This is a genomic window from Micromonospora sp. NPDC005237 (assembly GCF_040607775.1).
Lineage (GTDB): Bacteria > Actinomycetota > Actinomycetes > Mycobacteriales > Micromonosporaceae > Micromonospora.
In genome coordinates, this window is sequence record NZ_JBEXHJ010000005.1 from 171,593 (window position 1) to 508,420 (window position 336,828).

The 336,828-nt window shown below is 72.6% G+C and carries 318 protein-coding genes, 4 pseudogenes and 1 riboswitch; of the genes and pseudogenes, 211 read left to right on the top strand and 111 right to left on the bottom strand.

Translation table 11 applies throughout. The features are described 5' to 3' along the window. Positions 1-21 precede the first annotated feature (21 nt). Positions 22-2,049: a hypothetical protein gene (locus ABZT87_RS15620; RefSeq protein WP_355136141.1), complete on the bottom strand. Its 2,028-nt coding sequence runs from the start codon at positions 2,047-2,049 to the stop codon at positions 22-24. A gap of 168 nt (positions 2,050-2,217) precedes the next feature. On the opposite strand from ABZT87_RS15620, the gene ABZT87_RS15625 reads away from it, so the two are divergent. The 4 genes from ABZT87_RS15625 to ABZT87_RS15640 are packed head-to-tail and all read left to right on the top strand — an operon-like array spanning position 2,218 to position 7,041. Further along, positions 2,218-3,183 carry an NAD-dependent epimerase/dehydratase family protein gene (locus ABZT87_RS15625; RefSeq protein ID WP_355136143.1) on the top strand — a complete coding sequence of 322 codons (966 nt, stop codon included), beginning with the start codon at positions 2,218-2,220 and terminating at the stop codon, positions 3,181-3,183. Beyond that, positions 3,180-4,607 (top strand): oligosaccharide flippase family protein, encoded by a 1,428-nt coding sequence (locus ABZT87_RS15630; protein WP_355136145.1) that lies wholly within the window; start codon positions 3,180-3,182, stop codon positions 4,605-4,607. Before ABZT87_RS15625 ends, ABZT87_RS15630 begins: the two co-directional genes overlap by 4 nt. Next, positions 4,604-5,791 carry a glycosyltransferase gene (locus ABZT87_RS15635; protein WP_355136147.1) on the top strand — a complete coding sequence of 396 codons (1,188 nt, stop codon included), beginning with the start codon at positions 4,604-4,606 and terminating at the stop codon, positions 5,789-5,791. Before ABZT87_RS15630 ends, ABZT87_RS15635 begins: the two co-directional genes overlap by 4 nt. Then, positions 5,788-7,041, top strand: a complete 1,254-nt coding sequence (locus tag ABZT87_RS15640; RefSeq protein ID WP_354856769.1) for a glycosyltransferase — start codon at positions 5,788-5,790, stop codon at positions 7,039-7,041. Before ABZT87_RS15635 ends, ABZT87_RS15640 begins: the two co-directional genes overlap by 4 nt. A 40-nt stretch (positions 7,042-7,081) precedes the next feature. Here the strand turns inward: ABZT87_RS15640 and ABZT87_RS15645 are convergent, their stop codons facing one another. The 3 genes from ABZT87_RS15645 to ABZT87_RS15655 are packed head-to-tail and all read right to left on the bottom strand — an operon-like array spanning position 7,082 to position 10,642. Then, positions 7,082-8,551 carry an O-antigen ligase family protein gene (locus tag ABZT87_RS15645; protein WP_355136149.1) on the bottom strand — a complete coding sequence of 490 codons (1,470 nt, stop codon included), beginning with the start codon at positions 8,549-8,551 and terminating at the stop codon, positions 7,082-7,084. Positions 8,552-8,609: 58 nt separating this feature from the next. Further along, positions 8,610-9,602 (bottom strand): SDR family oxidoreductase, encoded by a 993-nt coding sequence (locus tag ABZT87_RS15650; protein ID WP_355136151.1) that lies wholly within the window; start codon positions 9,600-9,602, stop codon positions 8,610-8,612. Further along, positions 9,599-10,642 (bottom strand): polysaccharide biosynthesis protein, encoded by a 1,044-nt coding sequence (locus ABZT87_RS15655; protein ID WP_355136153.1) that lies wholly within the window; start codon positions 10,640-10,642, stop codon positions 9,599-9,601. Before ABZT87_RS15655 ends, ABZT87_RS15650 begins: the two co-directional genes overlap by 4 nt. Before the next feature lie 266 nt (positions 10,643-10,908). On the opposite strand from ABZT87_RS15655, the gene ABZT87_RS15660 reads away from it, so the two are divergent. The 4 genes from ABZT87_RS15660 to ABZT87_RS15675 all read left to right on the top strand — a co-directional run bounded on the left by ABZT87_RS15660 (position 10,909) and on the right by ABZT87_RS15675 (position 14,913). Continuing rightward, positions 10,909-11,649: a sugar transferase gene (locus ABZT87_RS15660; RefSeq protein ID WP_355136155.1), complete on the top strand. Its 741-nt coding sequence runs from the start codon at positions 10,909-10,911 to the stop codon at positions 11,647-11,649. After that, positions 11,646-12,572 (top strand): NAD(P)-dependent oxidoreductase, encoded by a 927-nt coding sequence (locus ABZT87_RS15665; RefSeq protein WP_354856780.1) that lies wholly within the window; start codon positions 11,646-11,648, stop codon positions 12,570-12,572. The genes ABZT87_RS15660 and ABZT87_RS15665 overlap by 4 nt, the downstream gene beginning before the upstream one ends. A gap of 5 nt (positions 12,573-12,577) precedes the next feature. Next, a complete protein-coding gene (locus tag ABZT87_RS15670) occupies positions 12,578-13,819 on the top strand; it encodes a glycosyltransferase family 4 protein (RefSeq protein WP_355136157.1) in 1,242 nt (413 codons plus the stop codon). A gap of 146 nt (positions 13,820-13,965) precedes the next feature. Continuing rightward, positions 13,966-14,913 (top strand): DUF389 domain-containing protein, encoded by a 948-nt coding sequence (locus ABZT87_RS15675; RefSeq protein ID WP_355136159.1) that lies wholly within the window; start codon positions 13,966-13,968, stop codon positions 14,911-14,913. Here the strand turns inward: ABZT87_RS15675 and ABZT87_RS15680 are convergent. The 3 genes from ABZT87_RS15680 to ABZT87_RS15690 all read right to left on the bottom strand — a co-directional run bounded on the left by ABZT87_RS15680 (position 14,843) and on the right by ABZT87_RS15690 (position 19,149). Further along, entirely contained in the window at positions 14,843-15,310 is a 468-nt protein-coding gene (locus tag ABZT87_RS15680) for a hypothetical protein (RefSeq protein WP_355136161.1), read from the bottom strand. The two genes, ABZT87_RS15675 and ABZT87_RS15680, sit on opposite strands and share 71 nt — an antisense overlap. Positions 15,311-15,331: 21 nt before the next feature. Beyond that, positions 15,332-16,216, bottom strand: a complete 885-nt coding sequence (locus ABZT87_RS15685; RefSeq protein WP_355136486.1) for an aminoglycoside phosphotransferase family protein — start codon at positions 16,214-16,216, stop codon at positions 15,332-15,334. Positions 16,217-16,671: 455 nt separating this feature from the next. Next, entirely contained in the window at positions 16,672-19,149 is a 2,478-nt protein-coding gene (locus ABZT87_RS15690) for a Tex family protein (RefSeq protein ID WP_355136163.1), read from the bottom strand. Between the two features lie 157 nt (positions 19,150-19,306). On the opposite strand from ABZT87_RS15690, the gene dgt reads away from it, so the two are divergent. Beyond that, entirely contained in the window at positions 19,307-20,818 is a 1,512-nt protein-coding gene (dgt, locus tag ABZT87_RS15695) for a dGTP triphosphohydrolase (protein WP_354856790.1), read from the top strand. A gap of 68 nt (positions 20,819-20,886) precedes the next feature. Here dgt and ABZT87_RS15700 read toward each other — a convergent pair whose 3' ends face one another. From ABZT87_RS15700 to ABZT87_RS15730, 7 genes are all read right to left on the bottom strand, one after another. Then, positions 20,887-22,029: an MBL fold metallo-hydrolase gene (locus tag ABZT87_RS15700; protein WP_355136165.1), complete on the bottom strand. Its 1,143-nt coding sequence runs from the start codon at positions 22,027-22,029 to the stop codon at positions 20,887-20,889. 113 nt (positions 22,030-22,142) lie between these two features. Continuing rightward, the gene (locus ABZT87_RS15705) at positions 22,143-23,153 is read right to left on the bottom strand and encodes a serine hydrolase (RefSeq protein WP_355136167.1); all 1,011 of its coding nucleotides are present in this window, start codon (positions 23,151-23,153) and stop codon (positions 22,143-22,145) included. 106 nt (positions 23,154-23,259) lie between these two features. Next, entirely contained in the window at positions 23,260-24,285 is a 1,026-nt protein-coding gene (locus ABZT87_RS15710) for an SDR family NAD(P)-dependent oxidoreductase (RefSeq protein WP_355136169.1), read from the bottom strand. After that, positions 24,282-25,466: a zinc-dependent alcohol dehydrogenase gene (locus ABZT87_RS15715; protein ID WP_354856800.1), complete on the bottom strand. Its 1,185-nt coding sequence runs from the start codon at positions 25,464-25,466 to the stop codon at positions 24,282-24,284. Before ABZT87_RS15715 ends, ABZT87_RS15710 begins: the two co-directional genes overlap by 4 nt. Before the next feature lie 979 nt (positions 25,467-26,445). Continuing rightward, positions 26,446-27,207, bottom strand: a complete 762-nt coding sequence (locus ABZT87_RS15720) for a succinate dehydrogenase/fumarate reductase iron-sulfur subunit (RefSeq protein WP_354858349.1) — start codon at positions 27,205-27,207, stop codon at positions 26,446-26,448. Then, a complete protein-coding gene (locus ABZT87_RS15725; RefSeq protein WP_355136171.1) occupies positions 27,204-29,141 on the bottom strand; it encodes a fumarate reductase/succinate dehydrogenase flavoprotein subunit in 1,938 nt (645 codons plus the stop codon). The genes ABZT87_RS15720 and ABZT87_RS15725 overlap by 4 nt, the downstream gene beginning before the upstream one ends. A 1-nt stretch (position 29,142) precedes the next feature. Continuing rightward, a complete protein-coding gene (locus ABZT87_RS15730) occupies positions 29,143-29,826 on the bottom strand; it encodes a succinate dehydrogenase cytochrome b subunit (RefSeq protein ID WP_354858344.1) in 684 nt (227 codons plus the stop codon). An 83-nt stretch (positions 29,827-29,909) separates the two neighbouring features. Here ABZT87_RS15730 and ABZT87_RS15735 point away from each other — a divergent pair, with 83 nt between their 5' ends. Further along, entirely contained in the window at positions 29,910-30,842 is a 933-nt protein-coding gene (locus ABZT87_RS15735; protein ID WP_355136173.1) for a LysR family transcriptional regulator, read from the top strand. A 42-nt stretch (positions 30,843-30,884) separates the two neighbouring features. On the opposite strand, the gene hrpA is transcribed toward ABZT87_RS15735, so the two are convergent. Next, positions 30,885-34,949 (bottom strand): ATP-dependent RNA helicase HrpA, encoded by a 4,065-nt coding sequence (hrpA, locus tag ABZT87_RS15740; RefSeq protein ID WP_355136175.1) that lies wholly within the window; start codon positions 34,947-34,949, stop codon positions 30,885-30,887. A 120-nt stretch (positions 34,950-35,069) separates the two neighbouring features. Here hrpA and ABZT87_RS15745 point away from each other — a divergent pair, with 120 nt between their 5' ends. Beyond that, on the top strand, positions 35,070-35,438 hold the full coding sequence (locus ABZT87_RS15745; protein WP_355136177.1) for a cytidine deaminase: 369 nt from the start codon (positions 35,070-35,072) through the stop codon (positions 35,436-35,438). A gap of 15 nt (positions 35,439-35,453) precedes the next feature. Here the strand turns inward: ABZT87_RS15745 and ABZT87_RS15750 are convergent, their stop codons facing one another. Further along, the gene (locus ABZT87_RS15750; RefSeq protein ID WP_354858338.1) at positions 35,454-35,813 is read right to left on the bottom strand and encodes a YciI family protein; all 360 of its coding nucleotides are present in this window, start codon (positions 35,811-35,813) and stop codon (positions 35,454-35,456) included. Positions 35,814-36,067: 254 nt separating this feature from the next. On the opposite strand from ABZT87_RS15750, the gene ABZT87_RS15755 reads away from it, so the two are divergent. Genes ABZT87_RS15755 through ABZT87_RS15770 form a run of 4 tightly spaced genes read left to right on the top strand, consistent with a single transcriptional unit; the run spans position 36,068 to position 40,099 of the window. Next, positions 36,068-37,114 carry an iron ABC transporter permease gene (locus tag ABZT87_RS15755; protein WP_354858335.1) on the top strand — a complete coding sequence of 349 codons (1,047 nt, stop codon included), beginning with the start codon at positions 36,068-36,070 and terminating at the stop codon, positions 37,112-37,114. Then, positions 37,111-38,208 (top strand): iron ABC transporter permease, encoded by a 1,098-nt coding sequence (locus ABZT87_RS15760; protein WP_355136179.1) that lies wholly within the window; start codon positions 37,111-37,113, stop codon positions 38,206-38,208. The genes ABZT87_RS15755 and ABZT87_RS15760 overlap by 4 nt, the downstream gene beginning before the upstream one ends. A gap of 20 nt (positions 38,209-38,228) precedes the next feature. Further along, entirely contained in the window at positions 38,229-39,152 is a 924-nt protein-coding gene (locus ABZT87_RS15765; protein ID WP_355136181.1) for an ABC transporter ATP-binding protein, read from the top strand. Continuing rightward, positions 39,152-40,099: an iron-siderophore ABC transporter substrate-binding protein gene (locus ABZT87_RS15770; protein ID WP_355136183.1), complete on the top strand. Its 948-nt coding sequence runs from the start codon at positions 39,152-39,154 to the stop codon at positions 40,097-40,099. The genes ABZT87_RS15765 and ABZT87_RS15770 overlap by 1 nt, the downstream gene beginning before the upstream one ends. Positions 40,100-40,225: 126 nt before the next feature. Here ABZT87_RS15770 and ABZT87_RS15775 read toward each other — a convergent pair whose 3' ends face one another. From ABZT87_RS15775 to ABZT87_RS15785, 3 genes are all read right to left on the bottom strand, one after another. Continuing rightward, positions 40,226-41,260 (bottom strand): hypothetical protein, encoded by a 1,035-nt coding sequence (locus ABZT87_RS15775; protein WP_355136185.1) that lies wholly within the window; start codon positions 41,258-41,260, stop codon positions 40,226-40,228. Between the two features lie 64 nt (positions 41,261-41,324). Continuing rightward, the gene (locus ABZT87_RS15780) at positions 41,325-41,969 is read right to left on the bottom strand and encodes a hypothetical protein (protein WP_355136187.1); all 645 of its coding nucleotides are present in this window, start codon (positions 41,967-41,969) and stop codon (positions 41,325-41,327) included. A gap of 450 nt (positions 41,970-42,419) precedes the next feature. Next, on the bottom strand, positions 42,420-43,583 hold the full coding sequence (locus ABZT87_RS15785) for an MFS transporter (protein WP_355136189.1): 1,164 nt from the start codon (positions 43,581-43,583) through the stop codon (positions 42,420-42,422). Between the two features lie 463 nt (positions 43,584-44,046). On the opposite strand from ABZT87_RS15785, the gene ABZT87_RS15790 reads away from it, so the two are divergent. Beyond that, positions 44,047-45,150, top strand: coding sequence for an LPXTG cell wall anchor domain-containing protein (locus ABZT87_RS15790; protein WP_355136191.1), 1,104 nt, complete (start codon positions 44,047-44,049; stop codon positions 45,148-45,150). A gap of 14 nt (positions 45,151-45,164) precedes the next feature. On the opposite strand, the gene ABZT87_RS15795 is transcribed toward ABZT87_RS15790, so the two are convergent. Then, positions 45,165-47,678: a DUF3516 domain-containing protein gene (locus ABZT87_RS15795; protein ID WP_355136193.1), complete on the bottom strand. Its 2,514-nt coding sequence runs from the start codon at positions 47,676-47,678 to the stop codon at positions 45,165-45,167. A gap of 76 nt (positions 47,679-47,754) precedes the next feature. After that, positions 47,755-48,375, bottom strand: a complete 621-nt coding sequence (trmB, locus tag ABZT87_RS15800; RefSeq protein WP_355136488.1) for a tRNA (guanosine(46)-N7)-methyltransferase TrmB — start codon at positions 48,373-48,375, stop codon at positions 47,755-47,757. 211 nt (positions 48,376-48,586) lie between these two features. On the opposite strand from trmB, the gene ABZT87_RS15805 reads away from it, so the two are divergent. Then, positions 48,587-49,312, top strand: a complete 726-nt coding sequence (locus tag ABZT87_RS15805; RefSeq protein WP_355136490.1) for a hypothetical protein — start codon at positions 48,587-48,589, stop codon at positions 49,310-49,312. 178 nt (positions 49,313-49,490) lie between these two features. After that, positions 49,491-50,156 (top strand): class F sortase, encoded by a 666-nt coding sequence (locus tag ABZT87_RS15810; RefSeq protein WP_355065584.1) that lies wholly within the window; start codon positions 49,491-49,493, stop codon positions 50,154-50,156. A 20-nt stretch (positions 50,157-50,176) separates the two neighbouring features. Here ABZT87_RS15810 and ABZT87_RS15815 read toward each other — a convergent pair whose 3' ends face one another. The 4 genes from ABZT87_RS15815 to ABZT87_RS15830 all read right to left on the bottom strand — a co-directional run bounded on the left by ABZT87_RS15815 (position 50,177) and on the right by ABZT87_RS15830 (position 52,487). Next, positions 50,177-50,317 carry a hydrolase gene (locus ABZT87_RS15815; protein ID WP_354858314.1) on the bottom strand — a complete coding sequence of 47 codons (141 nt, stop codon included), beginning with the start codon at positions 50,315-50,317 and terminating at the stop codon, positions 50,177-50,179. Positions 50,318-50,387: 70 nt separating this feature from the next. Then, positions 50,388-50,705, bottom strand: coding sequence for an antibiotic biosynthesis monooxygenase (locus tag ABZT87_RS15820; RefSeq protein ID WP_355136195.1), 318 nt, complete (start codon positions 50,703-50,705; stop codon positions 50,388-50,390). Between the two features lie 26 nt (positions 50,706-50,731). After that, positions 50,732-51,529, bottom strand: a complete 798-nt coding sequence (locus ABZT87_RS15825) for an exodeoxyribonuclease III (RefSeq protein ID WP_355136197.1) — start codon at positions 51,527-51,529, stop codon at positions 50,732-50,734. A gap of 37 nt (positions 51,530-51,566) precedes the next feature. After that, positions 51,567-52,487: a PAC2 family protein gene (locus ABZT87_RS15830; protein WP_354858309.1), complete on the bottom strand. Its 921-nt coding sequence runs from the start codon at positions 52,485-52,487 to the stop codon at positions 51,567-51,569. A gap of 401 nt (positions 52,488-52,888) precedes the next feature. Here ABZT87_RS15830 and ABZT87_RS15835 point away from each other — a divergent pair, with 401 nt between their 5' ends. The 3 genes from ABZT87_RS15835 to ABZT87_RS15845 all read left to right on the top strand — a co-directional run bounded on the left by ABZT87_RS15835 (position 52,889) and on the right by ABZT87_RS15845 (position 54,801). Then, a complete protein-coding gene (locus ABZT87_RS15835; protein ID WP_355136199.1) occupies positions 52,889-53,746 on the top strand; it encodes a peptidase M23 in 858 nt (285 codons plus the stop codon). A 106-nt stretch (positions 53,747-53,852) separates the two neighbouring features. After that, positions 53,853-53,999 carry a hypothetical protein gene (locus ABZT87_RS15840; RefSeq protein WP_354858304.1) on the top strand — a complete coding sequence of 49 codons (147 nt, stop codon included), beginning with the start codon at positions 53,853-53,855 and terminating at the stop codon, positions 53,997-53,999. 46 nt (positions 54,000-54,045) lie between these two features. Beyond that, positions 54,046-54,801 carry an EcsC family protein gene (locus ABZT87_RS15845; protein WP_355136201.1) on the top strand — a complete coding sequence of 252 codons (756 nt, stop codon included), beginning with the start codon at positions 54,046-54,048 and terminating at the stop codon, positions 54,799-54,801. Positions 54,802-54,817: 16 nt separating this feature from the next. On the opposite strand, the gene ABZT87_RS15850 is transcribed toward ABZT87_RS15845, so the two are convergent. Further along, the gene (locus tag ABZT87_RS15850; protein WP_355136203.1) at positions 54,818-55,669 is read right to left on the bottom strand and encodes a GDSL-type esterase/lipase family protein; all 852 of its coding nucleotides are present in this window, start codon (positions 55,667-55,669) and stop codon (positions 54,818-54,820) included. Positions 55,670-55,856: 187 nt separating this feature from the next. Between ABZT87_RS15850 and ABZT87_RS15855 the strand changes: the two genes are divergently transcribed. From ABZT87_RS15855 to ABZT87_RS15875, 5 genes are read left to right on the top strand one after another with little or no spacing between them, the layout of a single operon-like run. Then, positions 55,857-56,120, top strand: a complete 264-nt coding sequence (locus tag ABZT87_RS15855) for a DUF6343 family protein (RefSeq protein WP_354858297.1) — start codon at positions 55,857-55,859, stop codon at positions 56,118-56,120. 12 nt (positions 56,121-56,132) lie between these two features. Beyond that, positions 56,133-57,548, top strand: a complete 1,416-nt coding sequence (locus ABZT87_RS15860; RefSeq protein ID WP_355136205.1) for an NADP-dependent succinic semialdehyde dehydrogenase — start codon at positions 56,133-56,135, stop codon at positions 57,546-57,548. A 52-nt stretch (positions 57,549-57,600) separates the two neighbouring features. Further along, the gene (locus ABZT87_RS15865) at positions 57,601-58,566 is read left to right on the top strand and encodes a TIGR03885 family FMN-dependent LLM class oxidoreductase (RefSeq protein ID WP_355136207.1); all 966 of its coding nucleotides are present in this window, start codon (positions 57,601-57,603) and stop codon (positions 58,564-58,566) included. Between the two features lie 37 nt (positions 58,567-58,603). Beyond that, complete coding sequence (locus ABZT87_RS15870) at positions 58,604-60,178, top strand: Na+/H+ antiporter (RefSeq protein ID WP_355136209.1); 1,575 nt, start codon at positions 58,604-58,606, stop codon at positions 60,176-60,178. Next, positions 60,175-60,432 carry a UBP-type zinc finger domain-containing protein gene (locus tag ABZT87_RS15875; protein ID WP_354858289.1) on the top strand — a complete coding sequence of 86 codons (258 nt, stop codon included), beginning with the start codon at positions 60,175-60,177 and terminating at the stop codon, positions 60,430-60,432. Before ABZT87_RS15870 ends, ABZT87_RS15875 begins: the two co-directional genes overlap by 4 nt. Before the next feature lie 43 nt (positions 60,433-60,475). Here the strand turns inward: ABZT87_RS15875 and ABZT87_RS15880 are convergent, their stop codons facing one another. The 5 genes from ABZT87_RS15880 to ABZT87_RS15900 all read right to left on the bottom strand — a co-directional run bounded on the left by ABZT87_RS15880 (position 60,476) and on the right by ABZT87_RS15900 (position 66,456). Continuing rightward, the gene (locus tag ABZT87_RS15880) at positions 60,476-61,798 is read right to left on the bottom strand and encodes an MFS transporter (RefSeq protein WP_355136211.1); all 1,323 of its coding nucleotides are present in this window, start codon (positions 61,796-61,798) and stop codon (positions 60,476-60,478) included. Continuing rightward, positions 61,798-61,938, bottom strand: coding sequence for a hypothetical protein (locus ABZT87_RS15885; protein ID WP_354858284.1), 141 nt, complete (start codon positions 61,936-61,938; stop codon positions 61,798-61,800). The genes ABZT87_RS15880 and ABZT87_RS15885 overlap by 1 nt, the downstream gene beginning before the upstream one ends. A gap of 127 nt (positions 61,939-62,065) precedes the next feature. Further along, positions 62,066-63,316, bottom strand: a complete 1,251-nt coding sequence (locus tag ABZT87_RS15890; protein WP_355136213.1) for a DUF222 domain-containing protein — start codon at positions 63,314-63,316, stop codon at positions 62,066-62,068. A 191-nt stretch (positions 63,317-63,507) separates the two neighbouring features. Beyond that, on the bottom strand, positions 63,508-63,771 hold the full coding sequence (locus tag ABZT87_RS15895; RefSeq protein WP_355136215.1) for a hypothetical protein: 264 nt from the start codon (positions 63,769-63,771) through the stop codon (positions 63,508-63,510). A gap of 75 nt (positions 63,772-63,846) precedes the next feature. Beyond that, positions 63,847-66,456 (bottom strand): glycoside hydrolase family 9 protein, encoded by a 2,610-nt coding sequence (locus ABZT87_RS15900; RefSeq protein ID WP_355136217.1) that lies wholly within the window; start codon positions 66,454-66,456, stop codon positions 63,847-63,849. Between the two features lie 273 nt (positions 66,457-66,729). On the opposite strand from ABZT87_RS15900, the gene ABZT87_RS15905 reads away from it, so the two are divergent. After that, positions 66,730-67,455, top strand: coding sequence for a protein phosphatase 2C domain-containing protein (locus ABZT87_RS15905; RefSeq protein WP_354858276.1), 726 nt, complete (start codon positions 66,730-66,732; stop codon positions 67,453-67,455). Between the two features lie 7 nt (positions 67,456-67,462). On the opposite strand, the gene hrpB is transcribed toward ABZT87_RS15905, so the two are convergent. The 3 genes from hrpB to ABZT87_RS15920 are packed head-to-tail and all read right to left on the bottom strand — an operon-like array spanning position 67,463 to position 71,077. Next, positions 67,463-69,982, bottom strand: coding sequence for an ATP-dependent helicase HrpB (gene hrpB, locus ABZT87_RS15910; protein WP_355136492.1), 2,520 nt, complete (start codon positions 69,980-69,982; stop codon positions 67,463-67,465). Positions 69,983-70,010: 28 nt separating this feature from the next. Continuing rightward, the gene (locus ABZT87_RS15915) at positions 70,011-70,211 is read right to left on the bottom strand and encodes a DUF397 domain-containing protein (RefSeq protein WP_354858273.1); all 201 of its coding nucleotides are present in this window, start codon (positions 70,209-70,211) and stop codon (positions 70,011-70,013) included. Between the two features lie 41 nt (positions 70,212-70,252). Next, positions 70,253-71,077, bottom strand: a complete 825-nt coding sequence (locus ABZT87_RS15920; RefSeq protein ID WP_355136494.1) for a helix-turn-helix transcriptional regulator — start codon at positions 71,075-71,077, stop codon at positions 70,253-70,255. A gap of 184 nt (positions 71,078-71,261) precedes the next feature. Between ABZT87_RS15920 and ABZT87_RS15925 the strand changes: the two genes are divergently transcribed. The 3 genes from ABZT87_RS15925 to ABZT87_RS15935 are packed head-to-tail and all read left to right on the top strand — an operon-like array spanning position 71,262 to position 74,047. Further along, positions 71,262-71,888: a GPP34 family phosphoprotein gene (locus ABZT87_RS15925; protein WP_354858351.1), complete on the top strand. Its 627-nt coding sequence runs from the start codon at positions 71,262-71,264 to the stop codon at positions 71,886-71,888. Between the two features lie 48 nt (positions 71,889-71,936). After that, a complete protein-coding gene (locus ABZT87_RS15930) occupies positions 71,937-73,460 on the top strand; it encodes an APC family permease (protein WP_355136219.1) in 1,524 nt (507 codons plus the stop codon). Continuing rightward, on the top strand, positions 73,457-74,047 hold the full coding sequence (locus ABZT87_RS15935) for a GNAT family N-acetyltransferase (RefSeq protein WP_354858269.1): 591 nt from the start codon (positions 73,457-73,459) through the stop codon (positions 74,045-74,047). Before ABZT87_RS15930 ends, ABZT87_RS15935 begins: the two co-directional genes overlap by 4 nt. A gap of 117 nt (positions 74,048-74,164) precedes the next feature. On the opposite strand, the gene ABZT87_RS15940 is transcribed toward ABZT87_RS15935, so the two are convergent. Further along, a complete protein-coding gene (locus tag ABZT87_RS15940; protein WP_354860179.1) occupies positions 74,165-74,998 on the bottom strand; it encodes a SigB/SigF/SigG family RNA polymerase sigma factor in 834 nt (277 codons plus the stop codon). Between the two features lie 379 nt (positions 74,999-75,377). Here ABZT87_RS15940 and ABZT87_RS15945 point away from each other — a divergent pair, with 379 nt between their 5' ends. Next, positions 75,378-76,133, top strand: a complete 756-nt coding sequence (locus ABZT87_RS15945; RefSeq protein ID WP_355065608.1) for a hypothetical protein — start codon at positions 75,378-75,380, stop codon at positions 76,131-76,133. Here ABZT87_RS15945 and ABZT87_RS15950 read toward each other — a convergent pair. Beyond that, positions 76,082-77,671, bottom strand: a complete 1,590-nt coding sequence (locus tag ABZT87_RS15950) for a phospholipase D-like domain-containing protein (RefSeq protein ID WP_355136496.1) — start codon at positions 77,669-77,671, stop codon at positions 76,082-76,084. The genes ABZT87_RS15945 and ABZT87_RS15950 overlap by 52 nt on opposite strands. Positions 77,672-77,799: 128 nt before the next feature. Between ABZT87_RS15950 and ABZT87_RS15955 the strand changes: the two genes are divergently transcribed. Beyond that, positions 77,800-77,928, top strand: a complete 129-nt coding sequence (locus ABZT87_RS15955) for a hypothetical protein (protein WP_354860174.1) — start codon at positions 77,800-77,802, stop codon at positions 77,926-77,928. Positions 77,929-78,037: 109 nt separating this feature from the next. Here the strand turns inward: ABZT87_RS15955 and ABZT87_RS15960 are convergent, their stop codons facing one another. Further along, positions 78,038-79,531, bottom strand: a complete 1,494-nt coding sequence (locus ABZT87_RS15960; protein WP_355136221.1) for a hypothetical protein — start codon at positions 79,529-79,531, stop codon at positions 78,038-78,040. A gap of 486 nt (positions 79,532-80,017) precedes the next feature. Here ABZT87_RS15960 and ABZT87_RS15965 point away from each other — a divergent pair, with 486 nt between their 5' ends. Then, entirely contained in the window at positions 80,018-80,215 is a 198-nt protein-coding gene (locus ABZT87_RS15965; protein WP_355136223.1) for a DUF397 domain-containing protein, read from the top strand. A gap of 56 nt (positions 80,216-80,271) precedes the next feature. Here the strand turns inward: ABZT87_RS15965 and ABZT87_RS15970 are convergent, their stop codons facing one another. Further along, positions 80,272-81,258, bottom strand: a complete 987-nt coding sequence (locus ABZT87_RS15970; protein WP_354860165.1) for a pirin family protein — start codon at positions 81,256-81,258, stop codon at positions 80,272-80,274. Positions 81,259-81,268: 10 nt separating this feature from the next. Next, the gene (locus ABZT87_RS15975) at positions 81,269-81,754 is read right to left on the bottom strand and encodes a MarR family transcriptional regulator (protein WP_354860163.1); all 486 of its coding nucleotides are present in this window, start codon (positions 81,752-81,754) and stop codon (positions 81,269-81,271) included. A 157-nt stretch (positions 81,755-81,911) separates the two neighbouring features. On the opposite strand from ABZT87_RS15975, the gene ABZT87_RS15980 reads away from it, so the two are divergent. After that, a complete protein-coding gene (locus tag ABZT87_RS15980) occupies positions 81,912-82,445 on the top strand; it encodes a GNAT family N-acetyltransferase (protein WP_355065614.1) in 534 nt (177 codons plus the stop codon). A 136-nt stretch (positions 82,446-82,581) separates the two neighbouring features. On the opposite strand, the gene ABZT87_RS15985 is transcribed toward ABZT87_RS15980, so the two are convergent. Then, positions 82,582-83,076, bottom strand: a complete 495-nt coding sequence (locus ABZT87_RS15985) for an FBP domain-containing protein (protein ID WP_354860158.1) — start codon at positions 83,074-83,076, stop codon at positions 82,582-82,584. A gap of 55 nt (positions 83,077-83,131) precedes the next feature. On the opposite strand from ABZT87_RS15985, the gene ABZT87_RS15990 reads away from it, so the two are divergent. Next, positions 83,132-83,701: a TetR-like C-terminal domain-containing protein gene (locus tag ABZT87_RS15990; RefSeq protein WP_354860155.1), complete on the top strand. Its 570-nt coding sequence runs from the start codon at positions 83,132-83,134 to the stop codon at positions 83,699-83,701. A 48-nt stretch (positions 83,702-83,749) separates the two neighbouring features. Here ABZT87_RS15990 and ABZT87_RS15995 read toward each other — a convergent pair whose 3' ends face one another. Next, positions 83,750-84,748: a hypothetical protein gene (locus ABZT87_RS15995; RefSeq protein ID WP_355136225.1), complete on the bottom strand. Its 999-nt coding sequence runs from the start codon at positions 84,746-84,748 to the stop codon at positions 83,750-83,752. A 28-nt stretch (positions 84,749-84,776) separates the two neighbouring features. On the opposite strand from ABZT87_RS15995, the gene ABZT87_RS16000 reads away from it, so the two are divergent. Both ABZT87_RS16000 and ABZT87_RS16005 read left to right on the top strand, forming a co-directional pair. Then, positions 84,777-85,247, top strand: a complete 471-nt coding sequence (locus tag ABZT87_RS16000; protein ID WP_355136227.1) for a helix-turn-helix domain-containing protein — start codon at positions 84,777-84,779, stop codon at positions 85,245-85,247. Next, positions 85,244-85,831, top strand: a complete 588-nt coding sequence (locus ABZT87_RS16005; protein WP_355136498.1) for a DUF1684 domain-containing protein — start codon at positions 85,244-85,246, stop codon at positions 85,829-85,831. Before ABZT87_RS16000 ends, ABZT87_RS16005 begins: the two co-directional genes overlap by 4 nt. Before the next feature lie 46 nt (positions 85,832-85,877). On the opposite strand, the gene ABZT87_RS16010 is transcribed toward ABZT87_RS16005, so the two are convergent. Beyond that, positions 85,878-86,468, bottom strand: coding sequence for a general stress protein (locus tag ABZT87_RS16010; RefSeq protein ID WP_354860147.1), 591 nt, complete (start codon positions 86,466-86,468; stop codon positions 85,878-85,880). A 121-nt stretch (positions 86,469-86,589) separates the two neighbouring features. Here ABZT87_RS16010 and ABZT87_RS16015 point away from each other — a divergent pair. Continuing rightward, positions 86,590-88,297, top strand: a pseudogene (locus ABZT87_RS16015) (glycoside hydrolase family 15 protein). A gap of 55 nt (positions 88,298-88,352) precedes the next feature. Beyond that, positions 88,353-88,853, top strand: a complete 501-nt coding sequence (locus tag ABZT87_RS16020) for a metallophosphoesterase (RefSeq protein ID WP_355065620.1) — start codon at positions 88,353-88,355, stop codon at positions 88,851-88,853. Positions 88,854-88,861: 8 nt separating this feature from the next. On the opposite strand, the gene ABZT87_RS16025 is transcribed toward ABZT87_RS16020, so the two are convergent. Next, the gene (locus ABZT87_RS16025) at positions 88,862-89,080 is read right to left on the bottom strand and encodes a DUF3072 domain-containing protein (protein ID WP_354860183.1); all 219 of its coding nucleotides are present in this window, start codon (positions 89,078-89,080) and stop codon (positions 88,862-88,864) included. Between the two features lie 112 nt (positions 89,081-89,192). Here ABZT87_RS16025 and ABZT87_RS16030 point away from each other — a divergent pair, with 112 nt between their 5' ends. After that, positions 89,193-90,131, top strand: coding sequence for an FAD-dependent oxidoreductase (locus ABZT87_RS16030; RefSeq protein WP_355136500.1), 939 nt, complete (start codon positions 89,193-89,195; stop codon positions 90,129-90,131). A gap of 17 nt (positions 90,132-90,148) precedes the next feature. Here ABZT87_RS16030 and ABZT87_RS16035 read toward each other — a convergent pair whose 3' ends face one another. From ABZT87_RS16035 to ABZT87_RS16045, 3 genes are all read right to left on the bottom strand, one after another. Beyond that, positions 90,149-91,438, bottom strand: a complete 1,290-nt coding sequence (locus ABZT87_RS16035; protein ID WP_355136229.1) for a cation:proton antiporter — start codon at positions 91,436-91,438, stop codon at positions 90,149-90,151. Positions 91,439-91,545: 107 nt separating this feature from the next. Then, on the bottom strand, positions 91,546-92,223 hold the full coding sequence (locus ABZT87_RS16040) for an HAD family hydrolase (RefSeq protein ID WP_355136231.1): 678 nt from the start codon (positions 92,221-92,223) through the stop codon (positions 91,546-91,548). A gap of 63 nt (positions 92,224-92,286) precedes the next feature. Continuing rightward, positions 92,287-94,422: a SpoIIE family protein phosphatase gene (locus tag ABZT87_RS16045; RefSeq protein ID WP_355136233.1), complete on the bottom strand. Its 2,136-nt coding sequence runs from the start codon at positions 94,420-94,422 to the stop codon at positions 92,287-92,289. Between the two features lie 198 nt (positions 94,423-94,620). Between ABZT87_RS16045 and ABZT87_RS16050 the strand changes: the two genes are divergently transcribed. After that, positions 94,621-95,484 (top strand): hypothetical protein, encoded by an 864-nt coding sequence (locus ABZT87_RS16050; RefSeq protein ID WP_354860136.1) that lies wholly within the window; start codon positions 94,621-94,623, stop codon positions 95,482-95,484. A gap of 92 nt (positions 95,485-95,576) precedes the next feature. On the opposite strand, the gene ABZT87_RS16055 is transcribed toward ABZT87_RS16050, so the two are convergent. Beyond that, complete coding sequence (locus ABZT87_RS16055) at positions 95,577-95,930, bottom strand: DUF6401 family natural product biosynthesis protein (protein ID WP_355136235.1); 354 nt, start codon at positions 95,928-95,930, stop codon at positions 95,577-95,579. Between the two features lie 192 nt (positions 95,931-96,122). Between ABZT87_RS16055 and ABZT87_RS16060 the strand changes: the two genes are divergently transcribed. Next, entirely contained in the window at positions 96,123-96,572 is a 450-nt protein-coding gene (locus ABZT87_RS16060) for a hypothetical protein (RefSeq protein ID WP_354860132.1), read from the top strand. Here the strand turns inward: ABZT87_RS16060 and ABZT87_RS16065 are convergent. Continuing rightward, positions 96,569-96,778 carry a hypothetical protein gene (locus ABZT87_RS16065; protein WP_354860130.1) on the bottom strand — a complete coding sequence of 70 codons (210 nt, stop codon included), beginning with the start codon at positions 96,776-96,778 and terminating at the stop codon, positions 96,569-96,571. The genes ABZT87_RS16060 and ABZT87_RS16065 overlap by 4 nt on opposite strands. 157 nt (positions 96,779-96,935) lie before the next feature. Here ABZT87_RS16065 and ABZT87_RS16070 point away from each other — a divergent pair, with 157 nt between their 5' ends. Then, positions 96,936-98,288: an MFS transporter gene (locus ABZT87_RS16070; protein WP_355136237.1), complete on the top strand. Its 1,353-nt coding sequence runs from the start codon at positions 96,936-96,938 to the stop codon at positions 98,286-98,288. Here ABZT87_RS16070 and ABZT87_RS16075 read toward each other — a convergent pair. The 4 genes from ABZT87_RS16075 to ABZT87_RS16090 form a co-directional block, all read right to left on the bottom strand. Next, positions 98,243-98,500, bottom strand: coding sequence for a hypothetical protein (locus ABZT87_RS16075; protein WP_354860125.1), 258 nt, complete (start codon positions 98,498-98,500; stop codon positions 98,243-98,245). The genes ABZT87_RS16070 and ABZT87_RS16075 overlap by 46 nt on opposite strands. 108 nt (positions 98,501-98,608) lie before the next feature. Further along, positions 98,609-99,070 carry an SRPBCC family protein gene (locus ABZT87_RS16080; RefSeq protein WP_354860122.1) on the bottom strand — a complete coding sequence of 154 codons (462 nt, stop codon included), beginning with the start codon at positions 99,068-99,070 and terminating at the stop codon, positions 98,609-98,611. A gap of 52 nt (positions 99,071-99,122) precedes the next feature. Next, positions 99,123-99,539 (bottom strand): DUF2795 domain-containing protein, encoded by a 417-nt coding sequence (locus tag ABZT87_RS16085; RefSeq protein WP_354860120.1) that lies wholly within the window; start codon positions 99,537-99,539, stop codon positions 99,123-99,125. 91 nt (positions 99,540-99,630) lie between these two features. After that, the gene (locus ABZT87_RS16090) at positions 99,631-100,617 is read right to left on the bottom strand and encodes a YihY/virulence factor BrkB family protein (protein ID WP_355136239.1); all 987 of its coding nucleotides are present in this window, start codon (positions 100,615-100,617) and stop codon (positions 99,631-99,633) included. Between the two features lie 189 nt (positions 100,618-100,806). Between ABZT87_RS16090 and ABZT87_RS16095 the strand changes: the two genes are divergently transcribed. Then, the gene (locus tag ABZT87_RS16095) at positions 100,807-101,208 is read left to right on the top strand and encodes a ChaB family protein (protein ID WP_354860117.1); all 402 of its coding nucleotides are present in this window, start codon (positions 100,807-100,809) and stop codon (positions 101,206-101,208) included. A gap of 53 nt (positions 101,209-101,261) precedes the next feature. Here ABZT87_RS16095 and ABZT87_RS16100 read toward each other — a convergent pair whose 3' ends face one another. Continuing rightward, positions 101,262-102,695: an aldehyde dehydrogenase family protein gene (locus ABZT87_RS16100; protein ID WP_355136241.1), complete on the bottom strand. Its 1,434-nt coding sequence runs from the start codon at positions 102,693-102,695 to the stop codon at positions 101,262-101,264. 72 nt (positions 102,696-102,767) lie between these two features. On the opposite strand from ABZT87_RS16100, the gene ABZT87_RS16105 reads away from it, so the two are divergent. Next, entirely contained in the window at positions 102,768-104,378 is a 1,611-nt protein-coding gene (locus ABZT87_RS16105) for an NAD(P)/FAD-dependent oxidoreductase (RefSeq protein ID WP_354860112.1), read from the top strand. Between the two features lie 76 nt (positions 104,379-104,454). Here the strand turns inward: ABZT87_RS16105 and ABZT87_RS16110 are convergent, their stop codons facing one another. Beyond that, positions 104,455-105,222 (bottom strand): polyprenol monophosphomannose synthase, encoded by a 768-nt coding sequence (locus tag ABZT87_RS16110; protein WP_355136243.1) that lies wholly within the window; start codon positions 105,220-105,222, stop codon positions 104,455-104,457. A 195-nt stretch (positions 105,223-105,417) separates the two neighbouring features. After that, positions 105,418-105,864, bottom strand: a complete 447-nt coding sequence (locus tag ABZT87_RS16115) for an SRPBCC family protein (RefSeq protein WP_355136245.1) — start codon at positions 105,862-105,864, stop codon at positions 105,418-105,420. Between the two features lie 257 nt (positions 105,865-106,121). Between ABZT87_RS16115 and ABZT87_RS16120 the strand changes: the two genes are divergently transcribed. Genes ABZT87_RS16120 through ABZT87_RS16155 form a run of 8 tightly spaced genes read left to right on the top strand, consistent with a single transcriptional unit; the run spans position 106,122 to position 114,719 of the window. Further along, positions 106,122-107,693 carry an HAD-IIIA family hydrolase gene (locus tag ABZT87_RS16120; RefSeq protein ID WP_355065773.1) on the top strand — a complete coding sequence of 524 codons (1,572 nt, stop codon included), beginning with the start codon at positions 106,122-106,124 and terminating at the stop codon, positions 107,691-107,693. After that, positions 107,690-108,664 (top strand): glycosyltransferase, encoded by a 975-nt coding sequence (locus ABZT87_RS16125; RefSeq protein WP_355136247.1) that lies wholly within the window; start codon positions 107,690-107,692, stop codon positions 108,662-108,664. Before ABZT87_RS16120 ends, ABZT87_RS16125 begins: the two co-directional genes overlap by 4 nt. Then, the gene (locus ABZT87_RS16130; protein WP_355136249.1) at positions 108,649-109,866 is read left to right on the top strand and encodes a glycosyltransferase; all 1,218 of its coding nucleotides are present in this window, start codon (positions 108,649-108,651) and stop codon (positions 109,864-109,866) included. The genes ABZT87_RS16125 and ABZT87_RS16130 overlap by 16 nt, the downstream gene beginning before the upstream one ends. Further along, positions 109,863-110,570 (top strand): SIS domain-containing protein, encoded by a 708-nt coding sequence (locus ABZT87_RS16135; RefSeq protein ID WP_355136502.1) that lies wholly within the window; start codon positions 109,863-109,865, stop codon positions 110,568-110,570. Before ABZT87_RS16130 ends, ABZT87_RS16135 begins: the two co-directional genes overlap by 4 nt. Positions 110,571-110,586: 16 nt before the next feature. Next, positions 110,587-112,104 (top strand): PfkB family carbohydrate kinase, encoded by a 1,518-nt coding sequence (locus ABZT87_RS16140; RefSeq protein ID WP_355136251.1) that lies wholly within the window; start codon positions 110,587-110,589, stop codon positions 112,102-112,104. Next, positions 112,101-112,802, top strand: coding sequence for an SDR family oxidoreductase (locus ABZT87_RS16145; RefSeq protein ID WP_355136253.1), 702 nt, complete (start codon positions 112,101-112,103; stop codon positions 112,800-112,802). Before ABZT87_RS16140 ends, ABZT87_RS16145 begins: the two co-directional genes overlap by 4 nt. Further along, a complete protein-coding gene (locus tag ABZT87_RS16150) occupies positions 112,799-113,752 on the top strand; it encodes a glycosyltransferase family 9 protein (RefSeq protein ID WP_355136255.1) in 954 nt (317 codons plus the stop codon). The genes ABZT87_RS16145 and ABZT87_RS16150 overlap by 4 nt, the downstream gene beginning before the upstream one ends. Then, the gene (locus tag ABZT87_RS16155; RefSeq protein WP_355136257.1) at positions 113,736-114,719 is read left to right on the top strand and encodes a DNA topoisomerase IB; all 984 of its coding nucleotides are present in this window, start codon (positions 113,736-113,738) and stop codon (positions 114,717-114,719) included. Before ABZT87_RS16150 ends, ABZT87_RS16155 begins: the two co-directional genes overlap by 17 nt. A gap of 168 nt (positions 114,720-114,887) precedes the next feature. Here the strand turns inward: ABZT87_RS16155 and ABZT87_RS16160 are convergent, their stop codons facing one another. Together ABZT87_RS16160 and ABZT87_RS16165 are read right to left on the bottom strand one after the other, a co-directional pair. Then, positions 114,888-115,922, bottom strand: coding sequence for a helix-turn-helix domain-containing protein (locus ABZT87_RS16160; protein WP_355136259.1), 1,035 nt, complete (start codon positions 115,920-115,922; stop codon positions 114,888-114,890). A 10-nt stretch (positions 115,923-115,932) separates the two neighbouring features. Further along, positions 115,933-116,694, bottom strand: coding sequence for a TetR/AcrR family transcriptional regulator (locus ABZT87_RS16165; RefSeq protein WP_354860987.1), 762 nt, complete (start codon positions 116,692-116,694; stop codon positions 115,933-115,935). Positions 116,695-116,775: 81 nt separating this feature from the next. On the opposite strand from ABZT87_RS16165, the gene ABZT87_RS16170 reads away from it, so the two are divergent. Then, the gene (locus ABZT87_RS16170; protein ID WP_355136261.1) at positions 116,776-118,374 is read left to right on the top strand and encodes an MFS transporter; all 1,599 of its coding nucleotides are present in this window, start codon (positions 116,776-116,778) and stop codon (positions 118,372-118,374) included. Here ABZT87_RS16170 and ABZT87_RS16175 read toward each other — a convergent pair. From ABZT87_RS16175 to ABZT87_RS16190, 4 genes are all read right to left on the bottom strand, one after another. Then, positions 118,364-118,867 (bottom strand): hypothetical protein, encoded by a 504-nt coding sequence (locus ABZT87_RS16175; RefSeq protein WP_354860983.1) that lies wholly within the window; start codon positions 118,865-118,867, stop codon positions 118,364-118,366. The genes ABZT87_RS16170 and ABZT87_RS16175 overlap by 11 nt on opposite strands. Before the next feature lie 66 nt (positions 118,868-118,933). Further along, the gene (locus ABZT87_RS16180) at positions 118,934-120,565 is read right to left on the bottom strand and encodes an ATP-dependent DNA helicase RecQ (RefSeq protein ID WP_355136263.1); all 1,632 of its coding nucleotides are present in this window, start codon (positions 120,563-120,565) and stop codon (positions 118,934-118,936) included. Between the two features lie 73 nt (positions 120,566-120,638). Next, positions 120,639-121,589: a TIGR03557 family F420-dependent LLM class oxidoreductase gene (locus ABZT87_RS16185; RefSeq protein ID WP_355065658.1), complete on the bottom strand. Its 951-nt coding sequence runs from the start codon at positions 121,587-121,589 to the stop codon at positions 120,639-120,641. An 87-nt stretch (positions 121,590-121,676) separates the two neighbouring features. Next, a complete protein-coding gene (locus ABZT87_RS16190; protein WP_255421242.1) occupies positions 121,677-121,802 on the bottom strand; it encodes a hypothetical protein in 126 nt (41 codons plus the stop codon). Positions 121,803-122,018: 216 nt separating this feature from the next. Here ABZT87_RS16190 and ABZT87_RS16195 point away from each other — a divergent pair, with 216 nt between their 5' ends. After that, the gene (locus tag ABZT87_RS16195) at positions 122,019-123,512 is read left to right on the top strand and encodes a glycoside hydrolase family 3 N-terminal domain-containing protein (RefSeq protein WP_355136265.1); all 1,494 of its coding nucleotides are present in this window, start codon (positions 122,019-122,021) and stop codon (positions 123,510-123,512) included. A 15-nt stretch (positions 123,513-123,527) separates the two neighbouring features. On the opposite strand, the gene ABZT87_RS16200 is transcribed toward ABZT87_RS16195, so the two are convergent. Beyond that, positions 123,528-123,815: a GNAT family N-acetyltransferase gene (locus ABZT87_RS16200; RefSeq protein ID WP_354860977.1), complete on the bottom strand. Its 288-nt coding sequence runs from the start codon at positions 123,813-123,815 to the stop codon at positions 123,528-123,530. Continuing rightward, positions 123,812-125,038 (bottom strand): cysteine desulfurase-like protein, encoded by a 1,227-nt coding sequence (locus ABZT87_RS16205; RefSeq protein WP_355136267.1) that lies wholly within the window; start codon positions 125,036-125,038, stop codon positions 123,812-123,814. Before ABZT87_RS16205 ends, ABZT87_RS16200 begins: the two co-directional genes overlap by 4 nt. Positions 125,039-125,113: 75 nt before the next feature. On the opposite strand from ABZT87_RS16205, the gene ABZT87_RS16210 reads away from it, so the two are divergent. The 7 genes from ABZT87_RS16210 to ABZT87_RS16240 all read left to right on the top strand — a co-directional run bounded on the left by ABZT87_RS16210 (position 125,114) and on the right by ABZT87_RS16240 (position 129,468). Next, entirely contained in the window at positions 125,114-125,479 is a 366-nt protein-coding gene (locus ABZT87_RS16210) for a hypothetical protein (protein ID WP_354860975.1), read from the top strand. Between the two features lie 58 nt (positions 125,480-125,537). Then, positions 125,538-126,359, top strand: a complete 822-nt coding sequence (locus ABZT87_RS16215) for a DUF1206 domain-containing protein (RefSeq protein WP_354860973.1) — start codon at positions 125,538-125,540, stop codon at positions 126,357-126,359. 81 nt (positions 126,360-126,440) lie between these two features. After that, positions 126,441-127,670: a mechanosensitive ion channel domain-containing protein gene (locus tag ABZT87_RS16220; protein WP_355136269.1), complete on the top strand. Its 1,230-nt coding sequence runs from the start codon at positions 126,441-126,443 to the stop codon at positions 127,668-127,670. Positions 127,671-127,915: 245 nt separating this feature from the next. After that, the gene (locus ABZT87_RS16225; protein WP_007458124.1) at positions 127,916-128,350 is read left to right on the top strand and encodes a phage holin family protein; all 435 of its coding nucleotides are present in this window, start codon (positions 127,916-127,918) and stop codon (positions 128,348-128,350) included. Next, positions 128,347-128,709 carry a DUF3618 domain-containing protein gene (locus ABZT87_RS16230; protein ID WP_355136272.1) on the top strand — a complete coding sequence of 121 codons (363 nt, stop codon included), beginning with the start codon at positions 128,347-128,349 and terminating at the stop codon, positions 128,707-128,709. Before ABZT87_RS16225 ends, ABZT87_RS16230 begins: the two co-directional genes overlap by 4 nt. Beyond that, positions 128,706-128,978 carry a DUF4235 domain-containing protein gene (locus ABZT87_RS16235; protein ID WP_355136274.1) on the top strand — a complete coding sequence of 91 codons (273 nt, stop codon included), beginning with the start codon at positions 128,706-128,708 and terminating at the stop codon, positions 128,976-128,978. Before ABZT87_RS16230 ends, ABZT87_RS16235 begins: the two co-directional genes overlap by 4 nt. Positions 128,979-129,264: 286 nt before the next feature. Next, positions 129,265-129,468 carry a cold-shock protein gene (locus ABZT87_RS16240; RefSeq protein WP_013732668.1) on the top strand — a complete coding sequence of 68 codons (204 nt, stop codon included), beginning with the start codon at positions 129,265-129,267 and terminating at the stop codon, positions 129,466-129,468. 103 nt (positions 129,469-129,571) lie between these two features. Here the strand turns inward: ABZT87_RS16240 and ABZT87_RS16245 are convergent, their stop codons facing one another. Beyond that, entirely contained in the window at positions 129,572-129,766 is a 195-nt protein-coding gene (locus ABZT87_RS16245; protein ID WP_354861983.1) for a hypothetical protein, read from the bottom strand. 94 nt (positions 129,767-129,860) lie between these two features. Further along, positions 129,861-130,844, bottom strand: a complete 984-nt coding sequence (locus tag ABZT87_RS16250) for an aldo/keto reductase (RefSeq protein ID WP_355136276.1) — start codon at positions 130,842-130,844, stop codon at positions 129,861-129,863. A gap of 83 nt (positions 130,845-130,927) precedes the next feature. On the opposite strand from ABZT87_RS16250, the gene ABZT87_RS16255 reads away from it, so the two are divergent. Together ABZT87_RS16255 and ABZT87_RS16260 are read left to right on the top strand one after the other, a co-directional pair. Then, a complete protein-coding gene (locus ABZT87_RS16255; RefSeq protein ID WP_354861979.1) occupies positions 130,928-131,722 on the top strand; it encodes a trans-aconitate 2-methyltransferase in 795 nt (264 codons plus the stop codon). Next, a complete protein-coding gene (locus tag ABZT87_RS16260) occupies positions 131,719-132,741 on the top strand; it encodes an adenosine deaminase (RefSeq protein ID WP_355136278.1) in 1,023 nt (340 codons plus the stop codon). The genes ABZT87_RS16255 and ABZT87_RS16260 overlap by 4 nt, the downstream gene beginning before the upstream one ends. A gap of 320 nt (positions 132,742-133,061) precedes the next feature. On the opposite strand, the gene ABZT87_RS16265 is transcribed toward ABZT87_RS16260, so the two are convergent. Then, positions 133,062-134,465, bottom strand: coding sequence for a HAMP domain-containing sensor histidine kinase (locus ABZT87_RS16265; protein ID WP_355136280.1), 1,404 nt, complete (start codon positions 134,463-134,465; stop codon positions 133,062-133,064). Positions 134,466-134,494: 29 nt separating this feature from the next. Continuing rightward, entirely contained in the window at positions 134,495-135,184 is a 690-nt protein-coding gene (locus ABZT87_RS16270; RefSeq protein WP_007458139.1) for a response regulator transcription factor, read from the bottom strand. Between the two features lie 73 nt (positions 135,185-135,257). On the opposite strand from ABZT87_RS16270, the gene ABZT87_RS16275 reads away from it, so the two are divergent. After that, positions 135,258-136,175: an ADP-ribosylglycohydrolase family protein gene (locus ABZT87_RS16275; protein WP_355065669.1), complete on the top strand. Its 918-nt coding sequence runs from the start codon at positions 135,258-135,260 to the stop codon at positions 136,173-136,175. 276 nt (positions 136,176-136,451) lie between these two features. On the opposite strand, the gene ABZT87_RS16280 is transcribed toward ABZT87_RS16275, so the two are convergent. Continuing rightward, the gene (locus tag ABZT87_RS16280; protein WP_355065671.1) at positions 136,452-137,336 is read right to left on the bottom strand and encodes a DUF1775 domain-containing protein; all 885 of its coding nucleotides are present in this window, start codon (positions 137,334-137,336) and stop codon (positions 136,452-136,454) included. 234 nt (positions 137,337-137,570) lie between these two features. On the opposite strand from ABZT87_RS16280, the gene thrS reads away from it, so the two are divergent. Continuing rightward, on the top strand, positions 137,571-139,580 hold the full coding sequence (gene thrS, locus ABZT87_RS16285) for a threonine--tRNA ligase (RefSeq protein ID WP_354861970.1): 2,010 nt from the start codon (positions 137,571-137,573) through the stop codon (positions 139,578-139,580). A gap of 127 nt (positions 139,581-139,707) precedes the next feature. Here thrS and ABZT87_RS16290 read toward each other — a convergent pair whose 3' ends face one another. Beyond that, a complete protein-coding gene (locus ABZT87_RS16290) occupies positions 139,708-140,436 on the bottom strand; it encodes a D-Ala-D-Ala carboxypeptidase family metallohydrolase (protein ID WP_355136282.1) in 729 nt (242 codons plus the stop codon). A gap of 176 nt (positions 140,437-140,612) precedes the next feature. Here ABZT87_RS16290 and ABZT87_RS16295 point away from each other — a divergent pair, with 176 nt between their 5' ends. Next, positions 140,613-141,125, top strand: coding sequence for an HIT domain-containing protein (locus tag ABZT87_RS16295; RefSeq protein WP_355136504.1), 513 nt, complete (start codon positions 140,613-140,615; stop codon positions 141,123-141,125). Positions 141,126-141,170: 45 nt separating this feature from the next. Here ABZT87_RS16295 and ABZT87_RS16300 read toward each other — a convergent pair whose 3' ends face one another. Further along, positions 141,171-141,653, bottom strand: a complete 483-nt coding sequence (locus tag ABZT87_RS16300; RefSeq protein ID WP_355136284.1) for a hypothetical protein — start codon at positions 141,651-141,653, stop codon at positions 141,171-141,173. Between the two features lie 95 nt (positions 141,654-141,748). On the opposite strand from ABZT87_RS16300, the gene ABZT87_RS16305 reads away from it, so the two are divergent. Next, entirely contained in the window at positions 141,749-142,807 is a 1,059-nt protein-coding gene (locus ABZT87_RS16305; RefSeq protein ID WP_355136286.1) for an aldo/keto reductase, read from the top strand. Positions 142,808-143,158: 351 nt separating this feature from the next. Here ABZT87_RS16305 and ABZT87_RS16310 read toward each other — a convergent pair whose 3' ends face one another. Beyond that, complete coding sequence (locus ABZT87_RS16310; RefSeq protein WP_355136288.1) at positions 143,159-145,315, bottom strand: elongation factor G-like protein EF-G2; 2,157 nt, start codon at positions 145,313-145,315, stop codon at positions 143,159-143,161. Between the two features lie 251 nt (positions 145,316-145,566). Here ABZT87_RS16310 and pgsA point away from each other — a divergent pair, with 251 nt between their 5' ends. The 7 genes from pgsA (at position 145,567) to ABZT87_RS16345 (ending at position 151,628) form a co-directional block, all read left to right on the top strand. Then, on the top strand, positions 145,567-146,196 hold the full coding sequence (gene pgsA, locus ABZT87_RS16315; RefSeq protein WP_354861795.1) for a phosphatidylinositol phosphate synthase: 630 nt from the start codon (positions 145,567-145,569) through the stop codon (positions 146,194-146,196). Positions 146,197-146,242: 46 nt separating this feature from the next. Further along, positions 146,243-147,175: a phosphatidylinositol mannoside acyltransferase gene (locus tag ABZT87_RS16320; protein ID WP_354861796.1), complete on the top strand. Its 933-nt coding sequence runs from the start codon at positions 146,243-146,245 to the stop codon at positions 147,173-147,175. A 16-nt stretch (positions 147,176-147,191) separates the two neighbouring features. After that, complete coding sequence (locus tag ABZT87_RS16325; RefSeq protein ID WP_355136290.1) at positions 147,192-148,352, top strand: glycosyltransferase family 4 protein; 1,161 nt, start codon at positions 147,192-147,194, stop codon at positions 148,350-148,352. 82 nt (positions 148,353-148,434) lie between these two features. Next, complete coding sequence (locus ABZT87_RS16330) at positions 148,435-148,938, top strand: hypothetical protein (protein ID WP_355065683.1); 504 nt, start codon at positions 148,435-148,437, stop codon at positions 148,936-148,938. A 156-nt stretch (positions 148,939-149,094) separates the two neighbouring features. Next, on the top strand, positions 149,095-150,012 hold the full coding sequence (gene pdxS, locus ABZT87_RS16335) for a pyridoxal 5'-phosphate synthase lyase subunit PdxS (protein WP_354861802.1): 918 nt from the start codon (positions 149,095-149,097) through the stop codon (positions 150,010-150,012). Between the two features lie 2 nt (positions 150,013-150,014). Beyond that, the gene (pdxT, locus tag ABZT87_RS16340; protein ID WP_355136292.1) at positions 150,015-150,617 is read left to right on the top strand and encodes a pyridoxal 5'-phosphate synthase glutaminase subunit PdxT; all 603 of its coding nucleotides are present in this window, start codon (positions 150,015-150,017) and stop codon (positions 150,615-150,617) included. 258 nt (positions 150,618-150,875) lie between these two features. Next, positions 150,876-151,628 (top strand): YebC/PmpR family DNA-binding transcriptional regulator, encoded by a 753-nt coding sequence (locus ABZT87_RS16345; protein ID WP_139587604.1) that lies wholly within the window; start codon positions 150,876-150,878, stop codon positions 151,626-151,628. Positions 151,629-151,746: 118 nt separating this feature from the next. Here ABZT87_RS16345 and ABZT87_RS16350 read toward each other — a convergent pair whose 3' ends face one another. Next, positions 151,747-151,983, bottom strand: a complete 237-nt coding sequence (locus ABZT87_RS16350; RefSeq protein ID WP_354861808.1) for a hypothetical protein — start codon at positions 151,981-151,983, stop codon at positions 151,747-151,749. Between the two features lie 508 nt (positions 151,984-152,491). Here ABZT87_RS16350 and ABZT87_RS16355 point away from each other — a divergent pair. The 3 genes from ABZT87_RS16355 to ABZT87_RS16365 all read left to right on the top strand — a co-directional run bounded on the left by ABZT87_RS16355 (position 152,492) and on the right by ABZT87_RS16365 (position 154,674). After that, positions 152,492-153,370, top strand: coding sequence for a helix-turn-helix transcriptional regulator (locus ABZT87_RS16355; RefSeq protein WP_355136294.1), 879 nt, complete (start codon positions 152,492-152,494; stop codon positions 153,368-153,370). Continuing rightward, positions 153,363-153,554, top strand: a complete 192-nt coding sequence (locus ABZT87_RS16360; RefSeq protein WP_355136296.1) for a DUF397 domain-containing protein — start codon at positions 153,363-153,365, stop codon at positions 153,552-153,554. Before ABZT87_RS16355 ends, ABZT87_RS16360 begins: the two co-directional genes overlap by 8 nt. A gap of 502 nt (positions 153,555-154,056) precedes the next feature. After that, positions 154,057-154,674, top strand: a complete 618-nt coding sequence (locus tag ABZT87_RS16365) for a DUF402 domain-containing protein (RefSeq protein ID WP_355136298.1) — start codon at positions 154,057-154,059, stop codon at positions 154,672-154,674. A gap of 151 nt (positions 154,675-154,825) precedes the next feature. On the opposite strand, the gene ABZT87_RS16370 is transcribed toward ABZT87_RS16365, so the two are convergent. The 8 genes from ABZT87_RS16370 to ABZT87_RS16405 form a co-directional block, all read right to left on the bottom strand. Continuing rightward, positions 154,826-155,887 (bottom strand): ABC transporter permease, encoded by a 1,062-nt coding sequence (locus ABZT87_RS16370; protein ID WP_355065689.1) that lies wholly within the window; start codon positions 155,885-155,887, stop codon positions 154,826-154,828. After that, positions 155,884-156,777 carry an ATP-binding cassette domain-containing protein gene (locus tag ABZT87_RS16375; protein ID WP_355136300.1) on the bottom strand — a complete coding sequence of 298 codons (894 nt, stop codon included), beginning with the start codon at positions 156,775-156,777 and terminating at the stop codon, positions 155,884-155,886. The genes ABZT87_RS16370 and ABZT87_RS16375 overlap by 4 nt, the downstream gene beginning before the upstream one ends. An 81-nt stretch (positions 156,778-156,858) precedes the next feature. Next, entirely contained in the window at positions 156,859-157,557 is a 699-nt protein-coding gene (locus tag ABZT87_RS16380) for a response regulator transcription factor (RefSeq protein ID WP_355136302.1), read from the bottom strand. Next, positions 157,554-158,882, bottom strand: coding sequence for a sensor histidine kinase (locus ABZT87_RS16385; protein ID WP_355136304.1), 1,329 nt, complete (start codon positions 158,880-158,882; stop codon positions 157,554-157,556). Before ABZT87_RS16385 ends, ABZT87_RS16380 begins: the two co-directional genes overlap by 4 nt. A 119-nt stretch (positions 158,883-159,001) precedes the next feature. Then, positions 159,002-159,949, bottom strand: coding sequence for a permease prefix domain 1-containing protein (locus ABZT87_RS16390; RefSeq protein WP_355136306.1), 948 nt, complete (start codon positions 159,947-159,949; stop codon positions 159,002-159,004). Then, positions 159,946-160,287, bottom strand: coding sequence for a PadR family transcriptional regulator (locus ABZT87_RS16395; RefSeq protein WP_110564981.1), 342 nt, complete (start codon positions 160,285-160,287; stop codon positions 159,946-159,948). Before ABZT87_RS16395 ends, ABZT87_RS16390 begins: the two co-directional genes overlap by 4 nt. Positions 160,288-160,431: 144 nt before the next feature. Continuing rightward, entirely contained in the window at positions 160,432-160,971 is a 540-nt protein-coding gene (locus ABZT87_RS16400; protein ID WP_355136308.1) for an RNA polymerase sigma factor, read from the bottom strand. 91 nt (positions 160,972-161,062) lie between these two features. Further along, positions 161,063-161,683 (bottom strand): L-threonylcarbamoyladenylate synthase, encoded by a 621-nt coding sequence (locus ABZT87_RS16405; protein WP_355136310.1) that lies wholly within the window; start codon positions 161,681-161,683, stop codon positions 161,063-161,065. Positions 161,684-161,815: 132 nt separating this feature from the next. Here ABZT87_RS16405 and dnaE point away from each other — a divergent pair, with 132 nt between their 5' ends. Both dnaE and ABZT87_RS16415 read left to right on the top strand, forming a co-directional pair. Beyond that, positions 161,816-165,346, top strand: coding sequence for a DNA polymerase III subunit alpha (gene dnaE / locus ABZT87_RS16410; protein WP_355136312.1), 3,531 nt, complete (start codon positions 161,816-161,818; stop codon positions 165,344-165,346). A 57-nt stretch (positions 165,347-165,403) separates the two neighbouring features. After that, positions 165,404-166,612, top strand: coding sequence for a YncE family protein (locus tag ABZT87_RS16415; RefSeq protein WP_355136314.1), 1,209 nt, complete (start codon positions 165,404-165,406; stop codon positions 166,610-166,612). Positions 166,613-166,664: 52 nt separating this feature from the next. Here ABZT87_RS16415 and abc-f read toward each other — a convergent pair. Further along, positions 166,665-168,301 (bottom strand): annotated as a pseudogene (gene abc-f, locus ABZT87_RS16420) (ribosomal protection-like ABC-F family protein). A 276-nt stretch (positions 168,302-168,577) separates the two neighbouring features. Between abc-f and ABZT87_RS16425 the strand changes: the two are divergent. Both ABZT87_RS16425 and ABZT87_RS16430 read left to right on the top strand, forming a co-directional pair. Beyond that, positions 168,578-168,971, top strand: a pseudogene (locus ABZT87_RS16425) (type II toxin-antitoxin system RelE/ParE family toxin). Then, positions 168,971-169,285 (top strand): helix-turn-helix transcriptional regulator, encoded by a 315-nt coding sequence (locus ABZT87_RS16430; protein ID WP_354855989.1) that lies wholly within the window; start codon positions 168,971-168,973, stop codon positions 169,283-169,285. The pseudogene ABZT87_RS16425 and the gene ABZT87_RS16430 overlap by 1 nt, the downstream one beginning before the upstream one ends. Positions 169,286-169,367: 82 nt before the next feature. Here ABZT87_RS16430 and ABZT87_RS16435 read toward each other — a convergent pair whose 3' ends face one another. Together ABZT87_RS16435 and ABZT87_RS16440 are read right to left on the bottom strand one after the other, a co-directional pair. After that, entirely contained in the window at positions 169,368-170,063 is a 696-nt protein-coding gene (locus tag ABZT87_RS16435) for a response regulator (protein ID WP_354855990.1), read from the bottom strand. Then, on the bottom strand, positions 170,060-171,682 hold the full coding sequence (locus ABZT87_RS16440; RefSeq protein ID WP_355136316.1) for a sensor histidine kinase: 1,623 nt from the start codon (positions 171,680-171,682) through the stop codon (positions 170,060-170,062). The genes ABZT87_RS16435 and ABZT87_RS16440 overlap by 4 nt, the downstream gene beginning before the upstream one ends. Positions 171,683-171,743: 61 nt before the next feature. Here ABZT87_RS16440 and ABZT87_RS16445 point away from each other — a divergent pair, with 61 nt between their 5' ends. Further along, positions 171,744-173,123, top strand: coding sequence for a cation:dicarboxylase symporter family transporter (locus ABZT87_RS16445; protein ID WP_354855992.1), 1,380 nt, complete (start codon positions 171,744-171,746; stop codon positions 173,121-173,123). A gap of 263 nt (positions 173,124-173,386) precedes the next feature. Here ABZT87_RS16445 and ABZT87_RS16450 read toward each other — a convergent pair whose 3' ends face one another. Beyond that, positions 173,387-173,797 (bottom strand): hypothetical protein, encoded by a 411-nt coding sequence (locus tag ABZT87_RS16450; RefSeq protein WP_354855993.1) that lies wholly within the window; start codon positions 173,795-173,797, stop codon positions 173,387-173,389. 176 nt (positions 173,798-173,973) lie between these two features. Here ABZT87_RS16450 and ABZT87_RS16455 point away from each other — a divergent pair, with 176 nt between their 5' ends. The 4 genes from ABZT87_RS16455 (at position 173,974) to ABZT87_RS16470 (ending at position 179,604) form a co-directional block, all read left to right on the top strand. Beyond that, the gene (locus ABZT87_RS16455) at positions 173,974-174,429 is read left to right on the top strand and encodes an RICIN domain-containing protein (protein WP_355136318.1); all 456 of its coding nucleotides are present in this window, start codon (positions 173,974-173,976) and stop codon (positions 174,427-174,429) included. 204 nt (positions 174,430-174,633) lie between these two features. Next, the gene (locus ABZT87_RS16460) at positions 174,634-176,046 is read left to right on the top strand and encodes an FAD-dependent oxidoreductase (protein ID WP_354855995.1); all 1,413 of its coding nucleotides are present in this window, start codon (positions 174,634-174,636) and stop codon (positions 176,044-176,046) included. 87 nt (positions 176,047-176,133) lie between these two features. Further along, positions 176,134-178,305, top strand: a complete 2,172-nt coding sequence (locus tag ABZT87_RS16465) for an FUSC family protein (RefSeq protein WP_355136320.1) — start codon at positions 176,134-176,136, stop codon at positions 178,303-178,305. A gap of 261 nt (positions 178,306-178,566) precedes the next feature. Beyond that, on the top strand, positions 178,567-179,604 hold the full coding sequence (locus ABZT87_RS16470; RefSeq protein WP_355136322.1) for an aminotransferase class V-fold PLP-dependent enzyme: 1,038 nt from the start codon (positions 178,567-178,569) through the stop codon (positions 179,602-179,604). Positions 179,605-179,610: 6 nt separating this feature from the next. On the opposite strand, the gene ABZT87_RS16475 is transcribed toward ABZT87_RS16470, so the two are convergent. Next, positions 179,611-180,783 (bottom strand): acyl-CoA dehydrogenase family protein, encoded by a 1,173-nt coding sequence (locus tag ABZT87_RS16475; RefSeq protein WP_354855998.1) that lies wholly within the window; start codon positions 180,781-180,783, stop codon positions 179,611-179,613. Positions 180,784-180,881: 98 nt separating this feature from the next. Between ABZT87_RS16475 and ABZT87_RS16480 the strand changes: the two genes are divergently transcribed. From ABZT87_RS16480 to ABZT87_RS16490, 3 genes are all read left to right on the top strand, one after another. Further along, on the top strand, positions 180,882-181,538 hold the full coding sequence (locus ABZT87_RS16480) for a TetR/AcrR family transcriptional regulator C-terminal domain-containing protein (RefSeq protein ID WP_355136324.1): 657 nt from the start codon (positions 180,882-180,884) through the stop codon (positions 181,536-181,538). Between the two features lie 103 nt (positions 181,539-181,641). Continuing rightward, the gene (locus ABZT87_RS16485) at positions 181,642-183,096 is read left to right on the top strand and encodes an aldehyde dehydrogenase family protein (RefSeq protein WP_354856000.1); all 1,455 of its coding nucleotides are present in this window, start codon (positions 181,642-181,644) and stop codon (positions 183,094-183,096) included. Next, a complete protein-coding gene (locus ABZT87_RS16490) occupies positions 183,093-184,262 on the top strand; it encodes a zinc-binding dehydrogenase (RefSeq protein WP_355136326.1) in 1,170 nt (389 codons plus the stop codon). Before ABZT87_RS16485 ends, ABZT87_RS16490 begins: the two co-directional genes overlap by 4 nt. Before the next feature lie 61 nt (positions 184,263-184,323). Here ABZT87_RS16490 and ABZT87_RS16495 read toward each other — a convergent pair whose 3' ends face one another. Beyond that, positions 184,324-184,611, bottom strand: coding sequence for a hypothetical protein (locus ABZT87_RS16495; RefSeq protein ID WP_354856002.1), 288 nt, complete (start codon positions 184,609-184,611; stop codon positions 184,324-184,326). Between the two features lie 66 nt (positions 184,612-184,677). On the opposite strand from ABZT87_RS16495, the gene ABZT87_RS16500 reads away from it, so the two are divergent. The 3 genes from ABZT87_RS16500 to ABZT87_RS16510 all read left to right on the top strand — a co-directional run bounded on the left by ABZT87_RS16500 (position 184,678) and on the right by ABZT87_RS16510 (position 186,351). Further along, positions 184,678-185,034: a hypothetical protein gene (locus tag ABZT87_RS16500; RefSeq protein WP_355136328.1), complete on the top strand. Its 357-nt coding sequence runs from the start codon at positions 184,678-184,680 to the stop codon at positions 185,032-185,034. 361 nt (positions 185,035-185,395) lie between these two features. Next, on the top strand, positions 185,396-185,743 hold the full coding sequence (locus ABZT87_RS16505) for a hypothetical protein (protein ID WP_355136330.1): 348 nt from the start codon (positions 185,396-185,398) through the stop codon (positions 185,741-185,743). 68 nt (positions 185,744-185,811) lie between these two features. Continuing rightward, positions 185,812-186,351, top strand: coding sequence for an alpha/beta hydrolase (locus ABZT87_RS16510; protein ID WP_355136332.1), 540 nt, complete (start codon positions 185,812-185,814; stop codon positions 186,349-186,351). Positions 186,352-186,357: 6 nt separating this feature from the next. Here ABZT87_RS16510 and ABZT87_RS16515 read toward each other — a convergent pair whose 3' ends face one another. Further along, positions 186,358-187,104 (bottom strand): phosphotransferase, encoded by a 747-nt coding sequence (locus ABZT87_RS16515; RefSeq protein ID WP_355136334.1) that lies wholly within the window; start codon positions 187,102-187,104, stop codon positions 186,358-186,360. 115 nt (positions 187,105-187,219) lie between these two features. Between ABZT87_RS16515 and ABZT87_RS16520 the strand changes: the two genes are divergently transcribed. Both ABZT87_RS16520 and ABZT87_RS16525 read left to right on the top strand, forming a co-directional pair. Further along, positions 187,220-187,585, top strand: coding sequence for a PadR family transcriptional regulator (locus tag ABZT87_RS16520; protein WP_354856007.1), 366 nt, complete (start codon positions 187,220-187,222; stop codon positions 187,583-187,585). Then, entirely contained in the window at positions 187,582-188,958 is a 1,377-nt protein-coding gene (locus ABZT87_RS16525; RefSeq protein ID WP_355136336.1) for a permease prefix domain 1-containing protein, read from the top strand. Before ABZT87_RS16520 ends, ABZT87_RS16525 begins: the two co-directional genes overlap by 4 nt. A 143-nt stretch (positions 188,959-189,101) precedes the next feature. Here the strand turns inward: ABZT87_RS16525 and ABZT87_RS16530 are convergent, their stop codons facing one another. After that, positions 189,102-189,602, bottom strand: coding sequence for a DUF402 domain-containing protein (locus tag ABZT87_RS16530; RefSeq protein ID WP_355136338.1), 501 nt, complete (start codon positions 189,600-189,602; stop codon positions 189,102-189,104). A gap of 206 nt (positions 189,603-189,808) precedes the next feature. Between ABZT87_RS16530 and ABZT87_RS16535 the strand changes: the two genes are divergently transcribed. From ABZT87_RS16535 to ABZT87_RS16545, 3 genes are all read left to right on the top strand, one after another. Beyond that, the gene (locus tag ABZT87_RS16535) at positions 189,809-190,372 is read left to right on the top strand and encodes a TetR/AcrR family transcriptional regulator (protein WP_355136340.1); all 564 of its coding nucleotides are present in this window, start codon (positions 189,809-189,811) and stop codon (positions 190,370-190,372) included. Further along, positions 190,365-191,648, top strand: coding sequence for an FAD-dependent monooxygenase (locus ABZT87_RS16540; protein ID WP_355136342.1), 1,284 nt, complete (start codon positions 190,365-190,367; stop codon positions 191,646-191,648). The genes ABZT87_RS16535 and ABZT87_RS16540 overlap by 8 nt, the downstream gene beginning before the upstream one ends. An 88-nt stretch (positions 191,649-191,736) precedes the next feature. Then, entirely contained in the window at positions 191,737-192,558 is an 822-nt protein-coding gene (locus ABZT87_RS16545; RefSeq protein ID WP_355065734.1) for an NAD(P)-dependent oxidoreductase, read from the top strand. Positions 192,559-192,615: 57 nt separating this feature from the next. On the opposite strand, the gene ABZT87_RS16550 is transcribed toward ABZT87_RS16545, so the two are convergent. After that, positions 192,616-193,473 carry an SPFH domain-containing protein gene (locus ABZT87_RS16550; protein WP_354856013.1) on the bottom strand — a complete coding sequence of 286 codons (858 nt, stop codon included), beginning with the start codon at positions 193,471-193,473 and terminating at the stop codon, positions 192,616-192,618. A 224-nt stretch (positions 193,474-193,697) separates the two neighbouring features. Between ABZT87_RS16550 and ABZT87_RS16555 the strand changes: the two genes are divergently transcribed. The 8 genes from ABZT87_RS16555 (at position 193,698) to ABZT87_RS16590 (ending at position 201,358) form a co-directional block, all read left to right on the top strand. After that, positions 193,698-194,459, top strand: coding sequence for an ABC transporter ATP-binding protein (locus ABZT87_RS16555; protein WP_355136344.1), 762 nt, complete (start codon positions 193,698-193,700; stop codon positions 194,457-194,459). Beyond that, a complete protein-coding gene (locus ABZT87_RS16560) occupies positions 194,446-195,138 on the top strand; it encodes an ABC transporter ATP-binding protein (RefSeq protein WP_355136346.1) in 693 nt (230 codons plus the stop codon). Before ABZT87_RS16555 ends, ABZT87_RS16560 begins: the two co-directional genes overlap by 14 nt. Before the next feature lie 51 nt (positions 195,139-195,189). Beyond that, positions 195,190-196,440, top strand: a complete 1,251-nt coding sequence (locus tag ABZT87_RS16565) for an ABC transporter substrate-binding protein (RefSeq protein WP_355065740.1) — start codon at positions 195,190-195,192, stop codon at positions 196,438-196,440. Further along, positions 196,437-197,318, top strand: coding sequence for a branched-chain amino acid ABC transporter permease (locus tag ABZT87_RS16570; RefSeq protein WP_354856017.1), 882 nt, complete (start codon positions 196,437-196,439; stop codon positions 197,316-197,318). Before ABZT87_RS16565 ends, ABZT87_RS16570 begins: the two co-directional genes overlap by 4 nt. Beyond that, positions 197,315-198,328, top strand: coding sequence for a branched-chain amino acid ABC transporter permease (locus ABZT87_RS16575; protein WP_355065744.1), 1,014 nt, complete (start codon positions 197,315-197,317; stop codon positions 198,326-198,328). Before ABZT87_RS16570 ends, ABZT87_RS16575 begins: the two co-directional genes overlap by 4 nt. Positions 198,329-198,404: 76 nt before the next feature. Beyond that, positions 198,405-199,049 (top strand): transcriptional regulator, encoded by a 645-nt coding sequence (locus ABZT87_RS16580; RefSeq protein WP_355065745.1) that lies wholly within the window; start codon positions 198,405-198,407, stop codon positions 199,047-199,049. A 120-nt stretch (positions 199,050-199,169) separates the two neighbouring features. Next, positions 199,170-200,738, top strand: a complete 1,569-nt coding sequence (locus tag ABZT87_RS16585; RefSeq protein WP_355136348.1) for an MFS transporter — start codon at positions 199,170-199,172, stop codon at positions 200,736-200,738. Between the two features lie 11 nt (positions 200,739-200,749). Next, positions 200,750-201,358 carry a TetR/AcrR family transcriptional regulator gene (locus ABZT87_RS16590; protein WP_355065747.1) on the top strand — a complete coding sequence of 203 codons (609 nt, stop codon included), beginning with the start codon at positions 200,750-200,752 and terminating at the stop codon, positions 201,356-201,358. A 24-nt stretch (positions 201,359-201,382) separates the two neighbouring features. On the opposite strand, the gene ABZT87_RS16595 is transcribed toward ABZT87_RS16590, so the two are convergent. Both ABZT87_RS16595 and ABZT87_RS16600 read right to left on the bottom strand, forming a co-directional pair. Then, positions 201,383-203,302 (bottom strand): helix-turn-helix domain-containing protein, encoded by a 1,920-nt coding sequence (locus ABZT87_RS16595; RefSeq protein ID WP_355136350.1) that lies wholly within the window; start codon positions 203,300-203,302, stop codon positions 201,383-201,385. A 14-nt stretch (positions 203,303-203,316) separates the two neighbouring features. Further along, positions 203,317-204,099, bottom strand: coding sequence for a 3-hydroxybutyrate dehydrogenase (locus ABZT87_RS16600; protein ID WP_354856023.1), 783 nt, complete (start codon positions 204,097-204,099; stop codon positions 203,317-203,319). A 284-nt stretch (positions 204,100-204,383) separates the two neighbouring features. Between ABZT87_RS16600 and ruvC the strand changes: the two genes are divergently transcribed. The 8 genes from ruvC to ABZT87_RS16640 all read left to right on the top strand — a co-directional run bounded on the left by ruvC (position 204,384) and on the right by ABZT87_RS16640 (position 213,803). Then, positions 204,384-204,911 (top strand): crossover junction endodeoxyribonuclease RuvC, encoded by a 528-nt coding sequence (gene ruvC, locus ABZT87_RS16605; RefSeq protein WP_234583505.1) that lies wholly within the window; start codon positions 204,384-204,386, stop codon positions 204,909-204,911. Beyond that, positions 204,908-205,510 (top strand): Holliday junction branch migration protein RuvA, encoded by a 603-nt coding sequence (gene ruvA / locus ABZT87_RS16610; RefSeq protein ID WP_354856024.1) that lies wholly within the window; start codon positions 204,908-204,910, stop codon positions 205,508-205,510. Before ruvC ends, ruvA begins: the two co-directional genes overlap by 4 nt. A 28-nt stretch (positions 205,511-205,538) precedes the next feature. Further along, entirely contained in the window at positions 205,539-206,606 is a 1,068-nt protein-coding gene (gene ruvB, locus ABZT87_RS16615; RefSeq protein ID WP_354856025.1) for a Holliday junction branch migration DNA helicase RuvB, read from the top strand. Between the two features lie 138 nt (positions 206,607-206,744). Then, positions 206,745-207,083 (top strand): preprotein translocase subunit YajC, encoded by a 339-nt coding sequence (gene yajC, locus ABZT87_RS16620; RefSeq protein WP_354856026.1) that lies wholly within the window; start codon positions 206,745-206,747, stop codon positions 207,081-207,083. Between the two features lie 277 nt (positions 207,084-207,360). After that, positions 207,361-209,238, top strand: a complete 1,878-nt coding sequence (gene secD, locus ABZT87_RS16625; protein WP_355136352.1) for a protein translocase subunit SecD — start codon at positions 207,361-207,363, stop codon at positions 209,236-209,238. 1 nt (position 209,239) lies between these two features. Next, complete coding sequence (gene secF / locus ABZT87_RS16630; RefSeq protein WP_354856028.1) at positions 209,240-210,433, top strand: protein translocase subunit SecF; 1,194 nt, start codon at positions 209,240-209,242, stop codon at positions 210,431-210,433. Between the two features lie 105 nt (positions 210,434-210,538). Beyond that, a complete protein-coding gene (locus tag ABZT87_RS16635; RefSeq protein WP_354856029.1) occupies positions 210,539-211,105 on the top strand; it encodes an adenine phosphoribosyltransferase in 567 nt (188 codons plus the stop codon). 169 nt (positions 211,106-211,274) lie between these two features. Further along, on the top strand, positions 211,275-213,803 hold the full coding sequence (locus ABZT87_RS16640; protein ID WP_355136354.1) for a bifunctional (p)ppGpp synthetase/guanosine-3',5'-bis(diphosphate) 3'-pyrophosphohydrolase: 2,529 nt from the start codon (positions 211,275-211,277) through the stop codon (positions 213,801-213,803). A 69-nt stretch (positions 213,804-213,872) separates the two neighbouring features. Here ABZT87_RS16640 and ABZT87_RS16645 read toward each other — a convergent pair whose 3' ends face one another. Further along, complete coding sequence (locus ABZT87_RS16645) at positions 213,873-214,712, bottom strand: peptidylprolyl isomerase (protein ID WP_354856031.1); 840 nt, start codon at positions 214,710-214,712, stop codon at positions 213,873-213,875. Between the two features lie 59 nt (positions 214,713-214,771). Beyond that, entirely contained in the window at positions 214,772-215,650 is an 879-nt protein-coding gene (locus ABZT87_RS16650; RefSeq protein WP_355136356.1) for a peptidylprolyl isomerase, read from the bottom strand. 265 nt (positions 215,651-215,915) lie between these two features. Here ABZT87_RS16650 and ABZT87_RS16655 point away from each other — a divergent pair, with 265 nt between their 5' ends. The 3 genes from ABZT87_RS16655 (at position 215,916) to ABZT87_RS16665 (ending at position 219,040) form a co-directional block, all read left to right on the top strand. Then, positions 215,916-216,626, top strand: a complete 711-nt coding sequence (locus ABZT87_RS16655; RefSeq protein WP_355065755.1) for an MBL fold metallo-hydrolase — start codon at positions 215,916-215,918, stop codon at positions 216,624-216,626. Between the two features lie 72 nt (positions 216,627-216,698). Next, positions 216,699-218,027 carry a histidine--tRNA ligase gene (gene hisS / locus ABZT87_RS16660; RefSeq protein ID WP_355136358.1) on the top strand — a complete coding sequence of 443 codons (1,329 nt, stop codon included), beginning with the start codon at positions 216,699-216,701 and terminating at the stop codon, positions 218,025-218,027. Positions 218,028-218,098: 71 nt separating this feature from the next. Further along, positions 218,099-219,040, top strand: a complete 942-nt coding sequence (locus ABZT87_RS16665; protein WP_354856035.1) for an acyl-ACP desaturase — start codon at positions 218,099-218,101, stop codon at positions 219,038-219,040. Positions 219,041-219,180: 140 nt separating this feature from the next. On the opposite strand, the gene ABZT87_RS16670 is transcribed toward ABZT87_RS16665, so the two are convergent. Beyond that, entirely contained in the window at positions 219,181-219,696 is a 516-nt protein-coding gene (locus ABZT87_RS16670; RefSeq protein WP_354856036.1) for a PaaI family thioesterase, read from the bottom strand. A 55-nt stretch (positions 219,697-219,751) separates the two neighbouring features. Here ABZT87_RS16670 and ABZT87_RS16675 point away from each other — a divergent pair, with 55 nt between their 5' ends. Further along, on the top strand, positions 219,752-220,228 hold the full coding sequence (locus ABZT87_RS16675) for a helix-turn-helix domain-containing protein (RefSeq protein ID WP_355136360.1): 477 nt from the start codon (positions 219,752-219,754) through the stop codon (positions 220,226-220,228). 330 nt (positions 220,229-220,558) lie between these two features. Beyond that, positions 220,559-221,602, top strand: a complete 1,044-nt coding sequence (locus ABZT87_RS16680) for a S1 family peptidase (RefSeq protein WP_354856038.1) — start codon at positions 220,559-220,561, stop codon at positions 221,600-221,602. 90 nt (positions 221,603-221,692) lie between these two features. On the opposite strand, the gene ABZT87_RS16685 is transcribed toward ABZT87_RS16680, so the two are convergent. Continuing rightward, positions 221,693-222,412 (bottom strand): DUF998 domain-containing protein, encoded by a 720-nt coding sequence (locus ABZT87_RS16685; protein WP_355136362.1) that lies wholly within the window; start codon positions 222,410-222,412, stop codon positions 221,693-221,695. Between the two features lie 185 nt (positions 222,413-222,597). On the opposite strand from ABZT87_RS16685, the gene aspS reads away from it, so the two are divergent. The 4 genes from aspS to ABZT87_RS16705 all read left to right on the top strand — a co-directional run bounded on the left by aspS (position 222,598) and on the right by ABZT87_RS16705 (position 227,336). Continuing rightward, positions 222,598-224,403 carry an aspartate--tRNA ligase gene (aspS, locus tag ABZT87_RS16690; RefSeq protein ID WP_355065763.1) on the top strand — a complete coding sequence of 602 codons (1,806 nt, stop codon included), beginning with the start codon at positions 222,598-222,600 and terminating at the stop codon, positions 224,401-224,403. Between the two features lie 102 nt (positions 224,404-224,505). Next, complete coding sequence (locus ABZT87_RS16695; RefSeq protein WP_355136364.1) at positions 224,506-225,315, top strand: sugar nucleotide-binding protein; 810 nt, start codon at positions 224,506-224,508, stop codon at positions 225,313-225,315. 64 nt (positions 225,316-225,379) lie between these two features. Next, on the top strand, positions 225,380-225,997 hold the full coding sequence (locus ABZT87_RS16700; RefSeq protein ID WP_355136366.1) for a helix-turn-helix domain-containing protein: 618 nt from the start codon (positions 225,380-225,382) through the stop codon (positions 225,995-225,997). 55 nt (positions 225,998-226,052) lie between these two features. Further along, positions 226,053-227,336, top strand: a complete 1,284-nt coding sequence (locus tag ABZT87_RS16705) for an MFS transporter (RefSeq protein WP_355136368.1) — start codon at positions 226,053-226,055, stop codon at positions 227,334-227,336. A gap of 39 nt (positions 227,337-227,375) precedes the next feature. On the opposite strand, the gene ABZT87_RS16710 is transcribed toward ABZT87_RS16705, so the two are convergent. Further along, complete coding sequence (locus ABZT87_RS16710; protein ID WP_354856044.1) at positions 227,376-228,116, bottom strand: GNAT family N-acetyltransferase; 741 nt, start codon at positions 228,114-228,116, stop codon at positions 227,376-227,378. Positions 228,117-228,257: 141 nt separating this feature from the next. On the opposite strand from ABZT87_RS16710, the gene ABZT87_RS16715 reads away from it, so the two are divergent. The 9 genes from ABZT87_RS16715 (at position 228,258) to ABZT87_RS16755 (ending at position 239,119) form a co-directional block, all read left to right on the top strand. Further along, positions 228,258-228,470: a hypothetical protein gene (locus tag ABZT87_RS16715; RefSeq protein WP_355136370.1), complete on the top strand. Its 213-nt coding sequence runs from the start codon at positions 228,258-228,260 to the stop codon at positions 228,468-228,470. Positions 228,471-228,545: 75 nt separating this feature from the next. Next, positions 228,546-230,129, top strand: a complete 1,584-nt coding sequence (locus ABZT87_RS16720) for a replication-associated recombination protein A (protein WP_355136372.1) — start codon at positions 228,546-228,548, stop codon at positions 230,127-230,129. 2,462 nt (positions 230,130-232,591) lie between these two features. Beyond that, positions 232,592-233,287, top strand: a complete 696-nt coding sequence (locus ABZT87_RS16725) for a hypothetical protein (RefSeq protein ID WP_354862952.1) — start codon at positions 232,592-232,594, stop codon at positions 233,285-233,287. 149 nt (positions 233,288-233,436) lie between these two features. Continuing rightward, complete coding sequence (locus ABZT87_RS16730) at positions 233,437-233,901, top strand: DUF948 domain-containing protein (protein ID WP_354862941.1); 465 nt, start codon at positions 233,437-233,439, stop codon at positions 233,899-233,901. 29 nt (positions 233,902-233,930) lie between these two features. Next, on the top strand, positions 233,931-234,236 hold the full coding sequence (locus ABZT87_RS16735; RefSeq protein WP_354862942.1) for a hypothetical protein: 306 nt from the start codon (positions 233,931-233,933) through the stop codon (positions 234,234-234,236). Then, on the top strand, positions 234,233-236,911 hold the full coding sequence (alaS, locus tag ABZT87_RS16740; protein ID WP_354862944.1) for an alanine--tRNA ligase: 2,679 nt from the start codon (positions 234,233-234,235) through the stop codon (positions 236,909-236,911). Before ABZT87_RS16735 ends, alaS begins: the two co-directional genes overlap by 4 nt. A 73-nt stretch (positions 236,912-236,984) precedes the next feature. Beyond that, positions 236,985-237,443 carry a Holliday junction resolvase RuvX gene (ruvX, locus tag ABZT87_RS16745; protein WP_354862946.1) on the top strand — a complete coding sequence of 153 codons (459 nt, stop codon included), beginning with the start codon at positions 236,985-236,987 and terminating at the stop codon, positions 237,441-237,443. Beyond that, entirely contained in the window at positions 237,443-238,639 is a 1,197-nt protein-coding gene (gene mltG / locus ABZT87_RS16750) for an endolytic transglycosylase MltG (RefSeq protein ID WP_355136374.1), read from the top strand. The genes ruvX and mltG overlap by 1 nt, the downstream gene beginning before the upstream one ends. A gap of 171 nt (positions 238,640-238,810) precedes the next feature. Beyond that, positions 238,811-239,119, top strand: a complete 309-nt coding sequence (locus tag ABZT87_RS16755; protein ID WP_354862949.1) for a hypothetical protein — start codon at positions 238,811-238,813, stop codon at positions 239,117-239,119. A 200-nt stretch (positions 239,120-239,319) separates the two neighbouring features. Here the strand turns inward: ABZT87_RS16755 and ABZT87_RS16760 are convergent, their stop codons facing one another. Beyond that, positions 239,320-239,811: a peptidoglycan-binding domain-containing protein gene (locus tag ABZT87_RS16760; RefSeq protein WP_354862950.1), complete on the bottom strand. Its 492-nt coding sequence runs from the start codon at positions 239,809-239,811 to the stop codon at positions 239,320-239,322. 153 nt (positions 239,812-239,964) lie between these two features. On the opposite strand from ABZT87_RS16760, the gene ABZT87_RS16765 reads away from it, so the two are divergent. The 14 genes from ABZT87_RS16765 (at position 239,965) to ABZT87_RS16830 (ending at position 256,228) form a co-directional block, all read left to right on the top strand. Further along, positions 239,965-240,813, top strand: a complete 849-nt coding sequence (locus ABZT87_RS16765; RefSeq protein ID WP_355136376.1) for a shikimate dehydrogenase — start codon at positions 239,965-239,967, stop codon at positions 240,811-240,813. A gap of 98 nt (positions 240,814-240,911) precedes the next feature. After that, complete coding sequence (locus tag ABZT87_RS16770; RefSeq protein ID WP_355136378.1) at positions 240,912-242,618, top strand: glycosyl hydrolase; 1,707 nt, start codon at positions 240,912-240,914, stop codon at positions 242,616-242,618. A gap of 224 nt (positions 242,619-242,842) precedes the next feature. Further along, entirely contained in the window at positions 242,843-244,780 is a 1,938-nt protein-coding gene (locus ABZT87_RS16775; RefSeq protein ID WP_355136380.1) for a hypothetical protein, read from the top strand. Positions 244,781-244,875: 95 nt separating this feature from the next. Next, positions 244,876-245,427, top strand: a complete 552-nt coding sequence (locus ABZT87_RS16780; protein ID WP_354862968.1) for an acyltransferase — start codon at positions 244,876-244,878, stop codon at positions 245,425-245,427. Continuing rightward, positions 245,420-247,018 carry a lipopolysaccharide biosynthesis protein gene (locus tag ABZT87_RS16785; RefSeq protein ID WP_355067082.1) on the top strand — a complete coding sequence of 533 codons (1,599 nt, stop codon included), beginning with the start codon at positions 245,420-245,422 and terminating at the stop codon, positions 247,016-247,018. Before ABZT87_RS16780 ends, ABZT87_RS16785 begins: the two co-directional genes overlap by 8 nt. A gap of 3 nt (positions 247,019-247,021) precedes the next feature. Continuing rightward, positions 247,022-248,383 carry an O-antigen ligase family protein gene (locus ABZT87_RS16790; protein WP_355136382.1) on the top strand — a complete coding sequence of 454 codons (1,362 nt, stop codon included), beginning with the start codon at positions 247,022-247,024 and terminating at the stop codon, positions 248,381-248,383. Then, positions 248,380-250,005 carry a lipopolysaccharide biosynthesis protein gene (locus ABZT87_RS16795; RefSeq protein WP_355136384.1) on the top strand — a complete coding sequence of 542 codons (1,626 nt, stop codon included), beginning with the start codon at positions 248,380-248,382 and terminating at the stop codon, positions 250,003-250,005. The genes ABZT87_RS16790 and ABZT87_RS16795 overlap by 4 nt, the downstream gene beginning before the upstream one ends. 8 nt (positions 250,006-250,013) lie before the next feature. Beyond that, the gene (locus ABZT87_RS16800; protein WP_355067124.1) at positions 250,014-250,916 is read left to right on the top strand and encodes a sulfotransferase domain-containing protein; all 903 of its coding nucleotides are present in this window, start codon (positions 250,014-250,016) and stop codon (positions 250,914-250,916) included. Then, positions 250,913-252,175, top strand: coding sequence for a hypothetical protein (locus tag ABZT87_RS16805; protein ID WP_355136386.1), 1,263 nt, complete (start codon positions 250,913-250,915; stop codon positions 252,173-252,175). Before ABZT87_RS16800 ends, ABZT87_RS16805 begins: the two co-directional genes overlap by 4 nt. Before the next feature lie 215 nt (positions 252,176-252,390). Further along, on the top strand, positions 252,391-252,867 hold the full coding sequence (locus ABZT87_RS16810) for a UDP-N-acetylglucosamine--LPS N-acetylglucosamine transferase (RefSeq protein ID WP_354863194.1): 477 nt from the start codon (positions 252,391-252,393) through the stop codon (positions 252,865-252,867). Next, a complete protein-coding gene (locus tag ABZT87_RS16815; protein ID WP_354863193.1) occupies positions 252,864-253,526 on the top strand; it encodes a glycosyltransferase in 663 nt (220 codons plus the stop codon). Before ABZT87_RS16810 ends, ABZT87_RS16815 begins: the two co-directional genes overlap by 4 nt. Continuing rightward, positions 253,523-254,443 carry a glycosyltransferase family 2 protein gene (locus ABZT87_RS16820; protein WP_355067086.1) on the top strand — a complete coding sequence of 307 codons (921 nt, stop codon included), beginning with the start codon at positions 253,523-253,525 and terminating at the stop codon, positions 254,441-254,443. Before ABZT87_RS16815 ends, ABZT87_RS16820 begins: the two co-directional genes overlap by 4 nt. A 103-nt stretch (positions 254,444-254,546) precedes the next feature. Next, positions 254,547-255,725 carry a chorismate synthase gene (gene aroC, locus ABZT87_RS16825; RefSeq protein WP_354863178.1) on the top strand — a complete coding sequence of 393 codons (1,179 nt, stop codon included), beginning with the start codon at positions 254,547-254,549 and terminating at the stop codon, positions 255,723-255,725. Then, positions 255,725-256,228: a shikimate kinase gene (locus tag ABZT87_RS16830; RefSeq protein WP_354863179.1), complete on the top strand. Its 504-nt coding sequence runs from the start codon at positions 255,725-255,727 to the stop codon at positions 256,226-256,228. The genes aroC and ABZT87_RS16830 overlap by 1 nt, the downstream gene beginning before the upstream one ends. A 70-nt stretch (positions 256,229-256,298) precedes the next feature. Here the strand turns inward: ABZT87_RS16830 and ABZT87_RS16835 are convergent, their stop codons facing one another. Continuing rightward, positions 256,299-257,027: an alpha/beta hydrolase gene (locus tag ABZT87_RS16835; RefSeq protein WP_355136388.1), complete on the bottom strand. Its 729-nt coding sequence runs from the start codon at positions 257,025-257,027 to the stop codon at positions 256,299-256,301. Between the two features lie 79 nt (positions 257,028-257,106). Here ABZT87_RS16835 and ABZT87_RS16840 point away from each other — a divergent pair, with 79 nt between their 5' ends. From ABZT87_RS16840 to nusB, 5 genes are read left to right on the top strand one after another with little or no spacing between them, the layout of a single operon-like run. After that, on the top strand, positions 257,107-258,105 hold the full coding sequence (locus ABZT87_RS16840; RefSeq protein WP_355136390.1) for a YafY family protein: 999 nt from the start codon (positions 257,107-257,109) through the stop codon (positions 258,103-258,105). A gap of 10 nt (positions 258,106-258,115) precedes the next feature. After that, positions 258,116-259,195: a 3-dehydroquinate synthase gene (aroB, locus tag ABZT87_RS16845; protein ID WP_355136392.1), complete on the top strand. Its 1,080-nt coding sequence runs from the start codon at positions 258,116-258,118 to the stop codon at positions 259,193-259,195. Further along, positions 259,192-259,659, top strand: a complete 468-nt coding sequence (aroQ, locus tag ABZT87_RS16850; RefSeq protein ID WP_354863183.1) for a type II 3-dehydroquinate dehydratase — start codon at positions 259,192-259,194, stop codon at positions 259,657-259,659. The genes aroB and aroQ overlap by 4 nt, the downstream gene beginning before the upstream one ends. Positions 259,660-259,703: 44 nt before the next feature. Further along, complete coding sequence (gene efp / locus ABZT87_RS16855; RefSeq protein WP_007458344.1) at positions 259,704-260,261, top strand: elongation factor P; 558 nt, start codon at positions 259,704-259,706, stop codon at positions 260,259-260,261. Between the two features lie 23 nt (positions 260,262-260,284). Continuing rightward, positions 260,285-260,695, top strand: a complete 411-nt coding sequence (gene nusB, locus ABZT87_RS16860) for a transcription antitermination factor NusB (protein WP_193376622.1) — start codon at positions 260,285-260,287, stop codon at positions 260,693-260,695. 74 nt (positions 260,696-260,769) lie between these two features. On the opposite strand, the gene ABZT87_RS16865 is transcribed toward nusB, so the two are convergent. Continuing rightward, positions 260,770-261,258: a transcriptional regulator gene (locus ABZT87_RS16865; RefSeq protein ID WP_007458348.1), complete on the bottom strand. Its 489-nt coding sequence runs from the start codon at positions 261,256-261,258 to the stop codon at positions 260,770-260,772. Between the two features lie 289 nt (positions 261,259-261,547). Here ABZT87_RS16865 and pyrR point away from each other — a divergent pair, with 289 nt between their 5' ends. From pyrR to ABZT87_RS16965, 20 genes and pseudogenes are all read left to right on the top strand, one after another. Further along, the gene (pyrR, locus tag ABZT87_RS16870) at positions 261,548-262,132 is read left to right on the top strand and encodes a bifunctional pyr operon transcriptional regulator/uracil phosphoribosyltransferase PyrR (RefSeq protein ID WP_007458350.1); all 585 of its coding nucleotides are present in this window, start codon (positions 261,548-261,550) and stop codon (positions 262,130-262,132) included. After that, on the top strand, positions 262,129-263,055 hold the full coding sequence (locus tag ABZT87_RS16875; protein WP_007458351.1) for an aspartate carbamoyltransferase catalytic subunit: 927 nt from the start codon (positions 262,129-262,131) through the stop codon (positions 263,053-263,055). The genes pyrR and ABZT87_RS16875 overlap by 4 nt, the downstream gene beginning before the upstream one ends. Further along, complete coding sequence (locus tag ABZT87_RS16880; protein WP_355136394.1) at positions 263,052-264,329, top strand: dihydroorotase; 1,278 nt, start codon at positions 263,052-263,054, stop codon at positions 264,327-264,329. The genes ABZT87_RS16875 and ABZT87_RS16880 overlap by 4 nt, the downstream gene beginning before the upstream one ends. A 55-nt stretch (positions 264,330-264,384) precedes the next feature. Then, the gene (gene carA / locus ABZT87_RS16885) at positions 264,385-265,566 is read left to right on the top strand and encodes a glutamine-hydrolyzing carbamoyl-phosphate synthase small subunit (RefSeq protein WP_355136396.1); all 1,182 of its coding nucleotides are present in this window, start codon (positions 264,385-264,387) and stop codon (positions 265,564-265,566) included. Next, a complete protein-coding gene (gene carB / locus ABZT87_RS16890; RefSeq protein ID WP_355136398.1) occupies positions 265,559-268,906 on the top strand; it encodes a carbamoyl-phosphate synthase large subunit in 3,348 nt (1,115 codons plus the stop codon). The genes carA and carB overlap by 8 nt, the downstream gene beginning before the upstream one ends. Next, positions 268,903-269,961, top strand: a complete 1,059-nt coding sequence (locus ABZT87_RS16895) for a quinone-dependent dihydroorotate dehydrogenase (protein ID WP_355136400.1) — start codon at positions 268,903-268,905, stop codon at positions 269,959-269,961. The genes carB and ABZT87_RS16895 overlap by 4 nt, the downstream gene beginning before the upstream one ends. A gap of 214 nt (positions 269,962-270,175) precedes the next feature. Then, positions 270,176-271,450 carry an adenosylmethionine--8-amino-7-oxononanoate transaminase gene (locus ABZT87_RS16900; RefSeq protein WP_355136402.1) on the top strand — a complete coding sequence of 425 codons (1,275 nt, stop codon included), beginning with the start codon at positions 270,176-270,178 and terminating at the stop codon, positions 271,448-271,450. A gap of 65 nt (positions 271,451-271,515) precedes the next feature. Beyond that, positions 271,516-272,352 (top strand): orotidine-5'-phosphate decarboxylase, encoded by an 837-nt coding sequence (gene pyrF / locus ABZT87_RS16905; protein WP_354862960.1) that lies wholly within the window; start codon positions 271,516-271,518, stop codon positions 272,350-272,352. A 178-nt stretch (positions 272,353-272,530) separates the two neighbouring features. Beyond that, complete coding sequence (gene mihF, locus ABZT87_RS16910) at positions 272,531-272,848, top strand: integration host factor, actinobacterial type (protein ID WP_007458370.1); 318 nt, start codon at positions 272,531-272,533, stop codon at positions 272,846-272,848. A 25-nt stretch (positions 272,849-272,873) separates the two neighbouring features. After that, positions 272,874-273,407, top strand: coding sequence for a guanylate kinase (locus tag ABZT87_RS16915; protein WP_354862959.1), 534 nt, complete (start codon positions 272,874-272,876; stop codon positions 273,405-273,407). Between the two features lie 64 nt (positions 273,408-273,471). Continuing rightward, positions 273,472-273,735 carry a DNA-directed RNA polymerase subunit omega gene (gene rpoZ, locus ABZT87_RS16920; RefSeq protein ID WP_007075826.1) on the top strand — a complete coding sequence of 88 codons (264 nt, stop codon included), beginning with the start codon at positions 273,472-273,474 and terminating at the stop codon, positions 273,733-273,735. Positions 273,736-273,749: 14 nt separating this feature from the next. Continuing rightward, on the top strand, positions 273,750-274,958 hold the full coding sequence (gene coaBC, locus ABZT87_RS16925) for a bifunctional phosphopantothenoylcysteine decarboxylase/phosphopantothenate--cysteine ligase CoaBC (protein WP_355136404.1): 1,209 nt from the start codon (positions 273,750-273,752) through the stop codon (positions 274,956-274,958). Between the two features lie 87 nt (positions 274,959-275,045). Beyond that, positions 275,046-276,239: a methionine adenosyltransferase gene (gene metK / locus ABZT87_RS16930; RefSeq protein ID WP_354862956.1), complete on the top strand. Its 1,194-nt coding sequence runs from the start codon at positions 275,046-275,048 to the stop codon at positions 276,237-276,239. A gap of 59 nt (positions 276,240-276,298) precedes the next feature. Then, positions 276,299-278,266: a primosomal protein N' gene (locus tag ABZT87_RS16935; RefSeq protein ID WP_355136406.1), complete on the top strand. Its 1,968-nt coding sequence runs from the start codon at positions 276,299-276,301 to the stop codon at positions 278,264-278,266. 247 nt (positions 278,267-278,513) lie between these two features. Beyond that, entirely contained in the window at positions 278,514-279,497 is a 984-nt protein-coding gene (locus ABZT87_RS16940; protein ID WP_355136408.1) for an AAA family ATPase, read from the top strand. Between the two features lie 551 nt (positions 279,498-280,048). After that, entirely contained in the window at positions 280,049-282,532 is a 2,484-nt protein-coding gene (locus ABZT87_RS16945) for a tetratricopeptide repeat protein (RefSeq protein WP_355136410.1), read from the top strand. An 82-nt stretch (positions 282,533-282,614) separates the two neighbouring features. Beyond that, on the top strand, positions 282,615-283,883 hold the full coding sequence (locus ABZT87_RS16950; RefSeq protein WP_355136412.1) for a cytochrome P450: 1,269 nt from the start codon (positions 282,615-282,617) through the stop codon (positions 283,881-283,883). 45 nt (positions 283,884-283,928) lie between these two features. Continuing rightward, the gene (def, locus tag ABZT87_RS16955; RefSeq protein WP_354857793.1) at positions 283,929-284,486 is read left to right on the top strand and encodes a peptide deformylase; all 558 of its coding nucleotides are present in this window, start codon (positions 283,929-283,931) and stop codon (positions 284,484-284,486) included. 5 nt (positions 284,487-284,491) lie between these two features. Next, positions 284,492-285,418, top strand: a complete 927-nt coding sequence (fmt, locus tag ABZT87_RS16960) for a methionyl-tRNA formyltransferase (protein WP_355136414.1) — start codon at positions 284,492-284,494, stop codon at positions 285,416-285,418. Positions 285,419-285,477: 59 nt separating this feature from the next. Next, positions 285,478-286,851: pseudogene (locus ABZT87_RS16965) on the top strand (transcription antitermination factor NusB); the annotation flags it as partial. A gap of 75 nt (positions 286,852-286,926) precedes the next feature. On the opposite strand, the gene ABZT87_RS16970 reads toward ABZT87_RS16965, so the two are convergent. Both ABZT87_RS16970 and ABZT87_RS16975 read right to left on the bottom strand, forming a co-directional pair. Next, complete coding sequence (locus ABZT87_RS16970; RefSeq protein ID WP_355136416.1) at positions 286,927-287,817, bottom strand: septum formation family protein; 891 nt, start codon at positions 287,815-287,817, stop codon at positions 286,927-286,929. Between the two features lie 84 nt (positions 287,818-287,901). Beyond that, a complete protein-coding gene (locus ABZT87_RS16975) occupies positions 287,902-288,792 on the bottom strand; it encodes a septum formation family protein (RefSeq protein ID WP_355136418.1) in 891 nt (296 codons plus the stop codon). Positions 288,793-289,046: 254 nt separating this feature from the next. On the opposite strand from ABZT87_RS16975, the gene rpe reads away from it, so the two are divergent. The 7 genes from rpe (at position 289,047) to ribH (ending at position 295,249) form a co-directional block, all read left to right on the top strand. Beyond that, positions 289,047-289,727, top strand: a complete 681-nt coding sequence (rpe, locus tag ABZT87_RS16980; protein WP_354857803.1) for a ribulose-phosphate 3-epimerase — start codon at positions 289,047-289,049, stop codon at positions 289,725-289,727. Next, a complete protein-coding gene (locus tag ABZT87_RS16985; RefSeq protein ID WP_355136506.1) occupies positions 289,639-290,685 on the top strand; it encodes a response regulator in 1,047 nt (348 codons plus the stop codon). Before rpe ends, ABZT87_RS16985 begins: the two co-directional genes overlap by 89 nt. Before the next feature lie 78 nt (positions 290,686-290,763). Next, a riboswitch (FMN riboswitch) is annotated at positions 290,764-290,933 on the top strand. 160 nt (positions 290,934-291,093) lie between these two features. Further along, the gene (gene ribD / locus ABZT87_RS16990; RefSeq protein ID WP_354857808.1) at positions 291,094-292,155 is read left to right on the top strand and encodes a bifunctional diaminohydroxyphosphoribosylaminopyrimidine deaminase/5-amino-6-(5-phosphoribosylamino)uracil reductase RibD; all 1,062 of its coding nucleotides are present in this window, start codon (positions 291,094-291,096) and stop codon (positions 292,153-292,155) included. 1 nt (position 292,156) lies between these two features. Further along, a complete protein-coding gene (locus ABZT87_RS16995) occupies positions 292,157-292,795 on the top strand; it encodes a riboflavin synthase (protein WP_355136420.1) in 639 nt (212 codons plus the stop codon). Then, a complete protein-coding gene (gene pnuC, locus ABZT87_RS17000) occupies positions 292,795-293,484 on the top strand; it encodes a nicotinamide riboside transporter PnuC (protein WP_354857812.1) in 690 nt (229 codons plus the stop codon). Before ABZT87_RS16995 ends, pnuC begins: the two co-directional genes overlap by 1 nt. Then, positions 293,481-294,746 carry a bifunctional 3,4-dihydroxy-2-butanone-4-phosphate synthase/GTP cyclohydrolase II gene (locus ABZT87_RS17005; protein WP_354857814.1) on the top strand — a complete coding sequence of 422 codons (1,266 nt, stop codon included), beginning with the start codon at positions 293,481-293,483 and terminating at the stop codon, positions 294,744-294,746. The genes pnuC and ABZT87_RS17005 overlap by 4 nt, the downstream gene beginning before the upstream one ends. 2 nt (positions 294,747-294,748) lie before the next feature. Next, positions 294,749-295,249 (top strand): 6,7-dimethyl-8-ribityllumazine synthase, encoded by a 501-nt coding sequence (gene ribH, locus ABZT87_RS17010; RefSeq protein WP_234589790.1) that lies wholly within the window; start codon positions 294,749-294,751, stop codon positions 295,247-295,249. Positions 295,250-295,337: 88 nt separating this feature from the next. Here ribH and ABZT87_RS17015 read toward each other — a convergent pair whose 3' ends face one another. Genes ABZT87_RS17015 through ABZT87_RS17025 form a run of 3 tightly spaced genes read right to left on the bottom strand, consistent with a single transcriptional unit; the run spans position 295,338 to position 297,780 of the window. Continuing rightward, positions 295,338-296,081, bottom strand: coding sequence for an amino acid ABC transporter ATP-binding protein (locus tag ABZT87_RS17015; RefSeq protein ID WP_355136422.1), 744 nt, complete (start codon positions 296,079-296,081; stop codon positions 295,338-295,340). A 2-nt stretch (positions 296,082-296,083) separates the two neighbouring features. After that, complete coding sequence (locus ABZT87_RS17020; protein WP_355136424.1) at positions 296,084-296,929, bottom strand: ABC transporter permease subunit; 846 nt, start codon at positions 296,927-296,929, stop codon at positions 296,084-296,086. Further along, positions 296,926-297,780, bottom strand: coding sequence for a transporter substrate-binding domain-containing protein (locus ABZT87_RS17025; protein WP_355067106.1), 855 nt, complete (start codon positions 297,778-297,780; stop codon positions 296,926-296,928). Before ABZT87_RS17025 ends, ABZT87_RS17020 begins: the two co-directional genes overlap by 4 nt. Before the next feature lie 133 nt (positions 297,781-297,913). Between ABZT87_RS17025 and ABZT87_RS17030 the strand changes: the two genes are divergently transcribed. From ABZT87_RS17030 to ABZT87_RS17075, 10 genes are all read left to right on the top strand, one after another. After that, positions 297,914-298,177 carry a phosphoribosyl-ATP diphosphatase gene (locus ABZT87_RS17030; RefSeq protein ID WP_234589761.1) on the top strand — a complete coding sequence of 88 codons (264 nt, stop codon included), beginning with the start codon at positions 297,914-297,916 and terminating at the stop codon, positions 298,175-298,177. Positions 298,178-298,222: 45 nt separating this feature from the next. Beyond that, on the top strand, positions 298,223-299,068 hold the full coding sequence (gene hisG / locus ABZT87_RS17035; protein ID WP_355067107.1) for an ATP phosphoribosyltransferase: 846 nt from the start codon (positions 298,223-298,225) through the stop codon (positions 299,066-299,068). A 170-nt stretch (positions 299,069-299,238) separates the two neighbouring features. After that, entirely contained in the window at positions 299,239-299,712 is a 474-nt protein-coding gene (locus tag ABZT87_RS17040; RefSeq protein ID WP_355136426.1) for a PH domain-containing protein, read from the top strand. A gap of 367 nt (positions 299,713-300,079) precedes the next feature. Beyond that, positions 300,080-300,730 (top strand): translation initiation factor IF-3, encoded by a 651-nt coding sequence (infC, locus tag ABZT87_RS17045; protein WP_328655039.1) that lies wholly within the window; start codon positions 300,080-300,082, stop codon positions 300,728-300,730. A gap of 20 nt (positions 300,731-300,750) precedes the next feature. Further along, positions 300,751-300,945 (top strand): 50S ribosomal protein L35, encoded by a 195-nt coding sequence (gene rpmI / locus ABZT87_RS17050; protein WP_007458415.1) that lies wholly within the window; start codon positions 300,751-300,753, stop codon positions 300,943-300,945. A 32-nt stretch (positions 300,946-300,977) separates the two neighbouring features. Continuing rightward, positions 300,978-301,370 carry a 50S ribosomal protein L20 gene (gene rplT / locus ABZT87_RS17055; protein ID WP_030335718.1) on the top strand — a complete coding sequence of 131 codons (393 nt, stop codon included), beginning with the start codon at positions 300,978-300,980 and terminating at the stop codon, positions 301,368-301,370. A gap of 29 nt (positions 301,371-301,399) precedes the next feature. Further along, a complete protein-coding gene (locus ABZT87_RS17060; protein ID WP_355136428.1) occupies positions 301,400-302,251 on the top strand; it encodes an RNA methyltransferase in 852 nt (283 codons plus the stop codon). Positions 302,252-302,470: 219 nt separating this feature from the next. After that, complete coding sequence (gene pheS, locus ABZT87_RS17065) at positions 302,471-303,550, top strand: phenylalanine--tRNA ligase subunit alpha (RefSeq protein ID WP_355136430.1); 1,080 nt, start codon at positions 302,471-302,473, stop codon at positions 303,548-303,550. A 40-nt stretch (positions 303,551-303,590) separates the two neighbouring features. Next, positions 303,591-306,137 (top strand): phenylalanine--tRNA ligase subunit beta, encoded by a 2,547-nt coding sequence (gene pheT / locus ABZT87_RS17070; RefSeq protein WP_355136432.1) that lies wholly within the window; start codon positions 303,591-303,593, stop codon positions 306,135-306,137. A 9-nt stretch (positions 306,138-306,146) separates the two neighbouring features. Next, positions 306,147-306,614 carry a S26 family signal peptidase gene (locus tag ABZT87_RS17075; RefSeq protein WP_355136434.1) on the top strand — a complete coding sequence of 156 codons (468 nt, stop codon included), beginning with the start codon at positions 306,147-306,149 and terminating at the stop codon, positions 306,612-306,614. Between the two features lie 71 nt (positions 306,615-306,685). On the opposite strand, the gene ABZT87_RS17080 is transcribed toward ABZT87_RS17075, so the two are convergent. Then, on the bottom strand, positions 306,686-306,901 hold the full coding sequence (locus ABZT87_RS17080) for a hypothetical protein (protein WP_355136436.1): 216 nt from the start codon (positions 306,899-306,901) through the stop codon (positions 306,686-306,688). 154 nt (positions 306,902-307,055) lie between these two features. Here ABZT87_RS17080 and ABZT87_RS17085 point away from each other — a divergent pair, with 154 nt between their 5' ends. The 3 genes from ABZT87_RS17085 to ABZT87_RS17095 are packed head-to-tail and all read left to right on the top strand — an operon-like array spanning position 307,056 to position 310,028. Beyond that, positions 307,056-307,610, top strand: coding sequence for a MauE/DoxX family redox-associated membrane protein (locus ABZT87_RS17085; protein WP_355136438.1), 555 nt, complete (start codon positions 307,056-307,058; stop codon positions 307,608-307,610). A gap of 37 nt (positions 307,611-307,647) precedes the next feature. Then, complete coding sequence (locus tag ABZT87_RS17090; RefSeq protein WP_355136440.1) at positions 307,648-308,187, top strand: hypothetical protein; 540 nt, start codon at positions 307,648-307,650, stop codon at positions 308,185-308,187. Beyond that, the gene (locus ABZT87_RS17095) at positions 308,184-310,028 is read left to right on the top strand and encodes an ABC transporter ATP-binding protein (RefSeq protein ID WP_355136442.1); all 1,845 of its coding nucleotides are present in this window, start codon (positions 308,184-308,186) and stop codon (positions 310,026-310,028) included. Before ABZT87_RS17090 ends, ABZT87_RS17095 begins: the two co-directional genes overlap by 4 nt. Here the strand turns inward: ABZT87_RS17095 and ABZT87_RS17100 are convergent. Further along, the gene (locus tag ABZT87_RS17100) at positions 309,979-311,838 is read right to left on the bottom strand and encodes an AfsR/SARP family transcriptional regulator (protein WP_355136444.1); all 1,860 of its coding nucleotides are present in this window, start codon (positions 311,836-311,838) and stop codon (positions 309,979-309,981) included. The genes ABZT87_RS17095 and ABZT87_RS17100 overlap by 50 nt on opposite strands. 246 nt (positions 311,839-312,084) lie before the next feature. After that, complete coding sequence (locus ABZT87_RS17105; RefSeq protein ID WP_355136446.1) at positions 312,085-312,921, bottom strand: Crp/Fnr family transcriptional regulator; 837 nt, start codon at positions 312,919-312,921, stop codon at positions 312,085-312,087. 224 nt (positions 312,922-313,145) lie between these two features. Between ABZT87_RS17105 and ABZT87_RS17110 the strand changes: the two genes are divergently transcribed. From ABZT87_RS17110 to argH, 11 genes are all read left to right on the top strand, one after another. Continuing rightward, a complete protein-coding gene (locus ABZT87_RS17110) occupies positions 313,146-313,964 on the top strand; it encodes a hypothetical protein (protein WP_355136448.1) in 819 nt (272 codons plus the stop codon). Beyond that, positions 313,961-316,267, top strand: a complete 2,307-nt coding sequence (locus ABZT87_RS17115) for a HEAT repeat domain-containing protein (protein WP_355136450.1) — start codon at positions 313,961-313,963, stop codon at positions 316,265-316,267. Before ABZT87_RS17110 ends, ABZT87_RS17115 begins: the two co-directional genes overlap by 4 nt. Beyond that, positions 316,264-317,091, top strand: coding sequence for a hypothetical protein (locus tag ABZT87_RS17120; RefSeq protein WP_355136452.1), 828 nt, complete (start codon positions 316,264-316,266; stop codon positions 317,089-317,091). Before ABZT87_RS17115 ends, ABZT87_RS17120 begins: the two co-directional genes overlap by 4 nt. Positions 317,092-317,241: 150 nt before the next feature. Then, on the top strand, positions 317,242-318,243 hold the full coding sequence (argC, locus tag ABZT87_RS17125) for an N-acetyl-gamma-glutamyl-phosphate reductase (protein ID WP_355136454.1): 1,002 nt from the start codon (positions 317,242-317,244) through the stop codon (positions 318,241-318,243). After that, the gene (argJ, locus tag ABZT87_RS17130) at positions 318,240-319,412 is read left to right on the top strand and encodes a bifunctional glutamate N-acetyltransferase/amino-acid acetyltransferase ArgJ (RefSeq protein ID WP_355136456.1); all 1,173 of its coding nucleotides are present in this window, start codon (positions 318,240-318,242) and stop codon (positions 319,410-319,412) included. The genes argC and argJ overlap by 4 nt, the downstream gene beginning before the upstream one ends. After that, positions 319,409-320,314, top strand: coding sequence for an acetylglutamate kinase (argB, locus tag ABZT87_RS17135; protein WP_355067113.1), 906 nt, complete (start codon positions 319,409-319,411; stop codon positions 320,312-320,314). The genes argJ and argB overlap by 4 nt, the downstream gene beginning before the upstream one ends. Next, positions 320,311-321,528, top strand: a complete 1,218-nt coding sequence (locus tag ABZT87_RS17140; protein WP_355136458.1) for an acetylornithine transaminase — start codon at positions 320,311-320,313, stop codon at positions 321,526-321,528. Before argB ends, ABZT87_RS17140 begins: the two co-directional genes overlap by 4 nt. Continuing rightward, on the top strand, positions 321,525-322,460 hold the full coding sequence (argF, locus tag ABZT87_RS17145) for an ornithine carbamoyltransferase (RefSeq protein WP_355067115.1): 936 nt from the start codon (positions 321,525-321,527) through the stop codon (positions 322,458-322,460). The genes ABZT87_RS17140 and argF overlap by 4 nt, the downstream gene beginning before the upstream one ends. Beyond that, a complete protein-coding gene (locus ABZT87_RS17150; RefSeq protein ID WP_355136460.1) occupies positions 322,457-322,981 on the top strand; it encodes an arginine repressor in 525 nt (174 codons plus the stop codon). The genes argF and ABZT87_RS17150 overlap by 4 nt, the downstream gene beginning before the upstream one ends. Then, positions 322,978-324,180: an argininosuccinate synthase gene (locus tag ABZT87_RS17155; protein ID WP_355136462.1), complete on the top strand. Its 1,203-nt coding sequence runs from the start codon at positions 322,978-322,980 to the stop codon at positions 324,178-324,180. Before ABZT87_RS17150 ends, ABZT87_RS17155 begins: the two co-directional genes overlap by 4 nt. Positions 324,181-324,197: 17 nt before the next feature. Next, the gene (argH, locus tag ABZT87_RS17160; protein WP_354857880.1) at positions 324,198-325,661 is read left to right on the top strand and encodes an argininosuccinate lyase; all 1,464 of its coding nucleotides are present in this window, start codon (positions 324,198-324,200) and stop codon (positions 325,659-325,661) included. Between the two features lie 43 nt (positions 325,662-325,704). On the opposite strand, the gene ABZT87_RS17165 is transcribed toward argH, so the two are convergent. Together ABZT87_RS17165 and ABZT87_RS17170 are read right to left on the bottom strand one after the other, a co-directional pair. Beyond that, positions 325,705-326,058, bottom strand: coding sequence for an MmcQ/YjbR family DNA-binding protein (locus ABZT87_RS17165; protein WP_354857859.1), 354 nt, complete (start codon positions 326,056-326,058; stop codon positions 325,705-325,707). Positions 326,059-326,173: 115 nt separating this feature from the next. Continuing rightward, positions 326,174-326,599 (bottom strand): DNA-binding protein, encoded by a 426-nt coding sequence (locus tag ABZT87_RS17170; RefSeq protein WP_354857861.1) that lies wholly within the window; start codon positions 326,597-326,599, stop codon positions 326,174-326,176. 93 nt (positions 326,600-326,692) lie between these two features. On the opposite strand from ABZT87_RS17170, the gene ABZT87_RS17175 reads away from it, so the two are divergent. The 5 genes from ABZT87_RS17175 to ABZT87_RS17195 all read left to right on the top strand — a co-directional run bounded on the left by ABZT87_RS17175 (position 326,693) and on the right by ABZT87_RS17195 (position 330,745). Continuing rightward, on the top strand, positions 326,693-327,334 hold the full coding sequence (locus ABZT87_RS17175) for a DNA-3-methyladenine glycosylase (RefSeq protein ID WP_355136464.1): 642 nt from the start codon (positions 326,693-326,695) through the stop codon (positions 327,332-327,334). A gap of 89 nt (positions 327,335-327,423) precedes the next feature. Beyond that, positions 327,424-328,509: an exo-alpha-sialidase gene (locus ABZT87_RS17180; protein ID WP_354857865.1), complete on the top strand. Its 1,086-nt coding sequence runs from the start codon at positions 327,424-327,426 to the stop codon at positions 328,507-328,509. After that, positions 328,510-328,785, top strand: coding sequence for a ubiquitin-like small modifier protein 1 (locus tag ABZT87_RS17185; protein ID WP_007458463.1), 276 nt, complete (start codon positions 328,510-328,512; stop codon positions 328,783-328,785). A 122-nt stretch (positions 328,786-328,907) separates the two neighbouring features. Continuing rightward, positions 328,908-330,050, top strand: a complete 1,143-nt coding sequence (locus ABZT87_RS17190; RefSeq protein ID WP_355136466.1) for an LLM class flavin-dependent oxidoreductase — start codon at positions 328,908-328,910, stop codon at positions 330,048-330,050. Continuing rightward, positions 330,047-330,745 (top strand): FMN reductase, encoded by a 699-nt coding sequence (locus ABZT87_RS17195; RefSeq protein WP_355136468.1) that lies wholly within the window; start codon positions 330,047-330,049, stop codon positions 330,743-330,745. Before ABZT87_RS17190 ends, ABZT87_RS17195 begins: the two co-directional genes overlap by 4 nt. On the opposite strand, the gene ABZT87_RS17200 is transcribed toward ABZT87_RS17195, so the two are convergent. Next, on the bottom strand, positions 330,675-331,562 hold the full coding sequence (locus tag ABZT87_RS17200; RefSeq protein WP_355136508.1) for a universal stress protein: 888 nt from the start codon (positions 331,560-331,562) through the stop codon (positions 330,675-330,677). The two genes, ABZT87_RS17195 and ABZT87_RS17200, sit on opposite strands and share 71 nt — an antisense overlap. A gap of 127 nt (positions 331,563-331,689) precedes the next feature. Here ABZT87_RS17200 and ABZT87_RS17205 point away from each other — a divergent pair, with 127 nt between their 5' ends. The 3 genes from ABZT87_RS17205 to ABZT87_RS17215 all read left to right on the top strand — a co-directional run bounded on the left by ABZT87_RS17205 (position 331,690) and on the right by ABZT87_RS17215 (position 334,310). Beyond that, complete coding sequence (locus tag ABZT87_RS17205; RefSeq protein ID WP_355136470.1) at positions 331,690-332,190, top strand: GNAT family N-acetyltransferase; 501 nt, start codon at positions 331,690-331,692, stop codon at positions 332,188-332,190. Positions 332,191-332,199: 9 nt separating this feature from the next. After that, positions 332,200-332,841 (top strand): hypothetical protein, encoded by a 642-nt coding sequence (locus ABZT87_RS17210; protein WP_354857874.1) that lies wholly within the window; start codon positions 332,200-332,202, stop codon positions 332,839-332,841. Between the two features lie 125 nt (positions 332,842-332,966). Then, positions 332,967-334,310, top strand: a complete 1,344-nt coding sequence (locus ABZT87_RS17215; RefSeq protein ID WP_354857877.1) for a hemolysin family protein — start codon at positions 332,967-332,969, stop codon at positions 334,308-334,310. Positions 334,311-334,370: 60 nt separating this feature from the next. On the opposite strand, the gene ABZT87_RS17220 is transcribed toward ABZT87_RS17215, so the two are convergent. Continuing rightward, positions 334,371-334,754 (bottom strand): PaaI family thioesterase, encoded by a 384-nt coding sequence (locus ABZT87_RS17220; protein ID WP_354857884.1) that lies wholly within the window; start codon positions 334,752-334,754, stop codon positions 334,371-334,373. Between the two features lie 106 nt (positions 334,755-334,860). On the opposite strand from ABZT87_RS17220, the gene tyrS reads away from it, so the two are divergent. After that, positions 334,861-336,153: a tyrosine--tRNA ligase gene (tyrS, locus tag ABZT87_RS17225; protein WP_355136510.1), complete on the top strand. Its 1,293-nt coding sequence runs from the start codon at positions 334,861-334,863 to the stop codon at positions 336,151-336,153. Positions 336,154-336,828 lie beyond the last annotated feature (675 nt).

Sequence of the window (336,828 nt, forward strand, 5' to 3'; positions counted from 1 at the left end):
CCGCCGGCCGCGACCGACAGCTCAGGCCCGCCGGTACGCGACCCGTGGTGGCGGCAGTTGGTGGACGCCGGCGATGGTGATCGCCCCCAACGCGCCGGTCGTCCCGGTCACCTCGTAACCGAACCGGTCCCCGGTCATCGCCGCCGAACTGGTGCCGAGGTTGAGGGTGGTGGCGGCGCCGGCGCTGCTGGCCCGCAACGTGGTCGGGGTGACACCGCTCGTCTGCCACACGTGCCCGTACCAGTGCCAGCCGGCCGGCAGCACCACGGGGACACTCAACACCGACTCCTTGATCCCGACGGATGTCACGGCGACGCTGCCGAAGTCGGCGATCGGGCCGAGGACGGCGGGCCGTCCGGTCGCCGGATCGTGCGCGTACACGCCGTGCCGCATGGTCCCGGTTCCCGTCGCGGTGACCTCGACGCACACCCGGTCGACCGGGGTGGGCTCCGCCAGGTACATCGGGTGCAGCAGCAGCGACTGGTAGCTGCCGGTGTAGGTGACGGGCTCGGTCGGGCCGGCGAGGACGAGGAAGTAGCTACCGCGCGGGCCGGTCACCCCGGGGAGCGGCCCCACCGACGCCGGGTCGGGTTCCGCGCGCCACATCCCGTACCCGGTGGGGACCGGCATGCTGTACGAGATCCCGCCGACGGCGACCCGGTCCGGCACGGTGAGGTTCGTCGGGCCGGCCGGGACCAGCAGCCGGTGGAACAGCTGCGGCGCCGCCATCTGGGCTTCGGCGACCGCCTCGACCCGTTCGATCATCACGAAGTCGTCTGTGGAGTCCGACACGACGATCTCGGTGGCCGCCGAGGGCGGCGCCAGGTAGCGCCGGTAGGCGGTACCGGTCACGGATTCGCCGGCCTCCATGGTGCGACCCCACACCAACTGCGGATAGTTCTTCTTCAGGCTGGAGGTGATGAACCAGCCCTTGGCCGTGGTGTAGCGGGCCCGGATCTCGGGCACGCCGTCGGCGACCGGCAGCAACCCGACGGCGATGCCCCACTGCTGGACCTGGCCGCTGTTCACCACCCACTGGGTCATGCTGCTCGCCGGAATCAGCCGGTTCGTCAGGGTCGCCGGGGTGAAGTCGGTGAGAGCCGCGAGCGTGTCGATGTTCGCCCACACCGACCAGTTCAGGCCGCCGGCCGTGCCGACGTTCGGCATGAACTGCCGGCGGCTACCGCCGGCCACCGGGGTCAACGGACCGCACTGGGTCACTCCGGCGTTCAGGGTGAACCGCTCCAGCGCGGCTACCGTCTGCCCGACCAGCAGGCCGCCCTGCGACCAGCGGTAGACGTTCGAGATGCGGCACAGGGACGGGATCCGCGACAGGATCGTGGCGATGGGTGTGCCGATGTTCGCCCTGGCTGTGTCGATCATCCCCCGGTAGGACGGGATCAGGTAGGACTCCCGGATCGTCAGCTCCTGCCCGGTGGACCGGCCGTCCGGCACCGGTCGTCCGTCCAGCTCGACAGCCACCGTGTGGGAGTGGGTGGCCGGGCGGATCTGCACGTCGGGCGTCAGACCCGTGATCGGCACGGTGGCCGTGTGGGTCGCCCCCGACAGGTGGGTGAGCGGCGCGGCCGGCGTGACCCGGGCGCCCTGCGCGATGCCGTCGACGATCGTGTACGGGTTGCCGAAGAGCAGGCTGTTCGCGTTGGTGATGGCCAGCAGGGTGAAGGTGCGTGTTCCGTCGGTCCACTGCGAGCCCACGTCGACTGTCGTCTTGCCGTGGTTGGTGACGACGATCTGGTTGCCGACGTTGTAGCCGTGGTTGCCGCCGACGTACGACCAGCCGGTGTTGATCGGGCAGTTGTCGTCGGCGGTGTCATGGATCTTCGTCCCGACGGCGGACATCACCGGCCACACCTGGGCGTCGGTAGCGGTCGAGGGCACCAGGGTGACCTGGGGGAGACCGGCGTGCCACATGCCGACCATCGCCTCGGCGTACGCCAGGTTGGCGGGCATGACCAGGTCACGGGTGCTGTCGAAGCGCGACCGGACGGACATCAGGGCATTGGACCGGTAGACGATCAGCTCGGGCATGTCGGCACCTCCACCGCGAACACGCTGACGACGAACCTCACTGTGCGCCTTCGGAGCGGGGTTGCCCCATTTCGGTCAGCACCCGGACAGAGTGAATTTTTCGCCGTCGCCGTCACGCCGGCGGTGTTCAGTCGATGAACAGGTGTTCTGGCGTAAACGGGGGTTTTTATGCGCATTTTGATCACCGGCGGAGCCGGTTTCATCGGGTCCAACCTGGCCCGCGCCGCGATGGTCGAGCCCACCATCCGTGGGGTCACCGTTCTCGACGATTTCTCGGTCGGGCTACGGACCAACCTCGACGGGCTGGACGTCGAGCTGATCGAGGGCTCAATCCTGGACCCGGCCGCCCTGGACGCCGCGATGGCAGGCTGCGAGGCGGTGGTCCACCTGGCCGCGCTGCCCAGTGTCCCCCGCTCGCTGAGCGACCCGTTGGCCTCCCACCACGCGAACGCGACCGGCACCCTGATGGTGGTGGAGGCGGCCCGGCGACACCGGGTCGGGCACGTCCTCGTCGCGTCGTCCTCGTCGGTGTACGGCATGAACCCGGCGCTGCCCAAGACCGAGCTGACCTGGACCCGCCCGATGAGCCCGTACGCGGCCAGCAAGCTCGCCACCGAGGCGTACGCCCTGGCCCACCAGGCGTCGTTCGGGCTGCCGACGTTGGCCTTCCGCTTCTTCAACGTGTTCGGCCCGGGGCAGCGCCACGACCACGCGTACGCGGCCGTGATCCCCCGTTTCGTGCATGCCGCGCTGCGCGACGAACCCGCCGTGGTGCACGGCGACGGGACGCAGTCGCGCGACTTCACCTACGTCGGCACGGTCTGCGACGTCATCGTCGACGCGCTCCGCCGCCGGGTGCACCACCCGCACCCGGTCAACCTCGCCTTCGGCGCCCGGGCCAGCCTGTTGCGGGTCCTCGACGAGCTTGAGTGGTTGTGCGGCAGGCCGATCGCCCGCGAGTACGCGCCGCCGCGAACCGGCGACGTGGCGCACTCCCTGGCCGACAACGCCACGCTGCGGCAGCTGTTCCCGGACGTCGCACCGGTCGCCCGTTCGGAGGGCCTGCGCGCGACCGTGGAGTGGATGGCCGGTCGGTTGGACGCCGAGCGTGCCGTAGCCGCCGCACCTCGGTGACCCGGGCAGCGAGTCGGGCCGTACCGGAGTCGGTGGGCCCGGCGGCGGCGGTCGCGACTGCCGCGCCACCGGCTGGCACCACTGCCGCGCCCGGCGCGCCGACCTCGGCGGCGTCGAAGGATCGGGACCGCACGGTCACCGTGGGCATCGCCGCCGCGATGGTGGCGAAGGGTATCGGCCTGGCCGCCCCCCTGGTCATCACCCCGGCCTGCTTCCGGTTTCTCGGCGACCAGCGGTACGGCCTGTGGATGGCGGTCACCGCCCTCACCGGGATGGCGTGGTTCGCCGATCTGGGGCTGGGCAACGGGCTGCTCACCCGGCTCAGTCACCTGGCCGACGACCCCCGGCAACAGGCCCGGGAGGTCTCCAGCGCGTTCGCCACCCTCGGCGTGGTCGCGGTGGCGCTGCTGGTGGGTCTCGTGCTGGTGGTCCCCGCGGTGCCCTGGGCCGGGCTGTTCAACGTCAGTGACCCGGGTGTCGCCGCGGAGGCGTCCGCCCTGGTCCTGCTCTGCTTCGGCGCCTTCGTGGTCAACATTCCGCTCTCACTGATCCAGCGGATCCAGTACGCCCGCGGCCAGGTGGTACAGAGCAACATCTGGCAGTCGGCCGGGGCGCTGGCGGCCATGGTGGCCGTGCTCGGCACCATCGCCGCCGGGTGGGAACCACTGGCGGTGATCGCCTGCGCGGTGCTGGCCGTGCCGGTGACCAACCTGCTCAACTGCGTGACCTACTTCTGGTTCCAGGATCGCGGGCCGCGGCCCGGCCCGAAACTCGTGCACCGGGCCACCGCCGTCGGTCTGCTCCGGCTGGGTCTGCGGTTCTTCGCACTCACCACGATGTCGGCGATCGCGCTGAACGTGGACAGCCCGCTGGTCGCTAACGTCCTCGGGCCCACCACGGCGGCGCACTACGCGGTGGTGGGAAAGCTGTTCGGCGCCCTGTCGATCTTCGTGGGGCTGGTCGGCATGACGGTCTGGCCGGTCAACGGCGCGGCTCTGGCCCGGGGCGAGGTGGCCTGGGTGCGTCGCAACACGCGACGCATGGTGCTGCTCTACGGCGTGATCGTGGGGACGATCGGGGTCGTGCTGGTCGGCTACGGACACCGGCTGATCGACCTCTGGGTGGGCGGCATCGATCGCGCCGAAATCCCGGTCAGCGTCCTGATCGGGCTGGCGAGCTGGTCCCTCCTGATCGCGGTCACCTCCCCGCTGATCCTGGTGCAGAACAGCATCGGGCTGCTCCGGCCACAGTTCGTCGGCTGGGCCACGTTCCTGCTGCTGGCCACCGCTCTCAAGGTCTGGGCGCTGCGGGAGTTCGGGCTCGCCGGTCTGCCGGTGGCGGCCTGCCTCGCCTACGTGCTCACCATGTGGCCGGCCGCGCTGGTGGGGTACCGCCGTGCGCTGCGCAGGGGAGAGCCGACGTGACCGGGGAGTGCCGGGTGCTGCGGGTCGTCGGTGAGCTGAACTTCGGCGGCACCGAGATGCGGACCGCCGAACTGCTGCCCCGGCTCTCCGCCGCCGGCGTCCAGGTGCACCTGGTGACGCTCAGCGACCGGATCGGTCCCGGCCCGCTGGCCGGCGTGGTCGGCCGGCACGGCGGCTCGGTCACCCCGATCCCGCTCGACCTCCGCTTCGCGGCCCGCTTCCTGGGCCTGCTGCGGCGGCTGCGACCGGACGTGGTGCACGTCGACTGCGCCAACTTCTCCGGGGTGCTGCTCGCGCTCGCCGCCCTGTGCGGTGTGCGTGGCCGCGTCGCCCACTTCCGGGGGGACGACAACCAGCACCGCAACCTGCGTCGACGCGTCTACCGCTGGATCTGTGGACGGTTGCTGCGGATCTCCGCCACCGACATCCTCGGCGTCTCGCCCAGCTCGCTCACCTTCGCCTACGATTCGCGCTGGCGCGACGACCCCCGCTGTCAGGTGGTCCTCAACGGACTCGACCTGGACCGGCTCCGCCTACCCAGCCAGGACGACCTACGCGAGTTGATCGGCGCGCGCCCGGCCGAGCTGGTCTGCGTCAGCGTCGGCCGGGCCTCGCCGGAGAAGCGGCGCTCGCTCCTGCCGCCGATCCTCGCCGAGCTGCGGGCCCGGGGAGTGGAGGCGCACGCCGTCCTCGTCGGGCCGGGCGACGACGCCGACGACGAGCGCGTCCGGGTGGCCGCGGCCGCCGCCGGTCTCGCCGACCGGGTGCACCTGCTGGGCCCGCGTGACGACGTGGGCGGGCTGTTGAGCCAGGCCGACGTGGTGATCCACCCGTCCTGCCTGGAAGGGCTGCCCGGGGGCGTGCTGGAGCCCGTCGCGTTGGGCGTCGGGACGGTGGCCGCCGACCTGCCGGGGGTGCGTTTCATCGACGAGCACCTGCCCGGCGTGACCATCGTCGACACCGATGCCGCGCCGCGGCGGTGGGCGAGCGCGGTGTGCGCGGCGGCGGCGTACACCGAGCAGACCTCGGCCTCGGCGGCGGCGGACCGGTTCGCGCGCAGCGTCTTCGCCATCGACACGGCGGCCGCCACCCACCTGACGATCTACCGACGGTGGGCGTCGGCCCGCCCGCACCGCCCGGTGCGACCCCGACCGCCAGCCTTCTCGACACGAGGAGAGAGATGAACGACCAGACGACCGTGATCGGCCGGCAACCACTGCTGGACGCGGGATCGACCGGGCGGGCCGGCCGGCCGCGTCCCCTGCTGGTGGGCGCGTACGCCTTCCCACACGGGGACGCCACCTCGAACCGACTGTTGCAACTCGCCCGGTCCGCCGCGCCCGACGGCACGCAGACGCTTGTCGTCAACGACTGGCCCTGCGAGGTGGCTGTCCCGGCCGGGCAGTCCGGCGTGGCCGGCATCGACCTGGTCACCCTACGGATCCGGGGTCGGCACCACCTCACCCGCGCGTCGGCCCGGCTGGCCCGACCGCTGCGGGTGCTGCGGGCGGTCCGCCGGGCCGGCGTGGGGCGCGGCGAGGTGAGCGTCGTGCTGTTGCCGATGGCCCTGCTGACCCTCGGCAACTGGGCGACCCTGCGCCTCGTGCTGCGCTGCCCGGTGGTGGTGGACGCCAGCGAGCGCCACGACCGACACCAGTTCCGCCGCGGCTGGCTCACCCCGTACTTCGTCCGGCACCGCTGGTCGACGTTCCTGGCGACCCGGCTCGTCGACCGGGCCACGGCGGTCTCCACCACGTTGGCCGACTACCTGACGGGCCACGGCCTGGACGTGCTGGTGGTGCCGCCGCAGGTGGACTGCGACGAGTTCCGGGCGCCGCAACCACCAGCGATCAGCGACGGCCTGCGCCTGCTCTACGCCGGCACTCCCGGGCGCAAGGACATGCTCGACGTGATCCTGCGGGGGGTCAGCCGGCTCGCCCCGGAGCACCAGCGTCGGGTCAGCCTCACCATCGCCGGGGTCAGCGCCGCGGACGCCGCCGCCCACTCGGACCTGGACGTCGGGGTGCTGGACGCGGTCTCGGCCGACGTGCGGTTCCTCGGTCGCGTCCCGCGCGAGACCGTGCTGACCCTGCTGTCGGAGTCGCACTTCTCGATGCTGGTCCGCCCCTCCGGCGGTTACGCCGCCAGCGGATTTCCGTCCAAGGTGCCGGAGAGTCTCGCCGCCGGATGCCCGGTGCTGCTCAACCACACCAGTGACCTGGCCGCCTACGTGCACGACGGGGTCGAGGGGTTGGTGCTCGACGGCAACGGCCCGGACGATGTCCGGTCGGCGATCGAGCGGGCGCTGCGGCTGCGGGACGAGGAGTGGACGGCGATGAGCGCGGCGGCCCGGTCGCGGGCCCGCGAGTCGTTCGACTACCGGGCCTGGCGGGACCGGGTGAGCGCCTTCGTGACGGCGGGCCGGGACAACTGAGCCGACGCCCCTCGGCTCGACCGCCCTTGGGAAACAGGCCCTAGCGCAGCACGGCGGTGGGTCGGCGCGGCGCCTCGTCGTCGAACACGCCGGCCCGTCGCTGGCGTGCCTCCGTGTGGGGCAGGCCGGCGCGGACGGCGGCGTCCCGGTCGACGGGGTTCCGCTTCTTCGGCAGGTGCAGCAGCGCGGCGGCGACCACGGTCCAGAACACGTACGGGTAGGTCTGGCCGGTGCCGAACATCGCCGACTCAGTGACCTGGATCAGCAGGCCGGTGACGACGAGCCAGACCAGACCCGCGTCGGCCCGGCGTACCGGCGCCCGCAGGACTACCCGCCCGGCGGCCAGCAGCAGCAGTAGCAGCGGCGGCACGGCGGCAAGCCCCAACTCCAGCAGCAACTGGAGGTAGCTGTTGTGCACCACGCTGACGCCGACGGCGCCGAAGAACTCGTCGGCGCTGGCGAGCTCGAACAGGTGGTTCCGCGACGCGTACCCGAAGCCCAGCGTGGGGCGGTTCTGCCACCACAGGTCGATCGTCGCCTGCCACATCTGGGTCCGCCCGTTGGACAGGTCGCCGCCGGTCGGGTCGGTGAAACGCAGCGCGAACTGGCGCATCCAGGGTGCGGCGAAGATGGTGGGCAGCAGGTTCAGCAGCTGTGCCATCAGCAGCAGGGCGGTCACCCCCGCGGCCAGCCGGACCATCCGGCCGAACCCGTAGCGCAGCACCAGCCAGAGCGCGCCGACGAGCACGGCGATCAGCGCGGTACGCGACTGGGACAGCAGGAGGCTGGCGGCGGCCGGCATCATGCCGAGCAGCGCGACGTGCCGCCGGGACTGCCGGTAGACCGCCCAGCCCAACGGGATCGTCAGGGCGCAGACGATGCCGAGCATGTTCGGGTTGTTGAAGAGGCCCTGGAACCGGGTGACGCTGGAGGTCGCCGCGACGAGCGTGCCGTCGGCGAAGCCGATGCCGAGACTGACCACGATGGACGCCGTGAGGACCAGGTAGACCACGTGCAGGTCAGCCATCATGACCGTCCGGTCTGGCCACCGCCGCCGGATGAGGACGTGCACCAGGGCGGCCAGCAGCAGCAGCGCGACACCCCGCTGGAGGGTCTCCATCGGAACCACCGACCAGGCGAAGCTCACCGTGGCGAGGCCGGCCATCGCCCAGAGCGCCGCGACGAACACGCGGGTCCAGACATCGGTGCGGGCCGGCGTTCGGCCCGGTAGGCAGAGCCCCCAGAGGACCAGGCCGGCGACCGCCGCGTACCGGGGATAGAAGCTGGCCTCGACCAGCGCCGGCATATTGGACGAGGCGCAAACCAGGAGGCCCATGGTCAGGGCCAGCATCCACCGCCAGCCGTCCACCCGCCGGGTGAAGGCGAGCAGCAGCACCAGCGCCACCAACCCGGTCGCGACCAACGGGACGGTGATGGCCGCGATGGTGGTGACCACCACGAGACACGCCGCGCCGACGAGCAGGCCCAGTTGGCCTATCCGGTTTCCCACGTGATGTCCTTCGAAGTCCGGCCGCTGGCGATGCCGGCGGTCGTCGGGTGGACAGCCCTCAGCGAGGCGCGTCCTGTAGGCCCGGTTGGGCCGGTTCGACAGCCCAGCGGGCCCTGGCGGCGTGCATCGCCCGGATCATGTCCGGCCAGTTCGGTGGCCGATAGCCGGTGGCCTGGGCGAGAGCGTCCGCGTTCATCGACCGGTCGCAGGTGAACTGGTCGTCCGGCACGATGTCGCCGGGCCACCCGTACACCTCGGCGATCAGGCGGAGCAGGTCGTACTTGGAGATCGGCTCGGCGGCCACGTGGTAGAGCCCGGTCAGCTCCGTGCGGGGCAGGATCACCGTCCGGAGCAGGCAGGCGAACTCGACTGTCGTCACGCCGCTGTAGACGGCCCGGGTGAAGCCGCGTACCTGCCCCCGCTGGGAGAGGAACCAGTCCACAAGCGAGCGGTTCGTGACCAGCTCGTGTCCGATGATCGATGTGCGGAGGGTGAGCGCGGAACCGCCACGCGCCTCACCCAGCAGCTTGGACCGCCCGTAGAGGTCGGGTGGGTCCGGCAGGTCGTCCTCGACGTAGCCGCCCCGCCGGCCGGAGAAGACGCAGTCGGTGCTGACGTGGATCAGGCGGCTGCCGAGTTGCCCGCAGGCGTCGGCGAGCAGGTGCGGGAAGAGCGCGTTGAGCGTGACCGTCTGCACCGCGTCCTGCACGTCCGGGCGTTGCTTGATCACACCCACGCAGTTGACCACGACGTCCGGCCGCAGGTCCTCGATAAGCTGCCGGAGCTGGCCGAACCGGGTCGCGTCGACGGCCGGGGTGATCCGGTCGAGCAGGCGCCGGGGGTACCACCCCGCGCGGTCCTCGATGCTCCGGGCAACGCCGTGGACGTCGAGGTCCGGAGCATCGCTGAGCTCGCGGATGACCGCGTGGCCGAGCATGCCGGTGACGCCGACGACGAGGACCCGTCGGGTCGGGCGCGGCTCCTCCTCGCCGGGACCGCTGCGTCGGCGGGGGACCAGCTCCGGTCGCCGGCCACCGGTACCGGTGCTCATGCCGTTACGACCGCCGCCGCCGCGGCCTCCACCTGCGCCCGCACCTCGGGCAGCGTCAGCAGCAGCGCCTCGATCTCCGGTACGGACAGCCGCCGGGCGTTGTGCGAGTGGAAGTCGGCCAGGTTGCCGCTCTCGACGTCACCCTCCTCGAAGTAGAGGGAGTAGTTGAGGTCGCGACTGTCCACCGGCACCCGGAGGAACTCGCCGAGATCCTCGACGTGGGCGAGCTCCTCGCGGCTGGCCAGGGTCTCGTACAGCTTCTCCCCGTGCCGGATGCCGAGCACGTTGAACTTCGCCGGGACCCGGAACAGGTTGCACAGCGCGGTGGCCAGATCGCCGATGGTGCAGGCGTCGGCCTTGCGGATGAAGACGTCACCCGGCTGGCCGTACCGAAAGGCGTGCTCCACCAGGTCGACCGACTGCGGCAGGGACATCAGGAACCGGGTCATCGACGGCTCGGTGACCGTCGGCAGCCCGCCCCGCAGGATCTGTTCGATGAACAGCGGGATCACCGATCCGCGCGAGTACATGACGTTGCCGTAGCGCACACAGCAGACCCGGGTACGGGCGTGGGGATTGTTGCGGGAGTGCGCCTGCGCGACCTTCTCCATGAGGGCCTTGGTCATGCCCATCGCGTTGACCGGATAGACGGCCTTGTCGGTGCTCAGCAGCACCAGCGCCTCGACGCCGACCCGCTCGCAGGCGTCCACCACGTTCGCGCTGCCGAGCACATTGGTGCGCACGGCCTCCATCGGGAAGAACTCGCACGAGGGAACCTGCTTGAGAGCCGCGGCGTGAAAGACGAACTCCATTCCCCGCGCGGCCTTGAGTACGCTGTCGTAGTCCCGGACGTCGCCGACGTAGTAGCGGACCCGATCGTCACCGAGGCGGTGCCGCATCGCGTCCTGTTTCGACTCGTCACGGCTGAGTACGCGTACCTCGGCGGCCCCGGCGTCGAGCAGTCGGGAGACCATCGTCTGGCCGAAGGATCCGGTGCCACCGGTGATCAGGAATCGCCGGTCCGAAAGCGAGGAAACCACATCTTCTCCTGCCTGTTTCCCGGGGTGCCGTCCTCGGGAAACGGATTCTCGTCGAACGCGACCCTACGCGTGGACAAGAGGCGCTGTGACCTCTTCAGCTAAGAGGAACTAGAGTCGCGTTCGATGCTCACAGTGGCCCTTCGACAATTACACGAACAGTGACCGGCGCTGCCGAAGTAGCCGTTCGGCCCACCATTGTCGACGCCCCTGAGTCGTTAGCGCCAAAGACGGAGTTGGTGCTTGGAAAAGGTGGTATGCGTACTCCTATGCCAAAAGTTGCTCTCCACGCGGCGCACCCGCGCGCCGGTGCTTCCGACCTGACGACCGGTCGGGAAACACCTCCGGACGGCACTACGACACGGCGACCCTACGATCGCTGGAAGCGGCTGCTCGACGTCCTCGGCGCTCTTCTCGTCCTGCTGCTCGGCGCTCCCGTGCTGGCGCTGGTGGCCCTGGTCGTGCTGGTGGCGCACGGGCGGCCGGTGCTGTTCCGGCACACCCGCCCCGGGCTGCACGGCAAGCTGTTCGAGGTGGTCAAGTTCCGGACGATGCGCCACCCCGACCCGGACCGGGGGCTGGTGAGCGACGCGGACCGCCTGACCCGGGTGGGCCGCTGGCTGCGGGCCAGCAGCCTCGACGAGTTGCCGGAGTTCTGGAACGTGCTGCGGGGCGAGATGAGCGTGGTCGGTCCCCGCCCGCACCTCGTCCGCTACCTCAGCCTCTACAACTCCGAACAGGCCCGTCGGCACGACGTGCGACCGGGCATCACCGGGCTGGCCCAGGTGCGTGGCCGTAACGCGCTGGACTGGGGCGCGAAGTTCGCCTACGACGTCGAGTACGTCGACCGCCGGTCCTTCCTGCTGGACCTGCGGATCGTCCTGGCCACCGTCTGGGTGGTGCTCAGCCGCCAGGGAATCTCCGCGCCGGGGGCGGCCACCTGGCACGAGTTCACCGGCAACCCGCCCGCGCAGGCGACCGCCGACCACGACTCCGCCCACCGGCGATGAACCGGGTCCTGCTGTTGGGCGCCGGTGGATTCCTCGGCCGGCACATCCGGACGGCGCTGGCCGCCCACACCACCGTCCGGTCGATCACCCGGGCGGAGTGTGATCTGGTCCGGATCGAGCTGCGCGACCTGACCGCGCTGGTCGCCCGGGAGCGACCGGACACGGTGGTGACGGCGGCCGGACGGATCGTCGGCTCCGGGTACGACTTCGTGCAGGCGCACGTCGTCGCGACCGCGAAACTGATCGAGGCGGTGGCCGCCGCCGCCCCCGGTGCCCGCCTGATCCGCATCGGCTCGGCCGCCGAGTACGGCACCGTGCCGCACGGCCTCGCCGTCACCGAGGAGTACCCGGGCACACCCGTCAGCGAGTACGGGCTCAGCCACCTGGCCGCCACCCGGTTGGCGGAGCTGGCGGGCGGGGCCGGCCGACTCGACACGATGGTGTTGCGGATCTTCAACCCGGTCGGCCCGGGAATGCCGCCGGGCAACGTGCTCACTCGGGTGACCGCGATGGTGAGGTCGGCGGTCGCCACCGGAACGGAGGAGATCGCCGTGGGCCTGCACGACACGTACCGGGACTTCGTCGACGTGCGGGACGTCGCCACGGCGGTCCTCGCCGCCGCGCACTGCCGGCCGGGGCCCGCGCGGGTCTTCAACGTGGGCAGCGGAAAGGCGGTGGCGACGCGCGACGTCGTCCAACTGCTGGCCGAGGTGTCCGGCTTCTCCGGTGACATCCGCGACGGCAGCTTCGCGCCGGATGCCAGCCGCTCGGCCGCCGTGCCCTGGATGTGCGCCGACATCGAACGCGCGAACCGGGTGCTCGGGTGGGCGCCCGCGTACGACCTCGGTGAGTCGCTGACCACGCTGTGGCAGGCCGACGGCGAGCAGTCCACCCGCCCCGTCGCCGGCTCAGCGGCGAGGTGAGGCCGATGCGGATCGGCCTGCTCACCCAGTGGTTCGACCCGGAGCCGGGCGCCGCCGCGCTCCCCGGAATGCTCGCCCGGGCCCTCGCCCACCGGGGGCACGAGGTCCAGGTCGTCACCGGCTTCCCCAACTACCCCACCGGCGAGTTGGCACCCGGCTACCGGGTGACCCGCCGACTCGACGAGGTCGACGGGCCGACCCGGATCCGCCGGGTGGCCCTCTATCCCAGCCACGACCGTTCCGCCCTGCGACGGATGGCCAACTACGGCTCGTTCGCCGCCTCCGCGCTGGTCTCCGGTACGTCGGCGCTGCGCGGCCTGGACGCCCTCTGGGTCGGGAACTCACCGATCAGCGTGGCGGTGCCCATGTGGTTCACCCGGTATGTGCAGCGGGTGCCGGTGCTGCTGCACGTGCTGGACCTGTGGCCCGACAGCGCGGTGGCCAGCGGCTTCCTCGGCACCGACCGGGTGTCACGGATGATCGAGCGGGGAATGGCCGGCTGGTGCGGTGGGATGTACCGCAGCGCCGGCCGGATCGCGTACGTCTCGCCCGGCGCCGCCGACCTGCTCGCCAGCCGGGGCGTACCCCGGGAGAAGCTCGTCCACATTCCAGTGTGGGCCGACGAGACACCGCGTACCGGCGTCGCGGACCTGCGCGCCGAACTCGGGCTCCGCGACGACCAGGTGGTGCTGGTGTACGCCGGCACGCTGGGCGAGGCACAGGGGCTCGACCCACTCATCGACGCCTGCGCCCGGCTCCGCGACCCGCGGCTGGTCTGCCTGATCGCCGGCTCCGGAACCACCGAGGAGCGGCTACGACGCCGGGCCGAGGAAGCGAACGTGACACACGTGCGGTTCCTCGGGCGGGTGCCCCGGGAACGGATGCCCGCGCTGATGGCCACCGGTGACGCGCACTACGTGAGCCTGCGGCCCGGCGGCATGTCGGCGTACACGATGCCGAGCAAGGTGCAGGCCACCCTCGCCGCCGGGCGGGCCCTGCTGGTCGCCGCGGAAGGGGACGCCGCCGCCGTCGCACGGGACAGCGGGGCGGGCATCACCGCGCGACCGGGTGACCCCGACTCGATCGCCGATGCCCTGCGGGAACTCTGCGACCTGGGCCGGGAGAAGCTTGAGCTGCTCGGTCAGGCCGGTCGGGCGCACTACGACCGGGTCTTCTCCATCGCCGCCGGCGCCGAGCGGGTCGAGCGGGCGCTGCGCGAGGCGATGGAGAGTCACCGGCGGCGCTGACCCCGGTGCAGCAGTCTCCGACAAGGCCGAGGCGCACGTTGTGACCTCGGCCTTGTGCAGCTCCCGGTCGCGACGGGGCGAGCTGTAGAGTCGCGACGGCCGGTCGGGCGAGGGAAGCACCGGCCGGACCGGCGAGGGGATGGCGCGTGCTGCACCTGAGGGTGATCACCCCGGAGAGCAGATCGACTGAGGTCGTCGACCTGCTCTCCGCAGAGGCGGGGGTGACTCACCTCGCCGTGCTGCCGGGTGCCGCCCGGCAACCGCAGGGTGATCTCATCCTCTGCGACGTGGTGCGGGAGAGCGCCGACCGCGTGCTGCGGGAGTTGCGGCGGATCGGCGTGGACACCAGCGGCGGCATCGCGGCCGAGGACATCGAGCTGACCATCTCCGCGGCGGCCGACCGGGCGGCGGACCGGGCACCGGGCAGTGGCGCGGACGCGGTGGTCTGGGACGAGATCGCCGCGAAGACCGGCGAGCAGACGGAACTGTCCGGCACGTACCTCGTACTGATCGTGGTGGCCACCATGATCGCCGGCATCGGGGTGCTGCTGGACCAGCCGATTCTCATCGTCGGGGCGATGGTCGTCGGTCCGGAGTTCGGCCCCCTCGCCGCGCTGTGCGTGGCGTTGCTGCGCCGCCGGCTCGGGGTGATCGGCCGCTCGGTGCAGGCTCTCGTGGTCGGCTTCCTGGCGGCCATGGTGGCGACCGTGCTGAGCACCTGGGCGCTGACCGCAGCCGGCCTGGTCAGTCGGGAGATGCTGCTCGCCGAACGCCCGCTCACCGACTTCATCTGGCGACCGGACGCGCTGTCCTGGGTGGTCGGTCTACTCGCCGGCGTGGCCGGAATGCTCTCGTTGACCTCGAAGAAGTCCGGCAGCCTGGTCGGGGTGCTGATCTCGGTGACGACGGTCCCGGCCGCGGCGAACGTGGCGGTGGCCGCCGCCTACGGCGTATGGCACGAAGCGGGCGGCTCGGCACTCCAACTGGTGATCAACCTGGGTGCGATCGTCCTGGCCGGACTGCTCACGCTCGTGGTGCAGCAGCTCTGGTGGTGGAACCTGGCCCGTCGGTCCCGTCGGCCAGCCGCCGGTTGAGCAGCGTCCGCAGCGGGATCGACTCGCCGTCGCGGCCGCCCGCCCCCACCACCAGCGGTGGCGGGCTGGGCTGCGGGTCGACGCCGAACAGCCAGGCCCGCAGGCCGCCCGGCACGGTCAGCAGGTGGAACCGCCCGGCCACGTCCACCGCCCGGCTCTCGGCCCGGTCGACGTACCAGCCGGTCAGCCGGGTCCGGTAGCGCCCGCGCCCGTCGTAACCCCTGGCGACCAGGCGCGTGGTGGGCAGCCCGCACCGGGTGGCCTCGGCCACGAACCAGGCCACCAGCTCCGCGGCCTGCGCCTGCTCGGCGGCCCGCCGCCGCGCGTCCGCGTCGGCGTGCGCCCGCACCGCGCGCTGCTGCCGCTCCCGCCACTCGCGGCCGTCGTCCTCACCCACGAGCCGACGGTACGCCCCGACTCAGTCGAGCACGGCCCGAAGGGTGTGCCGGGCGATGTCGGCCATCACCGGGTTGGTGTCGACGTAGTACGGCAGCGCGTTGATCGCCTGCGCCAGGGCCCAGCCGCGCCCCCGCTCCCAGGTGGCGTCGTCCACGCCCAACGCCCGCCGGTACGTCTCCCGCGACCCGGGGTCCAACAGGTTCCACGCCGGCATCAGATCCACCGCGGGGTCGCCGACCTGGACCAACTCCAGGTCGATGACCGCGGCCAGCCGCCCATCGCGCACGAGCAGGTTGCCCGGCATCAGGTCGGCGTGGATCCATACGTCGACCGGGTCGTCCCGGCGCGCGTTCCGGCACCGGTCCCACACCTCGGCGAGCGCAACGGTGTCGGTGAGTTCGCCGCTGACGGCGAGGGCTGCCCGTACGTCGGCATCCTGGTCCGCCAGGGGCCCGCCCCGGCCGAACCCCGGCCACGACCGTCCGCCGGTGTCGACGCCGTACAGGGCGACCACGACGGCGGCCAGGTCACGGGCGAAGACGTCCGGGTCGTCGATCCGATCGGGCTGGGCCGTCTCCCCGGGAATGAACCGGTACGCCGTCCACCACCCGGGGTACCCGTCACCCGGCGCACCGAGGGCGAGCGGTTCGGGCACCGCGATCGGCAGGTGCGCGGCGAGCAGCACAGCGTGTTCCTGCTCCTGCCGCAGCGTGTCGCGCAGCGCGGGGTCGGCGGAGGGGCGCAGCGGAAACCGCAGCACGAATTCCGTGCCGAGCCGGAACAGGGCGTTCACGGTGCCGGCCGAACGGAGGGGGCGCACCGGCAGACCGCGCCAGCGCGGAAACTGTTCGGCCACCAGCGCGGCAACCACGTCCGCGCTCACGTCCACCTGGTCGGCATGCATTCGCACCGCGAGATCATCACCCAGAAGCCCGCCGACACGCGACCCGTTTCCCGCCCGCCTCGCTGCCCGCCTCGCCGGCTGCCGCTGGCTGGCGTGGTCACGGATGGCCGCGCTCGGCACCCGACCTTCGAACGCCCCCTGTCGAGCTGCCCCAGATCTGGGGCGGGCTCGCCTGGAAAGGCCGACAACTCCAGATCTTGGACAGTTTCCGTCCGCGCCGAACGGAAACTGTCCAAGATCTGCACCGAAACCGGGAGCCGCAGGCGCCCAGCCAGGCCGTGGGTCGGGCGGGCGGTTGGGGGCGTGGGGCAGCTCGCGCGCCCCACCGGTGGGGCAGCTCGACAGTGCCCGCCGATGGCCCGGCGAGTCGGTCACCGCGCGACCGGGCTCGGGAGGCGCCGAGGATGACCGCCCCTGCGGGGCATCCCCGGCGCTTCCTCGCGCTGGCTGACGGATCAGGCCAATCCTGCGCGGCGCAGAGCCTCCGCCATCGCGTCGTTCGCTGGCGCCGGCGCGCCCTGCCGCTGCTGCCCGCCCCGTGCGCCCTGGCCGCCGCGACCGCCGGACCCGCCGCGACCGCCGGAACCGCCCTGGCCGCCGCCGGACCCGCCGCGACCGCCGGACCCGACCTGGCCGCCACCGGACCCGCCGCGACCGTCCTGTCCGCCGCGTCCACCCTGCGGTCCGCGCTGCGCCGGGCCGCCGCGGCCCTCCTGACTCGTCCGACCGCCGCCACCGGCGGCGGCGGGCTCGTCGTCCAGGCGCAGGGTCAGCGAGATCCGCTTGCGGGGTACGTCCACGTCGAGCACCCTGACCTTGACCACGTCGCCGGACTTGACCACCTCGCGGGGGTCCTTCACGAAGGTCCGGGACATCGCCGACACGTGCACCAGACCGTCCTGGTGGACCCCGACGTCGACGAACGCGCCGAAGGCGGCCACGTTGGTGACCACACCCTCCAGCACCATGCCCGGCGTCAGGTCACCGATCTTCTCCACGCCTTCGACGAAGGTGGCGGTGCGGAACTCCGGTCGCGGGTCGCGGCCCGGCTTCTCCAACTCGGCGAGGATGTCGGTGACGGTGGGCAGGCCGAACCGGTCGTCGACGAAGTCCGTGGCCCGCAGCCCGCGCAGGATCGCGCTCCGGCCGATCACCGAACGCAGGTCCTGACCGGTGCTGGCGAGGATGCGCCGCACCACCGGGTACGCCTCGGGGTGCACGCTGGAGGAGTCCAGCGGGTCGTCGCCGTCGGGGATGCGCAGGAAGCCGGCGCACTGCTCGAACGCCTTCGGCCCGAGCCGGGCCACCTTCTTCAGCTCGGTCCGCGAGCGGAACGGCCCGTTGGCGTCCCGGTGCAGCACGATGTTCTCGGCCAGCCCGGCCCCGATCCCGGAGACCCGGGTCAGCAGCGGCGCGGAGGCCGTGTTGACGTCCACCCCGACCGCGTTGACGCAGTCCTCCACGACCGCGTCCAGCGACCGGGACAGCTTCACCTCGGACAGGTCGTGCTGGTACTGCCCGACCCCGATCGAGCGTGGGTCGATCTTGACCAGCTCGGCGAGCGGGTCCTGGAGGCGGCGGGCGATGGAGACCGCGCCGCGCAGCGACACGTCCATCCCCGGCAGCTCCTGCGAGGCGTACGCGGACGCGGAGTAGACCGACGCGCCGGCCTCGGACACCATCACCTTGGTCAGGTTGAGCTGCGGGTGCCGCTTGATCAGGTCGCCGGCCAGCTTGTCGGTCTCCCGCGAGGCGGTGCCGTTGCCGATCGCGACCAGCTCCACCCCGTGCGCCCCGGCCAGCCGGGCCAGGGTCTCGATCGACGCGTCCCACTGTCGACGTGGCTCGTGCGGGTAGATCGTGTCGGTGGCGAGCACCTTGCCGGTGGCGTCCACCACTGCCACCTTCACCCCGGTGCGCAGGCCCGGGTCCAGTCCCATCGTGGGCCGGGTGCCGGCCGGCGCGGCAAGCAGCAGGTCACGCAGGTTGGTGGCGAAGACCCGTACGGCCTCCTCCTCGGCCGCCTGCCACAGCCGCATCCGCAGGTCGGCCCCGAGGTGGATGAGGATCCGGGTACGCCACGCCCAGCGGACCGTGTCGGCCAGCCAGCGGTCGGCCGGGCGGCCGGCGTCCGACACCCCGAACCGGCCGGCGATCACCGCCTCGTACCGGCTCGGGCCCGTCGGCACGGCGTCCGCCTCGCCGGCCTCCTCGGGTTCCATGGTCAGGTCGAGCACGCCCTCCTTCTCGCCCCGCAACATCGCCAGGATCCGGTGCGAGGGCAGCTTCGGGTACGGCTCGGAGAAGTCGAAGTAGTCGGAGAACTTGGCGCCGGCCGTCTCCTGACCCTCGCGTACCCGCGACACCAGACGGCCCCGCGACCACATCTGCTCGCGCAGCGTGCCGATCAGGTCGGCGTCCTCGGCGAAGGTCTCGATGAGGATCGCCCGCGCGCCCTCCAGCGCGGCGGCGGCGTCGGCGACACCCTTGTCCGCGTCGACGAACCCGGCGGCCGTGGCTCGCGGATCCTGGCTCGGGTCGGCCAGCAGCGTCTCGGCCAGCGGCGCCAACCCGGCCTCGCGGGCGATCTGCGCCCGGGTCCGCCGCTTCGGCTTGTACGGCAGGTAGATGTCCTCCAGCCGCGACTTCGAGTCGGCGGCCATGATCTGGGCTTCCAGGGCCTCGTCCAGCTTGCCCTGGCCGCGGATCGACTCCAGCACGGCGGCCCGCCGCTCGTCCAGCTCCCGCAGGTAGCGCAGCCGCTCCTCCAGGGTGCGCAGCTGGGTGTCGTCGAGCAGGCCGGTGGCCTCCTTGCGGTAGCGGGCGATGAACGGCACTGTGGCGCCGCCGTCGAGCAGCTCCACGGCCGCCCGCACCTGACGCTCGGCCACGCCGAGCTCGTCGGCGATCCGCTGATGAACAGACTGGGTCACGATCTCGATCCGCCTTCGGGAGTGGGTACCGCCTGCATTGTGCCGGGCGCCCCCGGCCGCTGTCGCCGCGCCCGGCCGGGTACACCGTCTCGCCCACCGCGCCCGTCCGGGTTGATCCGTCGACAACCCCCGCCGGGCCTGCGCTAGCGTGGCGATCATGGAATCACCTGCGGAGCCGCGCGCCCGGCGGCTCTTCGGCGGCAGCGCCCGGGCCCTCGGCGACCTCACGGCCAACCCGTTCCGCGCCGACCGGGACCGGATCGTCGGCTCGCCGTTCTTCGCCCGGCTCGGCGGGGTCACCCAGGTGATCAGCCCGGTCGGTTCCGGGTTGCTGGTGCACAACCGGCTCACGCACAGCCTGAAGGTCGCCCAGGTGGCCCGGGCGATCGCCGAGCGCCTGACGGCCGACGACAGGTGGCGCGGCCTGCTGGACAAGCTCGGCGGCTGCGACCCCGACGTGGTGGAGGCCGCGGCGCTCGCCCACGACCTCGGCCACCCGCCGTTCGGGCATCTGGGGGAGCGGGTGCTCGACCGGCTGGCCCGCCAGCGCCTCGGCCTCGCCGACGGGTTCGAGGGCAACGCCCAGTCGTACCGGATCGTCACGAGCACCGAGATCCGGGGCGCGGCCACCACCGGGTTGGACCTGACCGCCGCGGTCCGCGCGGCGATGCTGAAGTACCCGTGGACGCGGCTGGACTACCCCGACCCGCACCCGCGCCTGCTGGACCCGCCGCCCCGCGGCGCCACCCCGCCGCCGGACGACCCGGAGAGCGGCTCGTTGAAGTTCGGGGCGTACCGGACCGAGCTGGACGACCTGCGGCAGGCTCGGGAGCCGTTCGCCGGCCGCATCCCGGACTGGCAGCAGACCGTGGAGGCGTCCGTCATGGACACCGCCGACGACATCGCGTACGCCATCCACGACGTGGAGGACTTCTACCGGGTCGGTGTGCTCCAGCAGGGTGCGGTGTCGGCCGAGCTGATGGCCTGGCAGCGCGAGAGCGGGCACTTCCGGGCGATCACCGACGCCGCGCTGGCCACCGCCTCCCGGCGGCCCGGCGCCGCCATCGAGCGGCTGCGCCGGCAGCTGCACCGCAAGGACGCCTGGATCGCCGACGACGACGCGTTCGCCGCCGCCGTCGAGCACGTCCGCGAGGAGTTGGTGGACGGGCTGCTGGCGATGCCGTTCGACGGCTCGATCGAGGCGGAGCAGTACGTGTCGCGGTTCTCCGCCCGCTGGTCCACCCGTTTCGTCGAGGCGATCACGGTGACCGACCAGCCGTCGGTGCGCTCCGGGTACGTGCTGCTCGGCTGCGCGCAGTGGCACGAGGTGCAGGTGCTCAAGTTCGTCCACCACCGGTTCGTGCTGGCCCGCCCCGATCTGGCCCTGCACCAGCGTGGTCAGGCCCGGCTGCTGGGCACCCTCGTCGAGGCGCTGTGGGAGTGGCTGCTCGACCCGGAGGAGGAGTCCCGGCTGCCCCGTCGGCTGCACGACCTGGTCGAGCTGGCCGAGGCGGAGCTGCACCCGCGTACGCCGCACCGGATCGGCCGCGCCCGGGGCCGCGCCATCGTGGACTTCGTCGCGCAGCTCACCGACGGCCAGGCGGTCGCGATGCTGGACGCGCTCTCCGGCCGCTCCGGCGCGCTCTGGACCGACGCCTTCGTGCTCTGACCCGACCGTCAGGCCGTGCCTGCGCTGGCCTGACGACGTCAGGCCGGGCCTGCGCTGGCCTGACGACGTCAGGCGACGGACTGCCACCACCCGTCGACGGCGGGCGGGTCGTCGACGACCACCCGCTCGCCGGGGCGGGGCACGGCCAGCCGGACGTCGCGGGCCTTCGCCTCGGCCCACAGCCGGTTCACCGGCTCGGACCAGTCGTGCAGGGCCAGGTTGAACGTCGCCCAGTGCACCGGGATGAACAGCCCGCCGCGCAGGTCCAGGTGGGCGTCGACCGCCTCCTCCGGGAACATGTGGATGGTCGGCCACGCCCGGTCGTACGCGCCGATCTGCATCAGCGTCACGTCGAACGGCCCGTGTTCCGCGCCGATCGCCGCGTACCCGGCGAAGTAGCCGGAGTCGCCGGTGTAGAAGACCTTGCGTCGGGTCCCGGCGACCACCCAGGAACTCCAGAGTGTGCCGTCGCGACGCAGCCCTCGGCCGGAGAAGTGCTGGGCGGCGGTGGCGGTGATCTCCAACCCGTCGACCCGGTGCGACTCGGACCAGTCCAGCTCGATGATCCGCTCGGCGGGCACACCCCACCGGTCCAGGTGGGCGCCCACCCCGAGCGGCACCACGAACGGTGCCGACTGCCCGGCCACCAGCGCCCGCACGGTGGGCATGTCCAGGTGGTCGTAGTGGTCGTGGGAGATCAGGATGGCGTCCAGCGGGGGAAGCTCGTCCAGGCGTACCGGCGGCTCGTGCAGCCGGCGCGGCCCGACCAGCCCGGACGGCGAGCAGCGGTCACTCCACACCGGGTCGAGCAGGACCCGCCGACCCTCGATCTCGATGAGCGCCGAGGCGTGGCCGTACCAGACGATGTTCAGCTCGTCGGCGGTGTCGGCGGCCGGCGACGCGCTGGGGCGCGACAGCGGCACGGGCGCGGTGGGCCGCCGCTTCTGCTTTCCGAAGATCAGCTCCCGGACCAGGTTGCGACCCGGCTCGGCGACCATCGTGCGGGTGTCGGCCTGGTTGTGGAAGGTCCCGTCGCGAAACTGTGGCGAGCGGGCCGCCCGTTCGGCGCGGGCGCCGGCGAGCCGGCCGCCGAGCGCCGCGGGCACGTCCCGGGCCACCCAGGCCAGGCCGGCGAGCGCGGCCAGCCCTGCCGTTCCCCGCATCCGTCGCCCGAGCGACCGTTGCCCGTTCGTGCGTTCCGCTGGCGCCATCGCCGTCCCTCCGCCGTGTCCCGCACTACACGGTAGTTCCCCCGGGCGGTTCCCGCCCCGGCGGTCGCCCGCACCGGGCCGGTCGTCACCCGACGACCGACCCGGCAGCGGGATCAGCCGCCGTTGCTGGGTCGGCGGGCGGTCGTCCGGTACGCCGTGCCGGTGCCGCCGAGACGGTCCACCGCCGCCAGGAACTTCGGACCCATGGCGGCCCGGGCCTGCACCGCCGGGTGGGTCGCGCCGAAGTTGTCCGGGTCGGCCTGCCCGTCGGCGAAGAGCGCGTAGGTCAGCACCGCCGCGCCGGACCGGTCGAAGATCACCCCGGCCTCGTGCCGGGCGTCGGCGAACCAGCCCGCCTTGGTGGCGATCCGGGCCCGCTCGTCCGACGACATGGTGCGCCGGATGCCGTCGGTGAAGGCCACCGGGGAGCGCAGCAACCCGAGCAGGTACGCCGTCGAGGCCGGCGACAGCAGCGTGCCGGCGACCAGGGCGCGCAGCAGGTCGTGGGTCTCCCGGGGGGTGCTGGTGCCGAGGAAGAACCGGTTCGGGTTGGCCACCGGCTCGACCTGGGTGTTCGGGAAACCCTTGCCCACCAGGATCGAGTTGATCTCGGCGGCAGGGGCGACCAGCCCGCACAGCCGCACCGCCGTGTCGTCGGAGACGGTCAGCAGGTTGGCCAGCACGTGCCCGATGGTCACGCTGCTGGGGTACGCACCGTCCAGGCTGAAGATGCCATCGCCACCCGGCACCACGATCGAGGCGGTCACCTCGACCCGCTGGTCCAGCGCCAGCAGCCCGCGGTCCACCTTGTCCAACACCGCCGTGGCCACCGCGATCTTGTTGACGCTGTACGCCTCGATCCGCCGGTCCGCGTCCGCCGTCACCGCGACGACCGGCGGGCCCGCCGGGTCGGCCACACTGACGTACGCCTGCCAGTTGCCACCGGCCTCGGTGCTGTACCGGGTGAAGGCGGCGGCGACCCGGTTGGCAGCCCGGGCCGGGGTGGTCGGTGCCGCCTCGGTGGTCTCAGCGGCGCTGGCCGGAGCGGCCGCGCCGAGCACCGTACCGGCAGTGGCCACTGTGCCCAGTCCGAGTGCCGTCCTGCGGTTCAGTCGGAGGGTCAATCGTCTCTCCCATCGTGGGGCGCCGGAGCGCTTGCCGGCCCACCACCCTAGGCGAGTTGATCGACGCACGATGCCCCCAGAGAAGTCCCGAACGATCCCGAACAGGTCAGCCGTGCCGTCGGCGCAGCACGGCGCCGACCACGTCGGCGGCCGCCCCGCGGAGCCGCGCGGCCGGCCCGCGGAGCCGCGCGGCCGGCCCGCGAAGCTGCACTGCCGGCCCGCGAAGCTGCACGGCCGGGCCGGACCTGGCGCGGACGAACTGCCGCGGGTCGGGCAGGTGGCCGCCGCGGACCGACTCGCCGGCCGGGTTCGGGGCGAAGACCGTGCCGTCGTGCGCCGGGACCGGCCGCCCGCTCAGGCCGGCCAGCCGCATCAACGGCCCGACCAGCACGTCGTAGACGCCCGGCAGCACCGTGAAACCGGCCCGCAGCACCATGTTCAGCCGGCCCACCGACACCTCCCGACTGGGACGGTCCACACAGTCGACGATGGCCTGGGCCACCCGCTGCGGCCCGGCGACCGGCGGTGGGGGCCGGCCGACCCGACCGAGGTAATTGGCCGCCTGCTGGTACACCGGAGTGTCCACACTGCCCGGATTGACCAGGCACAGCCGGATCTCCGGGCTGTCCCGCAGCTCCTGCTGGATCGTCCGGGCCAACCCCTGCAACCCCCACTTGCTGGTGACGTAGGCGCTCATGTACGGAGCGGTGATGTGCCCGAGCACCGACCCGGTGAGGATCAGCGTGCCGGCGCCGGTGGCCCGGAAGTGCCGCAGCGCCACCCGGGCCGCACCCGCGGCGGCCAGCAGATCGGTCCGCACCACCTGCTCGAACACCCGCTCCGGCACCTCGTCGAAGCGCCCGTAGGCCATCACCGCCGCGGTGTGCACCCAGACGTCGATGCGGCCGAACCGCTCGATCGCCGCCTCCGCCAGCGCCTCCAGCGCGCCCGCCTCGGTGACGTCCGTCGGTACGGTCAGAACCTCGACGTCGGCGCACTCCGCGCGTACCTCGGCAAGGGTCTGCGGCGCGCGGGCCGCGAGCACCAGGCGGTCGCCGCGCTCGGCGAACGCCCGGGCCGTCGCCCGGCCGATTCCGCTGGTCGCGCCCGCGACCACCACCACCCGGCTCATGGTGCGAGCACGACCTTGATGCAGCCGTCCTCCTTCTTCTGAAACATGTCGTACGCCCGGGGCGCCTCGCTCAGCGGCAGCCGGTGGGTGCGCAGGTCCTCCACGCCCAGGGGGTCGTCGTCGCCGGAGAGCAGCGGCAGGATCTCGTCGGTCCACCGGCGGACATGGCACTGCCCCATGCGCAACTGGATGCCCCGGTCGAACATCTCCATCATCGGCATCGGGTCGGCCTCGCCGCCGTAGACGCCGGAGAGCGACACGGTGCCGCCGCGACGGACCGCCTTCACGGCGGCGTGCAGGACGGCGAGCCGGTCCGTGCCGACCCGGTCGGTCATCGTCTGGGCGAGCTTGTCCGGCAGCAGCCCGACGGCCGCGTGGGCCAGCTTTCCGACCGGCGAGCCGTGCGCCTCCATGCCGACCGCGTCGATGACGGCGTCCGGCCCGCGCCCGTCGACCAGGTCGATCAGCGCGCCCGGCACGTCGGACAACTCGCGGACGTCGAGCACCTCGATCCCGTGCCGGCGAGCCAGCTCCAACCGCTCGGGCACCAGGTCCAGTCCGATGACCCGGCCGGCGCCGAGGTGACGGCCGATCCGGGCGCAGAACTGGCCGACCGGCCCCAGCCCGAAGACGGCCAGGGTCCCGCCCGGTGGCGTGTCCGCGTACCTCACCGCCTGCCAGGCCGTGGGCAGGATGTCGGAGAGGTAAAGGTACCGCTCGTCGGCGCCGCTCTGCGGGATGACGATCGGTCCGAAGTGGGCCTGCGGAACGCGCAGGTACTCGGCCTGCCCCCCGGGCACCGAACCGTAGAGGGAGGTGTAGCCGAACAGCGCCGCGCCCTTGCCCTCGCTGGTCACCTGGGTCGTCTCACACTGGGCGTAGAGCTGGCGGCGGCACATCCAGCAGCTGCCGCAGGAGATGTTGAACGGCACCACCACCCGGTCGCCGGGCTTGAGCCCGGTCACCTCCGACCCGACCTCCTCGACGATGCCCATCGGCTCGTGACCCAGGACGTCGCCGGGCTTCAGGTACGGCCCCAGCACCTCGTACAGGTGCAGGTCGGAGCCGCAGATCGCCGTAGACGTGATCTTGACGATGGCATCGGTCGGCTCCTCGATCCGGGGATCCGGCACCTCCTCGACCCGTACGTCCCGCTTGCCGTGCCAGGTCAACGCCTTCATGTCCGGCTGCCCTCCCTCGGTCCTGCCTGACTGCTACCCGGGGGAGGACGGTTGAACCGGCTGCGACCGACGGGCGTGTCGGGGGTTCGGCTGGCGGGTTGGCGGGCTTGCTGGCTTGCCTGGTTCGGCGGGCTTGGTGGTGGTTGCGGTTGGGGCTGGGGGCGACCGTGCCCGGCTCCGGGCGGTCAGGCTTGATCCCTGCGCCGGGCACGGTCGCCCCCAGCCCGCGCTGGTCGCCGTCCGTGCGTTCGCTGCTGACGCCGTTCGTGGACTGGGCTGGGTCGTGCGTGCGTTCGGGGTTGGCGTGGCCGTTCGTGGTCTGGGCTGGGTCGTGCGTGCGTTCGGGCTGGCGTGGCCGTTCGCGGTTCGTGTTGGGTTGCCGTGCGTGCGGTCGGGGTTGGCGTGGCCGTTCGTGGTCGGGGCTGGGCGGCTGTCGGTGTGTTGGTCGCTGGGGCGCGGTGGTCGCTGGCCCGTGCGGGGTGGCCGCAATGTGCTCCTGCCCTGATGGGGAGGCTGTCGCCCCTTGATCGACTCGGGTTCCAGGAAGTCGGGGTGTCGTGGGCGCCGGGACAGCCCGACTTCCTGAATGCCGAGTCGATCTGGTCGTGCTGCCCGTCCAACGCCCCCGGAGGCGGCGAGAATCGCGGTCATTCACCCTTTTTGTCCACCGCGCTGGACCGAAGCGGCACGTACGCCGAGGGTGCGGCAGCATGATCGACTCCGTTACGCCGATGCGGCGGCATCCGAGCCCCTCGGACACCGCCACATCGGCGATATCGAGTGGATCTTGCGCTCGGGGCAGGCCCACCGGGCCAGGGCCAGGGCCGGCCCGGGGTAAGGGCTGGAGTCGGACCGGGACGGTCGCTGCGTTCGGCGGGTGCCCACCGAACGCCTGACCGCCGTGCCCCGAGGGTCGGGGCACGGCGGTCAGGGTGGCCAGGAGTGGCTAGAAAGGGCCGGGGTTGGCCGGGGCGGCGGGTCAGGAGCCGGGGGTGTTGCCGCCCTTCGTGGTGGCCGCGAGGTAGTCGCGGTTGAGCCGGCCGATCGTGTTCAGCGGAATGCCCTTCGGGCAGGCCACCGTGCACTCGCCGGCGTTGGTGCAGCCGCCGAAACCGGCCTCGTCGTGCGCGTCGACCATGCCGATCACCCGGGTGTAGCGCTCCGGCTGGCCCTGCGGCAGCAGCGAGAGCTGGGTGAGCTTGGCGGCGGTGAAGAGCATGCCGGAGCCGTTCGGGCAGGCCGCCACGCACGCGCCGCAGCCGATGCAGGCGGCCGACTCGAAGGCGGCGTCCGCGTTGGCCTTGGCGACCGGGGTGGAGTGCGCCTCGGGTGCGCTGCCGGTCGGCGCGGTGATGTAGCCACCGGCAGCGATGATCTTGTCGAAGGCGCCCCGGTTGACCACCAGGTCCTTGATGACCGGGAAGGCGCTGGCCCGCCACGGTTCGATGTCGATCGTCTCGCCGTCGGTGAACTGCCGCATGTGCAGCTGGCAGGCGGTGGTGCCGCGCTGCGGCCCGTGCGCGTCACCGTTGATCATCAGGCCGCACATGCCGCAGATGCCTTCGCGGCAGTCGTGGTCGAACGCCACCGGGTCCTCGCCGTCGAGGATCAGCCGCTCGTTGAGCACGTCGAGCATCTCCAGGAACGACATGTCCGGGGACACGTCGTTGACCGGGTAGGTCACCATCCGACCCTTGTCCTCAGGGCCCTTCTGGCGCCAGATGCGCAGGGTCAGGTTCACTTGTAGCTCCGCTGCGTGGGGTGGACGTATTCGAACTTCAGGTCTTCCTTGTGCAGGGCCGAGGGCTCACCGGTGGCGGTGAACTCCCAGGCCGCCACGTACGCGAACCGGTCGTCGTCGCGCTGCGCCTCACCGTCGGGGGTCTGGTGCTCGGCCCGGAAGTGCCCTCCGCAGGACTCCTCGCGGTGCAGGGCGTCGATGCACATCAGCTCGGCCAGCTCGAAGAAGTCGGCCACCCGGCCGGCCTTCTCCAGCGACTGGTTCAGCTCCTCGCCCGTGCCGGACACCTTGACCCGCTGCCAGAACGCGTCGCGCAGGTCGCGGATCTCGCCGATCGCCTTGCGCAGCCCGGCCTCACTACGCTCCATGCCGCAGTGCTCCCACATGATCTGGCCCAGCTCACGGTGGAAGGAGTCCACGGTCCGGTCCCCGTTGACGGCCAGCAGCCGCTGGATCCGGTCCTCGACGTCGGTACGCGCCTCGACCGCCGCCGGGTGGCTGGCGTCGACCTTCTCCAGCGGGCCCGAGGCCAGGTAGTTGGCGATCGTGGTGGGCAGCACGAAGTAGCCGTCGGCCAGGCCCTGCATCAGCGCCGAGGCGCCGAGGCGGTTCGCGCCGTGGTCGGAGAAGTTCGCCTCGCCGATCACGAACAGGCCCGGGATGCTCGACTGGAGGTCGTAGTCGACCCACAGGCCACCCATCGTGTAGTGCACGGCGGGGTAGATCCGCATCGGCACCTCGTACGGGTCCTCGCCGGTGATCCGCTCGTACATCTCGAAGAGGTTGCCGTACTTGGCCTCGATGGCCTTGCGGCCCAGCCGGCCGATCGCGTCGGCGAAGTCGAGGTAGACGCCGAGCTTGGTCGGCCCGACGCCCCGACCCTCGTCGCACACGTTCTTCGCGGCGCGGGAGGCGATGTCGCGGGGGACCAGGTTGCCGAAGGAGGGGTAGATCCGCTCCAGGTAGTAGTCCCGCTCGTCCTCCGGAATGTCGCGCGGGTTGCGGTCGTCGCCCTTGGTCTTCGGCACCCAGACCCGGCCGTCGTTGCGCAGCGACTCGCTCATCAGCGTCAGCTTCGACTGGTGGTCGCCGGAGACGGGGATGCAGGTCGGGTGGATCTGCGTGTAGCAGGGGTTGGCGAAGTACGCGCCCTTGCGGTGCGCCCGCCAGGTGGCGGTGACGTTGCAGCCCTTGGCGTTGGTAGAGAGGTAGAAGACGTTGCCGTAGCCGCCGGAGGCGAGCACGACCGCGTCGGCCATCTCGGTGCTGATCTCGCCGGTGACCAGGTCGCGGACGACGATGCCGCGGGCCTTGCCGTCGATGATGACCAGCTCCAGCATCTCGTGCCGGGAGTTCATCTCGACGTTGCCCAGGCCGATCTGCCGCTCCAGAGCCTGGTACGCGCCGAGCAGCAGCTGCTGGCCCGTCTGACCCCGGGCGTAGAAGGTGCGCTGCACCTGGGCGCCACCGAAGGATCGGGTGTCCAGCAGGCCGCCGTACTCGCGGGCGAACGGCACGCCCTGGGCGACGCACTGGTCGATGATGTTGACCGACACCTCGGCCAGGCGGTGCACGTTCGACTCCCGGGAGCGGAAGTCGCCGCCCTTGACGGTGTCGTAGAACAGCCGGTGCACCGAGTCGCCGTCGTTGCGGTAGTTCTTCGCGGCGTTGATGCCGCCCTGCGCGGCGATCGAGTGCGCCCGGCGCGGGCTGTCCTGGTAGCAGTAGGACTTGACGTGGTAGCCCTGCTCGGCCAGCGTCGCCGCGGCCGAGCCGCCGGCCAGGCCGGTGCCGACCACGATCACGGTCATCTTGCGGCGGTTGGCCGGGTTGACCAGCTTGGCCTCGAAGCGCCGGGTCTCCCAGCGCTTCTCGATCGGGCCGGCGGGAGCCTTCGTGTCGGCGATCGGGTCGCCCTGGGTGAAGAGTTCCATGTCAGGACACCAATCCGGTGAGAACGGCGAACGGGACCACCAGGTATCCGGCGCAGAGCACCACGGCGAAGACGAGCGCGGCGTTGCGCGCCCGACGCTCGCCCCGGGGCGTCTGCTGGCCGAGGCTGCGGAACGCGCTGAACGCGCCGTGGCGCAGGTGGAAGCCGAGCGTGACGATCGCCAGGGTGTAGAAGAGCGTGACGTACCAGCGCTCCGGCGCGAAGTCGGCGACGACGTTGCCGTAGGGCTTGCCCTCGTTGCCGACCGGGTTGAGCGTGCCGGTGGTCAGGTCCAGGAGGTGGTAGATCACGAACAGCAGGATGATCACGCCACCCCAGCGCATGGTGCGGGCCGCGTAGCTGCCCCGGACCTTCTTGCGGTGGGCGTACTTCACCGGTCGGGCGGCGCGGGCGCGCAACGCCAGCACGGTGGCGGCCCAGATGTGGGCGACGACGGCCACCACGAGGACGGTGCGCAGGATCCACAGGAACCAGACACCGGGCAGCAGCGGCTTGCCGATGTCGCGCAGCCAGTGCGCGTAGTGGTCGAACGAGGTCTCCCCCGTGAACACCTTCAGGTTCCCGAGCATGTGCGCGATCAGGAACAGCACCAGCAGGATGCCCGTCACCGCCATGACGGCCTTGAGGCCGACGTTCGAGCGAATGGGCGACCGAGTTTTCGTCATTACCACGGGACCGACGCTAGGAGCACTTCGATCAGTCGTCCAATGCATCAAACTCGTAGCATTAATAGCTTTAGGCTATGTAGATGCAGCTCCATCAGCTCCGGTACTTCGTTGCGGTGGCCGAAGTACGACATTTCACCCAAGCCGCCGACATCGTCGGCATCACTCAGCCTTCTCTCAGTAAGCAAATTCACGCCCTGGAGACCGACCTCGGAGCGCCGCTGTTCGAGCGGGTAAGGGGCAACATCGCCCTCACCGCGGCCGGCGAGGTGCTCCTGCCGTTGGCGACCCGGATCCTCGCCGACGTGGAGACCGCGACCCGGGAGGTGCAGGAGTTGGTCGGGCTCCGGCGGGGTCGCGTCCGGCTCGGCGCGACCCCGAGCCTCGCCACCTCGCTCGCCCCGCCGGTGCTGCGCCGGTTCCGCGACGCGCATCCCACCGTCGACCTGCGCGTCGAGGAGGGCGGCTCGCAGGATCTCGTCCGGAACCTGCTCCGCGGTGACCTCGACCTGGCCCTGATCATCATGCCGGCCCAGGGCGCGGACCCGGGCCTGCGGGTCGACCCGATCCTGCGGGAGAGCCTGGTGGTGGCCTCGGTGGGGGAGGTGCCCACCGCGTCGCCGACCGGCGAGCTGCGCATCACCGACCTGCGCGACCAGCCGATGGTGATGTTCCGAGAGGGCTACGACCTGCGCGACGCAACCATCCAGGCGTGCCGCGAGGCGGGCTTCGAACCGAGCTTCGCGGTGGACGGCGGTGAGATGGACGCGGTGCTCAGCTTCGTCGAGGCGGGGCTGGGCATCGCGCTGGTGCCGGGCATCGTGCTGGCCCGCCGCCCCGGGGTGCGGATCACCCCCCTCGCTCCGCCCGGGGTGCGGCGGACCATCGCGGTGGCCCGCCGCCGCGACATCGTGCCGACCCACGCGGGTCGGGAACTGCGGCGGATCCTGCTCGACTACATCCAGTCGGCGATCGACCGGGGCGAGCTTCCGCCCGGTGTCGAGCCCCTGACCTGACCGGCCCGACCGGGCCAGAGCGGCCTGACCGGCCCGGCCGGGTCAGCGGCCCTCGGCGTCGTCCATCGCCCGGTAGATCCGCTGTTCGGAGACGGGGTACGGGGTGCCCAGCGCCTGGGCGAAGACGTTCACCCGCAACTCCTCGATCATCCAGCGGATCTGCCGGACGGCCGCCTCCTGCCGGCGTGCCGGTGGCAGGGCGGCGAGCAGGTCGTCGTACTCCTTCTGCACCACCGCGATCCGGTCCTGCTGCTGCCGGTCCCGCTGGGGGTTGCCGCCCAGGCGGTCCAGCCGGCGCTCGATGGCGGTCAGGTAGCGCAGCAGGTCGGGCAGGCGGGCGTACCCGGTCTCGGTGATGAAACCGGCGTGCACCAGCCCGGCGAGCTGCTTGCGGATGTCGGCGAGCGCGGCCACCACGGCGAGGTTGCGGGTGGCGCCGAGTCGCTGTTCGACGGCGTACGCGGCGGCGAGGACCCGGCGGACCCGGTCCATCACCTCGACGACAGTGTCGACCAGGTCGGCGCGAACCTTCTCGCGCAGCGCCGCGAACCCCTCGGCGTCCCACGCCGGCCCACCGGCGTCCTCGATCAGCCGGTCGATGGCCGCGCCCGCCGCGTCCTCGATCAACTCCTGCACGCCGCCGTGCGGGTTGCGACTCAGCGCCAGCTTCGCCTCGTTGCTGAGTCGGCCCTGAAGGAACCGGGCCGGGGACGGCACGGTGAGCCGCAGCAGCCGGCGGGTGCCCGCCCAGTGCGCCGCCTCCGCCTCGGCGGGGGAGTCGAACACCTTGACCCCGACCGTGGCGCCCTCGTCGACAAGCGCCGGGTACGCGGTCACCGCGTAGCCGGCGCGCACCTGCTCGATGGTGCGCGGAAGATCGTCGATACTCCACTCGCGCAGCCCCGTCCGGGCGACCTCCGGCGCGGCGGCCGCCACCACCTGGCGTACCTCCTGGCGCAGTTGGCGTTGCAGGGCCGGCAGGTCCTTGCCCTCGGCGACCGGCTTCTCGTCGGCGTCGAGCACCCGGAAGGTGACCCGCAGGTGTGCCGGCAGCTTGCCCGGCTCCCAGGCGTCGCGGGGCACGGTGACGCCGGTCATCCGCCGCAGTTGGCGGGTGAGCGCGTCCAGCAACGGCTCCTCGCCGGGTGTGATCGCGGCGAGCGCGGCCCGCGCGTAGTCCGGCACCGGCACGAAGTTGCGGCGGATCGCCTTGGGCAGCGAGCGGATCAGCGCGATCACCGTCTCCTCGCGCAGCCCCGGCACCTGCCAGTCGAACGTCTCCGCCGGCACCTGGTTGAGCAGCGGCAGCGGGATGTCCACGGTGACGCCGTCGGTCGGCGTGCCCGGCTCGAAGCGGTAGGTCAGCGGCAGACTCACCCCGTCGGCCTGCCACTCGTCGGGGTAGTCGCTCTCGTCCACCCCGGCCCGGCCGTCGTTGATGAGCAGTTCGCGGGTGAAGGTGAGCAGGTCGGGCTGGTCCCGGCGGGTGTTCTTCCACCAGCTGTCGAAGTGCCGGCCGGAGGACACGTCGGCCGGAATCCGCTGGTCGTAGAAGCCGAAGATGGTTTCGTCGTCGACCAGGATGTCCCGGCGTCGCGCCCGGCTCTCCAGCTCCTCGATCTCGGCGAGCAGGCGCTTGTTGTCCGCCCAGAACCGGTGGTGGGTCTGCCAGTCGCCCTCGACGAGGGCGTGCCGGATGAACAGCTCCCGACTCAGCGCCGGGTCGATCCGCCCGAAGTTGACCTTGCGGGAGGTGACCAGGGGAATGCCGTACAGGGTGACCTTCTCGTAGGCCATCACCGCGGCCTGCTTCTTCTCCCAGTGCGGCTCGCTGTAGCTGCGCTTGACCAGGTGCTGCGCGAGCGGCTCGACCCACTCCGGCTCGATCCGGCCGGCGATGCGGCCCCAGAGCCGGGAGGTCTCCACCAGCTCGGCGGCCATCACCCAGCGCGGCGGCTTCTTGAACAACGCCGACCCGGGGAAGAGCGCGAACTTCGCGCCCCGCGCTCCCAGGTACTCGTGCTTCTGGGCGTCCTTCAGCCCGATGTGCGACAGCAGACCCGGCAGCAGCGACTGGTGCACCTTCGGGGTGTCGATCTCCTCCGGCAGGTCCGCGCCACCGCGCCGGCCCCGGCCGGCGTCCGCCTCGTCCGAGGTGTCGCGCGCCGGCCGCCCACCCCGCCGGTCGCTCTCCGCCGGGGTACGCAGCACCTGGCGCAACTGGCTGACGATGTCCTGCCACTCGCGGATCCGCAGGTAGTTCAGGTACTCCGCCTTGCACATCCGGCGGAACGCGCTGGACGACAGCTCCCGCTGCTGCTCGCGCAGGTAGCGCCACAGGTTGAGGTACGCGACGAAGTCCGACTCCTTGTCGGCGAACCGGGCGTGCGCCTGGTCGGCCTGGGCCTGCTTCTCCGCCGGCCGTTCGCGCGGGTCCTGGATGGAGAGCGCGGCGGCGATCACCAGCACCTCGGTGGCGCAACCGTTGCGTTCGCCCTCGACCACCATCCGGGCCAGGCGGGGGTCGACCGGTAGCTGGGCCAGCCGCCGGCCCAGCGCGGTGAGCCGCTTCGCCGGGTCGGCCTCGGTCGGGTCCAGCGCGCCCAGCTCGTGCAGCAGGTTGACGCCGTCGGTGATGTTGCGCTTGTCCGGCGGGTCGATGAACGGGAACGCCGCCAGGTCGCCGAGCCCGATCGCGGTCATCTGGAGGATGACCGACGCCAGGTTGGTGCGCAGGATCTCCGGGTCGGTGAACTCGGGGCGGGACAGGAAGTCCTGCTCGTCGTAGAGGCGGATGCAGATGCCGTCGGACGTCCGCCCGCAGCGGCCCTTGCGCTGGTTGGCCGACGCCTGGGAGACCGGCTCGATCGGCAGCCGCTGCACCTTGAGCCGACTGGAGTAGCGGGAGATGCGGGCGGTGCCCGGGTCGACCACGTACTTGATCCCGGGCACGGTCAGCGAGGTCTCCGCGACGTTGGTGGCGAGCACCACCCGGCGCGAGCTGTGCGCGGCGAAGACCCGGTGCTGCTCGGCGCTGGACAGCCGGGCGTACAGCGGCAGGATCTCGGTGCCGAGCAGGGAGCGCTTCTTCTGTACCAGCTTGCCCAGCGCGTCGGCGGTGTCGCGGATCTCCCGCTCGCCGCTGAGGAAGACCAGGATGTCGCCGGGGCCCTCGGCGGCCAGCTCCTCGACGGCGTCGCCGATCGCCTGGATCTGGTCGCGGACGTTCTCCTCGTCGCCGTCGCCCTCCTCCTCGCCGTCGGCGACCTCGACCAGCGGCCGGTAGCGCACCTCCACCGGGTAGGTGCGCCCGGAGACCTCGACCACCGGCGCGGGCACGCCCTGCGGCTCGTCGGCCGTGGGCGGGCCGGCGAAGTGCCGGGCGAAGCGGTCGGTCTCGATGGTCGCCGAGGTGATGATCACCTTGAGGTCGGGACGCCGGGGCAGCAGCTCCCGCAGGTACCCGAGGATGAAGTCGATGTTGAGGCTGCGCTCGTGCGCCTCGTCGATGATCAACGTGTCGTACTGGCGCAGCATCCGGTCGGTCTGCAACTCGGCCAGCAGGATGCCGTCGGTCATCAGCTTGACCAGGCTGCGCTCGCTGACCTGGTCGGTGAAGCGCACCTTGTAGCCGACCACGTCACCCAGCTCGGTGCCCAGCTCGTCGGCGATGCGGTCGGCCACCGTCCGGGCGGCCAACCGCCGAGGCTGGGTGTGCCCGATCAGGCCGTGCACCCCGCGCCCCAGCTCCAGGCAGATCTTGGGGATCTGGGTCGTCTTGCCGGAGCCGGTCTCGCCGGCCACGATCACCACCTGGTGATCACGGATGGCGGCGGCGATGTCGTCCTTGCGCTCGCTGACCGGCAACCCGGCCGGGTACGTGATCACCGGCACCGCCGCCCGTCGGGCGGCCAGCCGTTGCTCGGCCCGGGTCAGCTCGGCGGTGATCTCGGTCAGCGCCGCATCCCGGCGCTGCGGGTCGCGCAGCTTGCGGGCACCGTCGAGGCGCCGCTGGAGCCGGCGCTGGTCGCGGAACATCAGGGGAGTGAGGCGGCGGTGCAGCTCGCGGACGGGATCGGTCGCGGCGGAGGCGGCTGGATTCTGCATGTCGTGCCCAAGGATAGGCAGCGCGGCGGCGGATCGCCCCTGGGTTACCGCGCGAGGGGTGCGGCAGCGCGGGGACGGCCGTCTAGAGTTGCGGCCGACGTCGAGCGCTGGGGGGCCGGGATGGAGCTGCGGGACACCGACCGGGCGTTGGTGCAGGCCGCCACGGCGGTCGCCAAACTGCGGTGCCGCAGCCAGCGCCATACCGGCGCGTCGGCCGCCCGGACCGCCGACGGGCGGGTGTTCTCCGGCGTGAACGTCCAGCACGACAAAGGGGACATCTGCGCGGAACTGGTCGTGATCGGCACCGCCGCCACGCAGGGCGTGACCGAGTTGGAGACGATCGTCACGGTCACCGACCGGGGACGCGAGGTCGTCGAGCCGTGCGACCGGTGCGGGCAGGTGCTCGGTGCCTACTTTCCGTCGCTGCGAGTGATCGTCGGCGAGGGGGACGACCTGCGGGTGGTCCCGATCGAGGGCCTGCTCGGCTGACGAGCTCGGCTGGCCTCAGTCGCCGGAGGCCGCCTCCAGCATCGACCGGGGCATCGGCACGCTCTCGAACCGCACGTTGCCCTCCGGCACCATCCAACTCGTCACCCGTGCGACGAGCAGGCCGGCGCGGACGGCCGGATCGTCGGCGTAGAGCGCGCGCACCTCGTCCGGGGAGATCGAGAACACGACGAAGCCCCGTAGCTGGCCGTCGTCGGCGTCCAGGAACGGCCCGGCCGCCAGCACCAGCCCCTGCTCCACGAACCCCGCCTGGTGGGCCAGGTGGGCGCTCTGCACCCGGTCGATCGCCTCCGGTGGCAGGTCCGGCGGATCCGACGGCCGGACCAGGAGGACGACCGTGTGCTGGTCGAATCGCATGGTCACACCCTATGGCGCGATGGAAGCGGGATGTCCCTCTTGCGGGTGTCATCGGTGTTCTGTCGCACTTGTTCCCGTGCGCGAAAGATGATGCGGCCCCTGGGCGTGCTGCCGGGCGGAGGCGCGGCGGCCGGGGACGGTAGCGCGGCGGGCGGACCGGAGCGTCCGCTTCGGTATCGACCGACGCCGGTTAGGTCACTTTCTGCAGGTCGGCTAAGGTTAGGCGAACCTAAGCTCGAACGTGCAGGAGACTCGTGACCACCCTCGTCGACCGGCCGACGCCGGCCCGCAACCGGTCCGGTGCCCGTACCGGCCGACGGGTGGCCGTCACCGTCGGGGCGGCACTGGTGCTGCTGCTCGCCGTGCTGGCGAGCTTCGCGCTGGGCAGCCGGCCACTCGGTGTGGATGCGGTCTGGCACGCCCTCGTCGCGCCGGACGGCAGCGACGCGAGCACGATCGTCCGGGAACTGCGCATGCCGCGTACCGCCCTGGGCCTCGCTGTCGGGCTCGCGCTCGCCGTGGCCGGGGTGCTGTTCCAGGCGCTCACCCGCAACCCCCTCGCCGAGCCCCGCATCCTCGGCATCAGCGCCGGCGCGTCGTTCGGCGTGGTGCTCGCCATCTCCGTCTTCGGCGTCGGCACACTCGCCGGCTACGTCTGGTTCGGCATCGCCGGGGCACTGGTCGCCGGGCTGCTGGTCTTCGCCATCGCCAGCCGGGCCCGCGAGGGCGCGAGCCCGGTCACCCTCGCGCTGGTCGGCGCGGCGCTCGACGCCAGTCTCGCCTCCGGGGTGTACGCGCTGCTCAGCATCGACGCCCGCACCTTCGAGGAGTACCGGTTCTGGGTCGTCGGCGGGTTGGCCGGCCGGGACCTCGGCGTCACCGCCCAGGTGCTGCCGTTCGTCCTCGTCGGGCTGCTGCTGGCGGCGCTGGTGGCCCGGGGCCTGGACGCGCTGGCTCTCGGCGACGACGTGGCCCGCGGGCTGGGCCACCGCATCGGGCTGGTCCGCCTCACCGGTGGCCTCGCCGCGGTGCTGCTGACCGGCGCCGCGGTGGCCGCCGCCGGACCGGTCGCCTTCGTCGGGCTGGCCGTGCCGCACCTGGCCCGCGCCCTGGTCGGCGCGGACCACCGGTGGACCCTCGCCGTCTCCGCCCTGCTCGGGCCCGCGCTGCTGCTCGGCGCCGACGTCGTCGGCCGGCTCGTCGCCCCGCCCGGCGAGATACCGGCCGGGATCATCACCGCCCTGCTCGGCGCGCCGCTGCTGGCCGTGCTGGTCCGCCGCGCCCGGGTGGTGACCGCGTGACGACCACCCAGCGCCCGGTCCCCGGCCCGGCCGGCCCCGCCGCCTCGGCCGGTGGCGGCTCCGCACGGCTGCCGGGGCGATCGCTGCTGCTGCTCGGCCCGGTCAGCCTGCAGATCCGCCGCCGGGCGGTGCTGGTCGCCGCCGTGCTGACCGTGCTGCTCCTGCTCGCGATGCTGCTCAGCCTGTCCCTGGGCACCCCGTACGTCGCCCCGGCCGACGTGCTGCGCGCGCTCTCCGGCGCTGGCACCCCGTACGACCTCGTTGTCCTTGATCTGCGGTTGCCCCGGATCGTGCTGGCCGCGGTGGCCGGGGCGGCCTTCGGCGTGGCCGGCACGCTGATCCAGAGCGTGGCGCGCAACCCGCTCGCGAGCCCGGACGTCATCGGCATCACCCAGGGCGCTGGCCTCGCCGCGACCGTGGCGCTGACCAGCGGCGCGGCGGCGGTGCTGGTGGCGCCGAGCGCGCTGGTCGGCGGCCTGGTGGCGGCGGTGCTGCTGTTCGCCCTCGGCGCCCGGCACGGACTGGCCGCGCAGCGGTTCATCCTCGCCGGCGCGGCGGTCGCGTTCGCCTTCCGGGCGCTCACCGAGGTGGTCATGCTCACCGCCGACCCGATCGACGGCCTGCGGGCGCAGATCTGGCTGATCGGCACCCTCGCCGGCAAGGGCTGGACCGAGGCCGCCTGGATCGCCGGCACCCTGCTGGTGCTGCTGCCGGTGCTGGCCTGGGCCGGCTGGGCCCTGAACAGCACCGCCCTGGACGACGACACCGCGCGCGGCGTCGGGCTGCGTCCGGTGGCCCGCCGGATCGGGCTCGCCGGCACCGGCGTGCTCGTCGCCGCGATGGTCACCGCCCAGGTCGGCGCCGTCGACTTCGTGGCGCTTGTCGCACCTCAACTGGCCCGCCGGCTGGTCCGCGCCGAACGGCCCCCGCTGGTCTGCGCCGCGCTGCTCGGCGCGCTGCTGCTGGTGCTGGCCGACCTGGCCGGTCGGCGGCTGTTCGCACCCACCCAACTGCCGGCCGGTGTGCTGACCGCCGCGATCGGCGGCCCGTACCTGATCTTCCTGTTGCTTCGTGGACGGCGGCCGTCGTCGTGACGCCCTCAAGGAGTCGTGTGATGCTCTCCACCCGCGACCTGGTCGTCGGCTACGACGAGAGGACCGTGCTAGACGGGCTCACCCTGGACCTGCCGACCGACGCGTTCACCGTCATCGTCGGCCCCAACGCCTGCGGCAAGTCCACCCTGCTGCGCACGATGGCCCGGCTGCTCACCCCGCGACGCGGCATGGTCCTGCTGGACGGCGCCGCCATCCGTGACCTGCCCACCCGCGACGTGGCCCGTCGGCTCGGCGTCCTGCCGCAGAGCCCGCTGGTGCCCGAGGGCGTCACCGTGGCCGACCTGGTCGGGCGCGGCCGACAGCCGTACCAGCGGTGGTGGCGGCAGTGGTCGTCGTCCGACGGCGCGGCGGTGGACGAGGCGATGACCATGGCCGACGTGGCCGACCTGGCCGACCGGCCGGTGGACAGCCTCTCCGGCGGCCAGCGGCAACGCGTGTGGATCGCCATGACCCTGGCCCAGGACACCGACGCCCTGCTGCTGGACGAACCGACCACCTTCCTCGACCTGGCCCACCAGGTGGAGGTGCTGGACCTGCTGCACCGGCTACGCGTCGAGCGCGGCCGCACCGTGGTCGCCGTGCTGCACGACCTCAACCAGGCCGCCCGCTACGCCGACCACCTGATCGCGATGCGCGCCGGCGCGGTGGTGGCCGCCGGGCCGCCCCGGGAGATCCTCACCGCGGACCTGGTCCGGGACGTCTTCGGGCTGGCCTGCGTCGTCGTCCCCTGCCCGGTGACCGGAGCGCCGCTCGTGGTGCCCGCGCACACCGGCGGCCCCGCCGCCCGGCCGTCGGGCCCTGGTGCCCCGTCCGCTGACGCGGGCGACCCCGATTCGTCGACGGCGTCCGTCCCGGACGCCCGACCCGCCACCGGCGACGCGGCGACCCCGCTCGCCGGCACGTACCCCTCGAAAGGACTCTGATGCGTCGTCTCGTCGCCGCTCTCGCCGCGGCCGTCGCCCTCGGGGCCGGCCTCACCGCCTGCGGTGAGAGCGACCCGGTCGCCGGTTCCGCCACCGGGGAGACCCGGGAGATCACCCACGCCATGGGCACCACCAAGGTCCCGGCCGACCCCAAGCGCGTCGTCGTGCTCGACACCGACAAGATCGACACGGCGCTCTCGCTGGGCATCACCCCCGTCGGCGCCGCCACCGCCGGTGAGGCGAAGAGCTGGCCGACGTACTTCGGCGCGGACAAGCTCGCCGGCATCAAGGAGGTCGGGGTGCTCACCGAGCCCGACCTGGAGGCGATCAACGCACTCAAGCCGGACCTCATCCTCGGCAGCAAGTTCCGCCAGGAGAAGTTCTACGACGAGCTGGCCGCCATCGCGCCCACCGTGTTCACCGACAAGGTGGGCATCACCTGGAAGGACAACTTCCTCCTCGACGGCAAGGCGCTCGGCCGCGAGCAGCAGGCCAAGGACCTGCTCGGCGCGTACGAGAAGCGGGCCAAGGACTTCGGCGCCACCCTCGGCGGCCCCGCCGCGCGCAAGGTGTCGATCGTGCGGTTCATCCCGGGCAACATCCGGGTGTACGGCCCGGACTCCTTCTCCGGCATCGTCATCGGCGACACCGGCCTCGGCCGCCCCGAGCGGCAGTTGCTCGCCAACAAGGAGGACAAGCGCTTCGACCTGGTCAGCCCCGAGCGGATCAACGAGGTCGACGGCGACGTCATCTTCGTGACCGCGTACGGCGACAAGGCCGCTGCCGAGCAGGCCAAGGTGGCCGGCGGCACTCTCTGGAAGGGCCTCGGCGCGGTCAAGGCCGGCAAGGCGTACCCGGTCTCCGACGAGGTCTGGATGACCGGCATCGGCGTCGGCGCCGCCAACAAGATCCTCGACGACCTGGCCAAGTACCTCCCCGCCGCCTGACAAAGCCCCCCGACGCGGGTGCCCACGCAATCGCGGCCCCAAGATCCGCGCAGTTTCGGGGAAACTGCCTCACCAGATCGCGAGGCAGCAGGATCCCTGAAGTTGCGCGGATCTTGGCCGTTGTGGTCAGCGGGGGTGGGCACCGGCGCGAGAAGCCAGGGCTTGGCGGAGTTCGGTCAGGAAGCCGGCGAAGTCCTCGCGGAACCGCTTCGCGGTGACGTGCAGAACGATCCAGTCCTCACCGAGCAGACGGTTGAGGCGACGCCGGTCGCGGTGGAACTGCTCGGGATCGTGGTGCCACAACCCGTCGTACTCGACCGCCACCTTGAGATGGGGCCAGGCCAGGTCGAGACGAGCCAGGAACTTCCCGTCGCGCTCCACGACGAACTGGGTCACGGGAGTAGTGACCCCGGCGAGCACGATCCGCACCCGCAGTCGGGACTCCGGCGTCGACTCCGCCCCGGCGTCGGCCAGATCGACCACCCTCGCCATGCTTCTCCAGCCCCGCTTACCGATCTGCGCTCGGGCGTCCGTGTGCAGTTGGGCGAGATCCACCAGGTGTTGGTGGGCAAAGCGGTCCACAATGGCGACCGCCTCCTCTGTCGGCAGCCACTGGGCTAGATCCCAACATGTGCGCGTCGGCGTGGTCAGTGGGACGCCCTGGCGTACCGCCACGTCGGTGATGGCGAGCGTGCCGGTGTGCACGACGAACCCCGATACCGGCCCGAATCGCTGACCGGCGGGCACAAGCACCTCCAAGGGCTGCGCGTCGGCGGCCGATGCGGCGCCGTAGAGCGCTGCCGCGCTGCGGCCAGCGATCACCACGCCCGGTGGCAGCACCCAGCGTGCCGCGGCGGCGCAACGAGTGCGATGGGTGAGCGTCAGGTTGGCATCCGCGTACACGTCCCGAAACACGGGGCGCCATGCCGCGCTGCGCAACTCCGTCCGGGTGAGCAGGCCTTGAGCGACGACGTGAGAGCCGCGGAAGACGCGCCCCTGCAGCCTCGCCGGCCGTCGTGGGGAAACAGGCATGAGGTCACCCTGACCGCCGGAACTGCCCGTTGGCAGCCCCTGTGGATAACCCCTCGCCGCTTCCGGAACGCCAAGATCCGCGCAACTTCGGGCTTCTTGCTGCCTCCCGACATCCTGAAGCAGCAGCATCCCTGAAGTTGCGCGGATCTTGGTGAATGTGGGTCTGGGAGGCGGGCGCGGCGGGGGTGGGTTGTTAGGCGGCGGTGGACCAGATGGCGCGGAAGGCGGCGGCTTCGCCGGAGAGCCATCGTTCGATCTGGTCGGGCTTGGCGTCGGCGGGTGTGCGGTGGGCCTGGCCTCGGCGGACGTCGACCAGGACCGGCTCGGCGTGCGGAAGGACCGCGTCCATGTGTCGGGCCATCAGGTGCAGGGTGGCGAGCACCGACTCCTCGCTCGGCGGGGCCTCGTCGAAGTGCAGGCGGACCGCTTCGGCGCGGCCGTCGGCGTGGCGTACCCCGAAATGGGGGTTGATCTTGACGGGTAGGTCGCCCAGCATGGCCAGGGCGTCGCGGGTCTGGGCGAGATCGACGGCGGCCGGCTCGCCGAGGGAGTGCAGCCAGGCCGTGGCGCCGGGGACCAGCGACTGGTAGAGCGGGCGCCAGCGCGGCTTGACCACGTCAACCACCCCGGTCAGGTGGGTGCCGCCGGTGTGAAAGGCGATGTCGGCCTTGAGCGCCTTGACGAACTGGCCGTGCGGGTTGAAGCCGGACCGGCTGGCGCGCTGCTTGCGCAGCCCGCCGACGAAGGTCGCCTTGGTGGGGCCGGTGCGGTCGACGTAGCGGGTGAAACCGAGCAGTGTGGCGTAGGGGGTGATGGGCGTGGAGGTGGGCGCGGTCACGGGCGTCCTCCCAGGTCAGGATCTTTATTAGTACATACATTCTAATCGACAGGTCTGACATTGCCCAGCGAAGTTGAGGGGTGGACCGCTGTCCCGTCCGCCGATAGGTGGCCAGTCCGATCGAAGGTGGCCAGCGGCACCGTCCCGGAGATGCTGCCCGCGACAGAGGCAGGTCCGGGCTAACTTCAAGATCGGCATCGACGGAAGCCGGTGCGCCGGGGTGGGCGCCGTCCGGCCTGGTCATTCCGGTCGGAACGCTCCCGCCGGTTCGCCGCGGATCTGCCAGCCCAGAGCGGAGTAGAGCCCTCGCCCGTCGGCGGTGGCGGATAGCAGCCCCGTGGTCAGGCCTTCGTCCAGGGCTCGGTTAGCGAGGATGGACATCACGGCGCGGCGCGCTTGAGAGAGGACGAAGAGGCGCTCATCGAACCATGATCATGATCCTCGGCTGGATTACGGGCGGGAGAGCTCGTCCTCGACGAACGTGGGCTTGGCCAGCGTGAACGCCGGGATGGCCGCCACGAGGGCGACGGCGAGCAGGAACAGCAGCGGAAGGGTCCACCCGCCGCTCACGTCGTGCAGCAGGCCGACGAGCAGTGGACCGAGCGCGCCGAGCGCGTACGCGACCCCCTGGGCAAAGCCGCTCAGCGCGACGGTGCCGGCCTGGGTTCGGGTGCGTACGTTGATGAGCACGAGGCTGACCGGGAACAGGATCGAACCCGAGCCGATAAGCAGCACCCAGAGCAGTGTGAGGGTCGCGGGCGCGAGCAGCAGGCCGAGGTAGCCGAGCGCGAAGCTGGCGATACCGGCGGCGATTAGCCGGCCGACACCCTGCAGCCGCGTGACGAGCAGGGGCGCAACGAGCGCGATGGGCGCGCTGATGATGCCGGTGACGGCGAGCAGCGCACCGGCTTCGGTCGGCGTCGAGCCGGCGATGTCGCCGAGGATCTCGGGCAGCCACGCGAAACACGCGTAGGTAAGGATCGTGCTGGTCGAGAACACGACGGTGATCGATAGGGCCGTGCGGGACCGCCACAGTCGCGTGACGAGGGTGGTGGGCGAGGACTCGACGGCGTCGGCATCCGGGAGTCGGCGGCGGCGCTCCCGCGCGATGGTGACGAGCCACGGAACGAGCGCGACCCCCGAGCTCGCCGCCCAGATGCCGAGCGAGAACCGCCACCCGACCTGCTCGGCGACCGGGGCGGCGACCGCCGCGGGCAGGGCCGTGCTCACGCCCAGGATGCAGACGTAGACGGCGGTCAGCAGCGCTACCCGGTCGGGGAAGTAGCGCCGCACGATCGGCGGCAGCAGCACATTGCCGATGCCCGTGCCGGCGAGCGCGACGACACTGCCGACGAGCAGCACCGCGTAGTCCGGGGCGGCCGCGCGCACGAGATGGCCGACGGTCATGAGCAGCAGCGCCAGCACGATGCCGCCGTCGAGGCCGATGCCGCGGGCGACGCGCGGCGCGACGAACCCCGATACCGCCAGCAGGATCGGTGGCAACGTGCCGAGCAGCCCGGCGCCGATGTTCGATATCGGGATGTCCACCCGGATGTCACCGAGGATCGGTGACATCACCGCAACCGTCTGGCGCAGGGTGAGCGCGACGAGCACGATGCCCAGCAGCGCGGCCGCGCGTCCCGCCCACAAGGTAAGGGGCCGGTCCTCTGTCATCCCCTTACTCTAGTGTTCCAGTCGAGATCGTGATCATCGCGGTTCGGTGAGCGCCTGGAAGGCGGATGGCTGTTCAGTTCCGCGCCGCGCCCCCGGCGGCTCAGCTGCTCGGGGTGGCATGGGGTACGGCGTCCGCGCCGAGTTGTCCCAGTCCTGGCCGACGCCACGACTGCTGGCCAGTTACCTGCGGGACCGGACAGCCGCGCCCTGGAGACAGGACGTTTCGTCCGGTCGGGTGAGTGACACGGGTCACTGTCGGTGGGTCTTCGGCGGTAGCATCTGCCCGAGCTCACCGGCCGTTCCCATCCCGGAGTGACGCGGCGTAGGGGCACCCGTATCCGGCATCAGGGCGTCGCGCCGGCCGGGTCGATCCACTCCCGCTCACCTCATCGCAGGAGCATCCGTGATCAATGTCCGATCGTGGCGACGGCGAGCACTGGCTGCCCTCGGGGCGGTTGTGGTCAGCCTCGCCGGGACGCTGGCCTTCATGCCCACGGCGAACGCAGATCCCCCGGGTTTCACCGTCAACCACGAGGCACGGTGCATGGCCGACGGCACCTACCAGATCCAGTGGACCGTCCTTGCCGAGACCGCCCCGACCGACGCGACGCGATACCGGTTCGTCAAGGTCGAGGTGTATCCGCCCGACACCAGCATCGACCCCATCGCTGCCAGCCCCGAAGGCGTCTTCCCGCATTCCCTGGGCAAGCCGGTGACCGGCACCCAGACCCTGCCGGGCACCGCCACCTTCGCCGACCTGGCCGTGTGGGTGCAGTGGGACGACGGTTACTCCGAGACGTCTGGCGTCGCCGCTGGCGCCCCGCTCGATGGCAGGTGCGGGCAGCCGCCCACCGATCCGACGGCCAGTTTCCAGCCTCGGTGCGACGGCACCGTGCTGGTCGACCTGGCTAACCCGCCCGCCGGGCGGACGGTCGATGTGGTGCTCGCGACCTACCCCAAGGGCTACTCACGAACCGTCTCGCTGGCGCCGGGAGCGACGGCGAAGGGCATCGTGGTTCCCCGGGGATACGACTTCTTCTCGGTGACCGTCGCGGGCGCGAGCGAGGCGATCGCCGTGTACTCCTGGGAGTTCGATCCGGGTCACTGCGTCGTCCCGGACATCCGTGCCCGCTCGACCTGCGAAAAGCTCGTCATCGCGGTGTCGGGACCGAATGTCGGTGTGAACTCGTTGGTCCTCTTCAATCCCAACCACGGCCCGGAGCAGCGGCGGCTCGTCGAAATGGGCACCACCGTCGACGTGTCCTTCCCGGCCGTCGCGGGGTTGGCCGTCGCGCTTCGGTCGGACGCGTTCGATCCGCAGGCCAGCCACCTCAACGGTCCGTACAGGTGGGAGCAGCCCGCCGGTTGTGCCGACGGCGGGGGAGGCGGCCTGCCGGTGACCGGTCAGTCGACCGGCGGCGTGCTCGCCGCCGCCGGTCTGCTGCTGGTCGCGGGCGCGACCCTGTTCGTCGTGGCTCGTCGCCGTCGGATCTGGTTCACCGTCTGACGGGCGGCGACGCGTCAGAGCTGGCCGACGTCCGTGATCCGGACGACCGCCGCCCCGACCTCGTCCGAGGCGACGAGGTCGATCTCCGCGCTGATGCCCCAGTCGTGGTCGCCGTCCGGGTCGTCGAAGATCTGCCGGACGGTCCACCGCTCCCGGCCCTGCTCGATCATCAGCAGCGCCGGGCCACGGGCGTCCGGCCCGACGCCGATCGAGTCGTACGCCTCGAAGTACGGCGCGAGGGCGTCGGCCCACGCGTCGTAGTCCCAGCCGTCCTCGGCGTCCAGCTCGGCGAGCAGGTCCCAGCGGCGCAGCGCGGCCAGCTCGACCCGGCGGAACAGCGCGTTGCGCACCAGCACCCGGAACGCCCGCGCGTTGCGGGTCACCGCCGGTGGCCGGTCGGTCAGGGAGGCGTGCGCCTGGGCGACCTCGGCCACGTCGGACGGGTTGCGCAGCCGCTCCCACTCGTCGATGAGGCTGGAGTCGACCTGGCGGACCAGCTCGCCGAGCCACTCGATGAGGTCGATCAGCTCCTCGGTCTTGGCGTCCTCGGGCACGGTCTGGCGCAGCGTCTTGTACGCGTCGGCCAGATAGCGCAGGACCAGACCCTCCGAGCGGGTCAGCCCGTAGAACTGCACGTACTCGGTGAAGGTCATGGCCCGCTCGTACATGTCCCGGACGACGGCCTTGGGGGAGAGCTGGTGGTCGGCGACCCACGGGTGGCCCTGCCGGTACATCTCGTACGCGGCCTCCAGCAGCTCGGCGAGGGGCTTCGGGTGGGTCACCTCGTCGAGCAGTTCGAGGCGGGCCTCGTACTCGATGCCCTCGGCCTTCATCGCGGCGACGGCCTCGCCGCGGGCCTTGAACTGCTGTGCGGACAGGATCTGCCGGGGGTCGTCGAGGATCGACTCGATCACGCTCAGCACGTCGAGCGCGTACGACGGGGACTCGGCGTCGAGCAGCTCGATGGTGGCCAGCGCGAGGGGCGAGAGCGGCTGGTTGAGGGCGAAGTCGAGTTGGAGGTCGACGGTGAGGCGGATCCGTCGGCCCGTCTCGTCGGGCTCGGGCAGCTCCTCGACCACCCCGCCGGCGCGCAGGGCCCGGTAGATGGCGATGGCCCGGCGGATGTGCCGGCGCTGGGCAGCCGGCTCCTCGTGGTTGTCGGTGAGCAGGTGCCGCATCGCCGTGAAGGCGTCCCCGGGTCGGCCGATGACGTTGAGCAGCATCGAGTGGCTGACTCCGAAGCTGGAGGTCAGCGGCTCCGGCTCGGCGTCGACGAGCCGGTCGAAGGTGGGCTGGCCCCAGCCGATCGAGCCCTCCGGCGGCTTCTTGCGGACCACCTTGCGGCGCTTCTTCGGGTCGTCGCCGGCCTTGGCGAGCGCCTTCTCGTTGTCGATGACGTGCTCGGGGGCCTGCACCACGACCCGGCCGATGGTGTCGTAGCCGGCCCGGCCGGCCCGCCCGGCGATCTGGTGGAACTCGCGGTTCTTGAGCAGCCGGGTCCGCACCCCGTCGTACTTGGACAGGCCGGTGAACAGCACGGTGCGGATCGGCACGTTGATGCCGACGCCGAGGGTGTCGGTGCCGCAGATGACCTTGAGCAGGCCGGCCTGCGCGAGGGTCTCCACGAGCCGGCGGTACTTGGGCAACATGCCGGCGTGGTGCACGCCGATGCCGTGCCGGACCAACCGGGACAGCGTCTTGCCGAAGCCGGAGGTGAACCGGAAACCGCCGATCGCCTGGGCGATCATGTCCTTCTCGGCGCGGGTGCAGACGTTCACGCTCATCAGCGCCTGGGCGCGTTCCAGCGCGGCGGCCTGGGTGAAGTGCACGACGTACACCGGGGCCTGCTTGGTCTCCAGCAGCTCCTCGAGCGTCTCGTGCAGCGGGGTCATCGCGTACGAGAAGATCAGCGGGACCGGCCGCTCCGCCGAGCGCACGACGGCGGTCGGCCGCCCGGTGCGTCGGGTCAGGTCGTCGACGAACCGGGTGGTGTCCCCCAGGGTGGCGGACATCAGGACGAACTGGGCCTGCGGCAGCTCGATGATCGGCACCTGCCAGGCCCAGCCCCGATCGGGCTCGGCGTAGAAGTGGAACTCATCCATGATCACCTGGCCGACGTCGGCCTTGGCGCCCTCGCGCAGCGCGAGGTTGGCCAGGATCTCCGCGGTGCAGCAGATGATCGGGGCGTCGGCGTTGACGCTGGCGTCGCCGGTGAGCATGCCGACGTTCTCGGCGCCGAAGACCTCGCAGAGCGCGAAGAACTTCTCCGACACCAGGGCCTTGATCGGCGCGGTGTAGAAGGTCGTCCGGCTGTCCGCGAGGGCCGCGAAGTGCGCGGCGATGGCCACCAGGCTCTTGCCCGAGCCGGTGGGCGTGTTCATGATCAGGTTGGCGCCGGAGACGATCTCGATGACCGCCTCCTCCTGATGGGGATAGAGGTCGAGGCCGCGCTCCTTCGCCCAACTGGCGAACGCGTCGAAGAGGGTGTCGGGGTCGGCGCTTGTCGGCAGCGCGGCGGTGAGCGTCATATCCCGTCCATGGTGCCTGGATCATGCCCCCGCGCGCCAACCCGACCTCCGCCGGGCACCCGTCCGGGCCGGCTCGTCACCGTCGGCGGTAGATCAGGTCGGCCACCGGCCGCCCGGCGGTGATCGCCCGCCGCTCGAACTTCGTCACCGGGCGGTGCGCCGGACGCGGCGCGAAGCCGCCGTACGCGTCGACGAGCTCCGGGTCCGCGTCCAGGGTCTCCCGCATCGCCTCGGCGTACTCGGCCCAGTCGGTCGCGCAGTGCAGCGTCCCGCCGGGGACCAGCCGGGAGCGCAGCAGCGCCACGTGCGCCGGCTGGATGATCCGCCGCTTGTGGTGGCGGGCCTTCGGCCAGGGGTCGGGAAAGAAGATGTGTACGGCGTCCAGGACGCCCTCCGGCAGGCCGCTGACCAGCTCCAACGCGTCGCCCTGGGCCACCCGTACGTTGCCGAGGTCACCGCGGTCCACCAGGTCGAGCAGGTTCGCGATTCCCGGCGTGTGCACCTCGACCGCCAGATAATCTCGATCCGGGTCGGCGGCGGCCATCGCGGCGGTGCTGTCGCCCATGCCCGAGCCGATCTCCAGAACCACCGGGGCCCGACGGCCGAACAGGGCGGTCAGGTCGACGGGCTCGCCCGACACGTCCCGGCCGTAGGACGACCAGAGCCGCTCCAGCGCGTCGGTCTGGCGGCCGCTCATCCGGCCCCGTCGGGGGTGGAAGGTGCGGATCGTCCGGCCCGCAGGCGGGACGGTGGCGGGGTCAGGGTCGGTGGTGGTCACAGCGACCCGAGCGTACGCGACGTCGTCCGCGGATCGGATGTGATGTGCGACCGGTAATGAGAGGATCGATCTGGTACGGCAGGCCGGGCGGTCCGCTGCCCGGCGCGGTCCTACGGCGTCGAGAGGGGGCATCGTGGCAGTGACCCGCGGCGGCGTGACCCTGTCGATGGTGACCGTGCTCGCCGGCCCCCTGCTGGCCGCCCTCCCCGCACACGCCGCACACGCCGCACCCGCCGCTGGCGGTCCGGTGGCCGCCGCGTCGGTGCTCGCCGCGCCGGCTGCCCTCGTCTCCGTCGCCGCCGTGCCCGGTGCGCTCGTCTCCGCTGGTCTCGTGCCCGTCGCCCGCCCGCTCGTGCTCGTCGCGCCGGCGCCCGGGGGTCAGCCCGAGGGCCAACCCGGAGGCGCGCCCCAGCCCGCTCCGCCGGTGGACGTCTTCGTCGAGGTGAGCCCCAGCACGGTGCAGCCCGGCTACCTGGTCGGCATCCGGGCCAGCTGTCGGGACAACTCGGTGGGCGCCACCGTCGTCTCCGACGCGTTCGGCGCGGTCGGCGTGCAACCGCAGCGCGGCGTGCTCACCGCCGCGCCGATGGTCCGCGAGCGCACCCGCCCCGGCAACTACCGGGTCAAGTTGGAGTGCCGCGACGGTGAGACCGCGTCGACCATGCTCCAGGTGGTCAAGAAGGTGCCGTCGCCCCAGCCCAGCCGAGGCCCGGCCACCGGTTTCGGTGGCAGCGCCGGGGGGATGACCGGCAACCTGCTGCTGCCCGGCGGCGCGGCGTTGACCATCACCGGGCTGATCCTCGCCGTGATGGCCCTGCGTCGACCCCGTACCGTCCGTGGCGTCGCGCGCCGCTGAGCCCGCCATGGAAATCTTCCGCCCCACGCCACCCCCCGCCGGCTCCCGCCCGCCCACGGGTTCCCGCCCGCCCGCCGGTTCGTGGTCGCCCGACGACGCAGAGCCGGCCGCTGGCTCGCGTCCGGCGCGCGATTCGCGTGTCCCCGCCGACCGAGCACCGGTCGCCGACCGACCACCGGTGGCCGCCCGTCCGCCGACCGCCGTCGCTCCTCGGCGCAGCCGTCCGTCGGGCCGTAGCCCCTGGTCGGTGCCGCTAGCAGTGGTGCTGGTGCTGGCGGGGGTCTTCGCCACCGGGGCGGGACTGGGCCGCTCGGTCGGCCCGTTCGACTGGGCCCCGGCAGGCGGTGACCGCCCGGCCCGCAGCGAGACGGTCGGGTTGTCGGCCAGTCGCCCGGTGCGGCTCACCGTCCCGGCGATCAAGGTGGCGGCGCCGGTGGCGCCCGTCGGGCAGGCGCGGGACGGCACGATCGCCGTACCGCCGCTGGAACGGCACAATGAGACCGGCTGGTACGACCGTGGGCCGACGCCCGGCGAGCCCGGTCCGGCGGTCATCGTCGGGCACGTGGACACCAAGAGCGGCCCGTCGGTCTTCTACGACCTGGGCAAGCTGAAGCCCGGTGACCTGATCGAGGTGGCCCGTGCGGACCGGTCGACGGTGGTGTTCAAGGTCGACACCGTCGAGCACTTCCCGAAGGACCGGCTGCCCGCCGAGCGGATCTACGGCCACGACGGCCCCGCCGGCCTGCGGCTGATCACCTGCGGTGGCCAGTTCATCGGCGGTCGTACCGGCTACGCCGACAACGTGATCGCCTTCGCCACCCTCCAGTCGTCGCGCAAGCCCTGACCCGCGCCCGCCGGGCCGCGTCAGCTCAGGAAGTCCAGGAGTTGGCGGGTGGTCTCGTCGGGGGCCTCTTCCGGGATGAAGTGCCCGACCGGCACCGGCCCGCCACGGACGTCGTCGGCCCACTCCCGCCAGATCGCGAACTCTTCGAACCCGTCGAACATGGCCGGACGCTATCAGCGCACGTCGCCGCCTGGGCGGGGTTCCGTCGAGCCCGGGATCGTCGGCAGGTGGTCAGGGCTGGGGGACGTGCAGGGCCACCTCGAACTCCAGGAGGCTGGCGCCGGTGGAGACCGGCGGGCGGGGCTTGTCGCCGGGGGCGGCGGCGTGGGCCTCGCGCGATGGGCCGGAGGCCCAGGCCTGGTACGCCTCCTCGCTCTCCCACCTCGTGTAGACGAAGTAGCGGGTCTCGCCGGCCACCGGCCGGAGCAGTTCGAAGCCGAGGAAGCCGGGGGAGTTCTCCACCGCGCCGGCCCGCGCCGCGAACCGCTTCTCCAACTCGGGGCCGGCGCCCGGCGGAACCTCGATTGCGTTGATCTTCACGACTGCCATCTGCCCACCCTAGCCAGCGCCGGCGCTCAGAACGCCTCGACGGCGGGGACCAGATCCGCGTCGACCACGATCGGGGCGTGATCGGAGGGGCCCTTGCCCTTGCGGGCCTCCCGGTCCACGTACGCCGAGCGGACCGCCCGGGTGAACGGCGCCGAGGCGTACACCAGGTCGATCCGCATGCCCTTGTTCTGGTGGAACATCCCGGCGCGGTAGTCCCAGTAGGTGAACGGGTGCGGCCCCTTCATCGGGGTCGGCACCACGTCGCGGAGCCCGAGGTCGCGCAGCGCGGCCAGGGCGGCCCGCTCGGCCGGGGTGACGTGCGTGGAGTGGGTGAAGACCGCCGGGTCCCAGACGTCCGCGTCGGTCGGGGCGACGTTGAAGTCGCCGCAGACGGCCAGCGGCAGGCCACCGGCCAGCTCCGCCTCCAACGCGTCGCGCAGCGCCGCGAACCAGGCCAGCTTGTACGCGTAGTGCGGGTCGTCCGGCGTCCGGCCGTTGGGCACGTACACCGACCAGACCCGCAGCCCGCCGCAGGTGGCGGAGATGGCCCGGGCCTCCGGTGCGGGAAAGCCCGGCTCACCCGCGAAGCCGACGCGGACGTCGTCCAGGCCGACCCGGGACAGGATCGCCACCCCGTTCCAGCGGCCGTCGCTGTGGCTGGCCACGGTGTAGCCCAGCTCGCCCACCTCGGCCACCGGGAACGCGCCGTCCGGGCACTTCGTCTCCTGCAGGCAGACGACGTCGGGCCCGGTGCCGGCCAGCCACTCCAACAGCCGGGGCAGCCGGGCCTTCACCGAGTTCACGTTCCAGGTCGCCAGGCGCATGTCTCCACCCTGCCGCATCCGGTGCCGTGTCGCCGGGTCAGCTGCCCGGGGTGTCGCCGGGACGGGTCTGTTCGGCCAGGAACCGTTCCAGCTCCGCGCCGAGCTCGTCGGCGGTGGGCAGCGGACCGGCGTCGGGGGCGAGCAGGTTCCGCTCGCCGCGACCCCGGGCGAACGCGTCGTACTGCTCCTCCAGGGCCTGGACCAGGGCGGCAGCGTCCTCGGTCTGGGCGACCTGCCGGTCGATCTCCACCCGGACCACCTCGGCGGCCGAGCGCAGCCCGTCGCCGGGCAGCAGCAGCCCCGTGCTGCGCGACACCGCGCTCAGCAGCACCTCGGCAGCGGCCGGGTACTCGGTCTGCGCCACATAGTGCGGCACGTGCGCGGCGAACCCGAGCGCGTCGCGACCCTGCTCGCCGAGGCGGAACTCCAGCAGGTGACCGACGCTGCCGGGCACCTGGACCCGTTGCAGCCAGGGCTCGTACCCGCTGATCAACTCCGGGCGGGTGGCGTGGGCGGTCACGCCGGTCGGCCGGGTGTGTGGCACCGCCATCGGGATCGAGTTGAGCCCGACGGTGAGCCGTACGTCCAAGCGGGCGGCGAGCCCCGCGACGGCGGCGGTGAACCGCTCCCACTGCAGGTCCGGCTCGGGGCCGGTGAGCAGCAGGAAGGGTGTCTCGTCGTCGTCGTTGAGCAGGTGCAGCTCCAGCTTGGGGGCGTCGAAGCTCTCCCAGTGGTCCTCGACGAAGGTCATCACCGGTCGCCGGGAGCGGTAGTCGAAGAGCTGGTCCACGTCGAAGGTGGCGATCGGCCGACCCTCGAGCGAGGTGAGCAGCTGCTCGCGGGCAAGCCGGCTGGCGTTGCCGGCGTCCACGAACCCGGTCAGGGCCTGGACCAGGACCGGCTGCCCGAGGTCGGGCAGATCGTCGGTGAGCTGATAGAGCTCGTGTGGGTCGAGCACCGGTGCGGACCTCCCTGGAATGTGCCTACGCGGATGCCGGCGCGGTGGACGGCACCCGATTCGGGCAACGTACCCGCCATCCTGGCGCATTCCTGCGTCGGGCGATCCGTCGACCGCCGACTGGGCGTGATCGGACGAACCACCCGATTACGCCGATCGGCCGATGGGTGGTTCGGCCCAAAGGCCGAGTTTGTCGATCATGTCGGTCCGCGCGGCCCGATGTCCGCCCCTGTCGCCGTCCGTGCCGGCCCACGTGCCGCGCCGGTTTCCTCCGGTACGCGAGGTCCGTTCCCCGGGCGGGTCGACCCGCCCCGCTCGTCCACCCGAGGACCCCGATTCTGTGGCGAGGGCCACGTGATCACTGTGGGTGATTGGGGTTTCCGCCTGCCTAGCCTCGGTTGATGCGTGACGACGGCACCCTCGACGACCCGTACGCCCCGAGCAGCCCCACTACCGAAATGGAGGAAGGCACCTCAGCCGAACGGACAACCGCCGCGAGTCGGCTTCGGGCGTACGCCCGCGACCTGACCGGTCGACGCCGCGCCCAGGTGGCCCTCGCCACCGGCGTGGTCTGCTGCCTCGCTCTGGCCGCCGTCGCACAGGTTCGCGACGAGACCGCCGGCGCGGCGACGCGGGTCGACTCGAGCGCCGAGCTGGCGCAGCGCGCCGAGCAGGAGCGCGCGTCCCGCTCTCTCGACCGCGCCGCGACCCCCGCTGCCGCCCCCTCTGCCACCCCGTCCGCCTCCGCGACCTCCGCCGACCCGGACACCACCTCGCGTGCCCGCACGGTCGCCCCGGCGCAGCCGACCGACCCGGCGCCGGTCGCCGGCCTGGACGACGACCAGATGGAGAACGCCGAGGCGATCGTCCGTACCGGACGCAAGATGGGTGTCCCGCGCCGTGGCCTCGTCATCGCGGTGGCGACCGCCATGCAGGAGAGCAACCTCTACAACGTCGCCAGCGGCGTGCTGCCGGAGTCACAGGACTACCCGCACCAGGGCGTCGGCTGGGACCACGACTCGGTCGGTCTGTTCCAGCAGCGCTCCAGCAGCGGCTGGGGCCCGGTCGGCCGGCTGATGGACCCCGAGTTCGCCACCCGACAGTTCCTCAGCGCGCTGGAACAGGTGCCCGGCTGGCAGCAGATGCGGCTCACCGACGCCGCGCAGGCGGTGCAGGTCTCCGCGTACCCCGAGCACTACCAGCAGCACGAGTGGCGGGCCACCCGGGTGGTCGACGCCATCGTGCCGGCCGGGCGGTAGCCTACCGACCACTGTGGACGGTGAGGGTTGAGCCTGTCGCGTCCCGGGTACATCCGTTGCGGGTTCGGGGTACACATGACTGAGGGATCACCGACAGGAGGACGTTATGTCTTTGATGCAGCGGATCAGCACCTTCCTGAGATCGCCCAAGGGTCAGCAGCTGGTGGACCGGGGTCGGCGCGAGCTGGCCAAGCCCGCCAACCAGCAGAAGCTCAAGGGGTTGGCGGCGCGACTGTCCAACCGCCGTCGCTGACCGCGCCACCGGCCGTCCTGCCCGTACCCACCCCTGGGGAGACCCGGTGACCGACACCCCGCCCGCCGGCGGTCAGCCCGCCGCGCCCACGCCCGAGCCGTCGGCCGGCCTGCCGGCCGTGCCGGCGGCCGCGCCCGAGGGCCCGCCGGCCCGACTCTGGGACCGGATGCGCGACGATCCGCAGTACGCCCCGGAGCACCTCGCCCTGGAGGCGGTGCGCCGGCTCGGGCCGGAGGCCGCGCAGTGGGCCGCCCGCGCCCGCAGCGAGCACCCCGGTGTCTCGTCCGACGTCCTGGCCGACCAGGCGGCCCGCAAGTTCGTCAACCTGGCTCGCCTGTCCGGGGCGGTCTCCGGAGCGGCCGGGCTGCCCGGCGCCGTCCTCGACGTCGGCGTGCTGGCCTGGACCCAGGCGCGCATGGTCCTGCACATCGCCGCCGCGTACGACGTCGACCCGCTGCACAGCGACCGGGCCACCGACCTGCTCGTGCTCCAGCGGGTGCACAAGGTCGCCGAGAGCGCCCGCCTGGCGCTCGGGGTGGCCGCCGGCCGGGAACGCGCCGCCGCGCTCTTCGGCCTGGGCGGCCAGCGCCCGCTCGGGCGGGTCATGTTGCAGCTCGGCGTCCGGCTGGCGCAGATGGCCGGCGTCCGGGCCGCCAAGCGACTCGTCGCCAAGATCGTTCCGGGTGCGGCGATCGTGCTCGGCACCTGGGCCAACTCGTCCGCCACCAAAGACCTGGCCGAGCGCTCACGGGCGCTCTATCGTCGGCGCGGCACCGCCGTCCCGGAGCCTCGCCGCTCCTGAACCGCCCTCGGGTGGTTCAGTCGGCCAGGCCGGACGAGCGCCAGGTCACCTCGGCCAGCCGGCCCTGACCGGTGGCGTTGGGGTGGAACCAGTCCAGCGGGTTGAGCAGGTCCAGGGTGAAGCGGACCTTGTGCGCCGCGCCCCCGTCGTGCCGGCAGCGCGAGCCGTACGCCCGGCAGGCCGCCACCAACTGCGCGTTGTACGCGTCGATCCGGGCCCGGACGGCGGCCCGGCGGGCCTTGTCGGCGGGCGCCGTCGACGTCGCGTTGGCCAGTAGCGCCGGGCAGATGCCCCGCCGCCACGCTCGTGCCGCCCGCGCGTCGCCGTGCCCCACCTCCCAGAGCCGGTAGAGGTCGGGGATGCTCACCACCAGCACCCGGGCCTTCGGCCGGCCGGTCCGCAACACCCGCAGGCCCCGGTCGACGTCGGCCCGGAACTGGGTCACCGGGGTCATCGAGTCCACGCCGCCCCGACAGATGTCGTTGGCGCCGATCAGCACGGTGACGTAGTCGGCGCGGTCGCGTACGGCCGCCTGGGCCTGGCCTTCGAGGGCGTCGGCGCGGGCGCCGGGCCGGGCGTGGTTGTACGCCTTGCCGCGGATCGCGGAATTCTGGTCGAGCAGCCGGCGATAGTGGCTCTGCACCCGCAGGCCGTCCCCGGTCGACCAGGAGTTGCGCTCGCAGGAGGTGAGCACCAGGCAGGAGGCGAAGCCGGTGCTGATCGAGTCGCCGAGCGCGGCGATGCCGCCGGGCCCGCCGGACGACGGCGGGCTCTTCGTGGGACGGGGGGAGGCCGACGTGCCGCCCTCGCAGGCCAGCGCGACCAGCGCGGCGAGACAGGCCAGGGCGGCAACCCAGCGTCGAGGCATGACATCCCCCGTCTCGCAGCACAGAGCGACAGCGCGGTAACTCTATGCGCTGGACGTGGTCGGGCGGGAAGTTGCTGTCGGGTATGTGGCCGAGCGCCGTCGAAAGAGCCGCATGAGTGCTATAAGCGCCACCAGCGCGCGCGATTGCTACCGGTTAACAGCGCCGATCGGGGGTAGCTCAGGAGGTATGACGAGATCGCAGCCCCGGCGTGCCCGTGGCACGGTCGGCCACGCGTACAGCGCGCTGAACCTCCGGCTCACTCTCGCCGGCTTCGGGTTGGTGATCATGGTGCTGTTCGCGGTGCTGGCGTTCTGGGCGGGGCTCGCCTGGCTCGGCGTGCTCTGCGCGATCTTCGCAGTCGTCGCCGTGGTCGACCTGGTCGTGATCCAGCGCCGCCGCGCCGCTCGCCGCCGTGAGGAGCCGGGCGTACGACACTCGCTGTTCGAGTGACAGGAGGACGAGATGCCCCACATCGCCACCACCAACCCCGCCACCGGACAGGTGCTCAAAACCTACGAGGCGATGTCCACCGAACAGCTCGACGCCGCCATCGAGCGCACCGACCTCGCGTACCAGCAGCTGCGCGGCACCACCGTCGACCAGCGCGCCCGGTGGATGAACGCCGCCGCCGACCTGCTGGACGCCGAGCGCGACGAGATCGCCCGGATCATGACCACGGAGATGGGCAAGACGTACGTCGCGGCCCAGGCCGAGGTGACCAAGTGCGCCACGGCCGCCCGCTTCTACGCCGACAAGGCGCCCGCGTTCCTCGCCGACCAGCCGGCCGACGCCGCCGCCGTGAAGGCGACCCGGGCGTTCATCCGCTACCAGCCGATCGGCGTGGTGCTCGCGGTGATGCCGTGGAACTTCCCGCTCTGGCAGGTGATGCGCTTCGCCGCCCCGGCGCTGATGGCCGGCAACACCGGCCTGCTCAAGCACGCCTCGAACGTGCCGCAGACGGCGCTGCTGCTGGAGGACGTGTTCCGTCGCGCCGGCTTCCCCGAGGGGGCGTTCACCACCCTGCTGGTGGGCTCGGACGCCGTCGAGCGGATCCTCGCCGACCCCCGGGTCCGCGCGGCCACCCTCACCGGCAGTGAGGCGGCCGGGCGCTCCATCGCCCAGATCGCCGGCCGGGAGGTCAAGAAGACCGTGCTGGAGCTGGGCGGCAGCGACCCGTTCGTGGTGATGCCCTCGGCCGACCTGGACGCCGCCGCCGAGGTGGCCACCACGGCCCGCTGCCAGAACAACGGCCAGTCCTGCATCGCCGCGAAGCGGTTCATCGTGCACACCGACGTCTTCGACGCCTTCGCCGAGAAGTTCGTTGCGAACATGGCCGCGCTGCGCGTCGGCGACCCCATGGACCCGGGCACCGACGTGGGTCCGCTGGCCAGCGAACGCGGTCGCGACGAGGTGCACGCCCAGGTGCGCGACGCGGTGGACAAGGGCGCGACGGTGCTCTGCGGCGGCGAGCTGCCCGCCGGCGACGGGTGGTACTACCCGCCGACCGTGGTCACCGACCTCACGCCGCAGATGCGGATGTGGTCCGAGGAGGTCTTCGGGCCGGTCGCCGGCCTGTACCGGGTGTCCTCGTACGAGGGGGCGATCGAGGTGGCCAACGGGACCAGCTTCGGCCTCGGGTCGAATGCCTGGACCCGGGACGCCGCCGAGCAGGAGCGCTTCGCCAGCGACCTGGACGCCGGCAACGTCTTCATCAACGGGATGACCACCTCCTACCCGGAGCTGCCGTTCGGCGGCGTGAAGAACTCCGGCTACGGCCGGGAGCTGTCCGAGCTGGGCATGCGGGAGTTCTGCAACATCAAGACGGTCTGGGTGGGCGAGGGCGCGGCTTCCGCCGGCGCCGGCGCGCACGCCGAGTAGCTTCCCGCGCGGCACGCATCACCGGACGCCGTCATGGGTAGGAAGTGCGCCCATGACGTCGTTCGGATTCCACGCCTCCCACGAGCAGATCCCTCCGCGCGCCCTGCTGGAGGCGGTGATGCACGCCGAGCGGGCCGGCTTCGACGCGGCCATGTGCTCCGACCACTTCTCCCCGTGGAGCGCCCGGCAGGGCGAATCCGGCTTCGCCTGGTCCTGGCTGGGTGCCGCGCTGCAGGCCACCGGCATGCCGTTCGGCGTGGTCAACGCCCCCGGTCAGCGGTACCACCCGGCGATCATCGCGCAGGCGATCGGCACCCTCGGCGCGATGTACCCGGGTCGGTTCTGGGCCGCGCTGGGCACCGGCGAGGCCAGCAACGAGCACATCACCGGCGACGCGTGGCCGCGCAAGGACGTCCGCGCCGCCCGGCTGCGGGAGTGCGTGGACGTGATCCGGGCGCTGCTGGCCGGTGAGGAGGTCAGCCACGACGGTCTGGTCCGGGTGGACCGGGCCCGGCTGTGGACCCGCCCCGAAGAGCCGCCCGCGCTGGTCGGCGCGGCCGTCAGCGTGGCCACGGCCCGCTGGTGCGCCGAGTGGGCCGACGGGCTGATCACCGTGAACGCGCCGGTGGAGCACCTGCGCGAGATGATCGACGCGTACCGGGACGCCGGTGGGCGCGGCCCACTGCACCTCCAGGTGCACGTCTCCTGGGCGCCGGAGCAGGCGCAGGCCGAGGCGCTCGCGTACGACCAGTGGCGCAGCAACGTCTTCGCCCCTCCGGTCTGCTGGGACCTGGAGACCGTCGAGCACTTCGACGTCGTCTCGGCCGACGTGCCACCCGAGCGGATCGCCCAGGTGGTGAACATCTCGGCCGATCTGGGCCGGCACGTCGGCTGGCTGGAGGAGTACGTGGCGCTCGGCTTCGACCAGATCGCCCTGCACCATGTCGGGCAGGAGCAGCGCGGGTTCATCGACGCGTTCGGCGCCGAGGTGCTGCCGAAGCTGCGCCCGGGCGGCTGATCGGGCGTCGGCCGACCGACCCCTAGGCTCGTACCCCATGGAAAGCCTGTTTCCGGTCGTCGTCTTCCTGGCGATCGCCACCCTGGGCGCGGCGCTGGCCCGCCGGCTCGGCCTGCTCGCGCCGATCGTGCTGGTCGTACTCGGCCTGGGGCTCTCGTTCGTGCCGGGCTTCCCGCAGATCCGGCTCGAACCGGAGCTGGTGCTGATCGGCATCCTGCCGCCGCTGCTGTACGTCGCGGCGTTGGAGACATCGGTGCCGGCGTTCAAGAACAACATCCGGCCGATCCTGCTGCTCGCCGTGGGCCTGGTGCTGTTCACCGCGTTCGCGGTGGGCGTCGTGCTGCACCTGCTGCTGCCGCAGGTCCCGTTCGCGATCTGCCTGGCCCTCGGCGCGGTGGTCGCCCCGCCGGACGCCGTGGCCGCCACGGCCGTCGCCCGCCGCGTCGGGCTTCCCCGCCGGGTGGTCACGATCCTGGAGGGGGAGAGCCTGGTCAACGACGCCACCGCGCTGGTGCTGCTGCGGGTCGCGACCATGGCCTCCATCGGCGCGGCCGTCGGCACCGACAAGATCGCCCTCGAGGTGCTGCGGTCCACCGGCGGCGGCATCCTGATCGGGGCGCTCGGGGCGCTGGTGTTCGGCTTCCTACACCGGCGGATCAGCGACCCGCTGCTGGACAACGCGCTGTCGTTGATCATCCCGTTCGCGGTGGTGTTCACCGCCGAGCACCTGCACGCCTCCGGTGTGGTCGCGGTGGTCGTCACCGGTCTGGTGCTCGGGCACAAGCTGCCGCAACTGTTGTCGGCGGCGTCCCGGTTGCAGGTCGGCGCGTTCTGGCGGCTGGTCCGGTTCCTGCTGGAGGGACTGGTCTTCCTTCTGGTCGGGCTGCAACTGCGGGAGGTGCTGCGCGAGCTCGACGAGCCGACCGGCTCGCTCATCCTGATCACCTTCGCGGTGCTCGCCACCGTCTTCCTGACCCGGTTCGTCTGGCTCTTCCCGGCCACCTACCTGGCCCGGCTGGTCCCCCGGATCCGCCGTCGGGATCCGGCCCCGTCACCGAAGTTCCCGATCATCATCGGCTGGGCCGGAATGCGGGGGGTGGTGACGCTCGCCGCCGCCCTGGCCCTCCCGCTGACCCTGGCCGACGACGAGCCGTACCCCCGGGCCCTGTTCATCTGGTTGGCCTTCGCGGTGATCGTGGTCACCCTGGTCGGTCAGGGCGCCACGCTGCCGCTGGTCGCCCGGCGGTTGAAGCTGCCCCAGGACGACCCGGTGCAGGACGCGTTGTCGGCCGCCGGGGTGCAGCAGCAGGCCAGCAGGGCCGCACGGGACCGGTTGGAGGAGTTGGCCGAGAGCGCACCGGGGTCCGTGGTGGATCGGCTGCGCCGGGTGCAGGAGGACCGCACCAACATGGCCTGGGAACGGCTCGGCGGCGACGAGCGGGAGACCCCGTCGCAGGCGTACGGTCGGCTGCGACAAGAGATGATCGACGCCGAGCGGGACGTGTTCCGCGCCGCCCGGGACGCCGGTCGAATTCCTGAGGAGGTGCTGGTGCGGGCCTATCGTGACCTGGACCTGGAAGAGTCGTTGCTGCGGCAGGAGGTCGAGCAGTGAGCTGTCAGCACCTGACCGAGGCCGGCACCGCCGAGCCGCGCACCCCCGACGAGTGCGCCGACTGCGTCGCCATCGGCGACACCTACTGGGTGCACCTGCGTACCTGCCTGAGCTGCGGCCAGGTCGGCTGCTGCGACTCGTCGCCGAACCAGCACGCGAGCAAGCACTTCGCGTCCACCGGCCACCCGGTGATCCGCTCGGCGCAGCCCGGCGAGGCCTGGCGCTGGTGCTTCGTCGACGAGGAGATCGGCTGACCGGTCCCGGACGGCGCTGGCCGGCCGGGCGCTCGGCCACCGCTCAGCGGTCGGTTCGGAGCGGCGTCGCGGGGCGGCCGGCCAGGGCCCACCGGGTGAGCGCGGGGCTGGCCAGGCCCGCCACGGCGAAGAGCGCGCCGACGGCCAGCCAACCGGGCGTCCCGCCGTCGAGCACCACGAGCGTCAACAGGGCCGGGCCGGCGGCGCGGGCCAGACCGGCCAGCATGCCGTCCGCTCCCTGGTAGGCGCCGACCGCGTCCGGCGGGGCGAGGTCGTAGGCGAGTCCCGTTCCGCCAGCGCTGTGCCACAGGTCACCGGCGGTGTAGACGACGGTGGCGACCAGCAGCAGTGCGACAGCCGCAGCGGTGGGCAGGCGGGCGGTGGCCGCGTACAGCAGCATCGCGGCGGCCAGCACCAGGCCGGCCCGGCGCATCGTCCGCGCCGCCGCAGCGGCGGTGTCCGCGCCCCGGCTCAGCCGTACCGCCAGCAGGACGGTGAGCACCGTGTTGGTCAGCAGCACCGCCGACACGACCGGCGGGGGCGCTCCGACCACGGTCACCGCCCAGAGCGGCACCACCAGCGTGAGGACCGTCTGATGCAGGGCGAGCACCGCCGACGCGCCACTGACCGCGAGGAAACGGCCGTCACGCAGCGGCCGTCCACGGCGGGCAGTGACCGTCGGGGCCGGCACGGTCGTGGGCTGCGCAGCCGGGGCCGGCACGGTCGGGCGCTGCGCGGTCGTGGGCTGTGCGGTTGGGGCCGGCGCGGTTGTGGGCTGCGCGGTTGGGGGACAGGCCGGCAGCCGCAACAGCAGCGCCGCCGACACGAGATAGGTGGCCGCGTTGCCAGCCACCAGGATCTGGTACGCCAGGTGCGTGTCGGCGGCCAGCGCGAACCCGGCCAGACCCGCCCCGACCGCGATGCCCAGGTTCGCCACCGCCCGTAGCGTGGCGAAGGCGTGCACCCGACCCTGCGGGCCGGCGACGGCGGCGACCAGCGCGGCGCGGACCGCGAGGTTGCCCGAGGTCAGCAGCAGGTCGAGCACCGCCACGACCAGGAACACCGGAAACGAGCCGACCAGCAGGTACGTTGCCGCGACCACCGCCTGGAGCACCTGGAGGACGGCCCGCAGCGTACGCGGGTCGCGCCGGTCGGCCAGACTGCCGAGCGGCACGCTGGCGGTCAACCCGACCAGCCCGGCGACGCTGAGCCCGACGCCCACCTGGGCGGCGGACAGCCCCACGTCCCGGGTGAGATAGATGGCCGCGCCGGTCAGCCACAGTCCCGAACCGACGGTGTTCGCCAACGTGGCGAGGGAGAGGGTGCGCAGCCGCCCGGCCGGCGGCAGCGGCGACACACCCCGCATCAGCGTGAGATGACCATGGCCGAGGCGGAGTCGATGACCCGGTCGCTGTGGGTGGCTGGGTCGCCGTCGGTGGCCTGGGCGCGGCGCGTGGCCCGGTTGTTCCCGGTGGCCCGTTCGAACGTGTCGCCGTTGACCGTCATGGTGGCGACGCTAGGCAGGCCGGGCGGAGTTGGCGGTCCCGAAAGACGCGAGGCCGGTCACACCGCCCCGCCACGATGGTGTGGATCCGAGGGCCCCGGTCGTCACAGCTGGTGGGCTGGGCCGCGGTCACGTCCGACGGTGGTAGTGGTTGCGGCGGGGGATTTGGTCGGGGTCGAGCCAGGCCGGTGGGATGAATTCGGGGTGGCCGTCGCCGCCGAGGTGGACGGTCCAGTCGCCGTGGTGGAGGTGTCGGTGGTGGTGGCCGCAGAGGAGCACTGCGTTGGGCAGGCTGGTGTCGCCGCCGTCGGCCCAGTGGTGGATGTGGTGGGCGTCGCACCAGCGGGGTGGGCGGTCGCAGCCGGGGAAGGCGCAGCCGCGGTCGCGCAGGACGAGGGCGCGTCGGAGTGGGCCGGTGATGAGGCGGCGTTGTCGGCCGACGTCGAGTGGTTGGCCGGCGCTGCCGAGGACGGCGGGCAGGATGGCGGCGTCGCAGGCGAGGCGGCGGACCGTCTCCGGGGTGAGGCGGGGGCCGGTGTCGAGGGTGCCGGCGTCGAGCTGCCGGGCCAGCGTGTCGAAGCTGGTGGTGACGACGATCTGCGCGGGCTCGCCGCCGTGCTCGGGTAGCTCGCCGGTGCGCAGGGTGAGGCGGCAGAGGTCGGCGAGGGCGTCGTGGCGGCGTTGCCCGGGACTGCGCGCGTCGTCCGGGCCGGACGGCGCGGTCAGCGGGTCGATCGCGGCGCGGAGCAGGCCGCCGGCCTCGGCGTCCAGGGTGCCGCTCAGCCGCAGGCGGCCGTCCGACAGCTCGGACAGGGTGACGTGACGGTCCCGGTCGGAGCGGCGGGCCTCGGCCTCCAACGCGGCCCGGGCAGCGGCTTCGGCGACCTCCGGTGCGACATGGTCGAGGATCCGGGTGCCCAGCTTGCGCAGGAGAGTCGGCTCGAACTGCCCGGCCCACCCGACCAGCACGCCGACCGCCTTGTCGGCGGCCTCGGCGCCGGCGGCCATGTGCACCGTGCTGACCGTGTCGCCGATGACGCGGGCCTGCTCCACTGTGATGTCGCCGCCGGCCAGAGCGGCGCGCACCCCCGGCGCTCCGGTGTCCAGCGCGCTGGCGAGGTCGACCAGGCGGCGGGCGGCGGAGACTGTGAGTCGTAGCCGGTCACGCAACCAGACGGCCGTCGAGGACGCGCCCTGCGCCTGGGCCGTGCCGCGGCCGTCCAGCTCACGCACGAGGGCCAGCTGCACGGCCGCCAGGCGCTGCTCAAGCCGGTGCGCGGTGTCGAGTGCCGCGACGAGGTCGGGCTCGGTGAGTGCCCAGGCCGGCGCGTCGACGCACGCCGCGACCGCCGCCTCAGCCTGCGTCAACTCCTCCACCATGGACCGAGAATAGAACAGGTGTACGACAACTTTGATGCTTGCCTACATCGGCGGTCGTCTCATGCGGCTGAGGCTGGGTGCCGGGTGCGGGCCGACCCTGACGCACGCTGAAGCGGCCCACACCTGCCGGGTGCGGGGCGCTCTGCTGTCCCGATTGCCGCCGGCCGTCAGATCGACAATGGAAGCGGGCCTCAGGGCATGCCGCCGGAGTCGCTGGCGACGCCGCTGTCGTAGGCCCGGTTGTCGTCCCCGCCGTAGCCCTTGCCGCGCAGACTGCCACGGCGCTGGCGGCGCTGCTCGTGCCCGCTGGCCCGGATCGCCTGGCGGGCTCGGCGCATCGTCTCCTCGGGCCCGTCGGCCCGGGTACGGCGACGGCGCCGCAGTGCGAAGACCGGCAGGACGGCCAGCAGTGGGGCTGCCACCGCCCCGGCCAGGAGCCACGTTCGTCCATCCATGCTCGTGATGGTAGGTACGCAGGTCCAGCCGTGCTGGTGGCCGCCCGGGGGAGGGCGGCCACCAGCCGTGCCTGCTCAGGACAGCGAGCAGGGGTTTCCGTTGACGGTGACCAGACCCGGCCTGGGGTTGGCGCCGCCGTTGGTCGTGGCGTTGAAGCCGAACGTCACCGTGCCGCCGGGCGCGATCTTGGCGTTGTACGACTCGTTGCGTGCCGTCACCGTGGCGCCGGCCTGGGTGACCTTCGCCAGCCATGCCTCCCGGACGCGCTGGTCACCGGTGAACGCGAACCGCACGGCCCAGCCGTTGACGGCGGTGGCGCCGGTGTTGCGCACGGTCAACTGCGCCGTGAAGCCGGTGCCGCCCTGCCAGGCGCCGTAGTTGACGTAGCTCACCGAGCAGGTGCTGGCCGGCACCGCGCCGGCCTCGCCCTGGTCGGCCAGGAACGAGGAGATCCAGGCCAACGCCGAGTTCCAGTTGATCGCGACCTCGTTGGTCGAGTACGAGTTGATGTCGTCGACGTAGCAGAACATCGGCTTGCAGCCGGCGAGCAACTGCGCCGCGAACGGATCCTGCAGGGCCGCGTTCGCGCCACCGGCGAGGGAGCCGTCGGGCGGGCGGGGAAGGTCGGGGTTGAGCTGGTGGCCGAAGATCCGGCTGTGCTGGTTCTGCGCGTTGTGTTCGCCCCAGCCGGTGACATACGAGATGTTCAGGGCGTTGCGGCCGAGGATGTAGTCCATCGCCTGGACGGCACCGTCGCGGTAGGTGGCGTTGCGGGTCAGGTCGAAGGCGGTGGCCAGGACGATGGCGTTGTTGATGATGCTGCTGTTGCCGCCCCAGAAGTAGCTGTTGGCGTCACCGGGCATCGGCAGCCCGTACGCCTGCCGGCGCAGCTCGGCCAGGTACGCGTCGGCGGCGCCGGTGACCGAGGCGCGGACCCGGGTCAGCTCGGCGGCCGGCAGCCCGCTCGGCACGGTGGCCAGGTCGAGGCGGCCGAGCGCCGCGACGCTCTGCCAGCCGAAGCCCCGCGGGTCGAACACGTCGCTGGTGTGGTGCGGCGAGGCGCTCAGGTCGGTCAGGTAGGTCTGCTCCCCGGTGCTGAGGTACAGCTCGACCGCCGCCCAGTAGAACTCGTCGGTGACGTTGCTGTCGTCGTACGCGCCGCCGCCGGTGCCGTCGTTGGGGCTGGCATACACCGCGGGATGGGCCTTGGCGGCGGCGTAGGCCGTCTTCGCGGCAGTGGCGCAGCGGCGGGCGAACGCCGCGTCGTAGGGGGCGAACAGCCGCGCGCACTGGGCGGCGGTGGCGGCCAGGTTGAGGGTGGCCGCGGTCGACGGCGGGTGCAGCTCACGTGGCTGCGGGTCGTCCTGCGGGGCGAGCGGCAGCCCGGTCCAGTTCTGGTCGTGGATCTTGTGGTGGACCATGCCGGCGAGGGGCTTGCCGGCCGGCACCTGCATGCGCAGCAGGAACTCCAGCTCCCAGCGGGCCTCGTCGAGGATGTCCGGCACGCCGTTGCCGCGCTCGGGCACCCGCAGCGAGCCGTCGGCCAGCCTCGCGCCGCCGTCGGCGGTGGCCGCCGTCTTGGTCCGCTCGAACGTGTTGAGCAGCTGGTAGGTGGCGATGCCGCCGTTGACCACGTACTTGCCGTGGTCGCCGGCGTCGTACCAGCCGCCGCGCACGTCGAGGGAGTAGTCGCAGACGCCGGGCTGGCAGGGCACGGTGGTGTCGCCCCGGTTGGGGGCCACGCCGAGGTGGCCGGCGGGGCGGGCGTACTCGTCGCCGATCAGGTCACCGTCGATGGCGATGCCGCTGCGCTGGGCGTAGAAGAACTGCAACGAGTCGGCGCGCAGCCGGTCGTAGAGGGTGCCGGAGATGTCGAACGGGTGGCTGGTCTCGCCGTCGACGGTCAGGGTCAGCCCGCTGCCCGGCGTGCGGTAGCTGGAGAAGTCGACGGTCTGCACGTTCTGCCCGGAGGCGGCGTCCACGCCGCGTGTGGTGGTCGTGCCGCTGGCCAGGACGGCGCCGGCGGCCGAGCGCAACTGCCAGGGCAGCGGCCCGGTGGCCTCGGTGACCACTGTGGCGTTCTTCGGGCCGCCGGGCAGGTAGCCGACCTGGTTGACGCGCACCCGTGGCCCGGTGTCCGGCTCGTACGGCTCGGGCGGCTCGCCGCCGCGCAGCGAGACGTCGTCCAGGCAGATGGTCTGCGTCGCGGCGCTGCCGCCGACCTGGAAGATCAGTTGGGCGTTCGGGTTGTCGTCCGGCACGGTGAAGGTCTTCTCGACCCGCTGGGCGGTGCCGGTCGCGGTGGCGTCCACAGCGGCGTACGTCGTGTACGGGGCGCTGCCGAGCTGCAGCACGGCCTTGACCGCCGCGCCGGGGGTGGCGGAGACGGCGAAGCCGAGGGTGTATTCGGCGCCCGCGATCAGCGGCACCCCGTCCTGGCCGATGCCGGCGTCCCAGGGGTTGGCCAGCCCGCCGGGGACCGTGGTGCAGAGCCGGCCGTCGGTGACCGCGAGCGCGCCGGTGCCGAAGGAGAACCAGGGGCTCACGCCGGCGCTGAAGTCGCCGTTGTCGATCTGCTCGGGGGCGTCCGGTGGAGGGTCGGCGTGGGCCGCGCCGGCGCCCGCGCCGGTGAGGGCCAGAGTGGTCGCCGCAGCCAACAGGAGGCGGCGTCGGGATGGCGTCACGGGGAGTCCTTCCGGGACGGGAAGAGGAACGGTGATGGTGGTGCGGTGGTGTCGAAAACCTGGGAGCGCTCCCAAGTATCGGCTCGATGTTTCCAGCGGCGGATCGCCCTGTCAATTGATCCGACTGGATGGGTTCTGGCGCGCGACGAGGGCGGCCGGTCCGGCCGCGCACTGTCATCGCGTCGGCCGGGCAGCGTGAGATTGGCCGCGCCACGCCCCGTCGTCCTGATCTCCTAGAGACAACTGCGCCCTTCGCCTGGCAGGCTGCCTCCCATGACCCTGAAGCTGCGTTCCGTGGGAACGAGCGACCGTGGGCTGATCCGCAGCGGAAACCAGGACGCCCTGCACGCCGGCACCTGGCTCGTCGCCGTCGCCGACGGCATGGGCGGAATGGCCGCCGGTGACCTGGCCAGCTCGCTCACCATCGACGCGGTCGCTCCGCTGGACGTGGAGACACCCGAGGACGCTCTGGTGGCCGCCCTGCAGGACGGCATCGCGCTGGCCACCGCCCGCATCCGGCAGGCGGTCGCCGACGACCCCGAGCGCCAGGGCATGGGCACCACGCTGACCGCCCTGCTCTTCGCGCGTACCGGCAGCTGCCTGGCCCTCGCCCACGTCGGTGACTCGCGGGCCTACCTGTTCCGCGAGGGTGTGCTCAAGCAGGTCACCCGCGACGACACCTTCGTCCAGATGCTCGTCGACCAGGGCGTGATCACCGCGGACCAGGCGAGCAGCCACCCGCGCCGGGCGGTCGTCACCCAGGCGTTGCAGGGTGAGGACGTCTCCCCGTCGTACGCGACGATGGTGCCCCGGGCCGGCGACCGGTGGCTGCTGTGCAGCGACGGCCTCTCCAACGTCGTCCGCCCGGACACCCTGGTCGAGGTGCTCACCGGCTACCCGGACCGGTCCGCCTGCGCCGGCAAGCTGATCGACCTGGCGCTGCACGCGGGCGGGCCGGACAACGTCACAGTGGTGGTGGCCGACGTCGTCGAGGAGTAGCCCCTCCTCAGCGCCGACGCGGCGCGGCACGCCGGGTTGGCGTCGCCGTGCCCGGGTCCTCCGGCCACGGATGTCGGGGATAGCGGCCGCGCAGCTCCGAGCGGACCTGCGGATAGCCGGTACGCCAGAACGACGCGAGATCAGCGGTGACCGCCACCGGGCGGCCGGCGGGGGAGAGCAGGTGCAGCAGCACCGGCACCCGGCCGCCTCCGACGCGCGGGGCCGCCGGCCAGCCGAACGTCTCCTGAAGCTTGACCGCCAGCACCGGCGCCGCCGGATCGGCGTAGTCGACCCGGATCCGCGAGCCGCTGGGCACCTCGATGCGTTCCGGCGCCAGCTCGTCGAGGCGCGCGGCCTGGGCCCACGGCAACAGCCGGCGCAGCGCCGAGGTCACGTCCACACGGCTCAGGTCGGCGCGTCGCCGGGCAGCGGCCAGTTCCGGCCCCAGCCACGTCGGGGCGGTCGCGAGCAGCGCCTCGTCGCTGACGTCGGGCCACTCGTCGCCGAGGTGGTGCCGGCAGAACGCCATCCGCTCGCGCAGCCCCCGTGCCGCCGGCGTCCACGGCAGCAGCCCCAGCCCCTCCTGGCGCAGGCCGGACAGCAGCGCCGCCGCCACCTCCGCCCGGTCCGGGCGGTCCAGCCGCCGCGCCACCAGCTCGATCGCGCCCAGCCGGGTCACCTCCCGGGCCACCACGTCCCCGTCGGACCAGCCCACCTCGCGGCGCGTGGACAGCAGCGGGCCGGCCGCCTCTCGGGCGGTCGCCTCGTCCAGGGGGGTGGCCCGACGGATCCGCGCCGACGGCGCGCCGGGGCGGCGGTCGGCGACGGCCACCGCGAGCCAGTCGGACCCGGCCAGCCCCGATCCGACCGCCAGCTCCGCGGCGGTCCCACCCGTCATGAGGTACGCGGACCCGCCCGGCCGCCGCACCCGGGCCAGCCGCTCGGGGTACGCGAGACCGACCAGCAGCCCGGCGGCGAGATCGTCGGTGAGTCCGCCCGAGGCGGCCCGCCTACCGGCGGGCAGCGCGGCGCGTAACCGGCGTACCTCGGTGCGCCAGCGGGCCGTGGCGCCCGCGTCGGTCCCGGCGCGCAGCCGACGCCAGCCGGCCACCAGGTCGTCGCCCGGGCCGGCCGCGCTCTCCTCGGCGAGCAGGGCCACCACCTCGGCGGCGCGGTCCGCGCCGACCCGACCGGCGCCGTCGAGCAGCGCACGGGCCAGCCGCGGGTGCGCCCCGGCGGAGGCGATCACCCGGCCCCGCCCGGTGATCCGGCCCGTCCCGTCGACCGCGCCCAGCGTCTCGAGGGTGTCCCGGGCCACCGCCATCGCCGCGGCCGGCGGCGGATCGGGCAGCGCCAGCCCGACGCCGTCGGGGCGCCCCCAGGCGGCCAGCTCCAACGCGAACCCGGTCAGGTCGGCGGTGGCGATCTCCGGCTCCGGCCGGGCGGGCAGCCGCTCGTGGGTCGCCTCGGACCAGCAGCGGTAGACGTACCCCGGGGCCTCCCGGCCGGCCCGGCCGGCCCGCTGGGTGGCGGCGGCCCGGGAGACCGGCACGGTGATCAGCGCGCCCAGTCCACGGGCCAGATCGATGCGGGGCACCCGGGAGAGTCCGGCGTCCACCACCACCCGCACGCCCGGCACGGTGAGGCTCGTCTCGGCCAGCGCGGTGGACAGCACCACGCGACGCCGGCCGTCGGGGACGCCGGGACGCAGGGCCGCGTCCTGCTCGGCGGCGCGCTGGCGGCCGTGCAACGGCAGCAGGTCGACGGTGTCCCGCAGGTCGCCGAGCCGTCCGGCGACCGCGGCGATCTCTCCGGCCCCGGGCAGGAAGACCAGCACGTCGCCGTCGTGCTCGCGTAGCGCCCGACGGACGGTGGCGGCCACGTGGTCGAGCAGGGCGCGGTCCACCGGCCCGGCCCCCGGCGGCGCGACCGGCCGCGGCGGCGGCGCCCAGATCCGCCGTACCGGGTGCAGCGCCGACTCGGCCCGGACCACCGGGGCGGCGGCGGTCCCGCCGAGCAGCGCGGCGAACCGGTCGGTGTCCGGCGTGGCGGACATCGCGAGCAGCCACAGGTCCGGTCGGAGGGTGGCCCGGGCCTCCACCGTGAACGCGAGTGCGAGGTCGGCGTCGAGCTGCCGCTCGTGGCACTCGTCGAGCAGCACCGCACCGGTGCCGGGCAGCTCCGGGTCGTGGTGCAGCCGGCGGACCAGCAGGCCGGTGGTGACCACCTCGATCCGGGTGGCCGGGCCGACCCGGCGCTCGCCGCGTACGGCGTAGCCGACCCGGTCGCCGACGCGCTCGCCGAGCAGCTCGGCCATCCGCCGGGCCGCGGCGCGTGCCGCCACCCGCCGGGGTTGGGCGATCACCACCCGCCCGTCGACCCGGTCGGCCACCGCCAACGGCGCGAGAGTGGTCTTGCCGGTGCCCGGCGGGGCCACCAGGACCGCGGCGCCGGCCGCGTCGAGCGCGGTCAGCAGCGCCGGCAACGCCGGACGGACCGGCAGGTCCAGGGTTACGTCGGAGAGCACGGCCCAGTCTCGCACCGATGCGGGGGACTCAGCCGCGACGGACCTCGGGAAGACCGTGCAGGAACGAACGCCAGGCGGCCGAGCCGAACGCGAGCACCGGGCCGGAGCGATCCTTGCTGTCCCGGACGGCGACCCGACCGTCGACTGTCGCGACCTCCACGCAGTTGCCGTTGCCACTGCTGCGCGTGCTGGTGCGCCAGTCCGCCCGGGTCAGGTCGAGCGCCGTCATCCGTGGTACCTCTCGTCTGCGTCGGCGTGCCGCAGACGCGGTCACGCAAAGTTACGAGAAGCCTCCTTGAGGTGGGTCAGCGACGCCCCCGGATCGAGTGCCATCCGGCACAGCTCCTCGTGCAGAAGGCTATACCCGAGCACATGATCGGCATCCTCCAGAGCCAGGCCCATCGTAAGGTTATCCAGGTAAACCACGGACGCGTCGGCGGCGTCGGCGAAGTTGAGGATCACGTACGGGGTGGTCATCGCGGGATGCTCGCCGGCCGCGAACGGCAGTACCTGAATTGTCACGTTGGGTAACTGGGCGATGTTGCTCATGTGGGCCAGTTGCTCGGCCATCACGGCGGGGCCGCCGACCGGGCGCAACAGCACGGCCTCGTTGAGCACCACCGACAACCCGACGGGCTCGTCGCGGCGCAGCACCTCCTGGCGGCGCAGCCGGGCAGCGACCTTGCGCTCCAGGCCGTCCTCGCCGGCCGTGCGGCGGAAGATCGCCCGGGCGTACGCCTCGGTCTGCAGCAGTCCGGGCACCGACTCGGCCTCGTACGTGCGCAGCGCCGCCGCCTCCGCCTCCAGTCCGACGTAGAACTCGAACCACTCCGGCAACACGTCGCTGTAGTTCTGCCACCAGCCGCGCTGTTGCGCGCCCCGGGCGATCTCGATCAGCGCCTCGGCGTCCGCGCCGGTGACCTGGTACAGGGCGAGCGCCGCCCGCACGTCGCGGGGCTTGATGCCGATCTGCGCGGTCTCGATCCGGGACAGGTTGCTCTTGGACATGTCGAGCTGGCGGGCGGCCACGTCGAGGGTCATGCCCGCCCGTTCCCGGAGCTGGCGGAGCTCGCGTGCGATGCGCCGACGGCGCACGGTGGGGCTGGCGGCGGGCCGGATGGTGGAGGCGGCGGTCACCGTCCGAGTCTGTCACGACAAGATCCGCAGGTCGCGCCTGCACGGAGTGCAACTTTCAAATCTGGGAGTTGCGTTGCAGTAGCCGTCGGTGCATCCTTTTCCGGGCGCGAACACTGTGGACACAGCCGAGCGGGAGGACCGTTTGCTCATCGCCGACGAGTTCTTTCTCATCGCCCACAACGACACCCGCGGCAAGGCCAAGCTCCACCCGGCGGCGACCGGCCTCGGCCTGGCCGCCGGGCTCCTCGGTGAGCTGACCCTCTACGGGCACATCACCGTCTCGGGTGGACAGGTCACCGTCATCGACCGGCGCCCACCCGCCGACGCGCTGGCGCACACCGTGCTCGACCAGTTGATCGGTGAGTCGCAGCACCGGGCCGTGAACGTCTGGCTCAGCTTTCTGGCGCAGAGCGCGACGACCTCGGTGGGCGAGCGGCTCGCCCGGGCCGGCGTACTGCGCCGCCACGAGAGCCGGCGGCTGCTCCGTACCTCGGTCAGCTATCTGCCGATCGACCTCAACGCCGTGGCCTGGCCGGCCACCCGGCTGCGGGCGCTGCTGGAACGCCCCGACCCGCCGAGCGTGCCGGACGCGCTGCTGCTCGGCCTGGTCGTGGCCGCCGGGCTGACCCGCGAGGTGCTGTGGAGCGCCGGCCCCCGCGCCCACCACCGGCTGAACGTCCTCATCCCCGCGCTGCCGGCGCCCCTGAAGGAGCTCGTCGGGCACACCGAGGCCGCCGTCGGCGCAGCCGTGCTGCGCGGCATCCCCTGATTCCCCCGGTAACCCCAACCCCTCCCCCTCGACAACCGGAGTAGTCGTATGCCATCGACATCGACAGTCGACCGACCCAGCAATGTCTCCGAAGCCCTCGCGAGGGGACGCCTCGGCGTCCCCTCGGTCATCTTCTTCGTCCTGTCCGCAGCCGCGCCGCTGACCGTGGTGGCCGGCGTGGTCACCACCGGCTACGGCGTCATCGGCGTGACCGGCATTCCGCTGGCCTTCCTGGTGGTCGCCGCGGTGCTCGCCCTGTTCTCGGTCGGCTACGTGGCGATGTCCCGCCAGGTCGAGAACGCGGGCGCCTTCTACGCCTACATCTCGCGTGGCCTCGGCCGGCCGGCCGGCGTCGGCGCCGCCTGGGTGGCGCTGATCGCGTACAACGCGCTCCAGGTCGGGCTCTACGGCACCATCGGCGTCGCGGCCGAGCCGGTGCTCGACCGGATCTTCGGCGGACACCCGCACTGGTCGATCGTCGCCCTGGTGGCGTGGGCGCTGGTCGGCCTGCTCGGCCTGCTGCGGGTCGACATCAACGGCCTGGTGCTCGCCGCGCTGCTGGTCGCCGAGATCGTGGTCATCCTCGTCTTCGACCTGGGCCAGCTCGGCAACCCGGCCGACGGTCAGGTGAGCTTCGCCGCCCTGTCGCCGGACAACCTCTTCGTGCCGGGGGTGGGCGCGGTGCTGGTGCTGGCCATCCTCGGGTTCGTCGGCTTCGAGTCCGCGGTGGTGTTCAGCGAGGAGAGCAAGGACCCGAAGCGGACGGTGCCGCTGGCGACGTACCTCTCGGTGGCGATCATCGCCGGGCTGTACGCGCTCTCGTCCTGGACCATGACCGTCGCCGTCGGGCCGGACAAGATCGTCGCTGAGGCCGGGGAGCAGAGCGTCGGGCTGATCTTCAACCTGGCCGCCGCCCAGCTCGGCGACACCGCGGTCACCATCGGGCAGGCGCTCTTCCTGACCTCGGTGCTCGCCGCGATGATCTCGTTCCACAACACCACGGCCCGCTACACCTTCGCGCTGGGCCGGGAGCGGGTGCTGCCGGCGGTGTTCGGGCAGACCTCGCCGCGGACCGGCTCGCCCCGGGCCGCGTCGCTGGCACAGAGCGTCCTCGGCCTGCTGGTCATCCTGCTCTACACCGTCAACGGCTGGGACCCGGTGGTCCAGCTGTTCTTCTGGGGCGGCACCACCGGCGGGTTCGGCGTCCTGCTGCTCATCGCCACCACCTCGGTGGCGGTGATCGCCTACTTCGTCCGCCACGGCGGCGAGACCCTCTGGCGCCGGGCCATCGCACCCGGCCTGGCCACCGTCGCACTCGTCGTGATCATCTGGTTGGCCGTGTCGAACTTCGCCAACCTGCTCGGCGTCGCACCCGACTCCAACCTGCGCTGGGAGCTGCCCGCCGTCTACCCGGTGGCGGCCGCGCTGGGCATCGCGTGGGCGCTGCTGCTGCGCGCCAACCGTCCGGACACGTACGCCCGGATCGGTCTCGGCGCGGCGAGCGCTGCGGCGGCCGTGCGGTCGGGGGAGCAGCCGGCGCCGACGCCGGCTGGTGCGGAGGTGTCCCGATGAGCGTGGCCGTCGAACGGCTCGGGCCGCAGGACACGGCGCTGGTCGCCAACCGGATCGCCGAGGCGTTCACGGCCCTGGAGGTGACCTCCTGGCTGGTGCCCGACGCGAGCAAGCGCGAGGCCGTGCTGGCCGGGGACTTCGAGATCCTGGTCGACCACGCGATGCGGCACGGGTTCGTGCACGCCACCGCGGACCGGGCCGGTGTCGCGGTCTGGTTTCCGTCGGTCGGTGAGCCGGCCCCGCCGCCGCCGGACTACGACGCCCGGCTCGCCGCGGCGTGCGGCGAGTGGACCGACAGGTTCCAGCATCTCGACGAGTTGTTCGCGGCGAACCACCCGCATCCGGACCATCACCATATGGCCTTCCTGGCCGTGCAGCCGGGACGGCAGGGGCACGGGTTGGGCACCGCGCTGATGAGGCACCACCACGCCTGGTTGGACGCCAACGGGATGCCTGCCTACCTGGAGGCGAGCAGCCCGCGCAGCCGGGACCTGTACGCGCGGCACGGTTACCGGGCCGGCGAGCCCTTCCGGGTGCCCGACGGCACGCCGTTCTGGCCGATGTGGCGGGAGCCCGCCGGCCGCTGACGGGACCGGCCGGGCCGCTGCCCCTGGGGGAGCGACCCGGCCGGTGCGCCGTTCGAACGTCCCGACACACGATGAAGGGCCGGGTCCACGCTGACCCGGCCCTTCATCGTGTGGTGCCTAGTACGTGCCGTCGAGCTGGCCGCGCAGCTTGGTCAGCGCCCGGGCCAGCAGCCGGGAGACGTGCATCTGCGAGACGCCGATCTGGTCGGCGATCTGCGACTGGGTCAGGTTGCCGTAGAACCGCAGGGTGAGGATCTTCTGCTCACGCTCGTCGAGCGTGGCCAGCGCGGGGCCGAGGGCGACCCGCAGCTCGGCCAGCTCGAACTCGTTGTCCTCGCCGCCGAGCATGTCACCCAGCTCGGTGGCCCGCTCGCCGTCGCCGGTCGGGGTGGACAGCGACACCGCGTTGTACGCGCGGGCGCCCTCCAGGCCCTCCAGGACCTCTTCCTCGGTGAGCTTGAGGTGGGCGGCGATGTCGGCGACCGTCGGCGAGCGGCCGAGGGTCTGCAGCAGCGAGCTGTTGGCGTCGGAGATGGCCAGCCGCAGCTCCTGGAGGCGGCGCGGCACCCGGATGTCCCAGGTGCGGTCGCGGAAGTGCCGCTTGAGCTCGCCGATGATGGTGGGGATCGCGTAGCCGGCGAAGTCGACACCGCGGGACGGGTCGAACTTGTCGATGGCCTTGATGAGGCCGACGGCGGCGGTCTGCGCCAGGTCGTCGGTCGGCTCGCCCCGCCCGCTGTAGCGGTGGGCGAGGTGGTTGGCCAGCGGCAGCCAGGCCTCGATCGCGCGGTCCCGCAGAGCGGCGCGCGACGGGTGGTTGGCGGGCAGTGCGGCCATGGCGTTGAGCAGGTCGGCGGCGCTGTCGGTGAGCGCCCGCGGGTCCAGCTTGGTGGTGCTCGTCTGCTCGGCAGCCGTGGTGCTCGCCTGCTCGGTGATCGTTGGCGCGGTCATGGGTGGTCCTCCCTGCACCTCGTCCGCGGACAAAAAGACGTGACGCTTTGGTTTAGCTTCGAATGGGCCGTTCGGGACTCACCTTAACCTGATCGGCTCCGAGAAATCTAGCCGAAAGGTTGATGCACTTAAGGTGTGTTGAACCACAAAACGCGCAAAAGCGGCAGCCGTCGAGCAGGTTGTGGGGTCTCTTACCCATGTGCCGGGCGATCCTGCGGCACCCGGTCGTCCCTCTGGGCCCAACCGGTCGGTGCCGCACCCTCCGCCAAGTGGTCAACATGAAATCCGACATTCGGGCGGCAGTGTCAACTATCCGTCGTTGTCCCGTCGGCGGGACCGGCCGTAGCGTCGCTGGGTAGACACCCGGTTCGGAGGCACCATGCTCGATCCAGCGGCTCCCCAGCTCGTCGTGAACAGTCGCACCCTGTACTTCAGCTGGTTGCCAGCGGATCCCGACGCGGTCGCCGCCCTCGTCCCCACCGGGCTGCGTCCCCGTGCGGACCGGCAGGTGTTCCTCAACCAGTACGTCGTCGAGGACGAGACGCAGACCTCCGGCTTCGGCGCCTACTCGTTGACGTACCTCGGCGTCTCACTCGCGGGCGTGGACGCGCCCGGGGGGCTCAACCCGGGCGGCTGGTGGACCCACTACGTGGCCTCCAGCCGGCTGGTCCGCGAGTACGCGACCGCGCGGGGCGCCCCGGTGCTCGCCGGTCATACCAGGATCGAGGTGAGCGGCGAGGCGCTGCTCGCCGAGACCGAGGCGGACGGGGCGCCGCTGATCCGCGCCCGGTGTCGGGTGGGGGAGACCGGTCACGTGATCAGCAGCGGGCACCACCGCTACTTCACGTGCCGCGACGGCCAACTGCTCAGCTCGGTCTACCCGTTCGTGGCCGAGCCGGTCGCGCCGTTCGAGATCGAGTCGGTGGAGTTCCTGCAACCCCGACACCCGATGTACGCGCTGCGCCCCGCCAACCCGCTGACCATCGGCTTCGGCTACTTCTCGCCGCGCTCCTCGTTCGCCTACCCCGGCGGGCTGACCGTGCACCCGGGCGGAGCCGGCCTGCCCGAGCCGGCCCGGCAGGTTCACCAGGTGCCGGCCAGCCTGGCGCGCAGCGGCCTGCCGTCCGGGTCGTAGACCAGCCGGTACACCGGCAGCGCCCAGGTGCGGATGTACCAGGGCAGCCGCTCGGGGCGGTGCGGGCGCAGCCGGCCGGGCGGACGATCGCCGACCTGGCCGCCGTCGTACCACCGTTGCAGTTCGTCGGCTGCGGCCGTGACGGCCGCGACGGCGTCGGCCGGGTCGAGCAGGTCGGCGTCGTCCGTGCCGTCCGGGTCCCGGTCCAGGTGCTCGCGCCAGAGCCGCAGCCGCAGGTCCCGGGCGTAGGCGCGTGCCCCGTCGCCGAGGCCCGCCGGGTCGGTGGGCGTCCGCTCGTCGCGCGTGTCGTCGAGCACCGCACAGGACAACTCGCTGTCGTGCGTCCAGGAGCGGCGGTTGAAGTTGTCGCTGCCGACGCTGGCCCAGACGTCGTCGACCACGCAGACCTTCGCGTGCACGTAGACCGGGGTGCCGGCGTGGTTCTCCACGTCGAACACGTGCACCCGGTCCGGCGCGGCACGCTCGCACAGCGACAGCGCCTGCTCCCGGCCGACCATGTTGGGTGGCAGGGCGAGCCGGCCGTCCACGTCCGGGTGCCGGGGCACCACGGCGACCAGGTGCAGCTCGGGATTCTCCCGCAGCGCCTGGGCGAACAGGTTGGCCACCTCGGTCGACCAGAGGTACTGGTCCTCCAGGTAGATGAGTCGTCGCGCGCGGTGGACCGCCTTGGTGTAGCCCCGGGCCACGGTCCGCTCGCCGTCCGGCGCGAAGGAGTAGCGCGGCCGGACGGCGGGGTAGGTGCGCAGCACCTGGATCTGGTGCGGCCCGCACTCGGGCGGGTCGGCGGGCTGCTCGGGCAGCGGGTCCGGTCGCAGGTCCGCGCCGCGCAGCCGATCCCGCAGATACGCCATCGGGTTCTCCGAGTCCAGCGGCATCGGGTCGGTCCAGCGCTCCCGGAACACGGTGTCCAGCGCGCCGACCACCGGGCCGCGCACCGCGAGCTGCACGTCGTGCCAGGGCGGGTTCGGGCCGTACCGGGGAGACATCTGCACCGGCTGCGGGTCACCGCCGTGCGCGGCGTCGTCCCGGCGACTGTGGCACAGGTCGATCCCGCCGGCGAACGCTATGTCCCGCTCCGGGGCGCCGGGGTGCCGCAGCACCACCAGCTTCTGGTGGTGCGAGCCGCCGCGGCGGACCCGCTGGTCGAGCAGCACCTCGCCGCCGGCCGCCGAAATCGTCTCGCTGAGGTTGCGGTTCTCCGCCTCGCTGTAGGCCAGCGCGTCCAGGTGTGAGCGCCAGATCAGCCCCTTGACCACCACGCCCCGCTGGGCGGCCTGGGCGAAGAGCTGGGCCACTGTGGGGCCGTCGGGGCGCAGCCGCTGGTCCGGGTCGCCCCGCCAGTCGGTGAAGAAGAGGTGGTCACCGTCGGTCAGCGCCTCCACCTCCTCGACCAGCCGGTCGAAGTACGCCGCGCCGTGAATCAACGGCTCGGCGAGGTTTCCTCTGGTCCAAACGGGTAACCCAGAGACCGGGTTGGCGCGTTCCTGTGCGCTGAGGAACCAGTCCTGTAACGGCACGTCCAGCCCCCCGGAGGTCGACAACGTCCTCACGGTAGGACCCCCGACGCGGGTCCGCATGCCAGGCCGGCCGAACGGTGACCTGGATGACGACGCGAGCACTACCGAACAGCCGAGGAGGCCACACCATGCACCGCGAGACGACGAACCCCGTGACCGAGTACCGCGAGCCGGCGGTGGAGAGCGAACGGGGTGCGCTGGTAGCGGTGTTGCTGATGGTGATTCTGGGCGTCGCGGGGATTTTCGCGGTCTCGTAAGGCCGCGGCGGGTCAGCCGGATCGGCTCCGGTGCGCCGATCGTCTCCAGATCGGCGATGTGGGGGCTTCCCCGCGACGAGATGCCCCCACGTCGCCGATCTGGAGTAGATCAAGGGGAGGGCGAGGCGACTCGCTTTCGCATTACGTGCACGGGCAGAGACGGGTTCGCCGCTGCGGCCTCGGCCAGCTCGGCGTGGCCGAGCAACTCGACGATTCGGTCCACCGGTAGTCGAGGGCATACCGCCATCGCCTGGCGTACTGCGGCGTCGGGGTCGTGGGTGAGTCGGTCGATGAGCGCCGGATCCGCCTGTGGGTCGTGGGCGACGAGCCGCCGGACCGCTGGATCCTGGTCGTCGGCGAACCGGGCCAGCGCCGCAGTCGGGAAGTTCGGCAGAGCCAGCAGCCGATAGCGGTCGCACCGGCGGTGCTCGTACTCGCGGAACACCCGCAGCAGCAGGTCGGGTGGTGCGGCCGGATGGTGGTGGGCGAGGAGGGTTCGTACGTCGGGATCGGGGTCGTCGGCGAGCGCGGCGACGACGTCGGCGGGCAGTCGCGGATCGACCGCGGCCCGCCGGCGCAGCAGCGGGTTGACCGACGAGGCGAGGCGCACCGATTCCGCCAACGGCGGCAGTGGTGGGGGCGGCAACACCGACCGGTGGTGCCAGCAGAGGCCGGTCCGGCGGTCCCACAGTGCCGTGGTCAGGTCGATGTCGATCGCCGCGCGGTCCACCTCGCTGAGCGCGGGATGGACGGAGACGGCGGTGCGGACGGACACGTCCGGATCAGCGGCGAGCCGCGCCAGTTGCGAGCTGGTCAGGTCGTCGCGCCGGGCGAGGCCGCACCGGACATCTGCCGAAGGGTGGCCGAGCAACGCCTCGACCACCTCCGGCGGCAGTGTCGGGTTGGTCGCCATCGCGTCGGCGCCCTGCCGGCCGTCCCGGTCGGCAAGCACGTACTCGATGAGCGCGGGCGCGAGCCGCAGGTCGCTCAGCATGCCTCGGTACGCGTACCCGTTGCCGGGCAGGTCCGCAGGCTCCTGTGCCCGTTCCCGCTCGGCGAAGAAGTGAGCCGTCGCCGCCCGTACCTCCGGTACGTCGTCGTGCAGCAGGACTTCGCGCAACTGCTCGCGGGACGTCTCGTGCACGCTGCCGAGCAGGTCGACTGCGGCGGCGCGTACAAGGGGTTCTGGATGGGTGGCGATGCTGCGGACCGCACGCCGGTCGCGCGTCCCCAGGTCGATGACCTCGCCGCGCAGCTCGGTCGGTGTCATGAGGCCACGCCGGAAGTACCCGAGGAGCCGGTCCACGGACCGCATGAACGCGCGGTCCGGCAATGCCAGGCCCGGAGCCTCGCGAACGAGTTCGACGACGCGGTGCTCGGGGTCGTCCGCGAGGCGGAGCCGAATCGCCGGGTCGACGTGCGGGTTGGCCGCGAGCGCGCCGCGTACGCGGGCCACGGGGTGACGCGTCGCCGCCGCGACGACCGCAGGCGGCAGGTCGGCCCGTCGCCGGAATGCTGCCGGAACGGCCTCGGCGTGGTCATCGAGGAGGCGCAGCAGCACGTCGAGCGGTGCCGCCGGATTGCCCGCCAAACCCCGCGCCACCGGGTCTCCAGCCGGACCGTCCAGCCAGAGGTTGCCGCGGATGTAGACGACCCTGGGGCTGCCAAGGTGGCCGTCGTTCGTCGAAGAATCGGCGGTCGGTCGGAGCGTCGTCCAAGAGTCGTCGGTAATCACGATCAGCGAGGTTATAGCGGCGAAACCCCAGCTCAACAGGGCTTTTCGCCCGACTGACAGCAGTCCGGGCCCCGACAGAACCAAACCCTCCCGTACCGGCACGACCCCGGCCCGCCTCACCCACCATCGCTGGCAATCTTGGACACTTTCCGTTAGCAGCTAACGGAAAGTGTCCAAGATCTACCCTGCTGGCTGCCTCCCTCGCCCCGGGACGGCGTCGCCGGCGCGGTTTTCGACCATCAGGCGCGCCAACACCTTCGCGCACGGAACCCTTGGAATAGCACGGGAGAACGTACGCGGCATGGCACTGTCCCATGAGCAGTCGATCGAACTCATAAGGGAAGTGGCAGGGACATGGCGCTGACCGGCGCACGCTGGCGTAAGAGCACCCGCAGCGGTAGCAATCAAGGGGCCTGCGTCGAGGTTGCCGACAACCTGCCCGGCGTCGTTGGCGTTCGGGACTCGAAGGACCAGGCCGGCCCCGCGCTGGCCTTCAGCCTGGCGGCCTGGCGGGCGTTCGTCGACATGGCGAAGGCCCACCAAACGGCCTGACCCGTACTACGCAAAGGCCCCCGGTGCGAACCGGGGGCCTTTCGCATGGGTCAGGGTCAGGGACGCGGGCCCTGGCCGTCGGTGTGCGGCACCCGCTCGGTGGGGATGACGCCGAGCCGGCCGGCCTTGAAGTCCTCGAACGCCTGGAGCAGCTCGTCGCGGGTGTTCATCACGAACGGGCCGTACTGTGCCACCGGCTCCCGGATGGGCTGACCGCCCATGATGTAGAGGTCCAGCGCCGGGGTGTTGCTGTCCTGCGTGGGGTCCGCGCTGAAGCGCAGCGCGTCGCCCGGACCGTGCACCGCGAGCTGACCGGTGCGGACCGGCCGGCGCTCGACGCCGACGGTGCCGCGCCCGCCGAGGACGTACACCAGCGCGTTGAAGTCGGGGTTCCAGGGCAGGTCGACCTGCGCGCCCGGCTGTACCGTGACGTGGGTGATGGTGATCGGCGTGAACGTCGACCCCGGGCCCCGGTGCCCGGCCACCTCACCGGCGATGACCCGGATCAGCGCGCCGCCGTCGGGCGTGGTGAGCAGAGCCGACTCCCGGCCCCGGATGTCCTGGTAGCGGGGCGGGTTCATCTTGGCCGCGCGGGGCAGGTTGACCCAGAGCTGCGTGCCGTGGAAGAGCCCGCCGCTCAGCACGAGGTGCTCCGGCGGGGCCTCGATGTGCAGCAGGCCGCTGCCGGCCGTCATCCACTGGGTGTCGCCGTCGGTGATGGTGCCACCGCCGCCGTGCGAGTCCTGGTGGTCGAAGACGCCGTCGATGATGTACGTGACGGTCTCGAAGCCGCGGTGCGGGTGCCACGGGGTGCCCTTCGGCTCGCCCGGCGCGTAGTCCACCTCGCCCATCTGGTCGAGGTGGATGAACGGGTCCAGGTCGGTCGTCGAGACCCCGGCGAAGGCCCGGCGGACCGGGAAGCCCTCACCCTCGAAGCCGCTGGGCGCGGTGGTCACCGTGCGGACCTTGCGGAAGCTGGTGGACTCGTCGAGCTTGGGCAGGCGGGGCAGGACGAGGACGTTGTCGACGGTGATCGCGGGCATCGGGGGCTCCTTAACGTGTGGCGTGGGTGTTGCTCGACGTGGTGCCGGCCGCCCGCAGGCGGCGGCCGAGCCGGTCGAAGACCCGGGTGAGGCAGGCGACCTCGGCGTCGTCGAGGTCGTCCATCAGGTGGGTACGCACCGACGCCAGGTGGTGGGGTGCGGCTTCGGACAGGGTGAGCAGTCCGGCGGCGGTGAGCACGGCCTCGCTGCCGCGTCGGTCGTCCGGGCAGGCCTCCTTGCTGACCAGCCCGCGCCGCTGCATCGAGGAGATCTGGTACGTCAGTCGGCTGGGGGAGAAGACCAGCCGGCCGGCCAGCTCGCCCATCCGCAGTCGTTGCCCCGGCGCCTCGGAGAGCAGGACCAGCACGTGGTAGTCGGCGAAGGTGAGGTCGCTGTCGGCGCGCAGGTCGTCTTCCAGCTGGGTGAACAGGCGCTGGCTTGCCTCGATGTAGGCACGCCAGGCGGCCGCTCGGGTGCTGTCCAGGCTCTCGGTCACGCCCATCACGATAGCGCTAGTTCAAAATTTAACTAGCGCTGTCGCGCGTTTTCTGCGTCACGTCTGTCCGGTTGGTGGTGTGCTTCGTACAGCTTTGAACAAAGCTCGGGGTAATTGGGCGGCGGCGCCGGCGCGGGGTGTGCCAGACTCCGGCTTCGTGGAACACGTGGAGCTCGCCGCCGACGACCTGCTGCTGCGCCCGTGGCAAGAGGCGGACGCCCCGGCGGTGCGCGACGCCCTGCGCGACCCGGCCATCGCGCAGTGGAACCCGCAGGGTGGCGGCCCGGTCGACGACCAGGCCGCCCTGCTCTGGGTGCGTCGCCGGGCCGACTGGTCGGCCGGTGACCACGCCTCCATGGCGGTGACCAACGCCGCCGACGGCGAGCTGCTCGGCTCGGTGTCGCTGCACCACATCCACCACGGCGACGCCTCCATCGGCTACTGGACGATGCCGGCGGCGCGCGGGCGCGGGGTGGCGACGCGGGCTGTCATCCGGCTCACCGAGTGGGCGTTCGGCGACCTTCGGCTGCACCGGGTGGAGCTGTGCCACGCGGTGGCCAACACGGCGTCCTGCCGGGTCGCCGAGCGGGCCGGCTATCTCGCCGAGGGGACGCTGCGCGAGGCGTACCAGTACGGCGACGGCCGCCGCTACGACGAGCACCTGCACGCCCGCCTGGCCACCGACCGCTAGTCGAAGGGTCCGCGTCGACGGCCGGCCCAGATATGGGGCAGCTCGACAGGGGGCGAACCTGCCCGGCCGGGGCGGTCGTGCTGACCGGCTGATCGGACCGGCGCGGCCCCACCGGGGTGCCGGCCGGCTTCCCCCGCTACTCGGTGACCTTGCGCAGGAACGCCGCGAGGTGGCTGGTGGTGCGGTCGATCTTCTCGGCCAGGGTGATGGTCTCGTCGATCCGCCGCCCGGCGTCCTTCTTGCCGCGCAGGTAGAGCGAGCAGGCCAGGTCGGAGCAGACGTACGCGCCCACGGAGTTGCCCTGCCGGCCGTCCCGACCAGCCTTGCGGGCCGTCATCAACGAGACGCCGTCGCCGGTGTGGGTGGTCAGGCAGAAGGAACACATGCTGCGCCGGACCCGCCCGGTCTGCTGTGGCGCCACCCGCAGCGCGACCCCGACGAGGCCGTCGTCGGCCTCGGCGATCAGGTAGGCCCGCTGCGGCGCGGCGGCCTCGCGCCAGCCGAGGAAGTCCAGGTCGTCCCAGGGGCGCATTTCAAGATCGTTCGGTACGGCCAGCCGCTTCGCCTCGCCCTGTGTGCAGTTGACGAGGGAGGCGCGGATGGCGGGCTCGGTGAGGGCTAACATAGGCATCAGCCTAGCTCTCCTAGGCAAACGATTAACAAGACTAGTTTTTGGGGTGTGGTGCGTGGCACGTGCCGGAGTGACCGCCGAGCGACTGGCCCTGGCGGCGGCCGAGCTGGCCGACGAGGTGGGCGTCGAGAACGTGACCGTCGCCGCGCTCGCGCGGCACTTCGGCGTGAAGGACGCGAGCCTGTACTTCCACATCAGGAGCGCCCATGACCTGCGGGTCAGGATCGCCCTGCTGGCGCTCGCCGAGCTGGCCGACCGGGTCGCCGAGGCGCTCGCCGGCCGGGCCGGAAAGGACGCGCTGGTCGCCTTCGCCAACGCGTACCGGGACTACGCGACACGGCATCCGGGCCGCTACGCCGCGATGCAGATCGACCTCGACCCCGAGACGGCCGCCGCGAGCGCGGGCGTCCGGCACGCCGAGATGACCCGGGCGATCCTGCGCGGCTACCGGCTCTCCGAGCCGGACCAGACCGACGCCGTCCGGATGATGCACAGCACGTTCCACGGCTTCGTGAGCCTGGAGCGGACCGGCGGTTTCCGCCACACCCCGCGCTCGACGGACGAATCCTGGGCCCGCGCCCTCGACGCCCTCGACGCCGTCCTGAGCAACTGGCCTCGGGAGTGACGGCCGGGTGGGCACCCGTCGTGCGTCCACCCGGCCGGCTCCACCCGATCAGGGTGTCGCGGGCGGGCGTCGCCGCGCGGTCCGCTGTCGGAGCAGGACGAAGCCCAGGCCAGCCAGGAACCAGGTGGCGAGGACGGCCAGGGGCACCAGCGTGTGCGAGCCGTTGAAGTAACCGAAGTTGTTGACCGCGCGCACGGCCGCGCCCGGCGGGAGCTTCGCGGAGATCGCCTGCGCCCATCCCGGCAGCAGGTCGATCCCGATGGTCGCTCCGCTCGTCGCGTTGCCGATGGTGGTGAGGGTGAGCACGGCGAGCGCGATTCCGATCGGGCCGAGCCAGGCCCCGAGGGCCTTCGTCGTGAAGGCGCTGGCGGCCGACAGCAGGATGAGCGACAGGGCGAGCAGCGGGAACGGTGCCGTCAGTGACCCGTAGACCGGGCCGGCGACCGTCGCCGCGATCACGCCGATCGCGACGGCGAATCCGCCCATGGCATAGAGCCGGTGCCGCAGGCGCACCTTCGCGGTGGCCGCGGTGAGCCCCTGCGCGAGGACGAACGACGAGAGGGTGACCCCGAACACCACGTAGAAGGCGGACAACCCGCGGCTGTCGTAGCTCGCCAGCGGCACGATGTCGTTCTCCTGGACGGTCGCGCCGGCCTGCCTGGCGAGACCGGCGGCGAGTTGCCGGGCGGCGCCGCTCTCGCTGAATCCGCTCGCGCCGGCGTAGTCGAGCGTCAGCGTGCCGGGGGAGGTCGCGCCGAGTACCGCGACGGCGTCGCCGTCGCGGACCAGGGCCGATCCGTCCTCGACGGTGGTCACCGGCGTGACGGCGACGGCATCGCCGAACCCGGCCTGTGCGGTGGTGGCCAACTGCTCACCGACCACCGCGATCGGCAGGTGGCGCGGCTCGGGACCGCGTTGCAGCCCGACGTAGACGGCGATGAAGGCCGTACCGATGATCAGCCCGGTGAGCACGAGGGAGAGCCAGGCTCGGCGGTGGGTGACGACGGGCGTTTCCCGCTCGGTACGTGGTTCGGGTGGCGACGTCATGGGCGCTTCCTCGGGTAGTGTGGTTTGAATGTCCAACCAGACGAACCGTAGCACCGGTGGTTTGAATTCCAAACCGTCTCGGGACACGCTCGCTGTGGCGCTCGACGCGGTCAACGACAGGTGGTCGCTGCACATCGTGCGGGCGCTCGCTTTCGGGGCCTCCCGCTACACCGAGATCCTGCGAGCGGTCGGCGCGCCCCGGGACGTGCTCGCCGCCCGGCTGCGAAAGCTCGCCGAGACCGGCATCCTGCAGGCGCGATCGACCGAGGACGGCAAGGTCGCGGGGTACGAACTCACCCAGAAGGGTAGGGACCTCGGGCAGGTCATCCTCGTGCTCAAGCGCTGGGGCGACACCTACAGCGACGCCGAGGTACCCAAGGTCGACTTCATCCACGACGTGTGCGGTGAGGTGTTCGTCGCCGAGGTCTGCTGCCAGGCGTGCGGCAGGCCCCTGCGGTCCGGAGAGTTGTCAATCGATCAGGAGTCCGCCGCATGCTGACCGATCTGGAACTGGCCGACTGGCGGGAGCGGGTGGCCCGGCTGTACCTGTCCGACGTCGACCTCGCCGGCTTCCGCGCCGGCCGCGACGAGCTCTTCGCCACCCACCCGCAGAGCCCGATACCGCCGGCCGAGCGGCCCGGCTTCACCGGTGTGCGCTACTTCGCGCCGAACCCGGAGGCCGTGGTGGAGGCGCCCCTGCGACCGGCCAGCGGCGAGCTGCGGGTGGACACCGGCGGCCCGGACGGGGTCGTCGCGTACCGGCGGGTGGCGGTGGCCGAGACGCCGTGGGGGCCGCTGACGCTGTGGTGGATCGAGGCGTACGGGGGTGGGCTCTTCGTGCCGCTGCGCGACGGCACCTGCGGGCAGGAGACCTATGGCGGGGGGCGGTACCTCACCGACACGGTGAAGGGCACCTTCGGCCGGGGCGTCGAGCTGCTGCCCGGTGACCGGGTCCGGCTGGACGCCAACTACCTCTACAACCCCAGCTGCGCGTACGACGACCGCTGGGCCTGCCCCCTCGCGCCGCCGGAGAACCGGGTCGACGTGCCACTGCGGGCCGGCGAGCTGGCGTACCACGAATGACCGGCCGCCCCGGCGGACTGCCGGGACGGCCGGTCGTGCCGGTGGATCAGCGGGAATTCGCCGGCGTCGAGCCGGGCACCTGCATCCGGCCCAGCAGTTGCCGGGCCTGATCGGCGAGCTGTGCGTCGACGGTCACCGCGTACTGGCCGGCGCGCAGCGAGCTGGCCGAGGTGAAGTCGCGCTGCCCGCCGGTCATCGCGTGCGCCACAGCGCCGAACACGGCGCCCCAGATCGCGCCGATGACCAGGCCGACCAGGATCACCGCCAGCCAGTTGCCGACGGTGAAGATGCCGAACAGCAGGCCGATGAAGAGCCCGAACCAGGCGCCGGTGCCGGCGCCGAGCAGGGCCGCGCGGCCGGTGGTCATCCGCCCGAGCACCGTCTCCACCAGCGTGAGGTTCGTGCCGACGATGGCGCTGTGCTCCACCGGGAAGCGGTTGTCGGCCAGGTAGTCGACCACCTTCTGCGCGGACGGATAGTCCGGATACGAGCCGATCGTCACTGTGGGTGGGCCGCTCTCCGGCCCGTGCCCGTCCCCGGCCGGCGTCGACAGGCGGCCTGCCGGCCCGGACGGAAGCACGTCGCCACTGGTTGCGCCGGGCCGCCACGCGGCGGCCGGCCCCGAAGCTGAGGTCATGAGCATCCTCCCTCGTCAGCCGACCGCGTTCCCGCCAGTGCCGGGCGGTAACGCCCGCCGCCGGAGTGGGGTGCGTGTCTCCGGTGAGGCATGTGCGGGGACGGTCCGGGTAGGCAGTCCGGTGCAGAGCGGACAGATCAGCGACCACGGGTTCCTCGCCGACGGCCGCACGGCCGCGTTGGTGGACCGCTCGGGCTCGGTGAGCTGGTGGTGCCCGGGCCGGTTCGACGCGCCGTCGGTGTTCGCGCGGCTGATCGGCGAGGACGCCGGACACTGGTCGATCTGCCCGGAGGCCGACTTCACCGTCGAACGCTGCTACCTCGACGGCACCCTCGTGCTGCGGACCGTCTTCCACACCGCGCAGGGCGAGGTGGAGCTGACCGACGCGCTCGCCCTGGAGCCCGGCGCGGGAGAGCGCCCTGGAGGCGGTCGGCGGGGCCAGCCGGCTCGCCCTGGTCAGTGGCCTGCGGCTGACCTGCGGCGAGGGCGAGGCCACCGCGACGTTCACCGTCCGCGCCGGCACGACCCACAACTTCACCCTCGGGTACGCCCCGACCTACGACGCGCCGCAGCCGCAGGTGCCCGAAGCCGACCGGACCATCGCCGACACGGCCGAAGGATGGCGCTCCTGGGGCCGGCAGCACGCGTACAACGGGATCTACGCCGAGCACGTGCGGCGCAGCGCGTTGGTGGTGCAGGGCATGACGTACCGACCCAGCGGCGCGGTGGTGGCGTCGGTGACCACCTCGCTGCCGGAGAAGCTCGGCGGGGACCGGAACTACGACTACCGCTACGTGTGGGTGCGCGACTTCAGCCTGACGCTGCGGGCGCTGTGGCGGACGGCGTGTTACGACGAGGTACAGCGGCAGTTCGCCTGGTTGGGTCGCGCGATGGGCCGGATCGACGAGGAGCCGGTGCCCATCATGTACGGCATGCTGGGGGAGCGGGACCTCACGGAGCACCGCCTGGATCAGCTCGCCGGCTACCGCGACAGCCCGCCGGTGATGATCGGCAACGACGCGTGGCGGCAGCGGCAGACCGACATCTTCGGTGAGGCGTTGGACGCGGCCTGGCTGATGCGCGACCGGCTGGAACCGTTGGAGCCGGACGTCTACCACCTGCTCCGGTCACTCGCGGACAAGGCGGAGCGGGACTGGGAGCTGCCGGACGCGGGGATGTGGGAGGAGCGCGGGATCGAACGCCACCACGTGTCCTCGAAGGTGCAGTGCTGGTCGGCCCTGGACCGGGCGGTCCGCTTCGGCGAACGACTCGGTCAGCCGCAGGACGTGGCCCGCTGGGCGGCCGCCCGCGACGAGGTGCGCACGGAGGTGCTGCAACGCGGGTGGAGCGACCGGCTCGGGGCGTACACCGGGAGTTTCGAATCCGACGACCTGGACGCGTCGGTGCTGGTGATGCCGCTGGTGGGGTTCCTCCCGGCCGACGACCCGCGGATGCGTTCGACGGTCCGCGCGGTGGAGGCGCAGCTGTCGCACGACGGCCTGCTGCGGCGCTGGAACGGCGACCCGGCGGGGTTTCTCATCTGCTCGTTCTGGCTGGTGTGCTGCCTGGCGCTGGCCGGCGAGCGGGACCGGGCGCACGAGTTGTTCGACGCGCTGGCCGGGCGGGTCAACGACCTGGGACTGTTCGCCGAGCAGGTCGACCCGTCGACCGGGGAGCAGTTGGGCAACTTTCCCCAGGCGTTCTCGCACATCGGCCTGATCAACGCCGCCGGTGTGCTCAGTGACGTCGAGCAGAACCCGGGGCTGCGTCGCCGCGGTATGCCGCCCGGGTACTTCACACCGACGTCGCGCCGAGCTGCCCGGAGCTGAGCGCCCCCACGAGCGTCCCCGGGTGGACGGCGCCCGCTCGGGGGATGATGCCGGCATGAGGCTGGTGCTCACGGCGGACACGCATCTCCCCAAGCGGGCCCGGGACCTCCCGGGGCCGCTGTGGACGGCGATCGAGGCGGCGGACGTCGTCCTGCACGCCGGCGACTGGGTCGACGAGTCGCTGCTGGACGCCATGACCGCCCGCGCGCGGCGGCTGATCGGCGTGTACGGCAACAACGACGGCCCGGCGCTACGCGCCCGGCTGCCGGAGGTCGCCCGCGTCGACCTCGACGGGCTACGGGTCGCCGTGGTGCACGAGACCGGCCCCCGTACCGGCCGGGAGCAGCGGTGCGCGGCCCGCTTTCCCGACGTCGACCTGCTGGTCTTCGGGCACTCGCACATCCCCTGGGACAGCGTGGCGCCCGGTGGGCTGCGCCTGCTCAACCCCGGGTCGCCCACCGACCGCCGATCCCAGCCGCACGCCACCTATCTGGAGGCCGAGACAACCCAGGCCCGACTGACGCGGGTCCGGCTGCACACCCTGCCGCGCCCCTGACCGCCGAGCTACTGGCCGCGACCCGTCTCGGCCTGCAGTTCGTCGATCCGCTTGGACGCCTCGGCCTTGGTCAGGTCGTCCGGCAGCGTCGCGTCCGCCTCCCGGGCCAGCGTGGCCAGGTACGACTCCTGGGCCGCGGTGGGCGGCTCGTCGCCGGTGACCCACTCGTCCGGGTCCTTGATCGCGCCGCGCGGGTCGGCCTGGTCGTTGCTGTGGTCCGTCATCATCATCACCCTCTCTTCGAACAGGTGTGCCAGTACCCCGATCACCGCCGGTTCATGCCCATCCGTGGCGACCGTCGGCACCTACGATCAACGGATGAGCGTGAACTCCTCGGGCGTGGCGGTGGTCGGGGCGGGCATCGCCGGGGTGGCCTGCGCGGTGGAGTTGGGCCGGGCCGGGGTGCCGGTTCAGGTCCGTGAACGGGGGCACGTCTGCGGCGGCCGGATGGCCAGCAAACGCTTCGACGGCCGCCCCGCCGACATCGGCGCCGCGTACTTCACCGCCAGCGACCCGGACTTCGCCGCCGTGGTCGACGAGTGGCGTGCCGCCGGCCTGGTCCGGGAGTGGACCGACACCTTCTGGTCGTACGACACCAACGGCCGCCACGACGTGCCCGGTCCGCTGCGCTACGCCGCGCCACGCGGGCTGCGGTCGCTTGTCGAACACCTGGCCGGCGCGGTGCCGGTGACCGTCGACCGGCTGGTGCTCGCCGTGGAGCCGGGGCCGGCCGTCGACGGCGAGCCGTACGCGGCGGTCGCCCTGGCCATGCCGGGGCCGCAGGCCGCCCTGCTGCTCGATCCCGCCCTGGCCGACGCCACCCGGGTCGTGCAGGAGCAGACCTGGTCGCCGGCCCTGGCCGCGGTGCTGCGTTTCCCGTCCCGGCGCTGGCCGCACTTCCACGGCGCGTTCGTCAACGACCATCCGGTGCTCTCGCTCATCTGCGACGACGGCGACCGGCGCGGTGACGACGCGCCGGTGCTGGTGGCGCACACCGTGCCGGAGTTCGCCGCCCGGCACCTGGCCCAGCCTTCCGGCGCCGGACCGGCGATCGAGCAGGCCGTCCGGGACCTGCTGGGGCTGGCCGAGGCGGCCACCGACGTGCACGTGCACCGCTGGACGTACGCCAAGCCGGCCGGCGACCTCACCGGGAACACCCACCACCTCGACGCCGACGGGATCGGTCTGGCCGGCGACGCGTTCGGCAAGCCCCGCGTGCAGAGCGCCTGGCGCTCCGGCCACGACCTCGGCCGCGCGCTGGCCGCCCGCCTCGGCTGAACGCCGCTGCCCCCTCCTCAGGGGTGCCCGGCGGCGGCGACCGGCCGGGCCTCGGGTTCGGACGGGTCCTCGGTCCGCTCACCCTCGCGGTCCAGCAACTGCATGACCGGGGTCGCCGCGACGCCGTGCACCACCACGGAGACGAGCACCACCAGCCCGACGGTCGCCCACAACAGCTCCGCCTGCGGAAAGTCCGCCTTCGTGGTGGCGTACGCCAGGTAGTAGAACGAGCCCACCCCGCGAATGCCGAACAGCGAGATCACCCAGTGCTCGGCCGGCCGGCCGGGCGCGCCGCGCAGCGACAACCAGCCGACGGCCGGCCGGACCAGGAAGACCAGCGCCAGCCCGACGGCCGCCGCCGGCCAGGTCAGCGGGGCGAGCAGACCGCCCACGATCGCGCCGCCGAGCAGCAGCAACAACACCAGGGTGAGCAACCGCTCGACCTGCTCGGCGAAGTCGTGCAGCACCGAATGGAACTCGTGGGTCCGCTCGGCGGCCCGGATGGCCCGCGCGGCCACGAACACCGCCAGGAAGCCGTACCCGCCGGCCACCTCCACCAGCCCGTACGCCAGGAAGGTGGCGGCCAGCGCCAGGAAACCCTCGGCGTGCCGGGCCAGTCGCAGCTCGCTGGGCGCCCGGAAGAACAGCTTGCCGAGCAGCCAGCCGATGAGCAGGCCGCCCCCCACACCGACGCCCACCTTCCAGAGCACGTCGACGGTGAACCACTCGGCCACCCACGCGCGCGGGGCGAGGCTGGTCGAGGCGATCGCGATGGCCGCGTAGACGAACGGGAACGCCAGACCGTCGTTGAGGCCCGCCTCCGAGGTCAGGGCGAAACGGACCTCGTCCTCGGAGTCCTCCACATCGGTCGGCTCGCCGACCTGCACGTCGGCGGCGAGCACCGGATCGGTCGGCGCCAGCGCGGCGCCCAGCAGCAGCGCCGCGGCCGGCACCAGGCCGGCCCACCACCACCCGAGCAGCGCCACCGCCGCGATGCACAACGGCATCGCGATGGCCAGCAGTCGCCAGGTGGAGGACCACCGGGCCCAGCTCAACGGCCGGTCGATCTTCAAACCGGCGCCCATCAGGGCGACGATCACCCCGATCTCGGTCAGGTGGGTGGTCAGCTCGGGGTGGGCCAGCGGGTCCGGTGTCGGTAGTCCGACCGGCAGCAGGAAGACCAGCATGCCGAGGGTGAGGAACGCGATGGGCATGGACAACGGGCGGCGCTCCAACACCCGGGGCAGGATGCCCGCGAGCAGCGCGCCCAGGCCCACAAGCGCGAACGCGACGTCTACCGGCTCCACGGACACCACCCTTTCGCCGCACCCGCGCGGCGCGGGCAGGTGGCCACAGACCATGCCCCGGAAGACTTCCGGCTATGCGTGTGCGCCCCGGTGAACCGGAGTGAGTCTCACCTCGGCCGGATGAGCGGGGAATCCGCCAGCTCGGCCAGCAGCGCGGCCGGGTCGTCGTACACCGCCACCGCGCCGGCGCCGGCGAGTTCCCCCCGGCTGGTGCCGCCGCAGGTCAACCCGACGCAGGGAATGTCCAGTTTGCCGGCCGCGGCGACGTCCCAGACCGAGTCGCCGACGAAGACGACGCGCTCGGCGGCCAGCCCGGACTGCTCCAGCGCCGCCTCGAGAATGTCCGGTGCCGGCTTGCTCTCCTGCGCGTCCGCCGAGGAGGTGATGGTGTCCACCACGTCGTCGGCGTTCAGAGCCCGGCGCAGCGCACCCACCTCGTGTTCCGCGGCGGAGGTGGCGAGCACCACCCGCAGCCCCCGCTCGGCGCACGCCCGCAGCAGGTCCGCCGCCCCGGGCAGCGGAGTCAGCCGCTCCCAGTACTCGGTGTACAGGGTGTTGTGCGCCTCGCGGAGCTTCGGGTCGTCGTCGCGGTCGCGCTCGGGGCCGAGCAGGTGGTCCAGCAGCTTGTCCGAGCCCATCCCGATCGAGCGGTGCACGGTCGCCATCGGCACCGGGTGGTCGGCCTGGCGCAGCGCCTCCCACCAGCTCACCGTGTGCAGGTAGGTGGTGTCGACGAGCGTCCCGTCGATGTCGAAGAGCACCCCGTGGGGTTTTTCGGTGGCCATGGGCGCACTCCTACCCGTTCGGCGGTCGGCTGATTCGTCCGGGTTCGCCGACGCCGGCCGACCTCAGCGCGGCTCGGCCGGCGGGACGAGGATCTCGAACCAGACCGTGGACCCGCGCACCGACGGGTCGGTGCCCCAGGCGTCGCTCAACTCCTCGATCAGGCCCAACCCGCGCCCGCGACTGCTCAACGTGTCCGTGCGGGCCCGGGTCACGGTGCCCCGGGTGCCGGAATCGGCGACCGAGACCAGCAGCCGCTCCGGACTGAGATCGATCTCCACGCGGGCGGCCGTGCCGGCGTGCAGCAGCGCGTTGGTGGTCAGCTCGCTGGTGCACAGCACCGCCGCGCCGATCACCGACTCGGGCACCTGCCACTCGGTGAGCTGGCCGGTCATCCAGTGTCGGACCCGGCTGGGCGCGGTCGGCTCGGCCGGCACCTCCATCGCCGCCGACCGGCTCGGCTTGAGCGCGTGCTCGACCGCCAGCACGGCCACGTCGTCCTCGGTGCCGCCGGACACGGCGGCGGTGGCCACCGCGCAGAGGGCGCGGGGATCACTGGTGCCGGCCTTGGCCACGGCGTCACCGAGGGCGTCCAGCCCGGCGGTGAGGCTCTGCCGCCGCCGCTCCACCACGCCGTCGCTGAACAACAGCAGGGTGTCGCCGGGAGGGAATGCGACCGTGACGGTGGTCGGGCGCCCGCCCAGCCCCAGCGGGGGACCGGCCGGCAGGTCCACGTACTCGGCGTGCGACCGGCCGTCCGCGGAGCACCGGCGGATCAGCGGGGCGGGATGACCGGCGCTGGCCAGGGTCAGCTCCCGGCGCTCGGCGTCGATGACCCCGAACGCCACGGTGACGAACAGCTCGTGGGTGCCGGCCTCCACGCCGAGGCTGGCCACGAGCCGGTCCAGCCCGGCCAGCACCGCGTCCGGCGCCGGGTCGGCCAGGGCCAGCGCCCGCAGCGCCGCCCGCACCTGCCCCATCCGCGCCGCGGCCTGCACGTCGTGCCCGGCGACGTCGCCCAGCACCACGCCGAGCGCGCCGGTGGGCAGCAGGAACGCGTCGTAGAAGTCACCGCCGGCCGCGTTGCCGTCCACCCCCGGGTCGTAGCGGGCCGCGATCCGCAGCCGGGGCAGGTCGGGAAGGTGCTCCGGCAGCATGCTGCGTTGCAGCAACTGGGCGGTGCCGTGCTGGGTCTCGAACCGCCGGGCCCGCTCCGCGGCCTGACCGATCAGCTCCGCCGAGGCGGCCAGCAGCGCGCGCTCGGCCGCCGACCAGGAGTGCGGCACCTGGTAGCCGACCGTCAACCCACCCCGGATCACCGAGGTGCCCAGCGGCAGCACGGCCATCGACCGGATCTTCTGGTCGTGGCGGTCCACGGCGGTCTCGCGCAGCGGCTGCCCGTCGCGGGTGAACGACGACTCGCCCGAGCGGGCCGCGAGCGCGACCGGGCCCAGCCAGTCCGCCGGCGTCCGCCGCCACAGCGGCGGCAACCGCTCGTCGGCCTCGTCCATCAGCTCGCCGCGGACCCGGCGCACCATCCGCCAGCCACCGCCACCCTCGTCGACCACGAACGAGACCCGGTCGGCGTCGAACGTGGTGATGGTGTGGCGCAGCGCGACCCGGGCCACGTCGTCGAGGGTGAGGGTGCCGGCGAGCGCGGCGGCGACGTCGCTGAGACTCTGCAACTGCTCGGTCACGTGGGTGGTTTCGGCGGCCACCGTCAGGATTCCCACGATCTGCCCAGCGCTGTCGCGGACGGCCGAGTGACCCCGGGTGAAGACCACCTGCTCGACCACCCCGGAGCTGTCCCGGATCAGGGGGAGCGTGGACTCCTTCTCCAGGAAGGGCACGCCCTGCCGGTAGGCGCGCTCGATCACGTCACCGAAGCCGGGCAGCGACCAGATTTCGGCGTACACCTCGGCGGCCGGTCGACCGAGGGCAGCCGGGTGTTTGCTCCCCAACAACTCGGCATAACCGTCGTTGTAGAGCAGGACGAGGTCGTCGCCGTACGCCAGTGCCATCGGCATCGGCGAGGCGAGGATCAGCTCGACCACGGCCCGGACCGCCGGATCCCACCCCTCGCGCGGGCCGAGGGCGGTGGCGGACCAGTCGTGGGCGAGCACGGCGGCCGCACCGGGCCCGGTGGATTCGCCGGGGACCGGGATTGCTGGCGTGGGGACTCGCCCGACCGTTCCTGGCATGTTCGCAGCCTAGCCGGCCGTCGGCCAGCCGCATCCGATCATGTGCGCGGGTCGCGGCCGGCCCCGGCGGGGTGACTGTTAGGGCAGGTCAGGACCCCTGTTTGACGACTTGTCGGAAAAATGGCAGGGAGCCACACGGACTGCCGCACCGGTGGCCGGGTATGCCCCCGGCGCAGTCCATGCGACAGGAGGGACATCATGCTGAAAACCCTCGCGGTTCGGCAGGCCGACATCGGCGATGCCATCGCCGACACCTGGAGGTCGGTGCTGCTCTTCATCCCGAAGGCAGTGGCCTTCATCGTCATCCTCGTGGTCGGCTGGATCATCGCCAGAGCGGTCCTCAAGATCGTGGATGCGGTGCTGGAACGGGTGCATTTCGACGAGGCCGTCGAACGCGGAGGCATCAAACGGGCACTGGAGAGAACGAAGTACGACGCCAGCGACATCCTGGCCAGGTTGGCGTACTACGCCGTCCTGCTGTTCACCCTGCAGTTCGCCTTCGGAGTCTGGGGGCCCAACGCGATCAGTAACCTGATCAGCGGTGTGGTGGCCTGGCTGCCGCGCGCGTTCGTCGCGATCGTCATCGTGGTGATCGCGGCCGCGATCGCCAACGCCGCCCGCGATCTGGTCACCGGGGCGCTGGGCGGGCTCTCGTACGGCAAGGTCCTGGCCGACCTGACGGCGATCTTCATCATCGCGCTCGGCGTGATCGCCGCGCTGAACCAGGTGGGTATCGCCACCACGGTCACCACTCCGGTGCTGATCGCGGTGCTCGCCACGGTCGCCGGCATCCTGATCGTCGGCGTCGGCGGTGGTCTGGTGAAGCCCATGCAGAACCGCTGGGACGGCTGGCTCGACCGGGCCGCCCAGGAAGCCCGGGCGATGCAGGAGCATCGGCGGGCCACCTCGGCCGGGCGCGGCGACATGGAGCGGCAGATGGCCGACCGTGGCGGCGACCGGACCCAGGCCATGCCCCGGGTCGACGAGCAGTCGACGATGTCCGGTGGGCGCGGCACGTACCAGTCCGGTGCGGCCGACGAGACCCAGCAGTACCGCCCGTAGCGGGGCGCGACGGCACGATCGTGAGGGGAAGGGCGTCCGCGTTGCGCGGGCGCCCTCTCCGCGTCGCGAGCCGTACGGGGTGACCGGGTGGGTCAGGAACGGTCGAGCGAACGGGCCAGCGCGCAGACGGCGACGAGCCGGGTGAGCGGCCACTCCGGCTCGCTCCAGTCCACCGGGCCCCGCGGCGGCGTCCACCCGTGCTCCAGGGCGGCCTCGCGTACCCCCTCGGCGTAGCCGGCGAGCGTCGCGGCGGTCAACGGCCGCCGGTCGCCGTCCAGGCTGTCCCGCACGGCGGCGGCGTGCTGGTCGACCAGCGCCAGCAGTCCGGGACGCGCGGCGGCGGCGGCGAGGCCGGCGGTGCCCACGGAGACGGTGAGGGCGGCCAGGGTGGACCGCGCCGAGTCGACGGCGGTCCGGGAGGCGACCCGGTTGAACGGCACACGCATGGTGACCGAGGCTAACCGACCGGTCACCGGGCCGGCCTCGGCCGCTCGGCGGGTGTCGGTTGTGCCACCGGACGAGTCGGGCTGGCCGCGGGGGTTGATCCGGCACAGACGGGGCAGCAGGAGAGGGACGGCGCAGCCCGGCACAGAGCACGGACGGCGCCGGGTGGGGCGGCAGACAGCAGGGAGGCACCGATGGGGGAACCGACGGACGGGCCGGACGAGCGGCACCGGCGGCCGGCAGGGGTGAGCGACGAGACGGTCGCGGCGCTGGGCAAGCTCAGCGAGGCGCTGGAGTGCGTGGAACGGGCCCGTGGGCACCTGTACTCGCTGCACCAGTTGATCGGGCACGCCGACCTGATGCTCGACGACGCGGTGGAGCAGTTCCGCGCCGCCGGACATCCACACATCGCCGAACGTATCGACGCCGAACTGCTCGGCCGCAACGTGATTGCCGGCCGGTGGACGTTCCAGATCGTCGAGGACTTCGACGACGGCTACCACGCGCTGTTCCGCGAACTGGACCGGCAGGCCCGTGACGAGTTGGTGGGCGGGCGACGCCATCTGTTCGAGGCGGAGATGAAGGAGCGCCGCCGCACCCGGGGCCGACCGGGACACGAGGCCCGGCCGGTCGGCGAGGGCTAGTCGCCGGTCGCGTTGGCCGGCCGACGCCGGGCGGCGTCGTCGGCGATGATCACGGTCGCCACCATGAGCGCGACGCAGAGGCTGAACAGCCAGGACTCGTCGGAGACGAGCCAGGCCGACACGGGCGCCTGCAGCGCGGCGAGCAGGAAGCCGAGCCAGGCGAGGCGGCGCTGACGCGTGGAGAGGATTCCGGAGCCTTGATGCATCCCGAAATTCTTACGCGAACTGGCCCCTTTGCCGTCCTCCGATCGGCCGATTCTGGCTGAGCTGTCCGCATTCTCAACCGTCCGGACACCAGTTCTTGTCGCGGCGCACGGGCGGCTCCCGCCGCCGGTAAGGTGCGCTGCGGCAGGATGGGGTCCCGTGTCCACCTCGCCCGCGCCGCCCCGCGCCACGCTGCTCCTGCTGGCCTATCTCGCGTTCGTCAGCCTCGGCCTGCCCGACGGACTGCTCGGCGTCGGCTGGCCGTCGATCCGCGCGGACTTCGGCGTACCCACCGAGGCGGTCGGACTGCTGCTCACCGCAGGCACGGTCGGCTATCTCGCCTCCAGCGTGCTGGCCGGGTTCACGCTGGCCCGCCTCGGCGTGGGCGCGCTGCTCGCCGGCAGCACCCTGCTGGCCAGCCTGGCGCTGACCGGCTACGCCGTGAGCCCCGGGCTGGCCGTGCTCGTGGGCTGCGCGCTGGTGCTCGGGCTGGGCTCCGGTGCGATCGACTCCGGGCTCAACGCGTACGCCGCCGGGGCCTTCGGCCCGCGACACATGAACTGGCTGCACGCCTTCTTCGGCCTCGGCGTGGCGATCGGGCCACTGATCATGACGGCGGCGCTCAGCGCCGGGCTGGCCTGGCGGTGGGGGTACGGCATCGTGGCCGGCGCCCAACTCGCTCTCGCCACCGCGTTCGCGCTCACCGTACGCGCGTGGCAGCGTCGCGCTCCCGCTCCCGAGCCGGGCGTGGGGACGACCGACGCCGCGCCCGCGGTCCGGGTGCCGGTCCTGGCCACGCTGCGGCTGCCGGCGGTCTGGTCCGGGGCACTGGCCTTCGCGCTGTACGTGGCCATCGAGGTGTCCGCCGGACTCTGGGCGTTCCTGCTGCTCACCCAGGGGCGCGGCCTGAGCGCCGCCGTGGCGGGCGGCTGCGTCTCCGCGTACTGGGGCAGCCTCTTCGTCGGCCGGGTGGTGCAGGGCGTGGTCGCCGAGCGGCTGGGGCCCCGGCTGGTGTTGCGGGTCAGCCTGGGCGGCATGGCCCTCGGTGCGGCGCTGATCGCGGTGCCCGGGTCGGCCGTGCTGGCCGTGCTCGGCCTGGTCGTGCTGGGGTTCGCCGCCGCGCCGGTGTTCCCTCTGCTCACCCTCACCACCGCCGACCGGGTGGGCGCGGCGCACGCGGACCGGGCCATCGGGTTGCAGATCGGTGCCGCCGGTGTGGGCGCGGCGCTCGTCCCGACAGGCCTCGGCGTGCTGATCAGCAACCTGTCGGTGCAGGTGCTCGGCCCGGCCCTGGTGGTGCTCGCGCTGGCGTTGATCGTGCTCTACGAACTGGGCGCCCGCCGGCCCGCCGCCGGAAGCGGGCCGGAGCAGCCCGGCCCCGGCTCCGATGCGTCCGGGCCCGCAGCGGCCGAGCCCGCCGCGTCCGGGACGCCGGCCCGGTCCCGGGCCGCTCTGCCCGACGCGGACTATCCGTTGTCCGGTCCGGTCCGGCCGGTCGTCGACGGGCGGTAGGCGCGCTGCGGGTCGGTCGGCTCCCGCCCGGCGCCCTCGGCCTCTCCGCCACGGTCGGCCGCCGCGGGCCCGTGCCCGAAGGCGGCCTCCTCACCGGCGTCGTTGCCGGTCACGTCGTCGGCCTGCCCGTCGATGCTGGAGCCCGCCACGGCGCGCTCCAACTCCTCCAGCGGAAGCCGTTCCTCGTCGCGCCACACCCTGTCGTCCGTCATGACTTCAGCCGTACCCGGGCGCGATGATCGCAAACGGGTACCAGCCGGCCCGAGACACGACGATGGCCGCCGGGAACTCCGGCGGCCATCCTCGGTCGGTTCGCGGGATCACGGCTGCGGGCGGTCCACCGAGCCACGCCAGGCGCCGGTCTCCTGACCGCGCCGCTCGATGAACGTCTTGAACCGCTCCAGATCGCCCTTGGCCCGCCGGTCGACGATGCCGAGCTTGTCGCCGGCCTGCTCGACCACCCCGTGCGGCTCGAACTCGAGCTGGAGGGTGACCCGGGTCTTGCCCTCGTCCAGGCGGTGGAAGGTCACCACACCGGCCTGCTGGGTGCCGCCGGTGGAGCGCCAGGCGACCCGCTCGTCGGGCAACTGCTCGGTGATCTCGGCGTCGAACTCGCGCTTCACGCCGGCGATGTCCACCGTCCAGTGGGTCATCGTGTCGGAGAGCTGCCGGACCTCCTGCACGCCCTCCATGAACTGGGGGAACTCCTCGAACTGCGTCCACTGGTCGTACGCGGTGCTTACGGGTACGGAAACCTCGACGTGTTCGGTAACGCCACTCATCAGGAACCCTCCTCTGGTCGCGGGTGATGGCCGGATCGGGGGACGATCCTGCTCACCAGCGAGTTGTCTCGTTCTTGTTGCCGAGCGCGGCCCACACCTCGGAGACCGTCTGGTACTCGGTGCCCTCGGGCAGCCGCTCCAGCGCCGCCACGATGTCGTCGGGCGCCTCGTTCTCCCGGGCGCTGGCGATGAGCACCAGTCGGTCGCCGGGCAGCGCGCTCATGGAGATGAACCGGCCGAGCCGGCTGCGCTGCTCGACGTCGGTGGAACTCATCCCCTGCGGCGTGCCGGTGCGCAGGTCGCCCGCCGGTGCCGTGGTGGTCTCCGGCTGGTCCTCGCCGGCCGGTTCCGGCACCCGGGACTCGTCGACCCGAGAGCCACCGGTCCCCGGCCCCTGCACGAGGCCGCTGACCTCCTGGCTCATCTGCTCGTCGATCCTCGGTCCGTGCTTGCTGTTGCCACGCTCCATGCCTTCTGCGCTACCCGGCACCCCGCCCGGTAAACCGGCACCGCGTCACGAACCGGCCCCCGGGCCGGACATCCGGGCGGACAACCGGCGCTTAGGAGTCGGCGGCCTTCCGCGGCGGCAGAATCGGCTCCTGGAGGTCCTTCTCGCCCGCCTGCAACTGCCGGCCGCGCTGCACCTCGGCGTTGATCTGCACCCCGAGCATCAGGGCGGAGTTGGACAGGTAGAGCCAGACCAGGAACGCGATGGCCGCGCCCAGGCTCCCGTACGTCGTGTTGTACGAGGCGAACTTGGCCACGTAGAGGCCGAAGCCGAAGGAGACCGCCGCCCAGGAGACCAGGGCCACCGCGCCGCCGGGGGTGAGCCAGCGGAAGCGGGGCTGGCGCACGTTCGGGGCGATCCAGAACAGCAGGGACAGCAGCACCGCCATGACTATGGCGAGCACCGGCCACTTCGCCACGCTCCACACCGTCCGGGCCAGGCCGCCGGCGTGGATCAGGTCGCCGACCGCGTCGGTGACCGGGCCGCTGACGATCAGCGCGAGGGCGACCACCGCGAGCAGCACCAACGTCACCGCGGCCAAGCCGATCTGCACCGGCCGCAGCTTCCAGACCGGCCGACCCTCGGTCACCCCGTAGATCGCGTTGGAGGCACGGGTGAACGCCCCGATGAAGCCCGACGCCGACCACAGCGCGCCGAGCAGACCGAAACTCAGCAGCACCTTCACGTTGCTCTGCTGAACCACCACGGCCCGGATCACCCCGACCACGCCGCCGTCCTTGTCAGCCACCACCGATCCGGCACCCACCTGCTTGGCGAGGTCGACAACCGTGTCCAGGGTCCGCTCGCCGTCGGAGACCAGACCGACCAGGGCCACCACCACGATGGCGGACGGAAAGAGCGCCAGCACCCCGTAGTAGGTGAGTGCGGCGGCCCAGTCGGAGCAGTTGTCGTTGACGAAGTTCGTCACGCTGCGCACCAGCACCCCGCGCCAGGTCCGCCAGCTCAGCTGCCGCATCCGCCGGGGCACCGGCGCACCCGGCGTGTCGGCGCGCGTCGTACCGGGCTCCGTGGTCGTCATGCCCGCTCCCTGTTCCCCGGCCACCGGATGACCGGTCATCCGGTCGGGCCTGGCCCGGCCGGTACCCGAAGCGGGAAATCGACAAACCCGGGGCCGACGCCGCCGTGGTGCGGCCCCGCCCGCGACGCGTTTGCCACCCCGCCCGCGGGGAACGGTGACAGTGATTCTGTCGACACGGAGGAGGACGAGATGCCCGGGCGCGAGGACCTGCCCAGCACGCTGCGACGCTCCCCGGACAAGGCGCAGCGGACCTGGGAGAAGACACACGACTCGGCGGTGGAGACCTACGGCGAGGGCGAGCGGTCGCACCGCACCGCCTTCGCGGCGGTGAAGCACCAGTTCGAGAAGGTGGGCGACCACTGGGAGCCGAAGGGCCGTAAGGGCCCGAGCGACCGGCAGGCCGCTGGCGGCGGCCCGGAGCGGCGCGCACCCACCGCCGGTGGGGTGGACGCCAACGCCAGCAAGGACCACCTCATGTCGGTGGCCCGCAAGCTGGACGTACCCGGTCGGTCGAGCATGACCAAGCCGGAGCTGGTCACGGCCATCGAGAAGGCCAACGACCGGGCCACCCGCAAGGCTCGCGGCGACTGACCCACGCACAGCGTGCTACGGGCGGACGCCACCCCGGCCTCCGCCCGTAGCGTTCACCAGTGACCGCCGCCGGGCGCCTCGATGTGCACCGCCTTCGTGGCGCTGAACTCGTCCAGCAGCTCCGGGCCGTACCCGAAGCCCTGCCCGCTGGCCCGGCGCGGATGCGCGGCACCGCCGGGCGCCCCGCCGAACACCGAGTTGACTTTCACGGTGCCCACCGGCAGTTCCCGCCACGCCCGCTGCGCATGGCTCATCGACGCGGTCAGCACCGTCGCGGCCAGCCCGTACTCCGAGTCCGCCGCGCAGGTCAGCGCCTCGTCGAAGGAGTCGACCACCACCACCGGGGCGACCGGCCCGAACGTCTCCTCCCGTACCAGCACCATGTCGTGCCGGCAGTCGGTGACCACGGTCGCCGGGTAGTACGCCCCGGGCCCGTCCGGCACCCCCCCACCGGTACGCACCCGCGCGCCGGCCGCCGCCGCCGCGCTCACCTGCCCGTGCACGTGGTCGCGGTGCCGCCGGTCGACGAGCGGGCCCAGCTCGGTGCCCGGGTCCCGACCCGGCCCGACCCGCAGTGCGCCGGCCCGCCGCACCAGCGCCGCCACGAAGTCGTCGGCCACCTCCCGGTGTACGTAGATCCGTTCCACCGCGACGCAGATCTGCCCGGCGTTCGCGAACGCCCCGAGCGCGGCCTGCTCCGCCGCCCAGTCGGGGTCGACACCCGCGTCGACGACCAACGGGTCGCTGCCGCCGTTCTCCAGCAGCACCTTCGCGCCGGTACGGGCCGCGGCGGCGGCGATCTTCCGCCCGGTGGCTGTGGAACCGACGTGCGCGACCACGTCCACGTCCTGTGTGGCCAGTGCCGCGCCGACCTCCGGACCACCGGTGAGCAGGGACAGCACCCCGGCCGGCAGCGCCGCGTCCAGGGCGCGCGTCAGCAGCCAACCCGTCGCCGGCGTTCGCTCGCTGGGCTTGTAGAGCACCACGTTGCCGGTGACCAGGGCCGCGCCGAGCAGTCCGCAGGACACCGCCACCGGGTCGTTCCAGGGGGTGATGACGGCGACCACGCCCCGGGGCTGGGGCGTCATGAAGTCCGCCGCGTCAGTCGCGCCGTTCAACGTCCGCCCGCCGCGTAGCGGGGCCAGCTCCGCGTACTGTCGCAGGGTGCCGATCCCCGCCTCGACGCCGCCGCGGGCGTCCGCGAGCGGCTTGCCCATCTCCGCGGTGACCGCCGCCGCCAGCTCGTCGGTGACGGCCGCGACCGCGTCCGCGGCCCGGTGCAGCGCCGCCGCCCGCTCCGCCGGCGCGGTCGCCGCCCACTGCGCGGTCGCGTCCCGCGCCGCCTGGGCCGCCTTGCCGACCTCGTCGGCCGTGGCGACCGGCACGGAGCTGACCGGTTCGCCGTCCGCCGGATCGTGGACGACCAGCTCGCCGCCGGCCCCGCCCGCGCCCCACACCCCGCCCACCAGCTGCGCAACCGTGTACATGCGGCGCTGGATGCCCCGGCCCCGGCGAGACAAACGCGTTTCGCCCGGTTGCGCGCCGGGTAGGCGGATCGGGTGACTACCACCGGCGCGCAGAGCGCGGACGCCGTCGTCGTCGGCGCCGGGCACAACGGCCTGGTCGCGGCGAACCTGCTGGCCGACGCCGGTTGGGACGTGGTGGTGCTGGAGGCGACCGCCGTACCCGGCGGCGCGGTGCAGTCCGCCGAGGTGACCGCCCCGGGCTACCTGAGCGACCTCTACAGCTCGTTCTACCCCCTGGGGTACGCCTCGCCGGTGCTGAACGGCCTCGACCTGGGCCGGTACGGGCTGTCCTGGCGGCACGCCCCGGACGTGCTGGCACACCTGCTGCCCGACGGCCGGGCGGCGGTGATCAACCGGGACCCCGACGTCACGGCCGCCTCGCTGGAGCAGTTCGCCCCCGGCGACGGGAAGCGCTGGCTGAACGCGTACACCGACTGGCTCGACGTGGCCGAGCCGATGCTCACCACCATCACCACGCCGTTCCCCCCGGTGCGCGGCGGCCTGGGCCTGCTGCGCCGGCTGCGGGTCGCGGGCGCCCTGCGGCTGGCCCGCCGACTCGTGGTGCCGGTGCGCAAGCTCGGCGACGAGCTGTTCGACGGTCCGGGCGGGCCGGCGCTGCTCGCCGGCTGCGCCCTGCACACCGACCTGTCCCCCGAGGAGGCCGGCTCCGGCGTGTACGGCTGGCTGCTGGCCATGCTCGGCCAGCAGGTCGGCTGGCCGGTGCCCGACGGCGGCGCGCGGCAGATCACCAACGCGCTGGTGGCCCGCCTGCAGGAACGCGGTGGTCGCATCCTCTACGGCGCGCGGGTCGACCGGGTGCTCACCGCGCGCGGCCGGGCGATGGGCGTCCGCACCGAGGGCGGCGCGCTGTGGCGGGCCCGCCGGGCCGTCCTCGCCGACGTGCCGGCCCCGGCCCTCTACCTCGACCTGGTCGGGGCTTCGGTGCTGCCGTCGCGGCTGGTCGAGGACCTGGCGCACTTCCGGTGGGACGGCTCGACGCTGAAGGTGGACTGGGCGCTCTCCGCCCCGGTCCCGTGGACCAACCGGGAGGTCGCCGGCGCCGGCACCGTGCATCTCGGCGCGGACCTCGACGGGCTGACCCGCTACGCCGGCGAACTCGCCCGCGGCGAACTGCCCCGCGACCCGTTCCTACTGGTCGGGCAGATGTCCGTGGCCGACCCGAGCCACTCACCGCCGGGCACCGAGTCGCTGTGGTCGTACACCCACCTGCCGTTCCGAAAGGACTGGCGGGCCGAGGAGATCGCTGGGCACGTGCAGCGCATGGAGGACGTGCTGGAGGCGGCGGCCCCGGGCTTCCGGCAGCTCATCGTGGGACGGCACGTGGCCGGGCCCGCCGAGCTGGAGAAGGGCGACCCGAGCCTGGTCGGGGGCGCGCTCGGCGGGGGCACCGCCGCCGCGTACCAGCAGCTGTTCCTGCGCCCGATTCCCGGCCTGGGCCGGGCGGACACCCCGGTGGACCGGCTCTTTCTGGCCAGCTCGTCGGCGCACCCGGGCGGTGGGGTGCACGGCGCACCGGGCGCGAACGCGGCCCGCGCGGCCCTGGCCCGCGACCGTGCCCTGACCGGCGCCGCCTACGCGGCGGCGATCGCCACCGCCCACCGGGCCGTCTACCCCCCGACCTGATGCGGTGATCAAGAGGTTTGCGTCAGATTCCGGCTCGCCGGTGACGCAAACCTCTTGATCACCGCTGGGGGCGGGGTCAGTTGGTGATGTTGCGGTGTTTGCTGCGCAGGCGGAACGGCATCAGCGCGCTCTCGACCTTGGTCGCCGTGGTCATCTTGGAGACGCCGTCGCGCCGCTCCTCGAAGCGGATCGGGACCTCCAGGATCGTGTGGCCCAGCTTGGTCGCCAGGTAGTGCATCTCGACCTGGAAGCTGTAGCCGTTGGACTGCACGCGGTGCAGGCCGATGTCCTTCAGCGCGTCGGCCCGCCAGATCTTGAAACCGGCGGTCAGGTCCCGGATGCGCACCCGCAGCAGCGTGTGCACGTAGAGGTTCGCCCATCCGCTGAGTGCGCGCCGGTACAGCGGCCAGTTCTCGTCCAGCTCGCCACCGGGCACGTACCGGGAGCCGATCACCACGCCGGCCTGGGTGGAGAGCAGCGCGCCCAGCATCCCCGGCAGCGCCTCCGGCGGGTGCGACAGGTCGGCGTCCATCTGTGCCACGAACTCGGCGCCGCCATCGAGAGCCCGGGTCATCCCGTCGACGTACGCCCGGCCCAGGCCCTCCTTGCCGGCCCGGTGCATCACCTCGATCCGCTCCGGATACTCGATGGCCAGCTTGTCGGCCACCTCGCCGGTGCCGTCGGGGGAGTTGTCGTCGGCGACGAGGATGCGCAGCCCCGGCAGCGGCAGCGCGAGCAGCCGCTCGACCAGCGCCGGGAGGTTGCCCGCCTCGTTGTAGGTGGGCACGACGACGGTCAGGTGTGCGTCTCGCCACGGCGACGGCAGTTGGACGGGCTCGATCATGTCGGACATCCTCGGTTTGCGGACAGGGCTACCTGAGAGGGTAGCCAGTTGCCCGATCCGGATTGAAAAGGCTCCCCGTCGATCGGGCCGGCCGCAGGTGGCGGCGCGCTCAGCGCAGGCGACGGGCCATCGCGGTGAGGGCCATCGCGCGGCCCACACCGGCGCTCGCGCCGGTCACCACCACCGTCTGCCCCGTCACCGGGAGCCCTTCTGCCGGGTGGCGATGTCGGAGAGCCGGTCCAGCGTCTCCCGGTTGCGCAGGTGCAGCACCAGGTCGTTGATCTTGTTGCGGATCCAGCGCAGCGGGCCGGCCGCGAAGTCCTCACCGAGGCGGACGCGGGTGGCGTCGCCGTCGACCGGCTCCAGGGTGAACGCCACGATCGCCTCGCCGGCCGGCCACAGGCCGGCGCGCAGCACCAGCCGGTGCGGCGGCTCGCAGGCCAGCACCGTCGAGGCGTCCTGCAACGAGAACGGCCACGGCCCGGCCCGGTGGTGCAGTTGGCTGCCCACCCGTGGCCAGGCGTCGTCCACGTCGCGCACGTGCGCGGTCCCGACCACCCAGTCGCTGTACGTCCACCCGTCGGCCAGCACGTCGAACACCCGCTGCGGGGGAGCGTCGATTACTTTCTCCACTATCGCCACTGGGCTCCCATACCCGCCTCGCGACGGAGGTTAACGGGCCGGCGGGTTAGCTTCTCGGAAGCGGCGGGTAAGGCCGACCGGGGCACCGCCGCCGGCGTTGGCCCACGGCGCCGACGACGACGTTTACTCCTCGGGGCGCCGGGAACCCGCCGGCTGTGCGACAGGACCAGGAGGATCCGTATCAGCGCAGGTCAGCCCGGGTTTACGCCGGTGTTGGCCGGGCTGGCCACGGGCCTGCTGAACCCCCCGGGGGAGTCCTGTACGACGCGGTCCTGCTCGACCGCGACGGCACGCTGATCGAGGATGTGCCGTACAACGGCGACCCGGAGAAGGTCCGTCCGGTCCCGGGGGCGCGGGCGGCGCTGGACCGGCTGCGGGCCGCCGGGTTGCGCCTGGCGGTGGTGACCAACCAGTCGGGTCTGGCCCGGGGCTACTTCAGCGAGGAGCAGATGCGGGCGGTGCATGCCCGCGTGGAGGAGCTGCTGGGTGGCTTCGACGCCTGGCTGGTCTGCCCGCACGACGACTCCGACCGATGCGACTGCCGTAAACCGGCGCCCGGTCTGGTGCACGCCGCCGCCCGCGAGCTGGGCACGAGCGCGTCGCGCTGTGTGCTGGTGGGTGACATCGGCCGCGACGTGGACGCGGCACTGGCCGCCGGTGCGGCCGGGGTGCTGGTGCCCACCCCGGTGACCCGACCGGAGGAGATCGCCGCCGCCGGCTGGGTGGCCGCGGACCTGCCCTCGGCGGTGGACGAGATCCTGCGCCGCCAGCGGGCCGTGCAACCCGCCGAGGCCGGCGAGCGGGTGGGCACGGCGTTGGTGGTGCGCTCGGATTCGGCCGGGGACGTGCTCGTCACCGGGCCGGCGATCCGCGCCGTCGCGGCCGGCGCGCGGCGGGTGGTGCTGCTCTGCGGGCCCCGTGGACGCGCCGCCGCCGAGCTGCTGCCCGGCGTCGACGAGATCATCGAGCACCCGCTGCCGTGGATCGACCCCGCGCCGGCGCCGATCGACCCGGACGCCATGCGGGGCCTGACCGCCCGTCTCGCCGCCGTCGGCGCGGACGAGGCGGTGGTGTTCACGTCGTTCCACCAGTCCGCCCTGCCGCTCGCGTTGCTGCTGCGGATGGCCGGGATCAACCGGATCGCCGCGATCAGCGACGACTACCCGGGCTCCCTGGTGGACATCCGCCACCGGGTGCCGGTGGGCGTCCCCGAACCCGAGCGGGCGCTCTCCCTCGCCGCCGCCGCCGGCTACCGGCTGCCGGTCGGCGACGAACCCGTGCTCCGGCTCCGGGGCGACACCGTGGCACTGCGCCCGGCCGCTGCCGGTGACCCCGGTTACGTGGTGCTGCACCCCGGGTCGGCCGCGTCGAGCCGGGCCTGCCCGACCGAGCTGGCGGCGCGGATCGCCGCGGCGCTGACCGCCGCCGGGCATCGGGTGCTGGTCACCGGCGGGCCCGACGAGCGTACGGTCACCGCCCGGGTCGCGGCGGCGGGCGGCACCGACCTGGGCGGCCGGACCGACCTGGCCGGGCTGGCCGCGCTCGTCGCGGACGCCGCCGCCGTGGTGGTCGGCAACACCGGGCCCGCGCACCTGGCCGCCGCGGCCGGGGTGCCGGTCGTGAGCCTCTTCGCGCCGACCGTCCCTTTCGGGCAGTGGGGGCCCTACCGGGTGCCCACCGTCCGGCTCGGCGACGCGGGCGCGCCCTGCCGTGACACCCGGGCGGCCAGCTGCCCGGTCCCGGGGCACCCGTGCCTCAGCGGCCTCGACCCGGCCGAGGTGGTCGAGGCGGTACGCACGCTCGTGCCCAGCGGTGGTGGCAACCGATGAACATCCTGCTCTGGCACGTGCACGGCTCCTGGACCACGTCCTTCGTGCACGGCAGCCACCGCTACCTGATCCCCACCACACCCGACCGTGGTCCGTACGGCCTCGGCCGGGCCCGCACCTACCCGTGGCCGGACAGCGCCGTCGAGGTGGCCCCCGACGACCTGCCCGGCAGCGACGTCGACCTGGTCGTCCTGCAACGTCCAGAGGAGATCGACCTGGCCGAGCAGTGGCTCGGGCGGCGCCCCGGGCGTGATGTGCCCGCCATCTACGTCGAGCACAACACCCCCAAGGGCGACGTGCCGAACACCCGCCACCCGATGGCCGACCGCGCCGACCTGCTCGTCGCCCACGTCACCGGGTTCAACCAGATCTTCTGGGACACCGGCGCGACCCGCACCAGGGTGGTCGATCACGGCATCGTCGCGCCGACCGTGTCGTACACGGGTGAACTGGACCGGCTCGCCGTGGTGATCAACGAACCGGTGCGGCGGGGCCGGGTGACCGGCACGGACCTGCTGCCCGAGTTCGCCGAGATCGCGCCGCTGGACGTGTTCGGCATGGGCGTCGCGGGTCTCGCCGACCATCTCGGGCTGTCCGCCGACCGGCTCACCAGCCACGACGACGTACCCCAGGACCGGATGCACGCCGAGCTGGCCCGCCGGCGCGCGTACCTGCACCTGTGCCGCTGGACCTCCCTCGGGCTCAGCCTCATCGAGGCGATGACGATCGGCATGCCGGTCGTCGCGCTCGCCACCACCGAGGCGGTGACCGCGGTGCCACCGGAGGCGGGGGCGCTCGCCACCCGGATGGACACCCTGCTCGACGCCGCCCGCCGGTTCATCGCCGAGCCGGCGGCCGCACGTCAGGCCGGCGTGGCGGCACGGGCCGCCGCGCGGGACAGGTACGGCCTCGACCGTTTCCTCGCTGACTGGGACCGGCTGCTGGAGGAGGAAGTATGCGGATCGCGATGATCTCGGAGCACGCCAGCCCGCTCGCCATCCTCGGAGGCGAGGACGCCGGCGGCCAGAACACGCACGTCGCCGAGCTGTCAGCCGCGCTCGCCGCCGCCGGGCACGAGGTGCGGGTCTACACCCGCCGCGACGCCCTCGACCTGCCGGTGACCGTGCGCGCCCCGGACGGGTACGACGTGGTGCACGTGCCGGCCGGTCCGGCCGAGCCGGTCGCGAAGGACGCGTTGCTGCCGCACATGCGCGAGTTCAGCCGCTGGCTCATCGAGCGGTGGCGCGGCGGGGACTGGACGCCCGAGGTGATCCACGCGCACTTCTGGATGAGTGGCCTGGCCGCGTTGACCGCCGGTCGGCAGACCGGGGTGCCGGTGGTGCAGACGTACCACGCGCTGGGCACGGTCAAGCGCCGCTACCAGGGCGTGCAGGACACCAGCCCGGCCCGGCGCATCTCCTACGAGCGGGAACTGGGCCGCTCGGTGGACCGGGTGGTCGCCCAGTGCCGCGACGAGGTCGGAGAGCTGGTCCGGATGGGCGTGCCCCGGTCCCGGATGACCGTCGTGCCCTCCGGGGTCAACCTCGCCTCGTTCTCCCCGCTCGGGCCGGTCGCCGACCGTGAGCCGGGCCGAGCCCGGATCCTGACCGTGGGCCGGCTGGTCGAGCGCAAGGGTTTCCAGACGGTGGTCCGCGCCATGGCGCTGGTGCCCGACGCCGAGTGTGTGGTGGTCGGCGGTCCGCCCGAGGGGCTGCTGGAGACCGACCCGTACGCCCGCAGGCTGCGCGCCCTGGCCGAGTCGTGCGGGGTCGCCGACCGGGTGCACCTCGTCGGCGCGGTGCCCCGGGAGGAGATGGGCCGCTGGTACCGCTCGGCGGACCTGCTGGTCGCCGCGCCCTGGTACGAGCCGTTCGGGTTGACCCCGCTGGAGGCGATGGCGTGCGGCGTGCCGGTCGTCGGCACCGCCGTGGGCGGCATCCGCGACACCGTCGTCGACGGCACGACCGGCGACCTCGTACCGGCCCGGGATCCGCAGGCCCTCGCCGCCGCGATCCAGCGGCTGCTCGTCGACCGGATCCGCCGCTTCCGGTACGCCACGGCGGCGCGCGAGCGAGCCCGGTCGCGCTACTCCTGGGAGGTCACCGCCGAGCGCCTGGCCGAGGTCTACGGCGAGGTCGCCGCCGTGCGCCGGCCGACCCGGGTGGTGGCCTGATGCCGGCGGGCAGCCCGCTCGACGTGCACCTGACCAACCTCGCCGCGGCACTGGCGCCGTACCGCCGGTGTGAACCGCAACTGGCGCGCTGGGGCGCGGCCCTCGCGCACCGGCTGGCCGGCGGCGGACGGCTGCTCGTCGCCGGCAACGGTGGCAGCGCCGCCGAGGCCCAGCACCTCACCGCCGAGCTGGTGGGCAAGCTGCACGACGACCGCCAGCCCCTGTCGGCCATCGCCCTGCACGCCGAGACCAGCGCGGTGACCGCCATCGCCAACGACTACGGCTACGGCGATGTCTACGCCCGTCAGGTCCGCGCCCACGGCCGGCCCGGCGACGTCCTGTTGCTGCTCAGCACCAGCGGCACCAGCCTCAACCTGCTCACCGCCGCGCACGCGGCGCGCGACGCCGGCCTGACCACGTGGGCACTCACCGGGCCCGCTCCCAACCCGCTCGCCGACGCCTGCGACGAGGTGCTCGCCGTGCCGTCGGCCGACACCCAGGTCGTCCAGGAGCTGCATCTCGTCACCAGCCACCTGATCTGCGAGTACCTCGAACAGGAACTGCCCGCCGCGCTGGCCGTGACCGGCGCCGCCGCGGGTGTGCCCGTCGAGCCGGCGCCGGCCGGTCGGCTCGCGTCCGGGCCGGTGCGGACCGGGGTCGAGGTGGTGCTCGACGGCGGGGCCGGACAGCAGGTCGACGCGTGAGGATGAGGGGGGAAGCGTGAGGGGACCCGTGGTGGTGGTCGGGGACACCCTGCTCGACCGGGACGTGGAAGGGGTGGTGAACCGCCTCTGCCCGGACTCCCCGGTGCCGGTGCTCGACGAGACCTCGGCCGTCGACCGGCCCGGCGGCGCCGGCCTCGCGGCGGTCTTCGCGGCCGCGCAGGGCGCCGAGGTGGTGCTGATCACCGCCCTCGCCGACGACGCCGGGGGCGCGCGGCTCAGCGCGCTGCTCGCCGCGGCCGGCGTGCAGGTGTACCCGCTGAGCCTGTCCGGCGCGACCCCGGAGAAGATCCGGCTGCGGGCCCGGGGCCGGGTGCTGCTGCGTCACGACCGTGGCGGCGCCTCCGGCGAGCCGGGTCAGCCCTCCGACGAGGTGCTGCGGGTGCTCGCCGCGGCGTCGGCGGTGCTGGTCAGCGACTACGGCCGGGGAGTGGCCCGCCAGCCCGCGCTGCGCGCCGCGCTGGCCGCCACCCGCGCGCCGGTCGTGTGGGACCCGCACCCGCGCGGCCCGGCCGCGGTGCCCGGGGTGCACCTGGTCACCCCGAACGAGTCGGAGGTACGCGAGCTGGTCTCCGCGCTGCCCGGCGCGTCCCGGCTGGCCACCGCGTCCCGGGGTGCGCAGGGACTGCGGCGGCGGTGGCGGGCGGGCGCGGTCGCGGTGACGTTGGGCGGGGACGGCGCGTTGCTCTGCCACGCCGGGTCGACGCCGCTTGTGGTGCCCACCCAGGGCAGCGCCGAGGGCGACACCTGTGGGGCCGGTGACCGGTTCGCCGCCGCCGCCAGTCTCGCGCTGGCCGAGGGCGCGCTGGTCTCCGAGGCGGTGCAGGCGGCGGTCGCCGAGGCGTCCGCGTACGTGGCGGGCGGGGGAGTGGCCACGGCCCTGCCGCCACCGGAGCAGCCGTTTCCGCGCGTCCTGCGGGCGGGGTCGAACCGCGGACCGGCGAGCGGGCACGGGGTCGCCGGCCCGGGTGGTGAGCGGGTGGGCATCGCGGCGGTCGCCACGCTGCTCGCCGAGGTGCGGGGTGCCGGCGGCACCGTGGTGGCCACCGGAGGCTGCTTCGACCTGCTGCACGCCGGGCACGTGGCCACCCTGCAGGCCGCCCGGCAGCTCGGCGACTGCCTGATCGTCTGCGTGAACTCCGACACCAGCGTGACCGGGTTGAAGGGGCCGGACCGGCCGGTCATGTCCGAGGGTGATCGGGCCCGCCTGCTGGCCGCGCTGAGCTGCGTCGACGCAGTCCTCGTCTTCGACGAGCCGACGCCGGAGGCGGTGCTGTCCTGGCTGCGCCCCGATGTCTGGGTCAAGGGAGGCGACTACGCGACCGGCGGCCCAGACGCGGCCGGGCTCCCCGAGGCGGAGGTCCTGCGCCGCTGGGGCGGGAACACGGTGGTGGTGCCCTATCTGGACGGTCGTTCCACAAGTGACCTGATCACCCGTTCGGCCGGCGGGCAGGCCCCCGGCCTGGGCGGACGCACGCAGCAGCCGGTGTCGACGACGCGGGAGCGCAGCCGATGACCGCCACGACGTCCGGCGCCGGGCCCACCGTCCTGGTCACCGGCGGCTCCAGCGGGCTCGGCGCGGCGGTGGTCGCGGCGGTTGTCGCCTCCGGTGGCCGCCCGCTCGTGCTGGACCGGCAGGCACCGGTCGACGGCGTGTCCTGGACCGAGTGCGACCTCGCCGACACCCGCGCCGCCGAGGTGGCCACCCAGCACCTCGCCGAGCAGGCCGGCGGCCTGGACGCGGTGGTCACGGCCGCCGGCATGGACGTGCCGGGTCGGCTCGCCGACGTGCCGGGGGAGATTTGGGATCGGATCGTCGCCGTGGACCTGCTGGCCACCGCCGCGGTGATCCGGGCCGCGCTGCCGTTCCTGCAGACCTCTCGGGGCCGCATCGTCACGGTCGCCTCGACCCTGGGGGTCAAGGCGGTCAGCGACGCCACCGCGTACTGCGCGGCGAAGTTCGGCGTGGTCGGGTTCACCCGCGCCCTGGCCGCCGAGCTCGCCGGCCAGGTCGGGGTCACCCTGCTCATTCCCGGCGGGATGCGTACCGCGTTCTTCGACGAGCGCGACCCGCAGTACAAGCCGGGGCCGGACGCCATCCTCAACGACCCCGTCGACACGGCCGCGGCGGTCATGTTCGCGCTCAACCAGCCGCCCGGCTGCGCGGTGCGCGAGATGGTGGTCTGCGCCGAGCAGGAGACGTCGTACCCGTGATCCTCGTGCTGCGCGCCCTCGGCGTCGGCGACCTGGTCACCGCGGTGCCCGCGCTGCGGGCGCTGCGGGCCGCGTACCCCGGTAGGGAGTTGGCGCTCGCCGCGCCCGGCGGCCTGGCCCCGCTGGTCGACCTGGTCGGGGGCGTCGACCGGCTGGTGGACACCGCCGGGCTGGACGGGCCGTCCTGGCCCGGCCCCGCCCCGCAGGTCGCGGTGAATCTGCACGGACGCGGCCCACAGTCGCATCGGCTGCTGGCCGCCGCCCGTCCGGGGCGGCTGCTCGCCTTCGCGAACGCCGCCGCCGGGTTCGGCGACGGGCCGCGGTGGGACGACGACGAGCACGAGGTGGACCGCTGGTGCCGGCTGCTGTCCTGGTACGACATCCCGACCGACCGCCGTGACCTCGGCCTGCGCCGGCCCGGAAAGGCCGGCCGACCAGCCGGCGCCACCCTGCTGCATCCGGGCAGCAAGGTCCCCGCCAAGCGGTGGCCCGCCGAACGGTTCGCAGCCCTGGCCCGGGCGCTCGACGAACGGGGGCATCGGGTGCTGGTCACCGGCTCGGCCGACGAACGCGCGCTGGCCGCTCGGGTCGCCGACGCGGCCGGCCTCGCGCCGGCCGCCGTGCTGGCCGGCCGGACCGACCTCGGCGCGCTGGCCGCGCTGGTCGCCGACGCCCGGCTGGTGGTCAGCGGGGACACCGGCGTGGCCCACCTGGCCACCGCGTACGGGACCCCGTCGGTGGTGCTCTTCGGGCCGGTGCCTCCGGCGGCGTGGGGGCCACCGCCGGACCGGCCCCGACACCGGGCGCTGTGGGCCGGTGCGGGGGATTGGCGCAGGTGGGACGGGGTAGGGAGCCACCCGACACTGACGGCCCTGCGCCTCGACGAGGTGCTGGCCGCCGTGGACGAGGTGGAGAGGGCGGTGCGGGTCTCCGGTGCGGTTGCGGCGTAGCGACCCGGGTCGGCCCGGTTACGGGCGACGCCGGCGCGGTAAGGGCTGGACCTTCGTCGATCCGGGCGGTGCGGTCGTGCGGGATCCCGCGACCCTGGCGCGGCTGCGGGAGCTGGTGATCCCCCCGGCCTGGCAGGACGTGTGGATCGCGCCGCACGCGAACGGGCACATCCAGGCGACCGGCATCGACGCGGCCGGACGCAAGCAGTACGTCTACCACCCGGTGTGGCGGGAGAAGCAGGACGCGGCGAAGTTCGACCACATGCTGGAGGTGGCCCGGCGGTTGCCGGGGCTGCGGGATCGGGTGGGACAGGACCTGGGCGGGCGAGGGCTGGGTCGGGACCGGGTGCTGGCGACCGTGACCCGCCTGCTCGACATGGGGATGTTCCGGGTCGGCAGCGACCAGTACGCGGCCGGCGACGACCCGACGTTCGGGGTGTCCACCCTGCGCCCGGAGCACGCCCGCAGACGCGGTGGCTGCGTGGTCTTCGAGTTCCCCGCCAAGGGCGGTATCGAGCAGGTGCGCCGGATCGAGGACCCGGAGTTGTGCGAGGTGCTGGTCAACCTGCGCCGGCGTCGCCGGCGGGCGGACCGGCTGTTCGGCTACTGGGACGGCCGGGAGTGGCGCGACGTACGCAGTGACGAGGTCAACGGCTACCTGCGCGACGCCAGTGGCGGCGAGATGACCGCCAAGGACTTCCGCACCTGGCATGCCACGGTGCTGGCCGCCGCGGAGTTGGCCGCGGCCGACCCGGCCCGCTCGGCCACCGCCCGGCGCAGGGCGGTGGCGGCGGTGATGCGTGCGGTGGCCGAGCTGCTGGGCAACACGCCGACGGTGGCGCGGACGTCCTACGTGGACCCCCGGGTCGTCGACCTCTACCACGACGGAGTGGTGGCACCGGTGGACCCGGGTGCGCCGCGCGAGGAGATCGAGCGGGTCGTGTTGGACCTGTTGGCGAAGGCCTGACCGGCCCCGCCGACGATCCTGGGGGGGAAGCGACGGGGCCGGGGCCTCGGCCCGGGGGCGACACCGGGCGGCCGCCCGCCGCGTCCTGCGGCGGGCGCCTCGCCACGGCCCCCGTTCGTGGCCGCTGTCGAGCCCGGTGCGCGGGCGCCGCCTCGGCCACGTCGGTCGTCAGTCTGCCCCGGACGAGTTGACTCTGGACGCCAGGCGGTTGACGGGCCGCGCCGCAAGTGCGTCGCCGTCGCGACACGCCTGCGGGCTCACCCCGTACGCCGCCCGGAACACGCGACTGAAGTGGGCCTTGTCCCCGAACCCCCAGCGCGCCGCGATGACCTGCACGGGCTGGGTCCGCAGCGTCGGGTCGGTCAGGTCACGCCGGCACCGGTCCAGCCGAAGGTCCCGGATGTACGACGCCACCGTGGAGTTCTCGGCCTCGAAGAGCCGGTGCAGTGTGCGCAGCGAGATGTGGTGGGCGTCCGCGACGACCTGTGGGCTGAGCGTCGCGTCGCCGAGGTGGCGGTGGACGTACGCCTGCACCTGGGCGACCAGCGCCCGGCGGCGGACCTCGGTCGGCACCGCGTCCTCGGCGACCAGGTGCCGGCCGAGCATGGTGGTGGCCAGGTCCAGCCCCACCGCGCCGAGCCGACCGGCGTCGGCGGCGTGGTACTGCTCGGGGTGCCCGGTCACCTGGAGCAGGAACTGCGCCAGCAGCGCACCGAGCCCCTCGCTGCCGGACATCCGGCCGCCGTAGAGCGCGGCCATCCGCTGGGGTGGCAGCGGCAGCGCGGCGTGCGGGATCAGCGTGATGATCGAGGTGGCCTGGGTCCGTTGCGGCTCGGTCGAGTGGTGGCAGACGTCGTGTTCGCGGGAGGCGTCGTAGAAGGTGAACTCGCCGGCCAGGATCTCGCTGCGGCGACCGTCCTGACTGGACGTGCCGACGCCACCGGTGGTGAGGGCGAGCACGTAGAGCTCCGGGTCCGAGCGGCGGACCAGCTTGCGGGTGCGGGTGGCGTCCAGTGACGGGTACTGGTACTCGACCAGTTGGATCGCGCCGAGGTCGACGAAATCGGCCCGGGCGGCGAAGTCGGCCGTGTGCGCGGACCGGATCCGCAACGGCGCGGAGGTGCGCGCCACGAGGTCCAGCCACATGCCGAACCGTTCACCGGGTGGCAGGACGGTGGTGTCGACGGTCTCTCTGGGAAGCATCGGCGTCGCCTCAGGCCGCTCGGCGGGCGATCAGCGCCTCGATGCCGTCGAGGATCCGGTCCAGGCCGAACGTGAACTCGTCGTCCGGGTCGTCGTCCTGATCGAGGACGCCGGCGTTCAGCACCCGCAGCAGCGCTGGGAAGCGGACCGGGTCGATGAGACGCCCCACCATCCGGCGGTACGCCGGCATCATCTCGCCCGGCTCGACGCCGGCCGCCCGGCTGCCCTCGGCGATCTGGTTGGTGAGCGTGGCCTCGTTGCGGACGTACCCGGTGATCAGCAGGAGGATCGACATCTTCTCGCCCTCGGGCAGGGTGGTGCCGTCGAGGCAGCGCAGCCCGTCCTCCATCCAGTCGAGCTGCTGAGGGGTGATCGGCGGGCCGGTGATCGGCACGTGCAGCAGCCAGGGGCGCTGTCGCAGCACGTCGTGTTCGGCCCAGGCCCAGCGGGTCAGGCGGGCGCGCCAGTCGTCGTCCGGCGAGGCCGGGCCGGGCGACGGGCCGTACCCGGCGTCCACCATGAGCGTCAGCAGCTCGTCCTTGGAGCCGACGTGCCGGTAGAGGGCCATGGTGGCCGCGCCCAACTCCTTGGCCACCCGGCTCATCGAGACGGCCGGCAGCCCATCGGCGTCGGCGACCCGTACGGCGGCGTCGACGATGGCGGGCACGCTGAGGCCGGGTCGGGGACCCCGCGGTGGCCGCCCCCGCAGGCCCCAGGCGCTCTCGATGGCCGGCGGGAGCGCCGGGCCGCTGTCGTCTTTCGTCTCCGCCACGTTTCCTCCTTGCCCCGCCATCCTAGTTCTGCGTATGGTCTACGCATAACAGCGTACGCCATACGCAGAAGGAGTTCTCCCATGACAGCGACGACCGCACCGGCACCCCGCGCGGGCCGGCGGGAATGGATCGGATTCGCGGTGCTGATGCTGCCGCTGCTCCTGGTCTCGATGGACGTGTCGGTGCTCTACTTCGCCGTCCCGTTCATCAGCGAGGAGCTGCGGCCCACCGCAACCCAGCAGCTCTGGATCTTCGACATCTACGGCTTCGTGCTCGCCGGACTGCTGATCACCATGGGCGCCCTCGGCGACCGGATCGGCCGGCGTCGGCTCCTGCTGCTGGGCGCCACCGCGTTCGGCGCCGCGTCCCTGCTGGCCGCGTACGCCGACAGCGCCGCGACGCTGATCGCCGCACGCGCCGTGCTCGGCGTCGGCGGGGCCACCCTGATGCCGTCCACGCTCGCCCTGGTGCGCAACATGTTCCACGACGCCAAGCAGCGGGGCACCGCGATCGGCATCTGGACCGCCACGCTCACCGGCGGCATCGCCATCGGACCGGTGCTCAGCGGCGTCCTGCTGGAGCACTTCTGGTGGGGCTCCATCTTCCTGATCAACATTCCGGCGATGCTGTTGCTGCTCCTGCTCGCCCCGGTCCTGGTGCCCGAGTTCCGCAACCCGGTGCGCGGGCGGTTCGACCTGGTCAGCGCGGCGCTGTCGCTCGGCGCGCTGTTGCCGGTGATCTACGGCATCAAGGAGATGGCCCGCGACGGCGTCAGCGCGGTCCGGGTGCTGGCCGTCGTCGCCGGTCTGCTCGTCGGGGCGCTCTTCCTGCACCGGCAGCGGACCCGGGCGTACCCGATGGTCGACCTGGCGCTGTTTCGTCGCCACGGCTTCGCCGGTTCGCTCGCGGTGAACCTGCTGGCGATGTTCGCCCTTGTCGGGTTCGCCATCTTCACCACCCAGCACCTGCAACTGGTGCTCGGCCTGAGCCCGCTGCGGGCGGCACTGTGGAGCCTGGTGCCGTCGCTGGCGGTGGGCGGCGTGGCCCCGGCCGCCGCCGCGCTCGCCCAGCGTGTCGAGCGGGCGTACCTGATCGGCGCCGGCTTCGCGATCGCCGTGCTCGGGTTCGCGGTGCTGACTCAGGTCACGCCCGAGACGCCGCTCTGGCTGCTGCTGGCCGGCGCCAGCGTGTACGCGGGCGGCCTGGTGATGGTGATGTCGCTGGTCACCGAGCTGGTCCTCGGTGCGGCGCCGCCGGAGCAGGCCGGTGTCGCCTCCGCGCTGACCGAGTCCAGCAGCGAGCTGGGCGGCGCGCTGGGGATGGCCATCCTGGGCAGCGTGGGCGCCGCGATCTACCGCCGCGAGGTCCTCGACGAGCTGCCGGCCGGGCTGCCGGCGGACGCCCGCGACGCGGCCGGGGAGACGCTGGGCGGTGCCCTCGCCGTGACCCGGGGGCTGCCAGCGGAGGTGGGTGACGCGGTGCTGCACGCTGCCCGGTTCGCCTTCACCGACGGGCTGCACCTCGCCGCGATCGCCGCCATGGTGGCGATGGTCCTGGGCGCGGTGAGCGCGCTGGTGACGCTGCGCGGCGTCCGGCCGGCCGACCCGGCGGCGCTGGCCGCCGAGCCGACCGAACCGAACGGTACGCCGCTGTCGGAAGCGTCGTCGGTCAGTCGTTGAGCACGTGCGCGAGCCGGTCGCGGAACCGCCGCTCGGAGTCGCTGACCGACTCGCCGCCGAGGCCGAGCAGCCCGCCGCTGGACGCGGCGCCGACCACCTGCTCGGCGATCTTCACCAGCCAGTGCTTGTACGCGCCGGCCTCGCCCTCGTCGACCCGGGCGGCCAGCAACGCGGACGCCTCGCCGGCCCGCACCAGCACGTCGTCGATCATCGCGCCCGGGTCGGCGGGCGCGATGACCGGCAGCTCCTCGCCGCTGTCCGGGTCGCCGACCCGCGCGACGATCTCGCCGGCCACGGCGGCGACCAGCGGGCTGGCCGACTCCCGGCCCGCGGCGATGGTCTCCAGCCCGGCCGCGTTCTCCGCCATGGTCCGGCGGGTGCCGTCGGACTCGGCGGCGCTCGCCGCGGTCAGCACCGACTGCGGGAGGCCGACCAGCAGCCCCCACTCCCCGTCGGAGAAACCGAAACCGGTGTACGCCGGCTGCTCGATCACGGCAACGCCCCTTCCGCCCTGCTCAGTGTGTCAATCCACGGGCCCCGCACCGGTGCCCGGGTCAGGCTAGTCCAGGGTCAGCAGACCCTGCTCGGACACCACGCGCACCGACAGGGTCTTGTACCCGACCTCATCGAAGAGAACCGTCATCTTGTCGTCCTCGTAGGCGAGCACCAGGCCGTGCCCCCACTCCGCGTGGCGCACCTGGCTGTGCACCGGAAACGGCCCGACCGCGCCCTGGTCGGCCACGCTGGTGCCCCGGTGGCAGTTGTCGCAGTGCGCGCAGACTTCGGTCATCTGCTCGCCGAAGTAGGCCAGCAGGGTCTGCCCGCGACAGGCGGTGGTCTCGGCGAAGGCCCGCATCATGTCGGTGCGGGAGCGGGTCACCGTCTGCTGGCGTTCCGCCTCGGCCAGCGCCGCGGCCGCCGCGTCGGTCGGGGTGGGCGAGTAGCGGGGCGCGGCGATGCGCTGCCGGGCGCGCGGCTCGGCGGCGCCGGCCTGCTCCAGCAGCGAGAGGTACTGGCCCAGCTTGCGCGGGCCGAGGCCGGTGGCCTCGCGCAGCTCGGTCTTGGTGGCCGGCTTGCGGCGCAGCAGCGCGGCCAGGTCGCGCAACTCGTCGGGGTCCGGCAGGCCGCCGCTGAAGAACCGTTGCAGGCCCACGTCCTCGGCCTGCCAGAGCAGCAGCACCCGGGCCGGCTGTCCGTCACGTCCGGCGCGGCCGATCTCCTGGAAGTAGCTGTCCGGCGAGTCGGGTAGCGCCATGTGCACCACCCAGGCGATGTTGGGCTTGTCGATGCCCATTCCGAACGCCGAGGTGGCCACCATGATCGGCACCTGGTCGGCGAGGAACGCCTCGTGCAGCTCGTTGCGTGCCCCGGCCGGCATCCCACCGTGGTAGAACTGCGCCGGGAAGCCCGCGTCGGTCAACCGGGCGGCCAGCTCCTCGGCCGACCGGCGGGTCGGCACGTAGATGATCCCCGGTCGCTCCTCGTCGCGCAGCAGCGCGATCAGCCGCCGCCACCGGTAGTCCTCGGTGGGGCAGTGCGCCACCTCCAGGAACAGGTTGGACCGGTCCAGCCCGGACACCACCACCTCGGGATCGCGCAGCCGCAGCCGGGCGATGATGTCGTCGCGTACGGGCGGGGAGGCGGTGGCGGTCAGCGCGACCACCGGCGGCCGGCCGATGCCCTCGATGAGGTGGCCCAGCGCCAGGTAGTCGGGCCGGAAGTCGTGCCCCCAGGCGGAGATGCAGTGCGCCTCGTCGATCGCCACCAGCGCCGGCTTCAGCGCGGCGACCTCGGCCATCCGGTCCGGGTTGCTCAACTGCTCCGGCGTGATGAACAGGAACTCCGCCCGGCCCGACTGGATCTCGGCGATCGCCTCGGCCTGCTGCGCGGCCGACTCGTTCGAGCTGATCCGCACCGCCCGCAGCTCCGGACGCTGCCGCTCGTTGAGCGCCGCGATCTGGTCCTGCTGCAGCGCCAGCAGCGGGGAGATCACCACTGTCGGGCCGGGGATCAGGCTGGCCGGGATCTGGTAGATGGCCGACTTGCCGGCGCCGGTGGGCAACACCACCAGGGCGTCACGTCGCTTCATCACCGCGCGCATGGCGGCGAGCTGGTTGGGCCGCAGCGCTTTCCAGCCGAAGAGGCTCCGCGCCGCGCGGCGCAACGTCATCGAATGCGTGGACAGTTTCATCGAGGGCCGGAGGTACCCGAGCCCACGACCGCCGAAACGCGTTCGGCGATCATGGGCTCGGCGGGTCGGTGGCTCAGCGCAGGCGGGGGAGCACCTCGCGCTGGTAGAGGTCGAACAGGCCCTGGTAGTGCGGGCCGGTGTTGGCCACGTACACCTCGTCGAAGCCGGCCTTGGCGTACTTGTCGATCATCTCCAGGTGCGCGTCGGCGCTGTTGCCGCAGACGAACGCGTCGCGCACCATCTCCGGCGTGACCAGCTCGGCGGCCTGCTCGAAGTGGCGCGGCGAGGGCAGCACCTGGGACAGCTCGCCCGGCACCCCGGCATTGGGCCAGCGCTCGTACGCGATCCGCGCGCCCTCGGACTCGCTGGCCGCGTACGCCGCCTTGAAGCCGGCCTGGCACGGCTTGTCGCCGCCGCCGTTCTCCCTGAAGCGCCGGACCATCTCACCGTCGGGCATGGTGCTCACGTAGCCGTCGCCGATGCGGGCGGCCAGGTCGATGGCCTTCGGGCCGAAGCCGGAGACGTAGATCGACGGCGGCGTGTCGGGCAGCGTGTAGATCCGGGCGTTCTCCACCGTGTAGTGCTTACCGCGGTGGTTGACGAAGCCGCCGTCCCACAGCTCTCGCAGCACCTCGACGGCCTCCTCCAGCATCTCCAGCCGGACGTCGGCCGGCGGCCAGGCGTCGCCGAAGATGTGCTCGTTGAGCGCCTCGCCGGTGCCGACGCCGAGCACGAACCGCCCGCCGTGCAGCACCGCGCTGGTCGCCGCCGCCTGGGCGATCACGGCCGGGTGGATCCGCACGGTCGGGCAGGTCACCGCCGTGGTCACCGGCAGCGAGCAGACCTGGCTGAGCGCGCCGATCATCGACCAGACGAACGGGCTCTGGCCCTGCGCGTCCACCCAGGGGTGATAGTGGTCGGAGATCCACAGCGCCTCGAAGCCGGCCCGTTCGGCGCCGCGGGCCTGCTCCACCAGCTCGGCCGGCGTGAACTCCTCACTGGACAGAAAGTAACCGATCTTCATCGCTTCCCCTTCGGCGCGCGGACCAGCTGATGGGGAAGCCGTACCCCGGTCGCGGTCGGCCACACCGGTAGGCCGGGGCCTGATCGCTCACCGTCGGCCGAACATCGCCCGGATCGCCGCGAGCAGCAGGAGGGCGCCGACCACCAGGCCGAGCAGGCGTACGCCGGGGATGTCGGCCGGGCTCGTGGCGTCGGCCAGCAGGGCGGGGTCCATCCCCGCACTCTCCCGGGAACGGTGCCGCCGGGCAACTGTAAGGTTTATTGACTATTGAATCGCTCGGTGTGACCATGGCAGCACCGCCTGCCGGTGGCGGTGCGCCGAGGGCGCGCGAGAGATGGGGTACGGGGGCCGCATGAGCGAGCGCAACCAGCGGGTCGGCGGCAACGCGCCGACGCCCGCGACCGACGCCGAGCGTTTCGGGGCCACGGCGTGACCGCGCCCGCCGGGCACCTTCCGGCGCTGGCCGCCGCCGTCCTGCAACCCGGGTTCGTCGGCACCACGCCGCCACAGTGGGTGTGCCGCTGGCTCGGCGAAGGGCTCGGCTCGGTGGTGCTCTTCGCCCGCAACGTCGTCGACACCGCCCAGGTGGCGGCGCTGACCGCCACGCTGCGCGCCGAGCGGCCGGACGTCATCGTGGCGATCGACGAGGAGGCCGGCGACGTCACCCGGATCGAGTCCGCCCGGGGCAGCACCCGGCCGGGGAACTTCGCCCTCGGCGCGGTCGACGATCCGGCGCTGACCGAGGCGGTCGCCCTCGACCTCGGCGTCGAGCTGGCGGCGGCCGGGGTGACCCTCGACTACGCGCCGGACGCCGACGTCAACTCCAACCCGGCCAACCCGGTGATCGGCGTCCGGTCGTTCGGGGCCGACCCGGCGCTCGTCGCGCGGCACACCGCCGCCTGGGTCCGCGGGTTGCAGCGCGGCGGCGTGGCCGCCTGTGCCAAGCACTTCCCCGGGCACGGTGACACCCGCGTCGACTCCCACCACGACCTGCCCCGGATCACCGCCGACCGGGCCCGTCTGGACGCCTGCGAGCTGGCGCCGTTCCGCGCCGCCGTGGCGGCCGGCGTGCAGGCGGTGATGACCGGCCACCTGCTGGTGCCCGCGCTCGACGAGCGGCTGCCGGCCACGCTGAGCCAGCGCATCCTGGGCGGGCTGCTCCGCGACGAGATGGGTTTCTCCGGCGTGGTGGTGACCGACGCGGTCGAGATGCGCGCGGTCGCCGACCGGTACGGCTTCGCCGGCGCGGCGGTGCGGGCGCTGGCCGCCGGGGCCGACGCGATCTGCGTCGGTGGTGAGCGGGCCGACGAGGGGGCGGCCCGGGAGCTGCGCGACGCCATCGTGGCCGCCGTCGTCTCCGGTGAGCTGCCCGAGGAACGCCTCGCCGAGGCCGCCAAACGGGTCGGGCAGCTCGCCGCCTGGACGGTGGCCGCCCGCGCCGCCCGCTCGGGCGCCGTCCACGGGGCCTCCGACGTCGGGCTGGTCGCCGCCCGTCGTGCCGTGCGGGTCACCACCGGCCCGGACGCGCCGAGCGCGCTGCCGCTGACCCGCGCCGCGTACGTGGTCGAGTTCGAGCCGCCGCGCAACATCGCCATCGGCGCGGAGACCCCGTGGGGCATCGGGGAGCCGCTGGGCGAGCTGCTGCCCGGCACGACGACGGTGCGCCACGCCGAGCCCGACGTGCCCGCCGACCCGGGCGCCGGGGCCGGCGACCGTCCCCTCGTCCTGGTGGTCCGTGACCTGCACCGGCACGAGTGGATGCGCGCCGCGGTGCGGCGTGCGCTCAGCGCCCGGCCCGACGCGGTGGTGGTCGAGCTGGGCGTGCCCGAGCTGGTCACCGGATCGGCCCACCTGGCCACCCACGGTGCCACCCGGGCCAGTGGGCAGGCCGCCGCCGAGGTGCTGACCGGCCGGGCCCGCTGACGCCGACCCGTTCGGTTACGGCTGCTCGGCCACCAGGTCGGCGTACTCGGGGTGCTTGTCGATGAACGCGGCGACGAACGGGCACTGCGGCACCACCCGGCCGCCGCGGGCGCGCACCTGATCCAGGGCGCCCCGGATCAACGTGCTGCCGACGCCCTTGCCCTGGAAGCCGCTGTCCACCTCGGTGTGGGTGAAGACCAGCACCTCCCCACGGGGCAGGTACGCGGTGAAGCCGGCCAGCGCGTCGTCGACCAGGATCTCGAAGCGGTTCTTGGCGGGGTTGTCCTCGACGAGGGTGCTCACCGGGCCATTGTCCCCGTCCGGTCGGCCACCGCGTCGAGTTCGGCCAGCAACCGGTCCACCTCGTCCGCCGTGTTGTAGTGGTAGATGCTGGCCCGCACCGCGCCGCCGCTGTCGCGCAACCCCATGGTCTGGAAGTACTCGTAGGCGTAGTAGTCGCCGGACGAGAGGCAGAATCCGGCGTCGCCAAGCGCCTGCTGGGTCGCCGCCGGCGACATCCCGGCGACCCGGAAGGAGACCGTCGGGCAGCGCCGCGCCGGCGAGCCGTAGACGGTGATCGCGGGCCGCGCGGCGAGTCCGGCGAGCAGCCGGTCCAGCAGCGCCTCCTCGTGCGCCTGCGCGGCGGCCAGTCCGGCCCGCAGCCGCGCCCGGCGGTCACCGACCGCGTCCGGGTCCAGCCCGGCGAGGTGGTCCACCGCGGCGGTCACACCGGCCAGCAGCGCGAAGCTCGGGGTGCCGTACTCGAAACGGTCCGGCGCCGCGTCCGCGGACGGCATCAGCTTCGCCGGGCGCAGCGCCGCCCACCGGGCCGGGTCGGCGACCATCGCGGCCAGGTGCGGCCCGGACCACTTGTAGGCGCTGGTGACCAGCACGTCCGCGCCGAGCGACGCCAGGTCGGTCGGCCCGTGCGGCACCGAGTGCACCCCGTCGACGCAGAACAGCGCCCCGACGGAGTGCGCGATCTTGGCGATCGCCGGCACGTCCGGCACGGTGCCGATGGCGTTGCTGCCGGCGGTCACCGCGACCAGCCGGGTCCGCTCGCCGACCAGGTCGGCGTACTGGCCGGTGGGCAGCTCGCCGGTGTGCCTGTCGAACTCGGCCCAGCGCACCGTCGCGCCGGCGGCCTCGGCGGCCTGCACCCACGGGCGCACGTTGGCGTCGTGGTCGAGCCGGGACACCACCACCTCGTCGCCCGGCCGCCAACCAGCGCCGAGCGTACGGGCCAGGGTGTACGTCAGCGCGGTGGCGCTCGGGCCCAGCACCACCCCGTCCGGCTCGGCCCCGAGCAGGTCGGCGACCGCCGAGCGGGCCGCCGCCACCAGCTCCAGCGAGCGGCGGCCCGGCTCGAACGCGGCGCTGCGGTTGCCGACGGCCGTGCGCATGACGTCGGTGACCGCGTCGATCACACCGGCCGCGGTCTGGGTGCCCCCGGCGCCGTCGAAGTGGACGAAGCCCTCGGTCAGGGCGGGATAGGCGGCCCGGATACGGGCGATGTCGAAGGCCATGCCCGGACCCTAGCCGGGATGCGTTGCGCGCTCGCCCTCGCCTGGGTGTCGCGGACGTCTCGTACCCTTGGCGAGGTGACGAACCGACCCGCCACCATCCCCCTGCCCCCCGTCCGCCGCGCCGCCGGCCTCTTCGCCGGCCTGGCGCTCGGCCTCGCCGTGCTCGCCGGTTGCAGCTCCCAGGGCGCCTCCACCGACTGCGGGCTGGACGCCTGCACGGTCACCTTCGAGCGGGGTGTCGACGCGAGCGCCACGATCCTGGGCGTCGAGGCCAAGCTGGTCGGGGCCGAGGGCGACCAGGTGACCGTCGAGGTCGCCGGCGAGCAGCTCACCCTCACCACCGGCCAGCAGGCCACCGAGGCCGGCGGCTTCGCGGTCACCCTCGACAGCGTCACCGACCAGCAGGTCAAGATCCGCGTTTCCCGCAACCCGGGCAACTGACCTGGCGGGCGGCGGTGGCCGACGTTTGGGGATCTTCGAAATCGGAGATTGTGGCCGCATGTCACTCACCCGTAGCGCCGAAGCCACCGCCTCCCGAACGGCGGACAGCCGGTGGCTGGAACTCCTCGCCCGGGCCGGCTTCATCGGCTACGGCATCGTCCACCTGCTCTTCGCCTGGCTGGCCCTGCAGATCGCGTTCGGCTCGTCGTCCGACGACGGCGACCAGTCCGGCGCGCTGCGGACGCTCGCCGCGCAACCACTGGGCAAGTTCCTGGTCATCGCCACCGCGGTCGGCCTGCTCGCCATGGCGATCTGGCAGGGGTTGGAGGCGGCGGTCGGGCACCGCGCCGAGCGGGGCAGGGAGCGGGTCACCGAACGGCTCGCCTCGGCCGGCCGGACCATCGTCTACCTCTACTTCGCCTGGACCGCGTTCAAGGTCTTCTCCGACGCCGGCTCGAACAGCGCCGACCAGCAGGAGGCGCTGACCGGCAAGCTGATGACCTCCACCGGGGGCCGCTGGCTGGTCGGCCTTGCCGGGCTGGTGCTCGCCGCCATCGGCGTCGGTCTGGTGATCTACGGGATCCTCAAGAAGTTCGAGAAGCACCTGAAGACCGGTGAGATGAGCCCGAAGACCCGCAAGCTGGCCCGCCGGCTGGGCATCGCCGGGTACGTCGCGAAGGGCGTCGCGTACGGCATCGCCGGCCTGCTGGTCATCGTGGCGGCGGTGAACTACGACCCGGAGAAGGCCCGCGGTCTGGACGCCGCGCTGCACACCCTTGGCGAGCAGTCGTACGGCACCTTCCTGCTGACCCTGGTCGCCCTGGGCATCGCCTGCTTCGGCGTCTACTGCTTCCTCCAGTCCCGGTACCGCAAGGTCTGAGCTGGTCGATACCGGGGACGTCGGGCACTATTGGGCTTTTGCCCGAACTACCGCCCCCGGTCGAAGGGAAGCGCCCCACTCGTGCAGAGCTATCTCGAAACGGCCGTCGCCGCGCTCGCCGCGGCGGCGGTCGCCCTTTTCCTGGTCGGGGTCATCCACCGGCTCACCCGACGGTTCGGTCGCCGCTCGCTGTTGATGACCGAGTTGACCGACCACGCGCACCGCCCGTTCCAGGTCGCCGTCACGGTGCTCGCGGTGCAGTTCGCCATCCGCTTGAGCACCGGGTACGCCGTCGGTGAGAGCTGGCGGCGGCTGCTGCTGCACCTGCTGGTGCTCTGCGTGATCGCCAGCGCTGCCTGGCTGGTGGCGGCGCTGCTGATCGTCGTGGAGGACACCGCGCTCGCCCGGTTCCGCGTCGACGTGCCGAACAACCGGCACGCCCGACGGGTGCGTACCCAGGTGGTGATGCTGCGGCGTCTGACCGTCGCGGTGATCGTCATCCTGACCGTCGGCGTGATGCTGATGACGTTCCCGAGCGTGCGCGGTATCGGCGCCGGCGTGCTGACCTCCGCCGGTGTGGTCGGTGTGGTGGCCGCGTTGGCCGCCCAGAGTCTGCTCGGCAACGTCTTCGCCGGGCTGCAGCTCGCCTTCAGCGACGCGGTCCGCCTCGACGACGTGGTGGTCGTCGAGGGGGAGTGGGGTCGGATCGAGGAGCTGACCCTCAGCTACGTGGTGGTCCAGATCTGGGACGACCGGCGGCTGATCCTGCCCACCTCGTACTTCACCAGCACGCCCTTTCAGAACTGGACCCGGACCGAGGCGGCCGTGCTCGGCACCGCCGAGTTCGACGTCGACTGGGCCGTGCCGGTGCAGACCATGCGGGAGGAGCTGCGCCGGCTGGTCGAGGGCACCGAGCTGTGGGACGGCCGGGTCTGCGTCCTGCAGGTCACCGACGCCACCGGCGGGACGGTACGGGTGCGCGCGCTGGTCAGCGCCGCCGACGCGGGCAGCCTGTGGGACCTGCGTTGCCTCGTCCGCGAGCACCTGGTGGCCTGGATCCGGGACAACCGGCCCACCGCGATGCCCCGGATGCGCACCGAGCTGGGCGACGCCAGCAGCAACCTGCCGTGGCAGTGGGTCCAGCCGCGGCGGCCGACCCGCCGTCCGGGCGCCACCGAGGCCCCCGACGACGCGCGCGTCTTCGGCGGCAGTGACGACGGCGACGCCCGCAGCGAAGCCTTCGTCGGCCCCGACGAAACCCCCACCCCCACCCCCACCCCCACCCCCAGTCCCGCCACCCCCACCCGCTGATTCCGGTGATCAAGAGGTTTGCGTCACGGAAAGCGCGACTCCTGACGCAAACCTCTTGATCACCGTCAAAGGGGGGTGGGCGGGGAGGTTTGGGTTGGCTTTGGCGGGGGACCTGCTGCCGGACATCTCTGTCGGCGATCGGCGCGGCAACCGGGCAACAGGAACGGTCACCGACTCGGGGCGCTCTAGGATTGACGAGCGGCAACTCCGGGCATACAGCGCGGTGATGAGGAAAGGAGGACAGCATGGCTGACGTGGCAAATGCCCGCACATCCCGCAATGGGAGCGAGCCCTCCACCGCCGAGCTGGTGCAGCGGGCCACCGAACAGGTCTCCCGTCTGGTGCGAGATGAACTGGCGCTGGCCCGGGCGGAGTTGACCCAGAAGGGCAAGCACGCCGGTATCGGGATCGGCCTGTTCGGCGGCGGCGGCGCGCTGGCGTTCTACGGCCTTGGCGCGCTGGTCGTCACGGCGATCCTGCTGCTCGACCTGGTGCTGCCCGCCTGGGCCGCCGCGCTGATCGTCGCGGTGGCTCTCTTCCTGGTTGCCGGCATTCTCGCGCTGGTGGGAAAGAAGCAGGTCAGCCGTGCGGTCCCGCCGATGCCGGCGGCAGCGGTCCGCAGCCTCCGGGCTGATGTGGACACCGTCGCCGCCGCCGTGAAGGACAGGGGCCGGGCATGACAGGCAACGGGAGGGGCGACACCGAGGCCCTCCGCGAGGAGATCCGCCGCACCCGGGTCGAGCTGGGCGAAACGATGGAGGCGCTGGCCGCCAAGGCGGACGTCAAGGCCCGCCTGAAGGAGTCCGCCGAGCAGGCGCGGGAGCGGATGCGCGAGCAGGCGGCGCAGACCATGGCCCGGGTCCGCGGGCAGGCCGCCCGCGGCGCCGGGATGGCACGCGCCCAGGCGTACGACAAGGGCGGCCTGGTCCGCGAGAAGAGCGAGCTGGTTCGACGCAACCCGGTGCCGTGGGCGGCGATTGCCGCCGGCGCGGTGGCCACCGTGGTGGTGCTGATGATCGTGCGGGGGAGGCGTAGGTGAGCAAGAGCATCGGCAGGGTCGCGTACCGGCCGGTCGGCGTGTTGTTGGGTATCGCCGCGGGTACGGTGGCCGGCGCGATCTTCCGGCAGGTCTGGAAGGTCACGGCGGGCGACGGCGAGGCGCCCAACGCCACCGACGAGGACCGCGGCTGGGGCGAGATCCTGGCCGCCGCGGCGTTGCAGGGGGCCATTTTCGCGGTGGTCCGCGCCGCTGTGGACCGGGGTGGAGCGGTTGGCGTGCGCCGGATGACCGGCCGCTGGCCGGACTGACCGACATCGACGTGAGGCCCCCTTCCATATCGACGGGAAGGGGGCCTTTCGCACGGCTCCGCACGCCGCCCAGCGACCTCGGGCATCCGTCAGGTCACATGTCGGAGAAATTCGTCGGACAGGTCGTGCAGACTTTTTGCGTACGTGATTTGCTGTTCCACGCTGTTGCGAGATGGCGTGGGTTGAGAGAAGTTCCCTTCGTGGGGGCCGCCTCAGACGCCGCTGCTCGAAAACGGCCAATCGGCCGCACGGCGTGCACGGCCGCCAGTTTTAGAAGGAGATACACATGGCGCAGGGAACCGTGAAGTGGTTCAACGCTGACAAGGGCTTCGGCTTCATCACCGTCGACGGCGGGGGTGCTGACGTGTTCGTCCACTTCTCGGCCATCCAGTCCAGCGGCTACCGCACGCTGGAGGAGAACCAGCGAGTGGAGTTCGAGATCGCCCAGGGTCAGAAGGGCCCGCAGGCCGAGCAGGTCCGTCCCCTCTGACGAGGGTGGCCGGCCCCCGCCGGTCAGTGGACGACCCGGCCAGGGGTCGTTGCAGTAAAGCCCCGTATCCCTTCCGGGATGCGGGGCTTCCCACGTTCATCAGTCAGCGTCGACGGCGCGAGCGCAGGCCCAGCCAGATGACGACCAACCCGGCCAGGGCCACGATCGGGCCGATCACCGCCCAGATCCGCTCGTCGGTCATCGCGCTGCCGCTGACGTAGCCGAGGCCCTGCACCGTCCACACCGCACCGACCACCACGGCCAGCAGGCCGAGGGTGAGCGTCAGCCAACCCCTCATCGCGGGCCCTCCTTCCCGGATCGGGCGGCGCGCCGCCCCCGGGTCCCAGCATCGCCGTTGCGGTGGCGCGACGCGAGCACCCGGGGTGGGCGGCTCACCACCGGTCGTGCACCTGCGGGCGGATCAGCTCGTCGTAGACCTCGCGTACGCCAGCCAGTTGCGCGGCCGTGAGCGGCTGCAGGTCGGCCGCGGCGGCGTTGCGCCGGGCCTGCTCGGCGTCGCGGGCGCCGGGGATGACGACTGTGACACCGGCCTGGTCCAGCACCCACCGCAGCGCGAACTGCGCCATCGTACGGTCGGAGTCGACCAGCGGCGCCAGCCGACGGACGGCCGCGAGCCCCTGCGCGTAGTCGACGCCGGAGAACGTCTCGCCCACGTCGAACGCCTCGCCGTGGCGGTTGTAGTTGCGGTGGTCGTCGGCGGGGAACTCGGTGTGCTCGTCGTAGCGGCCGGAGAGCAGGCCGCTGGCCAGCGGCACCCGGGCGATGATGCCGACTCCGGCCTGCGCGGCTGCCGGCAGGACGCGCTCCAGCGGCTTGTGCCGGACGGCGTTGAGGATGATCTGGACGCTGGCCACGCCGGGCCGGGCGATGGCGGTGAGCGCCTGGTCGCAGGTCTCCACGCTGACCCCGTACCCCGCGATGGCCTTCTCGGCGACGAGGGTGTCCAGGGCGTCGAAGACCGCGTCGTCGGCGAAGACGGCGGTCGGCGGGCAGTGCAGCTGGACCAGGTCCAGGGTGTCCACTCCGAGGTTGGCCCGGGACCGGTCGGTCCACTGCCGGAAGTGGGCCAGGGTGTACGCCTCCGGCCGCTGCTCGACGCGCCGGCCCATCTTCGTGGCGACGGTCAGGCCGGCGTCGGGCCGGGAGCGCAGGAAGCGGCCGATCAACTGCTCGCTGCGGCCGTCGCCGTACACGTCGGCGGTGTCCAGGAAGGTGACTCCGGCGTCCACGGCGGCGCTGAGCACGGCCATGGCGTCGGCCTCGGTGACCGTGCCCCAGTCGGCGCCGAGCTGCCAGGCGCCCAGGCCAACCACTCCGACAGTCCGGCCGAGCCGGTTGAAGTTGCGCTGTTCCATGCCCCCGAGCCTAGTGATCGGGTTGCCGGCCTGCCAGGCGAGCCGTACCGTCAACAAGACGGACGTACGGTTTGGAGGCGGAGATGTGGGATCCGACGACGTACCTGCGCTACGGCGACGAGCGCTCCCGGCCGTTTCACGACCTGCTCGCCCGGGTCCCCGCCGTGCGGCCCCGGACGGTGGTCGACCTCGGCTGCGGGCCCGGCCAGCTCACCGCGACCCTCGCCGAGCGCTGGCCGGACGCCCGGGTCCGCGGCCTCGACTCCGCGCCGGAGATGATCGACCGGGCGCGCGCCCTGCCGACCCCGGTCGAGTTCGCCGTCGCCGACCTGCGCGACTGGCGCCCGGCCGGCGACGAGGACGTGGTGGTCACCAACGCGGCCCTGCAGTGGGTGCCCGGCCACCAGGAGCTGCTGCGCCGCTGGGCCGCCGACCTGCCCGCCGGCGCCTGGCTCGCCATGCAGGTCCCCGGTAACTTCGACGCCCCGTCGCACCGGGCGCTGCGCGAGGTCGCGGGCCGACCGGCCTGGCGTGCCGAGCTGACCCCGCTGCTGCGCGCCGACCCGGTCGACGACCCGGCCGACTACGCGGAGCTGCTGACCGCCGCCGGCTGCGCGGTGGACGCCTGGGAGACTACCTACGTGCACCTGCTGCCGGCCGAACCCGCCGCCGACCACCCGGTGCTGGCCTGGATGGAGGGCACCGCGCTGCGCCCCGTCCGGGCCGCCCTGGACGCCGCCGGCTGGTCGGCCTTCCGGGCCGAGCTGGGCGTACGGCTCGCCGCCGCGTACCCGGCGCGGCACGGCCAGGTGTCCTTCCCGTTCCGCCGCGTCTTCGTCGTCGCCCGCACCGGCGCTCATGCCCAGGAGAACCCGTGACCGACCTGACCACCTTCATCGCCGGCCTGCCCAAGGTGGAGCTGCACGTGCACCACGTCGGCTCCGCCTCCCCCCACATCGTCGCCGAGCTGGCCGCCCGGCACGAGGGTCGCTCGCCCGTCCCGGCCGACCCGGCGGCCCTGGCCACCTACTTCGAGTTCCGCGACTTCGCCCACTTCGTCGAGGTCTACCTGAGCGTCGTCGACCTCATCCGCGACCCGGAGGACGTCTGGCTCCTCACCCACGAGGTGGCCCGGGAGTTGGCCCGCCAGCAGGTCCGCTACGCGGAGCTGACCATCACCCCGTACTCGCACGTGCGCCGGGGCATCCCCGCGCCGGCGTTCTGCGAGGCGATCGAGGACGCCCGCAAGCGCGCCGCCGCCGACTTCGGCCTTGAGCTGCGCTGGTGCTTCGACATCCCCGGCGAGGCCGGCCTGCCGGCGGCCGAGGAGACGCTGCGCATCGCGCTCGACGAGCGCCCGGACGGGCTGATCAGCTTCGGTCTCGGCGGCCCCGAGATCGGCGTACCCCGGCCGCAGTTCCGGCCCTTCTTCGACCAGGCCCGCGCGGCCGGGCTCCGCTCGGTGCCGCACGCGGGCGAGACCACCGGCCCGCAGACCATCTGGGACGCGCTGAACGAGCTGGGCGCCGAGCGGATCGGGCACGGCATCTCCGCCGCCAAGGACCCGGAGCTGCTCGCGTACCTGGCCGAGCGGCAGATCGGGATGGAAATCTGCCCGACGTCCAACGTACGGACCCGGGCCGTGGCCAGTCTCGACGAGCACCCGCTGCCCCGGCTGGTCGAGGCCGGGCTGCTCGTCACCATCAACTCCGACGACCCACCGATGTTCGGCACCACCCTCAACGACGAGTACGCGGTGGCCGCCCGGCTGCTCGGGGCGGGCCCCGGGGAGCTGGCCGCCCTGGCCCGCAACGCGGTGACCGCGTCCTTCCTCGACCCGGCCGGCAAGCAGCGGATCACCGCCGAGATCGACGCGTACGTCGCCAGCGCCGGCTGACGCCGGTCGGGCTGGGCCGCTCGGGTGAGCGGGGCGCGCGGCGGGAGCGTGGGTGTGGGGGGACCTGAGACTCCCGCCGCGCGCGCGGCTCCACCGGCCCGTGGGTGCGCGGTGCGCTGGCCGGTGGAACTGGTGGGTTCGTGCTCTGATCCTGTCAGCCCGCGGGCCTCCGACCGCCGTCGTTAACCGCGATCTAAGGAAGACTTGCGCCGCCGCACAGCCCCGGTCCGCTCAGCCGATCGGAGCGCCCCCGTCGGCCGATCGGTCGGAGGTGTTTTAGTCGCCTGCGCGGGGGTGTTCAGTCGTCGGTGGGGCGCTGCTCAGTCGTCGGTGGGGCGCTGGCGGGGCCAGCGACGGCCGCTCGTCTTCTGGTCCCGGGCGTCGCGCGCCATCCGGCCCACGAGGCCGAACCGGTTGACCTGCCGGGGCGTCGCCTCCGGGTCGGCGAGCAGCATCACCACGCTGGCGCCGCCCAACCGGGCCCGGTCGATGCTGACCGAGCCGTTGGCCTGCAACGCCACCCGCTTGGCGATGTCCAGGCCGAGCCCGGTCGAGCCCTGGTCGCTGGTGCCCCGCCGCAGCGCCCGGTCCGGGTTGGCGATCCCCGGGCCGGCGTCGTCGATCCGGATCGCCACGTACCCGTCGCGGCGGGACACGGCCACCTCGAACGCCGTTCCCTGCGGGGTGTAGCGGAAGACGTTGCCGATCACCGCGTCCAGCGCGGCGGCCAGCTCGGCGCGTGGCACGGGCGCGGGGATGCGCAGCTGAGCGCCGTTGACCCGGTGTGGCCGGTTCTGGTCACCGGCGAGCGCCGCCCAGAACACCATCCGGTCCCGGACGACCTCGCTGACGTCGCACATCGCCGGGCCGGCCTCGTGGGCCACCGCCTTGCGCGTGGTCTTGATCAGCACGTCGATCTCACCTTCGAGGGTGACGATCGCCTGCCGGATCCGCCGGATGCCCCGCAGCCGGTCCAGTTCCGCCGGGCTGAACGAGCCCACACTGGTGTCGTCGGACTCCAGCGCCTCCGCGTCCAGCCGCAGCACCGTCAACGGCGTCCGCAGCCGGTGGGACAGGTCGGCCACCAGCTCCCGCTCATCGGTGCGCGCCGCGTCCAGCCGGTCGGCCATCCGGTTGAAGGCGTACCCGGCCTCCGCCAGCTCACGGGGCCCGGTCGGCTCCACGCGTACGCCCAGGTCGCCGTCGCCGATCGACAGGGCGGCCTTGACCAGACCTCGGGTGGCGTCCACCGCGCGGGCGGCCACCCGGTCGACCACCAGCACCGCCGCGCCGGCCATCGCCGCGCCCACCCCGAACAGCAGCAGCCAGGTGCTGCCGGCGCCCTCGCCCAACGTCGAGTCCGCCACGAACACCTCGACCACGGCCGTCCGATCGCCGAGGACCACCGGGTCGAGCCGGACCACCCCGCCGTCGACGTCGGTGACCAGCGAGCGCCGCTCGGCGCGGGCCCGGTCCAGGTCGCTGCCGCTGGCGCGGCCGGCGGGCTCGTCCAACCCCAGCCCGTGCACCACCGGCCGGGTCGACGCGCCGTCACCGCTGGCCACGACGGCGCGTTCCACCACCGCCGGGTCCGTGCTCACCGCCAGCGCCCCGGTCACCAGCGCGCTGCGTCGGGCCGCGTCGGCGATCGCCTCCTCCCGGCTCTGCTCGCGCAGGCTCAACCCGAGCGGGATCAGGAACGCGAGCGCGACGAGGCTGCACATGCCGGCCGTGAGCAGGGCCAGCGCCGTCCTCAGTCCGGTGCCACCAGCCGGAACCCGACCCCCCGCACGGTGCGCAGGTAGCGCGGCTTCGCCGCGGACTCGCCCATCTTTCTGCGGAGCCAGTACAGGTGTACGTCGATGGTCTGATCCTCGCCGACCGATGGCTGCCGCCATACCTCCTCCAAGAGTTCCCGGCGGGACACTACCCGCCCGGGTCGTGCGGCGAGATACGCCAGCAGGTCGAATTCCTTACGGGTCAGCGCCAGCGGCTCCCCGTCGAGCTGGGCGCTGCGCTCACCGACGTCGACCCGCAACCCGCCGACGGTGTGCACCGCGGGCTGCACCGTCCGGCTGGCCCGCCCGGCACGCCGCAGCACCGTGGTGATGCGGGCGTCCAGGTGCGCGCCCGTGAACGGCTTGACCATGTAGTCGTCGGCCCCGGCGCGCAGCAGCTTGACCACCGACTGCTCGTCGTCGCGGGCGGTGGCGATGATGATCGGGACGTCGGTGATGCCGCGCAGCATCCGCAGGGCGTCGGAACCGTCGAGATCGGGCAGGCCGAGGTCCAGCACCACCAGGTCGGGTGTCTCCGCGGCGACCCGGCGCAACGCGTCCAGGGCGGTGCCCACGGCGTGCACGGCATGCCCCCGGTCAGCGAGGGACCGCAGCATCGCGCCGCGTACGACGTGATCGTCTTCGACCAGGAGCACGGAGGCCACGACAAGACCGTACTTGGCCTGGCAAGTTGATCGCGTTGCGACGTGCCTGGGAACCGGGCAAGCTGGTACAACGATGTCCTTCACCCTGTTCGCCGACGCCCGCCTGGCGCTCGCCCGGGACAGCCTCGCCGGCCTCTCCACCGGCGACGCGCTCGGCGCGCGGTTCTTCCTGCCGGGGCCGCCGCAGGACCTCGCCGACGCCACGCTGCCGCCCGCGCCCTGGGAGTGGACCGACGACACCGAGATGGCCTGCTCGGTGGTCGCGGAACTGGCCGCGACGGGCCGCATCGACCCGGACCGGCTGGCACTGGCGTTCGCGGAACGCTGCGACGCCCGGCGCGGGTACGGCCCCGGCGCGATGCTGATCCTGCGGCTGATCCGCACCGGCACCCCGTGGCCGGTGGCCGCCGCGTCCGCCTTCGACGGCCAGGGCTCCTGCGGTAACGGCGCGGCCATGCGGGTGGGCCCGCTGGGAGCGTACTTCGCCGACTCCACCGCCCGCGCCGCCGCGCAGGCCCGCGCCTCGGCCGAGGTGACCCACGCGCATCCCGAGGGAATCGCCGGCGCGGTCGCGGTGGCGGTCGCCGCCGCGCTCGCCGCCCGGGCCCGCCTCGACGGACACCGACCGGCCCCGGCCCGACTCCTGGCCGGGATCGCCGCCGCGGTCGACCCGGGCACCGAGGTGCACCGCGGCGTGCACCGCGCCGTCGGGCTGCTCGGCCGGCCCCTGTCCCGCGTGGTGGCGGCGCTCGGCAACGGCGCCCGCGTGACGGCCCAGGACACCGTCGCGTTCACGCTCTGGGTGGCCGCCACCCACCTCGACGACTACCCGGAGGCCATCCGGGTCTGCGTGCGCGCCGGCGGTGACGTGGACACCACGGCGGCCATCACCGGCGCGGTGGTGGCCGCGTACACCGGCGTCGGCACGCCGGGCGGTGTGCCCGAGGCGTGGCTGGCCGCCCGCGAGCCGCTGCCCACCTGGCTACCCTGACCGCTCGCCTGCCCGGCACCGTGGGTGCCCCTTGCCAGGTCCTGGGCTCGTGGTGTCCCTGACTGTCCGGTGTCCCGAACGCTCGGCAGCCCTGCCTCACCGGCTGCGTTAACAGCCGCCAAGGGTGCCACGTCACCTTTGCTCTGCTTCAACCCGCGCAACAGTTTTGGGGCCTGGGTGGTGCGCGGGTTGAAGCAGAGCAAAGGACGCGCGAAGGGCTGCGGCCGCCGCCCGGCCATGAGCTGACGCCCGTCCGCCGCTGCGGCCGGTGCTGCCTCAGCCGGTGCGGGCAGGAGTGGCCGCCGAGGCCAGCTCCGCGGCGGCCGCCGGATCCGTGGGCGCGTCCGTGCCGTCCGGCTGCGACGCCGGCGTCACCGTGTCGGTCTCCGCCGCGCCGGTCACCGCTGCCAGCGCTCCCCGCTCGGCCGGGTCACGTCGCCGCATACGGCTGACCAGCCAGCCGATCGCCGCGCCGCCGCCCAGGCCGGCCAGCAAGCCGGCGGCGAGCATCGCGTCGGCGTTGCCGGATTCCTCTGCGGAGCCGCCCGCCGCCGTGTCACCGCCGCCGGAAGCGCCGTCGGCGCCCTGCGCCCCTGCGGCGGGACCGTTCCCCGCGTCCGCCGCCGGGGCGCCATGCCCGCCGTGCCCGACCGGCCCGGCCGCACCCGCCGCCGCCGGCAACAGCGTCAGCACCGGGGCCCGGTGTGCGCCGCTGGCGTCCGCCCACCGGACGACCGTGCCGTCGGCGTACGTCTGGACGACCTCGAAGGTGAGCCGCTCCGCCTGCGGCAGCGGGCCCATGGACAGGGCCAGCCGGGCCGGGCCGGACGCGCCCGCGCCGACGCGGACCCAGGTCACCGCCGTGGTCACGGTGCTCACTCCGGAGGAGTGGATGCCGGCCACCGGCTTGTCCAGCGTACGGGAGCTGATCTTGGGCGCCCAGCCGTCGACCGACATCGGATAGACCTCGGCCACCGGGGCGTCGGCCGGCAACCGGACCTCGATCCGGGTGGTCTTCGTGCCGGCCCGCTCCTCGGGCACGCTGAACTCCAGCCGTACGGCGTCGCCCTGCCGTGCCTCGGTCGGGGTGGTCGTCACGTCCGCGGCGTGCGCCGCCGTACCGGGCCAGAGCAGCAGCCCCGCGGCGGTCAGCGCGGTCACCGCCGCGATTCGCCGCGGGCGGCCTCCGCCGTGTGCGCTCGCCATCTCGTGCCCCCATCCGTCTCGACGTGACCGGCTCCGGTTTCCGGCCACACCTTCTAGTTCGGCTGGCAGGCGCGAAAGGTTCAACGCCGGACGCGAGGAAGGTGCCCTTCCCGGCCACGAGGGGGTGGACCGATAGCATCGGCAGGAGCCGAGGATCGGCATCGTTTCGTACTGCTTGGAGGAGTCACCGTGTCCGCACCCCGTACCCCCGCCGTGGCCGACCCTGTCGTCGTCGCCGCCGGGACGACGGCGGCCGACGCGGTGGCCGCGGCCGGACTGCCCGCGAACGGCCCCAAGGCGATCGTCGTGGTCCGCGACCCGCAGGGTCAGCTGCGCGACCTGGACTGGGCGCCGACCGAGGAGACCGTCGTCGAGCCGGTCAGCCTGGACTCGCCCGACGGGCTCACCGTGCTGCGCCACTCCACCGCGCACGTGCTCGCCCAGGCCGTGCAGGACATCTTCCCCGAGGCCAAGCTGGGCATCGGCCCGCCCATCGAGAACGGCTTCTACTACGACTTCGACGTCGCCAAGCCGTTCCAGCCCGATGACCTCAGCAAGATCGAAAAGCGCATGCAGGAGATCGTCAAGTCCGGGCAGCGGTTCCGTCGCCGCCGCTTCGGCAGCCTCGACGAGGCGCGCGCCGAGCTGGCCGACGAGCCGTTCAAGCTGGAGTTGATCGAGGTCAAGGGCGAGGGCCTGGACACCGACGAGGTGATGGAGGTCGGCGGCGGCGAGCTGACCATCTACGACAACCTCGACGCCAAGGAGGACAAGGTCTGCTGGTCGGACCTGTGCCGGGGCCCGCACCTGCCGACCACCCGACTGATCGGCGCGTTCAAGCTGATGCGCTCGGCCGCCGCGTACTGGCGCGGGTCGGAGAAGAACCCCCAACTGCAGCGGGTGTACGGCACCGCGTGGCCGACCCGCGATGAGCTCAAGGCGTACCTGAAGCTGTTGGAGGAGGCCGCCCGGCGCGACCACCGCAAGCTCGGCGCGGACCTCGACCTGTTCAGCTTCCCCGACGAGATCGGCTCGGGCCTGGCGGTCTTCCACCCCAAGGGCGGCATCATCCGCCGCGAGATGGAGCACTACTCGCGGCGGCGGCACGAGGAGGCGGGGTACGAGTTCGTCAACACCCCGCACATCTCCAAGGCGCAGCTGTTCCACACCTCCGGGCACCTGCCGTACTACGCGGACACGATGTTCCCGCCCATGCAGCTGGAGGGCGCGGACTACTACCTCAAGGCCATGAACTGCCCGATGCACAACCTGATCTTCAGGTCGCGGGGGCGGTCGTACCGTGAGCTGCCGCTGCGGATGTTCGAGTTCGGCACGGTCTACCGGTACGAGAAGTCCGGCGTCGTGCACGGCCTGACCCGGGTCCGTGGCCTGACCCAGGACGACTCGCACATTTACTGCACCCGCGAGCAGATGGCCGGCGAGCTGTCCACGCTGCTCAGCTTCGTGCTGGACCTGCTGCGCGACTACGGCCTGGACGACTTCTACCTGGAGCTGTCGACCCGGGACGACTCGCCCAAGTTCATCGGCGCCGACGAGGACTGGGCGGAGGCGACCGAGGCGCTGCGGACCGCCGCCGAGACCTCGGGTCTGGAGCTGGTGCCCGATCCGGGTGGCGCGGCGTTCTACGGGCCGAAGATCTCCGTGCAGGCGCGCGACGCGATTGGCCGGACCTGGCAGATGTCCACCATCCAGGTCGACTTCAACCAGCCGGAGCGGTTCGGGTTGGAGTACCAGGCCGCCGACGGCAGCCGCCAGCGGCCCGTGATGATCCACCGGGCGCTGTTCGGGTCGATCGAACGGTTCTTCGGGGTGCTCACCGAGCACTACGCAGGCGCGTTCCCGGCCTGGCTGGCCCCGGTGCAGGTGGTGGGCATTCCGATCCGCGAGGACCACACCGACTACCTGCACGGCTTCGTCGCGGCGCTGCGGGCCGAGGGCATCCGGGCCCAGGTGGACGCGGGTGACGACCGGATGCAGAAGAAGATCCGTACGGCGCAGCAGCAGAAGATCCCGTTCATGGTGATCGCCGGTGACGACGACGTGGCGGCAGGCACGGTGTCCTTCCGCTACCGCGACGGCTCCCAGCGCAACGGTGTGCCGATCGCCCAGGCGGTCACCCACGTCCTCGACGTGGTGACCTCTCGCACGAACGTCGGCCCGTCGGCCGCACCGGAGTAGCCGGCGTCGGCGTCGCGTGTCGCGTGTCGCGATCGTGCTCGATCCAGGAAGTAGTGGCCTCGCCGCCGCGGGAGGCCACTACTTCCATGTTCGGGCGCGATCACGCCCGAAGCGGGCGTCGGCCTGGTCAGATGCCGCAGGTGGGTGCCGACCAGCCGCCGACCGCCGCGACGTGGGTGTGGTCGTTGTGGTCCGGGTAGCCGGGGCCGAGGATCTGTCCGAAGCCGTGGTTGCGGGCCTGCTGGGCCAGCCGGCACAGCGACGGTGAGCCGACCAGGTCCACCGCGTCGCCGTACAGGTGGCGGCTGTTCGAGGCCCCGCCGACCGCGCTGTTGCAGGCGTAGCTGCGGAAGCTGCTGCTGATCCCGATGGGCACGTCACCGAGGGCGTGCCGCAGGGCCTGGAGCTTCCACATCGAGACGAGCGCGTTGGCGCGGGCGGTGCTCGCCGCGACCGCTCCGCCGGACCAGGTGCTGTTGCAGTTGTTCAGCTCGGCGTAGCTGAAGTTGACCGGTGTGCAGTCGTCGTCCTGGAGGGCGTACAGCCGGTTGAAGGTCTGCGGGCCGGCGACGCCGTCCGCGCCCAACCCGTACGCCTGCTGGAAGCGGATCACCGCGGACCGGGTGGCGGGGCCGTAGGCGCCGTCGATGGTGAGCACCGCGCCGTAGCCGGGGTAGCCGGCGACGCGGATCTGAAGTTGCCGGACGTCCTCGCCGGACATCCCCTGCGACAGGGTGCGTGCCCAGGTGTAGCAGCCGTCCGCGTGCGCCGCGCTGGCGGTGAGGGTGACCCCGGTCACCGTGGTGGCGACGGCCAGCGCGAGCGCCGCGATGACCCTGCCGAGTCGTCGGATCATGAAGCTCTCCATTCATTTATTCAAGTGCCTGAATGCATGGAAGTTTCAGGTCTCGGCGGCAATCCGTCAACAACTTGCAGCAAGGAGTTTCCCGGTGACGGGTGTCGCGGCTGGCCCACGCGGCTCCGTAGGATCGGCTCGTGACAGGGGCGGAGCGGCACACGGACAGCGACGGCATGGCGGACGGCCTGGATCGGCTCTGGACGCCGCACCGGATGACCTACATCTCCGGCGAGGACCGCCCGGCCGAGGGCTACGAGAAGCCGACCGGCTGCCCGTTCTGTCGGGCCCCCGGGCTGCCCTCCGAGGAGAGCCTGGTGGTCGCCCGCGGCGAGCGCGTCTTCGTGGTGCTCAACCTCTACCCGTACAACCCGGGGCACCTGCTGGTCTGCCCGTACCGGCACGTCGCCGACTACACCGACCTCGACGAGCCGGAGACGGTCGAGCTCGCCTCGTACACCCAGACCGCGATGCGGGTGATCCGCAAGGTCAGCAACGCGCACGGCTTCAACCTGGGCATGAACCAGGGCGGGGTGGCCGGCGCCGGCATCGCCGCCCACCTGCACCAGCACGTGGTGCCGCGCTGGGGCGGCGACGCGAACTTCATGCCGGTGATCGGCCGCACCAAGGTGCTGCCCCAGCTGCTCGGCGACACCCGCGACCTGCTCGCCCGCGCCTGGCCGTCCTGACCCGCCGGGCCTGACCTCGCCGCCGCGAGGACCGCGCCGGTCCGGCTAGTCGGCGCGCAGCAGGTCGGCAAGCTCCGCCCAGCTCCCCACCGGGTGTACGCGGGGCAGCAGCGCGGCGTGCGCGGCGACCTCCGCCCGGCGGGGCCGGAACAGGTAGCGGTGCGGCACCGAGTCGAGGTAGCCGAGCACCTCCAGCCTGTCGTCCACGAAGTGGGTCAGGTCGAGCCGCCGGGCGATCGGCGCCTTGCCCGGCCGGGTCCGGCAGAAGTGCACCCGCTCGACGGGGATCCCGGTGCGGGCCGTGAGATCGTGGTGGGCCAGCCACTCCCGGGTCCGCCGCTCGGTGGACTCGCCGCACTTGGAGACGAGGTGCACCTCGTCGAACGCCGGCCCGAGCGCTCCGAGCGCGTCGAACGCCCCGTCGACCATGGGCGTCCGCAGGTAGTGCGCGCCGAAGAAGGAGGTGTCGGCGTCGTCGTCGGCCGGCTCGATGAGCACACCGCCGATGTCCACGCCCAGCCGTCGCATGGCGTCGATCATGCCGTACGGCCCCGGCGCGCGCGTACCGCGTTTCCGCGTGCGGAGTTGCTACGCCCGCCCGGTGAAGGTGGCACGATCGGCCGATGGCAGTGACGACACGGATGTTGGGGCGCAGCGGCATCGAGGTCAGCGCCCTCGGCATGGGGTGCTGGGCGATCGCCGGTCCATGGGCGGAGGGCAGCCAGCCGCTGGGCTGGGGCGCGGTCGACGACGACGAGTCCGTGCGGGCGGTACGCCGCGCGCTCGAGGAGGGCATCACACTCTTCGACACCGCCGACACGTACGGCGCGGGGCACGGCGAGCGGGTGCTGGGGCGGGCCCTCGCCGGCCGCCGGGACGAGGCCGTGATCGCCACCAAGTGGGGCTACACGTTCGACGAGGCGACCCGGCAGGCGACCGGGGAGGACGCGTCACCGGCGTACCTGCGGCGGGCCGTGACCGCGTCGCTGCGCCGGTTGGGCACCGACCGGATCGACCTCTACCAGCTGCACCTGGCCGACCTGCCGGTGCCCCGCGCGGAGGCGCTGATCGGCGTCTGCGAGGACCTGGTCGCCGAGGGCCTGATCCGCGCGTACGGGTGGAGCACCGACCGCCCGGACCGGGCCGCCGCCCTCGGACAGGCCGCCTCCGGCGCCACCGCCGTGCAGCACGCCCTGTCAGTGCTGCGCGACGCCCCCGAGGTGCTCGCCGTCTGCGACAAGTACGACCTGGCCAGCGTCAACCAGGGGCCGCTGGGGATGGGCCTGCTCACCGGCAAGTACACGGCCACGTCGACGTTGCCCCGCGACGACGTGCGCGGGTTGGCGCCAGGCTGGCTGGAGTGGTTCCGCGGCGGCCGGCCCGCGCCGGAGTGGCTGCGCCGGGTCGGGGCGGTCCGCGCCGCGCTGACCGCCGACGGGCGCACCCTCGCCCAGGGCGCGCTGGGCTGGATCTGGGCACGCAGCGGGCGCACCATCCCGATCCCCGGCTGCCGTACGGTCGCCCAGGTCGAGGAGAACGCCGCCGCGCTGCGCCGGGGGCCGCTGGCGCCGGACCAGTTCGTCGAGGTGGAACGCCAACTCGCCGCCCTGCGCACCGCCGCGCTCCGCGACGCCGATCGCCCACACTGGCCCCGCCCCACCCACCCCACGACCCACCCCTGACCCGCACACCGCGCGCAGTGCGGGCACGCCCTCTCCGACGCCGGTCCCGTCCCGTCCCGTGCTGTGGCGTGCCGCGCGGTGCCGTGTGCCATGGCGGCGCCGCGTGCTGTGCTGGTGTCGCGTCCTGTCGAGCTGCCCCAGATCTGGGGCAGCGTCGGTGCGGATGCGGTCCGCTCCGGCAGCGGCGCCCCGAATGTGGGGCAGCTCGACAGGACGCGAACACGTAGGCCGCGCCGCCGCCCGGCCCACACGCGACGGCTCGCGCGCGACGGGGAGTCGTCCGGGACAGGCGCGCGGGCACCAGGGCCAGCGGGCGGACAGGGCCAGCGAATACGCAGGGGGCACGCAGGGTTACGGGGTGTGTTCCTTGCGGGCCTGGTCGGCCAGGTGGGTGGGCATCGGGTCGTGGCGCACGAAGTGGCGGCGGAAGGTGCCCGTGCCGGCGGTCATCGAGCGCAGCTCGACGGCGTAGCGGAGCAGTTCGGTGGCCGGCACCTCGGCGCGCACGAGGGTACGGCCCTCGGCTTCCTCGTCGGGTTCGGTGCCGAGCACCCGGCCGCGCCGGCTGGACAGGTCGCCCATCACCGCGCCCACCGAGCCGTCCGGCACCCGGACGGTCACCTCGTCGATCGGTTCCAGCAGCGTCGGCTGGCCGCGCTCGGCGGCGTCGCGCAGCGCGAGCGCGCCGGCGGTCTGGAAGGCCGCGTCGGAGGAGTCGACGCTGTGCGCCTTGCCGTCGACGAGGGTGACCCGCAGGTCCACCACCGGGTGGCCGGCGACCAGTCCGCGTTCCAGCTGGGCGCGGACGCCCTTCTCGACGGACGGGATGTAGTTGTGCGGCACCGCGCCGCCGACGATCCGGTCGACGAACTCGAAGCCGGCGCCGCGGGGCAGCGGCTCCACCTCGATGTCGCAGACCGCGTACTGGCCGTGGCCGCCGGACTGCTTGACGTGCCGGCCGTGCCCCCGTGCCGGCACGGTCAGCGTCTCGCGCAGCGACACCTTGACCGGTTCGGTGTCCAGCTCGACGCCTCCGGCGCGCAGCCGGTCCAGCACGACGTCGGCGTGCGCCTCGCCCATGCACCAGAGCACCAGCTGGTGGGTCTCCGGGTTGCGTTCCAGCCGCAGGGTGGGGTCGCCGGCGACCAGCCGGGCGAGGTTGCGGGCCAGCGCGTCCTCGTCGGCGCGGCTGCGGGCGACGATCGCCACCGGCAGCAGCGGCTCCGGCATCTCCCACGGCGCGATCAGCAGCGGGTCGTCCTTGGCCGAGACGGTGTCGCCGGTCTCCGCGCTGCCCGACTTGGTGATCGCGCAGATGTCGCCGGCCACGCAGTGCGGCACCTCGCGCAGGGTCGCGCCCAGCGGGGTGTAGATGTGCCCGACCCGCTCGTCGGCGTCGTGGTCGGGGTGCCCGCGCTCGGCCATGCCGTGCCCGCAGATGTGCACGGTCTGTTCGGGGCGCAGCGTGCCGGAGAAGACCCGGACCAGCGAGACCCGACCGACGTGGCGGTCGACGGTGGTCTTGACGACCTCGGCGACGAGCGGGCCGTCCGGGTCGCAGGTCAGCGGCGGGCGGGGCGAGCCGTCCACGCCGGTGACCGCTGGCAGCTCATGCTCCAGCGGTGACGGGAACGCGGCGGTCAGCACCTCCAGCAGGGTGTCCAGACCGACGCCGGTCTCGGCGCAGACCGGCACCACCGGGTAGAAGTGGCCCCTCGCGACGGCCTTCTCCAGGTCCTCGATGAGCACCTCGGTGCTGATCTCCTCGCCCTCGAGGTAGCGGTCCATGAGGGTTTCGTCCTCGCTCTCGGCGATGATCCCCTCGATCAGCTCGTTGCGGGACTCGTCGATGGCCCGCTGGTGCTCCGGGTCCGGGTCGCGCACGTCGGCGGGCAGCCCGGCGGAGTAGTCGAAGACCCGTCGGGTGATCAGCCCGAGCAGGCCCTCGGTGGAGACCCCGTCGTCGCCGAGCATCGGCAGGTACAGGGGCATCACGTTGTCGCCGAAGACCCGCTGGCAGAGCGCCACCGTCTCGTCGAAGTCGGCGCGGGGCGCGTCGAGTCGGGCCACCGCGACGGCGCGCGGCATGTCGACCGCGGCGCACTCCTCCCACAGCGCCACCGTGGCGGCGTCCATCCCACCGGCCGCCGAGACGACGAACAGCGCGGCGTCGGCGGCCCGCAGGCCGGCCCGCAGCTCGCCGACGAAGTCGGCGTACCCGGGTGTGTCCAGCAGGTTGACCTTGATGCCGTTGTGCAGCAGAGGCGCGCAGGACAGGCTCACCGAGCGCTGCTGGCGTACGGCGGCCGGGTCGTGGTCGCCGACCGTGGTGCCGTCGACGACGCTGCCGGCCCGGCCGATGGTGCCGGTCGCGGCGAGCAGCGCCTCGACGAGCGTCGTCTTGCCCGCTCCGGAATGCCCGACGAGCACCACGTTGCGTACCCGCGCGGGGTCGGTCACCACCGGCGTGCCGCCGGTGGCCCCCTTTTCCTGATTTTTCTGCGCCATGGGGCGCACCTCCCTCAGCCGGTGGTGGGTGGCGACCGCCGCGCGAGGTGGAAGCGGCCCGGGGCGAGTGCGCGGCGATATCCTCCGGTGGTCTGCTGCACAGCGGGAACTCAACGGGCGGGCGGGTGAGCTGGCTCACCTCCCGGCTCGATCTCACACCCGTTGCCGTACAGGCACAAGCCTGCCCCGGGCGGGTCGCAGGGACCGGCCGTATCGCCGGACCTGGGCGGACCGTTATCGTGGGGACCGCCATGGCGAAGATCTTCCAAGTGTCGGCCCGCGCGGGGATGACCCGCGTCGTCGAGCCGATCGCACGTGCCCTCCTGCGCGCGGGCGTCACTCCCAATGCCGTCACCGTCGCGGGCACCGTTGGTGTGCTCATCGGCGCGCTCGGCTTCGGTGCCCGCGGCCACCTGGTCGCGGGCGCGTTGATCGTGACCGTGTTCGCGCTCACCGACCTGCTCGACGGGACGATGGCCCGGATGAGCGGCGGCTCCACCCGCTTCGGCGCGTTCCTCGACTCAAGCATGGACCGGGTCGCCGACAGCGCCGTCTTCGGCGCGGTGGCCTACTGGCTGGCCACCCGGGGCGACCACTCCGGGGTGGCCGCCGCGCTGCTGTGCCTGGCCGCCGGCGGGCTCGTCTCCTACGTGAAGGCGCGTGCCGAAGGGCTGGGCATGACCTGCAACGTGGGCATCGCCGAGCGCACCGAGCGGCTGCTGATCGTCGGCGTCGGCGGGATCCTCACGGGCGTCGGCGTGAAGCCGGCGCTGGAGATCGCGCTCTGGCTGCTCGCCGCCATCTCGATCTTCACGGTGGGGCAGCGGGTGGCGCACGTCTACCGCCAGGCCCAGCAGCTCCAGCCGGACGGCCAGGCGTGAGCGGGCTGCCGGCGACCCGGCGTCGGACGACCGGCGGCCGGGCCGCGTGAACCTCACCGAGCTGGGCTACGTCGCCGGATGGCGGCTGGTCCGCGCGCTTCCCCGGCCGTTGGTGGCGGCGGCGTTCCAGGCGGGCGCGGACCGCGCCCATCGCGGCGGTGGCGGGGGTACGGCCCGACTGCGCGCGAACCTGCGCCGGGTGGTCGGCCCGGAGCTGCCCGAGGCGGAGCTGGACGATCTCGTCAAGCGCGGGCTGCGCTCGTACGCCCGGTACTGGATGGAGGCGTTCCGGCTGCCCGCGTTGAGCCGGGAGCAGATCCTGGCCGGGTTCCGCCTCGACGGCGCGGAGTTGCTCGCCGCCGACGTGGCCGCGGGCCGGGGCGCGGTGGTGGCGCTGCCGCACGCCGGCAACTGGGATGCCGCGGGCGCCTGGGTCGCGGCCACCGGTTGGCCGATCACCACCGTCATGGAGCGGCTCAAGCCGGAGGGCGTGTACGAGCGTTTCCTGGCCTTCCGGGCCGAGCTCGGGATGGAGATCCTGCCCACCCACGGCGGCCCGCGTCCGGCGTTCGACGTGCTGCTGGACCGCGTCCGCGCCGGCGCGGTGGTGCCGCTGCTGGCCGACCGGGACCTCTCCGCCCGGGGGGTGGAGGTGGACTTCTTCGGTGGGAAGACCCGGATGCCGGCCGGGCCGGCGCTGCTCGCGCTGCACACCGGAGCGCCGCTGTACGTGGCCTCGTTGTGGTACGAGCAGGACGGGGCGTGCGCCTCGCTCGCCGGCCCGCTGCCGGTGCCCGGGCCCGAGGCGGGGCCTCTGGACCAGCGGGTCCGGTCGCTGACCCAGCTGATCGCCGACGGTCTGGCGGCGGGTATCGCCCGGCATCCGGAAGACTGGCACATGTTGCAGCGGATGTGGTTGGACCAGAGGAGGGCGGGGGAGGGCACGGCGCTGCCCTCGTCAGCCCCCGGCCAGGGCTGAAGGGGTGGGCTGACGCATGCGGATCGGCATCGTGTGCCCGTACTCGTTCGACGTCCCCGGCGGGGTGCAGAACCACGTCATGGATCTCGCCGAGGCGCTGATCGTGCTCGGTCACGAGGTCAGCGTGCTCGCTCCGGCGGATGAGGATTCGCCGCTGCCGGAGTACGTGGTGTCCGCCGGCCGGGCGGTGCCGCTGCCGTACAACGGGTCGGTGGCCCGGATCGCGTTCGGCCCGGTCTCGACCGCGCGGGTCCGGCGCTGGCTCACCAACGGTGACTTCGACGTGCTGCACGTGCACGAGCCGCTGACGTTGAGCCTGTCGCTGCTGGCGGTGCTCTCCGCTCGCGGCCCGGTGGTGGCCACGTTCCACACGGCGATGACCCGTTCGCGGGTGCTGGCCGCCGCGCAGGGCGTGCTGCAGATCGTGTTGGAGCGGATCACCGCCCGGATCGCGGTGAGCGCGCTGGCCCGCAAGGTGCAGGTCGAGCACATGGACGGCGGCGCGGTGGAGATCCCCAACGGGGTGGCGGTGGCGAAGTTCGCCGACGCCGAGCCGCTGCCGGGCTGGCCGGGGGAGTGCGGGCCGGGCACCGGCGGCACGGTGGGCTTCCTGGGCCGGTTCACGGAGGCGCGCAAGGGTTTCCCGGTGCTGCGGGACGCCTTCGTGGCGCTGGCGGCGACCCGCCCGGGGTTGCGGCTGCTGGTCGCCGGCCCGGGTGACCCGGACGACCTGTACGACCAGTTCCCGGCCGCGCTGCGGGAGCGGGTGACGTTCCTCGGGCTGGTCTCCGAGGCGGACAAGGCCCGGATGCTGCGCAGCGTGCACCTGTACGTGGCGCCGAACACCGGCGGCGAGTCGTTCGGGATGATCCTCACCGAGGCGCTGGCCGCCGGCACCACGGTGATCGCGAGTGACCTGGACGCGTTCCGCCGGGTGCTCGACGGTGGGCGGGCGGGGCGGCTGTTCCCGACCGGAGACGCGGTGGGATTGCGTGACGCCCTGTCCGAGCTGCTCGACGACCCGGCCGGGCGGGCCACGCTGAGCGCCTGCGGCGATCAGGTGGTGGCGAATTTCGACTGGCCGGTGGTTGCTCGGCGTGTTCTTGAGGTATACGCAGCGGCGATCGAGGCGACCGACGGGCGGGTCATCGACCAGGAATGGGTGGGGCTGAGCTGACCCGGGTGACGGATGGTGCGGCTGGTGACGCCGGTGACCGGCGCGGGCGTGCGCAACGGAGGAGAAACGGAGCAGCACTACGATGCCGCACATGTGGTGGGTGGTGGCCGCGAGTGTGCTCGTGGGGGTGCTTGCGGCGTACCTCATCTGGACCGCCGGCCGGGTCGAGCGGCTGCAGGGCCGCGCGGAGCTGGCGGCGCGGGCCCTCGACGCCCACCTGCTGCGCCGGGCGGCGGCCGCGGCGGTGCTGGCGGAGCGGCGTTTCGGCGTCGAGTTGTACGCGGCGGCCCGGATCGCGCTGGACGCTCCGCCGCAGGAGCGGGAGGCGGCTGAGAACGACCTGACCCGGCAGTTGCGCTCGGTGCGGCTGGACCCGGCCGATCCGGACTGCACGGCGGTCATCGCGGCGAGCCGCCGTCTCGCGTTGTCCCGGCAGGTGCACACCGACCTGGTTCGCGACGCCCGGTCGGCGCGCAGTCGTCCGCTGGTGCGGTTGTTTCGGATGGGGCGGGGCCGGGAGTGGCCGCGCTACTTCGACATCGACGACCCGACGCTCGTCGTGCCGGCCGACGTTCCGGCCGGCTGATCGGGGCGGGCGGAGGCTGACCGGGGCGGGCCGGCGTGGCGGTGAGCAGGGCCACAGTGCAGGCCACCGGGGGTCTGATTGGCTGTCGGCGCGGCGTTGACCAGTGCGTAGCATTTCCGCTGCCACCCCCACCGCACGTCCAAGGAGCGATGACCCGTGCCCGAAACCACCGCCTCGACCACCGGCACCGCCCCCGTCGTCGGCACGGCCCGCGTGAAGCGGGGCATGGCCGAGATGCTCAAGGGCGGCGTGATCATGGACGTCGTCAACGCCGAGCAGGCCAAGATCGCCGAGGACGCCGGCGCGGTCGCGGTGATGGCCCTGGAGCGGGTGCCCGCCGACATCCGCGCGCAGGGCGGGGTCTCCCGGATGAGCGACCCCGACATGATCGACGGGATCATCGAGGCGGTGTCCATCCCGGTGATGGCCAAGGCCCGCATCGGTCACTTCGTGGAGGCGCAGATCCTCCAGTCGCTCGGCGTCGACTACGTCGACGAGTCCGAGGTGCTGACCCCGGCCGACTACGCGAACCACATCGACAAGTGGGCGTTCACCGTGCCCTTCGTCTGTGGCGCGACCAACCTGGGCGAGGCGCTGCGCCGGATCACCGAGGGCGCGGCCATGATCCGCTCCAAGGGCGAGGCCGGCACCGGTGACGTCTCCAACGCCACCACCCACATGCGCAAGATCCGCCAGGAGATCCGCCGGCTCTCCTCGCTGCCGGCCGACGAGCTGTACGTCGCGGCCAAGGAGCTGCAGGCCCCGTACGAGCTGGTCAAGGAGGTCGCCGAGAGCGGCAAGCTGCCGGTGGTGCTGTTCACCGCCGGCGGGATCGCCACGCCGGCCGACGCGGCGATGATGATGCAGCTCGGCGCGGAGGGCGTCTTCGTCGGCTCCGGCATCTTCAAGGCCGGCAACCCGGCTCAGCGGGCCGCCGCGATCGTCAAGGCCACCACCTTCCACGACGACCCGGATGTGCTGGCGAAGGTCTCCCGGGGTCTGGGTGAGGCGATGGTCGGCATCAACGTCGACGAGATCCCGCAGCCGCACCGCCTGGCCGAGCGCGGTTGGTGAGGATGAACCGACCCACCATCGGTGTGCTCGCGCTCCAGGGCGACGTCCGGGAGCACGTGGCGGCGCTGGCCGCGGCGGGCGCGGACGCCCGCCCGGTCCGCCGCCCGAGCGAGCTGGACGCGGTCGACGGGCTGGTGATCCCGGGGGGCGAGTCCACCACCATCAGCAAGCTCGCCGACATCTTCGAGATGCGTGAGCCGATCGACAAGCGGATCGCCGACGGCATGCCGGTCTACGGCTCCTGCGCCGGCATGATCATGCTGGCCACCGAGGTGCTGGACGGTCGGGCCGACCAGCGCGGCTTCGCCGGGATCGACATGACGGTACGGCGTAACGCGTTCGGCCGGCAGGTCGACTCGTTCGAGGCGCCGGTGGAGATCGCCGGCGTGCCGGGGGAGCCGTTCCACGCGGTGTTCATCCGCGCGCCGTGGGTCGAGCGCGTCGGCGCGGCCGTCCAGGTGATCGGGAAGGTGACCGGCGGCCCGGCCGCCGAGCGGATCGTGGCGGTGCGGCAGGGCAACCTGCTGGCCACCTCGTTCCACCCTGAGCTGACGGGTGACCTGCGCGTACACGCGTACTTCGTGGAGCTGGTGCGCGCCGCCTGAGCGACGGAAGCGCGGTGGCGGGCATGAATCCCGCCCCCGGATCGTTGGTCTGGGCAGGCCCCGGCGCCGTGCCGCCGCCCCGGGCCGGTCCCGGGTGTGACATGGCGGGGTGTGACCTCGGTAAGATTGTCGCGGTTCGGCAGGGCCGTCGCCCGGCGCGGCACTTCCCGCGGGGCCGACCGGCCGCCGGATCGCCGATGCGGCGCGGAATCGGTGCGGCAGTCGACGCAGGCGTGCAATGACAGACGGAGGTAGAAGATGTCCGGCCACTCAAAGTGGGCGACGACCAAGCACAAGAAGGCCGTCATCGACGCCAAGCGCGGCAAGATGTTCGCCAAGCTGATCAAGAACGTCGAGGTGGCCGCGCGGACCGGTGGCGGCGACCCGTCCGGTAACCCGACGCTCTTCGACGCGATCCAGAAGGCGAAGAAGAGCTCGGTGCCGAACGACAACATCGACCGCGCCGTCAAGCGCGGCTCCGGCCTGGAGGCCGGCGGCGCCGACTGGCAGACCATCATGTACGAGGGGTACGGCCCGAACGGCGTGGCCATGCTCATCGAGTGCCTCACCGACAACCGCAACCGGGCGGCCACCGAGGTGCGTACCGCCCTCACCCGCAACGGCGGCTCGCTCGCCGACGCCGGCTCGGTGTCGTACATGTTCTCCCGCAAGGGCGTGGTGATCGTGCCCAAGGAGGGCACCAGCGAGGACGACGTGATGATGGCCGTCCTCGACGCCGGCGCCGAGGAGGTCAACGACCTCGGTGAGGCGTTCGAGGTGGTCTCCGAGCCGACCGACCTGATCCCGGTGCGCACCGCGCTGCAGGACGCCGGCATCGAGTACGAGTCGGCGGAGTCCTCCCTGATCCCCAGCATGAACGTCCCGCTCGACGAAGAGGGCGCCCGCAAGATCTTCAAGCTGATCGACGTCCTGGAGGACTGCGACGACGTGCAGAACGTCTACGCGAACTTCGACGTCAGCGACGACGTGATGGCGGCCGTCGACGCCTGAGGTCCGGCCCGTCCGGCCCGTCCGGCCTGCCCGGCCTGCCCGGCGTGATCCACACCAGGTCGCCGATGTGGGGGTGTCCGCGCGAGCGGTTGCCCCCACATCGGCGACCTGACGTGTGTCAGCGCCCCCTTGATCGGCTCGGGATGACGGGTGCCACCGGCAGCAGCCCGGCAGGCCGCACGAAGATCGACCGTCGGGCGATCGCGTCCAGTCTCGGCCCCACCTCGTAGCCGTCGAGCCAGACCCACCCGTCATAGGTTGGCCAGTCGAGAACGCGGATGACGCGGAACAGGATCGGCCGGCTGAACTGGATACTCGCCGCGCGGGTGACCTGAAAGAGGTCACCCGCCCGCACGGCCGCCGGATTTCCGGTCGCGCCACGCCTTGAGATGATCACTTGCCTCGACCAGCCGGGGACACGAACCATCCGGGCCGCACCTGGTGCAAACGTTGCGATGATGAAAGTCGATCACGTAGCTCGCCATCGTCACGAGGAACGGCGGCTCGGGTCGGGGCTCCTCACCCATCATGGCGATCACCTCGCTGGGGCGACGCCGCGCTCTTCTCCTCGCTCGACGCGAGCGGCGTGGTGCGCCGGTAGGCGCCAGCCCGGCCCGGGAACCGGGTCCGCTCCACCACGTCGACTGGCTCATCCGGTCGGTGAAACCACTTCCAACGGCACACGGCCTGCCTCCCGAAGTCAATGCGAGTAGGGCATCTAGCAGGCAGGATTCCGTTGCCGGCCAACGATCTGCAACGTCTCACACCGAAAACCGCGCTTCGAGATTGACGGCGTCTCGTTTGGCCGGCCATGCTGTTCCAGATGAGACAGACAGGCCACGAGAGGTGAGACCGGAGGCCGAATGAGTGAGGTCGGTTCGTCAGTCCCACGGCGGCAACTCGGGCGGCTTCTGCGCCAGGCACGTGAGGAAGCCGGAATCAACCTTGAGGCTGCCGCCAATGACCTCGAATGGTCCCGCGCCAAGATGTACCGGTTGGAGAGTGGCCAGACTGCGCTGCGTACTCATGACGTGGTGTTGATGTGTCAGCTCTACGGCACGTCTGCCGAACTGACCGAGGTGTTGGTCAGTCTTGCCCGGGAGAGCAAGTCCCGGGGGTGGTGGCACGCCTATGACGAGGTGATCCCGGGCTGGTTCGAGTTGTACGTGGGACTGGAGGCCGCCTCCTCTTCCATCCGCCAGTACGAGCCGACCCTCATTCCCGGACTCCTCCAGACCCCGGAGTACATGGCCGCGGTGTTCGAGACCAAACCCGGGCGTACCCCGCAGGAGGTGGCGCAGAAGGTCGCCCTACGGATGCAGCGACAGAAGCTGTTGACCAGGCGCAGTCCTGCGGCCCCGCGTCTTGATGTCGCGATCGACGAAGCCGTGGTCCGCCGACCCATCGATGACATCGAGGGCTGGCGGATGCAACTCGCTCACCTGGTCAACGCCGCTCAAGCGCCGAACATCGCCGTCCGGGTGCTGCCGCTGGGGATCGGACCGCACCGGGCATCCGTTGCCGGAGCCTTCGTCTTGCTCGATTTTCCGGCAGTCGGCACCCGGCCGGCGGAGCCCAGCACGGTCTACAGCGAGTCGCTGACCGGTGGCCTCTACCTCGATCGTCCGGCGGAGGTCCAGACGTACTCTGAGGTCTGGCAGGCGCTTTGGGATCTTGCCCTGCCCGAGCGCGCCTCGGAGGATCTGGTGAGCACAGTGATCAAGGAGACCTACGATGAGTGATCTGACCGGTGCCCGCTGGCGCACGAGCACACGTAGTGGCAATGAGGGCAACTGCGTGGAGGTCGCGGACAACCTTCCCGATGTCGTGGCCATCCGGGACAGCAAGGACGTCGAAGGGCCGGCGCTCACCTTCTCCCCGGCGGCCTGGGCCGCGTTCGTGACCCACGCCAAGGCCGCCGAGTAGCACCCAACGCGTGATCGACTCGACATCATGGAAGTGGGGGTGTCCGACGCGTGGGGATACCCCGCTTTCCGTGAAACGGAGTCGATCAAGCGCCCCGGCGCCGCCGGGCGCCCGGCGGGAGCCGTCGGCCCTCCCGGCGAAGCTGTCGCCGAAGCACAGCTCCAACCGCACAGGGTGGTCGCGTCGACGCCCGCTGTCCAGCCTCTGACTCCTCCTAGACGAATAATTCCTAATCTTGGCTGGGGCGGTGGGCGCGGCCAGCGGTGACCCTCGGTCACCTCCGTCGGGGCGGATGCGGTCGTAAGCGGTATACCTCAGAGTCATATTCATACCTCTGAGGTATACCGCTCAACAGCAGTCCGACACGGCGGGCAGCCAAAGCGGATGACCAGCGCCCTTCGCCGCAACCCCAGCCCCGTCTCGAGTTAGGACTTATTCGTCTAGGGGAGCGGCGGCCGTAGGCTTCCTTCCTCGGGGAGCGAACGAGGAGGTTCCGGGGGAGATGGTGGAACGCCGATTCGCGCCGGGTGACGTGGTCGTCCGGCGGGAGATCCTGCGGGGCGAGGTCTGGTTCGGCTGCCCGACGATCTGCGTCGAGGACTCGCCCGACCTGCTCGCCCTCTACCTCCCGCCGGGGGCGGAGTTCGGCTTCCCGACCGACGGCGTCTTCCCCTGTGGCCGGCACCCGTGGGAGACGGCCGGGCACCGCTCCTGGTCGGGGCACGGCAAGCTGATGCTGCACCGGCCGGGCGAGGCGCACTCGGTGGACGTGTTCTGGACGGGCCCGCAGCGCGACTTCGCGGGCTGGTACTTCAACCTTCAGGATCCGCTGCGGCGTACCCCGATCGGGGTGGACACTCTCGACCACGAGCTGGACCTGTGGTGGGGCGCGGACGACGACCGGTACGTCTGGAAGGACGTCGAGATGTTCGCGCAGCGCCTCGTCGAGGGGCGCTATCCGGGCATGGCGGACGCGATCCGCGGCGAGGGCGACCGGATCGCCGCCCTGCTCGACGCGGGTCAGCGGTGGTGGGATCCGGCGTGGGCGCGGTGGCAACCCGACCCGGCCTGGTCGCCGCCCCGGCTGCCGGACGGCTGGGCCTCGGTGCCCACCCGCTGACCACGGGCGACTGCCGTGTGAGCCGCGCCGGCCGTGTGGTCGGTCAGCACTCCGCCCCCGATCGACGAGAAACACCTGGTCGGGTGGCCGGTGTACGCGACGGGTGCCGGTGTCCGCTCAGGACACCGACGCCCGCGTGGGCCCTCGCCGGTCAGCCGATGCTCTCCCGCTCCCGCCAGGCGGCGCGCAGCGAGGTCCGGCCGTTGGTGCGGAGCAGCGAACCCTCGTAGACGCGGGCCCCGGCGACCACGAAGGCGCCGGCGGCGACCAGCAGGACGGCGAGCGACACGATCGGCTCCCAGCCAGCCGCGTCGCCGGTGAACAGCCGCAGCGGCATCGCCGTGGGCGACGAGAACGGCAGGTACGACAGCACCCGCATCGCGGTCGCGTTGTCGTTCAGGAAGATCACCGCGAAGAACGGCAGCATGACGGCGAGCTGCACCGGTGTCGACACACCGGCGATGTCCTCCTGACGGTTGACCAGGGCGCCGGCCGCCGCCCACATCGCGGCCAGCAGCACGAAGCCGAGCAGGAAGAACGGCACGAACCAGCCGATCGCCGGGGCGAGCAGGGTGAGCAGGTCCCCGCTGTCGCCGATCCGCATGCCGAGGACGGCCACGAGACCGATCAGCGCGATCTGCCCGAGCGCCAGGATGCCCCCGGCGATCACCTTGCCGGCCAGCAGCGCCCGTACCGGCACGGCCGCCACCAGGATCTCCACGATCCGGGTCTGCTTCTCCTCGGTGACGCTCTGCGCGATCTGCAGGCCGAAGGTCTGCGAGGTGATGAAGAAGACGAACGCGAACACGAACGGCACCAGGAACGCCACCACCGGGTCGACCGCGTCGGGGTCGAGGAGGCGCACCGGCGGTGCGATGCTCAGCGCCCGGACCACCTCGTGAGGTGCGTCGTCCATGGCGAGCACCGCCGGACCGCTGACGACCGCGGCGTCCACGTCCCCGTCGCGGACGGCCTGCTCGGCGGCCCGGTCGTCGGCCACCACCCGGACGTCGAGCCCGGCGGCCCGCAGCGGGCCGGCCGCGTCCTGGGTGACGGCCACGCTCTTCGGGCCGCCGGAGAGCAACGGCGGCAGGATGGTGCCGGCAGCGGCGATCACCAGGAAGAACAGCGTGCCGAACAGGAAGGTGCGATCGCGGAGCTTGACCCGGATCTCGCGTTCGGCGACCAGCCGGGTGGCCTGGGTGACGTTCACTGGGTGACCTCTCGGAAGATCTCGGTGAGCGAGGGGCTGACCGGGCGGAAGGCGCGGACCGGGCCGCGGGCGAGGGCCGCGTGCAGGATGGGCTGCTCGTCGGCGCCGACCGGCAGGTCGAAGACCGCCCGCGCGCCGTCCAGCTCGACCAGGGTGACCCCGGGCTGGTCGCGGACCCAGCCGGCGTCGGTCGCCACCACCAGCTCAAAGCGGGGCGAGGTGTACGAGTCGCGCAGCCGCGTACGGCTTCCGGCGGCCCGGATCACCCCGTCATTGATGATCACCAGGTCGTCGCAGAGGCGCTCCACCACGTCGAGTTGGTGGCTGGAGAACAGCACCGGCACTCCGGCGGCGGCGCGTTCGCGCAACACGGCGACGACCGTGTCGACGGCGAGGGGGTCGAGACCGGAGAACGGCTCGTCGAGCACCAGCACCTCGGGGTCGTGCACCAGCGCGGCGGCGATCTGGGCCCGCTGCTGGTTGCCCAGTGACAGCGTCTCCAGCAGGTCGTCGCCGCGTTCGCCGAGCCCGACCCGCTCCAGCAGAGCGTCCGTGGCGCGGCGGGCGGCGGGGGCGTCCAGGCCGTGCAACCGGCCCAGATAGGCGACCTGCTCCCGCGTGGTCATCTTGGGGTACAGGCCCCGTTCCTCCGGCATGTAGCCGAAGCGGCGGCGGTCCTGCCGGGTGAGCTTCGCGCCGCCCCAGCTCACCTCCCCGGCGTCGGGGGCGAGCACACCCAGGATGATCCGCATGGTGGTGGTCTTGCCGGCGCCGTTGGCGCCGACGAAGCCGGTCATCCGGCCGGCGGCCACCTCGAAGGACACGTTCTTGAGCACCTGCCGGTCGCCGAAACTGCGGTCGACGCCGTCGAGTTGGAGCGTTCTCGTCACGCGCCCACGCTAGATCGAACCCGTCGGCCCGCCATCCCTCCGGGGGCTGAGCCGAGGGGTCCGCCGAGCGACGGACACCGGTCATCCGCCGGGGCGGACCACCCCGTTCTCGTACGCGAACACCACCGCCTGGACCCGGTCGCGCAGGCCCAGTTTCGCCAGCACCCGACTCACGTGCGTCTTCACCGTCGCCTCGCCGAGGCACATCATCGCAGCGATCTCGGCGTTGCTCGACCCGGCGGCGAGCAGCACCAGCACCTCCCGTTCCCGTGGGGTCAGCTCGCCCAGCGCGGCCTCGGCATCGGCCCCCCGGTGCGCGGTGCCCGCCGGATCACCGGGACGGGCGAACGTGGAGATCACCCGGCGGGTGATCTCCGGGGCGAGCAGACCGTCGCCGCGGGCCAGCACCCGGATCGCCTCGATCAGCTCCTCGGGTGTGCCGTTCTTGAGCAGGAAACCGCTGGCCCCGGCCCGCAGCGCGGTGAAGAGGTAGTCGTCGCGGTCGAAGGTGGTGAGGATCAGCACCGCCGGAGCGCCGGGCCCGTCGTCGGTGATCCGCCGGGTGGCCTCCAGCCCGTCCATGCCGGGCATCTCCACGTCCATCAGCACCACGTCCGGGCGCGTGGCGCGGGCCATGGTGACGGCCCGCGCGCCGTCGGCGGCCTCACCGACCACCGTGATGTCGTCCTCCACCTCCAGGATGATCCGAAAGCCGGTGCGCACGAGATGCTGGTCGTCGGCGAGCAGCACCCGGATCGGGGTGATCGGTGCGGTGCTCACGACGACCGCCCCGCCCCGGCCGTCAACGACCGTCCGTCTCCAGTCTCCCGTTGCCGGCCGATCGCCGGGTCCGCGAGCGGGAAGCGGGCGCGGACCCGCCAACCCCCGCCGGCCCGGGGCCCGGCCTCCAGCTCGCCGTCGTGCGCGGTGACCCGCTCGCGCATCCCGATCAGGCCGAGCCCGGCGGCATCGGCCCGGCCGCCGGTCCGTCCGTCGTCGGTCACGTCGACCTCCACCTCCCGGGCCAGATAGCGGACCCGCACATCCAGCAGATCCGCCCCGGCGTGCTTCAGGGTGTTGGTCACCGCCTCCTGCGTCACCCGGTAGGCAGCCTGCGAGACCGACTCGGGCAGTGCGACGGGCTCGCCGTACACCCCGAGGGTGGCCCTCAGGCCCGCGGCCCGCGCCCGCTCGACCAGCTCGGCGATGCGCTCGACGTCGCCGGGCGCGGGCCGCTCGACGTCGCCGTCGCCGGAGGCGCGCAGCACGCCGAGCATCCGGCGCAGCTCGTCGACGGCGGTGCGGGCGCTCTGCTCGATGGCAGCGAGTGCCGTGCGGGCCTTGCCCGGGTCGCGGTCGAACACCCGGCGGCAGGCGGACGCCTGTACGCCCATCACCGACACGTGGTGGGCGACGACGTCGTGCAGCTCCCGGGCGATCCGGACCCGTTCGCCGAGCACCGCCCGCTCCCGGCCCTCGGCCTGGGACCGGCGCAGCTCCTCGGCCTGTTCGCGCAGCTCGTGCTCGCGCCGCGCGGCCACCCAGGCGGTCTCGCCGAAGAAGTACGCGAACCCGAAGACCAGCACGTTGACCAGGACGCCGCTGACCATCGCGGCGAGCACCGGCGGCACCGGGCCGACCGCGTCGTCGAAGGCGCCGGGCGGGATGTGGTCGATCGTCACCGCGTAGTAGACGCCCAGCCAGGCGAACATCGTGGCGATCACGCCGATCCGCAGCCGGCGGGCCACCTGGTGGTCCGGTCCCCAGGCGCCCATCGTGTAGAGGGCGCAGAACAGGGCCCACGCGGAGAACTGGGTCTCCGGCGCCGACCGGGCCTGCGCGGCGATGAACGCCACCGCGACGACCAGCAGGGTGGCTGCCGGCCAGCGCCGCCGCCCGACCAGCGGAAGCGTCACCGCGACGGTCCAGAACAGCTGCTCCGGCCCGGACGGCGGTGGCCCCAGCAGGAACGCCCCGGTGCTGCGGGCCAGGGTGAGGCTGACCAGCGCCAGCCCGGTCACCGCGAGCCCGATCCACAGGTCGATCCGCCGCTGCTCCGCCGTCGGGCCCGGACGGCGCCACTCGTCGCGCTGTGCCTCGGTCATCCGGGAACGATGCCACGTCGTCAGCCGCGTCCGCTATCCGGACGGCCCGGCGGGGACAGCGCGCCGACGTGCGGCGGCCCGACGCGGTGTCCGCGCCGGGCCGCCGTCTCCGCTGTCGCTCAGGTCGTCTGGCGACGGCTCTTGAGGACCGTGTCGACGAGGTCCCACACCAGCACCACGGCGACGCCCAGCGCGATGAGGGCGTTGAGGAGGCTGCGGTTGTCCGCGTCCGCCAGCCAGCTCAGCCGCTCGCCCAGAGCCGGGTTGAGCAGCGCGTCGGAGAGCGCCAGCCCGGCAAGCGGCACCGTGAACGCCAGGTTGAGCAGCGCCTTCACCGCGAACAGCGGCCAGCTCCAGCGCCCGATCCGGTACTTGACGACCTCGAACACCGCGATGGCGAGCAGGACGACCATCAGCGCCGGCAGCCAGAACGACCAGAGCGCCGGGTCGAGGACGGGGATGTTGTCGCCGTCGCTGGCACGCACCCACGACTGGTAGTGCTGCAAGGGCAGGTAGCCGATGGTCAGCACCAGCATGGCCACCGCCGCGATGGTGTCGACGAGGGAGACGTCGCGGTGCGCGGGGACGTCGGGCAGCTCGTCGACGGTCCAGTCGGGCAGGTCGACGGCGGGCTGGGACCGCTCGATGAGGACGAAGGTCAGGGTGAGCCAGAAGCTGATGTGCACGGCCACGTGCAGGGCGATGACGAGGCCCGGCCCGATCGCGCCGAAGCCCTTGCCGTCGACGACCGCGACGACCGTGACCACCGTGCCGGCGAGCGCCGGGATGAAGCTGAGCAGCAGCTTCAGCAGCCGCAGCCAGATCAGGTAGTAGGTGGGGCCGATGAGCTGGAGCCGGCGGTCGGCGTAGCGGGCGGCCAGGCGGTCGGGGTTGCCCAGCTCGGTGAGCACCTCCCGCTCGGCGGCCGCCGCGTCCTCGCCGCCCCCGGTCCGGTCCTCGATCATGTCCTCGATCGAGGCGCGCAGCTCGGTCGCGATCTCGGCGCGACGCTGGGCGGGCACCGAGCGCAGGGTGGCGGCCAGGTAGCGGTCGGTCAGGGTGTTCATCGGTCCACTCCTTGGATCAGCCCGGTGATGGAGGTCTGTACGGCGGCGAGGTCGTCCAGGAGCCGGCTCAGCATCGACTCGCCCTCGTCGCTGGTCCGGTAGAACTTGCGCGGCCGGCTCTCCTCGGTGTTCCACTCGCTGGTGAGCAGGCCCTGGTCCTCCAGGCGGCGCAGCAGCGGGTAGAGCGTGTTGGCGTCGACCGGAAAGCCGTGGTCGGTGAGCCGTTGCAGCAGTGCGTAGCCGTAGTCCGGTCGGCGGAGCGCGACCAGGCTGGCCACCACGACGGTGCCTCGACGCAGCTCCTGCAGGTGCGTCCGTAGAACATCCTCGCTAACCATGTGTCACACCATACTGTGTGCCACACAGTGTTGTCCACTACGACATCATCGTGTTTGCCCAAGCCCCGTTTCGGCCGCTCCGACATGCGGCGACCCCCACGGTGGCCGCGAGGACGACGACGAGCCGGCGGGACGACGCCGGGCTCATCCGGCGCCGAGCCGTTGCCGGACCTGCCGCCGGGCCAGGTGCAACCGGGACTTCACAGTGCCCACCGGCACGTCGAGCAGGGCGGCGATCTCGGGGTAGCTCAGCCCGAGGACGTCGCGCAGGGCCACCACCTCGGCGTGGTCGGGGTGGACCGAGTCGAACGCGTCGAGCAGATCGAGGCGGGTGCCCGCGACCACGCTGGTCCGTCGGGGATCGGCCTGGTCGGGCACCGGAACGCCGCCGGCCTCCAGTCGACAGCGGCGTCGCAGCGTGCGGTACGTGGAGCGGGCCCGGTTGGCGGCCAGCCGGTGCAGCCAGGTGCGAAACGAGGAGCGACCCTCGAACCGGGTGACGCCGCCGGCCAGCGCCAGGAGCGTGTCCTGGCAGGCTTCCTCGGCGTCCTGACGGTTGGGCAGGAATCGGGCGCACAGCCGCAGCACCTCCGGACGCACCGCGACCAGCAGGGCGTCCAGCGCCGCCGGGTCGCCCTGCGCGGCGCGGCGGGCCAGGGCGTCGAGGTCCGGGGGGTCGGGCATGCCGGGTGTCCAATGCTCGCCGGTGGCCGATCCTCAAGCGTACGGCCGGCGGCGGTGGCCCGCCCTCGTCCGGTCCGGCACCCGACCCGCGCTACTCGAAGCGGGACACGTCGCCGGCGCCCCGGCGCAGGATCTCCGGCTCGGGCCCGGACAGGTCGATCACCGTCGTCGGCTCCTTGCCGCAGTCGCCGGCGTCGAGCACCGCGTCGAGCTGGTGGTCGAGCCGTTCCTTGATCTCCCAGCCCTGGGTCATCGGCTCGTCCTCGCCGGGCAGCGCCAGGGTGCTCGACACCAGCGGCTCGCCCAACTCGGCGAGTAGCGCCTGGGTCACGGTGTGCCGGGGCACCCGCACGCCGACGGTCCGCTTCTTCGGGTGCAGCATCCGGCGCGGCACCTCCTTGGTGGCCGGCAGGATGAACGTGTAGCTGCCCGGCGTGGACGCCTTCACCAGGCGGAAGACCGCGTTGCTGATCTGGACGAACTGACCGAGCTGCGCGAAGTCCCGGCAGACCAGGGTGAAGTGGTGCCGGTCGTCGAGGTGGCGGATCTGGCGGATCCGGTCCAGGCCGTCCTGGTTGCCCAACTGGATGCCGAGCGCGTAGCAGGAGTCCGTCGGGTACGCGACCAGCCCACCGCCGCGGATCAGGTCGGCAACCTGGCCGATGATCCGGGGCTGCGGGTTTTCCGGGTGTACGTCGTAGTACCTCGCCATGTTCCGAGAATAGTCGTGGGGGAGACGCGGACCACCCTCGGCGCGGACGGTGGAGCCGCCGAGATCACCTCGGTAGGGTAGGTCCCGGTCGGCTCCGACCACCGAGATCCACACCGCCGGGGGGCGCCAGGCATGGCTGATTCGTTCGCGCATCTGCACGTGCACACCGAGTACTCGATGCTCGACGGAGCGGCCCGGCTGAAGGACCTGTTCGCCGAGGCCAACCGGCTGGGCATGCCGGCGGTGGCGATCACCGACCACGGCAACATGCACGGCGCGAACGACTTCTACAACCAGGCGATGGCCGCCGGGATCACGCCGATCCTGGGCGTCGAGGCGTACGTGGCGCCGGAGTCGCGCTATCACAAGGCGCGGGTCAAGTGGGGTCGGCCGGAGCAGAAGAGCGACGACATCTCGGGTAACGGCGCGATCACCCACAAGACCATGTGGGCGAAGAACGCCCAGGGTCTGAAGAACCTGTTCACCCTCAACTCGCGCGCGTCCATGGAGGGGCACTACGTCAAGTGGCCCCGGATGGACATGGAGCTGATCGCCGAGCACGCCGAGGGCATCATGGCGACCACCGGCTGCCCGTCCGGCGCGGTGCAGACCCGGCTGCGGCTGGGGCAGTTCGACGAGGCGCTCAAGGTCGCCGCGAGCTACCAGGACATCTTCGGCAAGGAGAACTACTTCCTGGAGATCATGGATCACGGCCTCTCCATCGAGAGCCGGGTCCGCGAGGGTCTCACCGAGATCGCCCGCAAGCTGGACATCCCGCCGGTCGTCACCAACGACTCGCACTACACGCACGAGGCCCAGGCCACCGCGCACGACGTGCTGCTCTGCGTGCAGACCGGCAGCAACATCGACGACCCGAACCGGTTCCGCTTCGAGGGCGGCGGCTACTTCGTCAAGAGCGCCGACCAGATGCGCGCGGTCGACTCGTCCGAGCTGTGGCAGCAGGGCTGCCGCAACACCCTGCTGGTGGCCGAGAAGGTCGACCCGAAGGGCATGTTCGAGTTCCACAACCTGATGCCGCGCTTCCCGGTGCCCGAGGGCGAGACCGAGGAGTCCTGGTTCCGCAAGGAGACCTTCGCCGGGCTGGCCCGCCGCTACCCGAACGGCATCCCGGAGGGCCACGTCGTCCAGGCCGAGTACGAGCTGGGCGTCATCAACCAGATGGGTTTCCCGTCGTACTTCCTCGTGGTCGCCGACTTCATCCAGTGGGCGAAGAAGCAGGGCATCGCGGTGGGCCCGGGTCGTGGCTCGGCCGCCGGCTCGCTCGTGGCGTACGCGCTGGGCATCACCGACCTGGACCCGATCCAGCACGGCCTGATCTTCGAGCGGTTCCTCAACCCCGAGCGTGTCTCGATGCCGGATGTCGACATCGACTTCGACGAGCGTCGGCGCGGTGAGGTGATCAAGTACGTCACCGACAAGTGGGGTGAGGACAAGGTCGCCCAGATCGCGACCTTCGGCACGATCAAGGCGAAGGCCGCGATCAAGGACTCGGCCCGGGTGCTGGGTTTCCCGTACGCGGTCGGCGACCGGATCACCAAGGCGATGCCACCGGCCGTGATGGGCAAGGACATCCCGCTGACCGGCATCTTCGACCCGAAGCACCCCCGCTACGCCGAGGCCGGCGAGATCCGGGGCCTGTACGACTCCGACCCGGACGTCCGCAAGGTGATCGACACGGCCAAGGGCATCGAGGGGCTGATCCGGCAGACAGGTGTGCACGCCGCCGGCGTCATCATGTCCGCCGAGCCGATCATCGAGCACATCCCGTTGACGCGCCGCGACGCCGACGGGGCGATCATCACGCAGTTCGACTACCCGACCTGCGAGTCGCTCGGGCTGCTGAAGATGGACTTCCTCGGCCTGCGGAACCTGACGATCATCGACGACGCGGTCAAGAACATCGAGCTGAATCACGGCCTCAAGCTCGACCTGCTGGGCCTGCCGCTGGACGACAAGGCCGCGTACGAGCTGCTGGCCCGCGGTGACACCCTCGGCGTGTTCCAGCTCGACGGTGGGCCGATGCGGTCGCTGCTGCGGTTGATGAAGCCGGACAACTTCGAGGACATCTCCGCCGTCCTGGCGTTGTACCGGCCCGGCCCGATGGGCGTCGACTCGCACACCAACTACGCGCTGCGCAAGAACGGCCTCCAGGAGATCACGCCGATCCACCCGGAGCTGGAGGAGCCGCTGCGGGAGATCCTGGCGCCCACGCACGGCCTGATCGTCTACCAGGAGCAGGTGCAGCGCGCCGCGCAGATCCTCGCCGGCTACACCCTCGGTCAGGCGGACCTGCTGCGCCGCGCGATGGGTAAGAAGAAGAAGGAGATCCTCGACAAGGAGTTCATCCCGTTCCGGGACGGCTGCCGCGAGCGCGGCTACTCCGACGAGGCGATCCAGGCCGTGTGGGACGTGCTGGTGCCGTTCGCCGGGTACGCCTTCAACAAGGCGCACTCCGCCGCGTACGGCCTGGTGTCCTACTGGACCGCGTACCTCAAGGCGCACTACCCGGCCGAGTACATGGCGGGGCTGCTCACGTCCGTCGGTGACGACAAGGACAAGATGGCGCTCTACCTGTCCGAGTGCCGCCGGATGCGGATCCAGGTGCTGCCGCCGGACGTGAACACCTCGGCCGGGCCGTTCACGCCGGTCGGCAGGGACATCCGCTTCGGCCTCGCCGCGGTCCGCAACGTCGGCGCGAACGTGGTCGCCTCGATCATGCGGTGCCGCCAGGAGAAGGGCGACTACACCGACTTCTACGACTTCCTGTCCAAGGTGGACGCGGTGGTCTGCAACAAGAAGACCATCGAATCGCTGATCAAGGCGGGCGCGTTCGACTCGATGGAGCACCCCCGCAAGGGGCTGCTCGCGGTGCACGCCGACGCCATCGACGCGTACGCCGACGTCAAGCGCAAGGAGGCGGTCGGCCAGTACGACCTCTTCGGCGCCGGCTTCGGTGACGCCGACACCGGCAGCACGACGGTGATGCCGGTCATCGGCGACGGCGAGTGGGACAAGCGCGACAAGCTGGCCTTCGAGCGGGAGATGCTCGGCCTGTACGTCTCCGACCACCCCCTGTTCGGCCTCGAGCACATCCTGGGCGCGGCGGCCGACACCACCATCGCGTCCCTGGCCGAGGACGGGGCGGTGCCGGACGGGGCTGTCGTCACGCTCGCCGGCATCCTCTCCGGGGTGCAGCGGCGGGTCACCAAGCAGGGGCGGGCCTGGGCCTCGGCCACGCTCGAGGACCTGGCCGGTGGGGTGGAGACGCTGTTCTTCCCCAACACCTACGAAGTGATCGGGCAGTACATCGCCGAGGACGCCATCGTGGTGGTCAAGGGCCGGGTGGACCGCCGCGACGACACCCCACGGATCATGGCGATGGACATGTCCATGCCGGACGTCAGCACCAGCGCCACCAACAAGCCGGTCACCCTCACCATCCCGGTGCACCGCTGCACGCCGCCGCTTGTGGAACGGCTCAAGGAGACCCTGGTGCTGCACCCCGGTGACACCGAGGTGCACGTCAAGCTGCTCAACGGTGGGCGCACCACCACCCTGCGGCTGGGCCCGTTCCGGGTGGCGGCGACCACCGCGCTGATGGGTGACCTGAAGAGCGTCCTCGGCCCGGCCAACGTGAGCTGACCTGGTTGGCCGTGGGGAATCACCAACATCAGGGGAAATGTCCGTTATCGTCAAAAGGTGTCGTGTCGTCACCTGCGGGCCGTGGTCCCCGCCCTGGCACTGGTGGTCGGCCTCGCGTCCTGCACCGACCGGGGGTCCACCAACGAAGCCGATGCCGGGTCGACCACGGCTGGGCCGACCTCAGCCGGGGCGAGCGCGGCCGGGCCGGCACCGACCGCCTTCGGCCCGCTGGCACCGGGAATGCCGACCTATCCGGCGGCCGGCAACGTCTACGCTGCCGCCGGCCCCGACCAGCTGACCGATGCGGTACGCGGCGACCGCCCGATGGTGTACGTGCCAAACACCAAGAGCAACGATGTCTGGTTGATCGACCCCGGGACGTACCAGGTGGTGGGGAAGTTCCCCGGCGGCCCGGAGCCCCAGCACGTCGTTCCCTCCTACGACCTGCGGACGCTCTACGTGGCGTCCAGTCAGATCCCCCGGGGTGGCCTGATCCCGATCGACGCCCGGACCGGTGAGCCGGGCGAGTTCCGCAACCTCGAGGACGTCTACAACCTCTACTTCACCCCCGACGGCAAGCAGGCGATTGTGGTCGCCGAGGCGTACCAGCGACTGGACTTCTACGACCTGGCCAGCTGGCAGCGGGTGCGGTCGGTGCGGTTTCCCGAGTGCGGCGGCATCAACCACATGGACTACTCCGCCGACGGCCGGACGATGCTGTTCAGTTGCGAGTTCGCCAACCGGATGTTGGTGCTGGACACTGCCTCCCTGCGCAAGGTGCGCGAGTTTCGCCTCGACCGGACGCCCGACGGGATGCCGCAGGACACCCGGCTGACTCCGGACGGCCAGCACTTCCTCGTCGCCGACATGCGCGCCAACGGGGTGTATGTCTTCGATGGCCTGGCCACCCGGCAGACCGCGTTCATCCCCACCGGCAGGGGCGCGCACGGCATCTACTTCAGCCGGGACGCCCGGCAGGCGTACGTCACCAACCGCGAGGAGGGCACGGTGACCGTGCTCGACCTGGCGAACCTGAAGCGCACCGCGACCTGGCGGATCCCGAACGGCAGCCCCGACATGGGCGGCCTGTCCGCCGACGGCAAGGTGCTGTGGCTCTCCGGGCGCTTCACCGACGAGGTGTACGCGCTGAACACCGCGACCGGCAAACTGCTGGCCCGGATCCCGGTCGGCAAGGGCCCGCACGGCCTCACCGTCTGGCCGCAGCCCGGTCGCTACTCCCTGGGCCACACCAGCAACATCCGCTAGCGGCCCGGTACCGGGCCGGCCGACGTTTGTCCGGCCGGGCCGCGACGTCGGGTCAGCCCTGGTCGGGTGCCGCGATCTCCCGCAACTGGCCGTCGGCCAGCCGCAGCCAGCGCTGCACGCCGATCTCGGCGAGGAACCGTTCGTCGTGACTCACCACGACAAACGCACCCTGGTACGCGGTCAGCGCGCTCTCCAGTTGGGCGACGCTGACCAGGTCCAGATTGTTCGTCGGCTCGTCGAGCAGCAGCAGTTGCGGCGCCGGTTCGGCGCAGAGCACGCATGCGAGGGTGGCGCGCAGCCGCTCGCCGCCGGAGAGCACCCCGACCGGCAGGTTCACCCGGGCGCCTCGGAACAGGAACCGGGCCAGCAGGTTCATCCGCTTGGCGTCCGGCAGGCTCGGCGCGTACGCGGCGAAGTTCTCCGCGACCGTGCGGTCGAGGTCCAGCAGGTCCAGCCGCTGCGACAGGTACGCGATCCGCCCGTCGGCCCGTTTGATCTCGCCGCCGGCCGGTTCGAGATCGCCGTTGACGAGGCGCAGCAGGGTCGACTTGCCGACGCCGTTCGCCCCGGTGAGCGCGATCCGCTCCGGCCCCCGGATCACCAGGTCGGCGCCGTCGCCGCCGAACAGCTCCCGATCGTCGAAGCGGGCCCGCAGCCCCGTACCGGAGAAGACCGTCCGTCCGGACGGGACGGTGGTGTCCGGCAGGTCGACGGTGATCTTGTCCTCGTCGCGGACCGCCCGGCCGGCCTCGTCGAGCCGGGCCTTGGCCGAGCCGAGCCGGGCGGAGTGGGTCTCCTGCGACCTGCCCGCCGACTCCTGCGCGCTGCGCTTGAGCCCACCAGCGACGATCCGGGCCAGACCGGCGTTCTTCAGGTTCTTGGCGGCGTTGCTGGCCCGCCGGTCGGCCCGCTCACGGGCCTGCTGCATCTCCCGCTTCTCCCGCTTGACCTCCTGCTCGGCGTTGCGCAGGTTGCTCTCGGCCACCTCCCGCGCCGCCTGCACCGCCTCGGTGTACGCGGTGAAGTTGCCCCCGTACCAGTTGATCTCGCCTCGTTCCAGCTCGGCGATGCGGTCCATCCGGTCCAGCAGCTCCCGGTCGTGGCTGACCAGCAGCAGGCACCCGGACCAGTCGGACAGCACGTCGTAGAGCTTGTGCCGAGCATCCAGGTCCAGGTTGTTGGTCGGCTCGTCGAGCAGCAGCACGTCGGGCCGTCGCAGCAGTTGCGCCGCCAGGCCGAGGGAGACCACCTGACCGCCGCTGAGGGTGTGCAGCCGCCGGTCGAGCGCCAGGTCACCCAGGCCGAGGTGGTCCAGCTCGGCCCGAGTGCGCTCCTCGATGTCCCAGTCGTCGCCGATGGTGGCGAAGTGCTCCTCGCTGGCGTCGCCGGCCTCGATGGCGTGCAGCGCCGCGATCCGCTCGGCGACGCCGAGCACCTGGGCCACGGTCAGGTCGCCGACCAGCGGCAGCGTCTGCGGAAGGTAACCGACCACGCCGTCGACGGTGACGCTGCCGCCGCCGGGCGTCAGCTCCCCGGCGATCAGCCGCAGCAGGGTGCTCTTGCCGGCGCCGTTGGGCGCGACCGGCCGGTACGACCGCCCGGGACGGTGAAGGACAGCTCCGAGAAGACCGGGGTGTCGTCCGGCCAGGAGAAGGACAGGTTCGAGCAGACGATGTACGCATCAGACATGCGAGTGACCTCGAAGGGTGGGGTGGGCGCGCGCCTAAGCCGCCCGACGACAACGGGAACCGGTGGAACGACGGCATGGCCTCGGCGGCTGCGCCTACGCGCGCCGAACCGATGGCCGAACATGTCCGGTCTCACCCGGAGATGTCGTCGTCACCCGCCATGTCTGGTCTCCCTGGTCGTACCGCCAACCCAACCCGGCAAGTCTAACAACGGATCTTGATCCCGCCACCGCATTAGAGCGCAGCGGTTCTGTATAGCTCAGGCTATAGTTGGTCCATGTCTCATGAGCCGCCACGTCGCTGGGCGATCAAGACGACAACGGATGTCCGTAACTGGTTGCGATCCCTGCGAGATGCCGACCCTGCGACGTACCGGTCCGTCAACGTAGCGATCGACATGCTCGCGGATACCGGTCCGGCCCTGGGGCGGCCACTGGTCGACACCCCTCAAGGGCTCGACCATCAGCAACCTGAAAGAGCTTCGACCGAGATCCGGAAGGGACGTTGCCGTTCGGGTGCTGTTCGTCTTCGATCCCTGGTCCCAGGCCGTCCTGCTGGTGGCCGGCAACAAGGCGGGAGATTGGAATCGATGGTACGACAAGGCGATTCCGGTGGCCGAGATTGCGTACGAGGGCTGGCTTGCCTTCGAGAAGAAGCGGAGGGAGGGCTGATGAGCGACTTCCATGATTGGAACGACATCCGGGCCGAGCTGCACGACGGGGACGATGAAGCGCTCGACGCCGAACGTGCCCGTACCGAGGCGTGGATCAGCGCGTTCCACCTTGCCGAGGAGCGGAAGCGGTTGGGCTTGACCCAGCGGCAGGTGGCCGAGCTGATGGGTGTCACGCCCGGCCGAATCAGCCAGATCGAGAACGGTGATCTGGAGGCTAATGAGGTCGCGACACTGAGTCGGTATGCGCGAGCGCTCGGCGCCCGAATGCGGATCATCTTCGACTACGGCGACGACTTGCGCCAGATCGCCTGATCTGACGATCAGCACATGTGCAGGCCACAGCAGCCGTTGATCACTCAAGCATTCACCCGGCGCCGCTTGACGTCGCGTTGCGTCAGCGGGGGCGGTACTCGACCTCGGGGCGGCCGGGGGTGCCGTAGCGGGGGGTGCGCACCGCGCGGTCGATGGTGACCAGGTACTCCAGGTAGCGGCGGGCGGTCACCCGGGAGATGCCGGTCGCCGCGCTCACCTCGGTCGCGGACAACCCCGCACCCGGGCCGGATCCGTCAGCCAGCGCCGCACGTACCCGATTGAGGGTCTGCGCGTCGAGGCCCTTGGGCAGGCTGTGCCCGGCGGTGCCGCGCAGGGTGGCGAACATCCGGTCCACGTCGTGCTGGGCGGTCACCTCACCGTCGGCGAGCGCCTGGGCGCGGTAGTCGGCGTAGCGCTCCAGCTTGTCGCGGAACGCCGCGAACGTGAACGGTTTGAGCAGGTAGTGGGTCACCCCGAGGGACACCGCGGTGCGCACCACCGCCAGGTCCCGCGCGGAGGTCACCGCGAGCACGTCGACGCTGCTGCCGGCCGCGCGCAGCGCCCGGCAGACGTCCAGGCCGTGCAGGTCGGGCAGCCGAAAATCCAGGAGTACGAGGTCCACGTCGCCGCCGCCACCCGCGCGCAGAGCCGCCATCGCCGCCCGCGCGGTGTGCGCCACCCCGACCACCACGAAACCCCGAACCCGTTCGGTGTACGCGGCGTGCGCCTCGGCCAGCAGCGGCTCGTCCTCGACGACCAGCACCCGGATGTCGGTCATCGCGGGGCACCGCCGACCGGTAGTCGGACCGTGAACAGGCTGCCGCCGTCGTCCGAGCGGGCCACCTCGTGCCGGCCACCGTGGCGGCGGACCACCTGCCCGATCAGCGCCAGACCGAGACCCCGGCCGCTGCTCTTGGTGGACCAGCCGCGCCGGAACGCGTCCGCCACCCGGTCCTCGGCCAGCCCGGGGCCGCTGTCGGCGACCCGGACCACCAGTTCGTCGTCGACGGCGCCGACGAAGACCCGCACCGTACGCGGCGGGGGCGTGCCGGCGACCGCCTCCAGGGCGTTGTCGATCAGGTTGCCGACGACGGTGAGCAGGTCGTTGGTCGGCAACGGGCTGTCGTCGAGGCGGCAGTCCGGCTCGATGACGAGGTCCACGCCGCGCTCGCCGGCCTGGGCGGACTTGCCGAGCAGCAGCGCGGCCAGGGCCGGCTCGGTGACCGCGTCGACCACCCGGTCGGTCAGCTGCTGCGCGTGGGCCAGGTCCCGGGTGCCGAGCCGGACCGCCTCGTCGGCGCGGCCCAGCTCCACCAGCGTGAGGACGGTGTGCAGGCGATTGGCCGACTCGTGGGTCTGCGCCTGCAACGCCTCGGTCAGCGCGCGGACCGAGTCCAGCTCGCTGGCGAGGGTACGCAGCTCGGTCTGGTCGCGCAGGGTCAGCACGGTGCCGAGCGGCGCGCCCTCGAAGCGAGCGGTCCGCTGGTTGGCCACCAGCACCCGGTCACCGGCCAGCATGGGCTCGTCGAGGGCGTCGCGCCCGGAGCCGAGCAGCTCGGCCACGGCGGGCGGCAGGTCGATCCCGGCCACCGGCTGGTCGGTGACCGGCTCGTCGGCGTCGAGACCGAGCAACCGCCGGCCCTCGTCGTTGATCAGCGCCACCCGCCGATCGGTGGTCAGCACCACGAGACCCTCGCGCACCGAGTGCAGGACCGCGTCGTAGTACTCGTACATCCGGGTCATCTGCGCCGGTCCCAGGCCGTGGGTCTGGCGGCGCAGCCGGCGGCTGAGCAGCCACGATCCGGTCGCGGCGAGCGCGAGCGCCGGCGCCGCGACGCCGAGCAGCACGGGGAGCTGGCGCAGCAGCTTGCGGTTGATGGCCCGGGTGGTGATGCCCACCGAGACCAGGCCGACGATGCGCCGCTGCTCGTCGTACACCGGCACGACCGCGCGCACCGACTCGCCGAGCGTCCCGACGTTGGTGGTGGTGAACGGGTGCCCCGCCAGGGCGGGCCCGATGTCGCCGACGAACGGCTCGCCGATGCGGTCCCGGGTCGGGTGCGAGAAACGGGTGCGGTCGGGGGCCATCACGACCACGAAGTCGGTGCCCGTGGCCAGCCGGGTCGATTCGGCGTACGGCTGGAGGATGCTGGCCGGGTCGGCGGTCGTGAGGGCCGCGCGGACGTCGGGGGAGCGGGCCACGGTCTGCGCCACCGCGAGCACCTCCTCCTGCGCGGCCTGGCGGGAGTCGACGCGGGCCAGCCAGACGGCGCCCGCCGCGCCGGCCAGCACGAGCAGCGTCACCACCACCGCCTGGAGGGCGAACAGCTGCCCCGCGATGCTCCACTGCCGTCGGGCCACCTCCACCACCTCCTCGGCACGCCGCCGCTGACGCATCCGCGGTGAACAGAATGACCGCAAGGATGTCAACGGGTGAGACGCGCTTCACATTGTCGACATGGACACCACCGCATCCACCACCACGGCGGAGCCGTCGGCCCGCCGGGACCGTACCCGTTACCTGTACCTGGCCGTCATCGTGGCCGTGCTCGCCGGCATCGTGGTCGGCCTGGTCGCCCCCGATTTCGGCAAGGAACTCAAGCCGATCGGCACGGGCTTCGTCAACCTGATCAAGATGATGATCAGCCCGGTCATCTTCTGCACGATCGTGCTGGGCGTCGGTTCCGTCCGGCAGGCCGCGAAGGTCGGCAAGGTCGGCGGCCTGGCGCTCGGCTACTTCCTGACCATGTCGACCGTCGCGCTCGCCATCGGCCTGGTCGTCGGCAACCTCATCCACCCCGGCTCCGGCCTGGACCTCGGCCAGGACCTCGCGGGCGCCGGCAAGGCCGCCGCCGGAGACGAGGCCGGCGGTACGGCGGAATTCCTGCTCGGGATCATCCCGACCACGCTCTTCTCCGCGCTCACCGAGGGGGAGGTACTCCAGACGCTGCTGGTGGCGCTGCTCGTCGGCTTCGCGGTGCAGGCGATGGGCCGGCGCGGTGAGCCCGTGCTCGGCGCGATCGCCGTCCTCCAGCGGGTCGTCTTCAAGGTCCTCGCCATGATCATGTGGCTGGCGCCGATCGGCGCGTTCGGCGCGATGGCGGCCGTCGTCGGCGCGACCGGCGTGGACGCCCTCAAGAGCCTCGCCCAGATCATGCTCGGCTTCTACGCCACCTGTCTGATCTTCGTGCTGGTCGTCCTGGGCGCGTTGCTGTGGTTCGTGGCCCGGATCTCGATCTTCTCGCTGCTGCGCTACCTCGGCCGGGAGTTCCTGCTGATCCTGTCGACCTCGTCGTCGGAGTCGGCGCTGCCCCGGCTCATCGCCAAGATGGAGCACTTCGGCGTGAGCAAGCCGGTCGTGGGCATCACGGTGCCGACCGGGTACTCGTTCAACCTCGACGGCACCGCGATCTACCTGACGATGGCGTCGCTGTTCATCGCCGACGCGCTCGGCAAGCCCCTGGCCATCGGCGAGCAGATCTCGCTGCTGCTGTTCATGATCATCGCGTCGAAGGGCGCCGCCGGAGTCACCGGCGCCGGGCTGGCCACGCTTGCCGGTGGCCTCCAGTCGCACCGGCCGGACCTGGTGGACGGCGTCGGGCTGATCGTCGGCATCGACCGGTTCATGTCGGAGGCGCGGGCGCTGACGAACTTCGCCGGCAACGCGGTGGCGACCGTCCTGGTGGGAACCTGGACCGGCGAGTTCGACCGGGACCGGGCGGCCGGCGTGCTGCGCGGCGACGACCCGTTCGACGAGGCCACCATGCTCGACGACCACGACGACGAGTCGGCGGCACGCCCCGACGAATCGACCGCGCCAGCTGGCGTCCCGGCCTGACCGTCCCGGGGGGTGATCGACTCCAGGTCGGCGATATCGGGGTATCCAAGCTTGTAGGACACCCCGATATCGCTGATCTCGTGTCGATCTTCACCGAGAGGTTGACCTCCGGCTGACGACAGAGACCAAACGCTCCCGTGCGACACGACCTCGGGCCCCGCCACCGCTGGCAATCTTGGACACTTTCCGTTAGCTGCTAACGGAAACTGTCCAAGATCTACCCTGTCAACCGCCTCCCGCGCCCCGGACGGCGTCGCCCTGGGTCAGCTCGTCGACCTCAGGGCCGCCGCACGGAACTTGGCTGGTGGCAGGTATCCGTGGGCGTCCACGTAGTGGAGCAGGAGCTGAGGAGCGGCGTACGCGACGTTGTCGCCCCGCACCTCGAATTCGGCGCTCTCGCGGGCGATCATGCCCTCCCGAATGGCTTCTCTGGCGTCGTCGCCCAGGTCCCGGATGCAGATCTCGCAGTAGTGGTGTCCCCGTGTCTGGCGGACTCGCACCTTGGCCAGTTCCGTCAGAGCTGGCATCAACCCGCCCGGGGGAGCGCCGGTCGGGAACGGATGCGAGGCGTCCAGCCAGCCGACGTTGAGCAGCGGCTCGTCGGATGGCCCACGCCCGTCCTCGTCATGCCGCTTGAGGTACGTGTACGGCGTCAGGTCCACGAAGTAGGTCACGGGTTCTGTGTACCCACCCTCCGTGCACTTGACAGGGGGTGTGTGAGCGTTAACATCGATAAGCGCCATGCATCGGCTCGGCCACCGTCACCGACCTGTGGTCCGGCGCCGGTCTCGGCACCGTCACCGGCACGCTCACCCGATCCATCCCCGCCCACGGGAGCGGCCTGTACCGGGTGGCGCCGCTGACCACCGCCCCCACGCCGACCACCTACACGGTGGCCGCGCGGCACAGCGGCAAGCTCCTCGACGCCTTCAACGCGTCCACCGCCGATGGCGCCAACGTCGTCCAGTGGGGCGCCAACGGGCAGGCCAACCAGCGGTGGCGGTTCCAGGACGCCGGTGGCGGCTACTCGACGGTGACAAGTGTCAGCAGCGGCAAGTGTCTCGACGTGTACGGCGGCGCGGGCGCCACCGCCGACGGCGTCCGCGTGATCCAGTGGACCTGCAACGGCGGCACCAATCAGCAGTGGCGCGTCGAGGACCTCGGAACCGGCTACGTCAGGCTCGTGGCCCGCCACAGCGGGAAGTGTCTCGACGTGCTGAACGCCGCCACGGCGGACGGTGCTCAGGCCGTGCAGTGGACGTGCGGCACCGGCGCCAGCCAGCAGTGGCGACGCACCACCGCGTAGCGCGCCGTCGGCCCTCGCGGCGGTGATGCGCCGCAGCGGGCGCGGATCCTCGTCACGTCGCTGCCGGCGGTCTGGGCGCTGATCGCGGCCGGCACACTGCTGGCACGGCGCTACGCCAGCGGGCCAACTGAAGGCTGACGGCGGGCGCTGCGGTGGTTACGGTCGTGGATGCCGAGGTTTCCCGACCGTTCGAGGAGTGATCGCATGGCCCCCTCTCCGTCCCGGCTCTTCGCGGAGATAGCGACGGCCGAACGACCGGCCGAGACCAGAGTGGTCATGCGGCGAGCGGTGGTGCTCGGCGGCAGCATGGCCGGGTTGCTGGCGGCCCGGGTTTTGAGCGATCACGCCGAGGAAGTGCTGATCATCGAACGGGATCCGTCCAATGTCGACGCCGGGCCTCGGCCGGGAGTGCCCCAGGGCAGCCAGGTGCACGCGCTGCTGCCCGCCGGTCAGGTCCAGTTGGAACGCTGGTTTCCCGGCATCGCCGACGAGGCGCTGGCGCTCGGCGCCCCTCCGCCGCCGCGCGACCAGGGCACCGCGAAGGTCTTCATCAACGGCGTACTGGGTCTGCCGCCGGCAGCGACCGGCACCGGGCCGGCGTTGATCACCACGCGTCCGTTCCTGGAGGCGCTGGTCCGTCGGCGGACCCTCGCCGTCGACAACATCCAGATGGTGTACGGCCGGGCCGAGGGCCTCCTCTTCGACGAGCGGCGCGTCACCGGCGCCCGGTACGTGCCCGAGGGCGGCAGCGAGCCGGTCGTCGAAACGGCGGACCTGGTGGTGGACGCGATGGGCCGGTCCAGCCGGTTGAGTGACTGGCTGGCCGAGGAGGGGTGGCCGCGCCCGCCGATGCACCGTATGCCGATCAAGCTGAACTACGCGACGGCGCTCTACAAGCGCGACGAGAAGGTCAGCGACGCTTGGGTGGCGGTCTTCCACACCATGGCGGGCAAGGGGCGTACCGCCCGGATCGGCGGGATCAACTCGGTCGAAGGGGACCGTTGGATCATGCTGGTCGCCGGCTACGACGGGGACCGGCCCAGCCGCGATGTCGCCGACTTCACCACCCGCTGCCGGAAGCACTACCCGCAGATGTTCGGTGACATCGCCGAACACGGGGAGATGCTCGGCCCGGTGGTCACGTACCACCAGGCGGACAGCCGACGCCGCGACTTCCATGAGCTCGACCGCCTGCCCGCCGGGTTGGTCGCCGCCGGTGACGCGGTCGCGTCCTTCAACCCGGTGTACGGCCAGGGCATGACCTCCGCGACGCTGCACGCCTCCTGCCTGTCAAACTATCTGCGGTCCGGGCCGAAGCCGCACGACGAGCCCGCGCGGGCGTACTTCGACCAGGTCCGCGTGGTGGTCGACGCCGCCTGGCAGGTCTCCACCACCGCCGACATCGAGCTGCCGCACGTCGACGGGCCGTACCCGCCCGGTTACCGGGTCACCAAGTGGTTCGGCGATCTGCTCTTCCGGGCGTCGCTCACCGACCCGGTGCTCAACGCCCGGTTGGGGCGGGTGACCACAATGCTCGACCACCCGGCCGCCCTGAGCCGCCCCGGCACCCTGTTCCGGGCGCTCCGCTTCGGCCTGCGCGGCCGCTCTCGGCGGTGATTCGTCGCCAAACCCGCAGCCCGTGGCGGGGTGCGGTGGAGAATGGTGGGTCGGGAAGGGGTGCCGCGACGAACCGGGGGAGCAGGCGTGCTCGCAACCAGCCTCCTTGGCCGGCTGCGCCGCCGTGACCCGGGGGACGCCGTCCTGCGGCGCGCGGTGCGCCTGACGCTCGTCGCGTCCGTCATCTTCTACGCCTGCCGGTACGGGGCGGGCAGCCCGGTGCTCGCCACGTACGGGCTGTTCGGCGCGATCGCCGCCGGGTCGTTCGCCCAGTTGCCCGGTCCGGCGCCGCAGCGGGCGCGGATCCTCGTCACGTCGCTGCCGGCGGTCTGGGCGCTGATCGCGGCCGGCACGCTGCTGGCGTGGAGCACGTGGGCGGCGGCCGGCGGGATGCTTGTCGTCGGGTTCGTCGTGGCGTTCGCGGGGGTCGGGAATCCACGCCTGGTGGGTCTGGCCAGCGCGTTCCAGCTCTTCTACATTCTGGCGTCCTTTCCGCCGTACCAACCGGACACCCTGCCGCAGCGACTGGGCGGGGTCACGCTCGCGATCGTGCTGCTCGCCGCGGCCGAGGTGCTGCTCTGGCCCGACCCGGTGCCGGTCACCTTCCGGCAGCTGCTCACCCGGGCGGCGGACGGCGTCGGGGCGTTCCTCGACGACGCCGCCGACGCGCTGACCGACCCGCACGCCGGTCACGCTGGTCGGGACAGCCGGCGCGCGCGGGCGTACGACCTGGTGGCCCCGCTCGGTCTGGGCCGCAACCCGCCGGAGCGGGCGCCGACCGCGGCGGGCGCCCAGGACCGGGCTCTGCGGATCTCGGCGGCGGCGCTGCGGGAGGTGCTCGCCGAGGCGGACCGGCTCGCGGGGGACGCCCCGCCGGAGCCGATCGGAGAGCTGGCGGCGGCGCGGCTGGTGCGCACCTGCGCTGAGACGACCCGGGCCGCCGGCCGGAGCCTGTCACCGGGTGCGCCGCCGGTCGACCTCGCTGGCCTGGACGTCGCGATCCGCGCGGCCGAGGCCGCCTACCCGGTGGGGCGAGGTGGCGGCGCCGACGCGCCGGACGTACCCCGGATGTGCCGGGACGCGACCGCGCTGGCCCTCGCCGACCAGGTGCGGGTCTTCGCCGTCGGTGCCCGGGTCGCCGCCGGGGCACGGCCCGCCGGAGGCGAGGCCTACCCCAGACTTTTCGGGTACGCGCGACACAGCCCGTGGACGCTGTACTGGTGGCAGTTCCGCTCCCACCTTGCTCCCAGCTCCGCACACCTGCACAGCGCGCTTCGGCTGGCCGTGGCGCTGTCGGTCGCCCGGGTGGCTGCCGGGGTGTTGCAGCTCAACCACGGCTTCTGGGTGCTCCTGGCGACACTCACGGTCCTGCGGACCTCGGCCGCCGACACGCGCACCGCGCTGCGACCCGCAGTGCTCGGCACGATCGCGGGCGTCGTCGTCAGTGGCCTGCTGGTGCTCCTCGTCGAGGACCCTGTCGTGTACGCCGTCGTTCTGCCGGTCACGCTGCTGCTGGCGTTCGGTGTCGGTCGGCTGCTGGGCCCGGTGTGGCAACAGGCGCTGTTCACCCTGCTGCTGACGGTCGTGTTCAGTCAGCTCAGCCCCGAGGGTTGGCGGCTCGCCGAGGCCCGGCTGGTCGACGTCGGGCTCGGCGCGGTGATCGGTGTGCTCGCCGGCGTCGCCATGTGGCCGCGCGGTGCGAGCCGCGACCTGCGCCCCAACGCCACGCGTTACCTGACGGCCAGCGGGGACGCGGTCGAGCGGACCGTCGAGGCGGTGCTCGGCGACGCCCCGCCGCCCGAGGACGACCTCGATCGGGTCCGCCAGCGGATGGTCCTGGTCGACTCGTCCTACTGCCAGTACCACTCCGAGCGCCACGACCCGCAGCGCGCACGCGTGAACTGGGACGCCGTCCTGGGTGCCGGACAGCACGTGGTGCCCGGCGCCGAGTCGCTGCTGCGGCGCAACCCGCCCGGCTGCCTCGCCGGCTGGCCGGCGGCGGCGGCCCTGCTGCGGGACGCGGTCGGGCAACTGCGCTCGGCGTACGACGAGCTGGCCGGAGAGGTGGCACAGGGCCGGGCCGCGGGCCCGGTGCCGGCCCCGACCGACTGTGTCGACGAGGTGGACCGGGTCCGTCCGCTGCTCGGCGACGTCGACTCCTCGGCGGTACGGCACCTGGTGGAGGTCGATCGATGGCTCGCCGGCCTCGCCGACAGCCTCACCCGGATCCACCCGCCGGACGCGAACCGGCGTCGATGACGTCGCCGCCCGCGCCTGGCTGGTCGCCTCTGAGGCAGGTTGGTCGTGAGCGACATACCTCAGAGTCATATCTATACCTGAGAGTCATTACGCCCTTCCCGGTGCCCGGCTCCGGGTGGCGAGCGGCGGGCGCCGGGTGCGGGGTGCCGGGCGCAGCCCGCAAGCCCGCGAACCGCCGGCAGTCCGCCGCCGGGAGCCCGCAGGCCGCAGGACTCCGATTGGCCGTGCCCCTGCGCGACGAGCCCGCCTAGCGTCGGTGGCATGGAGATCGCGCAGGCACAGCAGTTGTGGAAGCCGGAGCCCGGCTGGTTGAACACGGCCTCCTACGGGTTGCCGCCCGAGCCGGCCTGGACGGCGTTGCAGGAGGCCCTGGCCGCCTGGCGGGTCGGCAGCACGTCATGGGAGGGCTGGGGCGACTCGGTGCAGCGCTCCCGGAACGCGTTCGCCGGTCTGATCGGCGTGCCGGCCAGTGACGTGGCGGTCGGCGCGACCGTCTCCCAGGTGCTGGCGCCGGTGGCGGCGGGGCTGCCGGCGGGGGCCACCGTGGTCGTTCCGGAGATCGAGTTCACCTCGAACCTGTTCCCCTGGCTGGTTCAGGAGGAGCGCGGCGTCACGGTCCGCACGGTGCCGGCGGACCGGCTGGTCGACGCGATCGACGCCGACACCGACCTCGTCGCGTTCAGCCTGGTGCAGTCGGCCGACGGCTCGGTCGCCGCGTACGACGAGATCGTGGCCGCGGCCCGCGCGCACGACGCGCTGGTGGTGGTGGACGCGACCCAGGCGTGCGGGTGGCTGCCGTTCGATGGCAGCCGGGCCGACGTGGTGGCCGTGGGCGGCTACAAGTGGCTGATGAACCCGCGCGGCACCGCGTACACCTATCTGGCCCCGGCGCTGCGCGAGCGCCTGCGCCCGGACGCCGCCGGCTGGTACGCGGGCCACGACCCGCACGCCTCCTACTACGGCCCGCCGCTGCGGCTGGCCGACGACGCCCGCCGGTTCGACATCTCGCCGGCCTGGTTCAGCTGGGTCGGCGCGGCCCCCGCCATGGAGCTGGTCGCCGAGATCGGCGTGCCGGCGATCCAGGAGCACGACGTGGCACTGGCCAACCGGTTCCTGACCGGCCTGGGCCGGCCGCCGGGGGACAGCGCCATCGTCACCGTCGAGGTGCCCGGCGCGGAGCAGCGTCTCGCCGCGGCCGGCATCCGGGCGGCGGTGCGCGCCGGGCGGGTCCGCGCCTCGTTCCACCTCTACTCCACCGAGGCCGATGTGGACGCCGCCCTGGAGGCGCTGGCGGGGTGACGCGGTTCAGGCCAGGTGGCCACCGATCTTCGTGTACCCGCGCAGCAGGTCTCGCGAGATGATCAGCCGCTGCATCTCGTCGGTGCCCTCGAAGATGCGGTAGAGCCGCACCTGCCGGTACCAGCGCTCGATGGGCAGCTCCCGGGTGTAGCCCATGCCACCGTGGATCTGGAGCACCCGGTCGACCACCCGGTTGACCATGCCGGCGCCGTAGAGCTTGCCCATCGACGACGCGTGCCGCGGGTCGAGGCCCTGGTCGACCGTCCACGCCGAGCGCAGCACCAGCCAGCGGGCCGCCTCCAGCTCGGTCTCCGAGTCGGCGATCATCCACTGGATGGCCTGGTTGGTGCCGATCTTCGCGCCGAACGTCTCGCGGGTGTTGGCGTAGTCGATGGCCATCTGCAGGACCCGCTCGGCGATGCCGATGGCGTGCGACGGGATGGTGTAGCGGCCCTTGCCGATCCACTCCATGCCGAGGGTGAAGCCCTGCCCGATCTCGCCGAGGATGTTGCGGTGCGGCACGCGTACGCCGTCGAAAATCAGCGACGCGGGCCCGCCCTCGCCCATGGTCTGGATGAACTCCGAGCGCCAGCCCATCGCCCGGTCCACCAGGAACGCGGTCGCGCCGCCGTTGCGGGCGCCCTTCTCCCGGTCGGTCACCGCGACGACGATGGCGAAGTCGGCGTCGTGGCCGCCGGTGATGAAGGTCTTCTCGCCGTCGAGAATCCAGTCGTCGCCGTCGCGGCGGGCGGAGAGCCGGATGTTCGCCGCGTCCGAGCCGGCGCCCGGCTCGGTGATCGCGAAGCAGGACCGCCGCTCGCCCTCGATGGTCGGGATGAGGAATTCCTGCTTCTGCTCCTCGGTGGCGTGGAACAGGATGTTGTCGGCCTCGCCGCCGAAGCGGAACGGCACGAACGTGTGGCCCAGCTCCGTCCAGATCAACGACTGGAGGACGGCCGGCAGGTTCATCCCGCCGTACTCCTCGGGGGTCGCCAGGCCCCAGAAGCCGAACTTGCGCGCCTTGAGTTGCAGCTCGCGCACCTCGGAGTGGTCCAGGCCCGGCTGGTGCGCCCGCTCGCGGCGCAGCACCTCCGCCTCCAGGGGCATCACCTCGCGGCGGATGAACGACCGGACGGTGTCCCGTACCGCCCGCTCCTCGTCGGTGAGCGAAAAGTCCACGGTGGTCCTCCTGGCGTCGGCGCGGCCGGTCACCCCTAAACTAGCGGTGTAAGTTTTGATGCGTCCAGACCCTACGTCGCCGACTCGCGAGGAGCGCAGTGCCCCGACCCCGCCAGCCCCGGCTCACCCGGCAGCTGATCGTCGACACCGCCACGGCGCTCATCGACGCCGAGGGTCTGCCCGCGCTCTCCACCCGTCGACTCGCCGCCGCGCTGGGCGTGCAGGGCCCGTCGCTCTACAACCACTTCGCCACCAAGGACGAGATCCTCGACGCGGTCGCCGACACGGTGACCGGCGCCGTCGACATCAGCGGCTTCACGGGCCGGGACTGGGCCGGCGCGCTGCGCGACTGGGCCTGGTCGTACCGGCGGGCGCTCACCGCGCACCCGAACATCGTGCCGTACCTGGCCCAGGGGCCCGGTCGCCGGCCGGCCGCCCTCGCCATGGCCGACGCGGTCTACGGCGGCCTGGTCCGCGCCGGGTGGCCACCGGCCCGCGCCACCCACATCGGCGCCGCGCTGCGCTACTTCGTGGCCGGCTCGGCGCTCGGCTCGTTCGCCCGCGGCTTCGTCGAGGATCCCGAGCTGTACGCCGCGCACTACCCGCACCTGCGCCAGGCGCACCGGCTCGCCGAGCACCAGCAGAGCGTGGACGAGGGCGCCTTCGCCCTCGGCCTGGACGCGCTGCTGCACGGCCTGGCCGCCGAGTACGTCCGCACCGTCGGGCCGGTGGAGTCCGGGCGGTCCAGCGGGTAGCGTCCAAACTCCCAGCGCTAGTTTCATCGCCCGCCGCGACCCGTCGCCTTCGCCCGCCGCTCAGCCCGCCCCCATCGCCCGTCGCCACCCCGGAAGGGACGCCATGGACCTCGCCGCCCCGCCGTCGCTGCTGCCCGATGCCCTGCGCCTCCGGCGCCACCTGCACATCGGCGGCGAGTGGACGTCTCCCGCCGGCACCGACGTGATCGACGTGGAGAACCCGAGCACCGGCGAGCTGATCGGTCAGGTGCCCGCCGGCACCGCGGCCGATGTGGACGCCGCCGTCGCCGCCGCCCGCGCCGCCTTTCCCGGCTGGGCGGCCACCGCGCCCGCCGAACGGTCCGCGTACCTCGACCGGCTGCACGCCGCGCTCGCGGCGCGCGCCGACGACCTCGCCCGCACCGTCGCCGTCGAGCTGGGCGCCCCGCTCAAGCTCGCCACCCGCGTGCAGGTCGCGCTGCCGCTGATCGTGCTGCGCGACCACGTGGCGCTCGCCGCCCGGCCGCCGGTCGAGGAGACCATCGGCAACTCCCTCGTCGTGCGCGAGCCGATCGGCGTGGTCGGCGCGATCACCCCGTGGAACTACCCCCTGCACCAGGTGATGGCGAAGGTCGCGCCCGCGCTCGCCGCCGGCTGCACGGTCGTGCTCAAGCCCAGCGAGCTGACCCCGCTGACCGCGTACCTGCTGTTCGACGCGGTCACCGAGGCCGGTCTGCCGCCGGGTGTGCTCAACCTGGTCCCCGGCACCGGCGCGGCGGTCGGCGAGGCGCTCGCCGGGCACCCCGACGTCGACCTGGTCTCGTTCACCGGCTCCACCGCCACCGGCACCCGGATCATGCGACTCGCCGCCGACCGGATCGCCCGGGTCGCGCTGGAGCTGGGTGGCAAGTCCGCCAACGTGATCCTCGAGGATGCCGACCTGGCCGCCGCGGTCAAGGTCGGCGTCGGCAACGCCCTGATGAACTCCGGCCAGACCTGCACGGCGTGGACCCGAATGCTGGTGCACCGCGACCGGTACGCCGAGGCGCTCGACCTGGTCGCGACGGCGGTGGCCGGCTACCGCGTCGGCGACCCGTTCGACCCGGCCACCCGCCTCGGCCCCCTGGTCTCCGCCGCCCAGGCGACGCGGGTGCGCGGCCACGTCGAGCGGGCTCTCGCCGACGGCGCCCGCCTCGTCGCCGGTGGCCCGGACGCCCCGGTCCCGGCGCGGGGGCACTTCGTCGCCCCGACCGTCTTCGCCGACGTGCACCCGGACAGCGCGCTCGCCCAGGAGGAGGTCTTCGGCCCGGTGCTCGCCGTTCTCCCGTTCGACGACACCGACGAGGCCGTCGCCATCGCCAACAACTCGCGCTACGGGCTGGCCGGCGCGGTCTGGTCCGCCGACACCGAGGCGGCGCTCGCGGTGGCGCGGCGGCTGCGTACCGGCGCGGTCGACATCAACGGCGCGGCGTTCAACCCACTCGCGCCCTTCGGCGGCTACAAGCAGTCCGGCCTGGGCCGGGAGCTGGGCGTGCACGGGCTCGCCGAGTTCTGCGAGCTGAAGGCGATCCAGCGATGAGCGCCGCCGAGTCGACGGGCGTGCCGGGGGTGGCTGCCGAGCCGGCGGCCGTGCCGGCGGTGAGCGCTGAGCCGGCGGGCGGGTCGGTCACCGTCCGCGCGTTGGTCGCGCGCGGGCCCGGCGCCGAGCTGCGGGTCGAGCGGGTACGCCTGCCCGCGCCCGGCCCCGGCGAGGTGCGGGTGACGATCCGGGCGGCCGGGGTCTGCCACTCCGACCTGTCCATGGTCAACGGCACTCTGGCCGCGACGTTCCCGCTGGTGCTCGGGCACGAGGCGACCGGCGTGGTGGCCGAGGCAGGGGCGGGCACCCGGCTGCCGGTCGGCACGCCGGTGGTGCTCAACTGGGCGCCCGCCTGCCGGACCTGCTGGTGGTGCCGGCACGACGAGCCGTGGCTCTGCGCCGCCAACACCGCCCCGACCGTGGCGCGCGGCGAGACCGAGGACGGCATCGGGCTGCACCTCACGCTGGGTCTCGGCGCTCTCGCCGAGGCGGTGGTGGTGCCGGAGAGCGCCGTCGTACCGATCCCCGCCGGGCTGCCCGCCGAGCAGGCCGCGCTGCTCGGCTGCGCGGTGCTCACGGGCGTCGGCGCGGTCGGCAACACCGCCCGGGTCGCGCCCGGCGAGTCGGTCGCCGTCATCGGGCTCGGCGGGGTCGGGCTCGCCGTTCTCGCCGCAGCCCGCCGGGCCGGCGCCACGACGATCCTCGCCGTCGACGTGGCCGAGGCGAAGCGGGACCTGGCCCTCGCCGCCGGGGCCACCGACTTCCTGCTCTCCGACGACCGGCTCTCCAAGGAGGTGCGGGCACGCACCGAGGGCCGCGGCGTCGACCACGCCTTCGAGTGCGTCGGGCGGGCCGCCACGATCCGGGCGGCGTGGCGGCTCACCCGGCGCGGGGGAGCGGTCACCGTGGTCGGCATGGGCGCCAAGGACGACATGGTCAGCCTCGGCGCGCTCGACATCTTCCACTCCGCCCGTACGCTGCGCTCCTCGGTGTACGGCTCGTCCGACCCGGACCGCGAGGTGCCGGTGCTGGCCACCGAGCTGGCCGCCGGCGCACTGGATCTGCGCGTGCTGGTCAGCGGCACGATCGGGCTGGACGAGGCGCCCACCGCGTTCGACCGGTTGGCGCGGGGCGAGGGCGCCCGCTGGGTGGTCACACTGGACTGAGCCGAGCAGGCTCGCATGCGGGCCTGCTCGGGCCGGTGACGTCGGCGGCGATCAGTTTCGATCAGAAGGGTGGTGTGTCCTCGCCCATCAACGCCAGCACGACGCCACCCCTCCCGCTCTTGAGGCTCTGGACCACGACCTTGCCGGTGCTGCCGTCGGGCAGTTCCAACGTGAAGGCCTTCCCGACCGCGTTCTTGGGGCCGTTGCCGGCGCTGTTGGCGGGCCGGAAGTCGCCTGCCCACGGTCGAATCCCACCCTTGCGGGCGGGCTCGGCGAAGAGGGCGGCGGTGCCAGGGGTCCTGGTGCCGTCCGAGGAGAGAAGCACTGAGGCGCTGCGATAGGTAGCCATATGCGCCAAGGCTATCCCGGACTGCGCTCGATCGCGCCCCGCAACTGTCCTCTACACCGAACAGCCATGGCAGCGACCGCGATCTGGGTCGGCTCTCCCACCAACGGTGCACCTGAGGAGCATGACGACATCGGCGAGGCACTTCCCACCGTCGTCAAGAGCTGGAACAGCGTAGGGTCGGCGTGCAGTGCAGGACTTCGCGCCCGCCGCGGGTCTTCTGTCACCTGCACGCCGCGATCAGGCGGTACCACGCTGCGCGTTCACCGACCTGCTCCAGGAGGTTCGATCATGTCCAAGGACTCGACGGCCAAGGCGAACGTCAAGAAGAAGGGCAAGACGATCAAGGAAAAGCAGACTGCGAAGCGCCTGAAGCGCGACGAGCAGAACGGGCGTTCCTCAAACATCGTGTCCACCGGGCGCTGACGCCGGCGGCATAGCTCAACTCCGAATGCGGCGATGAAGGTGGGGGCCGACGGTCGTCGGATCCCCACCTGCCGAATCACCAGCGGGGCCGCCCGGAGCTAGCTGTACTGCCGGACACATCCACAGCGCCGGTCACTGCCCACCGCCGTGGCGACCACGACGACGCCAAGCATGAGGACCGTCGCGAGGGCGGCCCGGTCTGCGACGACCGACAGAGCCCTCCACGCAGAGATAGCCATACATCTCAGTGCGTCACCCCCAGCGATGAACACCAGCCCTCCGGAAGCAGCAGATCCGGATGTTCGGCGGGATTGGCGAAGCGGTATCTCGCTACCGGACTGCGCGGACCTACTCTTTCGTCGTGGCACGTACCCGTATCAGGAGCATCGTCGTCGAGGACATCGTCTACCGATGGACCGTCGGCCTGGTCGATCCGCGCCATGTCAAGGTCAAGGTCTGGCGCGACGGACCCGGCGGTGCACTGGAGGTCATGGCGATCTTTGATGACCCATGGCTGAACTTTGGACCGATCATCACCGCACCGGCCGGGCGAGCGGCCGAAGTGTTCGAACTGAGTCCGATCGCCCCGGCTCTGGCCGCGAAGATCGTCCGGCAGGCACTCGAGATGGGTTGGCAGGCACATCACAAGGCGACGACGCGGCTCCAGCTCACCCGCGACCGCGAACGGTTGGAGCCATCACCCGAGTAACAGGGCGTTGGATGCGACCGTTGTCCGTGGGTCACGTGGTTTGATCACGATGTCGATGCGAAGGGGGCATGGTGGGACGCAGCGCGATCATCTTCCACGGCACCGGCGGTAACCCGGACGTGGTCTGGTACCGCTGGTTGGCCCAGCGACTGGAGGCTCGGGGCTACGGGGTGGAGATCCCGCACCTTCCGGGCATCAACGTCGAGCCGATCGCGACGTTCCTGCCGACGGTCCTGAAGGGGCACCGCTTCGACGAGGACACGGTCCTGGTGGGCCACTCCGGCGGCGCGGCCCTGCTGTTGGCGCTCCTGGAGCATGTCGAGGTGCCCGTCGCCCAGGCGATCCTGGTCGCCGGCTACTGCACCCGGCCCAACACCAGCGAGGAACCGGTCCTCAAGGAGAGCTACGACTGGGCCGCGATCCGGTCGCACGTGCGCGACATCTTCTTCATCAACTCCCGCGCGGATCCGTACGGCTGCGACGACCGACAGGGACGCGCCATGTTCGAGCGGCTCGGCGGCACCCAGATCGTGCGCGACGACGGGCACTTCGGCGACTACAACCAGCCGTACGAGCGGTTCGAGCTGCTCGACCGACTCATCCCCTGACGTTCGTCACATCCGCGCCCGCAGCACGTCGACCTCGCAGCCGGGCGCCGAGGGGTCGAAGCCGTGCTCGGCCAGCCACCGGATCACCAGCAGGCTGCGCAACGACCACCACGCCCGGATCACGTCGAGGTCGACGTCGGCGCCGTAGCCGGCCACGACGTCGCCGAGGTGCTCCTCGTGTCCGAGAGTCAACGTGGCGAGGTCGAACAGGGCGTCGCCCCGGCTCGCCTCGGACCAGTCGAGCACGCCGGTGACCTCGTCACCGTCGACGAACACGTGGGCGACCTGCAGGTCGCCGTGCGTGAACACCGGTGTCCACGGCCGGAGTGCAGCCTCGGCGACGTGGCGGTTTCGGGTGACCAGGTCGGTGGGGAGAACGCCGTTCGCGACGAGCCACCGGCACTCGCCGTCGAGCTGCGCGGCCAGCTCGTCGAGGCTCCGACCGGGCCAGGGTGGCAGCGGCGCGTCGTGCAACGCCCGTACGGCGGCGCCCGCCGCGGCCCACGCCGTCGGGGGCGCGGTCGACGGCTCGCCGAGGCGGCCGAGTGCCCTGCCGCGCAGGACGGCGAGCGCGAGCACAGGCGGGTTGCGCCACAGGACCTCCGGAGTTGGCACGGGCGCCATGGCCATTGCCGCGACCTCGACGTCCGCGTGACCCGGATCGGCGTCGATCTTGAGGAACACGTCGCCGACGCGCACGGTCGCCCGCTCCTGGTGGGCGACGACGACCTCGATCTCCTGCACGTCGGCCATTGTCGCGGAATCGACCACCAGCACCCCACGGGGTTTTCGCGCCCGAGTCGTTGCATCCGGAGAATACCTAGCGGTACTATGCATCGTACTTCTAGGGTTGGAGGTGGGAGGTTTCGTGAAGGTCGCTAAGGATCTGGTGGCCGCGTCGGCGACACCGATGGTGCTCGGCATCCTGGCCGAGGGGGAGAGCTACGGCTACGCCATCCTCAGGCGGATCAACGAGCTGTCCGGAGGTGAGCTGGACTGGACCGAGGGGCTGTTGTATCCGCTGCTGCACCGGCTCGAGCGCCTGGCCTATGTGGAGGCGAGCTGGCAGTCGGTCGCCGGTGAGCGGAAACGCAAGTACTACCGGATCACCGACCGGGGCCTGGCCGAGCTGGCCGAGCAGCGCCGGCAGTGGGACACCGTCGTGGGCGCGCTCAAGGAGATCTGGCACGACCGTACGCCGCTGACGGTGCGCCCGCTGGGGGGCCTCGCATGACGGCGCACGACGGGCCGGAGGAGCTGGAAGCGCAGTTCGCACAGTGGCGCCGATACGTGCTCCGGCGTCGGGAGCTGCAGTCGGTGGACGCCGACGAGTTGGAAGACCACCTCCGTGGCTCGGTCGACGAGCTCGTCGCGGCGGGCCTGAGCCCGGACGAGGCGTTCCTGGTCGCGGTCAAGCGGATGGGCAGTCTCGACGAGCTCTCCCGCGAGTTCGCCCGGGAGCATTCGGAACGGCTGTGGAAGCAACTGGTGCTGACCGGCGACTCCGGCAACCCGGCCGCCGGCTCGCGCTCCCGGCGGGACCTGTGGGTCATGCTGGCCTGTGCGGCCGGCGCGGTGGCGTCCGTCAAAGTGCCCGCGCTGTTCGGGTTGACCTTCGACGACGACGGGTCGTTCTACGCGCGCAACGCCACGCTGTTCGCGCTGCCCTGGCTGGCGGCGTTCCTGGCCTGGCGCCGGCGAGCCCGATCGGTGGTGATCGCGGTGCTGGTGGCGCTGTTCGCCCTCGGTGCCGTGGCGGCGAACGTCTACCCCCTGGCGGACGACTCGCAGTCCGTGGTCGTGACCGGCATCCACCTTCCGATCGCCCTGTGGCTCGTGGTCGGTCTGGCCTATGTCGCCGACGACTGGCGCTCGTCGCGTCGACGCATGGACTTCATCCGCTTCACCGGCGAGTGGTTCATCTACTTCGTGCTGATGGCCCTCGGCGGCGGCGTGCTCGCCGCGTTCCTGTTCAACACCTTCGCGGCCATCGGGATCGTCCCGGAGGCGTTCATCTCGCAGTGGCTCCTGCCCTGCGGCGCCGCGGCCGCGGTCGTCGTGGCCGGGTGGCTCGTCGAGGCCAAGCAGAGCGTCGTCGAGAACATCGCGCCGGTCCTCACGCGGCTGTTCACCCCGCTCTTCACCGCCGCCCTGCTCGCCTTCCTCGTCGCCGTCGTCTGGACCAGCCACGGCATCGACGTCGAGCGCGAGGCGTTGATCCTGTTCGACCTCCTGCTCGTCGTGGTGCTGGGGCTGCTGCTCTACTCGCTCTCGGCCCGCGATCCGCTGGCCCCGCCCGGCCCGTTCGACAAACTCCAGCTCGCGCTCGTGGTCAGCGCGTTGGCCATCGACGTGCTGGTGCTGGTGGAGATCACCGGGCGTATCACCGACAACTACGGCGGCACGCCCAACCGGGCGGCAGCGCTCGGCGAGAACGTGATCCTGCTGGTCAACCTCGCGTGGTCGGCCTGGCTCCTGCTGAGCTTCGTCCGCCGGCGTAGGCCCTTCGCGGCGCTCGAACGATGGCAGACCGGCTACCTGCCGGTGTACGCAGCGTGGGCCTGGATCGTGGTCCTCGTCTTTCCCCCGTTGTTCAGCTACGCCTAGGGGATCACGTTCAGGTCGTCAACGGGATCTGGTGGAAGCCGTGGACGGGCGTGCCGTGGCGTGACCCGGCCGCCCGTCCCGGCGAACGGCCAGCCCGATCCTCGTCGCCGCTGTCATCCGGCTCAGCTGAGCGGGACCGGCCTTCATCCGGCGTCGATGAGGGACCAGTCTTGAGGAAATACGACGTGCAGCAGGTCGGTGATACTGGCCGGTGGGAAGTCCGGCCAGGAGCGTTGCGGGTCGTGCCGTCGGTTGAGACGTCGATCAAGGAAACGCTGGGTACGGATGAGTCCCTCGGTCGCCTCACCCACGCTGAGCGCGCCGTCCTGCACGGCCGTGGCGTACTCGTCGAGATCCAGGACCCGGTAGGGATGGTCGCCAGGTCCGACGATCACGTCGATCCACAGGTCGTCAACCGTGACCACGCTCCCATGATCAATGACTCGGACCAGGTCGCAGTACCACCAGCCCTGCTGCTCGGGTGGGAACAGGACCGGCTGATTGATCTGGAACCCGTCATCGAGCAGCACGAAGCTGCGCTGCTCATACGGTCGATTGTCGAGGTGAAATCCCCAGTCGTAGACAATGGCGTCGCCAAGACGCAGCCCCGCCGCGCGCAGCTTCCCGTCGCGCACCACGGTCACGGCGGTCGCCTCACGCTCGGAACCATCAGTCACACGCAACAGCCTCGCAGGTCGACGACTCGACGATCAACCTTGTCGGCACGACCAGCCCCGATCGCTGCGGCTGGTCCGAACCGGACCGGGAGGTCTTCATCAACCACGTGGTTGACAGCTCGACACACAGATGCTCAACTATCAACCAACCACTTGGTTGGGGATGGTGAAGGATGACCGAACGGCTCGATCGCCGGCAGGCGCTGGTGCACGCAGCCTTCTCGGCGATCGCCGAGGGTGGCTTCGAGGGGTTCCGGCTGCGGCCGATCGCCGCCGCGGCCGGCATCGACCACTCCACCCTGCACCACTACTTCCGGACCAAGGCCGACCTGATCGCCGCAGTGCTCGAGCACGTCACCAGCCAATTCGAGGCCACGATGCACGCCGACCTGGAACCCGCCGCCCGATTGCGGCAACACCTCAGCGAGATCGCCACCGCGGTCGCGCAACGGCCCGAGTTGTTCATCGTGCTCGATGAGCTCGACCTTCGGGCTCGACGGGACGAGTCCACCGGGGCCGATATCGAGCGGGACGAACAGGGCTGGCGGGACGCGCTCGCGGGGATCTTCACCGAAGGCGTCGCGCGACACGTCTGGTCGGTGGACCTCGACGTCGCTGCCAGCGTCGAGCTGGTGATCGCCACCGTCAAAGGCATTCGTCTGCGTCCCGACAAGGCCGAGTCGGTGGTCAACCAGCTGTGCGACCTCTTCGCACCAGAAAGCCTCACCCATGACTGAGGTGCTCGTCGTCGGCGGTGGCATCGGCGGCCTCGCTCTCGCCCAGGGTCTGCGTCAACACGGCATCACCGTCGCCGTGTACGAGCGTGACCGACGCCGCGACGACCGGGTGGACCGCTACCGACTCGCGATCAACCCGGCGGGCAGCCGGTCGCTGCGTGCCTGTCTGCCCGACCGACACTGGCAGGCGTTCATCGACACCGCGGGTCGGCCCGGCGGCGGTTTCGGCTTCCTGGGCACGGACCTGCGCACGCTGGTCCTCGTGGAGGACGCGGTCATGTATCCCGACGATCCCGACCCCGCCGAACGGGCCTACCCGGTCGACCGTCACACGCTGCGCGGCGTTCTCCTCGACGGACTCGACGACACCGTCCACTACGACAAGGCATTCGAGCGCTACGAGCTCGCCGCCGACGGTCGCCCCACCGCGCGCTTCGCCGACGGGACGTCCGCCACCTGCGACGTCCTGGTCGGCGCGGACGGGATCAACTCGCGGGTGCGGGCGCAGTACCTGCCGACCGCCACGCAGAGAGATGCCGGTGCGGTAGGCGTCGGGCTCAAGTTGCCGCTGAACGACGACACCCGAGCCTGGTTACCCGCCCGGCTGGCTGAGGGCATGAACCTCATCGTGACCGGTGCGCCGCACTTCCTGTTCACCTCCGTGTTCGAACGCCGGCAGCCGGTGGGGGACGACTATCTGCTGTGCGCGTTCGTCGCGCGCAACGAGCTGTTCCCCTCGCGTCCGGAGCGCCTCGACGGCCCCCAGTTGAAGGCCTACGTCGCCGGGCTGATCACCCACTGGCATCCTGCGCTCCGCCAACTGATCGACCAGTGTCCACCGAACGACGTGAGTGCGTTTCCGTTCCAGGCGTCCGACCGTCCGGCGCCCTGGGCGCCCTCGCGGGTCACCGTGCTCGGCGACGCCGTGCACGGCATGCCACCGGCCGGCGGTAACGGCGCCAACACCGCACTGCGCGACGCCGCCCTGCTCACCCGCCAGTTGTCGCTGGCCGACGGCGGCCACCTGCCGCTGCTGGATGCGATCGGCGGATATGAGGCCGAGATGCGCGCGTACGGATTCCACGCCGTAGACCTGGCCCTGCGGACCCTGCACCAGGGCATGATGAGCAACCCGGTCAGCGTGGGTCTGACCCGTGGCTGGTTCAGCCTCTGCGGCATCGCGTCACCGCTGCGCCGGATGACGTTCGGCGCGAGCTGGGCCAAGATCAGCGCCCCCCGCCAGTGGGAGCGGTCCGCCACCAACCGGACGAGCTGATCCGCTCGACCGGTCCGGGGCGAGGGCGCCCGCTGGGTGGTCACCCTGGACTGGCCATCCTGTCGGTGCGGGCCGGCAGGATGGCGTCATGGGTTCACGTCTGGGCACGGTCGTCGTCACGGGTGCCGCCGGTCGCATTGGTTCGGCGGTCTGCCGTCACCTACGCGACGACGTGCGCCGCCTCGTTCTGGTCGATCGGGTGCCCTCGCAGCCGCAGTCGCCGACAGACCGGGCGATTCAACTGGATCTGGCGGACGCCGACGCGGTGACCGCCGCGCTCAAGGGCGCGGACGCGGTGGTGCACCTGGCCGGGCTGCCGGACGAGGCACCCCTGGCCGACCTGCTGGAGAGCAACGTGCTGGGCACGTACCACGTGTTGGAGGCGGCCCGTCGGCAGCGGGTAGGGCGGGTCGTCCTCGCCAGCAGCAACCGTGTCACCGGCTTCTACCCCGTCGGCCAGGTGGTCGGGCCGGACGAGCCGGTCCGACCGGACGGTTTCTACGGGGTGAGCAAGGTCGCTGTCGAAGCGCTCGGGCGCCTGTACGCCGACAAGTTCGGCCTGTCGGTGGTGTGCCTGCGCATCGGCAGCTTCGAGGACGCGCCGGACGAGGCCCGCTACCTGGCGACCTGGTTGAGCCCGCGCGACGGCATCGGTTTCGTTCGCGCGGCTCTCACCGCTCCCGACGTGCGCTTCGCGACCGCCTACGCCGTGTCCGCCAACACTCGGGCGTTCTGGGACACCACGGCCGGGGCTCGGCTCGGCTATCTGCCGGTGGACAACGCGGAGGTTTTCGCCGACGGGGTGCCCGGTTCGCGCGACCCGGTCGACCCCGCTGCCCTGCAGGGCGGCGCCTTCACCGACGCCGCGTACTCGCTGCGGCACGTCAGGGCGGACGAGCCGTCCTGTTGAGTTGAGCATCGAGCGGCACGGCGCCGGCCCACCTGCCACGGGTGGGCCGGTTCCTTCTCACTTGCCGGTGACGATGCCCGGGTTGATGCACAGGCCCGGGTTGGCGCCGTTCTTCTCGGCGATCTCCAGGCAGCGGGTCACCTTGTCGACCTTCGCGTTGGTCTCGGTGATCTGCTTGGAGATCTCGGCGTTCTTGCGGTCCTGCTCCAGGTTGCGGGTCTGGGCGAGCTTGTCCTGGAACGCCTTGATGTTGCCCTCGGTCTTGTCGTCGTGGTTCACCCGGGTGATGGTCACCGAGAGGATGTCCACGTCGCTGGCGAGGCGGGTGTCCGCGCTGGTCTTGATGTTCGCCGCGAACGGTTTGAGGTCGACGTTGAGGTCACCGGTCCGGGCGTCGATCTTCTCCAGGGGGTTGTACGCGGCGAAGGCGTCGTTGACCGCGCTGTCGAGCTGCACGCCCACCCGCTGGCCCCGGAAGCTGTCGAAGTCTCCCTTGTAGTCCATGAACTGCTTCGGCGCGTTCTCCGGCCTGACCTGCCACTCGATGAGCACCTCGACGCAGGCGTCGGCGAGCGTGCCGGTGCGGACGCGCACGCAGTTGTTGCCGCCGATGTGGTCGTACTTCTGCCGGCCGGCGTCCCACTCGCCGACCTTCTGCCAGGGGGCGACCCACTTCAGGCCGGAGCCGGTCACCTTGCCGGTGGGCTTGCCGAAGCTCGTGACGATGCCGACCGAGCGGATGGGCACCGAGTGGGCGCTGGAGGTGACACCGACCAGCAGGGTGAGGGCGAGAAAGACGAGCGTCGCGAGGGCGGCCATCCGCTTCAGCGACCGCGCGGGGGCGACGAGAGCCAGGACGGCGCTGACCGCCAGGGCGACGGCGAAGACGATCGCCATGGTGAAGCCGACGGGCATGGGGTGGGGACCTTCCGCTGGGCTGTGTGGATCATCAACCTAGGAGGTCGGGTCAAGTCGGCTGGACGGGGGAGTGGAGGCCGGGCACGTCCTCTGCCCGTCGAATATGGATGCGATCGACATGGCTCGACTCGCGCGAGCGGCCGTAGGTTTCCTCCACGCGACGGGCCTGTGACCGCGGTCACCGAGTCGACCGTCGCCGCGACCGTGCGGAGGATGAGGCGATGGCCGGGCAAGCGCTCCTGTCGGCCCGCGGGCTGACCCGGGACTTCCGGGGCTTCCGGGCGGTCGACGAGGTCGACCTGGACGTCGCGCCGGACAGTGTGCACGCGCTCGTCGGCCCGAACGGCGCCGGCAAGACCACCCTGTTCAACCTGCTCACCGGGTTTCTCACGCCCAGCGGTGGGCGGATCGAACTGGCCGGGCGGGACGTCACGGGGCTGCCGCCGGAGCGGGTCGCCCGGCTCGGCGTGGCCCGCTCGTTCCAGATCACCAGCCTCTTCCCGCAGCTGTCCGCCCGCGAGCACGTCGCGCTGGCGTTGCAGTCCTCCAGCGGGCTGGGCTGGCGGTTCTGGCGTTCGGCGAAGCTGCTGGACCGCTACACCGAACGGGCCGACGAGCTGCTGGCCATGGTGGGGTTGGCCGACCTGGCGCAGGCCCCGTCGGCGGCGCTGGCGTACGGCCGCAAGCGGGCCCTGGAGCTGGCCATCGCCCTCGCGCTGGACCCGAAGGTGCTGCTGCTCGACGAGCCGACCGCGGGGATGGGCCTGGAGGACGTCGACCGCACCGTCGAGCTGATCAGCCGGGTCCGTGCGGGCCGCACCGTGGTCATGGTCGAGCACAACATGAGCGTGGTCGGCCGGCTCGCCGACACCGTCACCGTCCTGCAGGCCGGCAGGGTCCTCGTCGAGGGCCCGTACGAGCAGGTCCGCGCCGACGAGCGCGTGATCACCGCCTACCTGGGAGCCGCTGATGCTGCGCATTGAGAACCTCTCCGCGTTCTACGGCGAGGCGCAGGTGCTGCGGGAGGTCGGCCTGGAGGTCGCCGCCGGCGAGGTGGTCACCCTCGTGGGCCGCAACGGCGCCGGCAAGTCCACCCTGCTGCGCTGCGTGATGGGGCTGCACTCCGGCCAGCGCGGCACGGTGGAGCTGGACGGGCGGGACATCACCAGGCTGCCCGCGCACCGCCGGGCCCGCCTCGGGCTGGGCTGGGTGCCCGACGACCGGGGCAGCTACGCCACCCTGACCGTCACCGAGAACCTCACCCTGCCGCCCACGGTCGGCCCCGACCCGTGGCCGCTGGAGCGGGTGTACGAGGCGTTCCCCGCTCTCTACACCCGGCGGGACTCGGCGGCCACCATGCTCTCCGGCGGCGAGCAGCAGATGCTGGCCCTGGCCCGGGTGCTGCGCATGGGCGCGCGGCTGCTGCTCTGCGACGAGCCCACCGAGGGGCTGTCACCGCTGCTCGTGCAGCAGGTCGGCGACCTGCTGCGGGAGGCCAAGCAGCACGGGGTGACCGTGCTGCTGGTCGAGCAGAACCTGCACTTCGCCACCGGCGTCGCCGACCGGCACTACCTGCTGGCCGAGGGACGTGTCGCCGAGGCGATGGACAACTCCGAGGTGCGCTCGCGCGAACGCGAGCTGCTCGCGTACCTCGGGATCTGATTCTTCTCAACGACGAGCCGCGCGACGGCGCGCGGAATGGATGGAGTGGGCATGCGCAGGACGGTGGGTGTGGCCGCGGCGTCGGCCGCGGTGGTGCTGGTCGCGGGTTGCGGCGGCGGTGGACCCCAGTCGGGCGGCGATCAGAAGCTGACCGGCGACAAGATCGTGTTGGGCGTGCTCAACGACCAGTCCGGGGCGTACTCGGAGTTGTCCGGCAAGAACTCGGTGACGGCGGTGGAGATGGCCATCGCCGACTTCACCGCGAAGTACGGCGACAAGGCGGTGACCAAGGACATCACCGTGGAGACCGCCGACCACCAGAACAAGCCGGACGTGGCCAACTCCAAGGCCCAGGAGATGTACGACCGCAAGGGCGTCGACCTCATCCTGGACGTGCCCACCTCGTCGGCGGCGCTGAAGGTGGCCGACGTGGCGAAGGAGAAGAAGAAGCTCTATTTCAACATCGGCGCGGCGACGACCGACCTGACCGGCAAGAGCTGCAACAAATACACGTTCCACTACGCCTACGACACGTACATGCTGGCCAACGGCACCGGGAAGACCACCACCGAGCAGATCGGCAAGAACTGGTACATCCTCTACCCGAACTACGCGTTCGGGCAGGACATGGAGAAGAGCTTCTCCACCGCGATCACGGCGGCCGGCGGGACTGTCGTCGGGAAGGACGGGGCGCCGTTCCCGAACACCAGCGGCGACTTCTCGACGTTCCTGCTCAAGGCGCCGACGCTGAACCCGAAGCCGGACGTGCTGGGCACCATGCAGGCGGGCGCGGAGCTGGTCAACGTGGTGAAGCAGTACAACGAGTTCAAGCTGCGCGAGAAGGGCGTCGGCCTGGCGGTGGGGCTCATGTTCCTCACCGACATCCACTCGCTCACCCCGGCGGCGCTGGCCGGCACCACGTACACCGACGCCTGGTACTGGAACTTCGACGCGAAGAACCGGGAGTTCGCCGACCGGTTCCAGCAGAAGACCGGCACCCGGCCGACGTTCGCGCACGCCGCCAACTACTCGGCGGCCCTGCAGTACCTGGAGGCGGTGCAGGCCGCCGGCACCGACGACGCGGACACCGTGGTCAAGGGGCTGGAGGGCAAGACGGTCGAGGACGTCTTCCTGCGCAACGGCAAGATCCGCGCCGAGGACCACCGGGTGGTGCACGACGCGTACCTGGCCCAGGTGAAGCCGCAGGCCGAGGTCACCGAGCCGTGGGACTACGTGAAGGTGCTCAAGACGATCCCCGCCGCGGAGGCGTTCCGCGCGCCGTCCGCGGACTGCAAGCTATGAGTGGTTTCGCGCAGAACACCTTCAACGGGCTGGTGAGCGGGGCGTTCTACGCCCTGCTCGCCCTCGGGCTCGCCGTCATCTTCGGCATGCTGCGGGTGGTCAACTTCGCGCACGGCGCGTTCTACATGCTCGGCGCGTTCGGCGCGTACGTGCTGCTCACCGAGGCGGGCGTGCCGTTCTGGGCGGCCCTGGTGATCATGCCGGTGGGGCTCGGGCTGCTCGGCATGGCCCTGGAGCGCGCGGTGATCCACCGGCTGACGAAGCTCGACCCGCTCTACAACTTCCTGCTCACCTTCGGCCTGACGCTGATCCTGCAGGACCTGGTGAAGCTGCGCTACGGCGTGCAGTCCAGCCCGTACGCCACCCCGGCGCTGTTGGACGGGACCGTGAACTTCGGCCTGTTCGACTTCCCGACGTACCGCGTCTTCATCCTCGGCTTCGCGGTGCTGCTCTGTGTGGCGGTGTGGTGGGTGCTCACCCGGACCCGGATCGGCATGGTCGTCCGCGCGGCCACCGAGCGGCCCGACCTGACCCGGGCGTTCGGGATCGACGTCGGGCGCTGGGTGACGCCGGTCTTCGGCTTCGGCATCGGCCTGGCCGGGCTCGCCGGTGTGCTGGCCGCGCCGATGCGCGCGGTCAACCCGCTGATGGGCGCCGACCTGATCATCGTGGTCTTCGCGGTGGTCGTGATCGGCGGTCTGGGTTCCATCTTCGGCTCGGTCGCCGCCGGCTTCGGCATCGGCCTGGTGCAGGCGTGGGGCGAGGCGTACCTGTCGAACTTCCCGATCGTGTCGCAGACGATCGTCTTCATCGTGATGGCCGGCGTCCTGCTCTGGCGTCCGGCCGGCCTGTTCGGTCGTGAGGAGGCCCCGGCATGACGAGCACCGTGGACACTCCCGCCGACGCGTCCCGCTCGACGCCGCCGTCCGGGCTGGTCGCCGTGGCCCACGCCCCCGGCTGGGTGCGGTACGCGCTGCTCGCCGTCGGGCTGGCCGTCGCGGCCTGGCTGCCCAACGGCCTCTACCCGGCCGTCGCGGTGGACATCCTCTGCTGGGCGCTGTTCGCCGTGGCGGTGGACCTGCTGCTCGGCTTCACCGGGCTGATGTCCTTCGGGCACGCCGCGTTCTGGGGCACCTCCGCGTACGTCACCGGGTTGGTGGCCATCCACGCCGGCCTGCCGTTCCCCCTGGCGGTGCTGGCCGGGGCACTCGCCGCGGCCGTCCTCGCCGTGCCGATCGGCTATCTCGCGGTCAAGCGGACCGGCATCTACTTCGCCATGGTGACCCTCGCGTTCGCGCAGATGGTCTACTACGTGGCCAACGAGTGGCGCTCCGTGACGCAGGGGGAGAACGGCCTGCAGGGGGTGCCCCGTTCGTTCTTCGGCCTGGATCTGACCGACGACTACTACTTCTACTATGCGATCCTGCCGATCGTGCTGCTCGGGCTGGCCGCCGCCTGGCGGATCGTGCACTCGCCGTTCGGCCGGGTGCTCGTCGGCATCCGCGACAATCCGGCCCGCGCCCGTGCCCTGGGCTATCCGGTGCACCGCTACAAGCTCACCGCGTTCGTCCTGTCCGGGTTCATCGCCGGCCTCGGCGGCGGCCTGTTCGCGGTGGGGCACCGGTTCGTCTCGCTCGACGTGCTGCACTGGACCACCTCCGGCAAGGCGGTCATCGTGGTGGTGCTCGGCGGGATCGGGACGCTGTGGGGCGGGGTGCTCGGCGCCGCGGTCGTCGTACGCCTGGAGGACTGGTTGTCGTTCTCCGGATTCGAGGCGATCGGCCTGGTCACGGGCGGCATCTTCGTCCTCGTGGTGGTGCTCTTCCGGCGCGGCATCTGGGGCAGCGCCGCCGCGCTGGCCCGCCGGCTGGCGCTCCGCCGCCGGTAAATTCCCGCCGGGCGCATCCGCCGCGCGCGCTCGCGGCGAACCCCCGGGTAGAGAACGTCTACCCGGGGGTACGTCTGTGCTGACCGAGCCGATGCTGACCGAGCCGATGCCGGCCGACGCCGTGCAGACCGCGCTCAAGCGGGTCTCGCTGGCGGCCGAGGATCTGGACGGTAACCGTGTCGCCGCGCTGACGCGGGAGCTGGCCGCCGAGTGGGGCGTGCCGGCGCTCTGGGAGCAGGTCTGTCGGCCGTTGCTGGGGCGGTTGTCGGGGCGTGGCGCCGCCGAGATCGCCGTCGAGCACGCCCTGGCCGAGGGTGTCCGGGTCGGACTGGACGTGTACCGCCGCGAGCCCGGCCGCTCCCTGCCCGTCGGCGGGGTGCTGCTGGCCGGGGCCGAGCAGGAGACGCACTCCCTCGGCCTGCACGCGCTCGCCGCCGCCCTGCGGGAGCAGGGCCGCGGCTGCCTGCACCTGGGGCCCGCGCTGCCCTGGGCCGCCCTGACCAGCGCGGTGTACCGGGCTCGCCCGCACACCGTCGTGCTCTGGTCGCAGACGCCGGTCACCGGCCGCGCGTACCGCCTCGTGCGCTTCGCCCGGGACTTTCCGCGCCTGCGGGTGTACGGCGCCGGTCCGGGCTGGATCGAGCCGCTGGCCGCGCCGGTGGGCCATCTGGGCGGGCTGCCGGCCGCCGTCGCCGCCTGTCTGGCGGCACAGCGGAGGTGATGCCCGCCACATACGATACGGATCCGTTCCGTATCGTTAATGCCCGCCCTTAGGCTGTCCCGCGATACGAGTCTGGCTCGTATCGTATTGCGTCGGGTGCAACCGGGGGGAGAACCGGGCATGGAACTGCACGAGAACACGGGACACCCGAGGAGGTGGGCGATCCTGGGGGTGCTGGTGATCAGCCTCCTCGTCGTCGTCCTCGACAACACGATCCTCAACGTCGCGCTGCGCACCCTGGCCGACCCGGTGCACGGCCTCGGGGCCAGCCAGGGCGAGCTGGAGTGGTCCATCAACTCCTACACGCTGGTCTTCGCCGGACTGCTGTTCACCTTCGGGGTGCTCGGCGACCGCGCCGGCCGCAAGCGCTTCCTGATGATCGGGCTGGCGCTGTTCGGCCTGGCGTCGCTGCTCTCCGCGTACGCACACAGCCCCGCGCAGCTCATCGCGGCCCGCGCCCTGATGGGGGTCGGCGGCGCGGCCATCATGCCGGTGACGCTCTCGATCATCTCCAACGTGTTCGACCCGCGTGAGCGCGGCCGGGCCATCGGCATCTGGGCCGGCGCGGTCGGCCTGGCCGTGGCGATCGGCCCGATCCTCGGCGGCACGCTGCTGGAGCACTTCTGGTGGGGCTCGGTCTTCCTGATCAACGTCCCGGTGGTCGTCGCCGGCGTGATCCTGGTGGCGCTGCTCGTCCCCGAATCGCGTGACCCGCGCCCCGGCCGCGTCGACCTGCTCGGCGTCCTGCTCTCCGTGGTCGGCCTGGTGGCCCTCTCCTACGGCATCATCGACGGTGGCGAGCACGGCTTCGACCGTCCGGTGGCCTGGGGCTCGATCCTGGTGGGCCTCGCCGTGCTGGCCTGGTTCGTGCGGCACGAGCTGCGCTCCGACCACCCGTCGCTGGACGTCCGGCTGTTCAAGGTGCCGCGCTTCGCCGCGCCGGTGGCGATCGTCGGCCTGGTGTTCTTCGCCGCGATGGGCGTGATGTTCTTCAGCTCGTTCTACCTGCAGTTGGTCCGCGACTACAGCCCGCTGCAGACCGGCCTGCTCTTCCTGCCCTTCGCCGGCGCCCAGCTGATCTTCGCGCCGCGCAGCGCCGCGATGGTCCGCCGCTACGGCGGCCGGGCGGTCGCCGCCGTGGGGCTGGGGCTGACAGTGGTGGCGCTGGCCGCGTTCGCCTTCATCGGCGCGTCCACCCCGATCTGGATCGTGCTTGTCGTCTTCTTCATCCAGGGCGTCGGGATGGCCAACATCATGCCGCCGGCCACCGAGTCCATCATGTCGGCGCTGCCCCGCGAGAAGGCCGGCGTGGGCTCTGCGGTGAGCAACACCGTCCGCCAGGTGGCCGGCGCGCTCGGCGTGGCGGTCCTCGGCTCGGTGCTCTCCGCGGTCTACCGCAGTGACGTGGGCGACGCGTTGACCGGCCTGCCCGCACAGGCCCAGGACGCGGCCAACGAGTCGATCTCCGGGGCGTACGCGGCGGCCGCGAAGCTCGGCCCGGCGGCGCCGACGCTGATCTCGGCGGCCAACGACGCCTTCGTCACCGCCATGCACTGGGCGGCGGCGCTGTCCGCGGTCGTCGCGGCCCTCGGCGTGCTGGTGGTGCTGCGATGGATGCCGGGTCGCGACGCGCTGGCTCCGGCCTCGGCGGCCCCCGCCGCCGAGCCCGAGTTGGCCGGGACGGCCTAGGTTAGGGGACAATGTCCGACATGACGTCCACCGCCGATGCTCCGCGGTCGCCCGGGCGACCGCGGAGCATCCGCGCCGACGAGGCGATCATCGAGGCGACCCTCGACCTGCTCGCCGAGGGAAGCACCGTCGAGGCGCTCTCGATCGAGGCGATCGCCACCCGCGCCGGCGTCGGCAAGGCCACCATCTACCGCCGCTGGGCCGGCAAGGACGCGTTGCTGCTGGACGCGCTGCGCCGGCTCAAGGGCATCATGCCGCAGCCAGCCGGTCACTCCGTCCGCGACGACCTGCTCCTGCTGGTCGGCGCGGTCGGGCAGAACGTCGACCCCCGCGCCGCGAAGATCATGCCCTGCCTGGTGCCGGCGGTGAACCGCAGCCCGGACCAATACCAGCTCTACCAGACCATCATCGAGCCCCGGCGTCAGCTGATGCGCGAGGTGCTGCGGCGCGGCATCGACGAGGGGCTGCTGCGCCCCGACATCGACGTCGAGGTGACCATGGCGCTGCTCACCGGGCCGATGCTGATCCAACGGGTCCTGCAGTGGAACCCGGAGCTGGACGAGCGGAACCTGCCCACGCAGGTCGTCGACGGCGTCCTCGACGGCATCCGCGCCCGCTGACCCGACCGCGCGCCCCCGGCGGGGTCAACCCGCAGGGGCGCGCAGGCGGTGCAGGCGCAGCGCCAACTGCACCTCCAACGCCCGCTCGGGCCGCTGCCAGTCCGCGCCGAGCAGTTGCCCGACCCGCTCCAGCCGCTGGGTCACCGTGTTGACGTGCACGTGCAACTGCTCGGCGGCCCGGGCCAGGCTGCCGCCCACCCCGAAGTACGCCTCCAGCGTCTTCACCAGCGCCGTCCCGCGCCGGGCGTCGTAGTCAACCACCGGCCCGACCGTGGCGGTGAGGAACTGGGCCACGTCCCGCTCACCCCGGTCACCGACCGTGCCCAGCAGCAGACCGACGAAGCCGAGCTCCGCGGTGCTGGCGCCCTGACCGGCGCGGCCCAGCGCGCCCAGCGCCGTCAGACAGCGGTCCGCCTCGTGGAACGTCCCGGCCAGCGTCCCCGGCCCGGTCGACGGGCCGCTCGCCCCGGCCGTCACCGGCCGGCCGGTCACCCGCGACAGGTCCCGCGCGACCGCGCGGGCGCTGCCACCGGCATCCTGGCCGGGCAGCATCAGGACCACCCGACCGTCGCGCGCCGCGGCCAGGCCACCGCGCGCCGTGGCGTACGTGGTGGCCCAGGAGAGCACCCGCTGCCGGGCCGAGCCGGTCGCCGCGATCGCGTCGTCGCCCACCGCCACCAGCACGTGCGGCGCGTCCAGGTCCACGCCGAGCCGCCGGGCCCGGCTGCGCAGCGCGTCGGTGTCGCGCAGCGGCCGGGCGATCAGGTCGTCCAGCAACTCGCCACGGACCCGCCCCTCCGCCTCGGCCACGGTCCGGCGGAACAGCAGCAGCAGCGCCGTCACCAGCGCGGCCCGCTCCAGGATCCGCTGGTCGGCGTCGACCAACTCGTCGTCGGGACGCAGCACCAACGCGCCCAGGTTCTCCGCGCCGGCCACCACCGCCGCGTACCAGAGCGGGCCGCGGCGCACGCTGCGTCCCTCCGTACGCGAGGCGGCCACCGCCTCGACGATGTCCGCCCGGTCCGGCTCGTCGATCTCGCCCACCCGGGCCAGCAACCGACCCTGGGCGTCCAACGCCAACAGCGCCCCGCCCAGCACCTCGGTCACCGCGGCGGCCACGTCCTCCACCCCGCCGCCGCGCAGCACCAGCGCCGTCATCCGGTCGTGCGCCGCCGCGGCCCGCTCCACCGAGCTGCTGTGCGCCCGGATGGTGGTGTTCGCCGCCGACAACTCGGCCAACGCCGAGCGGGTCTCGGCCAGCAGCCGGGCCGTGTCGATCGCCACCGCGGCGTGCGCGGCGAGGGAGACCAGCAGCGCGACCTCCTCGCGGGCGAACGGCCGGGCCGAGCGGTTGGCCGAGTAGAGCACCCCGATCGAGGTGGAACCGAGCCGCAGCGGCACCCCGAGGATCGCCACCAGGCCCTCCTCGCCCACACCGGCGTCGATCTCCCCGGTGTGGTGAAAGCGCGCGTCCTCGCCGTAGTTGGCGGTCACGTACGGGGCGCCGGACTGGGCCACCAGGCCACCGAGGCCGGCGCCCATCGGCAGCCGCAGCCGCTGGAAGCGGGCCGAGACCGACCCGTCGGTCACCCGCATGTAGGTGTCGCCGCGCTCGTCGTCGTTGAGCGTCATGTACGCCACGTCGGCGCCGAGCAGGTGACGGGCCCGGTGCACGATCGCCCGCAGCACGTCGTCCAGGTCGCGCAGCCCGGCCAGGTCGCTGACCGTGTCGTACAGGCCGGACAGCTCGGTCTCGCGACGGCGGCGGCGCTCCAGCAGCGCGCGAACCCGCAACGCCACAGTCTTGGCCTGCTCCAGCTCGGCCAGCCGGTCGGCGGGCATCCCGGCGGCGCGCGCGGCCACCAACGGGCCCTCGAACTCCACCGCGGCGGCCTCGCGAGCGAGCAGTTCGAGGAACTCCACCGGCGACGACATGGTCGACATTGTGCTCAGGCCCACTAGTTGGCCGTCCAGCCCCCGTCGAGCGCGATCGACGCGCCCGTGATGAAGGCCGCCGGCGGCGAACAGAGGTACGCCAACAGCTCGGCCACCTCCTCCGGCTCGATCAGCCGCTTGATGGCGGCCCGCGCCAGCATGACCTTCTCGATCACCTCGGCCTCGCCGATGCCGTGGCTGGCCGCCTGATCGGCGATCTGGCTCTCCACCAGGGCGGTCCGCACGTACGCCGGGTTGATGCAGTTGGCGGTCACCCCGTGCGCGGCCCCCTCCAGCGCCACCACCTTCGACAGCCCTTCGAGGGCGTGCTTCGCCGAGACGTAGGCCGCCTTGTAGGGCGAGGCGCGCAGGCCGTGCACCGACGAGATGTTGACGATCCGGCCCCAGCCCCGGGCGTACATGTGCGGCAACGCGCGGCGGATCAGCAGAAACGGCGCCTCCACCATCACCCGCTGGATGTACTCGAAGCGCTCGACGGGGAAGTCCTGCAGCGGCGCCACGTGCTGGAGCCCGGCGTTGTTCACCACGATGTCCACGTCCACGTCGAGCGCGTCCACGGCCGCCGCGTCGGCCAGGTCCACGCCCTCGGCGCGTCCGCCGGCCTCGGCGGCCACCGCCTTGGCCGCCTCCAGGTTGCGGTCCACCACGAGCACCTTGGCGCCGGCCGCGCCCAACCGTAGGGCGCAGGCCCGCCCGATGCCGCTGCCGCCCCCGGTGACCAGGGCGGTCCGACCAGCGAGGTCGACCTGTACGACGTGGGGGACCGCCACGGGTTCTGCCGTCATGGCGCAAGAAGTTACGAGCTGTGTGCCCTGCGGCACATGGGGCAGCGACACATACTCCGTACCCCTGCTGTGTGGCCCCCTGCCCCCATGGCCCGCGCCCGCCCCGCCGAGCCGCGCGCCGGAAGGCTGTCTCTCGGGCGTCGGAGGCAGCAACCTCCGGGACGTTGCCCAGATCGTGGCGCGGGGTGTGGGGTGGGGGAGGGCGTGTCCCGTGGGGCCGGTGGGAAGGCCGGCAGTTAGGGTGTCGAACACACGTACTGCTGACGGCTGGGGGAGGGGGCGGCGTGCGGGTGCTGGGGGTCGACCCGGGGTTGACGCGGTGTGGGGTGGGCGTCGTCGAGGGGGTGCCCGGTCGGCCCTGCACGCTCATCGCCTACTACGTGGTCTACACCGACCCGGCCGACGACCTGCCGCTGCGCCTGCTGCACCTGGACCGGTCGCTGACCAAGCTGGTCGCCGAGCACCAGCCGGAGAGCGTCGCCGTCGAGCGGGTGTTCAGCCAGCACAACGTCCGGACGGTGATGGGCACCGCGCAGGCCAGCGGCATCGCCGTGCTGGCCGGGGCGCGGGCGGGGCTGCCGGTGCAGACGTACACCCCGAGCGAGGTGAAGGCGGCGGTGACCGGTTCCGGTCAGGCCGACAAGGCGCAGGTGACCGCCATGGTGACCCGGCTGCTGCGGCTGGACGAGCCACCGAAGCCGGCCGACGCCGCCGACGCTCTCGCCCTGGCCATCTGCCACGTGTGGCGCGGCGGCACCCGTTCCAAGCTGGCCGCCGCGGCCGATCGGGCACGACGAGGAGGAGCACGATGATCGCCAGCGTGCGCGGCACGGTGACCGCGACAGGTCCGGATCTGGCCGTGATCGAGGTCGGCGGGGTCGGCCTGGCCGTGCACTGCGCCCCCGGGACCCTCGCCGAGCTGCGGGTGGGGCAGCCGGCGCGGCTGGCCACCAGCCTGGTGGTCCGGGAGGATTCCCTGACCCTCTACGGTTTCGCCGACGACGACGCCAAGGCGCTGTTCGAGCTGTTGCAGACCGCCAGCGGGGTCGGCCCACGGCTGGCCCAGGCCGTGCTGGCCGTGCACACGCCGGACGCGGTGCGAAAGGCCATCGCCAACGCCGACACCGCCGCGTTGACCCGGGTGCCCGGGATTGGCAAGAAGGGCGCCGAGCGCCTGGTGCTGGAATTGCGGGACCGGATCGGTCCGGTGTCGATCGGCGCCGACGGGGTGGGCGGCGTGACCGGCGGCGCCTGGCCCGATCAGGTACGGCAGGCGCTGGTCGGTCTGGGCTGGACGGCCGGGCAGGCCGACCAGGCGGTGGCCGCGGTGGCGGAGACCATCGACGGCGCCACCCCGCCCGTGCCGGTCCTGCTCAAGCAGGCCATCCGCCTGCTGGGTCGTACCCGATGACCGCCCAGGGGCGACGGGAGGCGGCACGGTGAGCGAGACCGACGGGCTCGTCTCGGCGTACGTCAGTGATGCCGACCGGGACGCGGAGGCCACCGTGCGGCCCCGGCGGCTGGCCGAGTTCATCGCTCAGGACCGGGTGCGCGATCAGCTCGACCTGCTGTTGCAGGGCGCCATGCGGCGGGGGTCCCCGCCGGATCACATCCTGCTCTCCGGCCCACCCGGGCTTGGCAAGACGAGCCTGGCCAACATCGTCGCCGCGGAGCTGGGCGCCGGCATCCGCGTGACCAGCGGCCCGGCGATCGAGCGTTCCGGTGACCTGGCGGCGATCCTGACCAGCCTCGCCGAGGGCGATGTGCTCTTCATCGACGAGATCCACCGGATCGCCCGGCCGGCGGAGGAGCTGCTCTACAGCGCGATGGAGGACTTCCGGGTCGACGTGGTGGTCGGCAAGGGGCCGGGCGCCACCGCGATCCCGCTGGACGTCGAGCCGTTCACCCTGGTCGGCGCGACCACCCGCTCGGGTCTGTTGACCGGGCCCATGCGGGACCGGTTCGGCTTCGTCGCGCACCTCGACTTCTACGCCCCGGCGGATCTGGAGACGCTGCTGCACCGTTCGGCGCGCATCCTCGGGGTGCCGATCACCGCCGACGGCGCGGCGGAGATCGCCGGCCGGTCCCGGGGCACCCCCCGGATTGCCAACCGGCTGCTGCGCCGGGTCCGCGACTACGCCGAGGTCCGGGCCGACGGCGTGGTCACCCTGGGCACCGCCCGCAAGGCATTGACGGTGTACGACGTCGACGCGCTGGGCCTGGACCGGCTGGACCGGGCGGTGCTGACCGCGCTGGTGGACTCGTTCCGGGGCGGCCCGGTCGGGTTGTCCACCCTCGCCGTGGCGGTGGGGGAGCAGCCGGACACGGTCGAGGAGGTCTGCGAGCCGTTCCTGGTGCGTGCCGGCCTGCTGGCGCGTACCCCGCGGGGGCGGGTGGCCACGGAAGCCGCCTGGCGGCACCTGGGGCGTACTCCACCGAATGGTACATTTGGGATGGATATCCCGTCTCCGCCCGGTCTGTTCTCCCTGGACACCGATCAGCCGTGATGTGAACGTGATCTGTGCCGCATTCGGTGTTCTCAGGTGCAGGGATTAGACTTCGCCGCGGTCTGTACAGGATGTGAGAATCCGCCTCCGCTCCGGCACTCCCGTGCCGGACAGGTGGCCAATGGGAAGGCAGTAACCGTGCAATACCTTGCAGCGGGTGGTGGGGCCGGCGGCTTCACGCCGATCCTGATGATCGTCCTGCTCTTCGGCGTCATGTATTTCATGATGATCCGTCCGCAGCAGAAGCGTCGCCGCGATGCGGAGGCCATGCAGTCCGCGTTGGGCCCGGGCGACGAGGTTGTCACCATCGGCGGGCTCTACGGCACGGTCACCGGCGTCGAGGACGACGCCGTGCTGCTCGAGATCGCTCCGGGCGTGCAGACCCGCTACGCCCGACCGGCCATCGCCCGGGTGGTCACCCGCGCGGAGCTGCCGAGCGAGCCGGTCACCGAGGACGCGGACACCGTCAAGGAGTGACCCTCCCGCGGGGGTGACGGTTCCGGCGTACGGCCGGGTGACCGGCTCCCCGGCCACCGCGCCCAACGGGGCAGCGGACGTGACGTGAAAACTGGATAGTTGGGTCGACGCCGGGCGTCGGCACGTTCCCGTGGCCGTCGGCGTCCCCATGCCGGCGTGTCCGGCCACTGTGTCGGCACCCCGTCGGCCCAGGTCAGACCCGTTGGCCGGGACCCCCGGCCCGACACTCGCCGCCGCCGCGCGCAGCGGCGCGACCGTACAGGGAGACAGGACAACCGTGGCACCACCTCAGGGACAGATGCGACCCGGCCGGCAGCTCGCCGTGCTCGGGTTCATCTTCGTGGTCCTCTACCTTCTGGTGTTCTTCGCGGGCGGTGCCAGCGGCAGCTTCAAGGACCGGCTGGAGCCCAAGCTCGGCCTGGACCTGATCGGCGGCACCCGGATGACGCTGCAGGCGACCAACAGCGTCGATGGCAAGCCCCCGACGGCCCAAAACCTTGAGGAGGCCCGGCAGATCATCGAGAACCGGGTCAACGGGCTCGGCGTGGCCGAGGCCGAGGTGGTCACCGAGGGCAACCGGAATATCGTCATCTCCCTGCCCGGTGAGAACCGGAACCTCGACGAGGTGGGCAGCGCCGCCGAGCTGCGTTTCCGCAAGGTGCTCAAGGCCGCCGACGGCAGCGGGACGGCCGCCGCCCCGCCGGCCGCCACGGCAGCCCCGGGCAGCGTCACCCCGTCCGGCGCCCCCTCGGCGACCCCGTCGGGCAGCGGCGCCCCCTCGGCGACCCCGTCGGGCAGCGGTGGACAGGGCGGGATGGCGCCCGCGCCGTCCGCCAGCGCGACACCGACCCCCTCGGCCTCGGCGAGCGCCAGCGCCGAGCCGGTGCCGGCGAGCATCGAGGAGCAGCGCAAGGCCGTCGAGCAGAAGGTCGGCGCCGCCGCCTGGCAGGCCGCCAGCGGTCTGCAGGCCCCCGCCGACCTGAGCGCCGACCCGTCGCTGGGCGACAAGCTCAAGCCGTTCAGCACGCTGAGCCCGCAAGAGGTTGCCGTGCTGCCGGCGCAGATGCAGTTCAACGTGCCGACGATCGGCTGCGCCCAGCTCGACAAGCGCCCCCCGGCCTCGATCTCCGACCCGAAGCAGCAGGTCGTGTCCTGCGAGGACGGCGCCTCGAAGTACCTGCTCGACCAGGCCAAGGTGCTGGGCACCGACGTGGACGACGCCAACGCGGTGCTCGACCAGACCAACGCCTGGGTGGTCAGCCTCGACTTCACCGGCGACGGCCAGGGCAAGTGGACCGCGTTGACCCGTGAGGCGTTCAACAACGAGGGCCAGGCCTGCGACGCGACCGCCCTCGGCCAGGACGGCAAGTGCCGGGTGGCCGTCGTGCTGGACAACGAGATCGTCTCCTCCCCCGAGATCCAGGGCGTGCTGACCGGCAACTCCCAGATCACCGGCAACTTCACCCAGAAGGACGCCAGCGCGCTCGCCGGTCAGCTCCGGTACGGCGCGCTGCCGGTGACCTTCGAGCCGCAGGAGTCGCAGAACGTCACCGCGACCCTGGGTGCCAGCCACCTCCGCGCGGGTCTGCTCGCGGCCGGCATCGGCATGCTGCTGGTCATCATCTACGCGTTCTTCTACTACCGGCTGCTCGGCTCGGTGATCTTCCTGAGCCTGATCCTGTCCGCGCTGCTCGTCTTCGGCGCGCTTGTGGTGCTCGGTCGGCAGATCGGCTTCACGCTCACCCTCGCCGGCATCGCCGGCATGATCGTCTCGCTCGGTGTGGCGGCGGACTCGTTCGTCATCTACTTCGAACGACTGAAAGACGAGATCCGGGAGGGACGCAGCCCGCGTAGCGCGGTGCCCCGCGCCTGGGTCCGCGCCCGCCGGACGATCATCTCGGCAAACGCGATCACGCTGCTCTCCGCAGTGGTGCTCTACGTGGTCTCGGTCGGCACGGTCAAGGGCTTCGCGTTCGCCCTCGGCCTGGCCACGGTGCTGGACCTGGTCGTGGTCTTCCTCTTCCGGCACCCGATCATGACGATGTTCGCCCGGACCCGGGCGTTCCTGTCCCCGCGGGTCAGCGGCCTGGGTCGGGCACTCCCGGCCCGCAGCCAGCAGACTCAGCCCCGCAACCCGCGCGCCAAGGAGGCCTGAGATGGCTCAGAACGGTCTGGCGAGCCGCCTCTACAACGGCGAGGCCGGTCTCAACGTCGTCGGCCGGCGCAAGCTCTGGTTCGGCGTCGCCGGGATCCTGATCCTGATCGCGATTCTGAGCTTCTCGATCCGCGGGTTCAGCCTCGGCATCGAGTTCGCCGGCGGCAACTCGTTCCAGGTGCCGGCCAGCGTCGGCACCCTGAACCAGGCTGAGGAGCAGGTCGACGCCGCGCTCGCGGCCAAGGGCGGCGGCGCCGAGGTGGTGACCGCGCAGAAGGTCGGCGGCACGGGCGGCGACTCGTACGAGCTGCGTACCGGTCAGCTCAGCGCGGAGCAGGCCACCGCGGTCAAGGCCGACATCGCCCAGCGGTTCGGCATCAACGCGGACCAGATCAGCGACAACCAGGTCAGCGAGGCGTGGGGCAGCCAGGTCACCTCGCGGGCCCTGCTCGGTCTGGTCATCTTCATCGCGTTGGTGATGGTCTACCTGATCCTGCGCTTCGAGTGGCGGATGGCGGTCGCCGCCGTCGCCTCACTGTTCACCAACCTGATCCTCACCGCCGGCATCTACTCCCTCGTCGGCTTCGAGGTCACCCCGTCGACGATCATCGGCTTCCTCACGATCCTGGGCTTCGCGCTCTACGACGTGGTGGTGGTCTTCGACAAGGTGCAGGAGAACACCCGGGGCATCACCGCCAACAACAACATGACGTACGGCGAGGCGGCCAACCTGGCCGTCAACCAGAGCCTCATGCGGTCGCTGAACACCTCCGTGGTGGCGCTGCTGCCCGTCGGTGGTCTGCTCTTCATCGGCGCCGGCCTGCTCGGCGCCGGCACGCTGAAGGACCTCGGCCTGGTGCTGTTCGTGGGTATGGCGGTGGCGTTCCTGACCTCCATCCTGGTGGCGACGCCGCTGCTGGCGCTGCTGAAGAACTACGACCCCCGCATCCAGGCGCACAACAAGCGGGTGCAGGCCCGTCGGGGTACGCCGGGCCGTGGCGAGGTCACCGGCAAGGGTGCCCCGGCCCCGGTCGAGGGCGAGGCGGCCGACGCGCCGCTCGATCCCGACTCCGCCGCGCTGGCCGGCGCCGCCCCGAAGGTGGGCGCGCGGCCGGCGGGCAAGCGGCCGACCGGCGCCCGGGGCGGTCGCCCCGGCGGCGGCGGTAACCGGCCCGGCGGCGCCAAGCGGCGCTGACCGACCCCCGGGGCCGACCCGGGAGGAAACGCCCGAACGGCGTCCGGCATGCTGTGCGAGCAGCATGCCGGACGCCGTCGTCGTGGGAAGGGAAACGAGACAGCCGTGACGGAGACCCACAGCACCGCGGCGCGCGGGGACAGCGGCCCGGAGGCCGCCCGGTTGGTGGCCAGCCGGGTGCTGGACGTGCCGGACTTTCCCCAGCCCGGTGTCCTGTTCAAGGACCTGATGCCGCTGTTCGCCGACGGGAAGGCGTTCCGCGAGGTGGTCGACGAGATCGTCGCGTACCACGGGCGGGACGGCTTCGACGTGGTGGTGGGCATCGAGGCGCGCGGCTTCGTCGTCGCGGCAGCTGTCGCGTACGCGGCCGGGGTGGGCGTGGTGCCCGTGCGCAAGGCCGGCAAGCTGCCCCGCCCGGCGCACTCGGTGTCGTACGCCCTCGAGTACGGCGAGGCCACCCTGGAGGTGCACGAGGACGCCTTCACCGCCGGCCACCGGGTGCTGGTCGTCGACGACGTGCTGGCCACCGGTGGCACCGCCGAGGCGACCCTGGACCTGGTCGAGCGGGCCGGCGGGACGGTCACCGGCTTCACCGTGCTGCTGGAGCTCGGCTTCCTCGGCGCGCGGGAACGGCTGGCGCCGCGTCCGGTCCATGCCCTGCTGACCGTTTGAACCCGGCCCGCCGGGCGGAGGTCGCGCCGACCGTCCGGCGGAGCGGCAGGGGACCGTCCGTGCGGGTAGCATTGCCCTTTGCTGACGCCGGCGGTACACCGTCCGGCGACGCGAGACCAGGCCGGCCGATGTTCGGCCGGTGTGTTTCCGGCGAGCGGTGAGGAGGCCGGTGTCCCACGATGTCGTCCCTCCGGCGGAGGGCACGGTGCACCCGACAGGCGACGCTGACGGCTCGGTGACCGACCGGAACGGCGACGCGCCGGCCCGGGTGACGGGCACCGACAACGGCTCCGGCAGGGCTCCTGCCGACGACGCGGCGGCTCCGACCGGCGTCACGGCGAGCGCCACCACGGAGGCGTCCCCGGGCGCCGACGGGGTCGTGGTCCCGTTTCCGACCGACGCCGGCGTCGACCCGTCGCCGAGCGGTGGCTTCGGGCTGTCCAACGCGCCCACCGGTCGGCGGGTGCGCGCCCGGCTGGCCCGGTTCAACGCGCCCTGGCAGACCTCGCAGGTCAGCGAGGTGCTGGAGCCGCTCATCGCGAGTCACCGGGAGAACCACCCGAAGGCCGACGCGCGGCTGCTCCAGCGCGCCTTCGACACGGCGGCGCGGTGGCACTCCGGGCAGTACCGCAAGTCCGGCGACCCGTACATCACCCACCCGCTCGCCGTCGCCACCATCCTCGGCAACCTGGGGATGGACACCACCACGCTGGTGGCCGCGCTGCTGCACGACACCATCGAGGACACCGAGTACACCCTCGACGCGATGCGCGCCGACTTCGGCGGCGAGGTCGCCCTGCTGGTCGACGGCGTCACCAAGCTGGACAAGGTCAAGCTGGGCGACGCCGCCAAGGCCGAGACGATCCGCAAGATGGTCGTGGCGATGGCCAAGGACCCGCGGGTGCTGGTGATCAAGCTGGCCGACCGGCTGCACAACATGCGCACCCTGACCTTCCTGCCCCGCCCCAAGCAGGAGCAGAAGGCCAAGGAGACGCTGGAGATCCTGGCGCCGCTGGCGCACCGGCTCGGTATGAACACGATCAAGTGGGAGCTGGAGGACCTGGCCTTCGGCACCCTGTTCCCGAAGCGCTACGAGGAGATCAACCGGCTGATCGGGGAGCACCAGCCGCAGCGGGAGTCGCTGCTGCGGCAGGTCACCCAGAAGGTCGGCACCGACCTGAAGGCCGCCAAGATCAAGGCGGAGACGACCGGGCGGCCGAAGCACCTCTACTCGATCTACCAGAAGATGATCGTGCGGGGTCGCGACTTCAACGACATCTACGACCTGGTCGGCGTCCGGATCCTGGTCGACACGGTGCGGGACTGCTACGCGGCGCTCGGCGTGATCCACGCCAACTGGCAGCCGGTGCCGGGGCGGTTCAAGGACTACATCGCGATGCCCAAGTTCAACATGTACCAGTCGTTGCACACGACTGTCATCGGGCCCACCGGCAAGCCGGTGGAGATGCAGATCCGCACGTACGCGATGCACCGCACCGCGGAGTTCGGCATCGCCGCGCACTGGAAGTACAAGGAGCACAAGGGCACCCAGATCGTCGGCCCGCCGGCGCACATCGACGAGATGACCTGGCTGCGGCAGCTGCTGGACTGGCAGCGCGAGGCGGCCGACCCGAGCGAGTTCCTGGACGCGCTGCGCTTCGACCTGTCCAGCCAGGAGGTGTACGTCTTCACCCCGAAGGGTGACGTCATCCCGCTGCCGACCGGGTCGACGCCTGTGGACTTCGCGTACGCGGTGCACACCGAGGTGGGGCACAAGTGCATCGGGGCGCGGGTCAACGGCAAGCTGGTGCCGCTGGAATCGACGCTGTCCAACGGCGACGTGATCGAGATCTTCACGTCGAAGTCCGAGACGGCCGGCCCCACACAGGACTGGCTGGGCTTCGTCAAGAGTCCGCGCGCCCGCACGAAGATCCGCCAGTACTTCAACAAGGAGCGGCGCGAGGAGGCGATCGAGGCCGGCAAGGACGCGATCGTCAAGGCGATGCGCAAGCAGGGCATGCCGTTGCAGCGGATGCTCACCTCCGACGCGTTGATGTCGATCGCCCGGGACCTGCACCTCGCCGACGTGGCGTCGCTGTACGCGGCGGTCGGCGACAGTCAGGTCTCCGCGCAGTCGGTGGTGCAGAAGCTGATGGCCGCGTACGGCGGCGAGGAGGGCGCGGCGGAGGACATCGCCGAGACCGCCGTCGCCACCCGGCCGCCGCGCAGCCGCCAGAGCAGCAGCGACCCCGGCGTGGTGGTCCGTGGCGTCAGCGACGTGTGGATCAAGCTGGCCCGCTGCTGCACCCCGGTCCCACCGGACTCGGTGTTCGGCTTCGTCACCCGCTCCGGCGGGGTGAGCGTGCACCGCGACGACTGCGCCAACGCCGAGGACCTGCGGGCCCAGGCCGAGCGGGTGGTCGAGGTGAGCTGGAAGCTCACGTCCGCCTCCACGTTCCTGGTGGCGATCCAGGTCGAGGCACTGGACCGGCACAAGCTGCTCGCCGACGTCACCCGGGTGCTATCCGACGAGCGGGTCAACATCCTGTCCGCCACCGTCACCACCACCCGCGACCGGGTGGCGGTGAGCCGGTTCAGCTTCGAGATGGCCGACCCGAAGCACCTGGGCCACCTGCTGGCCACCGTCCGCAAGGTCGACGGGGTCTTCGACGCGTACCGGGTCACCTCGGGCGCCTGAACCCCGTACCCCGCACACGAGAGCGCCCGCCGGCTCAGCCGGCGGGCGCTTCCTCGTCTCGTGCGGGTGTCAGCCCTGCGGCGGGCTCATCGTGAGGTCGGTGATCGTGACCTCCTTCTTCGGGTGGCCGCCACCGGCCTGCTGCGCGAACGCCCCGTCGTCGCCGGCCTTGGCCACGTCCTTGACGATGTCCATGCCGCCGGTGACGGTGCCCAGCACCGTGTACGCCGGGTCCAGCGGCGAGTCGCCGTAGACGATGAAGAACTGGCTGCCGGTGCTGCCCGGCTGGCCGGAGTTGGCCATCGCGATGACGCCCTCCGGGTACGGCGGGCGCTTGTCGGTGGGCAGGTTCTCCTCCGGCAGCCGGAAGCTCGGGCCACCCGTGCCGTCGGTGTCCCGCCAGCCCTTGCCGGTGGCGCTCGGGTCACCGCACTGCAGCACCTTGATGCCCTCGGTCACCAGGCGGTGGCACTTGCTGTTGTCGAAGAAGTTCTTCTCCGCGAGGTAGGTGAAGGCGCCCGCCGTGCACGGCACCTGCGACCGGTCGACCTTGGCCGTGATCGGGCCCAGATTGGTGGTGATCGTCATGGTCTGCACGCCCTTGGCGGACTGCTGGTTGCTGGGCACCCCGACGTCCTTGATCTGCGGGGGCCGCTGGTCGGCGGGCATCGCGTTGTAGACGCACTCGCTGGCGCCGGGCGCCGAGGCGGCGGTGTCGCTCTTGTCGTCGTCGCCGCCGAGGGTCGTGGCCAGCCAGACGGTGCCGGCGACCACGAGCACCAGCACGGCCGCCGCGCCGACGATCGCCTGCGTCTGGCGGCGCTTGCGGGCCTTGGCCGAGCGCTCGGCCATCTCCTTCTCGAGTCGGGCGCGTGCCGCCGCGCGCTGCCGCTCTCTGGTGGACGTCACGCCTGGATCCTCCTGGCTGTTTGCTGCGGGGTGCCGCTCGGGTGGGGTGGGGCGACCGGTCAGCCGGCGCTCGGGCTGCTGGCCGGTGCACCGGACGGCGCCGGTGCCGCGCCGGTGACCGGCTCGCCGACCGTGAGGCTCTGGATCACCACGTCGGTCTTGGGCTTGACCTTGGCCCCGGTCCCATTGTCCACGGTCGGCAGAGCACCGATCTTCTCGACCACGTCGAGCCCACCGGTCACCTTGCCGATCACCGGGTACTTCGGGTCCGTGGTCGTGAAGTCCTTGAAGAAGATCAGGAACTGGCTGCCGTTGGTGCCGGGCGGGTTGGAGATCATCGCCACGGTCCCCTTGGGGTACGTCGGCGGCTGACCGGGCGCCGGGCTGGCCGACGGCGACGCCGACGGCACGGTCGGCACGTCCTCGTCGTAGAACGAGTAGGTCGGCCCGCCGAGGCCGGTGCCGCTGGGGTCACCGCAGCGCAGCGCGCCGTCGGCGGTGATCTCGTGGCACTTGGTGTTGTCGTAGAACGACCGGCTCGCCAGGTGGGCGATGCTCGCCGCGGCGCAGGGGGAGTTGGCCAGGTTCAGCTCGGCGGTGATCGGCGCACCCTGGTTGGTGGTGACCGTCATCGCCCGGGTGCCGTCGGTCGGCAGGCCCTTGGTCGCCGGCGTGCCGACGTCCTTGAGGTTGGTGTTGGCGGTCGCGTCCTGCGGCGTCCAGAGGCAGGTGTCCTCCGCGGCGGTGTTCTTCTTCGGATCGGAGTCGAACGCCCCGAGCGCCCACGCCGAGCCGGCCACGATCACCGCGAGGACCAGGAAGGCGCCGACACCGGCCTGGATCTGCCGGCGGCGCCGCGTGGCGGCGGCCCGGCGAGCCAGCTGCCGGTCGAGCTTGGCCCGCGCCAGTTTGCGCTGCCGGTCCCTGCTGGAAGCCACAGGTGCTCCCCTTTCCTCTGCCTGGTCGTCACCGGCGGCCGGGTACCCCGGCCCGTCCGGGCTCGCGTGTGCCACGCCACACGCCCGCCAGAGTGTACGGCTAGTGACTGGGAATGTGGTGTACGAGGTCCACCCCGCCGCCAGCAGCCCATATCGTGCGATGTCACTGTGTCGGATGGGGCCTCGGGGGCGGACGCGGCAAACGCGCTCGCCCCGCCGGTTAGGCTGCTGGCAGGACGACAGCTCGACGGAGAGGACAGCGCCCGTGCTCGTGGCCGGCTTTCCCGCGGACGCCTTCGGCACCAACTGCTATGTGGTGGCCACCGCGCCGGGGGAGCAGTGCGTGGTGGTCGATCCCGGCATCGGGGTGCTCGACCAGCTCGACGCGCTGCTCGCCGAGCACCGCCTGCATCCGGCCGCCGTGCTGCTCACCCACGGCCACCTGGATCACACGTTCTCGGTGGCGCCGGTCTGCGGTGCGCGCGGGATCACCGCGTACGTGCACCCCGGCGACCGGGAGATGCTCGCCGACCCGGCCAAGGGCCTGTCGACCGATCTGACCTCGCTCTTCGGTGGCCGGCTGAGCTACACCGAGCCGGAGGACGTGGCCGAGCTGACCGACGGCGCGACCCTCACGCTCGCCGGCCTGGAGATCGCCGTCGACCACGCCCCGGGCCATACCGGCGGGTCGGTGCTGTTCCGGCTGCCCGGCGCCGGGTCGGGGTGGGAGGCCGACGAGATCTGCCTCTCCGGCGACGTCCTCTTCGCCGGCTCGATCGGCCGCACCGACCTGCCCGGCGGCAGCATGCCGGCGATGCTCACCAGCCTGCGCGACAAGATCCTCCCGCTGGCCGACGACACCGTCGTGCTGCCCGGGCACGGCCCCAGCACCACCATCGGCCGCGAGCGCGCCAGCAACCCGTACCTCATCGAGGTGGCCGGCGCGGCGCCGGCCGCTCCCACCCGGGGCCTCTAGTTCTTCGTCCGCGCCGCGCGCGGACCCACGACACCACCGCGCCGCGGGCGCGGGATCGCAAGGAGTACGCCGATGAGCAAGCCCACGCCCATCTCCGGTTTCCCGGAGTGGACCCCCGGCCAGCGGATGATCGAGCAGTTCGTGCTCGGCAAGATCCAGGACACCTTCGAGCTGTACGGGTTCGCACCGCTGGAGACCCGCGCCGTGGAGCCGCTGGACCATCTGCTGCGCAAGGGCGAGACCTCCAAGGAGGTCTACGTGGTCCGGCGGCTGCACGCCGACGCCGAGGGATCCGGTGGCGACGACCAGCTCGGCCTGCACTTCGACCTGACCGTGCCGTTCGCCCGGTATGTGTTGGAGAACGCCGGCAAGCTGCACTTCCCGTTCCGCCGCTACCAGATCCAGAAGGTGTGGCGGGGTGAGCGGCCGCAGGAGGGCCGCTACCGGGAGTTCGTCCAGGCCGACATCGACATCATCGACCGGGACACCCTGGCCCCGCACCACGAGGCGGAGATGCCGCTGGTCATCGGGGACGCGCTGCGCGCCCTGCCCATCCCGCCGGTGACCATCCAGGTCAACAACCGCAAGATCTGGGAGGGCTTCTTCCGCGGCATCGGGGTGACCGACCCGGAGGCGGCGCTGCGCACCGTCGACAAGCTCGACAAGATCGGCCCGGCGAAGGTGGCCGAGCTGCTGGCCGAGACCGCCGGGGCGAGCGAGGCGCAGGCCAAGGCGTGCCTGGCGCTGGCCGAGATCTCCGCCCCGGACGCCTCGTTCGCCGACGCCATCCGGGCGCTCGGGGTGACCGACCCGCTGCTCGACGAGGGCGTCGAGGAGCTGGTCCGGGTGGTGGACACCGCCGCCGAGCACTCGCCCGGCCTCTGCGTGGCGGACCTGCGCATCGCCCGTGGCCTGGATTACTACACGGGCACCGTCTACGAGACCCAGCTGCGCGGCTACGAGCGCTTCGGCTCGATCTGCTCCGGCGGCCGGTACGACAACCTGGCCAGCGCCGGCGCCACCTCGTACCCCGGGGTGGGCATCTCGATCGGCGTGACCCGGCTGCTCGGGCTGCTCTTCGGCGCGGGGGAGCTGTCGGTCTCCCGTTCGGTGCCCACCTGTGTCGTGGTGGCCCTGGCCGACGAGGAGCAGCGCCCGGCCAGTGGCCGGATCGCGTCGGCGCTGCGCCGGCGGGGCATCGCCACCGAGGTGTCGCCGAGCGCGGCGAAGTTCGGCAAGCAGATCCGCTACGCCGAGCGGCGCGGCATCCCGTACGTCTGGTTCCCGGGGGCCGACGGCGCTCCGGACGAGGTGAAGGACATCCGCTCGGGTGAGCAGGTCACGGCCGACGCCCGGGAGTGGGCGCCGCCCCGGGAGGACCTGAAGCCGAAGGTTGGTTGAGTGTCACGACTGGCGCGGACGGCCGCGGGGACCTACGGTAGCGTAAGTTACGCCACCGTAGGGAGTTACTCGTGACCGTGAGCACCACACTGAGCCAGACCGCCCTGCTCGTCGAGCTGGAGCCGGTCGTCGCGCGCAACCTGGACCGTCACCTCTCGCTGGCGAAGGAGTGGTTCCCGCACGAGTACGTGCCGTGGAGCGAGGGTCGCACGTTCGACGGGCCGCTCAACGGTGAGGCGTGGTCGCCGACCGACTCGACCATCCCGGACGTCGCCCGTACCGCGCTGATCGTCAACCTGCTGACCGAGGACAACCTGCCCTCGTACCACCACGAGATCGCCACCCTGTTCGGCCGAGACGGCGCGTGGGGCACGTGGGTGCACCGGTGGACCGCGGAGGAGGGCCGGCACGGCACGGCCATCCGCGACTACCTGACCGTCACCCGGGCGGTCGACCCGGTGGCGCTGGAGCGCGCCCGGATGACCCACATGTCCGCGGGCTACGTCAACGTGCACGACGACGAGGTGCTGCACTCGCTGGCGTACGTCTCGTTCCAGGAGCTGGCCACCCGCATCTCGCACCGCAACACCGGCAAGGCCACCGGCGACCCCGCCTGCGAGGCGCTGCTGGCGCGGGTCGCCGCCGACGAGAACCTGCACATGGTCTTCTACCGCAACCTGCTCGCCGCCGCGTTCGAGCTGGCCCCGAGCCAGGCCATGCGGGCGGTCGCCGACGTGGTGGCCAACTTCCAGATGCCCGGCAACGGCATCGACGGCTTCGCCCGCAAGTCGGTGGCGATCGCCCTCGCCGGCATCTACGACCTGCGCCAGCACCGCGACGAGGTGTTGCAGCCGGTGCTGCGCCAGTGGGACGTCTTCAACGTGACCGGCCTCGACGCCGACGGCGAGGCCGCCCGCGAACAGCTCGCGGCCCAGCTGGAGGCCCTGGAGAACGCGGCGGCTCGCTTCGAAGAAAAGCGCGACGCCCGAGCAGCCCGCCTAGCCCTCCGCTAACCCCACCCCACCCCACCCCACCCACCCTGCGCCCCCACCCCACCCGCCACACTCCGTTGATCATGAAGTTATTGCCCCGACACGCCGACGAGGCGGGCAATAACTTCATGATCAACCCCGCGACGTGGGGCGGTGGGGGGTTAGGGGGTTGGGGGGAGGGGGAACAGGAGGCAGGTGCTTGTCGCGTGGGCGATCAGGCGGGCGTTCGCGTCGGTGAGGCGGGCTTCGGCCAGGGCCGTGCGGCGACCGCGTTGCAGCACCGTGCCCTCGCAGCGCAGCGTGCCGCTGTCGACGGTGACCGGGCGCAGGAACTTCACGTTCAGGTCCAGCGAGGTGTAGCCGACCCCGGCGGGCAGCGTGGTGTGCACGGCACAGGCGGCGGCGGTGTCCAGCAGGGTCGAGATGACGCCACCGTGGACGGTGCCCAGCGGGTTGTAGTGGAACTCCTGGGGGACCAGCTCGACGGCGACCCGACCCTCGTCGGCCTCCATCCGGGCCATGTCGATCAGGTGCATCACCGGGGGTGCGGCCAGTTCTCCGGCGATCATCGCGCGGAGCAGGTCGATGCCGCTGCGCCGACCGACCTGCGCGGCGTTGGCCGCCGGGTCGGACCAGGTGAAGGTACGGCTGCGCGCCGGCTCCTGGGTCTGTGTCATGGACGCAGCGTCGCAGGACGTTGCTGAGTCTGTCAATGAGACCTAGCCTGGTCGGATGAGACCCGCGGCACTGGACTGGTCGGTGGAGAACTGCACCATCGCCCGCGCGATGGAGATCCTCGGCGAGCGGTGGACCATGGTGGTGCTGCGCGAGGTGTTCAGCGGCGTGCGGCGCTTCGACGACATGCGGGTCCGCACCGGTATTCCGCGCCAGGTTCTCACCAACCGGCTGGCGGTGCTCGTCGAGCGGGGCGTTCTGCGTCGTGAGCCGTACCGGGAGCCCGGCAGCCGGCTGCGCCACGAGTACCGGCTGACGGAGAAGGGTCTGGCCCTCTGGCCGGTGCTGGTCGCCGTGCTCGGGTGGGGTGACCGGTACCTGGCCGACGCCGAGGGCTCGCCGTTGAGCGTGGGGCATCGCGACTGCGGCGCCCCGGTACGCGTCGAGCTGCGCTGCGCCGAGGGGCACCCGGTGGATGATCCCCGCGACGTGCTGCCCCGCCCGGGTCCCGGCGCGCGCCGCCGTACCCCCTGACGCCGCCCACCGCCGCCCGCCGTGCGGCCCGATCCGTGGTGATCCGGCGGCGGGGGTTGTGGCGGCAACGGCGTCGGACGGCGAGTGGTGTCCGAAACGGATCCGGCGGTCCTCAGGGCTGTGACGGCAGGTGCCCGCGAACGTGTCCGCGGTGTTGCGGCGGTGTGACTGGCGCGGGTCGACGAATTCGGGCGAAACCAGGTCTTGTCAATGATCTTAAGTATGTGAATACTTCTGTTCACTCGGCCGGTTCTCGCAGATCGGCCGGGTCGCCCCTCGGGTCAGCCACCCCCGGCCAGACCCGTCTCCCCCGCCCAGGAGGTTTGTTACATGCGACCCACGAGGTCCTCATTCCGCGTTGCGGCGACTGTTGCCGTGAGCGGAACCCTGGTCGTCGGCTCGCTCATCGGCGCACCCGCCCAGGCCGCCCCCGCCGCCTCGCCCGACGCCGCCGCCGCCCTCTCCGCTCAGCTCGGCGACCGCTCCGCCGGCTCGTACATCGACGCCAGCGGCAAGACCGTCGTCACGGTGACCGACGCCGCCGCCGCCCGCACGGTCAGCAAGGCCGGAGCGAGCGTCCGGTACGTCACCCGCGGCGCCGCCGAGCTGAACCGGGCCACCGCCGAGCTGGAGCGCTCGGCGAAGATCCCGGGCACCGCCTGGTGGAGCGACCCGATCACCAACCAGGTGGTCGTCTCCGTCGACAGCACCGTCACCGGCGCCAAGCTGGAGCGGGTCAAGGCCGCTGCCGCGCGCGCCAACGGCGCGGTACGCGTCGAGGCCGAGGCCGGCGTGCTCAGCACCCGCATCTCGGGTGGCCAGGCCATCTACACCGGCGGCTACCGCTGCTCGCTCGGCTTCAACGTGCGCAGCGGCAGCACCTACTACTTCCTGACCGCCGGGCACTGCACCAACCTCGGCACCAACTGGTACTCGAACTCCAGCCAGACCAGTCTGCTGGGCACCCGTGCCGGCACCAGCTTCCCGGGCAACGACTACGGCATCGTGCGGCACAACAACTCCGCGAACGCCGCCGGTAACGTCTACCTCTACAACGGCAGCTACCGGGACATCACCGGCGCCGGCAACGCGTCGGTCGGCCAGTCGGTGCAGCGCTCCGGCAGCACCACCGGCCTGCGCAGCGGCTCGGTGTCCGCGACGAACGCCACGGTGAACTACGCCGAGGGTTCGGTCTCCGGCCTGATCCGCACCAACGTCTGCGCCGAGGGTGGCGACAGCGGTGGCTCGCTCTTCTCCGGTAGCACCGCGCTCGGCCTCACCTCCGGCGGTAGCGGTAACTGCAGCAGCGGCGGGACGACCTACTTCCAGCCCGTCACCGAGGCCCTGAGCGTCTACGGCGTCAGCGTCTTCTGATCGATTCACCGCCCGCGGGTCGCCGGAGTCCTCCGGCGGCCCGCGCCGCGCGTCCGGGGGTGGGCCGTCCGCCCCGGCGCCCGCGCCGCCTCAGGCGAGGCGATCCGGCCCGTCCGTGGGAAGCAGGGGATCCGGGGGTACGACACCGGTCGTCGGCAGGGCGGGCCCCAGCGGCGTGGCGCCGTCGGTGGCCCAGGCGAGGTGCGCCCGTCGGGCGGAGAGGACCGCCAGCAGCGGCCAGAGTGACACGCCCACCGCCGTCACCCGTTCGGCCAGGCCGGTCCGGGATCCGCTGGTCACCTCGAACGCGAACCAGCCGAAGAGGGCGAGCAGCACGATCGTGGCGCTCAGCGCCACGCCCCGCCGAAACGCCCAGGGCGGCTGCGGGACTCGCGGATGTGCGGCGTCCGGGCCACGCGGCAGCCGCAGCGCCGACCCGGCCGGCCAGAGCGCCAGCGCCAGGACCGCGACGGTCGCCGCGACGCCGTGGCTGAGGGAGCCGCCGACCGCCGGCCGGGGAAAGGCGACAAGCGCGATGGTCGCCACGCCGCCGACGGCGAGCAGGAAGCGGCTGGGCAGCCCGGCCGCGTGCAGCACCGCGGCGATCGCCAGGTAGCAGCAGCCGAGCAGCAGCAGACAAGTGATCATGATCCAGGAGTCGGTGGCGTCGTGCCCCGCCAGTTCGCTTATGGTGTCGCGGACCGGGTCGTACCCGGCCGGCTGCCGGGCGCCCGCGACCGTCCAACCGCCGACCAGCAGCACCGGCGCGGCCACCGCCGTGGCGACGCCCCAGTTTGGTACGGCGCGCATTCGGCCACGTTAACCGGCGCGACGGCCCGGCGAGCCGGGTTCGCCAGGCTGCCCACCGGCGCAGCGCGCGGCCTGCCGCCTGCTCACCTGCGAATCGTGCCGGCCTGCCGGGTGCCCCCGAGCGGGGCCGGCCACCCCTGACAGAATGCGGGTGAGGACTGTTCCACGATGAGGAGTTGCCAGCCGTGATCCGTACCCACAATGCCGGAAGCCTGCGCGCCGCGGACGCCGGCTCGACGGTGACGCTCGCCGGGTGGGTGGCCCGCCGGCGTGACCACGGCGGCGTCATCTTCGTCGACCTGCGCGACGGCTCCGGCGTGGTCCAGGTGGTGTTCCGCGAGGAGGACGCGCACGCGCTGCGCAACGAGTTCTGCGTGAAGGTCACCGGCGAGGTGACCCGCCGGCCGGCCGGCAACGAGAACCCGGAGCTGCCCACCGGCGACGTCGAGGTGACCGCCGTCGAGCTGGAGGTGCTCTCCGAGGCCGCGCCGCTGCCGCTCCCGGTGGACGACCAGGTCGAGGCCGGTGACGACCTCCGCCTGCGGTACCGCTACCTGGACCTGCGCCGCAGCGGCCCGGCGAACGCGCTGCGGCTGCGCTCGCGCGCCAGCCACCTCGCCCGGGGGGTGCTGCACGAGCGGGACTTCCTGGAGATCGAGACCCCGACGCTGACCCGCTCGACGCCCGAGGGCGCCCGCGACTTCCTGGTGCCTGTGCGACTCCAGCCCGGCAGCTGGTACGCGTTGCCGCAGTCGCCGCAGCTGTTCAAGCAGCTGCTGATGGTCGGCGGCATGGAGCGGTATTACCAGATCGCGCGCTGCTACCGCGACGAGGACTTCCGCGCCGACCGGCAGCCCGAGTTCACCCAGCTCGACATCGAGATGTCGTTCGTCACCGAGGACGACGTGATCGACCTCGGCGAGGCGATCGTCTCGGCGCTGTGGAAGGACCTGGCCGGGCACGAGATCAGCCGGCCGATCCCGCGGATCACCTGGCACGACGCGATGGCCCGCTACGGCTCGGACAAGCCGGACCTGCGCTACGGCGTGGAGCTGACCGAGCTGACCGACTACCTGCGCGGCACCGAGTTCCGGGTGTTCGCCGGGGCGATCGACGCGGGCGGCTACGTGGGCGCGGTGGTGATGCCCGGTGGCGCGGCGCAGAGCCGCAAGGAGCTCGACGGCTGGCAGGACTGGGCGAAGGCGCGCGGCGCGCGGGGCCTGGCGTACGTGGTGCTGGACGCCGAGACCGGCGAGGCGCGCGGCCCGGTGGCCAAGAACCTGTCCGCCGAGCACCTGGGCGGGCTCGCCGACGCGGTCGGCGCCAAGCCGGGTGACGCGGTCTTCTTCGCCGCCAGCGCCAACGCCCGTGAGGCGCAGGAGCTGCTGGGCGCGGCCCGCGTCGAGATCGCCAAGCGGGCCGGCCTCATCGACGAGAGCGCCTGGGCGTTCTGCTGGGTGGTCGACGCGCCGATGTTCGAGAAGACCGACGAGGGTGGCTGGACGGCTGTGCACCACCCGTTCACCTCGCCGAACGCGGAGTGGGTGGACCGGTTCGAGGAGGCGCCGGACCGCGCCTTGGCGTACGCGTACGACATCGTCTGCAACGGCAACGAGATCGGCGGCGGGTCGATCCGTATCCACCGGGGCGACGTGCAGAAGCGGGTGTTCGACCTGCTCGGCATCACCCCCGAGGAGGCGCAGGACAAGTTCGGCTTCCTGCTGGAGGCGTTCAAGTACGGCGCACCGCCGCACGGCGGCATCGCGTTCGGCTGGGACCGGGTCTGCATGCTGCTGGCCGGCGCGGACTCCATCCGTGAGGTCATCGCGTTCCCGAAGACCCGGGGCGGCTTCGACCCGTTGACCGGCGCGCCGACCCCGATCACCGCCCAGCAGCGCGCCGAGGCCGGCATCGACGCCAAGCCCAAGCCGCAGCCGCCGGCCCACGCCGGCACGGCCGGCCCGGCAGCCCCGGTAGCCGACCCGGTCTGACCGCACCCCCCGGCCCCTGCTTGGGTGATCAAGAGGTTTGCGTCATCATCGCCCCGCGAGATGACGCAAACCTCTTGATCGTCGGTGGGGGAGTGGGCTGGGATGCGGGTGCTTGTTGTCGGGGGTAGCGGGTTTCTGGGTCGGGCGGTCTGTCGGCGGGGCGTCAGCGCCGGGTTCTCGGTGGTGGGGACGTTTTACTCCGGGTCCGTCGGGGTGTCTGGTGTTGTCGGGCGGCGGCTGGACGTGACCGACCGGGCCGCCGTGCGCGCGCTGGTCGCCGAGGTGCGGCCGGACACCGTGGTCGCGACCCCCTATCGGTACGACGACTGGACGGTCACCGCCGACGGGGCCGCGCACGTGGCCCTCGCCGCCGCCGAGGTGGGGGCCCGGCTGGTGCACCTGTCCAGCGACGCGCTGCACGGCGGCCGTCCCACGCCGTACGCCGACGACGACCCGCCCAGCCCGGTCAACGCGTACGGGGCCGCGAAGGCGGCGGCGGAGACCGCCGTACGAGCGATCGACCCCGGTGCGGCGCTGGTGCGTACCTCGCTGATCCTGGGGGAGGGCAGCAAGCAGATCGAGCTCTGCCGCGAGGCGCTCGCCGGTCGGGCCGTCCTGTTCACCGACGAGTTCCGCTGCCCGATCGACGTCAGCGACCTGGCCGACGCCGTGCTGGAGCTGGCCTGCTCGTCGTACGCCGGACTGCTCAACGTGGCCGGCGCGGACGCCGTCAGCCGGGCCGAGCTGGGTCTGCTGGTCGCCGAGCGGTTCGGTCTGGACGCGACGGGCCTGAAGACCACCACGGCCGCCGCCGCTGGCGTGGTCCGCCCCAGCGACGTACGCCTCGACTCCGCCCGCGCCGCCGGTCTGCTGCGGACGCGGCTGCGCGGGGTGCGGGAACTCCTGGCCTGATGTCCTGCACACTTCCTATGCACAACTATTGTGCATAGGAAGTGTGCAGAGATAGTGTGCATTCATGGCGAACGACGAAGCGACCCCGCGGCCCGTCCCGCGGGAGGTGCGGATCGACAAGCGGCAGGTCCGGGTGCTCGCGCACCCGCTGCGGATGCGGCTGGTCGGAGCCCTGCGGGTGAACGGGCCCGCCACCGCCACCACCCTCGCCGAGCTGCTCGGCACCAACACCGGCGCGACCAGCTACCACCTGCGCCAACTCGCCGAGGTCGGGCTGGTCACCGAGGATCCCGACCGGGGCAGCGGACGGCAGCGCTGGTGGCAGGCCGCGCACGACGTCACGAGCTGGGAGCCGAGCGACTTCGACGACGACCCCGACGCCCGTGCCGCGATCGAGTGGATCCAGGGCGACCAGGTGCGTCTTCTCGTCGAACACGCCGACCGCTGGTTCGCCACCCAGCACGAATGGTCCCCCGCCTGGCGGGACGCCTTCGGCATGGGCGACATCTTCATGACCATCCCGCCCGAGCGGCTGGAGGCGCTCAAGGCGGAGGTGTGGCAGGTGCTGGAGCGGTACCGCCGGGAGGCCGAGCCGGTCGACACGGCCGAGCCCGCCGACCCGCAGGCCCGCCCGGTGCAGGTCTTCCTGGCTGCCTACCCGCTGCTGGACGGCCCTCGATGAGCGCGAGGAGTGAGCCGGGTTTGCGAGCCCCGCAGTCGCGAATGGATGTGGCGTCGTGAGCGCGCTGACCGTACGCCAGGTCCGGCGTCGCTACCTCACCCTCTACGGCCTGCGCTGGCTCCCCACGGGGTTGATGATCCCGGTGATGATCCTGCTGATGCAGGAGCGCGGCCTGTCGCTGCCGCAGATCGGCCTGGTCGGCACCGCGCAGGGGCTGCTGGTGCTGGCGCTGGAGCTGCCCACCGGCGGCTTCGCCGACGCCCTCGGCCGCCGACCCGTCCTGCTCGCCGCCGGAGCGCTCAACCTCGCCTCGCTGGCGCTCTTCGCGGTGGCCGACTCGTTCGCGCTGTTCTTCCTGGTCTGGGCGTTGCAGGGCGTCTACCGGGCACTGGACAGCGGCCCGCTGGAATCCTGGTACGTCGACGCCACCCTGGCCGCCGACCCGCAGGCCGAGTACGAGCGGGGCCTCGGGTACGCCGGCACCGTCATCGGCGTGGCCATCGGCGGCGGCGCGCTGCTCAGTGGTGGCCTGGTCGCGCTGGGCCCGCTCGGGCCGGTCAGCGCGCTCACCGTGCCGGTGCTGGCCGCGATCGTCGCCCAGGCGGCCGCGCTGGCCGCGCTGCTCGTCCTGCTGGTCGAAGAGCGGCCAGCCACCGGGGTCGCGGCGGTGCGCGCATCGGTCGTCCAGGCGCCCCGGATGATCGGCCAGGCGCTCGGGCTGCTGCGGCGTTCCCGGGTGCTGCTCGCCCTGGTGGCTGTGGAGTTGTTCTGGGGCTTCGGCATGGTCACCTTCGAGTCGCTGCTGCCGGTGCGGCTCGCCGAGGTGATCGGCAACCCGGAACGGGCCGCCGCGCTGCTCGGGCCGGCCAGTTCGGCGGCCTGGATCGCCAATGCGGCCGGCGCGGCACTGACCCCGCTGCTGTTGCGCTGGTTCGGGGCGCCTTGGGGCGCTGCCCTGCTGCGCATCCTGCAGGGCGTCACGGTGGTCGGGATGGGGCTGTTCGCGGGGCCGGTCGGAGTGCTGGTGGCCTACCTGGCCTGCTACGCCGTGCACGGCGCGTCGAATCCGCTGCACAGTGGTCTGTTGCACCGCCAGGTCGACGGCCCGTACCGGACCAGCGTGCTCTCGCTGAACTCGATGATGGCGCAGCCGGCCGCCGCCCTCGGCGGGGTGGTCCTGACCGCGATCGCCGCCGCCGCCAGCGTCAGCGCCGCGATGGTGGTCGGCGCGGTGGTGCTGGCCGTCGCCGCGCCGCTCTACCTGCCCGCCTGGCTGGCCGACCGTCGGCCCGCTCCCTCCAGCGAGCCGACCGTGGTCCCCGTACCCGCCGACCGGTAGCGAGGGCCGCTCATCGACGCCTGGTGTCGATGAGCGGCCTCAGCCGAGGCGGATCGCGGTGCGGGACAGGGTGTCGGCGAAGCCGAGCCGGCGGTAGAGCCGCACCGCTTTGACGTTGTCCGGGTAGACGCCGAGCCCGACGGTGTCGTGCCGGGCCAGCAGCGCCCGGGTCATGCCGGCGGTCAGCGCCGCGCCCAGCCCCCGGCCGCGTTGGTCGGGGGCGACGGTCAGGCCGGCCAGAAAACCGACGTCGCCCCGGCTGCGGTCCGCGCCGCACGCCACCAGCCGGTCGCCGGCCCGGATGCCGTACCAGTCGATGACCCGTGGATCGCCCGGGCGCGTGGTGGTGTCCGGGAACGCCTCGTCGACCAGCGCCGCAAGCGCCGGGCGGTCGGCGTCGGTGAGACGTACGACTCGCTGCTCGTCCGGCTGCGTCGGCGGCGCCACGGTGGTCCAGTGAAAGTCCCAGTCGACGAACTCGGCCACCGCCAGCCGGCCCGCCACCAGGGCGGGGTCGAGCCGGGGCAGGTGCATTCGATGCTCCGGCCGCAGCACCCCGTCGGCGACCAGCGCGGCACAGATCTCCAGCACCGGCTCGGTGGGGCCGATGGCGTCCGCGCCCAGCCCGCGCTCGGGCGGCAGCAACCACAGCACGGCGCCGTCGCGCCGGTAGCCGCGCGCCGGCACGCCCGGCGAGAGCGAGTGCCGGACGAACGGGTGGTCACCGGCGGCGGCCAGGATGGCGGCCCGGTCGTGGAGCGCCTGGTCGTCGATGATCATGACGGTCAGCCTAGGAGCCGCCGTACGGGCGACCGCGCCGGGTCCGGCAGCCCGCGTGCTGTTCCACGGTGGAGATTGGCGAGTCGACCGATTGGGTACATCACGCGCCGACCAACTGGGAACCCCCACCGGAGGACCGACATGCTCGCCATTCTCGCGGCCATCGTCTTTGGCTTCGCCCTGCTGCTCGACCTGCTCAACACCAACTTCGGCGCCCCCGACCTGTTCAACTGGAACACCCTCGTGCTCATCGGCCTGCTCCTGCTCTCGCTCTACCTGGCCGGCGTCGGCAGCGGCCCGCGCGGCGGTGGCGGCGGCCGCTGGTACCGGGGCCGTCGTCCCGGCCGTGGCTGACCGAGACCGATCAGCGGTGGCCCGGCCCGCAGCGCGATTCCGGCGTCGCGGGTCGGGCCCGGTACTGTCTTCGTGATGGAGTCCGACGCTCTCTTCTCCCTCGGTGCGCCCACCGGGCCGCGCAGCGCGCCCGAGGGTCCCGCCGGTGTCGACGGCTTCACTCCGGTAGCGGACGATTCGCCCCTGCCCGTCCGCATGCGGCCCGCGAGCCTGGACGAGCTGATCGGGCAGGACCACCTGCTCGCCCCCGGCGCGCCGCTGCGGCAACTGGTCTCCGGCGGTGCCCCCCTGTCGGTCATCCTCTGGGGGCCGCCCGGCAGCGGCAAGACCACCATCGCGCACCTGGTGGCCGGCGCTACCGACCGCCGCTTCGTCGCCATGTCGGCGCTCTCGGCCGGGGTCAAGGACGTCCGGGCGGTGATCGAGACGGCCCGTCGCCAGCGCCGCTCGGGCGGCCCGCAGACGGTGCTGTTCATCGACGAGGTGCACCGGTTCAGCAAGACCCAGCAGGATTCGCTGCTCGCCGCCGTCGAGGACCGCACTGTCACGCTGCTCGCGGCGACCACCGAAAACCCGTACTTCTCGGTCATCTCACCCCTGCTGTCGCGGTGCGTGCTGCTCACCCTGCAACCGCTCGACGACGACGCCGTACGCGGCCTGCTGCGCCGCGCGGTCGCCGACGAGCGCGGCCTGGGCGGCACGCTCGCCCTGACCACCGACGCCGAGGACCACCTGGTCCGACTCGCCGCCGGTGACGTCCGCAAGGCGCTTACCGCGCTGGAGGCGGCGGCGGCCTCGGCCACGGCGCTCGGCACCGGGCGCATCGACCTGGCCACCGCCGAGCAGGCGGTCGACGTGGCGGCGGTGCGCTACGACCGCGACGGCGACGCCCACTACGACGTGGTCAGCGCGTTCATCAAGAGCATGCGCGGCTCGGATGTGGACGCCGCCGTGCACTGGCTGGCCCGGATGCTGGTGGCGGGGGAGGACGCCCGGTTCATCGCCCGACGGCTGGTGATCTTCGCCAGCGAGGACGTGGGCATGGCCGACCCCACCGCGCTGAGCGTGGCCACCGCCGCCGCGCACGCCGTGGAGTACGTCGGTCTGCCCGAGGCGCAGCTCAACCTGGCGCAGGCGGTGATCCACCTGGCCACCGCGCCGAAGTCGAACTCGGCCACCACCGCGATCGGCGCGGCCATCGCCGACGTGCGGGCCGGCCGGGGTGGTTCGGTGCCCCGCGGGCTGCGGGACGCGCACTACGCCGGCGCCCGAGGGCTGGGCCACGGCACCGGGTACCGCTACCCGCACGACGACCAGCGCGGCGTGGTGACCCAGCAGTACGTCCCGGACGACCTGGTGGGCGTCGACTACTACCAGCCGAGCCCGCACGGGGCGGAACGGTCCGTGTCGACGCGGCTGCCGGTGCTGCGCCGGATCGTCCGCGGGCTGCCGGCCCCGCCCGCCCGCCCGGAAACCCCGACCGCCTCCTCGCCCGCGACAGCGGGCCCGTCGGTGGCGGCCCCGACCGCCGGGTCACCGGTAACACCGCAGCCCGCCCTGACGCTTGTCGGTCGGAACGGCAAGCCGGCCACGGACGCGGGTGGTCCCCGCACGAAGCAGGACAGCGGCACTGACGCCGCAGGAGAGGGTCAACAGTGAGATCGCGTGGTGCGGACCGTCCCGACGAGGGCCCGGACGAGCGGCGTGATCCCCGCGCGAAGGGCCGCCGCTGGGGTCGAGGCCGAGCCGAGGCCGAGCCGGAGGAGCCGGTGGCCGGCGAGGAGTTCGGCTGGATCGACGACCTGCGCTCGGCCAAGCAGCAGCGCGGCGAGCTGGGCCCGGACGGGGCCCCGGCCGAGCCCGTGCCGCCGCGCGCGGGCGCGTCGGCGCCGCCGGACGCGCCGCCCGGCCCACGCCGCCCGGACGCGGAGGCCGCCGGAGCGCGCCGCCCGGTCGACGGCCCCTGGCCGGGAGAGGCGCCCCCGCCGGGTCGCCGCCCGGACGCCCGCCCGCCCGCCGACCGCGAGCACTCCGACCGCCCACCTGCCGACCGCGTCCGGGCCACCGGGCCCGCCGGCGCCGTCGCGGGCCCGCCGGGGGCGCGTGGCGCCCAGCCGGTTCCCGGCACCGGCCCCCGCGCCGCCGCGCCGCCCCTCGCGCCACCCGCCGCTCGCCCGGGCGGCGGTGACCCGGCGAGCCCTCCCGGGCCCCGCCCGTCCAGCGGCGCTCCGGCCCGACCGCGTCCGACCGTGGGACCGTCCGGCCCGCCCGGAGGGCCAGCGGCTGCGGGCGCCCCGGCCGGCCACCGCCCGGATGCCGCCGCCCCGACCGGCCGGGCGGAAGCGATGCCGCCACTGCGCCGGCCGGACGCCGTGCCGCCGGGCCGCCGACCCCGGCCCGACCCGACCGGGAGCGGCCGGCCGCTGACCGGTGACGGCCTGGCCGCCGGCCGACGTACGACGGGACCCGTTCCCGATCCGGCGCGACCCGCCGGGCCACCCACCGCGGCCGGTCCGGGCCGGTTCGACGGGCCGCCGCCCGGCGTCGCGCCGCAGGTCGCCGACGGGCTGCGCGCCGACCCCGCGATCGACAATGACCCGCGCACGGCCCGGCGTCGTCCCGGCCCGGTCGACCCGGGAGCGCCGGAGCCCGCGGGTCACGCCCGCCCGGCCGGGGGTGGTCACCGCCGTGCCGCCGAACCGGACGCGCCGGTGGTGCCCCGCTCGGGCAACGCCCCACCGATGCCGCAGGCGTCCACCGGGCCCACCAGCGCCGGGCCCACCAACGCCGGGCCCACCAGCGCCGGGCCTACCAGCGCCGGGCCCACCAGCGCCGGGTCGGCCAGCGTCACGTCCACCGACGGCACCGGCCGCCGTCGAGCGGTCCCCGACGACCAGGGCCGACGCGTGCCGACCGGCGGTGAGCCGCGGGCGGACCGCCCGGAGCGGCCGGCCGACTGGCTGCGTCAGGCCGGCCGGCTGCCGCACACCGACCCCGGTCTGCCGGTGGTCAACCGCCGAGGTGGCGATGCGCAGGCCCCGACCGCGAACCGCCCCGTCGGCCGCCGTACCGCCCCGCCGCCCGCCGGTGATCTGACCGATCGCTCCGGTGGCCCACTCGCCGTACCCGATCCCGCCGCGGAACGCACCGCCGGCCGTCGTCCCGTCGGGCCACCGGCCGACCCGGGCGCGGACGCTCCCACCGGCCGCCGGGCCGCCCGGCCCGGTGGGCCAGACCCCACCGGAGAGCAACCGAGCGGTTCCGTGCCTCATCCGCCGGTCACCGGTGAGCGGCCCGTCGGCCGTCGGGCCGCTCCGGGGACCGCCGCGGATCCGATCAACCGACGCCGCCGCCCGCCGGCCGACTCCGCCCCCGACGGACCCACCGGTCGTCCCGGGCCGGCCGACGACCGCGGCGACGACCCGTATGCCGGCCCCGCCGGCGGTGGGCGGCCCGCGCCCGTCCGAGGCGCCCGCTCCGCACCGCCCGGGGGGCGGGCCCGACCCGCGCCCGGCGAGGCGCCGGTCTCCGGCGCCGGTCGCCGTGGTCCCGACGGTCCACCCCGTCCCGGCGCCGGCATGCCCGAGCGGGGTGCCGCTCGCCCCGACGGCTCGGCTCGCGCCGCCGTGCCCCCAGGTGCCGGCCCGGACGCCCCGGCCCGTGCCGCAGTGCCGCCGGGCGTCGATCCGGATCGTCCCGCTCGTGCGGCGGTGCGCCCGGGCGTCGGCCCGGACACCCCGCCCCGCCCCGGCTCGGCCCGGCCCCGTCCGGACGGCCCGGCCCGTGCGGCCGTCCCGCCGGGCGCCGGTCCGGACGGTCCGGCTCGCGCCGCCGTCCGCCCGCCGGGCGTCGGGCAGCCGCCCGTCGGCGACGACCGGTCGGGCGCCGAGCACGCCGGCCCCGGGTCACCCGTGGCCGCGCGTGCCGCCGCCCCGCGACCGGCGGACCGCGCCGCGGGCCGTGCCCTGCCGCCGCCGCGCGAGGCCGGCCGGCCCGAGCCCAGCGGTGTCGCTCCCGTGCCACCGTCCGGCCGGCCCGGCGAGCCGGTCGGTGTGGCCCGCGCCGCCGTCGTGGTGCCCACCGCGACCGCGCCGGTCGCCGAACCGGCCGACGGGCCCGCACTGCGCGCGGCCGGCCAGGACGCGTCCGCCGACGACGACGCCCCGGGCGCCCGTTCCGAGGTACGCCGGCAGTCGCGCGAACGACGCCGGCTGCGGGTGGCCGTCCTGGCGCTGGTCAGCGTCGTGCTGCTCGGCGCGGTACCGCTCTTCTTCGGCGTCCGCACGCTGAGCCGGGACCCGGTCTTCGACAACCTGGACCAGCTCGCCGTGCCCGCGTGGGCCGCGACGAAGACGGTCGACGACGTCAGCGGCAGCCGCTGGTGCCTGCTCGACTGCCGGCTGCGCGAGCGCACCGTCACCTCGGAGAAGTCGCCGGAGGAGACGGCGAAGGTCTACGAGGACGCGCTGCGCCAGGACGGCTGGCGACCGTGGAAGGTGAGCCGCTGCCCGGAGCAGGAGACGAAGGGCAGCTACACGTGCTGGCGTCAGGACGAGCTGACCCTCGACCTGTGGGTACGGGCGCCGGCCTGCGTACCGCCGCCGGTCGATGGGGAGCCGGCGATCGTGCCGTCCCCGGAGCCGTCGGCCGCTGCGGGGGAGTGCACCGGCTCGTTGGTGTCGGTGAAGGTGCGCAACGCGATCGACGACGAGCGGACCAGGCCACAGCCCAGTACCGATCCGTCACTGACCGGAGAGGACCCGTTCCCGACGGTCAGCGGAGATCCGCTGGGCGACGTGACACCCTCACCGTCCTGAGCCGCTCTCCATCACGGACGGTAGGGTCTGGGGCTGGCGGGCCCGCCCGTGCCCGGCGACCGGCGACGGCTCGGTGGGTTCGGTGGGCGCCAGGTTGTGCGTTCCGGGGACGTCGGGTCCGGCGGAAATCTGCTTGAGGAGGGACACGCGTGGGCGACATTTTAGAGGTCGCGGCGCTGATCGCGGCGTGCGCGTTCGCGGTGCTGGTGCTCATCCTGACGCTGCCGATCCTGCGGCTGCGGCACACGGTGGACGCCACCACGCGCATGATCAACGACCTCAACGATCGGACGGCGCCGCTGCTCGGCGACGTGAACACCACGGTGAAGAACGTCAACGTCGCCCTGGAGCAGGTGCAGACCTCGCTCGACGGCGTGAACCTGCAGCTGGCCAAGGTCGACACGATGACCAGCCACGCCCAGAACGTCACCGCCAACGTCGCCAACCTCGCCACCGTGGTCTCCGCCGCGGCCGCGAACCCGCTGGTCAAGGTGGCCGCGTTCGGCTACGGCGTGCGCAAGGCCGCCGCCGGCCGCCGGCACGCCGAGACCGAGCGCGAGGTGCGCGACACCATCAAGCAGCAGCGGCGGGCCGCCCGGCGCGGCAACCGCTGACCGGCCGGGCCAGCAGGAGGTAGCAGGACATGAGGCGGTTGTTCTGGCTCGGCATCGGCGTGGCCGTCGGCGTGATCGTGGTCCGCAAGGCGACCCGGACCGCGCAGGCGTACACCCCGGCCGGCATCGCCAGCTCGTTGTCGGAATCCGCTGGCGGCCTGGTGGAATCGCTGCGTAGCTTCGTGGAGGACGTCCGGATCGGGATGGCCGAACGCGAGCAGGAGATCCACCAGGCGTTCGCCCAGGGTGAGGCGTTCGATGACCAGTTCGCCGAGCTGCGGGAGTCCCCGCGGATCGGCGATCGAGACATTTTTCCGGAGGAACACCAGCGATGAAGACGGCGGAGATCAAGCGGCGGTACCTCGCGCACTTCGAGGCGAACGGCCACGCCGTGGTGCCGTCCGCTCCGCTGCCCGCCATCAGCGACCCGAACCTGCTGTTCGTCAACGCCGGCATGGTGCAGTTCGTGCCCTACTTCCTGGGCCAGCAGACCCCGCCGTACCGGCGGGCGGTCAGCGTGCAGAAGTGCCTGCGCACCCCGGACATCGACGAGGTCGGCAAGACCAGCCGGCACGGCACGTTCTTCCAGATGAACGGCAACTTCTCCTTCGGTGACTACTTCAAGGCCGGCGCGATCCCGCTGGCGTGGGAGTTGTCCACGAAGCCGATCGCCGAGGGTGGTTACGGGCTGGATCCGGAGCGGATCTGGCCGACGATCTACCTCGACGACGACGAGGCGTACGAGATCTGGCGGTCGGTGGGTGTGCCGGCCGAGCGGATCGTCCGCCGGGGCAAGGCGGACAACTTCTGGTCGATGGGCATTCCCGGGCCGTGCGGTCCGTCGTCGGAGCTGTTCTACGATCGGGGCCCGGAGTACGGCCGCGAGGGCGGCCCGGCGGTCGACGAGGACCGCTACATGGAGTACTGGAACCTCGTGTTCATGCAGTTCGAGCGCGGTCCGGGCACCACCAAGGAGGACTACCCGATCCTGGGTGACCTGCCGGCGCAGAACATCGACACCGGCATGGGCCTGGAGCGGATGGCCTCGATCCTGCAGGGCGTCGACAACCTCTACGAGATCGACGAGGTCCGGCCGATCCTCGCCCGGGCGGCCGAGCTGACCGGCAAGCGCTACGGCGCGCACTCCGGGCACGTGGCCAGCGAGTCGCACCCGGACGACATCCGGCTGCGGGTGGTCGCCGACCACGTACGGACCGCGCTGATGCTGATCGGCGACGGCGTGACCCCGAGCAACGAGGGCCGTGGCTACGTGCTGCGCCGGATCATGCGCCGGGCGATCCGGTCGATCCGACTGCTCGGCTGGCAGGACCGGGCGCTGCCGGAGCTGCTGCCGGTCGCGCGGGACTGCATGGCGCCGTCGTACCCGGAGCTGGCGACCGACTTCGACCGGATCGCGCAGTACGCGTACGCCGAGGAGGAAGCCTTCCTGTCGACGCTGCGCGCCGGGACGACGATCCTGGACACCGCGATCGCCGAGACCCGCACGGCGGGCGGCACGGCGCTGTCCGGGGCGAAGGCGTTCCAGCTGCACGACACGTACGGCTTCCCGATCGACCTGACCCTGGAGATCGCGGCGGAGCAGGGCCTCACGGTCGACGACGAGGGCTTCCGCCGGCTGATGGCCGACCAGCGGACCCGGGCGAAGGCGGACGCGCAGGCCCGCAAGACGGGGCACACCGACGTGTCGGCGTACCGGTCGGTGCTCGACGCGGGTGGCCCGGTGACGTTCACCGGCTACAGCGAGGTGGCCCGCGAGTCGCGGGTGCGGGCGCTGCTGGGCTCCGACGGCCCGCGTCAGGCGGCGACCGAGGGTGAGACCGTCGAGTTGGTGCTCGACACGACCCCGTTCTACGCCGAGGGCGGTGGCCAGCAGCCCGACCACGGCATCATCACCGTCGGCGACGGTCAGGTCGAGGTGCTCGACGTGCAGCAGCCGGTGCCCGGCCTGATCGTGCACCGGGCCCGGGTCATCCGGGGCGAGGTGCACCCCGGCGACACCGGCTACGCCGAGATCGACACCACCCGGCGGCGGGCGATCTCCCGGTCGCACACGGCCACCCACCTGGTGCACCAGACCATGCGCAACTTCCTCGGCGAGTCGGCCACCCAGGCGGGTTCGCTGAACGCCCCGGGCCGGCTGCGGTTCGACTTCAACACCCCGACGGGTGTGTCGCCGACCGTTCTGCGCGACGTGGAGCAGCAGGTCAACGAGGTGCTCCTGGCCGACCTGGAGGTGCACGCCTTCATCACCTCGCTCGACGAGGCGCGGCGGATCGGCGCGATGGCGCTGTTCGGCGAGAAGTACGGCGAGGAGGTGCGGGTCGTCGAGGTCGGCGACTACGCCCGCGAGCTGTGCGGCGGCACGCACGTGGCCCGCTCGGCCCAGCTCGGTCTCGTGAAGATCCTCTCCGAGTCGTCCATCGGCTCCGGTGTCCGCCGGGTCGAGGCGCTGGTCGGCATGGACGCCTTCGGCTTCCTGGCCAAGGAGCACCTGCTGGTCTCCCGGCTGGCCGAGCTGTACCGGGTGCCCAACGACCAGGTCGCCGACCGGGTGGAGCAGACGGTGACCCAGCTGCGGGACGCGGAGAAGGAGCTGGAGAAGCTGCGCGCCCAGTTGGTGCTGGGTGGCGCGGCGGCGCTCGCGGCGCAGGCCAAGGATGTGCGCGGGGTGGCGTACGTGGGCACCGAGGCGCCGGAGGGCGCGGCCGGCAACGACGTACGGACCCTGGCGCAGGAGATTCGCGGCAAGATCGACCCGGCGCGGCCGGCGGTGGTCGCGGTGGCGGCCCGCGCGAACGGCAAGGCGTCGCTGGTGGTGGCGGTCAACGCGGCCGCCCGCAGTCGGGGTCTGGCCGCCTCGGACCTGGTGAAGGCGGCGTTCTCCGGGCGCGGCGGGGGTAGCCCCGACCTGGCCCAGGGCGGCGGCCTGCCGGCGGCCGAGGCGCCGAACCTGCTGCTCACCGTCGAGAAGGCGATCACCGAGGCGTGATGGACGGTCATGGTCGACCAGGGCGGACCGATCGGTCCGCCCTGGTTCGTCGACAGCCGAGGGGTGACCGTCGGTGAGCGGCTTCACACGGGGCGTTCGTATTGGCGTGGACGTCGGTCAGGTGCGCGTCGGGGTGTCCCGCTCGGATCCGGACGGGGTGCTGGCCACGCCGCTGGTCACCCTCGCCCGCGATCTCACCGCCGCGCCGGACGCGGTGCCGAGCGACCTTGCCCAGCTCGCGGCCCTGGTGGCCGAACATCAAGCGGTCGAGGTTGTCGTCGGCCTTCCGGTCAACCTGGCCGGCAAACACGGTCCCGCGGCGGTCGGAGTGAAGGCGTACGCTGACCGATTGGTCGATGTGATAGCGCCCGTACCGGTAACGCTTACCGACGAGAGGATGTCGACCGTGGTCGCTTCTCGTAGGCTTGCCGAACGTGGCGTCCGAGGTAAACGTCAACGTGCGGTTGTCGACCAGGCGGCCGCGGTGGAGATCCTGCAGAGCTGGCTGGACGCGCAGCGGAGGCGGACGTAATGATCGACGATCTGGATCTTGGGTTTGACGAGCCGGAGCGGGGTGAGAAGGGCCGGCACCGGCGCAGCTTCCGTAAGCGCAAGGGCGGTTCTGGTGGTGGCCGGGGCAAGACCTTCCTGGCGCTGCTGATGGCCCTGCTCCTGTTGGGCGGCATCGGTGGCGGCGCGTTCTACGGGTTCGACCGGATCCAGAACTACTTCGTCACCCCCGACTACGACGGTGCCGGGTCCGGTGAGATCACCGTCGAGATCAAGAACGGCGCGTTGCTGGCCGACATGGCCGACGCCCTGGTCGCGGCGGACGTGGTGAAGAGCCAGAAGGCGTTCATCGAGGCCGCCGAGGCCAACTCGCGCAGCAAGAACATCCAGCCGGGCACGTACAAGCTGCGCAAGCAGATGAGCGGCGCGAGCGCCGTGACGGCCATGCTCGACCTGAAGAACAAGATCGTCAACGGGCTGACCATCCCCGAGGGCCGCACCAGCAAGAACATCTACAAGCTGCTCTCCGACAAGACCAAGATTCCGGTCAAGGAGTTCGAGGCCGCCGCGAAGGACCCGGAGGCGCTCGGCGTCCCGGACTGGTGGTTCAAGCGCGCCGACGGCAAGAAGGTCGTCAAGTCCATCGAGGGCTTCCTCTATCCGGACACGTACGAGATCCCGCCGAAGGCCACCGCCGAGAGCATCCTGAGTCTGATGGTGGACAACTTCCTCTCCGTGACCGGCGAGATGAAGTTCGCCGACCGGGTGCAGAAGGAGCGGGGTGGCGTCAGCCCGTACGAGGCGTTGATCGTGGCGTCGCTGGCCCAGGCCGAGGCCGGCAACAAGGACGACCTGGGCAAGGTCGCGCGGGTGGCCTACAACCGGGTGTACGGCGAGTTCGACTGCAACTGCCTGGAGATGGACGTCACGGTCAACTACTGGTTGGAGTTGACCGGTAAGCCGACCAAGACATCGGCCGAGATGAATCAGTCGGAGCTGCTCGACACCACGAGCCCGTACAGCCGCAAGCTGAGGGGCCTGATTCCGACTCCCATCAACAACCCCGGTGAACCGGCGCTGGAGGGTGCGATGGACCCGCCGGTGGGCAAGTGGCTCTACTTCGTGGCGATCGACAAGCAGGGGCATTCCGCTTTCGCCGAGACGTACGAGGAGCAGAAGCGTAACGAGGCCAAGGCCAAGGAGGCTGGGGTGATCTGATGCCGCCCGTTCCCATCTCGGGTTCACCGTCACGCCGCGCTGGCGGGGCAGCGCACTTCTCCTCTGCCTCTTAGACTGCCGCTGTCCGTATCGACAGTCTTGAGAACGGGGGGAATGGTTGTGACCACGAAGAGATGGACGGCGCGAGCTGGAGCGGTCGCCTCGACGGCTATGGTGCTGCTTGCCTTCGCGGCAGTGCCGGCACAGGCCGCTGAGGTCACCAGGAGCACCACCGGTGCCGCAGGTCGGGCCGTCTACATCAAGAATGGTGACTGGGACCTCTACGCCCGGGACCCGCTGACCGATGGGCACTGCGCCCGTTGGCAGGAGCGCGCCCCGGGTAGCAGCTCGTGGTCGTGGAAGGGCAACTCGATCTGCACCTCGTCGGAAGGTTGGGCGGCCTTCGCGCGGTCGGGCTACTCCTACCGGATCTGCCGCACCGGTATCGGCAACTGCTCGTCGGTGGCTACGCTCCCCTGACCAGGTGAGAAACCGGCCGAAGCCGGTTGACGGGTAGCGGTCCGGCCGGTGGCTCAGATAACGGCGGACACGGTACCGGCAGCCGTCCCGCGCCGCCCGCAACAGTGCGAAGGCTCCCTTTCCAATGGTGACCGATAATGTGGTCGGCTTGGAAAGGGAGCCTTCACGCTGGCCCTGATGAGAGACGATTTACGTCATTGTCAGTGGCTGGTGCCGGTCCATGAGCCGGTGCGCGGGTTCAGGAACGTCCACACCCCGTTGCTGTTCTGCTTGCGCAGCGCGAACGTGCGGTTGTAGCCGTAGTAGAAGTACCCGGTCTGGGTGCTCGTGTCGTAGCCGGTGTTGCGGTTGACCGCGCCGTACGCCTTGCCCCAGGTCTGCGGCCCGACCGACCCGTCGATGCCGATGTTCATCACGTCCTGCCAGGTCCTGGTCTTGGCGGCGGTGTTGGAGCCGTACTCGCCGTCGATGAAGCTGGTGCCGACGGTGCCGCTGAGGTCGTCGGCCCAGATGATGGCCTGCCAGAGGCGCACGATGTTGCCGGCGCGCACGCACGAGCTGGACGCGCACAGCTCGTGGTTGTCCGACCAGCTGCCCGCCGCGCTGTCCGCACGCGCGGGTGCGGCGGCCATCAACGAAAGGCTGAAGGCCGCGGCAATCGCGATGAGGACGCGCAGAATCCGTTTGTTCATGGTTCCCCCCTGTTTCCGATCGATCGTCCTGCGCCGAATGCTTTCACCGACGTCGATGGAACGTCAAGCGAACACCGTGGGCGCGGTCGGCGACGGGTGGTGCGGTGGTCGGTGCGGTGGGTAGGGTCGAGGCGACGTGTACGGGGGGCGGACATGACGCGGACCGTGGTGGCCCGTCGGGCCGCGGTGCTGGGCAAACCCATCGCGCACTCCCTGTCGCCGGTGATCCACACCGCCGGCTACGCCGCCGCCGGGCTGGCCGGGTGGTCGTACACCCGGGTCGAGTGCGCGGCCGCGGAGCTGCCGGCCCTGGTCGCCGGCCTGGGCCCCGAGTGGGCCGGGCTGTCGGTGACCATGCCGGGCAAGGAGGCGGCGCTCGCCGTGGCCGACGCCGCGTCGCCGGTCGCCGTCGCGGTCGGCGCGGCCAACACGTTGGTACGCCGTCCGGACGGCTCCTGGTACGCGGACAACACCGACGTCGGCGGCATGGTCGATGTGCTCACCGGGGCCGGGGTGGCGCCCGGCGCCACCCTGACCGTCCTCGGCGCGGGGGGAACGGCCCGCGCCGCGCTCGCCGCCGCCGCACGGCTGGCGTGCTCCTCGGTGACTGTGGTGGCCCGCCGGGTCGAGGCGGTCGACGAGCTTCGCCCGGTGGCCGACGCCCTCGACGTGGCGCTGGCGGGTGGTGCCTGGGCCGACGCGCCCCGGCACCTCGCCGTCGCCGACGTGGTCGTCTCCACCGTCCCGAAGGGGGTCGCCGACCCGCTCGCCGGCGTGGTGACGTGGCGGTCGGACGGGGTCTACTTCGACGCGCTGTACGACCCGTGGCCGACGCCGCTGGCGGCGTCCGCCCGCGCGGCCGGTCTGCGGGTGGTGTCCGGACTGGACCTGCTGCTGGCGCAGGCGGTGGGCCAGTTCGAGCAGTTCACCGGCGTACGCGCCCCGGTCGAGGCGATGCGGGAGGCGCTGATGGCGGCCCGTCGGGGCGCCTTCCTTAGCTGACGGTTAAGACGCGCTTACGGGAAACTGTCCTGCCCACGACATGCCCTGGTCGTCGATACGCTGCTCACGGTTACCGCAGCAGACACAGGGAGTTCTCCTTGACCAGGCATGGACTGCACCGCATCACCCGGCTCCGCAACGGTCCCCGGCGCAAGGCGATCGCCATCGGCGTGGTCGGCGGTGCGGTGGTGGCCGGCATCGTGGCGACCATGATGCCGCTGCTGGCCAGCGACGACCTGTCGATCCGCGCGGTGGCGGACACCACCGCGACGATGGTGACGCAGGACGGCGACAATGCCACCAAGACGACCCTGGCGACCTGCCCGGCGCGCTGCGACGGCAACCCGCGCGGTGGCCGCGAGGCGGTCGTCGAGTTCGCCGTGACCACCGTGCCGGCCGCCGCGGTCAACGTCCGGGCGACCCTGCGCATGCACGCCTGGCAGCAGTTCGCCGCCACAATGACCGCGCACGCCTCGTCGTTGAGCGCCCGCGAGACGCGCCCGGCCCCGGCGACGGCGAGCCCCGCGCTGGACACCGTCGCCGGCGTGGCCAAGGGCGTCAACGAGTGGGACGTCTCCAAGCTGGTCACCGGCAACGGCACCTGGACGGTGTCGCTCGCCCAGACCGGTCTGGAGACCCGCGTCTACTGGGCGTCGGTCGAGAACCGCAACCCGGAGCTGCGACCCAGCCTGGTGATCAGCTACGACCTCGGCAGCGGGCCGACGTCGGCGCCGACCACCCGACCGGCGCCGCCGCCCTCACCGACGGTCGCGCCGACGACCGCCGCGCCCCGGCCCACGCCGACGGTCGCGCCGACTCGTACGCCGACCCCGACGCAGAGCCCCACCCTCCCGTCCGGCAAGTGCGGCCAGGTGTCCGACACGCTCGTGCCGTCCTGCGGCGCCTGGTGGGGGATGTACTCACCGGCCAACGCGGGCAGCGGCTGGGACCACGGCAAGGCGATCACCGACGTCGAGGCGCAGGTCGGGCGCAAATTCGACATCGTGCACCGCTACCACGACTTCTCCAACGTCGGCAGCAACGGCGCCTTCCCCGACGCGTACGAGACCCAGCAGATGCGCGAGGGGCGGCTGATGTTCTTCGCCTGGGAGTCCCGCGACTTCTCCGCCGGCACGACGTTGAAGTGGTCCGAGATCTACAGTGGCCGGCAGGACGCCACCATCGACGCGGTCGCCGGTCGCATCCGCGACGCCAAGGTGCCGGTGTTCCTGGGCTTCGACCACGAGCCGGAGGACGAGCCGGGCAAGGGCAGCGACGCCGACTTCGTCCGGGCCTGGAAGTACGTGTACGAGCGGTTCGCCAAGGCGGGCGCGGACAACGCCGTCTGGGTCTGGACGATGATGGGCTGGTCCGGGCACTACTCCCGGTACGCCGGCCTCTACCCCGGCGACCGGTACGTCGACTGGGTGGCCTACGACCCGTACAACTTCCACGTCTGCAACGGCAGCACCGTGTGGAAGAGCCCGAGCACCACAGTGGACGGCTTCTACCGCTGGCTCGACGAGAACGGCATCGGGGCCGGCAAGCCGCGGATGCTCGCCGAGTTCGGCACGAACTTCGACGCCAAGGACCCGGGGGCCAAGCAGCGCTGGTTCCAGGAGTTCCCGGCGGCCCTGAAGGCCCATCCAAAGATCAAGGCCGCCATCTACTTCAACTCGCCGGGCATGACCAGCCGCACGGCGACCTGTGACATGACGATGAACCACGATGCCTCCGCGGTGGCCGGCTTCACCCAGGCCGGCAAGGACGCGTACCTGCGCCAGCCCACCGGAGGTAGCCGCTGACGAGATGACGACATAGTGACGACGCACGCCGTTCATCGAGGGTCAGCCAACTGATCCTCCGGCGTTCTGTCGGCTAGCAGATTCAGGCACCGCCCAATCGGCGGATGCGCCTACCAGGCTGGGCGAGGCACGCTACCTCGGGTTCTCATCCATCTTGGAGGCGCAGCGTGCCCAAACTCTCGCACTTGTGGCGTTTGTCAGTACGACGTCGTACTCGGGCGGGGGTGGTCGCTCTGGCGGTCGTCGCCGCGGTGCTCAGCGTGCCCTCGGTGTCCTCGGCGGCGGTGGTGCCGGTCCCCGGGACCGCGACCCTGGTGTCCGCGAATCCCAGCGACACGACCCCGCACGCCCGCGACGGCGAGACCCGCGCATTCGCGCAGGTCGGCAACACCGTCTTCGTCGGCGGCAGCTTCACCCAGCTGCGACAGACCGCCAGCTCCGCGTGGATCACGCAGCGCTACCTCTTCGCGTACGACCGGACCACCGGCACCATGTCCACGAGCTTCCTGCCGGTGCTCGACGGCGCGGTCAACACGTTGCTCGCCGGCCCCGGCGGGACGCTGATCGTCGGCGGCGCCTTCAAGAACGTCAACGGTGTCTCCCGCAAGAACCTGGTCGCGCTGAACCCCGCGACCGGCGCGATCATCGACAGCTGGGTCGGGCGCTCCGACGGTGGCACCGTCCGCGACCTGGTCCTGTCGGGCAACTCGCTCTACGTGGCCGGCGCGTTCAACTGGCTCAACGGCACCGCGCACGCCGGTCTCGGCCGGCTCAACGCGACGACCGGCGCGATCGACCCGACGTTCGCCGTCGACGCCACCGTCGGGCGGCACGGCACCACGTCGTACGTGTGGACGATCGACGTCACGCCGGACGGCGGCACCCTGGTGCTGGGCGGCAACTTCACGCTCGTCAACGACCTGCCGCGTAACCAGATCGCGCTTGTCGACCTCACCGGCACCCCGACGGTGCTGGACTGGAGCACCGAGAAGTACGTGCCGCCGTGCGCGGCCCCGACGACGTTCGTGCACTACGTGCAGGACGTGCGGTTCGGCGAGGACGGCAGCTGGTTCGTGGTCGGCTCCAACGGCGGCGGCGGTTGGCCGACCGCCTACTGCGACGCCCTGGTCCGTTTCGAGACCCCCGCCCGGGGCGCCGGCCAGCTCGCCACCTGGGTCGACTTCACCGGCAACGACACCATCACCTCGGTCGAGGTGGCCGACAACGTCATCTACCTCGGCGGGCACTTCCGGTGGCTGAACAACCCGAACGCCAACGACGCCGCCGGCAACGGCGCGATCGACCGGCTCGGCATCGGCGCGGTCACCCCGGCCACCGGCCTGCCGGTGAACTGGAACCCGCGCCGCAGCGGCAGCGCCTCGATGCCCGCCGGCACCACCGCCTGGGGTTCCGCGGTGCCGGTGCTCTGGCGCGGCTCGGACGGCCTCTACTTCGGGCACAACTCCGACGGCATGGGCGAGGAGTACCACGGGCGGCTCGGCATGTTCCCGCTCGCCGGCGGGCGTACGTTCACCGCGAAGAACCCGCCGTCGGTGACCACCGGCAACCTCTACCTGGCCACCGCCCCGGGTGCCGTGACCAAGGTGCCGTTCGACGGCGCCGCGCTGGGCACCTCGACCGTGGTCAGCCAGCCCGCCTACACCGCGGCCGGCGCGACCTGGCGGGTCGACGACCGGATCTACTGGGCGCACACCGTCGCGGGTACGCCCACCGGCAGCCGGATCGACGTCTCGCTGTTCAACGGCGGCGCGATCGGGTCGCCGTGGGAGGCGTCCGGCTACAACGACTGGTTCAACCCGGCGCTGCTGACCGGGGCCTTCTACCTCGACGGCCGGCTCTACTACACCCGGACCGGCACCAACAACCTCTACTACCGCTACTTCGAGATCGACGGCAACTATCTGGGCGCCACCGAGTTCGCGCTGCCCACCACCGGTGTCACCTGGTCGGCTGTGCGCGGCATGGCCTGGGTCGGCGGTCGGATCGTCTACGGTGCCACCGACGGCACGCTGCGCAGCGTGCCGTTCGACCCGACGGCCGCGCCGACCGCCGTGGTCAACGGCGCCACGGCGACGGTCATCGCCACAGCGGCGCCCGAGTTGTCCTGGTCTACCCCCTCGATGTTCTTCTCCGTGCAGTAACGGTCAACCGTTGGTAACGGAGCATCGGTAGATTGTTCGCGTTGGGTCGGCGGCGGGACCACCGCCGCCGACCCCACGATGTGGGGGAGGGGTCGTTGGTCGGCGCCGCTGGCATCCGCGCGAAACGCGCCGTGCACCTGGTCTTCGCGCTCAAACGCGCGTGGTACAGGCTGCGCTACCGCCGGCTCACGCTCGGCCGGGACGTGGAGATCCGAGGTCGGATCCGGCTGCGCCGGGGCGTACGGGTCAGCATCGGCGACCGGAGCCGCCTCAACAAACTGGTCCGCTTCGCCGGCCCCGGCGAGGTGCGCATCGGCGCCGACTGTCTGCTCAACGCCACCTGGATCGGCACCTGGACGTCGGTGACGGTGGGAGACCGGTGCCTCCTGTCCGACTGCGAACTCCTCGACAACGACTTCCACAACCTGCCGCCCGAGCAGCGGCACGCCCCGCCCGGCCCGGCCACGCGCGCCCCGATCGTCCTTGAGGACAACGTGTGGATCGGCGCGCACGCCCTGGTCCTCAAGGGGGTCCGGGTCGGCCGGAACAGCGTCGTGGGCGCCGCGACGGTGGTGCGCGCGGACGTGCCACCGGGCGTCGTCGTCGTCGGCAATCCTCAACAGACGGTGAAGAAGTTCCATGACTGACACGACGCCCGCCTCCTGGCCGACGGACGGCCCGTCCGCCGGCACCGCCCGTACCGTCACGCTCACCGACCTGCTGCGGGTGCCGATGCACCGGCTGCGGCTGGTGGTCGCGGTGGCCCTGGTCGGCCTGCTCGCCGCCCTCGGCTACGTGCTGCTCGTGCCGGCGGCGGTGACCGCGAGCGCGGTGGTGGCGGTCCGCCCGGTGGTCACCGACGCCTTCACCCCCAGCGGTGCGGGTGCCGACCGCGCCGTCAACATGAACGTGGAGAGCGGTCTCGCCACCGGCACCCAGGTGGTCCAACGTCTCGCCGACGCCGCCGGCGGCGACCCGCGCGAGATCCGCAACGCCCTTGAGGTCGAGGTCCCCACCGGCGGGCAGATCCTGCGCTTCAGCTACCAGGCGCCCGACGCGCAGCGGGCGGTGCAGGGGGCCAACCTCGCCGCGCAGGCGTACCTCGACGTGCGGCGCACCATGTACGAGCAGCAGCGCGCCGAGATGCTGCGCTCCTACGACGCCAGCATCACCAAGGTCGCGGCCCAGCAGGTCGCCGTCCAGAAGCGGGTGAGCAGCGCCAAGGGCACCGCCGCCGGCGACGCCGCGCTGGCCGAACTGTCCGGCATCAACAACCAGCTCACCCAGCTCAACGCCGCCCGTACCGAGATCGCCGCGGTCGACGTCAACCCCGGCTGGGTCACCCAGACCGCCGAGCGGGCACTGGCCACCTCCGCCGGGCACCGGCCGCTCTACCTGGTCGCCGGCCTGCTCGGCGGCGCGCTGATCGGCGTCGTGCTGGCGTACGCCTGGGAGTCGACCGACCGGCGGGTCCGCTCGGTCAACGACGGTCGGGACGCCAGCGGCCTGCCGCTGCTCGGCACGGTGCGTCGGCCGGCGTTTCGGGGCAGCCCCCGGGCCGTCGACGCGGACATCCGCTACGTGGCGATGGCGGTCGCCGAGCGGGTCCGCCAACCGGCCCGGGTCGCGCTGGTCACCGCCCGGGAAGACGCCACGGCCCTCACCGCCGGGCTGGCCGTGGCGCTCGCCGCCGACGGCCGGGAGGTCTTCGTCGCCGACGACAGCGGGCGCGTGGAGCGCCTGCGCGCCGCCGTCCTCGCCGACCGCGGGCGGCTGCCCGTCGACCCGTCCCGGCCGCTGGTGCCCAAGCCCCGCCCGGCCGGCGCTCCGAGCCCGGCCGGCGCCACCGCGGAGAGCCCGGCGCCTCGGCGGCCCTCCCCGCACCCGCCCGGCGCCCGTCCATCCACCGACCCGGACGCCACGCTGACCCTGCCCCGGGTGACGTCCGGCCACGCCGAGAACGGCCGGCCGACGTCGGCGGACGAGGTGACCGTGGGGGTGGGCAGCGTCCGCTTCGGCACCTGGCGGCAGGGCGCGGACCACGGGCTGGTGCTGTTCAACGCCCCACCTGCGGAGTCCGACGAGCGTGGCGTGGCGGTGGCCCGCCAGGGCAGCGCCGTGGTGGTCATCGAGCGGGACCGCACCCGGCAGAGCGACCTGCGGCGGCTCGTCGAGCGGCTGCGCGCCGCCGGGGTCACCCCGCTGGGCTTCGTGCTCACCCGCAACGGCCGGGTCTGACCGGTGTCGCTCACCCGCGCCCCGGCGACCGAGCCGCCACCCGGCGACGCCGCCGCCCCCCTCGGGCCGGCGCCACCGCCTCCGCCCCCCGCCCGGCTGCCGCTCTGGCCGCTGGCGCTGATGTTCGGGCTGGTGCCGCTCTGGTGGTCGCTCGGGGCCTTCTACCTGGGCTGGCCGCTGCTGGGCGCGCTGCTGCTCGCATTGCTGCTCACCCGGGGTCGGGTGCCGCTGCCGCCGGCCGCCGGCAGCTGGCTGCTGTTCCTGGCCATCGTGGTCGTCAGCGCCACCCAACTGTCCTCGCCGGCCTCGCTGCTGACGTTCGCCCTGCGGTTGGCCTTCTACCTGACCGCGCTGGTGGTCGGGGTCTACGTCTACGCCGCCGCTCGGGAACGCGCCGACCTGGTGGCGGTGCTCACCCCGCTCTGCGCGTTCTGGTTCGCTCTGGTGGTGCTGGGCTGGCTCGGGGTGCTGGTGCCCCGGCTGGCGATGACCACCCCGATGGAGGTGCTGCTGCCCGCCGGCGTGGCTCGTACCCCGTTCATCCAGGACATGGTGCACCTGACCACCGCGGAGTACAGCGAGCGCTCGCTCAACCCGATCTACCGGCCGGCCGCGCCGTTCTCGTACACCAACAACTACGGCAGCGCGTACGCCATGACCCTGCCCTGTGTGGTGGCGTACACCATGCTGCGCCGTCAGGGTCTGCTGCGCTGGATGCTGCTGGCGTCCCTGCCGCTGTCGCTGGCGCCGGCGTTCCTCACGCTGAATCGGGCGATGTTCCTCAGCCTGGGCGCCGGGCTCGCGGTGCTCGGGGTGCGGGCCAGCATGCGCGGCAACGTCCGGGTCGCCGCGTCCATCGTCGGCGTGGTCGTGATCGGCGCGCTGGCCACCCTGGTCATCCCGATCACCGACCTGATCAGCCAGCGGGTCGATTCCAGTGACACCAACACGGACCGCCTGTCGCTCTACACGGAGGTGATCCGCCGTGTGCAGGATTCGCCGTGGCTGGGCTACGGCGCTCCGGTGAACGTGGACACGGTCTCCGCGGCCGCGCCGATCGGCACCCAGGGGCAGCTGTGGATGGTGTTGTTCAGCCACGGCGTACCGGCGCTGGTGTGTTTTCTGGCCTGGTTCGTCGCCGCCGCGGTGATCTGCGCGCGGGCGACCTCGGCGGCCGGGCAGTGGCTGGCGGTGGTGCCGGTGGTCTGCCTCGTGCAGGTCCCGTTCTACGGCATGGCCAACCAGAACCTGTCGGTCGCGTTCTTCGCGGTCGCCTTCGCCATGGCGCTCGCCGAACGGGAACGGCTGGCGAGCGCGCAGCGGCAACGCCCGCCGCGCCCGCCCGGTACGGCGGTGCCGGCATGACCGCCGCCACCCGGCCACCGGCCGGCGCCGGCCCCGACGGCCCGCACCGCTCGGGCTCGGGCGCCGCCGGCACGGTCGACATCGGCGCGGCGGAGACGCGCCGCAGCGCCCGCAGCGGCGTGGCCGGGCTGCTCGGCGCCGCCACCAGCGGACTGTTCGGCTTCGTGCTGGCCGTGGTGATCACCCGGGGGTACGGAACGGCCGGCGCGGGCGCGTTCTTCGCCGCCATCGGCGTGGTCACCGTGGCCACCGCGGTCTGCACGCTGGGCGCGGAGACCGGTCTGATGTGGGCGCTGCCCCGGCGTCGTCTCGGAGTCCGGGGGGACGCGGCCCGGGTGCTTCCGGTGGCGCTGATCCCCCCGCTGCTGGCCGGGCTCGTGGTCGCCGGCGTCGGAGCGCTGAGCGCCGACGCGCTCGCCCCCCGACTGCTGCGGGGCTCGGGCGACGGCGGCGACGCGTTGCTGACGCTCACCTTCGCCGCCGTGCCGGTGGTGGTGGCGATGACCCTGCTGCTGGCCGCGCTGCGCTGCGTACGACCCATCCGCGCGTACGTCGGCGTGCAGTTCCTGCTGCTGCCGGTGGCCCGCCCGGCGCTGGTCGGCGCGGCCGCGCTGGCCGGCGGCGGCCTGCTCGCCGGGATGACCGGCTGGCTGGTTCCGGCGGCGCTGGCGCTGCTGGCCTGTCTCACCCTGGTGGCCGGCCCGCTCGGCCTGGGCCGGGGCGCGGCGCTGCGACCGGGCCGGGCCGACTGGTCGACGTTCTGGCGTTTCGCGCTGCCCCGGGCCGCCTCGGCGGCCATCGACGCGGGCAGCATGTGGGTGGGGGTGCTGCTGACGTCGGTGCTGGCCGGGCCGGCCGACGCGGGCGTGTTCGGCGCGGTCGGCCGGTACGTGCTGGCCGGCCAGCTCGCCATGCAGGGGTTGCGGGTGGCGGTGTCACCGCAGCTGTCCCGGCTGCTGGGGCGTGGTGAGCGGGCCGCCGCGGCGGCCGTGCACCGGCAGTTGACCACCTGGGGGCTGGTGCTGTCCTGGCCGGTGTACCTGCTGCTCGCGGTGTTCGCGCTCGCGTTCCTGCAACTGTTCGGCCCGGAGTTCACCGCCGGCGTGCCGGCGATGACGGTGCTCGCGCTGGCGATGCTGGTGAACACCGGCGTGGGCAACGTGCAGAGCCTGCTGCTGATGGGCGGGCGCAGCGGGCTGCACCTGGTGTCCACCCTGGCCGGGCTCACCGTGACCGTCTCGCTCGGGCTCTGGCTGATCCCCGGGCACGGCGCGACGGGCGCGGCGCTCGCCTGGGCCGCCGGCATCGCCACCGAGAACCTCACCGCCGCCGCGTTCGCCCGCGCGGTGGTCGCCGAGCCGCTGGTCGACGCCGCGACGCTGCGCGCGGCGGCGGCCACCCTCGGCGGTGTGGGCCTCGCGGCGGGGATCGGCGTGCTGGCCGGGGGCCGCGGCCTGCCGGGCCTGGCGGTGTCGCTGGGCGTGCTGCTGGCCGGTTGCGTCGGCTTGTTGACGTTGCCCCGGGTGCGCGCCGGCATCCGGGTGACCATGAGGCAGATCCGTGGATCCGACGACGCGGCCACGGCCGCCGGGGTCGGCCCGGAATCGACGAGAGGCAGGTGAGGGCCATCGTGGCGTCCATCCGTGACCGGGTCAAGCAGCTGGTGCCGACCCAGGTGACCACCCGGGTGAAAGAGTCCCTGGTCGACTACGGGGTCCGCACCAGTGACCGGCGACCCCTGCCGGACTTCCTGATCATCGGCACCAAGCGGGGCGGCACCACCTCCCTGTGGAACTACCTCATCCAGCACCCCCTGGTGCCCCGGCTCTTTCCCGCCTGGAACACCAAGTCGGCGCACTACTTCGAGGAGCACTGGGGCCGGGGCGAGGCGTGGTACCGCTCGCACTTCCCGACCGAGCGGCAGCGCGAGGCCCTCGCGAAGCGGCACGGCGGGCCGGTCCGGGTCGGCGAGGCCGCCCCGCTCTACATGTTCCACCCGCTCGCCGCGCAGCGGGTCGCCGCTCTGCTGCCGACGGTGAAGCTGATCGTGCTGCTGCGCGACCCGGTCGAGCGGGCGTACTCGCACTGGAAGGAGCGCCGCACCCACGGCATCGAGCCGCTGGACTTCGCCGCCGCGCTGGCCGCCGAGCCGGAGCGCACAGCGGGGGAGCGGGAGCGGCTCATCGCCGAGCCGGAGGCGTTCAGCGAGGCGTACGACTGGTACACGTACCGGGCCCGGGGCCGTTACCTGGAGCACCTGGAACCGTGGCTGGAACGCTTCGACTCCGAGCAGATCCTCTTCCTGCCCAGCGAGGACCTGTACCGCGACTCCCGCGCCACGTACCGGCGCACCCTCGACTTCCTCGGGCTGCCCCCGTACGACCTGCCGAACTTCAAGGTCTACAACGACCGGCGCTCCGCACCGCTGGAGCCGGCGGTCCGCGCCGAGCTGACCGACTACTACCGCCCGTACAACGACGCGCTGCGCGAGCGGCTCGGGTTGGACCTCGACTGGGCGGACCGGGCGGCGTGACGACCGGGGTCACCCTGGCCACCGATCCCCGGTCCCGGGTGGACGGGCTGGGCTGGGTGAGCCGCGCGGTGTTCCCGGACGACCGGGTCGGCCTGACGGTGGGTGGCGCGCTGCCGGCCGGGCATCGGGCGGTGGCCCGGTACGCGGTGGTGCCGTCGGTGGCCCGGGCGCGGTTCCTCGTGCCGCTGGGCGCACCCCGGGCCGGCGCGGCGTCGTTGCTGGCGTACAACGCGTTGCGGCCGCCGAAGGTGCGGGCGCTGCGGGCCGCGCTCGGTGGGCTGGCCCGGTTCGGCGGGGCGGGTCTGGCGCCGTTTCCGACGTTGACCGTCTCGGTGCCGGTGGGGGCGCCCGTGACCGAGCTGCTGCTGACCGAGCGGCTCGCCGCCGCGCTGGGCGGTACGCCGCTGCTGGCCGCGTGCGGTGTCCGTCCACCGGACCCGAACGTCAAACCCACCCTGCAACTGTTCACCGTCGACGGTCGTCCGCGCGGCTACGCGAAGATCGGCTGGAACGACGCCACCCGGGCGCTGGTCACCGCCGAGGCCAGCGCGCTGCGGGCGTTGCGCGCGGTGACCGGCGTCGTCGACCATCCGGTGCCGCCGGGGCTGCTCACCGAGACGGCGTGGGCCGGCCAGGCGGTCGCGGTGATCGAACCGCTGCCACCGGACGTACGCGGCGTGCCGGCCGACGACCCGCCCCGGATCGCGGCGTTGCTCGCGGTCGCCCGCCGCGGGGCCCCGGCCGGGGCACCGCGACCGCTGGCGTCCTCGACGTTCCTGACCCGGTTGGCCGCCCAGGCCGAGCGGGCCGCCGCGGCCGGGCCGGCCGGGGCGCGGGCGGTCGCCGCGGTCGACGCGCTGGCCCGCCGGCACGGCGACACGGCCGTCGAGTTCGGCCACTGGCACGGCGACTGGGTGCCGTGGAACCTGGGCACGCACGACGGCCGGCTGGTGGCCTGGGACTGGGAGCACAGTGGTCCGGACGTGCCGGTCGGCTTCGACCTGGCGCACGACGCCTTCCAGCGGTCGCTGGTGCTGCGCGCCGAACCGGCTGCGGTGGCCGCCGTGGCGGTGGACGGGCAGCTGGGCCGGCATGGTGCGCGGCTCGGCCTGGGCCCGGCGCAGTGCCGGCTGGTGGCCGACGCGTACCTGCTGGAGATGTGGCTGCGGACGTGGCGGTTGGCGGACGCCGGCGCCGGGTGGAACGGCGCGCTGCATCCCGCACTGTTGGACGTCATCGAGAAACGACATAGCGACTGAACTGGAGACAACGCGACGCCGGGTGCGCGTCGCAGAGTGACGACATAATGGCAGGTCGTGATGACGATCGATGGGCTGCGGGGCCGACAGCGGCTCTGACGACGCCGAGTGGAGATCGTCGCCTCGCCCGGTCGCGCTATTCAACGACCGGAAAACCTGTGATCTGCTTCTGCCTGGCGTGAATCGGAATTCCAAGCTGACTTGTGGGGAGTCGCGTGGACACGAACAACGACGACGAGCCGCCGGTGCTGCTGCTGGTGGGATCCAGCGGCGGTCACCTGGCCCAACTACTTGCCCTGCGGCCCTGGTACGAACGGTGGCGGCGCTGCTGGGTCACCTTCGACACCCCGGAGGCGGTGTCACTGCTGGCCGGTGAGGATCTGGTGCCGGCGCACCACCCGACCACCCGCAACGTGCCGAACCTGCTGCGCAACGCGCGACTGGCCTGGCGGGTGCTGCGGGGCCGGCGGGTCGCCGCCGTGGTCACCACCGGCGCCGGGGTGGCCGTGCCGTTCGTGGTGCTGGCCCGCCTGCGTCGCATCCCGACCGTCTACATCGAGGTGTACGACCGGATCGACACCCCGACGCTGACCGCCCGGCTCTGCCGGCCGTTTCTGTCCGCGATGCTCGTGCAGTGGGACGAGCAGCGCCGGCAGTACCCGGAGGCCACCGTCGTCGGGACCCTGCTGTGAGCGGAGAGACGGGCACGGCCCGCCGCGACACCGTCGCCGACCCGTCCCGGCTGCCGCGCCAGCGCGACACCACCGACGTCGAGCAGACCCGGCTGCTCGTCGCGGTCGGCACCGACAAGCACCCCTTCGACCGGCTCGTGGACTGGTTGACGCAGTGGCACGCGCAGTCCGGCCCGGTCGGGTTGACCCTGCAGCACGGCCACACCACGGCGCCGCCCCTGCCGGGCGCGGTGCCCTTCCTCGGTCACGACGCCCTGCAACAGGCGATGGCCGACGCGGACCTGGTGGTGTGTCACGGCGGCCCGGCGACGATCCTGGAGGCCCGCCGGCACGGGCACCTGCCCATCGTGGTGCCCCGCGACCCGTCGCGCGGTGAGCACGTCGACGACCACCAGCAGCTCTTCGCGCGTCGGCTCGGCGCGGCCGGGCTGGTGGCGCTCTGCGAGACCCGGGAGGCGCTGCACGACGCGCTCGCCGCCGGGCAGGCCGACCCGTCCCGGTACGCGGTGGCCGCCGACCCGGCGGCGCACGAGGCCCGGCGCGCGGCCGTCGCCCGGGTCGGGCAGATCGTGGATGACCTGGTGGCCCGGTCGGCCCGGCGCCGACCCCGCTGGCGGAGGGGGCCGCGACCCGGCCAGGGTACGGAGGAGACCAGATGACCGGACAGCCGAGCGTCAGCGTCGTGGTGCCCACCCGGGACCGCCCCGAGCTGCTGCGCGCCGCCCTCGCGGCGATCCTCGCCCAGGAGTACCCGGGCCGGATCGAGGCGGTCGTCGTGTTCGACCAGTCCACGCCCGACGAGTCGCTGACGGCCCTCGCCGGGCCGGACCGGGCGGTGCGGGTCATCGGCAACGGGCGCGCGCCGGGGCTGGCCGGGGCGCGCAACAGCGGCACCCTCGCCGCCGAGGGTGAGCTGATCGCGTTCTGCGACGACGACGACGAGTGGCTGCCGGGCAAGCTGGCCGCCCAGGTCGACGCCCTGGCCGCGGACCCGGCGGCCGAGTTCGTCTGCTGCGGCATCCGCGTCAGCTACGACGGGCACACCGTCGACCGGGTGCTCGACAAGGACCGGATCACCCTCGACGACCTCCTGCGGGACCGGTTGACCGAGCTGCACCCGTCCACCTTCCTGATCCGCGCGACGGCGCTGCGCGAGGGCTTCGGCCTGGTCGACGAGGAGATTCCGGGCAGTTACGCGGAGGACTACGAATTTCTGCTGCGGGCCGCCCGCAGCGCGCCGCTGATCAACCTGCCGACCCCGTCGGTGCTGGTGCGCTGGCACAAGCGCTCGTATTTCGCGCAGCGCTGGGACACCATCTCCGAGGCGTTGCAGTGGCTGCTGCGGCGCTACCCGGAGTTCGCCACCCAGCCGGCCGGCGCGGCCCGCGTCGCCGGGCAGATCGCGTTCGCCCAGGCCGCCTCCGGTGACCGCCGGGGCGCGCTGCGCTGGGCGCGACGCACCCTGCGCAGCAATCCCCGCGAGCCGCGCGCCTACCTGGCGCTCGCGGTCGCCGGTCGGGTGGTCCGGGCCGACGCGGTGCTGCGCACCCTGCACAAGCGCGGCCGGGGCATCTGATCCGTCGCGCGGAGCCGCCCTGCGGACGGTCCCGGCCGTCCGCAGGGCGGGACGAGGCGGGCAGCGCGACGCGCCCGTCGCGCGCCGTGACAGACTGACCGCTGTGTTGCGCTGGCTGACTGCAGGTGAATCGCACGGTCCCGCCCTCGTCGCGCTGATGGAGGGGGTGCCGGCCGGCATCGAGGTGAGCACCACCGAGATCGCGGGCGAGCTTGCCCGCCGTCGGCTGGGCTACGGCCGTGGTGCCCGGATGTCGTTCGAGCAGGACGAGGTCGAGGTGATCGGCGGGCTGCGGCACGGCGTGACCCTGGGCAGCCCGGTGGCGATCCGGGTGGGCAACTCGGAGTGGCCGAAGTGGCGCACGGTGATGGCCGCCGATCCCGTCGACCCCGACGAGCTGGCCCGGCAGGCCCGCAACGCGCCGCTGACCCGCCCCCGGCCCGGCCACGCCGACCTGGCCGGCATGCAGAAGTACGGCCACCACGACGCCCGGCCGATCCTGGAGCGCGCCAGCGCTCGGGAGACCGCCGCGCGGGTGGCCGTCGGCGCCGTCGCCAAGGCGCTGATCCGGCAGGCCCTGGGCATCGAGATCGTCTCGCACGTCGTCGAGCTGGGGCCGGTGGCCGCGAAGCCCGGGCTGCGCCCGACCCCGTCCGACGCCGACCGCATCGACGCCGACCCGCTGCGCTGCCTCGACCCGGAGGCCAGCGCCCTGATGGTCGCCGAGGTGGACGCCGCGAAGAAGGCCGCCGACACCCTCGGCGGCGTGGTGGAGGTGCTGGCGTACGGGGTGCCGCCGGGCCTGGGCAGTCACGTGCAGTGGGACCGCAAACTCGACGCCCGGTTGGCCACGGCGCTGATGTCGATCCAGGCGATCAAGGGGGTGGAGATCGGCGACGGGTGGCAGCAGGCCCGCTCCCGCGGCTCCGAGGCGCACGACGAGATCATCCCGTCGGCCACCGGCGTCCGCCGCGTCACCGACCGGGCCGGCGGGCTGGAGGGCGGCATCACCACCGGCGAGCCGCTGCGGGTGCGCGCCGCCATGAAGCCGATCTCCTCGCTGAACCGTGCGCTGGCCACCGTGGATGTTGTCACGGGCGAGCCGGCGACCGCCATCAACCAGCGCTCCGACGTCTGCGCGGTGCCCGCCGCCGCGGTCGTCGCCGAGGCGATGGTGGCGCTCGTGCTGGCGGAGGCGGCCACCGAGAAGTTCGGCGGTGACTCGGTCGCCGAGATCCGCCGCAACCTGGCCGGCTACCTCGACGCGTTGGTCATCCGCTGATGGCGCCGGTCGTGGTCCTGGTCGGGGCGCCCGGCTGCGGCAAGACCACCGTGGGGCAGGCGCTCGCCGCCACCCTCGGCGTGGAGTTCCGGGACACCGACGCCGACATCGAGCAGCTGGCCGGCAAGAGCATCCCGGAGATCTTCATCGACGAGGGTGAGGACCACTTCCGGGCCCTGGAGCGGGCCGCCGTGGCGGCGGCGCTCGCCGCCGGCACCGGTGTGCTCGCCCTCGGCGGCGGCGCCGTGCTGGCCGAGGAGACCCGGGCGGCCCTGGTGGGTCATCGGGTCGTGCACCTCTCGGTGGAGTTGCCCGACGCGGTGAAGCGGGTCGGGCTCGGCGCGGGCCGGCCGCTGCTGGCGATCAATCCGCGCGCCACCCTCAAGCACCTGATGGATCAGCGCCGGCCGCTCTACGCCGAGGTGGCCACCGAGACGGTGATCACCGACGGCCGGACCCCGGCGGCGGTCGTCGCCGAGATCGCCGCCCTGCTTCCGCGCTGACGCCGGCCCGGCCGGGAACCGGCCCTCCGGGCGGCGGTCGGTGCGTTCGCCGCCCGGTGCGGGCCTCCGCTCAGGTGCGAGCGGCCAGGTCGAGGACGTCGGCCAGCGCCTTCGGCTCGCTGAGCATCGGCCAGTGCCCGGTGGGCAGTTCGTGCAGCTGGCCGTCGGCCAGGCCGGTGAAGAACGGGTGCCCCTCGTCGATCATCTGCCGCACCACCGCCAGCGGGAAGGTGCTGGCGACCAGCGCGGTCGGCACCGGGCGGCCACCCGTGCGGCGTACCGGATCGGTCGCCGTCCGCAGGGGCTGCGCGGTGCAGCGCTCGCGCAGGAGGGACAGCGTCGGCTCGTCCAGGCCGGCCAGGTTGGTCGGGTCGGCCGCCGGGTCCCAGGCCGGTGGTGGCAGCAGGTGCCCGTCGCCGATCGCCGCGCGCAGCCGCTGCTGCTCCGGCGGCGGCACCGTGTCGAACTGCGCCGTGCCGTCCGGCAGCGGCCCGCTCTCCACGTAGACCACCCGGGCGATGCGGTCCGGGATGACGTCGGCCGCCTGGGCCACCGGCATGCCGCCGCCCGAGTGCCCGACCAGCAGCACGTCGCGCAGATCCTCGACCTCGATCAGCCGGACGATGTCGGTGGTGTGCGTCTGCAGGGTCACCTGCGGCCCGGCGAGGTGGTGGCGCTCGGCCACCCCGGTCAGCGTCATCGGGTGGACGTCGTGGCCCTGCGCGCGCAGCAGACCGGTCACCTCCCGCCACGCCCAGGCGCCCAACCAGAACCCTGGCACCAGTACGAACGTCGCCATCTGTCACTCCTTCTCTCGGCTACCGACCGACCGTACGATCGAAACCGGACAGGATCCGCCCGGTTTGAAGGAGTGGCCCGTGTCTCATCCAGCCGGTCGGGTGCTGGCCCTGCTCGAGCTGCTCCAGGCCCGGCACCGGGCGACGGCCGGCGACCTCGCCGACCGGCTCGGTGTGGACGAACGGACGGTGCGCCGCTACGCGGCCACCCTGGTCGAGCTGGGCATCCCGGTGCTCGCCGACCGGGGCCGGCACGGCGGCTACCGGCTGCATCCCGGGTTCAAGCTGCCGCCGCTGATGCTCACCGACGACGAGGCGGTGGCCGTGCTGCTCGGCCTGGTCGTCGCCGAACGGGTCGGGCTGGCCACCGAGCTGCCGGCCACGGCGACCGCGCTGGCGAAGATCCGCCGGGTGCTGCCGGCGGCGTTGGCCGACCGGCTGACCGCCGTGCAGGAGCACCTCGGCTTCACCCTGCGGCGGCCCGAGCCCCAGGCGCGACCGGCGTCGGGCACCCTGCTGGCCCTGGCCGCGGCCGCCCGGCACCGGCAGCGGGTGAGCCTGGACTACCGCTCGTGGCGTGGTGAGCTGTCGCATCGCGACCTCGACCCGTACGGGCTGGTCTTCCACGCCGGCCGCTGGTACGTCACCGGCCACGACCACCGGCGCGGGGAGGTGCGCACGTTCCGACTGGACCGGATCGGCGCCGTGACGCCCGGCGCGGCGACGTTCACGGTGCCGGACGGCTTCGACGCGGTGGCGTGGCTGACCCGGTCGCTGGCGGGCGTGCCCTACCGGCACGAGGTCGAGGTGCTGCTGGAGACCGACCTGGTCGCCGCCCGGCGGCGCATCCCGGCCAGTGTGGCCGAGCTGACCGCCAGCGGCGACGGGGTGCTGCTGCGGGCCCGGGCGGAGAGCCTTCCCGGTATGGCGGCGCTGCTCGCCGGGCTGGGCTGCGCGTTCACCGTGCGCCACCCGGACGCGTTGCGTGCCGCCGTGGCCGAGCACGCGCGCCTGCTGGCCGACTGGGCCGCCCGGCCAGCAGGTGGACAGACGCGGTCGCCACGCCGTCCGCTGGACTAGGCTGCCGGCGATGGACGAGGTGACCCGGATTCCGGTCGGCGGCGAACGGCCGTACGACGTGCTGGTCGGGCGCGACCTGCTGGACGCGCTGCCCGGGCTGCTGCCCGGCGCGACCCGGGCGGCGGTGCTGCACACGCCCCCGCTCAAGGCCCTGGCCGACGCGATCGGCGAACGGCTGCGCGCGGCCGGCGTCGAGCCGCTGCCGATCGAGGTGCCCGACGCCGAGTCGGGCAAGCAGATCGAGGTGGCGGCGGCCTGTTGGGACCGGCTGGGCGCGGCTGGTTTCACCCGTACCGACGCGGTGGTCGGCGTCGGCGGCGGCGCGGTGACCGACCTGGCCGGCTTCGTCGCGGCCTGCTGGCTGCGCGGCGTGCGCTGGGTGCCGGTGGCCACCTCGCTGCTGGGCATGGTGGACGCCGCTGTGGGCGGCAAGACCGGGATCAACACCGCCGCCGGCAAGAACCTGGTCGGCGCGTTCCACCCGCCGGTCGGCGTGCTGGCCGACCTGGCCACCCTGGACAGCCTGCCCGCCGTCGACCTGGCGGCCGGGCTGGCCGAGGTGGTCAAGTGCGGCTTCATCGCCGACCCGGTGATCCTGGATCTCGTCGAGCGTGGCCCGGCGGCGGCCACCGACCCGCGCGGGCCGGTGACCCGGGAGCTGATCGAGCGGGCCATCCGGGTCAAGGCGGACGTGGTCGCCGGCGACCTGCGCGAGTCGGGCCTGCGGGAGGTGCTCAACTACGGCCACACCCTGGCCCACGCCATCGAGCAGGTCGAGGGTTACCGCTGGCGGCACGGCCACGCCGTGGCCGTGGGCCTGGTGTACGCGGCCACGCTGGCCCGGCTCGCCGGCCGGCTGGACGCGTCGACCGCCGATCGGCACCGGCGTACCCTGACCGCGCTCGGTCTGCCGGTGAGCTACCCGGCCGACGCCTGGCCGCGGTTGTTGGCCGTGATGCGGGTGGACAAGAAGGCCCGGGGCAGCCGGCTGCGGTTCGTGGTGCTGGACGCGCTGGCCCGCCCGGCGATGCTGGAGGGCCCGGACGACGCGCTGCTGGAGGCCGCCTACCGCGAGGTGGCCACCCCGTGAAGGTGTACGTGTTGAACGGGCCGAACCTGGGCCGCCTCGGCACCCGGGAGCCCGCCGTGTACGGCTCGACCAGCTATGCCGACCTGGTGACGCTCTGCGAGGCAACCGGCCGGGACCTGGGGCTCGACGTGACGGTCCGGCAGACCGACGCCGAGCACGAGCTGCTCGGCTGGCTGCACGCCGCCGCCGACGAGGGCGCCGCCGTGGTGCTCAACCCGGCCGCCTGGTCGCACTACTCGTACGCGGTGCGCGACGCCTGCGCCATGCTGCGCGGGCCGCTGGTGGAGGTGCACCTCTCCAACATCCACGCCCGCGAGGAGTTCCGGCACCACTCCGTCGTCTCCGCGGTGGCGACCGGGGTGATCTGTGGTCTCGGCATCGACGGCTACCGCCTCGCCCTGCACCACCTGGCCACCCGCGCAGGGGTCGTCCCGAGCGGGGACCGGGCGATTCGACGCAGCTAGTAGACTCCTAGGGTCTGTCCGCCAATTGATGATCAAGGCAGGAAATGGCCTCCACCAACGACCTCAAAAACGGCCTGGTACTCAACCTGGACGGCGAGCTCTGGGCCGTCGTCGAGTTCCAGCACGTCAAGCCCGGTAAGGGTGGCGCGTTCGTGCGCACCACGCTGAAGAACGTGCTGTCCGGGAAGGTGGTCGACAAGACCTTCAACGCGGGCACCAAGGTCGAAACCGCGACCGTGGACAAGCGCACGATGCAGTATTTGTACGCCGACGGCGAAGACTTCGTCTTCATGGATCTGGAGACCTTCGACCAGATCACCGTGCCCGGCGGCACCGTCGGCGAGGCAGCCAACTACCTGCTGCCCGAGGCGGAGGCGACCGTCGCCCAGCACGAGGGTGTGCCGCTCTACATCGAGCTGCCCACCAGCGTCGTGCTGGAGGTCACCTACACCGAGCCCGGCCTGCAGGGCGACCGTTCGACCGGCGGCACCAAGCCGGCGACCGTGGAGACCGGCGCCACCGTGCCGGTTCCGCTGTTCATCACCACCGGTGAGAAGATCAAGGTCGACACCCGCGACGGCCGTTACCTCGGCCGCGCCTGATGGCTGAGGGTCCCAAGCAGCAGATGCCGGCGCGCCGTAAGGCGCGCAAGCGGGCGCTGGACGTCCTCTACGAGGCCGACCTGCGGGATCGGCCGCCCGTCGAGGTCCTGGCCGGCTACCTCCAGCGCATCGAACAGCCCCGCCCGGAGCACCTGGGTTACGCGGTGGGCCTGATCGAGGGGGTCGCCGAGCACCTCAACCGCATCGACGAGCTGATCGCCAGCTACGCCGAGGGTTGGACGTTGGAGCGGATGCCGGTGGTCGACCGCAACCTGGCCCGGATCGCCGTCTACGAGTTGCTCTACGTCGACGAGATCGACGACGCGGTGGCGATCAGCGAGGCCGTCGAGTTGGCCCGGCAGATGTCCACCGACGATTCGCCGCGGTTCCTCAACGGCGTGCTCGGCCGCATCGCCGAGTACGCCACCCGCTGAGCGGCCGCGTACCCCGCACGACGAGAAGGGCCCGTGCCATCCGGCACGGGCCCTTCTTTCGGTGAAGCGACAGCTCAGGAGGCGAAGAACGCCCGGGGGTCGGCCACCAGCACGCCGTGCTCGGTGAGCCGCTCGATCAGACCCGACGGTGAGGCGTCGTAGACGATCGCGAGCGCCCGCAGGTCGTCGGCGCGGATGGAGAGCACCCGGCCGTTGTAGTCACCGCGCTGCTGCTGGATGGCGCGGGCGTAGCGGGCGACGTAGGCCAGGTCCTCGGAGGCCTCGTCGTAGAGCCGCTCCAGGTCCAGAACGATCTTGCTGGTGGGCTCGTGCCGGACGCCGCTGCCGTCCGGCAGTAGTTCCGAGACGGGGACACGGTAGAACTCGGCCAGCTCGGCCAGACGGGACACCGTCACGGCCCGGTCGCCACGCTCGTACGAGCCGACCACCACGGCCTTCCACCGCCCGTTCGACTTCTCCTCCACACCCTGCAGGGAGAGGCCCTGCTGCTGGCGGATGGAGCGCAGGCGTGCGCCCAGAGATTTGGCGTATTCAGAGGGCATTCGGACACTCCCAGTGCTGCTCGGGGTTCTCCCGTCGATCGCTACGGAGCGTGACGGTACGGGGAATGCGACACGTGGTCAAGTGGTCGTGACCTTACCGTTGGGGAGCACCGAGGGAGTTATCCCCATTTCGTCGGCCTGATCCGGTGGTCAGCGGCCGCCGTCCGTCGGCCCGGTGACCACTGGTAACGTGGCGTGAAGCCTCGGTCGGGTTCGCTCGCGCTCGCCGGCCGGAGGTGCCCGACATCCTTTAACGACCCGTCCCGTGAGGCGGGGAAGGAGGTCCGCCGTGGCATACCCACCGGCTGCCCGCTCGTCACCACCGCGACAACCCTCGGTGAAGGTGATCCTCGCCAGCGCCGACGTGCAGCGCGTGGTCGACCGCATCGCCCACCAGATCCTGGAGAAGACCCAGGGCGCCGCCGACACCGTGCTGCTCGGGATTCCCACCCGGGGTGCGCCCCTCGCGCGGCGGCTCGCCTCCCGGATCAGCACCTTCGAGGACGTCGTCGTCCCGGTCGGTGTGCTCGACATCACCCTCTACCGCGACGACCTGCGTCGGCACGCGACCCGCGCGATCGGCCCGACCCAGGTGCCCAGCGGCGGCATCGACGGCAAGCGGGTGATCCTCGTCGACGACGTGCTCTTCTCCGGCCGCACCGTGCGCGCCGCGCTCGACGCGCTCAACGACGTGGGCCGCCCGGCGTCGGTGCAGCTCGCCGTCCTGGTCGACCGCGGCCACCGCGAGTTGCCGATCCGCGCCGACTACGTCGGCAAGAACATCCCGACGGCGCTCGCCGAGAGCGTCAAGGTGACGCTCGCCGAGACCGACGGCGCCGACGAGGTCAAGTTGTACGGGGGAACCACCTCATGATCAGGCACCTGCTCTCCGGCGCGGACCTGGACGCCGACACCGCCACCGAGATCCTGGACACCGCCGCCGAGATGGCCACGGTCGCCGGCCGCGAGATCAAGAAGCTGCCCGCGCTGCGTGGCCGGACGGTGGTGAACCTCTTCTACGAGGACTCCACCCGCACCCGGATCTCGTTCGAGGCAGCGGCGAAGCGGCTCAGCGCCGACGTGATCAACTTTTCCGCGAAGGGGTCCAGCGTCGCCAAGGGCGAGAGCCTGAAGGACACCGCGCTGACCCTGCAGGCGATGGGCGCCGACGCGGTGGTCGTGCGGCACCCCGCCTCCGGCGCCCCGCACCGGCTCGCCAACTGGGTGGACGGGTCGGTGGTCAACGCCGGCGACGGCACCCACGAGCACCCGACCCAGGCGCTGCTCGACGCGTACACCATGCGGGCCCGGCTGGGCCGGCTGGCCGGCCTGTCGGTCGCGGTGGTCGGCGACGTGCTGCACTCGCGGGTGGCCCGCTCCAACGTCCTGCTGCTGTCCACCCTCGGCGCGAAGGTCACCCTGGTCGGTCCGCCCACCCTCATCCCCGTCGACATCGCCGGCGCGCTCGCCCCGGGCACCGACGTGTCCTACGACCTCGACGCCGTGCTGCCCGACGTCGACGTGGTGATGATGCTGCGGGTGCAGCGGGAGCGGATGAAGGACTCCTACTTCCCCTCCGCGCGCGAGTACTCCCGCCGTTACGGGCTGGACGGCCCGCGGATGCGCCGCCTGCCCGAGCACGCGATCGTCATGCACCCGGGCCCGATGAACCGGGGGATGGAGATCACCCCCGAGGTGGCCGACTCACCCCGCTCCACCATCGTCGAACAGGTCACCAACGGGGTCTCCGTGCGGATGGCTGTTCTGTACCTGCTGCTCGGAGGGAACAACCGGTGACCGCGTACCTCATCACCAGCGTGAGCATCGTCGGCGCCGCGCCGACCGACCTGCTGATCCGCGACGGCGTCGTCGCCGAGGTCGGTCCGGGGCTGTCCGCGCCGGACGCCGTGGTGGTCGACGGCGCCGGGCTGGTCGCCCTGCCGGGCCTGGTCGACCTGCACACCCACCTGCGCGAGCCCGGCCGGGAGGACGCCGAGACCGTCGAGTCCGGGTCCCGGGCGGCGGCGCTGGGCGGCTACACGGCGGTCTGCGCGATGGCGAACACCTCGCCGGTCGCGGACACCGCCGGCGTCGTCGAGCAGGTCTGGCGGCTCGGCCGGGAGGCCGGCCTGGTCGACGTGCAGCCGGTCGGCGCGGTCACCGTCGGGTTGGCCGGCGAGCGCCTGGCCGAGCTGGGCGCGATGGCCGACTCGGCGGCCCGCGTGCGGATCTTCTCCGACGACGGGCACTGCGTCGCCGACCCGTTGCTGATGCGCCGGGCCCTGGAGTACGTCAAGGCGTTCGACGGGATCATCGCCCAGCACGCCGAGGAGCCCCGCCTCACCGAGGGCGCCCAGATGCACGAGGGTGAGGTCTCCACCCGGCTCGGTCTGATCGGCTGGCCTGCGGTCGCCGAGGAGGCGATCATCGCCCGGGACGTGCTGCTGGCCGAGCACGTGGGCAGCCGTCTGCACGTCTGCCACGTCTCCACCGCCGGCAGCGTCGAGGTGCTGCGCCAGGCCAAGGCCCGTGGCGTACGCGTCACCGCCGAGGTCACCCCGCACCACCTGCTGCTCACCGACGAGCGCGCGGCGACCTACGACCCGGTCTTCAAGGTGAACCCGCCGCTGCGCACGGCCGCGGACATCACCGCCCTGCGGTCCGCGCTCGCCGACGGCGTCATCGACATCATCGCCACCGACCACGCCCCGCACGCCGTGGAGGACAAGGAGTGCGAGTGGGCGTACGCCCGGCCGGGGATGCTCGGCCTGGAGACGGCCCTGTCCATCGCGCTCGACGTGCTCGGCCCCGAGTGGGACCTGATCGCCGAGCGGATGTCGCGCACCCCCGCCCGGATCGCGGGGCTGACCGGGCACGGCGTCGACCCGGCGCCCGGTGTGCCGGCCAACCTGACCCTGATCGACCCGGCCGCCCGCCGCACCATCGAGCCGGCGGAACTGGCCAGTCGCAGTCGCAACACCCCGTACGCCCGCATGACGCTGCCGGGTCGCATCGTGGCGACCTTCCTGCGCGGCGAGCCGACGGTCCTGGACGGAAAGGCAGTTCGGTGAGCGCGAGGAATGCAGCGAAGCGGAGTCCCGCAGTCGCGAACGAAAGGCCGGCACAGTGACCCGTAGACGTTCCGCGATCCTCGTCCTCGAGGACGGGCGCACGTTCCCCGGCGAGGCGTACGGCAGCGTCGGTGAGACCTTCGGCGAGGCGGTCTTCAACACCGGCATGACCGGTTACCAGGAGACGCTTACCGATCCGTCCTACCACCGGCAGGTGGTGGTGCAGACCGCGCCGCACATCGGCAACACCGGCGTCAACGGCGAGGACGACGAGTCCGGCCGGATCTGGGTGGCCGGCTACGTCGTCCGCGACCCGGCCCGGATCGGCTCGAACTGGCGGGCCACCGGCAGCCTGGAGGACCGCCTCGCCACCGAGGGTGTGGTGGGCATCAGCGGCGTGGACACCCGTGCGTTGACCCGGCACCTGCGCGAGCGGGGCGCCATGCGGGTGGGCATCTCCAGCGTCGAGAAGGACCCGCAGAGCCTGCTGGCCCGGGTCCGGCAGTCACCGCAGATGGTCGGCGCGGACCTGTCCGCCGAGGTGACCACCGCCCAGCCGTACGTCGTCGAGGCGCTCGGCGAGCACCGGTTCACCGTGGCGGCGCTGGACCTGGGCATCAAGCGCAACGTGCCGCGCCGACTGGCCGCGCGCGGGGTGACCACCCACGTGCTGCCGGCCTCGTCGAGCATCGAGGACCTGCTGGCCACCGGCGCCGACGCGATCTTCCTGTCGCCCGGCCCCGGCGACCCGGCGACGGCCGACGGCCCGGTGGCGCTGGCCCGGGAGGCGCTGCGGCGGGAGGTGCCGCTGTTCGGCATCTGCTTCGGCAGCCAGATCCTCGGCCGGGCGCTCGGCTTCGGCACCTACAAGCTGGGCTACGGCCACCGGGGGATCAACCAGCCGGTGCTCGACCGGGCCACCGGCAAGGTCGAGGTGACCAGCCACAACCACGGCTTCGCGGTCCGGGTGCCCGGTGCGGGGCAGGGCGCGGTGGTTCCCGACCAGGTGATCGACACCGACTTCGGCGGGGTGCGGGTGTCGCACGTCTGCCTCAATGACAACGTGGTCGAGGGGCTGCGGGCCGTGGACGTCCCCGCCTTCACCGTGCAGTACCACCCGGAGGCGGCGGCCGGCCCGCACGACGCCGACTACCTCTTCGACCGATTCGCCGAGTTGATCGAGGGTCGGCAGCCCGGCGAGGGCCGGATCCACAGTGAGGGGCGCAGCAATGCCTAAGCGGACCGATCTCAAGCACATCCTCGTGATCGGCTCCGGGCCGATCGTCATCGGGCAGGCCTGCGAGTTCGACTACTCCGGCACGCAGGCGTGCCGGGTGCTGCGCAGCGAGGGCATCCGGGTCAGCCTGGTCAACTCCAACCCCGCCACGATCATGACGGACCCCGAGTTCGCCGACGCCACGTACGTCGAGCCGATCACCCCGGAGTTCGTGGAGCTGGTCATCGCCAAGGAGCGCCCGGACGCGATCCTGGCCACCCTCGGCGGCCAGACCGCGCTGAACACGGCCGTCGCCCTGCACGAGGCCGGCGTCCTGGACAAGTACGGCGTCGAGCTGATCGGCGCGAACATCGACGCCATCAACCGGGGCGAGGACCGCCAGCTGTTCAAGGAGATCGTGGCGAAGGCCGGCGTACGCCTGGGCGTCGACGACCCGGCCGGGCTGGTGCCCCGCTCCCGGGTGTGCCACTCCATGGACGAGGTCGAGGCGACAGTCGCCGAGCTGGGCCTGCCGGTGGTGATCCGGCCGTCGTTCACCATGGGTGGCCTGGGCTCCGGCATGGCGCACACCCCGGAGGACCTGGCCCGCATCGCCGGCGACGGCCTGACCGCCAGCCCGGTGCACGAGGTGCTCATCGAGGAGAGCGTGCTCGGCTGGAAGGAGTACGAGCTGGAGCTGATGCGCGACCGGCACGACAACGTGGTGGTCGTCTGCTCGATCGAGAACCTGGACCCGATGGGCGTGCACACCGGCGACAGCGTCACCGTGGCCCCGGCCATGACGCTCACCGACCGGGAGTACCAGCGCCTGCGCGACCTGGGCATCGCGGTGCTGCGCGAGGTCGGGGTGGACACCGGCGGCTGCAACATCCAGTTCGCGGTCAACCCGGTCGACGGCCGGATCGTCGTGATCGAGATGAACCCCCGGGTATCGCGCTCCTCGGCGCTGGCGTCCAAGGCGACCGGCTTCCCGATCGCGAAGATCGCCGCGAAGCTGGCCATCGGCTACACGCTCGACGAGATCCCCAACGACATCACCCTGAAGACCCCGGCGGCGTTCGAGCCGACCCTCGACTACGTGGTGGTGAAGATCCCCCGGTTCGCGTTCGAGAAGTTCCCCGGCGCGGACCCGGAGCTGACCACCACCATGAAGTCGGTGGGCGAGGCGATGAGCCTCGGGCGCAACTTCACCGAGGCGCTGAACAAGGCGATGCGCTCAATGGAAACCAAGGCCGCCGGCTTCTGGACGCAGCCCGACCCGGCCGACGCGACGCGGGAGAACACCCTCACCGCGCTGCGCATCCCGCACGACGGCCGGCTCTACACGGTGGAGCGGGCGCTGCGCCTCGGCGCGTCGATCGCCGAGGTCGCCGAGGCGTCCGGCGGGATCGACCCCTGGTTCCTGGACCAGATCGCCGCGCTGATCGAGCTGCGCGCCGAGATCGTCGACGCGCCGGTGCTCGACGTCGAGCTGCTGCGTCGCGCCAAGCGGGCCGGCCTGTCCGACCGGCAGCTCGCCGCGCTGCGTCCGGAGCTGGCGGCCGAGGACGGCGTACGGACCCTGCGCCACCGCCTCGACGTGCGCCCGGTCTACAAGACCGTGGACACCTGCGCGGCCGAGTTCGAGGCCACCACCCCCTACCACTACTCCACCTACGACCTGGAGACCGAGGTCGTGCCGTCGGGCCGGCCGAAGGTGCTGATCCTGGGCTCCGGCCCGAACCGGATCGGGCAGGGCATCGAGTTCGACTACTCGTGCGTGCACGCGGTGCAGGCGCTGCGGTCGGCCGGTTACGAGACCGTCATGGTCAACTGCAACCCCGAGACGGTCTCCACCGACTACGACACGGCCGACCGGCTCTACTTCGAACCGCTGACCTTCGAGGACGTCCTGGAGGTCTGGCACGCGGAGGACTCCTCCGGCCGGGCGGCCGGCGGGCCGGGTGTGGTCGGCGTGGTCGTGCAGCTCGGCGGGCAGACCCCGCTGGGGTTGGCGCAGCGGCTCAAGAACGCCGGGGTGCCGATCGTCGGCACCTCCCCGGAGTCGATCCACCTGGCCGAGGAGCGGGGCGCGTTCGGCGCGGTGCTGGCCCGTGCCGGGCTGCGCGCGCCGGCGCACGGCATGGCCACGTCCTACGACGAGGCCAAGACGATCGCCGACGAGATCGGCTACCCGGTGCTGGTCCGACCGTCGTACGTGCTGGGCGGGCGGGGCATGGAGATCGTCTACGACGACCCGACGCTGCGCGACTACATCGGTCGGGCCACCGACATCTCCGGCGACCATCCGGTGCTGGTGGACCGGTTCCTCGACGACGCCATCGAGATCGACGTGGACGCCCTGTGCGACGCCGACGGCGCGGTCTACATCGGTGGCGTGATGGAGCACATCGAGGAGGCCGGGATCCACTCCGGCGACTCGTCCTGCGCGCTGCCGCCGATCACCCTCGCGGGGTCGCACCTGGCCGAGGTCCGCCGCTACACCGAGGCGATCGCCCGCGGTGTCGGCGTGCGCGGTCTGCTCAACGTGCAGTACGCGCTCAAGGACGACGTGCTCTACGTCCTGGAGGCCAACCCGCGCGCGTCGCGGACCGTGCCGTTCGTCTCGAAGGCGACGGCCGTTCCGCTGGCCAAGGCGGCCGCCCGGATCGCGCTCGGCGCGACCATCGCCGAGCTGCGCGCCGAGGGCCTGCTCCCGGCGATGGGCGACGGCGGCACGATGCCCGCCGACGCGCCGATCGCGGTCAAGGAGGCGGTGCTGCCGTTCAAGCGCTTCCGGACCCGGGCCGGCAAGGGGATCGACTCGCTGCTCGGGCCGGAGATGAAGTCGACCGGCGAGGTGATGGGCATCGACACCAACTTCGGGCACGCCTTCGCCAAGAGCCAGTCGGCCGCGTACGGGTCGCTGCCGACCGCCGGGAAGATCTTCGTGTCGGTGGCCAACCGGGACAAGCGCGGCATGATCTTCCCGATCAAGCGGCTGGCCGACCTGGGCTTCGAGATCGTCGCCACCACCGGCACGGCCGAGGTGCTGCGCCGGCACGGGATCGCCTGCGAGCAGATCCGCAAGCACTACGAGGCCGGCGAGGGGGAGGACGCGGTGTCGCTGATCCTCGGCGGCGACGTGGCCCTGGTGGTCAACACCCCGCAGGGCTCCGGCGCGAGCGCCCGCTCGGACGGCTACGAGATCCGCAGCGCCGCCGTCACCGCCGACATCCCCTGCATCACCACGGTTCCGGGCGCCGCGGCGGCGGTCATGGGCATCGAAGCGCGCATCCGGGGCGACATGCAGGTCCGCCCCCTGCAGGACCTGCACGCCACCCTCCGGGCGGCCCAGTGACCCTGTTCGAGCGGGTCGTGCGGCCGGGGTTGTTCCGCCTCGGCGGTGGCGACGCCGAGGCCGCGCACGAGTGGACGCTGCGGCGGTTGGCCGCGCTGTCCCGGCGTCCGGTGGCGTTGGCGGCCCTGCGGGCCCGCTACGCCGTCCAGGCGCCGCGCACGGTGTTCGGCGTGCGGTTCCCCAACCCGGTCGGGCTGGCCGCCGGCATGGACAAGGACGGCGCCGCGCTGGCGGCCTGGCCGGCGCTCGGCTTCGGCTTCGTCGAGGTCGGCACGGTGACGGCGCACGCCCAGCCGGGCAACCCCCGGCCACGGCTGTTCCGGCTGCCGGCCAGCGAGGCCGTGGTCAACCGGATGGGCTTCAACAACGCCGGGGCCGCCGCGCTGGCCGCCCGGCTGGACGCGCTGCCGCGCCCCATCGGGGTGCCGCTGGGGATCTCGCTGGGCAAGTCCAAGGTGACCCCGCTCGACGAGGCGGTCGAGGACTACCTCGCCTCGTACCGGGCGCTGCGTGGGCACGGCGACTACTTCGCGGTCAACGTGTCCTCGCCGAACACCCCGGGCCTGCGCTCGTTGCAGGACCGCGCGCATCTGGACGCCCTGCTGGCCGCGCTGGTGGGGGAGAAGCCGGTGCTGGTCAAGATCGCACCGGATCTCACCGAGGCGGCGATCGCCGAGCTGCTGGAGGTGTGCCTGGCCCGGGGCGCCGCCGGGGTGATCGCGACCAACACCACCCTGGCCCGCGACGGCCTGGCCCCGGCCGACTCCGAACGCGGCGCCGAGACCGGTGGTCTGTCCGGCCGGCCGCTGACCGGCCGCGCCCGGGACGTGGTCGCGTTCGTCCATCGGGAGACCGCCGGCGCCCTGCCGATCATCGGCGTCGGCGGGGTGCTGGACCCGGACGACGCGGCGCGGATGGTCGACGCCGGCGCCGCTCTGGTGCAGCTCTACACCGGCTTCATCTACCGGGGGCCGGCCCTGGTCCGCGCCGCCGTCCGTGCCGCCGCCCGCGCGGCGGCCACAGCGGGGGCGCCGGACCCGGTCGCCGGGCGTTGACCGGCCCGGGTCCGGTGCTGACCCCGCCCCGCGCCGCGCCGGCTCTGCGGCGGGGGTTCCACCCCCTCCGCGAGGCCTTTGCTCTGCTTCAACCCACGCAACGGCCGGCGTCCGATATCCGGACACCGGGCGTTGCGTCCGTTGAAGCAGAGCAAAGGATGAGAAGGAACGACCCGACCGGCGGCCTGACGACCGGCGCCTGGAAGGAGCACGCATGACGCCCGAGGAGATCCTGGCCACCGACCGGGCGCACGTCTGGCACCCGTACGCCGCGCTGCCACCGGCGAACCCGCCGTACGTGGTGCGCGGCGCCGAGGGCGTACGGCTGACCCTGGCCGACGGCCGGAAGTTGGTGGACGGCATGTCGTCCTGGTGGGCGGCGATCCACGGCTACCGGCACCCGGTGCTGGACGCGGCCGTGACCGACCAGCTCGGCAGGATGAGCCACGTGATGTTCGGCGGGCTGACCCACGAGCCTGCGGTGCAGCTCGCGCGGACCCTGGTCGAGCTGGCCCCGGAGGGTCTGGAGCAGGTGTTCCTGGCCGACTCCGGCTCGGTCAGCGTCGAGGTGGCGGTCAAGATGTGCCTGCAGTACCAGCGGGCCATCGGGCGGCCACAGCGGCGCCGGCTGGCGACCTGGCGGGGTGGCTACCACGGCGACACGTTCCACCCGATGAGCGTCTGCGACCCGGAGGGCGGGATGCACCACCTCTGGGGCGACGTGCTGCCCCGGCAGATCTTCGCCCCGGTGCCGCCCGGCGGCTTCACCGACCCGCCCGACGAGGCGTACGTGGCGGCGTTGGTGGACACCGTCGAGCGGCACGCCGACGAGCTGGCCGCGGTGATCGTCGAGCCTGTCGTCCAGGGCGCCGGCGGGATGCGGTTCCACCATCCGGGTTACCTGCGGGTGCTGCGCGAGGTGACCCGCGCGCACGGGGTGCTGCTGATCTTCGACGAGATCGCGACTGGGTTCGGCCGTACCGGCGCGATGTTCGCCGCCGAGCACGCCGGGGTGGCCCCGGACGTGATGTGCGTGGGCAAGGCGCTCACCGGGGGCTACCTGACCCTGGCCGCGACGCTGTGCACCGCCGAGATCGCCCGTGGCATCTCCGCCGACGGCGTGCTGGCCCACGGGCCCACCTTCATGGGCAACCCGCTGGCCTGCGCGGTCGCCAACGCCTCCATCGGGCTGCTGCGGGCCGGGGACTGGGCGGCGCAGGTGTCCAGGGTCGGCGCCGGCCTGCGCGCCGGCCTGGAGCCGCTGCGCGCCGCCCCGGGCGTGGCCGATGTGCGGGTGCTCGGGGCGATCGGGGTGGTCCAGCTCGACCACGAGGTCGACCTCGGCGCGGCCACCGCGGCGGCCGTCGAGCGGGGCGTCTGGCTGCGGCCGTTCCGCGACCTGATCTACACGATGCCGCCGTACGTCACCGACGACGCCGACCTGGCCCGTATCGCGGCCGGGGTGGCGGCGGCGGTGGCGGCCGGCTGAGCGGTCCCGGTCAACGAGTACGCACCGAGGCGGTCCGCCGCCCGGACGAGAAGGGAAGTGCACAGATGGAGAGCTTCGGCACCCGACTGCACCGGGCCGTCACCGAGCGCGGGCCGCTCTGTGTGGGCATCGACCCGCATCCCGGTCTGCTGGCCCGGTGGGGCCTCGCGGACGACGTCGACGGCCTCGACCGGTTCTCCCGGACCGTGGTGGACGCCCTCGGTGACCGGGTTGCGGTGGTCAAGCCTCAGTCGGCCTTTTTCGAGCGATTCGGATCCCGCGGTGTGGCGATCCTTGAGTCAACTATCCGACAGTTACGAGAAGCCGGTTCGCTCGTTCTTCTGGACGTCAAGCGTGGCGACATCGGCTCAACGGTCAGCGCGTACGCCTCCGCGTACCTTGATCCATCCAGCCCGCTGTATGTCGACGCGGTCACGGCCAGTCCCTACCTGGGAGTAGGTTCGCTGGCGCCGATGTTCGAGTTGGCCGCCCAGCACGGCGGCGGGGTCTTCGTGCTGGCCCTCACCTCGAACCCCGAGGGCGCGGCCGTGCAGCGGGCCCGTACGGCCGACGGGCGGACCGTCGCGCAGACCGTGATCGACGAGATTTCCCAGCTCAACCGGGGTGCGGACCCTCTCGGCAGCTTCGGTCTGGTGGTCGGCGCGACCATCGGTGACACCGGTCATGACCTCTCCGGCGTGGGGGGTCCGCTGCTCGCTCCAGGGCTCGGCGCGCAGGGTGCGGGTGCCGCCGATCTGCGTACCGTCTTCGGTTCCAGCCTCGCTTCGGTGCTCCCGTCGTACTCCCGGGAGGTCCTGTCGGCGGGACCGGACGCGGACGCCCTGCGGGCCGCCGCGGACCGGGTGGCGGGCGAGTGCCGGGCCGTTCTGGCTGCCCGGTGACTGACTGACGGCTCGGTCACTTTGCGATGATCATCGCGCGCCCACGTTGCCGAAAGCTCCGTTGACCGCTAGTTTTCCCCGCGCTGGGAACCACGGACCCCTTGGTTCACAGCGACACCACGTTTCACAGATGCGGCGGTGCGCCCCGCCCGCCGCGATAGGGACCTGAGGAGAACTGGTGCCGCTCCCGTCACTGACCCCCGAACAGCGCGCTGCCGCGCTCGAGAAGGCCGCGGAGATCCGCAAGGCCCGTGCCGAGCTGAAGGAGCAGCTCAAGCAGGGCAAGACCACCCTCGGTGCCGTCCTCGAGCGGGCCGAGAGCGACGACGTCGTGGGCAAGCTCAAGGTTTCGGCCGTCCTGCAGGCGATGCCGGGCATCGGCAAGATCCGGGCTACCCAGATCATGGAGAAGCTCAAGATCGCTGACAGCCGTCGCCTGCGTGGCCTCGGCGAGCAGCAGCGCAAGGCACTGCTTGGAGAGTTCGCCGCCAACTGAACCTGGCAGCGTGTAGAAACAAGCAGTGAGCACGGATGACGAGGCGCGCCCGGCGGCTCGGCTCACTGTCCTGGCTGGACCTTCGGGTTCCGGCAGGGAGAGTGTCGTCGAGCTCGTTCGGGCGCGTTTCCCGTCCGTGTGGATCCCGGTGCCGGCAACGACCAGGCCGCGCCGGGAACCGGAGGTGGACGGAGAGCAACGGGTCTTCCTCGCCCCGGCCGAGTTCGAACGCCGGGTGGCCACCGGAGACCTGCTGGAGTGGTCCCGGATCGGCGCGTACCACCGGGGCACCCTCGACCCGCCGCTGCGCGCCCGGCTCGACGCCGGGCAGCCGGTCCTGCTCCCGCTCGACGTCGCCGGGGCCCGGCTGGTGCGGGCGCGACTGCCCGCCGCGCGGCTGGTGCTGCTGATCCCGCCCGGGCACCGGCCCGACGCCGCCGTGGCCGCCGCCTTCGCGCACACCCTGACGCACGACCACACCGATCGGGTCGCCGACGAGCTGGTAGGCTTACTCGGTTCTTCTTATCCGGATCCGGCCTGGTCGCGTGTACGCGGCTGACGGCCGGCCGCCGTTGAGACTCAGCACCGCGTCCGCGCGGCTCGAAAGACGCAGAGGTTAATTCGTGGGATCCATCGCCAACCCCGAAGGCATCACCAACCCGCCGATCGACGAGCTCCTTGAGAAGACGACGTCGAAGTACGCGCTGGTCATCTTCGCCGCCAAGCGCGCGCGCCAGGTCAACGCCTACTACAGCCAGCTCGGTGAGGGCCTCCTGGAGTACGTCGGTCCGCTCGTCGAGACGACCCCGCAGGAGAAGCCCCTCTCCATCGCCATGCGCGAGATCAACGCGGGCCTGCTCACCGCTGAGCCGACCGACCAGCCGTAAGCCCGCACCCGTCGATGTCCGCCTCGATCGTCCTCGGGGTCGGCGGCGGCATCGCCGCCTACAAGGCGTGTGAGCTGCTGCGACTCTTCACCGAGTCGGGCCATCGGGTCCGGGTCGTGCCGACCGCGTCGGCGCTGAAGTTCGTCGGGGCTCCGACCTGGGCGGCGCTCTCCGGTCAACCGGTCGCCGACGACGTCTGGTCCGACGTGCACGAGGTGCCGCACGTCCGCCTCGGCAAGCAGGCCGACCTGGTGGTGGTCGCGCCGACCACCACCGACCTGCTGGCCAAGGCCGCCCACGGGCTCGCCGACGACCTGCTGACCAACACGCTGCTGACCGCCCGCTGCCCGGTCGTGCTGGCTCCGGCCATGCACACCGAGATGTGGGAGCATCCGGCCACCGTCGCCAACGTCGCCACGCTGCGGGCCCGGGGCGTGCGGGTCATCGAGCCGGCCGTCGGGCGGCTCACCGGCGTCGACACCGGCAAGGGCCGGCTACCCGACCCGGCGGAGATCTTCGCGGTCGCCCGCCAGGTCCTCGCTCGGGGCGTGTCCGCCCCCGCCGACCTGGCCGGCCGCCGGGTGGTGGTCACCGCCGGCGGCACCCGCGAGCCGCTGGACCCGGTCCGTTTCCTCGGCAACCGCTCCTCCGGCAAGCAGGGCTACGCCTTCGCCCGGTCGGCGGTCGCCCGGGGCGCGCGGGTCACGCTGATCGCGGCCAACGTCTCCCTCGCTGACCCCGCCGGGGTCGACCTGGTCCGCGTCGGCACGACCGCCGAGCTGCGCGAGGCGACCCTCACGGCCGCCGCCGAGGCCGACGCGGTCGTGATGGCGGCGGCTCCGGCCGATTTCCGACCGGCGACGTACGCGCCTGGCAAAATCAAGAAGTCGGACGACGGCGTCGCTCCCACCATCGAGCTCGTCACGAACCCGGACATCGCGGCGGAGCTCGGCCAGCGCAAGCGACCGGAGCAGGTGCTGGTGGTGTTCGCCGCCGAGACCGGCGACGCGGAGGCCAACGGCCGGGCGAAACTCGCCCGGAAGCGGGCCGACCTGATCGTGGTCAACGAGGTCGGTCCGGACCGGGTCTTCGGCGCCGACACCAACACGGTGACGGTCATCGGCGCGGACGGCTCGGTGAGCCGTCTGCCGGAGCAGGCCAAGGAGGCCGTGGCCGACACCGTGTGGGACCTCGTCGTGGCGCGGCTGGCCAACCGCTCCTGACGGGTGGAACAGCGCGCGACCGACCCCGACACCGGCCGCAGCGGTGACTAGACTGCCGCGGAACGACCTCACACGCTTAGGAGTGCCGTGACACGCCGCCTCTTCACGTCCGAATCGGTCACGGAAGGCCACCCGGACAAGATCGCCGACCAGATCAGCGACGGCATCCTCGATGCGCTGCTCGCCGAGGACCCGCACAGCCGGGTCGCGGTCGAGACCATGATCACCACCGGCCAGGTCCACATCGCCGGTGAGGTCACCACGAAGGCGTACGCCGACATCCCCACCATCGTCCGGCGCACCATCCTCGACATCGGCTACGACTCGTCGAAGAAGGGTTTCGACGGCGCGTCCTGCGGGGTCAGCGTCTCGATCGGCGCGCAGTCCGAGGACATCGCGCAGGGCGTGGACAACGCCTTCGAGCTGCGCACCGGTGCCTCGGAGAGCGCGCTGGACGCCCAGGGCGCCGGCGACCAGGGCATGATGTTCGGCTTCGCCTGTTCGGAGACCCCCGAGCTGATGCCGCTGCCCATCGCCCTGGCCCACCGGCTGGCCCGCCGGCTCGCCGCGGTGCGCAAGGACGGGACCATCCCGTACCTGCGCCCGGACGGCAAGACCCAGGTCACCATCGAGTACGAGGGGCTGCGCCCGGTCCGCCTGAACACCGTTGTGGTGTCCAGCCAGCACGCCGCGGACATCTCGCTGGAGTCGCTGCTCACCCCCGACGTGCGCGACTCCGTCATCGCGCCCGAGCTGGAGAGCCTCGGTCTGGACACCGACGGCTACCGGCTGCTGGTCAACCCGACCGGCCGGTTCGAGATCGGCGGCCCGATGGGTGACGCCGGCCTGACCGGCCGCAAGATCATCGTCGACACCTACGGCGGGTACGCCCGGCACGGCGGCGGCGCGTTCTCCGGCAAGGACCCGTCCAAGGTGGACCGCTCGGCCGCGTACGCGATGCGCTGGGTGGCCAAGAACGTGGTCGCCGCCGGCCTGGCCGAGCGGTGCGAGGCGCAGGTCGCCTACGCCATCGGCAAGGCGCACCCGGTGAGCCTGTTCATCGAGACGTTCGGCACCGAGACCGTGCCGGTGGCCTCGATCGAGAAGGCCGTCTCCGAGGTGTTCGACCTGCGCCCGGCCGCGATCATCCGGGACCTCAACCTGCTCCGCCCGATCTACCAGCAGACCGCCGCGTACGGCCACTTCGGCCGGGAGTTGCCGGACCTGTCGTGGGAGAGCACCGACCGGGCCGCCGACCTCAAGTCGGCCGCGGGAGCCTGACCGCCACCAGGCGTAGCGACCGGCGACCCGCGGACGGGTCGCCGGTCGCGCGCGTCTGCGTGGACGTCGCGCTGGCGCACCTGGACCGGCCGTTCGACTACCTGGTGCCGGCCGAACTCGACGACGTGGCGGTGCCCGGCACCCGGGTGAAGGTGCGCTTCGCGGGGCAGTTGGTCGACGGCTGGCTGCTGGCCCGGGCGGACGACTCCGGGCACACCGGCCGGCTCGCCTACCTGGAGAAGGTCGTCTCGCCCGAGCCGGTGCTGGCCCCCGAGATCGCCCGGTTGGCCCGGGCGGTCGCCGACCGGTACGCGGGCAACCTGGCCGACGTGCTCCGGCTCGCCGTGCCACCCCGGCACGCCCGGGTCGAGAAGGAACCCCACGACGAACAGCCCACCCCGACCCCCGAATCCGGCGCTGCCGGCGACGCGGTTGCCGCCGTCGTGCCGGGGGAGGCCGTCGGGCCGGGGGAGGCCGTCGACCCGAGAGGGTGGCGGGACTACCCGACCGGGCCGGCGCTGCTGCGGGCGCTCACCGACGGCCGGGCGCCCCGCGCGGTCTGGTCCGCGCTGCCCGGCGAGGACTGGGCCGCCCGCTACGCCGACGCGGTGGCCGCCACCGTCGCCGGTGGGCGGGGCGCCGTTGTCGTGGTGCCCGACGCCCGTGACCTCGACCGCCTCGACGCCGCGCTGACCGGCGTGCTGGGCCCGGGGCGGCACGTCAGCCTCTCCGCCGCCCTCGGGCCGGCCCGGCGCTACCGGGCGTTCCTCGCCGCCCGGCGCGGGCAGGTGCCGGTGGTCATCGGGACCCGGGCCGCGATGTTCGCCCCGGTGCCCCGGCTCGGTCTCGTCGCCGTCTGGGACGACGGGGACGACCTGCACTCCGAACCCCGGGCGCCCTATCCGCACGCCCGCGACGTGCTGCTCACCCGGGCGCAGCTCGGCGAGGCCGGCGCGCTGGTCGGCGGGTACGCCCGTACGGCCGAGGCACAACTGCTGCTGGAGACCGGCTGGGCCCGGGAGGTGGTCGCCGACCGGGCCACCGTGCGGGCGCGTATCCCGGCCATCGCGCCGACCGGTGACGACCCACAGCTCGCCCGTGATCCCGGTGCGGCCACCGCGCGGCTGCCCAGCCTCGCCTGGACGGCCGCCCGTGACGCCCTGCGGGCGGACCTGCCGGTGCTCGTGCAGGTGCCCCGGCGGGGCTACCTGCCCTCGGTCTCCTGCGCCGACTGTCGTACCCCGGCGCGCTGTGCGCACTGCGCCGGCCCGCTCGCGCTGCCGTCTGCCGGCGGCACCCCTGCCTGCCGGTGGTGCGCCCGGGTCGCCGCCGCGTATGCCTGCCCCCAGTGCGGCGGGCGGCGGCTGCGTGCCGCGGTGACCGGTGCCCGACGTACCGCCGAGGAGCTGGGTCGGGCCTTTCCCGACGTGCCGGTGCGGACCTCGGGACGGGAGGAGGTGCTGACCGACGTGCCCGGCGGTGCGGCGCTGGTGGTCGCCACCCCCGGCGCCGAGCCGGTCGCCGAAGGCGGCTACGGCGCGGTGCTGCTGCTCGACTCGTGGGCCCTGCTGACCCGGGCCGACCTGCGTGCCGGCGAGGAGGCGCTGCGCCGGTGGCTGGCCGCGACGGCCCTGGCCCGCCCGGCGCCGGCCGGCCGGGTGGTGGTGGTCGCCGACGGCGCGCTCGCCCCGGTGCAGGCGCTGCTGCGCTGGGACGCCGCCTGGTTCGCCGGCCGGGAACTGGCCGAGCGCCGCGAGCTGGGTTTCCCGCCGGCGGTGCGGATGGCCAGCGTCACCGGCCCGGCCGAGGCGGTGGCCGACCTGCTCGCCGCGGCCCGGCTGCCCGGCGACGCCGAGGTGCTCGGGCCGGTGCCGGCCGACGAGGGGCGCGAGCGGATGCTGGTCCGGGTGCCCCGGGCGCGGGCCGCCGCGCTCGCCGAGGCCCTGCACTCGGCCGCCGGGGTGCGCACCGCCCGCAAGGCCGCCGATCCGGTTCGTCTCCAGGTCGATCCGCTGAGCCTGTTCTGACCGTTTCCCCAGGGCGCGGCCGCTTTCCCGGGGGGCGCGGCCGGCGGGCGGAAGCCGGCCTGACGGGTGGCGCCCGCACACCGCGTCCGGCAAAGCGCTGGCGCCGAGGTGGTAGCATCGCCCGTCATGCTCGGTCGTACGACGGCCCCAGGTCACGGCACCGCCCGAAGGCGGGCGGGCCGGGAACGCGCCGGTCGGACGCGATGTCGATGATGTCAGGAAGCCGGTTATCAGGGGTGGACCAGTCGTGACCGTTCGACAATCGATCGTCTTCAACGGCGACCTCGGCAGCGGCAAGAGCACCGTGTCGGTGGAGATCGCCAAGCGGCTCGGCATGCGCCGGGTCAGCGTGGGCGACCTCTACCGGGAGATGGCGCAGCAGCGGCAGATGACCGCCCTGCAACTCAATCTGCACGCCGAGCTGGACCAGGCCGTCGACGGTTACGTCGATCAGCTCCAGCGCGACATCGCCGCCTCCGGCGAGCATCTGATCATGGACTCGCGGCTGGCCTGGCACTTCTTCACCGACGCGCTCAAGGTGCACATGATCACCGAGCCGGGGGAGGCGGCCCGTCGGGTGCTGGCCCGCCCGTCCGGCCCGGCGGAGAGCTACGCCTCGCTGGAGGAGGCGAAGGCCAAGCTCCGCGAGCGCAGCGAGAGCGAGCGCAGCCGGTTCATCGTCCGCTACGGGGTGGACAAGGCACGGTTGCGCAACTATGATCTGATTTGCGACACGACCCGGGCCTCCGCCGCCGAGGTGGTCGAGCACATCATCGCCGCGTACGAGGGCACGCTCGGCGCCGACGTGCTGCGCGACGGCCCGCCGCTGCTGCTGCTCGACCCGGCGCGGATCTACCCGACCGAGGACATCGCGACCCTGCGCGGGCTCTGGGACAGCGAGTTCGTCGGCGACGTGGCCGAGGCCGGCGACGAGTCCCTGGAGCCGCTGAACATCGGCTTCACCGGCGAGTACTTCTTCGTCGTCGACGGTCACCGTCGGCTCAGCGCCGCCGTCCAGAACGGTTTCTCCCTGGTCCCCGCCCAGCTGGTCGCCGAGGTCGACGAGCCGGTGGTGGGCGGGATGAGCGCCGTGGACTACTTCGCCGCGCACGTGCGCCCCGGCCTGGTCTACGACTGGGAGGCGGCCCACAAGATCCAGTTGCCGCTGCCCGAGCCGGCGCTGCTCGGCGGCGACGCCGTGCTCGCCGCGGACCGGGGCGTCGGCGCCTGAGCCCAGCGCGGAACCGGACCGGCGCGCGGGGTGCGCGCCGGCCCGGCCGTCGGGTCGACCGACGGTTCGCCGCGAGGCGTCAGCCCAGGACCACGCCCGAGGCGCCGACGCCGGCCATGCCGGAGAAGATGTCCTCGTAGTACATCCGCCAGGCACACACCCGCCCGGTGGGGACGTAGCCCGTACACGCCGTCGCGGTGTTGGTGTCGTCGATGGCGGTGTTCGTGCCGGTCGCCCAGACCTGACGGCGATGCGACGCAGCATCGTCGTGGACCGTCGAACGGTCGGGTGTGGACGGATCATCTGGTGCCCCTTCCCCAGGGTTTCGTGGCGCGGGCCGAACCCGCACCAGGGACGGTGGCACGAGACGTCGGTTCAGCACGGCGATCCTGGACGGGACTGGACACCGTCGGACACCGCCGGACGGGGCAGCGGTCCGATGTGGAACTGTCAGACATCGGCCGCCTCCTATCTAGCGGTGTGTGACCGCAACTAGCCTGCCCGTGTCGGCACCCGGGGCGGCCGGGTGACCGGTAGGGGGTGGGGGCCGCATGTCCGACCAACGGGTACCGTCCGGCGTTCGTCGAGCACCGCAGGGGCCGCCCGCGGCGTTCGACGTGGCCCGCGGCGGTGTCGAGGCGCAGACCCTGTCAGAGCTGGCCGGCCTGTTGCGCCAGCTGCGCCGCCGCGAAGCCCGGCAGCAGGGGGAGACGCGGCTGACGTACCGGCAGTTGGCGGCGAAGACCGGCTGGTCGCGTGGGATCATCGGGGAGTACTTCGCCGGCCACATCCTGCCCCCGCCGGAGCGGTTCGACGCGCTCATCCGGCTGCTCGGGGCGACCCCCACCGAGCAGGGAGTGCTGGCCACCGCGCGGGACCGGATCGAGGAGCGACGTCGACGTCCGACGCGGGACCACGCGGCCACCGGCCGGGCGGGCGCCGGGGCCGTACGGGCCCGCAGCGGCGGCACCCGGGCCGCCCCGGCCCCGACCCGCTTCCCCGTGCCCCGCCAACTGCCCCCGGCGCTGCCCGGATTCGTCGGACGTACCGCCCAGCTCGCCCAGCTCGATGTCGCCTGTGCTGGCCCGGACACCTCCGGCGACGGCGGCCGGGCGCCGGCCACCGTGGTGACGCTGTCCGGCACGGCCGGGGTGGGCAAGACGACGCTGGCGGTGTACTGGGCGCACCGGGTCGCCGACCGCTTCCCGGACGGCCAGCTCTACGTCGACCTGCGCGGATTCGACTCCACGGGAACGGTGGTGACGACCGTCGAGGCGGTACGGGGTTTCCTGGAGGCCCTTGAGGTGCCGCCCGAACGGATCCCCACCCACCTGCCCGCGCAGGTGGGGCTCTACCGCAGCCTGCTCGCCGGTCGCCGGATGCTGGTGCTGCTGGACAACGCCCGCGATGCCGATCAGGTTCGCCCGCTGCTGGTCGGCAGCCCGACCTGCCTGGTCCTGGTCACCAGCCGCAACCGGCTGGCCGGCCTGGTCGCCACCGAGGGCGCCCGGCCGGTCGGCGTCGAGCTGCTCAGCGCCGCCGAGGCCTGGCAGCTGTTGGCCCGGCGGCTCGGCGCCGACCGGTTGGCGGTCGAGCCGCAGGCAGTGGACGAGATAATCGAGCGATGTGCGCGGCTGCCGCTGGCCCTGGCGGTGCTCGCCGCGCGGAGTGCGGCGAATCCCGCCTTCTCCCTGGCCACCCTCGCCGCCGAGTTGCGCGCGGCGCCGCGCCCGCTGGACTCCTTCGACGGTGGCGACGCCGGCACCGACGTGCAGGCCGTCTTCTCCTGGTCGTACCGGAGCCTCACGCCCGCGGCGGCACGGCTGTTCCGGCTGTTCGGTTGTCACCCCGGCCCGGACATCGGGGTCGCCGCGGCGGCCAGCCTGGCGGGGCTGCCCCGGGAGCAGGTGCCCCGACTGTTGGCGGAGCTGGCCCACGCCCATCTGGTCAGCGAGCACGCCCCCGGCCGGTTCGGCGCGCACGACCTGCTCCGGGCGTACGCCGCCGAGCAGGCCGACCGACTCGAGCCGGCCGAGGCACGGCGGGCCGCGATCCGGCGCGGACTGGACCACTACCTGCACACCGCGCACGCGGCCGCGCTGCTGCTGCAGCCGGGGCGCGATCCGGTCGCACTGGCGGCGGCCCCACCGGGTGTGGCGCCCGAGGAGATCACCGACCACGCGCAGGCGCTCGACTGGTTCACCATCGAATACCCGGTGCTGCTGGCGGCGGTCGCGCACGGGAAACGTGCCGGTTTCGACGGTCACGCCTGGCAGCTCGCGTGGACGCTTGTGGACTTTCTACAACGCCGGGGGCGGTGGCCGGATCTGGCCGTCGCCCAGCGGACCGCCCTGGCCGGGGCGCGGCGGGCGGGGGACCGACTCGGGCAGGCGAACGCCCACCGCGACCTCGCCCGGGTGCTGTCCCGGCTGGGCCGGGTGGACGAGGCGGCGAGCAACTACCGGCAGGCCCTGGCGCTCTTCGGGGCGCTGGGTGACCACACCGGGCAGGCGCGTACCCACCGGGCGTTCGGCGCGATGCTCGACGGCCTCGGCCGGTACGCCGAGGCGCTGGACCACGTGCGGCGGGCTCTCGCGCTGTACCGGGACGCCGGCCATCTGGCCGGGGAGGCCAGCGCCCGCAACGCGGTGGGTTGGGCGCACGCCCAGCTCGGCCAGTACCGCCCGGCGCTCGCCCACTGCGAGCAGGCGTTGGCGCTGCTGCGCCGGACCGGCGACCGGCACGGTGAGGCGAACACCTGGGACAGCCTCGGCTTCATCCACGCGCGGCTGGGCGACCACCGGGAGGCGATCCGCTGTTACGGGCGGGCGCTGCGGCTGTACCGGCGGATCAGCGACCGCTACGACGAGGCGGACACCCTCGCCCGGCTCGTCGAGAGCCGGCGCGCGGCGGGGGACCCGGCCGGCGCGGCGCGTACCTGGCGGCGTGCCCTGGGCATCCTCGACGACCTCGGTCACCCCGACGGCGAGCGGGTCCGCGCCCTGCTGAGCCGGGCGGCAACCGCCCCGGGCTGACGCGCGTGCCGGGCGGGGAATGCCGGCTGCCGGCGGCACCGGGATGATGGAGCCTCCGACGCATCGACGGGGGAGGCCAGCCATGGATGCTGCCGAGGCGCTCACGCTGCTCATGTCGCCGCAGGGACGCGTCGATCCGTACCCGACGTACGAACGGCTGCGCTCGCACGGCCCGGTGGTGCAGGCGTTGCCCGGCATGTACGTGGTGACCGGCTACCCGGAGGTCGACGAGCTGCTGCGCGACCCTCGGCTCGGGGTGCTCGACGACGCGCTGCGGGACCAGGTCTGGCCGAACTGGCGGCAGAGCCCGGCGATCACGTCGATCGCCCGGTCCATGCTGCGTACCAACCCGCCCGATCACAGCCGTATGCGCCGACTCGCCGCCGGCGCGTTCAGCCCGCGTCGGATCGCCGGGATGCGCGACGTGGCGCGCGCCCAGGCCGAGGAACTGCTCGACGCGATGATTGCCCGCGCCTTTGACGGCGAGCCGATCGACCTGCTGGCCGACTTCGCGTACCCGCTGCCGGTCGGGGTGATCTGCGCGCTGCTCGGCGTGCCGGCGCAGGACCGGCCGCTGTTCCGCCGCTGGGCCGGCGACCTGACCGGGGTGCTGGAGCCGGAGATCACCACCGAGGAGCTGGCCGTCGCCGACGCGGGCGCCGCCGAGCTGCGCGACTACTTCGTCGAGCTGATCGTCGCCCGACGCCGGGCACCGGCCGATGATCTGACCACCGCGCTGGTCCAGGTGCACGACGCCGACGGCGCCCGGCTCGCCGGCGACGAACTGCTGGCCAACCTGGTCGTGCTGCTGGTCGCCGGCTTCGAGACCACCACCAACCTGCTCGGCAACGGCCTGGTGGTGCTGCTGCGCCACCCCGAGGCCGCCTCGGCGCTGCGCGCCGACCCCGGGCTCGCCCCGGCGTACGTCGAGGAGCTGTTGCGCTACGACTCCCCGGTGCAGCTGACCACCCGGACGAGCACCGCGCCGGTGCGCTGCGGCGGGCTCGACCTGCCGGCCGGCAGTACGGCGCTGCTGCTGCTCGGCGCGGCCAACCGCGACCCGCGCCGGTTCCCCGACCCGGGGCGCTTCGATCCGACCCGCGAGCAGGCGCACCCGCTGTCCTTCGGCGCCGGCCCGCACTACTGCCTCGGCGCCGGCCTGGCCCGGCTGGAGGCGCAGCTGGCGTTCCCGATGCTGCTGCGCCGTCTGCCCGAGCTGGCCCTGGCGGGGCAGCCTCGGCACCGGACCCGCCTGACCCTGCGCGGCTACGAGAGCCTGCCGGTGACGCTGGGCACACCGGCGGTGGCCGATCGAGGTACGCCGGCCGGGGCGCTCGGGAGCACTCCGTAGACTGGTACGGCACCGCTCGCCCGCCTGATGAAGGAGCCGTCCCGCGTGACCGTCCAGCCCATCCGTCTTTTTGGGGATCCGGTGCTGCGCACGCCGGCCGATCCGGTGGTCGACTTCGACGCCGAGCTACGGCGGCTCGTCGCCGACCTCACCGACACGATGCGTGAGCAGAACGGCGCCGGCCTGGCCGCGCCGCAGCTCGGTGTCAGCCTGCGGGTGTTCGCCTTCGACGTCGACGACGTGCTCGGGCACCTGGTCAACCCGGTGCTGGAGTTCCCCGACGAGGAGGAGCAGGACGGCCCCGAGGGCTGCCTGTCCATCCCCGGGCTCTACTTCGACACCAAGCGCCGGCAGAACGTCATCGCCAAGGGCTTCAGCTCGTTCGGCGACCCGATGCAGATCGTCGGCACCGGCCTGATGGCGCGCTGCGTGCAGCACGAGACCGACCACCTCGACGGGGTGCTCTTCCTGGACCGACTGGACCCGGAGGGGCGCAAGGAAGCCATGAAGGCGATCCGCCAGGCCGAGTGGTACGACGCGGCGGCCCCGCCCACGGTCAAGCTCAGCCCGCACATCAGCGACCCCTTCGGTCTGGGTCGGTGACCCGGATGCGTGTGATCTTCGCCGGTACGCCGGCGGTGGCCGTGCCCGCCCTGGCCGCCGTCGCGGCCTCCCGGCACGAGCTGGTCGCCGTGGTCACCCGGCCCGACGCGCCCGCCGGGCGGGGTCGTGGCCTGTCCCGCTCCCCGGTCGGCGCGTGGGCCGACGAGCACGGCGTCGAGGTGCTGACGCCGGCCCGCCCCCGCGACCCGGAGTTCCTCGACCGGCTCCGCGAGCTGTCCCCGGACTGCGTGCCGGTGGTCGCCTACGGCGCGCTGGTTCCGCCGGCCGCCCTGGAGATCCCCCGGTACGGCTGGATCAACCTGCACTTCTCGCTGCTGCCCGCCTGGCGGGGCGCCGCGCCCGTGCAGCATGCCGTGCTGCACGGCGACGAGCTGACCGGGGCCAGCGTCTTCCAACTGGAGCAGGGCCTGGACACCGGCCCCGTCTTCGGCACCCTGACCGACGAGATCCGCCCCGGCGACACCTCCGGCGACCTGCTGGAGCGGCTCGCCGACTCCGGCGCCGGGCTGCTGGTGGCGGTGCTCGACGCGATCGCCGACGGCACCGCGCGGGCCGAGCCGCAGCCCGCCGACGGGGTGTCGCTGGCGCCGAAGCTGACCGTGGAGGACGCCCGGGTGCGCTGGGGTGACCCGGCCTTCGCGGTGGACCGGCGGATCCGCGCCTGCACGCCGGCCCCGGGCCCGTGGACGACCTTCCGGGACGAGCGGGTGAAGCTCGGCCCGGTCGCACCGGTGGCCGACGGCCCGGACCTGAAACCGGGGGAGTTGCTGGTGGAGAAGAACCGGGTGCTGGCCGGCACGGCCACCGTGCCGGTGCGCCTCGGCGAGGTCCGCGCCGCGGGCAAGCGCGCCATGGCGGCCACCGACTGGGCGCGCGGCGTCCGCGTCAGCGCCGGCGAGGGTCTCGCGTGACGGCCCCGGAGGGGACGCGTCCGTTCCGAGGCGGTTCGTCCGCCGGCCGCGGCGGCGACCGCCGGCCGACCCGGCCGCCACTGGACCGGCCACGACGCGTGGCGTACGAGGCGGTGGCCGCCGTGCACCGCGACGACGCCTTCGCCAACCTGGTGCTGCCCACCATCCTGCGCGAGGAGGGGCTGTACGGCCGCGACGCCGCGTTCGCCACCGAGCTGACCTACGGCACCCTGCGCCACCTCGGCACGCTCGACGCGATCCTCAGCGACGCGTCCGGGCGGGACGTGGCCCGCATCGACCCGCCGGCGCGCGACGCGCTGAGGATCGGGGCGTACCAGCTGCTGCACACCCGGGTGCCCCCGCACGCCGCCGTGTCGTCGACCGTGGACCTGGTCCGCTCGGTCGCGCCGGGCGCCGCCGGGTTCGCCAACGCGGTGCTGCGCGAGGTGTCCACCCGCGACATCGACGGGTGGGTGGCCAAGCTCGCCCCGCCGATCGAGACCGACCCGGTCGGGCACCTGGCGCTGGCGTACAGCCACCCGCAGTGGATCGTGCGGGCCTTCTCCGAGGCGCTCGACGGCGACCTGGGCGAGACCGCCCGGCTCCTGATCGAGGACAATGAGCGTCCCCCGGTGCACCTGTGCGCCCGTCCCGGCCTGATCGACCCGATCGAGCTGGCCGACCAGGTCGGCGGCGCGCCCGGCGCCTTCTCGCCGTACGCCGTCTACCTTCCCGGCGGCGCCCCGGGCGACGTGCCGGCGGTGGTCGACGGTCGCGCCCACGTCCAGGACGAGGGCTCCCAACTCGTGGCCGCCGCGCTCGCCGACGCGCCGCTCGACGGCCCGGACGGGCGCTGGCTGGACCTGTGCGCCGGTCCGGGCGGCAAGGCCGGCCTGCTCGGCGCGTTGGCCGCGCAGCGCGGCGCCCACCTGACCGCCGTGGAGGTGGCCGAGCACCGGGCTCGGCTGGTGTCCCAGGCGACCCGAGGTCTGCCGGTGACCGTGGTGGCCACCGACGGTCGTGAGGTCGGCGCGGACCCGAAGCTGCCGGAGGGCCACTTCGACCGGGTGCTGGTGGACGCCCCGTGCACCGGGCTGGGCTCGCTGCGTCGCCGGCCCGAGTCGCGCTGGCGCCGCCAGCCCTCCGACCTGCCGCCGTTGACCCGCCTGCAGCGGGAGTTGCTGGGCGCGGCGCTGCGGGCGGTCCGACCGGGCGGGCTGGTCGCCTACGTCACCTGCTCGCCGCACACCGTGGAGACGCACGTGACGGTCACCGAGGCGGCTCGCCGCAGCGGCGTGTCGGTGGACTTCGTCGACGCCCGACCGCTGCTGCCGGCCGGCATGCCCGGCCTGGGCGACGGCCCCACCGTGCAGCTCTGGCCGCACCGCCACGGCACCGACGCGATGTTCCTCGCCGTCCTGCGCAAGGGCTGACAGCCGTCCTGCGTGAGGGCTGAACGCGACACCGCACCCGGCCGAGCCGGCCGGGTGCGGTCGTGCCGGCCGGGGTCAGGTGACCGGGAGGCCCTTGGTGCCGGCGTTCTTCAGCGAGCGGGTCAGGTCCCGGTCGCTGATCCAGAGGAAGCACTGCACGCCGCGGTTGCCGTTGCGCCACTCCTGCTCGTACGGCTGGTAGTAGATCGTTCCGGCGCGGAAGTCGAGCTGCGAGTTGTCGGGCACCTTGGCGTACTTGGCCGTCACCGACTGGCACGCCCGGTGGGTGCGCTTGGTGGTGCGGTTGAACTCCGCGTAGCTGATGTCCGGGGCCTGCCAGATCCCGACGAACTCGGCGTGGTGCTTGGCGGTGCAGGACACCGCCACCATCTCCTCGATCTTGTCCTTGTCCAGCTTGGGGTTGAAGCAGCGGTACGCCAGCGGCGACGCGCCGGTCAGGGCACCCCGCAGGCTGCCGGTGCGCAGGTCGACTGCGGTGTCGTCGATGCTGGCGATCTCGGTGACGTCACAGCGGTACCAGCGGGCCCCGCCGGCCCAGGCGGCCGGCGAGGGCAGCACGACGGCGAGCCCGAGGCGCCCGGAGCGCCAGTCGGCGCCGACGGCCTTGTTGACCTCCGTCTCGCAGCCGGCCTGCGCGGCCCGCATGCCCACCGAGCCGGGCGGCGGAGGTGTGCCGCGTTCGGTGCCGGGGCCGGTGAGCGTGCCGACGTGCAGGGTCTCCACCCGGTGCGACTCGGCGCATTCCATGGGGTTGTAGCCGCTGAGGAAGCCGACCTGCTGGGAGGAGTGGTGGCAGACGCCGGCGGCGGGGACGAACTGCTGCGCCACCACGGGCGCCGGCCAGTCGTCGATGAGGTCACGGTCGACTCCGGCGGGTGCGCCACAGCCGGTGAGCGCCAGGGCCACCACCGCGCCCCCGGCAATCGCCGTCAACCACCGTCGCATCGTCGACCTCCCGCCGCTGGTGACCTCCGGATGGCCCCCAGCCGGCCGGTAGCGCCACGGCGCAGCAGCATACGGCACCGCGACTCAGATCGCGGGCAGTCCCTCGGGGCCGGCGCCGCGCATCGAACGGGTGAGTTTGCGGTCGTCGCTCCACAGGAAACAGCGCACTCCACGGTCGCCCTCCTCCCATTCCCGCTGCGACGGTGGGTAGTAGATGGACCCGGCCCGGTACGGCAGGTCGCTGTTGTTCGGCACGGCCGCGTACGTGGCGATCAACGCCATGCAGCGCCCGTGCGCCTGCTCGCCCGCGCGGGTGAACTCGGCCCAGCTCATGTCCCGTTCCTCGTAGACGCCGACGAACTCGGCGCGGTGCGGCTCGGTGCAGAGCACCGGGGCCATGTAGTTGAGGTTGTCGCCGATCAGCTTGGGGTCGAAGCAGCCGTGGGTCAGCGGGGTGTCGCCGATCAACGCGCCGCGCAGGCTGCCGACGCGGTTCACCGGCCGGGTGTTGTCGATGCTGTCGGTCTCGCTGAGGTCGCAGCGGAACCAGCGTGCGCCGCCGGTCCAGGCTGGGCCGCTGGGCAGCGAGAGCGTCAGGGTGAGCCGGGCCGTGTGCCAGTCGCCGCCGAGCACCTCCCGGGCCCGCTGGTCGCACTCCGAGCGGGCCGCGCGCAGCGCGGTCGAGCCCGGGCCCGGCCGGGTGCCGGCCTGCGCGGCCGTACCGGTGAACGTGCCGACGTGGATCGCCTCGGCGAGGTGGCTGCGGGCGCAGTCGACAGTCTCGTACGTGCTGGCCTGCACGACGGAGGTGATCCGGGGCAGGCAGGTGTCGGTGGCGGGGGTGAACGGTCTTGGAACCCGCAGTGCCGGCCAGTCGTCGGTGAGGTCACCGTCCGCGCCTCGTGCCGGACCGCAGCCGGCCAGCAGCATCGTCGTGATGCCGACCAGCGCCAGCGCTGGAAGCCACCGTCGCATCGTCCGCCCTCCCGGGAGCTGGCGACCGGTCACCGCGCCCCGCGGCGCGACCCCGGCGGGCGTGCAGCCTACGGCACCGTCCCGGTTGGAGTGTCGTCGCGTTTGGGTCGATCGGCCAGCCACTGATGTCTGTTCGTCCGGAATCGATGGCCCGGACCGGCTTATTCTGCACTACTGGTCACTGCTGGATCACAGCGTGTCGGAGTTGGTGCCGTGCTGCGGGCGGCGGGTGGCCGCGTTCGTACACTGGCCCCGTGACCGTACCGCCGCCGATCGTCGCGCCGAGCATCCTGGCCGCCGATTTCGCCCGCCTCGCCGAAGAGGTCCGTGCCGTCGAGGACGCCGCGGACTGGTTGCACGTGGACGTGATGGACAACCATTTCGTGCCCAATCTGACCATCGGGCTGCCCGTGGTGCAGAGCCTGCGAGCCGCCACCACGATGCCGTTCGACGTGCACCTGATGATCTCCGACCCGCGTAGGTGGGCCCCCGGCTACGCCGACGCCGGGGCGTACAACGTCACGTTCCACGCCGAGGCGGCCGACGACCCGGTGGCGCTCGCCAAGGACCTGCGCTCGGCCGGCGCGAAGGCCGGGCTGGCCATCGACCGGGACACCCCGATCGAGCCGTACCTGGAGCTGCTGCCCAGCTTCGACACCCTGCTGATCATGACGATCAAGGCGGGCTTCGGCGGGCAGCGGTTCATCCCGCAGCTGCTGGACAAGGTCCGCGCCGCCCGCCGGCACGTCGACGCCGGCCACCTGGAGCTGCGCATCGAGGTGGACGGCGGGATCGCCGCCGACACCATCGAGCAGGCGTCCGCCGCCGGCGCCGACGCGTTCGTGGCTGGCACCGCCGTCTACGGCGCCGCCGACCCGGCCGAGGCGGTCCGGCGACTGCGGGCCCTGGCGGAGCGCGCGGCGCCCGGGGCCTGAGGTGGAGCCGGAGGCCGACCGCAAGGACATCATCCTCGTCGTCGACGACGACGCGGACATCGCTCGGTTCGTCGAGTTCAACCTGCGGTTGCACGGCTTCGAGGTGATCCACGCCAGTGACGGCCAGGAGGCCCTGGAGGTCATCGAGCGGCAACGGCCGGACCTGGCCGTGGTCGACCTCATGATGCCCCGCATCGACGGGCTGGAGCTGACCCGACGGCTGCGCGCCGACCCGATGACCTCCGCCATTCCGGTGATCATGTTGACGGCCAAGGGGATGACCGTCGACAAGGTCCACGGGCTCAGCGCCGGCGCGGACGACTACCTGGTCAAGCCGTTCGACACCGCCGAGCTGGTGGCCCGGGTCTCCTCGACGTTGCGCCGCAACAAGGAGTTCCGGGAGGTCTCCCCGCTGACCGGGCTGCCCGGCAACAGCCGGATCCGGCGGGAGATCAGCGACCGGGTCCGGCACGGGGTGGACTACGCGGTCGGCTACATCGACATCGACCGGTTCAAGAGCGTCAACGACCGGTACGGCTTCGTGCGTGGCGACGACTTCATCTCCGCGCTGGCCCGCAGCCTGCACCGGGCGGTGGTGGCGGTGGGTCTGCCGCCGGCGTTCCTCGGTCACGTCGGCGGCGACGACTTCGTGATCGTCTGCGCGCCGGACCAGGTCCGCCCGCTGACCTCCCGGGCGGTGGTCGACTTCGAGAAGTCCGCCGACACGCTCTACGACGCCACCGACCGTGAGCGCGGCTTCGTCGAGCTGAAGGACCGGCGCGGCAACATCCGCCGGGCCGCCCTGGTCACGCTGTCCATCGGCGTCTCCCTCTCCGACGCCGGCAAGCGGTTCACCGACCCCCTGGAGGCGATCGCGGTGGCCTCGGAGATGAAGACGGTCGCCAAGAGCCAGCCGGGGTCGTACGTGGCGGTGGACCGGCGGCGCGGCGTCACCTGACGCGTGATCCCGCTGTGAACTAGCTCGCCTGGATAAGGACACACCGCGTTCGGCGTGTAAGACTGCGGAGTACCCACCACGCGCTGGCGGGACTCGGTGAAATTCCGAACCGGCGGTGATCCACGGTCCAACCGTGGTCAGCCCGCGACCCGGACGGCTTGCCGCCCGGTGGACCTGGTGAAAATCCGGGGCCGACGGTTGGGGGCGGTTCGTCCGCGCCCAGACAGTCCGGATGGGAGACAGCGCGCGGGACGGACGGGTCCGAGCCGGCCGCTGGCGTCAGCGTGCCGTGCCGCCCATCCGGGTCGGCTGTGCCGTACCCGGACTCCGCCGCCGCCTGCCCGCGGTCCATGCCGCCTCCCTGACCGCCCGCGCGCGGACCGGCGAGTGAGAGGGCAGAACAGGGCGATGGCCAGCGTCTCCGTCGATGAGGCGATGCGGCGTGCGATCGAGCTGGCGGCTCGCGGGCTGGGCACCACCAGCCCCAACCCGGTGGTCGGGTGCGTGCTGCTCGACGCCGACGGCGAGGTCGTGGGGGAGGGCTTCCACGCCTACGCCGGCGGGCCGCACGCCGAGATCGTCGCGCTGGCCCAGGCCGGCCCGCGCGCCGAGGGCGGCACCGCGGTCGTCACTCTGGAACCCTGCGACCACACCGGCCGCACCGGCCCCTGCAGCACCGCGCTCGTCCAGGCCGGGGTGGCCCGCGTGGTCATCGCCGTGCCCGATCCGAACCCGGTGGCCTCCGGCGGCGCCGCCACGTTGCGCGCCGCCGGGGTCCAGGTGGATCTGGGGGTACGCGGCGACGAGGCCGAGGCCGGCAACGTCGCGTGGTTGACCTCGATGCGCCGGGGCTGGCCGTACGTCATCTGGAAGTACGCCGCCACCGTCGACGGCCGGTCCGCCGCCGCGGACGGCACCAGCATGTGGATCACCTCGGAGGCCGCCCGGATCGACGTGCACGCGCTGCGCGGCACGGTCGACGCGGTCGTCGCCGGGGTGGGCACCGTGCTCGCCGACGACCCCCGGTTGACCGCCCGCAACCTGCGCGACGGCAGCCTGGCCATCCGGCAGCCGCTGCGGGTGGTGGTGGACAGCTCGGGGCGTACCCCCTTCGACGCCCGGGTCCGCGACGGCGCCGCGCGGACGTGGATCGCGACCGCGGCCGAGGTGGGCGCGGGCCCGGACGGCCGGGTCGACCTGTCGGCGCTGCTCGCGGCGCTGCACCAGCGCGGGGTCCGCGCGGTGCTGCTGGAGGGCGGCCCCCGGCTGGCCGGCGCGTTCCTGGCCGCCGGCCTGGTCGACAAGATCGTCGGGTACGTCGCGCCCCGGCTGCTCGGCGCCGGCCCCACCGCCCTGGTCGACGCGGGAGTGACGACCATCGCTGAGGCCATCGATCTGGAGTTCGTCGACGTTACGCAGGTCGGTCCGGATCTCCGGATCACCGCTTTGCCCCGCAAAAGGGAGGGCTGACATGTTCACCGGCATTGTCGAGGAGTTGGGGGAGATCGTCCGGGTCACGGCCACGGCGGGCGATTCGGCGCTGGTCGCCGTGCGCGGCCCGTTGGTCACCTCGGACGCCCGCCACGGTGATTCCATCGCCGTCAACGGCGTCTGCCTGACGGTGGTGGACGCGGCCGACGGCATCTTCACCGCCGACGTCATGGGCGAGACCCTGCGCCGGTCCGCGCTGGGCGCGCTGCGCCCCGGCGACCCGGTCAACCTGGAGCGGGCGGCGGCGCTGGGCAGCCGCCTCGGCGGGCACCTCGTGCAGGGCCACGTCGACGGCGTCGGCGAACTGATCTCCCGGGAACCGGCCGAGCAGTGGGAGACGGTGCGGTTCCGGCTGCCCGCCGCCCTGGCCCGGTACGTGGTGGAGAAGGGCTCGATCACCATCGACGGCGTGTCGCTGACCGTGGCCGAGGTGGGCGCGGACGAGTTCGCCGTCGGGCTGATCCCGACCACCCTGAAGCTGACCACGCTCGGAGCGAAGGGCGTCGGCGACCCGGTCAACCTGGAGGTCGACGTGCTGGCCAAGTACGTCGAGCGGCTGCTCGGCGCCCGGCTCACCGACGCGTCCGGGGCGACCCCGAGCACGGGCGGGGTGGCCTGATGGGCCCCCTCGGCTGGCTGCTCGACGCCCAGGTGCAGGTGGCCGGCTCGCCGGTGCTGGCCCGGGAGATCGTCGGCAACGTGTTCGGGCTGGTCTCCGCGCTGCTCGGGCTGCGTCGGCTGGTCTGGGCGTGGCCGGTCGGCATGATCGGCAACGCGCTGCTGTTCACCGTCTTCCTCGGCGGGGTGTTCGCCACCCCGCAGGCGCACGACCTGTATGGGCAGGCCGGCCGGCAGGTGTTCTTCTTCGCGGTAAGCGTCTACGGCTGGTGGCGGTGGCGTCGCAACAGCCGCGTCGACGCCGACCACGCCGCGGTGCTGCCGCGCTGGGCCACCGGGCGGGAGCGGCTCGTGCTGCTGCTGGCCGCCGTCGTCGGCACCGCTGCCGCGTACCCGGTGCTCAAGGCGCTGGGCTCCTGGGGCCCGCTGCCGGACGCCTGGATCCTCACCGGCAGTCTGCTGGCCACCTACGGCATGGCCCGTGGCTGGGTCGAGTTCTGGCTGGTGTGGATCGCGGTGGACGCGGTCGGCGTGCCGCTGCTGCTGCGCGGCGGGTTCTACCCGTCGGCGGCCATGTACCTGGTCTACGGCGCCTTCTGCGCCTGGGGCTTCGCCGCCTGGTGGCGCACCTCGCGCGCCACCCGGCCGGCCGCCGCACTCCCGCCCACCTACACGGAGGCCGTCGCATGAGCAGCTTCGCCGATATCGACGAGGCGATCGCCGAGATCGCCGCCGGGCGGCCGGTCGTCGTGGTCGACGACGCCGATCGGGAGAACGAGGGCGACCTGATCTTCGCGGCCGAGCGGGCCACGCCGGAGCTGATGGCGTTCATGGTGCGCCACACCTCCGGGTACGTCTGCGTGGCGTTGACCGAGAGCGAGGCCGACCGGCTCGACCTGCCGCCGATGCACCACACCAACCAGGATCGGCGCGGCACCGCGTACACGGTGACCGTGGACGCCCGGGAGGGGATCAGCACCGGCATCTCGGCGGCCGACCGCGCGCACACCAGCCGGCTGCTCGCCGGCGCGGCGACCGATCCGACCGACCTGGCCCGGCCCGGGCACGTGGTGCCGCTGCGCGCCCGCGAGGGCGGGGTGCTGCGCCGACCCGGGCACACCGAGGCGGCGATCGACCTGACCCGGCTCGCGGGGCTGCGCCCGGCCGGCGTGCTCTGCGAGCTGGTCAACGACGACGGCACCATGATGCGGTTGCCGGACCTGGAGAAGTTCGCCGCCGAGCACGGCCTCACGCTGATCACCATCGCCGACCTGATCGCCTACCGGCGGCGTACCGAGAAGCAGGTCGAGCTGGTTGCCGACGCCCGGATGCCGACGCGGCACGGGGTGTTCCGGGCGCTCGGCTACCGCGCCGAGCACGACCCGGCCGAGCACGTCGCGATGGTGCTCGGTGACCTCGGCGACGGTCAGGACGTGCTGGTCCGGGTCCACTCCGAGTGCCTGACCGGGGACGTGTTCGGCTCGCTGCGCTGCGACTGCGGGCCGCAGCTGGACGCCGCGCTGGCCCGGGTCGCCCGCGAGGGCCGGGGCGTGGTGCTCTACGTGCGCGGGCACGAGGGACGCGGCATCGGCCTGCTGCACAAGCTGCAGGCGTACCAGTTGCAGGACCAGGGTCGCGACACCGTGGACGCCAACCTCGACCTGGGTCTGCCGGCCGACGCCCGCGACTACGGCACCGGCGCGCAGATCCTGTACGACCTGGGCGTGCGCTCGATGCGGCTGCTGACCAACAACCCGGCGAAGCGGGCCGGGCTGGAGGGCTACGGGCTCACCGTCACCGGCCGCGAGAGCCTGCCGGCCGGCGCGCATCCGGAGAACCTGCGCTACCTGCGCACCAAGCGGGACCGGATGGGTCACCTGCTGGACGAGTTGGACGAGGTGTCCGAGGCGCCGCTGGGGCGTCCGGTCGCCGACGACGAGATCGGAGCATGACGATGGCGGGTTTCGGCGAGCCGGGAGTCGAGGCGGTCGACGCCGCGGGGTTGACCGTCGGGGTGGTGGCCGCACGGTGGCACGGCGATCTGACCGATCACATGCTGGAGCGCGCGGTCGCCGCCGCCGAGGCGTGCGGGGCGCGGTCCGTGGTGGCGCGGGTCGCCGGCTCCGTGGAGCTGCCGGTCGTCGCCCAGGCCCTCGCCCGCCGCTGCGACGTGGTGGTCGCGCTCGGCGTGGTCGTGCGGGGCGCCACCGCCCACTTCGACTACGTGTGCCGGTCGGTCACCGACGGGCTGACCCGGGTGGCGCTGGACGAGGGCAAGCCGGTGGCGCACGGCGTCCTCACCGTGGAGACCATCGAGCAGGCCCGGGACCGGGCCGGGCTGCCCGGCTCGGCGGAGGACAAGGGCTGGGCGGCGACCGTGGCGGCGCTCGACGCGGCGCTGGCCGTCCGGACCGTGGCCGCCGGCAACGCGCAGCGGGTCGGCTTCGGCGGCTGACGCCGCCTCCGGCGCTGCTCTGCTTCGGTGCCGACCGGCTCCGGGCCTGTTCGGCTTCGGTGTCGGCCGGCTCCGGTGCCGGCTGGCCTCAGAGTCGGCCGGCTTCGATGATGCGGCGCAGGAACTGACGGGTGCGGGCCTGCGTCGGCTCGCCGAGCACCTGCTCCGGTGGGCCGCTCTCGACGACGCGCCCCGCGTCGAGGAAGCACACCTCGTCGGCGACCTCCCGGGCGAAGCCCATCTCGTGGGTGGCCAGCACCATGGTCATCCCGTCGGCCTTCAGGTCCCGGATCATCGTCAGCACCTCGCCGACGAGTTCCGGGTCCAGGGCCGAGGTGACCTCGTCGAGCAGCATCAGGCGGGGCGAGTTCGCCAGCGCCCGGACGATCGCCACCCGCTGCTGCTGCCCGCCGGAGAGCGCGTCCGGGTAGGCGTGCGCCTTCGCGCCCAGCCCCACCCGGTCGAGCAGGTCGCGGGCCTGGGCCTCGGCCTCGGCGCGGGCCCGCCGGTGCACCCGCCGGGGCGCGAGGGTGATGTTGTCCAGCACGCTCAGGTGCGGAAACAGGTTGTACGCCTGGAACACCATGCCGATCCGCCGACGGACCCGGTCGGCGTCCACCCGGGGGTCGGAGATGTCCTCCCCGTCCAGCTCGATGGTGCCGTCGTCCACCTCCTCCAGGAGGTTCACGCACCGCAGCAGCGTGGACTTGCCCGACCCGGACGCCCCGATCAGGGCCACCACCCGGTGCTCGGCGACCGTCAGGTCGAGCCGGTCCAGCACGACGTGGCCGGCGAACTCCTTGCGCAGACCCCGGCAGCGCAGCAGCGCCATGGTCAGCCTCCCGACTGGCGACGGGCCGAGCGCAGCGTCACCCAGTCGGTGACGGCGATCAGCGGGATCGCGAGCAGCACGAACAGCACTCCGGCCACGACGTACGGGGTGTAGTTGAACGACTGGGCGGTGGCGATCTGGGCGGCGCGGACCGCGTCGATCGGGCCGGCGAGCGAGACCAGGCCGACGTCCTTCTGCAGGGCCACCACGTCGTTGAGCAGCGGTGGCGCCACCCGGCGGACGGCCTGCGGCAGCACCACGTGCCGCATCGTCTGCCGGTAGGTCAGGCCCAGCGAACGGGCCGCGGCGAGCTGGCTGGGGTGCACCGACTCGATGCCGGCCCGGAACACCTCGGCCAGGTAGCCGCCGTAGGTGAGCACCAGCGCGAGCCCGCCGAGCACCAGCACCGACGGCATGCCCCGCAGCCGCAGCCCGGGCACGCCGAGGGTGAGCAGGTACAGCACGATGATCAGGGGCAAACCCCGGAAGGTGTACGTGTAGCCGGCGGCCAGCGCCCGTACCGGAAAAAAGACCGGGCCGCGCAGTGTCCGCAGCACGGCGATCGCCAGCCCGAGCAGCAGCGCGCCGGCCGCGCAGCAGACCAGCAGCCGGACGTTGAGCCAGAGCCCGTCCAGCACGGCCGGCAGCGCGTCGGCGCCGATCTCCGGGTCCAGGAACGACTGCCGGACCCGGTCCCAGCCCGGCGCGCCGGTCACGGCGACGACCAGCAACGTGCCGAGCGCCGCCGTGGAGAAGGCCGCGATCAGCACGCTGTGCAGGCTCTGCCGACGCCGGTACGCCGACCGCCGCAGCTGCGCCGTGGAGGGGGTGTGCTCCCGCGGCGTCACTTCAGCTCGGCCGCCCCCGCCACCTGCGCGAGCCACTTCTGCTCCAGCTCGGTCAGCGTGCCGGCCTCGCTGAGCTGACCGACCGCGCCGCTCACGCAGCGGGTCAGCGGCGAGTTCTTGTCCAGCAGCAGCCCGAACGCCTCCGGCACGCCCACCTGCGGCACCTGCCCGACGATCGTCGCGTCGGTGATCTCCGCGCCGGTGATGTAGAAGGCGGTCGGCAGGTCCACCACGAGCCCGTCGATCTGCCCGTTCTGCAGGGCCTTCTTGGCGTCGTCGTTGCTGTTGTAGACCTGCGGCTTCGCGGACGGCTTGATGACGTCCGTGATCGCCTGGTAGCTGGTCGTGCCGACCTGGGCGCCGAGCCGGGCGCCGCGCAGGTCGGCCAGCGAGGTCTTGCCGGCGATCTTCGAGGACTTCAGCGCGATGACGGTCTGCCGTACCAGGTAGTACGGGGCCGAGAAGTCCACCGCCTGCTTGCGCTCCTCGGTGACGGAGAACTGGTTGATGTCGAAGTCGAAGTTCTTCTCCCCGGGCGCGATCGCGGTGTCGAACTTGACCCGGGTCCAGGTGACGTCGCCCCGGGCGTAGCCGAGCTTCTCGGCCACCGCGTACGCGACGGCGGCCTCGAAGCCCTCGCCGCTGTCCGGCTTGTCCTGCCGGAACCACGGCTCGTACGCCGGCTGGTCGGTGGCGATGGTGAGCTTGCCCGGCGTACGGGTGGGCAGGCTGTCCTTCGTGCAGGACGGCGTGGCGGTGGGTGTCGGTTCCTCGTCCTGTGGCGCGCATCCGGCGGTGGCGACGACGACGCCGGCGAGGGTGAGCGCGAAAAGGCGTGAGCGGCTGGCCATGGCGGACAGCGTAGAGGTCCATGGGCGTCGATCGAAGATTTTCCCACCATGTTGATAGGGAATTGTCCGCCTGCTGGGTCGCGGTGGACCCGGACTCGGGGCGCCGGCCGGGCGGCTGGAAGAATCGTTCCCCGTGAAGACGTTCGAGGAGTTGTTCGCCGAGCTGCAGGCCAAGGCCGCCGCCGGCACCCCGGGCTCGGGCACCGTCGCCGCGCTGAACAAGGGCGTGCACTTCATCGGCAAGAAGGTTGTCGAGGAGGCGGCCGAGTCGTGGATGGCCGCCGAGCACGAGGGGCCGCAGCGCACCGCCGAGGAGATCTCCCAGCTGCTCTACCAGGTCCAGGTGCTGATGCTCGCCAGCGGTCTCGAACTGAAGGACGTATACCGACATCTGTGAGTGCGCCCCGTCGTTGATCAGATTCGATCGAAGGAGCACTCCGTCATGTTGCGTGTCGCCATCCCCAACAAGGGCACCCTGGCCGAGCCGGCCGCCCAGATGCTGCGTGAGGCGGGCTACCGCCAGCGCACCGACCCCAAGGACCTCGTCTGCCGCGACGAGGCCAACGATGTCGAATTCTTCTACCTGCGTCCCAAGGACATCGCCACCTACGTCGGCTCCGGTGACCTCGACCTCGGCATCACCGGCCGGGACCTGCTGATCGACTCGGCGGCACCCGCCGAGGAGGTCGTCGACCTCGCCTTCGGTCGGGCCACCTTCCGCTTCGCCGCCCGCCCCGACGACATCGCCTCCGTGCAGGATCTGGGCGGGCACCGGATCGCCACCGCGTATCCGGGGCTGGTCGAGCGGCACCTCGACGAGGCGGGCGTCAAGGCCGAGGTGATCCGCCTCGACGGCGCCGTGGAGAACGCCGTACGCCTCGGTGTCGCCGACGTGATCGCGGACGTGGTGGAGACCGGCGCGACCCTGCGTCAGGCGGGCCTCGTGGTGTTCGGCGAGCCGCTGCTGCGCTCGTCGGCGGTGCTGGTCCGCCGCGCCGGCGCACCGGCGCACGCGCAGGCTGAGCAGTTGCTGCGCCGCCTGCACGGCGTGCTGGTGGCCCGCCGCTACGTGATGCTCGCCTACGACGTCCCGGCCGGTCTGCTGGACCGCGCCAGCGGGCTGACCCCCGGCATCGAGTCGCCCACCGTGTCGCCGCTGCACCGCGAGGGCTGGGTGGCAGTGCAGGCCATGGTGCTCCGCGACGACGTGCACCGGATCATGGACGAGCTGTACGAGCTGGGCGCCCGCGCCATCCTGGTGACCAACATCCACGCCTGCCGCCTCTGAGCGTTCACGGGATCGCTGAGACGGGGGTGTCCGCCCGCGCGGGACACCCCCGTTTCGCTGATCTCGACTGATCAACCGCGCCGCGCCGGCATGGGCGCGTCGCGGGACGCTGAGTGATGGCTCGGCGGGTGGTGCGTCTGTGGGGCGGGTACGGGTGGCAGACTGGTGGGGTGAGTGACACCGAGCTGGTCCGTCTCAAGCCCCGCCGCATCCGGGTGGTGTGCTGGTCGGCGGCGGTCGCGCTGGTGGTGGTGTTCGCCGTGGTCGCCACCTCGCTGAGCGGGCCGACCGGTGACGGCTACGGCAGCTTCCAGCGCGGCGACCAGATCGCCATGATCGGTCTGGGCATCTTCGGGGCGCTGGGTTTCCTGCTGTTCACCCGCCCGCGGGTGGAGGCGGACGCGCGGGGCATCCGGGTGCGCAACGTCATCAGCTCGTACGAGCTGCCCTGGGAGGTTGTCCGGGGTGTCCGTTTCGACCGGGGCGCGCCGTGGGCGAGCCTGGAGCTGCACGACGACGACCTGCTGCCGATGGTCGCCCTGCAGGCGGCCGACAAGGAGCTGGCCGTCGACGGGGTCCGCGCCCTGCGCCGGCTGCACGAGGCCCACCTGAACCGCCTCGCCCAGCGCGCCGCCGGCAGCTGACCCCGCCGCTCGGCGACCCGCGCCACGGTCGGCGCTGCTCACGGCCGGGGTGCCCGGTTTGGGGGCGAGCGAGGCGGCGGTGTACTGTTGTCGAGTCGACCAGGCTGTCTCCGCATGCGAGCAGACAGCCTTGAAAGCGGAGCGCCTGCTCCCACCCGAGTCGCCGCCACGGTGGCCGGGTCCGGTCACCGGTTCCGGGCACGTCCCGGTCCCGGACGTGTGATCCTGTGATCACGCCGACCGGTCGAGCGGGCCCTGGCATGCGCCGGGGCCTTCTGCTTTCCGGGTCGGTTCCCACCCGGGAGCCGCAGGGGTCGGCGACAGAGCAGAAACGACTCGAGGAGGCCCCATCAGCGTCGAACCACGCGTGAACGAGCAGATCCGGGCACGTGAGGTCCGACTGGTCGGCCCCGAGGGTGAGCAGGTGGGCATCGTCCCGCTGGAGCGCGCCCTTCAGCTGGCCGCGGACGTCGATCTGGACCTGGTCGAGGTTGCGCCGATGGCGCGCCCGCCGGTGTGCAAGCTCATGGACTTCGGCAAGTTCAAGTACGAGAGCGCACTCAAGGCGCGCGAAGCGCGGCGTAATCAGCAGCAGACCGTCATCAAGGAAATGAAGCTCCGTCCGAAGATCGACCCGCACGACTACGAGACCAAAAAGGGTCACGTGGTGCGGTTCCTCAAGGCGGGCGACAAGGTCAAGGTGACGATCATGTTCCGCGGTCGCGAGCAGAGCCGCCCGGAGCTGGGTTACCGGCTCCTGCGCCGGCTCGAATCCGAGATCACGGAACTGGGATACGTCGAGGCCGCTCCGAAGCAGGACGGCCGAAACATGATCATGGTTCTCGCCCCGCATCGGGCCGTCAAGGCCTCCGCGGTCGCCGCTACGGCGTCCCGCGGCGGACCTCGGGACCGGGCAGCGGACGAGTCCGCCGCTCCGGAAGCCGATGAGACCGCGGCGGTCAGCGAGACCGCAGCAGCCGGTGACACCGGCCTCGCCGCCGACACCAGCGGCGAGTAACAGGGGAGAAGACGTTCCACATGCCGAAGATGAAGAGCCACACGGGTATGGGTAAGCGGGTCAAGGTGACCGGCAAGGGCAAGATCGTTGCCCAGCAGGCCGGCCTCCGCCACAACCTGGAGAAGAAGCCCTCCACCCAGACCCGCCGGCTGACCGGCACGGTCGTGCTGGCCAAGGCCGACGTCAAGCGCATCAAGAAGCTGCTCGGCCGCTGACGCGCGCCACCTTTACGTAAGAAGGAGTTGAGATGGCACGCGTCAAGCGGGCTGTAAACGCCCAGAAGAAGCGTCGTACCCTGCTGGAGACCGCGAGCGGTTACCGCGGTCAGCGCTCCCGGCTGTACCGCAAGGCCAAGGAGCAGGTGCTGCACTCGATGCAGTACGCCTACCGGGACCGTCGCGACCGCAAGGGCGACTTCCGGCAGCTGTGGATCCAGCGGATCAACGCGGGCGCCCGGGCCAACGGGATGACCTACAACCGCCTGATCCAGGGCCTGCGTCTGGCCGGCATCGAGGTGGACCGCAAGATCCTGGCCGACCTGGCTGTCAACGACGCCGCCGCCTTCGCGGCGATCGTCGAGCTGGCCCGGGCCGCGGTCGCGGCCGAGGGCACCGGCGGCGCGGCGGCCCAGGCCGCCTGATCCCCCCGCACCAGAGCGAGGCGTCTCCCGTGTCGGCACCGCCGTCCGGGGGGCGCCTCAATCGTGCCGGAGGAACACACACCATGGCCTTCACCCCGCGTACCCCCAGGGTCGTCGCCGCACGCCGCCTGCAACGCCGCCGGGACCGCGACGCCACCGGCCGTTTCCTGGCCGAGGGCCCGCAGGCGGTCCGCGAGGCCCTGGCCCGGCCGGGGGTGGTCACCGAGCTGTTCGGTACGCCCGCCGCGCTGGACCGGCACCCGGAGCTGGCCGCGACGGCGGCCCGCGCCGACGTGCCGGTCTCCGAGGTGACCGACGACGCGCTCGCCGCGCTGGCCGAGACCGTCGCCCCGCAGGGGCTGGTCGCCGTCTGCCGGCACCTCGACGTGCCGCTGGAGCAGGCCCTCGCCGGCCGGCCCCGGTTGGTGGCGGTGCTCGCCGAGATCCGCGACCCGGGCAACGCCGGCACGGTGCTGCGCACCGCCGACGCCGCCGGCGCGGGTGCGGTGGTCTTCGCCGGAGACGCGGTCGACCCGTACAACGGCAAGTGTGTGCGGGCCTCGGCCGGCAGCCTCTTCCACGTCGACGTGGTCCGCGCGCCGGACCCGGTCGCGGTGGTCAACGCGCTGCGCGCCGCCGGGCTGTCGATCTTCGCCACCACCGGGTACGGCGACGACGACCTGGACGACCTGACCGACTACGGCCGGCTCGTCGGGCCCACCGCCTGGCTGTTCGGCTCGGAGGCGCACGGCCTGCCCGAGGAGTTGACCGCCGCCGCCGACGCCCGGGTGCGGGTGCCGCTGTACGGGCGCGCGGAGAGCCTCAACCTGGCTGCCGCCGCCGCGGTCTGCCTGTACGCTTCAGCGAGAGCGCAGCGCTGACGGTGACCACCTCCGGCGCGACCGACAGCAGGGGAGAGCATCCGCCCATGAACGCGACACGGCGTTCGTTTAGCCAGCCCGCCGGTGTCGGCGGGCGGCGGGCCTGACCTGCTCCCTGCGCAACTCCTACCGGCGGGCTGCGGCACAGCCGCGCGTCCGTAGACTCGCCTAGCCGCCCCGATGAGGGCTGGCGCCGCCGTGAGGGAGTGCCCGTACGCCATGAGCTACCGCAACGATCCGTACGACCCGAAGCAGGTCGCCCTGCTCGACCCGGCCGCCCTGGACGAGGCCGTCGCCGACGCCACGAAGGCGTTCACGGCCGCCGCCGATCCGGACGCGCTGACCGCGCTGCGTTCGGCGCACCTGGGGGACCGGTCGCCGGTCTCCCTCGCGCGCCGCGAGATCGGCGCGCTGCCGCCGGCCGCGAAGTCCGACGCCGGTAAGCGGGTCAACGAGGCCCGCCGGGCGATCGAAGCCGCGTACGCCGACCGCGCCGAGGTGGTGGAGCGCGAGCAGGCCGAGCGGGTGCTGGTCGAGGAGCGGGTGGACGTCACGCTGCCCTTCAACCGGCGTCCGCGCGGGGCCCGGCATCCGCTGAGCGTCCTGATGGAGTCGATCAGCGACCTGTTCGTCGGGATGGGCTACGAGGTGGCCGAGGGTCCCGAGGTCGACCTGGAGTGGGTCAACTTCGACGCGTTGAACATCCCCGCCGACCACCCGGCACGCGGGCTGATGGACACGTTCCACATCGCATCCGCCGATGGCTCCGCGGGCTCGGGCCTTGTTCTACGAACGCACACGTCGACGGTGCAGACCCGCACCATGCTCAGCCGCAAGCCACCGATCTACGTGATCGTGCCCGGCCGCGTCTACCGCACCGACGAGATCGACGCCACGCACAGCCCGGTGTTCCACCAGGCCGAGGGCCTGGTGGTCGACAAGGGCATCACGATGGCGCACCTGCGGGGCACCCTCGACCACTTCGCGCGGGCGATGTTCGGCCCGGAGGCGAAGACCCGGTGGCGGCCGCACTACTTCCCGTTCACCGAGCCGTCGGCGGAGTTCGACGTGTGGTTCCCGGAGCACCGCGACGGCCCGCAGTGGGTCGAGTGGGGTGGCTGCGGCATGGTCAACCCGCGGGTGCTGCGCGCCTGCGGCGTCGACCCGGAGGTCTACTCCGGATTCGCCTTCGGCATGGGCATCGACCGGACCCTGATGGTCCGGCACGGGGTCAGCGACATCCGCCATCTCTTCGAGGGCGACGTGCGGTTCAGCCGCGCGCTCTCCACCGGGGCGTAGGCGATGCGGGTACGAGACACGGGAACGGTGGTCTGAAGTCATGCGAGTTTCTGTCAGCTGGCTGCGGGAGTACGTCGACCTCCCCGCCGACCTGCCCACCGGTGACCTGGAGCAGGCCCTGGTCAACCTCGGCATCGAGGTCGAGTCCGTGGTGGACCTGCGCGAGAGCGTCACCGGCCAGCTCGTCGTCGGCGAGGTGCGCGAGGTCGAGGAGCTGACCGGCTTCAAGAAGCCGATCCGCTTCTGCCGGGTCGACGTGGGCGCCGCCAACGGCACCGGCGAGCCGCAGGAGATCGTCTGCGGGGCGCGCAACTTCGCCCCCGGTGACCGGGTGGTGGTGATCCTGCCCGGCGGTGTGCTGCCCGGCGGGTTCGCCATCGGCGCCCGCAAGACGTACGGGCACAACTCGGCCGGCATGATCTGCTCGGCGAAGGAGCTGGGCCTGGGCGACGACCACTCCGGCATCATCGTGCTGCCGCCGGACGTGTCCGCCAAGCCCGGCGACGACGCGCGGCCCGTCGTCGGCCTCGACGACGTCGTTCTCGAGCTGGAGATCACCCCGGACCGGGGGTACGCGCTGAGCCTGCGGGGCCTGGCCCGGGAGCTGTCGCACGCGTTCGACGTGCCGCTGCGCGACCCGGGGATGGCGCCCGCGCCGGGCGGCACGCCGACGCCGGCGTACCCGGTGGAGGTCCGCGACACGGTCGGCTGCGACCGGTTCACCGCCCGCCTGGTCCGCGGCATCGACCCGACCGCGCCCACCCCGTCGTGGATGGCCCAGCGACTGGTCACCGCCGGCATCCGCAGCATCTCGCTGCCGGTGGACATCACCAACTACGTGATGCTGGAGCTGGGCCAGCCGATGCACGCCTTCGACGCCGACCGGATCGTCGGGCCGCTTGTGGTCCGCCGCGCCGAGCCGGGGGAGAAGCTGACCACCCTGGACGGCGTCAACCGGGTGCTCACCGCCGACGACATGGTGATCTGCGACGACACCGGGCCGATCTCCCTCGCGGCGGTGATGGGTGGCGAGACGAGCGAGGTCGTCCCCGGCACCACGACAGTGCTCTTCGAGGCGGCGCACTGGGACCCGGCGATGGTCGGGCGCACGGCCCGCCGGCACAAGCTGTTCAGCGAGGCCGCGAAGCGCTGGGAGCGGGGCGTCGACCCGGCCGTGGCGCTGGTCGCGTTGGAGCGGGCCGTGCGGCTGCTCACCGAGCACGGTGGCGGCACCCCGAGCGCGGAGATCCTGGACATCGACCACGTCCGGCCGCGTACCCCGATCACCCTGCCGGCGGACCTGCCGACCCGGCGGGTCGGCGTCGAGTACCCGCCGGCGCGGGTCGTCGCCCTGCTGAAGCGGGTCGGCTGCACCGTCGCGCAGGGCGCGGACCGGTTGTCCGAGGACCCGGGCGCGGTCGGCACGGCCAGCGGCGCGGGCGTGGCGCTGAGCGTCACCCCGCCGAGCTGGCGGCCCGACCTGACCGACCCGGCCGACCTGGTCGAGGAGGTCGTCCGCCTCGACGGGTACGACAAGGTGCCGTCGGTGCTGCCGACCGCGCCGCCCGGTCGCGGGCTGACCCCGCGCCAGCGTCGCCGCCGGGCCGTGGCCGTGTCGCTGGCCGAGCGGGGGTACGTGGAGGTGCTCGCGCACCCGTTCGTGTCGCCGGAGCTGGCCGACCAGCTCGGCCTGCCGGCCGACGACCCGCGCCGGCCCGCGGTGCGGCTGGCCAACCCGTTGTCCGAGGAGGAGCCGCTGCTGCGCACCATGCTGCTCGGCCCGCTGCTCGGCATTCTCAAGCGCAACCTCGGCCGGGGTCACCGCGACCTCGCCCTCTACGAGATCGGCGCGGTCTTCCACCCGCGTCCCGGCGCCGGCAGCCCGCCGGCGATGGGCGTGGACCGGCGGCCGACCGACGAGGAGTTCGCCGCCGCCGACGCGGTGGTGCCGGCGCAGCCGGTGCACGTCGCGGCGGTGCTCGCCGGCGACCTCGACCCGGCCGGCTGGTGGGGCGCGGGTCGACCGGCCGGCTGGGCGGACGCCATCGAGACGGCCCGTGACGTGCTCGACGCCGCCGGGATCCCCGACGAGCGGGTGGAGGTGCGGGCGGCCGAGTACGCGCCGTGGCACCCGGGCCGCTGCGCCGAGGTGCGCGTCGACGGCACGGTCGTCGGGCACGCCGGTGAGCTGCACCCGACGGTGGTGGCGGCGCTGGAGCTGCCCCGCCGCACCTGCGCGATGGAGCTGGACCTCGACGCGCTGCCGCCGACCCCGGTGACGCCCGCGCCGACGGTGTCCGGCTTCCCGCCCGCGTTGATCGACGTGGCCTTGGTGGTGGACGACTCGGTGCCGGCGGAGCAGGTGCGTCGTGCGCTGGAGGCGGGCGCCGGTGAGCTGCTGGAGGACGTCCGGCTGTTCGACGTGTACTCCGGCGCGCAGCTCGGCGAGGGTCGCCGGTCGCTGGCGTACAAGCTGACGTTCCGGGCGCCGGACCGGACGTTGACCGTCGAGGAGGCCGTGGCGGCACGGGACGCGGCGGTCGCCGTCGCGGCGGAGCGCCTCGGCGCGACGTTGCGCGGCGCCTGAGCGATGCCGGTGCTGGGATGGCTCGCGGTGGTCGCCGTGCTCGCGGTGGCCACCGCCGGCCTGCTCTGGGCCCGCCGGCACCTGCTGCTGGTCGCGGTGGTGGGCCGCAGCATGGAGCCGACGCTGCGCTCCGGTGACCGGGTGCTGGCCCGGCGCGTGCCGCTGGCCCGGGTCCGCCCCGGCGACGTGGTCGTGGTGGTGGCCCCGGCCAGGATGACCGCCGGTCACCCCACGCGGCCGGACGCGGCGGGCGAACCCGGCCTGCTGATCAAGCGGGCGTACGCGGTGCCGGGCGATCCGGTGCCGGTGGACCGGGTGCCGCTGCTGCGCCAGGGCGGCGAGCGGGTGGTGCCGGCGGGACGGCTGGTGGTGCTCGGCGACAACCCGTCGCAAAGCTACGACTCCCGCGAGTGCGGTTACATCCCCGAGCCGGACGTGCTCGGGGTGGTGGTCCGCCCGCGACTGCGCGCGGACTGACCCGGCGACGCAACCGGTACGCAGGACGGCGTGCCGTCCGGCCCAGGGCCGGACGGCACGCCGTCACCGCCTCAGCAGAGAGCGGTCATCGTGCTCACGCCCGCGCTGCAGTAGTAGCCGCAGCTGCCGCAGAACGTCTGGCAGCCCAAGTTCTGGCTGCACCGCTTGAAGTAGCACGTCCCACAGAGCGCGCACCACGGGTCCGGCGGACAGCCGGCGGCCGCCGTCACCTTGGGCACGAACACGCCGAGCATCCGCTCGCCCAGGCTTTCCAGTCGACGGAACATCCGTTCACCTCCTCCCGATACGGATCGTTGCCGGGACGCTACGGCGGCCCGGTACACCGCTGGTACAGCCGACGCACCCGACGAGGGTGGTCGATGTATCCGTGCTGTATCCGTCGCTCCTAGCGTGTGCCTCCGGCAAGGAGGTGGCGTACGGATGCGAGTTCTGGAACTGACCGCGAGGCTGCTGCTGGCCCTGGTGTTTCTCGTCGCGGTCGTCGGCAAGCTGCGGACCCGGGCGGGCTTCGCGGAGTTCGTCGGGTCGGTCGGCCAGTTCGGTGTGCCCTCCCGGTGGGCGCCCCCGGCGGCCCGCGTCGCGGTCGCCGCCGAGGCGGGCGTGGTCGTGCTGCTCGCCGTCCTCCGTACCGTGCCCGCCGGGCTGCTGCTCGCCGCGGGGCTGCTGGGTGTGCTCACCGCCGCGATCGTCGGGGCGCTGCGCCGGGGCGCACGGCCGGCCTGCCGCTGCTTCGGCGCCGGCGACGCACCGGTCGGCGCCCGCCACGTCGGGCGCAACCTCGCTCTCGCCGCGGTGGCGCTGCTGGGCCTGCTCGGCTGGGCCACCGCGACCGGGCCACCGCTGTCGGCGCCGGAGGTGCTGATCGCCGTCGGCGTCGCCGTCCCGCTCACCGCCGTGGTGGTCCGCCTCGACGACCTGGTGACCCTCTTCGCCCCCACCCCGTCCCGGCCGTCCCGTCCGGCCGGCCGGCCATGACCCCGGTCCCTCATTCCGCATCCCCGAAGGAGCCCTCATGGCGCTGCTGACCGTCGCCGTCGTCCTCGTCGCCGCCCTCGGCCTGCTCAACCTGATCCTGCTGCTCGGCGTGATCCGTCGGCTGCGTGAACACACCGACCTGCTCAGCGACCGGCAGGGCGAACCTCCGGCGGTGATGCTGGAGGTCGGCTCGATCCCCGGTGACTTCGTCTCGACCACGGTGGACGGTCGCATCCTCAGCTGGGCCGACCTTCCGCCGATGACCCTGGTCGCGTTCCTCTCGCCGAGCTGCGAGCACTGCGAGGAGCAGTTGCCGCTGCTCGTCGACCGGGCGCGGACGATGCCCGGCGGCGCCGAGCACGTCTGGATCGTCGTTGTCGGCAAGGGCCCGGAGACCCAGCCGTACGCCGAGCAGTTCAGCGGTCTGGCGACCGTCTTCGTCGAACCCGGCACCGGTGCGCTGCCGCTCGCGTTCGGGGTCAAGGGGTTCCCCGCGTTCGGCCTCCTCGACGAGCGCGGGATCGTCGCGTCGACGGCGTTCGGCATCGCCCGGTTGGACCTGCCGGTGGCGCGGTGAGCGGCCCCCGGCTGGTACCGCGACGGGCCGCCCGGCACGCCCGGGCGGCCCTGGGCCTGACCTGGCGGGCCGCCCCGGTGGGAACCGCCACGGACCTGGTGCTGGCCGTGCTGGCCGGGCTGACCCCGGTGCTCGTGGCCGCGCTGACCAAGCTGCTGCTGGACCGGCTCACCGGTGGTGGCTCGGCCCCCGTCCCGCTGACCGCGCTCGGTGCCGGCCTGGCGGTGGCCGCCGCGCTCGGCACGGTCCTGCCGCACCTGCGCACCTACGTGGCAGCGGAGCGGTCGCGGGCGGTGTCCCGGCTGGTGCGCCGCCGGCTGTACGACGCGGTGCAGCGCCTGATCGGGTTGGTCCGGTTGGAGGACCCGGAGTTCCAGGACCGGCTGCAGGCCGCCCAGCAGACCGGTCACCTCGGCCCCACCCAGCTGACCGGCAACGCCTTCGGCGCGGTGCAGAGCGTCCTGGCGATGGGTGGTTTCCTCGGCGTCCTGCTGATGCTCAACCCGCTGATCGGTGTGCTGGTGTTGGTCGCCGCGCTGCCCACCCTCTGGATGCAGTTGCGGCTCAACCGGGCCCGCGCGACGATGGTGCTGCGGCTGGAGCACTTCCAGCGCCGGGACCTCTTCTTCGCCCAGCTCCTGGTGGGCGTGCCGGCGGCGAAGGAGGTGCGGCTGTTCGGTCTGGGCCGGTTCTTCGGCGACCGGATGCTCGACGAGCTGCACTCGATGCACCGGGTGGAGCAGCGGCTGGACCGTCGCGAGGTGCGGGCCCAGGCCGTCCTCGGCCTGCTCGGCGCGACGGTGGCCGGCATCGGCGTGGTCTACACCGTCTCGGTCGCGCGCGCCGGTGGGCTGACCCCCGGCGACGTGGTGATCTACCTGGCCGCCGTGCCCGGGGTGCAGGGCGCGCTGGGCAGTCTGGTCGGCCAGCTCGGCGCGATCCACCAGGCGCTGCTGCTCTTCGAGCACTACGACGAGGTGGCGCACGTCGAACCGGACCTGCCGGTGCCGGCCACGCCCCGGCCGGTCCCGCCGCTGACCGAGGGCATCGAGCTGCGCGACGTGTGGTTCCGCTACTCGCCGCAGCACCCGTGGGTGCTGCGCGGCGTGAACCTGCGCCTGCCGGCCGGCTCGACCACCGCGCTGGTCGGGCTCAACGGCGCCGGCAAGAGCACCCTGGTCAAGCTGCTGTGCCGGTTCTACGACCCGGAACGCGGCAGCATCCGGTGGGACGGCGTCGACCTGCGTGAACTCGATCCCGGTGCGCTGCGGGAGCGGCTGGGCGCGGTGTTCCAGGACTTCATGCCGTACGACCTCAGCGCGGCGGAGAACATCGCGCTGGGCGACCTGAGCGCGCGCGACGACCCGGAGCGGCTGCGGGCCGCTGCCCGGCACGCCGGCATCGACGAGGCGCTGACGGCGCTGCCCCGCGGCTACCAGACGCTGCTGACCCGGATCTTCTTCGACGGCCCGGACCGGGACGACCCGCAGACCGGGGTGGTGCTCTCCGGCGGCCAGTGGCAGCGGGTGGCGCTGGCCCGGGGGTTCCTGCGGGCCGACCGGGACCTGCTGATCCTCGACGAGCCCAGCTCGGGTCTGGACGCCGAGGCCGAACACGACCTCAACCAGCGGCTGGGTGAGTTGCGCAGGGGCCGGACCAGCCTGCTCATCTCGCACCGGCTCAACGCGGTGCGCGACGCGGACACCATCGTGGTGCTCGCCGACGGGCAGGTCGTCGAGCGCGGTGACCACGACCAGTTGCTCGCCGCCGGTGGCGGGTACGCCCGACTGTTCACCCTCCAGGCCCGTGGCTACCGCCAGGACGCGCCGGCCGCGGCCTGACCGGTGCGGACCCGCTCGCCTCGGTGGCGGCGAGTTCGGCGGCGTAGAGCCGGACGAGGTCGCCGATGTGGAACCGGCCCGGCCCGGCCGGCTCGGCGAGCTGTGCGGCGACCAGCCGGTCCAGCGCCCGCGCCGCGTCCTCCGGCGGTGCTCCGGTCAGCGCGGCGGTCAGCTCCGCGGTGACCGGCCCCGGGCAGGCCCGGCAGAGCCGGAGGAAGATCGGCGCCGCCGAGCCGAGCCGGCGGTAGCTGGCGCCGAGCCGGGGCCCCAGCCCGGTCTCGGCGAGCCGGTACCGCTCGTCGCGCAGCAGTCGCGCCAGCCGGCTCAGCGACCAGTGTGGTCCCTCGGTCAGCCGACCGGACGCGGTACGCAGCGCGAGCGGCAGCCGCTCGCAGAGGCTGACCACCGCCGACGCCGCCTCTGGCTCCTCGTCGACCGGGCGATCCCCGGCGGTGGCCCGCAGCAGCGCCAGCGCGTCGGCGGCCGGCAGCGGATCGAGCCGCAGCGCCGGCGCGTCGCCGCTGGTGACCGGGGTGCGGCTGGTCACCAGCAGGGCGCATCCGCCGCGTACCGGGAGCAGGCCGTCGACCTGGGCGGCGTCGGCGGCGTTGTCGAGCACCAGCAGCACCCGGCGGTCGAACAGCAGGGACCGGACGCGGGCCCGGGCCTCCGCGATGCCGGCGGGCTCCGGTTCGTCGGCGCCCGGGTGCAGGGCCCGCAGCACGCGCGTGGCCACCTGCAACGGTGGCGGCGGGGTGTCGGCGACCGACCCGCCGAGGTCGAGGTGCAGCTGGCCGTCGGGAAAGGCGTCCAGCGCCTCCGCCGCGGCGCGCAGGGCCAGGGCCGACTTGCCGGTGCCGGCCATGCCGAAGACCGCGACGGTGACCGGCTGCTGCCCGGTGTCGGCCAGGGCGTCGCGCAGCCGGGCCAGCTCGGCGCGCCGACCGACGAACGGGGCTGTGGGGCAGGGCAGCTCGTGCGGTACGCGTGGCCCGCCCGGGTCGACCGGACGATCGCGGGTGTGGCCTGCGACGCGTCGCCGGGGCGGGACGGGTGGCCGGGGCGCGTGCCGGCGGACCTCGCGGTACAGCTCGGTCAGTTCCGGCCCGGGCGCGACGCCCAGCTCGCCGTCGAGCGCTCGGCACGCCGCCCGGTAGGTCCGCACCGCGCCGGCCTGGTCACCGGCGCGGTCCAGGGCGGTCATCAGCAGCGCCCACGCCGGCTCGCGCAGCGGATGCTCGGTGACGTGGTCGCGCAGCAGAGTCAGCAACGCCGGCGTACCGGGGTCGCCCAGGTCCAGCCGGCAGGCCGCGTACGTCTCCCGGGCGCCGGCCCGCCGCTCGCGCAGCCGGTCGAAGGCCGCCGCGGTCGCCGGCCCGTACGCCGGGGGTGGGTCGGTCGGCGACCAGAGCGCCAGCGCGCGACCCAGCAGCGTGGCGGCCAGTTCGGGTTCGCCGCCGATGCGGGCCGCGTGCCCCTCGGTGGCGAGCCGTTCGAACTCGGCGGCGTCCAGTTCGCCCGGCTCGACCCGCAGCAGGTAACCGCCGTGCTCGGCGTGCAGCCGGGCCGGACGGCCGGGGGAGTCGAGCAGGTGACGTAGCCCGCTGGCGTGGCTGCGCAGGTTCGCCACGGCCGAAGCCGGTGGGCGCCTGCCCCACAACTCCTCGCGCAGCCGTTCGACGGGCACCGCCACACCGGCGTGCAGCAGCAGCGTGACCAGCAGGGCGGTGGGCCGGCCGGCCGGCACCCGTTGGACCTGGCCGTCGCGGTGTAGCCGGATCGGACCGAGGATCTCGAACGACAGCCCCACCGCGCCTCCGTCAGGTGCCCCCACGCGGACCGGACAGGCGGCCCACCACCGTCGGATAATGATGCTAGTCGATTGAGTGGTCACTCAGTCGATTCGTTTTCGACAGACGTCGAACACATCGCCACGCAGGACACCGCATGTCGGTGGACGTGCGCGGCTCGCTGCGGGTCGCCGGTCGCTGGCGTACGAGCTGACGTTCCGCGCGCCGGACCGGACGCTTCACCCCACCGTGGCGGTGGGGGCTCGTCAGTCGTCGCTGGATTTCAGGTCACCGAGCTGACGCAGGCCCGGTAGGTCACGGACGGTGATCCGGCGGTAGTCGGTGTCGACCAACCCGTCCGACCGCAGTTCTCGCAGGACCTTCTGGATGGAGGTCTCGGAGGCGCCGCAGATGGTCGCCAGATCGGACTGCGTGAGCCGGACGTCGATGACGACGCCGTCCGGTCCCTGTCGACCGTGGCTGCGACAGAGGTCGGCGATCACTCGGGCCACCCGCAGTTTGACGGGGTACGACGTGAAGTCGATCCGCCGTCTGTTGGACCAGCGCAGCCGGTCGGACACCATCGCGGCGAGTTCGAGAGCGGCGTCCGGATATTCCTTGAGGAACCGCTTGAACCGGTCCGGCTGGATCACGCTGTACTTCGCCGGTCCGCAGGTCGTGACGGTGGCAGAGCGGGGCTCGTTGTTGAGTGCCGACATCTCGCCCACGAGATCACCCCCGACTCGGAGCGACAACAGGGCAGACCGGCCGTCCGGCAGCGTGACGGTGACTTTGGTGAGGCCCTCTTCCAGGAGCACGAGATGGGTTTCCCGGATGCCCTCGTGGATCACGATCTGCCCGGCGGGAACCTGACGACGAACGCCCAGTTGCAGGAGCGTCATCCGAACCGGCGGCGCGAGCCGTTGCAGAAAAGTGCCGTAGGGCCACCTGTCGCCGGCCAGTTCGCGTGTTCGTCGCACCCGCAGCCTCCTTCTCCAGGGACAGCCGCCAGAGCGTAGCCGTTGCTGTGCGGAGCGCGATGCCCCTGTTTCGGCCAGTGCTTCGATCAGCAGGCGGACGGCTGTCAGGGCCAGCACCGCCATCGGGGGCCATCCGAGGGTGAGCAACAGGTCAAGCGGATCCGTCCTCATGCGACAAGCGCACCGCGTGGGGGCGTCGGGGATTCCGCAGCAGGACGGGATGACCGGTTCTCGACTTCCTCCCGGGACACCGTAGTTCTACGGGATCCCGGCCCGCCCGTATCGGTTCGATGGCTCCTGCGGTGCTTGCCCGCGGGGCGAGCCGGACGACGAAGGGCGGAAGCCGGATGCAACATCCCGAGCGGCGGCTGTTGATCTCCGTGGATATGGAGCGGTACAGCAGACGCAGCAACCTCCAGCAGTACGAGGCACAGCGGCACTTTCGAGAGTTGCTGCACGAGGCCGCCGATGCTGTCGGTCTCGACCGGGTGGCCTGGACGACCCAGCAGGCGGGCGACGGTGAGCTGGCAGTCGTGCCGCGTGAGGTGTCCGAGTCCCGTGTCATCGGCAGGTTCGTTCCAGAACTGAACCGGCGGTTGCGCAACCACAACAGCAGCCGTCTCCCGGCTGCCCGGATCCGACTCAGGGTGGCGGTGCACCAGGGGTTGGTGCACCTCGACGGTGCGAACGGTTTCCCCGGCAACGCCGTGGTGTTCGTCTGTCGGCTGTGCGAGGCCGATCCGGTGAAGAAGGCGCTGGCCGCCTTCCCTGATGCCGGCGTCGCGCTCGTCGTCTCGACCGAGATCTTTCGTGACGTGGTCACCGAGTATCCGGAGGAGATGCGACCGGAGCGTTTCGTTCGGATCGAGGTGGCCCACCCGGACAAGGAATTTCACGAGTACGCCTGGCTCTGCGTGGTGGACGAGGACGTCAGCGTCGCCGCGATCGGCAACGTCTCATCGACCACCGAGGGCGGCCCTGGTCAGACGGCGGAGAGGTCGGAGAGCCCGGGTACGAGAGCGGCCACCAGCACGACGGATCACGGCGGGATCCGTACCGGCGACATCCGTGTCACGGGGCAGAACGCGATCGGCCAGGGCGCGACGGCGATCGGCTCGGTTGGCCGTGACGCGAACCTCGGCACGAGACGGGGTAAGTCCCGGTGATCGGCCAGCATCTCCCTGACACCGCCGGCTCTGGCCCGGACCTGGACGACCTCCGGCACGACGTGCCGGAGGATCCCGCCGACGAGAACCTGACCGGTGAGGCGGCCGATGGCGCGCTCGGTGTCTCGCCGGACGGACCATCCGCACCGAGTTCCGGCGACGGCGAGGGCACGACGGGCTCAACGGAGTCGCGCGTCGACTCGCCGGACGAGGAGGTGGTGGACGAACCCGAGGATCTCCTTGACCCTGCGGACGTGCTGAGCCGGCTGGCCGGTCTGCTGGGTGGCTCGCCGATCGACGTCGGCGATGTCCGGGTTCAGGGACAGAACGCCACCGGTCAGAACGCGGTCGCCATCGGCACGGTCAACGTCACCGCCGGACAAGCCGACGGCGTCGGTCGCGTGTGGTTCGAGACCCTCGTCGAGGCTCGCGTCCGCGAGCTCGCCAGCGGGTACGCGCCCGCGCCCAGTGACCAGAGGCTCGACCGTCATCTCGAGCGCGACCATCTGGCCTGTCTCTCCGGGGTGAGCGGGACTGGGCTGTTCACCTCGGCAATCCTGGCGGTAGCCCGCAGACACGGGTTCGACCGGGTCCGCGTGCTCGGGGTCGAGCACCTGGCTGATCTGCTCGGCGCGGAGGCGTCGCTGCCCGCCGGGTACGGCTACGTACTGAGACTGAGCGAGGTGGTGCTCCGGGCGGTCGACGGATTCACCCTCGTGGCCCTGGCCGCCAGGGCCACGACCGCGGACACGACGCTGGTCCTGGTCGGAGACTTCTCGCAGCGCAAGCGCGATCTCGTCGGTCACGTCGTGGAGCACGGCCCGGCCCCGGCGGCCGACGTGTTTCGGGCGCAACTTCGTCACCAGCTCGGTCGGCGCTGTGTCGCCTGGTGCGCCGGCACATGTGACGAACGGTGCGTGGACCGGTACGTGGATCTGGACTGCCTCGGGCATCCACTGCTGTCGGACTACCTGGCCGGCGAACCTCGGCCCGGCGACATCCTCGAGGTCGTCGCGACGATCGCCCGGACGACTCCCCGGGCTGGCGCCCTGACCGACCGGCTGGAGCAACTTCTGCCGCGACAACTCCGGGAGCGCGCGGTGGAGATCCTGGACGTCCAACGCGGTGCCGAGGAGTTCGGCGGGTTCGGCACCGAGGAGGTGCGTGCCTTCCGGCTCTCCTGCGCCGTACTCGCCGGACAGCCCGTGACCGAGATACACGAGGCGGCGCGACGCCTGGCCCGGCTGGACTTCGAAGGAGTGACACCGGGCGGGGGGCCCCTTCGCGGCTCGGCGATCGACGAACTGCTGGGGTCGACACTCGGCCAGACCGTGACCCGCCTGAGCGACGTGCGTGTGCCGGGCGGGTACCGGATCGACTTCTCGCCCGGCACCGAGCTGCTGAGGTCGGCGTTGTTGGAAGTCGCGTGGACCCAGTGGTGGTCGCCTCGGCAGTTCCTCGACTGGCTGGCAGACCTGATCCGAGGGGACGTCCCGGCGGTCCGACAAGCCGCAGCCGGGGCCATCGGTTGGTCCGCGACCCACGACGTGCAGGCGGCCCTCGACACGGTGGGGCAGTTGGCCCGGGAACGGCGCGCGGGAGTTCGGCAGGCGGCGGCGATCGTGCTGGTCGCCATGGCCATGCAGCCCGCGTTGCACCACCGGGTGCGGACCGAGATCAGTCGGTGGGCGGCCGGTACGGCAGCGCATCTACAGGACACCGTCGCGCGTGCGTACAGCCTCGGGCTCGCCCAACTCTGGCCGGAGGCGGCATTGGCTCAGTTGCGCCAGGTGGCGCAGGCCCGGATGCAGCGGTCGAACAACTCCGTCGTCAGAGGGTTGGTCGAGGTGTACCGCAACGGTCACGCGGCGAGTGTCGTGCCGGCGCTGGTGGACTGGACCACGTCCACGGACCCCGAGGTGCGACTCCACGCCGCCCGGACCCTGCGGGTGCTCGCGGACCGCTGGGCGGAACCGCCCAGGGAGCACTGGCCGGAGCTGCTGCACCTGGTGGACCAGCGAACGATCGAGCTGGCCGACCTGGCCATCCTCTGGGCGACGGCCCTCAGTCTGCCGAAGACGGCGTACCGATCGTGGCGAACCCTCGGCTTCTGGTTGGACCGGGCGGACCAGCAGCCAGCCGTCGCCAGCCACTGCCTCGACCTCGTGCGGCACGTGATCGCGGGACAACCTGCCCTGTGTCATCGCCTGGACCATCAGCTCCACCACGTGTGGCGTCCCGTGATGCCCCACAACGACCTGCTCGACGACGTACAACGACTGATCGATGAGGAGACGCGATGACCATGAACCCCGCGGGTGGTCCCGGCACCAGGCCACCCCTGCCCAGGCAGGTGCAACGCCGTCGTTGGTGGCATGCGCTCTTCCCGCCGGCCGAGCTTCCGCTTCCTCCGGCCCCGCCACTGCCAGTCGCCCCCGCCACGGTGACATTCCGGCAGGACATCCCGGCGCCGATCCTGGTGCCGGCGAAGGGGGACGCGTTCGACTTCCGCCTGCACGCCGTCTACAACTGGACGGCGCAAAACATGACGTACGAGGAGCTTCGGCTCCGCGCCGAGCGCTATCTGGGGTGGGCTGGCGGGATCGTCCGGGAGCGGGCGGTGGACCTGGCACGTGAACACGAGCCCCACCGTTCGCACGACCTTGAACGTGCGCTGAACAGCCTCCTCGGTGGCCAACGCTGGCCGCGCGAGGGTTCGCCGCACTTCGGTGTGCTCGTCCGCGTCAGCCCGGACGAGCGGGTCCGGGAGCGGCTGCGGCCGTACTGGGAGGATCGCATCAGGCTTGAGTGTGATCACGAGTTGCAGAAGATCAAGGCGGCCCAGGCGGATGAGCTGACTCGTCGCTGGTGCGCGGTGCTGCAGAATCTTGAGGACGATCCGGTCACCTCGCATGCCGCGCGGTTGACCGGTGAGCAGTTCGCCGAGGTGTTCCGTCGGTACGTGGAGGAACGGCGGGAGACCGTTCCCGATCTGGTGAAGCTCCTGCGTGAGGCGGTCCGGGGGCACGGTGATCTGGGTATGGGGCCGAGCGAGTACACGGAGGCATGGGATGCTGCCCTGCGGACGTACGAGCGACAGCACGGGTTGTCCGAGCGGGTGAACTGACGGTGGGTGTCCTCTGCGGGAGCCCTCCGGCAGAGGACACCTGACAACCGTAAAACAGGCTCACCCTCATCACCATGCAGTAGACTGTATGAACTTGCAGTCGCTGACCACGCTTGCTAATCTCCTCTGCATAGTCATGCGGAGGTGAGTATGGGGATCCGAGTCGCGGTCGCCGGAGCGAGCGGGTACGCCGGAGGCGAGCTGCTGCGCCTGGTCGCCGGGCACCCGGAGTTCGACCTGGTCGCCGCCACCGCGCACCGCCAGGCCGGGCACCGCGTCGACGTGGTGCACCCGCAGCTCACCGGGCTCGACCTGGTGCTCGGCGAGACCGACCCGTCGACCCTGGCCGACGCCGACCTGGTCTTCCTGGCGCTGCCGCACGGCGAGTCGGCGGCCCTGGCGGCCCAGCTCCCGCCCGAGGTGCGCATCGTCGACCTGGGCGCCGACCACCGGCTCGCCGACCCGTACGCCTGGGCGCAGTACTACGGCGGCACGCACGCCGGCCAGTGGACCTACGGGCTGCCCGAGCTGCCCGGCCAGCGGGAGCTGATCGCCGGCTCGACCCGGGTGGCGAACACCGGCTGCTATGCCGCCGCGATCACCCTGGCGCTCGCGCCGCTGCTCGCCGACGGGGCTGCCAGCCCCGCCGACGTCGTGGTGGTCGCCGCCTCGGGCACCTCCGGCGCGGGCCGCGCGGCGAAGCCGCACCTGCTGGCCAGCGAGGTGCAGGGGGACCTGTCGCCGTACCGGGTCGGCACCCACCAGCACGTGCCCGAGATCAAGCAGGCGACCGGGGCGACCGGCCTGTCCTTCACGCCGGTCCTCGCGCCGATGCCGCGCGGCATCCTGGCCACGGTCACCGCCGTACCGGCGCGCGGCGTCGACCCGCAGCAGGTGCTGGCGCAGGCGTACGCGAACGCGCCGTTCGTGCACGTGCTGGCGGAGGGGCGCTGGCCGCACACCGCCGCCACCCTGGGTTCCAACTCGTGCCACCTGCAGGCCACCGTCGACGTCGACTCGGGTCGGCTGATCGTGCTCAGCGCCCTGGACAACCTCGGCAAGGGCGCGGCCGGTCAGGCCGTGCAGAACGCCAACCTGATGTTCGGCCTGCCGGAGACGACGGGCCTGTCGATCTGGGGAGTCGCACCATGAGCGTCACCGCCCCTCGGGGTTTCCGGGCGGCCGGGGTGGCCGCCGGTCTGAAGACCAGTGGTGGCGCCGACGTCGCCCTGGTGGTCAACGACGGCCCGGACGCCGGTGTCGCCGGTGTCTTCACCACCAACCGGGTCAAGGCCGCGCCGGTGCGCTGGAGCCAGCAGGTCGTGCAGGGCGGTGTCGTCCGGGCGGTCGTGCTCAACTCCGGTGGCGCCAACGCCTGCACCGGCCCGGCCGGCTTCCAGGACACCCACGCCACTGCCGAGCACACCGCCGCCGCGTTGAGCGCGGTCAGCCCGCGGCTGCTCCTCGGCGCCGGCGAGGTGGCGGTCTGCTCCACCGGCCTGATCGGTGAGCGACTGCCGATGTCGAAGCTGCTGCCCGGGGTCCGTACGGCCATCCGGCGTCTGTCGCGCGACGGCGGTCCGGCCGCCGCCGAGGCGATCATGACCACCGACACCCGGCCGAAGACCACTGTCGCGCGCGGCAGCGGTTGGACGGTCGGCGGGATGGCCAAGGGCGCCGGGATGCTCGCGCCGGGCATGGCCACCATGCTGTGCGTGCTCACCACCGACGCGGTGGCCGGGCCGGCTCTGCTGGATGAGGCGCTGCGCGCGGCCACCCGGGTGACCTTCGACCGGGTCGACTCCGACGGCTGCATGTCCACCAACGACACCGTGCTGCTGCTGTCGAGCGGCGCGAGCGGCATCGAGCCGACCCTGGACGAGCTGGCCGCCGCGGTCACCACGGCCTGTCACGACCTGGCACAGCAGCTCATCGCCGACGCCGAGGGCGCGACCAAGCAGGTCGCCATCGACGTGGTCGGCGCCGCCGACGAGGACGACGCCGTCGAGGTGGGCCGCTCGGTGGCCCGCAACAACCTGGTCAAGACGGCGTTGTTCGGCAACGACCCGAACTGGGGCCGGATCCTCGCGGCGGTCGGCACGACGGCCGCCGCCTTCGAGCCGGACGAGGTGGACGTCGCCGTCAACGGGGTGTGGGTGTGCCGGGGCGGCGCTGCCGCCGAGGACCGCTCGAAGGTCGACCTCACCGGCCGGGACGTGACGATCCGGATCGACCTGCACGCCGGCGACGCGGTGGCGACGATCTGGACCAACGACCTGTCCCACGCGTACGTGCACGAGAACTCGGCGTACTCGACATGAGTCTCAGCGGCGATCTCACCCGCGCCCAGGTCAAGGCGGAGACGCTGATCGAGGCCCTGCCCTGGCTGGCGCGTTTCTCCGGCTCCACAGTGGTGGTCAAGTACGGCGGCAACGCCATGACCGAGCCGGCGCTGCAACGGGCGTTCGCTGCCGACATGGTGTTCCTGCGGTACGCCGGTCTGAAGCCCGTCGTGGTGCACGGCGGCGGCCCGCAGATCTCGGCCATGCTGGGCCGGCTCGGCATCGCCAGCGAGTTCCGGGGCGGCCTGCGGGTGACGACCGCCGAGGCGATGGACGTGGTCCGGATGGTGCTGGTCGGGCAGGTGGGCCGGGAGCTGGTCGGGCTGATCAACTCGCACGGTCCGTTCGCCGTCGGGCTCTCCGGCGAGGACGCCCGGCTGTTCACCGCAGTGCGCCGCCCCGCGTACGTGGACGGGCTGCCGGTCGACGTCGGCCAGGTCGGCGACGTCGAGTCGGTGGATGTGTCGGCGGTGACCGACCTCATCGACGCCGGTCGGATCCCGGTGATCTCCACTGTCGCGCCGGACGCCGACGGGGTCCTGCACAACCTCAACGCGGACACCGCCGCCGCCGCCCTCGCCGTCGCGTTGCGGGCCCGCAAGTTGGTCGTGCTCACCGACGTGGCCGGCCTGTACGCGGACTGGCCGGACACCACCAGCCTGATCTCCGAGATCACCGCGGACGACCTGGCGAAGCTGCTGCCCGGTCTCGAGTCGGGGATGGTGCCCAAGATGGAGGCCTGCCTGCGGGCGGTGCGCGGGGGAGTGCCCGCCGCGCACGTCGTCGACGGCCGGGTGGCGCACTCCACGCTGCTGGAGGTCTTCACCTCGGAGGGGTTCGGAACGATGGTGGTCCTTCAGGACGGGATGGTCGGGGCATGAGCAGCCTGCTGCAACGCTGGACGCAGTCCATGATGGACAACTACGGCACGCCGCCGCTGGCGCTGGTCTCCGGCGCGGGGGCAGTGGTGGTCGACGACGCGGGTCGGGAATACCTGGACCTGGTCGGCGGGATCGCTGTCAACGCCCTCGGTCACGCTTACCCGGCGGTGGTGGCCGCGGTGTCCAAGCAGGTCGCGACGCTCGGGCACGTCTCCAACCTCTACGTCGCCGAGCCGCCGGTCGCCCTCGCGGAGCTGCTGCTGGCGCTCGCCGGCCGGCCCGGCCGGGTCTTCTTCGCCAACTCCGGAGCGGAGGCGAACGAGGCCGCGTTCAAGCTGTCCCGGCGCACCGGGCGCAGTCACGTGGTCGCCACCAACGGCGCCTTTCACGGTCGCACCATGGGCGCCCTCGCGCTGACCGGCCAGCCCGCCAAGGCCGACCCGTTCCGGCCGCTGCCCGGCGAGGTGACCCACGTCGACTTCGGCGACGTCGCCGCCCTCGAGGCGGCGGTCACCGACGCCACCGCCATGGTCATCCTGGAGCCCATCCAGGGCGAGAACGGCGTGGTCGTCCCGCCGGCCGGTTACCTGGCGGCGGCGCGGCGGATCACCGACCGGCACGGCGCGCTGCTGGTGCTCGACGAGGTGCAGACCGGCATCGGCCGCACCGGGCACTGGTTCGCCCACCAGGCCGAGGGTGTGGAGCCCGATGTGGTGACCCTGGCCAAGGGGTTGGGTGGCGGGCTGCCGCTCGGCGCGACGCTGGCCTTCGGCCGTGCCGCCGACCTGCTCACCCCCGGCTCGCACGGCACCACCTTCGGCGGCAACCCGGTGAGCTGCGCCGCCGCGCTCGCCGTGGTGGCCACGATCGCCAACGAGGGGCTGCTCGACCACGTCAAGCGCGTCGGCGAACGGCTGCGCCGGGGCGTCGAGGCGCTGGGCCACCCGCTGATCGACGGCGTACGCGGGGCCGGGCTGCTGCTCGGCGTGACCCTCACCGCGCCGGTGGCGCCGGTGCTCGCCGAGACGCTGCGAGACGCCGGCTTCCTGGTCAACGCGGTGCAGCCGGGCGTACTCCGGCTCGCCCCGCCGCTGATCCTCACCGCCGCCCAGGTCGACGCCTTCCTCGCCGCGCTCCCGGCGGCTCTGGACGCGACGGCCGCTGGAACCGACCGGACGCCGACCACCACCACGACGACGGGGACGACCGCATGATCCGGCACTTTCTGCGCGACGACGACCTCTCGCCCGCCGAGCAGTCCAGCGTGCTCGACCTGGCGGCGCGGATGAAGGCCGACCGCTTCGGCCACCAGCCGCTGGCCGGCCCCCGCTCGGTGGCGGTGCTCTTCGACAAGCAGAGCCTGCGCACCCGGATCTCGTTCGACGCCGGCATCGCCGAGCTGGGCGGGCACCCCTTGGTCGTGGACACCCAGGTCACCCACTTCGGTCGGGGCGAGACGCTCGCGGACGCCGGCCGGGTGCTGTCGCGCTACGTCGCGGCCATCGTCCTGCGCACCCACGGCGACGACCGGATCGCCGAGGTGGCGAGCGGCGCGAGCGTCCCGGTGATCAACGCGCTCACCGACGGTTTCCACCCCTGCCAGCTGCTGGCCGACCTGCTCACCATCCGGGAGCGCTGCGGCGGCACGGCCGGCCGCACCCTCACCTACGTGGGCGACGGCGCCAACAACATGGCGCAGTCGTACCTGCTGGCCGGGGCGACGGCCGGGATGCACGTGCGGATCGCCGGCCCGGCCGGGTTCGCGCCGGCCGCGGCGGTGGTGCGGCAGGCCGCCGAGATCGCCGCCGGCACGGGCGGGTCGGTACGGGTGCTGACCGACCCGGCCCAGGCGGTCCGCGACGCCGACGTACTGGCCACCGACACGTGGACGTCGATGGGGCAGGAGGCCGACGGACTGGACCGGGTCACCCCGTTCCTGCCGTACCAGGTCAACAAGGAGCTGCTCGGCCAGGCCGCACCGGACGCGATCGTGCTGCACTGCCTGCCCGCCCACCGCGGCGAGGAGATCACCGACGAGGTGCTCGACGGCCCGCAGAGCGCGGTCTTCGACCAGGCGGAGAACCGGCTGCACGCCCAGAAGGCGCTGCTGACGTTCCTGCTCGCGGCGTCCGGGACGACGCGATGAGCGCCCCGCTGACCCGCGCCGCCCGGCACGCCCGGATCGTGGAGCTGATCCGGGACCGGCCCGTGCGGTCGCAGACCGAACTGGCCGACCTGCTCGCCGCCGACGGCGTCGGGGTCACCCAGGCCACCCTCTCGCGGGACCTGGAGGAGTTGGGCGCGGTCAAGGTACGCGGCGGCGACGGCCCGGCCGTCTACCTGATCCCCGAGGACGGCCAGCGCCCGCTGCGCGACGCCGAGGCGGCGCCGGCCCGGCTGGTGCGGTTGCTGCGGGAACTGCTCAACGGGGTGGACGCCAGCGGCAACATCGCCGTGCTGCGCACCCCGCCGGGCGCAGCACAGTACCTGGCCAGCGCGTTGGACCGGGCGGGCCTGCCCGAGATCGTCGGCACCATCGCCGGCGACGACACCATCCTCGTCGTGGCCCGCGAGGCCGTCGGCGAGGCCGTCGGCGGGGCCGCGCTCGGTGACAAGCTCGCCGGCTGGGCCCGCCGGGACGACACCGTTGAAGGGACCACGTCATGACCGAGCGGGTCGTCCTCGCGTACTCCGGGGGTTTGGACACCTCCGTGGCGATTCCCTACCTGGCCGAGCAGACCGGCGCCGAGGTGATCGCGGTGGCGGTCGACGTCGGGCAGGGCGGGGAGGACCTCGACGCCATCCGGCAACGCGCCCTGGACTGCGGCGCCGCCGAGTCCGAGGTCGTCGACGCGCGCGACGAGTTCGCCGCCGACTACTGCGTGCCGGCCATCCGGGCGAACGCCCTCTACATGGACCGTTACCCGCTGGTGTCGGCGCTGTCCCGGCCGCTGATCGTCAAGCACCTGGTGGCGGCGGCGCGCAAGCACGGCGGGACGATCGTCTCGCACGGCTGCACCGGCAAGGGCAACGACCAGGTCCGGTTCGAGGTGGGCCTGGGCGCGCTCGCCCCCGAGCTGAAGATCATCGCCCCGGCCCGCGACTTCGCCTGGACCCGGGACAAGGCGATCGCGTTCGCCGAGGAGAAGGGGCTGCCGATCGACGTGTCGGCGAAGTCCCCGTACTCGATCGACCAGAACCTGTGGGGCCGCGCCGTGGAGACGGGCTTCCTGGAGGACATCTGGAACGCCCCGATCGAGGACCTCTACTCGTACACCGACGACCCGGCGGAGCCCCGCGACGCCGACGAGATCGTGATCACCTTCGACGGCGGCGTGCCGGTGGCGATCGACGGCGAGACCGTCACCCCGTACCAGGCGATCCTGGAGCTGAACCGGCGCGCGGGCGCCCAGGGCGTGGGCCGGCTCGACATGGTCGAGGACCGCCTCGTGGGCATCAAGAGCCGTGAGGTGTACGAGGCCCCCGGCGCGATCGCGCTGATCACCGCCCACCAGGAGTTGGAGGCGGTGACCGTCGAGCGGGACCTGGCCCGGTTCAAGAAGAGCGTGGACCAGCGCTGGGGTGAGCTGGTCTACGACGGCCTGTGGTTCTCGCCGTTGAAGGACTCGCTTGACGCGTTCATCGACGACGCGCAGCGGCAGGTGAGCGGCGAGGTGCGGATGACCCTGCACGGCGGCCGGGCCACCGTCACCGGCCGGCGCTCCGAGGAGAGCCTCTACGACTTCGGACTGGCCACCTACGACACCGGCGACACCTTCGACCAGTCCCTCGCGAAGGGCTTCGTGCAGCTGTGGGGCCTTCCGAGTCGGATGGCCGCGGCCCGCGACGCCCGGCTGGGTGGCTGACGACCATGGGGACCACAATGGGCGGCGTGGACGACAAGAGCCTCACCGAGAACAGCGCCGGCACCAACCGGACGAGCCTGTGGGGTGGCCGGTTCGCCGGCGGCCCCGCGGAGGCGCTCGCCCGACTGTCGGTGAGCGTGCAGTTCGACTGGCGCCTGGCCCCGTACGACATCGCTGGTTCCCGGGCGCACGCCCGGGTCCTCGCCGGCGCCGGCCTGCTCGACCCGGAGGAGCTGGGCCGGATCCTGGCGGCCCTGGACGACCTGGAGGCGGCCTGTGCCTCGGGGGCGTTCCGGCCCACCGTCGACGACGAGGACGTGCACACCGCGCTGGAGCGGGGCCTGTTGGAGCGCCTGGGCAGCCTCGGCGGCAAGCTGCGCGCCGGCCGGTCGCGCAACGACCAGGTCGCCACCGACCTGCGGCTCTACCTGCGTGACCACGCGCGGGGGGTGGCCAGCCGCCTCGTCGAGCTGGCCGAGGCCCTCACCGAGCAGGCCGAACGGCACATCGGCACCGCCGCGCCCGGCATGACCCACCTCCAGCACGCCCAGCCGGTCACCTTCGGGCACTGGCTGCTCGCCCACGTGCAGCCGCTGCTGCGCGACCTGGAGCGGCTGCGCGACTGGGACCACCGGGCGGCGATCAGCCCGCTCGGCGCGGGCGCGCTCGCCGGGTCCGGGCTTCCGTTGGACCCGGTGGCCGTGGCCAAGGAGCTGGGCTTCCGGACGTCGTTTGCCAACTCGATGGACGCGGTCGCCGACCGGGACTTCGTGGCCGAGTTCCTCTTCACCACCGCGCTGATCGGGGTGCACCTGTCCCGCCTCGGTGAGGAGGTGGTGCTCTGGACCTCACACGAGTTCGGCTGGGTGGAGCTGGACGACGCATTCGCGACCGGTTCGTCGATCATGCCGCAGAAGAAGAACGCGGACATCGCCGAGCTGGCCCGGGGCAAGTCCGGGCGGCTGGTCGGCGGCCTGATGACGGTGCTGACCATGCTCAAGGGCCTGCCGATGACGTACGACCGGGACATGCAGGAGGACAAGGAGCCCGCGTTCGACGCGGTCGACACCCTGGAGCTGCTGCTGCCGGCCCTGGCGGGAATGATCTCCACGATGACGGTCCGGGTGGACCGCCTCGTCGCCGCTGCCCCGGTCGGCTTCTCGCTGGCCACCGAGGTCGCCGACTGGCTGGTCCGGCGCAACGTGCCGTTCCGCGACGCGCACGAGATCACCGGTCGGCTGGTGGCGCTCTGTGCGGCCCGGGAGTGTGAGCTGGAGGACGTCTCCGACGCCGACCTGGCCGCGGTCAGCGAACACCTCGACCCGTCGGTGCGCGACGTGCTCTCGGTGCGGTCGGCCCTCGCGGCCCGGACCACCCCCGGCTCGACCGGCCCCGGCCCGGTCGCCGACCAGCTCGCCGCCGCCGCGGACCGGCTGGCCGGCTGGCGGGACTGGGCCACCGAGCGGGTCGTACCCCGCTGACCTCGCCGTGGCGTCGGCGCGAGCCGCCGGCGCCACTGTCGGTTCAGGCCGTCGGGCGCTCCCGCTTGGGGAGCTTGGCCACCACCATGTCGTACGACGCGTCGACCGCCTCGGTCAGCTCGTCGCCGTCGATCCCGCCGTCGAGGCGCAGGGTGTTCCAGCCGGACCGGCCGATGTAGGCCATCGGGCGAGCGTCGTCGGGGTGGCGGCGCAGCCACTCGTCGGCGATCTCCCGGGTCTGGCCGCACTTGATGCCGACCGTGGGCCTTCCGTCGCCGTTGCCGAGGAACGCGAAGATCCGGCTGCCCACCTTCACCACCTCGTCGCCCTCCCACGGCCGGTCCAGCCACGCTCCCGGCTTCGCCAGGCAGTACGTCAGCATCTCCGCGCGTTCCATGGGTGCCTCCTCGTCGTGCGCACAGTCTGCCCGCCCCGGCCGCCGCCGCGGGGGTGCCCGGCCGATCCGCCCGCCCGGTCGTCTGGGGTCAGCCGGTCGCGTCGTGTCCGGTGGCTCAGGCGATCTGCTCGGCCGAGCGGGCGGCGACCCGCTCGTAGCGCTGCCGGGCCGCCTGCGCGCTGCCCAGCCCCAGCCCGTACGCGATGGACTGCCAGGTCAGCCCCCGGTCGCGGGCCAGCGTCAGCAGCCCCGCCTCCAGGGCGTCCAGCTCGGCGCGCACGTGCGGCAGCAGGGTCAGCGCGGCGGTGAGGTCGGCGGCGTCCACCGGTTCCTCGGTGGGCTCCCGCTCGGCGCCGCCGGCGGCGAGGGCGGTGACCAGAGCCACCGCCTCCCACGGGTCCAGCACGTACGGGTGGGCCCAGCGTCCCCGTCGGGCATCGGAGCCGGCGTGGCGTTCGCTGATCCGTTGCAGCGCCTCGTGGGTGCGGTGGGCGCGGGCCCGGGCTGGGTCGGGCGCGGTGAACAGCTCCTCGGTGGTCATGCTCCGAGCACACCCCATCAACGTGACCTTGTCAACAGATTGTTGAAGCGCGGCGACGGGGTGATCAGATTGCCGCTGGGTACCGTTCGGGTCATGGAGCTCGCGCCGGACGACCGCAGCACCGACGCCGACCGGGGGGCGCTGGCCGGCCTGCTCGCCGGTCCACTGCTGCCGGCCGCGCGGGGCCTGCTGGGCTGCCGGCTGTCCGCCGGCGGGGTCACCGTCCGGATCACCGAGGTCGAGGCGTACGCCGGCACGGCCGGTGACCCGGCCTCGCACGCCCACCGGGGCCGCACCGCGCGCAACGTGGTGATGTTCGGCCCCGCCGGGCACGCCTACGTCTACTTCACCTACGGGATGCACTGGTGCATGAACGTGGTCACCGGGGTCGAGGGGGAGGCCGCCGCCGTGCTGCTGCGCGCCGGTGCGGTGGTCGAGGGCCTGGACACCGCGCGGGCTCGCCGGCCGACGGTACGGCGGGACGTGGACCTGGCCCGCGGGCCGGCCCGGCTCTGCGCCACGCTCAGCATCGACCGCGCGGTGTACGGCGCGTACCTGCTCGGCGACGGTCCGGTCCGGTTGCGTCCGCCGGTTCGGCCGGTGCCGGACGAGACGGTGGTGGCGGGGCCCCGGGTCGGCGTGACCGGCGCGCACGATCTGCCCTGGCGGTTCTGGCTCGACGGCGATCCGACGGTCAGCGCGTACCGGCGACACGTGCCCCGCGTCCGGCGCTGAGCGCGGCTTCCGGCGTGTGGCCGGCGGGATCTGTCGGGGGGTGTGGCCATAATCACCCCACCTGCCCACCGACGGCTCGGAGGACGTCCATGCCAACGCTGCTCGCGATCGGCACCGCGAAGGGGTTGTTCCTCGCCACCAGCACCGATGACCGGCGCACCTGGGAGGTCAGCGGCCCGCACCACCCGGGGACGAGCGTCTACGCGGTCGCGCTCGACACCCGCCGGGCCACCCCGCGGCTGCTCGCCGGGGTGACCAGCTCGCACTTCGGGCCCAGCGTCGCGACCAGCGACGACCTCGGCGCGTCCTGGGACGAGCCCGACCACGCGCCGGTCGCGTTCCCGGCCGACACCGGCGCGACCCTGGGGCGGGTCTGGCAGCTGATGCCGGGCGGCGCCGACGAGCCGGACGTGGTCTGGGCCGGCACCGAGCCGTCGGCGCTGTTCCGCTCCACCGACGGTGGCCGCAGCTTCGAGCTGGTCCGCGCCCTCTGGGACCACCCGCACCGCCCGCACTGGCAGGCCGGGTTCGGTGGCCAGGCCGTGCACACCGTGCTGCCCCACCCGCGCGACCCGGCCCGGGTGCTGGTCGCCATGTCCACCGGTGGCGTCTACCGCTCGCAGGACGCCGGGGCGAGCTGGGCCCCGGGCAACGTGGGCATCCGCGCCGCCGGCCTGGCCGACGAGTGGCCGGAGTTCGGCCAGTGCGTGCACAAGGTCGCGCGGGACGCCGGCAACCCCGAGCGGCTGTACGCGCAGAACCACTTCGGCGTCTACCGCTCCGACGACGACGGCCGCACCTGGTCGTCGATCGCCGACGGGCTGCCCAGCGACTTCGGCTTCCCGATGGTGTCGCACCCCGGGCGGCCCGGGATGGTGTGGACGTTCCCGCTGGTGGCCGACGTCGAGCGGTTCCCCACCGACCACCGCTGCCGGGTGTTCCGCTCCGCCGACGCCGGCGCCAAGTGGGAGCCGCTGTCGGTGGGCCTGCCCGAGGGCCCGTTCTATCCGGCGGTGCTGCGCGACGCGATGTGCGCGGACGACGCCACACCTGGCGGCGTCTACTTCGGCACCCGCTCGGGCGAGGTCTACGCCAGCCGGGACGAGGGCGACTCCTGGTCGCAGGTGGCCGCGCACCTGCCCGACGTGCTGTGCGTCCGGGCGGCGGTGGTCTGAGTGGTCACCGTGCTGTTGCCCGGCCCGCTGCGCGGCGAGGCCGGCGGCGCCAGCCGGCTCAGTGTCGACGCGGGCGGCACGCTGGGGGCGGTCCTCGACGAGCTCGCCGCCGATCATCCCCGGCTGGCTCGGCGGATCCGCGACGAGCGCGGCGAGCTGCGCCGCTACGTCAACGTCTACGTCGACGGGGAGGACTGCCGGCACTCCGGCGGGCTGGCCACACCGGTCGGCGAGGGCGCCCAGGTGCAGGTGCTCCCCTCGGTCGCCGGGGGCTGATTCCCGCGGGTGACCGGCGCCACTGCCAGGTAGGCCGCCGACGGAATAGTTGACTCGTCAAATAAGTTGTGGGCTGCGTCCGGGTACCACGACGGCACCCGGTTGACACGCGAGGAGCTGTCATGCAGTTCGGAGTCTTCACCGTCGGTGACGTCACGGTCGATCCGACCACCGGTCGGGAGCCGACCGAGCATGAGCGGATCAAGGCGATGGTCGCCATCGCGCTGAAGGCCGAAGAGGTCGGGCTCGACGTCTTCGCCGCCGGTGAGCACCACAACCCGCCGTTCGTCCCCTCGTCCCCGACCACCATGCTCGGTCACATCGCGGCCCGCACCGACCGGCTGCTGCTGTCCACCGCGACCACGCTGATCACCACCAACGACCCGGTGAAGATCGCCGAGGACTACGCGATGCTCCAGCACCTGTCCGACGGCCGGGTGGACCTGATGATGGGCCGCGGCAACACCGGCCCGGTGTACCCGTGGTTCGGCAAGGACATCCGCGCCGGCATCCCCCTCGCGATCGAGAACTACGACCTGCTGCACCGGCTGTGGCGTGAGGACGTGGTCGACTGGAAGGGCAAGTACCGCACCCCGCTGCAGTCCTTCACCTCGACGCCGCGCCCGCTCGACGGTGTGCCGCCGTTCGTCTGGCACGGCTCGATCCGCAGCCCCGAGATCGCCGAGCAGGCCGCGTACTACGGCGACGGCTTCTTCGCCAACCACATCTTCTGGCCCAAGGAGCACACCCAGCGGATGGTCGAGCTCTACCGCCAGCGGTACGCGCACTACGGCCACGGCACCGCCGACCAGGCCATCGTCGGCCTCGGCGGCCAGGTGTTCATGCGGCGCAACTCGCAGGACGCGGTCCGGGAGTTCCGGCCGTACTTCGACAACGCCCCGGTCTACGGGCACGGGCCGTCACTGGAGGAGTTCACCCGGGAGACCCCGCTGACCGTGGGCAGCCCGCAGCAGGTCATCGACCGCACCCTCGGCTTCCGCGAGTACGTCGGCGACTACCAGCGGCAGCTGTTCCTGATGGACCACGCGGGCCTGCCGCTCAAGACGGTGCTGGAGCAGCTCGACCTGCTCGGCGAGGAGGTCGTGCCGGTGCTGCGCAAGGAGTTCGCCGCCCTGCGCCCGGCGCACGTGCCGGAGGCGCCCACCCACGCCTCGCTGGTCGCCGCGGCCGGTGGCGTGAAGGACAGCACCGTGCACGCCGTCGACGACGTGACGGGCAAGGCGCCGGAGGGGGCGACCCGATGACCCGCCGTACGCTCGCCGTCGTCTCGGCGGGGCTGAGCCAGCCCTCGTCCACCCGGCTGCTCGCCGACCAGCTCGCCGGGGCGACCCGCGACGAGCTGGTCCGGCGCGGCGCCGAGGTGGAGCTGCGGGTCGTCGACCTGCGCGAGTACGCCCACGACGTGGTCAACAACATGCTCACCGGGTTCCCGCCGGCCGGCCTGCGCGAGGCCATCGACGCGGTGACCGGGGCGGACGGCATCATCGCCGTGACGCCGATCTTCAACGCGTCGTACAACGGGCTGTTCAAGTCCTTCTTCGACGTGCTGGAGGCCGACTCGCTCGTCGACCGTCCGGTGCTCATCGGGGCCACCGGCGGCACCGCCCGGCACTCCCTCGCCCTGGAGCACGCTCTCCGCCCGATGTTCAGCTACCTGCGGGCGGTGGTGGTCCCCACCTCGGTCTTCGCCGCCCCGGAGGACTGGTCCGGTGGCACCGCCGACGGCGCCCTGCGCGGCCGCATCCGTCGCGCCGCCGGCGAGTTGGCCGACCAGGTCGAGCGCCGGCTGCCCGCCAGCGGCCCCGCCGACCCGTTCGCCCTCACCACCGACTTCCTGCAGATGCTCGGCGGGGGCGACGACGCGCCGGTCACCTCGGAGGGTCGTACGGATGCGCGACCAGCACCGGGCAGCGCGCGTGCTGAATCGCAGCCTGGCTGACCGAGCCGAGCAGCAGACCGGTGAAGCCGTGCCGGCCTCGGGTGCCCACGACCAGCAGCGACGCCGTGCCGCTGGCCTCGATGAGCCCCGGGGCCGCGCCGGCCGCCCGGACGGGGTGCTCCCGCACCACCAGATCGGGATGCCCGGTCCGGACAGCCGCGGACGCCTCGGCCAACAGCCGCACCGCCTCGGCCTGGTACGCGGCCTGCGCCTCTTCGACCTCGTCCGGCACCGGCCGGTCCCCGTCCAGCGGGCCGACGTGCACGAGCACCAGCGGGACGTCTCGTAGCGCCGCCTCGGTGGCGCCGTAGCCCACGGCCAGCCGGGACGACTCGGACCCGTCCACGCCGACCAGCACCGGCGCGTCCGCGTCGATCGGCTGCTCGTCCGGTCGGACCACCAGCACCGGGCAGTGCGCGTGCGCGGCCACCTGCGCGCCGACCGAACCGAGCAGCAGACCGGCGAACCCGCCCAGACCGCGGCTGCCCACCACGACGAGATCCGCCCGTCGGGACTCCTCGACCATCGTCGCGCCGGGGCCGCCGGCGACCTGACGGGCCTCGACGGCCAGGCCGGGCCACCGGTCGGCCAGGTCGGCAGCCGTCCGCTCCAGCATCTTCCGCGCCTGGTCGGTGGGCGCCGGCACCCCGAGGTCGTACGGGTTGAGGGGCACGCCGTAGCCGAGCGGGTGCAGGTAACCGTGCACCAGGAGCAGCGGCCGGGACCGGAGCAGGGCGGCGTGGGCCCCGTGCTCGGCGGCGACGAGGCTGGACGGCGATCCGTCCACACCCACGACGACAGGTCGGTCCATCGGCACCTCCAGGGTCGGTCGACCCATTGTCGGCGGCGCGGGGCCCGCGGTGACGCCGAACGCGCCGGTCGGCGGTCGGCCGTCGACGCGCCAGCGGCTCCGAACTGTCACCGGCGCTGCGTACCCTCGCCGGATGACCTCCGATGTGCGGCTGCGGCCGGTCCACGAGGACGACCTTGTGGAGTTCTTCCTGCACCAGCAGGACCCCGAGGCGAACCGGATGGCCGCGTTCGGCCCCAAGGACCCGTCCGACCACCGCGAGTTCGCCCGGCACTGGGCGCGGGTGCTCACCAACCCGGCGAACCGGGTCCGCACCATCGAGGCCGACGGCGAGGTGGTCGGTTACGTCAGCGCCTTCCCGGTCGACGACCAGACCGAGGTCAGCTACTGGATCGACCCGGCCCGCTGGGGCCGGGGCCACGCCACCGCGGCCCTCGCCGCCCTGCTGCGCGAGCTGCCCCGGCCGGTGCGCGCCCGCGCTGCCAAGGACAACGCCGCCTCCCTCGCGGTGCTGCGCAAGTGCGGGTTCGTCGTGGTCGGCGAGGATTCGGGGTACGCCAACGGGCGCGGGGCCGAGGTCGAGGAGTGGCTGCTGGAGCTGCCCGCCGACGCCCCTGACCTGGGCGGGCACTAGTCTCGCGGGGTGAACTGGTTGGATCTGGTCGGCTGGGCCGGCTCCGCGGTGCTGGTGTGGTCGCTGCTGCAGTCGCGCATCCTGCGGCTGCGCGCGCTCAACCTCGTCGGCTGCGTCGTGCTGATCGGCTACAACGCCGCCCTTGAGGTCTGGCCCATGGTCGGGCTCAACATCGTCCTCGCGGTGATCAACATCTGGTACCTGCGGGGGATGCTGGCGACCCGCCACGACGAGCAGACCTACCAGGTGGTGGAGGTCGGCGTCGGCGACCAGTTCCTGGCGCACACGCTGCGGATCCACGCGCCGGACATCGCCCGGTTCAACCCCGACTTCCACTGGGACCCGGCCGCCACCGACCGGTCGGCCTTCCTCGTGGTCACTGCTGACGAGGTGGTCGGGGTGGTGCTGTCGCACGCCGAGGCGCGCGGGGTCGCCCAGATCGACCTGGACTACGTGACCCCGAAGTTCCGCGACTTCACCCCCGGCGAGTTCGTCTACCGGCGCAGCCGCCTCTTCACCGAGCGGGGCTTCCACCGGGTGGTCAGCCCGCCCGGCATGGTCGCCCCCTACTACCACCGGCTCGGCTTCCGCCCCCAGGGCGACTCGTACGTGCTCGACCTGCCCGCGTCACCGGCGACCGATTCGGCGTAGCGTCGCCGGAGCAGGATTCGGCCGCGGCCGCACGGGGCACAGAAGCGCGTACGCCGGGCGGGCTAGCCGACCGGCGGGCGCCGTGCGTACGGCCGGTGCCACCACCGTGAGGGAGCGAACCGGGCGTGCAGAGCTACGGGAGCCAACTGGCCCTGGTCGGGATCCTGGTCGTCATCAACGCGCTCTTCGCCGGCAGTGAGATGGCGCTGGTGTCGCTGCGGGACAGCCAGATCCAGCGGTTGGAGCGCACCAGCCGGGCGGGACGGGTGCTGGCCCGGCTCGCCAAGGACCCGAACCGCTTCCTGGCCACCATCCAGATCGGCATCACCCTCGCCGGCTTCCTGGCCTCCGCCGCCGCGGCTGTCTCCCTGGCCAAGCCCCTCGTTCCGCTGCTCGGGGTGTTCGGGAGCGCCGCCGAGACGGTGGCGATCGTGGTGGTGACCCTCGCGCTGACCTTCGTCACCCTGGTCTTCGGCGAGCTGGCCCCCAAGCGGATCGCCATGCAGTCCGCCGAGCGGTGGGCGCTGCTGGTGGCCCGCCCGCTCGACCTGCTCGCCAGTCTCACCCGCCCGGCCGTCTGGGCCCTCGGCGCCACCAGCGACCTGGTCGTACGCCTGGTCGGGCTCAACCCGAAGCACCAGCCGGAGGAGATCGGCCCGGACGAGCTGCGCGACATCGTCGCCGGCAACCACGGCTTCACCAAGGAGCAGCGCACGATCATCGCGGGCGCCGTGGAGATCGCCGACCGGCGGTTGCGGGCTGTGCTCGTACCCCGGTTGCGGGTGTTCACGCTCGACAGCGGGACCACCGCGGAGGCCGCGCGGCTGGTGCTGGCCGCCACCGGGCACTCCCGGGCGCCGGTGGTGCGCCACGGCGGCCTGGACGACACCGCCGGTGTGATCCACCTGCGTGACCTGGTCGGCGTGCCCGACGACCGGCCGGTCGACGAGATCGCCCGCCCGCCGATGCTGCTGCCCGACTCGCTGCCGGTGGTGGACGCGCTGCGGCAGTTCAAGGCCGAGCGCCAGCACATCGCGCTGGTCGTGGACGAGCGCGGCGCCGTCGACGGCATCGTGACGCTGGAGGACATCCTGGAGGAGATCGTCGGGGAGATCTACGACGAGACCGACAGGGACGGCTACTCGGTGCGCCGCGAGCCGGACGGCGCGATGGTGCTGCCCGGCACCTTCCCGGTGCACGACCTCACGGACATCGGCGTCGAGCTGCCCTCGCGCCCGGCCGGCGACTACACCACCGTCGCCGGACTGGTGCTGGCCCGCCTCGGGCACATCCCCACCGTTGCCGGGGAGGACGTGAGCCTGGACGGCTGGGTGCTGACGGTGGCGGGCATCGACCACCGGGCCATCACCGAGGTACGTCTGAGCCAGGTCCCCGCCGAGGACGGCGACGACAACGATGACGACGCCGACCAGGCGATCGAGCCGGTGCTGGACGAGGCCCGCAACTGACCGTCCCCGGGTGAGCGGCCGCGCGACGCTGCCGCGGCCGGGCCCGTTCGAGCCCGACGGTCAGTCGCGGGAGAGGTTCTGCAGCCGGACCTGACCACGGGCGACCAGCCGCTCGTCGGCGTCGCTGATCTCCACCTGCCAGAGCTGCTGGCTGCGACCCCGGTGCACCGGAGTGCCGACCGCCCGCAGCTCGCCGTCGCGGACGGCCCGCAGGAAATCGGTCTGGTTCGACACCCCGACCACCGTGCCCCGGTCGGCCAGCCAGAGCGCCCCCCCGATGCTGGCCGCGGTCTCCACCACCGAGCAGTACACCCCGCCGTGCTGGATGCCGAACGGCTGGTGCAGCTCCGGGCGGACCTGCCAGCTGATGACCACCCGGTCGGCGGTGGCCTCCTCGAATTTCAGGCCGAGCAGGGCGACGAAACCACCCGTCAGATCCGGCATCTCCACGGCGAACCCCTCCTCGATCAACGGGGCGCAAGCCTAGCCGGAGCGGGTTGCGTCAAACCCGGTACGGGTCGGAGCCGGCGATGGGGGAGAATTGGTGACCGTGACCGACAGCAGCCTCCCGCCGCCCGGGCGGTACTCCCTGACCGACGACCTGCTCTGGCGTGGCCTGATCCAGGACTCGACCGGCCTCGACGAGCTGCGCGAGCTGCTCGACGGCGGGGAGGCCACCACCTATTACGTGGGCTTCGACCCCACCGCGCAGAGCCTGCACGTCGGCTCGCTCATGCAGGTCATCACGGCCCGCCGTCTGCAACTCGCGGGTCACCGCCCGTTGCTGCTGGTGGGCGGGGCGACCGGGCAGATCGGCGACCCGAAGGAGAGCGCCGAGCGGACGCTCAACCCGCCGGAGGTGATCGCCGGCTGGGTCGAGCGGATCCGCGAGCAGCTCGCGCCCTTCGTGTCGTACACGGGTGAGAACGCGGCGCAGCTGGTCAACAACCTCGACTGGACCGGCGAGATGTCGGTCGTCGAGTTCCTCCGCGACGTGGGCAAGCACTTCCCGGTCAACAAGATGCTCGCCCGGGAGGTGGTGCGCGCGCGGCTGGAGACGGGCATCAGCTTCACCGAGTTCAGCTACCAGCTGCTGCAGGCCAACGACTTCTTCGAGCTGCACCGCCGCTACGGCTGCCAACTACAGTTCGGTGGGTCCGACCAGTGGGGCAACATCACCGCCGGCGTCGACTACATCCGGCGTCGCGGTGCGGGGCCGGTCCAGGCGTTCACCACGCCGCTGGTCACCAAGGCCGACGGCACGAAGTTCGGCAAGACCGAGGGCGGCGCCGTCTGGCTCGACCCGACCTTGACCAGCCCGTACGCCTTCTACCAGTTCTGGCTCAACGTCGACGACCGAGAGGTCGACCGCTACCTGCGGTACTTCAGCTTCCGCCCCCGCGAAGAGCTGGAGGAGCTGGAGAAGGCGACGGCCGAGCGGCCGGCGGCCCGGCTGGCCCAGCGGGCGCTGGCCGAGGAGTTGACCACCCTGGTGCACGGCGCCGAGGAGACCCGGCAGGCGATCGCCGCCAGCCAGGCGCTGTTCGGGCGCGGTTCGCTTGACGATCTGGCCCCGGAGACGCTGCGCGCGGCGCTTACCGAGGCCGGTCTGGTGCGTATCCCTGGCGAGTTGCCGGACGTGGCGGGTCTCCTGCGGGACTCCGGGCTGGCGACGGGGCTCAAGGAGGCGCGGCGCGTGATCGCCGAGGGCGGCGCCTACCTGAACAACAACCGGGTGACCGAGGTGGACGCCACGGTGTCCAAGGACGACCTGCTGCACGGTCGGTACCTGGTGCTGCGTCGGGGAAAGCGGTCGTTCGCAGGCGTTGAGCTGGGCGAATAGTCGGTTGTCGACGATGTGACGGGGGACGCGTCCGGCAGATTTGACGATCATCGGGCCGGACGCGTAACTTTCTCTCTGCCAGCGCGGAACGGACGAAACAGGCGAAAGCCTGAAGCGGCCGGAGCGCGGCGACGACTTCGGGGTCAGGCGGGTTCGCCGGCCGGATCCCGCCGGGTGGTGCCCACGGAAAACGCCGCGAGGCGGATTTGGTGCGGCGGAACCGACCGGGTAAAGTAGCCAGCCGGCAGGGAAACGGGCGAGCAAGCGGGAAACCGCTGCGGCCGGCCTGCCACCACCGTGACGAGAGCGGCGCAGGCCGGTCGAGACATGGTGCCCGCAACACGGGTTGAAGCACGACGAACCGCGAAACACCGGTTTGACACGGCAGAAACCAGCGGGTAACGTAGTAAAAGTGCCTGGCGCTGGAAAGCGCCGAGCACCGGTACGAAAAGCCCCGGGATGGTGGCCCACTGGTTGGGTCTTCTGATCGGTGTGTGGTTGTTCTTTGAGAACTCAACAGGGTGCTTGTAAAGCCAGTGCCAATTATGATTTATACCCCGGATTGGTCGAGCCTTCGGGTTTGGCTGGTTGGGATTCCTTTGGCAACATTTGTTTGTTGCCGGGACAGCTGTTCCACAATTTTTTGTTGGAGAGTTTGATCCTGGCTCAGGACGA

What these genes read in the sequence shown, in the direction of transcription:
- ABZT87_RS15620 (WP_355136141.1), bottom strand. Translation starts at nt 2,049, where the DNA reads ATGCCCGAGCTGATCGTCTACCGGTCCAATGCCCTGATGTCCGTCCGG.
- ABZT87_RS15625 (WP_355136143.1), top strand. Translation starts at nt 2,218, where the DNA reads ATGCGCATTTTGATCACCGGCGGAGCCGGTTTCATCGGGTCCAACCTG.
- ABZT87_RS15640 (WP_354856769.1), top strand. Translation starts at nt 5,788, where the DNA reads ATGAACGACCAGACGACCGTGATCGGCCGGCAACCACTGCTGGACGCG.
- ABZT87_RS15650 (WP_355136151.1), bottom strand. Translation starts at nt 9,602, where the DNA reads ATGAGCACCGGTACCGGTGGCCGGCGACCGGAGCTGGTCCCCCGCCGA.
- ABZT87_RS15660 (WP_355136155.1), top strand. Translation starts at nt 10,909, where the DNA reads ATGCCAAAAGTTGCTCTCCACGCGGCGCACCCGCGCGCCGGTGCTTCC.
- ABZT87_RS15665 (WP_354856780.1), top strand. Translation starts at nt 11,646, where the DNA reads ATGAACCGGGTCCTGCTGTTGGGCGCCGGTGGATTCCTCGGCCGGCAC.
- ABZT87_RS15670 (WP_355136157.1), top strand. Translation starts at nt 12,578, where the DNA reads ATGCGGATCGGCCTGCTCACCCAGTGGTTCGACCCGGAGCCGGGCGCC.
- ABZT87_RS15685 (WP_355136486.1), bottom strand. Translation starts at nt 16,216, where the DNA reads ATGCATGCCGACCAGGTGGACGTGAGCGCGGACGTGGTTGCCGCGCTG.
- dgt (WP_354856790.1), top strand. Translation starts at nt 19,307, where the DNA reads ATGGAATCACCTGCGGAGCCGCGCGCCCGGCGGCTCTTCGGCGGCAGC.
- ABZT87_RS15700 (WP_355136165.1), bottom strand. Translation starts at nt 22,029, where the DNA reads ATGGCGCCAGCGGAACGCACGAACGGGCAACGGTCGCTCGGGCGACGG.
- ABZT87_RS15710 (WP_355136169.1), bottom strand. Translation starts at nt 24,285, where the DNA reads ATGAGCCGGGTGGTGGTGGTCGCGGGCGCGACCAGCGGAATCGGCCGG.
- ABZT87_RS15715 (WP_354856800.1), bottom strand. Translation starts at nt 25,466, where the DNA reads ATGAAGGCGTTGACCTGGCACGGCAAGCGGGACGTACGGGTCGAGGAG.
- ABZT87_RS15725 (WP_355136171.1), bottom strand. Translation starts at nt 29,141, where the DNA reads ATGGAACTCTTCACCCAGGGCGACCCGATCGCCGACACGAAGGCTCCC.
- ABZT87_RS15730 (WP_354858344.1), bottom strand. Translation starts at nt 29,826, where the DNA reads ATGACGAAAACTCGGTCGCCCATTCGCTCGAACGTCGGCCTCAAGGCC.
- ABZT87_RS15735 (WP_355136173.1), top strand. Translation starts at nt 29,910, where the DNA reads ATGCAGCTCCATCAGCTCCGGTACTTCGTTGCGGTGGCCGAAGTACGA.
- hrpA (WP_355136175.1), bottom strand. Translation starts at nt 34,949, where the DNA reads ATGCAGAATCCAGCCGCCTCCGCCGCGACCGATCCCGTCCGCGAGCTG.
- ABZT87_RS15745 (WP_355136177.1), top strand. Translation starts at nt 35,070, where the DNA reads ATGGAGCTGCGGGACACCGACCGGGCGTTGGTGCAGGCCGCCACGGCG.
- ABZT87_RS15750 (WP_354858338.1), bottom strand. Translation starts at nt 35,813, where the DNA reads ATGCGATTCGACCAGCACACGGTCGTCCTCCTGGTCCGGCCGTCGGAT.
- ABZT87_RS15765 (WP_355136181.1), top strand. Translation starts at nt 38,229, where the DNA reads ATGCTCTCCACCCGCGACCTGGTCGTCGGCTACGACGAGAGGACCGTG.
- ABZT87_RS15770 (WP_355136183.1), top strand. Translation starts at nt 39,152, where the DNA reads ATGCGTCGTCTCGTCGCCGCTCTCGCCGCGGCCGTCGCCCTCGGGGCC.
- ABZT87_RS15775 (WP_355136185.1), bottom strand. Translation starts at nt 41,260, where the DNA reads ATGCTGCTGCTTCAGGATGTCGGGAGGCAGCAAGAAGCCCGAAGTTGC.
- ABZT87_RS15795 (WP_355136193.1), bottom strand. Translation starts at nt 47,678, where the DNA reads ATGACGCTCACCGCCGCGCTGCCGACAAGCGCCGACCCCGACACCCTC.
- trmB (WP_355136488.1), bottom strand. Translation starts at nt 48,375, where the DNA reads ATGAGCGGCCGCCAGACCGACGCGCTGGAGCGGCTCTGGTCGTCCTAC.
- ABZT87_RS15815 (WP_354858314.1), bottom strand. Translation starts at nt 50,317, where the DNA reads ATGTTCGACGGGTTCGAAGAGTTCGCGATCTGGCGGGAGTGGGCCGAC.
- ABZT87_RS15820 (WP_355136195.1), bottom strand. Translation starts at nt 50,705, where the DNA reads ATGGCAGTCGTGAAGATCAACGCAATCGAGGTTCCGCCGGGCGCCGGC.
- ABZT87_RS15825 (WP_355136197.1), bottom strand. Translation starts at nt 51,529, where the DNA reads ATGCGCCTGGCGACCTGGAACGTGAACTCGGTGAAGGCCCGGCTGCCC.
- ABZT87_RS15835 (WP_355136199.1), top strand. Translation starts at nt 52,889, where the DNA reads ATGCGTGACGACGGCACCCTCGACGACCCGTACGCCCCGAGCAGCCCC.
- ABZT87_RS15840 (WP_354858304.1), top strand. Translation starts at nt 53,853, where the DNA reads ATGTCTTTGATGCAGCGGATCAGCACCTTCCTGAGATCGCCCAAGGGT.
- ABZT87_RS15850 (WP_355136203.1), bottom strand. Translation starts at nt 55,669, where the DNA reads ATGCCTCGACGCTGGGTTGCCGCCCTGGCCTGTCTCGCCGCGCTGGTC.
- ABZT87_RS15855 (WP_354858297.1), top strand. Translation starts at nt 55,857, where the DNA reads ATGACGAGATCGCAGCCCCGGCGTGCCCGTGGCACGGTCGGCCACGCG.
- ABZT87_RS15860 (WP_355136205.1), top strand. Translation starts at nt 56,133, where the DNA reads ATGCCCCACATCGCCACCACCAACCCCGCCACCGGACAGGTGCTCAAA.
- ABZT87_RS15865 (WP_355136207.1), top strand. Translation starts at nt 57,601, where the DNA reads ATGACGTCGTTCGGATTCCACGCCTCCCACGAGCAGATCCCTCCGCGC.
- ABZT87_RS15870 (WP_355136209.1), top strand. Translation starts at nt 58,604, where the DNA reads ATGGAAAGCCTGTTTCCGGTCGTCGTCTTCCTGGCGATCGCCACCCTG.
- ABZT87_RS15880 (WP_355136211.1), bottom strand. Translation starts at nt 61,798, where the DNA reads ATGCGGGGTGTGTCGCCGCTGCCGCCGGCCGGGCGGCTGCGCACCCTC.
- ABZT87_RS15885 (WP_354858284.1), bottom strand. Translation starts at nt 61,938, where the DNA reads ATGACGGTCAACGGCGACACGTTCGAACGGGCCACCGGGAACAACCGG.
- ABZT87_RS15890 (WP_355136213.1), bottom strand. Translation starts at nt 63,316, where the DNA reads ATGGTGGAGGAGTTGACGCAGGCTGAGGCGGCGGTCGCGGCGTGCGTC.
- ABZT87_RS15895 (WP_355136215.1), bottom strand. Translation starts at nt 63,771, where the DNA reads ATGGATGGACGAACGTGGCTCCTGGCCGGGGCGGTGGCAGCCCCACTG.
- ABZT87_RS15905 (WP_354858276.1), top strand. Translation starts at nt 66,730, where the DNA reads ATGACCCTGAAGCTGCGTTCCGTGGGAACGAGCGACCGTGGGCTGATC.
- ABZT87_RS15915 (WP_354858273.1), bottom strand. Translation starts at nt 70,211, where the DNA reads ATGACGGCGCTCGACCTGACCCGGGCGGACTGGCGCACCAGCACGCGC.
- ABZT87_RS15930 (WP_355136219.1), top strand. Translation starts at nt 71,937, where the DNA reads ATGCCATCGACATCGACAGTCGACCGACCCAGCAATGTCTCCGAAGCC.
- ABZT87_RS15935 (WP_354858269.1), top strand. Translation starts at nt 73,457, where the DNA reads ATGAGCGTGGCCGTCGAACGGCTCGGGCCGCAGGACACGGCGCTGGTC.
- ABZT87_RS15940 (WP_354860179.1), bottom strand. Translation starts at nt 74,998, where the DNA reads ATGACCGCGCCAACGATCACCGAGCAGGCGAGCACCACGGCTGCCGAG.
- ABZT87_RS15945 (WP_355065608.1), top strand. Translation starts at nt 75,378, where the DNA reads ATGCTCGATCCAGCGGCTCCCCAGCTCGTCGTGAACAGTCGCACCCTG.
- ABZT87_RS15955 (WP_354860174.1), top strand. Translation starts at nt 77,800, where the DNA reads ATGCACCGCGAGACGACGAACCCCGTGACCGAGTACCGCGAGCCGGCG.
- ABZT87_RS15965 (WP_355136223.1), top strand. Translation starts at nt 80,018, where the DNA reads ATGGCGCTGACCGGCGCACGCTGGCGTAAGAGCACCCGCAGCGGTAGC.
- ABZT87_RS15970 (WP_354860165.1), bottom strand. Translation starts at nt 81,258, where the DNA reads ATGCCCGCGATCACCGTCGACAACGTCCTCGTCCTGCCCCGCCTGCCC.
- ABZT87_RS15985 (WP_354860158.1), bottom strand. Translation starts at nt 83,076, where the DNA reads ATGCCTATGTTAGCCCTCACCGAGCCCGCCATCCGCGCCTCCCTCGTC.
- ABZT87_RS15995 (WP_355136225.1), bottom strand. Translation starts at nt 84,748, where the DNA reads ATGACGTCGCCACCCGAACCACGTACCGAGCGGGAAACGCCCGTCGTC.
- ABZT87_RS16000 (WP_355136227.1), top strand. Translation starts at nt 84,777, where the DNA reads ATGTCCAACCAGACGAACCGTAGCACCGGTGGTTTGAATTCCAAACCG.
- ABZT87_RS16010 (WP_354860147.1), bottom strand. Translation starts at nt 86,468, where the DNA reads ATGACCTCAGCTTCGGGGCCGGCCGCCGCGTGGCGGCCCGGCGCAACC.
- ABZT87_RS16020 (WP_355065620.1), top strand. Translation starts at nt 88,353, where the DNA reads ATGAGGCTGGTGCTCACGGCGGACACGCATCTCCCCAAGCGGGCCCGG.
- ABZT87_RS16025 (WP_354860183.1), bottom strand. Translation starts at nt 89,080, where the DNA reads ATGATGACGGACCACAGCAACGACCAGGCCGACCCGCGCGGCGCGATC.
- ABZT87_RS16040 (WP_355136231.1), bottom strand. Translation starts at nt 92,223, where the DNA reads ATGGCCACCGAAAAACCCCACGGGGTGCTCTTCGACATCGACGGGACG.
- ABZT87_RS16045 (WP_355136233.1), bottom strand. Translation starts at nt 94,422, where the DNA reads ATGCCAGGAACGGTCGGGCGAGTCCCCACGCCAGCAATCCCGGTCCCC.
- ABZT87_RS16050 (WP_354860136.1), top strand. Translation starts at nt 94,621, where the DNA reads ATGCTGAAAACCCTCGCGGTTCGGCAGGCCGACATCGGCGATGCCATC.
- ABZT87_RS16055 (WP_355136235.1), bottom strand. Translation starts at nt 95,930, where the DNA reads ATGCGTGTGCCGTTCAACCGGGTCGCCTCCCGGACCGCCGTCGACTCG.
- ABZT87_RS16060 (WP_354860132.1), top strand. Translation starts at nt 96,123, where the DNA reads ATGGGGGAACCGACGGACGGGCCGGACGAGCGGCACCGGCGGCCGGCA.
- ABZT87_RS16065 (WP_354860130.1), bottom strand. Translation starts at nt 96,778, where the DNA reads ATGCATCAAGGCTCCGGAATCCTCTCCACGCGTCAGCGCCGCCTCGCC.
- ABZT87_RS16075 (WP_354860125.1), bottom strand. Translation starts at nt 98,500, where the DNA reads ATGACGGACGACAGGGTGTGGCGCGACGAGGAACGGCTTCCGCTGGAG.
- ABZT87_RS16080 (WP_354860122.1), bottom strand. Translation starts at nt 99,070, where the DNA reads ATGAGTGGCGTTACCGAACACGTCGAGGTTTCCGTACCCGTAAGCACC.
- ABZT87_RS16085 (WP_354860120.1), bottom strand. Translation starts at nt 99,539, where the DNA reads ATGGAGCGTGGCAACAGCAAGCACGGACCGAGGATCGACGAGCAGATG.
- ABZT87_RS16090 (WP_355136239.1), bottom strand. Translation starts at nt 100,617, where the DNA reads ATGACGACCACGGAGCCCGGTACGACGCGCGCCGACACGCCGGGTGCG.
- ABZT87_RS16095 (WP_354860117.1), top strand. Translation starts at nt 100,807, where the DNA reads ATGCCCGGGCGCGAGGACCTGCCCAGCACGCTGCGACGCTCCCCGGAC.
- ABZT87_RS16100 (WP_355136241.1), bottom strand. Translation starts at nt 102,695, where the DNA reads ATGTACACGGTTGCGCAGCTGGTGGGCGGGGTGTGGGGCGCGGGCGGG.
- ABZT87_RS16110 (WP_355136243.1), bottom strand. Translation starts at nt 105,222, where the DNA reads ATGATCGAGCCCGTCCAACTGCCGTCGCCGTGGCGAGACGCACACCTG.
- ABZT87_RS16125 (WP_355136247.1), top strand. Translation starts at nt 107,690, where the DNA reads ATGAACATCCTGCTCTGGCACGTGCACGGCTCCTGGACCACGTCCTTC.
- ABZT87_RS16130 (WP_355136249.1), top strand. Translation starts at nt 108,649, where the DNA reads ATGCGGATCGCGATGATCTCGGAGCACGCCAGCCCGCTCGCCATCCTC.
- ABZT87_RS16145 (WP_355136253.1), top strand. Translation starts at nt 112,101, where the DNA reads ATGACCGCCACGACGTCCGGCGCCGGGCCCACCGTCCTGGTCACCGGC.
- ABZT87_RS16160 (WP_355136259.1), bottom strand. Translation starts at nt 115,922, where the DNA reads ATGCTTCCCAGAGAGACCGTCGACACCACCGTCCTGCCACCCGGTGAA.
- ABZT87_RS16170 (WP_355136261.1), top strand. Translation starts at nt 116,776, where the DNA reads ATGACAGCGACGACCGCACCGGCACCCCGCGCGGGCCGGCGGGAATGG.
- ABZT87_RS16180 (WP_355136263.1), bottom strand. Translation starts at nt 120,565, where the DNA reads ATGAAACTGTCCACGCATTCGATGACGTTGCGCCGCGCGGCGCGGAGC.
- ABZT87_RS16185 (WP_355065658.1), bottom strand. Translation starts at nt 121,589, where the DNA reads ATGAAGATCGGTTACTTTCTGTCCAGTGAGGAGTTCACGCCGGCCGAG.
- ABZT87_RS16190 (WP_255421242.1), bottom strand. Translation starts at nt 121,802, where the DNA reads ATGGACCCCGCCCTGCTGGCCGACGCCACGAGCCCGGCCGACATCCCC.
- ABZT87_RS16205 (WP_355136267.1), bottom strand. Translation starts at nt 125,038, where the DNA reads ATGGCCTTCGACATCGCCCGTATCCGGGCCGCCTATCCCGCCCTGACC.
- ABZT87_RS16215 (WP_354860973.1), top strand. Translation starts at nt 125,538, where the DNA reads ATGTCACTCACCCGTAGCGCCGAAGCCACCGCCTCCCGAACGGCGGAC.
- ABZT87_RS16225 (WP_007458124.1), top strand. Translation starts at nt 127,916, where the DNA reads ATGGCTGACGTGGCAAATGCCCGCACATCCCGCAATGGGAGCGAGCCC.
- ABZT87_RS16230 (WP_355136272.1), top strand. Translation starts at nt 128,347, where the DNA reads ATGACAGGCAACGGGAGGGGCGACACCGAGGCCCTCCGCGAGGAGATC.
- ABZT87_RS16240 (WP_013732668.1), top strand. Translation starts at nt 129,265, where the DNA reads ATGGCGCAGGGAACCGTGAAGTGGTTCAACGCTGACAAGGGCTTCGGC.
- ABZT87_RS16245 (WP_354861983.1), bottom strand. Translation starts at nt 129,766, where the DNA reads ATGAGGGGTTGGCTGACGCTCACCCTCGGCCTGCTGGCCGTGGTGGTC.
- ABZT87_RS16250 (WP_355136276.1), bottom strand. Translation starts at nt 130,844, where the DNA reads ATGGAACAGCGCAACTTCAACCGGCTCGGCCGGACTGTCGGAGTGGTT.
- ABZT87_RS16255 (WP_354861979.1), top strand. Translation starts at nt 130,928, where the DNA reads ATGTGGGATCCGACGACGTACCTGCGCTACGGCGACGAGCGCTCCCGG.
- ABZT87_RS16265 (WP_355136280.1), bottom strand. Translation starts at nt 134,465, where the DNA reads ATGTGCAGCCTCGTCGCGCTCGCGTTCCTGATCCCGCTCGGGTTGAGC.
- ABZT87_RS16275 (WP_355065669.1), top strand. Translation starts at nt 135,258, where the DNA reads ATGTCCTTCACCCTGTTCGCCGACGCCCGCCTGGCGCTCGCCCGGGAC.
- ABZT87_RS16290 (WP_355136282.1), bottom strand. Translation starts at nt 140,436, where the DNA reads ATGATCCGACGACTCGGCAGGGTCATCGCGGCGCTCGCGCTGGCCGTC.
- ABZT87_RS16295 (WP_355136504.1), top strand. Translation starts at nt 140,613, where the DNA reads ATGGCGGACGGCCTGGATCGGCTCTGGACGCCGCACCGGATGACCTAC.
- ABZT87_RS16300 (WP_355136284.1), bottom strand. Translation starts at nt 141,653, where the DNA reads ATGCGACGGCTGGGCGTGGACATCGGCGGTGTGCTCATCGAGCCGGCC.
- ABZT87_RS16305 (WP_355136286.1), top strand. Translation starts at nt 141,749, where the DNA reads ATGGCAGTGACGACACGGATGTTGGGGCGCAGCGGCATCGAGGTCAGC.
- ABZT87_RS16310 (WP_355136288.1), bottom strand. Translation starts at nt 145,315, where the DNA reads ATGGCGCAGAAAAATCAGGAAAAGGGGGCCACCGGCGGCACGCCGGTG.
- pgsA (WP_354861795.1), top strand. Translation starts at nt 145,567, where the DNA reads ATGGCGAAGATCTTCCAAGTGTCGGCCCGCGCGGGGATGACCCGCGTC.
- ABZT87_RS16325 (WP_355136290.1), top strand. Translation starts at nt 147,192, where the DNA reads ATGCGGATCGGCATCGTGTGCCCGTACTCGTTCGACGTCCCCGGCGGG.
- ABZT87_RS16330 (WP_355065683.1), top strand. Translation starts at nt 148,435, where the DNA reads ATGCCGCACATGTGGTGGGTGGTGGCCGCGAGTGTGCTCGTGGGGGTG.
- pdxT (WP_355136292.1), top strand. Translation starts at nt 150,015, where the DNA reads ATGAACCGACCCACCATCGGTGTGCTCGCGCTCCAGGGCGACGTCCGG.
- ABZT87_RS16345 (WP_139587604.1), top strand. Translation starts at nt 150,876, where the DNA reads ATGTCCGGCCACTCAAAGTGGGCGACGACCAAGCACAAGAAGGCCGTC.
- ABZT87_RS16355 (WP_355136294.1), top strand. Translation starts at nt 152,492, where the DNA reads ATGAGTGAGGTCGGTTCGTCAGTCCCACGGCGGCAACTCGGGCGGCTT.
- ABZT87_RS16360 (WP_355136296.1), top strand. Translation starts at nt 153,363, where the DNA reads ATGAGTGATCTGACCGGTGCCCGCTGGCGCACGAGCACACGTAGTGGC.
- ABZT87_RS16365 (WP_355136298.1), top strand. Translation starts at nt 154,057, where the DNA reads ATGGTGGAACGCCGATTCGCGCCGGGTGACGTGGTCGTCCGGCGGGAG.
- ABZT87_RS16385 (WP_355136304.1), bottom strand. Translation starts at nt 158,882, where the DNA reads ATGACCGAGGCACAGCGCGACGAGTGGCGCCGTCCGGGCCCGACGGCG.
- ABZT87_RS16390 (WP_355136306.1), bottom strand. Translation starts at nt 159,949, where the DNA reads ATGAACACCCTGACCGACCGCTACCTGGCCGCCACCCTGCGCTCGGTG.
- ABZT87_RS16395 (WP_110564981.1), bottom strand. Translation starts at nt 160,287, where the DNA reads ATGGTTAGCGAGGATGTTCTACGGACGCACCTGCAGGAGCTGCGTCGA.
- ABZT87_RS16400 (WP_355136308.1), bottom strand. Translation starts at nt 160,971, where the DNA reads ATGCCCGACCCCCCGGACCTCGACGCCCTGGCCCGCCGCGCCGCGCAG.
- ABZT87_RS16405 (WP_355136310.1), bottom strand. Translation starts at nt 161,683, where the DNA reads ATGGCGAGGTACTACGACGTACACCCGGAAAACCCGCAGCCCCGGATC.
- dnaE (WP_355136312.1), top strand. Translation starts at nt 161,816, where the DNA reads ATGGCTGATTCGTTCGCGCATCTGCACGTGCACACCGAGTACTCGATG.
- ABZT87_RS16430 (WP_354855989.1), top strand. Translation starts at nt 168,971, where the DNA reads ATGAGCGACTTCCATGATTGGAACGACATCCGGGCCGAGCTGCACGAC.
- ABZT87_RS16435 (WP_354855990.1), bottom strand. Translation starts at nt 170,063, where the DNA reads ATGACCGACATCCGGGTGCTGGTCGTCGAGGACGAGCCGCTGCTGGCC.
- ABZT87_RS16440 (WP_355136316.1), bottom strand. Translation starts at nt 171,682, where the DNA reads ATGCGTCAGCGGCGGCGTGCCGAGGAGGTGGTGGAGGTGGCCCGACGG.
- ABZT87_RS16445 (WP_354855992.1), top strand. Translation starts at nt 171,744, where the DNA reads ATGGACACCACCGCATCCACCACCACGGCGGAGCCGTCGGCCCGCCGG.
- ABZT87_RS16460 (WP_354855995.1), top strand. Translation starts at nt 174,634, where the DNA reads ATGGCCCCCTCTCCGTCCCGGCTCTTCGCGGAGATAGCGACGGCCGAA.
- ABZT87_RS16470 (WP_355136322.1), top strand. Translation starts at nt 178,567, where the DNA reads ATGGAGATCGCGCAGGCACAGCAGTTGTGGAAGCCGGAGCCCGGCTGG.
- ABZT87_RS16485 (WP_354856000.1), top strand. Translation starts at nt 181,642, where the DNA reads ATGGACCTCGCCGCCCCGCCGTCGCTGCTGCCCGATGCCCTGCGCCTC.
- ABZT87_RS16490 (WP_355136326.1), top strand. Translation starts at nt 183,093, where the DNA reads ATGAGCGCCGCCGAGTCGACGGGCGTGCCGGGGGTGGCTGCCGAGCCG.
- ABZT87_RS16495 (WP_354856002.1), bottom strand. Translation starts at nt 184,611, where the DNA reads ATGGCTACCTATCGCAGCGCCTCAGTGCTTCTCTCCTCGGACGGCACC.
- ABZT87_RS16500 (WP_355136328.1), top strand. Translation starts at nt 184,678, where the DNA reads ATGGCAGCGACCGCGATCTGGGTCGGCTCTCCCACCAACGGTGCACCT.
- ABZT87_RS16510 (WP_355136332.1), top strand. Translation starts at nt 185,812, where the DNA reads ATGGTGGGACGCAGCGCGATCATCTTCCACGGCACCGGCGGTAACCCG.
- ABZT87_RS16515 (WP_355136334.1), bottom strand. Translation starts at nt 187,104, where the DNA reads ATGGCCGACGTGCAGGAGATCGAGGTCGTCGTCGCCCACCAGGAGCGG.
- ABZT87_RS16525 (WP_355136336.1), top strand. Translation starts at nt 187,582, where the DNA reads ATGACGGCGCACGACGGGCCGGAGGAGCTGGAAGCGCAGTTCGCACAG.
- ABZT87_RS16535 (WP_355136340.1), top strand. Translation starts at nt 189,809, where the DNA reads ATGACCGAACGGCTCGATCGCCGGCAGGCGCTGGTGCACGCAGCCTTC.
- ABZT87_RS16540 (WP_355136342.1), top strand. Translation starts at nt 190,365, where the DNA reads ATGACTGAGGTGCTCGTCGTCGGCGGTGGCATCGGCGGCCTCGCTCTC.
- ABZT87_RS16545 (WP_355065734.1), top strand. Translation starts at nt 191,737, where the DNA reads ATGGGTTCACGTCTGGGCACGGTCGTCGTCACGGGTGCCGCCGGTCGC.
- ABZT87_RS16550 (WP_354856013.1), bottom strand. Translation starts at nt 193,473, where the DNA reads ATGCCCGTCGGCTTCACCATGGCGATCGTCTTCGCCGTCGCCCTGGCG.
- ABZT87_RS16555 (WP_355136344.1), top strand. Translation starts at nt 193,698, where the DNA reads ATGGCCGGGCAAGCGCTCCTGTCGGCCCGCGGGCTGACCCGGGACTTC.
- ABZT87_RS16560 (WP_355136346.1), top strand. Translation starts at nt 194,446, where the DNA reads ATGCTGCGCATTGAGAACCTCTCCGCGTTCTACGGCGAGGCGCAGGTG.
- ABZT87_RS16565 (WP_355065740.1), top strand. Translation starts at nt 195,190, where the DNA reads ATGCGCAGGACGGTGGGTGTGGCCGCGGCGTCGGCCGCGGTGGTGCTG.
- ABZT87_RS16570 (WP_354856017.1), top strand. Translation starts at nt 196,437, where the DNA reads ATGAGTGGTTTCGCGCAGAACACCTTCAACGGGCTGGTGAGCGGGGCG.
- ABZT87_RS16575 (WP_355065744.1), top strand. Translation starts at nt 197,315, where the DNA reads ATGACGAGCACCGTGGACACTCCCGCCGACGCGTCCCGCTCGACGCCG.
- ABZT87_RS16585 (WP_355136348.1), top strand. Translation starts at nt 199,170, where the DNA reads ATGGAACTGCACGAGAACACGGGACACCCGAGGAGGTGGGCGATCCTG.
- ABZT87_RS16590 (WP_355065747.1), top strand. Translation starts at nt 200,750, where the DNA reads ATGTCCGACATGACGTCCACCGCCGATGCTCCGCGGTCGCCCGGGCGA.
- ABZT87_RS16595 (WP_355136350.1), bottom strand. Translation starts at nt 203,302, where the DNA reads ATGTCGACCATGTCGTCGCCGGTGGAGTTCCTCGAACTGCTCGCTCGC.
- ABZT87_RS16600 (WP_354856023.1), bottom strand. Translation starts at nt 204,099, where the DNA reads ATGACGGCAGAACCCGTGGCGGTCCCCCACGTCGTACAGGTCGACCTC.
- ruvA (WP_354856024.1), top strand. Translation starts at nt 204,908, where the DNA reads ATGATCGCCAGCGTGCGCGGCACGGTGACCGCGACAGGTCCGGATCTG.
- secF (WP_354856028.1), top strand. Translation starts at nt 209,240, where the DNA reads ATGGCTCAGAACGGTCTGGCGAGCCGCCTCTACAACGGCGAGGCCGGT.
- hisS (WP_355136358.1), top strand. Translation starts at nt 216,699, where the DNA reads ATGAGCAAGCCCACGCCCATCTCCGGTTTCCCGGAGTGGACCCCCGGC.
- ABZT87_RS16670 (WP_354856036.1), bottom strand. Translation starts at nt 219,696, where the DNA reads ATGACACAGACCCAGGAGCCGGCGCGCAGCCGTACCTTCACCTGGTCC.
- ABZT87_RS16675 (WP_355136360.1), top strand. Translation starts at nt 219,752, where the DNA reads ATGAGACCCGCGGCACTGGACTGGTCGGTGGAGAACTGCACCATCGCC.
- ABZT87_RS16680 (WP_354856038.1), top strand. Translation starts at nt 220,559, where the DNA reads ATGCGACCCACGAGGTCCTCATTCCGCGTTGCGGCGACTGTTGCCGTG.
- ABZT87_RS16685 (WP_355136362.1), bottom strand. Translation starts at nt 222,412, where the DNA reads ATGCGCGCCGTACCAAACTGGGGCGTCGCCACGGCGGTGGCCGCGCCG.
- ABZT87_RS16695 (WP_355136364.1), top strand. Translation starts at nt 224,506, where the DNA reads ATGCGGGTGCTTGTTGTCGGGGGTAGCGGGTTTCTGGGTCGGGCGGTC.
- ABZT87_RS16700 (WP_355136366.1), top strand. Translation starts at nt 225,380, where the DNA reads ATGGCGAACGACGAAGCGACCCCGCGGCCCGTCCCGCGGGAGGTGCGG.
- ABZT87_RS16710 (WP_354856044.1), bottom strand. Translation starts at nt 228,116, where the DNA reads ATGATCATCGACGACCAGGCGCTCCACGACCGGGCCGCCATCCTGGCC.
- ABZT87_RS16715 (WP_355136370.1), top strand. Translation starts at nt 228,258, where the DNA reads ATGCTCGCCATTCTCGCGGCCATCGTCTTTGGCTTCGCCCTGCTGCTC.
- ABZT87_RS16720 (WP_355136372.1), top strand. Translation starts at nt 228,546, where the DNA reads ATGGAGTCCGACGCTCTCTTCTCCCTCGGTGCGCCCACCGGGCCGCGC.
- ABZT87_RS16735 (WP_354862942.1), top strand. Translation starts at nt 233,931, where the DNA reads ATGAGGCGGTTGTTCTGGCTCGGCATCGGCGTGGCCGTCGGCGTGATC.
- alaS (WP_354862944.1), top strand. Translation starts at nt 234,233, where the DNA reads ATGAAGACGGCGGAGATCAAGCGGCGGTACCTCGCGCACTTCGAGGCG.
- mltG (WP_355136374.1), top strand. Translation starts at nt 237,443, where the DNA reads ATGATCGACGATCTGGATCTTGGGTTTGACGAGCCGGAGCGGGGTGAG.
- ABZT87_RS16755 (WP_354862949.1), top strand. Translation starts at nt 238,811, where the DNA reads ATGGTGCTGCTTGCCTTCGCGGCAGTGCCGGCACAGGCCGCTGAGGTC.
- ABZT87_RS16760 (WP_354862950.1), bottom strand. Translation starts at nt 239,811, where the DNA reads ATGAACAAACGGATTCTGCGCGTCCTCATCGCGATTGCCGCGGCCTTC.
- ABZT87_RS16765 (WP_355136376.1), top strand. Translation starts at nt 239,965, where the DNA reads ATGACGCGGACCGTGGTGGCCCGTCGGGCCGCGGTGCTGGGCAAACCC.
- ABZT87_RS16785 (WP_355067082.1), top strand. Translation starts at nt 245,420, where the DNA reads ATGACTGACACGACGCCCGCCTCCTGGCCGACGGACGGCCCGTCCGCC.
- ABZT87_RS16795 (WP_355136384.1), top strand. Translation starts at nt 248,380, where the DNA reads ATGACCGCCGCCACCCGGCCACCGGCCGGCGCCGGCCCCGACGGCCCG.
- ABZT87_RS16820 (WP_355067086.1), top strand. Translation starts at nt 253,523, where the DNA reads ATGACCGGACAGCCGAGCGTCAGCGTCGTGGTGCCCACCCGGGACCGC.
- ABZT87_RS16830 (WP_354863179.1), top strand. Translation starts at nt 255,725, where the DNA reads ATGGCGCCGGTCGTGGTCCTGGTCGGGGCGCCCGGCTGCGGCAAGACC.
- ABZT87_RS16835 (WP_355136388.1), bottom strand. Translation starts at nt 257,027, where the DNA reads ATGGCGACGTTCGTACTGGTGCCAGGGTTCTGGTTGGGCGCCTGGGCG.
- aroB (WP_355136392.1), top strand. Translation starts at nt 258,116, where the DNA reads ATGGACGAGGTGACCCGGATTCCGGTCGGCGGCGAACGGCCGTACGAC.
- efp (WP_007458344.1), top strand. Translation starts at nt 259,704, where the DNA reads ATGGCCTCCACCAACGACCTCAAAAACGGCCTGGTACTCAACCTGGAC.
- nusB (WP_193376622.1), top strand. Translation starts at nt 260,285, where the DNA reads ATGCCGGCGCGCCGTAAGGCGCGCAAGCGGGCGCTGGACGTCCTCTAC.
- ABZT87_RS16865 (WP_007458348.1), bottom strand. Translation starts at nt 261,258, where the DNA reads ATGCCCTCTGAATACGCCAAATCTCTGGGCGCACGCCTGCGCTCCATC.
- ABZT87_RS16875 (WP_007458351.1), top strand. Translation starts at nt 262,129, where the DNA reads ATGATCAGGCACCTGCTCTCCGGCGCGGACCTGGACGCCGACACCGCC.
- carB (WP_355136398.1), top strand. Translation starts at nt 265,559, where the DNA reads ATGCCTAAGCGGACCGATCTCAAGCACATCCTCGTGATCGGCTCCGGG.
- ABZT87_RS16900 (WP_355136402.1), top strand. Translation starts at nt 270,176, where the DNA reads ATGACGCCCGAGGAGATCCTGGCCACCGACCGGGCGCACGTCTGGCAC.
- pyrF (WP_354862960.1), top strand. Translation starts at nt 271,516, where the DNA reads ATGGAGAGCTTCGGCACCCGACTGCACCGGGCCGTCACCGAGCGCGGG.
- coaBC (WP_355136404.1), top strand. Translation starts at nt 273,750, where the DNA reads ATGTCCGCCTCGATCGTCCTCGGGGTCGGCGGCGGCATCGCCGCCTAC.
- ABZT87_RS16945 (WP_355136410.1), top strand. Translation starts at nt 280,049, where the DNA reads ATGTCCGACCAACGGGTACCGTCCGGCGTTCGTCGAGCACCGCAGGGG.
- ABZT87_RS16950 (WP_355136412.1), top strand. Translation starts at nt 282,615, where the DNA reads ATGGATGCTGCCGAGGCGCTCACGCTGCTCATGTCGCCGCAGGGACGC.
- fmt (WP_355136414.1), top strand. Translation starts at nt 284,492, where the DNA reads ATGCGTGTGATCTTCGCCGGTACGCCGGCGGTGGCCGTGCCCGCCCTG.
- ABZT87_RS16970 (WP_355136416.1), bottom strand. Translation starts at nt 287,817, where the DNA reads ATGCGACGGTGGTTGACGGCGATTGCCGGGGGCGCGGTGGTGGCCCTG.
- ABZT87_RS16975 (WP_355136418.1), bottom strand. Translation starts at nt 288,792, where the DNA reads ATGCGACGGTGGCTTCCAGCGCTGGCGCTGGTCGGCATCACGACGATG.
- ribD (WP_354857808.1), top strand. Translation starts at nt 291,094, where the DNA reads ATGGCCAGCGTCTCCGTCGATGAGGCGATGCGGCGTGCGATCGAGCTG.
- ABZT87_RS16995 (WP_355136420.1), top strand. Translation starts at nt 292,157, where the DNA reads ATGTTCACCGGCATTGTCGAGGAGTTGGGGGAGATCGTCCGGGTCACG.
- pnuC (WP_354857812.1), top strand. Translation starts at nt 292,795, where the DNA reads ATGGGCCCCCTCGGCTGGCTGCTCGACGCCCAGGTGCAGGTGGCCGGC.
- ABZT87_RS17005 (WP_354857814.1), top strand. Translation starts at nt 293,481, where the DNA reads ATGAGCAGCTTCGCCGATATCGACGAGGCGATCGCCGAGATCGCCGCC.
- ribH (WP_234589790.1), top strand. Translation starts at nt 294,749, where the DNA reads ATGGCGGGTTTCGGCGAGCCGGGAGTCGAGGCGGTCGACGCCGCGGGG.
- ABZT87_RS17015 (WP_355136422.1), bottom strand. Translation starts at nt 296,081, where the DNA reads ATGGCGCTGCTGCGCTGCCGGGGTCTGCGCAAGGAGTTCGCCGGCCAC.
- ABZT87_RS17025 (WP_355067106.1), bottom strand. Translation starts at nt 297,780, where the DNA reads ATGGCCAGCCGCTCACGCCTTTTCGCGCTCACCCTCGCCGGCGTCGTC.
- hisG (WP_355067107.1), top strand. Translation starts at nt 298,223, where the DNA reads ATGTTGCGTGTCGCCATCCCCAACAAGGGCACCCTGGCCGAGCCGGCC.
- rpmI (WP_007458415.1), top strand. Translation starts at nt 300,751, where the DNA reads ATGCCGAAGATGAAGAGCCACACGGGTATGGGTAAGCGGGTCAAGGTG.
- rplT (WP_030335718.1), top strand. Translation starts at nt 300,978, where the DNA reads ATGGCACGCGTCAAGCGGGCTGTAAACGCCCAGAAGAAGCGTCGTACC.
- pheS (WP_355136430.1), top strand. Translation starts at nt 302,471, where the DNA reads ATGAGCTACCGCAACGATCCGTACGACCCGAAGCAGGTCGCCCTGCTC.
- pheT (WP_355136432.1), top strand. Translation starts at nt 303,591, where the DNA reads ATGCGAGTTTCTGTCAGCTGGCTGCGGGAGTACGTCGACCTCCCCGCC.
- ABZT87_RS17080 (WP_355136436.1), bottom strand. Translation starts at nt 306,901, where the DNA reads ATGTTCCGTCGACTGGAAAGCCTGGGCGAGCGGATGCTCGGCGTGTTC.
- ABZT87_RS17085 (WP_355136438.1), top strand. Translation starts at nt 307,056, where the DNA reads ATGCGAGTTCTGGAACTGACCGCGAGGCTGCTGCTGGCCCTGGTGTTT.
- ABZT87_RS17090 (WP_355136440.1), top strand. Translation starts at nt 307,648, where the DNA reads ATGGCGCTGCTGACCGTCGCCGTCGTCCTCGTCGCCGCCCTCGGCCTG.
- ABZT87_RS17105 (WP_355136446.1), bottom strand. Translation starts at nt 312,921, where the DNA reads ATGGCGGTGCTGGCCCTGACAGCCGTCCGCCTGCTGATCGAAGCACTG.
- ABZT87_RS17110 (WP_355136448.1), top strand. Translation starts at nt 313,146, where the DNA reads ATGCAACATCCCGAGCGGCGGCTGTTGATCTCCGTGGATATGGAGCGG.
- ABZT87_RS17120 (WP_355136452.1), top strand. Translation starts at nt 316,264, where the DNA reads ATGACCATGAACCCCGCGGGTGGTCCCGGCACCAGGCCACCCCTGCCC.
- argC (WP_355136454.1), top strand. Translation starts at nt 317,242, where the DNA reads ATGGGGATCCGAGTCGCGGTCGCCGGAGCGAGCGGGTACGCCGGAGGC.
- argJ (WP_355136456.1), top strand. Translation starts at nt 318,240, where the DNA reads ATGAGCGTCACCGCCCCTCGGGGTTTCCGGGCGGCCGGGGTGGCCGCC.
- argB (WP_355067113.1), top strand. Translation starts at nt 319,409, where the DNA reads ATGAGTCTCAGCGGCGATCTCACCCGCGCCCAGGTCAAGGCGGAGACG.
- ABZT87_RS17140 (WP_355136458.1), top strand. Translation starts at nt 320,311, where the DNA reads ATGAGCAGCCTGCTGCAACGCTGGACGCAGTCCATGATGGACAACTAC.
- argF (WP_355067115.1), top strand. Translation starts at nt 321,525, where the DNA reads ATGATCCGGCACTTTCTGCGCGACGACGACCTCTCGCCCGCCGAGCAG.
- ABZT87_RS17150 (WP_355136460.1), top strand. Translation starts at nt 322,457, where the DNA reads ATGAGCGCCCCGCTGACCCGCGCCGCCCGGCACGCCCGGATCGTGGAG.
- ABZT87_RS17155 (WP_355136462.1), top strand. Translation starts at nt 322,978, where the DNA reads ATGACCGAGCGGGTCGTCCTCGCGTACTCCGGGGGTTTGGACACCTCC.
- argH (WP_354857880.1), top strand. Translation starts at nt 324,198, where the DNA reads ATGGGCGGCGTGGACGACAAGAGCCTCACCGAGAACAGCGCCGGCACC.
- ABZT87_RS17165 (WP_354857859.1), bottom strand. Translation starts at nt 326,058, where the DNA reads ATGGAACGCGCGGAGATGCTGACGTACTGCCTGGCGAAGCCGGGAGCG.
- ABZT87_RS17170 (WP_354857861.1), bottom strand. Translation starts at nt 326,599, where the DNA reads ATGACCACCGAGGAGCTGTTCACCGCGCCCGACCCAGCCCGGGCCCGC.
- ABZT87_RS17175 (WP_355136464.1), top strand. Translation starts at nt 326,693, where the DNA reads ATGGAGCTCGCGCCGGACGACCGCAGCACCGACGCCGACCGGGGGGCG.
- ABZT87_RS17180 (WP_354857865.1), top strand. Translation starts at nt 327,424, where the DNA reads ATGCCAACGCTGCTCGCGATCGGCACCGCGAAGGGGTTGTTCCTCGCC.
- ABZT87_RS17190 (WP_355136466.1), top strand. Translation starts at nt 328,908, where the DNA reads ATGCAGTTCGGAGTCTTCACCGTCGGTGACGTCACGGTCGATCCGACC.
- ABZT87_RS17195 (WP_355136468.1), top strand. Translation starts at nt 330,047, where the DNA reads ATGACCCGCCGTACGCTCGCCGTCGTCTCGGCGGGGCTGAGCCAGCCC.
- ABZT87_RS17205 (WP_355136470.1), top strand. Translation starts at nt 331,690, where the DNA reads ATGACCTCCGATGTGCGGCTGCGGCCGGTCCACGAGGACGACCTTGTG.
- ABZT87_RS17220 (WP_354857884.1), bottom strand. Translation starts at nt 334,754, where the DNA reads ATGCCGGATCTGACGGGTGGTTTCGTCGCCCTGCTCGGCCTGAAATTC.